We start from the raw sequence: 444,936 nt of genomic DNA on the forward strand, positions 1-444,936 counted from the left end.
TCATGGCCATCTTTGCGATGAGCCTGGACCTGCTGCAGGGCGTGACCGGGCTGGTGTCGCTCGGCCATGCGGCGTATTTCGGCGTGGCCGGGTATGCGCTGGCCTTCCTCACGCCCGCCGATGCCCCGGTGAGCCTGTGGTGGACCCTGCCGCTCGCCGTGGCGGGCGCAGGTCTTGTCGCGCTGATCATCGGCTTCTTCGTGGTTCGCACCCACGGCATCTACTTCATCATGGTCACCATGGCGTTCGCGCAGATGGTGTTCTACCTGTTCTTCGACAACAAGGTGCTCGGCGGCTCGGACGGGCTGTACATCAACTTCCGGCCCGACGCATCCATTTTCGGCTGGCTGCCGTTCGACCTGGAAGGCCGCAAGACCTTCTACTACTTCACGCTCGCGCTGGTGGTCATCGTCTACGTGCTGCTGCGCCGCCTGCTGTGGAGCCCGCTGGGCCGCGCGCTGGCGGGCGTGCGCATCAACGAGCACCGCATGCGCGCCATGGGCTTCGGCACGCGGGGCTACAAGCTCACCGCGTTCACCGTGGCTGGCGCGCTGGCCGGGCTGGCGGGCTACCTGTGGGGTGCCCAGACGGGCTATGTGAACCCCGAGCTCATGGGCTTTCACATGAGTGCGCACGCGATCATGATGGTCATCCTGGGCGGCATGGGCAACTTTGCCGGGGCCATCGTGGGCGCGTTTGCTTTCGAGATCCTGCTGCATGTGTTCAAGGACATCACCAAGCACTGGCAGTTGCTGATGGGCAGCTTCATCGTGCTGGTGGTGCTGGCCGCGCCGCGCGGGCTGCTGGGCATGCTGAATTGGCGCCGGGCTAAGGCACAAACCGATGCACCGGAGGGCACGCACCATGGCCGATGACGTGTTGCTGTCTGCCCGCAACCTGACCAAGCGCTTCGGTGGCCTGGCTGCCGTCCACGGCGTGTCGGTGGACCTGTGGCGGGGCCGCATCCACGCGGTCATCGGCCCCAACGGCGCGGGCAAGTCCACGCTAACCAACCTGCTCTCGGGCGACTTGCCGCCCACGTCGGGCCAGGTGCAGCTGGGCACCACCGACGTGACGGGCTGGGCGCCCGAGCGCATCTCGCGCCAGGGCCTGGGGCGCAGCTACCAGAAGACCAACATCTTCATGCCGCTGACGGTGCACGAGAACGTGCGCCTGGCCGCACAGTCGCGCGACCCGCAGCAGCCCTGGAACCCGCTGCGCTGGTGGCAGGACACGCGCCACGCCGCTATCAATAACAGAGCGCTTCACGCCCGCCTGGAAAGCGCTATGGAGCTGTCGGGCCTGAAAGACCGGCGCACGGCCATCGCAGGCACCATGAGCCACGGCGAGCAGCGCCAGCTGGAGATCGCGATGACCCTGGCCACCGAGCCCCAGGTGCTGCTGCTCGACGAACCGCTGGCCGGCATGGGCGTGGCCGAGGCCGAGCGCATGGTCGGCCTGCTGCAGCGCCTCAAACCCGCGCACGCCATCATGCTGGTGGAGCACGACATGGACGCCGTATTCGCGCTGGCCGACCGGCTTACCGTGATGGTCAACGGCGAAGTCATCGCCCACGGCACACCCGCCGAGGTGCGCGCCGACGCCGGCGTGCAAGCCGCCTACCTGGGCGAGGACCACTGATGTTGAAACAACACCCCCCTGAGTCGCTTCGCGCCCTCCCCCCGCTCTCGCATTGCTGCGCAATGCGGGCAGGGGGACGCAGCCAGCGCGGCGGGGCGGCCCTTGCGCGGCTGCCCGCGCATGGGCCGCGCCAGTTTGGCGGGCTGCGGGTAGTGCGCCGCGCAATGGGATCAATGAGATGAGCAACATCCCCTGGATCGATGCCCGCGGCATCCACACCTTCTACGGCCCCAGCCACATCCTGCACGGGGTGGACTTTTGTGTGGGCCGCAGCGAGACCATCGGCCTCATGGGCCGCAACGGCATGGGCAAGAGCACGCTGCTCAAGTCGCTGATGGGCCTGGTCCCGCCGCGCTCGGGCAGCGTCACCGTCGCCGGGCGCGACATGACCGGCCGGCCACCCTACGAAGTGGCGCGCCTGGGGATCGCCTACGTGCCCGAAGGCCGCGGCATCTTCGGCAACCTGAGCGTGGTGGAGAACCTTCAGATGGCCGCCCGCGCCGGCACGCGCGGCCAGCGCGACTGGACCTACGACCGCGTGCTGGAGACTTTTCCGCGCCTCAAGGAACGTCTAGGACACGGCGGCCAGCAGCTGAGTGGCGGCGAGCAGCAGATGCTCACCATTGGCCGCGCGCTCATGACCAACCCCGACGTGCTCATCCTCGACGAGGCCACCGAAGGCCTGGCCCCGCTCATCGCACGCGAGATCTGGCGCATCTGCAGCCTCATCAAGGACAGCGGTATCAGCAGCGTGATCGTGGACAAGAACTGGAAACACGTCACGCAGATCACCGACCGCAACGTCATCCTGGTCAAGGGCCAAGTGGTGTTCGAGGGCAGCTCCGACGCGCTGCAGGCGCAGCCTGCGCTGCTGGAGCAGTACCTGGGCGTGTAATCGTTGAGCGGAGTCCGGGCGTGTAGCATCCGGCGCTTCGGCCTGCGGCCCCACGCCAAAGGCGCACACACTCCATCGCCCAACCGTCTGCGCTGCCTGCGCTGCCTCATGAGCACCACCATCTTCTTTGCCATCGCTCTTGCCGCCCTGGTTCTGGTCAATGCCGCCGCCACGCGGCGCGTGCTGCGGTCCGACGAGTTTTCTCACAGCAAGGCGCTGCTCGTGATGGGCGTGTGGATCGTGCCGTTCATGGGCGCATTCCTGGCCTTTCACCACCTGCCCGCACCCGCGCAAGCTGCGGCGCGCCGGCAGGCGGCAGCAACGCCAACCACAGCGGCACACGCCACCGTGGCGCCCACCAGCATCGAGCTCGCGGGCAGCGCGCCGTTTGACGTGCTGGCCCACCTGCACACCGTGCCTGGCGGCTTCGTGCAACTGGACTGGCAGGCCGTGGACGAATGGGCCACCGGGCCGGGGGCCGCCGAGCCTGTGGTGACCGAGGCGATCAACCAGGTCCGCCGCGCATGGCTCCTGCACTTGCGCGACGCGCTGGGCGGCCGGGTGCAGCCCCATCCTCACCTGCACGAGAGCGAGGACGTCTACATCCTGTCCGCCCTGGAGCCTGCCGTGGCGCGCGCCACCGCGCAGTTCGTGAGCAAGACGCGCCAGCGCATCCTCAAGGTGCTCGACGGCGTGGCCCACTTTCATGAGGGCGAGAAAAGCGTCGTGCTGGTGCTGGACAGTGAAGACACCTACTACGAGTACGTGGCCCAGTTCTACCCCGATGCTGGTGAGTTCGCGTTCAGCGGCGGCATGTTCATCCACCACGGCTGCCCGCACTTCGTGGTGGTGCAGGCCGACCTGGCGGCCATCGAGCCCGTCATCGCCCATGAGCTCACCCACAGCGCCCTCTCGTATCTGCACCTGCCCACCTGGCTGGACGAAGGCCTGGCCGTGAACACCGAGCAACGCCTGGCCGGCGCCGCACGCGGGCAGCAAACGCCCCAGGCCATGCACCAGCGGCACCAGCGCTTCTGGACCGCCGAGCGCGTGCAGGAGTTCTGGACGGGCGACTCCTTTCACCGCACGGACGACGGCAACCAGCTCTCCTACGACCTGGCCCGCATCGCCGTGGCGCAGATGGCAGCCGGCGATTGGGCCGCGTTCACCCAGTTTGTGACGACCGCGAGCCGCAGCGATGCCGGGGCGGCAGCGGCGCGTGATGCGCTGGGCTTGGACCTGGGCGAGTACATCGGCACACTGGTACAGGCCGATGAACCCGCCCGCTGGGCGCCCCGCCCCGACGCCTGGCATGCCGCCCAACCCGCGACGGCAGTCGCATCCCTCTCCCACCAACCGGCCCCCGTAGAATGGCCCGCTCTCTCCCATCAAGGAAGTCCATCCCGTGTCTGACCGCCTCGCCGTTCTTCCGCAGTACCTCATCCCCAAGCAAGTATTGACGGCCCTGGCCGGCAAGTTTGCATCGGCGCAGCTCGGGGGCCTGACCACCTCGGTGATCCGCCGCTTCGTGGCGCGCTACAACGTGAACATGGCCGAGGCCGCGAACCCCGACATCACGAGCTATGCGTCGTTCAACGACTTCTTCACGCGGGCATTGAAAGACGGCGCGCGCCCGCTGGCCGATGCCGACCTGATCTGCCCAGTTGATGGCGCCATCAGCCAGTTCGGGCCCATCGCCAAGGACCAGATCTTTCAGGCCAAGGGGCACTCGTACTCCACCACCACGCTGGTGGGCGGCGACGCAGCCCTGGGTGCGCGCTTCGAGAACGGCCACTTCGCCACGCTGTACCTCAGCCCGCGCGACTACCACCGCATCCACATGCCCTGCGCGGGCATGCTCACGCGCATGATCCACGTGCCGGGCGATCTGTTCTCGGTCAACCCCACCACCGCGCGCGGCGTGCCGGGGCTGTTTGCGCGCAACGAGCGCGTGGTGTGCGTGTTCGAGTCGGACCGCGGCCCGTTCGTGCTGGTGCTGGTAGGCGCCACCATCGTCGGCAGCATGGCCACGGTGTGGCACGGCCAGGTGAACCCACCGCGGCCCGGGAAGCTGCGCCAGTGGGACTACGCGGCCGGCCAGGTACAGCTGAAAAAGGGTGAGGAGATGGGCCGCTTTTTGCTGGGCTCCACCGTGGTGATGCTGTTCCCGCAGGGGCCGCTGCAGTTCAACCCGCAGTGGGCACCTGTGCGGCCGATTCAGCTGGGCGAAGCAATGGCGCAGCGGGCCGCGGCCTGACCTGTAGTGCCGCCACCGTGTCCGCATGGACACGGTACGGCGCACCCATCAATCCGGAACGCGGTTCAACTGGAATGCGCTGGGCTCCAGGCTCAGGGTGTCCGGATGCACGGGGGATTCGTGCCCCACCAGGTGCACAAGCAGCCCGCCGCGGCGCACCACCACATGGCTCACCGTCTCGCGGGTGTGGCCCACGTGGACGATTGCGCCGGGTTTGAACAGGGGCATGTAGTAGTAAGCCGCAGTCTCCATCAGGATGCGGCTCCTTCCGCAATGGTGGCCAGGTGGCGCACCCGGCGGCTCGCAGAGAGCCGCTCAGCCCATACTAGCACCGATAACCGCTCAGAAGCACAGGCAGCCTGTAACACCGCCCTGCCGCAAGGTAAAGCTGGCCGCGACTGCAACCAGTGCTCAGCGCGGGGCTTGACGCAGCGCAAAGGCCAGAGCCGCCTGCAGCATGCGCTGCAGATGCGGCTGCACGCCGGCCGCCACGTCGGGCAGGTAGTCGAACGGCAGCGCTTCCTGCATGTAGCTGCACTGCGTCATCTCCAGTTGCACTGCGTGGATGTTGCGCTCGGGCTGGCCATAGTGCCGCGTGATGTGGCCGCCCTTGAAGCGGCCGTTGAGCACACCGGTGTAGCCCGTGGCGGCCTTGGCGATGTCCAGCAACTCGGCGGCCAGCGCCGGGTCACAGCTGGCGCCCTCGGCGGTGCCCAGGTTCAGGTCGGGCAGCTTGCCGTCGAAGAACCGCGGCAGCACCGAGCGGATGGAGTGGGCGTCCCACAGCACCGCCACGCCGTGTTGCGCGCGGATGCGGTCGAGCTCGGCGCGCAGCTGCGCGTGGTACGGCGCCCAGACCGCATCGCGGCGCGCTGCCACTTCGGCGTCATCGGGCACGTCGCCATGCGCGTAGATGGGCGTGTCGTCGAAAGTGTCCACCGGGCACAGGCCCGTGACGCTCTGGCCGGGGTACAGGCTCGCGCCGTCCGGCGGACGGTTCAGGTCCACCACGTAGCGCGAGTGCGTGGCCACCAGGATGGACGCGCCCATTTCTTTAGCGAAGGCGTACAGGCGCTCCATGTGCCAGTCGGTGTCGGGCACCTGGCGGGCTTCGTCGGTAAAACGCGCGGCCAGTTCCGGCGGGACGTAGGTGCCTGCGTGGGGCATGGAGACCAGCAAGGGCTGGGTGCCTTGGTGGAGCAGGAAGGGTGGCGGTGGTGTGGTGGTGGTCATGGTGTGGAGTGCGGTGGTTGCGGTGAGGTCGATAAGTGTTGTGGCAAGCACCCTGGCTTCGACAAGCTCAGCCCGAACGGTGGGGGAGAGATGCCGAACGTGACTACCCTGGCTTCGACAGGCTCAGCACGAACGGCCTGAAATCATCGACAGTGCATCCCATATCAGGCGTCCGTTGCAATGGTGGCGGACCGGGCCGCCACAAACGCGTGAGCCGCGGCTTCATGCAGCGCATGGCGGCCTTGCGCGACGCGCTGCACGCCCGCCACCCACAGGCTGTCGATGGCCGAGGTGCGATGGCTGCCGAACACATGTGCCGAGAGCATGCTGTGCGCGGGCAGGTCGCGCAGCGCCACGTGCTGCGCGTCCAGCACCACCAGATCGGCCTGCTGGCCCGCCGCCAGTCCTGCAACGGCGCGGCCCGCGGCCTGCGCACCGCCGGCCACGGCCTGCAGGGTCATGGCCGTGGCCACCTCGGCCTGGGTGCTGCTGGCCAGCACGTTGCGCTGGCGGCGCGACAGGCGCTGGCCGTACTCCAGCATCAGCAGCTCTTCGGCCGCGTTCACGCAGGCATGGCTGTCCGATCCGACGCCCCAGCGGCCGCCGTGTTTCAGCCACAGTGGCATGTCGAAGATTCCGTCGCCCAAGTTGGCTTCGGTGGTGGGGCAGATGCCCGCCACGGCGCCGGTGCGCGCGGCGGCGGCGTATTCGTCCGGCGTCATGTGGGTGGCGTGCACCAGGCACCAGCGTGCGTCCACCGTGGCGTGGTCGAGCAGCCACTGCACCGGGCGCTGGCCGCTCCAGGCGATGCAGTCGTCCACCTCCTGCGTCTGCTCGGCGATGTGGATGTGGATGGGCGCGTGCGGGTTCAGGGCGGTGAGGCCCTGCACGGCGGCGCGCAGGCTGTCGGGAGGCACGGCGCGCAGCGAGTGCGGCGCCAGGCCCAAAGCGGCCCCTTGCGCTTGCGCAGCGGGCGCCAGGCGCTCCAACAATGAGAGCATGCTGTCGGTACTGCGGATGAACCGGGCCTGGTCAGCCCGCGGCGGCTTGCCACCGAAGCCGCTGGTCTGGTACATCACCGGCAGCAGCGTGATGCCAATGCCCGCGTGGCGCGCGGCGCGCAGCAGGGCCAGCGACATTTCGGCATCGGTGGCGTACGGCGTGCCGTCCTGGTTGTGGTGCACGTAGTGAAACTCGCACACCGAGGTGTAGCCGGCCTCCAGCATCTCCACGTACAGCCAGGTGGCGATGGCCTCCAGCGACTCGGGCGTGATGCGTGCGGCAAAGCGGTACATCAGGTTGCGCCAGCTCCAGAAGCTGTCCTGGCTCTCGCCGCGGTACTCCGTCAGGCCGGCGAACGCGCGCTGGAACGCGTGCGAATGCAGGTTGGGCATGCCCGGTATCACCGGGCCCGCGGCCACCGGCGTGCCTGCGGGCGCCGCAGCATCGGCGGCGATGTGGGTGAAGCGCCCTGCCCCATCCCACTGCAACAGCACGTTGCGCGCCCAGCCGGTGGGCAGCAGCGCGTCGGCGGCGAAAAGGCTGCGCGGTGTATCAGGCGCCATGGGGTGCCTCCTGGTGCGTGTGGATGCCGAGCCCGTCGGCCGCCACGCGCCCCTGCCGCACGATGGTGCAGGCAGGCTTGTGGCCGTACCAGTAGGCCAGCTCGGCAGCGTCACCCAGCGGCCACAGCACGAAGTGGGCGGGCCGGCCGGCGGCGATAAGGCCGTGCGTGTCCTGCAGGCCCAGCGCGCGGGCGGCGTGCGTGGTGATGCCGGCCAAAGCCTCGGGCACCGTCAGGCGAAACAGCGTGCACGCCATGTTGGCCATGAGCAGCAGGCTGAGCGCGGGGGATGTGCCGGGGTTGTGGTCGGTGGACACGGCCATGGGCACACCGGCTTCGCGCAGCTGCGCGATGGGCGGCAGGTGCGTGTCGCGCAGCGTGTAGTAGGCGCCGGGCAGCAGCACGGCCACGGTGCCAGCGGCCTTCATGGCGGCGATGCCGCCTTGCGACAGGTGCTCGATGTGGTCGCACGACAGCGCACCGTAGCGCGCGGCCAGGGCCGCGCCACCCATGTCGGAGAGTTGCTCGGCATGCAGCTTGACAGGAATGCCGAGCTGTTGCGCAGCCTGAAACACCTGCTCCGTTTCGGCCAGCGTGAAGGCAATGCGTTCGCAGAACACGTCCACCGCATCGACCAGGCCTTCGGCCGCGAGCGCGGGCAGCATCTCGGTGCAGACCAGGTCGGTGTAGTCCTGGCTGCGGCCGGCGTATTCGGGCGGCAGCGCGTGCGCGCCGAGGAAGGTGGTGCGCACCGTGACGCCGAAGGCTGTGCCCAGGCGGCGGGCCACGCGCAGTTGCTTGCGCTCGTGCTCCAGCGCCAGGCCGTAGCCCGACTTGATCTCGATGGCGCAGACGCCTTCGTCGAGCAGGGCTTGCAGGCGGGGAGCTGCGAGGGCAAAGAGTTCGTCCTCGGACGCCTCGCGCGTGGCCTTGACGGACGACACGATGCCGCCGCCGGCCTGGGCCACTTCTTCGTACGTGGCGCCCGCCAGCCGCATGGCGAATTCGTTGGCCCGCTGGCCGCCATAGACGAGGTGGGTGTGGCAATCCACCAGGCCGGGCGTGGCCAGGGCGCCGCGGGCATCGTGGCGGGGGAGGTCTGCGTAGGTGGCGGGCAGCGCGGTAGCGGGGCCGACCCAGCGCACTGTGGCGTCTTGCACTACCACGCAGGCTGGCTCGCCCGCTGGCAGCGGTTCGTCGAACACGGTGAGTTCGGGCACGGGGCGCAAGTGGTGCCAGATGCCGTCGGCGCTGGGGGGTGGAAGCTGGGTCATGGTTACTATGTTTTTGATAGCTGGCAGCGCTTGACCATCAAGCGGTAGAGGCTCATTGGTCTCAATTTTTGACCGATGAAGAGCGTTCAGGCTGGCTTTGCGGATGCCTTGCCGTTTGCAGAGAGGGATCGCCCCTGCCACCGTGTTCGAGTGCTATCCAGGCCAGTACCGGCTCTGCACCCTCACCGTCACGCACAGGCTCGACGCACGCGCCCTGCCCGGCCGTCCACCAAAAGCCCTGCCCCGCCTGCAGCACGCGCGGACCTTGCCAGCGGCCCTGCAGCACCATGCACAACCCAGCCGTTGCAGGTGGTGGTGGCGCTTCACGCAGCACCCGCAAAGAGCCGCCCCACACGCCACGGCGCAGCATCAGGTTGAAGTCCTTGGACGTGCCCCCCAGCATGGTGCCGTCCACCGCGTCATCGCCAGAAAATGCGAACGGCTGCCAGCGCTGGTCCAGCGACTGCTCCCATCCGGGGCTGCGCAGGTGCAGCCCGTCCCCGCCCAGCAGCATGATCTGGCGGTCGATGCCCGGGAAGACCGAAAACGGCCCGGGCTTGTCGACCGTGGCCAGGCTCACGCGCCACTCGAAGCTGTTCATGTCCGCGCCGGGCGGCCAGCAGGCCAGCTCTTGCGTGCTGCCGCCGCCGTTCTTCCACGGGGTGCTGGGGGTCGTTGCGAGGTCAAAGAAGTTCATGTGCAGATTGTGTGGTGGTTGACGATGGGCCCTGGCTTCGACTGGCTCAGCCCGAACGGACGGGGGCCTGCACGGCCCCCGCACATTCCCTCACTTCACCATCGGCAGCTTCAGCCCCTGCTTCCTGGCCGTCTCCACCGCCAGTTCATACCCCGCATCGGCATGGCGCATCACGCCGCTGCCGCAGTCGTTGACCAGCACGCGCGCCAGGCGCTCGGCCGCGGCGTCCGTGCCGTCGGCCACGATGACCATGCCCGAGTGCTGCGAGTAGCCCATGCCCACGCCGCCGCCGTGGTGCAGGCTGACCCAGGTGGCGCCGCCCGAGGTGTTGAGCAGCGCGTTGAGCAGCGGCCAGTCGCTCACGGCATCGGTGCCGTCCTTCATGGCCTCGGTCTCGCGGTTGGGGCTGGCTACGCTGCCCGTGTCCAGATGATCGCGGCCGATGACGATGGGGGCCTTCAGCTCACCGCTCTTGACCATCTCGTTAAAGGCCAGGCCCGCGATGTGGCGCTCGCCCAGGCCCAGCCAGCAGATGCGCGCGGGCAGGCCCTGGAAGGCGATGCGCTCGCCCGCCATGTCGAGCCAGCGGTGCACGTGCTTGTTCTCGGGGAACAGCTCCTTGATCTTGGCGTCGGTCTTGCGGATGTCCTCGGGGTCGCCCGACAGCGCCACCCAGCGGAACGGGCCCTTGCCTTCGCAGAACAGGGGGCGGATGTAGGCAGGTACGAAGCCGGGGAAGTCGAACGCGTTGGCCACGCCTTCGTCGAAAGCCACCTGGCGGATGTTGTTGCCGTAGTCCACCGTGGGGATGCCCATGGATTGGAAGTCGAGCATGGCCTGCACGTGCACCGCGCACGAGCGGGCTGCGGCCTGCTTCAGGGCTTCGTGCTGGGTCACGTCCTGCTGCGCGGCGCGCCACTGCTCCACCGTCCAGCCCGCGGGCAGGTAGCCGTTGACGAGGTCGTGGGCCGAGGTCTGGTCGGTGACCAGGTCGGGCTTCAAGCCGCCGGCCTGGGCACGTTTGACCAGCTCGGGCAGCACGTCGGCCGCGTTGCCCAGCAGTGCGATGGAGATGGCCTCCTTGGCCGCCGTGTGCTGCTGGATGAGCTCGAGCGCATGGTCGATGTCGCGCGCCTGCTTGTCCACGTAGCGCGTGCGCAGGCGAAAGTCGATGCTGCTTTGCTGGCACTCGATGTTGAGCGACACCGCGCCTGCGAACGTGGCCGCCAGCGGCTGCGCGCCGCCCATGCCGCCCAGGCCCGCGGTCAAAATCCACTTGCCTTCGAGCGAGCCGCCGTAGTGCTTGCGGCCGGCCTCGGCAAAAGTCTCGTAGGTGCCCTGCACGATGCCTTGCGTGCCGATGTAGATCCAGCTGCCGGCCGTCATCTGGCCGTACATGAACAGGCCCTTCTGGTCCAGCTCGCTGAAGTGCTCCCAGTTGGCCCACTTGGGCACCAGGTTGGAGTTGGCCAACAGCACGCGGGGCGCGTTGGCGTGGGTCTTGAACACGCCCACAGGCTTGCCGGACTGGATGAGCAGGGTTTCGTCGTCGTTCAGGTCCTTGAGCGAGGCGAGGATCTGGTCATAGCACTCCCAGTTGCGTGCGGCGCGGCCGATGCCGCCGTACACCACCAGATCCTGCGGGCGCTCGGCCACTTCGGAGTCCAGGTTGTTCTGGATCATGCGGTAGGCCGCTTCGGTGAGCCAGCTCTTGCAGGTGAGCTGGTTGCCGCGCGGTGCGCGGATCACGCGGCTGGCGTCGTGACGGGGGTCGGTGCTGGAGGAAGCTGCGGCAGCAATGATGGCGTCGTTGGCGTTCATGGTGGGCTCCTGGGTGAATGGGGATGGCGGTGAACGGTGGATGGGGTTTGCAGGGGGTCGGGGAGGTGCTTGGCGCGTGTCACCCACCCCGTTCGCCCTGAGCTTGTCGAAGGGCTCGCACAGGCAGGGCCCTGGCTTCGACAGGCTCAGCCCGAACGGTTGGGAGAGTGGATACGCGCATGAGGCTCAAGCAAAGCTGGGCAGGCACTGCGTCAGCGCTGCGGGCCAAGCGGACTGCTGGGCCCAGTCGCGCATCGCCTCGATGTCCGTGGCGAGGTAGCGGTCCTGCTCCAGGTAGGCCACGCGCTGGCGGATGGCGGCGAACTGGTCTTCCACCAGAGGCGATGACTTCAAGGCACGGTCGAACTCCATGCCCTGGGCAGCGGCCATGGCCTCGATGCCCACCATCACCGCCGCATTGCGCACCATGTCGCCCAGGCGCCGCGCGCCGTAGGTGGCCATGGAGACATGGTCTTCCTGGTTGGCCGAGGTGGGCAGGCTGGTCACGCTGCTGGGGTTGGCCAGGCACTGGTTCTCGGCCGCCAGCGCGGCGGCGGTGACCTGCGCGATCATGAAGCCCGAGTTCACGCCGCTGTCCTGGATCAGGAAGGCCGGCAGGCCCGAGAGGCCTGGGTCGAGCAGCAGCGACAGGCGGCGCTCGGAGATGGCGCCGATCTCGGCCACGGCCAGCGCGATGATGTCCGCCACGAAGGCCACCGGCTCGGCGTGGAAGTTGCCGCCGGAGATCACGTCCCCATTGTCGAAGACGAGCGGGTTGTCGGATGCTGCATTTGCCTCGATGGTCAGCACGCGCGCGGCGTGGTGCAGGTTGTCCAGGCACGCGCCCATCACCTGGGGCACGCAACGGATGGAGTACGGGTCCTGCACGCGGCCGCAGTTCGGGTGCGAGGTGTCGATGGCGCTGCCGTCCAGCAAGGCGCGCACGGCGGCCGCCACGGCGATCTGCCCGGCCTGGCCGCGCGCTTCGTGGATGCGTGCGTCAAACGGCTTGACCGAGCCCTTGATGGCTTCGAGCGACAGGCAGCCCGCCACCAGCGCGGCCGCGAAGACGCTTTCTGCGCCGAACAGACCGGCCAACGCGAGCGAGGTGGACACCTGCGTGCCGTTGAGCAGCGCCAGCCCTTCCTTGGGGCCCAGCACGAACGGCGCCAGGCCGATGGAGCGCATGGCCTCGGCCCCGGACACCACCGCGCCGTTGACCTTGGCCTGGCCTTCGCCGATCAGCACGCAGGCCAGGTGCGCCAGTGGCGCCAGGTCGCCCGACGCACCCACCGAGCCCTTGGCCGGGATCACGGGCAGCACGTTGGCATTGGCCATGGCCAGCAGCGCATCCACGATCTCGGGCCGGATGCCGGAGTGCCCGCGCGCCAGGCTGATGGCCTTGGTCGCCAGGATGACGCGCACCACATCGTCTGCCAGCGCATCGCCCGTGCCCACGCTGTGCGACAGCACCAGGTTGCGCTGCAGTTCGGCCAGGCGCTCGTGGGCGATCTTGGTGCTGGCGAGCTTGCCGAAGCCGGTGTTGATGCCATAGACCACCTGGTCTTCGTCCACGATGCGCTGCACCGTGGCCAGCGATGCCTGCATGAGTGCGCGTGCGGACGGGTCGAGCGACAGCTGCACGGGCGCAGCGTAGATGCTGCGCAGCGCGGCCAGGGATACGTGGCCAGGGTGCAGGGTGATGGAGGCCGAAGCGGTTGTTTTTGTCATTGGGGTCATCCTGTATATACAAGTAGGTACAAGCGAAAAATCAGTCAGTCAGTCAACGCTGGTCGGTCACTCAGCCCGTTCGCCCTGAGCTTGTCGAAGGGTTGCGGTGTTCGCGCCCTGGCTTCGACAGGCTCAGCCCGAACGGGTTGGGGGTGAGTCGGCTGGGGAGGAACATCGGCATCTCGTTCACCCTGCGACAGGATTGCCGTCAGCCCGAAAGCGGCTGCCCAGGCGGTAGCGGGTGGCGGGGTGCAGGCAGCGCACCACGGTGATCGGCACACCACGCGACCAGGTGCGGCGGGTGAGCAGCAGGCAGGGCTCCTGCGGCGACATCTCGAGCAGCGTGGCCTGCTCGGCAGTGGGCATGACGGCGTCGACCACGTGCTCGATCTGGTCGAACGGCACGTTGCGCACCAGGTATTCGGAGGGCTGCAGCAGCGTGAAGTCCTGCGCGGCGAACTGGGGCACCTGGCGCGGGTTCACGTGGCGGTCTTCCAGTTGCACGGGCACGCCGTCTTCGCGGTGGATGCACAGCGAATGGAACACCGACTCGCCCGTGCGCAGGTCCAGCGCGGCGGCCACCTCCAGTGTGGCCGAGATGCGCTCCACCGCCAGCACGTCGCAGCGGTAGTCATGCCCGCGTTGGCGGATCTCGCCGGCCAGGTTGGCGATCTGCAGCAGCGTGGACTGGGGCTTGTCTTCGGCCACGAAGCTGCCCACACCGGCCACGCGCACGATGCGGCCCTGCTCCACCAGTTCGCGCAGCGCGCGGTTCACCGTCATGCGCGAGATGCCGAACTGGGTCACCAGCTCGTTCTCGGACGGCAGGCGGTCGCCCGCGCGCCAGATGCCTTCCTGGATCTTGCGCGAGATGTGGTCCTTGACCTGCTCGTACAGCGCCATGGCCTGCGCGGGTGCGCCCACGGCCACGACCGCCTTGGCTGAGGCGGCACGGGGCCCGCTTCGCGGAGCATCTGCGGGACGGCGGGAAGGACGGGCGCTCATAAAGCCTTAATGCAGGTCCGCCGCCATGGACTCGGCGCGGATCTCTTCCGTCAGGCGCGCCTTGAGGTCCATGAACTCGGGGCTGGTCTTGATCGTGTAGTGGCGCGGGTGCGGCAGGTCCACTGACAGCTCGGTCTTGATGCGGCCGGGCCGGGCGCTGAACACGGCCACGCGGTTGGCCATGAAGATGGCCTCGTCGATGTCGTGGGTGACGAACAGCACGGTCTTGCGCTCGGCCTCCCAGATGCCCAGCAGCAGCTCTTGCATGAGCACGCGGGTCTGGTTGTCGAGCGCGCCGAAGGGCTCGTCCATCAACAGGATTTTGGGGTCGTTGGCCAGCGCGCGCGCAATGGCGGTGCGCTGCTGCATGCCGCCCGACAGCTGCTTGGGAAAGTGCTGCTCGAAGCCGCGCAGCCCCACCTTGGCGATGAAGTACGCGGCGCGCTCTTTCTGCTGCGATTCGGGCATGCCGCGCTCGCGCAGGCCGAAGCGGATGTTCTGCTCGATGGTGAGCCAGGGGAACAGCGTGTAGCTCTGAAACACCATGCCGCGCTCGGGCCCGGGGCCTTCGACCGGTGCGCCATCGAGCAGCACGCGGCCGCTGGTGGCGTGGTCCAGCCCCGCCACGATGCGCAGCAGCGTGGACTTGCCGCAGCCCGACGGGCCGAGGATGGTGACGAAATCGTTGTCCTTGACCTCGAAGTCGACCGGCTGCAGCGCCTGTGTGCGCTGGCCCTTGGCGGTCTCGAAGACGCGCGAAACGGCTTGTATGGAAACGCGGCTCATCGCACAAAACTCCAGGCAAACAGACGGTGGTTGAGCGCCTTGAAGGCGAAGTCGGACACCAGCCCGATGAGGCCGATGATGATGATGCCGAAGATGATCTGGCCGGTGTTGAGCAGCGACTGGCTGTCGGTGATCATGTGGCCGATGCCGCTCGACGACCCGATCAGCTCGGCCACGATGACGTAGGTCCAGGCCCAGCCCAGCACCAGGCGCAGGGTCTCGGCGATCTCGGGCGCGGCGCCGGGGATGAGCACGCGGGTGACGATGCCCTTGTGGCCCGCACCCAGCGTGTACGCAGCCTCCACCAGGTCGCGCCGCGCGCCACCCACGGTGACGGCGACCATGAGCGTGATCTGAAAGACCGAGCCGATGAAGATGACGAGGATCTTCTGCGTCTCGCCAATGCCGGCCCACAGGATGAGCAGCGGAATGAAGGCCGACGCGGGCAGGTAGCGGCAGAACGAGACGAAGGGCTCGAAGAACGCCTCGATGCCCTTGTATGCGCCCATCGCGATACCCAGCGGCACGGCGATGACGGCGGCCAGGATGAAGCCGCCGAACACGCGCCACACCGTCATGCCGATGTCCTTGTGAAAGCCGTACTCGCTGAACAACAGCCAGCCTTCCTTGGCCATGGTGACAGGGCTGGCCAGGAAGGTGGGCGACACGAAGCCGCCCAGCGTGAAGAACGCCCACACCAGCACGAACAACACAAAAAAACCGAAGCCCAGCAGCCAGCGGGCGCGGGCACTCACAGGCTCCAGCGGAGCGAGCGAACGCCGGCGCACAGGGGCTTGGGGCTCGGTGGCGGACAGGGGTTGCACAGCAGACATGGCGCAGTTTTTCTAGGGTGTGGAGTGGCCAAGACAACTCAGCGAAGCGGCTCTGGCTAGGCGCAGCCTCGCAGGCAGTACGTTAGTACGACAAGAGGTTGCAACGACGCCAGAGGAGTTGTGTTGGCCGCGCCTGTTACTTGATGAAGCTCGCGTCGAACGTGACCGCCAGATCCTCATTCGCCTTGCGGATGATGCCGGCCTCCAGCAGGATGGCCGTGGCGTCCTTCATGAAAGTCTGCAGCTCGCCAGCAAAGAACTTCTGGTTGGCAGCCTTGTCCTGCCAGCGCAGGAAGGACGACGACTTGGCGAACTGCTCGCCCGTCTGCTTGACGGCCGCGCCCATGATCTCGTTGGACTTGGTGGGGTCGGCCTTGATCATGTCGAGCGCCTGGAAGTACGAATTGGCCAGGGCCTGCGCGGCCTTGCCGTTGGCCTTGAGCCAGGTGGGGTCGCAACCCACGGTGTCCATCACCATCGGGTAGTCGAGCGTGGTGGCCAAAATCTTGCCCGACGCAGGGTTGTCGCGCACGGTGGAGAGGTAAGGCTCGTACGTCATGGCAGCGTCGTTTTGCCCTGCCACGAAGGCCTGCGCAGCCGCCTGGGGCGACAGCGTGGTGGTCTTCACGTCCTTGAGGCTCATGCCGTTCTTGCTGAGCATCCAGGCCAGGCCAAAGTACGGGGCGGTGCCGGGCGCATCCACGCCGATGGTCTTGCCCTTCAGGTCTGCAAAGCCCTTGATGTCGCCGCGCACCGCGATGCCGTCGGCGCCGTAGGACTTGTCCATCTGGAAGATCTGCACGATGGGCACGCCGTTGGCGTTCCAGGCCACATGCGTCTCGACCGTGGTGGCAGCGCACTGGATGGACTTGGACGCCAGGGCCAGGTGGCGGTCCTTCTGCGGGATCATCTTGATCTCCACATCGAGGCCGTTCTTCTTGAAGATGCCCGCCTTGTCAGCCAGGGTGAGCGGCGCAAAGCCCGTCCAGCCGGACATGCCCAAAACAATCTTGGTCTCTTGCGCCTGGGCCGGTGCAGCCAGTGCCATTGCACAAGTCGCTGCCGCTGCCAGCGACGTCCATTTCACAACCGATCGAGTCATCATCTGCTCCTGTTTGAAGAAAGTACCTTTGCCCACTCCGGCCGGGTCGCACCCGCTTCCAGCCGCCATGATGACAGTCCGAGCATACCTGTATATACAGGGTAAACGCTAAAACTGCGCCTCAAAACAGCGGGGTGCTTTGTCTCAGCAAGAACGAGGCCAGGTGGTTAAGAAAGCATGCGCTGGTGCCAGGAATTCGCAATGCTATTTTATTGATAGCAATAAAACCTATGCCAGAGAGCGGTAGGAGGCATTTTGTTTGCATTCACGATTTGCGCATGGGCGGGCACTGGGTGCGCGGACCTCGCGCTGTGGCGCACCAACACCGCGCAAAGCCAGGCGTTTTGGCCAGAGGGAAGGCCAAGCCGCACAGGTGTTGTGCTCTGACGGGTATGCCTGTCTATGCGACGCCGCGCAGCGCGCCACGGCGCACCTGTCTTGCCTCGCCTTTCCTCGCATTGGTACAGCGCCGGGCCTCTTCGCTGACTAGGACCGCAAGGAGTTCGCAAGGCCGCTCTGCCCCGGTGCCTCACCCTTTGGCCCCGCCCCGCTCAGTCCACCACCGGCAGACGCACCGTGACCGACAGACCCGGTTCGGCATTGCGCATGTGCAGCGTGCCGCCGTGCGCCTGTGCGACCAGGCGGCACAGGTACAGGCCCAGCCCCACGCCGCCCGTGGTGCGCTGGCGGGCCGTGTCGGGCCGGTAGAAAGCCTGCGCCAGGTGGGGCAGGTGCTCAGGCGGAACGCCGGGGCCGTGGTCGCGCACTTCGATCTCGATGGTGTTGTCCACACGCCGCAGGTAAAGCTCTGGCGGCGGTGCCGCAGGGTCGCTGTGCCGCAGGCTGTTGTCCAGCAGGTTGCGCAGCAGCAGGCGCAGGCGGGATCGGTCGAGCGATAGCGCTTGCAGGGCCTCGTCCGGCCCCCCAGCATGCAGCACGATGGACGCCGCACTGGCATGGCGCCTGCCCAACTCGCCGATCACTTCGCGCGCCAGGGCGGGCAGGTCCGTGGGCTCGCGGTGCAGTGCGGCGTGGCGGCCGGCCAGGCGTTCGCTCTCCAGCAAGTCGGTGATCAGGCCGGCCATCTCGCCCAGGTCGCGCATCAGCGCCAGGCGCTGGGTCTGCACCTCGGGGCTTTCGGGCAGCAGTTCGGTGTTCAGGCGGGCTCGGGTGAGCGGGCTGCGCAACTCGTGGCTCATGGCCAGCAGCAAGGCACGCTTGGCCTCCAGCATCTGGTGGATGTCGTCGCCCATGGTGTTGATGGTGGCGGCCAGTTGCCCCAGTTCGTCGGGCCGGTGGGCGTGCCGCACGGGGATGGCCTGCGCGAAGTTGCCCTCGCCAAAACGCTGGGCGCCCATGCGGATGTCGTCCAGCGGCCGCAGCAGGTGGCGCACATATACATAGGCCAGCGCGGTGAGCAGCAGCAGCACGGTGAGCGTGCCCCATGCGATGCGCGGGCGCTTGTCCCAAGACAGCGCGTTGAGCCCGAATTCGATGCTGTGCCCGTCGGCCGTGATGCGCTGCAAGAGCCGCCGGCCCTGGTCATCGCTGCCGTGGCCGTTCCAGTGGTCTTCGCGCTGGAACTTGTCGCTCATCCAGTCCGGGCGCGGCTGGTCGGGGTGGGATTCCCAGTGGACCACGGGCCCGTCGATGCGCAGCGTGATGGGCAGGCGCTTGGCAATCGCCTGCGCGCGTTCGATGCTGGGGGGGTTGCCGATCTCGGCGGTCAGGCGGTCCACATAGTCCATCAGCAAGGGGCGCGCAGCCTCGCGCCAGCCGACCGACACGGCTTTTTGCACTCCGCCCATGAAGGCGATGGCCACCGTCACGGCCAGTGCCATGAACACCAGCACCAGCCGGATGCGCAGCGAATACCCCACCGCCCGGCTCGCGCGGCGGTGCCAGGGGCAGTCGTGCTCCACGCCGGGGATGTCTTCTGCCCTCAGCCGTCGCCGCCACCTCATGGCGCGGCTGCCCGCCGCAGGGCCAGGGAGTAGCCGGCGTTGCGCAGCGTCTTGATGCAGTCGAGCGGCTCGAGCTTCTTGCGCAGGCGGCTGACCACGATGTCGACCGCACGGGTGTACAGCTCGGCCTCGTGCCCGCGCAGCTGGTTCAGGATGTCGTCGCGGCTGAAGACCTTGCCGGCGTCGCGCGCCAAGAGGTGCAGCAAGTCGAACTCCGTTCCCGTCAGTTCGACGACGGTGCCCTGGCGCTGCACGCTGCGGCGAGCCGCGTCGATGACCAGGCCTTCGAACTCCAGCACAGCCGTTGCGCCCCCCTGCCCCGGTGCGCGGCGCCGCCGCAGCACGGTCTGCAGCCGGGCCACCAGTTCGCGCGGCTCGAAGGGTTTGGGCAGGTAGTCGTCCGCGCCCAGCTCCAGCCCGACCACGCGGTCCATCACCTCGCCGCGCGCGGTCAGCATCACCACCGGCAGGTCGCCCTGCTTGCGGATGGTGCGGCACAGCTCGAAGCCGTCCATCTCGGGCAGCATGACATCGAGAATGGCGGCATCAAAGCCGCCGGCTGCCAGGCGCGCAAGCCCGTCGCTGGGCCGCAGCGCGTGGATCAGTTCCAGCTCGAACCGCTGGAAGTACACCGTGAGCGGCGGCCCGAGCTGTTCGTCGTCGTCGATGAGGAGGATGCGGTGCATGCGCGATTCTTACATTGGCAGGGTGCGTGCAGCCAGAGGCTGGTGGCCGCTGGGCGCAATGCTCCAGGGTTGCGCAGCTTCCTCGGCCATGCCCCAGTCCTGGCGCTCGCTCCCGCGCACGGCGATGGCTGGCTGCGCCGGCGCTGAACCGTGGCCCTGCCAGGCGGTAGGTGCGTGGTCTGCAGATGCGTCCAAATCTGCATCGGCATCTGTATAGGCGTATTCGTCCGCAGTTGGCGGCACTGCACTCAATGCGCGGTGCCGGCGGATGAGGTCACGCAGCCGCCGCTGCACCGGAATGTGCAGCGCGTCGAAGGCGTCGGCCGCGGCCAGCAAGGCGGGCAGCGCACCGATGGCACTGCCGGGCTGGCGGGCCACCAGGCCCAGCGCGTGCTCGCGGTCGAAGCGCGGGCCCCACACCAGCGACATCAGCTCGTCGTGCGGCTCGGGCATGCCGCCCAGCAGTGCCGGGCCGTGCTGGCGCAGTTGTCCTGCAAGTTGGTGGATGGGTTGCAGCAATGGAGACATGTCGAAGCCCCTTGTCTCAGCCGCGGGCCATCCAGCCCTTGCGCCGCTGCATCAGATCGCGCACTTTCTGCTGCTGGTCGGCGTTCAGGCTGTCGTAGAAGTCTGCCAGCGCGGTGATCACCTCGGGGCTGTTGGCCTGCACAGCGCGGGTCTTTTCGTCCATCAGCGCCTGGGCACGGGTGCGGTCGAACTTGTCGCCCGCCATGATGGCCTGCACTTCGGCGCGGGGGTCCGACGTCTTGCCGACGAAGGCGGTACGCTGCGCCTCCAGCTTGTCGGCCAGCACGTTGAGCTTGAGCTTCTGTGCGTCGGTCAGATCGAGCTTGCTGCTCACACGCTCTACCACCTTGCCGCGCATCTCGGCCATCTTTTCGGGCGTCATGGCACCGTGGCGGTGAGGGTGACCACTGGAGCAAGCCGTGAGCCCACCCACCATGATCGACGCGCCGAACAATCCCACCAGGGTTTTCTTGATCCAGGGTTTCATGATGCAGTCCTTTCACGGACGGTGTTGAACATGACCCTGATGGTGCCGGGGCAGCCAGCGGAGGTGGTCTCGGCGCAGTTTCGGTTTATTTCGCTTTGTATCTGGGGCTATTTGAAAGCCCGGAGTCGGACTAACGGCAGAAAAGTCTGCGTAGCCGTCAGCCCATGAGGCTTGCACTTGCTTGCAACAACCGCGAACGGGTTGTCTATGTCTTGCAGTTGATATCGCCTATCGCATCACAGCAGTGAGCACGGCCAGCCTTTGGGCGATGCTGATGGCATCACTGCGCATCTGGGCCAGAGGCACCGCACCGACCGTGCAGCCTTCGAACCACACGTGAAAGCCTGTCACCCCAGACGGCTCCGTGCAGGCACCATATGCCTCTATGGCGTGCTCGACGCTGGGATGAAGGCTGGGCTCGCCCAACAGTTCTTTGCCTTTGAAGACCCGGGCCTGGTATTGCGCTGCACCGTGCGCCCGGATGTGGAGAGTGGGAACCAAGGAAGATGTTGCACTTCAGCCGTCAGGCGCTGGGTGAGTTACCCCATCGCCTGGGTCTGGCGGCAGCCCAGGTCAGAGAATTGAAGCTCGCGCTCCACGCCGTGGCTGTCACCGTAATACGACGGCAGATCGTCGGTCTGCTGGCGTTGTTGAATGACGTCGGAGGGCTGGCCCATCTGAAACGATGGCAACTCAGGCCAGGCTTCCAGATGGTGGGAGGAGGAGAAGGCAGAGAACGACATGGTGAAATCCTCGCAATGAATTCGTGCTGACTTCGCAATCAGATCGATTGCGTCGCGGTTCAACCATTGGCGCACCGGGCGTATTGCAAGGGTGTCAGAGCGGCATGCAGGAGTGCGTAGGAATTGACCTACCCAACCCTGCTGCAGTCGGACTGACCTTCACACTCGCCGCCCATGCACCAACCGCCTCTGACGCTATCAAGCCGCTTTCGCCAGCTCAGGCGCTTCAATGCCCAGCGCATCGCCCTCGCCCGCCAGCAAGCCAATGCAATCCAGCGCCGTTGGCGGATCGCAAGGTTCGGCATACACCCGCATGGCGATGTCTTGTGCTGCCGGAGAAAAGTAGAGCCAAAGGTTGTCGTTTTCCTTGTCGTAGCAGGAAAACAAGGCACGGCCCGAACCGGGTGGGCACATCAGAAATTTGGACATGAACATCTGCTGGATGCGCAAGGTGGGCTCGAAAGCCTGATCGTCGTTTCCGAGGGCCAGTTTGTGCCAAGTGCTGCTCATAAGGTGCCTTTCGCCTGGCCAAGCCAGTGTTACGGATGACCCATGGTAGAGACAGCACCCTCGACTACACCCTTCTTGTGCAGCGCATCAATTTGTAGGACGGATTCTCTGCTGAGCGGGCCCTGACCGAGCCCCCAGAGACGCATGCCCTATCAAGTCAATCGTAGGACGTTTCGAGGTCGCGGTAGGCCTCGCCGCGGTGAGGAATGCGCAGTCGGGCGCCATGCGCGCGCAGGGTGGCACAGCCCAGCCCGGTCACATAAAGGACCTGGGCCTTTTGACAAGGCGAGTCGACCGAGGGGAGTTGAACTTCCACCATTCCTGCAGCATGCAGGACGCGCAGTTTGTCGATGTTGACCGCATCCAACTCGACCAGGGGGAGCGCGTCGCGCTCCAGCTCTCTCAGATACTCCATTGGCATGGTGACCTCCGGCGTGAACGAGCGTTGATTTTGCGGCGGCCGTGGGCCAGCTTCAAGAATTGATACACGTGGCTACAACATGGTCAGAAATGGACAGTCCGCCCCCAATGACCAGCCCGCGCCGCTTGCCGCTACACGCCATCGAAAAAACCACACTCCTCACGCAGCTATGCTGGCTTTTGTGTAACCAAAAACCGCAGCCGTTAAATATCTTCAATGTAAGAATTCGCTGACATGGTCACAGGCATGGACCGTACTTTCAGGGGTAAATCCTGTGAATAGCATTTCGCTTTTCCAAGGGGAGGTGCAATGCCCATTCTGGTCATCTTTTTCGGCATACAGGTCGTCGCTGTAGCGGTGGCCGCAGCCATTGCCGGCCTGTAAAACGCGTGGGCTTGACCACAATCGGTTCGACTCGTCTTCGCGTCCAACTTGCCATGTACGCACCGTCGTAACGTAGCGCCGGCGCGCAGCCAGGGAGCAATGACAAAACTTTCTGGACTGCCCATCGTGCTGTGGGCAGTCTGGGAAAACTATGACACCCCCACTGCCCCAACAGGCGCATGCTCTGCAGGAGCCTGGTGCGCAGATGCTGTGCAGTTGGCCTCCTGATCTTTATGGGCATTACTGTCACCCTCGCCAGGAACATATCGGACAAGGACTTCCAGCAAGTGGAAGATTTGGTCCGGCATCTTCAAGGCACCGACTACAACTTCAGCGGCCGCGCGATCTGGGTTGAGCGTGGCGCGGTCACCGCTGTCCACGACCCCAAGGATGCATTGCGGGCCGCGTTGCTGCAGTTGATGGTCGACGGGATGTTGCGCGTGGGGTGACCGCGGCCGCTCCTGGTGTTGGTGCAGCCTTGTCAAACTGGCGTGCCAGAATGATCCGATACAAGGAGACATCCATGCACCAGGGATTCCAACCAGCGCGCCGCGCTGCACTTGTCACGCTCGCTGGCGTGTTGGCCGCGTGTGGCGGCGGAGGCTCGTCAGACTCTGACGCACCACCCGCTGAGCCGGTGGGCCAAGTCATCAATTCGTCCATCAAGTCTGCCTCCACGGGCAGCACCTATGCCATCCAGGTGTACCTTCCCCCGGGCTATGCAGGCGGCACAGCGCAGTTGCCCGTCATCTACGCCACCGAGGGCGACGCGCCCTACGGCGCGGCGACCCCTGGCACGGGCGGCTCCAGCCGGTCGCGCTTCGATACCTTCAAGGAGTCGATGCAGCGCCGGGGAACGGCAGCGATTCTGGTCGGCATCGGAGGTACCGCTTGGCGCAACACCGACTTTCTGCAGCCAGGCGCGTCCAAATACCTGGACTTCATCGTCAAAGAACTCGCGCCCGCCGTGGAAAGCCAGTACCGCGCCGACCCCAAGCGCCGTGCGCTGTCCGGCCTGTCGCACGGCGGCTACTTTGTGATCGCAGCCTTGGTGCTGGAGGCACAAGCGGGGCGGTCGCCGAGCTTTTCGCACTATCTGTCCACGGAGGTCAGCGTAGGCGAACACAGCGGTCCCGCGGGGCTGCTGGCGTTTGAAAAAACCATCGATGGCAAGCCCTTGCCAACCACCCTTTTCATCGCTGGCGCACAGAACGGAAACCATCCGTTGCTCGGAATCCCGCTGTACAACCAGATGGCCGCGCAAACCCTTCCCGGTCTGGTCCTCATCAAAGCTGAATACAGCACATCGCATGTGGGTGCCGACGTACCCGCATTTGAAGAGGCGCTGAGGCGGTTTTATTCTTGAAGGCTGAGGAGGGGTTGCCGGGCCTTTACGTCGTGAGCGAGATGGCAAAGCACGCAGCGATATGCGAGCCGCATCTCGAACGAAACCGTGTGCACACCCCTGAGTTGGGTGCGATCTACCCATCCACCACAACTGACGATGAGTCGTAACGCATGTCGTGGGCACCACGACCTTGGCCGACGCAGACAAAGCCTTTCAACACGTGCACCTTGAAGTGGAATCGCGTTCCTGAGCGGCCTAGTGAAGCCATAAGAGGCAGCCCGCACACACGGGTGCGGGCTGCCTCGGTTCGATATGAGCCACGCAGACACTTCGTTGAGTGTTTGCCACATCGGTAGAACTCCTACATACGCCCACCTGAATGTGGCGCATGCTCCAATTCGCTGGGTTTCTACAGTCCAGCGTCACACTGCGGACTGGCAGTGGCTACCAAGCTCCTTGTGTCCATCATCATCACCATCGCGCGTGCAGTTCAGGACGACCAGTTCGGCGAGGTTCAAGCCCTGACCCGGCAGTTGTACCTCCACGACGGAAATTTTCAAGGACGTGCCATGACCGTCGAACGCGGCGCAGCGACCGTAGTCACCGACTCCCAGGACATCCTGCGCGGGGCGCTTCTGCAACTCATGGTCGAAAGTGTGCTGGCGGCCGAATAGAACGTGGCCGGGGCGCTTTCGGCGGGCGCCGGAGGTTGGCGCAGAAACATCCTTGCCTTGCTTCCTTGGTTTCGTCGTAGAAATCTGCAAGACACACGTTTCAAGGCAAAGAAAAACCGCCACAGCCTGGGTTGACCAGAGTGTGGCGGTGTCTTGTATGGTGGAGCTGGCGGGAATTGAACCCGCGTCCGCAAGCCTTCATCGGGCAGATCTACATGTTTAGCGGTCTGATTTGAATCTCGCTACCGTTGTCGCGCAGTCGCACGCTACAACAGCCGCCAGTACCCTATTTTCTTGCTTCAACCCAAGGTACCCGGATCAAAGCCAGCCCATGTAATTATCCTTGCAGCCGGGAGGCGCTGATTGCTCAGAACCCCCTTGCCCAGCCCATCGGCCAACTGTTGCAAGGCTCACTGGCAATTAAGCAGCGAGTGCGAAACGTTCGTCGTTTGCAGTTAGTTTTTTAAATCGAGATTTACGAGCGTGACTCAAGCTCGACATGCACCACACCGATTCCGAACCCACGTCGAAACCAGGACAGCCCCAGAGCACCTATTTTAGGCGCCTTCGAGCAATTGCAAGAGCTCGGAGGGAGATTTAATTGCCGCATGGGCGCCCCATGCGAGGGGGTCGCTTTTGGCGCCCAGGTAGCCGTACATCGCTGCGACCGTTCCCATGCCTGCAGCCAGCCCTGCAGCGATGTCGCGCTCGTCGTCACCTACATAGATGCAATGCTCCGGCGCAATATTCAAGCGCGCGGCAGCTTCGAACAGGGGCGCTGGGTGGGGCTTGGCGTGGGGCGTAGTGTCACCGCTGACCACGGCGCCGGCAGTGGCGAACAACGGTATGGCACGGGTCAGGGGCTCGGTGAAGCGGGCGGCTTTGTTGGTGACGACTCCCCATGCAAGGTTGCGCTGAAGCAGCTGCGCAACCAGCTCTGGAACTCCATCGAAAATGCTGGTGAGCTCCGTCATGCGGGACTCGTAATTCACGAAAAACTCTTCACGCATGGTCAAAAAGTCCGGGTGGTCCGGCAACATGCCGAAGGCCTCCCCCAGCATTCCGCGGGCGCCCGCCCCAGCCATGGGTCGATACCGCTCCAAAGGCAGGGAAGGCAAACCCCGGTCCACGCGCATTTTGTCGGCCGCGGCACCCAGGTCGGGGGCGCTGTCGATCAGCGTGCCGTCCAGATCAAACAGAACAGCTTGAATGTTGTTGAACATGGATAAAAACGACTCAAGCGCCACGCCGGGTTGCGAAAAGATAGTTGACGCTGGTGTCGGCGCTCAGCCAATAGCGCTTGGTCAGCGGGTTGTACTCCAAGCCCCGCGTGGTTTGAATATCGAGCCCCGCGCCGCGGCAGCTGATTGCCAACTCGCTGGGTTTGATCATCTTGGCGTATTCATGCGTGCCCCGCGGCAGCATATTGAGCACATATTCAGCGCCCACAATGGCCAGCAGAAATGCTTTTGCATTCCGATTGATGGTCGAAAAAAATACCCAGCCTCCCGGTTTGACCAGTTGAGCACAGGCCTGTACCACAGACGCTGGATCTGGAACATGCTCCAGCATTTCCATGCAGGTGACCACATCGAAGCTTCCGGGCTGCTCTTTCGCCAAGCTTTCCACACTGATTTCGCGGTATTCGATATGGGTAGTCTCGGCTTCGAGCGCGTGCAACTGTGCCACACGCAATGCTTTGGTCGCCAAATCGATACCCAAAACCTGTGCGCCCTTGCGCGCCATGGAGTCTGCCAGGATGCCGCCGCCGCATCCTACGTCGAGCACACGCTGGCCTGAGAGCGCGCACAGGCCGTTGATCCACTCAAGGCGCAAAGGATTGATCTGGTGTAAAGGGCGGAATTCGCTTTCCGGGTCCCACCAGCGGTGGGCAAGCTCAGAGAATTTGGCCAGTTCGGCCGGATCTGCGTTGACTGTTTCACTCATGCCGTTGATTTTCCACGATGGAGAGAAAGAAGCGAAAACCCCAAACGCAAAAAAGCCCCGTTACCGGGGCTTTTTGTGCATCAGAGCAATCCGAAGATTACTGAGCGGCGCGCGTGCCAACCACTTCGATTTCCACGCGACGGTTCTTCGCACGGCCTTCGGCAGTCTTGTTGTCAGCCACAGGTTGCTTTTCGCCCTTGCCTTCGGTGTACACGCGGTTCTTTTCGATGCCCTTGGACACCAGATAAGCCTTCACGGCTTCGGAACGGCGGACCGACAGCTTCTGGTTGTAAGCATCGGAGCCCACGGAGTCAGTATGACCCACGGCGATGATCACTTCCAGGTTGATGCCCTTGACCTTGGAGACCAGGTCGTCCAGCTTGGCCTTGCCTTCTGCCTTCAGCACCGACTTGTCGAAGTCGAAGAACGCGTCAGCAGCGTAGGTCACCTTGGTGGCCACTGCTGGAGCGGGTGCTGGTGCTGGTGCGGGAGCAGCAGCAGGTGCAGGTGCAGCGCCAGGAGCTGGTGCAGCGGCGGCAGGAGCGGGAGCAACGATTGCGCCGTCGCAGCCAGGAGCTGCCGTAGCAGGCGTCCAATTAGCATTGCGCCAGCAATATTCATTGGTACCGTTCTTCCAGACCAGTTGGCCAGAAGCATCACGCCAGTTGTCAACGGTTTGTGCGCCAGCGGCGGTTGCGAGCGCTGCAGAGGCAAACAACATCGCCACTTTGTTCAGTTTCTTCATGGTTCTCCTCTTGGGGAAAAAGCCGCAGCCGCGCTGCGAATCAGGACGCTTGGGGTGACCACCACCCGAAGCGTTCAAACGATTGTGCCATACGTAACAGGGCAAAAGCGGTGGCACCCGTGTACGCTCCGTAGGACAAAACCGGAATTGCCACGATATGTTGCTGAGGCGCTACACGCTCTTACCTCTAAAATGATTCTCCTTTGCCGTCACCGCCGCCTCCAATGACCCAGTTTGCCAAAGAAACCCTGCCCATCAGCCTTGAAGAGGAGATGCGCCGCAGTTATCTCGATTACGCGATGAGCGTGATCGTGGGTCGGGCCCTGCCCGACGCTCGCGATGGCTTGAAGCCGGTGCACCGCCGTGTGCTGTTTGCGATGCATGAGCTCAATAACGACTGGAACCGCCCTTACAAGAAGTCGGCCCGTATCGTGGGGGACGTGATCGGTAAGTACCACCCGCATGGCGACTCGGCGGTGTACGACACGATCGTCCGGATGGCGCAGGATTTTTCGCTGCGCCACATGCTGGTGGACGGCCAGGGCAATTTCGGCTCGGTGGACGGCGATAACGCCGCTGCGATGCGGTATACAGAAATCCGCCTGGCAAAGATTGCCCACGAAATGCTGGGCGATATCGACAAGGAAACTGTCGATTTCGGCCCCAACTACGACGGCAGCGAAAAAGAACCGCTCGTATTGCCCAGCAAATTGCCCAATCTGCTGGTCAACGGATCGGCCGGTATTGCGGTCGGCATGGCGACCAATATTCCGCCACACAACCTCAACGAAGTGGTGGATGCCTGCCTGCACATGCTGCGCCACCCCGAGGCCACCATCGACGACCTGATGGAGATCATTCCGGCGCCCGACTTCCCCACCGCCGGCATCATCTACGGCATCAACGGCGTGAAGGACGGCTACCGCACGGGCCGCGGCCGCGTGATCATGCGCGCCAAGTGCCATTTCGAGGACATCGACCGCGGCCAGCGCCAGGCGATCATCGTGGACGAGCTGCCCTACCAGGTCAACAAGAAGACGCTGCAGGAGCGCATGGCCGAGCTGGTGCACGAGAAGAAGATCGACGGCATCAGCCACATCCAGGACGAGTCCGACAAGTCGGGCATGCGCCTGGTGATCGAGCTCAAGCGCGGCGAAGTGCCCGAGGTGGTGCTCAACAACCTGTACAAGCAGACGCAGTTGCAGGATACGTTCGGCATGAACATGGTGGCGCTGATCGACGGCCAGCCACGCCTGTGCAACCTGAAGGATTTGATCGTCGTCTTCCTGCAGCACCGCCGCGAAGTGGTGACGCGCCGCACGGTGTTCGAGCTGCGCAAGGCGCGCGACCGCGGCCATGTGCTGGAAGGCCTGGCCGTGGCCCTGGCCAACATCGACGATTTCATCGCCATCATCCGCAACGCGCCCACCCCGCCGGTCGCCAAGGCCGAACTGATGGCCCGCTCTTGGGACAGCAAGCTGGTGCGCGAGATGCTCACCCGCACCCGCGAAGACGGCGGCGTGATCAGTGCCGACGACTACCGCCCCGAAGACCTGGAAAAGGATTTCGGCATGGGCCAGGATGGCCTGTACCGCCTGTCGGAAACGCAGGCGCAGGAAATCCTGCAGATGCGCCTGCAGCGCCTGACGGGCCTTGAGCAAGACAAGATCGTTGCCGAGTACAAGGAAGTCATGGCGGTCATCGAAGACCTGCTGGACATCCTGGCCAAGCCCGAGCGCGTCTCCACCATCATTGGCGACGAGCTCACGTCCATCAAGACGGAGTTCGGCCAGCACAAGCTGGGCGCCCGCCGCAGCATCGTCGAATACAGCGCGCAGGACCTGTCCACCGAAGACTTGATCACGCCTACCGACATGGTGGTGACGCTGTCCCACACCGGCTACATCAAGAGCCAGCCCCTGTCCGAATACCGCGCCCAAAAGCGCGGCGGGCGCGGCAAGCAGGCGACGGCGACGAAGGAAGACGACTGGATCGACCAGCTCTTCATCGCCAACACGCACGACTACATCCTGTGCTTCTCCAACCGCGGCCGCCTGTACTGGCTCAAGGTGTGGGAAGTGCCCGCTGGCTCGCGCGGTTCGCGCGGCCGCCCCATCGTCAACATGTTCCCGCTGCAGGACGGCGAAAAGATCAACGTGGTGCTGCCGCTGACCGGCGACATGCGCACCTTCCCGGCCGACCGGTACGTGTTCATGGGCACGAGCATGGGTACCGTGAAGAAGACGGCGCTGGATGAATTCAGCAACCCGCGCAAGGGCGGCATCATCGCCGTGAACCTCGACGACGGCGACTACCTGATCGGCGCAGCGCTGACCGATGGCAAACACGACGTGATGCTGTTCAGCGACGGCGGCAAGGCGGTGCGCTTCGACGAGAACGACGTGCGCCCCCTGGGCCGCCAGGCCCGCGGCGTGCGCGGCATGATGCTGGAAGACGGCCAGAGCGTGATCGCCATGCTGGTGGCCGAAGACGAGACGCAAAGCGTGCTCACCGCTTCCGAAAACGGTTACGGCAAGCGCACCAGCATCGTCGAATACACGCGCCATGGTCGCGGCACCAAGGGCATGATCGCCATCCAGCAGACCGAGCGCAATGGCAAGATTGTCGCCGCCACACTGGTGCATGCCGACGACGAGATCATGCTGATCACCGACAAGGGCGTGCTGGTGCGCACCCGCGTGTCCGAGATCCGCGAACTGGGCCGTGCGACTCAGGGCGTGACCTTGATTGCGCTGGATGAAGGCTCCAAGCTCAGCGGCCTGCAGCGCATCGTGGAGAACGATGCCAACGTGGCCGACATCGATCCAGAGGCTGATGCCAATCCAGATGCAGGTACCGATGTCGACGGCAATTCGGATGGGAATGGCTCCACGGATTCCGACACACCGCCGGCGTCAGAAGGCTGAAGCCCGCCCCCCCAAGCCCCACCCCACCGGGGGGCCTGCCGAGCATGCAGAGCAGGCCACTCGATTGCTATTAAAAATGTAGCTGCCAGCGCTTATACAGCAAGCGGTGGCAGCAATTTTGACTTGACTGACTGCCAGACCATGACCCGCCCCTACAACTTCTCGGCCGGCCCGGCCGCCATCCCCGCCGAAGTGCTGGAGCAAGCCGCTGCTGAAATGCTGGACTGGCACGGCAGCGGCATGGGCGTGATGGAGATGAGCCACCGCGGCAAAGAGTTTTTGTCCATCTACGAAAAGGCAGAAGCCGACCTGCGCGAGCTGCTGGCCGTGCCAGCGAACTTCAAGATACTGTTCATGCAGGGCGGCGGCCTGGCTGAAAACGCCATCGTGCCGCTGAACCTCTCGCGCGCTGGCGTGGTCGACTTCGTGCTGACCGGCAGCTGGAGCCAGAAGTCGCAGAAAGAAGCCCGCAAGTACGCCGCTGAGGTGAACGTGGTCGGCTCGGCCGAGGACACGGGCTTTACCACCCTGCCCGACCCCGCCACCTGGACGTTGAGCCGCGGCGCCAGCTACCTGCACATCTGCAGCAACGAGACCATCAACGGCATCGAATTCCACCAGTTGCCCGACCTCAAGGCCCTGGGCAGCGACGCACCACTGGTCATCGACTTCTCGTCGCACGTGGCCTCGCGCAGCGTGGACTGGTCGCGTGTGGGCCTGGCTTTTGGCGGCGCTCAAAAGAACCTGGGCCCTGCCGGGCTCACGCTGGTTGTGGTGCGTGAAGACCTGCTGGGCCACGCTCTGCCCGCCTGCCCCAGCGCGTTCGATTACCGTGTCGTGGCCGACAACCAGTCGATGTACAACACGCCGCCCACCTGGGGCATCTACATTGCCGGGCTGACCTTTCAGTGGCTCCAGCGCCAGACCGAAGGCAGCCTGACCGGCGTGGCCGCCATGGAGCAGCGCAACATCGCCAAGGCCGACCTGCTCTACAACGCCATCGACAGCTCGCAGCTGTACGTGAACAAGGTGGCCGCCAACTGCCGCTCGCGCATGAACATCCCGTTCTTCCTGCGCGACGAAAGCCGCAACGATGCATTCCTGACCGGAGCCAAGGAACGCGGCCTGCTGCAGCTCAAGGGCCACAAGTCCGTGGGCGGCATGCGCGCCAGCGTCTACAACGCCATGCCGCTGGCCGGCGTGCAGGCATTGGTGGACTACATGCGAGAATTTGAACAAAAACACGCCTGAACGAACACTGGCCCACTCTGGTTCTCGCAACAGCGCACAGACATCTCCCCATCCATGAATACTCCGCAAGCCTCACCCGACCTCGCCAGCCTGCGCGTGCAGATCGACTCCATCGACCAGCAACTGCTCACGCTGCTCAACCAGCGGGCTCTGGTGGCCGAGCAGGTGGGTGAAGTCAAGAAGCGTGAAGGCACGCCGTTCTTTCGCCCCGACCGCGTGGCGCAGGTGATCGAGAAGATCCAGACGGCCAACCCCGGCCCGCTCAAGGGCCCCCATGTGGCGGCCATCTGGCGCGAGATCATGTCTGCGTGCCTGGCGCTCGAGTCGCCCCAGCGCGTGGCCGTGCTCGGCCCCGAAGGCACGTTCTGCGAGCAGGCGGCCATCGAATTCTTCGGCGGTGCAGCCGACCTGATGTACTGCGCCAACTTCGACGAGGTGTTCCACGCCACGGCCGCGGGCAGCGCACAGTACGGCGTGGTGGGCGTGGAGAACTCCACCGAAGGCGTGGTCACGCGGTCGCTCGACTTGTTCCTGCACACCCCCACGCACGTGGTGGGCGAAGTGAGCCTGCTGGTGCGCCACAACCTGCTGCGCACGAGCAACTCGCTCGACGGCATCGAGGTGGTGATGGCGCATCCGCAGGCACTGGCCCAGTGCCAGGCCTGGCTGTCCAAGCACCTGCCGCATGCAGAGCGCCGCCCGGTGTCGAGCAATGCCGAGGGCGCCCGCCTGGCCACCACCAACCCCGGCTGGGCAGCACTGTCCAGCGAACGCGCCGCCACGCAGTTCGGCCTGCACATCGTGGCACACGCTATTCAGGACGACGCCTACAACCGCACGCGCTTTGCCATCATCTGCCTGCCGCACACGCTGCAGACGCCGCCGCCGTCGGGCAAGGACTGCACCAGCCTCGTGGTGTCGGTGCCCAACCAGCCTGGCGCGGTGCACGACCTGCTGGTGCCGCTCAAAACGCACGGCGTGTCCATGACGCGCTTCGAATCACGCCCCGCACGCACAGGTCAGTGGGAGTACTACTTCTACATCGACCTCGACGGCCATCCCGCCCAGCCCCACGTGGCACGGGCCCTGGAAGAACTGCGCAGCCTGTGCGCGTTCTACAAGGTCCTGGGGACCTATCCCGTGTCGTCGTAAGGAGCCGCCATGTTTGAACAATTGGGACTGATCGGCTGCGGGCTCATGGGGGGCTCGTTCGCCCTGGCCATGAAAAAGGCGGGCCTCGTCAAGCGCGTGGTGGGCTACAGCAAGTCGCCCTCCACCACCGACCGCGCGCGCCAGATGGGCGTGATCGATGTAGAAGCTCCCTCGGCGCTGCTGGCCGTGGCAGGCGCCGATGTCGTGCTGCTGGCCGTGCCGGTGGCCGCCACCGAAGCCACGCTCAAAGCCATCAAGCACCTGGTCACCCCGCAGATGCTGATCATGGACGTGGGCTCCACCAAGGCCGACGTGGTGCAGGCAGCGCGCCGCGCACTGCGCGACCAGGTGGGCTCGTTCGTGCCCGCGCACCCGATCACGGGGCGCGAAGTGTCTGGCGTGGAGCATGCCGAGGCCGACTTGTACAGCGGCCGTCAGGTCATCCTGACGCCCACAGAACGCACGCTGACCGTGCAACTGCAAAAGGCGGGCGAGATCTGGACCGCGCTGGGTTGCCGCGTGAGCAGCATGTCGCCCGAGTCGCACGACGCCGCGTTTGCAGCCGTGAGCCACCTGCCCCACGTGCTGGCGTTTGCCATGATGAACAGCATCACCGGCCAGAACGAAGGCGACGAGTTTTTGTCGCTGGCAGGCCCGGGCTTTCGCGACTTCACCCGCATCGCGGCCAGCGACCCCAAGGTCTGGCGCGACATTTTGCTGTCCAACCGCGAAGAGCTGATCGCCCAGTCCAAGCTGTTCCGGCAGGCCCTGCACAACATCGAAGAGGCCATGGAAAAGAGCGACAGCCAGTCGCTGGAAGACATGCTGACGCTGGCGAGCGAGACGCGGGCACATTGGCGCATGGGCGCAAAACGCAAGTAACCCCCTGAGTCGCCTGCGGCGCCTTCCCCCAAGGGGGACGCACCCGGTGGCCTGGCGGAGCCAGCTCCACGGGTGCACTCGCATGGGGCGCGCCGGTTTCGAAGGGCGTGACGGGTGCGCAGGGTTTGGCGGATGACCGCCAGTGACTCGGCCTGCGGCCCTCGTGCTTTGGCTCAATTCACCGGGCTGGTTAATGCTCTTTTGAGCGATGGACGAATCACACTGATGTACAGCACTGCTTTCCTAGACCTGCCTCCCTTGCAAGCCGCTGCGGGCGAAGTCCATCTGCCGGGCTCCAAGAGCATTTCCAATCGGGTGCTGCTGCTGGCGGCGCTGAGCAATGGCACCACGGCTGTGCACGACCTGCTGGCGTCGGACGATACGCGTGTGATGCTGGATGCGCTGCGCCAGATCGGCTGCACCGTTGACGAAAACGGCAGCACCGTGCGCATCACCGGGCTGGGCGGCCGCGCGCCGCAGTCGCCTGCCAAGCTCTTCATGGGCAATGCGGGCACGGCCATGCGGCCACTGACGGCGGCGCTGGCGCTGCTGGGGGGCGAGTTCGAGCTGTCTGGCGTGCCGCGCATGCACGAGCGGCCGATTGGAGACCTGGTCGACGCACTGCGCCAGCTGGGCTGCCGCATCGACTACCTGGGCAACGACGGCTACCCACCACTTCGCATTGCGCATGCCGACGGGGTGCCTGCGCTGGCGCTGGCCGCGACCATCCGCGTGCGCGGGGATGTGTCGAGCCAGTTCCTCACTGCACTGCTCATGGCACTGCCCTTGGCAGCGGCCACGCAGCCCATCGTGATCGAGGTGGTGGGCGAGCTGATCTCCAAGCCCTACATCGCCATCACGCTGCAGCTGCTGGCGCGCTTTGGCATCGTGGTGGAGCACCAGAACTGGCAGCGGTTCACCATCCCGGCCGCCAGCCGGTACCAGTCGCCTGGCAGCATCCATGTCGAGGCCGACGCATCATCTGCTAGCTATTTCATAGCGCTTGGCGCCATCGCACCCAGCGGTAGCGGGCAAAAAGGCATCAAGATCCGGGGCGTGGGGCTGGACTCCATCCAGGGCGACATCCGTTTTGTCGAAGCGGCCCGTGCCATGGGTGCCGTGATCACCGGCGGCCCCAACTGGCTGCACATCGAGCGCGGCGCGCCCGGCCAAGGCTGGCCGCTGAAGGCCATCGAGCTGGACTGCAACCACATCCCCGACGCCGCCATGACGCTGGCCGTGATGGCGCTGTACGCCGAAGGCACCACCACGCTGACCAACATCGCCAGCTGGCGCGTGAAGGAAACCGACCGCATCGCCGCCATGGCCAACGAGCTGCGCAAGCTGGGCTCCACCGTGGAAGAAGGGGCGGATTTCATCCGCGTGACGCCACCGGCCAGCCTGCAGGACTGGCAGGCGGCCAGCGTCCACACTTACGACGACCACCGCGTGGCCATGTGCTTCTCGCTCGCGGCGTTCAACCCCGCCCAGGTGCCGGTGCGCATCGAAGACCCCAAGTGCGTCGCCAAGACCTTCCCTGACTATTTCGAGACGCTGTTCTCGGTGTCGCACGCGGCCACGGCCCACATCCCGGTGATCTGCATCGACGGCCCCACGGCCTCGGGCAAGGGCACCGTGGCTGCTGCCGTGGCGCAGCGGCTGGGCTACCGTTTTCTGGATTCGGGTGCGATGTACCGCATCACGGCGCTGGCCGCGCTGCGTGCCGGCCTGGCCATCGACACGGCCCATGAGAGCCGTATCGCGGCCATGGCCCAAACCCTGCCGGTGCGCTTTGAAGGCGGCAAAGTGTGGCTGGGGAGAGACGATGTGACTGCAGACATCCGCACCGAAGAGGCGGGCATGAACGCGTCCCGCGTGTCGGCCCTGCCCGCCGTGCGCGAGGCGTTGGTGGCCCTGCAGCACAGCTTCAGGCGCCTTCCGGGCCTGGTGGCGGACGGCCGCGACATGGGCACGGTGATCTTCCCGCAGGCCCCGCTCAAGGTGTATTTGACGGCCAGCGCAGCCTGCCGCGCGGAGCGCCGCCATAAACAGTTGATTTCAAAGGGTTTTTCAGCTAATATCGAAGACCTCCGTGCGGACCTGGAGGCGCGCGACCTGCGGGACAGCTCCCGCACCGTCGCACCGCTCAAGCCCGCGCAGGATGCTCTGGTCCTGGACAACTCCACCTTGACGATTGATGAAGCCGTCGATCAGGTGTTGGCCTGGTGGCAAGAGCGCCAGCCCTTCGCAGCTGCTGCGCAAGGCTGAAACGTGCAGGGTCTGGTGAAAGCCGGGCCCCGCAGGCAGTGCCGAAAGGCCTTGTCACAGGCCCACGCAACCCCTCTCGCGCGCCAGCGCACAGGTTGTGTGGATCGATAACCTAACCCGCGGTTTTACCGCAAAAAACCACCGCAAGCAGCTATAAAAACGGTAGCAATAGTGCTCCCGGAATCCTGTTTGTGGCAAGGAAACACATGTCCGAATCTTTTGCCGCCCTTTTTGAAGAATCTTTGACGCGCACGGAAATGCGCCCAGGTGAAGTGATCACCGCTGAAGTCGTGCGCGTCGAGCACAACTTCGTCGTGGTCAACGCCGGCCTCAAGTCCGAAGCCTACGTGCCGCTGGAAGAGTTCAAGAACGACAAGGGCGAAGTCGAAGTCCAAGTGGGTGACTTCGTGTCGGTGGCCATTGGCTCCATCGAAAACGGCTACGGCGACACCATTCTGTCGCGCGACACCGCCAAGCGTCTGGCTTCGTGGATGAGCCTGGAAAAGGCCCTGGAATCCGGCGAATTCGTCACCGGCACGACCAGCGGCAAGGTCAAGGGCGGCCTGACCGTTCTGGTCAACGGCATCCGCGCATTCCTGCCCGGTTCGCTGATCGATACGCGTCCGATCAAGGATCTGACGCCGTACGAAAACAAGACCATGGAATTCAAGGTCATCAAGCTGGACCGCAAGCGCAACAACGTGGTGCTGAGCCGCCGCGCTGTGGTGGAAGCCTCCATGGGCGAAGAGCGCGCCAAGCTGATGGAAACCCTGAAGGAAGGCTCCATCGTTCAAGGCGTGGTCAAGAACATCACCGAATACGGTGCGTTCGTGGACCTGGGCGGTATCGACGGCCTGCTGCACATCACCGACATGGCATGGCGCCGCGTGCGTCACCCTTCCGAAGTGGTGACGGCTGGCCAGGAAATCACGGCCAAGATCCTCAAGTTCGACACCGAGAAGAACCGTGTCTCGCTGGGTCTGAAGCAAATGGGCGACGACCCATGGATGGGCGTGAACCGCCGCTACCCACAATCGACCCGCCTGTTCGGCAAGATCACGAACATCGCCGACTACGGCGCATTCGTGGAACTCGAACCCGGCATCGAAGGCCTGGTGCACGTCTCCGAAATGGACTGGACCAACAAGAACATCGCTCCCGCCAAGCTGGTTTCGCTGGGCGACGAAGTCGAAGTCATGGTCCTCGAAATCGACGAAGACAAGCGCCGCATCAGCCTGGGCATGAAGCAGTGCAAGGCCAACCCATGGCAAGAATTCGCACAGGACACCAAGCGCGGCGACCGCGTCAAGGGTCCTATCAAGTCGATCACCGACTTCGGCGTGTTCGTGGGCCTGGCTGCCGGCATCGACGGCCTGGTGCACCTGTCCGACCTCTCGTGGAACGAACCCGGCGAAGCCGCTGTTCGCAACTACAAGAAGGGCCAGGAAGTGGAAGCCATCGTGCTGGCCGTGGACGTGGACCGCGAACGCATCTCGCTGGGCATCAAGCAGTTGGACGGCGACCCATTCACGACCTTCGTGACCGTGAACGACAAGGGCCAGACGGTGACCGGCAAGGTCAAGACCGTGGACGCCCGTGGCGCTGAAATCGACCTCGGCGAAGACATCGTGGGCTACCTGCGCGCTTCGGAAATCTCCCGCGACCGCGTGGAAGATGCCCGCAACGTGCTCAAGGAAGGCGACGAAGTCACTGCTGTGGTGGTCAACGTGGATCGCAAGACCCGCAACATCCAGCTGTCGATCAAGCAAAAGGACATGGCCGACGAACAAGGCGCCATGGCCAACCTGAGCCAGCAATCGAGCCGCGAAAGCGCCGGCACGACCAGCCTGGGCGCCCTGCTGCGCGCCAAGCTGGACAACTCGGAAAAGTAAGACACTGACCCGTCAACGAACTGCTGCGCGATGATTCATTCGTGCAGCGGTTTCGTTGAAAAACGGTCAGACAGCGGGCGCCTCGGCGCCCGCTCTTTTTTCAAGAAGCGATAGATACCACCTGCCCCTGGGCAGTCTGCCTATGTCCCAAGACTCCATGACCCGCTCAGACCTGGTTGAAGAACTGGCCGCACGATTCGGCCAGCTCACCCATCGCGATGCCGAATTCGCCGTCAAGACGATCCTGGACGCCGTGGGCGACGCGCTGGTGCGCGGACACCGGATCGAGATCCGGGGTTTTGGCAGCTTCTCGGTCAACCACCGCCCTCCCCGCATGGGCCGCAACCCCCGCAGCGGCGAAGCCGTGGCCATCCCGGAAAAACGCGTCCCGCACTTCAAGCCCGGCAAGGCCCTGCGCGAAGCCGTGGACAAGCGCACTGCAGAGATGGAAGTCAGCTCTGCGCCTGCCACCCATCAAATTTGATAGCAGCTTGCGCTGTACAGGCAAGCGGTAGCGGCTTTTTCAAGCATTGCCAGATAGCCCGTCCTGCTCGGCAGGCCATCGCATCTGCCCATTCACAATATCCAGCCGCCCCGCACCGCACTGGTCCTGGCAATAGCGGGCTGGCTCTTAGAATCGCCCCACCACTGGGGAGACCGATGAAATACCTCCTGTGGCTGCTCAAAGCAGCCATTTTTTTTACGCTTTTCGCCTTCGCGCTGAACAACCAGCAGGATGCGACCGTGCATTTCTTTTTTGGCACCCAATGGCGCGCTCCGCTCGTGCTGGTGGTGCTGACCGCTTTCTCCGCCGGGCTGGCAGTGGGCGTGCTGGGCATGGTGCCCCGCTGGTGGCGCCACCGTGCGGCGGCACGCCGTGCACAGGCCAGTGCCATCAGCGCCACGCCCGCGGCCACCGCCGCCACCCCTGCGGCCGGCAATGCGCCGCCTGCGCCCCCTCCACCGCCCGACCTGTCCTCCGTCCATGGAATTTGACCTGACCTGGATCCTGCTGGGCCTGCCCGTTGCGTTCGTGCTGGGCTGGCTGGCATCGCGATTCGACCTGCGCCAGCTGCGTGCCGAAAACCGCCGCGCGCCCAAGGCCTACTTCAAGGGACTGAACTTCCTGCTCAACGAGCAGCAGGACCAGGCCATCGATGCCTTCATCGAGGCCGTGCAGAACGACCCCGATACCTCGGAGCTGCACTTCGCACTGGGCAACCTGTTTCGCCGCCGCGGCGAGTACGACCGCGCGGTGCGCGTGCATGAGCACCTGCTGTCGCGCGGCGACCTCTCGCGCACCGACCGCGAGCGCGCCCAGCATGCCCTGGCGCTCGACTTCCTCAAGGCCGGCCTGCTGGACCGCGCCGAAGACGCCCTGCACCGGCTGGAAGGCACCCCCTTCGAGGCCCAGGCACGCCTGGCGCTGCTGGCCATCTACGAACGCTCGCGCGACTGGCCCCACGCCACCGCCATCGCGCGCAAGATGCACGATGCCGACCAGGGCGACTTCAGCACGCGGCAGGCCCACTACCTGTGCGAGCAGGCGCTGGCGCTCAGCGCCCAGGGCGACCTCTCGGGCGCACAGGCCCTGCTGGAACAGGCTGTCGCCGCCGCGCCCGAAGCCGCCCGCGGGCGCATCGAGCTGGCCCGGCTGCAGCGCCTGATGGGCCAGCCTGCAGAAGTGCTCAGCACGCTGCGCACCCTGGGCGAGCGCAACCCGGCCGCAGTGCCGCTGGCAGCCCCCATGTTGGTCGAAGCCGCCAACGCCACCCAGCGCGTGCCCGAGGTGCAGGCGCTGCTGCAGGCCCACTACGCGCAGGCGCCGTCGCTCGATGTGCTCGAAGCCATCGTCGCCATGGAAACCGCCGACGAAGCTACGCGCGACACCGCGCGGCAGCGCTACGTGCAGCACCTGGACAAGGAGCGCTCGCTGGTCGCTGCGGCCAAGTGGCTGGCGGGCGAAGAGCTGGAGCACGAAGAATTCCACCCCCAGGTGCAACGTGCGCTCGACCATGCCGTCAAGCCGCTGACCCGCTACCGATGCGCGGCCTGCGGCTTCGAGGCACGCCAGCACTTCTGGCAGTGCCCGGGTTGCCAGACCTGGGACAGCTATCCCGCCCGCCGCGTCGAAGAGCTCTGACCAACGCGTGCCCTGAACTGAAGCACCCGACACCCTCCCGCCCAGAAAACCGCAGGACCCCCACCATGCTGAAGAAACTGCTCGCCCTCATCGCCACCCTGTGCGCTGCCGCTGCATTCGCTGCGGTGGACGTGAACACCGCCACCGAAGCCGAGCTCGACGGCATCAAGGGCATCGGCCCCGGGCTGTCGGGCCGCATCCTGGACGAACGCCGCAGCGCGCCGTTCAAGGACTGGAGCGACTTTATCGGCCGCGTGGGCGGCGTGGGCAACAAGAGCGCGGTGAACTTCTCCAAGGAAGGCCTCACCGTCAACGGCAAGAAGTACAGCGCCGCAGCCGCCGCCAAGGCCGAGGCCAAAAGCAAGAGCAGCGCCCACCCGAAGAAGCACGATGGCGCTGCGGACGAGCGCAAGGCGAAGGCCCCCGCCACGCCCGCCGCAGCCACCGCTACCCCGGTGACTGCAGCCCCCGCCCCTGCTGCGGCCCCTGCGGCCAGCGCTAGCAAAAACTAAGCACACTCTCCAAGCTGCAAGCCCGCCTCCGCGGGCTGGTTTTTTTGGCGCTCTGCACAGCCCCACGGCAAGGCCTGGGCAGGGTCTTTGAGTCATGCCCCTAAAATCGTTGGGGCATGCCCCTGATCACCCTCATCCTCCTCCCCTTCATCGGCAGCCTGCTGGCGGCAGTGCTGCCTGCCAATGCCCGCAACACAGAGTCCACGCTGGCGGGCCTGATCGCCGTGTTCTGCACCGTGCAGGTGGCGCTGTGTTTTCCGCAGATCGCGGACGGCGGCGTGCTGCGGCAAGACATCGAATGGCTGCCCGCCCTGGGCCTGAACCTCGTCATCCGCATGGATGGCTTTGCCTGGATGTTCTGCATGCTCGTGCTGGGCGTGGGCAGCCTGGTGGTGCTGTATGCGCGCTACTACATGTCGGCCGCCGACCCGGTGCCGCGCTTCTTCTCGTTCTTTCTGGCGTTCATGGGCGCGATGGTCGGCGTGGTGCTGTCGGGCAACATCATCCAGATCGCGTTCTTCTGGGAGCTGACCAGCCTGTTCTCGTTCTTGCTGATCGGCTACTGGCACCACCGCAAAGATGCGCGGCGCGGTGCGCGCATGGCGCTGACCGTCACCGGCACCGGCGGCCTGGCCATGCTGGCCGGCATGCTGGTGCTGGGCCACATCGTGGGCAGCTATGACCTCGACCATGTGCTTGCGGCGGGCCAGCTCATCCAGAGCCACCCGCTGTACACCACCGCACTGGTGCTGATCCTGCTGGGCGCACTGACCAAGAGCGCGCAGTTCCCCTTCCACTTCTGGCTGCCCAACGCCATGGCCGCGCCCACGCCGGTGTCGGCGTACCTGCACTCGGCCACCATGGTCAAGGCGGGCGTGTTTCTGCTGGCGCGCCTGTGGCCGGCGCTGGCGGGCACGGAGCAATGGTTCTGGCTGGTGGGCGGCGCGGGCCTGTGCACGCTGCTGGTGGGCGGCTACGCGGCCATGTTCCAGAACGACCTCAAGGGGCTGCTGGCCTATTCGACCATTTCGCACCTGGGCCTCATCACACTGCTGCTGGGCCTGAACAGCCCGCTGGCCGCCGTGGCGGCCGTGTTCCACATCATGAACCACGCGACCTTCAAGGCATCGCTCTTCATGGCCGTGGGCATCGTGGACCATGAAAGCGGCACGCGCGACATCCGGCGGCTGTCGGGCCTCAGGCGGATGATGCCCATCACCTCCACGCTGGCCATGGTGGCCAGCGCCGCCATGGCAGGCGTTCCGCTGCTCAACGGTTTTTTGTCCAAGGAAATGTTCTTTGCCGAAACCGTGTACGTGAACACCACACCCCTGCTCGAATGGCTGCTGCCCGTGGCGGCCACCATCGCGGGCGTGTTCAGTGTGGCGTACTCGCTGCGCTTCACGGTGGATGTGTTCTGGGGCCCCGCAGCCACCGACCTGCCGCGCGAACCGCACGAACCCCCGCACTGGATGCGCGTGCCGGTGGAACTGCTGGTCCTGGCCTGCCTGGTGGTGGGCGTGCTGCCGTCGTGGTCGGTCGGCGCGTACCTGGCCGCCGCGGCGCGGCCGGTGGTGGGCGGTGAGCTGCCTGTGTACAGCCTGGCCGTCTGGCATGGCTTCAACACGCCCTTCGTGATGAGCCTGATCGCGCTGGGCGGTGGCATTGCCCTGTATGCGCTGCTGCGCCGCCAGCGCGAGAAGGGCACGGTCGACGCACCGCCGCTCATGTACCGCATCAGTGGCCAGCGTGTGTTCGAGCACACGCTGGCCACCATCAGCCAGGCGGGCCGCCACGGCCGCAGGCTGCTGGGCACCGGGCGCCTGCAGTGGATGATGCTGTGGCTCGTCGGTGCAGCGCTGCTGGCCTGCGTGCTGCCCCTGTGGTCGCGCGGCCTGCCGATCGGCGACCGCACGCAGCTGCCCCTGTCGCCCGCCTTCGCGCTGCTGTGGCTGCTGGGCGCGCTGTGCGCCATGGCGGCGGCCTGGCAGGCCAAGTACCACCGCCTGGCCGCCCTCACGCTGCTGGGTGGCGCGGGGTTGTGCGTGTGCCTGACCTTCCTGTGGTTCTCGGCGCCGGACCTGGCCCTCACGCAGATCGTGGTGGAGATCGTGACCACCATCCTCATCCTGCTGGGCCTGCGCTGGCTGCCCCGGCGCGACGAGACGCTGCGCAAGCCCACGCTGGCCGAAGAGCGCCGCACCCAACTGCGCCGTTACCGCGACATGGCCCTGGCGCTGACCGCCGGCGCGGGCATGGCCTTGCTGTCGTTTGCGATGATGAGCCGGCCCTTCCCCGACAGCACCTCGACCTTCTTCCTCGAAAACGCGCTCAGCCAGGGCGGTGGCACCAACGTGGTCAACGTCATGCTGGTGGACTTCCGCGGGTTTGACACCTTTGGCGAGATCGTGGTGCTGGGCATCGTGGCGCTCACGGTGTATGCGCTGCTGCGGCGCTTTCGCCCGGCGCGCGAGGTCATGGACCTGCCGCCGCAGCAGCGCGCGCTGCCCGCCGACGTGGACACCGACCTGTCCAACCCGCGCCAGACGGCCGACACCGCTGTGGGCTACCTCATGGTGCCTGCCGTGCTGGTGCGGTTGATGCTGCCGTTTGCCACCCTGGTGTCGATGTACCTCTTCATGCGCGGGCACAACGAGCCCGGTGGCGGCTTCGTGGCGGGGCTGGTGTTCTCGGTGGCGCTGCTGCTGCAGTACATCGTCTCGGGCACCTCGTGGGTCGAGGCGCACCTGCCCCTGTACCCGCGCCGCTGGATCGGCGTGGGCCTGCTGGCCGCGCTGGCCACGGGCCTGGGCGCCTGGGTGTGGGGCTACCCCTTCCTGACCAGCCACACGGCCCACCTGCACCTGCCCTTCGTGGGCGAAGTGCATGTGGCCAGCGCGCTGTTCTTCGACATCGGCGTGTTCACCCTGGTGGTGGGCTCGACCATGCTCATCCTCACCGGCATCGCCCACCAGTCGGTGCGCAGCCACCGCTACAACAACGCGCGCCCTGCCGAAGAGGCACAGGCCGCCGAACCATCCGACGTCGCAACGCAGGGAGAAGGCCCATGGAACTGATACTCGCCCTGGCCATCGGCGTGCTCACCGGATCGGGCGTGTGGCTGCTGCTGCGGCCCCGCACTTTTCAAATCATCATGGGGCTGTCGCTGCTGTCGTACGCGGTCAATTTGTTCATCTTCAGCATGGGCCGCCTGGGCTTGGCCATCGACAAGGAGCCCGTGCTGCAGCCCGGCCTGCCCAAGGACCTGGCCCACTACGCCGACCCCATGCCCCAGGCGCTCACGCTCACCGCCATCGTGATCGGCTTTGCCATGACCGCGCTGTTCCTGGTGGTGCTGCTGGCGTCGCGCGGCATGGCCGGTACCGACCATGTGGATGGCACCAGCTCAAAAGACTCCCAGGAAATGCCGTGATGAAGAACACCCCCCTGAGGCGCTCTCCCGCTCCGTGCAGTCGCCAGAGGCGACGGCCCTTCGAGGCCGTCCAAGCCTGCGCAGGCAGGCTTGGAGCCGCGGCTCTCAGCCCCCGCTCTCGCAGCGCGGCGCGCTGCGGGCAGGGGGACGCAGCCCTCGCTCCGGGGCTGCCCTTGATAGGCTGCTCTGGCTTGGAGCGTGCCAGTTTCCATGCGTTGCGCCTTGGACACCTGACATGACGTCTATGCAATTTCTGCTAGAGCGGCTGATGCCGCACCTGATCCTCGCGCCCATCGCGCTGCCCATGCTCACGGCCGGGCTGATGCTGCTGCTGCGCGAAGAGCGCCAGCGCACCAAGGTCACGCTCAATATCGTCTCGACCCTGATGGGCCTGGTGATCGCGGTGCTGCTGCTGATACAGGCCAAGGACCCCGGGCTTCACAACAGCCTGGGTGTGTACCTGCCGGGCAACTGGCCTGCGCCGTTCGGCATCGTGCTGGCGGTGGACCGGCTGTCGGCCATGATGCTGGTGCTGTGCAGCACCGTGGCGCTGGCCACCGTGCTGTTTTCGGCGGCGCGCTGGCACCGGGCGGGGGTGCACTTTCACCCGCTGTTCCAGTTCCAGCTCATGGGGCTGGCGGGTGCGTTTCTCACGGCCGACCTGTTCAACCTGTTCGTGTTCTTCGAGATCATGCTGGCGGCTTCCTACGGTCTGCTGCTGCACGGCTCGGGGCGCCCACGTGTGTCGGCGGGGCTGCACTACATCGCCATCAACCTCGCGGCGTCTTCGCTGTTCCTGATCGGCGTGTCCATGCTGTACGGCATCACCGGCACGCTGAACATGGCCGACCTGGCGCGCAGCATCGCCGGGGTGGCAGCCTCGGACCGCGGCCTGCTGCATGCAGCGGCAGCCATCCTGGCCGTGGCGTTTCTCATCAAGGCTGCCGTGTGGCCGCTCAACTTCTGGCTGGTGCCAGCGTACAGCGCGGCCACGGCTCCGGTGGGTGCGTTGTTCGCGCTCATGACCAAGGTGGGCGTGTACAGCGTGCTGCGCCTGTGGACGCTGCTGTTCGGCGCCGAGGCGGGCGACTCGGCCCAGTTCGGGAGCCAGTGGCTCATCGGCGGGGGCCTGCTGACCATGGCGTTCGGCGCCATCGGCATGCTCGGATCGCAGCGGCTGGGCCACCTGGCGGGCTTTGCGGCCATCCTGTCGTCGGGCACGCTGCTGGCGGCCGTGGGCTTCGGGCAGAACCTGCTCACCGCCGGGCTGCTGTACTACCTGCTCAGCTCCACGCTGGCCGTGAGCGCGCTGTTCTTGCTGACCGACCTGATCGACCGCTGGCGCAACGATGGCTCCAACCTGGCCGCGTACGAGCAGACGGACGACGCGCCTTTTCTGTCGGCCGACCTGGTGCCTACCGATGGCATCAACCTGGATGACCGCGAAGAAGAACTCATCGGCCAAGTGATCCCTGCGGCCGTGGCCTTTCTGGGCCTGGCCTTCATGGCCTGCACGCTCGTCATCGCGGGCCTGCCGCCGCTGCCGGGCTTTGTGGGCAAGTTCGCCATGATCCATGCGCTGCTCAACCCGCTGGGGCTGAGCGCATCGCAAGGCTTCCAGCTGGGCGCTGCGGGCTGGGCGCTGGTGGCGCTGCTCATCGGCTCGGGCCTGCTGGCGCTGCTGGCGCTGACCCGGGCGGGCATCCGCCATTTCTGGGCAGCGCATGACCGCACCGTGCCCAAGCTGCTGGTGCTGGAAGGCCTGCCCATTGCCCTGCTGCTCACGGCCTGCGGTGTGCTGGTGTGGCAGGCCGGCGCGGTGATGCGCTACACCCAGGCCACTGCCGACGCGCTGCACGCACCCGCGGGCTATGTGCGCGCCGTGATGACGGCCCAGCCGGTGCCCAACCCACCCCCACCTGCGGTCTTGCCAGGAGGTAGCGCACCATGAAGCCGTCGCGTACATCCCAACGCCCCTTCAAGCGGCTGGTGCCCGCGCCGCTGCTGTCGCTGGCGCTGCTGGGCCTGTGGCTGCTGCTCAACCGCAGCCTGAGCGCCGGCCACTTCGTTCTGGGCGGCGTACTCGCGCTGGCCATACCGCTGCTCACGGCCGGGCTGCGCCCGCTGCCAGTGCGCATTCGCAATCCTGGCGCGGTGCTGCGCCTGGCGTTCACGGTGGTGGCCGACACCACGCGCTCCAACCTGGCCGTGGCGCGCCTGCTGCTCGCACCGGGCCGCCGTCGGCATCCATCGGGCTTCGTGCACATCCCGCTCGACGTGCGGGACCCCAACGCACTGGCCGTGCTGGCCATGATCGTCTGCATCACGCCCGGCACCGCCTGGGGCGAGCTGTCGCTGGACCGCAGCGTGCTGCTGCTGCATGTGCTGGAGCTGGACGACCCCGCCCAGGTCATTGCCGATGTGAAGCAGCGCTACGAAGCCCCGTTGATGGAGATTTTCGAATGACCACCCCCGTCCTGAGTTGGGCCCTGCCCGTTGCGCTCTTCATGCTGGCGATGGCCATGGGCTGCGCGCTGATCCGTTTGCTGAAGGGCCCTTCGGCGCAGGACCGCGTGCTGGCGCTCGACTGCATGTACCTGAGCGGCATGCTGGTGATGCTGGTGCTGGGGCTGCTGTACGGCAGCAAGAACTACTTCGAGGCTGCGCTGCTGCTGGCGCTGTTCAGCTTCGTGGGCTCCATGGCCATGGCCAAATTTCTGCTGCGCGGCGAGGTGATCGAATGACGGACGCTGTCACCACCCTGCCCCTGTGGCTGGAGATCATCGTCGCCGTGCTGGTGCTGTCGGGCGCTGGCCTGGCATTGCTGGGCTCGTCGGGCCTGCTGCGCCTGCCCACGTTCTTCGAGCGGGTGCACGCGCCGTCCATCATCGCCACGCTGGGCTGCTGGCTGATCATGCACGGCACGGTGCTGTACTTCTCGGTGGCCGACCGCAGCCTGGCGCTGCATGCGCTGCTGATCGCCGTGTTCGTGGCGATCTCGGTGCCGATCATGTCGATCTTTCTGATGCGCGCGGCCCTGTTCCGGGCGCGCCAGATGGGGCATCCGCCGGTGCCACCCACGCTGAGCCAGCCCAAGCCCGAGGCCGAACCGGCATCGACAGCGCCCCAGGACGTGCGCGTCTGATGCTCCTGATTCGATAGCTGCTGGCGCTTGCAGGTCCAGCGGTAGGAGACTGTTAGGACCACAGTTCTCAAAACCTCCCCCACCCGTTCGGACCAGGGAATATGAAGCCCGAGGCCAGCCGCTCATCAGGTAGCTTGTCCCTTACTTCAAGCCGATGGCCCCGAACCCGCCGCCCCCTGGCGTGTGGATCTCGAACACATCGCCCGGCTGCATCTCGGCCTGGCCAATGTGGTCCAGCAGCTCGGTCTTGCCGTTGCTGCGCACTACCTTGTTGATGCCCACCGCGCCCGCGCCGCCACCGGCCATGCCGAATGCGCCGTGGTGGCGGCCGTTGGACAAGATGCTGGCCGTCATGGGCTCCAGGAAACGCACGCGGCGCACACCGCCGTCGCCGCCCTTCCACTGCCCGTTGCCGCCCGATCCCTTGCGGATCTCGTAGCCCTCCAGCCGCACCGGAAAGCGGAACTCCAGGATCTCCGGGTCCGTCAGGCGCGAGTTGGTCATGTGGCACTGCACCACGCTCGTGCCCGCAAAGCCGCCGGTGAGCTGGCCCGCCGCATCCCACACGCCACCCGCACCGCTGCCGCCCGAGATGGTCTCGTAGTACTGGTACTTGGCACTGCCGAAGGTGAAGTTGTTCATGGTGCACTGCCCCGCCGCCATCAGCCCCAGCGCGCCATACAGCGCGTTGGTGATGCAGGTGGAAGTCTCCACATTGCCCGCCACCACCGACGCCGGCGGGTTGGGGTTGAGCATGGAGCCCGGCGGGATGATGACCTTGAGCGGCTTGAGGCACCCCGCATTGAGCGGAATGTCGTCCTGCACCAGCGTGCGGAACACGTACAGCACCGCGGCCATGCACACCGCCGTGGGCGCGTTGAAGTTGTGCGTCTGCTGCGGGCTGGTGCCGGTGAAGTCGATCTCGGCGCTGCGGCTGGCCGCATCCACACGCACTGCCACGCTGATCTGCGCGCCGTTGTCCAGCGGCAGCGTGAACTGCCCGTCCTTCAAGCGTGTGATCACGCGGCGCACCGATTCCTCGGCGTTGTCCTGCACGTGGTTCATGTACGCGAGCACGACGGGCAGGCCGAACTCGCCCACCATGCGGCGCAGCTCCTGCTGGCCCTTTTCATTCGCGGCGATCTGCGCGCGCAGGTCGGCCATGTTCTGCTGCGGGTTGCGGCTGGGGTATTCGCCGCTTTCCAGCAGCGCGATCATCTCTGCCTCGCGCAGCACACCGCGCTCGACCAGCTTCACGTTGTTGATCTGCACGCCCTCTTCTTCGATGCGCGTCGAGAACGGCGGCATGGAGCCCGGCGTGATGCCACCCACATCCGCATGGTGGCCCCGGCTGCCGACGTAGAACGTGGGCTCGGCGTTGTCTTCCAGGTAGACCGGCGTGATGACCGTGATGTCGGGCAGGTGCGTGCCGCCGTGGTACGGGTCGTTCAGCACGAACACGTCGCCCGGCTGCATGCGGCCAGCGTTGTCACGGATGACGGTCTTGATGCTCTCGCCCATCGAGCCCAGGTGCACCGGCATGTGCGGCGCGTTGGCGATCAGGTTGCCTGCGGTGTCGAACAGCGCGCAGCTGAAGTCCAGGCGCTCCTTGATGTTCACCGAGTACGCCGTGTTCTGCAGCTGCAGCCCCATCTGCTCGGCGATGTTCATGAACAGGTTGTTGAAGACTTCGAGCAGCACCGGGTCCACCGTGGTGCCCACGGCGTGCTGCACGGCGCGCGCCACGGTGCGGTCCAGCAGCAGGTGGTCCAGGTCGGTCAGCTGCGCCTGCCAGCCGGGCTCGACGATGGTGGTGGCGTTCTTCTCGGCAATGATGGCCGGGCCGGGGACCACGTCGCCCGGGCGCAGGTCCTCGCGCACCACCAGCAGGGCGCTGTGCCACGCGGGCACGCCATCAATGCCGCCCGTGTACATGCGCACCATGCCGCGGTGCGGCGTCTCGCGCGCGGGCTGCAGCGTGTGGCGTGGCTCAACGGGTGCATCGCCGGGCACCACGGCCTCGACCGATACAGCCTCCACCACCATGCCCTTGCCCTGCATAAGGAAAGCAAAGCGTTGGCGGTAAGCGCTTTCAAACGCCGCGGTGATCTCGGCCTGCGTGCCGAAGGGGACGATGAGCGCCGAGTCGCTGCCTTCGTAGCGCACATGCACGCGCCGGTGCACCACGGCCGTGCTGCTGCCGGCCTGCTGGCGCTCCAGTTCGGTGCGCGCGGTGGCGGCCAGTGCGTCGAGCGTGGCTTCGATGCCGGGCAGTGCGTCCGGCGCCAGCTTGATTTCCACCGCCTGCTCGCGGATCACGTTCTGGTCGGCCAGTCCCATGCCGTAGGCGCTGAGCACGCCGGCGAGCGGGTGGACGAACACCCGCGTCATGCCCAGTGCATCGGCCACCAGGCAGGCGTGCTGGCCGCCCGCGCCGCCAAAGCACTGCAGCGTGTAGCGGGTGACGTCGTAGCCGCGCGCCACGCTGATCTTCTTGATGGCGTTGGCCATCTGCTGCACGGCGATCTGGATGAAGCCGTGGGCCACATCCTCTTGCGAGCGGCCGCTTTGCACCGCCAGCTGCGCGAACTTCTGCGCCACCACGTCGCCGTCGAGCGCCTCGTTGGCCGCATGGCCGAAGACGTGCGGGAAGTGTGCGGGCTGGATCTTGCCCACCATCACGTTCGCGTCCGTCACGGCCAGCGGGCCGCCGCGGCGGTAGCTGGCCGGGCCGGGGTTGGCGCCCGCGCTCTCGGGGCCCACGCGAAAGCGCGCACCGTCGAATCCCAATATGGAGCCGCCGCCGGCGGCCACGGTGTGGATGCTCATCATGGGCGCGCGCATGCGGACGCCCGCCACCTGGGTTTCGAACTCGCGCTCGAACGCGCCGGCGTAGTGGCTCACATCGGTGGACGTGCCGCCCATGTCGAAGCCGATGACCTTCGCGTGGCCCGCCAGCTCCGCCGTGCGCGCCATGCCCACGATGCCGCCGGCCGGGCCGGACAGGATGGCGTCCTTGCCCTGGAAGGTGCCCGCATCGGTAAGGCCACCGGACGACTGCATGAAGAACAGCTTGACGCCCGGCATCTCGCTGGCCACCTGGTCCACGTAGCGGCGCAGGATGGGCGAGAGGTACGCGTCCACCACCGTGGTGTCGCCGCGGCTCACGAACTTCATCATGGGGCTGGTCTCGTGCGAGCTGCTCACCTGCGTGAAGCCCACCTCGCGCGCCAGCCGCGCTGCGGCCTGTTCATGCGCCGTGTAGCGGTAGCCGTGCATGAACACGATGGCCACGCTGCGCAGGCCCGCGTCGTAGGCGGCCCACAGGCGCTCCTTGAGGTGGGACTCGTCCAGCGGCTCGATCACCTCGCCCTGCGCGCCCACGCGCTCCTGCGCCTCGATCACGCGGCTGTAGAGCAGCTCGGGCAGCACGATGTGGCGGTCGAACAGGCGCGGGCGGTTCTGGTAGGCAATGCGCAGCGCGTCCTTGAAGCCCCGCGTGGTGATGAGCAGCGTGGGCTCGCCCTTGCGCTCCAGCAGTGCATTGGTGGCCACGGTGGTGCCCATCTTCACGCACTCGACCTGTGCAGGCGTCACCGGCTCGCCGGGCTTCAAACCCAGCAGGTGGCGAATGCCGGCCACCGCGGCGTCCTTGTACTGCTCGGGGTTCTCGGACAGCAGCTTGTGGGTGACCAGCGTGAACGTGCCGTCCGATTCGGGCCGGCGGCCCACCACGTCGGTGAAGGTGCCTCCACGGTCGATCCAGAACTGCCAGCGGGACATGGGGGAAGGTTGATGGGACATTTGCTACTATTTTGATAGCTGCTGGCGCTTGTTCATCAAGCGGTAGGGCAGCTTTTTATTCAAACCACGGCGTGGCGGCAGTCACAGCGACGCCGCCGAGCGCGCCGCCTGGTCGTACATGCCCGACAGCACACGCAGCAACCGGGCCAGCTCGCCGATGTCGCGGTTCAGGGAGTCGTCGGCGTGCAACGCATCGATGAGGCAGCTCTCGCGGATTTCGCGGTAGCGCTGCACGTAGGCGCGGCCCACGTCAGTGGCGGCGTAGGTCACTTCCTTGCCGTTTTTCTGCGAAGCCACCACGCCCAGGTTCTGCAGCTTCTTGAGCGCGTAGTTCACCAGGTGCGTGTCCTCCACATTCATGATGAAGCAGATGTCGGCGAGGCGCTTGTCCCGTGCGCGGTGCGTCACGTGGTGCAGCACCAGCACATCCAGTGGCGTGAGGTCTTTCAGGCCCGCCGCCGACATGCAGTGCGCCACCCAACGGTGAAAGGCATTGCCCGCCACGATGAGCCCGAACTCGAACTCGCTCAGCTCCGCGCTCTGCGCGGACACCAGGTGCGCCGACGACACGATGGGGCCGGAATCGCCCTTGGCCTTGGAGCCGGATTTCATGATGGACAGCGAACCTTGTGGTGGACGGGAAAAACTGGCACGGGTTATGCAAGCCATTGTAGGCACCATGGCAATAATTTGTTGGCAATTTGTCAGCGTTTAGGCAAAACACCTATCTCGCCATGGGTTGGTTTCTATACAGTCGCCGACAGTCCTTTCACCCCACGTCCTTACTTGCGGAGCTCTCCATGAAGCGTCGAATCCTCCCCGCCACAGCGCTTGGCCTGGCCCTGGCCTTCGGTTTCACCGCGTCCTCCGTGATGGCGCAGACCAAGTGGGACCTGGCCGCCGCCTACCCCGTGAGCAACTTCCACACCGAGAACCTGATGCAGTTCGCCAAGGATGTGGATGCCGCATCGGCCGGCAAGCTCAAGATCACGGTGCACGCCAACGCCTCGCTGTTCAAGGCCAACGAAATCAAGCGCGCCGTGCAGGGCGGGCAGGCCCCGGCCGGTGAAGTGCTGCTGGGCAATTTCGAGAACGAGAACGCGCTGTACGGCGTGGACGGCATCCCCTTCCTGGCCACCTCGTATGCGGACTCCAGGCGCCTGTACGAAGCGCAAAAGCCCTACCTCGACAAGCTGCTGGGCACGCAGGGCATGAAGCTTTTGTACGCCGTGGCCTGGCCACCGCAGGGCATCTATTCGAAGAAGGAACTGGCCTCGGTGGCCGACCTGCGCGGCATCAAGTGGCGCGCCTACAGTCCCGCCACCGCCAAGATCGCAGAGCTCATCGGCGCGCAGCCGGTGACCATCCAGGCGGCCGAGCTGTCGCAGGCGCTGGCAACGGGCGTGGTCGAGGCCACCATGACGTCGGGCTCCACCGGCTACGACAGCAAGATCTACGAAAGCATCAAGCTCTTTCACGACACGCAGGCCTGGCTGCCCAAGAACGCGGTCATCGTGAACAAGAAGGCTTTCGATGCGCTGGACAAGCCCAGCCAGGACGCATTGCTCAAGGCCTCGGCCGAGGCCGAGTCGCGCGGCTGGAAGCTCAGCGAGGAAAAGACCGAGTGGTACAAGAAGGCACTGATCGAAAAGGGCATGAAGATCGTGACGCCCGCGCCCAAGCTCATGGCCGACATGCGCCAGGTCGGCGAGATCATGCTGGCCGACTGGCTCAAGAAGGCCGGCCCGGACGGTGAAGCCATCGTCGCGAGCTACCGCAAGAGCAGTCCGGTCCCTGGCGTGCAGGCCAAGAAGTAGGCCCGCATCCATATGCTGCGCCGCTGGCTCGACCGCCTCTACCTTGCCGCAGGCGCCCTGGGCGCTGCGTTCATCGCCCTCATCTGCATCCTCATGATCGCGCAGAGCACCATGCGCGAGGTGGGCCTGCGCACCGGCGCCATCAACGACATCGTGGCCTGGTTCTGCGCGGCCGCGGCTTTCTTTGCGATGGCCCATGCATTCAAGCACGGCGACTTCGTGCGCGTGACACTGCTGCTGGAAAAGCTGTCCCCGCGCCGCTGCCGCCAGCTGGAGGTCGTGTCGCTCGCCATCGCATCGGTGGCAGTGGGCTACCTGATGTGGGCGGCCTGCAGCTACACGTACGAGAGCTGGGAGTTCAACGACATCTCCCAGGGCCTGCTGCCCATGCCGCTGTGGATTCCGCAGCTGAGCTTTGCGATCGGCTCGGTGCTGCTGTGGGTGGCCGTGGTGGATGAATTCATCATCGTGCTGCGCGGTGGCGTGCCGACCTTTGTGCGGGCTGTGGAAGAACGCCATGCCAAGGGTGACTTTTCGTCTGATATCTAGGAAGCCCCCCTGAGGCGCTGCGCGCCTTTCCCCCTGAGGGGGGACGCCTCCGGTGGCCCGGCGGAGCCGGTTCCACGGTGGCACTCGCGTTTGCCGCGCCAGTTTTTGCGGTGGGTGGGACGCGCGGCGCGATGGCCGCGTGGTGTGAATACCGATAACAACAGGCTGCATCGCGCATGGCGCCCTGCAGTCCAGAAAGTTCGATATGGATATCTTGATGGTGGGTGGCGTGTTGCTGCTGCTCATGCTGGTGCTGCTGTCCGGTGGCGTGTGGATTGCGATGACGCTGGCGATCTGCGGGTGGGTGGGGCAGGCGTTCTTTACGTCCACGCAGCCGGCCAAGAATTTGTTCTCGGCGTTCTGGGAGAGCAATGCGAGCTGGGAGCTGGCCGCCCTGCCGCTGTTCATCTGGATGGGCGAAATCCTGTTTCGCACCAAGCTGTCCGAAGAGATGTTCGAAGGCCTGCGCCCCTGGCTCAACCGCGTTCCGGGGCGGCTGATGCACACTACCATCCTGGGCTGCGGCATCTTTGGGTCGGTGTCGGGCTCGTCGGCCGCAACCTGCGCAACCATCAGCAAGGTGGCCCTGCCAGAGCTGATGAAGCGTGGCTACGACGAGAAGCTGGCGCTGGGCTCGCTGGCCACGGCCGGCACGCTGGGCATTCTGATCCCGCCGTCGATCACCATGGTGGTGTATGCGGTGGCGGCCGATGCGTCCATCATCCGCATCTTCCTTGCGGGCTTTCTGCCGGGCATTTTGCTGATGCTGCTGTTCTCGGGCTACATCGGCTGGTGGAGCCTGCGCAACCCCGACAAGGTGCCTGCGGCCGACCCGCCCTCCACGCTGCGCGAGAAGATTCGCAAGTCCGGCAACCTGATCCCCGTGGGCGTGCTCATCGTCTTCATCGTGGCCGTGCTCATCACCGGCTACGCCACCGCCACCGAATGCGCGGCCTACGGCGTGGTGGGCTCGCTGGGGCTGGCGCTCTGGAGCCGCTCGCTCACCTGGCAGAACTTCAAGGACGGGCTGATGGGCACCACGCGCACCAGCTGCATGATCATGTTCATCCTGGCCGGCGCCGCGTTCCTCACCAAGACCATGGCCTTCACCGGCATCCCGCGCGAGCTGGCCGAGTGGGTCAATGCCATGCAGCTGTCGCCGTTTGCGCTCATCAGCGTGCTGGTGGTGGTGTACCTGGTGCTGGGCACAGCGCTCGACGGCATCAGCATGATCGTGCTGACCAGCGCGGTGGTGCTGCCGATGATCCAGCAGGCCGGGTTCGATTTGATCTGGTTCGGCATCTTCATCGTGCTGCTGGTCGAGATTGCCGAGGTCACGCCGCCGGTGGGTTTCAACCTGTTCGTGCTGCAGAACATGACGGGCAAGGACAGCAACACGATTGCACGCGCTGCAATTCCGTTCTTTCTGTGCCTGGTGGTGTGTATCGCGATCATCACGGTGTTCCCGCAGGTCGTGACCATCCTGCCGGACTTGGTGATGGGCAAAGAAAAGTAGCCCCCCTGAGTCGCTTTGCGCCTTCTCCCCCAATGGCGACGCTTCCAGTAGCCCGGCGAAGGTTCTATGGTTCGAGTCAAGCGCTTGGGGTGATGCGATGAGCATCAAACGGCTTGCCCGATCGCCACACAGCAAAGGCAATGCGCAGCAGCTTGCGCGCCAGCACGACCAGGGCCTCTGTGCTCTTGAGCCCCCTGGCGCGCAGCGCTTGGTAGGTCGCCGCAAACGTGACCGTGTGGCACGCCGACATCGCCGCCATGAACATCTGGTGGCGCAGCGCCGGATTCCCTCGCTTGGACAAGTGCCTGCGCCCCCTGCTACGCCCAGAGTCGTGGGCCCGGGGATCCAGCCCGCTGTAGGCCACCAGCGCATCACAGCTGCAAAACGCCACGCGATCGAGCACGGTGACCAGCAACGCGCTCGATTGGGGACCGATGCCCACGATGCTTTGCAGCAACGTGCGAGCGCGGTGCAACTGCTCTTGCTCTTTGATCAACTGCGTAATGCGCCCATCGATGGTGTGCAGCAAGGTGCCAAAGGCGTCCTCCAGCCCCGCGGCCGCCTGCGCGATGCTCGTGCTGCAGCCGCGCAGCGACTGACGCAGCGCGGTGCGCTTGGTCACCGCCGTCCAGCGCTGGCCCAGCAACTGCTCCAGTTCGGCCTGACAGGCGCTGGGGACACGGTGCGGGTGCAGCCGCTCGTGGTGCTCGGCCAGGTAGCGGGCAATGATCCGGGCATCCACCCGGTCGGTCTTGCCGCGCGCGCCCAGGCCCTTGGCGTAGAAGTACACATCGCGGGCGTTGAGCACGAACACCGTCAAACCCATGCCGGCGGCCAGGGTGGCCAGCAGCTGGTGAAAGCGGCCGGTGGACTCCATGGCCAAGAGCGCGCCAGGGGGCAGGGTGTGCAACCACTGCACGATGGCAGTGGACTCGTTAGAGACGGCAAGGCAAGCGTCCTGGCCGTGGGTGGCCACGACCAGCTCAGCCTTGGAGACGTCCACGCCGATGAAACAAAGGGGTACTTGCATGATGAGATTCCTCCAATGAACAATGACGATCGTTGGGGTGGAATCCCGCCACAGGCGTTAGCTTGCTTACAGATCGGCGCTGAGGTGCGGCTCAGTTCCTTATCGACGCTCAGGGGCGGGGTGGGGGCTATCTTCGCCAGTCGGTCAAAGCCGATAGCCGGTACTCAGGCCCTCCACCCCAACACCTCCACCATACAAGCCGGTTCCACGGTGGCGCTGGCCGGGTCGCGTCCCAGGCCAACGGTGGATGGCGGTTCGCGCAGCCGTGGCCACGGCGCAGACCAGCTGAACACGGCATCGCCGACAATACGGCCCTTCGTTTCTCCGGAGTCATCGCACCATGCTCGCAGTCGTGGCCATCTGTATCGGTGCCAGCGTGGGCGCGCTGGCGCGCTGGCGGCTCGGTATCTGGCTCAACACGGCGGGAGCCCTGCTGCCGTGGGGCACGCTGGCCGCCAACCTGATCGGGGGGTACCTGGTGGGGGTCTGCGTGGCGGTGTTCCAGGCGCTGCCGCAGCTCGACCCGGTGTGGCGGCTGGCGCTGGTGACCGGGTTTCTGGGCGGGCTCACCACGTTCTCCAGCTTCTCGGCCGAGGTGGTGGGCATGCTGCAGCAGCAGCGTTATCTGCTGGCACTGGGTACCACCGCGGTGCATTTGCTCGGCTCGCTCACACTCACTGTGCTGGGCATCCACAGCGCTACTCTTTTGATAGCTGCACGCGCTTGATCCTGCGTAATAATCAAGCGCAACGCTCATCACCATCCCACGTTCAACCCACTGCCGACCTGCGCTTTTGCGACGGCCTGCAGCGCTTTTTTTCTGATCTGCCATGGACGCCAATACCCAACTCAATGACCGCCGCCTGGCCGATGCCTGGGCGGAGCTGCAAAGCCACGCCGCCAACGGCAACCCGCTGCACGCCGATGCCTATCGCCTGGCGTTCGCCGACCCTGAATTCATGTTCCGCCGCGAGACCCGGGGCATCCGCTTTCAGCTGGAGATGCTCAAGCCCGACCTGGGCCAGATCGAGCAAGGCATCGAGAACACCATCGTGGTCTACGGCAGCGCCCGCTTCATCGCGCCCGACGAAGCCGATGCCCAGTTGCTCGAGGCCGAAGCCAGCGGCGACGAGGTGCGCCTGCAGCGCGCGCGCCTAGCCGTGCGCAACGCCAAGTACTACGACCTGGCCCGCCAGTTCGCCCGCGTGGTGGCCGAGCACAGTGAACGCCAGCAGCCCGCGGACCGCATCTACATCTGCACCGGCGGCGGCCCCGGCATCATGGAGGCCGCCAACCGCGGCGCGCACGATGTGGGCGCCCTCAACGTGGGCCTGAACATCGCCCTGCCCCACGAGCAAAGCGGCAACCGCTTCATCTCGCCCACGCTGAGCTTCAAGTTCCACTACTTCGCGCTGCGCAAGATGCATTTCATGATGCGCGCAAAGGCGCTGGTGGCCTTCCCTGGCGGCTTCGGCACGCTGGACGAGCTGTTCGAAGTGCTCACGCTGGTGCAGACGAAAAAGGCCAAACCCGTGCCCATCGTGCTGTTCGGCTCGGACTACTGGAAGCGGCTCGTCAACTTCGAGGTGCTGGTCGAAGAAGGCACCATCTCGGCCCAGGACCTGGGCCTGTTTCACTACACCGACGACCCGCAGGAAGCGTGGGAGCTGATCAAGTCGTTCTACCAGCTGTGAACGGCTGAGCCCCTGGGCCTGCGGGCCCCTGCCCTTGCCATGCGCCCCCGTCCGCACCACCCGCTGGTGCGTGCAGGGGCCGCCTCGTCAGCGGATCACCGGCGGCGGTGGCGGCACCGCGATCGGTGGCAGCACGATGATGGGCCGCACGATGGGCGGCAGCACGAAGATGGGGGGACGCGTGGCCGGCGGTGCGGGCGTGGTGGGCGTTGTCGTGGGCGGTGTGGTCGGTGGCGCGCCGGTCACCGGCGGCCGCGTCGTCGGTGGCTGCGTGGGGGTGCCCGTGGTCGGGGGCGGCGGCGCGGTAGGGATGGAAGGGTCTGGCGGCGGTACCGTCGTCGTGGGCGGCGGTGGTGGCAGCGGCACGCCGGGCGCGGGCGGAGTGGGTGTGGTGGTAACGGGCGGCGGCACGGGGGCGACCGGGGTGGGCGCCAAGCGACCGCTGCTGTTGAGCTCCTCGCCCACTGCAAACGGCACCGGTGGCGGCGGCAGCGGCAGCACGGCGCGTGTGTGGGTGTACAGCGGCAGTTGGCTGCTGGCCACCACACGCACCGATTCACCCGCTTTCACGCCCACGCAACCGGCTTCGGTGCACACCTCGATCTCGTCCTGCTCGCCCGACACCACCAGTTCGCCCTCGGCATTGAAGGCGATGAGGAAGGCGGAGCCCCGGATGCCCACCACCGCCGTGGGTGTGGTCACCCGGTAATTGCGCGGGTCGCGCTTGCCGATCAGGCCGGTGATGGCACGCATGCCGCCGCGCAGCAGGTCCACGGCGAAATGGTCTTCGGCCGCGTTGCCGGAATCTGCATAGCGCGTGACCGTGAATTGCGAGTCCGGGTACAGCGCCACCAGCCCGCCGTCCGAAAAGCGGATCTGCGCCCGGCCCGCGGCGCCCGTCACGACGACATCACCGCTCTCGACCTCGGCACCTTTGGCCACCGGTGCCTGGGCGGCGCCCCTGCGCAACTGCACATCGCCCGCCACAAACTGCACCAGGCCGGCAGCGGCCAAGCCCTGCAGGGGCCATGCAGCCGCCACGGCCAGCCACAGTGCCAGCCGGGAAGAAGGAAAATTGGACTGCATCAGGGACTCCCTCAGAACTCGCGGCGCACGGTGACCGAGAACACGCGGCGGTCGTAATCAGTGATGGGCAGCGTGGACGCATTGCGCGTGACGGCCCACTGCGGCGTGATGCGCCAGCCGGGCGCCGGCAGCCAGGACACGCCCAGCACCCCATAGGTCTGGCGGTCGCGGCGCGTCACGCCGAAGAACGGGTCGGCCGCGCCGTAGCGGCGGCGCTCATGGCTCAGGTGCACAAACGCCGCCCAGTCGGCACTGATCGCCCACTGCACGCCGGCCCGAAGGCCCGCCAAGTCGTGCCCCAGGTTGTCCACGTCGCTGGCCTGCGGGTTCTCCTGCCCCGCATACAGCCCGGCGTAGTACAGGCTGCCGTTGCGCAGGATGTGGACGTACGAGGTGCCACCCACAGTCCGGCGCGCGTTGCGCAGCGACTGCGTGGGATAGCGCAGGTCCTGCACCTGCAGGAAGGTGTCCCACTGCCGAAAGCCGTCGATCCGGTAGATCCACTCGCCCAGCACGCCGCCGATGTTGCGCAGCGTGTCGCCATCGAGCCGGTAGGTGCCGCCCTGCGCGCTCAGCATCCACTCGTGGCGCTCCACGCGGTACGCGACGCCGGCGCTGGCGTCGAGCTGCGCACTGTCGTACGGCTTGCCGGCGTCGGAATAGCCGCGCACTTCCCCTGTGGCAGCGCCGATCAGCGACCAGCGCGAGTCCAGCACATGCCGTCCGCGGATGTTGCCCAGCACGGCGGCGTACGACGCACGCTGCGCCTCGGCACCGGGAGCCAGAGACCAGGCGGGTGTGCCAGGGGGCGACAGCGCGGGCGCATTCAGGTCGGGGCCGGCATTGGCGTTCGAATCGCGGCCCACGGTCAGATCGACATGGCCCTTCCAGGTGGAGCGGCCTTGGTGGCCCAGGCGGTCGTAAGACACCAGAAACTGGTCGATGCTGAGCGCAGCGTCCACTGGGATACCGGAGGCACGCACGCGCTCGGAGACGGCGTTGGCGCCCTGCTTGTCGCCTACCGCATGCAGCGCGCGCCCCAGCTCCCACTGGGCTTCGGTGTTGCCGGGCTGCGCCGCCACCACCCGCTCCCACGCCAGCACGGCCCGGCTGTACTGGCCCGCCGCATGGGCGGCACGGCCCATGGCCGCATCGAATGCCGGGTCGCCCGCGCGCGCAGCCTCTTGCGCATCCAGCACCTCGAAGGCGCGCCGTGCGTCGCCCTGCTGCAGCAAGGTCTGCGACTGGCCCAGCACTTCGTCGGCATGCAGAAAAGACCCGGGGGCCGCCACCAGAAACGGCAGCACGGCCAGGCGGCGCACGTGCCGGGACCAGGTTGGAACGCTCATGTCAACCCCCTCTGTCGAATGGGGCGAATCTACTACTTTTCACGCCGCTTGCTCAGCCCCCTCAACCCCTGATTGCCACGCTGCGCCCATTACCTCACGCAAACCGGTTCTGGTATTCGTTCAAGCAGCCGTTCAGGTGCCGTCTCCAGAGTCCTTGGGCGCCTGCACGGGCTCGGACGGCGCCACTGTCAGCAGCCACGCCAAGCGCGTGCCCCCCGCCACGATGGCGCCCACACCCCAGAACAGCCCGCCCACGCCGATCAGCGCTCCGGCCGACCCGAAGATGAGCGGCATGAGCACGCTCGACGCGTTGATGGCCATCAGCCGCAGGCCCAGCGCCTCGCCGTGGCGGTGCGAGGGCGTGATCTGGTGCAGCAGGCTCATCACCATGGGCTGGGCCGAGCCCAGCGCAAAGCCCAGCAGCACCGAGCACAGGCCCATGCCCAGGGCACTGCCCAGCAGCGGGTAGATGCAGAACAGCACCGTGGTGGACACCATGGCGCCCGCCAGGACCACCCGCTCGCTCAGCTGCGCGGCCACCATGGGCATGAGCATGCGGATCACCGTGGCGGCGATGGCAAACGCGCCCAGGATGGTGCCGATGACCGAGGCCGACAAGCCGCGCTCGTGCCCCAGCAGCGGCACCACGAAGGCGTGCACATCCCAGCACGAGGACAGCAGCCAGTTGACGATGAGCAGGCGCCTGAAGGGCACGTCGCCCAGCAGGTCCCACGCGCGGCGCGGAACGCCGTCGTTGGCCGCGACCACGGGCGGAAACTCCACCGTGGTGCGCACGCAGACCCAGGACAGCAGCGGCAGCACGGCCAGCAGCGCGAACGCGCCCCGGTAGCCCTCGATGCTGCCGGGCACCCGGCCCACGTGGTCGATCATGAGCCCCGCGAGGAAGGGCCCGATGAAGTTGGACACCGCCGGCCCGATGGCCAGCCAGCTGAACACCTGCCGCAGCTGCGTGGTGTCGTGCACCGCGCGGCCCACATGGCGCTGCACCGCAATGGTGGCCGCACCGGCCGCGCCACCGGTCATCAACGCGGTGATGCACAGCACCGGAAACACCGGGAACAGCATGGCCAGCGCCGCGCCCGTGGCGGCCAGGGCCACGGAATAGCCCACCGGCCGCTTGAGCCCATGGCGGTCCGCATAGCGCCCGGCCGGCAGCGCCAGGAACACCTGCGTGAGCGCGAACAGCGCCACCAGCAGGCCCACCGCCGCGGCGCCGTAGCCTTCGCGCAGGGCCAGCAACGGGGCCGCCAAACGCATGCCCGCCATGCAGGCGTGCACGCAGACCTGACCGGCAATCAGGCGCGCCAGGTTACGGTTCATGGCAGGTCGTCCTCCAGGTCCAGGCCCGGCAGCGCGGCCGTGCCAGTGCCCGCTGCCGGCACGGCGGGTGCACCCAGACCGACGGGTGCGTTGGGTGCGGGCAGCTCCTGCACGTCGCGCAGCTTGCGCTGCAGGGCCCGGGTGCGCACGCCCACGTCGTCGAACTTCTTGGCCGCGGCGTCGATGGACTTGCGGGCCGACTCGACGATCTCGCCGAACTTGAAAAACTCGGTCTTCACCGAGCCGAGCACGCCCCACACTTCGGACGAGCGCTTCTCGATGGCCAGTGTCTTGAAGCCCATCTGCAGGCTGCTGAGCATGGCGGCCAGGTTGGCGGGGCCGGTGATCATCACGCGGCAGTCGTTCTGCACCGCTTCGACCAGGCCGGGACGGCGGATGACTTCGGCAAACAGGCCTTCGGTGGGCAGGTACAGCACCGCGAAGTCGGTGGTGTGCGGTGGCGACACGTACTTGCTGAAGATCTTTTTCGCTTCGAGCTTGATCGAAGTCTCGAACGCGTTGCCGGCCGATGCAATGGCGGGCTTGTCGGCCGCGTCCTGCGCGTCGAGCAGGCGCTGGTACTGCTCCACCGGGTACTTGGAGTCGATGGGCAGCCACACGGGCTGCTCGTCGCCGCGGCCCGGCAGGCGGATGGCGAATTCGACCAGGTCGTCGCTGCCGGGCACGGCCTTGACGTTGCGCGCGAACTGGTCGGGCGTGAGCACGTTCTCGATGATGGCCCCCAGCTGCATTTCGCCCCAGGTGCCGCGCGTCTTCACGTTGGTCATCACGCGCTTGAGGTCGCCCACACTGCCAGCCAAGGTCTGCATCTCGCCCAGGCCCTTGTGCACCTGCTCCAGACGGTCGCTGACCAGCTTGAAGGATTCGCCCAGGCGCTGCTCCAGCGTGGCGTGCAGCTTTTCGTCCACCGTGCGGCGCATCTCTTCGAGCTTGGCGGAGTTGTCGGTCTGGATGGCGGCCAACCGTTCGTTGAGTGCCGTGCGCAGCTGCTCGGCATTTTGCTGGCTGCCCTGCACCAGGCCCGCCAGTTGCTGCGACACCGCGTCCTGCAGCACGCCGAACTGGTGGCGGATCTGCTGGCCGTTGGCTTCGAGCTGGTCCTTGAGCGCGGTGGACACGGCGCCCAGCTGGGTGTGGATGTCGCTCTTGAGCGAGTCGAGCGTGCCGCGCGTGGCGACGGACAGGGCCTCGAAGCGCTCCTGGATGCGCTGCTCGAACAGCTGCGTGCTCTCGGCCAGCGCCTCGCGCGAGCGCTGGCTGTCGGACGCCAGGGACTGCGCGGTCTGCGTGAGCTCTGCCCGGAAGGCCGCCAGCGCGTCCGACAGCTCCTTGCGCGCCAGCGCGGCCTCGGCCTGGCCCTGGGCCAGGCGCTGCTCGAGCTTGGCCTCGAACGCGCCGAACGCAGCCAGCAGCTCAGCGCGGCCGGTGCGCGATTCGCCCACGGCCTGGCCCAGGCGTTCGTCGACGGCGCCGCGCAGCGCCTCCAGCTGGCGCTGCGTGGCCTGCGTGAAGCCGCCGAGTTGCTGGCCCAGCGACTCCATCGCGCCATCATTGCGCGCCACGGCCAGCCGGGTGGCCTGGGCCATGCTCTCCAGCGCCTGCAGCCGGGTGTTCCAGTCGGCAGGCCAATTCACGTTCGGGCGGCGCAGCAGGACGATGGCCAGCAGAACCACCACAACGGCCAGTGCGGCCAGCAAGACAAGGGTGTCGGTAGTCAAAATGCGGTTACTATACTTTTGATAGCTGCCAGCGCTTATCCATCCAGCGGTAGCAGGAAGTTTGATTGAAAATTTAGCCGCGATTCGAGGCGGCGGGCGTGTTCACCGGCGTGAGCGCACCGCGCCCGTCGAAGAAGGCGATCAGGTTGTCGGCCGCCAGGTTGGCCATGGCGCGGCGCGTGGGCACGGTGGCGCTGGCGATGTGGGGCGTGAGCACCACGTTGGGCACGGTGAGCAGATCCGGATGCACGCTGGGCTCGCCTTCGAACACATCCAGGCCCGCCGCCGCAATGCGCCCCTCGCGCAGCGCCACGGCCAGCGCCGCGTCGTCCACGATGCCGCCGCGCGCGATGTTGACCAGCGTGGCGGTGGGCTTCATCAGCGCCAGCTCGGCCGCGCCGATGGTGTGGTGCGATGCCGCGGTGTAGGGCACGACCAGCACCACATGGTCGGCGGTGGCGAGCAGCTCTTCCTTGCCGACGTACTTGGCCTTGCACTCGGCCTCGAGCTGCGCCGACAGGCGCGAGCGGTTGTGATAGACGACCTTCATGCCAAAGCCGTGCGCCCCGCGACGGGCAATGCCCTGCCCGATGCGCCCCATGCCGATGATGCCCAGCGTGCTGCCGTGGATGTCACTGCCGGAGAACATGTCGTAGCTCCATTTCGTCCACTTCCCGGCGCGCAGGTAGTGCTCGGACTCCGTCATGCGGCGCGCGGTGGCCATCAGCAGCGCAAAGCCGAAGTCGGCCGTGGTCTCGGTCAGCACGTCGGGCGTGTTGGTGCCCCACACGCCGGCGGCCGTCATCGCGTCCACGTCGAAGTTGTTGTAGCCCACCGCCATGTTGGACACGATCTTCAACCGTGGCGCGGCCGCCAGCAGCGCCGCGTCGATGCGCTGGCTGCCGGTGGTGAAGGCACCGTCCTTGTCGGCCAGGCGCTCGGCCAGCTCGGCCGGGGACCAGATGGTGTCATCGGGGTTGTCCAGCACGTCGAAATGCTGGCGCAGGCGGTCCACGATGTCCGGGAAGATCGCACGCGCGACCAGGATGCGGGGCTTGCTCATAGTCTCATCTCCAAGGTGTTCGCGAGGTCAGTCGCCCTATAAAACCGGCGCTGCCCAGGCCAGTGGCCGCCGGGCAAAGGCCGCCCTGCAGCGAGGGCGGCGTCCCCCTTCCCGCAACGCGCAGCGGTGCGAGAGAAGGGAGAAGCGGCGCAGCCGCTCAGGGGGATGTACATCATCTGAACCAGATGAATGTCATGACAAGAAACAGCGGCACCAGGATGCCGCCGGACCACAGCATGTAGCCGAAGAAGCTGGGCATCTTCACGCCCCGGTCTTCGGCGATGGCCTTGACCATCATGTTGGGCGCGTTGCCGATGTAGGTGTTGGCGCCCATGAACACGGCGCCGGCCGAGATGGCAGCGAGCGTGGGGGCCAGCGTGGTCATCAGCACGGCCGGGTCGCCCCCTGCCGTGTTGAAGAACACCAGGTAGGTCGGCGCGTTGTCGAGGAACGAGCTGAGCACGCCCGTGGCCCAGAAGTACATGGCCGGGTCGGCCGAGCCGTCGGGCCGGGTGACGGCCCGCACCACGGCGCCGAAAGGACCGTCCGTGCCGGCTTTGAGCATCGCGATGACCGGGATGATGGTGAGGAAGATGCCTGCGAAGAGCTTGGCCACCTCCTGCATCGGGGCCCAGCCGAACTGGTTGTCGTCGTGGACCTTGCGCGGCGTGAGCCACAGCGATGCCAGCGTGACGGCCACAAGGCCTGCGTCCCGCACGATGCCGGGCAGGCCCACCGGGGTGCCCATCACGTCGAACACGACGGGCGACTTCCAGAACCCGCTGAGCAGTACCAGCGCCACCACCACGCCCAAGAGGGCGAAGTTGAGCTTGCCGTCGAACCCGAAGGACCGCGCACCGCCGGTGTCGGGCGTGGGGTCGCGCGGCAGCACTTCGCCGCCGCGGCGATAGAACCAGGTGTCGAGCGCAAAGAACAGCGCCAGCAGGGTGCCGATGAGGAACAGGGTCTCCGGCAGGATGTGGCCCACGGTCCAGAAGAAGTCCACGCCCTTGAGGAAGCCCAGGAACAGCGGCGGGTCGCCCAGCGGCGTGAGGGAGCCGCCGGCGTTCGATACGATGAAGATGAAGAACACCACCACATGCACCACGTGCTTGCGGTTGTCGTTGGCGCGGATCAGCGGGCGGATCAGCAGCATGGACGCGCCGGTGGTGCCCATGACGCTGGCCAGTACCGCGCCCAGGGCCAGCAGCCCCGTGTTCAGGCCCGGGCTGCCGTGCAGGTTGCCGCGGATGTAGATGCCGCCCGCCACGGTGTACAGCGCGGTGAGCAGGATGACGAAGGGGATGTACTCGGCCAGCAGCGCATGCACCAGGTTCGCGCCCGCGACCGCCGGCCCGAAGGCGACGGCGAAGGGCAGCAGGAACGCCAGGCCCCAGGCGGCCGCCACCTTGCCGAAGTGGTGGTGCCAGAAGGTGGGTGCCAGCAGCGGCATGAGCGCGATGGACAGCAGGATGCCCGCAAACGGCACGCCCCACAGAAGCGACAGCGTGCCTCCATCCAGATCGGCGGCCATCGTCGCGCCGGGCCACGCCGCCAACAGAAGCGCCGCGGCCAACAGCCTGCGCGCCGCCTTCAAGATATTCGTTGTCTCCATCTCGCTCCAATAACTGTGGCGCCCCATCGCGGGTACCGGCGGGTGCCGATGAGTGCCGCCAATGCGACTGATTCCGTCTGATCGCGACTCAATGCGACCCGTACCACGGAATGCCGCCGTGCGCCTGCAGAGCATTGGCCCTGAAGACCGCTCCCCTGCTCCGCAGGATCAGGCAGGCTGGGGAATATCGAACACTTGGCGCAGGTAGGCCAAATACTTTTCATCGTCGCACATGCCCTTGCCGGGCGTGTCCGACAGCTTGGCCACCGGTTGGTCGTTGCAGCGGGTCATCTTGATGACGACCTGCAGCGGTTCGTGCGCGGGTGGGCTGCCCAGGTCGTTGGTCAGGTTGGTGCCTATGCCGAAGGCCAGCTGGCAGCGCCCGCGGAACTGCTGGTACAGCTCGATGGTGCGCGGCACGGTGAGCGCGTCGCTGAAGATCAGGGTCTTGGTCAGCGGGTCCACGCGGTTCTTGCGGTAGTGCTCCAGCAGGCGCTCGCCCCACGCGAACGGGTCGCCGCTATCGTGGCGTGCGCCGTCGAACAGCTTGCAGAAGTACAGGTCGAAGTCGCGCAGGAAGGCGCTCATGCCGTACACGTCCGACAGGGCGATGCCCAGGTCACCGCGGTATTCCTTGGCCCACATTTCAAACCCGAAGACCTGGCTATCGCGCAGGCGCGGGCCCAGCGCCTGGCAGGCCTGCAGGTATTCGTGCGCCATGGTGCCGAGCGGCGTCACGCCCAGCTTCATGGCGTACAGCACGTTGCTGGTGCCGGCGAACTGGCCGGGGCCTGCAGGTGCGCCGGGGCGGCGGTCGCCCGTGCCCAGGCGGGCCACCAGTACGCGCAGCACTTCTTCGTGCCAGGCGCGGCTGAAACGGCGGCGGGTGCCGTAGTCGGCGATCTTGAGGTCGGACAGGCCGTCGGCCTGCAGTTGCGCGATCTTGGTGTCCAGCCGCCTACGGCCTTCGGGGAAGTCCGGCACCTTCTGCGTGTTGCGGAAGTACACCTCGTTGATGATGGCCAGCACCGGAATCTCGAACAGGATGGTGTGCAGCCAGGGCCCACGGATGGATATCTCGATCTCGCCGTTGTGCACGGGTGTGACGGTGATGTACTTTTCGTTGAGCTGGAAGAGCCCGAGGAAGTCCACGAAGTCGCTCTTGATGAAGCGCATGGACCGCAGATAGGTTAGTTCCGCGTCCTGGAACTGCAGGCTGCACAGCGACCGGATCTCGTCCCGGATCTCGTTGGCGAACGGCGCCAGCTGCACGCCGGGGTTGCGGCACTTGAACTTGTATTCGACCTGCGCACCCGGAAACTGGTGCAGCACGACCTGCATCATGGTGAACTTGTACAGGTCGGTGTCGAGCAGGCTGGTGATGATCATGGACGGTGCGGGCGCAAAGAAGGCCGGGGACGCAGAAGGCCGTGCAGCAAAGCCGCAAAGTGTAGGCCATGCCGCCCTGCGGCGCTTTGAAGGCCGCCACCACCCTGCAGGCCCAAGCGTTTCAGGCCAAAAACGGCCCTACCGCTGGATGAGCAAGCGCCAGCAGCTATTAAATCAATAGCGCCAGCACTGCCGGCGCTCAGCCCGCGACCACCAGTGCCTGCAGCACCTGGCGCAGCGCGTCGGGCACAGGGACGGGGCGGCGGGTTTGGCGGTCCACATACACATGGATGAAATGCCCGGCAGCGGCGGTCAGCGGCTCGCCCTGCGCGAACAGGCCCACCTCGTAGCGCACGCTGGAGCTGCCCAGTTTCGCCACGCGAATGCCCGCCTCCACCGTCTGCGGGAAGGCCAGCGGCGCGAAGTAGTTGCACTGGGTCTCGATCACGAGGCCGATGGTGCCGCCCGCGTGGATGTCGAGCACGCCCTGCTCGATGAGGTGCGCGTTCACAGCGGTGTCGAACCAGCTGTAATAGACGACGTTGTTCACATGGCCGTAGACATCGTTGTCCGCCCAGCGCGTGGTGATGGGGCGAAACGCGCGGTAGGCGCTGCGCGGCTGCGGCGCAGGGCGTGCTGCCGTGAGTGCCGCCGAAGCCGTGGGGGCGGCTGCGGGCGCGGTGTCTGAACGGGTGGCGTTGGGGATGCTGGCGGCGGACGTCATGGCCGCACATTCTGCCAGCGCTGGTGGTACTCCCAGGCTACGCGCCAAGTGTTGAGTTGCGCGGTCAGGGTGTCTTCCATGTCGCGCCCGTAGCCGCCCGCCATCGCGAAGACCAGTGGCAGCCGCCGCTGCCAGGCCCAGTCGAAGACGTGCCGGTCGCGCGCTTCCAGGCCGTCGTGCGTGATGGCCAGCCGGCCCAGGCGGTCGCCCTCGTGCGGGTCGGCGCCGGCCAGGTAGAACACCATCTCTGGCGCAAAGCGGTGCTCCAGGGCGTCCAGCGCGTGCGACAGCGCTTCCAGATAGGCGTTGTCGGTGCAGCCGTCGGGCAGCTCCACATCCAGATCGCTCGCCTCCTTGCGAAACGGGAAGTTGCGCGCGCCGTGCAGCGACAGGGTGAACACGCTGTGGTCGTCCTGAAAGATGTGCGCCGTGCCGTTGCCCTGGTGCACGTCCAGGTCGATCACGGCGACCCTGAGCGGCTGGGTATGGCGGCCGCGCGCCCTCGCCCGCTCCACCTGCATCAGCCGCGCAGCCACCGCCACGTCGTTGAACACGCAAAAGCCGCTGCCCTTGTGGGCGTACGAATGGTGTGTGCCGCCAGCCAGATTGCCCGCCACCCCCTCCTGCAGCGCCACGCGGCTGGCGGCCACGGTGGCGCCCACCGAACGGCGGGCGCGCTCGGCCATGGCGGGGCTCCAGGGGAAGCCGATCTCGCGCTGGGCGGGCGCTGGCAGCGTACCGTCGGCGATGGCGTCGATGTAGCTGCTGTCGTGCACCAAGGCCAGTTCGCTGTCGGCCGCGGGCTGCGCCACCTGCAGCGAAACGCCGGGCAGGTGCCGGGCGATGCGGTCGCGCAGCAGGCGGTACTTGGCCATCGGAAAGCGGTGGCCTTCGGGCAGGGGCAGCACAAACTGGTCGGCGTAATAGGCGTGCATGACGCGATTGTGGCAAGGCGCGCATTCCTGAGGTGGCATCTCTAATTTGCTGCATGGCAACAAAAACCTCTTGCAAACCGGCACCAAGTCCCTAAAATTCGATCCATGCTGCACTGCAACATGACTTGTTCGAGTCAGGGCCAGCGCAGATGTCTTGTGAACCACCATGGCCCGCAGGGCCCCATTCTTAGGAGATATGACATGACGCTGACCGCAGAACAAATCCTCGCTTCCCACAAAGCCAACCTCGAAACCCTGTTCGGTCTGACGACCAAGGCCTTCGAAGGCGTGGAAAAGCTGGTCGAACTGAACGTGACCGCCTCGCGCGCTGCCCTGACCGAAGCCGCCAGCCACAGCCAGGCTGTGCTGGGTGTGAAGGACGCGCAAGAACTGCTGGCTCTGCAAGCCGGCCTGTTCCAGCCCCTGGCTGAAAAGACCGCCGCTTACAGCCGTCACCTGTATGACATCGCTTCCGGCACCGGCGCCGAGTTCGGCAAGGCTTTCGAAAGCCAGGCTTCCGACGCACAACGCGCATTCACCGGCCTGGTCGACAGCGCCGCCAAGAACGCACCTGCCGGTTCCGAAACCGCCGTGGCTGTGATGAAGAGCGCCGTCTCTGCCGCCAACAACGCTTTTGAATCGGTCCAGAAGGCTGTCAAGCAAGCGTCCGACGTGGCCGAAGCCAACTTCAACGCCGTGGCCAGCACCGCTGCCAACGCCGCCAAGACGGCCGCTCCCCGCAAGCGCTGAGCCCAGGGCACGCGGTCTGGAGAGCAACCTCTAGGCCGTTTTCAGGGCTTACCCTGATAATCCCATCACGCGCTACAGCCCCGGTTGCAGCGCACGAGTTGTCTCCTTGGATCCTCGCGAAACCCCCGTTTCCAGGATCCCTTCAAAGCCCGGTTCTGCCGGGCTTTTTTTTGCCTGCGCGCCGGATGGCCCGGGCCGCAGCGCAGGTGTGGCGCCTGGCACACCCGCTACCCATCTCCACGGTGACCCAGGTCAGCACTGAAGGGAGTTGAGATAACCACCACTCCACGCGGCGCGAAAACTGGGATTTTTTGGGCTATCCCGGGATGAATCGGAACGCGCCGTTGCAATGAAGTTGCAACCGATGGAACAGCGCCGGGCACTCCGAATGAGGCAATTTGGACCCCGAGGCTAGACTACAGCTTTGGGCCGAGGCTGTGTGAAAACCCAACCCTAAACCGCTGCTAAAAATTAAAATAACGGCACCCGATTCAAGCGAGGTGCCCCATGAAGCGATTCATCGAAGGCGAAGACCGACAACAGGTCACCCTACTGCCGGAGTGCCTGGATGATTACATCGCAGAGGACAACCCGGTGCGCGTTGTCGATGTCTTTGTCGAAGAGTTGGATCTTCGGGCCCTGGGCTTCGATGGGGTCAATCCTGCGGTCACTGGACGGCCTGCGTATCACCCGGCCGTACTGCTCAAGCTCTACATCTACGGGTACCTCAACCGCATCCAGTCGAGCCGCAGGCTGGAGCGCGAAGCCCAGCGCAATGTTGAGCTGATGTGGCTGACCGGGCGCCTTGCGCCGGACTTCAAGACCGTTGCGGATTTCCGCCGAAGCAACGGCACGGGCATCCGCAACGTCTGCAAGCGCTTCATCGCCATGTGCCGAAAGTTGAACCTTTTCTCACAGGCAATCGTGGCCATCGATGGCAGCAAATTCAAGGCCGTCAACAGCCGTGACCGCAACTTCACGCCCGGCAAGATCGAGGCCCGCCAGCAGCAGATCGAGCAGAGCATCCAGCGCTACCTGGACGCGCTGGAGACCGCTGACCGCACACAGCCCGCAGAGGTGGAAGCCAAGACGGAACGACTGCAGGAGAAACTAAAGAAGCTGCGCGATCAGATGCGGCGACTCTATGGTCTCAAGGAGCATCTAAAGAGCCTGCCCGATGGCCAGATCTCCCTCACTGATCCCGATGCGCGTTCGATGGCCACCCAGGCCAAGGGATCGGGCCTGGTGGGCTACAACGTGCAGACCGCCGTCGATGTCAAGCACCACTTGATCGTCGCGCACGAGGTGACGAACGTTGGCAATGACCGTGCACAACTGCACAACATGGCCTGTGCCGCAGACCAGGCTATGGGGAGCCAGGGCTTGCAAGCCTTCGCCGACAGAGGCTACTTCAGCGGCCCGCAGCTCAAGGCCTGCGAAGACGCTGGCATCACGACCTTCGTGCCCAAGCCGATGACATCGAACGCGAAGGCTGAGGGCCGCTTCGACAAAGGCGACTTCATCTACGTCGCCAAGGATGACGAGTACCAATGCCCCGCAGGCGAACGTGCGATCCACCGATTTGCAACGACGGAGAAGGGGCTACACCTGCACCTGTATTGGTCAAGCGCCTGCCCCAAGTGCCCGCTCAAAGCACAGTGCACGACCAGCAGCAATCGGCGCATTCGCCGCTGGGAGCACGAAGAGGTGCTGGAGCGCGTGCAGCAACGGCTGGACAGCAATCCCGAGGCGATGACATTGCGCAGATCAACGGTGGAGCATGTCTTCGGAACGCTCAAGCACTGGATGGGCTCGACGCACTTCCTGATGAAGACCCTCAAGCACGTGGGCACCGAGATGAGCCTGCACGTGCTGGCCTACAACCTCAAGCGGGTGATGAGCGTGATGGATATCGCGCAGACGATGCGGATGGTGAAGGCGTGAGGCCTTTGTTGGCTTTTACAGGCTGAAAAAGCCTTTAGGAAGGCGTCAAAAGGCTCCAGGTGCGCAAGAAACGGCCCTACAGCAGTGCTGCTGGAAAATGAGGCCCAGTGACGCGGTACGGGCTGGTTCACATGCTCATTGCGCGTTTCCACACAGCCTCGGCCAGAAGCAGCCGCTGGCTCGTAGTAAAAGCGGACGATCTACCCAAGAGCTCAGAAGCTGCCAAAGGCGGTCGCTTCAATGAAAAATCAGCCATTTGTGTCTGCTGCTCGCTTCTTGTATAGCTTTGCAGCAAGATCGAGCCTCGCAGCTTGTACCAGAGCCTCAGACGGTGCTGGATCAGCTAATGGCCTAAACATCTCCGTGATGTTGGCGAGTATTTGGGCTGGGGTCATGATGAACCCCCATGGAACGCCCCACCAACCGAACAGTGTGCAGAAAACTAGCGAGCCAAAGTTTGTTTTCCTCCCGCAAGAATGGCAGCAAATGTGCGTACGGTTAGTCCATTGTGTGAAGATGCCCGCGGACCACACACGGTAGTACCGCCGCACTTCAATCTTTGAGCCGGCTTGCTGACATTCAGGGCAAGTGCCGTTCTTGATGCGCAATGCATGGCTGAGGATTTCTCGCGCTGAGATGTCCTCAGATACCTCCAGTAGACGCGCATTACGCAGGCATGCTTTGCTGCAGAACCGCTGCCCCTCGTCCAAGACCGCTGAAAATCTAGCGGAGCTGCCGCAGAAATCGCATTCATTTGTACCCTTGGTCTGGCGATAGGCCGCCTTCCTCGCTTGCAGCACAAGAGGTTGCAACTTTGAATCTTCAATCCCGCGCGATTTGAGCAAAGAAAGAATTGCCTCTTTTGCTTCATCAGCGAGGTCTACAGTTGCGTAGCGCTGCAACAGATCTTCGGTTTCGTCATTCCGAAACCGCTCCAGAAAGTATTCCTTTGGGTACACGTGGCGATCTCTTGGTAAAAGTTCTGACGTAATGTATCCGGCAAAACCAAGGGGAAGCTAGGCCGCGTTGGATGTCACCCCAGGGGGCCTTGCAGCCTCTGCCCGAGGGCATCGATCCCGGCTTCGAGTACGCGCCAGGCAATGCACGGCTGCGCAGCGCCATCCCGCCCGAGCGCCCCGATCCCATCGGGGGCGGCCCGAGCAGTTCGGGCAGCGTGGGCCTGCCCAACCGCCGCCCATCCGACCCGCTGCCGCCGCCCCGGCCGCTGCCCGCTTCGGTGGTGCTGCCCGCTGGCATGGCGCCCCAGGACTACGTCGGCGCGTTCCTCGAGCGCTTCGGCGCCACGCTGGCCGAGCCCGCCATCGTGCGCGACGTGATCGGCGAGCGCCTGGTGGTAGGTGCCCAGTTGTTCCAGGACGCGCAGGGCGGGTGGAAGGTGCTCACCCTCGGCCGCAAAGCCACCTGGGCCGAGTTCGCCCAGGCCCACCCCGACAAGATCAAGCAGCAAGGCACCAGCGTGTTCGACCCGGTGCTGTGCGAGCTGGTCTACCGCTGGTTCTCAGCGCCCGGCCACCTGGTGCTAGATCCTTTCGCTGGCGGGTCGGTGCGCGGCATCGTCGCGGCGGCAACAGGCCGCGCCTATGCGGGCGTAGACCTCCGCGCCGAGCAGATCGAGGCCAATGACGCCCAATGGGCCCAGCTCGGCCAACCCGGCCTGCCTGCACCGCGCTGGGTGCAGGGCGATGCGCTGGCGGTGCGCCGGACTCTGCCTGATGTGCAAGCCGACCTCCTGTTTTCCTGCCCGCCCTATGGCAACCTGGAGCGATACAGCGACGACAAGGCAGACCTGTCCACAATGCGCTATCCACGCTTCCTGCGCACCTACCGCCAGATCATCAAGGAGGCCGTGGCCATGCTGCGCCAGGACCGTTTCGCCTGCTTTGTGGTCGGTGACATCCGGGACACCCAGGGCCTGTACCGTGGATTCGTGAGCGACACGATTGCCGCCTTCCGCGATGCAGGTGCGCGGCTCTACAACGAAGCCATTCTGGTCACCCAGGCGGGCTCGCTGCCGATCCGGGTGGGGAAAGGCTTCGAGATATCGCGCAAGCTGGGCAAGACGCACCAGCATGTCCTGGTTTTCGTGAAGGGCGACCCCCAGCGCGCGACGGCGGCCTGCGGAGCGGTGCGCTGATGCTCCCGGCGCCCGTGGTTGAGCAGCATGCGGGCGTCCTGGTGGTCCGAGACGACTTGCTGCCAGGCGGCACCAAGATGCGCGCCATCTTGCCGCTGATGCAGACACAGGCGGCGGCCGAGTTCGTGTATGCGAGCCCGGCCCAAGGCTACGCCCAGGTAGCCCTGGCGCACTGCGCACGCCTGCTCGGGCGCCGGGCCACCGTGTTCACGGCCGCCCGCAAGGTGCCACACCCGTTGACCGTGGCGGCGGCCGACGCTGGAGCGGCCGTGGTGCCGGTGCCCTGTGGCTATCTGTCGGTGGTTCAGGCCCGCGCTCGGACATACGCGGCCGAGCGCGGCGCCTACCTGGTCCCCTTTGGCGCGGAGGACGCTGCAAGCCTGCGCGCTATCGCCAAGGCTGCGGCGGCCACGGGCCTGCAGCCCGCCGAGGTATGGAGCGTGGCGGGCTCGGGAGTCCTCACACGGGCGCTGCAGCTCGCGTGGCCGACCGCCCGATTTGTGGCGGTGGTGGTGGGTAGGGAGGGGTGCGATACCGGCCGAGCGAGGCGGATATTGCATCCGCTGCCCTTTGGCCGAGCGGCACAGGTGCTGCCGCCTTTCCCAAGCGCGGCGGGCTACGACGCCAAGGCCTGGGAGTACATACGCGCCGAGGCGGGGCCTGGCGCGTTGTTTTGGAATGTGGGGGCGTGAGAGGGGCGATCAGGCAAAGCGCTCACGCAGGGCCGCATGACCGGCCTCTTTGGCCGCTTCGGGGTCCACGCCAAGCTGAGCCATCCACCGAGGGTTCGTGTAGGCCGTGCGGGCGTCCAGGATCGCATCGCGGTGCTTGTCCAGGCGGGGGAAAGATGCAGCCAAGCGGACGGCGTCAGCCCAGCGGCCAGCGGCCATGTGCTCGCGAACCAGAGAGGCTTTGGATTGGGGGGCGATGGTCATTGCGGGGGCTCCTAAAAGTCGGTCGGACTCTAGGGAAGACCTCCGCTAATTGCGAGTCAGGAGTTTTGCTGATGGCTGTTTAGATGTCTGTAAACAGAAGCGTGCCAATCAGACTTTTTTGACCTCCACCCCCTCCACACGAACGCGCCCCTCACGCGCATGCTATGCATACACCGCCCCCCCCAACCTGAAAGAGGGCAACTGATAGAGCTTCTGCGCCTTTTCTTCTGCGCCGAGCAGCGCTGCACGTAGATCGGGACGCAGCCTCATGAAGGGCCCCCAGTGGGCAAGTCTCCAATTTGACTGCTCTGAGAAAGGGTCACCGAGGATGAATATCGCAGCAAGTACTTCGGTCGCGCAATCGCGAGTGCGGTGATCTTCTCTCAGCAAGCCCCAGAACTTGAAACGCAGGGGACCAGAGGGCAGGACTATTGGCATAGAGCCTCCATGTTGAACTGGAGGCCCATGGTGCAGCCAAAGCCAGGGCCGAACAAGCGCGAACCTGAGAGGGCGAGGTGGGGTACACCGCGTCGTCAGTTAACTTGTTGCAATTTCATTTCAGTGGGTGTAACGCGAACCGCGAGGATTTATCGCACGCATGCGGTCCAAGTTTTCGCGGCGCGCTTCACAGCACTGCCCCCGCATACCCATAGAAACCCAGACGTTTATTAAGAATAATTCGCGTTTGGTTTTATCATCCGGGTGTTACAAACCCCGAAAGACGCATCCATGTCGAAGACCGTGAAAGCCCTGCTCTGCACCTGCGCACTGGCCGCCGCCGCTGGCGCCGTTTCTGCCCAGGAGCAGGTCGTGAACCTCTACTCGGCCCGCCACTACTCCACCGACGAAGCGCTGTACACCGGCTTCACCAAGGCTACCGGCATCAAGATCAACCGCGTGGATGCGGACGACGCAGGCATCCTGGCCCGCCTGAAGGCCGAAGGCGCGGCGTCCCCCGCCGACGTGATCCTGCTGGTCGATGCCGCCCGCCTGTACAAGGGCGAGGTGGACGGCCTGTTCCAGCCCGTCAAGTCCCAGGTGCTGAACGACGCCATCCCTGCCAACCTGCGCAGCACGCCCACCGCGGACGGCAGCATCGCCTGGTACGGCCTGTCCACCCGGGCCCGCGTCATCGTCTACAACAAGATCAAGGTCGAAAAGGCCGACGTCGACACCTACGAAGAGCTGGGCGACCCCAAGAACAAGGGCAAGCTGTGCATCCGCTCCGGCTCGCACCCGTACAACCTGAGCCTCTTCGGCGCCGTGACCGAGCACCTGGGCGAGCAAAAGGCCGAGGCCTGGCTCAAGGGCATGGTGGCCAACCTGGCCCGTCCTCCCAAGGGCGGCGACACCGACCAGATCAAGGCCGTGGCCTCGGGCGAATGCGATATCGCCGTCACCAACAGCTACTACCTGGCGCGCATGATGCGCTCCAACAAGCCCGAAGACGTGGCCGTGGTCAACAAGGTGGGCGTGGTGTTCCCCAACCAGGAGTCCTGGGGCACCCACCTGAACATCGCCGGCGGCGCCGTGGCCAAGCACTCCAAGAACCAGGCCAACGCCGTCAAGTTCCTGGAATACCTGGCCAGCCCCGAAGCGCAGAACTACTTTGCCAACGGCAACAACGAATGGCCCGCCGCCAAGGGCGTGGCGCTGGACAACCCCGCACTCAAGGCCATGACCAACAACAAGCCTTTCAAGAGCGAAACCATCCCGATCAGCGCCGTCGGCGCCAACGTGACCAAGGTGCAGCAGATGCTGGACCGCGTGGGCTTCCAGTAAGTCGAAACATAAGCAGCCCCTGCCCGCAGCCGCCCTGGCTGCGCGCGGCAGCCCCCAGCAGCCCGGTAACGCCGGGCTGCTTTTTTTGCGCCGGCAAAGCTGCAAGGCACAGCGGCACATCGGCCATAATTGACGTTTACGTTAACGTCACTTACAGGAGACACCTCATGGAGATCAAGGGCAAGGTATTCATCGTCACCGGCGGCGCATCGGGCCTGGGCGAAGGCACGGCGCGCATGCTGGCCGCGCAGGGCGGCACGGTGGTCATCGCCGACATGCAGGCCGACAAGGGCGAAGCCGTGGCCCGCGACATCGGTGGCGCCTTCGTGAAGTGCGACGTGAGCAACGAGGCCGACGGCCAGGCCGTGGTGGCCAAGGCCGTGTCCCTGGGCAAGCTGATGGGCCTGGTCAACTGCGCCGGCATCGCACCGGCCGAGAAGACCGTGGGCAAGAACGGCGCGCACGCGCTGGCCGTGTTCAGCAAGACCGTCACGGTCAACCTGATCGGCAGCTTCAACATGATCCGCCTGGCCGCCGAAGCCATGAGCAAGAACGAGCCCGAGGCCACCGGCGAGCGCGGCGCCCTGATCTCCACCGCCAGCGTGGCCGCCTACGACGGCCAGATCGGCCAGGCGGCGTATGCAGCCTCCAAGGGCGGCGTGGTGGGCATGACCCTGCCCATCGCCCGCGACCTGGCCCGCAACGGCATCCGCAACATGGCCATCGCCCCCGGCATCTTCGGCACGCCCATGCTGTTCGGCATGCCGCAAGAGGTGCAGGACGCACTGGCCGCTGGCGTGCCATTCCCCAGCCGACTGGGCACACCGCAGGACTACGCCAAGCTCGTGCAGCACATTTTTGAGAACGACATGCTCAACGGCGAGGTGATCCGCCTGGACGGCGCGATCCGCCTGGCGCCGAAGTAATTCACCCCTTGAGTCGCTTCGCGCCTCGGTGCCCCCGCCAGAAGCGCTGGCTCTTCGGGCACATCCAACGCCGCGCAGCAGGCTTGGAGCCGCGGCCCTCGGCCCCCTCTCGTCTCGCTGCGCGAGTGGAGAGGGGGCGCTCCCTGAGCACGTAAGCAAAGCGCCGCCTGCGCGGCTTGGCGGCCCTCGCGCGGGAGCACTGGCTTTGGTCGCGCCAGTGTCAAGAGTCGGCTACCGCGCTTCTTGCCCGAGCCCCCAAGCGCAGCAGCAGCGCCATCGATGCCGCACACACCAGTGCCGCCACCGCAACCGACATCCATAGCGCTGCCGCCGCACCATACCCATCCATGACCGCCGCATAGACCACCGGCGCACAGGCCGACAGCACAAAGCCGGGTGCGACCAGACGCCCGACGAACGCGCCGTAGGTGCGGTGGTCGAACAGCACCAGCGGCAGCGTGCCGCGCGCAATGGTGAGCAGGCCATTGCACGCACCGTACAGCAGCACGAACACCCAGGCCGCAGCCAACACCTGCCCCGAGGCTGCGCCTGCAAGGAAGGCCAGCGGCAGCAGCGCGCAGGCCAATGCCCCCAGTGCGAGCGGATGCAGCCTGGCGCCGAACAGCACCTCGGCCACCCGTGCCGCCGACTGGCCCACGCCGCGCAGCGATGCGACGCCCACCGCCAATGGCAGCGCCAGGCCCAGGCCTGCCAGCAGCCCCACCAGGTGCGCCGACATGCCTGCATTCAGAAAATTCACGAGCGTCGTCATCGCGGCAAAGAGCCCGGCCGCGAGCGCGCGCTCGGCCCCTTCTCGGGCCAAGGGTTCGGGGTGCGCGGGCAAGGCCGCTGCGGCAGCTGGGTCGCCGTCGCTGAATGCGGCCGCCGGGCCCGGCAGCGCCAGGTGCAGCGGCACCGTCAGCAGTGCCAGCCCTGCATACACCAGCAAGGCCACGCGCCAGCCGGCCCCGTCCGCCATGGCATGCCCCAGCGGCCAGAAAGCCGTCGCCGCCAGGCCGCCCAGCAGCGTGATCTGCGCCATGGGACGGCGCGCGTGCGGCCCCGCCCAATGGGCCAGCGCCGCAAAGGCTGCGTCGTACAGCGTCAGGCGCATCGCCAGTCCCATCACCGCCCACGCGGCGTAATACAGCACCACCCCATGGGCGGCGGCAAGGCCCAGGCAGCCAGCGGCCAGCCCCAGCGATCCCCACACCATCACCCGGCGCCCACCCCACCGGTCCACCCAGCGCCCGGCGGCGGCAGAGACGCACCCCATCACCAGCAATGCCACGGCGAAGCCGCCATGCACGGTGGTGCGCGCCCAGCCCAGGTCCTGCACCATGGCCTCGCCCAGTGCGCCGATCAGGTAGTACGAAATGCCCCAGCAGATGAACTGCGAAACTCCCAGGCACAAGACCACGCGACCGCTCAGGTGCGGAGCGCGCGCCGCGGTGGCCGCGCCGCCGGCAAGGCCTGGCACTACGCCACCCCGCGCGTTCCGGGTGCTGCACCACCCGGTGCGCGGGCCGGCAGCGCGCCATCGCCGACGCCCAGCGGGCGCTGCATCAGCACGGTGTCCAGCCACCGGCCTTTCTTGAAGCCCACCGAACGCAGTGCACCGATGCGTTCAAAACCCATGCGCGCATGCAGCGCCAGGGAGCCAGCGTTTTCGTCGCCCTGCCCGACCACGGCGAGCATCTGGCGCCACGGCCCGGCCTCGCACTGCCGGATGACCGCGCCCAGCAGCGCCGCGCCGAGGCCACGCCCCGCAAGGCCCGGCGCGACGTACACGGAATCTTCCACCGTGTGCCGGTACGCCGAACGGGCGCGGTACGGCGTGGCGTAGGCAAACCCGACCACCTGGCCCTCCAGCTCTGCCACGAGATAGGGGAGCCCTGCAGCCAGCACCACCGCGTGGCGCGCGCGCAGGTCGTCGACACCGGGGGGCACCTCTTCGAACGAGGCCAGCCCATGCAGCACATGGTGTGCGTACAGCGCCTGGATGGCCGGCAGGTCGCCGTCGTGTGCGGGGCGCACGGCGCATGCCTTGGAGGGCGCTCCGCCCGCAGCGCCGGGCGCCGAAAGCCCGGCCGGGGTGCCTGCGGAGAGAGAAGACAAGGAAGATGGGGTGGGCGTCAAGGTGTGCATGGCTGTCAGTGTGGCCAGATCCTTGCCATAAAAGAAGCTTTCTCAATTTATGCAAAGTATGAGAAATTCTTTGGCATGGAACGCATCAACCTCGACCAATTGCACGGCTTTGCCACCGCCATCGAACTGGGCAGCTTTTCTGCCGCGGCGCAGCGCCTGGACCTGACCCAGCCGGCCGTCAGCCTGCAGGTGCGCCAGTTGGAAAAGCGCCTGGGCACCGTGCTGATCGAACGGGTCGGCCGGGTACTGCGGCCCACGGCAGCGGGCGCCGAGTTGCTGACGCATGTGGGGCGCATCGATGCCGCCGTGAGCGAGGCGATCGACGCCGTGTCGCGCCATGCCGACGGCAGCACCGGCCGCGTGCGCCTGGGCACGGGCGCCACGGCCTGCATCTTTCTGCTGCCCCCGGTGCTGCGGTCACTGCGGAAGCGGTTTCCGGGCCTCGACATCACGGTGAGCACGGGCAACACCGCAGACATCGTGCAGGCGGTGGAGGGCAACCTGCTGGACCTGGGCCTGGTCACGCTGCCCGCCAGCGGGCGGATGCTGGAGGTGATACCCGTGCTCAAGGACCCCTTCGTCGCCATTGCGCCCCAGGGCACGGGGCTGCCCGCACGCGTCACCGCGAGGGAACTGGCGCGCCACCCGGTACTGCTCTATGAGCCCGGCGGCCAGACCCGGCGCCTCGCGGACGCCTGGTTTGCGCGGGCCGGCGTGGCGCTGCAGCCTGCCATGTCGCTGGGCAGCGTGGAGGCGATCAAGGAGCTGGTCGCTGCAGGGCTGGGCTGCGCCGTGCTGCCGGGCATGGCGGTGCAAGGCGCGCACCGTGGACATGGCGGACATGGCGGCACGCTGGAAGTGCGGCCCTTGTCGCCACCCCTGCGCCGCACGCTGGCCGTGGTGATGCGCCGGGACAAAAAGCTGCACTGGGGGTTGCGCGAGACGGTGGCAGCGCTGCGTGCGGTGGAATGAGGAGGTGATGGCAGGTGTGGGTCGCGTGCCATTGGCTTGGAGCGCATGCAGAAGCGCCACGGCAAGCACACCCCCCTGGACCCGCACCGGAAAACCCAAGGCCGAACGCGGCCACATCCAACAACGGGATTACCCAGCGGCAGAAAATCGCCACCGCCATGTTACGCGGTCCGCCTTTACGGTCTGCCATTTATCGGTGCCGAGGTTTTACCACTGCGCATACGGTAGAAAAACAGGCAGGCAAAGAAAAACGGACTGCAGTCATGAAAACTGCAGTCCGTTTATTTTTGATCACCCCACAACAAAATCTGCTGCGTGGCGAAAATCTGGCGGAGTGGACGGGACTCGAACCCGCGACCCCCGGCGTGACAGGCCGGTATTCTAACCAACTGAACTACCACTCCTGGCAGGCAGCTTTCGCTTGCATTCTTCAACACAAGCCAAGCGCTACAACTTGGCGACCCTACGGGGATTCGAACCCCGGTACTCACCGTGAAAGGGTGATGTCCTAGGCCTCTAGACGATAGGGTCAAAACCTTGGAACTAACCGAACTCAAATTGTGGTGGAGGTAAACGGGATCGAACCGATGACCTCTTGCATGCCATGCAAGCGCTCTCCCAGCTGAGCTATACCCCCACGGATCTCTGGACGAATCCAAAGAAAAACCCTTGCACATCAAAGACCTGCAAGGGCTTTTGACTGGCGGAGTGGACGGGACTCGAACCCGCGACCCCCGGCGTGACAGGCCGGTATTCTAACCAACTGAACTACCACTCCTGGCAGGCAGCTTTCGCTTGCAACGATGTCTTCACATCACACAAGCCAAGCGCTACAACTTGGCGACCCTACGGGGATTCGAACCCCGGTACTCACCGTGAAAGGGTGATGTCCTAGGCCTCTAGACGATAGGGTCAAAACCTTGGAACTAACCGAACTCAAATTTTGGTGGAGGTAAACGGGATCGAACCGATGACCTCTTGCATGCCATGCAAGCGCTCTCCCAGCTGAGCTATACCCCCACTGAATGACTCTCAACACACTGTGTTTGTTGTCATCATCTGAGCCTTGAATTATAGACAGATTTTTAGCGGTTTCGCAAACGCGCTACAACTTTTTCACGTCCGACCAATTCCAGCACTGCATCGACCGATGGCGTGTGGGCCGTGCCCACCGTCAGCACGCGCGCGGGCATGGCCAGTTGCGGCATCTTCAGGCCCTGGCTCGTCAGCACCTGCTTGAACGTTGCGCTGATGGATGCCTTGTCCCATTCGCAGGCCGACAGTGCGTCCGCCAGTGCGTCCAAGGCGGGTGCGATGGCTTCAGTCACATGCTGGGCCCGCTCGGCGTCCACCGGGGTCACATCGCCGTAAAACACCTGCGCCCAGTCAGTCAGAGCGACCGTGGTGTCGCAGCGGTCCTTGAACAGTGCGCAGATGCGCACCAGCCGGCCGTCGGCCAGTGCCTCGGCAGAAACGCCACGCTTTTGCAACTGCGGCGCCACCAGGGCGGCCAGCGCATCGTCGGCCAGGGCCTTGATGTGCTGCGCGTTCACCCAGCGCAGCTTGGCTTCATCAAACTGGGCAGCGCTGCGGCCCAGGTGGTCCAGGTTGAACCAGGCCAGAAACTGCTCGCGGCTGAAAATCTCGTCGTCACCATGGCTCCAGCCCAGGCGCGCCAAATAGTTGACCATGGCGTCGGGCAGGTAGCCTTCGTCACGGTACTGTGTGGCGGGCTTGGCGCCGTTGCGCTTGCTCATCTTCTCGCCCTGCTCGTTCAGCACGGTTGGCAGGTGGGCGTACACCGGTGGCTCTTTGCCGAGTGCGCGGAAGATGTTGATCTGGCGCGGCGTGTTGTTCACATGGTCGTCGCCGCGGATCACATGGGTGATGTCCATGTCGATGTCGTCCACCACCACGCAGAAGTTGTACGTCGGCGTGCCATCGGGGCGTGCGATCACCAGGTCGTCCAGTTCGTCGTTGCTGATCTCGATGCGGCCCTTGACCTTGTCGTCCCAGGCGACCACGCCGCCCTGCGGGTTCTTGAAGCGCAGCACGGGCTGCACGCCTTCGGGGATGACGGGAAGCGTCTTGCCGGGCTCGGGGCGCCAGGTGCCGTCGTAGCGGGGCTTTTCCTTGGCGGCCATCTGCTTCTCGCGCAGGGCATCAAGCTCGGCAATGCTCATGTAGCAGGGGTAGACCAGGCCCGTGGCCTTGAGGTCTTCGAGCACGGCGCGGTAGCGGTCCATGCGCTGCATTTGGTAGAACGGGCCCTCGTCGGGCTGCATGTTCAGCCACTCCATGCTCTCCAGGATCACGTCCACCGCCACCTGGCTCGAGCGCTCCACGTCGGTGTCTTCGATGCGCAGGATGAAGTCGCCGCCCATGGCACGCGCAAACGCCCAGGGGTACAGCGCCGAGCGGATGTTGCCCAGGTGGATGAAGCCGGTGGGCGACGGTGCGAACCGGGTGCGCACGCGGCCGGTCGTGGGGGTGGAGGTGTTGTTCTGGTCGGTCATAGTCTTGCTGGGTGGGCCGCCCTGCCCTGGCAAATGCCGTGGGTGCGCAGGCGGCGGTCAATGCCAAATGATAAATGCCGTGCCGCGGGTGGATTTCCGCAGGCCTGAAACGGCACGGGCGCCCCGACCGATCGGCGCGCCCATGGGCGGATGTTCAGTGAGCAAAGCGCGCGGTGCACAAAGCGCCGCACCAAAAACTATCCTGCGGATTTGGATTCAGCCGGATAACTAGGCGGGGAGCCGCAGACAGTGCTGTAGCACGGCAAGGCTCCGGAGCGACGTTAGCCGGTTGAAGGCAAATCCGCTTCACGCATCCTGGGCGTTGGGAAGCGCCAGGCGGGAGGTGTCTTCCTCGTTTTCTTCCACCCCTACGCGGCCTTCGTTCAGGCGTGCGATGTCTTCGGCGGTGATGTCGCCCGTGACGTAGGTGCCGTCAAAGCACGATGCGTCAAAGCCGACGATGGACTTGTTGAGCGAGCCTATGGCGCGCTTCATGCCGTCCACGTCCTGATAGATCAGGGCGTCGCAGCCGATGGCCTGGCGGATTTCTTCCACCGTGCGGCCATGGGCCACCAGCTCGCTGCTGGTGGGCATGTCGATGCCGTACACGTTGGGGTAGCGCACCGGTGGCGCGGCGCTGGCCAGGTAGACGTTGCGGGCACCGGCGTCGCGCGCCATCTGCACGATCTCGCGGCTGGTGGTGCCGCGCACAATGGAGTCGTCCACCAGCAGCACGTTGCGGCCCTTGAACTCGCTGGCGATCACGTTGAGCTTCTGGCGCACGGACTTCTTGCGCACGCCCTGTCCCGGCATGATGAAGGTGCGGCCCACGTAGCGGTTCTTCACGAAGCCCTCGCGGTACGGCACGCCCAGCAGGTGCGCCAGCTGCGTGGCGCTGGGGCGGCTCGACTCGGGGATGGGGATGATTACGTCGATCTCGCTGGGCGGCACGGTGGAGACCACGCGCTTGGCCAGCGCTTCGCCCAGGTTCAGGCGCGCCTGGTAGACCGAGATGCCGTCCAGCACCGAATCGGGACGTGCCAGGTAGACGAACTCGAAGATGCAGGGGTTGAGCTGCGGGTTCTCGGCACACTGGGCCGCGTGCACCGTGCCGTCGAGCGTGATGAACACGGCCTCGCCGGGTTCGACGTTGCGCTCGAACACGTGCGAGGTGCCTTCCAGGGCCACCGATTCGCTGCCCACCATGACGTTGCCGTCCGCGCTGCGGCCAATCGCCAGCGGGCGGATGCCGTGCGGGTCGCGGAAGGCCAACAGGCCATGGCCGGCGATCATCGCGATCACTGCGTACGAGCCCTTGATGCGCTTGTGCACGGCGCGCACGGCGTCGAACACGTTTTCGGGCCGCAGCGGTACGCCTGCAGTGGCGCGCTCCAGTTCGTGCGCGAACACGTTGAGCAGCACTTCCGAGTCGCTGTCGGTGTTGGTGTGGCGGTGGTCGGTCTGGAACAGTTCCGTGCGCAGCGTCTGGGCGTTGGTCAGGTTGCCGTTGTGCACCAGCACCAGGCCGAACGGCGCGTTCACGTAGAAGGGCTGGGCCTCTTCCTCGCTGTAGGCATTGCCGGCGGTGGGGTAGCGCACCTGGCCCAGGCCCACGCTGCCGGGCAGGGCCCGCATGTTGCGCGTGCGGAACACGTCGCGGACCATGCCCTTGGCCTTGTGCATGAAGAACTTGCGTCCCTGCTGGGTCACGATGCCTGCTGCGTCCTGGCCGCGGTGCTGCAGGAGCAGCAGCGCGTCATAGATCAGCTGGTTGACGGGCGTTGTGCTGACGACGCCGACGATTCCACACATAAGTTTTTTCCATCCGTTTGCGGGAACAGCCCCGCGGTAATGACACAACGGCAGCTTCTGGCCGCCGCCACGTCGATATCCACCTCAGGAAGGCAGATGCCTTCCAAATTCTTCCGGTAACGCAGGTTTCAACCCCTTGAGCAACTCGGCCAATACCGGCGCGCCCCAGGATTCCTGCCACCAGGGCGCCTCATGCATGGGCGTGAGGCCCGCCACCACGGCCACAGCCAACAGCAGCACCAAGCCCCTGAGCACCCCGAACACTGCGCCCAGCGTGCGGTCTGCCGGTCTGAGCCCGATGGCCTCGACCAGCTTCTTGGCCAGCCAGGTCAGAAAACCGCACACAAATACCGACCCGATGAAAACCACCGCGAATCCGGCGGCATACCGCAGCGACCCCGCCGACTCGCCCATGGGGAGCAACGCCGCCATATCGTCGGCAAACCACTGCGCCACAAAAAACGACACCACCCATCCGAGCAGCGACAGCACCTCGAACACCAGGCCCCGCCACGCGCCGATCAGCATCGACGCCAGCAGCACCGCCACAAAGATCCAGTCCAGGGCTGCCACGGACACGCTCAATCAATCAGTCAATGAATCAGTTAGCCGTCGGCCAGATCAACCTGAGCGCGACTCACAGCGCCAGCACCGACGCAGACAAGTCCAGCGCCTTGATGCGGGCCGCCGCCTTGTCGGCCTCGGCACGGTCCGAAAACGGTCCGACGCGAACCCGCGTGCGCTTGCCGTCCTTGGTGTCCACTACCTGGGTATAGGTTTTCATGCCAGATCGCTCGACCTTGGTGCGCGCCTCGCGGGCCTTTTCGGCGTCGGCAAAAGCACCCACCTGCACGATGAACCGGCTCTCGTCGGTCTTGACCGCTGCGGCCGCCGCAGCGGGCTCGGCCTGACGGCCTTCGAGCAGCGCACGGGCGCGGGCCGCGTCATCGGGCCTGGTGGCCGGCTTGTGCTCTGGCGCAGGTTTGGGTTCGGGCTTGGGTTCTGGCTTCGCTTCAGGCTTGGCGGGCGTGGCAGCGGCCACTGCAGGCTTGGAGGCCGCCGGGCGCGATGATCCTTGCACCAGTTCTTCGCCGTCCGTCAGTCCATTGCCGGGCGAGGCGCTGCGGGAGGGAGCGGATGCGGGTGTCGGGCGCTGGGCAGGCGCAGCAGTTTCCGCAGCCGACGGTGTCGCGGGCCTGGCTGCAGCAGGGGCCGCAGGCGCCTGTGCCACCGGGCCGGGCACCACCAGCGGTGCGACCTTGTTGCGGTCGGGAATTTCGATGGGAATGTCGACCGGAATCGGCCGCGGCTGCGTGTCGAACAGCATGGGAAAGCCGATGACGCCCACCAGCACCAGCACGGCCGCACCGATCAGGCGGTGGCGGGCACGCCGGCGCATCACTTCGATGCTGTCGGCCTGAGGGGCACGCGGACGCTTGGCGGGCTTTTCGGCCGGCGCCTGCTCACTCTGACCGGGCCAGCGAAACTTGAAAAATGCCATGGAGTAACGACTCGTTCGGACCTCGGATGCGCCCCTATTGGCCCAGATGTTTGGCGTGCAGGCGGGGTGTTCCGTTGATCAGCACACCGCCCACCGTGTAAAACGAGCCAAAGACCACGATTCTATCAGCGGGGTCTGCCGCCTCGACCGCCGCCTGCAGGGCTGCCACGGGGTCTGCGTGCAAGCTCGACTCCACAGCGCGGCGCCCGCCCGCCACCATGTGCACGGCGTTCCATTTCTGCTGCAGCACGGCCGCCGTCTCGGCCCGGGGCGTGGGCAGGTTGGTGAAGTACCAGCGGTCGATCAGCGGCCCCACCTTGGCCAGCATGGGCGCCAGATCCTTGTCGGCCATGGCTCCGAAGACGGCGTGGGTGGTGGGAAAGAACCCCATCGCATCCAGATTGGCCGTGAGCGCCGCCACCGAGTGCGGGTTGTGCGCCACGTCCAGCACCAGCGTGGGCTGGCCCGGCACGATCTGGAAGCGGCCGGGCAGCTCGACCATAGCCAAGCCGTTGCGCACCGCCTGGGCGGTGACGGGGATGCGCTCGCGCAGGGCCTCGAACGCCGCCAGCACGCCCGACGCGTTGATCAGCTGGTTGGCGCCGCGCAACGACGGGTAGGCCATGCCGGCGTAGCGGCGGCCCCGCCCGGCCCAGCTCCACTGCTGCTTGTCGCCCGAAAAGTTGAAGTCCTGGCCAAAGCGCCACAGGTCCGCGCCGATCTCCAGGGCATGGTCCACCACGCTCTGCGGAGCCATCGGGTCGCTGACCACCACGGGGCGGCCGGTGCGCATGATGCCGGCCTTTTCGCGGCCAATGCTCTCCCGGTCGGGGCCCAGAAACTCGGTGTGGTCGATGTCGATGCTGGTGATGATGGCGCAGTCGGCATCGATCACATTCGTGGCATCGAGCCGCCCGCCCAGGCCCACCTCCAGGATGGCCAGGTCCAGGCGCGACTGGCTCATCAGGCGCAGGATGGCCAGCGTGGTGAATTCAAAATACGTGAGCGAAATTTCATCGCCGTTTTGCACCCTGGCGCTTTCCACGGCAGCGAAGTGCGCTATCAAATCAGAAGCACCCACGATCTCGCCATGGATGCGGCAGCGTTCTTCAAAGTGCACGAGGTGGGGCGACGTGTACACCCCCGTGCGGTAACCGGACTGCAGCGCCACGGCCTCCAGCATGGCGCAGGTGGAGCCTTTGCCGTTGGTGCCCGCGACGGTGACTACGGGGCAGTCGAAACGCAGCGCCATGCGCTGGGCCACCTCGCGCACACGGTCGAGGCCCATGTCGATGTTGCGGGGGTGCAGCTGCTCGCAGTGGCGCAGCCAGTCTTCCAGAGTGTGATGGGTGGTGTGCATACAGGGCGGGATTGTCGCCCACCGCGCAATTGCCGGATGATGTGCGCCATGACAACCTCACACATCACTCTCTACGGCATTCCCAACTGCGACACGGTCAAGAAATCCCGCGCCTGGTTCACGGACCAGGGGCTGGAGCACGTGTTCCACGACTTCAAGAAACAGGGCGTGCCCGCCGACCGGTTGCCCGGCTGGATGAACGCCGTAGGCTGGGAAAAGCTGGTCAACCGCCAGGGAACCACCTGGCGCAAGCTCGACTCTGACACCCAGTCGGCCGTGAAGGACGAAAGCAGTGCCAGCACCCTCCTCCAGGCCCAGCCCAGTGTCGTCAAGCGCCCGGTGGTGGAGTGGCGCCAAGGGGGCAAGACCCATGTTTCAGTAGGTTTTGTGCCTGATCAGTGGCTGGCTTGGCGCGGCGAGAGCGAAAAAGCCTGAATCAATGCGTGAAGACCGGAGATATCGCACAAATCTTTACGCAGATTTACGGCTCCACGGCCCGGAATTGACCTCGCAGGCCTAAACTTTTCCACAGTCTGGTGCGTTATGTACCGACCAGAAAGGAGTTTCTCCATGAAAAAGATCGTCATTTTTTCCGCCATCGCAGCCATTGCCACGGTGGCCAGCGCCCAGGAACAGGGCCGCGTGCTGTCGGCCACGCCTGTCGTGCAGCAAATCGCCACGCCCCAGCAGGTCTGCGGCAATGAAACCGTCTACAACGGCAACCGCACCACCGGCGCTGGCGCCGTAGTGGGCGCGATTGCCGGTGGTGCAGCCGGCAATGCCATCGGCAAGGGCAGCGGCCGTGCGGCCGCCACAGCCATCGGCCTGATCGGTGGCGCCGTGATCGGCAACCAGATCGAAGGCGGCCAGCCGCAGTACCAGAACGTGCAGCGCTGCCAGACCGAGACGTACTACCAGAACCGCACCGTGGGCTACGACGTGGTCTATGAATATGCCGGCCGCCAGTACACCACCCGCACCCAGCATGACCCAGGCCGCTGGATTCCGGTGAGCGTGCAGCCCGGTCAGACCTATTCCACGCAGCCCGACCCGTATGCGCAGCAAGGCGTGTACAGCCAGCCTGGCGTGGTCACGTCGACCTACCCGGTGCAACCTGTTTACCAGCAGCCCACGTACGTGACGCCCCCCGTCACGGTGATCGAGTACGGGTACGACCGCCCCTACCACCACCGCAACCCTTACTGGCGCTAAGCCCCTCGCAGGGCCCGCTCGGTAGCCGAAGAGAGCCCTTTGAGGGCTCTTTTTTCATGGCCTTTGCAAACCCGCCGCGCCGCACGGCACAGACACCGCGAGCGCGCTGGCGGGCAGGCCACGCCCCCTACCCTAAAATCGCGGGTTTCCTCCAACCCAAACCAGCGCATCCATGACCACCGAAAAAATCGACGGCGTGTCCGTCACCACCCAGGCCAACGTGTACTTTGACGGCAAGTGCGTGAGCCACGGCATCACCTTCCCTGATGGCACGAAGAAGTCGGTGGGCGTGGTGCTGCCCGCAACGCTGACGTTCAACACCGGCGCGCCCGAAATCATGGAATGCGTGGCGGGCTCGTGCGAGTACAAGCTCGACGGCACCGACAGCTGGGTGAAGTCCGCGGCGGGCGAGAAGTTCAGCGTACCGGGCAACTCCAAGTTCGACATCCGCGTGGCCGAGGCTTATCACTACATCTGCCACTTCGGCTGATCCGCCCTTCACCCTCGACGACGACTACGGACACCGCAATGGCCACCATCCTCCAAAACCTGCCCACCGGCCAGAAGGTCGGCATCGCCTTCTCCGGCGGCCTCGACACCAGCGCAGCGCTGCACTGGATGAAGCTCAAGGGCGCCGTGCCCTACGCCTACACCGCCAACCTGGGCCAGCCTGACGAGCCCGACTACGACGCCATCCCCCGCAAGGCGATGGAGTACGGCGCCGAGAAGGCCCGCCTGATCGACTGCCGCGTGCAGCTGGCGCATGAAGGCATTGCCGCCCTGCAGGCCGGCGCCTTTCACATCAGCACCGGCGGCCTGACCTACTTCAACACCACGCCCCTGGGCCGTGCCGTGACCGGCACCATGCTGGTGGCGGCCATGAAGGAAGACGACGTCAACATCTGGGGCGACGGCTCGACCTTCAAGGGCAACGACATCGAGCGCTTCTACCGCTACGGCCTGCTGACCAACCCGTCGCTCAAGATCTACAAGCCCTGGCTGGACCAGCTGTTCATCGACGAGCTGGGTGGCCGGGCCGAGATGTCGGCGTTCATGACGCAAGCGGGCTTCGGCTACAAGATGAGCGCCGAGAAGGCCTACAGCACCGACAGCAACATGCTGGGCGCGACGCACGAAGCCAAGGACCTGGAGTTCCTGTCCAGCGGCATCCGCATCGTGAACCCCATCATGGGCGTCGCGTTCTGGAAGGACGATGTGGCGGTCAAGGCCGAAGAAGTCTCGGTGACCTTCCATGAAGGCCAGCCTGTCGCCCTGAACGGCAAGGAGTTCAACGACCCGGTCGAGCTGATCCTGGAAGCCAACCGCATCGGCGGACGCCACGGCCTGGGCATGAGCGACCAGATCGAGAACCGCATCATTGAAGCCAAGAGCCGCGGCATCTACGAGGCCCCGGGCCTGGCACTGCTGCACATCGCCTACGAGCGCCTGGTGACCGGCATCCACAACGAAGACACCATCGAGCAGTACCGCATGAACGGCCTGAAACTGGGCCGCCTGCTGTACCAGGGCCGCTGGTTCGACCCCCAGGCCATCATGCTGCGCGAAACCGCCCAGCGCTGGGTGGCGCGCGCCATCACCGGCACGGTGACGCTGGAACTGCGCCGCGGCAACGACTACTCCCTGCTGAACACCGAATCGCCCAACCTGACCTACGCGCCCGAGCGCCTGTCGATGGAAAAGGTCGAAGACGCGCCGTTCAGCCCGCTGGACCGCATCGGCCAGCTGACCATGCGCAACCTGGACATCTCGGACACGCGCAACAAGCTGGGCGTGTACGCCAAGTCCGGCCTGCTGTCGCTGGGCGGCAACGCGGCCCTGGCGCAGCTGGATAACGACCGCAAGTGAGGCCCAGGTGGGTGCGGCACCGGAGAGCAATCCCGGCCGCCCCACCCCACCCACCTGCCACGGTGCCACGGAGCACGGCTCCCCAGGCTGCACCAGTGTTCCCTAAGCACAAAAATAGCCCCTACCGCTTGATAGACAAGCGCTAGCAGCTATCAAATAAATAGCAAAGCCACCGATCAACAGATCCGGTGGCTTTTTTCATGGTGAGGGGCTCCGTGCACCCCTACCCGGCTGGGGCACCGCCAGGCCGAACGCGCTACACCACCACCGGCTCAGGCTCCAGCCGGATGCCGAAGCGCTCGTACACGCTGGTCTGGATCGCCTTGGCCAGGGTCATCACCTCGCCGCCGGTCACGCTGTCGGCGCCCCGCCCCCGATTCACCAGGACCAGCGCCTGCTTTTCGTACACGCCCGCCTTGCCGATGGACTTGCCTTTCCAGCCGCAGGCGTCGATGAGCCAGCCGGCGGCCAGCTTGATGCTGCCGTCCGGCATGGGGTAGTGCACGATGCGCGGCTCGCGGGCGATGATGTCGGCGCACTGGTCGGGCGAGACCGTGGGGTTCTTGAAGAAGCTGCCGGCGTTGCCCACCACCGCGGGGTCGGGCAGCTTGGCGCGGCGAATCTCGCAGATCCAGTCGAAGATCTGCTGGGCGGTGGGCTGCTGCACATTCTCGTCGGCCATGCGCCGCTCCAGGTCCACGTAGCCCAGCACCGGCTTCCAGGGCTTGGGCAAATGAAAGCGCACATGGGTGATGACGGCCCGCCCTTCCAGACCCATACCGCGCGGCAGGCCGTCCGCGCCCACGGCGTCCGAGGGTGCGCCGTGTTTGAACACCGAGTCCCGGTAGCCAAAGCCGCACTGCGCCGCATCGAGCGTGAAGGTGCGGCCTGTCGCCAGGTCGATGGCGTCCAGGGACTCGAACCGGTCCTGCAGCTCCACGCCGTAGGCGCCGATGTTCTGCACGGGCGATGCACCCACCGTGCCCGGGATGAGCGCCAGGTTTTCCAGCCCCGGAAAGCCGTTCGCCAGCGTCCAGGCCACGCAGTCGTGCCAGGCCTCGCCGGCGCCGGCCTCCACGATCCAGGCCTTGGGCGTTTCCTCGACCAGGCGCAGACCCTTGATCTCCATCTTGAGCACCACGGGCTTCACGTCGCCGGTCAGGATGATGTTGCTGCCGCCGCCCAGCACGAACTTGGGGGCGGGCGCCAGTTGCGGGTCGGCCAGCACGGCCAGTACATCCGACGACGCGTGGATGCGCACCAGGGTCTGGGCGCGCGCAGCGATGCCAAAGGTGTTGCAGGGCTGCAAAGGGGCGTTTTTCTCGACTACCATTGGCCCGATTGTCGCATCGGGCCTTGCGTGCCCCCTGCCCACACCCCCTGTTTCCCCGAGATTGATTGAGAGTAGTCACCATGCCATCTTTTGACACCGTCTGCGAAGCCAACTTGGTCGAAGTGAAGAACGCGGTCGAGAACACCGCCAAGGAAATCGCCACCCGTTTCGACTTCAAGGGCACATCGGCCAGCATCGAAATCAAGGACAAGGACATCACCCTGGTCGGCGATGCCGACTTCCAGCTCACCCAGATCGAAGACGTGCTGCGCAACAAGCTCACCAAGCGCAATGTGGATGTGCGCTTTCTGGACATGGGCGACGTGCAGAAGATCGGCGGCGACAAAGTCAAGCAGGTCATCAAGGTGAAGAACGGCATCGAGAGCGAGCTGGCCAAGAAGATCCAGAAGCTGCTCAAGGAGAGCAAGCTCAAGGTCCAGGGCGCCATCCAGGAAGACAAGGTGCGCGTGACCGGCGCCAAGCGCGACGACCTGCAGGCTGCCATGGCGCTGATCCGCAAGGATGTGACGGACGTGCCGCTGTCGTTCGACAACTTCAGGGACTAGGCCTGTGTGGCAACCCCCTGAGGCGCTGCGCGCCTTTCCCCTTCTCTCGCGCTTTGCGCGGGAAGGGGGACGACGCCAGCGCGGCGGGGCGGCCCTTGCGCGGCGTCTGCTGGCCTGGGCAGCGACAGTCTCGAAGCGCAGTCGCTGCACAACCCAGAGCGGTGAATCCATGAAAACCCGATCGTTTGTTTCTCTCGCCATCGCCGCCTTGTGCTTGGCACCTGCCTTGGCGCACGCCCAGTCGGTGGGCATTGCGGGCATGCTGGGCAGCAAGGCGCTGCTGGTGGTGGATGCGCATCCGCCGCGGGCATTGGGCGCAGGGGATGAGTTCCAGGGGGTCAAGGTCTTGTCCGTAGGCAAGGACGAGGCCACGGTCGAGGTCAAGGGTGCGCAGCGGGTGCTGCGCCTTGGCGAAGCGCCGGTGAGCGTAGGCAGAAAGGGCGGCAGCGGCAAGCGCGTGGTGCTGATGGCCGACAGCCGCGGGCATTTCTTGAACAGCGGCATGATCAACGGACGGGTGATGCAATACATGGTGGACACCGGCGCGTCGTCGGTGGCCATCGGACGTGCGGATGCCGACCGCATGGGCTTGAACTACCTGAACGGCCAGCCGGTGCGCATGAACACCGCCAACGGCGTCACGCAGGGCTGGCGCATCAAGCTCGATTCCGTGCGGCTGGGCGACGTGGAAGTGTTCGGTATCGAGGCGGTCATCACGCCCCAACCCATGCCCTATGTGCTGCTGGGCAACAGCCTGCTGAACGAGTTCCAGATGACCCGCATCAACAACGAGATGGTGCTGGAAAAGCGCAACTGACCGCGCAGCCAGCCCACAAGCACCCCAGCACGCCCCCCACACCCGGCCATGTCCGTCCAATACCCCAACGGAAACCACCACGCCGAAGGCGAATACGAGGACCTGCTGAGCCTGTGGTCGGACCTGGAGGCCGCCCTGTCGGTGCTGCTCTCGCGGCCGCTGCAGGTGCAGGACTTTCCGGCCAAGGTGCGCCAGTTCGACGGCTGGCTGCAGGACCTGGTTGCGCACGACATCGATGCGGCGCTGTATTTGATGTTCCAGCTGGCGTCCACGTCCACCGTGGGTTACAGCGCGTCGCACGCGCTGGTGTGCGGCACGCTGTGCCACATCATGGCGCAGGAGCTGCAGCTGCCCCAGCGTGAACGCGACAGCCTGGTGCGCGCAGCCCTGACGATGAACATCGGCATGACCGCCCTGCAGGACGAGCTGGCCGAGCAGCGCGAACGCCCCACCAGCGCGCAGCAAGAGGCGATCAAGGGCCACCCCGAAGAAAGCATGCTGGTGCTGGAGCGCCTGTTCATCAGCGACGCTCTGTGGCTGGATGTGGTGGGGCAGCACCATGCCAGCATTGCCGACCGGGTGCCGCTGGCGCAGCAAGACCCTGAAGACCGCCTCACCCGCATCCTGGGCACCATCGACCGCTACGCGGCCATGATCAGCCCGCGCAAGTCCCGCGCCGGCCGCAGCGCGACCGACTCAGTACGGGCCATCGTGGGGCAGGAGATCGACCAGCGCGACGAGGTGAGCTACACGCTGGTGCGCTCCATCGGCCTGTGCCCGCCGGGCACCTTTGTGAAGCTGGACAACGGTGAAACCGCCATCGTGCTGCGCCGCAGCGAAAAAGCCAACCACCCGCTGGTCGCGAGCCTGCTGGACCGCAGCGGCCAACACCATGCGCAGCCGAGCCTGTACCAGACCGCCAGCGGCAAGCCGCGCATCCAGTCGGCCCTGGCCCGGTCTGCCGTGAGCCTGGAGCTCAACCACCGCACGATGATGCGGCTGGGCCTGTATGCGGCACAGCACAGCGCCGGGCCGCGCAGCTTTCCGACGGGCCCGAGCACGCTCTAGCCCCAGGTCAGCTCAGGCCAACACGCCACGCCAGGCACCGTGGTTTGATGCGTCGGCCGGTACGGTGGGGCTGACACAGGGTAGGCAACGGCCCGCGCAAGCCGTACGACCTGCACACCCCGCCAAACCCCTAGAACCCACTACTTGGTGCTCTTGCCCGCAGCCTCTGCGCCCGGCTTGGCCTTCTTGCTGCCCAGGCGCGACTCCTTGCCCGCAATCAGCCGCTGGATGTTTTCCTTGTGGCGCCAAGCAAGCAGCAGCGCCATCACCACGATGGACGCCGCAATCGTGCCTTCGGCATACCAGACCACGCCATCCACCAGCAGGTAGTACACAGGCGCAAACGCCGCAGCCACCAGCGAGGCCAGCGACGAGTACCGAAAGAAGAACGCGATGATGACCCAGGTGAGCGCGGTGGCCAGGCCCAGCCACGGGCTGATGCCCATCAGCACGCCCAGTGCGGTGGCCACGCCCTTGCCGCCCTCGAAGCGGAAGAACAGGGGCCACAGATGCCCCAGGAACGCCGCCAGGCCCACCATGGCCACCGTGCCGTCTTCCAGGCCATAGGGGTGGCCGAACCACATCACCAGCGCCACGGGCAGCCAGCCCTTCAGGGCATCAAGCAGCAACGTGATGATGGCCGCGGCCTTGGAGCCCGAGCGCAGCACGTTCGTGGCGCCAGGGTTCTTGCTGCCGTAGGTGCGCGGGTCGCTCAGGCCCATGACGCGCGTCACGATGACGGCGAACGACAGCGAGCCCAGCAGGTAGGCGGCCACGGTGGCAAGCAGGGGGTAGACGGCAGTCAAAGCAATTCCTCGTTGGTCGGTGGATCAGCCTTCTGGCGGGCTGTGGTCAGGGCGGCCTATTCTGCCAGCGCGCAGTGCACGGGCTTGGCACCCAGCAACTGCACGCACACCTGCGGGTCCAGCTGCACCAGAAAGCCCCGCCGCCCGCCGTTGATGGCGATGCGGGGCAGTTCCAGAATGGTCTCTTCGATGTACACCGGCATGGTGCGCCGCGTGCCGAACGGCGAGGTGCCGCCCACCAAGTAGCCGCTGTGCCGGTTGGCCACCTCCGGCGCGCACGGCTCCACCGATTTGGCGCCGATCTGGCGCGCCAGATTCTTGGTGGAGACCTTGCGGTTGCCGTGCATCAGCACCAGGAGCGGCTTGGCGTCCTGGTCCTGCATCACCAGCGTCTTGACGACGGTGAAAGGATCGAGCCCCAGCACCTCGGCACTGTGCAGCGCGCCGCCGTGCTCCAGGTACTCGTACGGATGCTCGGTGAAGGCGACCTTGTTCGCCTTGAGCAACTGGGTGGCTTGGGTTTCGGAGACGTGTTCTTTCTTGGCCATGGTGCGGTCTGGGTAGGAAGCGAATGGTAGCCACTTGCCGAGCCGCCCGCCCGCCGTGCGACGGCTGCCGACGCCAGTGCCGCCCGCGCCGTCACGGCCACGCGGACTGCGCGGCGCCCCGTGCCTTGCGCCGCCCGACCTTGCGCTTGCCGTACTGCTCGATGGCGGCCACCAGCGCATCGGTGAACTGCTGCACCAGCGCCGACGGTACCCGCCCGTCCCCCGCCAGTACCTGCAGGCGCCGCTGCTGCAGCTGCGCCTCGTCGAAAGGCCGGGCCGCCAGCAGGCCCGCTTCCACCCAGCGCGCCGCGGTCAGGTAGCTGGCCAGCGCCACGTCCTGGCCGCTGAGCAGCGGCAGCAGCGCGGACGAGAAGTTGCTCTCCACCGCCGGCACATAGCGCAGCCCCTGCACCGCGCAGCTCAGGTCGAACAGCTGCCGTCCGGTGGTGCTGTTGGCGCCCATCAGCAGCGGGTAGCGCACCACATCGGCCACCGACACGCTGCGCTGGCGCGCCAGCGGGTGCTGCGCCGGCATGATCGCGTAGATGGGTGCGATGGCCGAGTGCAGCACCTGCAGCCCCTTCTCGGGCGCCACGCTGTATTTGAGCGCCAGGTCGACCTCCCCGCGCAGCACCAGGGCCGACACCTCCTGCGGCACGGCCACCTGCAATTGCAGCTGCACCTGCGGGTGGGCCTGCCGAAAGCTGGACATCACCAGCGGCATGAAGGTGGCGGCAAAACCCTCGGTACAGGCCACGCGCACGCGCACGGCGCCCTGGGCCGACAAGCCCTGCAGTTGATCCACGAGTTCGGTCGCTTGCGCGTCGTGCGCATTGGCGTGGGCCAAGAGGTGGGTGCCTGCCTCGGTCAGCGCCATGCCGCGTGCCTGGCGCTCGAACAGCACCACGCCCAGGCTGTCCTCCAGCTTGCCCAGCTGGCGGCTCACGGCCGAGGCCGCCACATGCAGGCGCTGCGCCGCCTGGTTGACGGAGCCCGTGCGCGCCACCTCCAGAAAGTAGCGCACGGGCAGGCTGAGCAGTGAAATCGGCATGGCGGCGTCCAGTCACAAAAAGGCAATGGTCAGTTGCCAAATCTCTATTCAAAGCAATGGTAAACCGGCTTCCATCTTGCATGGCTTAGGGCTCCAATTCACCCATGCCCGTGTGCACATGCCGCGCCGCCTTGTGGCAGCTGCAACCTGCGCCCAGGCCTCACCACCGGAGTCCGCATGAAAAAACGCCTCGTTCGCCCCTCGTTGTTGTCCGCCGTACTGGCCACCTTGGCAATCCTTGCCGGTGTCGGCACCCCCTCCTTCGCCCAGACGGCTGCGCAGCCGGATGCGTGGCCCCAGCGGTCCGTGCGCCTGGTGGTGCCGTTTCCGCCCGGCGGCGGCACCGACGCCGTGGCCCGCGCGCTGGGCCAGAAGCTGGCCACCCGCCTGGGCCAGCCGGTCGTCGTCGACAACAAGCCCGGCGCCTCCACCATCATCGGCACCGACAGCGTGGTCAAAGCCGAGCCCGATGGCTACACCCTGCTGGTGTCGGGCTCCACCAGCTACACCGTCAACGCCGCGCTGCGCCCCAAGCTGCCCTACGACCCGCTCAAGGACCTGGCCCCGGTGGCCATCATTGCGCGCGCACCGCTGGTGGTGGTGGTCAGTGCCACCTCGCCGTACAAGGACCTGGCGGGGCTGCTGGCAGCGGCCAAAGCCGCGCCCAAGACCATCAACTACGCCACCTTCGGCTCGGGCTCTGCACCGCACCTGGTGGGCGCGCTGATCGAGCAGGCGGCCGATGTGCGCCTGCAGGACGTGCCCTACCGCGGCAGCGCCCAGGCCATGATGGGCCTGATCGGCGGCGAGATCCAGATGGCCGTCGACACCGTGGCCAGCGCCGCGCCGCACGTGCGGTCCGGCAAGCTGCGCGCCCTGGCCATTGCGGGCAACGAGCGCGCCCGCGCCCTGCCCACGGTGCCCACCGTGCAGGAGCTCAAGCTGCCCGACGCGGCCTTCGACGGCTGGTACGCCGTGGCAGCGCCCGCGCGCACGCCGGCGCCCATCGTGGACAAGCTGCTCAAGGAAGTGGAAGCCGCCCTGCGCGACCCGCAGTTGCAGGAGCAAATCCGCGCCCAGGGCATGGAGCCGGTGTTCATCGGCCCCAAAGCCATGCACACCGCCATGGACAACGAGATCGGCCGCTACCGCGCACTGGCCCACCGCGCCAAGATCGTGGTGGACTGATGAATGCAGAGACGACAACCTCAGGAAGGACCCGCACGATGACCCGCGAACAACTGATAGACAGCGTCCAGCACTACTTCGACGACGGCCGCTTCGAGGGCGACCTGCGCCGCCGCGTGGCCTGGCGCACCGAGAGCGACACCGGCAAGGTGCCGCCCGAACTGCGCCTGTACCTTACCGATGAAATGGTGCCGTGGCTGGCGCCCCTGGGCTTCGACTGCCAGGTGCTGGACAACCCCTCGCCCCAGGGTGGGCCGTTCCTCGTCGCGCGGCGCGTGGAAGACCCGGCCCTGCCCACCGTGCTCACCTACGGCCACGGCGACGTGGTCAACGGGCAGGAGAGCAACTGGCGCGAGGGCCTCTCTCCCTGGGAGATGACCATCGAAGGCAACCGCTGGTACGGCCGCGGCACGGCGGACAACAAGGGCCAGCACACGGTGAGCCTGGCCGCCCTCGCCCACGCCATCGAAGCGCGCAGCGGCCGCCTGGGCTACAACGTGACCTTGATCATGGAGATGGGCGAGGAAGCGGGCTCGCCCGGCCTGGCGGCGTTCTGCGAGCAGCACAGCGATGAGCTGAAGGCCGACCTGTTCGTCGCCAGCGACGGCCCCCGCGTGAATGCGGGCCACCCCACCCTCTTTCTCGGGTCGCGCGGCGCGATCAACTTCTCGCTCACCGTGCGCAGCCGCGACAAGGCCTACCACTCGGGCAACTGGGGCGGCGTGCTGGCCAACCCGGCCACGGTGGTCACGCATGCGCTGGCAACGCTGGTGGATGCCCAGGGCCGCATCCTCGTCAAAGGCCTGCTGCCGCCCTCGGTGCCCGACAAGCTGCGCACCGCGCTGAAAGACGTGGTGATCGGCGCCGGTGCGGACGACCCCGCGCTCACGCCCGGCTGGGGCGAGCCGGGCCTTACGCCCGCCGAGCAGTTGGTGGGCTGGAATACGCTGGAGGTGCTGGCGCTGGGCTCCGGCAATGCGCAACGTCCGATCAATGCCATTCCGTCCAGCGCGGTGGCGCACTGCCAGCTGCGCTTCGTGGTGGGCACCGACTGGCGCAACGTGGAACGCACGCTGCGCGAGCACCTGGACGCCCATGGTTTCGCTGATGTGGAGATCACCATGGGCATGGTGTGCGGGGCCACGCGGCTGGACCTGCACAACCCCTGGGTGGACTGGACCCTGGCCTCGCTGCAGTCCAGCGCCGGCCAGGCCGCCACGCTGCTGCCCAACCTGGCGGGCTCGCTGCCCAACGACATCTTTGCCGACCAGTTGGGCCTGCCCACGCTGTGGGTGCCGCATTCGTACCCGGCCTGCGCGCAGCACGCACCCAACGAGCATCTGCTGGCGTCGGTGGCGCGCGAAGGGCTTGCGGTGATGGCCGGCTTGTTCTGGGATTTGGGCGAGGCCCACGGCGTGCCGTGGAAGGAAGGCGCGCTGACCACACAAGTAGCCCCGTCGACGGTGTGAGCTACTGGCCGCGACCCGTCGCGCGTGGCCTAAAAAACTGGTGCGGCCCCAGGCGAGAGACACCCAGCAAGGGCCGCCCCGCAGCGAGGGTGTCGTCCCCCTCAGGGGCTGAGGGCCGCGGCTCCGAGCCTGCCTGCGCAGGCTTGGACGTGCCCGAAGGGCTGCCACGTCCCGTGGCTGCACCGAGGCGCTGCAGGCGACTCAGGGGGGAGCGTCACAGTGCAGGGTCGCGTATTTCCCAGCGGATTGCGTCGATCGCCTGCAGCACCTCGGGCGACAGCTTGGTGTCCCAGGCGTTCAGGTCTTCGTCCAGTTGCGCCACCGACGTCACGCCGATGATGGTGCTGGCGACCTGCCACTTGGTGTAGCAGAACGCCAGGGCCAGTTGTGTGGGCGTGAGGCCGTTGTCGCGGGCCAGCTGGTTGTAGCGGCGCGATGCGGCCAGCGCCTCGGGTCGGCCCCAGCGCTGCTTGCGCACCGACTCGTAGGTGGCGATGCGCGCGCCCTGCGGAGCGCCCGGGCCGGTGAGGCCGCCGTCGTCGTACTTGCCGGTCAGCAAACCGAAGCCCAGCGGGGAGTACGCCAGCAGCGACACGTTCAGGCGGTGGCAGGTTTCGTCCAGGCCGTTTTCCCAGGTGCGGTTGATCAGGCAGTACGGGTTTTGCACCGTGGCCACGCGCGGCAGGCCGTGCTGCTCGGCCAGGCGCACGAATTCGTGCACGCCGTAAGGGCTCTCGTTGGACAGGCCGATGTGGCGCACCTTGCCGGCCTGGACCAGGCCGGCCAGGGCTTGCAGCTGTTCGTGGATGGGGGTCTGCGACGTTTCCTTGGCGGGGTCGTAGTACAGGTTGCCGAAGGCGGGCACGTGGCGCTCGGGCCAGTGGATCTGGTAGAGGTCGATCACATCGGTCTGCAGGCGGCGCAGGCTGGCGTCGCACGAGGCCACGATGTCGGCCGGCGTCATGCCCTTGCCTTCACGCACCCAGGGCATGCCGCGCGAGGGGCCTGCGACCTTGGTGGCCACCACCAGCTTCTGGCGCGCGCCGGGGTTCTTGGCGAACCAGTTGCCGATGATGGTCTCGGTGGCGCCAAAGGTCTCGGCCTTGGCCGGCACCGAGTACATCTCGGCCGTGTCGATGAAGTTCACACCCCGGTCGAGCGAGCGCGTGAGGATGGCGTGCGAATCGGCCTCTGCCACCTGCTCGCCAAAAGTCATGGTGCCCAGGCAGATGGGAGTGACCTGCAGATCGCTGGTGCCGAGTTGGATTTTTTGCATGGAAAGAAGGAGTACGGGCAAACGAAGGACTGCGCAGAATAATGGATTTCGCTGCGCTCTGCAGGCCGCCCCAGGGCGGCCCGAAGAGCCTGCCTCGCCCCTGCGCCACCCGCCGCCCCACCAGCCGCGCAGGCGACACCGATGGCGGCGGTGCAGCGGGCCGCCCCATTACCATCCAGGGACACCCGCAGGCCCTGCGCTTTGCGGGACCTTCCTGCTGCCCCACTTCGCGCCGCCGCCCATGTACACCCCGCTCAAGCCCTCCCGCAGCAGCACGCTGCCCCTGCGCCACCTGACCTACCACGTCCGCCACTGGGGCCCGGAACACAGCCCGCTGCCCACGCTGGTGCTGCTGCACGGCTGGATGGACGTGGGTGCGTCCTACCAGTTCACCGTGGACGCACTACAGCAGGAGCGCCGCATCATCGCGCCCGACTGGCGCGGCTTCGGCCTTACCTCCACCGCGCAGGCCGACCACTACTTCTTTGCCGACTACCTGGCCGACCTGGACATGCTGCTGGACCACTACGCCCCCGGCGAAGCCATCGACCTGGTGGGCCACAGCATGGGCGGCAACATCGCCATGATGTATGCGGGCGTGCGGCCCGAGCGCATCCGCCGCCTGGTCAACCTGGAGGGCTTCGGCATGCCCGCCTCCAAGCCCGAGCAGGCGCCCAAGCGCTATGCGCAGTGGATCGACGAGCTCAAGCAGCTGCGCAGCGGCGAGCTGGCCCTCAAGACCTACGACAGCCAGGACGGCGTGGCCCGCCGGCTGATGAAGACCAACCCGCGCCTGTCCGAGGACAAGGCCCGCTGGCTGGCCGGCCACTGGGCCCGGCCCAACGCCCAGGGCCAGTGGGAGATCCTGGGCGACCCGGCCCACAAGATCACCAGCGCGCAGCTCTACCGGCTGGACGAGGCGCTGGCGCTGTACGACCGCATCGCCGCCCCCGTGCTGGCGGTGGAAGCCAGCGACGACAGCCTGGGCCAGTGGTGGAAGGGCAGGTACAGCCTGGAGGAATACCACCAGCGCCTGACCCATGTGCGCGACGTGCGCACCGCCGTCGTGCAGGACGCCGGGCACATGCTGCACCACGACCAGCCCGGGCAGGTGGCGCAGCTGATCGAAACGTTCCTGGCCGCCGCCTGAAGCGCCTAGCACCATCAAAATGCTCGCTACCGCTCGACCAGCAAGCGCCAGCAGCTATCATTTTTGACATTTTCATTCACTGACAGCGGTGCCGCGGCCCCTCTGCGGCCCGGCGGGCAGCGCTCCTGAGGGCTTTGCCGGGGCAAGAGGCCGTCCCATGAGAAAATCGCGGGTTATTCCACAGAACACCCAAGGACAAGAATCATGGACGCAGAACGTATCAACCTCATCGGCACCTCCCTCAGCGACCTGACTCTGCGAACGCAAGAGTTACGGAGGTATCTTTGACTTCGATGCCAAATTCGAACGCCTGCGCACGGTAAACGCATCGCTGGAAGACCCTTCGGTCTGGAACGACCCGAAGAAGGCCCAGGAGCTGGGCAAGGAACAAAAGTCGCTCTCGGGCGTGGTCGTCACGCTCGACAAGCTCACGCGCGAGCTGGCCGACAACACCGAGCTCTATGACATGAGCAAGGAAGAAGGCGACGAGCCCGGCCTGCTCACCATCGAGGCCGAGACCGCCAAGCTGCGCCCGCTCATCGAAGAGCTGGAGTTCCGCCGCATGTTCCGCAACGAGGCCGACCCGCTCAACTGCTTCGTCGACATCCAGGCCGGCGCGGGCGGCACCGAGGCGTGCGACTGGGCCAGCATGCTGCTGCGCCAGTACCTGAAGTACGCCGAGCGCAAGGGCTTCAAGACCACGGTCGAAGAAGAAACCCCGGGCGACGTGGCCGGCATCAAGAGCGCCACGATCAAGGTCGAGGGCGAGTACGCCTACGGCCTGCTGCGCACCGAAACCGGCGTGCACCGCCTGGTGCGCAAGAGCCCGTTCGACAGCTCGGGCGGCCGCCACACCTCGTTCGCGTCGCTGTTCGTCTACCCGGAGATCGACGACTCCATCGAGATCAACATCAACCCGGCCGACGTGCGCACCGACACCTACCGCGCATCCGGCGCGGGCGGGCAGCACATCAACAAGACCGACTCGGCCGTGCGCCTGACCCACATCCCCACCGGCATCGTGGTGCAGTGCCAGGACGGCCGCAGCCAGCACGGCAACCGCGACATCGCGTGGCAGCGCCTGCGCTCCAAGCTGTACGACTTCGAGATGCGCAAGCGCCAGGAAGAAGCCCAGAAGCTGGAAGACACCAAGACCGACGTGGGCTGGGGCCACCAGATCCGCTCGTACGTGCTGGACAACAGCCGCATCAAGGACCTGCGCACCAACGTCGAAATCTCGGCCACGCAAAAGGTGCTGGACGGCGACCTGGACGCGTTCATCGAAGCCTCGCTCAAGCAGGGCGTGTAACCCATGTCCGCCACCCCATCGCTGCGCACTGCAGGTTCGCCCGCGCACACCGAAGCCATCATCTTCGACATGGACGGCACCATGATCCACTCCATGCCCTGGCACGCCCAGGCCTGGGTCGAGTTCACGCGCCGCCGCGGCATGCACATCGATGTGCCCGACCTCATGGCCCGCACCACGGGCCGCAACGGCACCGAGTGCATCGTGGAGCTGCTGGGCCGCGCGGTGTCGCAGGAAGAAGCCGACGCGCTCACGCACGAGAAGGAAACCATCTACCGCGAGCTGTTCGCGCCACGCTTTGCCGAAGTGGCCGGCTTTCGCGCGTTCGCGGCGCAGGTGCATGCGCGCGGCCTGAAGGTGGCGGTGGGCACGGCGGGGGACATCGGCAACGTGGAGTTCGCGCTGGGCCACCTCGCCCTGCAGCCCGCTCCGCTGGCCATCGTGCGCGGCGACGAGGGCCTGCCCGGCAAGCCGCAGCCGGCGATCTTTCTGGAGGCCGCGCGCCGCATCGGCGTGGCGCCTGAGCACTGCATCGTGTTTGAAGACGCGCCCTTCGGCATCGAGGCCGCGCGGCGCGCCGGCATGCGTGCCGTGGCCATTTGCAGCACCCACAGTGCAGACGAACTGGCGGGCCCCCACGTGGTGGCCGCCGTGCGCGACTACACCGAACTCATGAACACCGACTTTCTGGAGAGCATCCATGTTGCAACTGCATAAAGCAGACGGAAGCGGAGACGCAGTGGCCCACCCGGCCGCCATCCGCCGCGAGGACTACAACGCCCCCGCCTACTGGATCGACAGCGTCGAGCTGACCTTCGACCTGGACCCCGCCAAGACCCGCGTGCTCAACCGCATGCTGCTGCGCCGCAACCCCGACGTGGCCGCGCAGCCGCTCAAGCTCGACGGCGACGAGCTGAACCTGGCGCGCGTGCTGGTCAACGGCCAAGGCACCTCGTTCAAGATGGAAGGCTCCCGCCTGGTGCTGGAGAACCTGCCCACCATCGAAGACAACGGCAACGAGCCCTTCACGCTCGAGATCTTCACCACCTGCTGCCCCGCCAAGAACACCCAGCTCATGGGCCTGTACGTGAGCCAGGGCACATTCTTCACGCAGTGCGAGGCCGAGGGCTTTCGCCGCATCACCTACTTCCTGGACCGGCCCGACGTGATGGCCAGCTACACCGTCACGCTGCGCGCCGACAAGGCCCAATACCCGGTGCTGCTGAGCAACGGCAACCTGGTGGACAGCGGTCCGCTGGAAGACGGCCCGAACGGCGCCCGGCACTTCGCCAAGTGGGTCGACCCGCACAAGAAGCCCTGCTACCTGTTCGCCCTGGTGGCGGGCAAGCTGGTGGCGCGCGAGCAGCACATCAAGAGCCGCTCGGGCACCGACCACCTGCTGCAGGTGTACGTGCGCCCCGGCGACCTGGGCAAGACCGAACACGCCATGAACTCGCTGATGTACAGCGTGGCCTGGGACGAAGCCCGCTTCGGCCTGCCGCTGGACCTGGAGCGCTTCATGATCGTCGCCACCAGCGACTTCAACATGGGCGCCATGGAGAACAAGGGCCTGAACATCTTCAACACGAAGTACGTTCTGGCCAGCGAATCGACGGCCACCGATGTGGACTTCGCCAACATCGAGAGCGTGGTCGGCCACGAGTACTTCCACAACTGGACCGGCAACCGCGTGACCTGCCGCGACTGGTTCCAGCTGTCGCTGAAAGAAGGCCTCACCGTCTTTCGCGACCAGGAATTCAGCATGGACCTGGCCGGCAGCCCGTCGGCCCGCGCCGTCAAGCGCATCGAGGACGTGCGCGTGCTGCGCACCGCCCAGTTCCCCGAAGACGCGGGCCCCATGGCGCACCCGGTGCGGCCCGACAGCTACGTCGAGATCAACAACTTCTACACCGTCACCATCTACGAAAAGGGTGCAGAGGTGGTGCGCATGCAGCACAACCTGGTGGGCCGCGAAGGCTTTGCCAAAGGCATGAAGTTGTACTTCGAACGCCACGACGGCCACGCCGTGACCTGCGACGACTTCGTGCAGGCCATTGCCGACGCCAACCCGGGCAGCCCCCTGGCGCAGCACCTGCCCCAGTTCAAGCGCTGGTACAGCCAGGCCGGCACGCCCCGCGTGCGCGCCACAGGCCGCTACGACGCCGCCACGCGCTGCTATGCGCTCACCCTGGCGCAAAGCTGCGACCCCACGCCCGGCCAGAGCGAGAAGCTGCCCTTCGTGATACCGGTGGAGTTGGGCCTCATCGACGCCGCCACCGGCGCCGCCCTGCCTCTGCACCTGTCGGGTGAAGGCGCTGGCACCGACGCTGCTGACGCCGCGGTGCCCACGTCGCGCGTGGTTGTGCTCACCGAAGCCTCGCAGACGCTCACCTTCACCAACGTGGACGCCGAGCCCGTGCCATCCGTGCTGCGCGGTTTCAGCGCCCCGGTGGTGCTGGACATCGAGTACACCGACGCCCAGCTGCTGGCCCTGCTGGCCAACGACACCGACGCGTTCAACCGCTGGGAAGCTGGCCAGCGCCTGGCCCTGCGCTTTGCGTGCGCCGCTATCAATGTTGTAGCTGGTAGCGCACAACAGACAAGCGGTAGCGGCCCATCAGACTCTCAAATCCTGCCTGCAGAGTTTGTGGACGCCATGCGCGCCGTGCTGCGCAACCCGCTGCTGGACGCTGCGTTCAAGGAGCTGGTGCTCACGCTGCCGTCCGAGACCTACATCGCCGAACAGCTGGCCGTGGTCGACCCGCAGCGCATCCACGCGGTGCGCGAAGCCATGCGCGAGCAACTGGCCGTGTCGCTGCAAGCCGACTGGGAGACCGTGTGGGAACACAACCAGGACACCGGTGGCTACAGCCCCGACCCGGTTTCCTCCGGCCGCCGCGCACTGAGCGGCCTGGCGCTGCACATGCTGTGCATCGCCGCGCAAAAGACCGGCGACGCCGTCTGGCCCGGCAAGGCGCTGCAGCGCTTCAAGGTGGCGAGCAACATGACCGACCGCTTCAACGCCCTGACCGCCCTGGTGGCCAGCGGCAGTGAACTGGCGGCGCCAGCGCTGGCGCGCTTTCATGCGATGTTCAAGGACGAGCCGCTCGTCATCGACAAGTGGTTCGCGCTGCAGGCGGGCGCCCCCGACCGCGGCGGCAACGTGCTGCTCGCCGTGCGCCAGCTCATGCAGCACCCGGACTTCAGCCTGAAGAACCCCAACCGCGCGCGCAGCGTGATCTTCAGCTACTGCAGCGCCAACCCCGGCGCCTTCCACCGCGCGGATGCCGCGGGCTACGTGTTCTGGAGCGACCGGGTGATCGAGCTCGACGCCATCAACCCGCAGGTCGCCGCCCGCCTGGCGCGCGCGCTGGACCGCTGGAAGAAGCTGGCCGAGCCCTGGCGCACGGCCGCCCGCGAAGCCATCGCGCGCATCGCGTCCAAGCCCGACTTGTCCAACGATGTGCGCGAGGTGGTCACCCGCGCACTGGCAGACTGAGGGGACAGCGGCCCGATGTCGATGCCACCCTCTTCCTCTTCCTCTTCCTCTGCATCCATCCCCGCGCAGCAGTTCGCGCAGCGCTTCAACCCGCTGCGCGACACCGTGTACGACGAGGGCGCCATGTTCAGCGGCTCAGCCATGTCGGCCGACTTGGCGGCGCTGCGCCCGCTGGCCGAAGGCCTGGGCGCTGAATCGTCCGAGCTGGCGCAGTTGCTGTGGTTGCAGTTCGTCGTGTACTCCAAGCGGCAGATGGACGACGAGGGCCTGCCCCTGGGCCTGCGCGCGCTGGCCATCCGTGAGGCGCTGGGCGACCTCACACCCACCGACCGCTACCAGCAGCACTACGCCATTGGCGAATCGGCCTTGCAGTCCGAGGAGTACGACACCGCCATCGAGCACCTGCGCCAGTCGGCGCAGTGGGCCGACCATGCCGACGCGGTGCTGAGCATGGAGCAGAAGCTGGGCATCCGCGAAGAGATCGGCTACGCCCTGCACGAAGCCGGCCGCTTTGCGGAGGCCCTGGCGCACAACCAGCCCTTGCTGGTGGACGCGCAAAGCGCTTTTGGCTCCGCCCAGGACGCACGCCTGTCGGGCCTGATCAACAACCTGGCGCAAAACGCCTACGAGCTGGGCGACCACCCCAAGGCGCAGCAGTACCTGGCGCAGCGCCTGGCCCTGGGGCAAGCGCTGCACGACGACGACATCGTGCTGGACACGCTCTTCCAGCAAGGCGTGCTCGCCCACGAAGGCGGCGACTCTGCGCTGGCCCGCAGACTGTTCCAGCAACGCGTGGCCATCGCCCACGCCAGCGGCGACGACGACCTGCTGGCTGAAACCGAGGCGACCCTGGCAGAGCTGACCGAGCGCGAGCAGTCGCGCTGACCCCTTTCACATCACCACCCACAGCCTCAAGGACGATCCACCGATGAGCTCCCGCATCTCCCTCACCCGCTACCTGGTCGAGCAGCAACGCATCGACGGGCTCATCCCCTCGCAGCTGCGCCTGCTGCTCGAAGTGGTGGCCCGCTCGTGCAAGAGCATCAGCCAGGCCGTCAACAAAGGCGCGCTCGGCGGCGTGCTGGGCACGGCTTCCAGCGAGAACGTGCAGGGCGAGATCCAGAAGAAGCTGGACATCATTGCCAACGAAGTGCTGATCGAAGCCAACGAATGGGGCGGCCACCTGGCGGCCATGGCGTCCGAAGAAATGGACGGCATCTACTTGGTGCCCAACCGATACCCGCAGGGCGAATACCTGCTGCTGTTCGACCCCCTCGACGGCTCCAGCAACATCGACGTGAACGTCAGCATCGGCACCATCTTCAGCGTGCTCAAGAAGCCCGACGACGACCGCGGCGTGGAAGCCGGCGACTTCCTGCAGCCCGGCACCAGCCAGGTGGCCGCAGGCTACTGCATCTACGGCCCGCAGACCACCCTGGTGCTGACGGTGGGCGACGGCGTGGCCATGTTCACGCTGGACCGCGAGCAAGGCTCCTTCGTGCTGACCGAAGAGAACGTGCGCATTCCCGACGACACCAAGGAATTCGCGATCAACATGAGCAACATGCGCCACTGGGACGAGCCCGTGAAGCGCTACATCGACGAATGCCTGCAGGGCAAGGACGGCCCCCGCGGCAAGGACTTCAACATGCGCTGGATCGCCTCGATGGTGGCCGACGTGCACCGCATCCTGACCCGCGGCGGCATCTTCCTGTACCCCTGGGACAAGCGCGAACCGAACAAGCCCGGCAAGCTGCGCCTGATGTACGAGGCCAACCCCATGGGCTGGCTGGTCGAGCAGGCCGGCGGCGTCGCCACCAACGGCAAACAGCGCATCCTGGAAATCCAGCCCACCCAGCTGCACGAGCGCGTCAGCGTGATCCTGGGCTCCAAAAATGAGGTTGAGCGCGTGACAAGCTACCATTCCACGCTATAATTTGAGGCTTACGCCGGTGTAGCTCAGTCGGTAGAGCAGCTCATTCGTAATGAGAAGGTCGGGTGTTCGATTCATCTCTCCGGCACCAAATGAAAAGCCCTGATTCGCAAGAGTCAGGGCTTTTTCTTTTATCCTTACTCGTAGGCAATCTGTAGGCAACTGTTCCAACTCCGTCCCACCTGGGCGCGCATCTTTGGACACAATGTTCGGTCCGTCCTGGCGTTGGGCTTACGTGTGATTGAATCAATGAAAATCGGTCTCGCCCGTGTTGTCGCGGACGAACTGCCGGCCCCCTCAAGGAGCAAGGTACATGCGCCGATAAGTGGGCATAAGGGGGCAATCCAGCACGGACCACGGCAGGGCGACGAAGCCCTCGGAATCCCGTCCTGAATCGCCCTTGCCGCCCTTAGAGCGTCCGTGTGCCATGTCCGCCAACTCCACGGATGCGGCGCGCAATCCATTGGTAGATTTTTCGGCGGTCGGCTTTGGTCAGGTTGTAGACGCCAGGGCGGCACTCTTTGCCATCACAGTCAGTAAAGCTGATTCGTTCGCAGGGAATGTCCAGGCCTCGGCGACGCAGCTCTGCAACAAGCTCCGGTGAGTTGCTAGCTCCGGCAACGCGGTCCAGCGATTCCCGGGGCATAGGGCGGCGTAGCAGCGCATCAATTGCACGCAGATGACGCGGGTTGTCAGTGCCTGTAAATTTCGCGCTGTTCGTGGCGCTCGATTCTGCTTTTGTAGGGTCGGGCGTTTTCATTTATGTGCCCTCCATGCCCAGCACCGCGCAGATTCCTGCCACAGGCCAGCCCAAACGACCATTGATACGCACGGGACGCAAACCTTTGGGGAAGGTTTCTGCGCAGGCCCAGCTCCTCAAAGTCTGTGAACGGCGCAGCAGGTAGTGAGCGGCTTGTTCGGTCGGAACCGTGGGGCGGTTGACCTGTTCCAGCGGCGGGAATTTCTGGGGCCCCTGTATGAGGCGGCGGACGGCGCCTTTGTGAATATCTAGAGTTTGCATTGTTCGCTTTCCATTCCTGCTGCGCGGGCCTTGCGGTGCGCTTGGCATCCGGGCTAGGAATGGGCGAATTGAAAATTTCCGGGGTTTGAACGCGGTCACCCCGGAATTATAAAATCCTTACAGATCAAAGACTTACCACCTACCCGACACCAAAAATCGGAATTAACTCCCGGAAATTCATTGATGCTCATCTGCATCGTTAAACACGGCGTAGTGATCATCCCAATCGGTACGCCATGGTGCCAATACCGATTTATTCCTGAACTTTCTGTTCAGGGCTTCTAGCGTTTTCTGCTTATCCCCAGCTCTGGCTTTTCCGTGTATCAGCCTTGCTAAAGTTGCTGGACACCAAAGACTTGTTGCCCCACCTGCTGCGCCCAAGGAGACCCGCGCGGACTGCAGCCACTTGGTATCACTAAGTCGCTTTGTCCAGTTCTCGGCCGTGTAGGGCAACGCATCAAAAATGGCTGCCACCTGTGCTGTCGTTATCCCGTCCCTAGCGACGCTAGGCGTACCGTTGGGCGGCGTAGTAAATGCGCCCTGCATTTCGAAAGAAGCCGCCGTTTTGTCACATTCCCAATCGCCACTTTGGTTCACAGCTGATGCATACCGGTCAATCCAGCTGTGATACTTCAATCTCTCGGCTCTCGCATGTTTATGCCAGACGCTCAGGGTTCGGGGGCTTGGCTCTCTTTTCGCGACATCCGTGAAAGCGCGAAGCAGCTTGCGATAGTCGAGTGGGGTAGTTTCGGACGTGGTCGTCCTTTCTGGCGTCGGTTCCTCGTGGGGGTCTTGTTCACATAGAAGCATCGCCGCTTCAGCCGGCTGCAGGTCAGACAGCCCCCACCAATACGACGCACTCAACGTTGCGTCATACCAAGACGTAAATGCAATCAGGTCGCTTGCTAAAGGCGCTTCACGGATCGACTGTGACGCTGAGTGCTGAACGCTATCAAAGCCCTCCATGACCATCGCCAAGGCCTGAGCGTCCATGTATGGGCTCAGATTCAACTCACGCTCCCCGCCCCGCTCCTGGGTATAGGTGACGGCTTCAGGCGAGAAGTCGCGCTGATGGTCATTGTGGAAATCGTCAAGCCACACGAAAACCCCTGCTGGCAGGAGCGATGCCGACCTCTGACGCCAGTCAGCGTAACGCCGTGAGTCAGCGTCCTCCTCTCCTTGATACAGATTGCTTAGGGCAGCCTTCAGCGCGTCCAGTTGCACCACAAAGGCGTCCCACTCATTCGCCAGCATCTTGGTCGGCATATCACCGACTAGATGGAGTGCCGATGTGTTCTGCAGTCGTGCGTGTGCCCCCGTTTTGCGAGCTAGATTCCCAGCGACCTCATCGGGGGAGAGGTTCCAGCTTGTGACGTAAGGCAGGGCACGGACCGGTAGCGCCGAACGGCCCCCAATATTCAATATCACTGCGCCACTTAGGTAAGCGCTCGTCGCTTCGACTGTTCTCCACCTGTAGGGGGTACCTTGTTGTTCCAACCATTTGTTCACGTCGCCATGTGTCACCAACTCGTAGAACTGCCGTGCCACCAAGGGGAAAAAAGGCAGGCAAGTATGGGGGTCGCGGACAGTCAACTCCCGCGCATTTGCCGCGTCAACCATTGCGTCAAGCAATGTCCCGCAAGCACCGCTGTGCAGACTCTCTTGCTTTGCTATGTCCTGCGCCGCATTTTCTATGGTCCAGTAAATCGGGCCACTTCCGTGAGGCAGTAAAACTAAGCCAATACCCCGTTTTCCCAAGAATGCGCCTAACTCAGAAGGTAGCAACACGCCGCTCTTCAGCGCACTCGGCGCGACCCAAGTGATTGCGCCCATCCCTGCAGGATTACGCACCGTCAGCTCCTGCGTTTTGACGGCTTCAAGCAAATCATCGTCCAATGTCAATCGGGTGATGCCATAAGAACCAAGGTCCGCATCGCTGGGGTACATCGCCTTCGCGATGATGTGGGCTAGGTCGCAGAACTTCACTACCTTGCCTTCTTCAAGGTGGACAGTGAAAGGACGCTTCTCTAGGTTCTGCTCCCGCGGTGTGAGTGCCGCTTCCCTTGGCTTTTTTCTTTGATTCACGAGGTTGGCCGTTTCTTCAATTTCCTGCCTCTTGAATCGCAGTTCATGCAGTGGCAGCTTGAAGCCTGGCTCACTCTTGCAAAGCGTTCCATCCTCAGTACGAAACATGGTGACAAAAGGCTCATGACCGTCAAACTCCAATCGCTGAAGGTCTCCGCCAAAAACCATTTCCGCCATGACTCCTTCCAATCTGTTGTTGGATAGCCGCGGCAATTTTTCGTCGTGCTCTAGCCAGAAGTACGGGCGTAGTCGGTACTCCATCAGTCGCTGCAGCGTCCAGGCTTCGTTCGTTTCAACTGCGAGCCAAGAACACGCTTGTTCCACGCTGGCTAACCTTGGCAGATATGTCATCGCTTTCCCCAAGCGAACCCTGAACAGGAGCCCCAGCAGGCGGGCAGGGAAACCCGCTTTTCGGTTCGCGGGCCTAGCTGGGGCGAATCAAGTCTATTCGGCCCTTGCGCCTTGCGCTACAAACTGGATGGCGGTGCTGTCGCTCTTTTTTAGATTGCACGGCACACAAGCCGCAACTAGGTTCAGGACGCCTTCACCCCTCCCCCCAAGAGCGCGGGGCAGTTGGGTGTTCGATGTGCCACTTGCCGAGCAATTCAAGAGGTGTATGGCAGTAGTGACACATGCCGGATGACCGCTCAAAAATCTCGCGTCGTCGTCTGGGCACACAAGGCGCTGGTGTTGGGACAAGCGTATGTAAAGGCTCGTCCGGCCAGAGCTGCCCCTGCTCACACATTGGAGGCGCTGGCGCTAACCACACACCCATTCGTTGGAGAGTGGGGAAAATCGTCACGGCAACAACGAGTCGGGTCTGAGACGAAACGCAGTCTGACACCCCTGCTGATGCCATCACCACCCCAACGCGCGCGCCCCCAACAAAGCCACGACCGAGAGCCCGAGCACCCAGCTGATGGTCTGCCAGAACACCACGGGGTTGCGCTGCACGAGAGGCACCGACTGGCGTTGACGGAATGCGCGTCCTGGTGCGTGCAGATCAAACAGGAACTCCGACACCGCCTCCTGGCGCCGCGCCGGGTCAGGGTTCAAAGCCTTCTGGAGCACGCTGTCCAGCCACTGCGGCAGGTCGGGCCTGAAATGGCGTACCGGCACGTACCGCAACCCCTTGATGTCCGCCACTGACCGCACCCGCGCGGCGTGCAGGCCGTAGGGTAGTTGCGCGGTGAGCATCTGGTAGGCCAGCACGGCCAAGGAGAACAGGTCGGACTGCGCACTGCCCTCCTGCCCTACGAAGTACTCCGGCGCCGTGTACTGCAGCGTTCCGGCGATGGCGTCGGCGCGCGGGTCTTGGCTTCCCTCTTCGAGGCCGGCCACGCGGGTCGAGCCGAAGTCGATGATGCGGATGGTGCCCTGGCGGTCGATCATTACGTTGTCCGGGCGCAGGTCCTGGTGCAGCATCTCCTTGACATGGAACGCATGCAGCCCCTTGCCGACCTGGGCGATGAGGCCGCGCACGGTGTCGAGGTCGGGGCTGGGGTGGTCGATCATCCACTGCGCCAGGGTGTGCCCTTCCACGAACTCCATGGCGACGTACATGTGCGTCCTGGGGCGCTCGTGCACATGGGGCCGCAGCACGTGCGGGCTGTGGATGCGCCGGGCGACCCATTCCTCCAGCAAGAAGCGGTCTAGGTGTAGCGCGTCGCCGGCCATTTCTATGGAGGGCGTTTTGAGCACCATCTGCTGCGCCGTCGCGTCGTCCACCGCCAAATACACGTGGCTGCGGGCACTGGCGTGCAGTTCTCGGACGATGCGGTAGCCCTCGAACCGCGCGTTGGGCGCCAGCAGCGGTGCGATGGCCAAGTCGGCCCGCAGGGCCTGCAGGTCGCGCAGCGGCACCTCAGGCAGTGCATCGACCCGCAGCAGTTGCACCGTCATGTCGTCGTCGGCACCGCGTGCCTGTGCTGTGTCCACGAGCGCCTGGGCGGCGCGGTCCCAGTCGTCAGGATGCAGAGCCAGTGCCTGATGCACTGCCGCGGCATCGATGTGCAGGTACGCGCCGTCGGTGGCCAGCAGGTAGATGGCGCCCACGTCCGCCGGCAGGGTGGTGTAGTCGATCTCGACGTTGGGGCCCGTGCCCAGCGCGCGGCCCAGGAAGGACTCCACCGACGACAGATGCACGCGGTGGTCCTGCGTCAGCGGCTCCAGCGACTGCGCGTGCACCCGGTAGATGCGCGAGTCGCCGACGTGCAGCAGGTGGATGTCTCGGCCCTTGAGGATGAGCGCGCTGAAGGTGCAGACATAGCCCCGGTCCTTGTCGAACCGCGCGTGGCTGCGCATGGTTTGCGCGTGCAGCCACGCGTTGGTGGCGCCCAGCACGCGCTGCGCGGACCTGCGCACCGACCAGGCGTCGGAGGTGGCGTAGTAGTCGTCCAGAAAGCTGCGCACCGCAGCGGCACTGGCCTCCTGGCTGACGGCGCTGGAGCCGATGCCGTCGGCCAGTGCCACGGCAATGCCTTTGGTGCTGCGCAGCGGCTCGACCGGCAGCACGGCGCCGTGGAAGTCCTGGTTGACGCCCCCCTGTCCCGCCTGCGAATGCTGGCCCAGCGTGACGCGGAGGGTGTGGTTCTTTGCGCTCATGGCACAGGTGTCATCGCAGGCAAGGCCGAACCGCTCCGGCCCTGCGTTGCCTGCAGGGCCTGTCAGGCCACCTTGCGCTTGGGCGCGGTCTTGTAGTGGGTGGAATACAGCATGGCGCCCACGAAGGTCAGGCCGCCCACCAGGTTGCCGATGACGGTGGGGATTTCATTCCAGACCAGGTAGTCCATGACCGTGAAGTTGCCGCCCAGCAGCAGGCCCGAGGGGAACAGGAACATGTTGACGATGCTGTGCTCGAAGCCCATGTAGAAGAACAGGGCGATGGGAATCCACATGCCGATGGCCTTGCCCGACACCGAGGTGGACATCATCGCGGCCACCACACCGGTGGACACCATCCAGTTGCACATGACGCCGCGGATGAACAGGGTCAGCATGCCGGCGGCGCCGTGCGCGGAGTAGCCCACGGTGCGGCCCTCGCCGATGTGGCCGATCTTCACGCCGACGGCGTTGGGCGCCTCACTGAATCCGAAGGTGAAGATGATGGCCATGAACACGGCCACCATGAAGGCCCCCGCGAAGTTGCCGCAAAACACCAAGGTCCAGTTGCGGAACACGCCAGCCCAGGTGGCGCCGGGGCGCTTGTCGAGCACGGCCAACGGGGCCAGGGTGAACACCCCCGTCAGCAGGTCGTAGCCCAGCAGGTACAGCAGGATGAAGCAGCCCGGGAACAGCATGGCGCCCAGCAGCGCGTTGCCGGTATTGACCGTGACGGTGACGGCGAAGGCCGCGCCGAGGGCCAGCATGGCGCCGGCCATGAAGGAACGGATCAGCGTGTCGCGGGTGGACATGAGCAGCTTGGATTCTCCGGAATCGACCATCTTGGTCACAAATTCGGAAGGGGCGAGATAGGCCATGGAGTTTCCTTGGGGTGCGGTGGCTGACAGACCGACTAAGTGAGAGAGTGACTGCCCCATCAAGCCCTCGGCACGAGGGGGCGCAACAAAAGAAAACGGCGTCCAGCATGCAACCCGTCTGACCGGGTGACACACAGGGACGCCGTTATCCTTGGATGCGCGAATTCCGCGGCCCTGCTGCCGCGTTGTTGCGGCTGCAGGGTGGTGAATGCAGGCCCACATCAGCCCGGCACTCGGTACGGTATGAGCAAGTTTTGTACCGCGCTTGCAACGGCCCCTCGGGCCGTGCAACGCCCGTTCTCCAGGCCTCTTCAGCGCAAGAGGCGTGCGAGTGCATCGCGCTTGTGCAACGCGGCACCAAGTTGGATCACTCGGAGGGCGTCTTTGGGGCGCGCAGGCCCTGCTGCAGCGCCACCGCCAGATCGGGCAGGGACAGCGTAGCCTCGGCCACATCGAGCAGGCGGCGGTTCTGGTCCATCGACGTTTTCTGCAGCACGCGGAAGGCCACTTCTTCGTTCATGCCCAGCCGCGCCATCAACACGCCCTTGGCGCGCTCGATCACCTTGCGCTCGTTCAACGTGCGGCGGGCCGCGTCGAGCTCGGCCTCCATGGTGGACATGCGTGCGGACTGGGCCTGCAGCAGGTCCAGCAGCGAAGCGGCCTCGCCGGCATAGGCGCCGCCTGGCTGCGCGGCGACGGCTGTGGGCGCCAACGCCATGTCGAAAAATCGGTCCACCGCGTGGGTGCGCTGCGGTGGGTTGTCGCGCAGGCCGCGCAGCAGCCCTTTGGAGTCTTGCAGGTCTTGCTGCGCTTCTTCGATGCGCGCTGCGCAGTCGGCGCGCAGTTGTTTGACCAGATCGACCTGCAGGTGCCACAGCGCGTCAATGCGCTCGGAGCACACGTCGAACCAGACGTCGCTCAGGTCGCTGTCGAGCACCGCGCCCGGCCGGGCCACGCACAGCGTGCGGCGCAGACGCTCGAGCTGCGCCACGCTGGGCGCCAGTTGCTGCTGGTCCCACCGGGTGCGCAGCACGGGGTCGGCAAACTCGGCAAAGATGCGCAGGCTGCGCTCCTGCGCGTCGATGAGGTGCAGCACGCGCTGCTGGTGCGCCTCGCTGCCGGCGCCCGATGCGTACAGCAGCGCGCCCAGGGCCCGCTCCTGCCCCGCCTCTTCCTGTGCCTGCACCAGGTGCAGCAGGCCCACCAGCAGGCGCGACACGCTGGGCAGGCCCGCCGCGTCGGCCACGTGGAACACCAGCTCAATCAGACCCGCAATCAGATGGCTGTATGCGGCGATGGAGTCATGGGCCGACATCGCCTGCCGCTCGACCTGGCTGCGCAAGGCCGCCAGTGACTCTATGCCCAGCAAGGCCCAGGCCATCAGCGACAGCGCCTTGGCTGTGGCTCCCTGCGCAGGCTCGACGTGCTCCGCAAACACCTCGCGCAACCGCGTCTCCAGCAGCACGACCTCGTCCACCATCTTGCGGCGCACGTCGGCAAAGCGCTGGCCCTTGGAAGCCAAATACACACCGGACGCTCCGCGCTCGCGCTGCAGGCCCTGGATCAGCTGCCCCACCACGTCCACCAGCTCTGCACGGCTGGCCAGGTGCCGCACGGCGTCGATCTCCAGTTGCTTGGACCGCAGGACGAGGTTCGAAACGGACAAAGTCGCCACCGGGTCAAGCATGCAGGTTTCCTGGGTTCGTTGTTTCAGGGGCGACTGCGCGTTGCGGCGCGCCGTCGTCGGGTCATGGAGGGTCAGGCCACAGCCACGCTGACCCGGCCGCCATCCACCCGCACATTGTGAGCCCGTACAGACTGCTCCGGCGTCTCGATGCATTCACCGGTGAGCAGATCGAAATGGTTTTTGTACATCGGCGACGCCACCACGACGCGGTCGCCGATGTTACCGATCAGCCCGCGCGACAGCACGCTGGCGCCGGACTTGGGGTCCACATTGTCGATGGCGAAGAAGCGGTCGGCGCCCAGTCGGAACACCGCCACGTGGCGGTCGGCGACCAGTGCGCACACGCCGGTGCTGGGCAGGATGTCGTCGACCGCGCAGATATCGGTCCAGGCGAGGGTTTCTTCAGTGCTTTGGGGAAGTGCGCTCATGGCGTGATGCTTTCAAAAGTGGGTTGCGCATGCGGTGGGAGCGCAGCCGTCCATCAGGCCGGCTCCGCGCTCCGCGCTCAGGCTGCCTGGGCGATGGGGATGACCTTGGCTGCACCACGCACGCGTTCGTCGGCGGTGGCAGGCCGGATCTGACCGCGCTCTTCCACGAACAGCACGTTCTCGTCGCCCTTATCGCTGTTCACGAACGAGCGGAAGCGCTTGCGCGTTTCGGGGTCGGTCACAGCGGTCTTCCATTCGCACTGGTAGGTGTCCGCCACATGCTGCATCTGTGCTTCGAGCTCGGCGCACAGGCCCAGGCTGTCCTTGATCAGCACGTCCGTGAGGTAGCCCAGGCCGCCTTCGAGGTTCTCGCGCCAGGTGCTGGTGCGCTGCAGCCGGTCGGCGGTGCGCACGTAGAACATCAGCACCCGGTCGATCATGCGCACCAGGTCTTCCTTGTTCAGGTCGGACGCAAACAGCTCTGCGTGGCGCGGCTTCATGCCGCCGTTGCCGCAGATGTACAGGTTCCAGCCCTTTTCAGTGGCGATGATGCCGATGTCCTTGCCCTGCGCCTCGGCGCATTCACGCGTGCAGCCGGACACGCCGAACTTGATCTTGTGCGGCGAGCGCAGGCCCTTGTAGCGGTGCTCCAGCTCTACCGCAAGGCCCACGCTGTCGCCCACACCGTAGCGGCACCAAGTCGAGCCCACGCAGCTCTTGACCGTGCGCAGCGACTTGCCGTACGCATGGCCCGACTCGAAGCCGGCGGCAATCAGCTCTTCCCAGATGGTGGGCAGTTGCTCGACGCGTGCGCCGAACAGGTCCACCCGCTGGCCGCCCGTGACCTTGGTGTACAGGCCGTATTTCTTGGCCACCTGGCCCACGGCGATCAGGCCGTCGGGCGTGACCTCGCCGCCGGGCATGCGCGGCACCACCGAATACGTGCCGTCCTTCTGGATGTTGCCCAGGTAGTAGTCGTTGCTGTCCTGCAGGCCCGCCAGCTCCTTCTTGAGCACGAACTCGTTCCAGCACGACGCGAACACGCTGGCCGCCACAGGCTTGCAGATGTCGCAGCCCAGGCCTTTGCCGTGCTTGGCCAGCAGGTCGTCGAAGCTCTTGATCTCGCCCACGCGCACCAGGTGGTAGATCTCCTGACGCGAATATGCGAAGTGCTCGCAGATGTGGTTGTTCACAGCCATGCCGCGGCGCGACATTTCCATCTTCATGACCTGCGTGACCAGGGGCACGCAGCCGCCGCAGGTGGCACCCGCCTTGGTGCAAGCCTTCATCTCGGCGATGGTGCAGGCGCCCTCGCCCACCGCGGCGCAGATGGCGCCCTTGGTGACGTTGTTGCACGAGCAGATCTGCGCTGCATCGGGCAACGCTTCCACGCCCAGGCCGGGCTTGGCCTTGCCGTCGCTGGACGGGAAGATCAGGAATTCGGGGTCTTCAGGCAGCGCGATGCCGTTCAGTGCCATTTGCAGCAGAGTGCCGTATTCGGTGGCATCGCCGATCAGCACGGCGCCCAGCAGTTGCTTGCCGTCCTCGCTGATCACGATCTTCTTGTAGATCTGGCGGCGCTCGTCCACGTACTGGCACGTGCGGCTGTGGGGCGTGCGTCCGTGTGCGTCACCGATGCTGGCGACATCCACGCCCATCAGCTTGAGCTTGGTGCTCATGTCGGCGCCCACGAAAGCGGCGTCGGCGTCGCCCGCGATGTGGCGTGCTGCGACGCGGGCCATGTCGTAGCCCGGGGCCACCAGGCCGAAGGTCTGCTCGTTCCACGACGCGCATTCGCCGATGGCGTACACGTCGTGGTCGCTGGTGCGGCAGGCGCTGTCGATAGCCACTCCTCCGCGCGGGCCGACGGCCAGCAGGGATTGGCGGGCCAGCTCGTCGCGCGGGCGGATACCTGCAGAGAACACGATCATGTCGGTCTCGAGATAGGTGCCGTCGGCAAACACCATGCGGTGGCGCGCGCGGGCACCATCGGTGATCTCCTGCGTGTTGCGGCCGGTATGCACGGTGACACCCAGCTCTTCGATCTTGGCCTGCAGCACACGGCCGCCGCCCTCGTCCACCTGCACGGCCATCAGTCGCGGGGCGAATTCGACCACGTGGGTTTCCAGTCCCATGTCGCTCAGCGCCTTGGCGCATTCCAGGCCCAGCAGGCCCCCGCCCACGACCACACCGGTCTTGGACTTGGCGCCCGATGCCTGCATGGCTTCCAGGTCTTCGATGGTGCGGTAGACGAAGCAGTGCTCACGGTCGCGCCCGGCCACCTGCGGCACGAAGGGGTTGGAGCCGGTGGCCAGCACCAGCTTGTCGTAGGTCAGCACTTCGCCGTCGGCCGTGGTCACGGTGCGGGTGCGGCGGTCTACCGAGGCGGCCCGTGCGGCCAGGCGCAGCGTGAAGCCGGTACGCTCGAAGAATCCCGACTCAACCAGGGAGAGTTCATCGGCCGAGGTGCCGCTGAAGAAGGCGGAGAGGTGCACCCGGTCGTAGGCAGCGCGGGGCTCCTCGCACAGCACGGTGACTTCCACGCCGGTCATGCCGGTTTCCGCCAGGCTTTCGAGGAACTTGTGGCCCACCATTCCGTGGCCGATGAGAACAATTTTCATGATCGTGGTCCTGCAATGACCCGGCTGACCTGGAGAGCTCGGAGCAGGATGGGCATGCGTTACCGGACCGTGGGGTCGGCGCCGCACCCTCACCCTCCGCGGTAGCACGGGTGTGGTTTGGAACAACCAGGCGAAGAGGCATCGAAGCCAAGGCCACCTGGGTTCCGCCATCATTAGCGGAGGGTTGTTGTCGGTCCCACCGGCAGCTTTACCAACGGGGTTGCTCTCTCATCGCAATATCCATGCCGAGGTACCATTGCCCCGAAAGCCCGGCTCTGCGCGCCTTCCAGAGATGGCGCTGCAGGCGCGGGCCGCACAGAATCCGCGGTGTCGCATCAATGCGGTGCAGGGCATCCCCAACATAGGGCGATGCCAGAAGTCAGTCGGTGCATGGCGGTGGGTGGTCTACGGAGCTCTGGCGGGTGGGCAACCCGCAGAAGGTCGACGGGCGACGGCGCAGTTTCTGTGGCCCAGCAAACCAGCCAGCGTGGGCCCCGGCTGGCTGCAGCGCCTGTCTGCGGCCAATTTTTCGTTTTCAAATCCGTCACGCGGGCGCAAACTCCAGCCACCAGCGGTAGCCCAGGGACAAAAACTCCCCCTCCGAGAGACCACCACCATGACCGAACGCAGATCCACGTCAGACCGGCGCAGCGGCGCAGACCGCAGGCAAGAGGAACAAGGCCCTCCCAGCAACTACGAGCGGCGCCGCACGGTCGAGGCCCGGCAGCCCGAGTTGACCGAGCTGCACTTGAGCGACGAAGAGCTTCACGCGCTGGGGTTCACGCCAGACGCGCCGGCACCCAAGAAACCACAAGGATCGGCCTGATCCGATCCACGCAGCGGTAGCGGCCTGTGAAAGGCGCGCTCCGGGTCAGAGCTCTCAGTGGTCGGTATCGGCCACAGCGATCACCCGGTGCGCCACCATGTCCAGCGCGGGCCGGGTGTTGCCCTGCTTGTCCGTCCACACCTTGGGCACCAGGCTGCCTGCGACGGCCAGCGCATCGCCGTCACGCAGGTGGTGCAAGGATGCGCGCACATCGCTGTCAAACGCGATCACGTTCACAAACAAGGTTTCGCCGTCCGCCGTGGTGGCGCGCACCTTCGCCACGGTGAAGGGCTTGCCCGTCTTGTCGGTCCGCTGCTCGGCATCGCCGTACAGACGCCCTGACACCAATCCATCGATCATGTGAGTCCTTGACCCCGAGGACGCACGGCGCGCGCGCAGCAACGAGGACTGGTTGTTTGTGGGCGCCTGCTGAGGCGGGCCATGGAGGACACGGCTGCAGTACCCGGGGGATGAGGAGCGGCGATTCGACAGCGCCAGCAAAAAAGCCCAGAACCTTTCGGTTCTGGGCTTTTGCTATCAATGGTCGGCGTGGCGGGATTCGAAATACCGCGTGAAACCCGCTTCAAACCTAGCAAAAGTCCAAAAGGCGTTTAGGGTTGCCCCTAAAGTTGCCCCATGCACCAAATTGTTGCGATTGTCCCACAGCTGCGATTGCGTCAGTTCAACGGGCCGGACTGCCCTGGCTCGTCACCCTGCATGACGTTATTCACCGTGGCCTGGCGCACCATCAAAACGAACTCTTTTTCATAGTCTGAGCGCGCGGCGTGCGCTGGCCCGTGGTCTGCGATGTCGCAGAACGCCATGTACTCGTTCATGATTTCGATCTTGTTTTCGGACTGGCGCACGGCCGCCAGCAGCAGCGCGTTGACGGATTCCAGCAGCGCAATCGTCTGTGACGCCCTCTCCTGCTGAAACTCCATCTGCTCCTGCAGCAGGTTCACCTGTTCTTGCAACGTCAGTTCATCAGCCATGCGGGACTCCTTCATTCAACAAAAATTGGCAGCTCGATCTGCCGGGTGGGGTCCTGCGGGCCGTGCTTGAACAGCGCGACCGGCGGTAACTGGATCAGGGCCTCCGCCTGCTCAATCGTGCCGCGCAGCCAAGCATCCCAGTCACCCTTTTCTAACGGCACAACGGTGCGCTTGTCCTGCATGTGGGGCGGGCGCTTGGGGTCGGGCCGGTGCATCAGCCTCAGCAGCGGATGCACGTCGCAGTTCTGCGTGACCATGGTGAAGTTGGACAACACCTCGCCAGTGGCCGGGTCGGTCCACTCGTTCCACAGGCCGGCCAGGCCCCACGGCTCGCCATCGGCGCGGGAGAACTGCCACGCGGTGTGCACGCCGTCTTGCCAATACGGCTCGACGTAGCTCTGCGCGGGGATGATGCAGCGCTGACCACGGCGCCACGGGCCGCCGTAGGTCCACGATTTGGCCATCCCCTCGCGCCTTGCGTTGACGGTCGACAACCGCTTGCCGTCCTTGCCCTTGGGTATGCTGGTTTGAGAGTCCGGCGGGATCATGCCCCACTGGCCCACAACAAGCTCCGCAGCCTGCCCAGCGCCCCGCAAGAACGGCCCACGGTACAGCGGGCTCATCTTGTCGCGCCACTCTTCCTCAGGCAGATCACCGAAGTGCAGAACAAGCTGCTCACGGCCGGGGACTTCGTAGAAGGTGCACATGCAGCACATTCTGCCGCGCATGAGATACACTGTAAATATGTACAGTCTTTTGGATTCCCCACTGCCGGTGCCCTATGACGTGGCCGTGCAGTCGCTCGCTCTGCCGATCTGCGGCGTGAGCGTGCGCGCGGGTTTTCCGTCGCCAGCAGATGATTTTGTGGTGGAGCGGCTGGACATCATGCAGCTGCTGGTGGTGCACCCCCAAGCCACCTACTTCTGGCGTGTAAAAGGCGACTCCATGCGCGATGCTGGGATTGAAGACGGCAGCATCATTGCGGTGGACAAGGCAGTACGGCCGAAGCATGGGCTCATCGTCGTGGCAATCGTGGACGGCGAGTGCACGGTGAAGTACCTCTACCAACGCGCAGGCCGCATCAAGCTGCGTGCGGCCAATCCCACGTATCCGGACATCATCCCCCGCGACAGCCAGACGATTGACGTGTGGGGCGTGGTGCGTGGATGCGTGAAGATTTTCCCGACCTCCTGACTGGAACGCCTGCGCGTGAACCTGTATGTACGCCCTGGTCGATGGGAACAACTTCTATGTGAGCTGTGAGCGCGTGTTCCGGCCCAGCCTGCAGGGCCGGCCAGTGGTGGTGCTGAGCAACAACGATGGCTGCGCCATTGCGCGATCCAACGAGGCCAAAGCGCTGGGCATCAAGATGGGTGCGCCATGGTTTCAGATCCAGCACATGGAGGACACGCACGGCCTGGTGGCCCTGAGCGCGAATTTCACGTTGTACGGGGACATGAGCAACCGCATGATGAGCCTGGCCGCCGGCCTGGGGCCCACGCAAGAGATCTACTCGATTGACGAGAGCTTTGTCGGGCTGCATGGCATGCGCGGCGACCTCACGAAGCGCAGCCGGGCCATAAGGGAGCGCATCGACCGCTGGGTGGGCATTCCCTGCGGCGTAGGCATTGCGCCCACGATGACGCTGGCCAAGCTGGCGAACCACATCGCGAAGACGGCAGAGCGCAAGCCCGGCAGCTACCCCAGCGAACTGGCCCAAGTCTGCAACCTGACCGCCCTGCCCGCTCAGGATTTCGAGGACGTCCTGGCGGCGACGCTGGTGGAAGAAGTGTGGGGCGTAGGCCGCAAGATCGGCGCGCAGCTGCACGAGGGCGGCATTCACACAGTGCTGGACCTTGTGCGCATGGACCCGGCCACCGTGCGCCGGCGCTGGAGCGTCGTACTGGAGCGCACAGTGCGGGAGCTGCAAGGCATGCAGTGCATGCAGCTGGACGATGCGCCGGACCCCAAGAAAGAAATTGCATGCACTCGATCATTCGGCAGCACCGTGACGGATCTTCCCCCGCTGGTCGAGGCCGTGAGTGAGTTTGCAAGCCGGGCCGCGGAGAAGCTGCGCAAGCAGGACAGCCTGGCCAGCCAGTTGCTCGTTTTCTGCCACACATCGCCGTTTCGCGATGGGCCGCGGTTCAACAAGTCGGTTGTGGTGCCGCTGCGCAGGCCCACGGCAGACACGGGGAAACTTGTATGGGCTGCGGCCGCCGGGATGCGGCGCATGTACGAGCCAGGCTTTCGGATGGCAAAGGCTGGGGTGATGCTGCTGGACCTCGTCCCGAGCAGCCTTATGCAAGGCGAGTTGGACCTGGAAGATGAAGACCACCGCGACCGCAGCAAGCTCATGAAGGCTATCGACTCGCTGAACAACCGTTACGGTAAGGGGACAGTGCACTCAGCAGCGACGGGTGGAAGCGTCAACGCCACGAAGGACTGGGGGATGAGGCAGGAAAGGCGCACACCGCAATACACCACATGTTGGGAAGATGTGCCAATCGCGCGGGCTTAGCACTCAGCTGCAGGGGTCTCACTCGGCGATTTGGACCTGCCGAAGAGCCTCCTCTCCACAGGTAAAACAGGTCACTCGCATCAAACCGGTGACCGACTTGGGCATCCACAGGAAATGGTAGGGCGCACGCCCATCCGCGTAACCAAGCACGATCTCATTTGCCCCGCATTTGAGGCATTCCAAGAAGAGGTCCGGCCCGGTGGACGTGCCTGAGACATGTGCTGCCACAAGGGGGTTTGCATCCATGAATTCACTCTACAGAAAAGCGTTGCAACAAAAAATCCTGTTTAGAAAGGAAATGCAACATTAAAACTGTCTGACAAAGAGGCATTTATGCAGGTGTAACAGTATTGTTATGCAACACAACCTTCAACCCTTCGTCAACAGAGACCCTGTGTTCCAGCCGCTCGACTTGTCCGCGAAGTGGACTACTGGGGTCATTTCAAAAGTGCGCTCCGTCCGAGTGGCGGCGCTTTCCGGAACTCACGTGTATCAGGATGGTGACTACGTCCTGCCCCAAGCCATCGGCGTTTTGGAGTTGATGGGACATAGAGAAGGAGCAGTACGAACCGAACTGCTGATTGGCTTTTCGATCGCTGAGCATTTACCCCCACCTATGTTCTATCTGGACGACGCGCGGGCCCTCGGCACGATGTCATTGCCGGCTACATTCCTCGGTGCGTTTTTGCAGGTCGCTCAGCTCCCCAGCGCTCATTTCAGGATCAGCAGCAACGGTGAGTTGAACGCGCTGGCTTCCGATCCGGCGATGTTCCAACAGATCGGGGATCAATTTCGCTCGGTGTCGCAGGTACTGGAAGGATGACTCCGCCCGACGCTTGCGTGGCAGATGCTAAATTCTTTATCATTAAGGTGCCGCCCGCCCCGGGGGGCCCCCCTTCTTGCAATTGCCAGTTGAAGCCCGCCACAAGCGGGCTCTTTTTTGACTATCGAGCTAATCTGCAGCGCAAAGATGCCGCACCTAATCACCGTACTCGTCGCAGCAATTCATTCAGAGGCCACTGCTGGTCGTTCTTCGCCCAAGCGCATAGAACTGGGGCCGACCGAGTTCCAGGAATTTCAGGCCGCATACCGCATGGCGCTTGCTGCGGTACTGCACGACGTAGGAGACGTTCACCCTACATCGTTGCTTGAGGTGCCAATAGTGCAGATGTCAGAGCCAGGCGCTGCGCTAGTCCGCACGGACGGTCGGCGTGGTACGTTGGTACTCTAATTTGATTGCATTGGAGAACAGCTGTGCCACAAGACTTCCTAAAAGAACTCGTCAATCTGCCACTTCCGCAGACTTTCCACGATGAAGCGTCAATCGACAAAGTTCGGGTACTCGTTGCAGCTGAGCTAGTCGAGGCAAGTCTGCCGCCGCCAGGTGACTCGGGGTCAGCCACCGTCACCTACATCACACCAGTGGGCAGAGCAACCGCAGCAGGGCCTCGACGCCCCCAGCGGTGAAAGCGTAGTTCCCACCGCAATACGGTGAGCGTGCCCGCAGCCGGCCAACAAAGCGCATCGAAATCCCGTCAAATCCCGTCATGTCGGGCAACCTGCAAAACGGCCACGAGCCCGCACCAGGCCTTACGCTGGCTAGGGTCGGCAGGGTCAGCAAAAACGGCCTATCAAGAGGGTAGGCGCGGCGGGGTCTCGACTGCGCGCCAGCGGGCCTGACGGGGGTTCGGCGGTCAATCGGTCGTCTGTGGGGAGTGAGAGGTGCGAGCGGCCAGAGGGGTGGCTCCCTCAGAGCTAGGCTCGCTCTGAGCCAACGCGCAACAGTGTGCCGCCTCACGCTCGCGGAGCGTGGCCAAGCTGTAGGGAAAAGGAGAACCACCCGGGGCCCAGGCCTAGCTGGTCAAGGCAAAGCTTGAGTGTCGATGGCTAAGCGGGCTTGTACATCGTCTTCCACGTTTCTGGAAGCAATCGATACGTCCACTCGCTAGTGCCGTGAATGTGGGCGTCCGTGACAGTTGTATTCAGGCTGGACGCCAAGTGCCCGTCGATCGCAGCCTTGACGACGGTTTTGCCGATTTTGTTGAGTTCCGGCGATGACGCCAGCGCGGCGGCAACTCCAATTAGAACTGCGGTGAGTCCGTCGAGCTGACAGCCGCGTTTTTTGAAAGCTTCCTGCGTCTGCAAGAGGGCATCGGTCAAGGTTGCGAGCGATTCTTCCAGCTGCGCAACTCGCGCCTGTAGCTGTGCCATTTCTGAGATGTCGCCTGTGGCCATTTGTGCCCCTGCTGTGTTTATACAGGGCAAATCGTCTCAGATGTCCGGTGCTCGGCACGTAGGCGTTGCCCCCGTCATCGTGCAATTCAGCGAGAGGATCAAGCATCTGCCTTTGCGCCATCACGGGGGAGTATCTCCCCTGCGTTACCGCATGCTTCACATTGGCCCGATCTTGTCGGCAGGACCAACCGCAACGCATTGCGGGGTAAACGCAGGTAGCTATCTATTTGGTAGCATCACCCTCACCGTCTCCCACGGTGTAGGGCTCGAAACGCACGACTTCCTCACCCAGCCACGCATTCAGCTCACTGAAACGCGCCTGCAACGGCACGATCTCATTGCGGGCAAAGACTTCGGCGGCGGGTCGCACGGCACCGAAGCCGCCGGTATTGCTGGGCACCACGCCCATGAGTTGGGGCGGGATGCGGTGGGCCGCCAGCAGGTCATCGCGGCTCACGTTCTTGATGTTGAAAAACTCGTCCTTCGCGGCCACCTCGGACAGGGGGATCACCTGGATGCCGTCCTTCTTTCCGTTGGGCGCATGCATGAACAGATTTTTGAAGTTGCCCGGCCCCTTGCTCTTCTTGAGGGCATCGCGCAGCGCGTCGACGTCGCCCTGCTGCTGGGCTGCATCCGACAGGTACAGGATGAAGCCGGCGTGCGAGCCGTTGTTGTAATACTTGCGGCGGAACAGGGTGGCTGACTCGTTGAGCCAAGCCGACTGCAGCGCGGCCAGGTACTCGGGCAGGCCGTACACCTCCTGATTCACATCCGGCTCCATCAGGTGGAAGACCGCCCCGCGCTTGAATTCGTGTTCGGTCCTGTAGCCCTGCACGAAGAAATAGTTATCCAGCTCCGAGCCGCGCCGCATGTACTTGGCCAGGGAGTGGCGCAGGCTCAGCGAGCCGCCCAGCCGGTTGCGCGGGCGCTCAAGGTAGGCATTGCCGAAGGTGAGAAAGTCCAACGCAAATTTGCTAAAAGTCGCGCGGTCCAGCAGCTTGTGCGGCTTGAACGTGCTGGCCAGCACGTTGCGTTTCACATAGAGCGCGCTCGCATGGTGCGGGCTCGCGCGGAACGACTTGGCCAGGCCGTCCCAGCTCAATGGCGGCTCGTACCACTTCCCATTGATCCAGCTCTCCACGTAGTCCAGCATCTCCCCCTGCATGACGGGCGCGGGCTCGCCGAAGGTGAACGCCTCGATCTGCGAGCGCTCGCCCGTGGCTGGCGTGGTGGTGGCGGCCGTGTCGGCCTGGCTGGTGCCAGCTGTCATCAGAAAATCTCCATGAGTGATTGATTGGCGCTGGAACTGCCTTCCAGCGGCTCGTTGTCGAGTGCGTGCATACAGGCCCATGCCAGATCCGCGTGCCCGGTTTGTTCGGTGCGGCCGGCGGTGTAGGTAGCCTGGCTACCGCTGGCGGTCAAGGTGCGCTTGATCGACATGAAGGCCTGCGCCAGGTCGATGCCCACGGCGCCGTTGTCAAACTCCAGCCGGCCTTTGCTGATGATGCTTTTGGCCTTGAGCACCAGCATGGTTTTGACTTCCACCGAATAGTTGATGGCCTTGGCCGCCGGGTAGAACTTGCTGACCAGCTCGTACACGCCGCGGCCCATGCCGGTGGTGTCGATGCCTATGTGCGCGACGTTGTAGCGCTCCGTGATCTTCTTGATGGCATCGGCCTGTGCTTCGTAGTCCAGCCCGCGGAACTGCTGGGTTTCCAGCACCCGGAATTTGCCGCCAGGCGCTGCGGGCGGGGCCAGCACCACCAGCCCGGCCGAGTCGCCAGTGCGCGACGGGTCGTAGCCCACCCACACCGGCCGGTAGCCGAACGGCCGCAGCGTCAGCTGGTGCACGTCGGTCCACTCCACCCAGCTGTCGACCATGCAGGCCTGCAGCTCCGAGAGCGGGAAGATGCTGAACGTGTCGTCCATGAATCCGCACATCAGCAGGTTTGCGAATTCCTCGGGGCTGTACTCGTGGCGCAGTTCCTCGATATCGAACAGGTTGCACCCGCCGTGCATGGCGTCCAAGATCGTGACGATCTGGCGCCAAATCTTGTCCTCACCCGTGAAGCCGCCGGCCAGGTGCGTGTGCGAAAGATCGAGCTTGATGCGGTCGGACTTCGCGCGCTTCCTGTTGTAGCGGTCACCGCTCCACAGCGCGTAGGCCGGGTGCTGGATGCTGGATGGCGTGGAGAAGTAGGTTTTGCGCCAATGCTTGTGCATCGCCATGCCCGACGCCACCTTGTTCAGCTCGTCAAACTTGCGCGTCCAAAAGCACTCGTCAAAGTAGAAATTGCCGTGGTAGCCCTGTGCCGTCAGCGCATTGGTCCCCAAGAAATACAGCGTGGCGCCATTGCTCAATACGATCGGATCGCCCGACAGCTCCACCCCGCAGGCCTCTTTGGCAAAGGCAATGATGTACTGCTTGAAAATGTGCGCCTGGGCCTTGGATGCCGACAAGAAAATCTGATTGCGCCCAGTCTCCAGCGCATCAGCCAGCGCCTCCCGGGCGAAGTACCACGTCGCGCCGATCTGCCGTGACTTCAGGATGAAGCGCGTGCGCTGATCGTGCGCGGCGCGCCAGGTCTGCTGGTACCCGAACAGGGAGCCCGCGAAACAGTCCAGCAGCAGCTGGTGCTCGTTCTCATCGAAGTGGTTGCGCTCGGGCTGCTTCTTGGGCTTGTCGTTGCGCCGGTTGACGTTGGGATTGAGGTCCGCTTCCTTGCCGGTTTTCTCGTACTTGTGCACGCGGGCCAGGCGCTCAATCTGCCGGCCGAGCAGGTCGATTTCTTTGAAGTCGCCGCCGGTCTTGTTGTCCTTCATGACCAGCTGCGCCATGCGCGTTTCAATCACCGCTTCGACCCGCTCCACGGGTTGCGCCTTGTCCCACTGTTCGGCATCCTTCCACCCCTGCACGGTGGAGCGCGGCTCCTCGATATACGCCGCAATGGTCGTGATCGCCCACCCCTGCCAGAACAGGTGCCGCGCCGCGCGGCGCTTATCGGCCGCCAGGCCGGGACCGGGCAAGGTGGAAAAGGGCAAGGTTTTGGCGATGGCGTCTGCAGACATGGCGCCAAGTTTGGGCCGCCAACCTGTGAAAAAGCACACGCTCCCCTGCCCTACTGCATGTGCCTGAACGCTGCACATGCGGCATTGATTGATGGGTTCGCGCGACGGCGAGACGATGGCAACCACTGCAAACCATCGCACTCAACGCAACCGAGGAACCCACCACCATGGCATCCAAAACCACCGCGGCCAGCACTGACAAGCCGCTCAAATCGCGCTTCTTCCGCGTGGCCACCGAAGGCGCCACCACTGACGGCCGCGCCATCACCCGCGACCAGATCAACCAGATGGCAAAGAACTTCGACCCGGCGAAGTACGGCGCCCGGGTGTGGGTGGAGCACATGCGCGGCCTGTACGCCGACAGCCCATTCCGAGCGCACGGCGACGTGCTCGCAGTCGAGGCGCGCGACGTCGAAGACGGCAAGCGCGCGCTGTTCGCGCAAATCAAGCCGCTGCCCGAGTTGGTGGCCATGAACAAGGCCGGCCAGAAGATCTACACCAGCATCGAGGTGCACCCCAAGTTCGCCGACTCGGGCGAGGCATACCTCACGGGCCTGGGTGTGACCGACAGCCCGGCCAGCTTGGGCACCGAGGTGCTGACCTTCGCGGCGCAAAAGCCCGAAGCCAGCCCGTTCACCAAGCGCAAGAGCGAGGCCGGCGCGCTGTTCAGTGAAGCGGTGCACACCGAACTGGTTTTCGAGGAAGACGAGACGCCCGAGGCCGAGCCCAAGGCGTCGAAGTTCTCCACTGTGATGGATGGCTTGGTGAAGCGATTCACCGGTAAGGCGAAAGACGACGACGCCCGCTTTGCCGAAGTGCTCAAAGGCTTTGAAGCATTCGGCACCTACGCCGAAGAGCAAGAGAAGGCGCACGACGACTTGAAGGCAGACCACGCCGCCCTGGCCGAGAACTTCACCGAGCTGTCGGGCAAGCACGACGCCCTGGTGAAGCGCCTTGAAGAAACCCCCGAGTCGGGCTTTACCGCACGCCCACCTGCAAGCGGCGGCGACGGCGCACCGAAGACCGACTGCTGATCCCCAATCGCTCCCAAACCACCCCAATCAAACCCCAATCCCTCCCCCTGGAACACCGACATGCACGCCATCACCCGCCAGGCCGTTTCGGCCTATGCATCCCAACTCGCCACCCTGAACTCCGTGCCCAGCGCGGGCGAGAAATTCACCGTCGCACCCACCGTAGCGCAGACCCTGGAAACCAAGATTCAGGAGTCCGCGGACGTGCTCAAGCGCATCAATATCGTGCCCGTGCGCGAGCAACAGGGCGCAAAGCTGGGCCTGGGCATCGGCGGCCCCGCAGCCAGCCGCACGAACACGAAGCTCAAAGACCGTGCCACGCGCGATCTTTCCACGCTGGACGGCACCCAGTACCACTGCTTCCAGACCAACTTCGACACCCATCTGGACTACGCCAAGCTCGACATGTGGGCGAAGTTCAAAGACTTCCAAACCCGTGTGCGCGATGCCCTCATCATTCGCCAGGCCCTCGACCGCACCATGATCGGTTTTAACGGGGTGGCCGCAGCTGCTGAAACCGACATCGCGGCAAACCCCATGCTGCAGGACGTCAACAAAGGCTGGCTGCAGCAACTGCGCGAGACGGCGCCCGAGCGCGTGATGGACGAAGGTGCGGCAGGCGCTGGCGCCATCAAGGTGGGCGATGCTGCAGGCGCGCATTACAAGAACCTCGACGCGCTGGTGATGGACGCCCTCAACCTGCTGGACCCCTGGTTCCACAACGACACCAGCCTGGTTGCGATGGTCGGCCGCGACCTGCTGCACGACAAGTATTTCCCGCTCGTCAACGTCAAGCAGGCACCCACCGAGCAGCTGGCCGCGCAGGTCATCATGGGCCAAAAGGCCATCGGCAACGTTACGGCGGCGGCCGTGCCCTTCTTCCCGGGCGCGTCCATCCTCATCACCAGCTGGGACAACCTGTCCATCTACTGGCAGGAGGAAACCCGCCGCCGCATGTTCACCGACAACGCCAAGCGCGACCGGTACGAGAACTACGAAAGCGTGAACGAAGCCTACGTGGTGGAAAACCTGGGCAAAGCGGTGCTGTTGGAAAACATCGAGCTGGCCTGAGCGGGGCGCCATGACATCTCCCGCCCGAGCCCACAAAATGCGCGTGCTGGCCGAGCTGTCGGCCAGGGCCGCGCCCTACGGCCACGAGGTCCGGGGCACCGCCTACGAGCTGATGCTGCGCCAGCTCGCTGAACACAAACGGCTGCTCAAAAGCATCCAGTCCGTGGAACGCAAGATCGAGGCAAAGCGCGAGCTGCTGGCCGTGTACGACGAATACCTGGCCGGCGCGCTCGCGGGCGGCCAGGGCGCGCACGACATGGTGCTGGTCACGCTGATGGTGTGGCACATGGATGCCGGTTCCTGGGTTCGCGCCCTGGAGCTGGCCCGCTATGTGATCGCCCACGGCCTGGCGATGCCGTCCGAATACACGCGCACGCCGGCCGTGATCTTGATCGACATGGCCGCCACCGCGGCGCTGGATGGAAAGCTGTGTGGAGATGAGGCAGTGCGCGTCCTCGCAGATGTCGCGCAGCTGACCGAAGCCCACGACGCGCCCGACCAAGCCCGCGCCAAGCTGTTCAAGGCCATCGGCTATGCCGTGGTGGGCCGCACCCCGACGACAACGCCCGACTACACAACGGTGGACGAAACCAAGGCCCGCGCGGCCATGGCGCAGTTTGTCCGTGCAAACGAACTGTTCGCGCAGGTCGGCGTGAAAAAAGACATGGAGCGCTTGGAGCGACGTTTGAAGAACGCCGCGCCAGCCTCCTGACCGAGCGTACCCCGCACCCTGGCGGCTCCGGGTGCCGCGACCCAAGGGCGCAAGCCCAGCGGTCAACGCACCCGGACCACCGCCACCTTATTCCCCCCACCCCGAGGCCTACCCCGTGAGTTTCGTAGCCACAGCCAAACCCCCCGTTGTCGGTGCAGAGCTGCCCGTGCAAAACCACTCGTGGTTTCCTGCCATCTCGCCCGACCGCCTGCGCCTGGCTTGCCGCCTGGATGGCACCGTCACGCCAGACCGCTTGCGCCTGGCGCTGGTGGCGGCCCTGCGCAGCGTAAACGGCGAGCTGCGCGCCTGGCGCGATGCGCACCAAGCCATGGGCTATGCCTCGCTGTCGGCCGTGCCATGCGATGAAATGGACGGCGCCAGCGAGAACGAAGCGCGCTATCTCCTGGCCGTCTATTCCCATGTGCAGGCCGACCTGGCCGAGGCGTATCGCGACATCAACACCACGCCATCGAGCGACGGCAAAGGCGACCGCATCAAAGAAAAGATCGAGAGCCGCGCTGACGCACACCGCCAGGCCATGCGCTGGGCAATCTCCGACATCCTGGGCATCGGCCGCACGACCGTGGAACTGATCTGATGCCGCAAGCCATCGCCCGTGACTACGAAACGCTCGACCAACTCTGCCTGCGCACCCTCGGGACCACGCGCGGCACGGTCGAGGCCGCGCTGAACCTGAATCCCGGCCTGGCCGCCAAGGGCGTGCACCTGGCGGCCGGCGATGCCGTGCAGCTGCCCGACGCACCCGCCCCGACCACCCGACCAACCATCAACCTGTGGGATTGATCACCATGGACAGCACAAGCATTGCCAAAGCCGTAGGCGTGGAGGTTGCAAAGGCCTCCCCGCCCGTCACCGTCGCCGCCAACCAGCAGGGCGGCTTCTTCACCCTGAGCCCAATCACCACCCTGACGTGCCTATACCTGGCGCTGCAGATCGCCTACTTGGTGTGGAAATGGCAGAACGAACGCGAGGACCGCAACGCCAGGCGCGATGCGGTGCAGCCATGAGCGGCAGCACACGCCAGCGCATCGCCGTCGCGCTGCTGTCACTGTCGGCCGCTGGCTTCGCCACATGGAAGGCCAGCGAAGGCGACGGCCCCACCAGCGTGCGCGCCGATGGCGCGGTGGTGCACCACCCCTACGTGCCCACGGCCGGCGACGTGCCCACCATCGGCCACGGTTCCACGCGCTATGAGGACGGCACGCGCGTAAGTCTTTCCGACACGCCCATCACCCGCCAGCGGGCCGAGCAGCTGGCGCGCAACCTGCACAGCGCCGATGAACTGCGCTTCAAGGCCAGCCTGCCGGACGTGCTGTTGTATCCGGGAGAGTTCGACCTGTATCAAGACTGGGTCGGCCAGTTCGGCAGCGGCAACTGGCGCAAGCCGCAGTCGCCGCGCACTTGGCTGCTTCGGGGGGACTACGTGGGCGCCTGCCACGCGCTGCTGCAGTGGCGGTTTCAGGCCGGCCGAGACTGCCGCCTGCGCGAGAACTGGGGGCCGCAGGGCTGCAAGGGCGTGTGGACACGCCAACAAAAGAGGCATGCGGACTGCATGGCCATTCAATGAAAAAAGCCCTCAAAGCCCTGGCCATCACCGCGCTGGTGCTGGTGCTGCTCGCCGCGGCGGCCCTGGCCGCTGCCTACATCACGTTTTGCGGTGGCCATCCGCACGGGATCTGCTGACATGCTGATCACCATCAAAGCCTACGCCTGGCAGGCCGGCGCACTGGCGCTGGGCGCACTGTTGATCGCGCAAACCTTTCGCCTGCACTCCGAGCAACTGGCCCACCGCGATCTGATCGCCAGCACCGCCCGTGCATCCAAAGCGCGCACGGACGCTGTGCTCACCGATGAACGCGCCACCGCCGCCAATGAATCCACCCACGCAACCCACACCCTGGAGGCATCCGATGTTTTCACCCAAGGCCAGCCGGCGCGCGACGATGCTCTGCGCCTCGATCTGTCTCGCGCTGAGCGGCTGCGCGTCGATGCCGAGCGGCGAGCCGCCACCTATCGCGCGCAAGCCCAAGCCGACGACGCTGCCCGCCGCGGTCTTGCGGATCGACTTGAAACCCTCGACCGCCACATTGTCGAAGGCGTCCAAGTGGTCGGAGAACTCCGAGCGGTTGTTGACAAGCGAGACGCCGAAGTAGTTCTGCTGCGCTCCGTCATCGACGCTGACCGCCAGCTGTTGGAAGGCACGCCCGATGCTCAAGCCCAGTAGCCTGCGCGACCAGCTCACGGCCGCCGTGCCGTGGTTCGCGGCCAATCCCGAGAACCTGACGCTGTTCATCAACGCTGGCCGCATCATCACCACGGGTACCGGCACGCTGTCGTTTGAGTACGCCTACACCCTGCAGGTGGTGGCGCTGGGCTACGCCGGGCACGCCGATGCGCTGGTGGTGCCAATGCTGGAGTGGATATCCCGCAACCAGCCCGAGCTGCTGGACAACCCCGACAAGCGAGAAAAGGCCCTGCGGTTCAACGTCGAGTTTCTGACCGACATCACCACCGACATCGGCTTTGAAATCGACCTAACCGAACGCGTGCTGGTGCGCCCTCGCGCTGGCGCCCCGGCTGGCGCCGTCGAGCTGCACCACGTCGCCGAGCCGCCGCACCCGGTCCACATCGACAAGCCCGAGCACTGGTCCCTGTGGATGCACGGCGAGCTGCTGGCCGAGTGGGACCACGACCCCCGTTGATCCATGGACGATCTGCAGCGCCTGGAAGGGTGGCTTTCTCCACTGCTGGCCAAACTCACCGACGCCGAGCGCCGCGGCCTGGCGCGCGAGGTGGCGCGCGACCTGCGCGCGGGCAACGTGGCCAGCATGCGCGCGCAGCAGACGCCGGACGGTACGCAGTGGGAACCCCGCAAGCCCAATGCCCTGCGCGAGGCACGCGGCGCAGTGCGCCGCAATGCGAAGAAGTCTGCGCCCATGTTCCAGAAGCTGCGGGCCGCCAAGCACCTCAAGGCGCAGGGCCTGACCGATGAAGCAGTGCTGCAGTTCGTGGGCCGGGCTGACCGCATCGCCCGCGTGCACCACTTCGGGCTAGAAGACCGCGTGAAGCCTGGCGGGCCGACATACCGCTACCCAGCGCGGCCCCTGCTGGGCATCACCGAAGCCCAGATGGCGCGGATTCAAGAGCTGGTGCTGTCGCACCTTTCCCGGTAGCGCCACCCTGCGACACAGCCGCATGTGCACGGCGCGCACACAGGCGCAATCGGGTGCGTTTTCGCGCGCACGCGGGCACCATCGATTGCATGGAACGGCCCGTTGCTCAATCTGAATCCCCCCTCGAAATCGGCCGCCGCATAGAAAACATCTTGCGCGCGGGAACAGTGGCCGAAGTGCGCCACGGCAAGCCCGCGCGCTGCCGCGTGCGCAGCGGCGACTTGCTCACCGACTGGCTACCCTGGACCAGCGGCAGCGCGGGCGGTGCATCGCGCCGCCAGTGGTGGCCGCCCACGGTCGGAGAGCAGTGCATGGTGATGGCGCCCGGCGGCGACCTGCTCAACGCCGTAGTGCTGCCTGGTGTCTACAGCGACAGGGCGCCGCAGGGCAGCGAGAACCCCAACGCCTACCGCCTCGACTGGAGCGAAACCGAAGGCATGGAGCACGACGCGGGCGCCGGAATGCTCACCATCACCTGCGAACAAGGCATCACCCTGCGCGTGGGCCAGGCCTTCATAGAGCTGCGCCGGGATCGCATCGTCCTGTCTGCCGGTGGCGGATCTCTGGTGATCGACGCTGAGGGCGCCACCGGCTCGCCCGACGTGCTGGCCGGCGGCATCAGCCTGCGCAACCACGTGCACGGCGGCGTCAAGCAAGGCGACGACGACACCAAAGGCCCCAAATGAACCGCTACACCGGCCACTCCATCACTGGCCTGGAGCACTTGCGCCAGTCCGTGGGCGACATCCTCACCACGCCCATCGGTTCCCGCGTCATGCGCCGGGACTACGGTTCCCTGGTGCCCGAGCTGATCGACCATCCCGACACGCAGACCACGCAGATACGCCTGTTTTCTGCCATCGCAAGCGCCCTGATGCGCTGGGAGCCGCGCATGCGACTGTCGCGCATCCTCGTGGCGCGCGAGGCCGACAAACCGGGCCGCCTGCAGCTGACGCTGGAAGGCACCCACCTGAACGAATACCGCCGCCAGCAGCCGCTGTCCCTGCAGCTCACTGTGACCGGACGCCGTGGCGGTGCTGCATGACAATTCCCGACCTGAACAAGCTGCCGGCGCCCACCGTGGTGGAACCGCTGGACTTTGAAACCATCTACGAAGCCCACCGCGACGAACTGCTGGTGCGCTACCCGGCCGCGGCTGAAGTCATCGCGCTGGAGTCCGAGCCGCTCGCCAAGCTGCTGCAGGCCCATGCCTACCGCGAGCTGCTGTACCGCCAGCGCGTGAACGACGCGGCCCGCGCCTACCTGCTCGCCTTCGCCACGGGCGCCGACCTCGACCACAAGGGAGCCTTCTACGGTGTGCCCCGCCTGCCGGGCGAAACGGATGCACGCTACCGGGTGCGCATCCAGCTGCGCATTCGTGCACTCGCTGGCAACGGCACCCGGGAGCATTACGAACTCGCGGCCATGACTGCATCGCAGAACGTGCGCGATGCCATCGCTACGCAGCCCTGGCCAGGTTCCGTGCGCGTCCAACTGTGGCTGCACGACACCAGCACGGCCGATGCCACACGGGCCGCCGTGCTCGCCGCGCTGAACGCCGACGACGCCCGCCCGCTGGGTGTGCCCGTGTCCGTGTCGCTCGCCCGGCCTCGGGCTATCAACATCACCGCAGGCCTGGTGCGCGAGGCCGGCGCCCCCACGACACTGCTGGCGCAGCTGCAGGCCGCCCTGCCCGCCGCCCTGGCCAGCTACGCGCGCCTGGGCCGCGCCGTGTCGCGCAGCTGGGTGACCACGCGCCTGCACGTGGAAGGCGTCGTGGCCGTGCGCTACCCGGACCAGACCGCACCGGCCGATATCACCCCCATGGCGGACGATGAGTACCCCGTGCTGGGCGCCCTACTGCTGATGGATGAGGGCATGCAGTGACCACCACCGCCCCCCCGTCGCGCCGGCACCTGCTACCCCCGCAGGCCACGCCGCTGGAACGCGCCATTGACCAAAGCGCCCCCCAGTGGGACGCCCTGGCCGCCGCGATCGGGTTGCCCAGCACAGGCACACCCGATGTATTCATGCCCTGGCTCGCAGCCGAATACGGCCTCGCAGAGTTCGCACCTTACTTCGACACCGTGCCCGAGCTGCTGACCGAAGGCCTGCCTTGGCTGTTCGTGCGTGGGTCAGCGGCCAGCCTTCGGCGCGCATTGGGCTGGCTGGGTTACCACAGCGTGGTCATAGACGAACAGGGCGCCTGGTTACACCTCGACCTGGGCCGCCCGCTGCAAAACCACGAACTGGCGGCCATCGTGCACGTGGTGCGCGCGAGCCTCCCCGCTCACGTCAACTTTTACCGGGTGTTCCACGGCTACGACGCACGCCCCATCGTGCTGGACCGCGGCCCGGCCCTGGATGCCGGAATGCTCGACGGCTACAGCGGCGTGCTGGGCGACCATGGCGTGGTGGAGTCCTTCGGCATTCGCCGCGGCCGAACCCTGCCGCCTGCACCTGTAGGCCAGCCCCGCACCGCCACCACCCAGGTGCGTGTCTCCGTGTCGCGGTACGACGACATGCCCGTGCTGGACGCCTGGCGCCTCGACTCGCGCGTGCTGTCGGCTTTGTCCGGCGGCGCCATGGAGCTGACCCAGTACACCACCACCGCGCCCCCGCTGGGCGGTGGCGTGCGGGTGCGCTCGCAATCTAGCGCCAAGTCCACCGCATGGACGGCCCCGGCCCCTGTGGTGATGGTCACTGAGCACACCGCGCAAGCCACCCCGACACCCGTACACCCACCACGCCACTGGCGCGGCCCCTGGGGCGGCCCGTGGCGCGACCACTTCCAACTCATCTCCACCGAGGAAACATAAATGGCAGTCCTGCAAGAAAGCGGCCGCGAATTCCTGGCCCGTGCGCTCGCTGCGCAACCCCTGTACCTGGCCTGGGGCCGGGGCCTACCCGCCTGGGATGCGGAGATTCCGCCCGAGCCCACCACCGCCACCACCCTGGTGGACGAGATCGGCCGGAGCCTCATCACCGCCGTGCAGTACGTTGTGCCCCACGCCGATGGGGAGATCGAGCTGCCTGACGGCACGCGCTACACCGCCAGCGCCCAGCCATCCAAGTGGGTGCACGCCCGCTGGACCTTTGACTACGCCGACGCCGCGGGCGAGACCGTGCGCGAGCTGGGCGTGTTCATCGGCGGCACGGTGCAGGCAGGCCTGCCCGCGGGCCAGCGTTACTTCACCGCCGCCCAGGTGCTGACGCCCGGCGAGCTGTACACGCTGGAGCGCTTCGAGGCCTTCACGCGCAGCGCCAGCACCCGCCAGGTGCAGGAATTCGTTTTGCCCTTCTGATCGCGCCCCATGAACACGACCATTCACAAACGCTTCGACCCCGCCAAGAACTTCGACGCCATCGAGTACCGCCAGGACAAGGTGCTGCAGTCCGCCGAGCTGAACGACATGCAGGACATGGCCGCCCACCGCCTGCGCGGCGTTGCCGACGCGCTGTTTCGGGACGGCGACGTGGTGCGCGATGCCCGCATCATCGTGAACGCCGAGACAGGGGCCGTTCAGGCCGAGTCCGGCGCCATCTACCTGCAGGGCGCCGTGCGCGGCGTGCCCCCCGGCATCTTCACCGTGCCCGTGCTGGGCGTGGTCAATGCGGGCATCTACCTGCAGACCACCACCGTCACGGAGCTGGAAGACCCTTCCCTGTTGAACCCGGCAGGCGGCACGCCCGCCTACCAGCAGCCGGGCGCCGCACGCCGCAAGGTGCAGCCCGTCTGGGGTTTCGCGGGCGACGGCCAGGCGGGGGAGTTTTTCCCCGTCTGGGTGATCGAGGACGGCTACGCGCGCGCCAAGGAAGCGCCGCCCAATCTGGATGCGGTGACGCGTGCCATCGCCAAATACGACGAAGACAGCGCCGGTGGGGAATACATCGTGAGCGGCCTGCGCGTGGCGATGGCGTCCGACCTACCCAGCGGCGAGCAGGTCTACACCGTGGAGCAAGGCCGCGCCCGTGTTGGCGGCTTTCCTTTCCAGCTGATGACCGACAGGCGTATCGTGTCCGCCGCTGTCGCCGACCTGCTGCACATCGACAGCGAGCCGCACCTGTCAACCACCGCGGGCGCGCAGCGCATCGACCTGGGCCGGGCGCCCTGCCTGGGCGTGCCGCAGGTGCGCATCACGGCGCGCCGCACTGTGAACATCGTGCACGGCGGCTTTGCCGGTGCGGGCGACCCGCTGCCCGACCCCAGCGTGATCCTGATCGAGGAAGTCAAACAAGGCGGCACCCTGTACCACTCGCCCAACGACTTCCTGCTGACCGCGGGTCAGATGGACTGGAGCCCGGCGGGCAATGAGCCTGCGCCTGGCAGCAACTATTCGGTGACCTACCTCTATCTGGCGGTGGTGGCCCCCACCGCGCCCGATGCCCGCGGCTTCACCGTATCCGGCGCCATACCCGGGACCATGGTGCTGGTGACGTATGACCAGCAGCTGCCGCGCATTGACCGGCTGTGCCTGACGCGCGAAGGCACGTTCGCCTGGGTGCGGGGTGTCTCCAGCGCCTGGGCGCCCACCGCCCCGGTGGTGCCCGACGACATGCTGGGCTTGGCGAGCGTGTACCAAACCTGGGACAGCAACCGCCGGGTGATGGCGGACGGCGTGAAGATGGTCCCCATGCACCAGCTGGTGGGAGAACGCGCCCGGCTGGATGCCGTGGTGATGGACCTGGCCGAGCTGCGCCTGGCCACCAGCGCCCAGGGCATCGACTCCGGCATCAAGAAAGGCTTGTTCGCCGACCCGTTCCTGTCGGACAACCAGCGCGACGCGGGCCTGGCCCAGTCCGCCGCGGTGGTGCGCGGCGCGCTGCAGCTACCCCTGACGCCCACGGTGCACCAGCTGGGCGCCGCGGTGACCGGACGCATGGCCCCGGCCCACGGCTACCGCGTGGTGCTGTCGCAGCCGCTGCGCACCGGGTCCATGAAGGTGAACCCCTATCAGGCGTTCGACCCCCTGCCCGCGTCCGTCACGCTGGTGCCCAACGTGGACCGCTGGACGGTGGTGGAATCGGCGTGGGCTTCGCCCACCACCGAGCGGCTGAACATCGGCAGCGGTGTGGAAACGATCCTGGCCAACTGGACGAACTCCACGCGCGTGCTGTCCGAAGCCTCGACGCCCATCGAATTCCTGCGGCCGGTGGACGTGAACTTTGTCATTGGCGGCTGGGGGCCGAATGAGCCGCTGTCCGCCGTCACCTTCGACGGCATTCCCGTGGCGGCCTCGCCTGTGAACGGCGGCACCCTGGTGGCGACACCCGCGGGCGTGCTGTCGGGCAAGTTCACGATTCCCCCGGATGTGACCGCCGGCACCAAGGTGGTGACCTTCACCGGCACGCTGGGCTCCAAGGGCCAGCAGACGTTTGTTGGCCAGGGCACCACGGTGCTGCGCACGAACCAGAACGTGCGCACGGAAACCTGGGTGAGCGGCAACGGTTCGGGCTGGGGGTCGGGCGGCAGCTCTGGTGCCACCAGCGGCCCGATTTTTGGCCCGCCCGCCAACGGCCAGGCCGCCCAGAACCAAAGCCAGTGCGTGGCCGCGCTGTCGCTGATCGGCATGTACGACCCGCTGGCGCAGACCTTCATGCTGGACGAGGCCTGCATGTGCGCGGGCGTGGATCTGCGGTTTGAAGCCAAGGACACCCCGGTGTTCGTGCAGGTGCGCGAAGTCGCCAACGGCGTGCCCACGGCCGTGGTGGTGACCGACCAGCGCGTGGCGCCCGCAGATATCGTGATCGGTGGGCCCACCCGCGTGACCTGGGTGCCCGTGCAACTGCAGGCCCAGCGTGAATACGCGCTGGTGGTGGGCTGCGACGATGGGACCACAGCGGTAGCCATTGCCGAGCTGGGCAAGCAGGACGCCACGGCGGGCTACGTGACCAGCCAGCCCTATCAGGTCGGCGTGCTGCTTTCCAGCTCCAACGCATCGACGTGGACGCCCCACCAAGACCGCGACCTGACGTTCAGCCTGCTGGCGGCCCAGTTCACCGAGACAGAGCGAGTGATCGACCTGGGCACGGCGGACCTGGTGGACGCGACGGACCTGATGATTCTGGGCGCGGCCGAGCGCCCGAGCGCCGCGGCGAACCTGACGTTTGAGGTGGAGTTTCCGCCGTCGATGGACAGCGCAGTGGCGCGCCTGTCGGATGGGCAGATCGTCTGGCTGGCCGCGCCGTTCACCGGCCAGCTCAAGGTGCGCGCGCGCATCACCGGGGACGCTCACGCGGCGGCCATTCTGCAGCCTGGTGTGCAGCTGATCGCCGCGAAGATCGAGCCTACAGCCGACTACATCACCCGCACCGTGACCGCGTCCGGCAACTCGCGGGTGGTGGTGGTGTACGAGGGCGACATTCCCGGCGGCTCTGCAGTGCAGGTGCATGTGCAATCGACCGCAGCGGGCGCGCCCTGGGTATTGGTGCCCTACCTGTCCGCCAGCACAAACACCGCTGGCGTGCGTGAGATTACCCACCAGCTGGCGGACTTCGCGGCCGCCACGGGGTGCCGTGTTCGCCTCACGCTCACGGGCAGCACCACGGCCCGGCCGCGCGTGCACAACCTGCGCGTGGTCGTGCTGTAAGGGGACGCCATGCCGACCACCCAACAAGGCCAGCCCATCGACCAGCGCACCGACGCGCTGGGCCTGCCGCTGCCCCACATCGACAACTGGCACGAAGACGACGTGCCACGCCTGCGCGCCGCCTTCACCCTGATCGACACCGCCCTGCAGCTGATGGGCCTGGACATGGACAGCCGCGACGACGCCATGGCCGCGCGCCTGGCGCTGCTGGAGTGGGCGGACGCCCGCCCTTCCGCAGTCACCTACGGCTACGGCGTCGGTGGCCGCATCGAGAGCGCCACGCAGACCGTGGCGGGCGTCTCGCGCACCACCACCTACGGCTATGACGGCCAGGACCGGCTGGCGACTGCGGCCTACCCCGTGGCCGGTGGCGCCACGCGCACCGAGACGTACCACTACCACCACGACACCGGCGACCTGACCGGCATGACTGCAGAGGAAACCCCATGAACCTGGGCATCAACATTTACAACGAAGTGCGGCGCGTGGGCGCTGCGCTGCTGGCCGCCGTGGGCGCTGTCAGCGGCAAGGTGGACGGCGTGAGCGCCGGGGTGAACGCCGTGGCGCAGGACGTGGGCGGCGTTGGGGCCGCGGTGGGTGCCCTGGGCGCGCACATCGACACCATTCAAGGCCGCGTGGGCGTGCCCGTGCGCCAGCGGCTGATCTGGACCGGCGCCGACCGTGCGCTGCCGGGCCAGTTGGTGCGGCAGATGAACGCCTACCGGCCGCGGCCGCAGACCAGCCCGCTGGGGATCGCGCTGGAGTCTGTGACGCACAACGGGAGCGTTTACCTTGGGTTCGGCGGCGGCACGACGTGGTACACGTCGCCGGACCTGGTGACCTTCACGGCGCGGGTGTTTAGCAGCGGGGCGGTGAACATCCGTGGCCTGGCCGTGGGCGCCAACCTGTTCGGCGTCAGCTCTTTCAGCGGATCTCAAGCACTGAACCGAAGCACGGACAACGGCGCCAGTTGGGCGTCCGTGGGCGCAGTGAACATCACGCAGGCGGTTCTGTGCACGGCCGGGGGCGTGGGCTATCTGCTGACGCCTGGCAACTCCACGGCGTTCATTCACTTCACCGCCGCGGGGGTGATGACGAACAAGAATTTTCCGGCGGCGGCCACGTGGGGCGGCGTCGTGCACAACGGTGCGGCCTGGCTCGCTTTCAGCGCGGACGGCGTGGCGGCATACAGCAGCAACGGGGCGGACTTCACCATGAGCGCCAGCTATGCGGCCGAGCGGGTAAAGCTGCCCGCCAACCCGACCGCCATCTACGCGCTGGGCTCCCGCTTCATCGCCGTGGCCCTGTCCGGCACGACCTTCTCCACCATCTATTCCGACGACAACGGGGTGACCTGGCAGCAAGGCGCCGCTTACGGGCAGCTCTTCGAAGGCCGGTTCTTCGGCAGCGTGAACCCGGATGCGGTGGTCCTCGACGGCCACCTGTACATCAGCGCCAAGGCAGGCGGCGTGGGCTTCCTGATGAGCACGGCCAACGGGGTGACCTGGCGCACCCATGCCGACATCAACGTGGCGGACAGCGCGCCCGGGCTGTATCGGCGGGTGGGTGCCAACACGTTCTTTCTGAACACGGCCGTGAATACCGGGCCGCCGCTGGAAATCAACCTGTTGGCAAAGGAGCTGTTCTATGAACTATGAGTTCGACCTGTGGGGGTGGTACGTGGGCCAGGCGAGCGCTGCAGGCCCGCGCACCACTACCACGCCACCGGCCAGCATGTCGGTGGCAAACACTGCCGGTGCGCCCCGCGCGAACTGGACAGGTGTGGCGTGGGTGCTGCTCCCCTATGCGGAGCCACCGCAGGAGGGCACACCACCCAAGAGTTCCGCCCGCATGTCGGTGCTGGCGTTCCGCCGCCGGTTCACCCGCACCGAAAAGGCAGCCATCGAGTGGGCAGCGGTGGACCGCGCGGACCTGCCCGTGACGCTTCGCCAGCAGGCCGCCGCGCTGCGCGCCACGCTCGCGGACCAAGCCGCCGCGACCTTCATTGACCTGTCCGACCCGGACACGGTGGAAGGTGTGCAGCGACTGGCCGCCATGGCCATCATCACGCCCGCGCGCGCAGTCGAAATCATCACAGCGACCATTCAACCGGAAGAACTTCCATGAATGCAGTGCAATGAGGCAGCGCTCCCAGCAGACCCCTGGCGCAGCTCGCTCTATGATCCGCATCTTTCCATTCATCCAACAGAATCGAGGTTAGGTTATGTCTGTCGCTCAACGTTTTAACACTCAGTCTTTCAGATTCATTCAACGTATTGCCCGGCCCGCCAACTAGGCACCGCAGCTACCCCAGCGGATGGCCGGGCCAAGGACCATCCATGACGACAAACACAACCTACACACACGCATCCGCATTCACGTCAGACTACCTGTCCGTTTGCAAGAGTTCACGCGAACGGGAGCAGTCGGAATCGCTCGCTGCATCCAACAACTGGGCCCACGTAGACAAGGCGCAGGTGCATGCAGATTGGGACGTTCTCTACAAAGAGTTGATCCCACTGATTGCGTCAGGTGCACTGGCTGATTCCGCCGAAGTCCAAGCTTTGGTGGCCAGGCACCACGCCATCATTTCGCGGTTCTATGAACCGAGCCGCGAAGGCTATATCGGTCTGGGACTCTTCTACCAAGAAGACCCGTCAATGCGGGAGTTTCACGACAGCTACCACCCGCGGTTGGCCGAATATTTGAAGGATGCAATTTGCGTGTTCGCGTTGGCAAGGTTGTAACCCCAGCTGAAATGCCAGGGGGAACCACCCTGTAGGGCGCACCCCCTGGTGCGCCGTGTAAATGAAGCCCGCCCGGCATATGCCCGGCGGGCTTTTTCATGTGCACGCGGTGCACACATGCCGTTGTGGTGGCCTTGCGCGAGGGAAGGAAAGACGATCTGCACATCCCCTTTTTCCTTCCCCAACTGGAGAACCCATGGCCACCATCGCCAACTTTCACCACGGCGTGCGCGTCAAAGAAATCAATGACGGCGTGAACCCTATCCGCATCGTGTCCACGGCCGTGATTGGCCTGGTGGCCACCGCCTCGGACGCCGACCCGGCCACCTTCCCGCTCGATACCCCGGTGCTCGTTACCAAGATCGACAACATCATCGGCAAGGCCGGCACGCTGGGCACGCTGACGGCCTCGCTCAACGCCATCAAGGAACAGGCCCGCCCTGTGTTGGTCATCGTGCGCGTTGCGGACGGCGTGGGCGCGGATGCCGACGAGAAGGCCACAGACCAAGCAGCCAAGGTCATCGGCACCACCACAGCCGCCGGCAAAAAGACCGGCTTGCAGGCGCTGCTGTCGGCGCAGGCCGAGCTGGGCGTGAAGCCGCGCATCCTGGGCGCCCCGGGCCTGGACGGCCAGGCGGTTACCGATGGCCTGGTGGCTGTGGCGCAGAAGCTGCGCGCCATGGTGTACGCCGGCGCGCAGGGCGACACCCTGAGTGAAGCACTGGCCTACCGCGACCACTTCGGCGCCCGCGAGCTGATGCTGTTGTGGCCCAACTGGAAAGCCCTCAAGACCGGCGAAGGCGTGGTGGAAGTGCCCGCCGCTGCCTACGCGATGGGCCTGCGCGCCCGCATCGACACCGAGCAGGGTTGGCACAAGTCCCTGTCGAATGTGCCCGTGAATGGCGTGCTGGGCCTGTCGAAAGATGTGTTCTGGGATCTGCAAAGCGCTGACACCGACGCGGGCCTGCTCAACGATGGCGGCATCACCACGCTGATTCAGTCCACCGGGCACCGCTTCTGGGGCAATCGCACCACCGAGAAGAACGGTCTGTTCTTCTTCGAGACGGCCACGCGCACCGCGCAAATCCTGGCCGACACCATGGCAGAGGGCCACATGTGGGCGGTGGACAAACCGCTGCACCCCTCGCTGGTGAAAGACATCCTCGAAGGCATCAACGCCAAGTTCCGCGAGTTGAAGGCGCAGGGCTACATCCTCGACGGCAAGGCCTGGTACGACGAAGACATAAACGAAACCGCCACGCTCAAGACCGGGAAGCTGACCATCGACTACGACTTCACGCCCGTGCCACCGCTGGAAGACCTCTCTTTCCGCCAGCGCATCACCGATCGCTACTTCGCCGACTTCGCCCTGCGCGTTGGCACCGGCCAATAACCCGGCCCACCCCCACATCAACCGGAGAAACAAACATGGGCCTACCCAGCAAACTCAAGAATTTTGTGCTGTTCAACGATGGCACCTCGCACGCTGGCGAAGTGCCAGAGGTCAACCTGCCCAAGCTCACGCGCAAGATGGAGGATTACCGCAGCGGCGGCATGAACGCCCCGGTGAAGCTCGACTACGGCATGGAAGCCATGGAGATGGAATGGACCGCCGCCGGCTACATGAAAGAGCTGTTCACCCAGTGGGGCACGCTGCGCCATGACGGCGTGCTGCTGCGCTTTGCGGGCGCGCTGCAGGCCGACGACAGCGAAGGCGTGGACAGCCTGGAAGTAGTGGTGCGCGGCCGCCATTCCGAGATCGACCCCGGCGCAGCCAAGGCCGGCGAAGGCACGGCCATCAAGATCAAAAGCGCCATCAGCTACTACAAGCTGACCATGAACGGCGAAACCCTGATCGAGATTGACGCCGTGAACATGGTGGAGATGGTGGGCGGCGTGGACCGTCTGGCCGAAGTCCGCCAGGCGCTGGGCCTCTGACACACGGCCATTGACCACGCGGCCCCACGCGGGCCGCGTCTCCCCTCCCCTCCCCCGCCCCATTCCCGAGACCGAACCATGACGACACAAGCCCAACCTGCAGACGCCAACAACACCGCCACCGAAGTGGCCGACAAGGCCGACCCCAACACCGTGATGCTGGACACACCCGTGCGCCGCGGCGACCAGATCATCAACGCCGTAACGCTGCGCAAGCCCAAGGCCGGCGAGCTGCGCGGCATCGCCCTTACCGAGCTGCTGCAGCTCAAGGTAGAAGCCATTCAGGCCGTGGTGCCCCGCATCAGCTCGCCCATGCTGCACAAGCAGGACATGGCCAACATGGACCCGGCCGACTTGGTGACGCTGGGGGGCGTGGTGATCGGTTTTTTGCTCACGAAGGAACAGAAAACGGACTTCCTGACCGCGTAGAGAACGCCATGGCCGACCTGGCCATGGTCTTTCACTGGACGCCGGCCGACATGGCCGATTTCACCCTGCAAGAGCTGATGGAGTGGCGCGAGCGAGCCCGCGCCCGCCATGAGCCACAGGACTGACGCACACCCCCACCGCCGCGCAGCGGCCCTGCCATGAAACAACCCCAACACCACCGACAGCACCACCAAGGGGGCCACCATGGCTGACCAACTGCGCCTGCGCGTCGTGCTTGACCTGGCAGAGCGCGTGCTCACGCCCATGAAGCGCATCAGCGGCGCCAGCGGCGAAACCGCCCGCGCCCTCAAAGCCGCCCGCGACCGCCTCAAGGAACTGAACGACCAACAGGCCGCCTTGAGCAACGTACAAAAGCAGGCGGCCGAGCTGGCCCGGCTGAACAATGCGCTCAAGTTGAAACAGGCTCTGCTCGACGGCATGCGGGCCAGCGGCACGGCCACAGCCGCGCAGCTCAAGCGCGAGGAGAGCGGGGTGCGCAAGATCGCCGAAGCCCTGGAGCTGCAGAAGTCGGCCGCGGTGAAGGCCCGCGCGGCACTCAACGCCATGGGGGTGACAGGCAACCTCGCCGCCGCGCAGGCCAGGCTGAAAACCGATATCGACGGCACCACGGCCGCCATGTCCAAGCAGCGCGCCGAACTGGCGCGCCTGTCGGCACAGCAGCGCAAAATTCAGGAACTGCGAGACAAGCATGCAAAGGCTGTCCTGCACACCGGGATGGCTGCAGGTGCGAGCGCGGCGATGGTGGCCGGCGGCAACAAGATCGCGGCGCCCTTGCGCTCCGTGGTGGATGCTTTCATCCCTGCCGAGAACGCAGAAACCCAGCTCGGCGCGTCGATGATGACGAAAACGGGCGCGGTGGCGCCCGAGTTCAAACAGGTGCTCGACCTGGCCACGCGACTGGGCGACAAGCTGCCGGGCACCACCGCAGACTTTATCGAGATGATGACCATGCTGCGCCGACAGGGCATGACATCACAGGCCATCCTGGGCGGCCTGGGCGAGTCGGCTGCATACCTGGGCATCCAGCTGCGCATGCCAGTCACCAGTGCGGCCGAGTTCGCCGCCAAGATGCAGGACGCCACGCAGACGGCCGAAAAGGACATGATGGGTTTGATGGACGTGATCCAGCGGGCCTACTACCTGGGCGTGGACCCTACCAACATGCTCCAGGGCTTCACCAAAATCAGCGCGGTGATGCCCATCCTCGGGAAGAAGGGCCTTGAAGCGAGCAGCATGCTCGCGCCCCTGCTGGTGATGATGGATCAAACCGGCATGGCCGGCGAAGCTGCAGGCAACGCTATCCGCAAGGTGGTGCAGCTGTCCCTGGACCGCGAGAAAGTGGGCAAGGCAAACAAGTTGCTCGCCGGCCAGGGCGTCAAGCTGAATTTCTCCACCGCTGGCGGCAAGTTCGCTGGCATGGACAACCTGTTCGACCAGCTGCAAAAGCTCAAGGCCGTGGACAACGATGAGTTGCGAATCGCGGCCCTGAAAAAGCTGTTCGGCGACGACGCGGAAACCCATCAGGTGCTCAACACCTTGATGGAAAAAGGCATTGACGGCTACCGCGAGGTGGTTGACAAGATGCAGGCGCAGGCCGATCTGCGCATGCGGGTGGATGCGTCGCTGAAGACCGTAAGCGCCGCGGCCGAAGCCGCGCAGGGCAGCTTTACCAACATGCTCAAGGACATGGGCGCCACCATTGCCCCCGACCTTGTGAAGATCCTCAACGCCCTGGGCAACATGGCCAGCAGCATCGGTGCCTGGACGCGCGAAAACCAAGCCCTGGTGAAATGGACCCTTCGCGTCGTGGGCGGGCTCGCACTCGTCGTCACCGTCCTGGGTACGCTGGGCCTTGCGATAGCGTCCGTGCTGGGGCCGATGTTGATTGTTCGGCTTGTGATGTCGCGCATGGGCCTGGGCCTCGCAGGTCTGCGGCTGGGGTCTACCATCGCCAGCGCCGCCATGGGCGGGCTTTCACGCGTGGCCGCGCTCGCAGCCAGAGCGCTGACCCTGCTGCAGGCCGGCGCCGTGTGGCTGCTCGCAGGGCTGCGCGCGCTGGCGGTGTTCCTTGTAGCAAACCCTATCGTGGCCGCCCTCGCGCTGATGGCCACGGCCGCCTACATGGTGTGGCGCAACTGGGACGGCATCAAGGGCGGGCTCCTGGCCATCTGGCAGCAGCTGTCGGCCGCCGTGTCTGCCTGGTGGGCCAGCACCTCGGCCGGCGCCGCTGCACTGTGGCAAGACCTGGTAGCGCTGAAAGATCGGTTTTTCTCCGCAGGTGCTGACCTGATGTCCGGCCTTGTGAACGGCATCAGCAGCCGCCTGGCGGCCGTGCGCGAGGTGGTGGTGGGCGCAGCCGATGCCGTGGGCGCCTGGTTCCGTGAAAAGCTGGGCATTGCCTCACCGTCCAAGGTGTTCATGCAGTACGGCGGTTGGATCAGCGAGGGCGCCGCACTGGGCATTGCCGGCGGCCAGGGCGCGGTGCGCTCTGCAGCGTTAGCCATGGCCACAGCAGCAACCGCCACCATGCCGCTGGCGGCCGATGCTGCCGCGCTGCGCATCGACACCCGAGCACCGCTGTCTGCAGCTGGCCCCACGGCGCCCGCTGGCGGCGGTGGGGGCAACGTGTACACCATCACCATCAACCCGGGGCCAGGCGCAGACGTGCAAGCCATCGCGCGGGCTGTGGCGGCAGAGCTGGACCGCCGGGAGCGTGCGGGCCGCTCGCGCGTGCTGTCGTCCCTGCACGATATCGACGGATAGGAGCGACACCCCATGCACATGATGGCCCTCGGGCAATTCCTATTCAGCCTGCCTACGCTGTCGTTTGACGACTTCAAGCGGCAGACCAGCTGGCGCCACCCCACAAACTCGCGCGTGGGCGCGCGGCCTGCATCCCAGTCGCTGGGGCCGGGCGACGACACTATCAGCCTGTCGGGCCTGCTGGTGCCCGAGTTCTCCGGCAAGCGCATGTACCTCGACCAGCTGCGCGACATGGGCGACAGCGGCAATGCCTTTGCGCTGGTGTCCGGCGCGGGGGAGCCCTTCGGCGCCTACGTGATCGAGAACGTGAACGAAACCGGCACGCTCCACACCGGCCAGGGTGTGCCGCGCCGCGTGGAGTTTGACCTGCAGCTCAAGCGCGTTGACGACATCAAGGCCGAGCCCGGCGGCGGTGTGGACCCCGGCCCCATTGATGACTACTGGGAGTGGTGGCTGTGAACGAACACTTGCAGACCGCGCAGCTGTACGACGCGCCGGCCTACGCGCTCACCGTGGACGGCCGCGACATCACCGCCAACGTGCGGGCGCGCTTGATGTCGCTCACCCTCACCGAATCCCGCGGGGATGAGGCCGACCAGCTTGACATCGAGCTGGACGACACAGACGGTCAGATGAACCTGCCGCCCAAGGGTGCAGAGATTGCCTTGCAGCTGGGCTGGCGCGACTTCCGGCTGGTGGACAAAGGGCTGTTCGAGGTGGACGAAATCGAGCACTCGGGCGCGCCCGACCGCATCAGCATCCGCGCCAGGTCGGCCGAGATGCGCCGGCAGCTGCGCACCCGCAACGAACGCAGCTGGCACGACACCACGCTGGGCGCCATCGTGGGCGACATTGCGCGGCGCAACAACCTCGCACCCCGCGTAGACGCGGCGCTAGCCGATATCAAGGTGGCGCACATCGACCAGACGAACGAAAGCGACCTGCACTTTTTGACCCGCCTGGCCAAGAAGCACGACGCCGTGGCCACAGTCAAAAAAGGCCGCCTGGTGTTCCTGCCCATCAATGGCACCCGCAGCAGCTCGGGCGAAGAACTGGAAGCCATCACGCTGACCCGTGCGGCCGGCGACAACCACCGTTACCACACGGCCGACCGCCACAGCTACAGCGGCGTGCGCGCGTACTGGCACGACAAAGACCGCGCCGAAAAACGCTCCGTGCTGGTGGGCACCGAAGACAACGAAAAGCGCTTGAAGGACACCTACGGGAGCGAGGCCGACGCGATGGCCGCCGCCCGTGCCGAGCAAGGCCGCGTGGAGCGCGGCAAAGCCACGATGGAGCTAACCCTAGCCATGGGCCAGCCCGGCCTGATGCCGCAGACGCCCGTGACGCTGAGCGGGTTTAAACCCCAGATCGACGCCACACAATGGCTGGTAGTGAAACTCACACACACGCTGGGCGATGGCGGAATGACTACCCGGATAGAACTGGAAACACAGCGTTCCAGGTAACAGTCTTCTTAGAAATCAAACGCGCCCCCCGAACAGTGCGGGCAACCAGATCGCTATCAATAACAGAGCAACAATCGCAACGTACATAACTGTTGCAGTCTTAGTTGCAAAAGTGTTGTGAGCGGCGGGCTCACCTTTTTGCGCTTGGGAATGCGTATGTTCCATCGCCCGCTCCCATGTCAGTTCGAGGCAGGTGCTACAGGCGCCGGTACCGCTCCTGCCGGCGCGCCCATAGTTTCACGGCCGGGTGCGGTGGGCGTGTCTCCACGTTGTGGGGTTGCCTGCTGCGCAGGACTACCGCCCTGCGAAGTGCTACCAGGAGCCGGTGTGTTCGAACTTGCTCCGGGCGAATCTAACCGTCCCTTAGGCGCCATCATGTTGAAGCCAATCACCGCGATAAGAGCGATCACCGCTCCCGCAATCGCGATATAGAAAGCATTTCGGTTTTGAGCTGGGCTTGTGCTCTTGTTGACCTGGCGTGCAGGATCGTTTTGCTGGGGACGGTTTGATGTGACCATTTGAGACCTTCTTTGTAAGCCTCAAACCGTAAATATCATCTATCTCAAAATTTGTAAGACAGTACGCTTCTAGGAATAGAGACAAACACCGTCAGTATGAATTTTTTTACCCAATGCTTTTCAGAACATTGCAGCGTTAACCAAAAGTGACCGAGAACGGAGCGAGTCTGTTCATCAAGCCTTAGCCGCAAACCTGGCAGTGGACGGAGACGCGCTGGCCTTTTCCGCGCCCGCTGTCACAACCTTCCATGGTCGCGCGTCTTAGACATGCCGGCCAAGCCAAACGCCGGTCATCAAATCCTCTAGACACACGAAAGGAAATCCACATATGCAGCGCGCAAATTGGTTCGCAGTATCCCCCGATGGTGCAAAGGCAGTGAGCGGCCTTCACCACTTCGTCACTACAGACACGAGCCTGCCGAGCCTACTCATCCATCTCGTCTTCCTTCGAGTCTCGCAGCTCAACGGCTGCGCGCACTGTATCGACATCCATACGCGTGATCTCATCAAGGAAGGCATGTCGGTGGAAAAAATTGTGTTGGTGCCCGTTTGGCACGAAGCTGCCTACCTATTCAACGAGCAAGAGCGCGCTGCTCTGGCTTGGTCCGAGGAAGTGACCCGCGTCAGCGAGACGCACGCGTCGGACGAGGCCTATGCAGCCGCTGCGGCGGTATTCGGTGAAAAAGACCTAGTGGACTTGACGCTGACCATCGCCGCAATGAACGCCATCAACCGTATGGGGATCAGCTTCCGATTGAAGCCACGGGCCAAGGCCTAATCTATACATTCAACCACGGTAAGGTGTTCTTGCATCTCCCGGCGCGCTGCGCCGGCATCGTTCACCAGCTGCGTCAGTTGGCAGAATTCATTTATTCCGCCAACTGACACAAGGTCAATATGACTTCGCCGAACGCTTAGTTTGTTGTCACGAAAGTGGCAACCGTTTCGTGCGCACCCATTGCGGATTACCGTTGGTGAGAGTGCAAGTCATGTGGGTCTGATCGGCCATGTTGGCCACGGCGCCGGGCGAATAGGACTTGCCCTCGTAGTAGCAGGACGGCCGGCCTTGCATAGCGCCAACGATGCTGATAAGGCTTATCGAGCAGAAAAAAAAACCAAAAAATAGACGCTGTTTCGGGGTGCGTTGACGTACTTGTCTATGTTCACCACCGAATCGCCATGTATCACCGAGTCCCCGGCCACCACTTGGCCAGCGTCCCTGCGCACCCACACCTTGCCGCTCACATCCGGTCCCTTGCACTTGTTCTGCTTGTGGGCCGAATCTAACAGTTAGTTGCATTTGACCGATTGCGTGGGCGCATCGCGCCTACTTGCGCTTGCCGCCCATGGTGAATGTTACGGGGGCGGTGATGGTCTGATCGCCAACGATGTGCTGGCCGATATCACCCCCCACCAGTAGCGTGCTTCCCCCGGAAGTCACTGCTGGTCCTGCAACTTCCTGCAGGTAACCGCGCAGCGCAGGGCTCCCGCTACGCCACCGCGTCAGCAGTGCTGACTCTGCCTCTGACAACGTGCCTTCTGACGCTGTCCCGCGCTTCCCAATGATGACGTACAGGACGTCAAGGCCGGCAGCAGCTACAGCTTGCAGGTAGTCGGAGTCCGGCTTGCGCGTTCCACTTTCGTACAGCGACTGGGCGTTTTTCTGCACGCCACCTATCGCCGCGAGGTCGGTCTGCGTAAGGCCTACCCGCTTGCGTTCTTCTCTAAGGCGCTCGTGAAATTCACTCATAAAAATGAACTCGCTTGACAATTCCATCAAACGAGTGAAAAATGCGTTCTACGTTGTAACCAATCCAAATAGTACATGACCACCTCGCAGCAATTGCACTTCCAGGCCCGTGGCAGCGCTGTTTCCGAGCGCATCGTGCATGACAAACCCATCCCCCTGCGCCTCACGCAGAGCGAACGCGACGAGGCGTTCCAGTTGGCCGGCGAGGAGAGCCGCAGCGCCAGCAACCTTGCACTGCACATCTACCGCCTGGGCCTCGTGGAGCACAAGCGCCGCCGCGCTGTCATGACTGCCCACGCCTGAAAGCGCGCGCAGTGCCCCTCATTCAGATCATCCAGAAATCGCGCCGCATTGGCCTGTCGGCCATGCGCGCAGCCACCGCCCCAACGGCGGCAGCAAACCAGCGGCGTAGCGACGATGTCTTCAATGCCATTCTGCTGGCGTTCCTGCCTGCGGATGCGAAGCCCGGTGCCGCTTCTGAGAACTACTTCACACCCGCTGCAGAAATCGAGGGCGACACCCTATGAAGATGATGTGCCCGCACTGCAAACAGAGCGCATACACGCGCCACAGCGGCCAGCTGACCAACACCAGCCGCGAGACGATCTTCTATTGCCGCAACTACGAATGCGGCCACGTGTTCAGCGCCGTAACGGAAATCAACCGCACGATTTCCCCCAGCGCCACGCCCGACCCCACAGTCGTTTTGCCGCTGTCGTCGCACATCAAACGCGCGTTGCTGCAGCAGCAGCTGCAGGCCATGCCGGCCGTTGACTACAAGCCGCGCCACGCCGGTTTCATGACCGGCGATCTGTTCGAGGCGATGCCCGCCGCCGGGTAGCGCCCCCGCCCCCTTCCCCCTCCCTCCCGCCTGACGGTGCCCCTTTTGGGGCCTCGCGGGGATTCGTTCGCCTTGAGTTTTTGGAGTGCCCATGAAAACCACCAGAAAGACCGCAGCCAGTGCCCCGGTGCTGAGCCTGCACCAGCGCATACAGGTCTGCGAGCTTGAGCGCCACAAAGGCCGGCTGGCCGCCATCAAGCGGATAGAAGCACGCCTTGCCCTGCTGGATGCGTTCATGCCCGCCATCGAGGCGGCGAACATCTTCCTGGACCTGCCTTCGCTGACCGACTGGAGCGGCAGATCCCTGTGGCTCAGCACAGGGGTGCTCAACCATCCAGCGTCCGCGCAGCTGGTGAACGTGCTGGTGGCCGCAGGCATGGCCGTGGTCGAGCGAAAGGACCACCCCGGCGGCGATGCCACGGTTCACCTCAAGAAGGGGCGGCTTCTGCTCACTGTGTTGGTAGACCGCCGCGCGGTGAACCTGCTGGAGGTGTCCCCATGCGCTTGATCGCCTTTCGCATCACGCTGCTGGCCATCGCGCTGATGGCCCTGGCGGTAGCCCTCAGTTCCCCGCCCCTGGAATGGATCGCTGGCGCGTTGATGGTCATCAGCATTGCGGCCATCTTGGCAGCACTCACGGGGATGGAGCCATGAACGCTCCGGCCTATTACCGCGTGACGCACATCGACGCGCAGCGCTGCCGCCGCCGCATGCGCGTGCAGGCCGTCAACCGCGCTCGCGCCGTGGCCTGGGTGGTGCAGCTGTATGGCGATGGCTGGTATGTGGCCGCTGTGTGCGAGGGCAAGGGCCGCTGAGCATGTCGGACACATCGCAATTTCATCCACTGCCATCGGCCGAAGCGCTGAGCCACTACACACGTCTGTTCGGCGTGGGCAATGGCTCGCTGCGCGACGAGTTCGTGAAGGCGGCCAGCAAAAAACAGTGGTCGGATGCCGAGTCGCGAGAGTGGGCACGCCTGGCAGAAACGCACCGCATGGCGTTGATGCTGCTGGCCGGTGTGGACGGTGACCTGGGCGTGTTGGCGCAGCGCCATTGGCGCGAGCTGCCAGAGCCCGAGCGCGTGGCCCTGAAGGCTGAGGCACGTTTTGCGCGTCGCCAGTTCTCGCAGCTGCATGCACTGACGGGGCGTTGGTGATGGCCCAGCGCAAAGAGCATCAAAACTGGGGCACCGTAGAGCGTTGGCAAGCCAACACCCTAACCGCCCAGCTCACGGCCGCCCTGCCCGACCAGTGGGCCGAGGGCGTGGCTGAATTGAGGGCGCCCCAGCCTGATACCCCCGCCTGGCAGCGCAATAGTGCGTGGCTGGAGCGCCTGCAGGTTTTCAAGGCTGAGCACGGTAACGCACTGCACTGGAGCATGAGCGATTCGGACGTGTGCGAGCGCGCCACCGCTGTGGCCGCAGGCGTTACGCGGTTGATGGACCTGTGGCCCGAGCCGCTGACCGAGTCCGAGCAGCTGATCCTCGTGCGCACCTCCTGCAAGCTGCTGGACGTGGACCCGCCCGACGCCGACACCCCCAAGGGAGTGATTGGCAAGGGCCAAGACGCAGCGTTTTGGCGCAAGCGCCTGCGCCAGAAGGTGGCCCGGGTGCGCGAGCTGGGCGCCATCAAGCTGGGCGTGGTGAACCACCAGAATGGCGGCTACTGCAGCAATGCAGCGGTGGAGAACCGCCAGCAGCAGCTGGCCCGCGCTGCGGCCATGATGGACAACACGCTGGTACGCAATGAGGCCGGCCAGGTGTACCGGCTGGGCGAGCTGGCAAAGCTGGGTGTGTCCGACCGTGATGTACGCCGCGGCGAGCTGATGGTGCGCATTCGCGGATGCGAGGAATATGCCGATGCAGCGGGCCACGTGGGCCTGTTCTTCACGCAGACCCTGCCCAGCCGGTTTCACGCCATGCTGGCGCCGCCCAAGGGCTCGCGCCTGCCATCGCGCAAAAACCCGAAATATGACGGCTCCAGCCCACGCGAGGGGCAGGCCTGGTTGTGCAAGCGCTGGGCCGAGGCGCGCACGGCGCTGGACAAGGCCGGCATACGGTTCTACGGCTTCAGGGTGGCAGAGCCGCACCACGATGGGTGCCCACATTGGCATTCGCTGTTCTGGTTTCAGTCGAGGGAACAAGCGCGCCTGGCCTCCGTCATCATCCGCCAGCACTGGTTGAAGCCCGAGGCCGACGAGTTCCCCGGGGTGACGTGCAAGAAGACCCGCGCGCACCTGCAGACACGCCAGCCAGGCGCCCGTAAAAACCGGGTCAACGTGAAGTGGCTCGATGCCGGCGGCGCTGCCGCGTACATCGCCAAGTACGTGGCCAAGAACGTAGGCGGGTCGTACCAGATCAATCACCTTGACGGCCAGGGCGAGGGCCACGCGCAGGGCCAGCTTTTCGACGTGAACTCGGGCGACGTGCCGGGCTATGTGCGGGTCGACGCCTGGGCCGCGACCTGGGGCATTCGGCAGTTCCAGCCCATCGGGCAGCCCAGCGTGGTGGCCTGGCGCGAGATGCGCCGGGTTACGCACGATCAAGTCGAGCAAGCCCGCATCGAGGGCGACACCATCGCCTGGCGCATCTATGGCGCCGTGCACAAGGTGGGGTCCATCAAGGCCGACTGGCGCCGCTTCATGGAGTTGATGGGCGGCCCCTGCCGCAAGCGCGGCGAGTGGGCCATGTCGGTGGCGCACCGCGAAACCGAGACGAAGAACCGCTACGGCGAAACCGTCGACAAGAAGGTGGCCGTGGGCTTGCAGCTGCAGTCCGGCCGATGGTTGATTTCGCGCCGCCAGGCATGGAACAGGGTCGCCGTTGGCACCCCGGACCCGGCTGCTCGCGCCGCGCAGGCGGCGCCTTGGACTTGTTTCAATAACTGTAGAGCGCGCCTGACCGGCGAACTCCGCAGAGCGTTTTTAGGCCGGGGCCGTCACGAAATCGAGGACTGGACCCCGCAGCCCGAACCCCAGCAGCGCCAACCCAGCCCGCTGCTCCCCCTTCCCCCGAGTTTTTTCAACCCTGAACCACTGCAGGAGGTATGACCGTGCCCGCAAAACTGACCATGCCCACGCTGGGCGGCCTCACGAATCCCAAATTTCGCTACGTCGACAGGGATCACACCAACATCGCCGAGACGTTCAAGCGCGCCCGCCGTGCCCTGGCCAAGGCACAGCAAGAGGCGCAGTCCGCACAGCAGACGCTGGAGCTTGAGCCAGAGGGCGCCACCGTTGTGACGCTACCCCAGCGTGCCGGCCGCCGCAGTGCATGACGCCCGAGGAACAAGCGCTATGGACTCCCGCAATCTGCCTGCACTGCACCCACGGGCACCCACTCGCCCAACAGTTGCTGTGCCACTGCCCGGCGCTGGTGGCCGCGCACGGGGTGCAACCGGTGGGGGTGATGCGCTGCCGGGCCGACGCGTGCGCCCAAGCGCAGCACCGGTCCATACCGCTGCATTCGGTGCACTGACTGGCAACGGCGAGCCCGCAGGGATGAACCTGCAGACCCTGGCCCAGCTGGTGCCACCGCTGCGCGGCTGCGCGCTGTGCGCACACGGCCTGGACCGTGACGGCGTGCGCCATTGCTACGCGCCGGCCGTGCGCCAGGTCTTCGGCGTGCAGCCGGTGGCCATTGCCCGCAGCCGAGTAGAAGCGTGCGGCCCTGGCGCTGCGCACATGCATATGCCGGCCTGGGGCGCCACGGCATGACAGCGCCCACCGCCGACGCGATGCGCGCCGCTCTGCAGTCCATTTCACGCCTGCCGGCCTGCCGCGAATGGCCCGCCGACTACGACGCCGTCATGGCCGACCCGGTGCGCATGCGTCTGGTGCGGCTGCAGGCCACGTTCCTGACGCGCGTTGCTGCCGAGAAGGCGGCCGCCCGCTCGCCGCCGCAGGCCTCGCAGCTGAACAAGCGCCCTCCCTGTTTTGACCACAAGCGCGCCGCCGCTGGCGACCGCGACGACTGATTTACATACCCCAAGGAAACCTATGAAACAACCTCTGATTGTTGCCCTCACCGGCAAGCCAGCGAGCGGCAAAAAAACCATCGCATCAATGCTGGCCCCTGGCCAGGGCTTCGCGGCCGTGTCGTTCGCCGACGCCGTGCGCCGCGACGCTGCGCAGGCCTGGCGCCTGGACGTGCGCTTGCTCTCTGACCCTGGCTTGCAGCACGTCCCCTTGAATTCGCTGGCCGCCGGCATGTGCAGCGACCCCGCGTTCATGTTGTGGCTGACCGATGGCGGCGAGCAGCTGCCGCCGCCGCGCTCGCCCGCATGGGTCACCCAGCGCTGGTCCGAGTTCCGCTGCCGGTTCATCCCTGATTTCTACTGCCGCCAGATTGAACGCCAGATCGGGCGGCTGGTAGGTTGTGGGTGGTCCCGCATCGTCGTGCACGACCTGGCCACAACAATGCAGGAAACCATGCTGCGCCGCCTGGGCGCCAAGGTGGTGCGCGTGCACCGCATCGACATGGCCGCCGCGCCAGCGCAGCCCGCAGACGGCGCGCACGGACTCACGATCAAGTCGCACGCGGACATTGAGAACACTGGCTCGCTGGAAGGGCTGGCCACTGCAGTTATGGACTGCATCAACTTTCTTGAAGTGCTGGTGCTGGCTCCCTACCAGCGACTGGTGGCGGAGGCTGAGTGATGCAAGCCGTTCAAAAAGTCGTGCCACTGCTGCGGTTGCCAAGCGTGCTGCAGGCTACGGGTGTGGGCCGAACCACCCTCTACGAACGCATAAAAGATGGAACGTTCACGCCACCCATCAAGTTGGGTGCGCGCGCTTCAGCCTGGCCAGCTAACGAGGTACAGGCATGCAATGACGCCATTATTCGAGGTAGCGGCACAGACGAAATTAAGGTGCTTGTGGCACAGCTGGTTCAATCTCGAACTTTGAAATAAACAGTGCAGTTTTCCTTATGGCGAATCATCACGCCCCGCTATCATGGCCAGCAAAGCGCTCAGCATCTGATGACGTTTCCCGCCGAGATGCTGTTGGCGCGAGGGTGTACGTATCGGAGTACTGAAAATTCAAAAGCAACATTGAACGAGATCACCATGCCTCCACAAGACGAAGTCTTCATCAGCTACGCGCACGATACTCCCGAGAATGCAGAGAAGGTGTTGGAGCTTTCAAACCGGCTCAGAAGTGAGGGGGTTGACTGCGTTCTTGATCAATACGAAGAGGCCCCGACGGAAGGCTGGCCTCGCTGGATGGACAGAAAAATTCGGGATGCCAGGTATGTCTTGATGATTTGCACGGAGGTCTACTACAACCGCGTCATGGGTGACGAAAAACCGGGAGTAGGACTAGGCGTCAAATGGGAGGGCAACCTGGTCTACCAACATTTGTACAACGATGGAGCGTTGAACACGAGGTTTATTCCGGTGTTGCTCGACAACACGCATGCCAAGTTTATTCCTGCACCAATTGCCGGTGCAACGCGCTATAGCTTGGAAAATCCGGCAGGGTATGACGCTCTGTACAAGCGCTTGATTGGACAACCTCAGGCAGCGCCCAAACCGCCACTAGGCACAATCAAACCCTTGCCAGAAAAGCCAGTAAAGACTGACGTAAAACTCCTAATCACAAGCCCGATCAACATTGAACTGTGGGACCAGGCCAAATGGAGAGCGGTTTTTTTCATGTTTGCAGATGGAGCGCCTCCCACCATCGGATTTGGCTTCAAAAATGGTCAAGTGGGCCGGGAAATCTTTAAGGAATGGCGGGAGGGGTATGGCGAGAACGATGACCTTGAGCTAATTCGTCTTTCTATTGTCGAGGGGCCTATCCCAGGTCTTTTTGATGGCTACACGGTCAACATCGGACCGAACATTCCAGAGCAAGCAAAGCTTGCTAAGAAGTCAGGTACGTTCGGAGACGGGAACCTGTTCATGGCGATAAGTCGCCTACAGCGTATGCCAAAGGCACATCAATCAGGACATCTAGAAACGTTTAAGCAGCTATACAAGCAGCACAAGACTTATTGGCTGATGCCTGCAACTCTCTCGGAAGATGGATCTCAACTTGATCCACATCCCGAACTTGCGATACGTAAAGGGGAAATCTTCCTTCGCCACAGCGATGAGATTGGGCAGCATGATATTGATCGTGTTGTTTTCCCCAAGGATGCTGCTGACGAAGCACTGATGAAAAACCCCACTGGCCGAGAAACGTCCCATAAGTGGACATTTGGCAAAAGTTGATCGTCCTATCGGCTATGAGGTTCAAGCAAATCTTCTTCTATTCGATGCAGTTCAATGGGTAGAGTGATTACGCGCCCCCGCAAACCGTCGAGGTGATTCGCCCAAAGCTGCATCAGCGCAACTCGCTGAGAAAGATAGGTGGCGTGGTTGTAGGCTGCGCTCACCCGGTCCCTCTCTTGGTGCGCGAGTTGCAGCTCGATTACGGCATGATCCTGCCCAAGTTCATGCAGTAGCGTCGATGCAATCCCACGCCAACCGTGGCCCGTCATTTGACCTTTGTAGCCCATACGGTAGAGCGCAAACAAAATCGCGTTGTTGCTCATAGGCTTTTCGTGGTCATGCCCGCCCGGGAATAGCAGGTCATTGCCTGTCCCCACCCGCTTCAACGCTTGCAGCACTGACAACGCCTGGGCGGACAGGGGCACGATGTGTTCTGTTTTCATCTTCATGCGGCCGGCGGGTATGCGCCACAGAGACGCCGCCAGGTTGAATTCCGACCATTCCGCCTTTATCAGCTCGCTGGTGCGCACGAACGTCAGCGCCATGAGATGGATGGCCAGGCGCGTGCGCACGTGACCCCGGTAGTCGTCCACATCACGCAGTAGCTGCGGCAGTTTCGCAACGTCCACCCGCGCATAGTTCTGCTCCCGAACCGGGGCGAGCACGTCAGCCGGCTGAACATCGCCGCACGGGTTGTGCTCGGCCAGGCCGTGGCCGATGGCGTACCGGAATACCTGCCCCGAAATCTGGATGGCTCGCCGCGCCAGGTCATGCGCGCCCCGCAGCTCAACCTTTTTGGCCATGGCCACGATCTGCGGCGCGCGGATACTGGCGATTGGCAAAGCGCCGATCTGAGGGAAGGCGTCCAGCTCCATGCGGCGTAGCACCTGATCTGCGTGTTTCTTCGACCGCGTGCGCGCCCAGCTGGCGTGCCAGGCCCTGGCCACAGTTTCGAAAGAGTTATCGGCGGCCACGGCGCTGGCGCGCTTCTGTGCCTGGCGCTTTGCCGATGGGTCACCGCCATCGAGCACCTGGCGCCGGGCGTCGTCGCGGGCCTTGCGGGCCTGCAGCAGTGACACATCAGGATAGACGCCCAGGCTCAAGCGCTTTTCCTTTCCGTCCATGCGGTACTTGAACCGCCACCATTTGCCGCCCGAGGGAGCGACTTCGAGGTAAAGGCCATCAGCGTCGTACAGCTTGCGCGGCTTTTCAGCAGGTTTCGCCGCCTTGATGGCGGTGTCGGTGAGGGGCATGTGGGGCAACTCCGTGAAGTGGGGCAATTGCTGCCCCAAAAGTTGCCCCAAAGTATAGGCGGCTGCACCCGGACACTAGCGGACGCTGCAGGACACGGAAAGTCGCGCCACAAAAAGGAAATCCGCCAGGTCCGTATGTCTACGAACGCTGGCGGATGAATAAATGGTCGGCGTGGCGGGATTCGAACTCGCGACCCCTTGCACCCCATGCAAGTGCGCTACCAGGCTGCGCTACACGCCGACAAGACTTAGATTATATGCAGAAAAATGCTAGGTCAGAGAAAGTAACGCACGAATCTCAAATAATTCTTTGCGCACCGCATTCGAGTCCAGCGAATAGCCCACCGCATCGATGGACAAGCTCTGCGCGCTGTCGATCAGCATGCTGGGCAGCTCAGGGCCGCCGTCCGCGGCATCGCCTTCTGCACCGGCCTCATCGCGCGCGGGATGCGCCAGTTCCTGCAGGCGATTGCGGGCGCCACTGATGGTGAAACCCTGGTCGTACAGCAGGTCCCGGATGCGGCGGATCATGAGCACTTCGTGGTGCTGGTAGTAGCGGCGGTTGCCGCGCCGCTTCATGGGCCGCAGCTGTGTGAACTCCTGCTCCCAGTAACGCAGCACGTGGGGTTTTACGCCGCACAGCTCCGCCACCTCACCGATGGTGAAGTAGCGTTTGGCGGGTATGGAAGGAAGAGGTGTGCCCATCGAGAAAGCGTTTCAGACCAGGGAGCCGCGTAGCGTACTGCACTGACGCAAACACCGCCAGTGAACAGAAACATTCCGGTCACAAAACGGTACAAATTCACTCAGTGCGCCACAACCGCCGTCTGAATTTGCTCCTTGAGCTTGCTGCTGGCGTGAAACGTCACCACACGACGCGCTTTGATGGGGATGGCCTCCCCGGTGCGCGGGTTGCGGCCGGGGCGCGGTGCCTTGGTGCGGATCTGAAAGTTGCCAAAGCCCGAGAGCTTGACGTCCTTGCCCTCGACCAGGCTTTGCGCGATCAGATCGAAGAACGCGTCGATCATGTCCTTGGACTCGCGCTTGTTCAGGCCGATCTGATCGAACAGCAGATCGGCCAGCTGTGCCTTGGTCAGTGCCGGTGTCTCCAGGCTTTCGACGGCGAATTCGATCATGGCATCACTCCCCTCTTGGGCAACATCGTTGTCATCAAACACGCAGGCGCGCGCCGGTGCGCTGCACCAGACTGTCAGCGACGGCTTGAACCGCAGCCTCGATCTCCGCCTCAGTCAGTGTGGCTTCGTCACGAGCCAACGTCAGGCGCACGGTAACGCTCTTCTCGCCCTGAGCAAGGCCACCAGCGGGTGATTCCTCGCCTTCGCGCAGCGGCTTGGGACGGTACACGTCATACAGCACCGCCGAGCGCAACATGCCACCTGGCAGAGCCTGCTGAACCGCCGAAATGATTTCGTCGTGCGTCACCCGTTCGGCGACCACCACGGCCTTGTCACGCTCGACCGCCTGGTGCTTGGCCACGGCCTTGAACTGGGGCACCACGCGCTGCATCACGGCGTCGAGCTCGAGCTCGAACATCACCGGGGCCAGCGGCAGGTCCCAGGACTGGCGCCACTGCGGGTGCAACTCGCCCACAAAGCCGATGGCATGGCCGTCCACCAGCACGCGCGCGCAGCGGCCGGGGTGCATGGCCGGGTGCGTGGCGGGCTCGAAGCTGGCCTGCAGCGGGGCCAGCAAGGCCTCCACGTCGCCCTTCACATCGAAGAAGTCGATGGCCTGCTCCTTGCGGCCCCACTGCAGCGCGTCGTTCGGGCCGTAGGCCAGGCCGGACACGCGCATGGGCTGGTTGAAGCCTTCGACGGTGGTGTCGGTGTTGCGCACCGTGGCGTCGCGCAGGAACACGCGGCCCAGCTCGAACACGCGCACGCGCTGGGCCTTGCGGTCCAGGTTGAACTTCAGCACTTGCAGCAGCGAACCCAGCAGCGTCGAACGCATCACGCTCATCTGGCTGGCGATGGGGTTGAGCAGCTTGATGGGCTGGGCGTTAGCGGCCAGCTCATTCTCCCAACGCTCTTCCACAAAGCTGAAGTTGATCGTCTCCTGGTAACCCAGACCGGCCAGCGAGCGGCGCACGGCAAACGGGCTGCGCGTGGCCTCGGCCGGCAGCTTGGGAGTGATGGGCGCCAGGGGCGGCGTGGTGGGCAGGTTGTTGTAGCCCACCATGCGCGCCACTTCTTCGATCAGGTCTTCTTCGATGGTGATGTCGAAGCGGTACGCGGGTGGCGTGACGGTGAGCGTGCCTTCGCCCTGCACCACCGGCAGGCCCAGGCGGGCCAGCACGTCGGCGCACTGCGCCTGGGTCAGGGGCATGCCGATAACCTTGGAAGCACGCGCCACGCGCAGCGTGACGGGCTGGGGCACGGGCAGGTTTACGGACTGGTCGTCCATGGGGCCGCAGGCGGTGTCCGGCGTGCCGCAGATATCGATGACCAGCTGGGTGATGCGCTCGATGTGCTCGACCGTGAGGCTCGGGTCCACACCGCGCTCGAAGCGGTGGCCGGCATCGGTGGAGAAGTTGAAGCGGCGCGAGCGCCCGGCCACGGCCTTGGGCCACCAGAAGGCGGCTTCGATGTAGATGTGCTTCGTGTCGTCGGACACGGCGGTGGCGTCGCCGCCCATGATGCCGGCGAGCGACTCGACCTGCTGCTCGTCAGCGATCACGCCGACCTTGTCGTCCACGGTGATGGTGTTGCCGTTGAGCAGCTTGAGCTGCTCGCCCGGCTTGCCCCAGCGCACGTCCAGGTCGCCGTGAATCTTGTCCAGATCAAAAATGTGCGACGGCCGGCCCAGTTCGAACATCACGTAGTTGGAGATGTCGACCAGCGGCGACACGCCGCGCTGGCCGCAGCGCGCCAGGCGGTCCAGCATCCACTGGGGCGTGGCGGCGCGCGTGTTCACGTTGCGCACGATGCGGCCGGAGAAGCGGCCGCACAGGTCGGGCGCGCTCACCTTGACGGCGAGCTTGTCGGACAGTGTTGCCGCCACCGCGGGGAACGACGGCTGCTGCAGCGGCACGCCGGTGAGGGCCGACACTTCGCGCGCAATGCCGTACACACTGAGGCAGTGCGCCAGGTTGGGCGTGAGCTTGAGCGTGAACAGCGTGTCGTCCAGGTTCAGGTGGGTGCGGATGTCCTGGCCCACGGGTGCAGAGGCGTCGAGCTCGAGCAGACCGCCATGGTCCTCGGACAGCTTGAGTTCGCGGGCCGAGCACAGCATGCCCTGGCTCTCCACGCCGCGCAGCTTGCCGACCTTGATGAGGAACGGCTTGCCGTCGTCGCCGGGCGGCAGCTCTGCGCCCACCATGGCACACGGCACCTTGATGCCCACGCGGGCGTTGGGCGCGCCGCACACGATGTTGAGCAAGGCGCCCTGCCCCACATCCACCTGGCACACGCGCAGGCGGTCGGCATCAGGGTGTTGCACGGCTTCTTTGATTTCGCCCACCACAATCTTGGTGAAGGGCGGCGCCACGGGGCGCAGCTCTTCCACCTCGAGGCCGGCCATGGTCAGCGTCTCGGCCAGCTCGGCCGTCGAAAGGGGTGGGTTGCAGAACTCGCGCAACCAGGATTCAGGAAATTGCATAGTCGGACTCTTGTTCTAAAGGATCGGCGCGCTGCCGCCAGGCGTGCGCGCGTGCGTCGCTCAATCGACAGGCTTTACTGGAACTGCGACAGGAAGCGGATGTCGCCGTCAAAGAACAAGCGCAGGTCGTTCACGCCGTAGCGCAGCATGGTCAGGCGGTCGGGGCCCATGCCGAAGGCAAAGCCGATGTATTTTTCTGGGTCCAGGCCCATGTTGCGCACCACGTTCGGGTGCACCTGGCCGGAGCCGGCCACTTCCAGCCAGCGGCCGGCCAGCGGGCCGGTCTGGAACTGGATGTCGATCTCGGCGCTGGGCTCGGTGAAGGGGAAGAAGCTCGGGCGAAAGCGCAAGACCAGGTCGTCGCTTTCGAAGAACGTGCGGCAGAACGCCGTGAAGATGACCTTCAAATCCTTGAAGCTCACGTTTTCGCCGATCCACAGGCCTTCGCACTGGTGGAACATGGGCGAGTGCGTGGCGTCGCTGTCCACCCGGTAGGTGCGGCCCGGCGCGATGACGCGGATCTCTGGCATGGGCTGGCCAGCGTCCAGCAGCGCACGGTGCTTCTTCACATGCTGCACCGCGTGGCGGATCTGCATCGGGCTGGTGTGGGTGCGCAGCAGGTTGGGGGCGGTGTCAGTGCCGCCCTCCACGTAGAAAGTGTCGTGCATCGAACGCGCAGGATGGTCTTCCGGCGTGTTCAGTGCGGTGAAGTTGAACCAGTCGGTCTCGATCTCGGGGCCCTGGGCCACGTCGAATCCCATGGAGCCGAAGATGCCCTCGATGCGCTCGAGCGTGAGCGACACGGGGTGCAGGCCGCCCTGCCCGCGCTGGCGGCCCGGCAGGCTCACGTCCAGCGCCTCGGCCTTGAGCTGCACCTGCAGCTCGGCATCGGCCAGCGCCTGGCGCCGCGCCGTGAGAGCGGCTTCGATGGCCTGCTTGGCAACGTTGATGGCGGCGCCGCGGGATTTCTTTTCCTCGACGGACAGCTGCGCCATGCCCTTCATGAGCTCGGTCACGCGGCCCGACTTGCCCAGAAACTGCGCCTTGGCGTTTTCCAGATCAGCAGGGGTGGCGCTTTGGGCAAACAGTTGCGTCGCGCTTTCGACCAGGGAATCCAACTCGTTCATATCGACTCTTGAAAATGAACAAGGGCTAGCGCTCTTTCAAGCCCTAGCCCTTGCTGTTATTGCGCAGGCAGCTATCAAAAAGATAGCCGCCCATCGTGAACTCAAGCAGCCAGTTTGGCCTTGACTTGGCTTACGATGCTGCCAAAGGCAGCCTTGTCGTGCACTGCGAGGTCGGCCAGCATCTTGCGGTCGATCTCGATGGATGCCTTCTTCAGGCCGTTGGTGAACTGGCTGTAGGTCAGGCCCAGTTCGCGCGAAGCGGCGTTGATACGGGCGATCCACAGTTGGCGGAACACGCGCTTCTTGTTGCGGCGGTCACGGTAGGCATATTGCCCAGCCTTCATTACCGCCTGTTTGGCGATACGGTAGACATTACCGCGGCGACCACGGAAACCCTTGGCAAGGGCGAGAACTTTCTTGTGACGGGCACGGGCCGTTACACCACGTTTGACGCGAGGCATGTATGTACTCCTTGTTCGTCGTTAATTAAACGCCCATGCCGGGCAGCATTTGCGCGATGTGACCCATATTGGTCTCATGCACAGCAACTGAACCACGCAATTGGCGCTTGTTCTTGGTGGTCTTCTTGGTCAAGATGTGACGCTTGAAGGCTTGACCGCGCTTGACGGTGCCACCGGGACGAACGCGGAAACGTTTTTTCGCGCTGCTCTTAGTCTTCATTTTGGGCATGTGAATGCTCCTTTTTCGTTGTGCTCGTGAGGCGTTTGCAAACCGATCTGCAAACTTGTTGGCCCCGAGCCACTTTTTCAGCCGGCTTGCACCGGCTGTGCGGCAGCGCGTGAACACTGCCTATCGCCAAGCCTGCCCCTTGCGGAGTGGACCCGGCAAATTCTGTCTCTATCTCTATGTCTCTCTGTGCGGCAGTGCCGCCCGCCTCAGGCAGCGCTGCCCGAAGGCGCGCTTTCAGTGGCAGCTGGCTTGGCGGCAGCGATCTTCTTCTTGCCCGGCGCAATCATCATGATCATCTGGCGGCCTTCCAGCTTGGGAAACTGCTCGATGATGATGGAGTCGGCCAGCTCATCGCGAATGCGGTTGAGCAGTGCCAAACCCAGCTCCTGGTGCGTGATTTCGCGGCCGCGAAAACGCAGCGTGATCTTGCACTTGTCACCCTCCGCCAGAAAGCGGCGGATGTTGCGCATCTTGATGTTGTAGTCGCCATCGTCCGTACCCGGACGGAATTTGACTTCCTTGATCTCGATGACCGTCTGCTTAGCCTTGGCTTCAGCAGCGCGCTTTTGTTCCTGGTACTTGAACTTGCCGTAGTCCATCAGGCGGCACACCGGCGGATTTGCTGTGGCAGCGATTTCCACCAGATCCACATCCAGCTCGCCCGCCATACGCAGGGCTTCCATGAGGCTGACCACGCCCAAAGGCTCATTCTCTGGCCCGGACAGACGGACTTCCGGGGCCATGATTTCACGGTTCAGGCGGTGCTTGCGCTCTTCACGGTGGCGACGATCACGAAATTCAGTAGCGATGGCTATCTTCCTTCAATCAAAATACTACAAAAAATGTAGCTACAACCGCACAGCTGGCGCGCGACAAAGCACGATTTGAATCAAACTCAGGCTTTGGTGGCGATGTCCTGGGCGATCAACTCAGCGAACGCTTCAATGGACATCACGCCGAGGTCACGATTACCCCGGGCGCGCACTGCGACGGCTCCTGCAGCCTTTTCCTTGTCGCCCGCGACGAGGATGTACGGCAGCTTTTGCAACGAATGCTCCCGTATTTTATACGTAATCTTCTCGTTGCGCAGGTCCACCGCCACCCTAAGGTCTTGATTCGGCAGTGCTTTTTCAAGCTTTGCGGCAATTTCGCGACAGTAATCGGCTTGCGCGTCGGTAATATTGAGCACCGCCACCTGCACCGGAGCCAGCCACAGGGGGAAGGCGCCAGCGTAGTGCTCGATCAGCATGCCGATGAAACGCTCCATGCTGCCCACCGTGGCGCGGTGCAGCATGAGCGGGCGCTTGCGGGTGCCGTCTTCGGCCACGTATTCAGCGTCCAGGCGCTCGGGCAGGTTGGGGTCGATCTGCATCGTGCCGCATTGCCACTGGCGGCCCAGCGCGTCTTTCAGCGTGTACTCGATCTTGGGGCCGTAGAAGGCGCCCTCGCCTTCGGCGATCTCGAACTCGCAGCCCGAATGGCGCAGGCCGTCCATCAGCGCCTTCTCGGCGCGGTCCCACGATTCGTCGGTGCCGATGCGTGCGGCCGGCCGCGTGGCCACCTTGTAGATGATGTTGGTGAAGCCGAAGTCCTTGTAGACCTTCTGCACCAGCGCCGTGTAGTTGGCGCACTCTTCCAGCACCTGCTCTTCGGTGCAGAAGATGTGGCCGTCGTCCTGCGTGAAGCCGCGCACGCGCATGATGCCGTGCAGGCCGCCGGTGGGCTCGTTGCGGTGGCAGGCACCGAATTCGCCGTACCGCAGCGGCAGGTCGCGGTAGCTCTTGATGCCCTGCTTGTAGATCAGGATGTGGCCGGGGCAGTTCATCGGCTTGAGCGCGTACTCGCGCTTTTCCGACTCGGTCGTGAACATGTTCTCGTGGTACTTGTCCCAGTGGCCGGTCTTCTCCCACAACTGCTTGTCCAGAATCTGCGGGCCCTTGACCTCCTGGTAGCCGTTATTGCGGTACACGCGGCGCATGTACTGCTCCACCTCCTGCCACAGGGCCCAGCCCTTGGGGTGCCAGAACACGGTGCCGGGCGAGTGCTCGTCCATGTGGAACAGGTCGAGCTCGCGGCCCAGCTTGCGGTGGTCGCGCTTTTCGGCCTCTTCCAGCATGGTGAGGTACTGCTGCAACTCGTCCTTCGTCGCCCAGGCCGTGCCGTAGATGCGCTGCAGCATCTCGTTGCGGTGGTCGCCGCGCCAGTAGGCACCGGCCACCTTCATCAGCTTGAAGAATTTGAGCTTGCCGGTGCTGGGCACGTGCGGGCCGCGGCACAGGTCTTCGAACGCACCTTCGCGGTACAGGCTCACATCCTCGTTGCTGGGGATGCTGGCGATGATCTCGGCCTTGTAGTTCTCGCCCAGGCCCTTGAAGTACGCCACCGCCTCGTCGCGCGGCAGCACGCGGCGCGACACGGGCTCGTCCTTGGCCGCCAGCTCGGTCATGCGCTTTTCGATGGCGACCAGGTCTTCGGGCGTGAAGGGGCGCTTGTACGCAAAGTCGTAGAAGAAGCCGTTCTCGATCACCGGGCCGATGGTGACCTGGGCTTCAGGAAACAGGTCCTTGACGGCGTAGGCCAGCAAGTGGGCGGTGGAGTGGCGGATTACGTCCAGGCCATCGGCATCCTTGGCCGTCACGATGGACAGCGGGCTGTCGGCCGTGATCTGGTAGCTGGTGTCCACAACCTTGAAGCCTTCACCACCTTCGGCGGGGATCTTGCCGGCCAGGGCAGCCTTGGCCAGGCCGGTGCCGATCGAGGCGGCCACTTCAGCGACCGTGACCGGGCCGGGAAACTCGCGCTGCGAACCATCGGGAAGGGTGATGTGAATCATGGGACGACTGCTCTTTCTTTGGAATCAGTACGAAAAGGTATGAGGGTGGGTGCGGGCACGCGCCAGGCCCAAAAACAAAAAAGCGCGGAACAGGTCCGCGCTTTTGGAGGGGTGTGCAATCTCGTGCAGGCGCGAACAGCCAGCCTTAACGGCCGGTCAACATCTCCGATGTAGTTCGCGGTGTCATAACCAGATTGCCTTTCTCGCTCTTGTGCAGTGAATTTGCCCACATTTTAACCCCGACCCAAGCAAAAAAGCCCGAAGCGGGTGCTTCGGGCTTTACAGACTGTCGGGTTTTGATGGGTTTTGCGCCACACCGCGGCGGCGCAAAAACTCCATCGCCCAAGCAGATCAGTGGAACTGCTCTTCTTCGGTCGAACCCGTCAGGGCCTTCACGCTGGACGAGCCGCCCTGGATCACCGTGGTCACGTCGTCGAAGTAGCCTGCGCCCACTTCCTGCTGGTGCGACACAAAGGTGTAGCCCTTGTCGCGTGCGGCAAATTCTGGCTCTTGCACCATGTTCACGTAGTGCTTCATGCCTTCGCCGTTGGCGTAAGCGTGGGCGAACTGGAAGGTGTTGAACCAGTTGATGTGGATGCCGGCCAGCGTGATGAACTGGTACTTGTAGCCCAGTGCCGACAGGTCTTCCTGGAACGACGCGATCTGGCTGTCGTTGAGGTTCTTCTTCCAGTTGAACGATGGCGAGCAGTTGTACGACAGCAGCTTACCGGGGCAGGCGGCGTGCACGGCCTGGGCAAATTCACGGGCGAAGCCGATGTCTGGCACGCCGGTTTCGCACCACACCAAGTCGGCGTAGGGGGCGTAGGCCACGCCGCGGCTGATGGCTTGCTCCAGGCCGTTCTTCACGCGGTAGAAGCCTTCTTGCGTGCGCTCGCCGGTCAGGAAGGGCTTGTCGTTGGCGTCGTGGTCGGACGTGATCAGGTTGGCGGCTTCTGCGTCGGTGCGGGCCAGCACGATGGTGGACACGCCCATCACGTCAGCGGCAAAGCGGGCGGAGATCAGCTTCTCGCAGGCTTCCTGCGTGGGCACCAGCACCTTGCCACCCATGTGGCCGCACTTCTTGACGGCGGCCAGCTGGTCTTCGAAGTGAACGCCTGCAGCGCCCGACTGGATCATGTTCTTCATGAGTTCGAAGGCGTTCAGCACGCCGCCGAAACCGGCTTCCGCGTCGGCCACGATGGGCAGGAAGTAGTCGATGAATTCCTTGTCGCCGGGGTTGATGCCGCGGCCCCACTGGATTTCGTCGGCGCGCTTGAAGGTGTTGTTGATGCGGCGAACCATCGTGGGCACCGAGTCGTAGGCGTACAGCGACTGGTCGGGGTACATGGTCTCGGAGGTGTTGCCGTCAGCGGCCACTTGCCAGCCCGACAGGTACACGGCTTCCAGGCCTGCCTTGGCCTGCTGCATGGCCTGGCCGGCGGAGATGGCGCCGAACGCGTTCACGTAGCCCTTCTTGGCGCCGCCGTTGATCTTGTCCCACAGCTTTTCAGCGCCGCGCTTGGCCAGCGTGTGCTCGATGGGCAGCGAGCCGCGCAGGCGCACCACGTCGGCAGCGGAGTAGCCGCGCTTCACGCCCTTCCAGCGGGGGTTCTGGGCCCAGTCTTTTTCCAGGGCGGCAATTTGCTGTTCGCGGCTCAGTTGTTCGTTGAGGGATTGGGGCATGGGGATCACTCCGAAGGTTGGTTGAAAACGCCGGGCTGCTGGTGCCGCCCTTGGAGACAACTTTAAGTCTTCTATAAGACTTGAGCAAGCTCTTATGTCTTATACAAGAGATAAATTTTTTCCTTGCAAAACAACAGCTTAAACACGCAATTTCTCAATACAGAAATTGATTTCTCATATCGAGAAAAATTGCGGCAATGCAACATCTATCGCGTTTTGCCATGTGGAATCAAAATTCCGTATCGCAAAATTGGATTGCCTCGGTTGACTGATCGTAGGGATGCTGTGTGTCAACCGTTGCATCACCTGGGCTCACCCTACCCCTCCGTGCCCCTCCTCCTCCCCTTGCGCCCACCTGCCTGTCACAAGAACTTCACCCAATCCCCTTCCGGAACGCGCGCGGCCGACAGCACGTAGCGGGGGTTGATCTCATACACCAGGCAGGGCAACGGCTCACCATTCACTTCGACGTCGATCTCGCGCTTGATGTATTCGTCGGTGGGGTTCTCACCCAGCGACTCGATCTCGTCCAGCACGTCTTCGAGCGCGGGCTCGATGGCGTAGACCTCGCCGTGCACCCATTCCGCCCCGCCGAGCGTGACGCCCGGGTAGGCACCCAGGTGGTACAGGATGCCGGCGATGCGCCCCCGCCCCACGAACAGGGGCGGCGGCTCCAGGCGCGTGATGTCGTTGCTGCAGCCCTGGCGCAGGGTGCCGTACACAAAAACCCAGCGGGACGGCGGAAGGGAGCTGGTTTCGTCGGGCATGATGCGTACTCATTTTTGTTGAACAGCCCGCAGTTTAGTGACCACTCCCAGCCGCCCCTTCGCCTACCTGTGCCTGGCCCTGAGCATGGCGTTGGTGGGCAGCTATGTGGCGCTGTCCAAACCGCTGGCTGCGGTTCTGCCGGTGTTTCTGCTGGCCTGGATGCGGTTCGGCATCGGCGGCATTGCCATGCTGCACTGGCTGCGCAAGCCGGCCAACGAGCCCCCGCTCACCCCACAAACCAAGCGCCTGTTGTTCCTGGAATCCTTTCTGGGCAACTTCATGTTCACCATCTGCATGCTGTACGGGGTGACGCTGACCGATGCGATCTCTGCCGGAGTGACGCTGGCGGCCATTCCTGCCGCGGTGGCCGTGATGGGCTGGGCGTTTCTGAAAGAGCGCGTGGCGCCCCGCACCTGGGCGGCGGTGGTGTGTGCGGTGTTTGGCATTGCGCTGTTCGCGCTATCAAAACCAGAGCTGGCAGCGCATGCTGGGCAAGCGGTAGACGGCAAAAACAGCCACAACCTGGTGTGGCTGGGCCAGTTGCTGCTCGTGGGCGCGGTGCTGTGCGAGGCGGCATACACCGTCATCGGCAAGAAACTCACGGGCAGCCTGGGGCCCAAGCGCATCACCTCGCTCATCAACCTGTGGGGCTTTGTGCTGACCACGCCGGCGGGTTTGTATATGGCGCTGCGCTTCGACTTTGCCGCCGTCGGCTGGGGCACCTGGGTGCTGTTGCTGTTTTATGCCCTGGCTGCCTGCATGTGGACGGTGTGGCTGTGGATGACCGGGCTCAAGGCGGTCCCCGCAGCGCAAGGCGGCGTGTTCTCGGTGCTGCTGCCGGTGAGTGCCGCCCTGGTGGGCGTGCTGGCGCTGGGCGAATCGCTCACGGGTCTGCAGCTCTTCGCGTTCGTGATTGCACTGGCCAGCGTGCTGCTGGCCACCCTGCCCTCGCGGGCGGCCTTGCGAATGGGCCGCCGCGGCTGACGCGGTCAGGAGGTCGGAGGGGCAGTCGGCCAGCCGGTCAGGCGTGCAGGGCCGTGGCGCTGACGACGATGCCGTCGTCATCGGTATAGAGCCAGTCGCCCGGGCGCACCCACACGCCCTGCACCTGCACCGGCACGTCGCGTTGGCCTTCCCCACGCCGCTCCGTGGGCAGCGGGATGAGCGCCAGCGCGCGGATGCCCACGGCCGCCGCGTTCAGTTCGGCCACGTCGCGCACGCAGCCGTCCACCACCAGCCCGGCCCAGCCGTTGCGCGCCGCAGCCGCAGCCAGGTTGCCGCCCACCAGCGCACGGCGCAGGGAGCCACCGCCATCGACCACCAGCACACGCCCTTCGCCCGGCGATTCGACAGCGGCCTTCACCTGGGTATTGTCTTCATGGCATTTGACGGTGCTTACCGGCCCGCTGAAGTGGGCCACGCCACCGAACGCGCGGAACGCGGGAGGCAGCACGCGAAACGCTCCGCTGGTGTCCCCTTTGTGGACATCGCAAAAATCGCAAGTGCTGAAGGCGGCGGCGGAAGCTGCAGTCATCGAGGAAACCTTTCTTGAGACCTGTAGAGGAAACCGGCAATGCCGGGCATGAGCAGCACGGCCTCCCTCGTACCGCTGGCAACGGTCAGCAAGGGTGGGCGGTGGGCCGAATGGGACTGGGCATTGTTGCGCAGCAGCGCGGCGCCGGGGAGCGGAAATTGCTCAGGGCATAGGGCCCCCACCCCGGCAACCCCTCCAATCGCGCTTGTCTGCCCCAGTTTTGTCAAGGAAGGCAGGGCAAGGCGACAACTTCCAGGCCCTCCGGAGGCCATCACGGGCCACCACAGGGCGCCACAGCTACAAATCGAGGCAAAAAAAGCGGTTTCTCCCTTGGAAACCCGTTTTTTTCCCAGTAGCATCGGCCTGCCAGTGGGACGCCCTCGTTTTCGCTGGTAAAAATTGACGTCCAACTAGGAAAACCCAACATGGCAACTGCAAAAAAAGCTCCGGCAAAAACAGCCCCTGCGGCCAAGAAGGCTCCCGCCACCAAGACGGCTGCCGCCCCCGCAAAGAAGCGTACCCCCAACGCCGCCTTCATGAAGGCGCTCACGCCCAGCCCCGCGCTGGCTGCCGTGGTGGGCTCGGCACCGCTGCCACGCACGGAGATCATCAGCAAGCTGTGGGTCTACATCAAGGCCAACAACCTGCAGGACGCCACCAACAAGCGCAACATCAACGCTGACGCCAAGCTCAAGGAGCTGTTCGGCAAGCCCCAGGTGTCGATGTTCGAACTGGCTGGCCTGATCGGCAAGCACGTCAAGTAAGCGCTTCGCGTCCCCAAAAAAGCCGGCTCTGCCGGCTTTTTTTCGTTGGGACCCGGCCAAAGTGTGGCGTGCAGACGTCAATGCAAATGAGAATGACCCTCATTCGATGTAACATAAAGATGCACGACGAAGCATGACTTTGTGAAGTTTTTCTCACAAGCGTCATTGCCTCCGGCTCGTTTGCGGCGCACATCGGGCGCCGACCTGCACATCCCCCATCGACGGAGTCCATCTTGGCTAAATCACGCGCTCAGCGCCGCAGCACCGCGCTGCGTCAAACCGCATCCCCTGTTTCCGCCACCACCGGCGTCTCTTCCGATTTGGCGCTGCTGCCCCTGGGCGCCCTGATGCTGGCTGCCTCCATGGGCGCCATGGCCCAGTCCGCCACACCGGAAGCCACCATGTCCACCGTGACGGTGCAGGAAGCGGCCGAAGTGCAAGGCAAGGACACCCTGCTGCTCAAGAAGACCACGGTCGGCAAGGGCAACCAGGACATCAAGGACATTCCCCAGTCCGTGACGGTGTTCACCGAAAAGCTGATGAACGACCGCAACCAGGACGACTTCCGCGAGGTGCTGCGCACCACGGCGGGCGTGACCTTCCAGTCGGGCGAAACGGGCGAAGAAGACGTGCGCATGCGCGGCTTCTCGCTGGGCCTGGCCGGTGACATCTATGTGGACGGCATGAAGGACGCTCCGCTGATCGAGCGCGACACGTTCAACAACGACCGCATCGAAGTGCTCAAGGGCTCGGCCTCCATGCTGTTCGGCAAGGGCTCCACCGGCGGTATCGTCAACCAGGTCAACAAGTACCCGCTGCTGATCGACCAGCACGAAGCCAGCTACACCTTCGGCACCGGCCAGTTCCACCGCGCCACAGGCGACTTCAACTTCAAGACCGGCGAGAACGCGGCCTTCCGCCTGAACGCCATGGTGCAGGAGTACGACAACTACGGCGCCAAGCAGGACAAGCGCGGCATTGCGCCCACCTTCGCCTGGGGCATCGGCACGCGCGACGAGTTCTCGATCGGGCTGTACTACCTCGAATCCAAAGGCCGTCCGCTGTACAACCACCCCTGGCGCGTGGTCGACGGCAAGATCAACACGCCGCTGGATGCCCGCAACTACTACGGTCTGGCCAGCGACCACAACGACACCTCGTCGCAGTACGTCACCCTGGGTCATATCCACCGCTTCAACGACAACGGCGAGCTGACCACCCGCCTGCGCTACGGCAAGTACGAGCGCGACCTGCTGGCCAGCACCATCGGCTTTCAAAACGGCAACATCACCCTGGGCCAGATCAACGGCAACACCGTGCTGACCCGTGGCTCCAAGGGCCGCCTGGGCGAGAGCGATGTCCTGCAAGTGCAAAGCGACTACAACAACACCTTCAACTGGGGCGGCCGCAAGCACACGGTGCTGGCCGGCGTCGACTACTACGACGACGACGCCAAGCGCAACCAGAACTACGCCAACACCACGCCGCGCCCCAACACCACCGTGGGCACGCCCAATGACGGCGCCTGGGTGGCCGACGGCCGCGCCCCGGTGCAGTGGAACACCTTCACGTCGCGCAACCTGGGCCTGTACTTCCAGGACACCGTCGCGATCAACGACACCCTGAAGCTGGTGGGCGGCCTGCGCTACGACAACTTCAAGGCTTCGTACAAGAACGCCACCGGCGCGCTGAGCAACTCCCGCTCCGACAGCCTGGTCAGCCCCCGTGTGGGCCTGCTGTTCCAGCCTACCGAGCTGACCTCGTACTACGTGTCGTACGGCACTTCGTACAACACCTCGGGCGACACCTACCAGTTCGGCAACCCCGGCACGACCACGGCGCGCACGGCCAACACCGACCCCGAAAAGAGCCGCAACTTCGAGATCGGCAGCAAGTTCGAGCTGTTCGAGCGCCGTGCCCTGCTGGGTGTGGCCGCCTTCTACAGCCAGAAGTACAACGAGCGCAACACTGACCCCGACACCGCAGCCCAGCAAGAGCTGCTGTCCGGCAAGCGCCACGCCACCGGCATGGAATTCAACCTGGCCGGCCGCCTGACGCCCCAGTGGGAACTGTTCGCCAACCACACCTGGATCCCATCGGCCAAGATCGACCACAGCAATGTGGTGGTACCCGCCAACGGCGGTGGCGCCCAGGCGCAGGGCGACCGCCCCGGCCTCACGCCCAAGCACAGCGGCAGCGTGTGGACGACCTACGCCGTCACTTCCAAGATCCGCGTGGGCGCGGGCGTGACCTACCGCGGCAAGCAAAACCCCGAAGGCTCGCGTGCCGTGTACGCCAGCGGCTTCGCGGTGATGGACGCCATGGTCGAGTACGCGTTCGACGACAAGACCACGCTCAAGCTCAACGTCAACAACCTGTTCGACCGCACCTATGCGGACGGCCTGTACCGCGGCTTCTACACGCCGGGCACGGCACGTTCCGTGCAGGTGTCGCTGAAGACGCGCTTCTGACCTTCGATGCGCTGATGCATCGACATGTCGACGTTGATGCGTTGATGCGTTGATGCGTTGATGTTCTGACGAAACGACTCCGCCCCTTCATTGGGGCGGAGTCACAATCGGACCCCATGTTCCTGCACATCAAAGACGTACTGGCGGCCGACGAGGTGGCCCTGTTCCGGCAAAAGCTCTGGGCGGCCGACACCCCCTGGGTGGACGGCGCCCGCAGCGCAGGCAGCCAGGCCGTGCACCAGAAGAACAACCAGCAGCTCGCCCAGGGCAGCGAGCTGTCGGCCCAGCTGCAGGGCATCGTCAAGGCCGCGCTGGCCCGCAATGCGCTTTTCTTCTCGGCCGCCCTGCCCCGGCGCATCTACAACCCGCTGTTCAACCGCTACGGCGACGGCGCCAACTTCTATGGCCGCCACGTGGACAGCGCCGTCATGCACTCCAAGGCAGACAACGCCTGGGTGCGCAGCGACCTGTCGTGCACGCTGTTCCTCACGCCGCCGGACGAATACGACGGCGGCGAACTGGTCGCCACCGAAGCCTGGGGCGACAAGCGCATCAAGCTGCCGGCCGGCGACATGATCCTGTACCCCAGCAGCACCGTGCACCAGGTGTCGCCGGTCACCCGCGGCCACCGCATCAGCAGCTTCTTCTGGGTCGAGAGCATGGTGCGCGGGCTGGAGCAGCGCCAGCTCTTGTTCGATATGGACATGGCCCTGCTGCGCCTGCGCCAGAGCGTGGGCGAGACCGACCCGTCGGTCATCGCCCTGTCGGGCACGTACCACAACCTGCTGCGCATGTGGGCCGACGTGTGACAGGCGCCTGGCAGACCCGCTACAGCCGCAGGCCTGGCCCCAGGTCTGGCTCCAGGTCTTGCCCCACATCCAGCCCCCGGCGGCCATGCCAACCAATTTGCTCATTTATTGATAGCACCTCGCGCTTGCTGAATGCGCGGCAGGTGCTTTTTTCATTGCCATGACCCACGTCCCAGCACGCCAACAGCTCCCTCCCGGCCTCGCCAGCCTGGCCGACCATGAGCAGCAGGCCCGGCAACAACTGGACGACAACGCCTGGGCCTACTTCAGCGGCGGCGCGGCCGACGAGATCAGCCTGCGCAGCAACCGCAGCGCGTGGGACGCACTGCCCCTGTGGCCGCGCGTGCTGCGTCCGCTGGCTGGCGGGCACACCCGCGTTGAGCTGCTGGGCCGCACGCTGGCGCACCCCATCCTGCTGGCACCCGTGGCCTTTCAGCGCCTGGCCCACGCCGACGGCGAAGTGGCGATGGCCTATGCGGCCGCGGCACTGGGCGCCGGCGTGGTGCTGAGCACCCAGGCCAGCATGCCGCTGGAGGCCATCGCCCAGGCGGTGCTGCCCGACCCCGGCCGCGGCCCGCTGTGGTTTCAGCTGTACCTGCAGCCGGACCGCGGCTTCACCCGCGCCCTGGTCCAGCGCGCCGAGGCCGCGGGGTACGAAGCCCTGGTGCTCACGGTGGACGCGCCCACGAGCGGCGCCCGCGACCGGGAGCGCCGGGCGGGCTTTCGCCTGCCGCCGGGCATCGCGCCCGTCAACCTGGCGGGCATGCAGGCGCCGCCCGCCCCCGCCCTCGGTGCCGACCAGAGCGCGCTGTTCGACGGACTGCTGCACCACGCCCCCACCTGGGACGACGTGGCGTGGCTGCAGTCCATCACCCGCCTGCCCGTGCTGCTCAAAGGCGTGCTGCACCCTGCCGATGCGCGCCAGGCCGTGGCGGCCGGCGTTGCGGGCGTCATCGTGTCCAACCACGGCGGCCGCACACTGGACACCGCCCCGGCCACGGCCACCGCCCTGCCGCGCGTGGTGCAGGCCGTGGGCGGCGCCGTGCCGGTGCTGGTCGATGGCGGGATCCGGCGCGGCACCGACGTGCTCAAGGCGATGGCGCTGGGGGCGTCCGCCGTGCTGGTGGGGCGCCCGGCCGTCTGGGGGCTGGCCAACGCAGGGGCCACCGGCGTCGCCCACGTGCTTCGGCTGCTGCGCGACGAGCTGGAGATCGCCATGGCCCTGACCGGTTGCGCCACGCTGGCGGACGCCACGCCAGCCTTGCTGACGGCAGACAGCCCCGATTGACGCGCCTTTGCGCCGGTTTCTCCCTCTTGGCAGAAATGGTTTATTGCAAATGCGATAGATTCTTATTTATAATAGCGACACCTTCAACAGCCAGCCACACTGCCTGCCGCCATGATCGTCTGTGTTTGCCGCCGGATATCGGACCGTGAGATCGCCCGCCACGCACGTGCCGGAATGAGCTTTGACGAGATCCAGTTCGAGCTGGGCGTCGCCACCCAATGCGGGTGCTGCGAAAGCTGCGCCCGCGACGTGGTCGCGCAGTGCAGTGCATCGAACCCGGTGGCCGCACTGCACAACGATGCAGCGCCGCAAACGATCCAGCTTGCCAGCTCCATTTTGGAAAGCAAGTCATGGAACTCCTCTCAACGCTCGCTGGCAGCCTGATCCTCGTCGCAGGCTCGGCCTGGTGGATCTTTCGCAAATAACTAAGGTGTTTTAGGGCTCTAGCGCTTGGTACACAAGCGCTAGCAGCTATCATTTTTATGTCTCACCCTGATCGTTTTGCTCCTCCCGGGGGTGTCAGCCGCAACACCGTGATCGTGGGCTCCGTCATTGCCCTGCACATTGCAGGCATCTGGGCCCTGCAATCGGGCCTGCTGCGCCGCGCGGCCGAAGTCATCGTGCCGGCAGAACTGCTGAGCGAATTCATCGCGCCGCCCGCCCCGCCCAAGGTCACGCCACCGCCGCCACCTGCCCCGCCACCACCGCCACGCCCGGCCCCCAAGGTCGCACCGCGCCCGGCGCCCATGCCCGTGGCCATCCCGGACCCCACTCCGGCGCCCAACGCGCCTGTCGGCATCACCACGCCACAGCCACCCGCCCCGCCCATCGAGGCCCCAGTAGCACCCCCGGCGCCGCCCGCCCCACCAGCGCCACCGGCCCCGCCCAAGATCGAGCTGCCGTCGAGCGACGCGGCCTACCTGAACAACCCCAAGCCCAGCTACCCCGCCATCAGCAAGCGCATGGGCGAGCAGGGCAAGGTCGTGCTGCGCGTGCTCATCGGCACGGACGGGCTGCCGCAGAAGGTCGAAGTCAACAAGTCCAGCGGATTCGAACGCCTGGACAAGCAGGCGCAGGAAGCCGTCATGCGCTGGCGCTTCGTGCCCGGCAAGCGCAACGGTGTGGTCGAGACCATGTGGAACCTGGTCCCTGTCAACTTCGTCCTCGAATAAATCAGTCAATCATTCAGTCAATCAACGCTTTAGATCAGCTTCAGGGAGTTTTTTCATGGAATCGCAATTCGGCATCGCCAACGTATGGATCCAGGGTGACTTCGTCACCCGCGCGGTCGCCATCATCCTGCTGGCCATGTCGCTGGCCTCGTGGATCGTCATCTTCATCAAGGCCCTGGACATCATCAAGTTCAAGAAGCACACCCGCGCCGCGCAGGACTTCTGGCACAGCGAAGACTTCGCCGCCGGCCTGACCAAGCTGGGCAGCGACAACACCAACCCCTTCCGCCATCTGGCCCTGGAAGGCCGCGAAGCCACCGCCCACCACCGCAACACCAAGGCCCACCTGCACGACAGCCTGGACGTGAGCGACTGGGTCACGCGTTGCCTGCGCAACTGTATCGACGAGTTCACCGCACGCCTGCAGTCGGGCCTGGCCATCCTGGCGTCGGTCGGCTCCACCGCCCCGTTCATCGGCCTGTTCGGCACCGTCTGGGGCATCTACCACGCACTGGTGGCCATCGGCACGTCGGGCCAGTCCACCATCGACAAGGTGGCCGGCCCCATCGGCGAAGCACTGATCATGACGGCCCTGGGCCTGGCCGTGGCCATCCCCGCCGTGCTGGGCTACAACGCCCTGGTGCGCGGCAACAAGTCCATCCTGGGCGGCCTCAACAGCTTTGCCCACGACCTGCACGCCTACTTCGTGACCGGTGCCCGCGTGAACGCCGGCGGCGAACAGGCCAAGGTCCTGCCCCTCAAGAAAGGCGCGTAAGCCATGGCCTTCGGAACCCAAGACGATGCCGATGACGTGATGAACGAGATCAACATGACGCCCCTGGTGGACGTCATGCTGGTGCTGCTCATCATCTTCATCATCACCGTGCCGGTGATGAAGCACTCGGTCAACGTGGACCTGCCCCGCGCCACCAACCAGCCCGAGGACGTCAAGCCCGAAACCGTGCGCCTGTCGGTGTCGGCCGACGGCAAGTACTTCTGGAACGAAACGCAGGTCACGGAAGAAGAACTCTTCCCCCGCCTGCAGGCCGAAGCCGCCAAGCAGCCCCAGCCCGACCTGCACATCCGCGGCGACAAGGAAGTGCGCTACGAACGCGTGGCCCAGGCCATGGCGGCGGCACAGCGGGCGGGCGTGCGCAAGATCGGGTTTGTGACGGACCCTGCGCCTTGATGCGGAGGCTGCGAGTCAGCCTCTCTTACCCTCCCCTGCCACCCGGCCCGCCAGCTGCACGCTTTGCTTGCAGAGGGCGCGCCGGGTGTGTTTTTGGGGCTTCGCTTTTGCTTTTGGCTTTCTTCGATGGGGGCTCATCCGCTACAGACTCCAAGCATCCATTGCTCAGCCACGCAGAAAAACCAAACAGATGACCCTATTCAGCATTGCTTTGGAGGAGCTTTCCGGGATGCCGTCGTCTCTTTTGCTGGATTCGGCTATTGATACGATGACGGCCCCCGGCAAGAAGCAGGCATAGCGAATGGAGGTCGATAAAAATGGTGACCCAGGATTTACCGTCTTCGTGGGCAATCACTTCCGGCCATCTGATTGCAAGCAAAAACTACCTTCCGTCTCCACTCCCCAGCGGAGCAGTGGAAATTCTTCGTCAGATGGATGAGTTCCTAAGTCACAACGAACTCGGCTTGGCGCTTCATGAAGCAGAGTCCCTTGGCGAACTCTGTCATTCGCCTCCGGTTTTTTGGGCGGAACTGCGGCTAGCGGCGGAAAACATGGGGTTGAGCTAGGAATCGTCGCGGTTTGCTGCTCGCCTGTAGTCAGGCCTACACCACCCAGCCAGGGAACATGCGCTCCGGGCCCGGAACGACCCCTCGAAGTCCGCGATCGCTCGCAGTTACGGCTGCTCCTCAAACGACGCCGTGCCTTCCGGCAACCCCAACCAGTCATGTCGCCTACATGTCCAGATCTGCCGCTGCGGCGAGCCGAGCTCGTGCCGTTGTTCGATCGTGCCGATCCGCAGTGAATAAGTGGCGGGATCGCTCACAGCGCAAGCATAGAGCGAGCTGCCGCACACCTCGCAGAACGCCAGAGCGCGCTGGTTGCCGCTGGCGGCAGTCTTGATGTAGGTGCGGGGCGTGCCCCGGGTCAGCCGAAAGCTGGACGCAGGAGCCGCGATGTTGGCCCGGAAGGCAGAGCCTGAGTGGCCCTGGCAATCATCGCAGTGGCAGACCGTTATGGTGCCCGGCTGCACCTCGGCCTCGTAGGCGATCGCACCGCAGTAGCACGCACCGTCAATCTTCATCATGTTCGGATCCTTGATCTGAATGACCGCTGTGGTCAGATTTTGCCCGGCGAGCAAAAGAACAAAAAGAAACACTCCAGTCGCTTGACTTGTAATTGCGAATCGTTATCATTAGCAAAAACGCAATCAAACGCACCAGGAAAAACCCATGCAAGCCACTTTGACCGCCGCTTCGATCCTGCGCCCCGCTTCTGCCAGCAAGGGAGTCTCGCACGCCGACGGGCAAGCAAGCCAACGCACCGAACTGACCGCAGCTGCGGTCGACAGCAGCTCCCTGCTGCAGGGCCAGAAGGCCGTCGCCATCAGCCACAACGGGTCCGTGTACCGCCTGCAGGCCACCAAGCTCGGCAAGCTGATCCTGACCAAATAAGGCGGCAGTTACAGCCATCACCAACACCCGCCGCAGCCCGCGCCTGACCGGTCTTTGCACCTATAGCGCCGCCAGCGGTACCCAGTTTCATCGTGGGGCGACTCCCGGGCTTTCAACAAGCTCGCAAGGGTCGTTTTTGCCAGCCAACGGGTTCACCCCCGCGTAGCCAGGCTTTTTTTGTACCCCAGGGTTCTTCGCTCGCAACAAAAAAACCGGCCTTGAGCCGGTTTTTTTGTGGGCGACGACAGCGTCACCCGGTAGATTCAAATAAATTTGCCCTCCAGCGCTTAATAGGCAAGCGCCAGAAGCTATCTATTTGATAGCAATCTCAAAGACCTAGTGCAGCGATGCCGGCACGCGCGACCTGCGCGTCCTCGGTGGACTTCACGCCGCTCACGCCTACCGCGCCCAAGCACTGGCCGTCCTTGAGGATCGGCACGCCACCTTCGAGCAGGCCGTCGATGCCGGGCGCGCTCAGGAAAGCGGTGCGGCCGCCGTTGACGATGTCCTCGTACACCTTGCTCTCGCGGCGGCCCATAGCGGCCGTGCGGGCCTTGGAGGGGGCGATGTGCGAGGACACGGCCGCGGCACCGTCCAGACGCTGCAGCCACAGCAGGTGGCCGCCATCATCCACGATGGCGATGGTCACGGCCCACTTGTTCTTCAGGGCTTCGGCTTCGGCAGCGGCGGCAATGGCCTTGACGTCGGCGAGTTCGAGTTCGTGCTTGGTCTTCATGGATGTGTCCGGATGGAGGAAAAGAAAGAGTCGAAGAAAGGTCGCCCGGACGAACCGCAGGGGCCCGCCGAAGCAGAGAACCATCAAGCATAGCGGCATCGCCAGGGCCGCTCACCCCTATGCAGGGTGAAAGTACCCTTACCAAAAGTAGGTAAGCGGGTGCGGTCATTGCAAGGCCAAAAACCGTCTCCACCTAGAATTTGCAATGTCTGCGCTGTGCAGGCCAACAAGGAGAGACACAAGATGAATGACCATGTCACCACCCTGGGCCACTCTGCGGGCTATGGCATCTCGCAGGAAGACCGCCACCGGGTTCTTCGCAATACCTACTGGTTGCTCGCGCTGAGCATGATCCCCACAGTGCTGGGCGCCTGGGTCGGCGTGGCCACCGGCATCACCCAGTCGCTGCGCGGCGGCGTGGGCCTGATCGTGTTCCTGGGCGGCGCGTTCGCCTTCATGTTCGCGATCGAAAAGACCAAGCGCTCTGCAGCCGGCGTGCCCGTGCTGCTGGCCTTCACGTTCTTCATGGGTCTGATGCTGTCGCGCCTGATCGGCATGGTGCTGGGCTTCAAGAACGGTACCGACCTCATCATGACCGCCTTTGCGGGCACCGCCGGCGTGTTCTTCGTGATGGCCAGCCTGGCCAGCGTGATCAAGCGCGACCTGTCGGGCATGGGCAAGTGGCTGTTCGTGGGCGCCATGGTGCTCATGGTGGGCGGCATCATCAACGTGTTCGTCGGCTCCAGCGTGGGCATGATGGCGATCTCGATGGCGGCCATCGGCATCTTCAGCGCCTACATGCTGTACGACATCAAGCAGATCCTGGACGGCGGCGAGACCAACTACATCAGCGCCACCCTGGCCCTGTACCTGGACGTGTTCAACGTGTTCCAGAGTTTGCTGGCCCTACTGGGCATCATGGGCGGAGAAAAGGAATAAGCCCCCCTGAGCGGATGCGCCGCTTCCCCCAAGGGGGACGCACCCGGTGGCCCGGCGAAGCCGGTTCCACGGGTGCTCTGGCCTGGTGCCGCGCCAGTTTCTACGGCCGCTTCACAGCGTGCGCCACAAGGCTCCTTCAGGGGCCTTTTTGTTTTTGTTGAGCCCGGACCAAGGTCAAGCCTCAATAGCGGCGCAGTCCTGCCGATAATGCAAGTACATGTATCGCAATCTGCCCTCCACCCCGCTGCGGCTGCTGGCCGTCGCCGCCCTTGCGCTGCTGCTGACTGGCTGCGACAAGATCCCTGGCCTGGGCCCTGATCCGCGCGTGGCGCAGCGCGATGCCGAGGCCAAGGCCATCGGCGGCGCCTGCCGCCATGCCCTGCGCGGCCTGGAGGATTGCTACACGCTCAACCCCAAGGCCGCCAAGGCATCCGTCTTTGCCGGCTGGAAGGACATGGACGCCTACATGCGCGAGAACAAGATCGAAGGCGCGCCGTCGGTGCTGGGCGAGGTGAAGAAGCCCGAGCGCAAGGGCAGTGCCGACATCGAGACCGAGACGCGGGACCCCGCAGCCAGCCGAAGCCGCAGCTGAGCCGCTCGCAGATGAAGGCTCCTTTCAGGAGCCATTTCATAACAAGACTTGAAGACGCCATGGCGGCAACGCCACTAGGGCGTCCATCGGGGCTCCAATCGCGGGCGATCAAGCCCGCTCGAACACCGCCATGCTCTCGACGTGCGCCGTGTGCGGGAACATGTTGACCATGCCCGCGGCCGTGCACTTGTAACCGGCCCTGTGCACCAGCAGGCCCGCATCCCGTGCCAGCGTGGCGGGGTTGCAGCTGACATACACAATGCGCTGCGGCGGGGTCCAGTTCTCGGCCCCGGGCGGCAGCGGGCCTGCGCCCTCGGCACCGATGCGGGACTGCTCCAGGTCCGCCAGCGCGGTGGCCAGCGCAAAGGCACCCTCGCGCGGTGGGTCCACCAACCACTTCTCGGCCGAGCCGTCGGCCACCAGCATTGCGGGCGTCATCTCGAACAGATTGCGCGCTACAAAATCAGTAGCTGCCAGCGCTTTACTGCCGCGCGGCAGAGCCTGATTCAATGCATAGTTTTCGCGCGAACGGGCGACCAGCGCCTCGCTGCCCTCGATGCCCAGCACTTCACGCGCCTGCGTGGCCAGAGGCAGCGTGAAGTTGCCCAGGCCGCAGAACCAGTCGATGACGCGCTCGTGCGGCTGCACGTCGAGCAGGCGCAGGGCCCGGCTGACCAGCACCCGGTTGATGTGCGGGTTGACCTGCGTGAAGTCGGTGGGCTTGAAAGGCATCGTGATGCCGAAATCCGGCAGCGCGTACGACAGCTGCTCGCCGCCCTCGTCCAGCAGTTTCACGGTGTCCGGGCCCTTGGGCTGCAGCCACCATTGCACGCCGTGCTCGGCCGTGAAGGCACGCAGGCGGGCGATGTCGTCAGCACTCAGGGGCTCCAGGTGCCGCAGCACCAGGGCGGTGACGGTGTCGCCGCAGGCCAGCTCGATCTGCGGCAAGGTGTCGCGCGCGTCCATGCCGGCGATCAGCGCACGCAACGGCATCAGCATCGCATCCACATGGGGCGGCAGGATCTTGCAGGTCTGCATGTCTGCCACGTAACGGCTCTTGCGTTCATGAAAGCCCACCAACACGGTGCCCTTCTTGATCACATGGCGCACCGACAGGCGGGCGCGGTAGCGGTAGCCCCAGGCGGGCCCCTCGATGGGCCGCATCACGGTTTCTGGCTTGACCTTGCCCAGGTGCCAGAGGTTGTCTTCCAGCACCCGCTGCTTGACGGCCACCTGCGCCCCCACGTGCAGGTGCTGCATCTTGCAGCCGCCGCACGCACCGGCGTGCAGGCCAAAATGCGGGCAGCCAGGGCGCACACGCTGCGACGATTCACGGTGGATCGCCGTCAGGCTGGCCTGTTCCCAGTTGTTCTTTTTGCGGTGGGTGTTGGCGGTGACCAGCTCGAATGGCAGGGCACCGTCGATGAAGATGACCTTGCCGTCGGGCTTGCGGGCCACGCCCTGGGCATCCAGGTCCATGGACCGCACCTCCAGCCAACCTTCGGGCAGGTCGGAGGCTTCTTGCGCGCAGGGTTCAAACGAGGGGGATAGTTCTTTCGGTTCGCTCATCCCCCGATTGTCTCAGGCCCGGGACTGCGCCTGTCCGGGCCTGGACGGGAAAAGTTCAGCTGCGGTCGGCGCGCGCTGCGCGCATGCCAGGGCCCGAGGCGCCGCGCATCGACGCAGAGGCCAGCGGCAGCTTGTTGACGGTGAGATCGCAGTTGTGATTGTCCGGTGTGAACACCAGTGTCGAGTTGGGTGCCACCGCCGGCAAGGTCTCGTGGATCTGGCGGGACAAATCGATCGGCGGCTCTGGCGCGCGGTACACGATGTCCTTGTCGGGGCCGTACACCACATAGCACGACGCCATGGCCGACTGGCTGAAGAATGCAGCCACCAGGGCTGCTGCAGCGTATGGAACGACCTTCATGTTTCTTCTCCTGAGTCAGACGTAGTTACAAGAGATTATGCGGGCTTTGCCCCGCCCAGCCAACGCCGCTGTCGCGTGAAAGCCGCTGCGGGCCAACGGCGCGGCTGTGGTGACGCGGCGCTTCACGACAGATGGAGAAAGAGGTGGTTGGTGTGCTTGACCTCTTCCATCACGGCGTAGGTGCGCGTCTCGCGCACGCCGGGCAATTGCCACAGTACGGCGCCGGCAAACACCCGATAGGCATTCATGTCGGCCGACCGGGTCTTGAGCAGGTAGTCAAAGCCCCCTGCCACCATGTGGCACTCCATGATCTCGGGGTGCACCTGCACCGCCGCCTTGAACTGATCAAACACGTTGGGCGTGGTGCGGTCGAGCAGCACCTCCACAAACACCAGCATGCCGGCACCCAGCCTGAGCGGGTTCAGCCGCGCCTCATAACCCAGGATGAATCCGTCGCGCGTGAGCCGCTGCACGCGCGCCAGGACCGCGGTGGGCGACAAGGCCACGGCCTCCGCCAGCTTGAGGTTGGCAATGCGCCCATCTTCCTGCAGGATTGACAAAATTCTGCGGTCGATACGGTCCAGATCGGTGTCGTTGGTCATTGGCTCTAGTGATTCATTCGCTCGATGGACCAATTTTCGACCATTTATTCATCGCGACTCCAGAGATGATCCGTTTCAGGGGGTCTGACAGCCGTCGGGCCCGAACATTTCTCTTCGAGAACCCGCCATGACAACGACCGCCGCCGCCTTTGCAGACTTCGCCCCGCGCACCCCGCTGGCCAACCCGCTGCGCGCCGCCATCACCGCCGCCTGCCGCCGGCCCGAGCCCGAGGCCCTGGCACCGCTGCTGGCACAGGCCCGCGTGCCGCAGGACTTGGCCGCGGCATCGCAACAACTGGCGCTGCGCATTGCCGGCGCCCTGCGCCAGCGCAAGGCCGCCAGCGGCCGCGCGGGCATCGTGCAGGGGCTGCTGCAGGAGTTCTCGCTCTCGTCCCAGGAGGGCGTGGCCCTGATGTGCCTGGCCGAGGCGCTGCTGCGCATCCCGGATGCGGCCACGCGCGACGCGCTCATCCGCGACAAGATCAGCAATGGCCAGTGGGAGCCCCACCTGGGCAAGAGCCCCTCGCTCTTCGTCAACGCCGCCACCTGGGGCCTGCTCATCACCGGCAAACTGGTGGCCACGCACAGCGAAGGCAGCCTGGGCGCATCGCTGGGCCGGCTCATCGGCCGGGGCGGCGAGCCCCTGATCCGCAAGGGCGTGGACATGGCCATGCGCATGATGGGCGAGCAGTTCGTCACCGGAGAGACCATTGCCGAGGCCCTTTCCAACGCGCGCCGCATGGAGGCCGAAGGCTTCCGCTACTCCTACGACATGCTGGGCGAGGCGGCCCTGACCACGGCCGACGCCGAGCGCTACTACGCCTCGTACGAGCAGGCCATCCACGCCATCGGCAAGGCATCGGCCGGGCGGGGCATTTATGAGGGCCCGGGCATCTCGATCAAGCTGTCGGCCCTGCACCCGCGCTACAGCCGCGCGCAGTTCGCCCGCGTGATGGACGAACTCTACCCGCTGGTGCTGCGCCTGACGGAGCTAGCCAAGCGCTACGACATCGGCATCAACATCGACGCCGAAGAGGCCGACCGGCTGGAAATCTCGCTCGACCTGCTGGAGCGCCTGTGCCACGAGCCCAGCCTGGCGGGCTGGAACGGCATCGGCTTCGTGATCCAGGCCTACCAGAAGCGCTGCCCGTATGTGATCGATTTCGTCATCGACCTGGCGCGCCGCTCCCGCCGCCGCCTCATGGTGCGCCTGGTCAAGGGCGCCTATTGGGACAGCGAGATCAAGCGCGCCCAGATCGACGGCCTGGCCGACTACCCGGTCTACACCCGCAAGGTGCACACCGACATCTCCTACGTGGCCTGTGCACGCAAGCTGCTGGCCGCGCCCGAGGCCGTGTACCCGCAGTTCGCCACGCACAACGCCGAGACCCTGGCCACCATCTACCACCTGGCGGGCAGCAACTACTACGCAGGGCAGTACGAGTTTCAGTGCCTGCACGGCATGGGCGAGCCGCTGTACGAGCAGGTGGTGGGCGGCGTCAGCGCGGGCAAGCTCGGCCGAGAAACAGGAAAGGCCGGCCTGGGCCGGCCGTGCCGCATCTACGCCCCCGTCGGCACGCACGAGACGCTGCTGGCCTACCTGGTGCGCCGCTTGCTCGAGAACGGTGCCAATACCTCCTTCGTGAATCGCATCGCCGACGAGACCATCGCCCTGGCCGAACTGGTGCGCAGCCCCGTGCAGGTGGTGGACGAAGCCGCCGCTCGTGAGGGCACGGCCGCCCTGCCCCACCCGCGCATTCCGCTACCAGCGGCGCTGTACGGCAACGGCCGCACCAACTCGCAAGGGCTCGACATCGCCAGCGACGCCACGCTGGCGCAGCTCGCCGCCACGCTGCAGGCCAGCGCGCAGCACGATTGGAAGGCCGGCCCGCTGCTCGCTACCGATGCGCCCACCGGCCCGACCATCCCCGTGCGCAACCCCGCCGACCTGCGCGACCTGGTCGGCCAGGTGCAGGAGGCCACGGCCGACGACGTAGACCAGGCCCTGAAGAACGCGCAGCACGCGGCATCCGCCTGGGCCGCCACCGCCCCTGCCGAACGCGCCGCCACCCTGCAGCGCGCCGCCGACCTGCTCGAAGCGCGCCTGCAGCCGCTGATGGGCCTGCTGATGCGCGAGGCCGGCAAGAGCGCCAGCAACGCCATCGCCGAGGTGCGCGAGGCCGTGGACTTTCTCCGCTACTACGCGGCCCAGGTCGACAGCACCTTCGACAACACCACGCACATACCCCTGGGCCCGGTGGCCTGCATCAGCCCCTGGAACTTTCCGCTGGCCATCTTCATGGGCCAGGTGGCCGCGGCGCTGGCCGCGGGCAACCCGGTGCTGGCCAAGCCGGCCGAGCAGACGCCGCTGATCGCGGTCGAGGCCGTGCGCTTGCTGTGGCAGGCCGGCGTGCCGCGCGGCGCGGTGCAGCTGCTGCCCGGCCAGGGCGAGACCGTGGGCGCGGGCTTGATCGGCGACGACCGTGTCATGGGCGTGATGTTCACCGGCTCCACCGAAGTCGCACGCATCCTGCAACGCACCATCGCCGGCAGACTCGATGCCGCCGGCCGCCCCATCCCGCTGATCGCCGAGACGGGTGGTCAGAACGCGATGATCGTGGACTCCTCTGCCCTGGTGGAACAGGTGGTGGCCGACGCTGTGTCTTCGGCCTTTGACAGCGCCGGCCAGCGCTGCTCCGCCCTGCGCGTGCTGTGCGTGCAAGATGACGCCGCCGACCGCGTGGTCGAGATGCTCAAGGGCGCTATGGGCGAGCTGCGCCTGGGCAATCCCGCAGCGCTGGCGGTAGACGTCGGTCCGGTGATCGACGCCGAGGCCCAGGCGGGCATCCACAAGCACATCGATGCCCTGAAGGCCAAGGGCCTCTCCGTGTACCAGCACTGCCGCAGCGATGAAGCCGAGGCCGCGCAGGGCACCTTTGTGCCGCCCACGCTCATCGAGCTGAACAGCATCAGCGAGCTGAAGCGCGAAGTCTTCGGCCCCGTGCTGCACCTGGTGCGCTATGCGCGCCAGGACCTGGACCAGCTGCTCGACCAGATCAACGCCACCGGCTACGGCCTGACCCAGGGCGTTCACACCCGCATCGACGAGACCATCGCCCGCGTGGTGGACCGCGCGCACGCCGGCAACGTGTACGTCAACCGCAACATGGTGGGTGCCGTGGTGGGCGTGCAGCCCTTCGGCGGCGAAGGCCTGTCGGGCACAGGCCCCAAGGCTGGCGGCCCGCTGTACCTGCTGCGCCTGCTGGCCGAGCGCCCGGCCAACGCACTGGCGCAGACCTTCGCCGCCGCCGACCGCACCACCCCGCCCGACACCACCAGCCGGGACAAGTTGCTCACCCCACTGCATGCGCTGGAGCGCTGGGCCCAAACGCAGGGCCACAGCGCGCTCGCCGCCACCTGCCGCCGCTTTGCCGCCGAGACCCAGAGCGGCACGGCGCGCACGCTGCCCGGGCCCACTGGCGAACGCAACGTCTACAGCCTGCTGCCACGTGCCACCGTGCTGTGCATCGCCACCACGCAGGATGAACTGCTGACCCAGCTGGCCGCCGTGCTGGCCAGCGGCGGCGAGGCCGTGTGGAGCGATGCCCACACCGCCCTTCGCACTACACTGCCCGCCGAGGTGCAGGCGCGCATCACCACCGCCGGCAACGCCCTGGCTGACGGCAGCATCGACCTGGCCGCCGTGTTGCACCATGGCAGCCCCGAATCACTGCGCAGCCTCTGTGAGCAAATCGCACGCCGCCCCGGCCCCATCGTTGCCGTCACGGCCCTGCAACCCGGCAGCACCGAGGTGCCGCTGGAACGCCTGGTGATCGAGCGCGCGCTGAGCGTGAACACGGCAGCGGCAGGCGGCAATGCCAGCCTGATGACCATCGGCTGACGGCTGCGGACCTACCTGGCCTTGCCTGCCGGCTTGGCGGCGCCGAAGCCCAGCTTTTCCATGGCCTCGTGCGTCTCCAGCAGCATGGCCGACACCTCGGCCACCGTCACGCGCAGGCCGGTGGCACGCTCGCGCATGTGCTCGTAGGCCTGGGCTTCGGTCATGCGCTGGTAATCGACCAGCACGCGGATGGCCTTCTCGATCTGACGGCGCGACTTGATGGTGGATTCGAGCTTCTCGATCTTGCCCTGCTGGCGCTGCTGGAAGCCCTGCGAGGCCCGCGCCAGCACCAGGGTACTGAGGATGCCCGAGGAGCGAAACGGCTTGGTGATGACACCATGCGCCTTGGTGTCGAGCAGCAGCTTGAGCGTGGTCGGGCTTTCATAGTCCGACAGGGCGACGAAGGCGGAGTCCACGGCGCTGGCGTTCCAGGCGCTGCTGCCCTCCAGGTCCTGCGAGACCTGGAAAAAAATCACGTCCACGCCCGTGGGCGGCTCAGGCGGGAACGGCCAGACCACCTTCAGGCGGCAGCCGATGCGCTGCAGTTGCTGCACCACCACGTCGCGGTCTTCCCCCGGCGGGTAGACCACGGTGACGCTGATGCTGCGCAGGTCTTCATAGAGACGGCGTAGGCTGGAGCTCATCGACTTACCTCAGCCAGAATTCAGAGAAACCAAAAGTAGACAGGTACGGGTCGGGCCGTACTGGCTCCGACGCCTCCCAGGCGATGTCGAACTGACCATCCGCGCGGCAGATGCCGATGCGCGGTGTGAGCGCGCAGTGGTTGTTCTCGGCATCCACCGTCACGCGCCCTTCGGGCGAGTCGAAGGACACGGCGCGCGCCGCCTCCACCAGCTTGCGCCGGTCCATGCTGCCTGCGCGCTGCAGGGCCCGCGCGAACAGGTGCACCTGGGTATAGGCCATCTCGGACCAGGTACTGGTGGGCCGGTCGCCGAAGCGCTTGCGCCACAGCGCCACGAAGCGCTGGTTGCTCTCGTTCTGCACCGAGCCGAAGTACGTGGCCGAGGTGATGTGCCCCTCGCACAGCGCCGGGCCGATGAGGCGGATCTCCTCCTCGGCCATGGACAGGCTGGCGATCGGCATGGTCTTGGGATCCAGACCGAAGTCGCGGTACAGCTGGTAGAACAGCCGCGCCGACTGGCCCACCAGCGTGGAGAACACCACGTCGGGCTGCTGGGCCTTGATGTCCGCGAGCACTTCCTTGAGTTCGGACGGGCCGGCCTCGATGGGCAGGTAGACCTCTTCGAGAATCTCGCCGCCATGCTGCTCGACCATGTCGCGCATGATGCGGTTCGATTCGCGCGGGTAGATGTAATCCGCGCCGACGAGGAAGAAGCGCGTGCCCCGGTTCTGCATCAGGTAGGCGGCCAGCTGCACGCTGTTCTGGTTGGGCACGGCACCGGTGTAGATCACGTTGGGCGAGTACTCGAAGCCTTCGTAGAACGAGCAGTACCACAGCAGAGCGTTGTTGCGCTCGATCACCGGCAGCACCGCCTTGCGGCTCGACGAACGCGAGCAGCCGAAGACCACATTGACCTCATCCTCCAGCAGCAGCCGCGTGGCGAGCTTGCGGTACTCGGCAATGTCGCCATTGGGGTCGTAGACCACAGGGATCAGCGGCCGATCGAGCACGCCGCCGAGCTGGTTGATCTCCTCGATGGCCAGGGCCGTACCGAAGAAGTGCTCCGACTCGGTGACGCCCGTGGGCCCCGAGCGGGAAAACAGCACGCCAACGCGCCAGCCGTCATCGGGCTGCTGCATGGAGGGATCATCGGACATGGCATTCCTTCATTGGTCGAACATGCTTTGCAACTGGTGCGGCGTCCTCGCGCCCTGCAGCAACAGCATCAGCAAGATGCGCGCCTTGTGCGGGCTCAGATTGTCGGCGAACACGGCGCCCGCCGCCTGCAGCGTGCGCCCACCGCCGTCGAATCCGTAGGCCGGCTGTACGCGCCCGTTGGGCACGCGGGTGGAGATGACCACGGCCACACCACGCGCGATAGCTTCTTCAATGGCTGCGAACATGTCCACGTTCACATTGCCGAAGCCCAGCGCCTGCACCACGATGCCCCGCGCACCCAGCGCCACTGCGGCGTGCACCAGGTCGCCGCTGGCGCCTGCGAACATGGGCACGATCTCCACCCGCGGCAGATCCCCCGCGCGCAGCGGCACATGCTGGCGGCGCGTGGGCTGGCGCGAGAAGACCACCCGATCCTCGTCGACCACGCCCAGCAGGCCGAAGTCGCCGGACTTGAAGGCCTCCACGTCGGCGGTGTGGGTCTTGGTGGCCTCGCGGGCGGCGTTGATCTGGTTGTTCATCGCCACCAGCACGCCCCGGCGGCGCGCCTGGCTGGCCACGCAGATGCGCGCCGCGTTGAGCAGGTTGCGCGGACCGTCGAAATCGGGCACCGAGGCATTGCGCTGCGCGCCCACCAGCACCACGGGCTTGTCGCTGGCCAGGGTCAGGTCCAGGAACCAGGCCGTCTCCTCCAGCGTGTCGGTCCCGTGGGAGATGATGACGCCGGTGATCTCCGGCCGTGACAGCGCCTCGTGCACCGCATGCCACAGCTGCACCCAGCGCCCCGGGTCCATGTGGTCGGAGGGGATGTTGAACAACTCGCGCACCTCCAGCCGCGCCACGCGCGACATGGAGGGCACGGCCGCCAGCAAGTCCTCGCCCGACAGCGCAGGCACGGCCCCGCCCCGCTCGGGGTCGAGCTTCATGGCGATGGTGCCGCCGGTGGCGATTAGCTGGCACAGCGGCAGGGGTAACGGCACCGGTGGCGGCGCCGACAGCGAATGGTCCATGGTGCGCATCTCAGACCCTCAGGTGGCTGAAAACCGCCTCGACAGCTCCATCGGCCTTGGCCAGGCCCTCGTCGACTAGCTCGCCCTGCTTCAGGACCACGTAGCGATCAGCCACCTTGAGCGCGAAGGGCACGTTCTGCTCCACGATCAGCAGCGTTGTGCCGTGCTGCTCGCGCTCCTGCAGCAGCGCATTGGCCAGCCGGTCGATCACCGAGGGCTGCAGGCCTTCGGTGATTTCGTCGAGCAGGATGACCGAGGGCCGCACCATCAGCGCCCGCGCCAGCAGCAGCATCTTCTGCTCGCCGCCCGAGAGCGTGCCGGCGTACTGCGCCAGGCGGCTGCCGAACACCGGAAAAAGCGGCTCCACCGCCGCAAAGCGCTCGTCGAACAGCGACTCCCGCGCCAGGCCCAGGCGCAGGTTGTCGCGGATGCTCAGGTCGGCAAACAGCGGCTGCTCCTGCGAGGCATAGGCAACCCCCTGGCGCGCGATGCGGTGCGGCGGCAGGCGGGTGATGTTCTCGCCATGCAGGTGGATGGCGCCGGCCTTCTTGGCCAGGTAGCCCATTACCGTCTTGAGCAGGGTGCTCTTGCCCATGCCGTTCTTGCCGAGCAGGGCCACGGCTTCGCCCCTGCGGATGTCCAGGCTCAGGCCGCGCAGCACTACGGACGCGCGGTAGCCGCTGGTGATGCCGTCGAGCACCAGAGCCGAGGGAGATGCGATGGCGTTCATGCGGCCTCCTTCATGGCATGCGTGCTACCCGAGTAGATGGTCTTGACCAGGGGCGAGTTGACCACCTCCTGGAAGCTGCCCTGCATGGCGATGGCGCCCTGGTGCAGCACCACGATGCGCGTGGAGACGATTTCCACGAAATCGAGGTCATGCTCCACCAGCAGGCAGCACAGCCCATAGCGGTGCGCCAGCGACGACAGCACCTCGCCGATCTGCGTGCGCTCCGTCTTGGTCAGCCCGGCCGTGGGCTCGTCGAGCAGCACCACGCGCGGCTCCAGCGCCAGCACCATGGCCAGCTCCAGCGCCTGCTGCTCGCCGTGCGAAAGGTCGCGCGCCACGCTGGCCAGCTTGCCCTCCAGCGCCGTGGCCCGCACCACATGCAGCGCATAGGGCGGCAGGCGCAGCACCGTGTCCTGGTGCAGCAGCGAGGGGCGCTCCAGCCGCGTGCCGGCGATGCGCAGGCATTCGGCCACGGTCAGCGACTCGAAGATGTTGGCGTTCTGGAACTTGCGGCCCAGGCCCAGGCGCACGCAGGCCTCAGGCGGTAGCTGGCGAATGTCGCTGCCGCACAGCGCCACGGTGCCGCCGCTGCGCTCGGCGCCGTCGCTCATGCAGCGCATCAGCGTGGTCTTGCCGGCGCCGTTGGGCCCGATCAGCCCCACCAGCTCGCCTGGGCGGGCCTCGAAATCGATGCCCTGCAGCACGTTGAGGGAGCCAAAATGCTTGGTCACGCCCTGCAGGCGGATGGCCACCGCATCGGTCGCTTGGCCGTCGGTGCTGCCGCGCCGCTCCTGCAGCTGCGGCATTCGCCTGGCACCCTGCAACACGCCGAAGGGCTTGAGCAGCAGCGGAATCAGCCCCTGCGGAAACAGCACGATGACCACCACGAACGCCCCGCCCAGAATCAGTTGCCAGGCAAAGGGCATGCTGCTGCTCAGGTAGGCCGTGGCCACGTTGATCAGCACGCCACCGGCCAGCGGCCCCCACAGCGTGCCGCGCCCGCCCAGGGCCACCCAGATGATGAGCTCGGTGCCCAGCGCAAAGCCCGTGAGCTCTGGCGCCACCACGCCGCTGAACGCGCCGTAGCCAAAGCCTGCTATACCGGCCATCACACCCATGGCCGTAAGCAGCGCGATCTTCACCCGAGAGGTGTCGATGCCCAGGTAGGTGCAGCGCACCTCGTTGTCGCGGATGGCCGCGAGCACGCGGCCCGCATCGCTGCGCACCAGCACCCAGCCGATGGCGCCGGCCACGGCCAGCATGGCGCCGGCCACCCAGTACCAGGCCTCGAGCGACCAGTCGAAACTCGGATAGCCCGTGAGCCCCGAACTCGACCCCGTGAAGCTGCCGCCCGACAGCAGCAACTGCGTGAGCACGATGGGCAGCACCAGCGAGATCACCGTCGCAAAGAACGGCGAAGCCCCGCGGTAGAACGAGAGCCAGCCCACCAGGCCGGCCACCGCCGCGCTGGCCAGCACCGTGGCACCGACGGCCAGCAGCACGGTGAAGGTGCTGAACCCGACGTGGGTGAACACCAGCCCGGCGGCATAGGCGCCGATGCCGAAGAAGGCCGACTGGCCGAAGGTGAGGTAGCCGGTGTAGCCCCAGAGGATGTCCACCGTGATCGCCGCGATGGCGAAGAAGAAGGCCTTGATCAGGATGTTCAGCAGGTAAGTGTCGAACACCCAGGGCCCGGCCACGAGCAGCGCCACACCGATGGAACCGAGCACCAGAAGGCTGTTGAAGGGACGCGCCCGTACCACCGGGTCAGCGGGTTCGGCGGGCATGACGGGCGGCAATGCCGCATTGGAATGGGTGGTGGTATCAGCCACGGGCAAACCCCTTGGGACGGATGCGCAGCGTGACTGCGGCGAGGACGGCGATGGTCAGCCCGCCGAGGACGGGGCTGGCGTAGGTGCTGACCAGCACCTGGGCCGCGCCGAACACGACGCAGGTCACCAGCAGGCTGGCCATGGAGTGGCCCGAGACCATGACCAGCATGAAGGCGCTGACCAGCCAGGGCAGGCCCATGTTGGGGTCGACGCTGGACAGCGGCGTGATCATGGCGCCGGCCAGCGTGCCCAGGCCCGCGCCCAGGCTGAAGGTGATGAAACGCACGCGACCCGAATGGATGCCCAGGCTGCTGGCAAGGTCCTCGTTCATGATCACGGCGCGGGTGCGCACGCCAAAGCGCGTGCCGTTGAGCAGCCCCGTGAGCGCCAGGCACAGCACGATGGCCACCGGCACCAGCACCAGGCGGTAGGCCGAATAGTCGATCCCCGCGACCTGCCAGGTACCCGACAGCGGCGCACCGACGAACTGCACCTCGCGCCCGAATCCCATCACGATGAGCTGGCCGATGACGATACCGAGCCCCCAGGTGGCCAGGATGGCGTCGAGAGGCCGCTTATACAGCGGGCGCACGATGAGCCCTTCCACCAGCATTCCCACGGCAATGCCGACCACGATAGCCAGCGGCCAGGCCAGCCACGGGTCCATCTGCAGCCGGGTGACCACGTAGCTCGCATAGCCGCCCAGCGTGAGCAGGGCACCATGCGCAAAATTGACGATCTTCATCACCCCGAAAACCATCATCAGCCCCGCCGTGACGACGAACAGCATCGCCGCCGTGGTGAGCAGATCCAGCAAGAGAACCATGGTGTGCTCCTAGGAATGGGAGGGAATCGGGCCGCGCAGGGACAACGCGGTGGTGGCGGCGGTAGGGGTCATGGGCTGTCTCCGGGGTCTCGTGGGTCTTGTGCATATCGCAAGCAGTGCCTGCACAGGCAATGCACAGGCCGTGCCTGCCAGGCGGGCCTGGCGCACGGAATCGGTCAGTGAAAGGAACAGCGGGAGGGGTCCCACAGAAAACATTTTTCAAGCTCCAGAAAGCAAAAAGCCCCTGACCGCGCGGTGTGCGCTTTCAGGGGCTTTCATAGCCGGTATGTGGTCAGCAATGCTGCTGAGGGACCGCAGTGGCTTGGCCAACGCGGTCATTTCAATTATGACAGCCGGTCACACCAGCGTCAATCAACTGCGAAGCTGCTTTATTCGCGATTTGTCCTCCCTGCAGGCGCCCTCAGGCGGGTCATTCAAGCGGCCGAGCTCACTCCATCTGCGGGCATTGCGCGCCCGGGTCCACGCTCGCGTAGGTCTCCAGGATGCGGATGCTGCCGTCGGAGCGCACCTGCCCCAGGCGCATGGCCAGCGGCGTGTGCCGGCCCTTGCCCATGCGCAGCGTGCCGCGCGGGCCGGTTACCGTGACCTCACCCAGCGCCTTGATGACCTTGGCGGCATCGGTGCTGCCTGCTGCCTCCACCGCCGCCTTGTACTGGAAGAAAGCCTCGTACTGCGGCACCGAGAGTTCGTTGGGCGCCTTGAGGTCCGCGCCGAAGCGCACCAGCATGCGCATGCGGAACGAGCGGTTGTGCGCCGTGTCGATGGACGGGAAATAAGACGCCGCCATGAGCATGCCCGTGGCCGCGCTGCCCATCTCCCGCGCAGTGCTTTCGTCGATGGACAGGTTTCCCAGCGGTATGCGCACGTCGGCGGCCTTGAGCTGCCGGGCCAGCGACACGTTGGGTGCGCCGCCCGCGGTGGCACTGATGATCGCGTCGGGCCTGGCCGTGCGGATCTTGGCGATCACCGCCGCCCAGTCGCTGCCGTCCACGGGCAGGTACTCCTCGCCCACCACCTGCCCACCGCCCTTTCTGAGGGTCTGGCGCGCAAACTCGAGCATGCCGCGGCCAAAGGCGTAGTCGCTGCCCACGAGGAAGAAGCTGCGCGCATTCCGGTTGTGCGCCAGGTATTCGACCACGGGCGCCACCTGCTGCTCGGGCACCCAGGCGTTGACGTACATCCAGGGGCTGCACGACCGGCCTTCGTAGAACGAGGTGTAGATGTAGGGCAGTTGGCCGCGCGCGACGATGGGCAGCGCCGCATTGCGCGCCGCGCTGGTCTGCATGGCAATGAGGGTGTGCACCTTCTTGCCGAACACCAGTGCTTCCACAGCCTTCTGCGCGCCCTCGGCGCCAGAGGCATCGTCCATTATTTCAAGCTGCACTGGCCGCCCCAGGATGCCACCGTTGGCATTGATCTCCTCGACCGCCAGTTGCGAGGACTGGACTACGGCAGGTGCCACTACGCTGTTGGCACCTGACAGGCCCACGGCCACGCCGATGCGGATGGGCTCAGCGGCATGCGGCTGCGCCGAGACGGTGGTGGCCACGGCCAGCAGCACCGCCGTGGCGAACAGGGCCAGCGCGGCCATCTGCAGGGTGTTCAGAAGCTTCTTCATCGCAGCATCTCCCGCCGTGGTCAACGCGCAGCGGCAAGGGGCAGCCACTGCGGCGCGCCCTCGCGCAAGGCCGCTGCAGGCACGGCTCTGGCGGTGCCTGCCAGCGGCGCGCTGTCGACGGGCTCGGCTCCCAGGTGAAAGGTGGACACCAGCGCGAGCAGACGGCGGGACTGATCCTGCAGGCTGGCGGCCGCAGCGGCGCCCTCTTCCACCAGCGCTGCGTTCTGCTGTGTGGCGTGGTCCAGCTCGGCGATGGCGTGGTTGATGTCGAGGATGCGCCCACTCTGAGCGGTGGATGCTCCGGCTACCTCGCCAATAATGCCCGACACCTGCCCCACGCTGCTCACGATGTCAGCCATGGTGGTGCCGGCGCCCTGCACCAGGCGCGCGCCCGCAGAAACGTGGGAGAGGCTGTCGTCGATGAGGCCCTTGATCTCCCTGGCTGCCGACGCACTGCGCTGCGCAAGCGCACGCACCTCTCCCGCCACTACAGCAAATCCACGCCCGGCGTTGCCCGCGCGTGCCGCCTCTACCGCCGCATTGAGCGCCAGGATGTTGGTCTGGAAGGCGATGCCGTCGATGACACCGATGATGTCGGCGATGTGCCGGGATGACTGGGTGATCTGGCCCATGGTGGTCACCACCTGGCCCACGGCTGCGCCGCCGCGCTGGGCCACAGCCGCCGCATTGCCGGCCAGGCCGTTGGCCTCGCCTGCCGCCTCGGCGCTGTGGCGCAGGTTGCCGGCAAGCTGGTCCAGCGAATGGGCCGTCTCCTGCAGGCGCGTGGCGGCCTGCTCGGTGCGCTGGCTCAGGTCCAGGTTGCCGGCCGCCACCTCGGAGCTGGCGGTATCGATGCTCACGGCCGCGTCGCGGATGTCGGCCACCAGGCCGCGCAGGCGCCGCTGCATGGTGGCAATGGCGTCTAGCAGGCGTCCTACCTCGCCCTGCCCCGCGCCTTCGATGGCATTGTCCAGCGCGCCCTCGGCAATGCGCTCGGCGATGCGCACCGCGCGCTCCACCGGTCGCTGGATGCCACGCGCGATGCGCCAGGCCACCAGCACACCGAGGGCCACCGCAGCCAGCGCCAGCAGTGCGCCGATGGCCGTGGAACGCTGGATCTGCGCGCCCACGGCCGTGGCCAGCACGGCATTGCGCTGGGTCTGCAGGGCAATCAGTTCATTGACCCTGGCGCGCCACTGCGCCTCCACCGGCCGCAACTCCTGCGTGAGCGTGGTGGTGGCATCGATGTTGGCGCCGGCCAGGCCGTGCTTGGCGGCCTGCTGCACCAGCGCCATGCCGCGCGCGCCCAGCGTGGCAATGTCTGCTGCCAGCTGGCGCTCGTCGGCCTGGGCATCGACCATGGCTGCGGCCAGCGCCTTTTCGGCGCGCACGTACTCGCCGCGCGCTGTCTCCAGGGTGGCGCCTTCGGCCTTGAGCTCGGCCATGTCGGTGAGCAGCACGATGGAGCGCACCTGCACGGCCATCAGGTTGATGTTGTCCAGCAGCTCGCGGGCGAAGGCGGCGCGCTGGTTGTTGACCTCCACGATCTGGCGCACCTGGCTGCCCACCTGGTGCGAGGACCAGGCATTCATGCCGGCTACGCTCACGATCAACGCCAGCAGGCAGCCAAAGCCGAGCGCCAGGCGGCTGGCGATGGAGTGGGTGAATCGGTGCAAGGTCATGGAAAACTCCTCGAATCGGGCATGGCTGCGCCCAAGGTGGCGCGGGTGGCGCCACCCCTTGTGCAGCGGGTCGTGGTGGTGTTGGAGGAAAATCCGGCCGTTGCGGCCAGGTGGAGCGAGCGGCCGGCACCGCAGTGGGATACCGGCCGCCTGTGCTTGCAGGCTTACTTCAGGTCAGGGCACTGCGCGCCGGGGTCCACGCCCTTGAAGGTCTGCAAGATCTTGATGGCGCCGCCGGCCTGGATCTGGCCCAGGCGCATTGCCAGTGGCGCATGGCGGCTCTTGTTCATGCTCACCTCGCCGCGCGGGCCGGTATAGGACACCTCGCCCAGCGCCTTGATGATCTTGTCCTTGTCCACCGCGCCCACCTTCTCGACGGCGGCCTTGTACAGGTAGAAGGCCTCGTACTGGGGTTCGGACAGCTCATTGGGCGTCTTCAGGTCGGCGCCGAACTTCTTCGTCATCGCAGCGATGAACTTCTGGTTCTCGGGCGTTTCGATGGTGGTCAGGTACGAGGCGGACATGTACATGCCCGTCGCCACGTCGCCCATGTTCTTCGCGGTGGCTTCATCAATGGCCAGGTTGCCGTAGGGCAGGTTCAGGCCCGAGCCCTGCAGCTGCTTGGCCAGCGAGACGTTGGGCGCGCCGCCTGCGGTGGCGCTGATCAGCGCATCGGCCTTGGCCGCGCGGATCTTGCTGAGCACCGGGGTCCAGTCCGAGCCGTCGATGGGCAGGTACTCCTCGCCCACCACCTTGCCGCCATTCTTCTCGATGTACTTCTTGGTGAAATCCAGCATGCCGCGGCCGAAGGCGTAGTCATTGCCCACCAGGAAGAAGTTGCGCGCCTTCAGGTTGGACCAGAAGTAGTTGACGATGGGCGCCACCTGCTGCTCGGGCACCCAGGCGTTGACGTACATCCAGGGGTTGCACGAACGGCCTTCGTAGAACGAGGTGTAGATGTAGGGCACCTTGCCGCGCGAGATGATGGGCAGGGCCGCATTGCGCGCAGCGCTGGTCTCCATGGCGATGACGGCGTCGACCTTCTTCTGGAACACCAGGGTGTCGAAGGCCTTCTGCGCGCCCACGGCGCCCGAGGCATCGTCGACGATCTCGAGCTCGACCTTGCGACCGAGGATGCCGCCGGCGGCATTGATCTCTTCGACCGCCAGTTGCGAGGACTGCACCACGGCCGGTGCCACCACGCTGTTGGCGCCCGACAGGCCCACGGCCACACCGATGCGGATGGGGTCGGCGGCCTGGGCCTGCAGGGCCAGCGCGGCCGCCAGGGCGATTGCGCCATAGCGCAGGAGGGAAGCAAAGGGGGACATCATCAGAAGGCTCCTTGGGTTGGGGGTGAACGAAAAAGAGAACACGGGGCGGGAAAAAACGGAGGCAGGCATCAGTGCCGCGGCAGCGGCCAGCCGGTGCCCAGCATGGGGTCGTAGACGTCATCGCGGCGGTCGCGCAGCACGTGGTTGAAGGCGTTGAGCTGGCGCGCCTGGCGTGTGGCCCGAAGGTCCAGTTGCGCCGTGAGCACCAGGTCTTCGCCGCCCTCGGCGGCGGGTCCTGCGACAGGCCAGCCCTGGGCATCGACGATCAGGCTCTGGCCGATAAAGGGCTGGCCACGCTCGGTGCCGGTGCGGTTGGCGCAGACGATGTTCAGCGCGTTGCTGTGGGCGCTGGCCATGGCCAGCGTGTTGGCCATGGCCGGGCTGCCTGCGGGCTGGCCGGCCATGGGCACCCAGTTGGTGGGCATGGCCACCACGTCGGCGCCCTGCATGGCCAGCAGGCGGTAGACCTCAGGGAACCAGCCGTCGTAGCAGATCACCACGCCCAGCCGCCCCCACGGGGTGTGGAACAGCGGCAGGCCCTTGTCGCCGGCTTCGAAGAACAGGTGCTCGTCACCCCACAGGTGCAGCTTGCGATAGGTGCCCAGCCAGCCCGTGGGGCCGACGACCACGGCCGCGTTGTACAGGCGCTCGCCATCGCGCTCGGCAATGCCGGCCACGATGAGCGTGTTGCAGCGGCGGGCCACCTCGATCCAGGCCTGTGTGCTGGGGCCATTGGGCACAGGCTCGGCCAGTGCGAAGGCCTCGGCGCGGCTCTCGAACACGTAGCCGGTGTTGGCCAGTTCGGGCAGCACCACCAGGGCAGCGCCGCCTGCGGCCGCACGCTCGACCAGGGCCACCGAGCGCGCCAGGTTCTCGTCCTTGCGGCCGATGCGCGGCTCCATCTGGATGCTCGCCACGGTGACGAGGTGCCCCGCAGTGCTTGGCGCGGGGAGTTTTCCCGAATCGGACGACAACGACATTCAAACTCCAAAAAGCAAAAAGCCCCTGACCGCGCTGTACGCGCATGTCAGGGGCTTTCATAGCCGGTATGTGATCAGCAATGTTGCTGAGGGGCTGGTGCAGTGAAAACCGGACCAGTGCTGCGAATTATGGACGTGGAAAAATTCGGAGTCAATCGGAGTCAATATTTCGTCAGAGTGTTGTTGCAGGGCCTGGGTCCATCGCCCGCGCAGGCAACAGGCCACACGTGCTGTCCCCATGCATCAGTGAAAACGATGGTGCTCCAGCCGCCAGCGCCCCAGCATCCGGTAGGGCAGGCCGAGACAAGGCTGTGTAGAGCAGTTGAACTCGCGCACCGTCCAGCACAGTTGGCTCCACAAGTTGCTCTGCCACTTCTCAGGGCTGTACATGTGGCGGATGATTGCTGGCCTGGCACGCACGCTGCGTGTCAGGCCAGGACGTCCTCAGCGCCTCGTGCAATGTCGTTAACACCAATTTCGGAGTCGCGAAGGCCCTTAGCGGCGTGCCGATCGAGGCCAGTGACACCGCGTGTGCTCTTGCACGCACAAGGAGCGCAACAACGAGTGGCGCGTCGGCAAAGATCTCCCCTTAGGATTGCCCAAAATGAGTGCTAACCGCCCCTGGTCGCCGCTCTAGCGCTGGCGGGCGCGCTGGGCCAGTGCGGTGCAGAGACAGATGCAACCAGGCCACGGTCGATCAGTCCATTCCTGCCTTTCCAGGCGCCCAGTACGCCTTGGACAAAATGCGCGAAGCTGGCACACCACGCCCTTTGAGCGCGTGGCGCGCCTGCTGGATCGACTGCGCGCGCCCCGTGAGCACAAACAGCGTGCCATCGCCGCTGCCCCGCGACCACAGGTCACTGGCGGCTTGCATGCGGCATGCCTCGTCGCTGCGCTCTACCAGCATGGCGGCCTCTACGCCCAAGGCCTGCAAAGCCGATGTGGCTTCGGCAACGGACTCCACCTCGAACACGCAACGCAGCACGGCCCTGCCGGCCATGGCCGCCCCAACGGCAGCCGCCAAGCCGAACGACGTCTCGTCCCCATACAACACCACCGGCCCGGCCAGATCGCCCAGCGCCAGTGAGCGGTGCGGCCCGAAGACCTGGCAGGCATCCCCCACCTGCACGCGCCGCAGCCAGTCGCTGCCAGGCCCCGCTCCATGCGCATAGCCGAGCAGGCGCACATGCCCGCGCACCGCATCGAACACGATGGGGGTGAACGTGCGCGCGGTGAACGGACCAGCCACCTTGACCTGCAGCTTGTTCCCAGGCGCCCAGGCCGCGCCCTGCAGGGCATCGCCCTCCAGGTCGATGAGACGAAAGCGATCCGACACCCGTTGCACCGCAGCCACCCGTGTGTTGCGCAGCAGCAGCCGGTCGAAGGCACGTTCCAGCAGGCCCTGCACGCGGTCTTCAGTAAAGCGCATGCCGCACCTCGTGGTCGTAGTGCGCGTTGATCTGCCCCACCTGCTCGTCGCCGATCGGTGCGGTGGCACCCCCCAGCCGCGTCAGCTCTGACAGCATCTGCCCCACCGTGGGCAGCGCAGTGCGGTCCACCTGCGACGCCGGGGCCCACAGCCTGGCGCGGTTCACCGCCTTGCCGCAGTGCATGAGCACTTCGGTGATGGCCACCACCGTCGCGGCCTTGGGCGTGCGCCCTTGTTCCGCCAGCTCGGCCAGCAGTTCCGGCGCGGTGGACACCCTGCCGCGGCCGTTGATGCGCAGGAACACCTCCAGCCCCGGAAAGATGAAGAGCATGCCCACGCGGTCGTCGCGCTCCAGGTTGCGCAGCGACTCGATGCGGTTGTTGCCCGGCCAGTCGGCAAAGGCCACGGTGTGCGCGTCGAGCACGTGCACAAAGCCCGGCGGGCCGCCGCGCGGAGAGGCATCGAGCCCCTGGCCGCTGCCCGTGGCCAGGCAGAAAAACGTCGCGGCCTTCAGATAGCTTTCATGAAAGCCGATGAGGCGGTCGAGCACGGCTTTCTGGATCATCTCGGACGGCGGCGCGTACAGCGCATTGAGGTCGGGCGCATCGGTTCTGCCCGGCCCAGGGGCTGGGGCTGAGGGGGCTGGGGCCGGCAGCGCCACCAGGGCACGCAACTGCGGGTCCCGCACCTCGAGCACATCGAACAGCCCCAGAGCACGCAGTGCTGGCGCCAAGGCTTCGATGTGGCCCACTGCGGCAGTACGGGCCTCAGTAGACGCAGTGAGGTCTTGCAACACCCGCGCATTGGCAAGGAAGGCCCCCACCGACCCCTTGCGGACGGTGATACCGCCCACCTCGACTTCATTGACATCGTCCGGAAGAACATCTTGTGCACGCATGGCTTGGCTCCTTGTTGATGCGATGAAAACAAGAATAAGATGCATTTACATGGCGGCTGTAGAATTAACAAGCCATCTGATTGCTCGGATCCGCCATTTTCCAGATGCTCCCGCTCACCATGTCCGACCTGAAGCTCGACCTTGCCACCATCGATGCGCCTGACGGCCCGCTGGTCATCGCGCTCGCCGGCACGCAGGACGGCGAGCGCATGTCCGAGCCGCACCAGCACGCGCGTGGCCAGCTTTTCGGCTCGCTGCGCGGGCTCATCTCGGTGCGGGTGGTGGATGCCTTGTGGGTGGTGCCCGCGATCCACGCCGTCTGGCTGCCACCGCACCACCTGCATGCGGCGCAGTCGCATGGCCCATTCCATGGCTGGAGCGTTTACGTCGAACCTGCCGCTTGCCAGGGCCTGCCCGCCAAGCCCTGCACGCTGCGCACCTCCAGCCTGCTGCGCGAGGCTGTGCTGCGCGCAGCCGAATGGCCCCAGGGCCCACTGGATGCGAGCCAGTCGCGCGTGGCCGGCGTGATCCTCGACGAAATCCGCAGCCTGCCCGTCGAGCCCCTCGGGCTGCCCCTGCCCCAAGACGCACGCCTGCAGCGCGTGGCCCGCGCCCTGATCGCGGACCCGGCGGACGGGCGCGACCTGGAGGCGTGGGCCCGCTGGGCGGCCCTGAGCTCGCGCACGCTGAGCCGGCGATTCGTGGAGGAGACGGGTTTCAACTTCACGGCCTGGCGCCAGCGCGCCCGGCTCATGCGGTCGCTGGAAATGCTGGCCGCCAACCTGCCCATCAACACCATCGCGCTGGACCTGGGCTATGCCACGGCCAGCGCGTTCATCACCCTGTTCAAGCGCCACTTCGGGGAGACGCCGGCGGCGTACCGGCAGCGGCTATGAACTGCGGACTCGCCGGGCTGAGATGCACCTCGGGCGCGTGGGTGCAAGCAAAGCAGAGTGTTGGCGGCGTCGGCGTCGGCTTTGCCGTACCACCCACCCCCCTCACAGAATGACGTTGTTGCGCGGGCGCAGCAGTGGCGGCAAATCCGTGTCGCCCAGCAGCTCGCGCAGCTCCACCTCGATCATGCGGTTGATCTGCGCAATCGGCACATCGTTCGCTCCACCCTCGAACGGGTTCTCGGTGCTGGCGCCCACCTGCTCCAGCGTGGTGTACATCCACGAGATCATCACGCTAAAGGGCACCACCAGCCACACCATGTGGCCCTGCATCCATCCGCTGGCCACGGCGTTGAGCGCATCGAACTCCTTGAGCAGCCCGAAGGGCAGCAGCACGCAAAAGAAGCGGATGAAGAACGTGTTGATGATGGCGTACTGGCGCGGGTACGGGAAATTCTTGATGCGCTCGCTGCGCCCCTGGTGGTCCAGCAGTTCCTTGATGGATTTCTGCATCTCGATGAAGAAGTTGATGGGCACGTCGCCGGCCTGGAACAACGCCAGGATGGTGCTGCTCTGCCGAGCCAGCAAGGCCGTGGCCTTGTTGCGCGATGCGAGCACTTCGCGCAGCTCGTCCGCATTCAGAAACCGCGCCAGTTCCACCTCCAGCGCCGTCTCTTGCTCGGGCACGCAGTAGTGGCGCTGGTAGTCGGCATTGGTGCGCCGGTTCGTGCTCTCCCAGGCGCGGCGGCGGCGCATCTGATAGCGCAGCGCCGTTACCCAGGCCAGGTGGCGGTGGACCAGCTGGCGGGTGGCTGCCTCGCTTTTCAGGTAGTCGCGGCTGACCAGGCCCCAGGCGCGGCTGGCGTTCAGGATGCCCGTCCACACCTGCTGCGCCTCCACCGTGCGGCCATAGGTCTGCGTGTTCTTGAAGCTGACGATGAACGCCGTGGCCGTGCCGATCAGCGCCACCACGGTCCACGGCACGCCGAGCCAGCGCCAGTTAGCCAGTTGGTACAGACACACCGGCACCAGCCCCAGCGCGACCAGGACATAGATCTCCCGCCGCGTCCACACCAAGAACTCGGAAAGGCGGTACCCCTTGCCAACGTTCATTGCTTTGCCAGCCAGGCATCGAACGTGATGGCGCCCAGGCGCGGCGCGTCGCCCGGCGTGAGCGAGCGGTCGTCGAGCTGCACGCCGAAGTACGGTGCTGCAGCATCGGCCACCACCGTGCGCGCGTCGCCCATGGCCGCGAGGTATCGCTGCACCAGCGCAGCCAGCCCGACCCGCTCAGGCCCGGCAATCTCGATGGTGCCGTTGACGGGCGTGCCCAAGGCCGCATCGGCCATCGCTGCGGCCACGTCGTCGGAAGCGATGGGTTGCACCAGCGCTGGCGACAGGCGCACCGTCTGCCCCTCGGTGCCCGCCTGCGCAATGCCAGCGAGGAACTCCATGAACTGCGTGGCATGCACGATGGTGTAGGGGATGGCGGCGGCCTTGATCAACTTCTCTTGCGCCAGCTTGGCGCGGAAGTACCCGCTGCCCTGCAGCCGCTCGGTGCCCACCACCGACAGCGCCACGTGGTGCTGCACGCCCGCAGCCGCCTCGGCCGCCAGCAGGTTGCGGCCAGAGGTCTCGAAGAAGTCGAGCACCGCCTTGTCCTCGAACGAAGGCGAGTTGGCCACGTCCACCACCACCTGCGCGCCTTGCAGTGCTGCGGCCAGGCCCTCGCCCGTGAGCGTGTTGACGCCGGTGTTGGGCGATGCGGCCACGGCCTCGTGCCCGCGCGCGCTGAGTTGCTGGACGAGCTTGCGGCCGATGAGGCCGGTGCCTCCGATGACGACGATCTTCATGGTGCTTCCTGGGTCGGTGAATGGTGCGCGGACGCGTGGCGCTGCGCTGGAATGCCTCGATGGTAGGATCGAACCCATCCGTCTCCAATGACCAATACCCCTGAAATCCTGCCACAACGCGCGCGCGCCCGGCGCGTGCTGTTTGTCGCCTTTCCCGACGTGGGTCTGCTAGACCTGACAGGCGCGCAGACCGTGTTCTGGGCCGCGACCAAGGCCATGGAAGCGCGTGGCCTCAAGGGCTATGAACGCATCACCGCCAGCCCGGCGGGCGGCCTGGTGCGCAGCGCCGAGGGGCTGGAGCTGCAGACCGTGGCGCTGCGCCAATGCCGCGCCGCTACGGTGGACACGCTCATCGTGCCCGGCTCGCCGCACATGGATGTGGTGCTCGACCAGTCCGCCCCGCTGGTGCAGTGGCTGCGGCGCGCATCGGCCAAGACGCGGCGCACCGCATCGGTGTGCAGTGGCGCGTTTCTGCTGGCTGCAGCGGGCCTGCTGGACCACAAGCGCGCCACCACGCACTGGCTCATGTTCGACCGCATGAACGAGCGCTTTCCCACGGTGGAGATCGACCGCGACGCGATCTTCGTGCAGCAGGGCTCCGTGTGGACCTCAGCCGGCGTCACCGCGGGCATCGACCTGGCCATGGCGCTGGTGGAGGCCGATTGCGGCCACGAGGTGGCCATGGAGGTCGCACGCGAACTGGTGGTGTACCTCAAGCGGCCCGGCGGGCAGTCCCAGTTCAGCGCCCTGCTGCGGTCGCAGGCCGACACATCGCCGGCATTCGAAGAGCTCAATTTGTGGATCAGCGCCCACCTGCAGCGCCAGGACCTGACGGTGGAGTTTCTCGCCGATCGCGCCCGCATGAGCCCGCGCAACTTTGCGCGCCAGTACAAGGACCAGACCGGGCGCACGCCAGCCAAGGCGGTGGAGGTGTTTCGGCTGGAAGCCGCCAAGCGCCTGCTGGAGGAATCCACCCACAACGTGGACCAGATCGCCACGCAGTGCGGCTTTGGCGATGAAGAGCGCATGCGGGTGACCTTTCAGCGCCACCTGGGCGTTGCGCCCCGGGACTACCGGAGGCGCTTTGCCCGCAGCAGCCTGGGTTTGCAGGAACAGGCACCTGTCCGCAAACGCAATGGAGCCACCAGCCACTGACGCCACTGACGAGCGAGTCGACGCGCGCAAAGATCTCATCGCGTAGGAGGTGGGCCCGACATGAGGCTCAATGCGTGCAATCAGCGGGGCCACCACCCACAATCGCTGATGCACGCACTTCTTGTCTTCTCCCACCTCCGCTGGAACTTCGTTTATCAGCGTCCCCAACATCTGCTGACTCGCCTCGCCGAGCAGTGGCCGGTGGTCTACGTGGAAGAGCCTGTACCTGGTGCAGCGTCTGACCATCTGGAAGTCATCGACGTCGCAGACGGCGTGCAGGTGTGGCGGCCCCACCTTCGCTCAACACAGCACGGTATGCACGGTGCGAACGAGGCCGCGATGCAGCGCCTGGTGTTGGCGGCCATGCATTCGCGACGCATCAGCTCGTATATCGCGTGGTTCTACACACCCATGGCGATGTTCATGGCCGACGTCCTGGAGCCCGAATGCATCGTGTACGACTGCATGGACGAGCTGTCGATGTTCAAGGGTGCGCCTGCTGAACTGATGGCGCAGGAAAAGGCCTTGTTCAACCAGGCAGACATCGTCTTCACCGGTGGCCGCAGCCTGTACCAAGCCAAGCGCACGCTGCATGACAGCGTGCATTGCTTTCCAAGCAGTGTCGATGCCCGGCACTTCAGCACACCCACGGCCGACCACCCTTTGCAGGCAGCGATTCCGCGGCCGCGGCTGGGCTACTGCGGCGTGATCGACGAGCGGGTCGACATCGACCTCGTCGCGGGCATCGCATCGCTGCGGCCCGACTGGCAGATCGTCATGGTGGGCCCCACGGCCAAGATCGACCCGGCAGGTCTGCCCAAGCTGCCAAACATCCACTGGATGGGCCAGCAGGACTACCAGGTGCTGCCTGCGTTCATCCAGGGCTGGGACGTGTGCCTGCTGCCCTTTGCACTCAACGATTCCACCCGCTTCATCAGCCCGACCAAGACACTGGAATACATGGCGGGCGGACGCCCCTGCGTGAGTACCGCGATTCGTGATGTGGTGGAAAGCTATGGCGACCTGGTGAAGATACGGGCTGACGCTGCCGGCTTTGTGGAAGCATCAGAGGCGCTGATGCAGCGCGATGCTGCGCAGCGGCTGACGGATGAGCGGGCCGTGCAGTCCATCCTGGCCGGGACGTCATGGGACGCGACCGCCGCGGCCATGGGCGATCTCATCGCACAGGTGCTCGACACCCGCGTGCGGCCCGTGGGGCGCGCGACCACCGCCCCCGGCGCGCGCGTAGCAGCCACCGACCTGACAACGTCCTGATCGGTACCACCATGAATGCAACAACTTCGCTGAGCAGTGACGCCATCACCGCGGCTGCACCGGCAGGATTCGACTATCTGATCGTGGGCGCGGGCTTTGCGGGCAGCGTGCTGGCAGAGCGCCTTGCCAACGCCGGGCACCGCATCCTCGTCGTCGAGAAGCGCTCGCACATTGCGGGCAATGCGTACGACCACTACGACGACGCTGGCGTGCTGGTGCACCCGTACGGTCCGCATATCTTTCACACCAACTCCGAAGACATCTTTGACTATCTGTCGCGCTTTACAGCGTGGCGCCCGTATGAACACCGCGTGCTGGCCAGCGTGGACGGCCAGCAGTTGCCCATCCCCATCAATCTGGACACCATCAACCAGCTGTACGGGCTGAGCCTCACCGCGTTTGAAGTGGAAAACTTCTTTCAGACGGTCGCTGAAACGGTGGACCCCGTCAAGACGTCCGAAGACGTGGTGGTCAACCGCATCGGCCGCGAGCTGTACAACAAGTTCTTTCGGGGCTATACCCGCAAACAGTGGGGCCTGGACCCAAGCGAGCTGGACGCGAGCGTGACCGCGCGCGTGCCGACGCGTACCAACCGCGACGACCGCTACTTCTCCGACAAATTCCAGGCGATGCCGCTGCACGGCTACACGCGCATGTTCGCGCGCATGCTGGACCACCCCAACATCAAACTGATGCTGAACACCGACTACCGCGAGGTGCAGGATCTCTTCCCCTGGAAGCACATGATCTACACCGGCCCGGTGGACGCGTTCTTTGACCACCGGCACGGCAAGCTGCCGTACCGCAGCATCCGGTTCGAGCACACGACGGTGCAGCAGGCGCAGTACCAGGACGTGGGCACGGTGAACTACCCCAACGACCACGCCTACACACGCACCACCGAGTTCAAGCACATCACAGGGCAGGTGCACCCTGCTACGTCCATCGTGCGCGAATACCCGTGCGCCGACGGCGACCCGTACTACCCCATCCCGCGACCCGCCAACGCTGCGCTGTACAAGCTGTATGAGGCCGATGCCGAGGCGATGGACAACGTGACTTTTGTGGGGCGGCTGGCCACGTACCGCTACTACAACATGGACCAGGTCGTAGGCCAGTCGTTGGCCACTTTCAAGCGGCTGCAAGAGGCGCATGCAGCGTCACCGCCCAAAGGCGAAGAACGGGTGATGGCGCCGGCCCACTCGCCCCCTTCCGTCGCCACTGCAGTTTGATATGGCCATTGAACTGTGGGCCGGACCGGAATGCACGGTCAACCGCGTTGGAGACCGTTTTCACGATCAGTTTTCGGCCACCAGTTTCGCAAACCGACTGGACAACCTGGATGACCTCGCCTCGCTGGGCATCCGCAAAATGCGCTTTCCACTCATCTGGGAACGCACTGAAAAATCCCCCGGCCAACACGACTGGCAATGGAGTGACAAGGCGCTGGCCCGGCTTGCCGACCTGAAGGTAGAGCCCATCGTCGGCCTGCTGCACCATGGCAGCGGCCCCGCCTGGACGAACCTGCTGGACCCGGCGTTCCCCAGCTTGCTGGCGGCGTATGCGGATGCTGTCGCTGCCCGTTATCCGCACGTACGTGCCTGGACGCCCGTCAACGAGCCCCTCACCACCGCGCGCTTCAGCGCGCTCTACGGCATGTGGTACCCCCATCGCGCGGACGACGCCAGCTTTGTGCGGGCGTTGTTGAACCAGATACACGCCACGGTGCTGGCGATGCGCGCCATACGCCGACACCAGCCTGATGCCCAGCTCATCCAGACCGAGGACCTGGGCTTTGTGACGAGCTCGCCGAAGCTCCAGTACCAGGCCGATTTTGAAAACCTGCGGCGTTGGCTAACCTTCGATCTGCTGAGCGGACGCGTCGGGCGCGAGCACCCCATGTGGCAGTACCTGCGCACGGCAGGCGCCAGCGAGGAAGAGCTCGACGCACTCCACGCCGACCCCTGCGCCCCCGACATTCTGGGCATCAACTGCTACCTGACCAGCGAACGGCATCTGGATGAGCGGCTGTGGCTGTACCCCTCCACATGCGTGGGTGGCAACGCACTGCACCGCTATGCGGACGTCGAGGCCATACGCGTGAACGGTGCGTTGGCGGGCGGGTTCGCGGACCGCCTGAGAGAAACGTCCCAGCGCTATGGCGGCGCCGTCGCGCTGTCTGAAGTTCACCTGGGCTGCTCGCGCGAGGACCAGCTGCGCTGGCTGCAGCAGGCCTTCAGCGCCGCCTGCACCGTGCAGGACGAAGGCCATGACGTGCGGGCAGTGACCTGCTGGGCAAGCCACGGCACCTTCGACTGGAACAGCCTGGTCACCAGGTGGGACGGCCACTACGAACCCGGCCTGTGGGACGTGAGGTCCGAGCCACCACGCATCACAGCTTTGGGACGCCTTGCCCGGCAGCTCTCGTCGGGCGCCGGCGCCAAGCATCCGGTGATCCCCAGTGCGGGGTGGTGGCAGCGTGAAGAGCGCCTGACCTATGGCCCTGTCGGCACACTGCAAGCAGTAGCCGTGTCGGGCCGGCCTGTGCTGATCACAGGCGCCACAGGAACACTCGGCCAGGCGTTTGCCAGGATATGCACGCGCCGCGGCATACCGCACCACCTGCTCACCCGGGCCGAGATGGACATTGCGGATGAAGCCTCGGTGGCCAATGCCTTGGCCCGCTGGCAACCCTGGGCCGTCGTCAACGCGGCCGGTTTTGTGCGGGTAGACGCTGCCGAAGTGCAGACCCGCGAGCAGTGGCGCGACAACGTCCTCGGACCCCAGACCCTGGCACGCCTGTGTGCAAAGCACGGCGTGCAGCTTGCGGGCTTTTCAAGCGACCTGGTGTTCGATGGCGCACAGCAGGCACCGTACGCAGAGTCGGCCGCTGCACGCCCCTTGAATGCCTATGGCCGCGCAAAGCATGAAAGCGAGCACCGCATGCTGCAGGCTCTGCCAGGCGCACTGGTCATCCGGACTGCAGCGTTTTTTGGGCCGTGGGATGCGCACAACTTCATCACCGGCGGGCTGAACGCCCTGCGCCGCGACGAGCCCTGGGTGGCTGCGCGGGACCAGGTGGTCTCCCCCACGTATGTGCCGGACCTGGTCCACGCTGCGCTGGATCTGCTCATCGATGCGGAAAGCGGCGTGTGGCACCTGGCCAACGCAGGCGCCGTCAGCTGGGCCGGTCTTGCCAGCATGGCGGCCAATGCAGCAGGCCTCGATCAAGGGCTGGTCCGCGCGGTGCACGACGACGCGCTGCACCAACAAGCCCCACGCCCGCGGTTCTCGGCCCTCACCAGCGAGCGCGGCAGCATCATGCCCACGCTGGAAGACGCCCTCCAGAGGTACCTGCAAGATGTCGAGGACGCTGCCGAGCCTGCACGCACCACGCCCGCCACCGAAGGGCTGTCATGAGAGCGCCTGCCGTCATCGTGTGCGGAGGCGCAGGCTACATCGGCTCCCACATGGTGGCCATGCTGCGGGATCGGGGGTACTTCCCGGTGGTGGTCGACAACCTCTCCACTGGCCATTCCAACGCGCTTGCCGCCGGCGTGGCGCTGCGTGTGGGCGATATCGGCGATAAGGTGTTCATGACCAACGTGCTGCGCGAGTTTTCGCCGCAATGCGTCATGCACTTCGCTGCGGCGAGCCTGGTGGGCGAGTCGAGCACGCGTGCAGCGTTCTACTGGCACAACAACCTGGTCCAGACCCTGTCGCTGCTCGATGCCATGATCGGCTGCGAAGTGGGGCAGCTGATCTTTTCCTCCACCGCAGCGGTCTATGGCAACCCCATCGACGTGCCCATTCTGGAAGGGCACCCCACCGTGCCGATCAACGCGTACGGCAACACCAAGCTCGCGGTCGAGAACGCGCTGCACGACTACGGCGTGGCCCACGGTTTGCGGTCTGTGGTCTTCAGGTACTTCAATGCGGCGGGCGCACATCCAGACGGATCGCTCGGCGAGCGGCACGAGCCCGAGACCCACCTGATCCCGCTGGTGTTGCAGGTCGCTGCCGGGCAGCGCCGCATCATCGCCCGCTTTGGCACTGACTTTGAAACCCCCGACGGGTCAGCGGTGCGTGACTACGTGCACGTGCAGGATCTGTGCGCCGCCCACCTGCTGGCACTGCAAGCGCTCAACGCCGGGGCTGCCAGCTCCACCTACAACCTGGGCAACGGCGGCGGCCACTCCGTCACGCAAGTGATCGAAGCTGCGCGCCGTGTCACAGGCCGCCTGATCGAAGTCCGAGACGACCCCCGCCGCACGGGCGACCCGTCCGTGCTGGTCGCCAATGCGGCACTCGTGCGCCACGAACTGGGCTGGGTGCCAGAGTTCGCAGACATCGACGTCATCTTGCAGCACGCCTGGAACTGGCACCGCGGCGAGGTGCACTGATGAAGGCAGGTCCCGGCTCGGACCGCGGCTTCTTCGCCGCGAGTCCATCGCGTTACCAATCGCCCAATACCTGCTGGCGCGACACCAGCGGCCACCGCGCCACCACATCGTGCTGGCCCTTGCCGTAAAGGCTGTCCACCAGCGCGAACTGGGTGACACGCCAAGCGACAGGCGCTATGGCGCTGCGGATGGTGCGGTCATAGCCGTAGTTGAGTGTGATGTGCGGGTTGAAGCTGCGGCGAATCTGGCTGTCGGCGCAACCCATGCGGCGCATCGTGGCAGCGAGGCAATGCTCAAAATTGCGAACGCCCTGCAACCCCGCCGCAGACCCAGCCAATTGCGCCATGCCCTTGCCGCCGCCGCGGTGGAATGCCTGGAGCAGGTTGAATGAAATATCGAACGGCTCGGCGGCCAGTGCGTTACCCACGGCGACCAAGCGATCCAGCTCATCACCCGGGACACCCCCGTCGAACTGTGCCAACTTCTGCACAGTGATGTGCAACCTCTCCTCGGCCATGGGCTTGCCGTAGTCAGCCCACGGCAGAAGACCCATTCGGTGCATCAACTGGGCGAGCATCGCCGCCAGATGGGCGGGCGGATAGAGCAAAAAGTAGAGATCGTGGCGCTGCAGCATGGCAATCCCAAAATTCAGTCAGAGCTGAATTTTGCGCCCATACTGTATAAATAAACAGTGATCTTGAGTGAGTTCGAAGGTCGATGGCTTGACCCTGCGTGACGGGCTGCGTCACGACCTTCGAAAGCGTCTCAACTTATTCCCACTCGATCATCAACAGGTCACGCAGACCCGCATGGTTAAAGGGCTTAGCATTGACTGAGAAGGGCCTTTACCGTCACTTTTACCGTCAAAACCGAACATCTTTAGCTGGCGCGGGAGATGGAGCGATTCGCCGGGAGACGACTCTGGCGACACGATCATCAATCGGCCTCAATCATAAGTGACGCCATGGGCTCATCATGCTCAAGGCCGACAGGCTGATCGAGAGCGCCTTGAGCCGGTTCGTCAGGATGTCGCCCCTGTTGGCGCAGCGAGCAGATGGGGTGGCGCCGGCGCGCAAGGGCGAATTGCACCGCCCCGCTTCGCCGACGCACACGCCCTTGCTACCAGGCCATCTCTCTCTTGGCCACCTTGGCGCCGATGTCCAGCGCGATCGGCAGGCCCACGTCCGGGTATAGCTTTTTCAGTGCCGCCGACAATGCCTGCGAATCCTTGGCCTCAGGGATGGCCGCGATGAAGTCCTTGAGGTAGCGGCGCGTGAAGTCGATGGAGCGCCCGTCCAGCGCGTCGCCCGCCTTCATGTGGCCCGGCACCACCAGTGCGGGCTTGAGCGACTGCATTTCGTCCAGCTGGGCCAGCCAGGCCATACGCTGGGCCGGTGTCTGCGTGTTGGCAGTCCACACATGCAGGTTCGACCACAGCGCTACATTGCCGGTGATGGCCCTGGCCGAAGGAATCCAGACATAGGGGCGGTTGGCAAGCTCGCCCGCGGTGCCCCGTATTTCCACGCTGTGCCCGTCCACGCTCATTGTCGTGGTGGGCAGCACCTGCGGCACCACTGGCCGCTTGGGTGCGTTGGCGCCCAGGCGTGGGCCCCAGACTTTCATCTTTTCCTGCAGGTGCTCGCTGATTTCCTGGGCCACGGCCGGGGTGGCCACCACCTGCGCATCGGGGAAAAGTGCCTGCAGTGCTTCTGCCCCAAAGTAATAGTCGGGGTCGGCGTCGCTGATGAGGATGGTCTTGAGCGCTTTGCCGCTGTCGAGCACTGCGGCGGCAATGCGCAGGGCATCGGCCCGCGTGAAGCCCGAGCCGATCACCATGGCCTCCGTGTCGCCGGTGACCAGCGTGGCGTTGACCCCGAAGCTGGTTTCCGGCGCGGTGAGCACGCTGATTTTGAGCGGCTGTGCCGCCTGTGCGAAAAAGGTGATGCTGGCCAGGGCGATGGCGCTGATGGCAGGGAGGTATTTCATGCAAAGTTCTCGCTGGAGGGATGGGTTGGTGGACAACCGGGGATTGGTACTGCGGCAGGAAGGTTGCTGCACCGATTCAGACAGCGACCACGATGGGGAACCGCGCCAGCAGCCCATCGGCGCCCGGCGCAAACGGCACGGTGACGGCGCCGCGCTCGGCCTCTGACAGACCGCGCCACACCGGGTCGCGCGCGTTGCCGGCATCGCCGGCCACATACAGCTGCGTGGTCAGCAGCTCGCGCTGGCCCAGCCGCACCTTGAAGTGCACGTGCGAGGTGCGCCCCGCATAGGGCACGGGGCGGATGGTGCGAAAGCGGTATCTGCCGTCCTGCGCCACGGCCACGCGGCCAAAGCCCTGGAAGGCGGCGTCCGCCCTGCCCCAGTCGCCCGGGTGGTGGTAGTGGCCATCGGCGTCGCTCTGCCAGATCTCGACCTGCGCGCCGCGCACCGGCCTGCCCGCCATGTCGGTCACCGTGCCGTCCAGCCAGGCCGGCTGGCCGCCGCCGTAGCTCAGCCGGCCGTTGCGCAGCAGGTCATGGTCGGCATCGGCGGGCAGGCGCACAGGGTAGAAGGGCCCTTCGGTCTGCGACGGCGTGGCGATGCGCGCGGCAGCGGGCTGCGCGCGGGCGCCCAGCCAGAGCGCGGGGGCGGCCACCAGGGCGGCTGCAAAGGCGCGCCGATGGAGTGCGCCTGCGTTCACGCGCCCGGCCATCACGCCCACCCCTGCAGCACCACCTTGCCGCGCGCCGTGCCCGATTCGATCAGCGCATGCGCCTTCTTCAGGTTCTCGGCGTTGATGCTGCCAAAGCGCTCGGCCAGCGTGGTGCGCACCAGGCCGGCGTCGACCAGCGCGGCCACCTCGTTGAGCAGGTGGTGCTGGTGGACCATGTCGGCCGTCTGGAACATCGAACGCGTGGCCATCATCTCCCAATGGATGGAGACCGACTTGCGCTTGAAGGGCATCACGTCGAGTGCCTTGGGGTCGTCGATCAGGCCGAATTGGCCTTGCGGTGCGATGGCTTCGATGATCTGCGCCAGGTGGGTTTCGGTCTGCGTCAGGCTGACGATGCAGTCCACCGTGGGGAAGCCGATGGCCTTGAGCTCCTCGGCCAGCGGCTTGCTGTGATCGATGACGTGGTGGGCGCCCAGCTCCTTCACCCAGGCCCGGGTCTCGGGGCGCGATGCGGTGCCGATCACCGTCAAGCTGGTCAGCCGCACGGCCAGCTGCGTCATGATGGAGCCGACCCCGCCCGATGCGCCGATGATCAAGAGCGTCTTGCCCTCGGGCTTCTTGCCGGGGGCTATGCCCAGCCGGTCGAACAGCATCTCCCACGCGGTGATGGCCGTCAGGGGCAACGCAGCGGCCTGCGCAAAGTCCAGCGTTGCCGGAGCATGGCCCGCGATGCGTTCGTCCACCAGGTGCAGCTCGGCGTTGGTGCCGTGCCGGGCGAAAGAGCCGGCGTACCACACGCGGTCGCCGACCTTGAACAGCGTGACCTCGGGGCCCACGGCCTTGACGATGCCGCTGGCGTCCCAGCCCAGCACCTTCCAGGCCTGGCCTTCGGTGGGGGCCGTGCTCTTGCGGACCTTGGTGTCCACGGGGTTCACGGAGATGGCCTGCACCTCCACCAGCAGGTCGCGGCCGGTGGCCACGGGGTCGGGCAAGGTGATGTCGACCAGCGCATCGGCATGGGTGATGGGCTGGGGTGTCTGGTATCCAACGGCTTTCATGGGGAAGGCTCTTTCAACGAGGGTGATTGGTGGCGAACAAGAGTGAAGAGTGGCGGTGTCTCTGGGCCCGCTCTTACTTGCGGCAAAGCCGTTCGTAGTACGACTGGACTTCCATCGCAATCCAGTCCTTCAGATCCCAGTCGGGGTGCTGCGCTTCCAGGATGGGCGTGAGCTCCTTCTGGATGGTGGCCAGGTCATTGCCTGCGGCGCAGCGGCGCGCCACCTCCTCGCGGGCCACGTCCATGTGGCGCGCCGATGCATCGAGGTCGGCGGCCGTGCCGATGCGGCCGTGCCCGGGGATCACGATCTTGGGGTTGGTGGCGGCCACCTTGCGAAAGATCTCGCGCCAGTTGAGCGGATCGACGTCGGTGTCCGCAAGGTCCGGGAACCACGGCATGATGGGGAACGACTTCGTCTCCAGCAGGTCGCCCAGAATCACCACGCCCTGCTCGGGCACTGAGATCACCTGGTCGCCCAGCGTGTGCGCCGGCTGGTAGTAGTTGAGCTTGACTACGCGCCCGCCCAGGTCGATCTCGGCCTCGGTGTCGTACACCACATCGGGCATCACGAAGCGCACGTCCTTCATGGCCTGCGCCACATCCAGCTTGTCCGAGAAGAGTTCGCGGAACGCGGGCCCCTTCTTGAGCAGCTCGTCGCGCTGCGCGCGGTTGTAGATGATGGTGGCCTGGCCCTTGAAGGCCTGCGCGCCAAAGCCATGCTCCGGGTGGAAGTGCGTCATGGTGAGGTACAGCTTCCTGTTGCCCGCCAGCTTTCTGGCGGTCTGCAGCACCAGTTGCGCGCTTCGGGTGCCCAGGCCCGTGTCCACCACCAGTGCCGCGTCGCGGCCGACGATGATGGTCACGTTGGGCACCAGAAAGACCTGCTGGCGGTCTTCGATCACGTGCACGCCGGGGCTCACCTCGGTGATGTTGGCCAGGTTCACCACCTTCTGCGCCGACACATCCTTGCCAGCGGCGAATGCGGGCATGCTGCCCAGCGCACAGGCCATCACGGCGGCGGCGCACAGCGCGGCGGACTGGCGCAGCACGGCCTTGCGGGCGAACGGTGCGGGCCTTGGTGCAGGGGCCGCAAAGGCGGCGTGCGGCTGGCGGGGCTGGGGGATTCGCAGGGCATTCATGGTGGTCTTCGGTTCAGGGGGTGAAGGGGGTTTTGAGAAGCGGTAGGTGAATTCTCAAGACCCGGTCACAATCTGTCCAACAGATAACCGATATAAATGATTATTTGATTTATGGATTTTCATGGCATCGACCTGAACCTGCTGGCCGCTTTCGACGCGCTGGTGAGCGAGCGCAACGTGACCCGCGCCGCCGTGCGCGTGGGCGTCAGCCAGCCCGCGATGAGCGCCGCGTTGTCGCGTTTGCGCACGCTGTTCAACGACCCCCTGTTCCTGCGCAGCGCGCAGGGCTTGGTGCCCACGCCCAAGGCACGCGAACTGGCCGGGCCGGTATCGCAGGCGCTGCAGCAGATCAAGGCCGCACTGTTGCCCAAAGAGCAGTTCGAGCCCGCCACCAGCGCCATGACCTTCACGCTGGGCCTGTCGGAATACCCGGCCTTCGTGCTGCTGCCATTGCTCACCCGGGCGCTCGAGAAACTGGGCCCCGGGCTGTCGCTGTCGGTGCACGCCATCGGCAGCCGCGACAGCGCGGTGGACCTGCTCGATGCCGGCACCATCGACGCGGCCATCGGCGTGCCGCCCACCCAGGCAGAAAACCGCATCCTCACGCGCTCCGTCATGCGCGACGAGTTCATCACCATCGTGCGCCGCGGCCACCCGGCGGTGAAGGATGGGATGAGCATGCAGGTCTTCCTGGCACTGCGCCATGTGCTGGTCTCGCCCGAGGGCGACCGCCACGGCCTGGTCGACCAGGCACTGGCCTACCTGGGCCAGCGCCGCACGCTGGGCCTGGCGCTGCCGCAGATGTTCGCCGCCCCCAGCATGGTGGCGCAGACCGACATGGTGGCCACGGTGATGGGCCGCGTGGCGGGCCACTCGCCGCACTGGCGCGAGCTGGCATCGTTCACGCCGCCCGTCACGCTGCCGGTGATTGGCTACGACCTCATGTGGCACCGGCGCAATGACGCGCACCCGGCGCAGCAGTGGCTCAGGGACCAGGTGGCGGCGCTGGCAGCGGCGCTGTAGCATGCGCCCCTGCCCACCGCAGCCTTCGCCCGCTGCGCCACGATCTGCGTGACCCGGTTGAGGGTCGCGTGGGACATGCTCCGGTCGGAGTCGTAGCGCGACGGCAGCACGAACTTCGATCCGGCCGCACAGGTGTGCAGCGCCACCAGAATGTCCAGCGCCTGGCGCGACAGGTAGACCACATGCGGGTTGCGCCCCTTCATCCGCTGCTTCGGAATGGTCCAGGTCGCGTTCTCGAAATCGACCTCGTCCCAGGTAGCCTCGATCAGTTCGCTCTTGCGCACCAGCGTCAACAGGATCATGCGCAACGCCAGCCGGATAGTGGGATAAGTAGCCACCGACTCCATCTGCCGCGACATCAGACGGATCTCCAAGGGCGACAAGGCACGGTCCTTGGGCACGAAGGTCGCAATAGAAGCCGCGCCCACGTCGGCCGCCGGGTTGTCCACTTTCTCACCATGCAGGATGGCGAAGGCATAGACCTGCTTCACGATGTCGCGGACATGCACCGCAGTGGCTGGTGCCCCGCGCCCCTTCACCTTGCCGCACAAGGCGCGCAGGTCATCGGCGGTGATTTCGTTGAGCAAGCGGTTCTTGAAGGCCGGCAGGATGTCCCGATCGACGATGCTCTTGCGCATCGCTCGCGTGCTGTCGGCCATCCGGGCGCCAGCCAGCCATTGAGCGGTCATGTCGCCAAAGTTCTTGGCGGCGGTCAGGCGGCGCTTCTCGCGCTGCTTCTAATGCGCCGGGGACTTGCCCTGGGCGACGGCCTTCTTGGCATCCAGCAGCTTTTCGCGGGCCATCGCCAGCGAAATACCGGACAGCCCATACCGGCCAATGGTGAGCGTCTCCCGCCGGCCGTTGAGACGGTAATCGAAGCGGAAGGTGACGGTGCCGGTGGGCGATACCGTCACGTACATGCCATCACGGTCGGAAGCCTTGTAAGTCTTGGGCTTGGGCTTGAAATTACGCAGTGCGGTGTCGGTAAGCATCGAGGTTTTTCCTCCTGTTCATGACGGCTTTTACCGTCAGGGGTCAGGAGACCTGCTGATGCCCGGAAGGCCGCATGAAGCAAGCTTTCCAGAGGAGTGATTTACCGTCAAAGACCGATTTGGTCTCGATAGTAAACAAGAAGGTCTTAATCCGGCCTCCGGTTCTTACCGTCACCTCTACCGTCAATCCGTTGCGCTGCCCGGCGATAGTCACCGATAGCTTCCGTGACGTATTTCCTTTGAAATCAACACGTTACGGCGGATTTTCGATAGGTAGCGATAACTCCCGAAGGACCTGATTTCACTCCCACTCAATCGTCGCTGGCGGCTTGCTGCTCACGTCGTATGTCACGCGGTTGATGCCCCGCACCTCGTTGATGATGCGCCCCGACACCTTCTTTAGCAGCGCATACGGCAGCTCGGCCCAGTCGGCGGTCATGAAGTCGCTGGTCTGCACGGCGCGCAGGGCGACGACGTAGTCATAAGTGCGGCCATCGCCCATCACGCCCACGCTCTTGACCGGCAGGAAGACGGTGAAGGCCTGGCTGGTGAGGTCGTACCAGGTCTTGCCGGTGGCTTCGTCCACATGGTTGCGCAGCTCTTCGATGAAGATCGCGTCAGCGCGGCGCAGCAGGTCGGCGTACTCTTTCTTCACCTCGCCCAGAATGCGCACACCCAGGCCGGGGCCGGGGAAGGGGTGGCGGTAGACCATTTCGGGCGGCAGGCCAAGGGCCACGCCGAGTTCGCGCACTTCGTCCTTGAACAAATCGCGCAGAGGCTCCAACAGCTTCAAACCCAGTTGCTCCGGCAGTCCGCCCACGTTGTGGTGGCTCTTGATGGTGACGGCCTTCTTGCTCTTGGCGCCGCCGGATTCGATGACGTCGGGGTAGATGGTGCCCTGGGCCAGGAAGGTGGCGCCCTTGTGGCCGCCGTCGCCGGCCTTGAGCTTGGCAGCCTCGGCCTTGAACACGTCGACGAACAGGCCGCCGATGATCTTGCGCTTGGCTTCGGGCTCGCTCACGCCGGCCAGCTTGCCCAGGAACAGGTCGCTCGCGTCCACGCGGATGACCTTGGCGTGCAGTTTGCCGACGAACATGTCCATGACCATGTCGCCTTCGTTCAGGCGCAGCAGGCCATGGTCGACGAACACGCAGGTGAGCTGGTCGCCGATGGCGCGGTGGATCAGCGCTGCGGCCACGGAGGAATCGACGCCGCCCGACAGGCCGAGGATGACTTCCTCATCACCCACCTGCTGACGGATCTGCTCCACAGCTTCGGCGATGTGGTCGCGCATGACCCAATCGGGGCGGGTGCCGCAGATGCCGAGCACGAAGCGGTCGAGCAGCGCCCTGCCCTGCACGGTGTGCGTGACTTCGGGGTGGAACTGCAGGGCGTAGAAGCGGCGCTCTTCGTCGGCCATGCCGGCGATGGGGCAGCTGTCGGTGCTGGCCATGAGCTTGAAGCCCGGGGGCAGCTCGGTGACCTTGTCGCCGTGGCTCATCCAGACGTTGAGCATGCCGTGGCCTTCAGGCGTGGTGAAGTCGGCGATGTCCTTGAGCAGCGCGGTGTGGCCGCGGGCGCGCACGGCGGCAAAGCCGAACTCGCGCTTATGGCCGCCTTCGACCTTGCCGCCCAGCTGGTGCGCCATGGTCTGCATGCCGTAGCAGATGCCGAGTACGGGCAGGCCGAGCTGGAACACGGCTTCGGGCGCCTTGTCGGTCGTGTCTTCGTACACGCTGGCGTGGCTGCCGGACAGGATGATGCCCTTGAGCGAGCCGTCCTTGGCGTAGTCACGCACCCACTCGTCCGTCACGTCACAAGGGTGCACTTCGCAGTACACGTTGGCTTCGCGCACGCGGCGGGCGATGAGCTGGGTGACTTGCGAGCCGAAATCGAGGATGAGGATTTTCTGGTGTTGCATGGCGGTGGTGGCGTCGAGGGGATAAAAAAGAAAAATGCGGAGGATGCGGCGGTGCGGGCCAACTCAGAGGGTGGACAGGTCCAGCAGTTGGACGCCGCTGCGCTGGGCTGCAGCGGCCTGCTCGGGGTCGAACGTGGCCAGGGGCAGGCGCAGCGAGCGGGCCAGCCATAGGTAGGCCGCGTCGAAGGTGGGCAGGCCGGTGTCGAGCGCCACGTCCATCACGGCCTTGTGCTGGGCGGGGGCCAGCTCGTGCAGCTCCACGCGGTGGCGTATGGCTTCGAGCACGCCCCACAGGCCTTCGACCGAGGCGGGCGGGATGCGGCCGCTGTGCACACCGCTGCTGATGAGGTTGCTGCACTCCCACTGCCAGAGGTTGGGGGCCTGGGGCTCGACCTCGTCGCGGCGGATCAGGGTGTACAGGCGGCGGGTGTGCTCGCTGGCGGCATCGGGCAGCAGCCAGGCGGCGGTGACGGAGGCGTCGAGGACGAAGGCGGTCATGCTGCTGCGGCCCTGCCCTTGCGGCGCAATGTGTCGGGGGCGGCAGCAACCTCGGCCGCGGGGCGGATGCTGGCGTGCAGCGCATCCATCTGGCCCAGTTCGCGGGCGATCTGCTCGTCGGTGATGACCGGACGGCGACGCACGGGCAGCAGGCGCACCACTTCTTTGCCGTGGCGGGTGATGCGCACTTCTTCGCCCTGCTCGACCAGCTCGATCAGGGCGGAGAACCTGCTCTTGGCTTCGTAGATACCGACGGACTGCATGGATGCGCGTGCCCCAAAAAGAAAAGTCTGGCCTGAATGATGAATTCAGACCAGACTATATCATTCTGACCTGATATTTTCAATCAGGCCAGATTGGATCGGCAGTGCTCAGTCAGCCCTGTAGTTCGGGGCTTCCTTGGTGATCTGCACATCGTGCACGTGGCTTTCGCGGATACCGGCAGTGGTGATCTCGACGAACTCGGCCTTGTTGTTCATGTCGTCGATGGTGGCGCAACCGCAGTAGCCCATGGCGGCGCGCACGCCACCAGCCATCTGGAAGACGATGGAGACCATGGAGCCCTTGTAGGGCACGCGGCCTTCGATGCCTTCGGGCACAAGCTTGTCGGCGTTGGGGTTGCCGGTGGTCGACTCCTGGAAGTAGCGGTCGGCGCTGCCCTGCTGCATGGCGCCGATGCTGCCCATGCCGCGGTAGCTCTTGTAGCTGCGGCCCTGGAACAGGATGACTTCGCCAGGCGCTTCTTCGGTGCCTGCGAACATGCCGCCCATCATGATGGTGCTGGCGCCCGCGGCCAACGCCTTGGCGATGTCGCCGCTGTAGCGCACGCCGCCATCCGCGATCAGCGGCACGCCGGTGCCCTTGAGGGCGGTGGCCACGCTGTCGATGGCCATGATCTGGGGCACGCCCACACCGGCCACGATGCGGGTGGTGCAGATGGAGCCTGGGCCGATACCGACCTTGACCGCATCGACACCCGCCTCGACGAGTGCCAGCGCAGCCGCACCGGTGGCGATGTTGCCGCCGATCACGTCGATCTGTGGGTAGTTTTGCTTGACCCAGCGCACGCGCTCGATCACGCCGCGGCTGTGGCCGTGGGCGGTGTCGACCACAATGGCGTCCACACCGGCCTTGACCAGGGCTTCGACACGCTCTTCGGTGCCCTCGCCCACGCCGACAGCGGCGCCCACGCGCAGGCGGCCCGAGGGGTCGCGGGCGGCGTTGGGGAAGCTGGTTTGCTTGGTGATGTCCTTGACGGTGATCAGGCCCTTGAGCTCGAACGCGTCGTTCACGACCAGGATGCGCTCGAGCTTGTGCTTGTTGAGCAGCGCCTTGGCTTCGGCAGGCGAGGTGCCTTCCTTTTCGTTGACGGTGATCAGCTTTTCGCGGGGCGTCATGATCTGGTGGACCTTGACGTCGTAGCGCGTTTCAAAGCGCAGATCACGGCCGGTAACGATGCCCACCACCTTGCCGCCGTCGCACACCGGGAAGCCCGAGATGCCCAGTTGCTCGGACAGCTGCAGCACCTGCAGCACGGTGTGCTCGGGGGTGATGACCACGGGGTCCCGCAGCACACCGGACTCGTAGCGCTTGACCTTGGCCACCTGGGCGGCCTGCTCCTGCGCCGTGAGGTTCTTGTGCACGATGCCGATGCCACCCTCCTGGGCAATGGCAATGGCCAGGCGCGCCTCGGTCACGGTGTCCATGGCGGCGGACACGAGAGGCAGGTTCAGCTGGATGTTACGGGAGAGTTTCGTCGCGAGGGACGTGTCCTTGGGCAGGACCTGGGAGTACGCTGGCACCAGCAACACATCGTCGAAGGTGAGCGCTTTTCCAAGAAGGCGCATGAGAAGGCTCCAAAAGACGGATTGTACCCGCGCCCTGTGCGGCTTGCAGGCTGAGGGAGCAGGCAAAACGCGGTGTGGCGCCTATGCCGGCAGCCTTCAGAGGCAAAAATGCCACCCGGTCCGTGCAATGTGTCGCGCCAAAAGCACCGCCTATCCGATGGCACTGGCAGTGCCACAGGCTGGCGGCTAAACTTGTTTGCATGAAAACGCACAAGCTTCTCCTGCTGGCCATTGCCTGCACCTGGGCCATGGGCGCAGCAGCGCAATGGCAGTGGATCGACAAAGACGGCCGCAAGGTCTTCAGTGACCGGCCCCCGCCACAGGAAATCCCCGACAAGAGCATTCTGAAACAGCCCAGCGGTGGCCGGCCGACCATAGCCGCTCCCGCAGCGGTCCCGGCGGACGGCACCCCCGCCGCTGCAGCGGCCGACGCTGCATCTACAGCACCCCGTGCTGCCGCCAGCGCCGCGGGCAGCGGCAAGGACAAGGCTCTGGAAGAGAAGAAAGCCCAGGCCGAAGCCGCCGAGGCCGCCAAGAAGAAGGCCGAAGAAGACAAGGTGGCCAAAGCCAAAGCCGACAACTGCAACCGTGCTCGGCAAGCCAAGGCGGCATTCGACTCCGGCAGGCCCATCACCCAGTCGAATGCGCAGGGCGAGCGCATCTTCCTTGATGAAGCAGGCCGCGCAGCGGAAACCAAGCGGCTGGACGGCATCATCGCCGCCGACTGCAAGCGTTAATGGCCAGCGCTGGCGCTGGTCGCCAGCACCAATGGGCTAGCCCGCAACGTCAGTAGCCTGACTTGCCGCCCGGGCGCTGCTTGGCAAACAGCCCGGTCGTGCGCGCACCCTGCCGCGCAAAGCGCTCGCGGCGCGCGACCTTGGGGTCTACCGTCAAGGCCCTGTAGACCTCGACCCGATCCTGGCCCTTGAGCACGGCATCCAGCGCTGCAGGCCGCCCCCAGATGCCCACGGCGGCGACACCGGAAGCCGCCTTCTGCAGGCCCTGAACGTCCACGTCACAGGCCTGCAGCGCGTCTTGCACCGTGGCACCAGCAGGCAGTTCCAGAGTCCATTCGCGCACCTCCCGCGGCGCCAGGCAGACGGCCACAGTCACCGGGACGAGCGCCGGTGCGGCTGCCGACGCGGCCCCGGGCGCCTCAGCCATACACTTGCTCGGCGCGCTTGACGAAGGCATCCACCATGCTGCCCGCAATGCGATCGAACACCGGCCCTACCAGCGCAGCGAGGGCCGTGCTGTCAAAGCCGTAGTGCAGCAGCAACTCCACCTTGCAGGCGCGCTGGCTGCCGTCGCCCACCGTGTGAAAGTGCCAGTCGCCCTCCAGTTGGGAAAAGGGCCCTTTGACGAGGTGCATCTGCACGCGCTTGCCGGCCTCGTGCGTATTGCGGGTCACGAAGGTCTGGCGGATTCCGCTGAAGGAGATGCCCACCTCCGCGGTCATGCCCTCGCTGGTGTGCTCCAGCACGGCGGCGTGGTCGCACCAGGGCAGGAACTGGGGATAGTGCTCCACCCCGGTGACCAGGGCAAACATTTCTTCTGGGCTGTACCAGATGAGGACGGACTTGTGGACGGTTTTCATGCAGACGGAGCTTGAGCGAAAGCGCGCAAGCCGGAGAAATTAGAATCGCTGTTGCGACGACAACATTGTAGGGAGGCCTTTTATCTCCCGGTTTGTGCCGCATCTAAACCCAATGGCCAAGAAACCCGATCCCACTGCCCGCATTGCCGACAACAAAAAGGCGGCCTACAACTATTTCTTCGAAGAACGCCACGAGGCAGGCGTCGTCCTGTACGGCTGGGAAGTGAAGGCCCTTCGCGAAGGCAAGGTGCAGCTGACCGATGGCTACGTGCTGATCCGCGAGGGCGAAATGTTCCTGATGGGCTGCCAGATCAACCCGCTCAAGACCGCGTCGACCCACGTCAACCCCGACGCCATCCGCACCAAGAAACTGCTGCTCAAGAAGGACGACATCAAGCACCTGATCGTCAAGGTCGAGCAAAAGGGCTACACACTGGTGCCACTGAACCTGCACTGGAAGAACGGCTACGTGAAGTGCGATATCGCCCTGGCCAAAGGCAAGGCCGAGCACGACAAGCGCGACACCATCAAGGACCGCGAAGGCAAGCGCGAGGTGGAACGCGCGATGAAAAGCAGAAGTCGATAGCCCCCTGAGGCGCTGCGCGCCTTGCCCCCGAGGGGGACGCCCCGGTGTCCACAATCGGAGCGCCGCTTCGCAGCTTGGCGGCCCTTGCACGGGGGCGCTGGCTTGGATCGCGCCAGTTTTGCCGCCTGTGCGCGTTGGATGTATTTAGTTTTTTCATGCGCAGTGGAATAAACCGCTGCGCCGCGGTGTTCATGGAGTTGCAAGGCGGCATGCGCCGTTGTCTGCAAACCCTCTTCTTCCACCTGGAGACACCATGAAAAAGACCTTCTTGTCCCTCGCCGCTTTAATTGCCATTGCCGGCTGCTCCACCATGGCGGCCGATGGCCCTGTGAAGACCATGGACGGCGTGCTGGTGGGCGCTGGCGGCATGACGCTGTACACCTTTGACCGCGACGCCACCGGCAGCGGCAAGTCGGTCTGCAACGGCCCCTGTGCCACCAACTGGCCACCGCTGATGGCCGCCAAGGCGCCCGGCGGCGACTACAGCGTGATCACGCGCGACGACGGCAAGACCCAGCTGGCCTACAAGGGCAAGCCGCTGTACTACTGGGTCAAGGACACCAAGCCCGGCGACAAGACAGGCGACGGCGTGAACCAGGCCTGGCGCACCGCCAAGCCCTGATGGACCCGGCCGCCTCGAAGCGCACCAAACGGTCTGCATGAACCGCACCCAGGTCGTCGAGCAGTTGCCCGCCCTGCGCAGGTATGCGCGGGTGCTGACGGGCGATGCCTGGGCAGCGGACGACCTGGTGCAGGACACGCTGGAGCGCGCCTGCAGCAAGTGGCTGCTGTGGCGCACCGGCAGCGACCTGCGGGCGTGGCTCTTCACGCTGATGCACAACCTGTACCTGAACCAGGTGCGCACCCAACCGCCCTGGCCCCATGCGGGCATCGACGACCTGCACGATACCCTGCAAGGCAGCAGCGCCGGCATGGGGGACGACGCGCTGGACCTGGAGCGCTGCCTGCAGCGCCTGCCACCCGACCAGCGCGCCGTGTTGCTGCTGGTGACGCTGGAGGACATGGACTATGCCGATACCGCGCGGGTGCTGGGCATCCCCGTGGGCACGGTGATGTCGCGCCTGTCCCGGGCCCGCAGCCGCCTGCGCCTGTTGATGGAGCGGCCACCGGCACCAGCGCCGGGCGCGGTGACAACCACCGCGCAGCAACCTGCGCCCCAGCCTCTTCCCCATCCCACCGGCCAGCCACCCACATTGCGCCGCCTCAAATAACCCATGTTTGATGCACGCCAGCCCGCCATGGACCACAAGCACCACCCCCCTCCTCCACCCGCCGACGGCGATGAAGCCGCCGCGTGGCATGCGCTGGTGGACGGTCGCCTCCCGCCGACGCAGGCGGCGGCACTGCGCGACAAGCTAGAACGCCAGGCGGGCGCCGAAGAGACCGTGACCCACTGGCAGCACCAACGCCAGCAACTGCGCGGCCTGCACCACGGCCTGCTCACCGAGCCCGTGCCCGAAGCCCTGCTGGCCGCGGCACAGCGCGCGTCGGTGCGCCAGCAGCGGCAGACCCAGTGGTGGCGCTGGGGCGGCATGGCGGCGTCGGTACTGATGGCTTTTGCCCTGGGCTGGACCGGACGCAGCCTGTGGCCCGGCACGGGCCGCCCCGACGCGCCGACGCTCGTGTTGGCCAGCACCGGCCAACGCTTTGCCCAGCAGGCTGCGGTCGCGCACGCGGTGTACCAGCCCGAGGTGCGGCACGCCGTGGAGGTGCCCGCAGCCCAACAGGAACACCTGGTGCAGTGGCTGTCCAAACGACTGAGCCGCCCGCTCAAGCTGCCCGTGCTGGCCGACGAAGGTTACGAGCTGGTGGGTGGCCGCCTGCTGCCCGGCGCGCCCGGAGATGCGGGTGCGCGCGCGCAGTTCATGTACCAGAACGCCCAAGGTGCGCGGATCACCCTGTACCTGGGCGCCGTCGCCGTAGGCCAGCCCGGCGCGGCAACGGCTGCACCGAAGAAGCCCGATGCCGAAGAAACCGCCTTCCAGTTCACCAGCGACGGACCGGTCCCTGGCTTTTACTGGGTGGACCAGGGCTTTGGCTATGCGCTCAGCGGCCGCCTATCACGCCAGCAACTGCTGGTGCTGGCGTCGGCGGTGTACAGACAGCTCTAGGGAGCCTCTGCACGAATCACCGCGCCGTGGGCATCTGCGGTCTCGGGAAGTTTGCGGCGTTGCAAATACTCGCAATAGCTGAAGCACGACAAGGCGAACCCACGGCGTGAGACAGTGGAAGGCGACGCCGTATCAGGCCAGCGCGACCAGCGGATGCGCGTGCGCAGGCCAGGGGCTCGCAAAGAACGGCGCCACCATGTCGGGCGTCACGTCTTCGATGCGCGCGGGGTTCCACCTTGGCGCGTGGTCCTTGTCCACGGCCAGCGCGCGGATGCCTTCCACCGTCTCGCTCTGGCCGGGGCGCAGGTAAAAGCAGTGGCGCACCATGTCGCGCTCCATGCGCAGGTCGTCGGCCAGGCCCATGTCGCGGGCGCGGCGGACCTGCTCCAGCACCACGTGCAGCATCAGCGGCGAGCGCTTGCGCAGCGTGGCCGCCGTGGTACGCGCCCAATCGCTGTCGGCAGACTCCAGTGCCCGCACGATGTCGCCCACGCTGGGCAGCGCAAAATACTGGTCAATATCGGCCCTACCGCTGGATGGATGGGCGCTAGCAGCTACAAATTTTGTAGCAACATAGTTTTTGACTGCTGCCCCGTCCGCAAACGTCTGCGTGGCCAGGGCCTCCCACACTGCAGGCAACTGGTCCGAAGGCACGCGCCCATCGGCCAGGTGGCTGGCGATGGCTTCGTCGGCACCGATGGTGTCGCCCGTCAGGGCCAGCCACTCGCCCACGCGGCCGGGGCAGCGGCTCAGGAAGTACCCGCCACCCACGTCCGGGAACAGGCCGATGGCGGTCTCCGGCATGGCCATCTTCGTGCGCTCGGTCACCACGCGCAGCGCGGCACCCTGGCTGATGCCCATGCCGCCGCCCATCACGATGCCGTCCATGAAGGCGATGTAGGGCTTGCCGTAGGTGTGGATGAGGTGGTTGAGCGCGTATTCCTCGGTGAAGAAGTCTTCGAGCTGGGGGTTGCCCTGGCTGCCGGCCTGGTGCAAAAAGCGGATGTCCCCGCCCGCGCAGAAGGCGCCAAAAGACCCTTCCTTGTTGCTGCCGCGAATGGCCACGGCCAGCACCCGCGCATCGTTTTGCCACGCCAGCAGCACGCCCATGAGATCGCGCACCATGCCCAGCGACAACGCATTGAGCGCGCGCGGGCGGTTCAAGGTGATCAGGCCCACCTGGCCCCGCACTTCGCTCAGAACTTCTTTGTCCACCACTGCCACTGTCTCCGTCATTTTTTATTCCTTAAAAAGGTAGGTTTCACACACACTGAAATGCGCACCCACTGCGGCATGCGCTGCATTCCCGGCCGCGCTGCGCCTTGCTCACTGCGAGGCGCGCCGCGCCCCCATGACCTCATTGAACACCAGCGCGCCGATCACCAGCGCACCGCCGCCCAGCACCGCGGCGCCGGGCTCTTCGCCCGCACCCAGCCAGGCGAGCAAGATACCGAAGATCACCTCCAGCAAACTGAGCAGCGCGATCTCCGGCGCTTTCAGCACCTGCCCGCAGCGCACGGCCAGCACACACGGTATGGCCAGTTGCACCACGCCCAGCAGCGCAAGCAGCCACAGGTCGTGTGCCGACGCCTGAAATGGCAGCGCGAGCGGCAGCGTCGCCACCACCGACAGCACCGCGCCCACCAGCACCGCAGGCACAAGGTCCACCGCGTGGCCGTGGCGCTGCGAGTGCTGCACCACCGTCCAGTTCACGGCACCGGCCACCGGCACGCACAAAGCCACCAGCGTGCCCATGATCGGCAGGCCCGCCATCTGCGAGCCATATATCCACCCGATGCCCAGCGCCGCCACGCCGATGGCCACCCAGGTGCGGGGCGCGATGTGGTGGCCGATGAAGACACGCGCAAACAGCGCCGTGAGCAGCGGGGCCGCCGCCATCGTCACCAGCACGTTGGCCACGGGCATGAGCAGGATGGCCACCATGAAGGCGGTGAACATCACGCTCCAGCACAGGCCCGATATCCACAGCGCCCGGCCGCTGTGGCGCAAGGACGCGAACACCGCCCGCCCCTGCAGCAGCGGCAATATCACCAGCAGCGCCAGCACCGTGAACAGGCTGCGCCAGAAGGTGACCTCGAAGCTGCGCGCGGCCTCCAGGTGGCGCGTGACCACGCCCGCGATGGACCACATCAACGTGACCGCCACCATCAGGACCACGGCGCGGGAGTGCGTGAGCTTGGGCAAGAACATGGGGCGTATGCAGTGGATTGCGGTGGGGCGTCAGAAATGAAAAAAGGGCCACAGCATGGCAGTGGCCCTTTGTGCGACAAACAGGAAACCTCGGTACAAACCTCAGCCCCTGCGTGCGCTCACTCTACAGAATGCAGCGTCTTCACGCCGGCAACTCAGGAGCGGCCTGCGCGCTTGCGCTCGTTTTCGGTCAAGAAGCGCTTGCGGATGCGGATCGACTTGGGCGTGATCTCGACCAGCTCGTCGTCCTCGATGAATTCCACAGCGTATTCCAGCGTGGCGTCGATGGGCGGCGTGATCTTGATCGCGTCTTCCTTGCCGGACACGCGGAAGTTGGTCAGCTGCTTGGTGCGCGTGGCGTTCACGATCAGGTCGTTGTCGCGGCTGTGGATGCCGACAATCATGCCTTCGTACACGGGGTCGTTCGCCTTCACGAACATGCGGCCGCGGTCGTCCAGCTTGCCCAGGGCGTAGGTGAAGATTTCACCGTCGTCCATGGAGATCAGCACGCCGTTCTTGCGACCGCCGATATCGCCCTTGTGCGGCTCGTAGCTGTCGAAGATGTTGCTGATCAGGCCCGAGCCACGCGTCAGGTTCAGGAATTCGTTGGTGAAGCCGATCAGGCCCCGCGCAGGAATGCGGTACTCCAGGCGCACGCGGCCACGGCCGTCCGGCTCCATGTTCACCAGCTCGCCCTTGCGCTCGCCCAGGGCTTGCATCACGCCGCCTTGGTGGCCTTCTTCGATGTCGGCCGTCACCAGCTCGATAGGCTCGTGCTTTTCGCCGTTCACGTCCTTGAACACCACGCGGGGCTTGGACACAGCCAGCTCGTAGCCTTCGCGGCGCATGTTTTCCAAGAGGATGGTCAGGTGCAGTTCACCGCGGCCCATCACTTCGAAGATACCTTCTTCGTCGGTTTCCTTCACACGCAGCGCCACGTTGTGCTGGAGTTCCTTTTGCAGGCGGTCCCAGATCTGGCGGCTGGTCACGAACTTGCCTTCGCGGCCTGCCAGTGGCGAGGTGTTCACGCAGAAGTTCATGGTCAGCGTGGGCTCGTCCACCTTCAGCATGGGCAGCGGCGAGGGGTTGGCCGGGTCGGTCACGGTCACGCCGATACCGATGTCTTCGATGCCGTTGATCAGCACGATGTCGCCAGGGCCGGCCAGCGGCGTCTGCATGCGATCCAGGCCCTGGAACGTCAGCACCTGATTGACGCGGCCCTTGACGGCCTTGCCATCGGGGCCTTCCATGACGACCACGTCCATCATGGGCTTGATGGTGCCCTGGCTGATGCGGCCCACGCCGATGCGGCCCACGAACGTGGAGAAGTCCAGCGCCGAGATCTGCAGCTGCAGGGGGGCATTGGCATCACCCGAGTTCGGGGGAACGTGCTTGAGGATGGTGTTGAACAGGGCCGACATGTCGGGGCCCCACTGCTCGCCAGGAGCGCCTTCTTCGAGCGACGACCAGCCGTTGATGCCCGAGGCATACACCACGGGGAAGTCCAGTTGCTCGTCGGTGGCACCCAGCTTGTCGAACAGGTCGAACGCTGCGTTCACGACCTTGTCGGGGTTGGCACCGGGCTTGTCCACCTTGTTGACCACCAGGATGGGGCGCAGGCCCAGGGCCAGGGCCTTCTTGGTCACGAAACGCGTCTGGGGCATGGGGCCCTCTTGCGCATCGATCAGCAGCACCACGCTGTCCACCATGGACAGGGCACGTTCCACTTCGCCGCCGAAGTCCGCGTGACCAGGGGTGTCCACGATGTTGATGTGGGTGCCTTCCCAGCTCACGGCGCAGTTCTTGGCCAGGATGGTGATGCCACGCTCTTTTTCAATCGCGTTGTTGTCCATCACGGTGTCGACCACTTTTTCGTGGTCGGCGAACGTGCCGGACTGGCGCAGCAGTTGGTCGACCATGGTGGTTTTGCCATGGTCAACGTGGGCGATGATGGCGATGTTGCGGATCTGTTTCGTCATAGTTTTTCCAATGTGCCTTGCCGTGCCCTGTCCCTCAAGCGGGATGTGGCGCGGGATGCGGCGTGCCTTCCAAAATTTGTTGAATTTCCAGCGGACTCAGGAGCCTGTCGGGCACCAGCTCCCCGCCAACGATGTGGCCCACCCCCAGCAGCGCTGGGGGCGCGTCGCCAAACACCGCCACGGCACCGGCGTCTGGCCAGGTACCACGGCGGCGTACGCCCGATAGGAAGCGAGCGGCATTCTCGCTGTCCAGCGTGACACGCACATGTTGTGCCAAAAGTGATTCCGGCGGCTCGAGCTGCGCAAGCCGCGCGCCCTCCTCCATGGCTTCGAGTTCTGCCAGCGTGACGCAGCGCTCCACACCGATACCACCGGTATCGATGCGCCGAAGAAAGGTCAGGTGGGCCCCCACGCCCAGCGCGGCGCCCACGTCTTCGCCCAGCGTGCGGATGTACGTGCCCTTGCTGCAGCGCACCACCATCCGGACAGCGATGGCGTCCGGGTTGTCCGCCAGCAGCGCGAGGGACAGCGCGTGGATCACCACGTCGCGTGCGGGCCGCTCCACTTCGATGCCTGCGCGGGCGTACTCGTACAACGCCTTGCCGTCCTTCTTCAGGGCGCTGTGCATGGGCGGTACTTGTTTGATGGGGCCGGTGAACTGCTGCTGCACGGCGGCCAGGCGCTCGGGCGTGAGGTCTGCCAGCACCACGGCGCGGCGCTCCACCACATCGCCCTCGGCATCGCCGGTGGTGGTGGTGGTGCCCAGCAGCGCTACGGCTTCGTAGGTCTTGGGGGCGTCGAGCTGCAGCTGGCTGAACTTGGTGGCAGCGCCGAAGCACAGCGGCAACACGCCGGTGGCCAGCGGGTCGAGCGTGCCGGTGTGGCCCGCTTTTTCGGCGCGCAGCAGCCACTTCGCCTTTTGCAAAGCGTCGTTGCTCGACAGGCCGAGCGGTTTATCCAGCAGCAACACCCCGTGCACAGGGCGCCGCTGCACCCTGGTGCGAGGCGCGTGCATGACTATTCCTCTTTAGCGCGCGAAGACACAGCCTTGGCGATCAAGGCGTTCATGTCGGCCGCACGCTCGGAGGTGCGGTCGAACACGAAGTGCAGCGTAGGCACGGTGTGGATGTGCAGGCGCTTGAACAATCCGTTGCGCAGGAAGCCCGCAGCCTGGTTGAGCGCAGCCTGCGTTTCCACAGGGTCGCCCGTCAGCAGGCTGAAGAACACCTTGGCGTGCGCATAGTCGGGAGTGACCTCCACGCCTTGCAGCGTCACCATGCCCACACGCGGGTCCTTCAACTCGCGCGCGATCAGCTCCGTCAGATCGCGCTGGATCTGATCGGCGACCTTGAAGGCGCGGTTGGGGGTGGCAGATTTCTTCTTGGCAGCCATAGTGTCAATACCTCCCCTGTGTCGCGTCGCGCCCTCCCCCTTCCGGGGGGCGACGCCCATGGCCTGGCGAAGCCAGTTCCATGGCGCCTGCCAGCACGGTGTGCTCCGCAGCCTGTTGAAGGCCTGCGTGCATCACCGCGCCTGCAGGGCGCTGGCAGTGGTTGGTAGTGCAAGCGTGCATCACAGAGTCCGGGCGATTTCCTTGATGTCGAAGAATTCGAGGTGATCGCCTTCCTTGATGTCGTTGTAGTTCTTGAGCTTGATACCGCACTCAAAGCCTTCCTTGACATCCTTGACATCGTCCTTGAGGCGCTTGATCGAATCGACTTCGCCGGTGTAGACCACCACGTTGTCGCGCAGCAGGCGGAAGCGTGCGTTGCGATGGACCATGCCCGAGGTGATGTACGAACCGGCAATCGTGCCGATCTTGGTCGCCACGAACACCGTGCGGATCTCGGCCGTACCGATGATTTCCTCGCGCTGCTCTGGAGCCAGCATGCCGGACATGGCCACGCGCAGCTCGTCCACAGCGTCGTAAATGATGCTGTAGTAGTGCAGATCGACGCCATTGCCTTCGGCCAGCTTGCGTGCACCGGCATCTGCCCGTACGTTGAAGCCGATCACGATGGCCTTGGAGGCGATCGCCAGGTTGATGTCCGACTCGCTGATGGCGCCCACTGCGGCGTACACCAGTTGCACCTTGACTTCGTCGGTCGACAGCTTGAGCAGCGACTGCGCCAGCGCTTCCTGCGAACCCTGCACGTCGGCCTTGACGATGATAGGCAGCATCTTCACTTCGCCTGCCGTCATGTCGGCGAACATGTTCTCGAGCTTCGCGGCCTGCTGCTTGGCCAGCTTGGTGTTGCGGAACTTGCCGGCACGGTAGGTCGCGATTTCGCGGGCACGGCGTTCGTCCGTGAGCACCATGAATTCGTCGCCGGCCTGAGGCACTTCGGTCAGACCCTGGATTTCCACCGGGATCGACGGGCCTGCTATCTTGGCCACCTTGCCGTTTTCGTCCAGCATGGCGCGCACGCGGCCATAGGTCTGGCCTGCCAGCACGATGTCGCCGACCTTGAGGGTACCGGACTGCACCAGCACGGTCGCCACAGGGCCGCGGCCCTTGTCGAGCTGCGCTTCGATCACGAGGCCCTTGGCCAGCGAGTCGACCGGTGCCTTGAGTTCCAGCACTTCAGCCTGCAGCAGCACTTGTTCGAGCAGCGTGTCGATGCCCATGCCGGTCTTGGAAGACACAGGCACGAATGGCGAATCGCCACCGTATTCTTCAGGCACCACTTCTTCGACCACCAGTTCCTGCTTGACGCGGTCTGGGTTGGCATCGGGCTTGTCGGCCTTGGTGATGGCCACCACGATAGGAACACCAGCCGCCTTGGCGTGCTTGATGGCTTCCTTGGTCTGGGGCATGACGCCGTCGTCCGCTGCCACCACCAGAATCACGATGTCGGTCGCCTGGGCACCGCGGGCACGCATGGCCGTGAAGGCCTCGTGACCGGGGGTGTCGAGGAACGACACCATGCCGCGTGGCGTTTCCACGTGGTAGGCACCGATGTGCTGCGTGATGCCGCCGGCTTCGCCCGCGGCCACCTTGGCACGGCGGATGTAGTCGAGCAGCGAGGTCTTGCCATGGTCCACGTGGCCCATGACGGTAACCACAGGGGCGCGGGGCAACAGCTCGACGTCCTTCTGGCTCGTATCGTCGTCGGTGAAGGCTTCCGGGTCGTCCAGCGCAGCCACCACCGCCTTGTGGCCCATTTCTTCCACCATGATCATGGCGGTGTCCTGGTCCAGCGGCTGGTTGATGGTGACCATCTGGCCCATCTTCATCAGGGCCTTGATGACTTCGTTGGCCTTGATCGACATCTTGTGTGCCAGCTCCGCCACCGTGATGGTTTCGGGAACGTGCACTTCGATGATGCGCGCCTCCACCGGGGCTGCCTGCTGGTGGTCGTCACGGTGGTCGCGGTTGTCGCCGCGACGGCCGCGCGGGCCACCGCGCCAGTTGTTGCGGCCGACACCGCCGCTGCTGTCGCCGCGGGTCTTGATTTCTTTCTTCTTGGCAGCGTCGCCAGCCCAGCTGGAGGACAGCTTGGCGGACTTGACTTCCTTGCCTGCACCGGGTGCACCGGCACCTGCTGCGGCAGGGGCGCCCGCACGGGCAACGCCTGTGCCAACGGCCGGCTTGTGCAGCGTGCCCTTCTTCGCGTCGCCCACGGCAGCGGGCTTGGCCACTGGCTTGGGTTCTTCGGGCTTCTTGGCGACCATGACCGCCTTCTTGGGCGTGGCCATCATGGAGCGGATGGCGGCAGCTTCGGCCTCGGCCTTGCGGCGGCGGGCGTCCAGGTCGGCAGCGCGTGCGGTTTCTTCGTCGGCACGGGCCTTGGATTCAGCAGCGGCCTTTTCGCGGGCTTCGGTCTGGGCGGCATTGCGCGCAGCGGCCTCGGCAGCTTGTTCGCGGGTGGCTTCCTGCTTGACGGCAGAGGCCTGGGCCTTCTTCTCTGCTTCCTGGGCTGCGTAGGCGGCGGCACGCTCTTCGGCTTCGCGGTCGCGCTTTTCGCGGGCTTCGCGCTCGGCACGCTTTTCGGCCAGCTCGGTTTCCTGGCGGCGGATCAGCTCGGCCTGGCCGCGGGCTTCTTCCTCGCGGCGGGCCAGTTCGATGTCCTCGCTGGAGACAGCGACTTCTTCGACGGCTTGCGCGGCAGATTCGGCCGTGGTCGCGACATCTTCATCGCGCTGGATGAAGGTGCGCTTCTTGCGCACTTCCACCTGGATGGTGCGCGCCTTGCCGGTGGCATCGGCCTGCTTGATCTCGCTGGTGGATTTCTTCACCAGCGTGATCTTCTTGCGGTCGGCCGAAGCCGTGCCATGGCTGGCCTGCAGGTAGGCGAGCAGCTTTTGCTTGTCCGACTCGGTCAGTGCATCCGACGGGGCGGCCTTGCCCACGCCAGCAGCCTTGAGCTGGTCGAGCAGGGTTTCAGGCGATTTCTTGAGTTCGTTAGCGAACTCGGCGACAGTATTACTGGACATATATGGTTCGTGCCTCCCTGACCTTTACTCTTGCTGCCCCGCGAACCAATGTTCGCGCGCCTTCAGGATCAAGGCTTTGGCATCTTCTTCAGACTGTCCGGTCAGGTCGGTCAGTTCATCTAGGCCCAAATCGGCCAGGTCGTCACGTGTATGCACACCGCCGTCGGCCAGCTTGCCGATCAATTCGGGGGTGAGGCCTTCAAGGTCGCGCAGGTCTTGGGAGACCTCATCCACGCTTTCCTCGCGGGCGATTTCCATCGTGAGCAGCGCATCCTTGGCACGGGCGCGCAGCTCGTTGACGGTGTCTTCGTCGAAGCTTTCGATCTCCAGCATTTCCTGCAGGGGCACATAGGCCACTTCTTCGAGGCTGTTGAAGCCTTCGGAGATCAGGATGTCGGCGATTTCCTCGTCCACATCCAGCTTTTCCATGAACAGCTTGCGGGCCGTGTCGGTCTCGGTGGCCTGCTTTTGCGCGCTTTCGGCGGCGTCCATGATGTTGATCTTCCAGCCGGTCAGATCGGACGCGAGGCGCACGTTCTGGCCGCCGCGGCCGATGGCGATGGCGAGGTTTTCCTCGTCCACCACCACGTCCATGGCGTGCTTTTCTTCATCGACCACGATGGAGGACACGTTGGCCGGGGCCAGCGCGCCGATGACGAACTGGGCGGGGTCTTCGGACCACAGCACGATGTCCACGCGCTCGCCGGCGAGCTCGTTGGTCACGGCGTTCACCCGGGTGCCGCGCACTCCGACGCAGGTGCCGATGGGGTCCACGCGCTTGTCGTGCGACAGCACGGCGATCTTGGCGCGGGAGCCGGAGTCACGGGCGCAGGATTTGATCTCGAGCAGGCCTTGCTCGATCTCGGGCACTTCCTGGCGGAAGAGCTCGATCATGAACTCGGGCGCAGAGCGCGACAGGATGATGGGCGCGCCACGCAGCGTCAGGTCCACTTCCATGATCATGGCCCGCACGCGGTCGCCGCTGCGCAGGTTTTCCTTGGGGATCATTTCGCTGCGGCGCAGGCGGCCTTCCACCCGGCCGGACTCGACGATGATGTCGCCCTTGTCCATGCGCTTGACGGTGCCGGTGAAGATGCGTTCGCCGCGCGACATGAAGTCGTTGAGCAGCATTTCGCGCTCTGCGTCGCGGATCTTCTGCAGGATGACCTGCTTGGCCGCCATGGCGCCGATGCGGCCGATGGGCACGGAATCGACACCTTCTTCGATGTACTCGCCGACTTCGATGTCCGGGATGCGATCCTTCGCGTCCATCAGCAGCTCTTCGGCTTCAGGATTCTGCAGGCCGGCATCATCGGGCACCACCAGCCAGCGGCGGAAAGTCTCGTAGTTGCCGCTGTCGCGATCAACGGACACGCGAATGTCCACCTCGCCCTGGTACAGCTTCTTGGTAGCCTGGGCCAGGGCAGACTCCACGGCGCCCAGGACCACGTCCAGCTCCACGTTCTTCTCGCGTGAAATGGCCTCAACCAACATCAACAATTCGCGATTCATGCGACGACTCTCCTATTTCAATCACCTGAGGGCAGTGGCAGCGCGCTGCAGCCCCACCTCGTTTGTTCGATCGTTCGGCGGCTCAGGCGGGCGCTGCTGGCCCAGCCTTGCCTGCACGCCCCTTGAAGTCCACGATGGGCGCCAGACGGGCATCCCTGATTTCATCCAGGGAAAAGCCCAGAGCCTGCAGCGGCGCGGGCACGCGCTTCTTGCTGACCTTGGCTCCCGGCTTCACGGCGGGCTCTTCGCTCCACACGATCTGCCAGCCCCCTGCCTCGGCCCGCTCCAGCGTGCCGCGAAATTTCTTGCGGGTGGCGTTGACCTGCCCGCTCGCTGCGGCGCCGATGGGCGCCTTCAAAGTGATGTCGATGACCGAGCCTGCAAAACGCACGAAGTCCTGTTCGTGGCGCAGGGGGCGGTCGATGCCGGGTGAGGACACCTCAAGGCGCTTGTACTCGACGCCATCGACCTCCAGCGCAAACTGCAGCTGGCGGGTGACCTTCTCGCAATCCTCGACCGTGACGAACTGATCGAGCAGGGGCGCGGGCGCATCGGCGGCCGGCTGCACCCAGGACAAGTCGATGGTGATGCGCAGCAGACCACCGGCGGAGCGTTCGATCTCCACCAGGTCATACCCCAGGCCCGTCACTATTTGTTCAACGACTTGCTGCAATGCCACGTGTTCAGTTCAATCCCGGATAAACCACAAGATCTGGCGCAAACCGGGATCAGGCACCTGGCCCACCCATGGTGCACACGGCGTGTGCACCCATTTTTTTGCGTCAGTCCAAAACAAAAAACCCGATAACCCCCGGAGACTCTTCTCCGACAGCTTCGAGCTCCAAAAGCGTTCGACCAAAAAAAACGGGCGGTTGGTACCCGCCCGTTTGGTCGTGAGACTCGTATTGTAGCGTGCAAAGTGTTGATTTGCAAAGGCGCGCACCCGCAAAACTGTTGTGAAGGCACCCCGAATCCGGCAAAAACCAGCATTCATGCGGCTGTCAGCGCGGTGCACGCCATGGACGGCAAATAGCCACAGCCAAAACAGCACGTGGCGCGCGCCCCACACGCGCCAGCCGCTATCACTGCGATAGCGGCGCCAGCAGCTCGGCCAGGTCGGCTTCGGTGAACAGCGGCTCCTTGCGCGCCGCGGCGCCGCCGTACAGGCTGCCGGCCAGCTGCGCCTTCTTATCCTGAAGCGCCAGGATGCGCTCTTCGATGGTGCCCTGCGCCACGAGCTTGATGACCCACACGCTTTGCGTCTGGCCGATGCGGTGGGCGCGGTCGGTGGCCTGGGCTTCGGCTGCGGGGTTCCACCAGGGGTCGAAGTGGATCACGGTGTCGGCCTGCGGCAGATTCAGCCCCACCCCGCCCGCTTTCAGGCTGATGAGAAACAGCGGCACCTGCCCGCTGGTGAACTGGTCGATGACCGCGTCGCGCTTTTGGCTTTGCCCGGTGAGCTTGACCCAGGGCAGGCCGCGCTTTTTCAGCTCGGCCTCGATCAGCGTGAGCATGCTGGTGAACTGCGAGAACAGCAGCACGCGCCGCCCCTCGGCCAGCATCTCGGGCAGCATCACCATCAGCTGCTCCAGCTTGGCCGATGCGCTCACGCCCCGGGCGGCATCGAGTGGCAGCAGCTGCGGGTGGCAGCACACCTGGCGCAGCTTGAGCAATGCATCCAGCACGGTGATCTGCGATTTGGCCAGCCCCTTGGTGTGCAGCGCCTCGCGCACGGTTTTCTCCATGCCCAGGCGGATGGTCTCGTACAGGTCGGCCTGCGCACCGGCCAGCTCCACCGGCATCACAGTCTCGACCTTGGGCGGCAGCTCGCCGGCCACCAGCGCCTTGGTCCGCCGCAGCATGAACGGCGTGATGCGCGCGCGCAACTGCGCCATGCGCGCGCCGTCGCCCTGCTTTTCGATCGGCGTGCGAAACACCTGCTTGAAGCGCTGCTGACTGCCCAGAAACCCCGGCATCAAAAAGTGGAACAGGCTCCAGATCTCACCCAGGTGGTTTTCCATGGGCGTGCCCGACAGGCACAGGCGGTGGCGCGCGTTGAGCGCGCCCACCACCTGCGCCGCCTGGGTGCTGGCGTTCTTGATGTTCTGCGCCTCGTCCAGCACCACCAGGTGCCACGGCTGGGCCAGCCACCGGTCGCGGTCGCGCTGCAGCAGCGAATACGGGGCGATCACGAGGTCGTGCTCGGCCACCGCGTCGGCCACCGCATGGCGGCCCGCGCCATGCAGCACCAGGCAGCGCAGGCCGGGGCAAAAGCGCGCCGCCTCGCGCTGCCAGTTGCCCATCAGGCTCACGGGTGCAATGACGAGCGCGGGGTCGGTCAGGCGCCCGGCGTCTTTTTCGACCTGGATGTGGGCCAGGGTCTGCAGCGTCTTGCCCAGGCCCATGTCGTCGGCCAGCACCCCGGCCAGGCCGTGGGCGCGCATGAACTGCAGCCAGTTCAGGCCCTGCTGCTGGTACGGCCGCAGGGTGGCGCGCACGCCGGCGGGCAGCGGCACCTGGGGCAAGGCGGTGGCGCCCTGCAGCTGGTCCACCACGGCGCGCAGCGCGTGGGCGCCCTGCCACGGCACACCCTGGCCCAGCGCGGCGCTAGTGCGCAGGGCGTCCAGGCGCGACAGCTTCAGGCTGTCGGCGGTGAAGTCGTGCGCCCGGTCGCCCACCAGGTCCAACAGCGCAGCCATCCAGGGGCGCAGGGTGTCGGTCGGCAAACGCACGAAGCCCGGGCCCTGCAGCGATGGCAGGTAGACATAGGGCGGCAGTTGGGGCAGGCCGGTGGCGGCATCCAGCGGCTGGTCGGCCGCGGCGGCGATCAGGTCGGGCAGCCAGGGCAGGATGTTGTGGCGCACGCCGTTCACCTCCATGCCCAGCGACAGCGCAAACCAGGGGGAGGTGGCCTCGTCGGCCTCGTCACCCTCCCCGCCTTCGCCACCGCCCGCACCGTCTGGCTGCAGCGCCACGGCCAGCGTATCGGCATGGGTGATCCAGCCGTCCAGCGCCGCATCCACCGTCACGACAAAGCCCGCATCGCGCAGCACTGCGAAGCCGTTGTCGGCCCAGTGCATCCAAGCGGTTTGCGGCTGCTCGCCGGGAATGCCGAACAGGCCATCGTCGGTGCCCAGCAGGCCCAGGTGGAGCAGGCGCTCGATGGCCGAGAGCTCAGCCTCTGCATCGCGCTGCAGCAGCACCTGGACGCCGTCTGGCCCCGGCACCATCACGGCCAGGTCCTGCCCCGCCCACCAGCCCACGTGGCCCTGGTAGTCGAACTGCAATTGCGCGGTGATGAGGCCCATGTCGGGCATATCTGCAGGCGGCGTGGGCCCCAAATGCAGCCGCGCCAACGGCTTCACGCCCTGCACTCGGGCCAGGGGCGCTCCCACCGGCGGCAGCGGCAGTACGCCGCCCAGGCGGGTGGCCAAGTCGGCCTGGTGTTTTTGCAGCGCCGCGGTGCTCAGCGCCGGCGCCTTGAGCAGCATGGCCAGTTGCGCCGCGCTCAGGCCCTGCATGTCGACCGTGCCGCACAGGCCGCTGGCAGCGTCCAGGTACAGGGGCGGGGTGTTGCTGCACAGCGTGGCCGATGTGCCGGGCAGGCCGGGGCGCAGCGCCCAGGTGGTGTCGCCACCGGCCGCTGCCGAGGCAGGAGCTTCGTGCCAGGCCCAGGTCAGCGGCAGCGGCGGCCCCCAGGCCAGGGGTGCGCCCACCATGGAGCCACCCGCATCCGCGAACAGGCGGCCGGTGCTGGCCGCCTGCTGCAGCGCCAGCACGCCCACCGAGCCTTCCAGCACCGCCACCGGCCCGGCGCTGTAGGCCGAGTAGTAGCCCAGCCCGCGCGGCATGGCGCGCAGCAGCTGCAGCACCTGGCGGTCGGCGTCGCTCGCGCGCTCGTACACCGCCTGCCCTGGCGCGGGCTGCGTGCGCACCGGCTTGGGCTTGGCCCAGCCGCCGGTCAGCTTGGGGTAGGAGACCACGGCTTCGAGCTGCATTTGCTGCAGCGTGGCGCGGGGCAGCCCCACGGTGGAGACCAGATACAGGTACTGCTCGGGCCGGTCCACCTGCGGATCAGCGGGTGCGGTGGCCGACGCACCCGCCGCGCGGTCCCATTCGCGCAGCCAGTGCATCAGCCGCGCCTCGGCCTCGGTGCGGGCCAGCGCTTCCTTGCGTTCTTGCAGGGCCTTCAGCGCGTCCGCAGCCTGGGTGGCCTGCGTGGCCGTGGCCGGCGGCTCGCCCCCCAGGTGCACAGATTTGAGCGCCAGCGCCACCGCGTGCTTGCAGTCGGCGCCCACCGGGCAGCTGCACTCGCCCCACCACGACTGGACCACGCCGGCGTCGGACAGGGTGAGCTGGACGCGCACGGCATACGGCACCGGCTGGCTGCCCAGCACCTCGCCGTCCAGCGCCCACCCGGCCATGCCGTCCGGCTTGACGGCGATGCGCAGCACGGCCCCCTGGCGGTGCAGCGCTGCCCCGCGCGACCAGGTGCCTTTGTCGCACTGGGCCTGCAATGAGCCGATCTGGAACCAGGGGGGACGGGGTGTAGGCACAAAATCCAAGCAAAAACGGCTCTACCGCTTGTTCATCAAGCGCTAGCAGCTATAAAAACAGGAGCATTCCGTAAAATCAGAAGAGAAGGCCGCCGCAGCGCCTACCGGCTGCGCGCTGCGCGCACGCGCTCGAAGACTTCTTGCGCCTCACCCCCCGTACCGCCTGTACTGCCCGCACCGCCCGCCTGGGGCGACGACGCCTGCAGGCTGGCCAGCAGCCGCCCCAGCACCGGCGCCTGCGGCAACAGCGGCCCGAGGAACAGCGCCCGTTCGCCATCGGCGATCAGCAGCGTGGGGAAGGTTTCCACATCCAGGTCCCCGGCGATCTCCGCGTCGTCCTCGATGTCCACCCATTCGAAGCGCACGTCCGGGTGCGCGCGGGCCAGTTCGTCGAACAGGGGGCGGTACACGCCGCAGGTGCCGCACCAGGCAGCGCACAGGCACACGGCCCACCAGCCGCCCGGGGTGGCGGCGGCCGGGCTCTGCGGCGTGGGGTCTGGCAACGAGGCCGGGCTTTGCATCGACGGGGGCTCCTGTAGAGGGTGGGGCGGCGCGGCGGGCGCTGCCGGCAGACCCTGCCACCGCACCACCGCACCACCGCGCCTTTACATGCCGCGCCGTTCGCGGGCGCGGTAAACCTCGATGGTACCCACACCGGGCGCCCGGTTGCCCCAGCTGTTGCGCACAAAGGTGGTCACCGCCGCCACGTCCTCGTCGCCCAGCGTTTGCTGAAACGGCGGCATGCCGTGCGGGCGCGGGTTGCCGGCCGTGGCGGGCAGGTAGCCGCCCTGCAGCACCACGCGCACCGTGTTGGTCGGGTCGGCCAGCAGCACGGCGCGGTTGCCCGCCAGCGCCGGGAAGGCGCCCGCCTGGCCCTGCCCGGCATCGCCATGGCATTGGGCGCACTGCTGCTCGTACACCTTGCCGCCCCGCGCCATGGCGGCGGCGGGTGGCGCGGTGTAGGGTGCCGGGGTGGCGCGGGCGGCCTGCTGCGGCAGCGCCTGCAGGTACACGGCCATGGCACGGGCGTCAGCATCGGTCAGGTACTGCGTGCTGCGAAACACCACCTCGGCCATGGGGCCCAGCACCGACCCGTGCGGGGCCACGCCGGTTTTCAGCAAGGCCACCACGTCGTCGGTGGCCCAGTCCTTCACGCCCGCCTCGGCCGCCGCGTTGAGCGCGGGGGCATACCAGTTCTGCACCGGGATCAGCCCGCCGTTGAAGGCCTTGGCGTCGGCCGTGGCGCCCAGCGCGTTGCGCGGCGTGTGGCAGGCCGTGCAGTGGCCCAGGCCGTTGACCAGGTAGGCGCCGCGGTCGTATTCCGCCGTCTTCGTGGGCGCGGCGTCGCCAGCGGTGCTGGCAGCGCCCGGGGCAAAGAACAGCGCACGCCACACCCCCAGTGCCGCCTGCGTGCTGTACGGAAAGCGCAGCGCGTGCGCGCGGTTCGGCTCGCTGGCGGGGGGCACGCTGCGCAGGTACGCAAAGATGGCGTCCGAATCCGCGCGCGTCACCTGGGTGTAGTTGGGGTACGGAAAGGCGGGGTAGAGCAGGCGCCCGTCCTTGCTGCGGCCATGGTGCATGGCGCGCCAGAACTCGGCGGACGTCCAGCTGCCGATGCCCTGCGCCGGGTCGGGCGTGAGGTTGGAGGTGTGCACCACGCCGAACGGCGTCTCGATGCCGCGCCCGCCCGCAAACGGCGCGCCGCCCTGCGTGGTGTGGCAGGCCATGCAGTTGCCGACGCGCGCCAGGTACTCGCCGCGCGCCACCAGCGCGGGCGTGCTCTGCAGCGTCTCGGCTGCGGGCAGCGGCTCTTCGCCGCGCAGGTTCAGGGTGACCAGCGCAGCGGCCGCGATGCCCACGGCTGCCAGCACGGAAGAAAGGGTCCAGAGGATGCGTTTCATGGGGGCATCCTTCTCAACGTGCTGAAACTGCAGCAGCCACCGGCACCTCGGCCACGCCGCCGCAGCGGGCGGGCATGGCGGCCGGCAGGGTGCGCGCGGGCTTGCCGCCCCCGGCCACGGGCTGGGCCGCCAGCCAGGCCGACACGGCGCTCACATCGTCGGGCGTCAACTGCCGGGCGATGTCGGCCATGCAGTCGGGTGCATGGGCGCGGCGCTGGCCGGTCTTCCAGGCGCCCAGCTGGCTGTTGAGGTAGTCGCGCGGCAGGCCCAGCAGGCCCGGGATGGACGGCGCCACGCCCGTCATGGCGCTGCCGTGGCACGACACGCAGGCGGGGATGCGGCGCGCGGCGTCGCCCTGCTGCACCAGCACGCGCCCCTGCTCCAGCGCGGCGGCTGGCGCCTGGGGTGCGGGCGGCGGCGGGTACGGCACGTCTTGCGCCGCAAAGTGATCGGCCATTTCACGCAGGTAGTCGTCCGTCAGGTGCTCGATGAGGTAGGTCATCTGCGGGTAGCTGCGCCGCCCGTCGCGAAAGTTGAGCAACTGGTTGGCCAGGTAGCCCGCCGGCTTGCCGGCGATGCGCGGGAAGTAGCCCTCCTGCGTGGCCCGCCCTTCCTTGCCGTGGCAGGCGGTGCAAGCCAGCACGCGCGAGGCCATGGCGGCGGCAGGCACCGTGGGCGCTGCTGCAGGCGTGGCAGATGCGGGCATCGTGGCCGACGCCGCGGTCGGCGGGGCGGGAGCAGCAGGCGCGGCCAGCGCGCTGGCGCTGAAAGCCGCCGCTACCGAGGCAGCCGCCACCGCAGCAGCAGGCCAGCCAGAAACAGGGCGCAGCAGGCTGCGCAGGCAATCAATCATGGGTTTTATTCGGGTGGGGATCGACAGGGTCGCCAACTGGGCCGGGCGTTCATCACCGCCCGCACCAGCGCACCACGGCACTCTACGCCCAACCCCCAAAACAGTACAGATTCAGTTTCCAGTTAAAAATACAGATCAGTTTGCGCTGCATCCGCTCCCAGGCCCCCATGGCCCAAGGGCCCACCCCGTCAGCCCGCCCCCCATGAAACGCTACGAACGCCACGCCGACGCCATCGCCCAGCTCATCCACAGCGGCGCCCTGCGCCCGGGCGACCGCGTGCCGTCCGTGCGCGAGTCCAGCCGCACGCGCGGCATCAGCCCGTCCACCGTGTTCGAGGCGTACTACCTGCTGGAGGCCCAGGGCCTCATCCACGCCCGGCCGCGTTCGGGCTACTACGTCAGCGCGCGGCTGCCCGCCACCGGGTCCCGCCACGCAGAGCCCCTGCCCTCGCAGCCCGCGCGCACCTCCACCGGCGTGGCCATCAGCGACCTGGTGTTCGAAGTGCTGGGCCTGGCGCGCGACCGCGACCTGGTGCCGCTGGGCTCGGCCTTCCCGGGGCTGGAGCTGTTTCCGCTGGACCGGCTGGCGCGCTGCCTGGCCAGCGGCATGCGCAAGCTCGACCCCTGGAACATCGTGCAAAGCCTGCCGCCCGGCGACGAACGCCTGCGCCAGCAGATCGCCCTGCGCTACGGCCTGCACGGCAGCGCGGTGGATGTGGAAGAGATCATCATCACCAACGGCGCGATGGAGGCCCTGAACCTGTGCCTGGAGGCCGTCACCCAGCCGGGCGACATCGTGGTGGTCGAATCGCCCACCTTCTACGCCGCGCTGCAGGCGCTGGAGCGGCTGAACCTGCAGGCGCTGGAGATTGCCACCCACCCGCGCGACGGCATCGACCTGGCCGCACTGGCCGAGGCGCTGGAGCGCCAGCCCGCCCACCAGCGGGTCAAGGCCTGCTGGCTCATGCCCAGCTTTCAAAACCCCCTGGGCAGCCTGATGCCCGAGGCCAAAAAGCGCGAGCTGGTCGCCCTGCTGGCCCGCCACCAGGTGCCCTTGATCGAAGACGACGTGTACGGCGAGCTGCACTTCGCCCCGCACCGCCCGCCCCCGGCCAAGGCGTTCGATACCCACGGCCTGGTGATGCACTGCAGCTCGTTCAGCAAGAGCCTGGCGCCCGGCTACCGCGTGGGCTGGGTGGCGGCGGGCCGCTTTGCCACGGCGGTGCAGCGCTTGAAGCTCATGACCACGCTCTCGGCCGCCACGCCGTCGCAGCAGGCGCTGTCCGAATACCTGGCCCAGGGCGGCTACGACCGGCACCTGCGCCAGCTGCGCCGCAGCCTGGCGCAGCAGCAGGCCATCGCGCTGGGCGCGGTGGCCCGGCACTTCCCGCCGGGCACGCGGGTGTCGCAGCCCGAGGGCGGGTACTTTGTGTGGGTGGAGCTGCCGCCGCAGGTCGACGCCCTGCAACTGCACCGCCAGGCACTGCAGCAGGGCATCAGCCTGGCGCCGGGGCAGATCTTCTCGGCCGACCGGCGCTTTGCCCACTGCGTGCGCATCAACTACGGGCACCCGGCGCAAAGCCGCCTGGAAGCCGCGCTGCAGACGGTGGGCGAGCTGGCGACGGCCCTGGCCCAAAGTAGCCCAGGGCCGGGCGAGCACGGCGATTCAACCGCTGATTGAACCGATGAATCAACCAATAGTTGAACCGCGGCAGGCTGTGCGGACCTGCCCGCACCACGCCACCGCAGCACGTTTTGGCTTGCAGCCACCTGACGAAACCCCGCGGCGTTGGAAAGGCCCAACCTCGGGTTCTCCCGACCTCGGCACGGCTTTTGCAACGGCATACTGACCGCCGCCCGCAACCCGGGCAGCGCTACCAGTCTGGCAACCCGCCAGCATCCACCACCCACCCAACGCCCCACCATGGCAGCACCCCAGCATGTCCCGTTTCTGACCGTGGAAGACGAAGACGACTGGGTCGTCTCGTTCGCCCTGGGCCCGCTCGGTGCCAGCCGCCTCACGCTCACGCGCACGCCGCATCTCGAATTCATGCTGCGGCCCGAGCAGCGCGGCGTCTCCGTGGGCGGCGTGGAGGCCGGCCAGCGCCCCACCCTGCTCGTGGCCGTGCAATGGGGCCACAAATGCGTGGACGTGGTGTCCACCGCCAAGCGCTACAGCCTGGACATCAGCAAGGTGGACAGCGCCACGCGTGCGGCGGCGCTGCGGGTGCTGGGGAAGATGAATTTCGATCAGCGGTTTCAGCTGGCGAATGCGTGAGTTCGCGTCGGTGAGCCAGGGCAGCATCAGAAGCGCGCCCTTACCCACTCCCCATAACCGTTCGGGCTGAGCTTGTCGAAGCCAGGGCTCACACGCCCTGAATGAGCAGCCCTTCGACGTGGCTCAGGGCGAACGAAGCCAGGGCACACGCGCCCTGTGGTGGCAGCCCTTCGACAGGCTCAGGGCGAACGGAATTGAGGCTCAGGGTGAACGGAATTAAGGCTCAGGGCGAACTAGCTATGGTTCAAGGTGAACGGCGTTGGAGCCAGATCAGCCTCGACCCCACCAGACTCACACCACCAGCGGATCCAACGGCTTCACCACCCGGCACGGATTCCCCGCCGCAAACACCCGCGCCGGCACATCGCGCGTGACCACGCTGCCTGCACCAATCACCGCACCATCGCCAATCGTCACGCCCGGGCAGACGATGGCGCCGCCGCCGATCCACACGTCCGCGCCGATGGTGATCGGCACGCCCAGCTCCAGCCCGCCCGCACGCTCCTCGGGCGACATGGGGTGCGATGCGGTGAAGATCTGCACGCCCGGCCCCATCATCGTGCGCGCGCCGATGTGCACCGGTGCCACGTCCAGCACCACGCAGTTCACGTTGAAGTACACGCCCTCGCCCAGCGTGATGTTGTAGCCGTAGTCGCACTGAAAAGGCGGCGTGATCGCCACGCTGGCCGGCACGCCCGGCACCAGTTGCGCGACCAGCGCCTTCACCGTGCCCGCCGTGTCGGGCCGGGTGGTGTTGATGTCGTGGCACAGCTGGCGCGCGCGCAGGCGGTCGGCGGCCAGCTCGGGGTCGGCGGCGTTGTAGAGCTCGCCGGCGATCATCTTGGATTTTTCAGAGGTCATGGGCCATTGTCCCAGCCCTGCCACGCCAGTCCGGACGGGTCAGCCCAAGGGCGTCCACTTGCGCTCGCTCGCGGCGGACTCCACCACTTTCTCGATGAAGCGCACGCCCTCGGCCCCGTCCTCCACGCGCGGATAGTCGGCCTCCAGCGCGGTCGCGGTGCGCCCTGCGGCCCGCGCCCGGATGTCCGCCGCCACGCCCAGGTAGACGTTGGCAAACGCTTCGATGAAAGCCTCCGGGTGCCCCGCCGGAATGCGCCCTGCGCGCAGCGCCGATTCGCTCAGCCACGGCGAGCCACGGGTGAGGATGCGGCGCGGCCCGTCCACCGGCGAATGCACCAGGTGGTTGGGGTCCTCCTGCCGCCATACCAGCGTGCCCAGCGTGCCGGACACCTGCAAGCGCACATCGTTCTCCAGCCCCGCGGCCACCTGCGACGCGACGATCACGCCGCGTGCGCCGCCCGCATAGCGCAGCAGCAGTTGCGCATCGTCGTCCAGCCGGCGGCCGGGGCCGAAGGTGGTGAGGTCGGCGCACAGCGCCTCGGGCCGCAGGCCGGTGACGGTGGCGGCCAGGTTCTCGGCGTGCGACCCGATGTCGCCCATGGTGCCGACTGCGCCGCTGCGGGCCGGGTCCAGCCGCCAGTCGGCCTGCTTGTTGCCGCCGCCCTGCTCCACCGCCGTGGCCAGCCAGCCCTGGTTGTATTCCACGGTGACCTTGCGCAGCGTGCCCAGGGCGCCGCTGTGCACCAGGTGGCGGGCCTCGCGCACCATCGGGTAGCCGGTGTAGTTGTAGGTCACGCCGAACACGGTGCCGGCCTGCTTCACCGCCGCCACCAGCTCTTCGGCCTGCGCGCTGGTGTGCACCAGCGGCTTGTCGCACACCACATGAAAGCCCGCCTGCACGAAGGCCAGGGCCACCGGGTGGTGCACGTGGTTGGGGGTGACGATGCTCACCAGGTCGATGCGCTCATCGGGGCTGCGGCGCAGCTCGTCGGCCAGCAGGTCCTGCCAGCTGCCGTGGTTGCGGTCGTCCGCCAGGCCCAGCCCGGCGCCGGATGCGCGGGCCCGCTCGGGCGATGACGAGAGCGCACCGGCCACCAGCGCGAACTGGCCGTCGAGCGCCATGGCCTTGCGGTGCACCGCACCGATGAAGGCGCCGTGGCCGCCGCCGACCATGGCGTAGCGGAGCTTTCTGACTTCACTGGACATACGGAAGGCCTTTGTTTGTTGTTCTTGGTTCGCTGTTGCCGACACCACCCGGCCGTTCGCCCTGAGCTTGTCGAAGGGATGTCGAGCACCCTGCCCCGGCTTCGACAGGCTCAGCCCGAACGGTGAGGGAGTGGTGGATGGCGGTGGAATGGTGGCGGTGGCTGGAGAGCATTCACAGGTTCTGCTGGTCGCGCGCAAACACCGCGTCGAACGCGCCCGCCGCGGGCTTGAAGTCGAGCCGCTTGCAGAACGCCGCGCTCTCGGTGGCGCCGTGCACGCGGTCCATGCGGCTGTCCTCCCACTCCACCGAGAGCGGGCCCTGGTAGCCGATGTCGTTGAGCGCGACGATGATGGATTCGAAATCGATCATCCCGCGCCCCACGCTGCGAAAGTCCCAGGTGCGCCGCGCATCGCCAAAGCTGGTGTGCCCGCCGAACGTGCCCACCGTGCCGTCGCCCTTGCCCCACCACACGTCCTTCATGTGGGCGTTGTAGATGCGGTCGGCAAACCGGCGGATGAACTTGACGTAGTCCACGCCCTGGTAGGCCAGGTGGCTCGGGTCGTAGTTGAAGCCGAAGCGCCGGTGCTGGTTGACCGCTGCAATCGCACGCTCGGCCGAGGCGATGTCGAACGCGATCTCGGTGGGGTGCACCTCCAGCGCGAAGTTGATGTCGTGCTCCTCGAACACATCGAGGATGGGGCCGAAGCGGTCCGCAAAGTCCACGAACCCCTTGTCCCAATACGCCTGCGTGGTGGGCGGAAACGCGTAGATCGAATGCCACACCGACGATCCCGTAAAGCCGGTGATCGTCTTCACGCCGAACTGCGCAGCCGCGCGCGCCGTGTCGGCCAGTTCTTCAGCAGCGCGCTGGCGCACGCCCTCGGGCTCGCCGTTGCCCCACACGTGGGGCGGCAAGATGGCATGGTGGCGCTCGTCGATCAGGTCGCACACGGCCTGGCCCACCAGGTGGTTGCCGATGGCAAAACACGAGAGACCGTGCTGGGCCAGCAGCGCGTGCTTGTCCTTCACGTACTGGGGCGACGACAGCGCCTCCTGCACGTTGAAATGGTCGCCCCAGCAGGCCAGCTCCAGGCCGTCATAGCCCATGCTCTTGGCCAGGGGCGCGAGTTCTGCCAACGGCATGTCGGCCCACTGGCCGGTGAAAAGGGTGACGGGTCTGGGCATGGTGCGTGCGTCCTGGTTATTCGGTCCACCCACCGTTCAGCCTGAGCTTGTCGAAGGCCGGGCACGCAGGGTGCGGCTTCGACAGGCTCAGCCCGAACGGGCGGGGGTGGTGTTGAGCCATTCGGGTCGTGGTGACTGCCATGGCTTTTGTCTGGCAATCGTTGAATCCCAACCTCCGAACCTCCCAACCTCCCAACCTCCCAAATCTGTTCAGCCTGAGCTTGTCGAAGGCCGGGCACGGCTGGGTGCGGCTTCGACAAGCTCAGCCCGAACGGGCGGGGGTGGGTTCGGGTTCGGGTTCGGGTTCGGGTTCGGGTTCGGGTTCGGGTTCGGGTTGGATGGGTTGAGAGCCATGGCCTCCACTTGCCCAGCAAGCAGTCACTGCTATATTTTTAGTAGCTGCTTGCGCTTACCAGACAAGCGGTAGAGGCCTTTTTTATCTCAAAACCACCATCAGAACGGCGAGTCGGGGAAGTAGAAGTTCTTCGCGTTCTCTTTGGTGATCAGCACCGACGGGATGATCGTCGTCGCAGGCAGCTTCTCGCCCTTGATGCGCGCCTCGGCCGTGAGCTTGATCGAGTCGTAAATGAACTTGGGGCTGTACGACACATTGGCCTGGATCAGCGGGTTGCTGCCATCGGCCAGCGTCTTGATCATGCCCTTGGCACCCGCGCCGCCGAACACCAGCTTGATGTCCTTGCGCTTGGCCTGCTCGATGGCCTTGAGCACGCCCACGGCCATGTCGTCATCGGCCGCCCACACCGCGTCGATCTGCGGAAAGCGCGTCAGGTAGTCCTGCATCACCTTGAAGGCATCGTCGCGGTTCCAGTTGGCGTACTTGGCGTCCAGCAGCTTGATGTCGGGGTGGTTCTTGAGCACCGCGTTGAACGCGTCCATGCGCTCGTTGTCCAGCGTGGTCGCAATGCCGCGCATGGCCACCACGTTGCCCTTGCCGTTCAGCGCCTTGGCGATGTACTCGGCCGGAATCTTGCCAAACGCGGTGTTGTCACCGGCCACATACGCGTCCTGCGCGCTGGTGTCCGTCAGTCCGCGGTCCACCACCGTCACGTACACACCCTTGGCCTTGACCTGGGCCACGGGCTTGGTCAGCGCGGCCGATTCGAACGGGAAGATGACCAGTGCGTTGATCTTGTTCACCGTGACCAGGTCCTGCAGCTGGTTGGCCTGCTCGGGCGCGCCGCCTGCGGTCTTGACGATGACCTGCAGGCCGGGGTGGGCCTTCTCCAGGTCCTTCTTGGCCTGGTTGGCCCAGTACACGATGCCGCCGGTGAAGCCGTGCGTGGCCGACGGAATGGCCACGCCCACCACCGTCTTGTTGGCCTGCGCCACCGCCGGGCCGGCCAGCGCCAGCGCGGCTGCGGCCCCCACGGCCGAGAGGGCCAGGCGGCGGGTGAAGGACGAAGTTGATGTCTTGCTGTTCATGATGCGTTGTCTCCTGTTGCTGTTGCTTTGCTGAAAATGGCCATGAAAGCCTGGCCGACTGGGGAACACTGACGAAATCAAAAACCGGTGGAGGCGCTTCGGAACGGGTGCAAGCACCTGGGGCCTGCGCCACTACCCCGTTCGCCCTGAGCCTGTCGAAGGGCTGTCACGATGGGGCGCAAGTGCCCAGGCTTCGACGGGCTCAGCCCGAACGGTTGGGGGATTGCCGGAATCCAGCGCAGTGCGCTCGCCCTGCCCCGTTCGCCCTGAGCCTGTCGAAGGGCTGCCACCATGGGGCGCGAGTGCCCAGGCTTCGACAGGCCTGTCCTGAGCCACGTCGAAGGGCTCAGCCCGAACGGTTCGGGGGTCGGGGCGGCCTCGCGGGGCGAATGAAAGGAATGAAGTGGCGGCACGGCCATCACCTCTTTCCACGCTGCATGAAAGCCACGGCAATGATCACGAACCCCTGCACCGCCGCATTCAAATACACGCTGATGATGCTGGTCAGGTTCAAGATATTGCTGATCACCGACAGCAGGATCGCCCCCACCACCGTGCCGGTGATGCTGCCCGCCCCGCCCTTGAGCACCGTGCCGCCCACGATCACCGCAGCGATCGCCTCCAGCTCCCACAGCAGCCCCGTGGTGGGCGATGCGGACCCCAGGCGGGGCACGTACAGCAGCGTGGCAATGCCCACGCACACCCCGAGCAGCATGTACGTCAGGATCTTGATCTTGTGCACATCCACCGCCGCGTACTGCGCCACCTGCTCGTTGGAGCCGATGGCCTGCACATAGCGGCCGTACGCCGTGCGATTCAGAATCACGCCGCCGATGACAGCCACCAGCAAAAAGACCCAGACCGGAATCGGCACCCCCAGCAGGTTGGCGTAATACACGGGGCTGTAGATGTCCGACAGATCGTTCTCCAGCGTGATGGCCCCGCCGTTCGAAAAATACGTGAGGTACGCGCGGAAGATGCCCAGCGTGCCCAGCGTCACGATGAAGGGCTCGATGCGCCCCTTGGTGATGAGCAAACCATGCACCAGCCCGAACACCGCGCCCAGCACCACGGCCAGCAGCATGCCCACCACCACGGCCGCCATGGGCGAGCCCAGCACGGGCGCCATCGCGTTCATGAACAGGATGACCGAGCCTGCGATCAGCGCCGCCATCGACCCCACCGACAAATCGATGCCGCCCGAGATGATCACAAAGCACATGCCCACCGCGATGATGCCGATGAAGGCCGTGCGCGTGAGCACGTTCATCACGTTGTCGTAGGTGGCGAAGTTGCTGTTGAGCAGCGTGCCGGCAATGCACAGCAGCACCAGCCCGATGACCGGGCCCAGCCCGTGCAGCTTGCCCCACCAGGCCGTGGCGCCGCCGTGGCGGCCCGCTGCGGTGGTGGCGTTTTCAGCGGGTACCTGTGGCATGTGCGATCAACTCCTCTTCGGTCAAATGTGGTTCTTGCAGCGTGGTCTGCAGCCGCCCGGCGCGCATCACCGCCACGCGGTGGCACAGGCCGATCAGCTCCATCAGTTCGGAAGAAATCACCACCACCGCCAGCCCCTGCTCTGCCAGGCGCTGCACCAGGTGATAAATCTCGCGCTTGGCGCCCACGTCCACGCCGCGCGTGGGCTCGTCCAGCACCACCACGCTGGGGCCGGGGTGCAGCACCTTGGCCAGCGCCAGCTTTTGCTGGTTGCCGCCCGACAGCGAGGACGCGCGCACCTCCAGCGACCCGGTGCGGATGCCGAACTCCTGCACCGCATCGCGCAGCGCAGCCTGCTCGGCCGCCGGGTCGAGCCAGGGCTTGGCGTAGCGCTCCAGCGCCATCAGCGTCAGGTTGGGCCGCAGGCTGAAGTGCACGTGCAGGCCCTTGCCCTTGCGGTCTTCGCTCAGGTACGTGAGGCCATGGCGCGCCGCATCGCGCGGGCTTTTCAAATTCACCGGCTTGCCCGCCAGCTCCACCGTGCCGGCCGAGCGCGGGCGCAGGCCCAGCAGGCCCTCGAACAGCTCCGTGCGCCCCGCGCCCACCAGCCCGGCAAAGCCCAGAATCTCGCCGCGCCGCACGTCAAAGCTCACGTCCTCGGCCCAGCCGGGCACCGTGAGGCCGCGCACCTGAATGGCGGGCTCTCCACCCGCAGGCGCAGGCAGCTTGGGCGGAAACAAATCCGCCAGCTCGCGGCCCACCATCAGGTTGGCCATCTGCCGCCGCGTCACGCTGGCCGTGGCCTCGCGCGCCACCAGCAGGCCGTCGCGCATCACCACCACCTCGTCGGTGGTGCGCTCCACTTCGTCGAGCTTGTGCGATATGTAGATGATGGTCACGCCCGCGGCCTTGAGCCCGGCCATCAGCGCAAACAGGCGCTCCGTCTCGCCCGGGGTGAGCGTGGCGGTGGGCTCGTCCATGATGAGCAGGCGCGCATTGCGGGCCAGCGCGCGGGCAATCTCCACCAGCTGCTTTTCGGCCACGATGAGCTTGCGCACTCGCGTGTCCGGGTCCAGTGGCAAACCCACCTGTGCAAGGGCAGCGCGCGTTTTCTCGCGCATCGCCTTGTCATCCAGGAAGGGACCACGCTTGATCTCATGGCCCAGAAAGATGTTCTGCGCAATCGTCAGGTCGTCCGCTAGGTTGAACTCCTGGTGAATGAGCACAATGCCCTGTGCCTCGGCCGCGCGCGATCCACCGCCCGGGGCGCGCACCGCGCCGTCCACCACCACCTCGCCGGTGGTGGGGCTCTCGTACCCCGCCAGAATCTTCATCAGCGTGGACTTGCCCGCGCCGTTCTCGCCCAGCAGGCCGTACACCCGGCCCGGCTGCAGCGCAAAGCCCACGCCGTGCAGCACGCGCACCGGGCCGAACTCCTTGGTCACATTGCGAAACTCGACAGCGACGCTCATCGTGCGGCCCCCACGGCATTGGCTTTGGTCGCAGAAGAAGAGGCACGCGGCGACAGCGCCAAGCTCTGCTGCATGGCCAGCACACCCGCGCCCACCACGCCCGCATCGTCGGCCAGCGGCGCGTATTGAATCTCCAGGTGCCGCGTGGACAGCGCCAGCGACCGGTGGTACACGCTCTGCCGCACCGACGCCAGGAACAGCGGCCCCATGTCCGTCACCCGCCCTGCAATGAACACATGCGACGGGTTGAAGAAGTTCACGATGGACGCCAGCATCTGCCCCACCAGGCTGCCCGCGCGCTGGATGATCGCGTTGGCCGCCACATCGCCCGCACGGCTGGCCTGGGCCACGTCCTCGGTGGTCAGCGTGCCGGTGGCCTGCAGGCGCTCGGCCAGCATCGCGCTCTCGCCCCGGTCCACGGCCTCCATCGCCATGCGCGCCATGGCGGGTGCTGCCGCCATCGCCTCCACACAGCCCTGGTTGCCACAGTGGCAGCGCGGCCCGCTCTGGTCCACGCAGATGTGGCCCACGTCACCGGCCGAGCCGTTGGCGCCCCGGTACACCTGCCCGTGGCACACAATGCCGCAGCCAATGCCCGTGCCCACCTTGATGACGAGGAAGTTGGGCAGATTGCGCTGCAGCCGCCACAGCTCGCCCAGCGCCATCAGGTTTACGTCGTTGTCCACAAACACCGGCGCGGCAAATGCCTCGCGCAGGTAGTCGCGGATCGAAAAGCCGTCCCAGTCGGGCATCAACGGCGGGTTGACGAGCTGCCCGCTTTCAAAATCCACCGGCCCCGGCAAGCCCATGCCGATGGCAATGACCTGCGACGCCGCCAGCCCGCAACGCGCCATCAGCTCGCGCATCAGCCCGCGCAGCCGCGCCAGGATCACGCCCGGCCCCTGGCGCACATCGATGGGCTCGCGGTGCCGCGCCAGCACCGTCATGTCGGGCCGCATGATCGCTACCTGCATGCTCGTTGCGCCCAGGTCGGCGCCAATGACCACGCCCAGGGTTTCGCTCAATCGCAGGGTTTCGGCCCGCCGGCCGCCAGAAGACTCCTGCAGGCCCACCTCGTCGAGCAGGCCTTCATCGAGCAGCGCCGCGACCATGGCGTTGGCCTTGCTCTTGGAGTAGGCCAGGCGTTGCGCGAGCGCATTGCGCGACGCGCCTGCGGACCAAAAGATGGTCTGCAAGACGCCCAAGTCTTCGGCGCCGCAGTGACTCCAGCGGGTGGATGGCAAGGCTTGTCTCCTGTCATTGTTGTGTAGCACCTCATGGGGGTGGGTGCTTGACAGGGATGCTATGCGGTCTACTTTGGCCGGGCAAGACTTAACTTTGACCTAATTTAGGTTAAACACCATTGAATCTAAAGTGCAAATTGTTAGGATAAATGTGCGACCGGCATCTCTACACGCCCGATGTGAATGCCCGACCATTGTTGAAATCTTTCGATTGCAAATCTCCCAGATTTCATTCATCCTCGCCGTCATACTCGTAATGTGGAGTAGATTTCAGGCCGTAGTTACAGAACATGCGGATTCTTATTGCACATCTTAGAGAAATTTTTAATTTACTGCTATGAATTATTGGAATCGAACTCGTAGTGTAGTCAAAAGTGCGAAAGCTGCCATTGCTTCCGAACCTAAGCATCTAGCTTCAATCGCACCTCTAGTGGAGGATGCACTTTCATTGCTCTTAAGCAACCCGTCTGAAGAATCAGTATCGGAAGTCAGCTATTTACTCACTAAAGCCCAGGAATTCGTAGCGCGATGGCGACCATCTCCTCGACCGTCTCCTGGCGTTATTTACATTCAGCCAATATGGGCACGAAGCACCGACGAACAAATCAGCGAAGCGCTATCACTCTTAAAACATGTTGATCTTTCAATCCCAAAAAAAATCGAAAATCCTACAACAATGAAAATATTTATTAGCCACAGCAGTGTAGATAAAAAAATTGCAGAGTCTTTAATTGATTTAATTCGACTGGCTTTAAACATACGCTCCAGCGACATTCGATGCACAAGCGTCGATGGCTATAAATTATCTGCCGGAGCGGAATCAAATAATCAGCTCAAGGCGGAAGTTTTCGAAAGTGAAATATTTATCGCAATACTTAGTCCAGCAAGCATGGCATCGATTTACGTCATGTTTGAACTAGGTGCACGATGGGGAGCCAACAAATACTTAGCACCAATCATGACAAATGGAACAAAGGCACATGACTTAAAAGCCCCACTCTCCGAGATACATGCAATCAACGGATCTTCCGAACCAGACATGCTCCAATTAATAGAAGATCTATCTCAACGTCTAAAGATAAGCACAGAGAAACCGGCCGTATACAACAAAGCTCTTCGAGTTTTTACGGAATGCGCCTCAACAGCATAGCAAGCATGTATTTTTATATTCAAGGTGATCATAAAGAAGCCAGCTCCTGGCGCCTCCCCTACTGGCAGCAACCAGCAATCAGATAAAAATTCTATGATTAAGCTTTTTATCAGTCATAGCAGCGAAGACGCTGAACTCGCTGCAATATTTGTTCAATTGATTGTTACTGCTTTGATGGTCAAAGCACAGGACATTCGATGCACAAGCGTAGATGGCTATCGTCTGCCAGGGGGCTCAGACACTGATGAACAATTGCGCGAAGAAGCGCTAGGCGCAGAGTGCTTTATCGGAGTAATTTCCTCGCAAAGCCTCGCATCAGCATATGTACTATTTGAACTAGGAGCACGCTGGGGGGCTAGACGTCACCTAATACCTCTACTGGCGCCCGGATTACGCCCTCAAGCGCTAAAAGGTCCTCTTCGTGGCCTAAATGCGCTAAGCTGTGACAGCATGGCAGACATTCACCAATTGATTGCTGAATTAGCCTCAAGAATGCATATTCAAAGCGAGTCACCCGCCGTTTACCAACGCCAACTTGAAGCGCTTGTTTACTATGCGACAACACTTGAAATACCAGTTGACTCAACCCCAACAAAAGAGCACATAGTAGATAAACACCTAATTGGAGTAACTGCTACTCAAATACCATCTCAAGACGACGACTATGCGGCCTCTGGGGAGATCATCGCGCAGCACTGCGAGCGGGAGTGGCCGGAGGATTTTTCGATGCGCGCTTATTGCATAAATCAGCAACAAGAAGCCGTTGAAAAACTCCGCCAAGGACGACCTTCAGACATCCCAGAAGAAGTTTTTTATCAGATTAGACGTAAATGTGCGCGTGAATGGCCAGATGATTTTTCAATGAGACAATATTCGAAAGAACAACAGACTGCTGCATACCGCAGCCTGCAGTCACGTCGCCAACAACCAATTTATTGAATAAAATTTATATAATGATCGAAATTTTTAAAAAAGTCCCAAAACGAATTATTCATTATTTTGCTTAACGGTCTTCCTAGCCTCACGCTCGTCCCCTCCAATCCAATCCATTTCTAAGCGCTCGCCACCCAGCCCCTGAACGCCAACCCCATGTAGAACATGCGCACATCGCCGAACCCGGCCTCGCGCAGCATCGCCTCGTCCTCCTCCGGCATCAGCGCAACCAGTTCTGAGGCAACCTTGGTCCATCCGCCGTCCGCCAGCTCCGGCGCCATGCCAGACGCTACCTGCAATGCCAAATAGCGCGACAACCAAAAGCCGCTCTCCACGGCCCTACGTTCACCAACAGCACGCGGCCAAGGGCGGAAAAAAATTGCTATTTATTCAATAGCTACGAGCGCTCTACCAATAAGCGCTGGAGCTCTTTTTAACTCATATTTCTACGGGACACGTACTAGCCTGCGCTGCATAGCGTGCCACGCCCGGCAGGGCCCCTAGCAAAGATCTCGCGCCGACACTCCCACCGCCTCGCACCACCGGCGGTAATCCGCCCGCCGATCAGCCATAGTGATCCGCTGCAGCACTGCATGGTGCGGCCCCAAATATTCCACGCTGCCCTTGACCACCACATACACCAGCAGTTCTTCGGTGCCCGTCGCCTCCCACCAGTCCACATTGCCCGCGGGCTCATGGATGTAGTCGCCCGGCCGCACCACGCGGCCATCGTTCAGGCGGCGCTCGCCCGCCAGCGTCAGGGCGTGCACTTCGCCCGTGTGCCGGTGCAGGCCCAGCCGCGTGCCTGGCGACAGGCGCATCAGCTCCACCCAGCCCGCATCGTCGGGCAGGAACTGGATGGGCAGGGACCACTTGCCTTCGCCTTCGGGGATCCAGCCCGCCAGGCCCGCACGCTCCAGCGTCTGGGCCACGATCACGTCGGCAAGAAGGTGGTCGTTCGTTGTCGTCATCGTCATGTCGGTGCTCCTGGGTAGTTGTTGGTGGATGGATTGCTTGATTGCTGGGTTGCTTGTTTATTGCTCGGGGTGCTGGTGGCGGTATTCCTGTGTGCGGCCGCCAAAGCCGTAGGCGGCGGCCCGCACGTCCTGCACGTAGACGTAGCTTTCGGGGTGCAGCGTGCCCAGCAGGCCCTCGAAGGCTTCAAACGCCTCGGCGATGTAGCGCGCCTTTTCGGCCTTGGTGTTGGTTTCGTCCACCACCTTGACGTCGAAGTAGAAGCTTGACTGCTTCAGGTCGGCCAGCGACCGGCCGGCGATGTACCAGTCGGCGGGGTCCACAAAGGTGAGGACCACGGCGGTGAGGTCGCGCCGCTTGCCGAGCACGCGGGTGGTCAGGTCCAGCAGGGTTTCTGCAATGCGGGCAGACAGCTCGGGCGTGCGTTGGGCAGACACTTTGACGTTGAGGATGGGCATGGAGGACTCCTGTTGAATGCATCGGGTTGAACGAGCCTTCACTGTAGAAATTGCGCCCCGCCACGGAAACCGCCCGTGGCGATAATGGCTTTTGCTCCGCACGCAAAGGCGCGCTCGATGAAACAAGAACCTCGCTCCTTCCTCCCCGATCCGGCCGACCTGCGGTGGCTGGTGCGGTCGCTCGACCTGCGCTCGTTTTCTGCAGCGGCGCGCGAGATGGATGTGGCGGTGTCGGTGGTCGCGCGTGGTGTGGACCGGCTGGAGGCCGGCTACGGCGTGCGCTTGCTGCGCCGGTCCACGCACGGCCTGTCGGCCACGCCCGAGGGCGCAGAGCTGGCGCAGGAAGCGCGTGCCTTGCTGGCGCAGCTGGAGGACATCGGTGCATCGCTGTCGGACCAGCGCAGCCGCGTGGCGGGCACCTTGCGCCTGGCCTCCAGCCAGGAGATTTGCGAGGCGCTGGTGCTGCCCCACCTGGCGGACCTGCAGGCGCGCTACCCCGCGCTGCGGGTGGAGCTGCTGGCCGATGACCGCGTGGCCGACCTGGTGACGGAGGGCATCGACGTGGCGCTGCGCACCACCGTGGGCCACAGCGACCTGGTGGTGGCGCGCGCGCTGGGCCGGTTCGAGCGGCGCCTGTACGCGGCTCCGGAGTATTTGCGCCTGCACGGCACGCCCGCCGACCCCAGCGATCTGCAGCAGCACCACACCGTCACGCACACCGCGCAGGGGCCGGCGGTGACCTGGACATTTCTCAATCCACGCGGCAGCGCACAGGGCAAGCCACTGGAGGTGACCGTGCGCTCCCGCCTGGCCGCCAGCAGTTCGGCCCTGGTGCACCACGCGCTGGTGGGCGGCGCGGGCATTGGCATGCTGTCCTGCCCGCTCGCGGCGGCCGATGTGGCGCAAGGCCGGTTGGTGGAGGTGCTGGCGCCTTTTGCGTCCCGCACGGTGCACACGCTGTACGCGGTGTCGTCACCGGGCCGGCGCAATGCGGCCAGGGTGAAGGCGGTGATTGATTTTCTGGTGAAGGCGGCCAAGGACCGGTGGGCGCTGGCGCCTGTGCGTTGAGGGTTTTCTTGCACCAACGGCTGGCTGGTCGGGGGGTTCCCTGAAGTTGAGCAACCGTCGGGCTGAGCCTGTCGAAGCCTTGCGCGGCGGCGCTTCGACAAGCCTGTCCCGAGCCTGTCCTGAGCCTGTGGAAGGGCTCAGTCAACGTGAACGGTTTCAGGGCGAGTGGGCGCCGCGTTCACTGGAGGCCGTTGCCACCCAGCCCCTGAACGCAAACCCCATATAAAACATCCGCACATCGCCGAACCCGGCCTCGCGCAGGATCGCCTCGTCCTCCTGCGGCGTCAGCACCGCCAGCTCGGCCGCCACCTTGGCCCGCCCGCGGTCGGCCATCTCGGGCGCCATGCCGGACGCCACCTGAAACGCCGCATAGCGCGACAGCCACAGGTCGCGCTCCCCTGCCCCGTCATCGCCGTCACCAACAGCATCACCATCGGCCACGCTCAGGTGCACCGCGACGAACGGCGCCCCGGGCTTCAGCCGCCGCCGGATCTCGGCCACCATGGCCGCACGCTCCTCGCGCGGCACAAAGTGAAAAGTCAGCAAACACGTCGCGCCATCGAACGGCCCGGCCGGTGCGCTCTGCACATAGCCGTGGTGCAGCGCCACGCGGTCGCCCGACACGCCCGCGCTTTGCAGCCGCTGCGCGGCCAGGTCCAGCATGGGCTGGCTCGGGTCCACGCCGTCGAAGCGCCAGCCGGGGTGCGCGCGCGCCATGTCCTCCAGCTCCAGCCCGCCGCCCGCACCCACCACCAGCACCCGGCCGTCGGCGGGCACGCGCTCGGCCAGCAGGATGCGCACCATGGGCAGCAGGCTGTCGTAGCCAGGCACGTTGCGGCGCGGGCCTTCGGCGTAGCGGGCGACGGCGGCGGGGTCGGTGAAGGGGGATGTGGTGGTGGGATGGGGCATGGTGTGGTGTGCGGTGGATGCGGTGGGTATGGCGTTTTGCGGTGGGGTTGAGCCAAGGGCTTGCTGGGCTGCGCAGTGTTTCGACAGGCTCAACCCGAACGGGTGGGGGTGTGCGGCTAGGGCAAAAAATCAAGCCAAATCGGCACCTTTCGCTTGGCTATCAAGCGCTAGCAGCTATCACTTCAGTAGCAAACCGTGAGTCCGCCAGCGCTCCTTCTGGGCCCATGCTAACATCACGCAACTTTGAATGTTGCATGAAACGAGATAGCCGCCTTTCCAACGTCCTCCACGCGCTGCTGCACATGGCAGAGATGGATGGCCCCGCCACGTCCGAGTCGCTGGCGCAGGCCATGCAGACCAACCCGGTCGTTGTCCGCCGCCTGATGGCGGGGCTGCGGTATGCGGGTTTTGTCTCGTCGGCCAAGGGGCATGGCGGGGGGTGGGTGCTGTCGTGCCCGCTGTCCGAAGTGACCCTGCGCGACATCCACGAAGCGCTGGGCGCGCCCACGCTGCTGGCGGTGGGCAACAGGGTGGAGAGCCCGGGCTGCATCGTCGAGCAGGCCGTCAACCGCGCGCTGACGGACGCGTACCAGGCCGCCGAAGAGGTGCTACTGGCCCGCCTGGGCGAGGTGACGCTGGCGCAGCTGTCGGCCGAGTTTCATCAACGCATGGTGGCAGGGTGCCACGGTCACAAGGAGATTTCTCATGGCGGCAGCAGCAATGACAACCACCCAGGCGTATGAGGTGATCGTGATAGGCGGCAGCTTTGCCGGCCTGTCGGCCGCGATGCAGCTGGCGCGTGCCCGGCGGCGCGTGTGCGTGGTGGATGCGGGCCAGCCGCGCAACCGGTTTGCCGCCGCGTCGCACGGCTTCTTCGGGCAGGACGGCGAGCCGCCGCTGGCGATGATCGAGCAGGCGCGCCGCAAGCTGCTGGCCTACCCCACGGTGGCGCTGCGCCAGGGCACGGCCGTGTCCGCCACGGCGCAGCAAATCGCGGGGTCGCCGGAGAGCGGCTTTGCCGTGGTGCTGGACGATGGCACGCACCTGGAGGCTCACAAGCTGGTACTGGCCTTTGGCGTGCAGGACGGCCTGCCCGACATCGCTGGCCTGCGTGATCGCTGGGGCACCAGCGTGCTGCACTGCCCCTATTGCCACGGCTACGAGTTTGCGGGCCAGCGGCTGGGCGTGCTGTACCACTCGCCGCAGTCCGGCATGCACGCGCAGCTGATTGCCGACTGGGGCCCCACCACCCTCTTCCTGAACGGCGACACCACGCTGGAGCCCGCCGAGCGCGAGCGGCTGCTGGCACTGGGCATTGCGGTGGAGCCTGCGCGCATTGCCGCCCTGGAGGGGCCCGGACAGGCGCTGCACGGCGTGCGCCTGCAGGCCCACGGCGACAGCGGCGCGCGCCTGCTGCCGCTGGACGCCCTGTACGTAGCAGCCACTACCCGCCCCGCCAGCCCGCTGGCCGAACAACTGGGCTGCGCCATGGACGACGGCCCCATGGGCCCGTGCATCCGCACCGATGCGAACAAGATGACCACGGTGCCCGGCGTGTACGCCGCGGGCGACGCCACGCTGATGCGGCACAACGCCACGCTGGCGTCGGCCGAAGGCGTGCTGGCGGGCGTGGGGGCGCACCAGGCGATGGTGTTCGGGCCATAACGAGGCGGCATGGGTGGGCGCCGACGGCAACAGACCTTGACTGAGGTTTTGGCTGCCGTTCTTTGAGCTCCCCCAACCGTTCGGGCTGAGCCTGTCGAAGCCCTGCGCCGCACGTCGGCAGCCCCGCCATCACCAGCCACAGGGCTCTGCGTCACCGGTTCACAGGGTTGACTGCCGAGCGGACCACCGGTGCAGCCATGCTGCAAGACCGCAAGATCGGCCCAGTCCCGGCGCGCAGGCTGCGGCACACTGTGTGGCGCAACGCCGCGCACGCCGACCTGCGCACCGGCCTGCCAGTTCCCACCCGCCCCAGCCATCCATCACCATGACCTCCACTGGATTCATCTCCCGCCTCCATGCCCGCCCTGGCTTTGGCAGTGCCTTTCGCTGGCTGTCTACCGCGGCGCTCTGCTGCGCCGCCACCCTGGCCCACGCCGCAGGCTTTGCCTTCATCGAGGTGCCCGCCGACCAGGTCGGGCCCGCGCTGCGCGGCGCCGTGTGGTCGCCGTGCAGCACCCCGCCGGGCCGCATCGACCTGGCGCCGCTGGTGCTGCAAGGCACGCGGGACTGCCCTGTCACAGGCTCAGGTCTGCCGCTGGTCGTGGTGTCGCACGGCGCGGGCGGATCGGCCCTGGGGCACCACGACACGGCGGCAGCGCTGGCCGATGCGGGCTATGTGGTCGCGGCCATCCACCACCCGGGCGACAATTTTCAGGACATGAGCCGCCAGGGCCACCTGTCGGCGTTTGCCACGCGGCCGGTGGACATAAAGCGGCTGACGGACTACATGCTGGGCGCGTGGCCCCAGCGCGCGCAGTTGGACGCGGGCAAGGTCGGCTTCTTCGGCTTTTCACGCGGCGGCTACACGGGGCTGGTGGCCACTGGCGCGGTGCCGGACTGGATGCTGCGGCCAGACCTGTGCCCACCGCTGTCCACCCGGCCGCTGTGCGGCGAGATCCGCCGCAACGAGATACCGGCCACACCCGCGCCGGATGCGCGCATCAAGGCGGCGGTCATCGTCGACCCCTTGAGCGTGTTCGATGCCAAGGGCCTTCGGCAGGTCGGCGTGCCGGTGCAGTTGTGGGCCTCGGCGCTGGGTGGTGACGGCGTCACTTTGAACAGCGTGGAAACCGTGCGCCAGGGCCTGCCCCGCGCGCCCGACTGGCATCTGGCCACCAACGCGGGTCACTATGCCTTTCTGGCGCCCTGCTCGCCCGCGTTGGCCGAGGTGGCGCCGGACATTTGCCGCGATGCGCCGGGGTTCGACCGGGTGGCTTTTCACCAGGTGTTCAATGCGCACGTGGTGCAGTTCTTTCAGCGGCACATTCCGGCGTCTGCAGCGGCGGGCAAGGCGCCTTAAGTGCGCAGGCCCTGCGCCGGCATCAGGCCCGGGCCACCGCCCGGCTGGGCCGCCGGATCGTCCACAACGCACCCGCCATCAACCCCACCCCAGCCAACTGCACAGGGCTCAGCGTGCGCCCATACACGGCCCAGTCCACCAGCACTGCGGTGAGCGAGTACACAAACTGCAGCACGGCGATGCGCCCCAGCGCCAAGCGGGCCATGCCCGCGAACAGCACCACATACGCCAGCCCCGTGTGCACCACGCCCAGGCCCAGCAGCCAGGCCCATGCAGCACCCTGCTGCGGCCAGCCCAGCACGAAGGGGGCCCACACCAGCGCCACGGCGCCCACCAGGCACTGCCACAGCGCCATCGCAAAGGGGCTGATGGCCTTTTGCGTGTTGGCCAGCAGCGTGACGCCCGCGTAGCACAGCGAGCCGCCCAGGCACATCAGCACACCCGCCATGTAGCCGCCGCCACCACCACTGCTGCTGGCGGCCGCAGCCGCTGCGGTGCCGTCCAGCAGGCCGGTGGTCAGCACCAGGCCGCCCAATGCGGCCAGGGTCGCCAGCCACTGCGTGGGCGAGACGGCCTCGCGCAGGAACAGGGCCCCGAACACGATGACCCAGATGGGCTGGATGTGAAAGATCACCGTCGCCACGGCGATGGACGTGCGCGGGATGGCCGCGAAGAACAGCGCCCAGTTGAACACCATGAGCACGCCGGTGGCACACGCCACCCAGCGGGCGCGGCCGCTGAGCAGCAGCTCGCGCCCCCGGCCCGTGGCCAGGCACCAGGCCAGCAGCGCCAGCGCGCCGAATGCGCAACGGAACCACACCGTCACCAGCGGGTGCTGGCCCGCCTCTTCCACAAACACGCCGATGGTGCCCAGCAGCACGCCCCCGGCGATGAGCAGCCACTGGCCGTCGCGCTCGCGCTGGACAGGTGGTTGCGATGGCTCTGCGGGGGATAGGGACGCTGCGATGCCGGCTTTGAGATTCATGGGGCTGATGCTCGGGGTTTAGCGTTGTGGTGTAAAACGGATAATTCGAACGGATATCATTCGATAAACGAATGCCTTTAAAAATGGCGTTTGACAGTGCACGACACCCTGCGTCTCCACCCGCGGCCATACGCATCCACACACCCACACCCGCACTCACGTTCACACCGACCGTTCAGGCTGAGCCTGTCGAAGCCCGCCCCAATCCCTGTGCGACGGACCAGAGAATCTGCGCAGGCGCCAGCCACACGGCAAGACGCCAGATCACACCACTGCACACACCCACCGAGGCACTGTCACCACAATGAACCACCCAGACTTTCAGATCGACTGGCTGCGTGCCTTTGTGGCCGTGGTGGACGCAGGCTCGCTCTCGGGCGCCGCGCCCCTCGTGCACCGCTCGCAATCCGCAGTCAGCATGCAGATCAAGAAGCTGGAGGCTGCGCTGGGCCGCCCGGTGCTGCTGCGCGGGCCGCGCCACCTGGAGGTGACGCCGGCCGGGGCCGAGCTGCTGTCGTACGCGCGCCGCGTGCTCGACCTGCAGGCCGAGGCACACACGGCGCTGTTCGGCCCGCAGCTGGCCGGGCGCGTGCGGCTGGGTGTGCCGGACGACTATGCCAGCGCCTACCTCACGCCGGTGCTGCGCAGCTTTGCGCACCGCTACCACGGGGTGGAGATCGAGCTGACGTGCGAGCAGTCCACGTCGCTGATCCCGCGCCTGGGGCGGGGCGAACTGGACCTGGCGCTGGTCTCGCGCGACAAGCCGCAGCGCGGGCACTTTTTGTTTGATGAGCCGTTGGTGTGGGTGGGCTCGCCGCAGCACGAGGTGTGGCGGCGCGACCCGCTGCCGATTGCGGTGTACGAGTCGGCCAGCCTGGCCCGGATCGCCACGATGAAGGCGCTGGCGGCGCGGCGGCGTGCGCACCGCATCGTGTACCACAGCTCCAGCCTGGCGGGGCAGTTGGCCGCCGTGGAGAGCGGCCTGGCCGTGGCGGTGCTCACGCGGTGCAGCGTGCCCGCCCATCTGCAGATACTGCAGGACCTGCCGGCAGAGTTTGACCTGCCGCTGCTCGATTCGATGGAGGTGGCGGTGCTGCGCAGCAAGGTGTCGCTGCGCTCGCCAGCGGTGGATGCGATGTACGAGCAGATGCTGCGCACGCTGGGGAGTTGATGGTGCGTGGCGACACGGCCTGCGTGCCGGCCGGCACTGCGGACCACGACAGCAACCCTGCCGCCGCAAGGCACTTGCGCGACCGTGGCTGCGGCGCAATCCAGTTCTAATGTTTGGCACCGGGACGCGCAATTGAACCAACGGCGCGCTCTTCTTCCTACCGAAAGCCAAGCATGACCACCACCACCGACATTCCCACCACAGCACTGCAACTGCGCTCGCTCGTCCAGCCCGACGGCACCTTGCAGATCAGCCTGGAGCCCACGCCCGTGCCCACGCCGGGGCCCGACGAGGTGCTGATCCAGGTGCAGGCCACGCCCATCAACCCGTCGGACATCGGCCTGCTCCTGGGCCCGGCCGATTTGTCCACGGTGCAGGTCACCGGCACGGCCGACCGGCCGGTGGCCACGGCCCGCATCCCCGAGCGCGCCATGCCCGGCATGGCCGCGCGCCTGGGCCAGAGCATGCCCGTGGGCAACGAGGGCGCGGGCCTGGTGGTGGCTGCGGGCGCGTCACCCGCCGCGCAGGCGCTGCTGGGCCGCACGGTGGCGGTGATCGGCGGCGCCATGTACGCGCAGTACCGCGCCATGCCGGCGGCGCAGTGCCTGCCGCTGCCCGCAGGCACCACGGCGGCCGAGGGCGCATCGTGCTTCGTCAACCCGCTGACCGCGCTGAGCATGGTGGAGGCCATGAAGCGCGAAGGCCACACCGCGCTGGTGCACACCGCCGCGGCCAGCAACCTGGGCCAGATGCTGAACAAGATCTGCCAGAAGGACGGCATCGGCCTGGTCAACATTGTGCGCAAGCCCGAGCAGGCAGCGCTGCTGCGCGGCATCGGCGCGCAGTATGTGTGCGACACCAGCGCGCCCACTTTCGTGGCCGACCTGACCGAGGCGCTGGTGGCCACGGGCGCGACCATCGCGTTCGACGCCACCGGCGGCGGCACGCTGGCCGGGCAGATCCTGCAGTGCATGGAAGCGGCCATCAACCGCAAGGCGCAGGAGTACAGCCGGTATGGATCGGCGGTGCACAAGCAGGTGTACTTGTACGGCCACCTGGACACGCGGCCGACCGAGATCCACCGCACGTTCGGCATGGCCTGGGGCATTGGCGGGTGGCTGCTGTTTCCGTTCCTGGCCAAGATCGGTGATGCCGCAGCACAGGCGCTGCGCGCGCGCGTGGCGGCGGAGTTGAAGACCACGTTTGCCAGCCACTACGCGCGCACGGTGTCGCTGGCCGGGGCTGTGAGCGCCGATGCAATCGCGTTTTATGGTGCGCGGAATACGGGTGCGAAGGTGTTGATCGATCCGTCGATGGAGTGAGCGGGGGTCGGTGCAGGTCACAGTCTGTCGGAGCGTTGTGCGGCGCTTCGACGAGCCTGTCCTGAGTCTGTCGAAGGGCTCAGCGTGAACGGATATTGGGGATTCCATTTCACTCACCCCCACACCGTTCGGGCTGAGCTCTCAAACACCGTTCGGGCTGAGCCTGTCGAAGCCTTGGGCGGCGCTTCGACAAGCCTGTCCTGAGCCTGCCGAAGGGCTCAGCGTGAACGGGTAGTTGTGGCTGCATCTTCACTCGCCCCACACCGTTCGGGCTGAGCCCCTCAAAAACCGTTCGGGCTGAGCCTGTCGAAGCCTTTCACCGCGCTTCGGCGAGCTGCGCGTGAACGGTGATTGTTTTTTCGTTGACTGCGAGTGGCTGTCCGTCAGGCCCCTGCCCGCACCAACGCCACCAACTGCTCGCGCGGCCCCAGCAGCGCATCGCCCCCCAACAGCCGCAGCGCGCCGCCCTGCCCTGTCACCACCAGTTGCGGCACACCCCGTGCACCCACGGCGCGCATCGTGGACTGGGCGTAGGCCACACGTTCAGCCAGCAGCGTGCGCAGGGCTGCATCGGGCGCCAGCGTGAGCGCTGCGGCGTCGGCCAAGCCCAGGGCATTGAGCACATCGGCCAGCACGGCAGGCTCTGCAGTGTCGCGCCCGTCCACATAGCGGGCATGCTGCAGCGCATGCAGGGCCTCCAACTCGCGCTCGGGCGCGGTGTGGGCCACGGCGGTCAGCGCCAGCGTGGCAGGGCCTGAGTCGAAGCGGCCAGACGGCGCACCCAGGATATGGTCGCGGTAGGCCTGCGTGAAGGGCTGGCCCGTGAGCTGCTGGATGCGCTGGTCGTTACTCCACGCATAGGCGGCAAATTCCGCATCCATGGGCCGCGCGCCTGCGCCTGCGAACAGGCCGGTGGGCGCGAGCGAGACATGGATGCCATCCACGCCCTGCAGGTGCTTCAGCGCGGGCGCGGCGGCGTAGCACCAGCCGCACAGGGGGTCGAACAGATAGGTGACGGAGATGGAGGACATGGTGGGTCAGGGGCTTTCAGGATCAGGGGATGCTGTGGGCGATGCGGTGAGGGGTGCTGAAGCAGCGAGCGCGGCTTCGAACCTTTCGATCTCTTGCGCGAGCGTGCCCCGGCTGCGGAAGTGGCGGCCGGCGCGGTCGTACCAGTTTTCGGCGTCCTCGAGGTCGCCTTCCTGCACATGCAGGATGCCGTGCAGCCAGGCCGCGAGCATCGAGCCGTCGTGCTGCACCAGGTCGTGCGCCGCGTTCCAGCGTCCGGCGTGCAGGTGCTGCAGGACTTGCGGGAGTGAATGCGTGGACACGGTGGGCTCCTTGTGAAAAACGGATGGCGGGCGTTGGCGCTGCAGAACGACGTCTTTTAGCTATCTATGGGACTAACTATCTATCTGCGTTCGATCATCTTCCACCCGTTCACGCTGAGCCCTTCGACAGGCTCAGGACAGGCTTGTCGAAGCGCTGCGCGGGGCTTCGACAAGCTCAGCCCGAACGGGTGTGGGAGGCTAAACGGTTGTGAGAGCCCGAGCGGTTGTGGGAGCCTGAACGGCGGCACCAGCCCGAACGGCAGCGATGGATGGAACGCAGGTTCGTCGCCGGCCTTTGCCCTTTCCGTTACTCAGCGATTTACCACTTCATCTCGCCCTTGTTGACCTTGGCGCCGATGTCCAGCGACAGGCCCATGGGCGCTGCGGGGTAGGCCTTCTTCATCGCGTCGATGAGTTCGGCGCTGGTCTTGGTGGCGGCGGCATTCTTCTCGAACGCTTGCAGGTAGCCCTTGCTGTAGGTGATGTTGGCAGCATCCAGCGTGCCGCCGGCAGGCATGTGGCCGGGCACGACCACCGTGGGCTGCAGTGCGGCCATCTCGTCGAGCTGGGCCACCCAGGCGCTGCGCTCGGCCACGGTTTGCGTATCGGCCGTCCACACGTGGGTGTTGGTGCCCGACACCGCGATGTTGCCGACGATGGCCTTGATGGACGGGATCCACGCATACGGGCGGTGCGCCAGCACGCCGGTGGTGCCGCGGATCTCGACCACCTGGCCGTCCACGCTCAGCGTGTTGCCGCTGATGGCTTTGGGCAGCACGGGCGTGCGCGGTGCGTTGGCGCCCATCTTGGGGCCCCAGAACGAGAGCTTGGTCGCCAGCTTGGCGTTGATCTTCTCCAGCACGGCGGGGGTGGTCACCACGTCGGCCTTGGGGAAGATTTCCTTGAGCGTTTCCACGCCGAAGTAGTAGTCGGGGTCGGCCTGGCTCACGTAGATGGTTTTGAGTTCCTTGCCGGTGTCGAGCACGTTGGCGGCAATGCGCAGTGCGTCGGCACGGGTGAAGCCGGCGTCGATGACCATCGCTTCCTTGTCGCCGTAGACCACGGTGGAGTTGACGTTGAAGCTGTTGCCGTCGGCGTTGTAGACCTTGACTTGCAGGGGCTGGGCAGCCTGGGCGCCAGTGAAGGCGACGGCGAGGGTGGCGGCGATGAGGGTGGTGCGGAACATGGTGGTTTTTCCCGAAAGTTGAAGGGTTGTCAGGGCTTGGCGTTGATGTCGAAGCGAAGTTTATTTGCGCCAATCGATCCAATAAACCCCATAAAATGCGCATATTTGTTGCACCAATAGAGCAAATATGGACCGCCTGACCGCCATGCGGGTGTTTGTGGAAGTGGCCACCAGCGGCAGCTTCAGCGCCACGGCCGAGCGGCTGGAGATGTCGCGCGCCATGGTCACGCGCTATGTGGGCGAGATGGAGCAGTGGCTGCAGGCGCGGCTGTTGCAGCGCACCACCCGCAGCGTGACGCTAACCGACGCCGGCGAGCACTGCCTGCGCCGCTGCCAGCAGATGCTGGCGCTGTCGCAAGACCTGGAGGAAGAAACCGCCAGCACCACCGAGGGCGAGCTGCGCGGCCAGTTGCGGCTGACCTGCAGCGTGTCGTTCGCGTTCGCGCAGATGGGCGCGGCGATTGCGGACTTTCTGGCGCAACACCCGCAGCTCAAGATCGACCTGGACGCGAGCGAGGGGTCGCTCAACCTGGTGGAGCGCCGCATCGACCTGGCCATCCGCATCAGCGCCGAGCCCGACCCGCTGCTCATCGGCCGGCCGCTGGCGCGGTGTGACTCGGTGCTGGTGGCATCACCCGCCTACCTGGCCACGCACGGCACGCCCCAGGTGCCGGCCGATCTGGCGCAGCACCGCTGCCTGAGCTATGCCAACTTTGGCAAGAGCGTGTGGACGCTGACCCGGGACGCAGAGACCGAGCGCATGGGCGTGTCGGGCCACTTCAGCGCCAACGAGGCCACCACGCTGATGCGCGGGGCGCTGGCGGGGGGCGGGATTGCGATGCAGCCGACATACCTGGCGAACCCGTTGCTGCGCAGCGGGGAACTGCAGGCCGTGCTGCCTGCGTGGAGCCTGCCTGCGATGACGATCCACGCGCTGTACACGTCACGCAGGCATTTGTCGCCGGCGGTGCGGGCGCTGCTGGATTTTTTAGTGCAGCGGTTTGCTGGCGTGCCTTGGTAGGGGTGCACCGGCTGGCGCGGCGGCGAGGTCGAACGCTATATTTTTAATAGCTGGGAGCGCTTGCTGGTCAAGCGGTAGGGGCTTTTTTTGCTTGAATTTTGGAGGGGTGATCGAACGCTCGGCGGTGTTCTGCCCCCTCGCCCCTTGCGGGAGAGGGGTTGGGGAGAGAGGGCGGTCGCCACAAAGCATGGCGCCACCAGAAACAAAGTCTCTGTCCCATCGCCTCTCCCCGTCACCTCACCTCACGGCAGCACCGCCGCCGCCTTGGCCCGCGCAATCTGCAGGTCCGCATCGCGCTGCAGCAGCAGGCGCTGCGCCACCAGTGCGTTGGCAGCCTCGGTCACGGCCGCCACGTAGCCGTCTTGCGTGCCGTACAGCTCTTCCAGCGACGGCCGCGCATCGCCCGCCGCCAGCCGTGCGGCGCGCGTCTTGTGGAAGGGGATGAAGCTGCCGGTGAGGTTGGCCAGGTCGGTGATGCCGGGCGTGGCGACGTAGTTGAACTCGATGCTGGTGCCCAGAGGCGCGCGCGCTTCCACGCTGCGGATGCCGGCGCGGGTAAGGCCGGTGGACGCATCGACCTGCGGCACCATGATCGCGTAGTCGCGGCCCAGGTTGCGCGGGGGCAGGATGGTGGCGATGCCCGATTCGTCCTGCGGGATGTACTGCGGGCCAAAGTCGAACAGCGGGAAGTTGTTGTACAGGCCCCGGTAGCTGAACTCAGGGATGGCCGTCTGCACGCCGCCCACCGCCCAGGTCAGTCCCTTCATGACCGGAAAGGCCAGCGCCTCGGGCCGCACCAGCGTGCCGTTGTCGATGCGTGGCACCTGGCTGGCGGGCGGCAGCGTGCCGCGCACCACCCAGTCTTCCAGGTTCAGGAACAGCGCGCGGAAGGTGTCGTTGAAGTGCACCACCGTGCCCGTGGGGTAGGTAGCGCGCGTGGGCGCATACGCGATGCTGGCCGTGCCCCCTGCCCCGCCGTGCTGGGTGCTGGCGTAGTAATAAATGCGCGCGTTGTCGGGCTGGGCCAGGTCCTTGGTGCCGCGGGCATCGGTCAGCACGGGCGAGCCCTGCAGTTGCCAGAACTCGGTGCCCGACAGGCCCAGAAAGAACTTGGGGCAGGTGCTGGTGGCGGCGCAGCGTTTCATCACGCCGCCCTGGCGGCCGCTGATGTCGTCGTTGTAGTCCTTGTCCAGCCCGCGCGGCGCCGTCTGGCCGAAGGCCGTGTGGTCGGTGCGCAGGCCCCCGCCGCCGCCGGGCACGGCAAAGCGGGTGTTGATGTGGGTCTGGCGCGCGGCCACGTGGGCGAACATGCCGTCGAACACCTTGCCGCCGTCGAGCGCCTGGTTGAAGCCCAGGTGCAAGAACGTCTTCATCGCGTTGCCCGACTGCGAGGTGCCCTGCCCCAGCGTGTACTGGATGCGGCCCGCCAGCGGGTTGGGCGTGCCCGACGAGTCGGCCGCCTTGCTGCGAAAGAAGCTCACCGTTTCGCGCAGCGCGGCCAGGCCCACGCCCATGACCTTGGGGTCCTTGGCGACGTAGACCAGCTCGTACAGGTAGGCCGGGTCGAACCCGCCTTTGAGGCACACGCTGGTGGGGCTGGCGGTGCCGGGGAAGGCATTGGTGCCCGCATCGCAGGTGGCGAACTTCCAGTCGGCTGCGGGCACCGGCACGCGTGCATCCGTTTCGTTGGCGCGGCGGGTGAGCGAGTAGCCGGGCTGGGTGTTGTCCAGGCTGGCGGGCTCGTACGGGATCATGGTGCCGTTGAAGACGCCGCCGGGCAGCGTCATTGATGCGCTGGCCACGGTGGGCACCAGCTCGGCACGGTAAGGGCCGGTGATGCTGCTGCCGTCCTTGTTCTTCGCCACGGGCACGGTCACCGTGAGGCGCGCCGGGGTGGTCTTGGGCACGTCGCCTTGCCAGGCGGAGTACAGCATCACGTAGCCACGCTCCAGGTACACCGCGTCGCTGGGCGTGGCCGTGGGGTTGAGCATCGTGAGGATGTTGCCGCGGTTGGGTGCGTCGTACCGCAGCACGCCGCTGGCCTTGGCCATGTTCTTGGGCTTGAGCATGACGAAGTCGGCCTGGTACTCGACCATGCCGTTGGCGTTGGTGGGCGCAAGCGCCAGGTCCTGGATGGTGGCGTTCTTGGGGTCCTTGGGGTCGACCTCGCCGCTGATGGTGCCTGTGAGGCGCTCGTACTCGCCCACGTCGCCATAGCTGCCGGGGAAGGCCTCGGTGGCAGTGATCTGGAGCTTGAGGGCCGGGCCTTTGGGGGCGTCGTCCCCATTGCTGCTGCCGCTGCCGCCACAAGCGGCCAGGGATGCCGCGGCGGCGGCCGTGAGGGCGAGTTTTCCGAATGCACGAAGGGGTTGCATGGTGTCTCCTGGGATGGATGGTGGGTGGTGGCCGCTCTAGCGGCTCTGAGGGCAAAACGGCAGTGTCTGGTGCGCTGCGCGCGGCAAGGCTCCGCCCGCGCCTGCCGGGGAAGGCAGGCGGACTGGCAGAACGGAAAACAGGGTTGGAAAAAGCCGCGGCCCGGCGCGGGGGCTGCGGCTTGTGGGCTGGCTTGGGTGGCCTGCTGGCTTACTCGGCCTCGATCCCGGCGGCCTTGATCACCTTGCCCCACTTCTGGGTTTCAGCGGCCTGGAACTTGGCCAGTTCATCGGGCGTGGTCGTCCATGCCTCGGAGCCCGCGTTGTCGTAGAAGCTCTTGGCCGCAGCGCTCTTGGTGGCAGCCGTGAGCAGCTCGTTCAGGCGCGCCACCACCGGTGCGGGGGTCCCGGCCGGCACGTAGGCCGCAAACCAGTAGCCCATGTCGTAGCCCTTCACGCCGGCTTCGTCCAGCGTGGGCACGTCGGGCAGCTGGGCGCTGCGCTTTTGGGTGGAATAGCCCAGCGCACGCAGCTTGCCCGCCTTGACCTGGGGCACGCCCGTGGAGGTGTCGGTGATCATCAGATCGATCTGCCCGCCCAGCAGGTCGGTGATGGCCAGCGGGTTGCTCTTGTAGGGCACGTGCAGGATGTCCACGCTGGCCAGTTGCTTGAGCATCTCGCCGGCCATGCGGCTCGACGAGCTGCCGCTGCCAAAACTGAGCTTGCCGGGGTTCTTCTTGGCAAAGGCCAGCAGCTCGCCCACGTTTTTGTACGGCGCGGTGGCGTTGACTACCAGCACCTGCCCGCCCTTGCCCAGGCCGGTCACCGGCACAAAGTCCTTCACCGGGTCGTACGAGAGCTTCTTGTACAGATGCTCGTTGGCCGCATGCGTGGTGTTGGTGGTGATGAGCACGCTGTAGCCGTCGGCTGCGGACTTGGCCACGGCCGACGCCGCGATCATGCCGCTGGCACCGGCCTTGTTGTCGATGACCACCGCCTGCTTGGTGTCGGTGGTGATGGACTGCCCCAGCGCGCGCGCCAGCTGGTCGGTGGCGCTGCCGGCCGCGAACGGCACGACGAAGGTGATGGGCTTGGCGGGGTAGGCCTGCGCATGGGCAGCCCCGCCCTGCAGCGCGCCCAGCGCCAGCACGGCGACGGCCATCGCGTGGCGTCGGCCCAGGTTCAACAGCGAAGTGGATCGGTTCATGGTTGTCTCCTTGTGTATAGGTATGGAAAAGCGGGAAGGGAATCGGGAACCCGTCAAACAAGCGACGGCTACGGCGGCGGCCCGCCCAGGTGCGGTGCCAGCGCGGCGGGCACGGTGACGGGCATGTCCAGCATCAGGTAGCTCAGCGCCTTGCCGTGGCTGTCGAGGTTGAGCGAATCGTTCACGCCGCCGTCCAGCACATCGTCCAGCACGATGTTCATGGCCTGCAGCTGGGGCAGCAGGTAGCGCGTGACCTGGCGTGGCTGGCGCAGCGCGAACTGGCGGGACACGGCGGCTTCGGTGACCTGCTCGACCAGCACATCCCACAGCGCGGGGTGCCAGGCGATGACGCTGATGTTGGAGCGGTTGCCCTTGTCGCCGGTGCGGCTGTGGGCCAGGCGATAAAGCGGAACAGTGATGGTTGCCGTGGTGGCGGGCTGGGTTGCGGCCGGGGTTGCAGAAGTCATGGTGTGTGGTCCCTCAATCAACCATCTCGAAGCGCACGGCCACCGCATCGCGCGGCACCAGGCACGACACCGTGCCCAGGCGTGGGCGCATGGCGGTGCGCACCCCGCCGCCGCCCGCAGGCCCGCAGGTGTAGAGCGCGGTCACCTCGCGCACCAGGCGCTGGGCGCTGGCGTGGTCGCGGTGCTGCAGGGCCACGCGCAGGCGCACATCACGCACGTCGTCCCGGCCGTCGCCGCTGTTGCTGTTGCTATCGCTGGCGGGCGCATCGAGCCACCGGCTGGTGTCGTCGCCGAAGATGCTGGTCACGCCGATCAGGTCGATGCGCAGCGGGCCCAGGCCGGCCAGCCGCTCGCGCAGCACCTCGCCCGCCAGGCGCGCGCGGGCTTGGGCGCGCGGGCCGGCGTAGGAGATTTCGCCCTCGGCGAACCAGCCGGATTCAAAGCACACGTTGACCTTGAGCGTGGGGGGCTGCGCGTGGCCCTGCACGCCGGTGAGGCGCACGGCGTCGGTGCCCACGGCCTGCACGCGGGCCCGGGTGATGTCGGCCACCACGTCGGGCGTGAGGTAGGCCGCCGGGTCGTGCAGCTCGTACAGCAGCTGCTCCTTGACGGTGCGCTCGTCGATGCGCCCGCCGGTACCGGGCGGCTTGGTGATGGTGCAGTGGCCGTCGGCGTCGATTTCGGCGATGGGGTAGCCCAGTTGGGCCAGGCCCGGCACGTCCTTGTAGCCGGGGTCGGCAAAGTAGCCGCCCGTGACCTGCGCGCCGCATTCGAGCAGGTGCCCGGCCATGGTGGCGCGGGCCAGGCGGTCCCAGTCGTCCAGCGCCCAGCCGTAGTGCGCGAGCGCCGGGCCCAACACCAGGGATGGGTCGGCCACGCGGCCGCAGACCACGATGTCGGCCCCGGCGCGCAGCGCATCGGCGATGGCCTGTGCGCCGATGTAGGCGTTGGCGCTCACGATGGGCTCGGTGGGCATGGCGCTGCCCAGGGCGTCCTGCAGCAGCGCGCGGTGGGCCGGGCCGCTCAGGTCGTCGCCCTGCAGCACGGCGATGCGCGGGCGGGCCAGGCCCAGCTCGGCCGCCAGCGCTTGGATGCGGCGTGCGGCGCCGTGCGGGTTGGCCGCGCCGAAGTTGCTGACGATGCGCACGCCGTGCGCCAGGCACAGCCCGAGCACGGGGCGCAGCAGGTCGGCCAGCAGCGGCTCGTAGCCCGAATCGGGGTCGGTGCGGCGGGCCAGTTGCGCCAGGGCCAGCGTGCGCTCGGCCAGGGTCTCGAAGATGAGCACCGACGGCTGGCCACTGGCGATGAGCGCCTGCACCACGGGCAAGGCCGCGTCCGTGCGGTCGCCCGAAAAGCCGGCGGCGCAGCCGACCCGCAGATGGGTGTTGTTCGCCATGAATGTGTGTCTCCTGGGCACCACTGTAGAAACACTGCGGTATTCTGTGAAATCGATATTTATGATGAATCCATTTGCATTGCAGATAAATAGCCCTTGCGGGCTTTTCTGCCCTCGCCTTCACCCATGAGCACCGCCCACCTCTCCAGCCGCCAGATCGACGCCTTCATCGCGCTGGCCGAGCAGCGCAGCTTCACCCGCGCGGCAGCCCTGTGCCACCTGTCGCAGCCTGCGTTCAGCGCGCTGATCCGCGCGCTGGAGGACGACCTGGGCCTGCGGCTGTTCGACCGCAGCACGCGGCATGTGGACTTGACGCCCGAGGGGGACAACTTTCTGGAGTCGGCCCGCCGCATCCGCGCAGAGATCACCAACGCGCTGTCGGCCGTGCGCGATGCCGCCACGCTGCAGCGCGGGCGGGTGGCCGTGGCGCTGCTGCCGTCGCTGGCCGCGGGCTGGCTGCCCGCCGTGCTGGCGCAGTACCGCGCGGCGCACCCCGGCATCGAGATCGACATTGCCGACGTGCTGTCCGAGCCCTGTATCGAGCGCGTGGCCAGCGGCCATGCCGACTTTGCGCTGGCCGCCATCCGCGCCGACACCCCTGCCCTGCAGGCCGAGCCTTTTTGCAGCGACGGCTTTTACCTGGTGTGCCCCGCAGACCACCCGCTGGCGCGCCGGCGCAAGGCCATCACCGCGCAGGATCTGGCGGCCTGGCCCTTCATCCACCTGGCGCGCACCAGCAGCGTGCGCCAGTACCTGGAGGCCGCCCTGCACCCGCAGGCCATGCACACGCTGATGGAGGTGGAGCAACTGGCCACCGTGATGGGCATGGTGCGCGCAGGCCTGGGCATCAGCGTGGTGCCGGCGCTGACGCTGTTCCACTTCGAGCAGCCGGGGCTCGTCACACGCCCCCTGGCGCTGGCAGGCCTCACGCGGCAGATCTACCTGGTGCGGCGGCGCGACGAGAGCCTGTCGGTGGCGGCGCAGGCGCTGTACGCCCTGGTGATGGCGCATGCGCCCGTACCGGCGCAGCAGGCGCACCAACAGCAGCAACAGCACCGATAGCACCGATAGCGCAGGTGTATCCAGAAGTTGCTGTCTCCGATGGGGCTATAGGCAACTGGCCTACAAACCGGGGAGCCGGTGTCTTTATCATTGCGCGGAATCAACGGTGCCAGACCACCGCCCAGCGCACAAACCCATCACAGGAACTGGCACGCATGGCCAACGGCACATCCCACGTCAAGAATTTCATTTTGTCAGCCGGCGGCGAGATGGCCGGGCTCATTGCCGACTTTGACTGGAGCACCACCGACCTGGGCCCCATAGAGCAGTGGCCGCCCTACCTGACCGGCGCGCTGGTCAACATGCTGCGCTGCCCCATGCCCATTGCCACGCTGTGGGGCGAGCCGGGCGTGCTGATCTACAACGACCCGTACGCCGGCTTTGCGGGCGGGCGCCACCCCGGCCTGCTGGGCATGAACATCCGCGAGGCCTGGCCCGAGGCCGCCGACCTGAACGACCGCGTGCTCAAGGTCTGCCTGGCCGGCGGCACGCTGCATTACGACGACCAGGAACTGAGCCTGAACCGCGACGGCGTGTACCGCCCGCTGTGGGTGGACCTGAACTACTCCCCCCTGGTGGACGACCAGGGCACGCCGGTGGGCGCCCAGGCGCTGGTGGTGGAGACCACCGACAAGGTGCTGGCCGACCGGCGCCTGCTGATGGAGCGCGAGCGCTTTGCCACGCTGTTCGAGCAGTCGCCCAGCTTCATGGTGCTGCTGCAGGGCCCCACCCACCGCATCGAGCTGGCCAACCCCAAGTACCTGGAGATGGTGGGCGACCGCAGCCTGCTGGGCCGCACGGTGGCCGACGCACTGCCCGAAGCGGCCGAACAGGGCTATGTGGCCATGCTCGACGGCGTGTACTCCAGCGGCAAGGCGGCCACGGCCTACGGCGCCCGCTTCGACATCCGGCAGCATGCGGGCGAAGCGGTGAGCGAGCGGTACATGGACTTCGTGTACCAGCCGATCCGCGACACCTCGGGCACCGTGACCGGCATCTTCGTGGAAGGCCTGGACGTGACCGAGCGCGTGGCGGCCGAGGCCAAGCGCGACGCGCTGATCGAGTTCACCAGCCAGTTGCGCGGCTTGGACGACGTGGACGACATCAGCCTGGCCGCCGCCCGCATCCTGGGCCACACGCTCAAGGTCAGCCGCGCGGGCTACGGCCGCGTGGACCACGAGTCAGACACCCTGCATGTGCAGTGCGACTGGACGGCCCCCGGGGTGCAGACGCTGCAGGGCAGCCTCTGCCTGCGGGACTTCGGCACCTTTGTCGACGAGCTCAAGCGGGACGAGTTCGTGCGCGTGACCGATGCGCGGCTGGACACCCGCACCGCCATGGCCGCCGACGCCCTGGATGCGCTCAGCGGCCGCGCCTTCATGAACATTCCGGTGGTGGAGCACGGGCGCCTGGTGGCGGTGCTCTTCGTCAACCAGGACGACGTGCGCCAGTGGACCCATGAGGAGTGCGAGTTCATGCGCGAGATCGCGGCCCGCACCCGCACCGCCGCCGAGCGCGCGCGCTCCGAGGCCGAGCTGCGCACCAACGAAGCCCAGCTGCGCGAGATGAACGAGTCGCTGGAGCGCAAGGTGACCGAGCGCACGAACGAGCTGATGGAGGTCGAAGCCAAGTTCCGCCAGTCGCAGAAGATGGAGGCCATCGGCCAGCTCACCGGCGGCATCGCGCACGACTTCAACAACCTGCTGGCGGGCATGAGCGCCAGCCTGCAGGTGCTGGAAAAGCGCCTGAACGCCCGGAACTTCGACAACACCGAGCGCTACATCGGCATGGCGCAGGGCGCGGTGCGCCGCGCGGCGGCGCTCACCCAGCGGCTGCTGGCGTTTTCACGCCGCCAGACGCTGGACCCGCGCCCCACCGACGTGAACCGCCTGGTGGGCGGCATCGAAGAAATGGTGCGCCGCACGGTGGGCCCGTCGGTCGAGGTGGAGGTGGTGGGCGCGGGCGGCCTGTGGCTCACGCAGGTGGACCCGTCGCAGCTGGAGAACGCGGTGCTCAACCTGTGCATCAACGCGCGCGACGCCATGGCCCCCAACGGCGGCCGCCTGACCATCGAGACGGCCAACAAATGGCTGGACGACCGCGCCGCGGCCGAGCGCGAGCTGCCGCCCGGCCAGTACATATCGCTGTGCGTGACCGACACCGGCGTGGGCATGACGCCCGAGGTGATCGCCCGCGCGTTCGACCCGTTCTTCACCACCAAGCCCATGGGCCAGGGCACGGGGCTGGGCTTGTCGATGGTGTACGGCTTCGTGCGGCAGTCGGGCGGGCAGGTGCGCATCTATTCGGTGCCCGGCGAAGGCACCACCATGTGCCTGTACCTGCCGCGCTACATGGGCGAGGCCGACCAGGAGAACCCGCACGTGCAGCCCACCTTCGACCACCGCGCCGATGGCGAGGTGGTGCTGGTGATCGAGGACGAGGCCACCATCCGCGGCCTGATCGCCGAAGAGCTGGAAGACCTGGGCTACAACGTGATCTCGGTCGGCGACGGCCCCGCAGGCCTGCACGTGCTGCAGTCCGAACGCCGCATCGACCTGCTGCTGACCGACGTGGGCCTGCCCGGTGGCCTCAACGGCCGCCAGGTGGCCGACGCCGGGCGCGTGACGCGCCCGGACCTGAAGGTGCTGTTCATCACCGGCTACGCCGAGAACGCGGCGGTGGGCAACGGGCTGCTGGCTTTCGGCATGGAGGTGATCACCAAGCCGTTCGACGTGGCGGCGCTGGCGGCCAAGGTGCAGGAGATGATCGAGCGGTAGCGGTATCGGTGGTGGCGGCGCGCAGGGTGCGAGCGCGCTGCCGCGCCATCGAACGCACCTGTGCGGGGCCGTCATCAGCGACGGGGCGTCTTGAATGATGACTGGAACAATTCAAAAGATTCGGCGCTTCTTTGCACGGAAAGAGGGCGAATTCCAGATGGGATTCGTCGGCGCCTTGCCCTTGTGCAAGGTCCGGCTGCTGCAGCCCGAAGACATTGCGCAGTGCGAGCAGATCTACCAGCTCAACGAACCGCTGCACTTCCCGGCCGGGTTCTATCCGATGTTTGCGCAATGGCTGCGTGATGGAAAAGTGCTGATCGTGGTGATCGAGCAGGACAACGCGGTGGTGGCCGTGGGTGGCATGACGGCCGACCCCGTTGAAGGCCAGCAGTTTGTCACCCTCTCGTTCGGCATGGTGCACCCCGCGCACCAGCAAAAAGGGTTGGGCACCTTGCTGCTGCTATCGCGCATGGCCCTGCTGCGGCAGAACGCCACGCCGGCGCAGGTGCACATCACGACCGTGGGGGGCTCGGAAACCTTCTATGGCCGGTTCGGGTTCGCGTACCAGCACTCCCAGCAAGCCACGCCCGACTACCTGCAAAAGAGCTATGCCGTGAAGCTATCGACGGCGGACATCGACAAATGCGCGTTCGTCCTGGGGCACTACACCTGGATCCACCCCGACTTCTACACCACCAGGCTGCCGGGGTACCACGGCACCGGGTATTCATCGGCCTGATCTCCATCTGCCTTCAATCAGGCAGGTCGGCCGTGGAGCCTTGCGCCGGGTGCAGCGCTACCGGCGCGCGTAGCTCACGGTCAGCATCTCCCACTGGTGGCCGTCCGGCTCGTTCCAGTACACGATGCGCCCGCCATGGGCGGTGTCCACCTGCATGTCCACCGGCCCGTGCACTGCGCTGCGGTACGCAATGCCCGCTGCCTCGATGCGCGCCAGGATGGCGCTGAACTCGGCCTCGCTCACGCGAAAGCAGTAGTGGATGCGCGGGATGGGCGCCGGCCACTCGTCAAAGTCGAGGGTGAGGCCGTCGTTCACGAACACCGGCGCAAAGGGCCCCACGCCGGTGTCTGACCACGGCACGCCCAGCAGCCCCGCCAGCACCCGCGCGGCGGCGACCTTGTCCCGCGCGGGGACCAGAAGGTGATCGAGCTCGATGGGCATGGGAGACCTCCGCAGGGGTGCGCAGCACACAGGCTGCTGTGGGCCGCATTGTCTGCCCGGTGAGCGGCGGTCGCCACCTGCGGCGCATCAGCTCTTCTTCTTTTGCAGCTTTTTGAGGGTGGCCTCGAAGGCCTCCGCCACATCAGGCCGGGTTTCAGCGGACACGTCAAAGCGGCTGGCCAGCACGGCCGCATCGGCCTTGGTGCCCAACTGGCCAATGGCCTTGAAGACTTTTTTCATGAAAGCCGCGTCACCACCCAGGATGTGCTTTTCAAACCGCAGCAGGTCGATGATGGGGTCCACCAATTGCGGTGAATTCACCTTGCCCACCACGTCGAGCAAGCGCTTGTAGTGGTGCAGGTGGGCCTCGGAGAAGTCCCCGCGCTGGTTGAAGAACGCCAGGAACAGGTCGGCAAACACTGGCAGGGGTGCCTCTACCAGGATGCGTGCGATGGTGGCATGCTCGTGCTTCAATTTGCCCGCGTAGAACGGTTCGTACTCCGGGTAAAACGCCAGTTCGGCGTGAAAGCTCTGGGTCAGCGGGGTCACCAGGCGCTCGCCAAAGCTGCTCAGTACGGTCACCAACAGTTGGGACTCGTCCCAATAGTGCGGACGCAGGCCGTGGGTCACCATCGCATCGAACGCGCCAGGGGCCGGGTGTGCCAGCGCGCCGCGCACCATGTCCTCGTCGAAGTGCCCGTGCACGAGATTGGAGAATGCGTCACCCAACAAGGCCACATCGGTGACGGCGTAGAGCCGCGGCCAGTCCTCGGCCTCCATCAGCTGCGCGATGCGCGAGGCTTCGATGCTTGCCGCGTCGCGCACATACGGCTCCTCCGGCAACTCCAGCCCAAGGGCCGTTCGCTCGGCGCTCAGCTCATTGCTGACATGCATGCGCTGGTAGCGCCGGCCTGCCAGCGGCGCCAGCGTGGCCAGCGGGTTGTCATCGATCCACAGGGACTCCAAGGCCGTGCAACTTGCCAAGGGTGACAAATCAGTGATCCGGTTGCCGTCTGCATGCAGGCACCTGAGGGCGGGATAGCTGGCGACGAAGGACAGGTCGGTGATGCGGTTGCTCGACAGGTACAGGTTCTCCAGCCTGGGCAGGTCGAGCCCTGCCGGGAAGCGGGCGAGCTTGTTGTTCCACAAGAACAGCGTCTCAACGTTCAGGCCATTGAGCGCGTCGAAGTCGTTGAAGTCGCAATGCGCAATGGTCAGCGAGTTGAGATGAGGCAGCGACTTGAGTGCCTGCAGATTGGTGAACTGCATGCGCTCCAGGCTCAACCGCCGAAGTCCCTGGATGTGCGCCAGGCGCGACAAATCCACCGGCTGCGCGGTGCGGTTGCTGCGCAGGTCCATGTCCAGGACGTCATCGCAGCCCGCGATCTGGTCCAGATCGGCGTCGCTGAATTTCTCGAGATGAAGTTTGTCGGCATGGTTCAGCACGCGGACAGGGCTGTAGAGACGGTCGGTCCATTTGGGCTTGGTGGTCATGGGGTCGGGTGGTGACGGTGGGAAGGTGCCGGAAGGCGAACGGGCGCTTGTGCTCAAGCCGAGGTGTTGAGGTAGCGGGCGCACAGCTGCCCGATGGCGTCGCACAGCACGTCGGTGGCGGGCGGCGCGCCGGGCGCCATGGGCAGATCGATGGCTTCGCGGAGCACCCAGTCGTCGCCCTCCACCTGCGAGAAGCGCACGCGCATGATCGACCAATCGAACACGTGGACGCCCATTTCCACCGCGCCGCTGCGGCTGAGGTACGACTTGGTGCGAGACAGCCGCAGGCTGCGAGAGTAGTCGTCGTACTCCAGGTACAACGTGCCTGGCGGCACGCGCGGGTCCGCGCCCGATCCCAGCCGTGCGATCACGTCCTTGAGACAGGTGCGCAGCCACTCGGGGTACTGGCTGGGCTGCCAGTCGGTGGGTCCGTCGATGAGTGCAGGGGCACGGTCCCAGGTGGCGCGCTGGGCGACACCATCGGGCGCGGCCTTGGGCTTGGCGGGCTTTCTGGCTGGCGCCGAGGTGGTCAACGCTGCAACGCGGGGCTCGTGGTCGGTGCCCCTGAACAAGCGCACATCGGCCGCCAAGAGCTTGCCCTGGCCTGCGAGCGCCTCGGCCAGCACGGCGGCCACATCGAGGTTGCCGGCGCTGACGGCCAGGCGCAGCGGCGTGCGGCCGCGCGCGTTGGCGGCGGCCGGGTCCAGGCCCCAATCGAGCAGTTGGCGCGTGCTGGCGACAGGGTCGCCCATCCGATGCCAGGTGGTCGAGAACCCCGCGCGGCTGCGGGCCAGGCCGTCCACGTCGCCTGCGGCGTACATCAGCGCATTGGACCCATCGGGGTTGGTGGCCTGCACATCGGCGCCCCGGTCCTTCAACCACCGCAGCAGCGGCACGCTGCCGATGTACGCCGCCATCAGGAACGGCCGGTACATCGCGCGGTGCTCCAGCGCCTCCATGTCGGCGCCTGCCTGCAGCAGCATGTCGACGGCTTGGAAAACCGCATCGGCATGGCCTGGGCTCGCATCCTCGCGGAACGCCATGTCGAAAACCTCACCCCGCATCTCGCGCAGGCCCAAGGCAATACACAGCGCGGGGTCCTTGGTCTGGCGCGGGTCGCCGCCTGCGGCCAACACGAGGCCCAGTCTCTCCAGGGCACGCTCCTGGAAATAGGTGGCGAACTGCCGGCAGCAAACAGCCAGCGGCGTGGAATTGCGGTTCTTGCGCTTGTTGGGATCCGCCCCACGCTCCAGCATCAAGCGCAGCAGGGCGAGCTGGGCGTCCACGCGCCGGGCGGCACAGGCGGCGTCCGGGCCATCGGAGTACACCCAGTGGGCCTCGCAGACCCATTGCACGGCGGCATAGTGGGACACGCTGATGCGGTCCGGGTGCACGCCCGCACGGACCAGGCGATCGAGTTCGGCAACGATGGCATCGAAGCCGATGTCATAGTCCAGGGTGACAGAGGAGGAGGAAGTGGCCATGGAGGGCTATGAAGGGCTATGAATAGGTCAGGGTGAAAGATGCGGGCGGCCTCAGGCCTTGGACATCACCGCCAGCTCCTGGTGCAGCAGCAACTCCAGCTCGGCTGATTCGAACTGGTCTTGCAGCAGCGGGATGGCGAAGCGGTACTCGGCGTCGTGCTTGCGCAGCACATAGGCCAGCTGCAGGCGGGCCAGCGACTGGCGCAGGGCCTGGGCGTCGGCCAGGACGCCGTGGCCTTGCAGCAGCTGGGCCAGGGTGACCAGGCTGCTGTGCCCGGCCTGGGCGGTGTGGTAGACCACCACGCGGTCCAGGCGGCAGGCGGCCTCGTCGTGGCTCAGGCGCCCCCAGCCGGCCAGGGCGTCCTGCACCGGCTGCGAGGCCAGGGCCTGCGCGAGGTGGTGCGCCTCGATGGCGCGCTCGCTGGGTTGCAGCGCCTCCAGGCATTCCTGGCACAGGATGGCGACCAGGTTGGCACGCTGGCCGCTGGCGTCCACCAGCTTTTCCACCAGCGTGTCGCTCGCAAAACCCAGGCGCAGGCGGCGCAGCGGCTCGGTGGCCAGGTCGCGGCATGCGGCGCGCTCCAGACCGCCGATGGCCAGCACCTCGCCAAAGTTGCGCAGGGGGCTTTGGTAGTCGAGCACAGCGGTGGCGTACAGGTCCCAAAAGCCCGCGAGCATGAACCAGCAGCGCCCTTCTTCGCTCAGCGCCCGCAGGGTGGACAGCTGCGGGTAGCCGTTGTGCGACTCGTCGCGAAAGAACAGGTCGGCCTCGTCGATCAGCAGGTACAGGCGCTTGCCCTGGTACTGCGCCTGCAGGTGGTCCACGATGGCCTCGAGCGGGGTGTCGGCCGGCAGGCCGAACTGCAGCGCCATGCGCGGCGCCAGGCGGTGGTCGCGCAGCGACACGTAGTGGCACACGGTGTGCGGGTGGCCCTGCAGGCGGCGCTGCACGGCCTTGAGCAGGCTGCTCTTGCCCAGCTGGCGGCCGCCCACCACCAGGTAGTTGGCGGGCTCGCGGTTGATCACCCGGGCCAGCAGCTGGGCCCGGCCGAAGAACGAGCCTTCGCGCGTGATGCCGCCCCGCGTCTGGTATGGCGAGATGCGCGTGATGCGCAGCTGGGCCGCCAGCAGGCGCAGCAGCACCTGCAGGGCCTCGCCGCCCACCAGCCATTCGGTCTGGCTGGCGCTGTCCACCATCACATGCAGGTTGGCGTGGTCGGCCGCGTGCGCCTGCAGCAGGGGCATGGGGGAGTCAGCGCTGTGCGCGCTGAGCACCAGCAGCACGTCGCTGCCCGTCTGCGCGGCGCGCAACTGGCGCAGCACGGTGGCCTCGTCCACGCCGGGCGTGGGCACGAACACCAGACAGCGGTCCAGCGACACCGGCAGGTCCGGCGGAAACTGCCACTCGAACACCGGCCCCGGCAGCGCCCAGTCGCTGCTGGGCTGGCTGCGGGCGGACACGCGCTCGGCCAGCGCACGGACCAGGCCCTCCGCGCGTGCGTTCGCCGCGTCGGGCGGGCCCGGCTGCGCGCACTGCACCGCACGGCGCCAGTCCACCATGCGGATGTCGGCCGCGAGCAGCGTGGACTCGCGCCGGCCCGTCCAGCCCAGCAGGCGGTCGAGCCGGGGAAGGCGCGCCAGCGGCGTGCGGCGCAATCGCGCGGGCTGCAGCTGCGCGGGCCCGAGCAGCGGGTGCCGCGCCACCCAGACCACGGCGCCGGCCAGGAAGATGCCAGCACACCAGTAGATGAGCTGGCGCAGCGCCGCGAACGGGTCGCGCTCGGATGCCGGCACGGGCGTGAAGTCGTCCCCCTGCCCTTCCAGGCAGTTGATGGGCAGGTAGCCGCTCGGGATGGGCGGGCGCCCGGGGCGGCAGCTCCAGGTGGTGGTGCCGGGCTTGAGTTGCACGACCACCTGGGTGCCCGCGAGCTTGCCCAGCTCGGGGTTGGCCGCGATGTCGGCCTGCAGCACGTAGGGCTGGGGCGAGGTAACGCGCAGCTGCGGGTTGCCGATGGGGGGCGCGTATTTCTGGATGTCCTGCGGCCACGCATCCAGCTCGTTGTGGGCCTGCACCATGGCCACGCGCCACTGCACCAGTTCGCCCCAGACGATGCCTGCGTTCTCGGCGCCCAGCACCGAGCCGCGCGTGACCGGGTTGAGCTTGGGCGTGAGCAGCGCGCTGCCCACGAACAGGGTGATGGCCGCGATCAGGACCGCGCGCACCAGGGTCTTCGACGGCAGCGTGATCATGCGGCGGACGTGGAGGACTCCAGCACCATCAGCCCCGCTTCGCGGATGGTGGCGCTGCGCCAATACAGCCGCGCAGCATCGCCCGTGCCACGCACTTGCAGCAGGTTGCCCCAGAACAGGCGGCGCAGTTCATCGTCCTGCAGGTACGGGCGCGCGCGGCCCAGCTCGTCGGCCTGCAGCAGTTGCGCCAGGCGCTGGCGCGTGGCGGGGGCCTGGGCCAGCGGCAGCAAGGTTTGCCACAGGCGCGAGCTGCTGGCCAGGTGGCTGCGCAATGCGGCGGAGCGGGCCTGCACCTCATCCACGCCATGGTCCACCAGCCACTGCAGGCCCTCTTCGAACAGCGCGGGGTGGCCGCCGCTGATGTCCTGCAAGGCCGCCAGCACGGGCTGCGGCCAGGCTTGATCGGGCCAGCGGTGGCGGGCCAGGTGCGTGAGGTCTTCGAGCGACGGGTCGGGCCAGTGGTTGACCTGCGCGATGTTGAGCAGCGACAGGTCGCCGCTGCGGTACTTCAGGTCGGCCAGTGCCTCGCCGCCGCACAGCAGCAGGTGCAGGCGGCCGCTGTGCATCTCGCTCAGGCTGCGCAGGATGCCTGCCAGTGTCTCGCGCAGTGCGGGGGTGCCCTGCTCGAACCGGCTGACCAGGCAGAACAGGCGCTCGCCCGCCAGCAGGCGGCGCTCCAGCGCCGATTCGAATTCGTAGTCGGACGCCACATCGCCCAGCCCACACTGGCGGCCGATGGCGGCGAAGTATTCGGCCGGCACGGTGCTGACGCTGTAGGGCGGCTGGATGTGCAGCACCGCGCCATCGCCGTACTGCGCCTTGGCGCGCTGCAGCAGCTCTTGCCGAAAGGGCGGCTGGCCCCAGTGCGCGGGCGACAGCAGCAGCGAGATGGCATACGGCACGGCCTGCGCCAGCTGCGCGAACAACCGGTCCTGAAAGGCCGCGAACGGCTGCGCGGCGCCGGCCGACTCCGCCTGCAGCGGAAACTCGGGCTCGAAGCCTGCCGCGCTGAGCAGGCGGTTGGCCTCGGTCTCGGTCAGGCGCAGGTAGCGGGTGCAGGCCACCACTTTGTCGCGCGAGCGCGGGTTGGGTGCCGACAGGCCGTTGCGCCAGTTGTTGACGGCCTCGCGGCTCAGGCCGATTTCGGTGGCGACGCCGGAGGCGCTGGCACGGATGCGCCGCATGTAGACCGATAAAAGCTCAGCAAAAGAATCTTGGGCCATGGGCGAAAGGGGGTGGCGCACACACGCGCCGCGCAAGTTGAAACAAAGAAAAAAGGGCCGGCCGGCCACTGCCGATTGTGATGGGCGCCGCAGCCGCCCGGCCCCGAAGGCCACCCCAAGTTGACCCCGGGGCGGCGTGCATCACAGCAGCCGCTGCACGATGGGCCAGGCCTTGTGGCAGCCCAGGCCACAGGCCACCAGCACCGGGCTGTACAGCGCCAGCGCGCCCACCACCGTCATCAGCCAGCCTGGCTCGTCGTCTTCGTCGTCTTCGCCAGCGGCGTCGGCGGGCTGCGGCTTCTTGCCTTTCTCTTTCTCTTTTTCTTTGGCTTCCTCTCCCTCCCCCTTCGCCTTGTCGGCTTTCCTCTGCGCCTCCTCGGGGCCGTCTCCGGTGATTTCCTGCACCAGCATCACCATCACCACGACCAGCGATGCGGCCAGAACGCCCAGGTAGCCGTACTGCCACTCGGTGCGCGGCAGCGGGTAGAAGTACCCGGCCAGCACCACGGCGGGCAGCAAGAAGAACGCGTGCATCAGCCCGCGGTACCAGTGGATGCCCTCTTCCTTCTTGTCCAGCGCGCCCATGACCAGCCGGTAGGTGATGGCACCCAGCACGAAGATCAGCCCGCCCCACCATTCGATGTTTGTCAGCATGTCGAAATCGCTCCCTCGTCGTCAGTCGTTGTGTTCACTTCGCGGCCTGGGGGGCCTTTGGGGTGTTGGCGGCATCGTCGCCAGCGAGCGGCTCGGCCTGCGGTGCCTCGCCATCCCCATCACCACCCTCGGCATCGCTGTCATCGTCATCCCCGTGGATGTCCTTGTATTCGCTCAGCATGTAGTACAGCGGCAGCACGATGGCCAGCACCAGCCCCAAGCCCAGCCACAGCCACAAGCCCTTGAACAGCAGCACGGTGACTACCGTGAAGGCGATGGCCTGCAGCAGGCCTTTGAACCCGGCGCGCAGCAACAGCACGGCGATGAATCCCTGCACGGGCGACTTGCCGCTCTTGCCCATGGCGCGGGCCATGTCGATGAAGGCCTGCGCGGCCTCTTGCGCTTCTTGCTTGCGCTCGGCCTCTTGCTGACGCAGTTTGCTGACGCTGACGGGTTTGGCCGGGTCCTTGGAGTGGCAGTATTCGTCTTCGCTGCTGTCTTCAGCGTCGCCATCCCTCGCATCCTCGCGTTCAACCACCGGCTCCACCACAGCGCGCCATGGTGGGTGGGCATCGAAGAAGGCTTTGCGCGACACCCACTGGCCGTGGTCGAAGTGCATGCGCTCGGTCTCGCCCACCTGGTCGTAGAACACTTCCAGCACTGCCGCTTGCAGACCATGGGCGAACAAAGTTTCCAGGGCGCGCAGGGGCAGGTCATCGTGGGTGCCGGTGTCAAAGCGCAGCAGCAGGTGGGTGCGCTCGGCCGACACCTGCTGGTTGAACCATTGCGCATCCCACAGCGCGCCCAGGTCCACGCCGCCCAGCTTGTCGGCCCAGCGCTCGGCCTGCTCGGTGTTGTCGGCCACCAGGTACTGGTAGACCAGCTGAAAGGTCTTGAGCTTGATCGGGTCTTCGAAGAACAGGTGCAGGGTATGGGCGTTTTGCGACATGGCTCGGCGGTAGAGGCGGTAGAAAAAGGGGCTCGCGTTGGAATGCACGAATTGTTACCAACTGCGCGATGTGGCGCCACCTCCACCTTGTCCATGGCGCTTGCAAACCACTTGACGCAGTGTCAACCGCTGCGATTTCGCCTATGACAATGCAAACTCTGGGAGTCCCGTCTGTTACCCCGCTGGACGCATTCGGCCTTTGTAAGCGAAAGCTTCATGCATACTCGCTAGCTGCCTGTAGCTGCTGCCAGCCCCCGTTCGACATCACCTTGCGGGCCAATTCAGACCACGCCTGCGCGAGCCAAGCGTAAGGCCGGCACCACCACAAGACACTGAGGGAGATTCACCATGCGTTCCCACGCCCGCTCCGGCGCATTTTTGCTCTGCACCACGCTCACGCTCGGCCCGGTGGCCACGCAGGCCCAGACCGACGCTGCCACCACGCCCCAGGCCCGCGCAGCTGCTGCCCGCGCCGCCGCAGCCCCGGCCCCCGCTTTCAGCGGCCCGCGCGAAAAGCTGGTGGTGGCCATGCCCAAGACGTATGCCAAGAGCGAGACGATGCTGCTGTGGGGCGACTACTTCAACCACCTGGCGCGGTGCGGCAACATCGACCTGCAGAACCTGCAGGGCGAGTCGCTGGAGCGCAGCACCAACATCGACGTGCTGCCCGAGAAGGACCTCATCGACAACCTGATCGCGGGCAAGGCCCAGCTGGCCCAGGTCAACCCCGGCCTGGTGCCGCAGCTCATCGCAGCCGGCCAACCCGCGCCGTTCGGCGTGCCGGGCAACAAGGCCAGCGGGCAGCGCAATTCGTACAAGCTGATCCTGATCGCGCGGGTGGACAGCCCGTTCACCAAGCCGCAGGACCTGGTGGGCAAGAAGATCGCGCACACCACGCCCACGTCCAACTCGGGCAATCTGGCGCCGCGCGCGCTGTTCCCGGCCATTGGCTTGGTGCCGGACCAGAACTACGAGGTGGTGTTCTCCAACGGCCACGAGCGCTCGGTGACGGGGGTGATGCACGGCTTCTACCCCGCCGCTGCGGTGGCCAGCGACCTGTACCAGCGCATGGTGGTCAAGGGCGATGTGAAGGGGTCGAGCATTCGCACGCTGTGGGAGAGCCCGCCCTTCATGACCGAGACCTGGACCCTGGGCAAGGACGTGTCGCCCGATCTGCAGGCGCGGGTCAAGAAGTGCTCGTACGGCTACAGCTTCTCGCCCAAGCTGCGCCAACTGCTGCCGGGCAACGATACCTTTTTGCCCATCCACTTCGAGCGCGACTTCGCGACCGTGATGGAGGTCTACAACAAGACCGCGAAGGCGGCGCAGGCCGGCAAGCCCGCCGCAGCGCCGGCACCCAAGCCCTGAGTCAGCCAGCCCGGTGCGCCGCGCAGCGCAAACGGTGCAACCGGCGCTTTACGGCGCCTGCAGTGGCACGCGCTGCTCGATGAGCGCGCGGGCCTCAGGCGTGAGGATGGACTTGGGGACCATGAGGCACACGGCGTTGTCCACGAACAGAAACACCAAGGTCTCGCTCTCCTGCCGGTGCTTGAAACCGGCCCATTGCCACAGGGTATGGGCCGCGTGGGACTGCTGCTCGATGCAGTCCTCCCGCACATCCAGCGTCTGGGGCGCGAGGCAGTAACCATCGTCTTCGAACATGGCCTGCTGCAGGGAGCCGCTGCCGCTGCGGACCAGCGCCCAGAATGCCAACGCGCCGACCACGATGCCCACGGCCCCCATGGCCAGATGGGTGCCCATGTCCGGCAAGGACTCCAGCCAGCGGAACAGGAACACCAGCGGCACCACGGAGACGCCCCACAGCACCAGCGGCAGCCACCACCGTCCGGGATCGTCGTTGGATGGACCCCTTTTGCCGCCAGCGCGAGCGCCATCACCGCGCCGCAGTTGGGCTTTGGCCTGGGCGACGATGCGTTTTTGCAGATCGGCGTAGTCGCCACGGGTAAGGGAAAAAGATGGCATGGGTGGGGATGAAGGCGTGAGGAGCCGCCACTATAGGGGGCGCCCACGGCGCACCGGTGCAGGCGGCCGCCATCGGCACACAACCTGGCACCACATCACGCCATCTTGCAGCGCCCCACACCCCGCGCGTACCGGCGTCTACCGGCGTGCACCCGCGCGTACCGGTACCAAGTCACAGCGGCGGGCAGCGCTTTCGCTGGCGGTCATGCCCTCAGGCGGTCCCGCGTCAACCGCGCCACATCACGCACCCAGGGCTGCGCGGCCCAGTGCTGCGCGGCAAACGCCTCGATCTGGTCCCGGTAGGTGAGCGACGCGCCGATCACATCCAGCCCGTCGAGGAACATGCGCCGGTGCCGCTCGGAGATGGTGAACGGCGCACTGTGGCCCGCCGTGCGCACCTGGCGCTGCGCCACGTCGATCTCGATAGCCAGCGGCCCTGCCGCGGCGCGTGCTTCGTGCATGAAAGCCTGGGCGTCGGCCTCGGTCACCATGGCCAGCAGCAGGCGGTTGTTCATGGCGTTGGAGTAGAAGATCTCACCAAAGCTCGACGCGACCACGGCCTGGAAACCGTATTGCTGCATGCCCCACACGGCGTGCTCGCGGCTGGAGCCGCAGCCGTAATTGCTGCCGGCCAGCAGCACGTCGGTGCCGGCAAACGCTGGCTGGTTGAGCACGAAGTCTGCACGCGGCTGCCCGGCGCCGTCAAAGCGCAGGTCATACAGCAGGCCCGGCGCCAGGCCCGCCTTGTCGATGCCGCGCAGGAACTGCTTGGGCATGATCTGGTCGGTGTCGAGGTTGGCGATGTCGAGCACGGCGGCGTGGCCGCGCACGGTGGTGTGGTTGTGGTCGGCGCTCATGCGGTGAACTCCAGGGTTCTGACGTCGGTGATGCAGCCGGTGACGGCAGCGGCGGCGGCCATGGCCGGGCTCATCAGGTGGGTGATGGCGCCACGGCCCTGGCGGCCCTCGAAGTTGCGGTTGGTGGTGGAGGCGCAGCGCTGGCCGGGGGCCAGCACGTCGTCGTTCATCGCCAGGCACATGGAGCAGCCGGGCTGGCGCCATTCGAAGCCCGCGGCCACCAGGCGCGCGGCGATGCCCTCGGCCTCGGCCTGGGCCTTCACCGCCCCCGAGCCGGGCACGACCATGGCGCGCACGCCGTGGGCCACATGGCGGTGGCCAACGATGCGGTCCACCTCGCGCAAATCCTCGATGCGGGCGTTGGTGCACGAGCCGATGAACACATGCTGTACCGGCACGCCCGCCAGCGGCTGGCCAGCGGACAGCGCCGTGTAGCGCAGGGCCTGCTCGGCACTGCTGCGCTGCACGGCATCGGCGATGTCTTCGGGCCGTGGCACGGTGGCGTGGATGGCCATGGCCTGGTCGGGGCTGGTGCCCCAGGTGACGAACGGGGCCACCTCGGCCGCGTCGAACACATGCTCCATGTCGAACGCGGCGCCCGCGTCGCTGCGCAGCGTGGCCCAGTGGGCCAGGGCCTGCGTGCGCACGTCGCCGGTGATGTCGGGGGCCTTGGCCAGCACGTAGTCGATGGCGGTGGCATCGGGTGCGATCAGCGCGCCGCGCGCACCCGCCTCCACCGCCATGTTGCACAGCGTGAAGCGCGCCTCCACCGACAGCGCGGTGATGGCGCTGCCGCAGAACTCCACCACGTAGCCGCGTGCGCCCTGCGCGCCGATGCGGCTGATGACCATGAGGATCAGGTCCTTGGCCGTGGTGCCCATGGGCAGCACGCCGTCCACGCGAATGCGCATGTCCTTGGCGAGGCGGTAGACCAGGGTCTGCGTGGCCAGCACGTGCTCGACCTCGGACGTGCCGATGCCGAAACCCAAGGCGCCCAGGGCGCCGTACGTGGTGGTGTGGCTGTCGCCGCAGATGATGACCATGCCCGGGCGCACCATGCCGTGCTCGGGCGCGATCACGTGCTCGATGCCCTGCAGCGGGTCGTTGGTGTCGAACAGCGGGATGCCGTGGCGGTCGCAGTTGGCCTTGAGGTTGCTGGCCTGAAGAGCCGAGGGCGGGTCCTGGATGGTGCGCCAGCGCACCGGGTGCGTGGGGATGATGTGGCTCACCACCGCCACGTTCTGCCCCGGCACGGGCACGCCGCGCCCGGCCTCGTGCAGGCCGGCGAAGGCCTGGGGGCTGGTGTATTCGTTCATCAGGTGCAGGTCGCAAAAGAGCAGCACGTTCTGTTCATCGAGAACGGCCACGGTGTGCGATGCGACCAGCTTCTGGTAGAGCGTGGTGGGGGTGGTCATGGTCATCGTGGTGGGTGTGGGTGTGGGTGTGCAGATGCGCGTGCGGGCTATCGGCCGGCCAGCAGGAAAGGCAGCGCCGCGTCGAGCAGCGCTTCGGGGGCCTCTTCGGCGATGTAGTGGCCGCAGGGCAGCGCATGGCCGCGCACGTCGGCCGACACGCGCTGCCACTCCTTGAGCGGCTCGAAGCACTGGTGCACCACGCCCTGCTCGCCCCACAGGGCCAGCAGCGGCACGGCCAGCTGGCGGCCTGCATCGCGGTCGGCGCGGTCGTGCACCAGGTCGATGCCGGCGGCGGCGCGGTAGTCCTCGCACACGCCGTGGGCCGCGCCGGGCAGGCCCAGGCAGCGCACGTATTCGGCCAGGGCCCGGGGGTCGAACGGTGCCAGGCCCGCGCTGCGCCGGCCCATCACGTCGCGCACGTAGGCGGCGGGGTCGGCTTCGATCAGCCGCTCGGGCAGTGGTGCGGGCTGGATCAGGAAGAACCAGTGCCAGTAGGCGCGGGCGAAGGCGTTACTGGTCTGCTCGTACATCGCGAGCGTGGGCGCGATGTCCAGCAGCACCAAACGCTGCACGGCCGCCGGGTGGTCTACCGCCAGGCGGTGCGCCACGCGCGCGCCCCGGTCGTGGGCCAGCACGGTGAAGCGCGGGTGGCCCAGATGCTGCATCACGGCCAGCATGTCGGCGGCCATGGTGCGCTTGCTGTAGAGCGCATGCTCCGCATCGCCGGCGGGCTTGGCCGAATCGCCATAGCCCCGCAGGTCCGCCAGCACCAGCGTGAAGTGCCGGGCCAGCACGGGCGCCACCTTGTGCCAGATGGCCGAGGTCTGCGGGTGCCCGTGCAGCAGCAGCAGGGCCGGGCCCGTGCCGCCGACCAGCGCGTGGATGTGCTGGCCGTCGGGCGTGGGCACGCGGTGGGCGTTGAAGCCAGGGAAAAGCGGGGTCGTCGTGGTCATGGTGTCATTGGAATGGCGGCGGGGCCTATTCGGCAGTGATGCCCCGCTCTTTGATCAACTTGGCCCACTGCGGCATCTCCTTCTCGAGTCGCGCACGGGCCTGCTCGGGGGTCGATGGAATGGGGTCGAACCCGTCCTTGGCCATGCGCTCCTTGAGTGCAGGCGTGCTCAATGCCTGGTTCAGCGTGGCGTTGAGCTTGTCGATGATGGGCCGGGGCGTGCCGGCCGGTGCGAACACGATGAACCAGGTTTCAAAAGCGTAGCCCGGCAGGCCGGCCTCGGCAATGGTGGGCACGTCGGGCATGAGAGAGGAGCGTTGGGTACCGGTAACGCCCAGCGCCCGCAGCTTGCCCGCCTGCACATGCGGCTGCGCGGCCGACAGCACGGGGAAGCTCATCGCCACCTGGCCCGACATGGTGTCGATCATGGCCGGGCCGCCGCCGCGGTACGGGATGTGCACGATGGGCGTGCCTGCCACCGCCTTGAACAGCTCGGCCGACATGTGGAAGGTGCTGCCCGCACCCGCGGAGCCGTAGGAGTACCTGCCCGGCTGCGCCTTGAGCAGCGCCACCAGTTCTTTGACAGTCTTGGCCGGCAAGGCGTTGTTGACCACCAGCACGTGCTGCGAGCTGGCCACCATGCCGATGGGCGCCAGGTCCTTCAGGGTGTCGTATGGCATCTTGGCCGTCAGGCTGGGGTTGATGGCCAGGGACACGGTCTGCAGGCCAATGGTGTAGCCATCCGCTGCGGCTTTGGCGACCATGTCCACGCCGATGTTGCCGCCTGCGCCGCCCTTGTTCTCGATGAACAGCGAGCCGCCCAGCGCCTTGCCCCATTCGTCCGTCACCAGGCGCGCCGCGATGTCGGCACTGCCGCCCGGCGCGTAGGGCACCACGAGCTTGATCGCCTTGTTGGGATAGCCGGCCGGTTGGGCCGAAGTAGCTGCGGGTGCAAGCAGGGCCAGTGCCGTGGCGGCGGCGGCGAGCCGGCGGAATACAACTGGGGTAGGGGAAGGGTTCATGGGTTTGTCTCCTGCAGATATTTGTTGTGGATCGAATCTTAGGAGTGGTGCGCAAAGCAATAAATACCGTCAAAATTACTTCATTCATCAGTTCAAAGCACGAATCAACACCATGGATGGCTTTTCCGACCTGCGCTTTTTTGCACTGCTCATGAAGGAAGGCAGCCTGGCGGCGGCCGCACAGCAGATGGGCATCACCCCGCCCGCAGTCAGCCGGCGCCTGGCGCAGCTGGAGCACCGCCTGGGCGTGCGCCTGCTGCACCGCACGACCCGGCGCATCAACCTCACCCCGGAAGGCGAGACCTACCTGCTGGACGGCGTTCGCATCCTGGCCGACCTGGAAGCGCTGGAGCGCACGGTGGCCGGCGCGCGCAGCCTGCCCCGTGGGTTGATCAAACTGGCCGCCACGCTGGGCTTTGGCCGCACGCACATTGCGCCCGCCCTGTCGGCTTTTGCGCGGGCCTATCCGGAGGTCGAGGTGCAACTGCACCTGACCGACCGCCCCGTGAACCTGGTGGAGCAAGGCTTCGATGCCGCCGTGCGCTTTGGCGACCTGCCGGACTCGCGCCTCACCGCCCGCCGGCTGCTGGCCAACCAGCGCGTGCTGTGCGCATCACCGGCCTACCTGGCCCAGGCGGGCGAGCCAGCGCAGCCCGCCGACCTGCTGGCCCACCAGTGCATCGTGATCCGCGAGAGCGACGAGACCTACGGCACCTGGCACCTGCACCAGGGCGCGCGGCAAGAGACGGTGAAGGTGCGCGGCATGCTCAGCACCAACGACGGCGCCGCCGCCACCACCTGGGCGCTGGAAGGCCACGGGGTGCTGATGCGGTCTGAATGGGACGTGGCGGCCCACCTGGCAGTTGGCCGGCTGGTGCGCGTGCTGCCTGCGTGGCTGCTGCCTGCCGCCGATGTGACGCTGGTGTACCCCACGCGCAGCGACCTGTCGGCCAAGACGCGCGCCCTGGCGGACTTCTTGCGGGACTGGTTTGCCGCGCCGCTGCGCAGTTGACGCCACCCATCCATCCGCGAATGCATAACCAGCCCTTGAGATTGCCGCGCAAATGCCGATAACACGGCATGCAGATCTCCAGTGCCACCTCTTCTTCGGGCGCAGCATCCAGCGCCAATGCCGCCAGCAACATCAACAAGCTGCAAAAGCAGCTGCGCGAGCTGACCAATGAACTGCGCGGCGTGGCGGGCCAGAACATGGAAGCGAAGGCCAAGGCAGAGAAGATCAAGCTGCTGCAGGCGCAGATCCAGATGGTGCAGCAGCAGATCGCCGCCATCCAGCGCCAGAGCCAGCAGGAGCAGATGGACCGGGTGCAGGCGCAGCAGCAGGCCAAGGCAGACAAGGACAAGCCCGCTGCAGCGTCTGCAATCAAAGGTGCGGCGAGTCGCACGCCGGGGCTGGGGGAGTCGGTCGATACCTATGCCTGATGGCTCGAGTGGCTTGGCAGCGTTCACACCCAAGCCAAGGCAACCAGCGCCGTGATTCTTGCTCCTGCCGATACGGCGCAGCTGCGGTCAGGCTTTGCGCCATTGCTATCAATAAAGTAGCTACTCACGCTTGACCATCAAGCGCTGGCAGCCCTTTTCAACTCCAAACACTGTCTACGAGACGATCTCACCCACCAACGTGACCGCCGTCAACGGCATGTGGTGCATCAGCTCCCGCAGCACCAACAGCCGCGCGGCAAAGGACGCGCTGTCAGGCAGTCCTTCGTGTGCGGCGGGGCGGCCTTCGGACACGGAGGCCAGGCGGTTGAACAGGCGCTCCATCGCATCGAGCGACAGCACGCGCACGGGGCCCGGTGGAATGCCTGCCAGCGTTGCCAACTCGTGCAGCCCCGGGTCGGAAGACCAAGGCGGCGACGCCCCGGCCGCCAGGGCCTGGGCATACAGAGCGCCGTGACCCGGGTCGCTGCGCTGCAGTCGGTGCGCTGCGTGAATTTCATCTTCCACCGCGGCAATGGCGGTCTCCAGCTCCAGCGGCGTGGGCACAGCACCCCGAAAGAAATCGTACGCTGTCTGGTGGTAGCCCAGCGCCAGAGTGACCACCAACGCCGGCTCCAGCGGGTTGGCTCCGCTGGCCACGATGGTGTGGTCAGCGCCCAGATGAAGGACCGTGGCGACTTGTCCGGCAGCGGCAACAGCAGGCTCGCGGGCATGGACATGGCGGTACAGCGCCAGCAACTGGGCAGGGAGAGAACGGGTGGAATGGGGCACGGTGTGGGCGTTGGTGAAAGCCGTGGTGAGGTGATCCACAAGCAGCAAGCAGGGGCGGTGCAGCCATTGTGTCGCCCCGGGCCCGCTGGCCACAAGTGCGCGCCCGCCACGACCAGACGAATGTGCCGTACCGCATCGCATCGCGCAGTACACCCACACCGCCCACCCACACCGCCCACCCACACCGCCCACCCACTCCGGCTGCCTGCACCTGCGTACCAGTTGCCGACACACCGTGCCAGCGCCCACCTACAAAGGCAGCCCTTGGGCAAATCTACATTCGTGGGCAGTCAGACAGCAGGACCGGCGCGCAACCAGCGGCGCTCCCACCCACAACACCTTGCAGGAGAACACCATGCGCATCCACACACTTCCCAGCCGCCGCTCGCCATGGCCCCTTGTGGTGGGCGCGGCAGCGCTGTTGGCCGTGCTGGTGCTCTCGGCGTGCTCCACGCCCCGCAGCCCGGAGGGCATTCAGCCCGTCAGCGGGTTTGATGTGAACCGCTACACCGGGCACTGGCACGAAGTGGCGCGCATCGACCATTCGTTCGAACGCGGGCTGACACAGACCAGCGCAACCTACACACGCAACGACGACGGCACGGTGAAGGTGGTCAACCGAGGCTACGACGCTGCGCGCAAAGAGTGGAAGGAGGCCGAGGGTACCGCCAGCTTTGTGGGCGACCCTGCGCAGGCAGCGCTGAAGGTGTCGTTCTTCGGCCCGTTCTACGGCGGCTACAACGTGGTGGCGCTGGACGAGAACTACCAGTGGGCCATGGTGGTGGGCTCCAGCAAGGACTACCTGTGGATCTTGTCGCGCACCCCCACCCTGCCCGGGCATGTGCGTGAACATCTGCTGGAGCGCGCCCAGACCATGGGCATCGATGTGCGCAAAATCCTGTGGGCGCCAGCCGCTGGCGAGCAGCACGCCAAGCGCGCCGTGAGGACTTGATGGTTTTCAAGCGATGACTGAGGGGCGAGCGTGCGTTGTGACCCAGAGATAGCAATATCCAGCTTCAGGCGGCATTGGGCAGCCTGAGGAATCTGGGTGATGCAGCCTCTTCGAGACAAGCGCTTGAACGAAGCTTTTCCACGAAGCATTTCGCAGCTCTGCCATACCACCCCATACCTTCCGACCCTGACGCTATCCATTCAATAGCGCATACCGCTTGATTGACAAGCGGCAGCGAGCACGGAGCTTCGTTAACGCAGAGTTCTACGCCACGTCCGGCACCGTGGCAGCCGCCACCAGCCGCTGGGTGTACGGGTGCTGCGGCGCGTCGAGCACCTGGTCCACCACGCCGTGCTCCAGCACCGCGCCGTCTTTCATCACCAGCACGTTGTGCGCCATGGCGCGAATGACTTCAACGTCGTGCGTGATGAGCAGGTAGCTCAATCCCTTTTCCTTCTGCAGCCGTTGCAGCAAGCCCAGCACCTGCTGCTGGATGGTGACGTCCAGCGCGCTGGTGGGCTCGTCGAGCACCAGCACCTGCGGCTGCACGATCAGCGCGCGGGCAATGGCCAGGCGCTGGCGCTGGCCGCCCGAGAATTCGTGCGGGTAGCGCTCCAGCAGGCGCGGGTACTGCGCTTCGGTCAGCCCCACTTCCGACAGCACGGCCTCCACACGGGTGCGCCGCTCGGCGGTGTTCAGGGCAGGCTCGTGCACCTTGAGGCCCTCGCCCACGATCTCTTCGACGGTGAGGCGCGGCGACAGCGACGAGAACGGGTCCTGGAACACCACCTGCACGCGGCGGCGCAGTTGCTGGTTGGCCGGCGTGTTGCGCATGGCGGGCAACTGCCATGCCTGCCCGCCCACCTGCAGCTGCCCCGTGCGCGGCAGCAGGCCCAGAATGGCCTGCGCCAGTGTGGACTTGCCCGAACCGGACTCGCCCACCACGCCCAGCGTTTCACCGGGCAGCAGCGACAGCGTGGCGCCCTGCACGGCAACGAACTCGCCTTTTTTGAACCAGCCGCGGATGCCCGGCAACGGCGTGGGGTAGACGACGCGCAGATCCTGCGTGTGGATCACCGGCGGTGTACCCGGGGGCGAATCGGCAGGTGCCACATCACGGCGCGGCTGGCTGGCGATCAGGCGGCGGGTGTAGGCATGCTGCGGCGCGTTGAACACGTCGGCCACGGACCCCTGCTCCACCAGCACGCCCTGCTCCATCACGGCCACGCGGTCGGCAAAACGGCGCACCAGGTTCAGGTCGTGCGTGATGAGCAGCACGGCCATGCCGTTGGCGCGCTGCAGATCGGACAGCAGGTCCAGGATCTGGCCGCGCAGGGTCACGTCCAGCGCGGTGGTCGGCTCGTCGGCCAGCAGCAGTTGCGGCTCGCTGGCCAGCGCCATCGCGATCATGGCGCGCTGGCGCTGCCCGCCCGAGAGCTGGTGCGGAAAGCTGTTGGCGCGCCGCGCAGGCTCGGGGATGCCGGTCTTGGCCAGCAGCTCGATGGCGGCCTGGGCGCACTGCGCTCCGGTGAGGCCCTTCTTGAGCTGCAGGATCTCGGCGATCTGCACGCCGATGGTCATCAGCGGGTTGAGCGCGGTCATGGGCTCTTGGAACACCATGGCGATCTCTCCGCCGCGCACGCCGCGCATCTCTCGTTCGGTCAGCGCCAGCAGGTCGCGCTGCCCGCGCAGATGGGCCTGGCCCGTGATGGCCGCATTGCCCGCCAGCCGCAGCAGGCTGAGCGCGGTGATGGTCTTGCCAGAACCGGATTCGCCGACCAGCGCGAGCTTCTCGCCAGGGGCGATGGTGAAGCTGACGCCGCGCACGACTTCCTTGGCGCCGAAGCGCACGTGCAGGTCGCGCACGTCGAGCAGGGGGGCTGCAGCAGCGTTGCCGCGCGATGACGGTGATGAGCCACCAGTGCCGGGCGTGGAGGCGTTCATTGGTCGGCCTTTCGGGGGTCGAGAGCATCCCGCAACGCGTCACCCATGAAGGTGAGCAGCAGCAAAGTGGTCACCAGCACGGCGAAGGTGGACAGCGAGATCCACCACGCATCGATGCTGTTCTTGCCCTGGCTCAGCAACTCGCCCAGCGACGGTGTGCCGGGCGGCACGCCCAGGCCCAGGAAGTCGAGCGAGGTCAGCGCCAGGATCGCCGCACTCATGCGAAACGGCAGGAAGGTCACCACAGGCGTCATGCTGTTGGGCAGGATGTGGCGCCAGATGATCTGGCCGTTGCCCACGCCCAAGGCGCGTGCGGCCTTCACGTAGTCGAGCTGGCGGTTGCGCAGGAACTCGGCGCGCACGTAGTCCGACAGGCCCATCCAGCCGAACAGCGACAGCAGGATGAGCAGCAGCGACACGCTGGGCGCGAACACGGCGCTGAAGATGATGAGCAGGTACAGCTCGGGCATGGAGCCCCAGATCTCGATGAAGCGCTGGAACGCCAGGTCCACCTTGCCGCCGAAGAAGCCCTGGATCGCGCCGGTGAGCACCCCCAGCAGCACCCCCGTGACGGTGAGCGCCAGGCCGAACAGCACGCTCACCCGAAAGCCGTACAGCAACTGCGCCAGCAGGTCGCGGCCCCGGTCGTCGGTGCCCAGCCAGTTGTCGGTGGTGGGCGCCGACGGGTTGGGGGACTTGGCGAAGTAGTTGAGGGTGTTGGGGCCGTAGGTGTTGAGGGTGTACACCGCCCAGTTGCTGCCTTGCTTCAGGCGATCTTTGATGAAGGGGTCCAGATAGTCGGTGGGCGTCTCGAAATCTCCGCCGAAGGTGGTCTCGGGGTAGTTCTTGAGCATGGGGAAGTACGTCTGCCCCTCGTAGCGCACGATGATGGGCTTGTCGTTGCTGATCAGCTCGGCACCCAGGCTGATGAGCACCAGCACGCTGAAGATCAACAGGCTCCAGTACCCCAGCCGGTTGCGCTTGAAGCGCAGCCAGGCCCGGCGGGACGGGGACAGCGAAAGCGATGGCGAAGAAGAAGCGATGCTCATGCCGGGGCGGGGGTCAATCAAACTTCACGCGCGGGTCGACCCACACGTAGCACAGGTCGCTGACGAGCTTGGTCACCAGGCCGATCAGGGTGAAGAGATACAGCGTGCCCAGCACGACGGGATAGTCGCGCCGGATGACGCTGTCGTAGCTGAGCAGGCCCAGGCCATCGAGCGAGAACAGCGTCTCGATGAGCAGCGAGCCCGTGAAGAACGCCCCGATGAACGCCGCCGGAAAACCGGTGACGATGGGGATGAGCGCATTGCGGAACACGTGCTTCCACAGCACTTGGCGCTCCGACAGCCCCTTGGCACGGGCCGTGAGCACGTACTGCTTGCGGATCTCTTCCAGGAACGCGTTCTTGGTCAGCATAGCGGTCACCGCAAAGCTGCCCAGCACCATGGCCGTAACGGGTAGCGTGATGTGCCACAGGTAGTCGACGATGCGAGCGCCCCAGGACAGTTCTTCCCAGTTGGACGACGTCAGCCCGCGCAGCGGGAACCACTGCAGCTGCCCGCCGAAGATCACGAGCAGCGCCACGCCCAGCACAAAGCCCGGTATCGCGTAGCCCACCAGCACGAGCAGCGTGGTGATCAGATCGAACCGCGAACCCGCCCGCACGGCCTTGGCCACGCCCAGCGGCACGGCCACCAGGTAGCTGATGAAAAACGTCCACAGGCCCAGGCTGATGGACACCGGCAGCTTTTCTTTCACCAGGCTCCACACGTCCTTGTTCTGGAAAAAGCTCTTGCCCAGGTCGAACCGTGCGAACTGGCCCAGCATCTGAAAGAACCGCTCATGCGCGGGTTTGTCGAATCCGTACAGCGCCTTGATCTGCTCCAGCCGCTTGGGGTCCACGCCCTGGTCGCCACGGTAGGCCATGCCACCGGTTTCGACACCGCCCTTGGCGCCCGCCGCACGGGACTCGGCCAGGTACTGTTCCACCGGCCCGCCGGGCACGAACTGGATCACCGCAAAGGTCAACAGCAGCACCCCCAGCAGGGTGGGCAGCATGAGCAGCAGGCGTTTGGCGATGTAGGCGAGCATGTTCAGTGATGGGTGAAAAGACGCGTGCTGTGGCGCTGTGGCGGCATCACAGCCGACGGGGGCATCGCGCAGCGCGGCAGGGTGTGTGTCACGGCTTTTGGCTCCACCACGAGAACATCAGCCATTCCTCGGCCTTGGCATACGGCGGCATGGGCTCTTTATAGGCCAGGCGCTGCTGGTTGTAGACCACGCGGTGCGAGGCCAGCGTCCATTGCGGAATGAGGTAGTGGCTGTGCATGATCACACGGTCCAGCGCGCGGCAGGCGGGCAGCATCTCGGCCTGGCTGGTGGCGCGGGTGAGCTTGGTGACCAGGGCATCCACGGCCGGGCTGTTGACGCCGGCATGGTTGCTGGAGCCCTCCACCTTGACGCCCTGGCTGCCAAACAGCTCCTTCATCGCCTGACCGGGGTTGTAGGTGCCCGGGTAGGCCAGGCTGATCATGTCGAAGTCGAATTTGTCTAGGCGCTGCAGGTACAGCGCAAAATCCGCCGACGCGAAGCGCAGGGTGATGCCCAGCTTTTCGAGGTTGCGGATCCACGGCGTGACAGTGCGGGCACCGCCTTCCTTGCTGTCCAGGAACTCGATCTCCATCGCCTTGCCGTCGGCATTGCGCAGGGCGCCATCGCGGTAGGTCCAGCCCGCCTCGGCCAGCAACTGCCGCGCGCGGCGCAGGTTGTCGCGCAGCGAATGGCCTTCGCCCTCGGTGCTGGGCGGCGTGTACATGGGGCCGAACACGGTGTCGGGCACCTTGCCGCGCCAGGGCTCGAGCAGAGCCATTTCTTCAGGCCCCGGGGTGCCAGTGGCCTCGCAGCTGGTGTTGCCGAACAGGTCCTTCACGCGCGGGTAGCCGCCATAGAACATCTGGCGGTTCATCCACTCGTAGTCGATGGCCAGGCCCAGCGCCTCGCGCACGCGCACGTCTTGCAGCAGGGGGCGGCGGGTGTTGAGCACATAGCTCTGAAAGCCTGCGGGCAGGCGGTGCTTCATGTCCTTCTTGACCAGTACGCCCTGTTTGAAGAGCTTGCCGTCGATGCGCCGGGCCCAGTCGCCGGCCGAGTAGATCGTCATGAAGTCGAACTCGCCCGCCTTCATGGCTTCGAGGCGGGCGGTGTTGTCCTTGTAGATCTTGACGGTGATGCGGTCGAAGTTGAAGGCGCCCTTGACCACATTGAGATTGCGGCCCCAGTACTGCGGGTCGCGCTGGTAGGTGATGTCGCGGCCGAACTTCACGTCGCCGATGCGGTAGGGGCCGCTGCCGATGGGGGTGTCGGTCACGATCTGGTCGAACGGCTTGGCCTTGCCGTCCGGGCCGCGCCCCCAGGCCCGGCTGAAGACCGGCAGGCTGCCCACGGTGAGCGGCAGCTCGCGGTTGGGCTGCTTGAAGCGAAAGCGCACGGTGCGCTTGTCCAGCACGTCGATGCCGGCCACTTCCTGCAGCATCGTGGCGTAGCTGGGGGATGCCTGCGAGCTGATCAGCATCTCGTAGGTGTGCTTCACGTCGGCGGCTTCAACCGCGTCGCCGTTGTGAAAACGTGCCTCGGCCCGCAGCCGGAAGGTGGCGCTGAGCCGGTCGTCGGCCACCTGCACGTCTTCGGCCAGCAGGCCGTAGGCGGAGGCGGTCTCGTCCATGGAGCCGGTCAGCAGGGTTTCGAAGATGAGGTCGCTCAGGTACGCGGGTACCGAACCCTTCATGGTGAACGGGTTGTACTTGTCGAAGGTGGAGTAGCGCAGGTTGCTCACCATGCGCAGCTCGCCGCCCTTGGGGGCGTCCGGGTTCACGTAGTCGAAATGTGAGAAGCCTTCGGGGTACTTGAGGTCCCCCCACAGCGCATAGCCGTGGGCGGCCCAGGCCGGAGCCGCGCATACCGACAGCAAGAAAGTGAGCCAAAACCGCATGCGACAATTCTGCACTACGTCGGCGCGGCCGCCGCACAGGCTGGGGGGATTCCCCCCTGACCCGCTGGGCGACACCAAAGCGCCCTCTTTTTTCACGCATTCCACAGGAGAACAACAATGGGTTTTCTGACCGGCAAGAAGCTGCTCATCACGGGCGTGCTGTCCAACCGCTCCATCGCCTACGGCATCGCCAAGGCCTGCCACGCACAAGGCGCCGAACTGGCTTTCAGCTATGTGGGCGAGCGCTTCAAGGACCGCATCACCGACTTTGCCGCCGAGTTCGACTCCAAGTTGATCTTTGACTGCGACGTGGCCAGCGACGAGCAGATCGAGCGCATGTTCTCCGACCTGGCGCAGACCTGGCCCAAGTTCGACGGCTTCGTGCACAGCATCGGCTTTGCACCGCGCGAGGCGATTGCCGGCAACTTCCTCGAAGGCCTCTCGCGCGAAGGTTTTCGCATTGCGCACGACATCAGCGCGTACAGCTTTCCGGCCATGGCCAAGGCCGCCCTGCCCTACCTGAACGACAAGTCGTCGCTGCTCACGCTGTCGTACCTGGGCGCGCTGCGCTCCATCCCCAACTACAACACCATGGGCCTGGCCAAGGCCAGCCTGGAAGCCAGCGTGCGCTACTTGGCAGAAGCCGTGGGCCGCACCGAAGATGGCCGCGCCATCCGCGCCAACGGCATCAGCGCCGGCCCCATCAAGACGCTGGCGGCCAGCGGCATCAAGGACTTCGGCAAGCTGCTGTCCCGCGTGGCCGATGCCTCGCCACTGCGCCGCAACGTGACGATCGAGGACGTGGGCAACGTGGCCGCTTTCATGCTGTCCGACCTGGCCTCGGGCCTGACCGCCGAGATCACCTACGTGGACGGCGGCTTCAGCCAGACCGCGGGCCTGAGCGCCGACCAGGTCTGATCGGGTCCGACCCCACCTGACCACAGGCCTACAAGCCAAAACAGGCACTACCGCTGGATAGACAAGCGGTAGCAGCTATCAATTCAATAGCAAATGCTTCGCAGACGTTGGCTGGCCTGGCTGGCCTTGTCGGGGACAGCCACAGCCACCGGTGCGCCCGCCCGCGCAGGCGACGCACCGGCGCTGCTGCTGGCCAACGTGTACCGCCCGGGTATGCCCCTGGCGGACTACTGGGTCAGCGAAAAGTACGACGGCGTGCGCGGCTACTGGGATGGCCGCACGCTGCGCACCCGCGGTGGAGAGACAGTAACTGCGCCGGCGTGGTTCACCGCAGGCTGGCCTGACACGCCGATGGATGGCGAGCTGTGGGCGGGGCGCGGGCGCTTTGCCCATGCGCAGTCCACCACCCGGCAGCAGCATGCCGACGATGCCGCGTGGCGGCAGATACGGTTCATGGTGTTCGACCTGCCGCAAAGCCCCCGCACCTTCGACGACCGCATCCCCGCGCTGAATGCCGTGGTCGCCACCATCGGCCAGCCCTGGGTGCAGGCCGTGCAGCAGCACCGCGTGGCGACGGACGCCGCACTGCAGGCGCTGCTGCAGCGCACGGTGCGTGCGGGCGGCGAAGGCCTGATGCTGCACCGGGGCGCGTCGCTGTACCAGGGCGGGCGCAGCGATGACCTCATCAAGGTCAAGACCCACGAAGACACCGAAGCCCGTGTGGTGGCCCATGTGCCCGGCAAGGGCCGTCTGGAAGGCCGCCTGGGGGCGCTGCTGGTCGAGATGCCATCAGGGCAGCGATTCAAACTGGGCGCCGGTTTCAGCGACGCGCAGCGGGCCGATCCGCCGTCCATCGGCAGCTGGGTCACCTACCGGTTTCGCGGTACGCACGACGGTGGGCTGCCGCGCTTTGCCAGCTTTGTGCGCGTGCGCGAAGACCTGCCGCCGAGCCGCTGAGCCGCTGAGGCCACTGTCGCCGCTGAAAGCACAACGCCACGCCGCACATCACTGCACGGCGTGGCGCCTGGGTGTCATTCGTGTCCTCAGGGGCTCACGAACGAATCAGCGATCAGTTGGGCAGCAGAACCTTGTCCACCACGTGGATCACGCCGTTGGACTGGTACACGTCGGCAATGGTCACACTGGCCGTGCCGCCCTTTTCGTCGGTCAGCATGATGGCCTTGCCGCTGGCCTTGGCGGTGAGCGTGCCGCCCGCCACGGTCTTGATGCTGGCCATGCCCTTGCCGTCGGCAATCATCTTGGACAGCGCTGCAGCGTCCCACTTGCCGGCCACCACGTGGTAGGTCAGCACCTTGGTCAGCGTGGGCTTGTTCTCAGGCTTGAGCAGGGTGTCCACCGTGCCGGTGGGCAGCGCTGCAAAAGCGGCGTTGGTGGGTGCGAACACGGTGAAGGGACCTGGGCCCTTGAGCGTCTCCACCAGCCCGGCAGCCTTCACTGCGGCGACCAGCGTGGTGTGGTCCTTGGAGTTCACGGCGTTGTCGATGATGTCCTTGCTGGCCAGCATCGAGGCACCGCCCACCATGACGTCGGCAGCGAAGGCAGGCACTGCACCGGCAGACAAGGCAACGAACAAACCGGCAGCGATACGGGCATTGAAAGAAGTGCGCATGGAAATCTCCTGAAAGTATGAAAGGGATGTCTCACACCGCATGAAATGCACGCGGCTACCAGTCAATACGCCCGGCTTCGCCTGCCGGATTCAAAAAGATTTGCAACAGCGCGGATACAAAAAAATCGCCCCGCGGCTTGCACCGAGGAGCGATGGTGGTGAACGGGCTGTGTGCACCGGGGCGTGCACAGCAAGGTGCGCAGCCGGTCAACCTGCCCGGCAGAAGGCGCGCAGGATCAGATCGTGCGGCCGTAGGGGCCGTCGCCGCCTACCTGCACCAGATTCTTCGCTGTCGCCAATGGCTTGGGGTTCTTGCCCTTCTTCTCGTCGGCCACGCAGTCGGCGTAGTAGCGCACCTGGCCGTTCTCGTCCTCGACCTCGACCAGGCCGTGGATGTCGGTCTCGAAGCCGGGGCACAGCTTGGCGAATTCGCGCGCGAACTTGAGGTAGTCCACGATCTTCTTGTTGAAGACTTCGCCCGGAATCAACAGCGGAATGCCCGGTGGGTACGGCGTGACCAGGCCCACGGTGATGCGGCCTTCAAGCTCGTCGATCTCCACGCGGTCGGTCTTGCGGTGCGCGATGTGCGCGTACGCATCCGACGGCTTCATGGCGGGCGTGAGGTCCGACAGGTACATCTCAGTGGTCAGGCGCGCGATGTCGTACTTGGCGTACATCTCGTGCACATGCTGGCACAGGTCCTGCAGGCCCATGCGCTCATAGCGCTTGTGCTGCTGGCAGAACTCCGGAAGGATGCGCCACATGGGCTGGTTCTTCTCGTAGTCGTCCTTGAACTGCTGCAGCGCGGTGAGCAGCGTGTTCCAGCGGCCCTTGGTGATGCCGATGGTGAACATCACGAAGAAGCTGTACAGGCCGGTCTTTTCCACCACCACGCCGTGCTCGGCCAGGTATTTGGTGACGATGGACGCGGGGATGCCGGTCTTGTCGAACTTGCCGTCCAGGTTCAGGCCCGGCGTGACGATGGTCGACTTGATCGGGTCCAGCATGTTGAAGCCATCGGCCAGCTGGCCAAAGCCGTGCCACTTGGCGCCGGCCTTCTTGCTCTTGCTGTCGCTGCGGATGATCCAGTCTTCCGCACGGCCCATACCCTCTTCCACGAGCTTGTCGGGTCCCCAGACCTTGAACCACCAGTCCTTCTTGCCGAAGTCGTTCTCGATCTGGCGCATGGCACGGCGGAAGTCCAGCGCCTCCAGGATGCTCTCTTCCACCAGCGCGGTGCCGCCGGGCGGCTCCATCATGGCAGCGGCCACATCGCAGCTGGCGATGATGCTGTACTGCGGGCTGGTGCTGGTGTGCATCAGGTAGGCCTCGTTGAAGAGGTGGCGGTCCAGCTTGGTGGTCTGCGAGTCCTGCACCAGCACGTGGCTGGCCTGGCTGATGCCGGCCAGCAGCTTGTGGATGGACTGCGTGGCATACGTCACCGAATGCTTGGGGCGCGTGCGCTTCTTGCCCATGGCGTGGTACGTGCCATAGAACGGGTGGAACGCGGCGTGGGGCAACCAGGCCTCGTCGAAGTGCAGGTTCTCCACGTAGCCGTCGAGCATGCCCTTGATGGTCTCGGTGTTGTAGAGCACGCCGTCGTACGTGGACTGCGTGAGGGTCAGCACGCGCGGCTTCACATTCTTGGCGTCCACGCCCTTGAGCAGCGGGTTGGCCTTGATCTTGGCCTGGATGGCCGCGGGCTCGAACTCGCTTTGCGGAATGGGGCCGATGATGCCGAAGTGGTTGCGCGTGGGCTTCATGAACACAGGGATGGCCCCGGTCATGATGATGCTGTGCAGGATGGACTTGTGGCAGTTGCGGTCCACCACGACAACGTCGCCGGGGGCCACGGTGTGGTGCCACACCATCTTGTTGGAAGTGGACGTGCCGTTGGTCACGAAGAAGCAGTGGTCGGCATTGAAGATGCGCGCGGCGTTGCGCTCGCTCTCGCCGATGGCACCGTTGTGGTCCAGCAGCTGGCCCAGTTCTTCCACCGCGTTGCACACGTCGGCGCGCAGCATGTTTTCGCCGTAGAACTGGTGGTACATCTGGCCCACGGGGCTCTTCAAAAAGGCCACGCCGCCCGAATGCCCGGGGCAGTGCCAGCTGTACGAGCCGTCTTCGGCGTAGTCCAGCAGCGCCTTGAAAAACGGCGGCTGCACGCTCTCCAGGTAGCTCTTGGCCTCGCGGATGATGTGGCGCGCCACGAATTCGGGGGTGTCCTCGAACATGTGGATGAAGCCATGCAGCTCGCGCAGGATGTCGTTGGGCAGGTGGCGGCTGGTCTTGGTCTCGCCGTGCACGTAGATCGGCACTTCGGTGTTCTTGCGGCGCACCTCGCCGATGAAGTTGCGCAGGCTCAGCACGATGGGGTCGAGCCCCTCGCCCACCGTGAATTCCTCGTCGTCGATGGACAGGATGAACGCACTGGCGCGGCTTTGCTGCTGCGCGAACTGCGACAGATCACCGTAGCTGGTGACCCCCACCACCTCGAAACCCTCGGCCTCGATGGCCTGCGCCAGCGCGCGAATGCCCAGACCCGAGGTGTTCTCGGAACGATAGTCCTCATCGATGATGATGATGGGAAAACGAAACTTCATGCGCAGCCTCCGTGAAACCGTGCCCTGCCGGCCAAAAAACGAAATAGGCGCGAAGTGTAAGGAATAACGTTGACGCACCTTTGAACTGCCATGCTTTTGACCCAGAATGTGGTGCAACAAACACAACCACAACGAGGAGGTTCGCTATGGAGGAATCCACCATCTGGTGGCTGGCAGCAGGGGCACTGGTCGTGGCAGAACTGCTCACCGGCACTTTCTATCTGCTCATGGTGGCCGTCGGCCTGGCTGCAGCGGCCCTGGGCGCCCACCTGGGACTGTCGTTCGCATTGCAGATCGTGGCGGCTGCGGTCGTGGGCGGCGGCGCTGTCGTGGCGTCCTACCAGCTCAAGAAGCGGCGCCCCGGAGACCCGTCTGCACGCGCGGACCGCAGCGTCAACATGGACGTGGGCGAGACTGTGCTCATCGACAGCTGGAACATCGACGGCACCACCACCGTCAAGTACCGCGGCGCGCAGTGGACGGCCATCCACCGCCCCGGCATCACCCCATCGACCGGCATGCACCGCGTCGCAGAACTGGTAGGCAACCGCCTGCTGGTGGACCCGGTGTAACGGGCCTCCCGCACTCATCCTGGCTGCCCATTTCCCTATTCAATTTCCCCTATTCACTCACCATTCAGAAAGGCTGTCCCATGGAACTTGCCGTTGCCGTCGTCATACTCATCATCGCCGTGATCTTCATCGCGCGCTCCGTCAAGGTCGTGCCCCAGCAAAACGCCTGGGTCAAGGAGCGCCTGGGCAAATACGCCGGCACGCTGGCGCCCGGCCTGAACCTGCTGGTGCCCTTCATCGACAAGGTCGCGTACAAGCACAGCCTGAAGGAAATTCCCCTCGACGTGCCCAGCCAGATCTGCATCACGCGCGACAACACACAGCTGCAGGTGGACGGCATCCTGTACTTCCAGGTCACCGACCCCATGCGCGCCAGCTACGGATCGAGCAACTACATCATGGCCGTCACCCAGCTGGCCCAGACGTCGCTGCGCTCGGTCATCGGCAAGCTCGAGCTGGACAAGACGTTCGAAGAACGCGACATCATCAACGCGCAAATCGTCCAGGCCATCGACGAAGCCGCGCTGAACTGGGGTGTGAAGGTGCTGCGCTACGAGATCAAGGACCTGACTCCCCCTAAGGAAATCCTGCACGCCATGCAGGCCCAGATCACCGCTGAGCGCGAAAAGCGCGCGCTGATCGCAGCATCCGAAGGCCGCCGCCAGGAGCAGATCAACATCGCCACGGGTGAACGTGAGGCCTTCATCGCCCGCTCCGAAGGTGAAAAACAGGCCGTCATCAACAAGGCGCAGGGCGAGGCCGAATCCATCAAGGCCGTGGCCGAAGCCAATGCACAGGCCATCGAACGCGTCGCGTCCGCCATCCGCCAGCCGGGCGGCGAGCAGGCCGTCCAACTGAAGGTCGCAGAAAAGGCCGTGGAGGCGTACAGCCAGGTCGCGTCGGATGCGACCACCACCCTCATCGTGCCCAGCAACATGACCGAAGTCTCGGCGCTGATCGCATCGGCAATGAAGATGGTGCAGACCACCAGCACACCACGCATCTGATGTCATGCGGCACGGGGGCTGCCACCGGCCCGCGATACCGTTGAACTATTGAACCGGTCACCGGCACGCTGCAAGGCAATGCCTTCAGCGTCCGGCACCGGTTTTTTGATGTCAGGCGCAGTAATCCTGCCAATGCAACAGGCGGTTGGTTTGTTTTTTTGGTACGCAACATCACCCTTGCCAAAGGGGTGACGCAGTACAGCCTCGGCTAGGATGGCGGACATTTTCCTCACCAGCCATTCACACACCTCTCCCCGTACAAGAACCCATGGGCGCCACCCTCATCGTCGGCATGCTGTGCGTGCACCTGCTGTGCTTTGGCGCCATGTTCCTGCTGATCAGCGCACGCCTGCGTGACAAGAAGATGGGCATGGAAGTGTTCGCCGTCGGCAACCTGCTGTTGGGCTCGGCCTACGTGCTGCAACTGCTCGGCGGCCCCCCGGGGTGGAATGCGATGAGCGTGTTCAACCACACGCTGACCTTGTGTGCACCCGCCGTGTACTGGGTGGGCGCCATGCGGTTTTTCGGCCGCCCTACGCGGCTGTGGCGCCCGCTGGTCAGCATGGCGCTGGCCTATACCGCTGCGCAAATGCTGGTGCAATGGACACTGGGGTCCACGGCCCGGTACGCCATGCTGGCTGGCGCCTCCGCCCTGCTCTTTCTGGCCATGACGGTCACCGTGGTCTACGGCACCCGCACCTTTGCCAAGGACCTGCGGGGGGAAATGGCGCTGTTCGCCATCCTGATCGGCGGCATCCTGGCATTGAACGCCATGAAGTTTGTGATCATTGTCCGGGACGGGCTGCCGGCACTGGACATGGACAGCCGGTTCCAGACGGTGTTTTATCTCTACATGTCCTTCCTGGCGACCGTGCTGGCGCCCTCCCTCATCTGGCTGGTCTTGCGCCGCCTGACGGACGAACTACGCGCCATGGCGGCCCACGACCCGCTGACGCGGCTGCTGAACCGGCGCGGCCTGGTCGACGGGCTGCAGGCACATTTCCGATCACGGACCGCAGGCCCCGCGCACCTGCTGATCGTGGACATCGACCACTTCAAACACATCAACGACACCCACGGCCACAAGGTCGGCGACACCGTGCTGGTGCATGTGGCCGACGTGCTGCGGAACACCGCCCGCCAGGCGGACCTGGCCAGCCGCGTGGGCGGAGAAGAATTCGTGATCGTCTGCCTGGACACGGATGCAGCCGGCGCCCTGCGCCTGGCCAACCGGATGCGCACGGCGATCGAGCACAGCCAGGTGGCGATGCCCGCTGACCCGAGCAGCCCCATCCTCTGCACCGTAACCATCGGGATCTCCGAGGGTTTTGCCACCGCACAGGACCTGGACCGCGCCACGCAAGAGGCCGATGCAGCCCTGTACCGCGGCAAGCACGCAGGGCGCAACCGCGTCGTGAGAGTCGGCGACGCTGCGCCGGCCAGCCCCGAGATCGAATCCGCGCCGCTCCAAGCCTGGCCTGCCAACTAAATTCCGCAGGACTTCCGCGAACCAAAAAATGACCTGAAAGCACTGCTACAATAGCAGGCTTCGGAGAGGTGGATGAGCGGTTTAAGTCGCACGCCTGGAAAGCGTGTGTGGGCTAATCCCCACCGCGGGTTCGAATCCCGCCCTCTCCGCCAAAATCAGTGCAGCACAAGCTGAACGCAAAAAGCCACCTTCCGGTGGCTTTTTGCGTTGGACGTGCCGATGCCAACAATCCTCCGCTATGGTCAACCTCGGCAGCCTATCGCCTTGAAGTACCTGACGTAAGCAACGCTCGGGGTAACGCCTAGCAATCCCTCCTGCTGACATAAAACACTCCGTCAATATCTTCGTCCACCTCCAGTTCAATGCAACTGAGCCCGGTGGCACCAGAGAGCGACCATGCCGTATCGGCAATGGCGCTGTGGTTGGCGACCACCAAGCCCAAGAGCTTGGCGACGTCGCTTGAAGGGTGGTGCGGCCACGTCACCCCCACATCGATGTTCTTGCCGTCGTCGCTGCAACTCAGGTGGATTCTTGCATCGACTTCGGGTGTGCTGGTCCTGCCTTTGCTGCCGGCGCCAGCTTCGTCTCTGGCGCTTTTGCGCAGCATCGAAGCCACGACGTCCAGAGCCGCACCGGGGTCTTCTTCGCCGACCATGGATTCGCGCAAATGTACGGGATTGATGGAATGGGATTGCATGATTAACCTCCTGTTCGAACCACTGCAGAGACGCTGTTTGCGATTCACACAAATGCTGGCACCATCAAATTCGATAGCACTACAGCCTTGCAAATCAAGCGATAACGGCCTCCGGTTCTGATTCATTAGGGATTTGATAACCACAGGCATCTGTCAGAAATAGGCGCACACCCCGGTAAGACAGACAAAAATCCGCGTGTGCAGCGTGGGTTGCAAGTTGAACCCGTAATCGTCGCCCGTCGCCGCAACTTGAAGTAGCTATGACTAAAGGAGCATTCCAAATGCCCATGGAGTTGCTGTTTGCTCTTGCACAAAGCCAGCTGCCCACGACTGTGGACAGCCCGGCGGACATTGATCGCCTTCGCGTGTTGGCCGCCGCGGACTTGGTCAAGGCATCGCTGCCCGATGTGGACAGCTCCATTCAGCGGGCGGAAGTGACGGCAATCTCGTTTCAGGGACAGGCCGCCTTGGCCAAGGCGTATCCAGGGCATACCTTTACGTTCCGGACCCACGTGTTGCCAGGGCCGGTTCTTCCGGAATGGCTTGCACCGCTGGACGCGTCACGCGTCGATCGCAAATCCACGAAGACGACGTTGGACTCCTGAGCGCCAGAAGGCCTTTGAAGATATAGCCACTGAGGCAGCGGTCTCGCGCCATAGCCGCTGCCCTCCGTTTGATGCCGCGGTCTTGCGCAGACCGCGCCACAACTTCGAGCACCTTCTTCACTGCAGCAGCACGCCTGCGGGTCCGCAAATGCTAGATCTTCGATGTGGGATGCCCACAGCAGTCCTCCCGCAACTGGCTGACGCTCTGAATTGCTCGATCCGGGCGGCGAGAAACCGGAGGTACGGGCCCATGACACCACGTGCGACTGGCGGCTACCAATTGCAACCAAAGGCAACAAAAGGAGCGTTGTTTCGGGTATCGCTGTTGTCTGACAGACGGTCATTGCGTGGTTTGCTGAAATCAACCCGTCGACCATTGAGGCAACGACCAAGGTCATTGAGATCTACCCCATTTTTCCAAAGGACATCGCCATGAAACGCCACCCACAACAGCCCGGAATGCGTGCTCTTGCTGCGTTTGTAGGTACCGTTGTACTCGCAGTGCTTGCCGCTGTCTCCGCCATAACGCCGGACGTTGTTGTCCAGTCTGCGGATTCGACAGCCATGCTGCCAAGCGGGCTCGAAGAGATTCTTCCGGCCAACCTGTTCGAGTGATCTCGCGCTGACAGGGCAGTAGGCCGAAGTGCCAGCGTCGGACCCGTAGCCTGCCAATTGGGTGCCGCTGCAACAATAACTAGAAAAAACGATAGCATCGGCGTACCATTTGGCGCTGCACACCGCCGTTTCAGGGGGTGGTCCAGAAATGGAGGACGATCATGAACTCCCGTTTTCGAATGCCTGCAGGTTCGCCGATCCAAGCTGTTCGCAACCTGTGGCCCGTTGCAGCCATAGCAGTGGCGGCGGTAGTGCTGGGTTGCACCAGCCCGCGCGATGGAGCGCTGGATGAGTTTTCACGCTGGCACGATGGCGCACGTGCCCAAGCCCAGGCAGGCACGCTGACCTGGAGTGAGTTTTACCGCCAAAGCTTTGACCGGCTGACTGCAATGCCGCCATCGCTCCAGCAGGACACCCGGCTTGAAAATACCGTGCTGCTGCTCTCCACAGCCCGCAAGTACGAATCCCAGGAAATCAGCGCACAGCAATTTGCGTCTGAGCGTGATCACATCGAGAACCAGCTGCAGGCCCGTCTGCGATAAAAAGCCGACTTTGCTCGGGGACCGATCAACTAGGTCACCCAGACTCCAGGCTCCACCCGCCATCGACCGTCAGCGCAGTGGAGCGCCCTGCTCCACGATGGCAATGCGGCGCCGCAACGCTGCGGCAGCCTCTGCGTCCCCTGCTGACTCTGCGCGCTGCTGTTGAAGCACCAGCCAGGCCATGAGCGGTCTGCGCCACCCCTGAGCAGACGCGGTGTCCGTCGCTGCCGCCATCACTGCCGGGTTGGCGCGGCCGGTTTGAAACAGCACACCGGCGGCCACCAGCCGTGACAAGGGGTCTTGCACCGCAGCCAAGGCGGCTGCATCGCCCGTTACCGCCACTTTGCGCTGCGGCTCCGGCAGCAATGGCACTCGGGAAGGCTCCAGACGCCCGGCGAGGTAGTCTGCGTAAGCTATTTCTGCCTCCGCCGCGTCGGCGCGCAGAGCCTCGAAGCGGTCGCAGGGGCCGGGCACCAAGCTCGCCACCAGAGCGGCACAACGCATCAGCTCCAGGCGTGCGAGCAGGTCCGGACGGCCTGTGCGAGCCACTTCGGCGCGGGCCCGGTCCCATTCAAGCCGTTCAACACGGGTGTTGCCCCCAAGGTACGCATCGACCGCCTTTTGGGCCGACGCGTGGGCATTCATCGGCCAGTCCGGCACAGGGGGTTTGCTGGAACAGGCCGTCAACAGCACCACCGCCACCATCGCCGCGCCGAGCGCTGCACTACTCCGACGGGCTTTGCGGATTGGGGAATACCGGCCTGCCTGTCCCATCAGCAGTCTGAAAGCAGCATTGTTCATGGCAGCTTGAGCTCCGTGTCCCGCGCAAAAGGCCACTTGCGATTGATCTCGTTGACCAAGCTTTCGACCTTGCGCAAATTGCTCTCCACCTCGGCCCGCAGGGCGCCCAGGTCGGTCGTGGCCTCGCGGGCGTTGGCACCGATGGCCTGCGCCTCGACCAGCACGGCGTCCACCTTCTGCAAGCTTGTGCGGGTGTCGGCCAGCAGGGCGTTGAGTTGGCCCACGGCGGCGCGCACTTCGGGCACCAGCGCGTCCTTGTTGCCGTCGCTGCCGAAGACCTGGCGGTCGGCGCGGGCGGCCATGCCGTCGAGCCGTGCCAGCAAAGCATTGGTGCGCTCCAGAGTGGACACGATCTTCTTGGCATCGGCCTCGTTGCCCATCAACACGCCCAGGACGCCGCCCGGGCCGTTGAGCCGCTCGGTGAGCGTGCGCACCTGGGCCAGGCTGCCGCCCAGGGCAGCATCCTGCGCAGTCAGTGCGTTGAGGTTGGTGAGCAGCTCGCGCGCTGATGCCATGAGCTGCGGGATCTCGGCCGTGGCGTCGCCGCGCAGCACTGGGCGCACGGCCCCGTCGAGCAGGGGCTCATCGCCGAGCATGCCGGTGTAGGCACGGATGTTGGTGCCACCGACGATGCCACGCACCAGCGTGAACACGCTGGATTGGCGCAGCCAGTGCGCGTCCTTGCGCGGCACGTCGACGATGATGCGGGCGTTGCCCTCGTTCGCCAGTTCGATGCGGCGCACGCGGCCGATGGGAAAGCCCGAGAAGGTCATGTCCATGCCCACGACCACGCCTTCGGAATCGTCGGCCGTCAGCACCAGGGTCTGCGTGGGCTCGAAGGCGCCGCGCGCATACAGCAGGTACAGCCCCGAGCCCACGATGAGCGCCAGCGTGAAGATCAGCAACGCCGCCGCCTTGATCTCCAGATGCGCCACGGGCCGCAGGGTCTCCACGGAAGGCTCGTTCAGCGCATCGGCCGGCGCGGGCGGCGGGCCGGGGGGATGGGTTCGGTGGGATGAGTCGTTCATGGACCAGATAAGGGGTGCAGGGATTTTGCAGGCTGTGGCACAAGGGTGGCGTTAGCGGTCGGTAACGGTCGGTAGCGCGTGGCGGTTATTCGGACGGGCAGAAACGGTCAGTAGTAGTTGCCCATCAGGGAGGCCACTTCGATCAGCAGCAGCACCGCGAACATGCGTGCCAGACCGCCCAGTTCGGAATCAGGCTGCGTGCGATCGCCCGAGTCGTACAGGCCCGCGGCCATCGGTATCAGCGCCACGGCCAGCGCAAAAAACACCGTTTTCATCGCAAACACCATGGTCACGCTGGGGCTGAACACCTGCCCGAACATGCGCGTGTAGCTCTGCAGCCCTGCGAGGTTGAAACCATACACCCCCAGATACGCCAGCACCAGTGACACCACGCAGCTGAGCGCAGCGAGCGTGATGCAGGCGAACACGCCGGCAATCACACGGGGCAGCAACTCGATGCGCACGGGGTCCGAGCCCTGTGAGCGCAGCGCGTCGAAGCGTCCGTTCTGCTGCAGGCGGGTGATCTGCGTGCCGTTGGGAATGGTGCAGCGCATCGCCACGAACAGTGCGGCGGTCAGCGGGATCAGCTCCAGCACCAGCACACGGATCACCATCTCGAGCGCATAGCGCGACAGCCCGTAGCTCAGGGCCGTGACCACCACGATGCGGGTGAGCACCAGACTGATCAGCGCGGCCAGCACCGTGAAGCCCAGCAGCACCGGCGCGGTGTCGAGGTACAGGTGGCGGGCCAGTGCGCGGCGGGTGCCCCGGCCGTAGCTGGACGGCGACAGCACCAGCACCAGCATCACGGCGCCCAGGTAGAGGATGCGCCACCACGCCACCGCCCAGCGCCGCGCAGTGCTCCACACACGTTCGGGTAGGGACAGGCCGGGCAAGCGCGCAATCATGGGGGGATCATAGCGGGCGAGCCGTGGCCGCCATTGCAGGGATGCCTGCTGGTTCTCATGAATTTTTTGGGCCCTACCGCTTGATGGACAAGCGGTACCAGCTATCAATTAAATAGCAAAAGCCTGGAAGTGAAGCACATGCCCACGGACTGGCCTAACCAGCGCCCTGCAGGCCGTATCTGCGCAGCCGTGCCGAGATAGCCGCCGCGCTACACGTGCCGCTTGCCCACACCCGTGCCATTCGCGGCCGCGGGCTGGGCGTCTGCGCGCTCGTGCAGGGCTTCGATGATGTGGCAGTGGGCGTCCGACCCGTCGCAGCGGCCGCGCAGCGCCAGCAAGTCCGCTTCCAGCGCCTGCAGCTCTGCCAGCCGGCTGCGCACGTGCTGCAGATGCTGATCCAGCGTGTCGCGGGCAGCCTCGCAGTCGGCTTTGCGGTTCCAGTCCAGCGCCAGCAGCGTGCGCACCTCGTCCAGCGACATGTCCATGGCACGGCACAGGCGAATGAAGCGCAGGCGGTGAACATCGTCGGCGCTGTAAAGGCGGTAGCTGTTGTCCTCGCGCGCTCCGGGGGCCAGCAGGCCTTCCTTCTCGTAGTAGCGGATGTTGGCGGCCGACACGCCCGACTGGCGGGCCACTTCGCCAATGCGGTACTGGGGGAGTGGGGCAACAGTCTGCGTCATGGCTTGACCTTCAAGTGACTTCAAGGTTTCCAATCATGCCATCGCTTTGCAAAACCATGATCCCTGCAAGGATCACCACCCAGAAAGTCGCCATGTCCGCCAACTGCCAGCACCCACACAACCACCACAAAGATGGCCACGGGCACAGCCACGACCACGGTCCCGCCAGTGCCGACCCGCGCTACCGCCGCATCTTGTGGGTCGCCCTGGTGGTCAATGCCGCCATGTTCGCGCTGGAGATCGGCGCCGGGCTGCAGTCCGGCTCGGCGTCCCTGCTGGCCGACGCCATCGACTTTCTGGGCGACGCTGCCAACTACGCGCTGTCGCTGTGGGTGCTGTCCATGGCCCTGGCGTGGCGTGCCAGGGCGGCGCTTGTCAAAGGCGTGAGCATGCTGGCCTTCGGCATGGCCGTGGTGGGGCGGGTGGCGTGGGGCATCTGGCAAGGCGTTCCGCCCGAACCCCTGACGATGGGGGGCGTCGGCCTGCTGGCACTCGCCGCCAACCTGGGCGTGGCGGTGCTGCTGTACGCCTACCGCGATGGCGACGCCAACATGCGCAGCGTGTGGCTATGCACCCGCAACGACGTGCTGGGCAACCTGGCGGTGATGGTGGCGGCACTGGGCGTGTTTGGCACGGGCACCGCCTGGCCGGACCTGGCAGTGGCAGCGGTCATGGCATGGCTGGCCATCAGCGGCGGCTGGAGCGTGATTCGCCAGGCGCGCCAGGAGCTGGCCACTGGTGCCAACGCCAGCAGCGGCGCGCACTGACATGCGGGTGCATCTGGCCACGCGCCTGGACGCCCCGCCCGACTGGGTGGCCCGGCAATTGCACACCACGGCGGCCTTTCGGCATGTGACGGCGCCGCTGATGCGGTTCCAGCCGGCCAATGGCGAGCCCTGGCCCACCCATTGGACGGCGGGCACGCTGGAGCTTCACATGTGGCTGCTGGGTGTGGTGCCGATGGGATCGCAGACTGTGTGCATTTCCATCGAGCCCGCACAGCAAGCTGGGCAGTGGCCCACCCTGCGGGACAGCGGCCACGGACAACTCCTGCGCCGCTGGGACCATCGCATCACGCTGGAGGCCCTGCCAGACGGGGCCACGCTGTACACCGACGACGTCGATGTCGTGGCACGCCATGTGCCCTGGCTGATGACACCGCTCAGCACTGCGCTGGCCCGCCTGTTCTTTCTGCACCGGCAACGACGCTGGCGCGCCCTGGCCGCGGCGTTCCGCACGCGGGAGCGTACCGCCGACGCGGCGCCTGCGTCGCCAGCCCATCGGCGGCGCGCTGTGGATGATCTGCTGAACACCTTCGACACGATCACAGACGCAGCACCGGCCAGTCGATGGCGGTGGCTGGAGGCTGCGCACGTGCTGGGTCAATCCTCTCTGGGACTGCATTGGCGAACGCACTGCGCGATGCTGCGCTACGCATTGTTGTTGGGGGACCGTCGAGAGGCCATGGGCCAGTTGCTGCGCTTGGCGCTCGTGCCGATCGGCCATCTGTTCGCACGCCTGCCCGCAGGGAACATCGGACGCACGCACGTGAGCGCATTGAAACCCATGGCGCCACCGGCGGAAGTGGAAGGCCTGATCAAGCAGGCTCTCGGCAACTCGGTGCGTTCAACCGACGCCTCGGGTTGTGAAGGTGCGCGGGGCGGAACTGTGCGATCAGCCAAGCCCAGGGCGTGAAATCTATCGGCGCACTGAAGCTCGCGTCCCCATACCCTGCCCCCGGCCGCTGGTGTGCGGAAGCTCACTGCAGCGGTCGAAAAACGCTTCGAGTTCCGTCGACTTGTCAAAAACACCGTCGGCACCCAGCGCCTCGCACTGGCGGCGAATGTCCGCCGTAGCGTAGTTGGACAGCACGTACACCTGCTGTGGCTGCGTGCCCTGGCGGGTGGTGTTGTGCTGCTTGGCCCAAAGCCCTTTTCGGTGCTTGAGTGCCTCCAGCACGTCCAACCCGGAGCCCTCTTCCAGGAAAAGATCCACCACCGCCAGCTGCCAGTCTTCGCTCCATTGCGACAGCGCCTCGATGGCGTCGCTGGCGGTCGCAGCCACGGCGACCACCTGGGCGTCGGCCAATTCTTCCAAGGCAGGTATGAGGGTTTCCTGAATGGTCTTGTTGTCTTCAACGAGGATGGTGCTGAGGGGCATCTGACACCTTGGTCTCTGTTTTATTGGGTGAAGCCTACAATCTCGCTTGATCCGACATCCCGGCGTGTAGGCGATAGCGCCGCGTCCCCGATGGGAGAAGCGAAATCTTCGTACTCAGCGAGACCTTACAAATGCCCGCCGCCCAGCCAACGCCGCCCTCCGACATTGCGCAGATCCTCCAAGACAACCTGGAGGCCGCCGATCAGATCAAGGCTACGGCGAACGAGCTCGATGTGGTGCATGCCGTGCTGGCCACCCAGATACCCCCGGATGCACTCCAGGGCGATCTGGAAGCCGCCGTCAAACGCACGGACCAGCTCGAACAGCAGCTCAGCGAGACAGCCGAAGCACTCGACCAATCCAACGAGCTGCTTCAACGCCACATTGAGAGCGGGTCAAAGGGCTAGGGTCCCTCAACCTGCGCAGGCGTACCTGTCACCTGTCACCTGTCACCTGTCAGAGCCTGTCACTGCGGACGTCCAGCGCACACATGGTGGGCTGACCCACACAGCGTGACCACGCTCCCTCCCCCACAAACCTGAACGCGTCCAGCGGCTACGCCCTGGGGCGCCCCCGCGCAGGGCGGTTGGCCGGGCTGGCGCTTCTCGGCCGTGGGCTGTTGGCGTGCTCCAGCCACAGCAGCGAGTCCATCTGCGACAAAAAACGGCGCAGGTAGTCGGGCGAGAGGTCCTGCATCAGGCTGAGCGAGCGCAGCATCAGCTTGTGCGGATTCAGCGGCCCGGCATTCTCGGGCCCGCGGTCGATGGCCTGTGCGACCTGCTGCTCGGCCGAGATGCGCGACCACACCTCGCTGAACTGGCGCACGCTTTTCATGTCCGACGCACTGGCACCACCTGCGATGCGCACCTGGTCCGCATCCGCCTGGGCCCGCGCGTCCAGCTCGCGGTTGAGCTGCGCAAGTGGCGACTCCACCGGTGATGGCAACGGGGGTACCTTGTCGCACGTTGCCGTCTGGGCTGCTGCGGCGGCCCCCTGCGCGTACGCTGCCAACGCCCGCTGCAGACTCAGCGCCAGCACCTGTTGCACCGCTGCAGGCTGCTGCTGCAAGCGATCTGCCAGGACCTCCAGGTAGCGATAGCGCACCGGGTCGTGGCGGTCGGCCCCCTGGGCGCGCAGTGATTCCAACGTGGGTTCTTCACTCATTGCGCGGGCTTGGCGCTGGAGGTCTTCGGGACAGGGGCCATCTCCACGCGGCGGTTCTGCGCGCGGCCCTTCTCGTCCCCATTGGAGGCCACGGGCTGCTCCGCGCCGAAGGCGGCAGCGAATACCTGCGAAGAGGGCATGCCCTCGTCGATCAACGCCCGCGCCACCGTCAGCGCGCGTTGTGCCGACAGCTCCAGGTTGTCGGCAAAGCGCTGCTGGCTGCCGCGCAGCAGCGTGGTGTTGTCGGTAAAACCGCTGACCATCAGCATCTCGTCGCGCTCGCGCAGGTAGACCTGCAGCGGTTGCACCAGGCTTTTGAGCAACTGGCGCCCCTCGGGCCGCAGCTCGTCGGAGCCCGCCGCGAACAGCACGCTGCCGCTGATGCCGATGCGCCCGTCATTCACCGTGACGCGGCCACTGGCCAGCGGGCCGGCCAGGGCCTTTTCCAGGGCCATGCGCCGCTGCTCCTCGTGTTGGCGCTTTTCCACCTCGTGCTTGAGGCTGGCCACCAGGTCGATCTGCACCACCAGCACGCCCACCAGAATGAGCACAAAAGCGCCCAGCAGGCCCGCCATCAGGTCGCCGAACACCGCCCAGACCGGGGCGGTCTGCTCTGAGCCGTCGTCCATGGTGTCGATGGTGTCGCCCAGCCCCATCATCCGGCCACCTCCGGCTCGGCGGCGGCCACCGCCCTGCCCTTGAGCCGGCGCAGGTCTTCCACAATGCCTTGCTGCGACGCAATGCTCAGGTCGATCACTTCACGCGCCTGCGCCACGTAGTAGGCCAGTTGCTCGTCGCTGCGCGACAAAGACTGTCCGATGGCGCCTTCGATGCGCTGCAGGCTGTCCATGAGCTTGTCGTTGCTGGCGGTGAACAGCCCCACGCCATGGCCGAACGCCTCGCCCAGGCTCGACAGCTCCACCGCGCTGGCGGCCACATGGGTCGCTGCTTCGTCCGCCTTGCCGACCTGGCTGTCCAGCGCCTGTGCGAACTGCGACGCGGCCTGCTCCAGCACCGACGCCGCCGTGCCCACCAGGGACTCGATGGCGCCGCGCTGCTGGGCTGCGGCTTCGTTGACGGACTGCAGCAGCGTGCCCAGTTGCTCCATCATGGCCGTGCGCTCGGCCAGCGCCATGTTGTCGCGCTCGCTCAGCTGCGTCATCTCGTGGCGCAGTTGGGCGATGACCTCGGCCGCGGCCTGCGGCACGTCCGACGCCGTCTGCAGCAGGCGCGTGAGCGGTGCTTCCAGCGCCGACCCGAGCGTGGCCAGGTGCTGGGCCACAGCCTCCTGCAGGGTCTCCAGCCGGTCGACCGCCGCACGCCCGCGTTCGGCCTCGGCATCGCGCAGCGCTGCCAGCTCGGTGCGCCACACGCCTGCCAGCGCATCCATGCGGTCGCCCTGCGCCTGCAGCCACTGGGCCTCCGCGTGGGTGCGGGTGCGCAGCAAGGCTTCGGACTGGTCCATCAGGCGCGCGGTGCCGTCCAGCGTCTTGGCCACCTGCTCGCCCATGCGGCCGGTGAGCCCGGTCACCGCGGTCTCGAGGGCGTCGCACACGGCCTGCTGGCGCTCCAGCGTCTGCGTGCTCACGCGCTGCCATTCGGCCGTCAGCGACTGCCCAATACCTTCCATGGAAGCGTTCCAGCCGGCCAAGCGCGCCTGATCGGCCGATATCTGGGCGGTGTGGGAATGCGCCACCGTGTCCTGCAACGACGACAGCAGCGCGCCGGAGCGTTCGTCGAACGACTGCGTAGCTGCCTGCAGCGACTCGCCCAGTTGCTTCGCGGCGCCTTCGAGCGCCTGCGCCACGCCTTGCTGCTGCGCTGCGGCCTGCTCGCCCGCGCGCTCCCATTGGGCTACCAGTGAGCGGGCCGTGTCTTCCATTGATGCGCGCCAGCCGACAATGCGCTGCGCGTCGGCCGCTGCCTGAGCCGCGTGGGTGTGCGCCACCGTGTCCTGCAGCGATGCGACCAAGGCCGTGGAGCGCTGCTCGAAGGCCTGGGTGGCCGCCAGCAGGGACTGGTCCAGGCGCGCTGTGGCGCCCTCCAGCGCGTCGCGCATGCCCTGCTGCTGTTCCACGGCGCGTGTGCCCGCCCGCTCCCACTGCGCCGCGAGTGTCTCGCCCATGCCCTCCATCGACCGGGTCCACCCGGCCAGGCGCTGTTCGTCGGCCGCCTTCTGGGCGGCGTGCGACTGTGCCGCGGTGTCCTGCAGGGCCGCGTGCAGCGCTGCGGAGCGTTGCTCGAACGACTGGGTCACCGACTGCAGTGCGCCATCGAACCCGCCCATCAGGCGGTCTTGCACCTGCGTGTGCTTGTCCAGCGCCGATGTCCAGGTGTCCGAGACCTGGCGTGCCGTACCCTCCCACTGGGCCGACAGCGCGTGCATCTGGGCTGCGGTGGCATCGGCCAGCCGCTGGTGCGCGCGTTGCGATTCCTGCGCCAGCTCGGCCATGGCCTGCTCGACCACGGGCCGCAGCGTTTCGCCGGCCACGCGGGCGCTGGCGCCCAGGCTGTCGTGCAGCGATGCACCCACGGCGCCCGCCAGTTGGGTGTACGCCGACGACGCCTCGGTGTGAAACTCCTTTTGCTGCGCCAGCAATTGATCGGCCAACTGGTCGTGCCGCCGGTCCAGCCCGTCCACCAGGGCCTGCAGCCGTTCGGCGATCAGCGGCATCGCTTGCGCCTGTTGCTGCAGGGCCTGGAAGGTCTCTTCGCGGCGATGGCTGGCCGAGAACGCGCGGAACACGGTGGGAATGCGTGCGTCGAGCTGGCGCACGGCCGCCAGGCGCTCGCGGCGCGCCATGGCAGACAGCAGGCCCAGCATGGCCGAGGCGGCCACGCCCGCCACCGAAGTACCGAACGACAGGCCCAGGCCCTTGATGGGCTCGGCCAGCGCGGCACGGATGCCCTCCAGACTGCCCGAGGTCTCCAGCGCAAACACCGCGCCCTTGAAGGTGACCACCATCCCGAGGAAGGTGCCCAGCATGCCCAGCATGACCAGCAACCCCACCAGATACGGCGTGAGGGCCGGCCCCGGGAGCACGGCGCGCTCCCCTTCGATGCGCTGGCGCACCGGGTGGCGCAGTGCGGCGGGCAGGCGGTCGAGCCAGGGGCCCAGGTCCACCAGAGGCTGCTGCGACCCCTCCGCCAGCGCGGCGGTCAATGCGGTGGTGCCATGGCGAAACTGCATCAGCTCGAACGCGCCCAGCACATAGACCGCGCCGATCGTCACCGTCATCGCCAGCGCCAGCGGGCTCGACCCCACGAATCCCCACCCTACCCAACCCACTGCCGCCAGGCCCAGGGCAAATACGGCAGCCATCACACTCTTGTTCATTCGTGTCGTTCCATGTTCTCGTTGCGGGCTGCTTCCAGCAGGCCCAGGATCGGTTGCAGCCGCACATGCATCTCGGCCAGAAGCAGCGCCTGCATGTCGCGCTCGAACGCGTGCAGCCACCCGCCGGGCTGCCGCCAGCGCTGTGGTTCATCCGGCAGGCCCTGGGCTGAAAGCCGCTCCTGGTGGGCGCGGCGCAATTGCACCAGGCGCCGGTCCAGGTGGGCGGACAGCGATGCCCACAGGCGCTGCTCGCGCACAAAGCTCAGTTGTTCCATCACGGTATCGAGGGCCGCCAGTTGCCGCAGGCGCCGGGAGCCCTGCGACACCCCGTGGCGCACCTGCGCGCGCAAACCCAGCAGCTTCGCATCCATCTGCTTTTGCAGGCCCAGGTAGCGCGGCGCATGAAAGCCGTACTCGGCCTCGGCCTGCGGGTCGGGCGCCTGGGCACGCGTGTTGTCGGCCCGCTCGCGGGCCGGCTTGGGGGGCACGGGTTTGGACGACGCCAGCGCCGTCAGCTCCGCCTGGGTGCCTTCGAAGGCAGCCTCCAGCGCAACCATGTCCACGCCGGCCGCGTCAGGCGCCAACGCTTGCGGAAACGAGTCGATGGCATGCAGCGACCGACTGAGCGTGACCGCATCCACCGTGCTCAGCCACTGGCCCAGCTCTTGCGCCACATCGGCACGCGCAGCCGCGCCCGCATCGGCCTGCATCCATTGCTGGAGCAGGACCACGAGTCCGGAGCTGCTGAGTGTGTGTTGCGGATACATCCCTGAGAAACCATTCACTGCGACGGCCATCCCCCAAGGGGAGTAAGCACCAGGGAACCGGTCCCCCGCGGGCAAAACCGCCTATTTTCGCAGGAACCGGCCGACCGCCCGCCGCGCGCCCCCCGGGGTTGCAGGTGTTACATCTGCGGCACACCGGCAACCCAAGGGCAACCCATGGGCATTCCGCCCCACCCGCCCTTGATGAGCGACAAGTCCGGCACGCGTATTGCATGGTCCAATCCACGTCCGCACCCCCACGGCCCTGCACTGCCCCATCCATGCCGAGTTCTCCCGCCAGCTCCGTCCCGTCCTCCACCCCACTGCCTGTGGCCGCACCGCCCGCCGCCGTGCCGCACACGCTCACCGAGGACGCGGTGGCCATCTTCACCGGCGTACTGCTCATCTCTCTGGGCGTCGCGTTTTTCACCACTGCGGGCCTGCTCACCGGCGGCACCGCAGGCCTGGCTTTCCTGCTGCACTACGCCACCGGCATCGGTTTCGGCAAGATCTTCTTCGTGCTCAACCTGCCGTTCTACTGGCTGGCATTGCGCAAGCTGGGGCGTGCTTTCACGGTCAAGACCTTCATCGCGGTGCTGCTGCTGTCGCTGCTGACGGAAATGCAGTCGCAATGGCTGCAGTTCGCGCAGCTGCAGCCGCTGTACGCCGCCATCGCCGGTGGTTTGGTCACCGGCACCGGCTTTCTGGTGCTGTTTCGCCACCGCTGCAGCCTGGGCGGCGTGGGCATTGCCGCGCTGTACCTGCAAGACCGCTACGGCTGGCGCGCCGGCAAGGTGCAGATGGCGGTGGATTGCTGCATCGTGCTGCTGGCCCTGTGGACGGTGGAGCCCGTGCGCGTGGCCTGGTCCATGGCGGGCGCCGTGGCGCTGAACCTGGTGCTGGCCATGAACCACCGGCCAGGGCGCTACATGGCGGTCTGAGGCGGACCTTCGTCGCTGCCCGGCGTGTTGCCCTGCGCGGCCGCTGCTCCACCGGTTGCAGGCGCCATGAGCCGCTGCTCGATCTCTTCCATGGGCACGGGCCGGCCCAGCAGGTAGCCCTGCCACAGGTTGCAGCCGTGGCGCTCCAGAAAGGCGCGCTGCTCTTCGGTCTCGACGCCTTCGGCGATCACGTCGATGTCCAGGCTGTGCGCCATGCCGATGATGGTCTGCACGATGAGCGCATCGGCCTGCTGGATGCCGATGTTGCGCACGAAGCTCTGGTCGATCTTGAGCTGGTCCAGCGGCAGCCGCGTGAGGTACGCCAGCGACGACTGCCCGGTACCGAAGTCGTCCATCGAAAACCGCAGCCCCAGGGCACGCAGGGCGTGCATCTTGTCGATGGTGTCTTCCACATTCTCGAGCGCCAGGCTCTCCGTCAGCTCCAGCTTGAGCTGCTCGGGCCTTGCCCCCGTCTCGCGCAGCACCGCCACCACCCGCTCCACGAAGTGGGCGTGGCGGAACTGCCGCGCGCTCACGTTCACGGCCACCTGCAGTGACGACGTTGCGGGATGGCCCTGCCAGCGCCGCAGCTGCAGGCAGGCGGTGCGCAGCACCCATTCGCCGATGGGCACGATCAAACCCGTCTCTTCCGCCAGCGTGATGAACTCCAGCGGAGCCACCATGCCCCGCACCGGGTGGTTCCAGCGGATCAGCGCCTCGGCCCCCACCATGCGCAGGCCGATGCCCATCTGCGGCTGGTAGTGCAGCACGAACTGGCCCTGCTCCAGCGCCACGCGCAAATCGCCTTCCAACGCGGCGCGGGCGGTGACCGCCGCCTGCATCATCGGGTCGAAGAAGCGGATGCTGTCGCGCCCCGCTGTCTTGGCGGCGTACATCGCCAGGTCGGCATGCTTGACCAGGTCTTCCACCGTCTGGCCCTGCGCGTCGAACAGCACGGCGCCCACGCTCGTGGTGCTGTGCACGTGGTGGGATGCCAGCTGGTAGGACTGGTTGAGCGCCAGCAGGATCTTCTCGCCCACGGCCTGGGCCTGCTCGGCCGCCTCGGTGGCCTGCCCGCCCAGGTCTTCCAGCAGCACCAGGAATTCATCGCCCCCGAGCCGCGCCACCGTGTCGCCCTCGCGCACGCAGGCGGACAGGCGCTGCGCGACTTGCTGCAGCAGCACATCGCCCATGTCGTGGCCCAGCGTGTCGTTCAGGGTTTTGAAGTGGTCCAGGTCCAGGCACAGCAGTGCGCCCAGCATGCCGGTGCGGGCACTGGTGGCAAACGCCTGCTGCAGCCGGTCCATCATCAGGCGGCGGTTGGGCAGGTGCGTGAGGGCGTCGTAGAAAGCCAGCGTCTCGATCTCTCGGGCAGCCTGGGTCCGCTGGGTCAGATCGCTGAGCATGCCGACGTAGTGCGTCAGCACGCCGCGCCCGTCGCGCACCGCCGTGATGCCCATGGAGTTCAGGCGCACCTCGCCACTCTTGCAGCGGTTCCAGATCTCGCCGCGCCATTCGCCGGTGGTGTTCAGGCTGGCCCACATGGCATCGAAGAACGATTTGTCGTGGTGGCCGGACGCCAGCAGGCTCGCCGGGCGGCCCACGGCCTCTTCCGCGTCGTAGCCCGTGAGCCGCGTGAAGGCGCGGTTGGTGCGCAGGATGATGGTGTCCGGGCCGGTCACCATCATGCCCTCCTGCGAGTCGAATGCAATGGCTGCGATGCGCAGCTCGCGCTCGTCGCGCCGGCGCGCGGTGATGTCCTTGCCCACGCCCCGGTAGCCGGCGAAACGGCCCTCGTCGTCGAACACCGGCGTGCCGCTGACGGACACCCAGTATTCCTCGCCTGACGGGGCGACGCGTTGGAATTCGAAGTCGCGGAATTCCTCTTGCCGGGCCAGTTGCGCGCGATGCTCCGCCCACTGCGCATCGCTCACGCCTGGGGAGTTCACCTCCCAGCGGGTCTTGCCGATGAGCTTGGCAGCCTCCTGCACGGGCGGGCTTTCGGAGCTGCCCTCCAGCCGCGTGAGGCGCAGCTGCGCATCCTGCTCCCAGTACCAGTCTGACGACAGCGCAGCCAGCGTGCGAAAGCGTGCGGCATTGGCCTGCAGCTGCTCGCGCGCCTGGTAGGCGTCGGTCACGTCGCTGAACACCAGCACCACCCCCACGATCTGGCCCTGCGCGTTGCGGATGGGGGCTGCGCTGTCTGCGATCTGGTACTCGGCGCCGCTGTGCGAGATGAGCGTGGTGTGGTTGCTCAGCTCCACCACTTCGCCGCCCTCCATTACCAACTGCACGGGGTCGAGCTGCGCCTGCCGGGTGCTGGCATTGACCACACGGAACACATCCCGCAGCGGCCGGCCGATGGCCTCGGCCAGTGGCCAGCCCGTCAGGCGCTCGGCCACGGGGTTCATGCGCGTGATGTTGCCTGCTGCATCGGTGGCCATCACCGCGTCGCCAATGGAATGCAGGGTGATGGCAAGGTTCTCTTCGCTCTGGCGCAGCTGGATCTCGGCGGCCTGCCGAGTGCGGGCCATGCGGTCAAAGCGCCGGCCCAGCTCGGACAGCTCGGCCAGGCCCAGCGTGCGCTCGAGCGGCACATGGCGGCCCTGCGCCAGCTCGTCGGTGGCCGCAATCAGCTGCTGCAGGGGCTGGCTGACCGCGCGCCGCACACCCACCCGCGCCAGCAGGAAGGACAGCGCCACACCCATCAGCAGAAAGGCCATGTCGATCCACATGTGCTTGTTGGCCTCGGCGTACAGCGCCCCCAGCGGCACCGTCAGGCTCATGGTGGCCACGGCCTTGCCGCGCGATTCGATCAGCGGCTGGAACACCACCAGGTGCGGCACCTTGGCCGTGGTGCGCTGCAGCACGCCCTGCCCGGACTGCAGCAGTGCGGCGCTGAACTCGGCGTCATCGTCCAGCACCGATCCCAGCTCGGCGGGGTCGGGCGGAAAGCGGGCCAGCACCTTGCCGTCGGGGTCGGTCACGCGGGCCACGGCGCCTTCGGGCAGGCCCAGGTCGGACAGGCGCCGGCTCCACCACTCCAAGCCGACCACCGCCACGGCCGCGCCCACCGGCTGCGTACTGCCCGGTGGAATGACGGGAACCGCAAAGTTCACGCTCGCCACCTGCGCCGCCCGGTCGATCTGGAAGGCCCCGACCGAAAATTCGCGTTCTGTCAGGGCCCGCTGAAAGTACGGCCGGTTGGCGACGTTCACCGGCGCCTTGAGCGGGCGGGCATTGCACAGCAGTTCCCCGTCGGCCCGGGGCACACCGATGTTCACATACAGGGGCTGCAAGGCCAGCACCTCGGCCAAAAAGACGCCGCATGCGGGTTGCGACGGATCGTGCACCTGCGGCAGCGTGGCCAGCTTGCCCAAGAAGTCCTGGGTGTACTGTATGAGCCGCTCCTGGCCCGCCACCACCGCGCGCAGGGTGAGCTGGGCCCGCTCCTGGGCGGCCGACACGCCTGCCAGCCGGTGCTCGCTGGCCTGGTGCACCACCAGTGCCGCGGCGGGGAGCGATGCCACCAGTATCAGCCAACGGATTCTGGCGGAGAGGGTGCTCCAGAGTGCGGCGATCCGAGGCGGCCACGAAGGCATCAGCGACCTTTCAGGGGGACGGGCTTTTTTGCGGGAGGACGTTGGTGGCCAGCGACAGCACCGGCGCCAGTGGCCGGACAGCGCTTGTCCATCCTAAACAAGTCCGCGCGAAATATGTACTCATATTTGCGCATGGCCGCGGCAGACCGGTGTGTAGGAAGACACCCTCACGGCTGGCCGGGTGGCATGAGCGCGGCATCGGAGCCCCGCGGACGGCTCCTTTATCATCACGGGATGCGTCGCGGCTTTCACTTCGTGCTGATGGTGGTACTGGTCCTCAGGGGCTTGATGGGCACTGCCATGGCCGCGGGCATGCTGCCGTCGGTACCGGCCAGCCCGGCACCTTCCCCAGTACACGGCGCCACAGGGGCCCACCATGCTCCCGCATCCTCTGCACAGGCCGCACCCGCGGGGGCGCCGCACGGCTTCAGCCCGGCCATTGTGGGCGTACCGGATGCCGGCCACGACCAGGGACATGAGCATGGCCATGACCACGATCATGATCACGACCACGGTCACAACAACAACGGCCAGGCACCCGCAGAGGCCTTGCCGACTGTCGCCTGCCACGGTGCAACCGACGCCACAGGCGCCTGCAGCGCGCACAGCCACCACACCAGCACCTGTTCGGCCTGCGACATCTGCCACTCGGCCATGCTCGAAGCCCCGGCAGCGCTGAGCCCCGCGCCCACGCCGCAGCGCTCGGCCTTGCCCCGCGCGTTCGCGCAGTTCGCCAGCGCCCCCGCGGCGCGCGCCATCAAGCCCCCCATCGCCTGATCTCCAACGCCCGAAGTGCGTCTGCACTCGGGGCCTGTGGCGCCTGCGTGGCGTGACTGCGCAGTTGGAGCGGCGACTTTCCCCCCTGCTGACCGAGGCACCAGCCTGCACACCGCAGCGCTGCAGCCCACGGAACGTGCGGGGCGAAAAGCGCCGAACACCGCGTGCGATCACACCACCAGACGCCCCCAGACCCCGACACCCCGGCTGCGTGCCCGCACCAGCCTGCAGCGCTCCCACGATTTCGTTGTCTGGAGATCTCCATGCGCTTTTCTGCACACCCATTTTTTCTGCGGACCTCGCGGCACACCGCGCACCTTGCGCTGATGGCGCCCTTGCTCGCGCCGCTGGCCCTGGCAAGCCCCGCACTCGTCCACGCAGCGGGCGCTGGCACCGAGCCCGCCGTCCGTCACGGGGCCGCCGACCCTGATGCGCCCACCGCCCCGCCCACCCACCAAAGCCTGGGGCCTCAGCCCCCTCTGGCCGACGCCGCAGCGCAGCCCGTGCCCTGGCCACAGGCCAACGAGGCAGTGGCCGCATTTCCCCGCGGCCATGCGGACATCCTGGCGTGGGAGGCCCGCGAGCGAGCGGCGCGCCGACCTGCAGCGCCCGCCGCGCCAAGTGCCGGACCTCACCACCACCCCGCAGCACCGGGAGGCCGGCCATGAGCCGCAGCACCCTCCCCGCCGCAACCGCGGCGCGCGCTGGCCGCCGCGCCCCCTGCCGCTGGAGCCTGCTGGCCGCGGCAGCCCTGCTCGCCGGCTGCGCCAGCGTGTCACCCGACGGCCTGCGGGGCGACGTGGCCGCGCTCACCGCCCACCGCACCGGCAGCACATCCCAGGCGGCGTTGCCTCCCGCCGGCGCTGCTGCCAATGCGCAGGCACAGCAGGCAATGCAAGCGCTGCTGGCAACGCCGCTCACGCAGGATGCTGCCGTGCGCATCGCACTCCTGAACAACCCCGGGCTGCACGCCCGGCTTGCCGCGCTGGGTGTGGCCGATGCCGAGCGCGTGCAGGCCATCACGCTGCCCAACCCGCATGTCTCGCTCGCGCGGCTTCAAAACGCCCACGAGCGCGAGATAGAACGCAGCCTGGCCTTCAACCTGCTCGACCTCGTGACGCTGCCCTGGCGCACCGAGCGGCAGGCCGAGCGCCTGCAGATCGCCACGCTGCACACGGCGCAGCAGGTGGTGGTGCTCGCGGCCGACACGCGGCGCGCCTGGCTGCGCGCGGTGGCGGCGCAGGAGGTGGCCGGCGCGCACGACCGCATGGCAGCGGCGGCCCAAACGGGCACCGAGCTGGCCCGCCGCATGGTGCGCGCAGGCAACTGGAGCCGCCTGCAGCTGGCCCGCGAGCAGGCCGTGCTGCACGAGGTGAATGCCCAGCGCGCCCGTGCCCGGCTGGCAGCCGCCACCGAGCGCGAGCAGCTGAGCCGCCTGATGGGCCTGTGGGGCCTGGCGGCGCAGCAGTACACGCTGGCCGACCGTTTGCCCGCGCTGCCTGCCGACCCGCTGCCTGCGGAGGGCCTGGAGGCCACCGCGCTGCGCGAGCGGCTGGACGTGCAGGCCGCGCGCCGACGGCTGGACACCGACGCCCGCCAGCAGGGCTGGCGCCGCGCGGGCGCCGTGTTCGGCGACATCGGCCTGGCCTATCAGCGCAACACCACGGCAGAGCGCGACACCGGCCACCGCGAGATCACCCGCGGGTGGGAGCTGGACCTGCCCCTGCCCTTGTTCGACTGGGGTGGTGCTGCCCGCACCCGTGCCCAGGCGCAGACGGAGCTCAGTGCAGCGCAGTTGCAGGACACCGCCGTGCGCGCCCGCGCCGAGGTGCGTGCCGCGTGGCTGACCTACCGCACAGCGCTCGACCTGGCGCACCAGCAGCAGGGCGAGGTCGTGCCGCTGCGCCAGTTCATCACCGACGAGACCACCCTGCGCTACAACGGCATGCTCGCCAGCGTGTGGGAGCTGCTGGCCCAGGCGCGCAGCAGCACCCAGGCCGTGGCCGATGCGATCAACGCACAGCGCGACTTCTGGCTGGCCGAGACCGACCTGCAACTGGCCCTCACCGGTACGTCGCCCGGTACGTCGCCCGGGGCCCTGCAGGGCCTGGCTTCGGGCGCCGCAGCCCCCTCCACATCACAAGGCCATTGATCATGAACCGCCGCCATTTCTTCTCCGGCGCGGCCACAGCCGTGGCCGCCGCATCCGTCAACAGCGTGGCCCTGGCCGCACTGCCCGAACCCGCCGTGCAGGCGAGTGCCGACACCGCGCCCCCGCTGCACCCGCCCACCGGCAGGCCCTACCACCCCGTGGTCACGCTCAACGGCTGGACGACCCCGTGGCGCATGAACGCAGGCGTCAAGGAGTTCCACCTGGTGGCCGAGCCCGTGGTGCGCGAAGTCGCCCCGGGCTTTGTCGTCAACATGTGGGGCTACAACGGCCAAAGCCCCGGTCCCACCATCGAGGTGGTCGAAGGCGACCGCGTGCGCATCTTCGTGACCAACCGGCTGCCCGAGCACACCACCATCCACTGGCACGGCCAGCGCCTGCCCAACGGCATGGACGGCGTGGGCGGGCTCAACCAGCCGGCCATCCAGCCGGGCAAGACCTTCGTCTACGAGTTCGTGGCGCGCCGCCCCGGCACCTTCATGTACCACCCGCATGCCGACGAAATGGTGCAGATGGCCATGGGCATGATGGGCCTGTGGATCACGCACCCCAAGGCTGCGCATCCGCTCATTGCGCCGGTGCAGCGCGACTACGCGTTCCTGCTCAACGCCTTCGACGTGGAGCCCGGCGCGCGCACCCCCAAGGTCAACACCATGCTGGACCACAACATCTGGTGCTGGAACAGCCGCGTCTTTCCGGCCATCAGCCCGCTGGTGGCGCGCCAGGGCGAGCGCGTGCGCATCCGCGTGGGCAACCTCACCATGACCAACCACCCCATCCACATCCACGGCCACGAGTTCGAAGTCACCGGCACCGACGGCGGCCCCGTGCCGCGCAGTGCACGCTGGCCCGAAGTGACGACCGACGTGGCCGTGGGCCAGATGCGGCAGATCGAGTTCATTGCGGACGAGCCCGGCGACTGGGCCTTTCACTGCCACAAGAGCCACCACACCATGGGCGCCATGGGGCACGACGTACCCACCATGATCGGCGTTCAGCATGAAGGCCTGGTCGGCCAGATCCAGAAGATCGTGCCCGACTACATGGTGATGGGCGAGCGCGGCATGGCCGACATGGGCGCGATGGAGATGCCCCTGCCGGAGAACACCTTCCCCATGATGACCGGCACCGGCCCCTACGGCCCGCTGGAGATGGGCGGCATGTTCACCACCTTCAAGGTGCGCGCGGACCAGGCGGCGGGCGACTACCGCGACCCCGGCGACTACCCGCAGCCGCCCGGCACCCAGGCCTATGAATGGCAGGGCACGCCCGCCAGCACACCCCCTGCCCCACGCACCAGCAACCCGGGCACCGCCCCGGGGGCGCCCAACGCCCGCAAGCCCGCGCCCGGCGGCCACGCGCACTGACCACGGAGATCCATATTCATGAATGCTATTCAATTGATAGCTGCTTGCGCTCTACTGGCAAGCGGTAGCGCCTCTTTTTCTCATGAAAACACACCGCACCACACCCGCAGCGCGCCCGCAGCCAAGGAGCAAAAGGCCTGGGGCATCGCAGGCGACGCCCGGGCGGTGGCCCGCACCATCACCATCCGCATGACCGACGACATGCGCTTCACGCCCAGCCGCATCGTGGTGCGTGAAGGCGAGACCGTGCGCCTGCGCGCCGAGAACAAGGGCCGGGTGCTGCACGAGATCGTGATCGGCACCCGGGCCGACCTGGATGCGCATGCCGAGCTGATGGCCAAACACCCCGGCATGGAGCACGACGAGCCCCACATGGCCCATGTGGGCGCGGGCCAAAAGGGCAACATCGTGTGGCAGTTCAACCGCCCCGGCGAGTTCGACTTTGCCTGCCTCATCCCCGGCCACTACCAGGCGGGCATGACCGGGACTATCACGGTGAGCCCCCCCTGAGGCGCTGCGCGCCTTCCCCCAGAGGGGGACGCCACCGGTGGCCCGGCGAAGCCGGTTCCACGGTGGCACTGGCGTTGTGCTGTGCCGGTTTCGACCGGCGGTAGCGGATTGAGGTCCCACGGACACGGAACATTCACGAACGAAGAGAGAAAGAAGGCACCCCATGCAACACCCGACAACCGGCAACCGCCGCACTTGGCTGGCCCGCAGCGCGGGCCTGCTCGTCGCAGGCGCCCTGCCCCTGGCCACACCTGCAGCGGCCCCCACCCCCCTGGAAGTCTGGAAAGACCCGAACTGCGGCTGCTGCCAGGACTGGCTGGACCACATGCAGGCCCATGGCTTTGCCGTGAAGGTCCATGACACGGGCAACAACGCCGTGCGCGCCCGCCTGGGCCTGCCGCCCCAGCTGGGCTCGTGCCACACCGCGCTGGTGGGCGGCTATGTGGTCGAAGGCCATGTGCCCGCCAGCGACGTGCGCGCCCTGCTGCAGCAAAAGCCCAAGGCGCTGGGCCTGGCGGTGCCCGGCATGCCCGTGGGCTCGCCCGGCATGGACGGCGCCGCCTACGGCAACCGCCGCGACCCGTACGACGTGCTGCTGGTGCTGCGGGACGGCAGCACCCGCGTGTTCAACAACTACCACCGCAAGGCATCCACATGACGAACATCGCCATCACCCTGACCGCCAGCCTGCTGATCCTGGCGTCGGCGCCTGCCCTTGCGCAGACCCCGGCACAGGCCTCTGCAGCCACGGCGAGCGACAGCCACAGCGCCCACGGCATCCACAGCACCGACGGCGCGCGGCAGCCTGCATCGGCGGCACCTCAGGCACCGCTGAGCGAGGGCGAGATCACACGCTGGGACCCGCGCACCCTGCGCGTCACGCTGCGCCACGGCGAGATCCAGAACCTGCAGATGCCGCCCATGACCATGGTGTTCCGCGTGCAGGACGCTGGCGTGGTGGGCAGCCTGCAGGCGGGCGACAAGGTGCGGTTTCGGGCCGAGCAGGTGGGCGGTGCCTACCAGGTGGTGCATATCGAAAAGGCGCCGTGACCTGGCCTGCCGGCCGCTGACGCCACGCCAGCGCGGCGCGGCACCAGGGCTCCATAATCGGCAGCCATGAGTTCCCACGCACTGGCCGGCGACGCCGGCAGCATCACCCGCGTGGCCGGCATCGAAGTCGGCCACTTCACCGAAACCCGCCGCCCCACCGGCTGCACCGTGATCATCACGCGCGACGGCGCCGTGGGCGGCGTGGACGTGCGCGGCGCAGCGCCCGGCACGCGCGAGACCGACCTGCTCGACCCCTCCAACCTGGTGGACAAGGTGCACGCCGTCATGCTGGCCGGTGGCAGCGCCTGGGGGCTCGATGCCGCCAGTGGCGCGGTGCGCTGGCTGGAAGAGCGCGGCATCGGCTTCGACGTGGCCGTGGGCCGCCTGCCCATCGTGCCGGGGGCCGTGCTGTTCGACCTGCTGGTCGGCGACATGCGCATCCGCCCCGATGCAGCGGCTGGTTACGCCGCGTGCGACGCCGCCTCCACGGCCGACCCGGCGGAAGGCAACGTGGGCGCGGGCACGGGCGCGGCGCTGGGCAAGATCTTCGGTATACAGCGCGCGATGAAAGGCGGCATCGGCACTGCGTCCGTCACGGTGGATGGCATCACGGTGGGCGCGCTCATTGCCTGCAACGCGCTGGGCGACGTGGTGGACCCCGACACCGCCCAGGTGATTGCCGGCGCCCGCACCGACGACGGCCTGCGCCTGCGCGACACGCGCCGCGCCCTGCTGCGCGGCGACCCGCCCCAGCCCTTGCTGGCGGGCACCAACACCACCATCGGCGTGGTCGCCACCGATGCCGTCATCACCAAGGTGCAGGCCCACCGCCTGGCCGTGGCCGCGCACGATGGCCTGGCGCGCAGCATCAACCCCGTGCACACCATGTCCGACGGCGACACGCTCTTCAGCCTGGGCACCGGCCGCGCCGGCAAGAGCCTGGGCATGATGGTGCTGGCCACCATGGCGGCAGAAGCCACCGCCATCGCCACCGCGCGCGCAGCGCGTGCCGCGCGGTCGATCACGACGGCCGAAGGGCTCTACCTGCCTTGCGCGGGCGACCTGGGTCGATGAAGGGCGGGGCTCCGCCACCCTGCCCCCACCCCTACACCGCCGCGTCGAGCGCCTGCATGCCGGCGTGCCCGAGCCGGTAGCTCAGCCGGTCGGCCACCGGGGGGGCGAAGCATTCATAGAACCCAATGTCACGGTGGTTGGAAGTGTTCACATGCGTCCCGTGCGGCCAGCGCGCCGCGCGCTACGCCGGGCCAGCCACAGCACCACGCCTGTCACGCACAGCACCGCCACCGCCACGCCCAGCACAGTGACCAGGATGCGCCCCGGCAGCCCCGCGATGCGCCCGGAATGCAGCGGAAACTGCAGGCGCATGAACAAGTCTCCGGCGCTGCCCTCGCCCGGCACGCGCTGCCCGGCCAGCGCGCCGGTATCGCCGTCGAAGTACAGGCGCGGCGGGCCCAGGCCCGCGCGGCTGATGCCGGGCACGTAGAAATCGACGCCGTACAGGCCGAACGCGGGCCGGTAGGTCAAAAAGCCTGGCGGGTCGGGCCAGCCCCGGCGCAGGCCTTCGGCGCGCGCACGCTCCACGATCGCGGCCCTGTCGACGGCCGGTGGTACGGCGCGCTGCGCGGGGCCACGCGGTACCCGGTCATCGAACGGGCTCGGGCTGGTGCGCGAGACCAGATTGACCAGCGGCTCCATCACCTCGTCGTGCAGGTTCATCGCCACCGACGTCACGGCCAGCACCAGCATGAGCGCCCAGGTCCACACGCCGCCCGAGCGGTGCAGGTCGAAGTTGATCGCCTGCCCGCCCCGCGCCCACCGGAATCGCAGCGACTTGCGCCAGGCCGACAGGCGCGGGAACGACAGCCACAGCGCGATGAAGCAGTCCACCGTCCACAGCATCGCCACCGCGCCCAGAAACCACACCGCCCAGTCCACACCCCAGGCGCGCGGGAGGAACAGGGTGTGGTGCAGCTTGTACAGAAAGGGCACGATGTTCTCGCGCGCCAGCGATGCCTCGCCCCAGGTGCGCCGGCCCTGCACCTGCGCGGTGGCAGGGTGCACGGCGATCTGGTCGAACCCCAGCGTGTACGGCTTGCCGGTGGCGGGGTCGGTGCGGGGCTCCACCATCATCACCAGTGTCTGCCCCGGCGGCGCGGCCAGGGGCAGAAAGCTCACCTGCCATTGCGGGTGCGCGGCCTCCACGCGGCGCGCGACTTCGGTGGCGGTCAGCCGCGGCGCGTCCGAGGGGACCGCACGGTGAAAGCCGGGGTTGAGCCAGCGGTCGAGTTCATGCTCCCACGCGATGACGGAGCCCGTGAGCCCGGCCACCGCCAGGAACACGGCCATGAACAGGCCCGCCCAGCGGTGCAGCAGTACCAGCAGCTTGCGCATCAAGTGGTCAGATAAAGGTCGCACTCGCCTGAGGCCTGCGCGCTGCGCGAGGCGCACGCCAGCGACCGCCGCGCAAGGGCCGCCTCAGCTGCACAGCAGCATTTCACGTGCGTGCGCTGGCGGTGTCCCCTTTCCCGAATGGCGCAGCCATTCGAGAGAAGGGGGAAGGCGCGAAGCGACTCAGGGGGATGCTTTAGAACCGGTACGCGGCAGTCACCCGCACTTCACGCCCGAAGCCCAGCGCGCAGAACTGCGCACCGCCCCGGAAGGTGTTGCACTGGGTCTTGTAGCGCTTGTCGGCCAGGTTGGTCACGTTGACCGACAGGCGCCAGGCGCCGACGTCGTAGGCGGCCATGGCATCGAACAAGGTGTAGCTGTCATTCATGGGCAGCGGGCCGGTGGCCACGCGCAACTCGCCGGGCGCGGCGCTGATGTGGCGCGCGCCCAGGGCCAGCTCCAGCGGGCCGCGCTGGTACTTGCCCCACAGCGACGCCACGTGCTCGGGCGTGGCGCCGGGGCGCTCGCCCACCTCCAGCGCGTTGTTGCTGCGGGTGACCTTGGCGTTCAGGTACGTGTACGCGCCGATCACCGAGAAGCCGCCGCCCACGTCGCCCGAGCCCTGCAGCTCCAGCCCGCGGCTGCGCACTTCGCCAGTCTGCACATCAAAGCGCGGGTTGATGGTGGACGGCGTGCGCACGTTGCGCTTGCGCAGGTCGAACGCCGCGGCGCTGAGCGTGTAGCCCGCGTTGGCCGGCGCATAGCGCACACCCACCTCGGCCTGTTTTGCCGTCTCGGGCTCGTACGGCGCGCCGTTGGCGTCCACTGCCGTCACCGTGGTCAGCGGCGGCTGGAAGGCCGTGTTGAAGCTCACGTACGGCGCCAGGCCGTTGGGCGCCAGGTAGATGGCGCCCGCGCGGCCCGTGAAGGCGCTGTCGCGCCGGTCCACGTGCGTGGTGGCGAAGGGCGCGGTGCCGGTCAGCCGCGCGTCGTACTGCGTGTCGATGTGCGCCGTGTCGTAGCGGCCGCCCAGGCTGAGCACCCAGCGCTCGGAGAGCTTGATCTGGTCCTGCAGGTACAGGCCCACCTGGGTGTTGCGCGCCAGGGCCCTGTCGCTCAGGAAGTTGTCGGCCCAGTCAGGTTGCACGTAGACGGGGTTCACCAGGTCGATGGGCGCCACCGCGCCGTTGAGCGACTGGATGCGCCAGTCGAGCTTGGAGTGGTAGTAGTCCAGGCCCGCCAGCAGCTGGTGCGAGACGTCACCGCTCTTCAAGCGCGCCTCGACGTGGGTGTCGACCACCAGGGTCTTTTCGGCATCGGGCCGCACCATGGCCAGGCGCGCCATGCTGCGCTGGTCGGCCAGCAGGCCGCGGTTGCGCATCTCCAGGCGGTGGTTGCTGCCGTCGAGGTAGCGCAGGTTGTGGCGCACCGTCAGCGCGTCGTTGAAGGAATGCTCGAGCAGGTAGCCCAGCGAGTACGCACGCTTGTGGTGGCCGGAGCCGGGGCCGTTGACGTTGATGCGCTCGTTGGCCGCGCCGAACGGCGTGTTGCGGTAGTAGGGAATGATGTAGCCGGTGTCGTCGTCCTGGTAGTGCGCCAGCAGCGTGAGCGTGGTGCGGTCGCCCTGCAGGGTGAGCGCGGGGGCCACGTAGGTGCGGTCGGCGCGCAGGCCGTCCCATTGCGTGCCGGCCTCACGCCGCAGCACCGTGAGGCGGCCCAGCACGGTGCCTTCAGCGTTGAAGGCGCCGCCGATGTCGGCAGTGACCTGGCGCCGGTCATGGCTGCCCAGCTCCAGCCCCACCTCGCGCTGCATGCCGGCACGCGGGCGCTTGGTCACCGCGTTGATCAGGCCGCCCGGGGCCGACTGGCCGTACAGCACCGAGGCCGGGCCATGCACCACTTCGAGCCGCTCCAGTCCATAGGGCTCGAGGTTGGTCATGAAGCCGTTGTGGATGAGGCGCATGCCGTCGCGGTACAGGCCGGTGCCGGTGAGGTAGAAGCCGCGCACGGACACATCGTCGTCGGTGATGCCGTAGTCCGCCGGGCGCACGCCCGCGCTGTACCGCACGGCCTCGGCCACGCTGGAAATGGCCTGGTCGCGGATCTGCGTGGCACCGACGGTGGAGACCTGCTGCGGGGTCTCCAGCACGGGCACGTCCATCTTGGTGGCGCCCGCGCCGCGCGTGGCACGGTAGCCCTCCACCGGGCCCCAGGCGGATTCGCGCTCGGCCGTCACGCGCACGGCGGGCAGCTGGGTGTCGGTGGCGGATGGAGATGACGCTGCGGCCGGACTGGCGGCTGCGCGGCGCAGCGTGTAGCCGCCACCCGAGCGCGCCACCGCCTCCAGGCCCGTGCCTGTCAGCAACCGAACAAAGCCTTGTTCCACCGCCACACTGCCCTGCAGCCCGCCGCTGCGCAGGCCTTCGGTCAGCGCAGGCTCGAACGACAGCGTGACGCCTGCAGCCCCCGCAAAGCGCGATAGCGCCGGGCCCAGGGGGCCTGCGGGAATGTCGTAGGCACGCGGTGCCGGGGCGGCCACGGTGCCTGCAGCGCCAGCGCCAGATGACTGGGCACCTTGGGCCATGGCGTGAAATGGCAGTGAGGAGGCCGTCAGCGCCAGGCCGAGACACAGTGCCTGCGCGGCGCGTGCGGGCGCTGTGGCCACAGCAGGGCGTGGATGGTGGTGGGCCAGCGGCGGCTGGCCGCGCAAAGCGTGCGGCAGGTGCGATGCGTGTGATGGGTGCGCCATGCGCGTTCTCCTCGGAGTTGGTATCGGTCAGAAAGCGGTGTTCCGATACCTGCCGTGTGAACGCGAAAAAAGTGACACGGTTTGAATGATATTTTTCAAAGGCCGTTCATGGCGATGGATCCCAAATGCCCTGAACACCCCTCCCCTCGCCGTACGCTGCGACCGCTCGCAGGGCCGGGCCCCGTCAGGCCGGCACCAGCGTGACCCAATAACGCGTGCGCATGACCACCTGCACGGGCAGGGTCTCGCGCAGCATGGCCAGGATGTATTCGGTGTCCTGCAGCTGGAACGCGCCGGAGATGCGCAGACCCGCGACCTGCGGGTCGCAGCGCACCACGCCCGGACGGTAGCGCGAGAGCTCGCTCGCAAAGTCGCTCAGCCGCATGCTGTCCGCATACAGCACGCCCTGCGTCCATGCCAGCGCTTGTTCGCTCAGCGCCGCCACAGCCTGCACGCCATCCTGAGTGAAGCTGCACTGCTCTCCAGCGCGCAGCACCCGGCCCGTGCCCTGGTGCGGCGTGATCTCCACCGCACCCTCGGCCACCCCCACGCGCGCCTCGCCGGCATCGCCCAGCCGCACCGCAAACCGCGTTCCCAGCGCACGCAGCCAACCCTGGGGTGTCTCCACGCGAAAGCTGCGGTGGCCGCCCGCATCGGCCCCGGTGGTAATGAGCACCTCGCCCGCCCGCAGGCGCACCAGGCGCTCCTGCGGGCTGAAGGCGGCGTCCAGTGCGGTGGCGGTATTGAGCATGACGCGCGAGCCGTCGGCCAGGACCACGCTGCGCTGCTCGCCGACCGCTGTGCGGTGGGCCGCCGTCCATTCCTGCCAGGGCAGGTGGCGCCAACCCAGGAAGGCGGCGGTGGGGGCCGTGCCCACCCATGCCAGCACGCGCAGTGCGGCGCGCCGGTTGGTCCCGCGCCGCGCGGTGGCCAGCACGGGCATCCCCAGAGGAGCGGGCACTGCGCCAAAAGTGCGGGACATCCGCTCTGCCCGCTGCCAGGCCATTTCGTGGGCAGCGTCCTGGGCGCGCCAGTGTGCAAGCGCCTGCCAATCGGCCGGCTGGGCCTGGCCCGAATGAAGGCGCACCAGCCATTGCGCGGCCTCTCGCAGCACGGCGCGGCCAGGCGCGCTGGGGTCGTTGTCTAGCGGGCGGGCATGGGATGCGCCCGGCCCTCGCCCTGCTCCTTGCGGGTCTGCGTGTGGCGGCCCGCCGGCGCGGCCGTTCATGCCATCGCGAGCAGGCAGCATTCAAACCCCTGCGCCATGTAGCGCTTGACGGTGCGCTCGCTCACCTGCAGCTCCTGCGCGATCTCGGCATAGCCCAGGCCTTCGAGTTGCGACAGCAGGAACGCATGCCGCGCCTTGGGTGCCAGGCTCTCCAGCATGGCGTCGATGGCATGGAGTGCCTCCAGAATGAGCGCGCGCTCTTCGGGAGATGGCGCCATCGGTTCGGGCATGAGCGCCAGCGCATCCGCGTAGGCCAGCTCCAGCGCCTGGCGGCGCCAATGGTCGGACACCAGGCCCTTGGCGATGGTGGTGAGGTAGGCCCGCGGCTCCCGCACGCCCTGCAGCACCTGCGGGCGCAGCAGCACCCGCACAAACGTGTCCTGCACCAGGTCGGCCGCCTCGTCCCTGCAGCCGAGCCGCCGGTACAGCCAGGCACGCAGCCAGCCGCTGTGGTCGCTGTACAGGGTGTGCGGGGAGTGAACCTGGCTGGCGTCGGCGGCGGTCATGCAGATCCAAGTGCAGGGGTGGTGATGACGCCATTATATTGAGAATAATTCTCAATACCAAATGGTATCAAACTCCTACTTCACCCTCTGCATGTAAACGCACGGAATATTCGAGCAAACAAATGTAAAAAACAATACAAACAACTGATTATTCGCCGCAACTATCAATTAAAAACTGGACGTACGCACCGTTGCAGTGCACCCTGAGGCTGGACAGGTTCACCACGCAGGGCGCGCATCACGTGTGTCTTGGCGTTTCTTCTTCAATTTTCCTTGAGGAGAAGGCAATGCAAGCATCACGACGAGCGCAACCACCGGTTGGTTCATCAACGACAAGCGCTAGCGCGCACGGTCTGCACACAGTGCAGAAGCTGCGGGGGGCCGGCATCATCCTGGCCTGCTGCGCATGGGCTTGCACCGCTGGCGCGGACACGCTCACCGGCAATCTGCAATCCCAGATCCAGCTCACGGCCGGCTGCATGATTGCCGGTAGCTCCGGGGCGGCATCGGGGGTCAACTTCGGTACGCTGGACTTCGGCACACGGCCCAGCACGTTTACCGGCACGGTGCAGGCCACCGCATCCGGCGGCGAAAGCGTGTCGGGCCCCACGCAGCTGGTGTGCTCGCCGGATGTGCTGGGCATCAGCATCCAGGTCGGCCCTGGCAACTACGCGGGCCTGGGCGGTGCCATCGGTGCCGGCACCCGGGCCATGCGCAACGGCAACACCGCCGCGTACATCCCCTACGACGTGTACCGCGACGCCGGCCACACGCAGGTCTACCCGCTGGCCGCAGCCATCGCCGGGATCGCGGTGCCTGCCAATGGCGCGGCGTTTCCGCTTCCGATCTACGGTCAGATCAACAAGACCGACCCCACGGCACTCCCAGCAGGCATGTACATGGATACGCTGCAGGTCACTGTGACCTACTGATTCTTTCGCGCCTCTTCCACCGCAGGGCACGGGCGGGACCGCCCACCACCCAGCCCGCGGCAACACCACGGCTGCGCACAACAGCCACAGGGAGATCCCGATGAAGAAAATCATGCAAGCCATTGCAGGGGTGAGGCTGCGCGCGAAGCGCCTCACCACTGCGCAAACACCGCTCAAGCTGGTGCGGGCATCCCGCCTGGCGCTGCTGCTGCTTCCAGCGGCTGCCCTGGCGGCCACCATCCCTACCAGCCCTACGTTCACGGTGTCGGCGTCCGTGGTGCGTGGCTGTGTGGTCTCCGGTAGCACCAGCCAGGTCAGCGGTATTGCGTTTGGCAGCATCAACTTCGGCAGCCACCCCGCGCTGCAGACGGGCAGCATGCAAACCATGGCCGGCAGCAGCATGGGGGGCCAGGCCAAGCTGGTGTGTACCCCGGGGACGGCCGTGCAGATCAGCATCGATGGCGGGCAGCACGGACAGGGTGTGCAGCGGCGCATGTCCAACGGCGCAGGCAAGTACGTGCCCTACCAACTCGATCTCGTGCAGGGCGTCACCGCTCCGCTGGTGCCCAATGTGCCGGTGGGCCTGGTGATCGACGCCACGCCGCTGGCCCTGCCCGTGCGCGGCACCGCCACGCTGCCGGGCTCTACGGCCGCAGCGGGCATCTATGCGGACACCGTGCAGGTGACGCTGTCATGGTGAGCGCAAGCACCACCAATAGCCGCTTGCGCCCGTGGCACGCCGCGGCGCCGTGGCTCTGCGCACTGTGGCTGGCCCTGGCCTCTGCGGCGCCCGTGAATGCCGCCACGCCGCTGATGATCTGGCCGGTGGACCCGATGATCACCGAGGAGCAGCAGGCGGTGGCCGTCTGGGTGGAGAACCGGGGCGTGGCTGCGGTGTCGCTGCAGGTGCGTGTCATGGACTGGAGCCAGACCGAAGGCGAGGAGTTTCTCTCGTCCCAGAAAGAGGTCGTGGCAAGCCCCCCGATCAGCGTGATCCCGCCGGGCAAGCGGCAGATGGTCCGCCTGATCGCGTCGCAGCCGGTGCCACCGGAACTGGAAGTGGCCTACCGCGTGCTCATCGACGAGCTGCCCGCGCCCGATGACCAGGCTGCATCGGATGCGCAGAGTGACGCGGGCATGGGCATACGGCTCAAGGTGCGCTACGCCATCCCGCTGTTCGTATACGGCCGCGGCGCGCAGCCATTCAGGGCCACGCATTCGCAGGCACAACGCGGCAGCAAGGGCAAGCCGCTGCCACCGGACCTGACCTGGAACACGGTCAAGGACGGCAAGGCGCACCGCCTGGTGGTGCGCAACAAGGGCAAGGGGCACGCGCGCATCACGGCCGTGCGCTGGGGCACCCGCGCACCGCGGCCCGATGTGACCGTCAATGAAGGGCTGATGGGCTATGTGCTGCCCAACAGCCTGATGCGCTGGGAACTGGAGGCGCCACCGCCCGGCGACCCGGTGCTCAAGGCCAACATCAACGGGCATGAGACCCTTGTGCCCCGTGGCGAGTAGTGAGCGCGCCTCCCTGTAAATCCGCGCCGGGCGTGCCCTGGTGGCCAGCAGTCTCGTGCCGGCGCAGATATCGGCCGGCACCGTGACGGCACCGGCCCCGCCCGCGGGCCACCCTGCTGCGGCACCGGTGCAGCATGCGCTGGCGGTGCCGCCCGCCATGCCGTCCGCTGCATCGCCCCAGTCGCCGTGGGATGCACCTGCGACCGCGTGGCCGCCGCCTCCGGGCGCTTCGCTGCTGTACCTGGATGTGCAGATCAACGGGCAGCCCCAGGGGCAGCTGGTGGAGGTGGTGCAGAACGGGGACGACTTCGAGATCGAGGCCAAGACGCTGCGGCGCATGCACATCCACAACGCGCAGCCCCGCAACACGCGCCTGGCCGTGAATCGGCTGCCCGGTGTGTCGGTGGAATACGAGCCGCTCACCCAGCAGCTGTCGCTGACGGTGCCGCCGCAATGGCTGCCCATGCAGCGGCTGGCCGACGAAACGCCGCAGGAGTCGCCCGACAGCACGACCGGCAGCGGCTGGCTGTTGAACTACGACATCTACAGCACGCATTCGCGCAGGCACTCCCTCACATCGCTGTGGTCGGAGCAGCGGTACTTCAGCCCCGACGGGGTGGTCTCCAACACTGGGCTGGTGCGCCTGCAGGTGCGCGACGCCACCCGAGGGTATGTGCGCTACGACACGCGCTGGACGCGCACCGACACAGGCACCGCCACCGAGGCAATCTACGGCGACATCGTCAGCGGCTCCCTGCCCTGGAGCACGTCGGTGCGCCTGGGCGGGGTGCAGTGGTCGCGCAACTTCGGGGTGCGGCCCGACCTGGTGACCTACCCCCTGCCCCAGTTCGCCGGGCAGGCCGCAGTGCCGTCGGCGGTGGACCTGTTTCTCAATGGATTCAAGGCCTTCAGCAACCGGGTGGCACCGGGCCCTTTCACGCTCAGCGAGATGCCGCTGGTCAGCGGCGCGGGCACTGCGTCGGTGGTCACCACCGACGCGCTGGGCCGACAGGTGTACACCACCATCCCGTTCTATGTCCACCGCGAACTGCTGCGGCCCGGGTGGACGGACTATTCGCTGTCGCTGGGCGCGCTGCGCCGCGACTACGGCGTGCGCAGCTTCTCGTATGGTCGGCCCGTTGCCACGGGCGTGTACCGCCAGGGGCTGTCGGATGTACTCACGCTGGAGGCCCAGGCCCAGGTGGGCAAGGGCCTGGGCGTGGCCGGTGTGGGGGGGCTGGCGGGGCTGGGCATGATGGGCATCGCCAACGCGTCGATCACCCGCGGCTACACATCGCGCTCAGGCAGCGGCTGGCAGTACAGCACCGGCTGGCAGTACAACACGCAGCGCGCGGGCATTTCGCTGCAGCAAAGCGGGCGCACGGCGCGCTTCGGCGATGCCAGCACCTATGCGGACGACGGCTATCAACTGCCCCGGCGCACCCGCCAGTTGAACCTGAGCTGGACGCTGGGCAACGGGGCCATTTCCGCAGGCTGGATCGACACGCGCAGCGCCCGCAGCGAGCGCAGCCGCATCGCGTTTGCGAGCTACAGCGCACCGGTGCGCAACAACACCTACCTCACCGTGACGGCGGGGCGTACGCTGGAAACCGGCGAGAACCAGTTGCGGCTTCAGCTGACCTACTTTCTCGGCAACAAAGCCACCGTGCAGGTGGCGTCCGGCAGGACACGCGGGTCGACGCAGACCTATGCCAGCTACCAACGCTCCCTGCCCACGGAAGGCGGGTGGGGCTGGAACGCGGCGCACACGCTGTCGGGCGGGCCCGAGCGCTACGGCCAGGCCGCGGTGCAGTACCGCAACGGCACCCTTGCGGTGGAAGGCGGCGTGAGCACCAGCGCGGGCCAGACCACGCAGTGGGGAGGACTGGCCGGATCGCTGGGCGTCATCGACGGGCATCTGTTTGCGGCCAACCGGGTGCACGACGGTTTCGCGCTGGTGTCCACCCAGGGTATGCCCGACGTGCCGATCATGTATGAGAACCAGTTGGCGGGTTACACCAACGCACAGGGCTACCTGCTGGTGCCGAGCGTGCCCGCCTACTACCCAGGCCGTTACGCCGTAGACCCACTGACGCTGCCGCCCGACGTGGACATCCCGGCGCTGGAGCGGCGCATGGCGGTGTCGCGCAATGCGGGCATGCTGGTTCAGTTGCCGGTGCTCAAGATGCGCACCGCCACCATCACCCTGGTAGACCAGGACGGCAAGCCTGTGCCCGCTGGAAGCGCAGTGCACCATGCGCCCGGGGGCACGCACACCGTGGTGGGCTGGGACGGCGTGGTGTACCTGACCGTGCTGCACCCTCGCAACCAGCTGGTGGTGCGCACGCCCGAAGGCGCCGAGTGCCGGGCCGAATTCAGCGAGGCCGACTACGCCGCGGCCCGCGACCTCGTCGTGCCATGCGCAAAGCCCACGGGCGCTGCGCAGAAAGGAGCCACCCGTTGACCCGACCTGCCGCCCCGCTTGCCCCGCCCGCCCGGCCCATCACCACAGCCGCTGCGCACGCGCCGCATGGCAGCCCCGCACGTCCGCCGGCCGTGAGGGGATGGCTAGCCGTGTGGGTGGGCCATGTCTTGCGCAAGGCCTGTTCAGCGCACTGGTGGCGCCTCGGGCTTGCCGCGGCCCTGGCGATGTGCTCGCTGCAGGCCGCCGCCGTGTGCACGCCGGTGGAAAGCAGCGGCGTGCTGGGTTCACACCCTTCGCAGCGCGTGCGCACGGGCTCGCCCATCACGTCCACGGCGGAGTTCCGGTTTGGTTGCGGCGCAGTGGTGCTGGCGCTGCTGTCGACACCGACCCTGAAGGCCAAGATCACCACACCCGTGACCGGACTGACCCTGAAGAACACCACGAACAGCGCCATCACCGTGCCCTATGAAATATCTCCTTTGGGCGGTGGCACGTTCACATCAGGGCTGCTGATCCTGGACCTCAACAACATCAACGTGGTGTCCTTGCTGAGCAACAACCAGGCGATCATCGGCATCAAGATCAGCACGCTCCCGGGCGCCAACGTGCCCGCCGGTACGTACACCGACAACATCACCGTGAACTGGACGTACGCCAACATCTGCGAGGGCATTGCGGTGGGCAACGCCTGCGTGGGCAACCTGCGCACGGGCAGCACGGACCGCACCATCACGGTCACGCTGGTGGTGACGAACGACTGCACCATCACGGCGCCCAACGTGCAGTTCGGCTCGGCACCGCTGCCCAGCGCCTTTGGCACCGTCTCGCAGAGCATCACGCTGCTGTGCACCAAGGGCATCACCTACACGGTCGGGCTGGACATGGGCTCCTACGCCAGCGGCGCGCGGCGCCAGATGGCCAGCGGGGTCAACCGGCTGCAGTACAACATCTTCAGGCAGGACCAGTCGGTCTGGGGGCCACTGGCCGGCGCACGCGTGCCCAGCGTGGGCGTGGCTGACGGGCTCACGCCCCAGGTGATCCCGTACACCGCCACCATCTACGCCGACCAGCCCGCCGTGCCGCAAGGCAGCTACAGCGACAGCGTGAAGGTGGACGTGCAGTTCTGAGCGCCGCGCGGTACAGAACTTTCAACAAGGCCCGCGAACCGCAGCACAATAGCCAGACCAAACCTCGGCCCGATGCACCAGCACACAGGCCCTGCGCAACGCATCGTGATGGCCGCCCCCCACAGACTGCAAAGAAGGAGAACTCCATGAAATACCCCGCTCTTCGGAAACACGCCTGGCTGCTGTGCCTGCCCTTGCTGGTGAATCCTCTGGGCGCTCAGGCCCAGGACCAGCTGGTGGATCTGCGCTCCAACGGCAGCTACACCTCCTACCGCCTTGCAGACGACACCACCCAGGTGGACCTGGTGGAGCAGACGCAGGGAGCGTGCCGCTTCAACCGCACCTGGGGCTACGACCTCACCAACCGCGAGCTGTGGACCAACGGCGGCTGCGGCGGGCGGTTCAAGGTCTCGCGCAGCTATGCGTCCGGCAACAGCAACGGCAGCGGCTCCAACGCCGGTGCCGCGGTTGCCGCGGTGGCTGCGATTGCGGGCATCGCCCTGTTGGCCAACCACAACCGGCACGACGACGACCGGCGCCCCGAGTACCCGGACCCTGGCTACGGCGGCCGCGGTGGCGAAATCCGCGTCGACGGGCGCCTGTGCCTGGACGTGCGGGGCGGCAAGTTCCAGCCCGGCACCTCGCTTCAGGTGTATGAATGCAACGGCACCGCGTCGCAGCGGTTTGCCGTGGGTCGCGGGGGTGAGATCCGCGTGCGCGATTTGTGCGTGGACGTGGACCGTGGCGACCCGCGCGATGGCGCACGGGTGGTGCTGTGGTCTTGCTCGGGCTCGCGCAGCCAGAGCTGGACATCGCGCGGCGGCCAGATCGTGAGCAACCTCAACGGCAAGTGCCTGGACGTCGAAGACGGCCGCGTGCGCCAGGAAGCCGCTGCCATGGTGTGGTCCTGCAACCGCAGCCCCAGCCAGCGCTGGTGGTGGTGAGCGAGGAGACGAACACCATGAAAAGCACCCAGACCATGACTTACTCTTCCCTCCTCGCGGCCCGCTCGACCCCCACCGCCAGCGCAGCCAGCGCAACCAGTACCGCCCGCGCGGGCCGCGCAGGTCACGCCAGTCGCGCAATGGCGCTGGGCGTAGGCGCTCTGGCAGTGGCCGCAGCGTGGCTCGCCCTGTCCGGTACAGCACGTGCTGCGGACGCCCCGGTGTCGTCCCCTGCAGTGCCACAACGCCCCGCAGCGGCAGCCGCAGGCCACGGGCATGCGCATGGGCATGGCCACAAGGCGCCCGCCAAGCCGCGCGGGCAGCGGCTGCAGGCCATCTGCTCTGCAGCGGACCTGAACCACGACGGCAGCGTGTCGCTCGACGAGTTCCACCAAGACATCGTCCAGAGCTGGCACAGCCTGTCGCCCGACGCCACAGGCTATGTGCAGCTTGCAGACCTGGCCCAGGTGCCGGGCATGGGCAAGGGCCGTGTGAAGCGGCTGGCCGCCAGCGACAAGGACGGCGACGGCAAGCTGTCGTTCAAGGAAGTGGTCGAAACCCGCATGGCTTACTTCGAAGCGGCGGATACGAACCAGAACGACGAGTTGTCGATTGACGAGTGCGTGGCCTACGAGCGCCAGCGGCGCGGCAGCAAGCAGTAGGCGAACTCTGGGGCGGCGCCGCCCCCCTCCTCCGCCCCTATCGCCTCTCGGGACTTGCGCGCAGCTCACGCCGAACTGGAGTGGCCCCATGCTCTTCAAGGCACGGATAATCCCAGCAACCCGCCACACCTCGCGGCTCCGTAGCCCTGCCTGCGCCGCATGAGCCACCCGCAGCCAGGCTGGCAGCGAAACCGCCGCTCAGAGATCGCGCTCCATTCCCCATCCGACACCCATGCCCCAGGCTTTTCGAAATACCTTTCTGACCTTGCGCGATCTCATTGCTTCGGCAGGCCCGCTGGCCTTTCTGGCGATCGGGCTGCTGATACTGGCGTACTGGTGGCTCAATCCCAACCCCCCCAAGAAGGTCACGCTGGCCACCGGCCCCGCGCAGAGCGCGTATGAAGAGTTCGGCAAGCGCTACCAGAAAGCCCTGGCGGTCGATGGCATCGAGGTCGTGCTGCTGCCCAGCGACGGCTCGTCGCACAACCTGCAGCTGCTGCGTGACGGCCAGGCGGACGTGGCCTTTGTGCAAGGCGGCACTGCTCAGTTGCTGCCCGACGATGCGGATCAGCTCGTGTCCCTGGGCAGTTTGTTCGTGGAGCCGGTCTGGCTGTTCTACCGCACCGATGCCGCTGAGCGCGCCTACAACACGCCCCGGCTCGACAGCCTGCGCCAGCTGCGCGGTTGGCGGGTGAATGTGGGCTCTGACGGGAGTGGCGTGCCCAAGCTGATAGAGACACTGCTGGAGGCCAACAAGGTGGAGCCCGGCACCGTGAAGATGAGCCGGCTGGAGCAGACGCCGGCTACCGTGGATTTTCTGGCTGGCAAGCTGGATGCGTTGGTGTTCGCCTCCGCCCCTGAATCGCTAATGGTGCAGATGTTGCTGCAGACGCCTGGCGTGCAGTTGCTCGATTTTGCGCAGCACGAGGCCTATGCCCGGCGCTTTCCGTTTCTGACACCCGTGACGCTGCCGCGCGGCGTGGTCGACCTGGCCTCCAACGTGCCCACGCGGGACGTGCGGCTGGTGGCGTCCACCACGTCTTTGCTGGCGCGGGATGGCACGCACCCGGCGCTGCTCACGCTCTTTGCGCAAAACGCGCAAAAGCTGCACGGCGGCTCGGGCTGGTTCAACCGCGCGCGGGAGTTTCCCAACTCTCGCGCGAGCGAGCTGCCCATCGCCAAGGAAGGCGACCGCGCAATGAACGAGCCGGTCCCGATGCTGCAGCGCTACCTGCCGTTCTGGATTGCCAACCTGATCGATCGCATGTGGCTGGTGATGGGGATCTTGCTGGCCGTGATGCTGCCACTGTCGCGTGTGGTTCCGCCGCTGTACCAGTTCCGGGTCCGCTCGCGGGTGTTCCGCTGGTACGGACGGCTGCGTGAGATTGAAAACGACATGGAAACCGGACGGACGGACCCTGCGGACCTGCTCACGGCCCTGGATGCGCTGGAGACACAGGCGGAGAAGGTGAGCGTGCCTCTGTCCTATGCCGACGAGCTGTATGCGCTGCGCAGCAACATCCACCTCATCCGCAAGAAATTGCTGCGTCTGCAGGCCGGTGGCAGTGCGGCCCAGGCGCCGACGCCTGACGCGACCCCAGGGGCTGCGAATGCAGCGTTGGCGGCGGGGACAGCCGCGGCGTCATCACCCACACAATCCCGCTGAAGAAGCAGCGCCAGCGCTGCATGCAAGCCCGGCAGGGGCTGGACCGCTCTGCCGGAACGGCAGCCTCAGCGCCCTTTGCTGGCCGACTTGCCGCCGCTCGACAGGGGCGCGGCCTTGGACAGGGGCGCTGACTTGGACAGCGGGGCCAATTTGGAACTGGAGGGTGAGCGGCTGGACGACGAACGCCGTGAATCGCCCCCCAGATCCGCCAAGCCGGTGTCGACGCTGCGATTGCCGGCGGGCCTGGCTGCCGGGGCCGGTATCACCCGCAGCGCGCCTTCGGACGCCAGCTTGTCCCGCATGCGCCGCGTCATCGACTGTGTACTGGCGTCTGGCGCTGTGAACAAAAACAACGTGCCGTGCGGGCTGGACCAGGTGAGCTGGGTACGCACCAAGCGGCCGTTGGTCACCAGCTCGACCCAGGCACCGATCACGAAATCAGCGTATGGGTCGGGCAGTGCTTCTGCGGGCGCCTGGGCGCTGTCCTGCGGCTCCTCGGCCACTTCAGGTGCAGGGGCTGGCTCCTGCTGCAAAGCATCCTGCACGGCAGGCTCGGCCACAGGCTCTGGTTCAGGCTTGGCAACGGCCGCCGGGGGGGGCTTTTCGAAAGCCTCCTGGTGCAGCCCGACCAGCCGCTGCAGCAAAGCACTGGTCTGCACCGCGGGGTAGCCGATGGTTTTCAGGCCCTTGCGCAGCTTGGCCAGCAGACCGGGAATGGAATCGTTGAGGCGGTCGGGGTCCTGGCGGGTGAGGTCCGGTTGCGAGCTCCACAGCAACACAGGCACCAGGGCAAGATAGCCGCCCGGGTCGTCGTCTGGCGAATCGGCGGGCTTGAGCACCTGGGCCAGGGCCACCACATCGGCCCACGGCCCGGCAGCAAAATCGACGATGTCAGCGGGAACGGAGGCCACATCGGCCAGCTTGCGGATGTCGGCAGCGATCTTTTCGGCCAGCATCTCGCGTTGCTCCGCATGCAACAGCGCCTTTTGCTGCGCCTCCTGATGGGCTTTGAGTTTCTTTTCCTGGGTGTCCCAGGCCGACTGCAGGGCCTTGAGCACGGTATCGAATGGCCCCGCGTCCTTGATTTCTGAACTGGACAGATGATCGACCGCGCCTTTGACCAGCCGCATGAAGCTGCTGAAGCCGGGCGCCGTTTCGCCGGTGAATGCCAGACTGCGCTGGGTCAGCTCGTCGAGCAGACGGCGCGCCGGGTGGTTGCTTTCCGTGAAGAAACGGGCATCGTGCTGCACCAGTTGCTTGAGCGCGGGCTCCAGCGTCTGCACGGCCTTTTGCACCGGCGGGAGCAGCCGCGCATCCTGCGCGATGTTGAACATCATGCGCCCCACCACCTCGGTCGCAACGGCGGTGGACTGCGCGACCCCATCCATGGGCATGGTGGCGTACACCACCGGCGCCACGCCGGGCGGCAACCGCCAGCCGGACAGCGGCACCGACAACGAACCCGGCTGGCTCATGCTGCCGCTGCCGGAGGCACCGCCTGCCAGACGGCCGACCAGCCGCTCCAGCTGGGCCATGTCTTCCATCGCCTCTGCTGCCGCGCCGGCAGGGTAGTACGCCCCGCCTGCACCCGCTGCACCCACAGCGCCAACAGGACCGGCAGGAACGCCAGCGCCAGGGTACGAGCCGTTGACAGGCACAGCCGCAGCTTGCACTGGCACGCCCCCTGCAGGCATGGCGCCATAGGACCGCGGATCGAAGGGGTCACCGCCCGCCAGCATCTGCCGCAGGATGCCCACCGTCAGCAAGGCTTCTTCGGCAGAAGGCATCATGCCGCCCTGCTGCGAATCGCCGCTCCATCCGGTATTCGGCCCCATGCCGCTGCGCCCGTAGCCACCATTGGCCGGATCACCCATGGGGCCGTTCATCGAAGGGCCGTAACCCGAGTAGCCGCTGCCATACCCAGTGCCTGGGCCGCCATAGCCGGTCCCTGCACCGGAGCCCATGCCGTTGCCGTAACCCGTACCGGCGTACCCCGACCCGCCACCGCCTACAGGTCCGCCCCGTCCACTGCTTCCAGGGGTGCCGAGCACGGCATATCCGACGGGCTGCACGCCATGCTCACGCAGGCTGGCTGCGGTGCGGCGGTATTCTTCGACCAGAAGTTTGCCCAGCAGGTCGCGCATGTGCTGCATCCACAGCTGGCGCACCTCCGGCGACACGGTGGTATCACCCACCACCTGCTGCAGGGCGCGAATGTAGCTTTCGGGCCGCAACGGGTTGCGCTCCGGCTGAACGCTGCGCAGGCCCTGCGCAGAGCTCACCAGGGTATTGAGTTCGGCCAGCACGGCATCTGTGGCGTGCAGGGCCGATTGCTGTGCTTTGGACAGCTCGACCTGCGCCTGCATCTCGTTCTCGTCCATGAGCGAGAGCTCGCCGAAGTCCATGCCGGTGTCTTCGGCCGTGCTGCGGCCCTTGGCGATGGACGGGCCTTCGGCAAAAGTCTCCAGCAGCGCCATGGGATACCCCTTGACCATGGCGGCTTCGTGCTGGTTCAGCAAGCGCAGGCTGTCACTGACGAGGTTGCGCTGCTGAATGTTGCGGACGCTCGATTCTTCCTCGGTCAAGGCGCTTTGCGTCACCTTCACCAACTGCTGCATCAACGCTTCGCCCCCGCGCACGGCGTTGACGACGCAGGCACGGAAGACGGTTCTCGACTGAGAAGCAGGCTGGGACATGGTGGGGAAGAATCGGGCGAGAGGTTTCCAGATGCAATCCTACTTGACCTGAAAGCTTATTTCAGGTCTTCGAACCAGCTCCTGACGGCTTATTTCAGGGCTTTGTAGCGCATGCGCTTGGGTTTGGCGCCTTCTTCGCCCAGTCGCTTCTTCTTGTCGGCCTCGTACTCCTGGTAATTGCCGTCAAAGAACGTCCACTGGCTGTCACCTTCGGCCGCGAGGATGTGGGTGGCGATCCGGTCGAGGAACCAGCGATCGTGGCTGATAACCAACATGGTGCCCGCAAATTCCAGCAGCGCATCTTCCAGCGCCCGCAGGGTTTCCACGTCCAAGTCGTTCGACGGCTCATCGAGCATGAGCACGTTGCCGCCAGCGATCAGGGTCTTGGCCAGGTGCAGACGGCCGCGTTCACCGCCGGACAGCATGCCCACCTTCTTTTGCTGGTCGCTGCCGTTGAAGTTGAAGCGGCCGCAATAGGCGCGGCTGGCCATCTGGAACTTGCCCACGTTGAGGATGTCCAGGCCGCCCGAGACGTCTTCCCAGACCGTCTTGTCGTTGGCCAGGTCGTCACGGTGTTGGTCCACGAAGGCCATCTTGACGGTGGAGCCGATGACGACTTCGCCCGAATCGGGCTTTTCCTTGCCGGCGATCAGCTTGAACAGCGTGGACTTGCCGGCGCCGTTGGGGCCGATGATGCCGACGATGGCGCCCGCAGGGATGTTGAAGCTCAGGTTGTCGATCAGCACCCGGTCGCCGAAGGACTTGGTGACGTTCTTGAACTCGATCACCTGGCTGCCGAGGCGGTCGGCCACGGGGATGAAGATTTCGTTGGTTTCGTTGCGCTTTTGGTATTCGAAGTCGCTCAGTTCTTCAAAACGGGCCAGACGGGCCTTGCTCTTGGCCTGGCGGGCCTTGGGGTTCTGGCGCGACCATTCCAATTCCTTCTTCAGGGCCTTGGCGCGGGCTTCTTCACCCTTTTGCTCGGCCTCCAGGCGGGCGCCCTTCTGGGTCAGCCAGTCGGAGTAGTTGCCCTTGTACGGAATGCCGGAGCCACGGTCCAGTTCCAGAATCCATTCGGCGGCGTTGTCCAGGAAGTAGCGATCGTGGGTGATGGCCACCACGGTGCCGGAATAGCGCTGCAGGAATTGCTCGAGCCAGTCGACCGATTCGGCGTCCAAGTGGTTGGTAGGCTCGTCGAGCAGCAGCATGTCGGGCTTGGACAGCAGCAGGCGGCACAGCGCCACACGGCGCTTTTCACCACCGGACAGCACGCCGATGTTGGCGTCCCACGGGGGCAGGCGCAGCGCGTCGGCTGCAATCTCCAGCTGGTGCTCGGAGTCGGTACCGGCCGTGGCGATGATGGCTTCGAGCTCGGCCTGCTCGGCCGCCAGCGCGTCAAAGTCAGCGTCTTCTTCGCCATAGGCGGTGTAGACCTCTTCCAGGCGCGCCTTGGCGGAGTACACCTTGCCCATGGCGGCTTCCACGCTTTCGCGCACCGTCTGGGTCGGGTCGAGTTGGGGCTCCTGGGGCAGGTAGCCGATGTTCAGGCCCGCCATGGGAATGGCTTCGCCTTCGATTTCCTTGTCCAGCCCCGCCATGATCTTGAGCAGCGTGGACTTGCCGGAGCCGTTGGTCCCGAGCACGCCGATCTTGGCGCCCGGGAAGAAGCTCAGGGAGATGTCTTTCAGGATTTGCCGCTTGGGCGGCACGATCTTGCCGACGCGGTTCATGGAGAAAACATACTGCGCCATTACATGATCCTCCGCGAGCAAACCGAGTGGGCGCCGCCGAAGGCGGGCAGTTGTGTCGACAAAACGTATTGGGCCATTGAGTGTCTAACCTGCAAAAGTGAGCAGAAATTCTGCGTGCAAACCGAGATTATCAGGCCATGCGACAATACGCCTCGTGACGGGCTCCAGTTGCCCGACGCATCAGCACGCTGCTGGGGACGAAGGAAGCACCCAAACTTCCGGGCTCCCACTCATGAACCTCATCGGCTTGAGACTGGCTCGGCAACCTCCGGTTGCACGACAGGCCGATACCAGCGCCCCGGATGGGCGCATTCAACGACATGACATTTGACGAATTGAACCTGGCTCCTGCCATCCTGAAGGCCGTGCACGAAACGGGCTACGAGACCCCCACGCCCATTCAGGCCCAGGCCATCCCCGCCGTGCTCGCAGGCCACGACCTGCTGGCCGGCGCGCAGACAGGCACCGGCAAGACCGCCGCGTTCACCCTGCCGCTGCTGCACCGCCTCTCGCAAGGCGCTGCCCCCAAGAACAAGTTCGGCGGCAAGGGCATCCGCGCCCTGGTGCTGACGCCCACCCGCGAGCTCGCCGCCCAGGTGGAAGAGTCCGTGCGCGAATACGGCAAGTACCTCGACATCAACTCCACCGTGGTCTTCGGCGGCGTGGGCATGAACCCGCAGATCGACCGCATCAAGCGCGGCGTGGACATCCTGGTGGCCACCCCCGGCCGCCTGCTGGACCTGCAGCAGCAGGGCTTCCTGGACCTGTCGACCGTGCAGGTGCTGGTGCTCGACGAAGCCGACCGCATGCTGGACATGGGCTTCATCCACGACGTGAAGAAAGTGCTGGCCCTGGTGCCCCGCGAAAAGCAGAGCCTGCTGTTCTCGGCCACCTTCAGCGACGAAATCCGCGACTTGGCCAACACACTGCTCAAGAACCCCCAGAGCATTCAGGTCACGCCCAGCAACACCACGGTGCAGCGCATCACCCAGGTGATCCACCCCGTGGGCCGCGGCAAGAAGAAGCAAGTGCTGCTGCACATCATCCAGCAGCACAACTGGAGCCAGGTGCTGGTGTTCACCCGCACCAAGTTCGGCGCCAACAACGTGGCCGAGTTCCTGACCAAGAACGGCGTGAACGCCATGGCGCTGCACGGCAACAAGAGCCAGAGCGCCCGTACGCAAGCCCTGGCCGGCTTCAAGAGCGGTGACATCCGCGCCCTGGTGGCCACAGACATCGCTGCCCGCGGCATCGACATCGACGAGCTGCCGCACGTCGTGAACTACGAAATCCCGAACGTCTCGGAAGACTACGTCCACCGCATCGGCCGTACGGGCCGCGCCGGCAACAGCGGCGAAGCCGTCAGCCTGGTCTGCATGGACGAAGAAGGCTTCATGATGGACATCGAGCGCTTTACCAAGCAGCAGATTCCCGTGCAGGTCATCGAAGGCTTCGGCCCCGACGCTGGCGAAAAAGCCGAGCCCATCGCCATGGGCCGCCAGACCATCTGGGGCGGCGCAGGCAAGCCCCCGAGCCGTGACGTGATGCAGGCTGCCGCCAAGGCCGCCCGCAGCGAAATGATGGAACGCATCCGCACCAACAAGGCCGGCCAGGGTGCCGGCGGTGGCGGTGGTGGTGGCGGCGGCGAGCGTGGCCCCCGCCCTGCGGGTGGCGGCAACGGTGGCGGCCGTGGTGGCCGCGCTGGCGGCGGTGCCAGTGCTGGCGCTGGTGGCGGCGGCGGTGGCAACGGCCCGCGTGGCGGCCGTGCCGGTGGCGGTGGCGGCGGAGCACGCGCCGGCGGCCAGGCACCTGCACGCGGTCGCTCCGGCGGCGGCGGTGGTGGCGGCTATGGTGGTGGTGGCGCCCCCCGCTACGACGACTCGCAGCCCCCGCGTCCAGACGCACACCTCGGTACGCATTCGGGCCACAGCAATCCGGGCAACCGCGCGTCCGGCCATGGCGCTGGCGCCGGCGGCCAGCCCGACCCGATGCGCACCAGCGTAGACAGCATGGGCGGCCGCCGCGGCGGTGGTTATCGTGGTGGTAATGGCGGAGGAGGCGGCTATGGCGGAGGCGCGGGTGGCGGTGGTGGCCGGGGCAACGGGCCTCGTGGGCCAGGCGGTCCTCGCGGCTCTTTTAACCGCTGATACATCCCCTTCAGGAAACGCGGCAGCACCCGGTGCGGTGCATGTGCTGCACGCCCAAGGCCGGCGCGCTCCCGCGCTGAGCCATCCACGGCTGCACCTGCACGCCGTGGACTTTGCGGCACTGCCCGCGCTGCCGCCGGTGGATGATGTCTACATCACCCTGGGCACCACCATGGCTGTGGCGGGCAGCCAAAGTGCTTTTCGGGCGGTCGACTACGACGCCGTGCTGGCCACAGCACGTGCAGCGCGCGCAGCTGGCGCCACACGCTGTGGCGTGGTCACGGCCATGGGCGCCGATCCTCACTCTCGCATCTTCTACAACCGCGTCAAAGGCGAGGTCGAACGCGACCTGCAACGGTTGGGTTTCGAGACCCTGGTGATTGCACGCCCTTCGCTGCTCATCGGTGAGCGCCATGCGCTGCAGCAGGCGCCACGCCGTGCAGAGTCGCTGTCCCTGACGCTATTTCGCTGGCTCGACCCCATCGTGCCTACCAACTACCGCGCCCGCCCGGGTGCGGATGTAGCCCGCGCACTCGTGCATGCCGTACAGTCACTCCCTGCCGGGTTGCATGTGCTGTCTGGTCGCGCGTTGCAACCCATGGGCTGAGCGGCTTCGGACGGCCAGGGGTGCAAGCGGCATTCGCTTCACCACCCCGCCATTCCATGCGCCCCACCGACACTCCCGTACCCCTGGCCACCCTGATGGTGGCCACCTGCAACACGCTGAACCTGGCCAACCCCGGGCGTGTGTTCTATGACAACCAGGACCCCTACACCCAGGCCGAATTCGACCGCAAGCTCACCTGGCTGGGCGATCGTTTTCGCACGCTCAATGCCGATGTGCTGGCGGTGCAGGAGGTGTGGGACGACGCGGCATTGAAGGGGGCCCTGGCCCGCAGTGGGCTGCGCTATGACTTTGTGGCCGTACCCGGCGCCGAGAACCAGGGGGCACAAGGCGGTGCACACGGAACACCCCGCGTGGGCATTGCCACGCGGCTGAAGGTGGACGCCTTGCAGTCGTTCGCAGAGTTCCCACCAGGCTTCGAGGTCGAGGTGCCGGGCCTGGGCCGGCATTCGCGCTTCGAGCGCCCTCCCCTGGTCGTGACCTTGCACATGAAGCACGGGCAGACACTCAACGTGCTGACCGCCCACCTCAAGTCGAAGCGGCCCAAGTTCCTGCAGGATGGGCAAGGCCATGCGCTGGAAGACCGCAGCGACCCCAAGGTGATGGCACTGGCGTCGCTGCGCTCGCTCATGATGCGGGGCGCCGAAGCCATGGCGCTGCGCTGCCTGGTGATCGACCTGCTGCACCGCACCAGCGTGCCACTGGTGGTGATGGGCGACTTCAACGACACGCCCGACAGCGTGACCACCCAGCTGATCTGCGCCACCAACGAAATCGCCTATGACCGCGGAGCGCGGGACGTGGCACTGTTCAACGCGTACGAACTGCAGGGAGACGCCGCGCTCAAGAAAGACGTGGCGTACTCTCACATTCACCAGGGATCGCCCAGCGTGCTGGACCAAATCCTGGTGAGCGAAGAGTTTTTGCACAATGGCCGCAACAGCATCGGCGACGTGCGCAGAGTGGACTATTTCAATGACCACCTGCACGAGGGGCGTGACCGCTCACGGTCCGACCATGGCTTTGTGCGCGCGCTGCTGCGGCTGAGGATGCAGGCAGACACCCGGCAGGAACCGGCAGCTGCTGCAGCGCAGGCGCCCGTGCCGCCGTATTCGGCTGGACTCCAGACACCGGGTGCGACAGCCGCCTCGGGGATGCCCGGGCATATCGCTCCTCAACCCCACCCGCACGCAGTGACAAAACCGTAGCGTCCAGCCCGGCCCGACGTGTCAACGACAGGTTTGCAACGGGATGTACGCTGACACCGGCTCCCGCAGGCGCGCAGGTAACATCGCCGTAACAAAGCCGCCCTGCGGCCCCTCACTGGCAGAAAACACCATGACCATGCATACCTTCTTCCGGCGCACGTCGCGCGGCTCGGAGCCCCAGCCTTTCTCCGCGCTATTGCCGCAGACTCCCTGGAAGGTCTCTGCCGCGCTGGCAGCCGTGCTGCTGAGCGCCTGCTCCAGCACGCCGCTCCCGCCATGGCCGTCGTCCGGCCCCACAGCGCGCACCACGGCACCCGCACCACTGCCCACCCGCGCCCAGAAGGGCACGGTGGTACCTGCTCCTCTGGGCCAGCCACCTGCGCGCTTGCCAGCACCGGCCCCGCGCGAAGGCGCTGTCGCCAGCCCGCTGCCCCCATCCGCCCCGCTGGTGGTGCAGAACGAAGGGCCGATGGCGCCGCCCTATTCCGCGGCCGTGGCTGCACGGTTCCCGGACCCCGCCGTGGCGTATGCCACCCCGGGGCTTGGTGCGGACCGACGGTCTTTCACCACGAACGCTGAACTGGGCCAGTGGCTCCAGTCGCTGGACGATCCGGCCCAGCGCGGCGCCACCCGCACCCGGCTGCTCAATCTGGGCATGTCCCAGCGCGGCGAGCCCATCCTTGGCCTGCTGGCCACCCGCGCAGCCGGCACCGACCCCATGCAGCTGGACAACAGCGGTCGCCCCACGGTCGTTCTGATCGGCCAGCAGCACGGCGACGAACCGGCAGGGACCGAAGCGTTGCTCGTCATCAGCCGTGAACTGACCCAGGGGCTGCTCGAGCCCCTGCTCGACCGCATCAACGTGGTGATCATCCCCCGCGCCAACCCCGACGGAGCCGCGGCTGGCACGCGCGTCACCGCCAATGGCGTCGACATGAACCGCGACCACCTGCTGCTGAACACCCCCGAGGCACGCGCCCTGGCGCGGGTGGTGAATGAGTACCGCCCCATCCTGGTGGTGGACGCGCACGAATACACCGTGGCAGGCCGTTACCTGCAGAAGTTCAACGCCATCCAGCGCTACGACGCGCTGCTGCAGTACACCACCACGGCCAACTATCCAGAGTTTTTGACCAAAGCCTCGCAGGAGTGGTACCACCAGCCCATGGTCGCGGCCCTGAAGGCCCAGGGATTGGCGAGCGACTGGTACTACACCACCTCCAACAACCCCGACGACAAGAGCATCTCGATGGGCGGCACGCAGCCTGACACGGGCCGCAATGTGAATGGCCTGAAGAACACGGTGAGCCTTCTGATCGAAACGCGCGGCGTGGGCATCGGCCGCATGCACATCCAGCGCAGGGTTCATTCGCAAGTCACCGCCATCACGAGCGCGCTGCGCAGCACGGCCGAGCGCGCCAACAACTTGGAGCAGGTGCGCTCTTTCGTGGCGCGCGACATCAGCGCGCAGGCCTGCCGCGACCAGGTCGTGGTGGAGGCTGCCGCCACACCTACCCAGCGCGAACTGGAGTTCCTCGACCCCGAAACCGGCGCCACGCGGCCGATTCGTGTCGAGTGGAACTCGTCCCTCACGCTGCGCCCTACCAAGACCCGCGCCCGGCCGTGCGGCTACTGGCTGTCGGCCAGCTCCACAGCTGCCGTCGAACGCCTGAAGCTGCTGGGCCTGCAGGTCATGCGCGTGGCCGAGCCCGGCTCCGCACTGGCTGATACTTACCGCGAAACCTCGCGGGAGTCTGGCGACCGTCAGGACGTGATCGGCACCATCGCCGGAGGCACCGGCATCGTCCGTGTGCAGGTAGCCCCCATGCGCAGCGCCATCGACGTGCCTGCCGGCAGCTACTACATTCCTCTGAACCAGCCGCGCGCCAATCTGGCAGTGGCAGCGCTGGAGCCCGACACGCAAAACAGCTATTTTGCGAATCGCCTGATCGACGAGTTGGGACAGACGGCGCGCATCATGAGCAATCCGTCGCTGGTGTTTGAAGAGACGGACTGAGGAGCGGACCGCGCTGCAGATGCGCGCTGTGAATTCAGCAGGCTTGGCGCAAGATTGCTATGCCGAAGCATCTGCCGATCTGTGCGGCAGTCCGCCAGCGAGCTTTGCGCGCTGCCTGCACCGCTTCACATGACACCCTGCTGGAGCGCCCTTCCAGCGCCTCAGCCTGCCCTGGGCAAGTGCTTCAGGTCCATGATGGACAGGCAGCACAAGCTGTTGTGGGTTCAGACGGGAAACAGTGTGCGCGCCAGTGCTCAGCAGGCCCGCTGAGGAAGCGCAAACCGAATTACTATTAATTCAATAGCAACGAAATACCGCCCATCCAGCGGTAGCACGGTATTTCGGCAATTTCAATCAAATGCGACTGTGCAGCGCGGCAGGCGCTGTCGCTCGGGCACGGCGCGTCTCGGTGCGCTCCACAACGTAGCGCGACATGGCCTGGGCCAGCGCCTCGTCCGCCAGAAACACCGCGCTGTCGCACTCCTGCGTGAGCCTGCGTGCCTCGTCGCTGCTGTGGCTGCGCACGACGGTTTCGATGTGCGGGTTCAGCATGCGTGCGGTGCCGATGATCTGCCTCACGTTCAAGGTGTCGGGTGTAGCAATCACCAGCATTGCCGCGCGGGCGATGTGCGCCTGGATCAGCACAGCCGGGTCCACCGCATCGCCAAACACAGCCGCCACGCCGGACTCGCGGAGCGACTCCACCAGTTCGCGGTTCTGCTCGGCCACCACGAACGGAATGTCGTTGGCCGCCAGGGCGGCGGCCACGCGGCGCCCTACCCGGCCGTAGCCGACCAACACGACCTGCCGCGCGAGGTAGCGCGAATCGGTGGTCATGGGCAACTCGGCCAGCGGGTCGTCCCGCTGCTCCAGCCGCCGCGCCAGCGCGGAGCGGGCACGCAACCAGTCCTGCAGCGGGGCAATGGCGCGAAAGAGCATCGGGTTCAGGGCCATCGATATCAACGCACCGGCCAGCACCAGGCTGGCACCCTCCACCGGCAAGAGCCCCAGCGACGAACCCAGCGCCACCAGGATGAAAGAGAACTCGCCGATCTGCGCCAGGCTGGCAGACACCGTCAGCGCAGTATTGAGCGGGTAGCGGAACGCCAGCACCAGGGCCGCGGCCGCCAGCGTCTTGCCCAGCATGATGATGGCCACCACGGCAAGCACCTGCACGGGCCTGTCCCACAGGACAGATGGGTTGAACAGCATACCCACGGAGACGAAGAACAGCACGGCGAAAGCGTCGCGCAGCGGCAATGACTCCTCCGCGGCGCGGTGGCTGAACTCCGACTCGCGCATCACCATGCCCGCAAAGAAAGCACCCAGCGCAAACGAGACGCCGAACAGCGCAGCAGACCCGAACGCAATGCTGACCGCAGCCGCCACCACGCACAGCGTGAACAGCTCGCGCGACCCTGTGCGCGCCACCTGCCACAACACCCACGGGAACAGCCGCCGCCCCACCAGCAGCATCAGCGCCACAAAGCCGCCAACCTGCAGCAAGGTCCATCCCAGCGTCTTCCACAGCGCTGCGCCGTCCACAGCCTGGCCCTGGGCACCGTGGCCCCCCAAAGAGCCAGCCAACGGCGGCAGGAGCACCAGCACCAACACCATGGCCAGGTCTTCGACCACCAGCCAGCCCACCGCGATGCGCCCGGTATGGCTGTCGAGAATTCCCAGCGTCTCCAGCGCGCGCAGCAGCACCACCGTGCTGGCCACCGACAGCGCCAGGCCAAACACCAGCGCACCGCCCCAGCTCCAGCCCCACCACACGGCCAGCGCCATGCCGAGCGCGGTGGCCACCATCATCTGCACCACCGCCCCGGGCACCGCGATACGGCGCACCGCCAGCAGGTCGCCGAAAGAGAAATGCAGGCCCACGCCGAACATCAGCAGCATCACGCCGATTTCGGCCAACTGGCTGGCCATGGCCATGTCGGCCACAAAACCGGGTGTATACGGGCCGATCACCACCCCAGCCAGCAAGTAACCCACCAGCGCAGGCAGCTTGAGCCGCGCCGCCACGAATCCCAACGCCAGCGCCAGTCCAAGCGCAGCGGCAATGGTGCTGATGAGATTGACGCTGTGTGGCATGGGCTGAGTTGAAGTGGGAAGCAAACAGAGACAACAGGCGCACGGTGCGAGCGCCACTCCGTTATACCCGCATCCGCCATCCCCTTGCCATGACAACCCCGCAAATGCCGCCCGATGACGACAACAAGCCCAGCCGCCGCAGGTATGATCCAGGGTTCGCGCAGCGGCGTGCGGCAATGACGGTTTCAATTCATTGCCCGTACCGTGCCCAGCGCTTCGGCCCCCGCGGCCGACATCCATCCATCTGCCCGTAGCTCAACCGGATAGAGCAATTGCCTTCTAAGCAATAGGTCGGGGGTTCGAGTCCCTCCGGGCAGGCCAATCATTGGCCCCTCATCCCTTCTTCGTCGCCTCGCCAATGGGCGTGATTGCGGCTTGCCGCCGCAAGCAGCGCTCAAGTGCGGCGCTGTACAGGTCTGTGTGGCTGCTGAAGTTTTTCGACTCGAAGCCCAGGGGCATTGGCACTCGCGCTGTGGCTAGGACGTGGGTGTTTGCAAAACACGCCATCCTTGACTGGATTTGCTGACGCCTGCGCGGGCCGAAACGATCAGCGCGAACTTCGTGAAAAGATCAAGGCCATATTCCCACGGTGGGAATAAAAGACAAAAGCCGCTGCAACCTTGAAAGTTGCAGCGGCTTTGCTGATTTGGGGTGGCTGATGGGGCTCGAACCCACGACAACAGGAATCACAATCCTGGACTCTACCAACTGAGCTACAGCCACCGAAGCTTCGTATTATAGCCCGAGATTTTCACGTCTCGGGCCCAACTATTCAATTTTCTGCAGTTGCCTGCGCCGTGGTTTCCGGACGCGGTGCCTTGATCTGGACCTTGAAGCGCTGCTTGAGCAGTTCGTAGTACGCAAGGCCTTCGGCCGTGGTCCACCACTGCACATACTGCTGGCGCTCTTGCTGGGCGCGCTGCGCGTCCGGTGCCTGGCGTGGCACCACACGGTTCACCTTGACCACCACATAGCCTTCGGTGCCCAAGTCGACACCGGCCCAGCCTGGCAGGCTGTCCGACGGCGCGCGCAGGGCGGCGTCGATCACCTGGCGCGACTGACCCTGGGGCTGCTCGCGCGAGATCTCCACGGCCGCAGGCAGGCCGGTGGCAGCTGCGGGGTTGGCCTTCCAGGCGGCCAGCTTGGCCTCGCCTTCCTTGCGGGCTTGCTCGGCAGCGCGCTGCGCGATGAACAGCGACTTCACGCGTGCGCGCACTTCGTCGAGCGGCAAGGTGCGGGCAGGGGTGTAATTGGTGATGCGGCCTGCGGCCATCTGGCTCGTGCCGACTTCGACCGCCTCAGTGTTGCGCTTGTTCTGCACCGAGTCGTTGGAGAACAGGGCTTCCAGGAACTTGCTGTTGGCCAGCGGGCCCTTGGCGCCAGGCGTGGGCGTGCGTGTCACGCCGGTGGCGGTCTGCACCTTGAGCTTGAGCTTGTCGGCCACGGGCTGCAGGCTGTCGGCCTGTTCATACACACCGTTGGCAAACGACTCCGCGACTTCCGCGAACTTGGCTTGCGCCTGCTGCTGCTTGAGCTCGGCCTCCATCGAAGGACGCAGTTCTTCGAAGGTGGGCTGGCGAGGCGTTTTGATGTCGGTCAGCTGGATGATGTGGTAGCCGAAGTCCGACTCGACCACATCGCTGATCTCGCCCTTCTTGAGCGCAAACGCTGCGTCTTCGAACGGCTTGACCATCGCATTGCGGCCGAAGAAGTTCAGATCGCCGCCAGCGACGGCAGAACCCTTGTCGTCGGACGATTTCTTGGCCACTTCGGCAAAGCTCGACGGCGTCTTGCGCACCTGGGCCAGCAGTTCTTCTGCGCGGGCCTTGGCTTTTTCGCGGTCGGCTGCCGGGGCATCCTTGGATGCGTTGATGAGGATGTGGCTGGCGCGGCGCTCTTCCTTGCCCGACAGGCGCGTGAGATTTTCCTTGTAGTACGTGCGCAGGTCGTCTTCGCTCAGCGAGATGCCGGCACGCACGCTGTCCAGGTCGAGCACCACATATTCGACAGCGGCCTGCTCGGTTTGCTGGAACTGCGCGGTGTGGGCCTTGTAGTAGGCCTCCAGGTCCGCGTCTGCAGGCTCTGCCTTGGATGCGAGGTCCGTAGCCTTGAAGCGCAGGATCTGCACTTCGCGCCGCTCGTACAACGGGTCCAGCGCCAGCTTGATCTGAGCATCGGTACCAAAGGCCGAACCCATCACGCCGCCCATGACCTGGTTGACCGACAGGTCGCGGCGCACGTTGGCTTCGAAACCTTCGGGCGTGAGGCCCTGGCTTCCGACCAGCGCGCGGTAGGCCTCGGCGTCGAGCGTGCCGTCAGCGCGCTTGAGGCCGGCGATGGCAGGGATCTCCTGCAGGCTGCGGGCCAGACGTGCATCGCTGGTCACAAGGTGCATGTCTTTGGCTGCTGCAGCCAGCACGCGGTCGCGCACCAGGCGCTCCAGCGTGGAATAGCGGGACTGCGGCGAGTCCAGCAGCTTGGGATCGACCGTGGGAGACTGAGCGCGGATGCGGTCGGTTTCCATGCGATGAGCATTGTCCCAATCGGTTTGGTTGATCTTGTGGCCATCGACGCGGGCAACCACCGGGCTCTTTTCAGAGAAGTAGTTGCTGTCGATACCTACCAGCACAAACGATGGAATGATCAGCAAGAACAATAAGATCATGACGATCTTGGAGTGCTTGCGGATGGATTCAAACATGGTCGATCTTTCAGAAGACAAAAAACAAAAGGCGAACTTGCGTTCGCCTTTGTTCGGTGGGTGGTGGGTCCTGACGGTCTCGAACCGCCGACCTACTCCGTGTAAAGGAGCCGCTCTACCAACTGAGCTAAGGACCCCGCCTAAACTGATCCTCAGTTCAAGGCATCTTTCAATGCCTTGCCAGGACGGAACTTTGGAACTTTAGCAGCTTTGATTTTAATCGTATCGCCCGTACGGGGATTGCGACCGGTACGAGCGGCCCGCTTGCCAACTGCGAAAGTGCCGAAACCGACGAGCGAAACAGTGCCGCCCTTCTTCAGGGTCTTCTTGACGGCCTCGATCGTGGATTCCAGGGCACGCGCGGCAGCGGCCTTGGAGATGTCGGCGTTGGTAGCGATGTGCTCAATCAGTTCGGTTTTGTTCACAAGAAGCCTCTCGGGAAAGAGTTGATGGAATGTCTCGCGGATATCTGGTCTTCACACGTCCCAAAGCGCAGCCTGAAGGAGACTGGTTGAAAGCAGACGGGGGAATGACTGGCATACACAGCAGTGGCTGCTGCATCAGATTAAAGCCATCGAGTTTCCGGGTGTCAATACAACACGCTGTTTTGCGGCAGCGTAGCGATGAATTCTAGTCGTATTTCGTGCTGCGACTGGGCGTGCGGACCGTTTTGTCTCATACATGCCGTATGGGCAGCATTCCGTATTGACACCCCTCTTGCGGCAAGGCACGCGGGCGCAAAAGGGCTTGAAATCCAGCGTAGAAAGGCGTTTGTGGTGCACGTGGAGCGCGTATCGGGCGCCGCAGCACCATCCAGGGCAGACGTTCGCACCACGGCAGTGCGCAGCAGACCATGCCGCCGCATCGATCACCGGCACCATCCGCCAACATGCCTTTTCGAACAGCATGGCAGCAGCCCCAAAAACCGCTGCATGACTGAACTCAAAACAGCAGCACCCGGCCCAGCAGGCACAGGCAGGCCCGACAGAGCTACTTCACGCGGGCCCGGATCTCGGGCAGTGCCTTTTGCAGGTAATACACCATCGACCACACCGTGAGCACGGCAGAGGCCCAGATCAGCCAGGTGCCCCACACCCCGGTGTCGATCACGCCGAACAGCCGGGCGTCGTACAGCAGGAAGGGGATGGCCACCATCTGCACGGTGGTCTTGACCTTGCCGATCATGTGCACCGCCACGCTCTTGCTCGCGCCGATCTGCGCCATCCACTCGCGCAGGGCCGAGATGGCGATCTCGCGGCCGATGATGATCAAGGCCACGAACACATCGGCGCGCTGCAGGTGCACCAGCACCAGCAGCGATGCGCACACCAGGAACTTGTCGGCCACCGGGTCCAGGAAGGCGCCGAAGGACGAGGTCTGGTTGAGCTTGCGTGCCAGGTAGCCGTCGAGCCAGTCGGTGGCCGCGAACACCACGAACATCACCGTGGCGATGAGGTTGCGGGTGGCAGGATCCAGCGGCGCATAGAACACCCCCACGATCAAAGGTATCGCGACAATGCGCGTCCAGGTCATCAGCGTGGGGATCGTCCAGAACATGGCGGCGATTGTGTCACGGCCCGGGGTGGCCCCACGCGCCGCATTGCATGCACGCACCGCCTTTGCGGCGAATGTGATCGTGCAGCAACGCTCCGGCTCAGCGCAGCGCCCGGTAGATCTCTTCCGCGAGCTCGCGCGAAATGCCGTCCACCGTGACCAGGTCTTCGACGCTGGCCGAGGCCACGCCGCGCACACCGCCAAAGCGCTGCAGCAGCCGTGCACGCTTCTTGGGGCCCACGCCGGCAATCTCCTCCAGCTGCCCGCCGCCCACCCGCACCTTGGCGCGCGCGGCGCGCATGCCGGTGATGGCAAACCGGTGGGCCTCATCGCGAATCTGCGCCACCAGCATGAGGGCCGCTGAGTCCTTGCCCAGGTAGACCTTCTCGCGGCCGTCGGCAAACACCAGTTCTTCCAGGCCGACCTTGCGGCCCTCGCCTTTCTCGACGCCGACGATGCGCGCGAGGTCGAGCCCCAGGGCCGTGAAGACCTCCCGCGCCACGCCCACCTGGCCCTTGCCGCCGTCGATCAGCACCAGGTCGGGCAGGCGCGCCACGCCCTTGGGCTTGACGGCACCTTCGGCGGACTCAGTGTCGGGCGGCGGGGCGGCCGCAAAGTCGATGCCCCCGGCTTCGCGTGCGGCCTCCACCACCTTGCTGTAGCGGCGCGTGAGCACCTGGCGCATGGCGGCGTAGTCGTCGCCGCCGGTGATGCCTTCGATCTTGTAGCGGCGGTACTCGCTGCTTTGCATCTTGTGGTGGTGGAACACCACGCACGATGCCTGCGTAGATTCGCCCGCCGTGTGCGAGATGTCGAAGCATTCGATGGTGAGCTGGTCCAGGTCCTCGGGCGGCAGGTCCAGCGCCTCGACCAGCGCGCGGGTGCGGGCCTGCTGCGAGCCCTCTTCGGCCAGAAGGCGGGCCAGCTGCAGGCTGGCGTTCTTTTGCGCCATGTCCAGCCAGGCCCGGCGCTGCTCGCGCGGCTGGTGCACCGCCGTCACGCGCAGGCCCGACTGCACGGTGAGCGCTTCCATCAACGCCTTGTCCACGGGCTCGCTCGTCACCAGCAGCGGCGGCACCGGCACACCGATGTAGTGCTGGGCGATGAAGGCTTCCAGCACCTGCACCTCCACAGGCCGCGCGGGGGCTGCCACGGCGTGGTCAGGGTTGTCGTCGTCCGCCTCCTCCGCAAAGATGGCCGCCGCGTCTTCCACATGCACCGGAAAGTACGGCCGGTCGCCCAGGTGGCGCCCGCCGCGCACCATGGCCAGGTTGACGCAGGCGCGGCCGCCTTGCACCCGCACCGCCAGGATGTCCACGTCCTTGTCGTCCGCGATCTCGATGGACTGCTGGTGCAGCACGCGCGACAGGGCCTGGATCTGGTTGCGCACCTCGGCGGCCTGCTCGAACTCGAGCTTGCCGGAGTGCGCCATCATGCGAGTCTCCATGGCCTGCAGCACCTCCTGCGTCTCGCCGCGCAGCAGTGCCTCGGCATGCTGCACATCGGCGGCATAGGCCTCGGGCGAGATCAGGTCTACGCAGGGGCCCGTGCAGCGCTTGATCTGGTACAGCAGGCAGGGCCGCGTGCGGTTGGCAAACACCGTGTCCTCGCAGGTGCGCAGCCTGAAGACTTTCTGCAGCAGCTGGATGGTTTCCTTCACCGCCCAGGCGCTGGGGTATGGCCCGAAGTAGCGGTGCTTCTTGTCGACCGAGCCGCGGTAGTACGCCATGCGTGGAAACACCTGCCCCGGCGCCTCGCCGCGCGCAGCACCGCCGGCCACGCCGGTGATCTTGAGATACGGATAGCTCTTGTCGTCCCTGAACAGGATGTTGAACTTGGGGTTCAACGTCTTGATGAGGTTGTTTTCGAGCAGCAGCGCCTCGGCCTCGGAGCGCACCACCGTGGTCTCCATGCGCGTGATCTTGCTGACCATGTGGCCGATGCGCGTGCCGCCATGGTTCTTGGTGAAGTAGCTCGACACGCGGCGCTTGAGGTGCCGCGCCTTGCCCACATACAGCAGCGCGCCCTGGGCGTCGAAATAGCGGTAGACACCGGGCAGCGCGGGCAGCGCAGCCACCTGCGCCAACAGTTCTTCGGAATGCACATCAGACATGGGCCGTATTGTGGCGGCTCTGCGGCGGCCCTTGCACTACCCCGGTCCACCCGCTCCCGACTTGATCCGGTCGATGCATGCCCGTGCAATGGGCGCAGCATATGAGGCCAGGGCATGCCGATATGCGGTAAGCGCGCAAACGAACGCAGTCACGCTGGCTACAGTGGGCCAGGGCCGTACCTCCCCCGTACGACCACCCGCCCCACCCCACATCCGAAAACGCCCATGTCCCTTGCCGCCCCACTCCTGCAGGCCCGCTACGGCGCCCACGCCAACGCCCTAAACGTGCCCGACAGCCCCGTGCTGGAGCACCTGCTGTCGCACCGGTCGGTGCGCCACTTCCTGCCCGACGCGTTGCCCGAACACACCATCACCACGCTGGTGGCCGCAGCGCAGTCGGCCGCCAGTTCATCCAACCTGCAGACCTGGAGCGTGGTGGCGGTGCAATCCCAAGCCAGCCGCGACAGGCTGGCCGACCTCGCAGGCCACCAGGCGCACATCCGCACGGCGCCGCTGCTATTGGTGTGGCTGGCCGACCTGTCGCGCATTGCCCGCATCGCGCAGTACAAGGGCGCCCAGGCCGACGGCCTGCCGTACCTGGACACCTACCTCATGGCCGTGATCGACGCCGCCCTGGCTGCGCAGAACGCCGTGGTGGCCGCCGAAGCGCTGGGCCTGGGCACCGTGTACATCGGCGCGCTGCGCAACCAGCCCGAGGCAGTGGCCGAGGTGGTGGGCACGCCCGAAGGCGTGTTCCCGGTGTTCGGCCTGATGGTGGGCCACCCGGACCCTGCCCGGCCCGCCGCGATCAAGCCCCGCCTGCCGCAGGCCGCCGTGCTGCACCGCGAGCGCTACACCGCACCCGGCAATCTGATTGAAGAGATCGGCGACTACGACGCGCAACTGCGCAGCTTCCAAACCCGCGAAGGCCTGCCGCCGGCGGACTGGAGCGATGTGGTGCTGGAGCGCCTGCGCGATGCCCATGCGCTCAAGGGCCGCCACCGACTGGTCGAGGCGCTGCACGGGGCGGGGTTTCCGCTGCGCTAGCGATGCCTGCGTACGTCGCTCCGCATGCTATTAAAAATATAGCTATCAGCGCTTACCAGAAAAGCGGTAGCGGCAGTTTTACGCCACATCCGCGCTCACTCGGCCTCGATCTTCGACGTCTTGACCACGCTGGCCCAGCCCGTCAGGTCGGCCTTGACCTTCTCGCCCAGCTGCTGCGGGCTCTGGTAGTCCGCCGTGGCGCCCTGCTCCTGCGCCTTTTGCTTGAACGCGGCGCTCTGCACCACGGTGCGGATGTCGGCGGTGAGCTTGTCGACCACGGGCTTGGGCACGGCAGCAGGCACGAACACCGCAAACCACGAAGTCGCGTCCACCTTGGGGTAGCCGGCCTCGGCGGTGGTGGGCACATCGGGCAGGCTGGGCAGGCGTTCCTTGCCGGTGACGGCCAGCACGCGCAGCTTGCCGCTGGCGATGTGGGGCATGAAGGGCGGCGCGGTGCCAAAGGTCAGGTCCACCTGACCGCCCAGCAGGTCCTGCAGCGCAGGGCCGGTGCCCTTGTAGGGCACATGGACCATCTTGATGCCGCCCTGCTGCTCCAGCATGGCGCCGGTCACGTGCTGCAGCGAGCCATTGCCCGACGACGCGTAGTTGAGCTTGCCGGGGTTGGCCTTGGCGTAGGCGATCAGTTCGGCCAGCGTCTTCACCGGCAGGTCGTTGCGCACCACGATGATCTGCGGGGCCGAGATCACATTGGCCACCGGCTGAAAGTCACCCTGCTCCCACTGCTTTTGTTTCGTCAGGTGGGGCGAGATCACGTGGTAGCCCGAGTACTGCATCAGCAGCGTGTAGCCATCGGCCTCGGCGCGCTTGACGGCGGCAGCCGCAATGCTGCCGTTGCCGCCGCCCTTGTTGTCCACCACCACGGACTGCCCCAGCACGGGCGTGAGCGCCTGGGCCAGCATGCGGGCCGACAGGTCGGTGGTGCCACCGGCTGCGGTGGGCACCACCATGGTCACAGGCTTGCTGGGGTAGGCACCCTGGGCCCAGGCAGAAGAAGATGTACCGAGCGCCAAGATGGCCAGGGTGGTAGCGCCCAGAGCGGCCAATGCCGTGAAAGGCCTGCGAGAGAAGGTGGTCATAAAGGTTTTGTCTCCGTTGTTGTGACTGTCAAAAAATGGTGTCGCTGAAGAAGGGCCCACTATTAAATTAAGTCGGCGCCCATCCACTGGAACCGTTCACGCCGAGCTTGTCGAAGCGCCGCGCAGGGCTTCGACAAGCTCAACCCGAACGGTGGGTTCGAGTTCAAAGATGCCGACGCAACAGGCGCGCGTGCTGGCCGGCCTGCGGGGCTTCAATCCACCGTGGCGCCGGTTTCCTTCACCACGCGTTGCCAGCGGACCAGGTCGTCGCGCACCAGCGCGCCCAGTTGGGCTGGCGTGCCCTTGAAGGGCTCGCAGCCCACCGCAGCCAACTTGTCGACCACGTCCTTGTGGTCCAGCGCCTTGGCCACTTCGGCCTGCAGCTGCGCCACCACCGGCGCAGGCGTGCCAGCGGGGGCGAACATCGCGTACCACGGTGCCTGGCCGAAGCCCTTCAGGGTCTCGCCAATGGTGGGCGAGTCGGGCAAGGCCGCCACGCGCTTTTCATTGACCACGCCCAGCACCTTGAGCTTGCCGGCCTTGATGAACGCAATGGCTGAGGGCAGGCTTTGCACCGACAGCGGCACCTGCCCGCCCACCACATCGGTCGCTGCCGCGGCCGAGCCCTTGTAGGGAATGTGCTGCAGCTGGATGCCCGCGGCCTTTTGCAGCATTTCGCCGATCAGGTGGTTCAGCGTGCCGTTGCCCGCCGACGCGATCGAATACTTGCCGGGGCTGGCCTTGGCCAGCGTGATCAGCTCGGCCACGTTCTTGGCCGGGAAGGATGGGTGTGCCACCAGCACGTAGCCGGCGGTGGCGATGGGCGCCACGGGCTCGAAGTCCTTGACCGCATCGAAGCCCGCGTTCTTGTACAGCGCCGGGCCGATGACGTGGGCGCTGTCGGCCGTCACCAGCAGGGTGTAGCCGTCGTGCTTGGCACGCGCCAGGCCCGCGGTGGCCAGCGTGCCGCCCGCGCCGGGGCGGTTGTCCACCACCACGCTCTGGCCCATCTGCTCGGACAGGCGCTGGGCCAGCACGCGGGCGATGGCGTCGTTGGCACCGCCCGCGGCCTGGGGCACGACCAGCGTGATGGGTTTGGATGGGAACTTGTCTTGTGCGTGCGCGCCGAGCGGCGCGCCGCACGCCATGGCGCCCACGAGCGCGCCCAGCAGCAGGGCGGCGTGTCGGCGGTGGAAGGTGTTGGTTTGGGGCATGGTTGTCTCCTGTCGTTGTGTTGTGGTTTTTGCCGCGGTCAGATCAAATCAGGTCACGCTCCGCCACGCTCGCGCTGCAGCGCCCGGTCGCGGATGGCATCGAAATCTGCAGGCACGGGGTGCAGGTGCAGCCGGGGGCCGGCCTTCACGATCTGGCTCGGGATGTCGTGCCCGATCAACTCTGGCAGGCGTTCCGCCGCCGCCACCAGCGCGGCCAGGTCCACGCCGGTGTCGTAGCCCATGAGGCCGAGCGCATGCACGATCTCTTCGCTGCACACATTGCCGCTGGCGCCCGGCGCATAGGGGCAGCCGCCCAGCCCGCCCAGCGATGCGTCGAAGCGGTCCGCCCCCGCATCGATGGCGGCCAGCACATTGGCCAGCCCCATGCCGCGCGTGTTGTGAAAGTGCAGCGTGAAGTCCACGCCCGGCCAGCGCGCACGCGCCGCCGCCGTGACCTGCGCCACCTGGGTGGGAAAGGCCATGCCCGTGGTGTCGCACAGCGTGATGCCGCCCACACCCAGGTCCACGAACCGCTGCACCCAGCCGAGCACAGCGGCCTCGGGCACGTCGCCCTCCATGGGGCAGCCGAACACGCAGGACAGCGACACGTTGACCGCCACGCCCGCGGCCTGGGCCACGGCCACCACCTGGGCCAACGCGGCGAACGACTGCTCCTGCGTCATGCGCAGGTTGGCGATGTTGTGCGTGGCGCTCACGGACATCACCAGGTTCAGCTCGTCCGTGCGGGCCTCGATGGCGCGCTCGGCACCGCGCAGGTTGGGCACTAACGCGGTGTAGACCACGCCCGGGCGCCGCTCGATCTCGCGCATCACGATTTCGGCATCGCGCAGCGCGGGGATGGCGGTGGGCGACGTGAACGAGGTGACCTCAATCTTGGCCAAGCCCGTGGCCGACAGCGCGTTGACGAGCGCGATCTTGTCGTCGGTGGGCACGAAGGCCTGCTCCATCTGCAGGCCGTCGCGCGTGCCGACCTCCTGCATGTGGATGCGTCGGCCATGGCCTTGCCAGACGGGGCGTTGGAGTGATTCGGGACCGGCGCTCATACCACCACCGTTCGGGCTGAGCCTATTGAAGCCCCCGCCAGTGATTGAAAAAGCCCTTCGGCACGCTCAAGGCGAACGGGGTTGGGGAAATCGCCTCGTGAAAAAGCGGCGTGTGCGGTCAGATTCATTGGATCACCCCTTTGCTGCGCAGCAGCGCAATCTGCTCTGCCGTCAAACCTGCCTCGGCCAGCACCGCATCGGTGTCGTCGCCCAGGTGCGGCGCGCTGCTGCGGATGCTGCCCGGCGTGCCCGACAGCTTGGGCACGATGCCCGGCACCTGCACGCTGTAGCCGTCGCGCGTGGGCTGCTGCAACAGCATGTCGCGGGCGCGGTAGTGCGGGTCTTCGGCAATGTCCTTGGCGGTGTAGACCTTGCCAGCCGGCACGCGGGCGGCGCCCAGCGTCTCCATCACCTGCTGCACCGAGTGCGCGGCGGTCCACGCACCGATGGCGGCATCGATCTCCGCCACGCGGGCCACGCGGCCGGCGTTGCTGCCCAGGTCGGGCGCGTCAGCCAGGTCCTGCCGGCCGATGGCGGTCATCAGCCGCTTGAAGATGCTGTCGCCATTGCCGGCCACCAGCACCCAGCCGTCGGTGCAGGGGTAGGCGTTGCTGGGCGCGATGCCGGGCAGTGCGCTGCCCGCGGCCTCACGCACTGCGCCGAACGCGCTGTACTCGGGAATCAGGCTTTCCATCACGTTGAAGACGGCCTCGTGCAGCGCCACGTCGATCACCTGCCCCTGGCCGCCGTTGACCTTGCGGTGGTACAGCGCCGTGAGCACGCCGATGGCGCCGTGCAGCGCGGCCAGCGTGTCGCCGATGGACACGCCCACGCGCACCGGCACGCGGCCCGGTTCGGCCGTCAGGTGGCGCAGGCCGCCCATGGCCTCGCCAATCACGCCAAAACCTGGCAGGTCGCGATAAGGCCCAGTCTGGCCGTAGCCCGAGATGCGCAGGATCACGAGGCCCGGGTTGAGCGCGTGCAGTTCATCCGGTGACATGCCCCAGCCCTCCAGCGTGCCGGGGCGAAAGTTCTCGATCAGCACGTCGGCCTCGGCGATCAGGCGGCGGGCGATATCCTGACCCTCGACCTGGCGCAGGTCCAGCGCCACCGAGCGCTTGTTGCGCGACTGCACCTGCCACCACACCGATGTGCCCTCCTTGATGAGGCGCCAGTTGCGCAGCGGGTCGCCGCCGGGCACGTCGGGCCGGTCGGGATCGGCGGGGGCTTCGATCTTGATGATCTCGGCACCGAACTCGCCCAGCGTCTTGCCGCAGAACGGGCCGGCGATGAGCTGACCCATCTCGATCACGCGCACGCCGTGCAGGGCGGACGAAGAAAGGGGTGAATCCATGGAAATAGGTGTCTCCTCAAGGGTGAATGCACGACTCGCCACGCGCCCCAAAACCCCCAAACCGTTCACGCTGAGCCTGTCGAAGCGCGGCGCTGAGCACGGCTTCGCCAAGCTCAGTCCGAACGGCGGGTGTATGGGCCAGCGCCGGGCGTGGCTCTCTGTACGTTGGCGCGAATGATGCGCACAGCCCGCCCGTCTGCAAAACGCTGATGCACGAAGCTGCCATCGCAAACCGGCATGGTGGCACGGTACCATCGGCCACTCCGCTGCCAGCCACCCTGGTCTGCGTTCGCAGCCCCCACCCGCCCCCCCATGAAGCTCGACCCCGTCTCCCTGCGCCTCTTCGTTGCCGTGATGGAAGAAAGCACCATCGCAGCCGCCGCCGCGCGCGAGCACCTGGCCGCCTCGGCCGTGAGCCGGCGCCTGGCGGACCTGGAGGGCATGCTGGGCGTGGAGCTGTTCACCCGTAGCAACAAGGGCACCGAGCCCAGCGCCGCTGCCTACGCGCTGCTGAACCTGGCGCGCGGCGTGCTGAACGACCTGGACGGCATCGCCAGCCAGATGCGCGAGTACGGCGCCGGTGTGCGCGGCCATGTGCGCGTGGTGGCCAACATCTCGGCCATCACGCAGTTCTTGCCCGCACAGCTGCAGAGCTTCATGGCCCTGCACCCGCAGGTGGATGTGCGGCTGCAGGAGCAGATCAGCACGTCAATAGCCCAGTCGGTGGCCGAGAACGCGGCCGACGTGGGCATCCTCAACCAGGGCCAGTACGGCGACCGGGTGGTGCAACTGCCCTACCGCACCGACGAGCTGGTGCTGCTGGTGCCCACGGGCCATGCGCTGGCACGCCGCAAATCCGCCCGCCTGGCCGATGCCCTGCCCTACGACTTTGTCGGCGCCCACCCCGGCAGCGCCATCAACAACCAGTTGACCCGGGCCGCGTCCGCAGCCGGCCTGCCGCTGCGGCTGCGCATGCAGGTCACCAGCTACGACGCCCTGTGCCTCATGGTGGCCGCCGGCCTGGGCGTGGGGGTGATGCCGCGCGGCAGCGCAGCCCTGTACAAGGGCACGCAGCCGATCCGCGTCGTGACGCTGGACGAGCCCTGGGCACAGCGCCAGCTGGTGCTGTGCGTGCGGTCGGAAGAATCACTCTCCAGCGTGGCACGGCTGCTGGTGGACCACCTGCGCTCGGGATGACATCACACCGATGACCTCATCGCACCCTTCCACTTTGCCCTCCCTGCCTACCGATCCCGCCCTGCCCGCCCTGCAGTGGGACGTGTTTTGCCGCGTCATCGACAACTTCGGCGACATCGGCGTGTGCTGGCGGCTGGCCTCGCAGCTGGCGGCGCGCGGCCAGCAGGTCCGCCTGTGGGTGGACGATGCGTCGGCCTTGGCATGGATGGCGCCCGGCGGCTGCCCCGGCGTGGAGGTGCGCGACTGGAATGCCCCGGCGCCCGCAGCCACCGATCGTGCGCCAGATGTGATGGTGGAGGCCTTCGGATGCGAAATTGCTCCTGAATTCATAGCTTATAGCGCCCACTCAGCAAGCGGCAGCGGCCAAAAACCCGTGTGGATCAACCTCGAATACCTGTCGGCGGAAGGCTATGTGGAGCGCAACCACCGCCTGCCGTCGTTGATCATGTCGGGCCCGGCGGCAGGGTGGACCCGCTGGTTCTTCTACCCCGGCTTCACCCCCGCCACGGGCGGACTGCTGCGCGAAGACGACCTGATGGCCCGGCGCGATGCGTTTGACCGCACGGCCTGGCGCGCGGCGCACGCGGCCGCCCCAGGGCGTGCCTCTGCAGACGGGGTGGACGCCGCCAGCTGGATCTTGCTGTTCTGTTACGAGCCCCCGGCCCTTCCCGAAATGCTGCGGCAGCTGCTGCGGCAAAGCCAGACCCATCCCGTGCAGTTGCTGGTAGCCCCGGGCCGCCCTGCGGCAGCCGTGCAGGCAGCCCTGGCAGATATTGAGGATCAAAATGCCCCCCAGCGCTTGTCTAACAAGCGCGAGCAGCTATCAATTTCATACCTCCCCGCCCGCCCACAAACCGCCTTCGACGACATGCTCTGGGCCTGCGACCTGAACCTGGTGCGCGGCGAGGATTCGCTGGTGCGCGCCCTGTGGGCCGGGCAGGCGCTGGTCTGGCACATCTACCCCCAGGACGACAACGCCCACCACGACAAGCTGCAGGCGTTTCTCGACTGGCTGCAGGCACCCGCTTCGCTGCGGGCCTTCCACGCGGCGTGGAACGCCATCGACGACACGCCCTTGGCCATGCCCGACACCGCAACGCTCGCCGAATGGACTGCCTGCATACAGGCCGCCCGCGCCCGTCTGTTGATGCAGGACCACCTCGTCACGCAACTTTTGGGCTTTGTCGCCGAAAAACGGTAAAATCCAAGGCTTTGCGCAAAAGAGGTGCGGCACATTGGTGCACAGCACTTGCGCATTCCCGCCGCGGAACATGCATTGGCACGGCGCGCCTTCTGCCTTTCAGAGAGAAAGCAGAAAGCCACCGGCCCGCGCGTTGAGCGGCCCCAACCCAAGCAACTCGCTATGAAAATCGCTCAAGAAATCCGCGCCGGCAACGTGATCATGCACGGCAAGGACCCCATGGTTGTCCTGAAGACCGAATACGCCCGTGGCGGCCGCGGTGCAGCCACCGTGCGCATGAAGCTCAAAAGCCTGATCGGCAATTTCGGCACGGAAAACGTGTTCAAGGCCGACGACAAGATCGACAACGTGATCCTGGACAAGAAGGATTGCACGTACTCGTACTTTGCAGACCCCATGTACATCTGCATGGACACCGAATACAACCAGTACGAAGTCGAAGCCGAAAACATGGGCGACGCACTGAACTACCTGGAAGACGGCATGGCCCTCGAAGTGGTGTTCTACGACGGCAAGGCCATCTCGGTCGAACTGCCCACCAGCGTCGAGCGCGAAATCACCTGGACGGAACCTGCCGTCAAGGGCGACACGTCCGGCAAGGTGCTCAAGCCCGCCAAGATCGCCACCGGCTTTGAAGTGCCTGTGCCCCTGTTCGTGAGCCAGGGCGACAAGATCGAAATCGACACCCGCACCGGCGAATACCGCAAGCGCGTGTAAGGCGAAGAAAGGAGCTGGCCGGTGTGCCAGCTTCTGTCTCCGGCCCGGCCGATGTGCCGGCAAAACAAAAGGCTTCCCTCGGGAAGCCTTTTGTTTTTGGGTCTTTTGGGCCGCTACCGATTGTCTGACAAGCGCGAGCAGCTATCGTAATAATAGCAAATGAAATGGGCAATACGGACGGCGCCGCCATTACCACCAGTACCTCCAGCACGACCAGATGACGGGCCCGCCAGTCCCATCAGCCTGGCCGCCAGCCGCAAGTCCTCAGATCGGCACGGCCACCAGGTCATGCCCCTGCGTGCCCACGATGCGCGCGCGGGTGAACTCGCCCACCTTCAGCTGCTTGCTGATCTTCTCCGGCGGCAACAGGTGCACCACGCCGTCGATCTCGGGCGCATCGGCATAGCTGCGGCCACGGCCGCCCTTCTTGCCCAGCGCAGGGGCATGGTCCACCAGCACCTGCATGGTGGCACCCACGCGGCGCTGCAGCTTGGCGATGGAGACTTCTTCGGCCACCGCCATGAAGCGGGCGCGGCGCTCTTCGCGCACTTCCATGGGCAGCATGCCGGGCAGCTCGTTGGCGGCAGCACCGTTCACGTCGCTGTAGGCAAAGCAGCCTGCGCGGTCGATCTGCGCTTCGCGCACGAAGTCGAGCAGGTGCTGGAACTCTTCTTCGGTCTCGCCCGGAAAGCCCGCAATGAACGTGCTGCGGATCACGAGCTCGGGGCACACCTCGCGCCAGCGCTGGATGCGCTCCAGGTTGCGCTCGCCGCTGGCCGGGCGCTTCATGCGCTTCAGGACATCGGGATGGCTGTGCTGCAGGGGTACGTCCAGGTACGGCAGCACCTTGCCGGTGGCCATGAGCGGCAGCACCTCGTCCACGCTCGGGTAGGGGTACACATAGTGCAGCCGCACCCAGGCGCCGTAGGGCTCGGCGATCCCGCCCAGCGTCTGCACCAGCTCCAGCATGCGGGTCTTGACGGGCTTGCCATCCCAGAAGCCGGTGCGGTACTTCACATCCACACCATAGGCGGAGGTGTCCTGGCTGATCACCAGAAGCTCCTTCACGCCGCCCGCAAACAGGGCCTTGGCCTCGCTCAGCACATCGCCTATGGGCCGCGAGACCAGGTCGCCGCGCATCGACGGGATGATGCAGAACGTGCAACGGTGGTTGCAGCCCTCGCTGATCTTCAGGTACGCGTAGTGCTTGGGCGTGAGCTTGATGCCCGCAATGCCGAAGCCGCCCGGCACCAGGTCGATGAAAGGGTCGTGCGGCTTGGGCAGGTTCAGGTGCACCGCATCCATGACCTCCTGCGTGGCATGCGGGCCAGTCACGGCCAGCACGCTGGGGTGCATTTCGCGCACCAGGTTGCCGCCGCCCTCGGACGCGCGTGCGCCCAGGCAGCCGGTGACGATCACCTTGCCGTTTTCAGCCAGGGCCTCACCGATGGTGTCCAGGCTCTCCTTGACGGCATCGTCGATGAAGCCGCAGGTGTTGACGATGACCAGATCGGCGCCGTGGAAGGTTTTGGAGGTCTCGTAACCCTCAGCGCTCAGTTGCGTGAGGATAAGTTCGGAGTCGGTCAAAGCCTTCGGGCATCCGAGGGATACAAAGCCGACTTTGGGTGTTTTCGTGGGGGAGAGTACTTCGCTCATCCCCGTATTGTCCCAGTTCCGGCGTTGCACCGGTGGAGGAACCGCTCCACAGGTGTATTTACGATGCCCCCGACTTCAAAAAACTGGCGCTCCGCAAACCAGTGCCACCGTGGATCCGCCTCTGCCGGTCCACCGGAGGCGTCCCCTTGGAGGAAGCCGCGCAGCGGCTCAGGGGGTCTTCTCTCTATTTATCGTTTTATTCCAAACGCCCCCAGCATCTGCTCCGTCTGCTTTTGCATCTGCTCCTGCATCTGCGTGAGCATGGACTGCGACTGCTCGACATAGCTGCCCATCATGCCCTTCATCATGGGCGACTGCAGGCTCATGAACTGGGCCCACATCTCGGGCGTCACGCTTTGCGACTGCTCGGCCAGCTTGGCTTGGATATCGGTGAAGGCCTGCACGTTCTTTTCAAGGTAAGCACCCATGAAGCCCTGCATCGCGTGGCCGTAGAACCGGATGATGTTGGCCAGCACGGTCTCGGTGAACATCGGCGCACCGCCGGCTTCCTCCTCCAGAATGATCTGCAGCAGGATGCTGCGAGTCAGGTCATCACCGGTCTTGGCGTCGCGCACCACCACGAGCTCGCGGTCCATGACCAGCTGGCGCACTTCGGCCAGGGTAATGTAGGTGGACGTTGTGGTGTCGTACAGGCGGCGGTTGGGGTACTTCTTGATCACGCGCTGGGTGGTCTTTGCGGCAGCGGCGCTTTGCGAATCGGGCACGACGGACTCCTCGGGGTTGCACCCCTTGTATTGCAGTGCAGCAGATTCTAGAAGTCGAAGCCCTGCAGACGGCGCAGGATAACCCTAATGGGGCCAGCAGGCGGCCTCTCAGCCGACGGTGGTGCAGGGAAGGCCTGACCGCCATGCGCCCGAGCAATATCGGCCTTGGCTGACATCGCCGTGCAGTGAGCCTGCCGACAATGTCAACAGGTCCACATCACGCGAGAGAGCACCACCATGGCTGACAGCAACACGTCCAAAGTCGACAAGGCCGAGAAGGAAATCGGCAACGTCCTCGCGGATCTGGAAAACGATACCGATTCGGAAGTCCAGAAAATTGCCCTGGAAGACATGGTGGAGGTCGACCCCGCAACTGGCAAGCCTGCGGTACACAAAGGCGTGGATGTCACCGTCACACCGCGCCCCAAGCGACAGTGGATTCGCTAGGCATGCAGTCCAGTCATTTCCACTTGACGCCATACCGGTCCCACTTTTCCCTCCACTCCAGCGGACCCAACGACAGGCCCGCCGACCTTGCTCGGCGGGTGTGTGATGGTTGAGTTTCCGTCGCTCACTCCCTGGTCATCGACGGCGCTGATCGCTCTGGCGGCTGCACTCGTCGCCGCCATCGTCCACCGCATCACGGCCGTCGTGCTGCGCCGTGTGACCGCCCCACTCCCCCTGGTGCACACCGTGGTCGTGGCATGCATTCCGGTCATGCGTGTGCTGCTGCCGCTGGTTGCACTGCAGGCCGTCTGGCAAGGGGCCAGTGACGACATCAGGCACATTGCGGGTGTCCGGCACCTGAACGGGTTGGCACTGATTGCAGGTACCTGCTGGCTCGCCATCAATGCCATACAGGCGCTGGCCAACGGCATCGTGGCGCGCCACCCTGCCGATGTGGAAGACAACCTCACTGCCCGCCGCATTGCCACCCAGGCCCGCGTGCTGGCACGCACGGCGATGACCGGCGTGGTGATGGCGGGCGTGGCGCTCATGCTCATGACCTTTCCGGGCGCCCGGCAGGTCGGCGCCAGCCTGCTTGCATCGGCGGGGGTGGTGGGCATCGTGGCGGGCATCGCAGCCCGGCCTGTTTTCAGCAACATGATTGCCGGGCTGCAGATTGCGCTGGCACAGCCCATCCGCATCGATGACGTGCTCATCATCGAAGGCGAATGGGGGCGTGTGGAGGAGATCACGTCCACCTACGTGGTGCTGCGCATCTGGGATGAGCGGCGGCTGATCATTCCTCTGCAGTGGTTCATCGAGCACCCTTTTCAGAACTGGACGCGCACAAGCTCTGAAATTCTGGGCACGGTGTTTTTGTATGCAGACTACCGGTTGCCGCTGGAGCCACTGCGGGCGGAGCTTCAACGCGTGCTGGACGCCGCGCCGGAATGGGACAAACGGGTGAGCGTTCTGCAACTGACCGACGTCACCGAGCGGACCATCCAGATCCGCGTACTGGTGTCGGCACGATCGTCGGGGCTGGCGTTCGATTTGCGTTGCCGGGTGCGTGAGGCGCTCGTCACTTTTATCCAGAGGGAATATCCGGACTGTTTGCCGCAGGTGCGCATGCCTGTTGATGCTCGCTCACCCATTGCAGGCACGTCAAACCTGGGTGAGGGCTTGTGACGGTGGTCTACAAGCTTCGCACATTGGGTGTCATCCTGCCACTGCGGGTTGATCGGGGTGTTCTCTGGCACCAAGCCGCCGCCGTCATCCGTAAGGTTGGCTTATTGAAAGCAGTTCTTCATCCCCTCAACACCACAAGGACCCCAGCCATGGAAACTCCAGCTCCTTCCCCTGTTCCACCGTTTCCGCCCGTGGACAACCCCGTTCCCTGGACGCCTGACTCGCCACAAGGCGACCCTCCAGCCCAGCCCGGAACTCCGCCGGTGCAGGACCCACCGCCGCATTTCAACTGAGATTGATGTGTCGTAGTTCCATGCCAGCTCTTACGCTGGCATTCACCCGGCTTGACGCTGCTATAGATACCTGCGAGCCAACTGCTGACTTGGGGACGCAGGTGTTGAGTTGACCTTGGGATGAACCTAAGCGCCGTCTCACTTTGAAGACGATGCGCCTGCCAAGGCGGCATGGTTGATGGCAATCACCTGCGCGATGCCCAGAATATCTGCGCGAGAAATAGCCGCCGTCGGGAACAACTCAGTGGCCAAGCTTTGGGCTTCCTGAATCTGGGCGGCCGCCAGTACGCACGATTGATGCAGTGTGCGCGCCAGCGCGATGTTCGGGTCCTGGGCCATGTGCGTTCTTCCTTGAAATGATCAGCGAGTATGAGGGCTGAGCACCTGACCGATCAACAGGCAATGGACCGAAGGACCCTGTTTTTACGATCAGAACTGATAGCCCATCTTGAAATAGGCCACCATCAGCACTGCCAGCACCGACGCAAAGGCAGCAAACCAGAACACCCGAATGTCATACATGCCCATTTCAGGGTCAGTGTCCACGACACGTTGGCCTGCGGCTTGCGGATTGGACGAGATATTCATGATGTAACCCTTCTCTGTAGAGCATTGAAGGTACCGTGGCACCCCTGCCAGACGTGTCAGACAAAAGCCAATCGTGAGGAAGAGTTACTGCTGATGGAAGAGGTACACGCGAGCCTTCAGCACAAAGGACGAACCTGGCAAAGGCCGTCACTGAATCTGGCGAGGGAAACAAAAAAGCCGCTCTGTGAGAGCGGCTTGTGTTGCCAAGTTTTCAGCGGCTTCGAAGCCTGGTCTGCTTCGATTGAAAACTTGGTAGGCGCGATTGGACTCGAACCAACGACCCCCACCATGTCAAGGTGGTGCTCTAACCAGCTGAGCTACGCGCCTGTCGTTGTACAGCTTTCGATTATAGCCATAAAAATCGGCTCTACCGGAACTTGGAGCGAAATCGGTGCAAGTCAGTGGTGGAGTCGTTCACCCACATCGCGCCCAGCCCCCTATCAACGCCGGCGCGCTGAACGCACCCCCGGCACGGCGGCGACTATACCCAGCACCTTGTTCAACCGCCCCGAGTCGGCGACCTCGACCGTGAATGTCATCCAAGCCGTGCCTTTGACCGACTGTGTCTGCACGCCGATCACGTTGGTTTTCTCGCGGGCAAAGACTTCCGAGATGTCACGCAGCAGCCCTTGGCGGTCTGCGGCTTCCACGGCCACATCGACGGGATAGACGGCAGTCTGGGCAGCAGTTTTGGGCACGCCCCACTCCACCTCGATCACCCGCTCCACACTGCGTGCCGCCATCTCGCGAAAGTTGCTGCAGTCCGCGCGGTGCACGCTCACGCCTTTTCCGCGGGTGACGAAGCCGCGGATGTCATCCGGCGGCGCGGGCTTGCAGCACTTGGCCAGCTGCGTCATCAACGAATCGATGCCTACCACCAGCACACCGCCTTTGGGGGCCGACTCGTTGGTACGGGTTTTCTTGAGCAGCAGATAGTCATCGGGCTGCCGCACCGGCTCGGGCGGGCGCAGCACGGTCTCTATGTTGCGCAGCGAAAACTCATCCTTGCCCACCACTTCGAACAATGCGTCGGCAGACTTGAACCCGAGCTGCGCCGCCAGGTCGTCCAGCCTGATCGCGGTCTTGCCTTCGCGCTGCAGCAGTTTTTCGACCGACTCGCGGCCGCGGCCGATGGTTTCGTGCGTGGCCTGGGCGTTGAACCAGGCGCGCACCTTGGCCTTGGCGCGGTGGCTCGTCAGGTAGCCCAGGTCCGCGTTGAGCCAGTCGCGCGACGGACGGCCCTCCTTGACGGTGGAGATTTCCACCGTCTGCCCGTTCTGCAGCGGGGTGTTGAGCGGCACCATCGCGCCATCCACACGCGCACCGCGGCAGCGGTGCCCCACGCTGGTGTGCACCGCATAGGCAAAGTCCACCGGGGTTGCGCCCTGCTGCAGCTCGACCACGGCGGCGTCGGGGGTCAGCACATAGATGCGGTCTTCAAAAAGGCCGCTGTTGGACTCATTGCCCGACAGGTCGCGCTCCCAGGCCAGCAACTGGCGCAGCACGGCGATCTTGGCATCGTACTCGCCGGTGGCCGACACGCCAGCGTATCCTTTGCTGCCAGCCTCCTTGTAGGCCCAGTGGGCTGCCACGCCGTGTTCGGCATGGTCGTGCATGGCCTGCGTGCGGATCTGGATTTCGATGGGCTTGCCGTTGTCGTCGCGCACGATGGTGTGCAGAGACTGATAGCCGTTGGGCTTGGGCTTGGCGATGTAGTCGTCGAACTCCTCGACCATGGGCTTGAACTGCTGGTGCACCCAGCTCAGGGCCGCGTAGCAGTCCTTGACGGTGGGCACGACCACACGCAGCGCGCGGATGTCCAGCACCTGGTCGAAGTTGAGCGACTTGCCGCGCATCTTCTTGACGATGCTGTAGATGTGCTTGGGGCGGCCCTGCACGCTGGCACTGATGCTGTGGGCGCGCAGGTCAGCCTCGACGCGCGAGCGCAGCTGCACCATGTAGACCTCGCGCTCGCCGCGTTTCTCGTCGAGCAGGCGGGCCACTTCCTTGTAGGTGTCGGGCTCCAGAAACCGGAACGACAGGTCCTCCAGCTCCCACTTGATTTGCCAGATGCCCAGGCGGTTGGCCAGGGGGGCAAACACTTGCAGCGATTCACGCGCCAAGCTGGGCGGCACGGGCCGTTTGCTGGCCGCATGAAAGCGCAGCGTCTGCAGGCGCGAGGCCAGTCGCAGCATGACCACCCGCAGGTCGCGCGAGAAGGCCAGCAGCATCTTGCGCACGTTCTCGGTCTGCAGTGCCTGGCCATCCACCCGGTCTCCGGCGCGTGCCTGCTGCTGCACACGCATGAGCTTGGTGGTTTCAACCGCCAGCGCCGCAAAGTTCTCGCCAAACGCTTTGGAGATCACCTCCTGTGGCTTGGTCAGGTGAATGCAGGCATGCACCAGATAGCTGGCCGCCTGCATGGCCTCGGAGCCACCAATGCCTTTGAGGATGACCGCCACGGCGTCTGCGTGGGCCAGCGTGTTCTCACCCGAATCGAGTGTTTCGCCGGCCATCAGCGGCTCGGCGAAGGCGCGCGCGCGGACCAGAGCATTCACCTGCTCCGGCAGCGTGTGCGCGGTGGCAGCAATCAGCTGCGGAACGGCGTCTGGCTGGGGGGAAGCGATAGCAGAAGCGGAGAGATTGGTTTTCATCCAGCCGCTGCACCTTCTGCTGCCAGCAAGAAGCCTGTGACGGCTGCGACCTGGTCTGCCGCCACCAGCGTGGGCGCATGGCCCACGCCTTCGAACTCGACCACACGCGCCCGGGGACCGCGCTGCGTCATGGCTTGCGCTGTGTCGCGGGACAATAGATCCGACTGGGCACCGCGCAGCAGCAGCGTGTGTGCGGTGATGTGGTCATACAGCTGCCACAGCGCGGCCTCGCCCGCAGCCGCCATGTCTTGCGTCAACGCCTTGAAAGGCACCGCGATCTGGGGGTCGTAGTGCAGCGTCACGCCGCCGTCTGGCAACGGCCGGACCATGGCTCGAGACAGTTCGAGCCACTGTGCCTGTGTGTGCGGCCCAAAGCTGGTGGAAACGGCCCACATCGCCTGGGCCGCCTGCTCCACCGATTCAAAACGGGCCATCTGTCCCAGGTACTGCCCGATGCGCTGCAGCGCCTGCCACTCGATGACAGGCCCGACATCGTTGAGCACCAGGCGCCGCACGGGTACCGGCAGCGGCAGGCCCGGCTGGCCCGCAACGCCCATGCCGATAAGGCCCCCCATGCTCGTGCCCACCCAGTCCAGCGTGGCGATGGGTGCCTGCTGGTGCAGTTGCGCCACCAGCGACAACATGTCGGCTGCGTACTGAGGGATCTGGTAAGACATGGGATCTGCCAGCCAGTCGCTGCGGCCCCGGCCCACCACGTCAGGGCACACCACACGCGCATGCCGGGAGAGCGCTGCGGCCAGCGTGTCGAAATCGCGGCCCTGGCGCGACAGGCCGTGCACGCAGACCACCACATGCGGATGTGACGGATCACCCGTCGCGTTCCATTCCCAGTACGCCATGCGATGCTGCTGTGCAGGGGCAGGCGCTGTGCCTGCTGCCACCGGTGCCGCTGCGGGACCAGGGCACAGTACGTAGTTCAGCGTAGGTTCAATCATGGGGTGCGGAATCCGGGAGCAGCGCTTGATAATCAGCTGCGTTGCATCGTAATTCATTCGGGAGAGACTCTCATGCTGAAAGGCAAAACCGCCCTCGTCACCGGCTCCACCAGCGGCATTGGTCTTGGCATCGCCAAGGCCCTGGCCCGCCAGGGCGCCAACATCGTGCTCAATGGTTTTGGTGATGTGGAAGGCCCGCGCGCTGAAGTACTGGCCGCCGGCGAATCGGCAGGCATCCAGGTGGCCTACCACGGGGCCGACATGAGCCGTGCGGCGGATATCGAGGACATGATGAAGTACAGCGCCTCGCAGTTCGGACGCGTGGACATCCTGGTCAACAACGCGGGCATTCAGCACGTGGCCAACGTGGAAGACTTCCCGGTCGAGCGCTGGGATTCGGTCATTGCCATCAACCTCTCCAGCGCGTTTCACACGTCCCGCCTGGCGCTGCCGGCCATGAAGATCGCGAACTGGGGCCGCATCATCAATGTGGCCTCGGTGCATGGCCTGGTGGGCTCGGCGCAGAAGTCGGCCTACGTGGCGGCCAAGCACGGCATCGTCGGCCTGACCAAGGTGACCGCGCTCGAGAACGCCACGACGGGCGTCACCTGCAACGCCATCTGCCCCGGCTGGGTGCTCACACCGCTGGTGCAAAAGCAGGTGGATGCCAAGGCACAGGAGCATGGCCTGTCGAACGAAGACGCCAAGAAGCTGCTGCTGGGCGAAAAAGAGCCGTCGATGCAGTTCACCACGCCCGAAGAACTGGGCGAGCTGGCGGTGTTCTTCTGCTCCCCTGCCGCCAACAACGTGCGCGGTGTGGCGTGGAACATGGACGGCGGCTGGGCTGCGCAATAAGCACTGCGGGCCTGATGCTCCCGCGCCGTGGAGCCTTCCTAGAAAAAAAGCGCCTGCCACAACGGCCGGCGCTTTTCCATTGGTGCCCACCCTCCACACGCCTTCGACGCGTGGCGGCGGGTGGTTCCGTCAACGCATCTGCACGGAGCCCGACACGTTCACAATGACCTGGGCCTTGCCTGCTTCTACCGGCACCGCGGAGTCCGAGAACGAACCCATCTTGGCCTCGGCAGCCATCATGCGGGGGCGCGGACCGGGCATCGACTCGTTGCTGTTCACCGCCACTTCGCGCAGGCTGTAGCCGCTGAAGCCGAAGCCCTTGGCCAGATCCGCCGCGCGTGCCTTGAACTGCTCGATGGCCTGGGTCTGGGCCTCGCCCTCCACCTTGGCGCGTGCTTCGCGCGACAGGCCGAACGCCACCTGGCTGATGGCCATGGTCTGGATCTTGCCGGCGGTGGTGGTGATGCGCGAGAAGTCACGCCCTTCCAGCACCAGCTCCGCCCTGCCCTGCCAGCCATTGATCTTGCCGTCCTTGCCATACCGTGGGTACAGGCCGAACGGGCCGGTTCGCACGTCCAGTTGCCCTGGCTGCGCGTTGCGCTTGGCTTCGGTCAAGGCGGTGTCAAGCGCCTGCTTGAGCTGGGTCTGCACGGTGGCTGCATCTGCCGCCTCCTTGCTCGTGGCCAGGTTGAGCACCAGCAGGTCCTGCTGCACTTCGACCGTGCCCGTGGCCGATAACTGCACTACGTTGCGGGGCTCGGTGGCCTGTGCAGCGGTTTGCGCAAAGGCGGCTCCAGCGCAAGCCAGCAGGGCGCTGGCAGCTATCATTTTGGTAGTTTTTTTCATGGTCAGAAGGTCCTTAATGGCTGTACACAGCCTCCGTGTGGGCGTGTGCGGCCACCACCATAACCGCACGGCGTGGCGCACCGTTTGAAGCGCGCCGCACCAGCGTGCGAAGCTGGGCAAAACTTGTAACAGTTGGTCAAACCACACCCCAAAACCCGAACTTCGGCGTTCCAAGTGGTCAGAATCGGCTCTGTTACAAATTGGACTTGAGATCTACATGGCCACAACAACCAATCGCACCGACAAAGTTCTCGTGGTGGACGACGACGCCCGAATCCGTGATTTGCTGCGCCGCTATCTGACCCAGGAAGGCTTCGAGGTCATGGTCGCGGAAGACGGCAAGGCGCTCAACCGCCTGCTCCTGCGCGAGACCGTGGACATCATCGTGCTGGACCTGATGATGCCGGGCGAAGATGGTTTGTCGATTTGCCGCCGCCTGCGCGCCGCCAATGACCGCACCCCCATCATCATGCTCACCGCCAAGGGCGAGGACGTGGACCGCATCGTGGGCCTGGAAGTGGGCGCCGACGACTATCTGGGCAAGCCTTTCAACCCCCGCGAACTGCTGGCCCGCATTCACGCCGTGCTGCGCCGCCGCCCCGCGCAAGAGGCTCCCGGCGCTCCGTCGGGCGACAACGAGGTCGTCACCTTCGGCCCGTTCACCTTTGACCTGGGCACGCGTGCCTTGCAGCGCAATGGTGAAGAACTGCCACTGACCACCGGTGAATTCGCGATGCTCAAGGCGCTGGTGCGCCACCCGCGCCAACCGCTGTCGCGCGAGAAGCTGGCCCTGCTGGCACGCGGCCGTGAGTTCGAGCCCTTCGACCGCAGCCTGGACGTCCAGGTCTCGCGCCTGCGCAAGCTGGTCGAGGTCGATGCGGCCGCACCGCGCTACATCCAGACGGTGTGGGGCGTCGGCTACGTGTTCGTGCCGGACGGAACCAGCTGAGCCCCTGTTCATGCGAAAGAATGACGGCAAGCCGAGACCACCATTCCGGCAGTCCGTGACTGCCCCGGCAGACGCCACCAGCCCCGCGCCGCTCGAAGCCCTGCGCCTTGCGCGGGAGCAGCGCGCACGCGTGGGGCTCAACCTTTTCTGGCGCACTTTCTTCCTGCTGGCCTTGCTGCTGGTGGGCAGTATCCTGGCCTGGCTGCAGACGCTGCGGGCGCTGGAGTTCGAGCCGCGCACCCTGCACACCGCCCAGCAGATCGCATCGCTGGTCAACCTGAGCCGTGCGGCATTGGTGCATTCGGACGCGATTGCACGCGTCTCGCTCATCAAGACCATGGCCGACCAGGAGGGTGTGCGAATCCTGCCGCGCGAGCCCAAGGACAAATTCGAGTTGCTCGAAGGCACGGCCCTGGGCAACCGCCTCACTGACGAGCTCACGCAGCGCCTGGGGCCCGACACCATCGTGGCACAGAACGTGAACGGCGAGACCGGCCTGTGGGTGGGCTTCAACATCAACGGCGACCCCAATTGGCTGCTGATGGACCGCTCGCGGTTCAGCCCGGCAGGTGGCCGCACCTGGCTCATTTGGCTCATCACCGCAGGCGCTTTGTCGCTGGCCGGTGCTGCAGCGATTGCGCGGCTGATCAATCGTCCGCTCAAGCAGCTGTCGTACGCTGCCAACCGCGTGAAGGATGGTGATTTTGCGGCCAGCCATCTGGATGAAGAGGTGGTGACCAGTGAGATCCGGGAGGTCAACATCGGCTTCAACCGCATGGCGCAAAAGCTGGCCAAGCTGGAGCAGGACCGCGCGGTGATGCTGGCCGGCATCTCGCACGACCTGCGCACGCCCTTGGCGCGCCTGCGGCTCGAAACCGAGATGAGCGTGAACGACGAAGTGGCACGCGAGCACATGGTGGCCGACATCGTGCAGCTTGACGCCACCATCGACAAGTTCCTGGACTACGCGCGGCCTGATCACGTCACGCTCACGCCGGTGAACCTGCATGCCGTGGTGTCGTCGTGCGTCTACGCGGTGCAGGACCACCGCGAGTTGCAGATCACGATGTCAGTACCCGAAGACCTGAACGTGCTGGCCGACGAGGTGGAGCTGGCGCGCGTGATCTCCAACCTGCTCGAAAACGCCCGGCGCTACGGCAAGGCCGAGGACACCGGCATCACCAACGTGGACATCGTCGCCAAGGGCCGTGAAAACTGGGTACTCGTCAAGCTGCGCGACCACGGCCCCGGCGTGCCGCCCGAGCAGTTGTCCAACCTGACCAAGCCCTTCTTCCGTGGCGACTCCGCGCGCACCGCCGCTGCGGGCGCGGGCCTGGGCCTGTCCATCGTGGACAAGACCGTGCAGCGCATGGGTGGCATCTTTGCGCTGGCCAACTCCAGCACGGGTGGCCTGGTGGCGCATTTGCAGCTGCAGCGCGCCACAGGGCTGCCGGATGGCGCCGACCCCAAGCAGCGGTTGCAGCGTCCGTCCGTCAAGCGCCAGCTGCCCCGGCGCCGGGCTGAAGACCGGACGGCCTGAGCGGCCCTACTCCCCGCCCAACGCAAAAAGCCCCGAACTTCGGGGCTTTTTGCTGGGTGTCGTCTTCGCGCTGAACTGGCTCGTCACGCGTTATTTAGCACCCTGGCTGTGCCTTGGCGATATGGCACAGCCTCTTCGTTCAACGCACCATGCACGGCGACTTGTTGTTGAACTTCCAGCCCGGAATCAGGTACTGCATGGCGATCGCATCGTCGCGTGCGCCCAGGCCGTGCTCCAGATACAGGCGGTGGGCACGCTCTACTTCATCCATGTCCAGCTCCACGCCCAGGCCGGGCTTCTTGGGGAGCTGGATGAAGCCGTGCTTGATCTGGAAAGGCTCCTTCGTCAGGCGCTCACCGTCCTGCCAGATCCAGTGCGTGTCGATGGCCGTGACCCGGCCGGGGGCGGCGGCGCCGACGTGGGTGAACATGGCGAGCGAGACGTCGAAGTGGTTGTTCGAATGCGAGCCCCAGGTCAGGCCGAAAGCCTGGCACATCTGCGCCACGCGCACCGATCCGGCCATGGTCCAGAAGTGCGGGTCGGCCAGCGGGATGTCCACCGACTGCAAGGCCAAGCTGTGGGCCATCTCGCGCCAGTCGGTGGCCACCATGTTGGTAGCGGTGGGCAGGCCGGTGGCGCGGCGAAACTCGGCCATCACCTCGCGGCCCGAGAACACGCCTTCGGCGCCGCAGGGGTCTTCTGCATAGGCCATGACGCCATGCAGGTCGCGGGTGATGCGGATGGCGTCTTTCAACAGCCAGCCGCCGTTGGGGTCCAGCGTCACCCGCGCTTCCGGAAAGCGCTCGTGCAGCGCGCGGATGGCCTCGACCTCTTCCTCGCCGCGCAGCACGCCACCCTTGAGCTTGAAGTCGGCAAAGCCGTAGCGCTCGTACGCGGCCTCGGCCAGGCGCACGATGCCGTCGGCCGTCATGGCCTTCTCGTTGCGCAGGCGGAACCAATCGTTGTCAGCACCAGGCTCGGTGCGGTAGGCCAGGTCGGTCTTTGCGCGATCGCCCACGTAGAACAGATACCCCAGCATCTGCACCGCCTCGCGCTGCACGCCGTCGCCCAGCAGCGCGGCCACAGGCACGTTCAGGTGCTGGCCCAGCAGGTCAAGGAATGCCGACTCCACCGCCGTCACGGCGTGGATGGTGATGCGCAGGTCGAACGTCTGCAGTCCACGCCCGCCCGCATCGCGGTCGGCAAACTGGGCGCGCATGGCGTTGAGCACGGCGTTGTGGTGGCCGATGGGCCGGCCCACGATCAGCGGCCGTGCATCCTCGATGGTCTGGCGGATCTTCTCGCCACCGGGTACCTCGCCCACCCCGGTGTTGCCAGCGCTGTCGCGCAGGATGATCAGGTTGCGCGTGAAGAACGGGCCGTGCGCGCCGCTCAGGTTCATGAGCATGCTGTCGTGGCCCGCCACGGGCACCACGCGCAGCTCGGTGACGACGGGGGTGCTGGCGGCAGAAGGGTTGGAAGAGGTGGTCATGGTGTTCTGGAATATGGGGGGAGCGCCCCCCGGGTCTTTCGTGTCAAAGCGGCTCACAAACCTCGGCGAAGCGGTTCTGGCCAGGCGCTACGTCGCAGGCAGTGCGGGTAAGTGCGGGTAGCACGACAAGACGGAGCAACAACGCCAGAAGAGCTTTTTGAGTCGCTCTCAATCGGCAGTGATCTTGCGGGTCTCGATGACTGTCTTCCATCGCGCAAATTCGCGAGCCTGGTAGGCGGTGAAGGCTTCGGGCGTGCTGGCCACGATCTCCAGGCCCTGGTCGAGCATCCGCTTCTTCACGGCAGGGTCGTTCATGGCGGCGATGGCAGCGTCCGAGAGTTTCTTTTTGACGGCAGGGGGCAGACCCTTGGGCGCGGCCATGCCTTGCCACGAGTACACCTCGGCACCGGCCACGCCAGCTTCTGCCAGGGTGGGCACGTCGGGCAGCACCGGGCTGCGCTTGTCGCCTGTCACAGCGATTGCATGCAGCTTGCCCGCACGAATGTGCTGCAGCACGGCGTTCACGTTCTGGAACGAAAACTCCACCTGCCCGCCCAGCAGATCGTTGATGGCCGGTGCGCCGCCCTTGTAGGGAATGTGCAAGCCCTCGGTACCGCTCTGCTGCCAGAAGACCTCGGCAGACAGGTGGTCTGACGAACCGTTGCCCGAGCTGGCGAAGCTCACCTTGCCAGGGTTGGCCTTGAGCTGCGCGATCACCTCCTTCACGGTGCGTGCCTTTTGCGCCGGCGAGGCCACCAGCACATTGGGCGCCTGCACAGGCACGGTGATGTAGTCGAAGTCCTTGAGCGCGTCGTACGGCACGCTCTTGAGCAGGTGTGGCGCGACGACGAAGGCGCCCAGGGACGACACCAGCAGCGTGTAGCCATCGGGTGCGGCGCGTTTGACGGCTCCCGCGCCCAGCGTGCCCGTGGCACCGGGGCGGTTGTCCACCACGAAGTTCTGGCCCAGCTTGTCGCCCATGTGCTGCGCCATGGCGCGGGCCACCATGTCGGTGGAACCGCCGGCCGGGAACGGCACGACGATGGTCACCGGCTTTTCAGGCCAGGCGGCGGGTGCGGTTTGGGCGGACACGCCCAGGGCCAGGGTGCAGGCGCTGGCGATGAGCAGCAGTGTCTTCGTCTTGATGAACATGGTGATGTCTCCAAAGGTGGATGGTGTCGACAGCCCTCTGCGGGGCCTGGGGTGGGCTCTTGCCTGGGTAGGAGGGATCGCGCGGCGGGTTTACTGCGGCCCGAGCTTCTGGATCAGCGCCTTGAGCTCTTCCACCTCGGCGGGCTTCAGGTCCGTCAGCGGTGCGCGCACCGGGCCGCCGTCGTGGCCCACGATCTTGGCGCCCGCTTTGATGATGGAGACACCGTAGCCTTCCACCCGGTTGCGGATGGCCAGGTAGGGCATGAAGAACTCCTTGAGCAGATTGTGCTGCGTGGCGATGTCGTCTGCCGCCACGGCCTTGTAGAACTCCATCGCCGTCTTGGGGATGAAGTTGAACACCGCCGACGAATACACCGGCGTGCCCAGCGCCTTGTAGGCAGCCGCATACACCTCGGCCGTGGGCAGCCCGCCCAGGTAGGAGAAGCGGTCGCCCATCTTCATGAAGATCGAAGACATGGTCTCGATGTTGCCCACGCCGTCCTTGAAGCCGATCAGGTTGGGGCAGCGGTCGGCCAGGATGGCCAAAGAGTTGGCCGTGAGCTTGGTGCGGTCGCGGTTGTAGACGATGACGCCGAACTTCACGCTGGCGCACACCTGGGCCACATGCTCGATCAGGCCTTCCTGGCCGGCTTCGGTCAGGTAATGCGGCAGCAGCAGGATGCCGTGGGCGCCCAGGCGCTCGGCTTCTTGTGCATGGGCGATGGCGGTGCGGGTGGGGCCACCGGCACCGGCAATGATCGGCACCTTGCCGCGGCAGGTGTCCACCGCGGTCTTCACCACCTGGCCGTACTCGGGGCCCGACAGCGAGAAGTACTCACCCGTGCCGCCCGCGGCGAACAAAGCGCTGGCGCCGTAGGGGGCGAGCCACTCCAGGCGCTCGATGTAGGTCTTGGGGCGGAATTCACCCTGCTCGTCGAAGTCGGTGATGGGGAACGACAGCAGGCCGGAGCCCATGATGGATTTGAGTTCTTGCGGGTTCATGGTCATCCAGTCAGATCGGTGGGTGGGAGATTGCACAAAACAGGCACCAGCGCAGCGTCGTCGGCTACTGAAGAAGTCATACAACTCCTTTGAGGTGTCAGAGCGCTCCTGTGAGATGCACTGAATTTGCATTTTTCAAGCGAAATGTTAACGTTAACAAAATCACTCGACATTAAGGTTAACCCTTAGTCGTAGGATATCTATGGCTATGCTCCGAAAACCTCCTCAAAGATGTATTGCTATACCTTTAATAGCTTCCAGCGCTTTACTATCAAGCGGTAGCAGCCATTTTTATTCAAATCCGCAGGCAGTCAGGCCGTGGCAATAACGTCGAGGGATGCTTTTTGGACACTGAAACGTCATGGCTGGCAGCTACGCCGGCCACTGCGACACTGAGCCGCACCAGACTCACCGCCGACCCAGTCCACGAGGCAAGTCCACACTGCTTGTCGATAGACTCCGACCATGCAAGCCCCCTCCAGTCCCGCCACAGCAGCCCCCGCACCGCGCGACCGCCCTGCGGTCACGCTGCGGGAGGTGGCCGAGCGCGCAGGGGTGTCGATGATCACCGTCTCGCGCGCCATCAACACGCCGCACCAGGTATCGGAGCGCACGCGTTTGCGCGTGCAGGAGGCCGTCTCCAACATGGGCTACGTGCCCAACCTCGTCGCGGGCGGCTTACGCTCGGCGCGCAGCCACGTGGTCACCGCGCTGGTGCCCACCCTCACCGGGCCCCTGTTCGGCGAGATGGTGCAGGCGCTCACCGATGCGCTGGAAGTGCGCGGCTTTCAGGTGATGGTGGGCCAGGTCGGCTATGCGCACTCGCGCGAGGACGAACTGCTGCGCGCCATCGTCGGCCGGCGCCCCGACGGCATCGTGATCACAGGGGTCATGCATTCGCCCGAAGGGCGGCGCATGCTCATGGCATCGGGCATCCCCATCGTGGAGACCTGGGACTTCACCGACACCCCCATCGACATGCTGGTGGGCCTGCGCCACGAAGAACTGGGCGCGGCCGTGTGCGAGCACCTGTTTGCCAAGGGCCGGCGCCACCTGGCGCTGCTCAGCGGTGGTGACGAACGCGCCGCCCGCCGCGCCCGCGGCTTCCAGGCCGCGGCCCTGCGCCTGGGCCTGCGCGAGCCGGCGGTGCGGCTGGGCAAATCCCCCACCACGCACGCCGACGGCCGCGACGGGCTGGCCGCGCTGCTGGCCGACGCGCCGGACATCGACGCGGTGTTTTGCAGCTCCGACATGCTGGCGCTGGGTGTGCTGACCGAGGCGCGCGTGCGCGGCATCACCGTGCCGGGCCGGTTGGCCGTAGTGGGCTTTGGCGATATCGACTTTGCGCAGACGGTGAGCCCCAGCCTCACCACCGTGCGCATCGACGGCACGCGCATGGGGCAGATGGCGGCTCAGTGGATCGCCGACCGTGCCGACGGCAAGTCCGTGGCGGAGCCGGTGGTGGACATCGGCTTTTCTATCGTGGAGCGGGAAAGCGCATAGCCGCATCCGCCCAGGCGGCACATGCAATTTGTGGTGTATTGTATTGACATCATGCGCAGCACCGCCAGCTCTCCGCCGGACCTCGACCAGTTCCTCGACCACTTGGCCCACAAGGCCCAACCCGGTGAGCGACTGCCCACCATCCGCGAGCTGATGAAGCGCTTTGGCGCATCACAGATGCTGGTGCAGCGCGCTTTCCAGGGACTCAAGGACCGGGGCCTGATCGACTCGCAGGTGGGGCGTGGCACCTACTTCCGCGGCACCGGCGCACACCCTGCCGCAGCAGCGCCGTCCGACGGCGAGCGGCCCCGGGCGCCTGTGGCCGGCACCGCCCCCCCCGCGGTGAAATCGGTGCTGCTGCTGCGCCGCTCCATCAGCATTGCGCGCGGCCGGGTACTGGTGGAAGGGCTGCAGCGCCGCCTGGCGGCCGAAGGACACCGGGTGCTGGAGCTGTCGTACAACGACCCGGACCATGCACTCACCGTGCTCAAGGGCCTGCCGCGCTTCGATGCCTGCGTGGTGCAGTCCACCTTCAAGGCCATTCCCATTGCCCTGCTGGCCGCGCTGCGCGACAAGTGCGAAGTGCTGGCCGTCGACGGCGCAGCCCTGGTGGGTGCCGACGTCGAGGCCGTCGGCACTGAATGGGGCGAACCGCTGGCCGCCGCCATCGAACAGCTGGTGCAGCAAGGGCACCGGCGCATCGCCTATGCCACGACGGCCCACCCCTATCTGGCCACGCAACTCGGGCGGCGCCGCTTTGCGAGCCTGCAGCACTCCCTGCCCGGCGTGGAGTTGATCGAGATCACCCAGGACCAGCTCCCACACGAGGACTACGCCACACGGCTGGTGCAGCAGCTGCAGGCCAGCGCCGATGCCGCTGGCGCCCTGCCCTTCACCGCGCTGGTGGCCTGGGGCATCGAGGACGGCGCCCTGTTTCAGCGCCTGCTGGCCCATGCCGGCATCGCCGTGCCCGCGCAGCTGAGCGTGGTGCTGCTGGGGCGCACCGACCTGGCCAACGAGCATGCCGATTTCTTCGACGTGGTGGGCTGCAGCGTGGCCGATCAGGTGGAGGCCCTGCACGGCGCCATTACCGCGCGCTGGGCGGATGCCGGCAGGCCCTACGGCATCCACCTCACGCCCGTGGTGCGGCGCGCGGGCGCATCGGTGGCCGCGCTAGCCTGAGCAGCCGGGCGCCACACGCGCCACGGTCTGCACCGTGAGCGCAGCCGACTCGCCCACATAGGTCTTCGCATCCAGCGCCCGCAGCAGGTCGGCCGGCAGCGCACCGCCGTCAAACGGTGGCAGCGCACGGATCGCCTCCACAAAGGGCACGCCGTCGGACTGCGCGCGCTGCGCTGCCGCGTACAGCAGGCGGTGTGCCTCGTGCCGGCCCATGCGCTGGGTCAGTCGCATCATCACGGCCTCCGACGCGATCAGGCCCTGCGTCAGCCCCAGGTTGCGCGCCATCGCCTCTTCGTCCACGACCAGGCCGCGGGCCAGGCGTGCCAGCGTTTCCGTGACCGAGGCGGCGATGATGGCGATCTCGGGCAGCAGGGCGTCGGCCACGTTGGTAGCGGATGAATCGCCCTCGTCCATGCGCACCATCGTGTCCTGCGCGGCCTGCACGCGGGTGCGCAGCATGCGTGCCAGGCTCACCAGCAGCAGCGCGGTGGAGGGGTTGCGCTTTTGCGCCATGGTCGAGCTGCCCACCTTGCCCAGGTGGAAGGCCTCGGCCACCTCGCCGATCTCGGTGCGCTGCAAAAAGACGACGTCCTGCGCAATCTTCTGCGCCGTGCCGGCGAGCAAGCCCAGTGCAGCCAGGTAATCACCCGCCCGGTCGAAGGACGACCGCAGCGGCAGCGGCGCTGCCAGCAACCCCAGTTGCGCGGCCAGCCGTGCCTGGACCGCCGGCCCCAGCGGCCCGGTGGCGGCAAAGGTGCCGATGGCGCCGCCCATGCTGGCCGGGAAGGACGTGGCCAGCCGCTCAGCCAGGCGCTGGCGGCTGCGGTCGAGCTCGTCCACCCAGCCCGCGAGCTTGAAGCCCAGCGTCATGGGCAGCGCATGCTGACCATGTGTGCGCCCTGCCATGGGCGTGGCCTGGTGCGTCAGGGCCAGCGTGGCCAGCGCATCGATGGCGCCATCCAGGTGCCCCGCCAGCAGCGCGTGCGTGCGCTGCATCTGCAACGCGCTGGCGGTGTCGAAGATGTTCTGCGTGGTCGCACCCCAGTGGATGTAGCCGGCCGCCGGCTCGCCGCACAACTGCTCGAAGCGGTGCAGCACCGGGACCAGCGGGTGCTGGGCAAAAGCGATGGCCTGGGCCAGCTGCGGCAGGTCGAACATCTCGGCACGCGCGTTCGCGGCAATCACGGGCGCCGCCTCGGGCGGGATCACGCCCAGCTCGGCCTGCGCGCGGGCCAGCGCGGCCTCCACGTCCAGCCAGGCTTGCAGGGTGGCGCCATCGCTCCAAAAGGCCTTGGCCTCGGCACTGAACCAGTGGCCCGTGATGAAGGATTCGAACATTCCGACCGCCATGTGTGCTCCGTTCATACAACCTAGGGTATGTCCCTGTATTGCACTTGTATTGTATTGATTTGATTAGAAAAATCTGAATAAATTCAGCATCGAATGGCACCAGGTACGTCTTCGATTGAGCTGCATTGTATTGCATTGCAAAAAATCAATACATACAATTTGCCTGTCAGCTACAAACCCCATCCCATCGGAGACAAGTCCATGACAAGGTATTCCCCGGCAGGTGCTCCCGCCTGCTCCACCCCTCTCGCGCTGTTGCTGGCCTGCGCCGGCCTTGGTGCCTGCGGTGCAGCGCAGGCACAGTCTTCGCTCACCATCTACGGCATCGTCGACCAGGGTCTGGCCCGCGCCAACGGCGGCACCACGCCGGGCGCGCTGCTGCCCGGCCGCGGCGTGACGCCCCTGGTTTGGACGCTCAAGGCCGGCAACACCTCGCGCCTGGGCTTTGCGGCGCGCGAGGACCTGGGTGGCGGCCTGTACTCACGCTTTCAGCTGGAGCACCGCTTTGCCGCCGACACCGGCGCGCCCAGCAACCCCAATGTGTTCTGGCTGGGCCGCTCGGTGGTGGCCGTGGGCAGCAAGGATTGGGGCGAGGTGTATGCGGGCCGCGAATACTCGGCCGCTTACACCGTGGCGCTGAACGCCGACCCCACCTACTGGAGCTACGTAAGCCAGCTCGGCTCGGCCTACACCTATGCCAACTACACGCCGGTGGCCGCCACGGTGGAGGCCTCCAACATCCGCTGGGCCAACACGGTCGGCTACAAGTCGCCCACCATTGCGGGCGTCAGCGCAGAGGTTGCCGCAGCCCTGGGAGAGGGCACGCGCAGCAATGCCACCTCGGGCAACCTGCAGTACAAGAACGGCCCGGTGTGGCTGGGCGCCGCATTTGACCGGCTCGATGCCAGCACCCACTTGGCACTGGTGGCGGGCGGATACGATTTCGGCGTGGTGCAGGCCAAGGCCAGCGTCAGCCGCGCCAAGGGCGGTCTCAACGGCGATGCCACTGCCTACAGCGTCTCGGCCCTGGTGCCACTGAGCTTTGGCCGCACCTACGTGATGTACGGAAAGCTCAACCCAGCGACGAACCTCGATTCGCAGATGATCGGCGTGGGCCTGCAGTACGACCTGAGCAAGCGCACTTTGCTCTACACCAACCTGGGTACCGCCAAGCGCGACGGGCTCACACGCACCACGGCGATCGATTTCGGCGTGAAGCACACATTCTGAACAGGAGGCATGCCATGCAACGCAGAGAACTCCTGAATCAAGCTGCCGCCATCGCAGCAGGCGCACTGGCACCCAGCCTAGCGGCCCACGCCCAGAGCGACAGCAAACCCATCTCGCTCATCGTGGGTTACTCGGCCGGCGGCAGCGCCGACCTGGTGGCGCGCGTCGTGGGCACAGAGCTGGGCAAGCGCCTCTCACGCACCGTCATCGTCGAGAACGTGGCCGGCGCCAGCGGCATGCTGGCCGCTCAACGCGTGCTCAACGGGCCCACCGACGGCAGTCTGCTTTACATGGGCGGCACCGACACGGTCGTGGTGCCCATGGTCAACGCCAAGGTTAAGCTCGACTGGGAGAACGACCTGGTGCCCGTGGGCCGCATGAGCACGGTGCCCATGATCTTCGCGGTGCCCAAGGCGGCCCCCTACGCCAGCCTGGCCGACCTGGTGGCGGCACTGCGCAAGGGTGGCAAGGACAGCATCAACTTTGCCACGCCGGGCATCGGCACCATGCAGCACCTGTACGGCGCGCTCATCAACAAACAGGCCAAGGTCGCCATGCTGCACGTGCCCTACCGCGGCGGCACGCACATCACCAACGACCTGGTGGGCGGCCAGGTAGACAGCGCCATGCTGGTGCTCTCCACCGCGATGCCATTCCTCAAGGACGGCAAGATCAAGGCCCTGTCGGTCTCCGACACCGTGCGCGTACCCCAGCTTCCCGACGTCAAGCGCATCGGTGAGGAAGACGGCTTCGCCGGTATGGCTTTGCCGCTGTGGCAGGGCCTGTTCCTCAAGGCTGGCACACCCGCCACCACCGTGGCCGCGTACGACAAGGCCCTGAAGGAGACGCTGGCCCAGCCCGAGCTGCGCCAAAAACTGCTGGACGCAGGCATCACAGTGGCACCCATGGGCGGGCCCGAGTTCAAGGCCTTCATCAAGCCCCAGGCTGCGCTGTACCGCGACATCGTGACCAACTCCAAAATCACGATGGAGTGACGGCAGACAGCAAGGCCGCCGACTGTTTGCGCAAGGCACCGCACCCTCCTGGTGGCGCTGGCGGTGCCTCCTTCGCCATGGCGGGTGGGACGACGGGGCGGACTCAGTTGCGCACCGCGCCCGCCAGTTTTTTCACCACCGGCGCCATAGGCTCTTGTATATCGGTCACTGCGCTTGGCGCAGCCGAATGCGGTGACAAGGCCTGGTGCGTGCCGTCGAAGCGGCACGCTGATGCTAAAGGCACAACGCCCGGTCACATTACCCGTCCAACACCGAGCGGCCGTGGTTTTGGCGCGCAGCGCCTCAGGCTTTGTAGATCAGCGCTGCGGCCCGCGCCTCCATCGCCAGCCCCTGCCCCACGGGCCCCAGGCGTTCGGCGGTCTTGGCCTTCACATTCACCTGGCCCGGTTCGATGGCCAGCGCCTTGGCAATGCATTCGCGCATGCCGGGAATGTGCGCAGCCAGGCGCGGGGCCTGGGCCACCACGGTGCTGTCCACATTGCCGATGCTGTAGCCCGCGGCGCGCACGCGGCGCGCGGCTTCCGCCAGCAGCACGGCAGAGTCTGCCCCGCGAAACTGCGCGTCCGTGTCCGGGAAATGGGTGCCGATGTCGCCCAGGCCCGCCGCGCCCAGAATGGCGTCGGTAATCGCATGCAGCAACACGTCGGCATCCGAATGGCCCAGCAGACCCATGGTGTGCGGAATGGTCACCCCGCCGATCACCAGCGCGCGGCCTGGCACCAGCGCATGCACGTCCCAACCTTCTCCAATCCTGAAATTCATGTGTGCCTTTTGTTAGCGGCTTACCCAGCTCTTACGGCGTCGTTGCCCCGCCGTGCCGTACGTGCGTACTGCCTGCGGCCAAGCGCGTCGCAAGAACCGAAGGGCTGAGCTGGTGAGCCGCTCCTGTTCCGCTGCGTTGATAAATCCGTGTCTCGCACCAACGAATTCGCGGGCGATGTGCTTCAAAAAATAGTCTTGCGCCCCGTCTCGGTGGCGCCCTGCCCGCGCTCGCCGCCAAAGCGTGCCAGCGTGGTGCCGTGGCCGCGCTGGGCCAGCACGGCCTCTGCCAGTGCAAAGTCGTCAGGGTAGGTCACCTTGAAGTTCTGCGCGCCGCCGGGCACCAGGCGCGGGTGCAGGCCCATGGCCTCCATGGCGCTGGCTTCATCCGTCACGTTGGTGCCCACCTTGGCCAGGGCATCCTGCAGCGGGCCGATGCGAAACATCTGCGGCGTCTGCGCCAGCCACTTGTTGCTGCGGTCCACCGTGGAGGACACGCGCACGCCGCCCGGGCCGTCGGTCGATGTCTTGAGCGTGTCGGCCAATTGGTGCGCCAGCAGGCCGCCCACGCTGTCTTGCGCGCAGACGTCGATGAGCCGGTCGATCTGCTCGGCCGTGACCAGGCAGCGCGCTGCATCGTGCACCAGCACCCAGTCGTCGGGCTGGGCGCCCCGTGCCTGCAGCGCTGTCAGCCCGCCCTGCACCGTGGCGGCGCGCGTGGGGCCGCCACAGTCGACCACAAAGAACGATGGATGCCCATGGGCCTCCAGAAAATGATCCCCAGGCGCCACGGCCACCAAGGTGCCGGCCAACCGGCCCACACCCGCAAATGCCGCCAGTGTGTGCATCACCATGGGGTAGCCCGCCACCAAGTGGTATTGCTTGGGCAGGGGTGGTGGCGCTGCGGCATCGCCCGCCGCCGCAGCCAGCGCGCCGAAGGCCGACACGGTGGAGCCAGCCGGTGCGGCAGGCGGAGCCGCCACCGCGCGTGACCCGGTCCCCGCGCAAGGCACCAGCGCCCAGAAGCGCCCTGGCGCCACCTGAGGGGCGTGGGACGTGGCGAGCGAGGATTGCAGCAGCGGGTCGATGGTCATGAGGGGGCCATTTTAGGAGGGGCGGGATGGTGCCCCGTCCACTGCGCCCTCAGCGTTGTCGCGGGCGGCGGCAGGCGAGGGCGTGCGCGGGCCCGGCAGAGTTCATGCGCAGGTTCTAGAATGCTCCGTTGCCCCCGAAACAGCCCGTGCGCTTTCTGCGCCCAACGGGTGCGGCGGGCCCACCGACGACACGTACCGTCCGCATGGAACTGCCCAAACTCTCCCCCGGAAAACGCTTCACCCTGCCCCGCCCCGTGGGCAGCGCCGATTCGCTGCTGCTGGCCCGCCTGGCCGAACGTGACAAGGCCGCAGGGCGCACCACCGCCATCGTCACGGCCGACGCCACCGATGCGCAGCGCCTCATCGAGGAAATGGCCTTCTTCGCGCCCGGGCTGCGCTGCGCGCTGTTCCCGGACTGGGAGACGCTGCCGTACGACACGTTCTCGCCCCACCAGGATCTGATCAGCGAGCGGCTGGCCACGCTGTGGCGCATCAGCCAAAAAGACAAGGACACCGGTGCCGACGTGGTGCTGGTGCCGGCCACCACGGCGCTGTACCGGCTGGCGCCGCCGTCTTTCCTGGCGGGGTACACCTTCCACTTCAAGGTCAAGCAAAAGCTCGACGAGGCCAAGTTCAAGGCCCAGCTCACGCTGGCGGGCTATAGCCATGTGTCGCAGGTGGTCAGCCCTGGCGAATACGCGGTGCGCGGCGGGCTGATCGACCTGTTCCCCATGGGCTCGCTGGTACCGTACCGGGTGGACCTGTTCGACGACGAGATCGACAGCATCCGCACCTTCGACCCCGACAGCCAGCGCAGCCTGTACCCCGTGCCCGAGGTGCGCCTGCTGCCCGGCCGCGAGTTCCCCATGGACGACGACGCGCGCGCCAAGTTCCGAAGCCGCTGGCGCGAGATGCTGGAGGGCGACCCGACCAAGAGCCGCATCTACAAGGACATGGGCGCGGGCGTGGCCACAGCTGGCATCGAGTACTACCTGCCGCTGTTCTTCGATGACACAGCCACGGTGTTCGACTACCTCGGTTCAGAAGCCACCGTGGTGCTGCACGGCGACCTGGAGCCGGCCTTCCAGCGCTTTTGGCAGGACACGAAAGACCGCTTCCGCCTGGTACAGGGCGACCCCGAGCGCCCGGTGCTGCCGCCCGAGGAGCTGTTCCTCTCGGCCGACCAGTTCTACACGCGCGCCAAGGAGCATGCACAGCTGTCCATCCGCCCCGGCGTGGAGGACATTGCCGAGAACCCGCACTTTCAGAAGCTGGGCGACCTGTCGGTATTGCGTGGTGCCGAAGACCCGCTGGCCCGCCTGCACGCCCACATCCGCAACACCCAGCACCGCGTGCTGCTGCTGGCCGAAAGCGCGGGCCGGCGCGAGAGCCTGCTCGACTTTCTGCGCGCGAGCGGGGTGAACCCGCCGGCCTTCGACTCGCTGGCCGAGTTCCAGGGCACGGCCGACGAAAAGGTGGGCATCGCCACCGCCGGCCTCACGGTGGGCTTCAGTTGGATCGAGGACGGCATCGACTTCGTCACCGAGACCGAGCTCTTCGCCGCCGGCCCCACCACGCGCCGGCGCAAGAAGCAGGAGCAGGTGAGCGACGTCGAGGCCTTGATCAAGGACCTGGCCGAGCTGAACGTCGGCGACCCCGTGGTGCACAGCGCGCACGGCATCGGCCGCTACCGCGGCCTCGTCAACATGGACGTGGGCAACAAGAACCCCGACGGCACGCCCGCCATGCAGGAGTTCCTGCACCTCGAATACGCCGACAAGGCCGTGCTCTACGTGCCCGTGAGCCAGCTGCAGCTGATCAGCCGCTACACCGGCGTGAGTGCCGACGAAGCGCCGCTGCACAAGCTCGGTAGCGGCCAGTGGGAAAAGGCCAAGCGCAAGGCCGCCGAGCAGGTGCGCGACAGCGCGGCCGAGCTGCTCAACATCTATGCCCGCCGCGCGGCGCGCGAAGGCCACGCCTTCCGCTACAGCCCGCAGGACTACGAGACTTTTGCCAACGACTTCGGCTTCGAAGAAACCGCCGACCAGAACGCCGCCATCCACGCGGTGATCCAGGACATGATCAGCCCCCGCCCCATGGACCGCCTGGTCTGCGGCGACGTGGGCTTCGGCAAGACCGAGGTGGCCCTGCGCGCGGCCTTTGTGGCCGTCACCGGCGGCAAGCAGGTGGCCTTTCTGGCGCCCACCACGCTGCTGGCCGAGCAGCACTACCAGACGCTGGTGGACCGCTTCAGCAAGTGGCCGGTGAAGGTGGCCGAGGTGTCGCGCTTTCGTTCGGGCAAGGAGATCACCGCCGCCATCAAGGGCATCGGCGACGGCACGGTGGACATCGTGGTCGGCACGCACAAGCTGCTGTCTGAGTCCACTAAGTTCCACAACCTGGGCCTCTTGATCATCGACGAGGAGCACCGCTTCGGCGTGCGCCACAAGGAGCAGATGAAGGCCCTGCGCGCCGAGGTGGATGTGCTGACGCTGACGGCCACGCCCATCCCGCGCACGCTGGGCATGGCGCTCGAAGGCCTGCGCGACCTGTCGGTCATCGCCACCGCGCCGCAGCGGCGCCTGGCGATCAAGACCTTCGTGCGCAACGAGGGCACGGGTGTGATCCGCGAGGCGGTGCTGCGCGAATTGAAGCGGGGCGGGCAGGTGTACTTCCTGCACAACGAGGTGGAGACCATCGAGAACCGCCGCCAGAAGCTCGAAGAGATACTGCCCGAGGCCCGTATCGCCGTGGCCCATGGCCAGATGCCCGAGCGCGAACTGGAGCGCGTGATGCGCGACTTCGTGGCCCAGCGCTACAACATCCTGCTGTGCTCGACCATCATCGAGACCGGCATCGACGTGCCCACGGCCAACACCATCATCATGAGCCGCGCCGACAAGTTCGGCCTGGCGCAGCTGCACCAGCTGCGGGGCCGCGTGGGCCGCAGCCACCACCAAGCGTACGCCTACCTCATGGTGCCCGACACCGAGGGCCTGACCAAGCACGCCGCGCAGCGCCTGGACGCCATCCAGCAGATGGAGGAGCTGGGCAGCGGCTTCTACCTGGCCATGCACGACCTGGAGATCCGCGGCGCCGGCGAGGTGCTGGGCGAGAACCAGAGCGGCAACATGCTGGAAGTAGGCTTCCAGCTGTACAACGAGATGCTCACCGAAGCCGTCAAGGCGCTCAAGGCCGGCAAGGAGCCGGACCTGCTCTCGCCCCTGTCGGTCACCACCGACATCAACCTGCACGCCCCCGCCCTGCTGCCCGACGACTACTGCGGCGACGTGCACCTGCGCCTGTCGTTCTACAAGAAGCTGGCCACCGCCAAGACGCCCGACCAGATCGACAGCCTGCTCGAAGAGATCGTGGACCGCTTCGGCAAACTGCCGCCGCAGGCCCAGACCCTCATCGACGTGCACCGCCTGCGCGTGCTGAGCCAGCCCTACGGCGTGGTGAAGGTCGATGCCGCCCCGGGCGTGATCAACATCACCTTCAAACCCCAGCCGCCCATCGACCCGATGCGCATCATCGAGCTGATCCAGAAGAACAAGCACATCAAGCTGGCGGGCAACGAGAAGCTGCGCATCGAGCGTGAGTTGAAGGACCCGAAGGACCGCGCGCAGATGGTGCGGGATATCTTGCGCTCGCTGGGGCAGCCGGTGGCGGCACCGGTTTGACGGGTTGCAGGCTCCCAAAGCTCAGCGGGCAGTGGTGAATCCATGTTGACCGACACCCCGCGCAGGGCGTGGTCCGCCGCGTGGGCGCTGCTGCTCGCGCTGTGGGTGATCGCAGCCTGGAGTGCGCAGAGCGGGTTCTCGTCCAGCGGCCCGATGAACATGCATTGGTCGCCCAGGTTTTTGGTGGTCATCAGCATCCCGGTCAGCGTGCTGGCCCCCTGGGCTGCCTTCAAGCTCGGAGCCCGCTTGCATCGGGCGGCCGCATCGATGGTGGTGGTGATCACCGGCTGGTGGCAGTTCTGGCTGCCCGCCACGATGAGGGACGTCGGCTATTCACTCCGCTATGAGATCCCCGACCCTTACATCTGGCCAGGCCAGCCAGGCTCTGCCGCGCTGGCTTTGAGCGTGGCGCTGTGGCTTTTTGCTCCACTGGCGCAGTGGACCGGGCGGCGGTCTTTGGTGAGCGGCGCGGTGGGTGCGGCGTGCACCGCCGCGGCAGTGCTGGCACTGGACGGGTCGGATTGGAGTTACGTGCCATGGCCGGCAGCTCTGGGCGGCTTCGTGGGCATCATCGTGGTGGTTGCGGCACGGCATCGCGTATTACCTGCACACCCGATGCTCCGGTGGCTGAGCCTGTGGTGTACCGGAATGCTGGGGCTGATCGTATTCTGGTTTGTCACCGAGGCTGCGGCGGGGTGGGTCCCGCATTCAGTGAATGGGTGGTTTACAAGATGGCTGTACTCCTGAGACGAGGCCCGGTCTCTGCAGCAGTGCTCCGGTCAACCACGCCCTGTGGGTGCCCTTGGGCAGATATCGACCCAAAAAGGCCGCCACCGCTGATCCCACATCATATTATTGCTACCAATAACATAGCAACACACCGTCAACAGGCGGGGCTGCCCCGTGGGCCCTTGCCGGACCATCGGCGTGTGGTGCAGGAATTGCTAACCCCCAGGAACGCGCGGCGCGGCCGCATTGCAGCAGCGCCACCGCCGGTGGCCGCTGGCTTGTTCCACCCCTTGGGAGTTGTTCCATGAATTCTTGGCGTCTGGTTTCTACCCTCACCTCCACAGTACTGGCGCTGTGCAGCGCAACCGCCGCATTCGCACAGGCGCCCTACCCCGACCGCCCCGTCAAAGTCATCGTGGCCCTGCCCGCGGGCGGCAGCGCCGACATGATCGCGCGCGTGGTCACGCAGAAGATGGCGGCCGAGCTGGGCCAGCCATTCGTGGTGGACAACAAGGCCGGGGCATCCGGCCAGATCGGCACGCCGCTGGTCTCGCGCGCCGCGCCCGACGGCTACACGCTGATGGTCTCGCCCGCGTCCTTCCTCACCACCAACAAAAGCATCTTCAAGACCCTGCCCTACGACCCTGAGGCGGACTTCGTGCCCATCACCAAGTTCGTCAACCAGCCCATGGTGCTGGTGGTCAAGGACAAGCAGAAATTCCCCACCGTGGCCGCGGTGATCGCAGCCGCCAAAGCGGCGCCCGGCAAGCTCACCTACGCCTCGTCCGGCGACGGCAGCCCGCAGCACCTGGCAGGGCTGATGTTCACCACCCGCACCGGCACCGACCTGCTGCACGTGCCCTACAAGGGCGGCGCCCCGGCCATCAACGACGCCCTGGCGGGCACGGTGGACATGCTGTTTGCGGTGCTGCCCGAAGCGCTGCCGCACATCCAGTCCGGCAAGCTGCATGCCCTGGGCCTGATGGCCGCGCAGCGCACCGGCACGCTGCCGCAGACCCCGACCATGGCCGAGGCAGGCGCGCCCGAGATGAACCTGTCGGCCTGGGTCGGCCTGCTGGCCCCGGCCAAAACGCCCCAGGCCGTCATTGACCGGCTGCAGCGCGCCGCGCATGCGGCCCTGGCCGACCCCGACACCCGCGCCAAGCTGGCCTCCAGCGGCATGGAGGTGGCGCCGGGCAGCAGCCAGCAGCTCAAGGACTCGATCTCGCAAGAGATCAAGGTCCATGCAGAGCTGGTGAAGGCGGCAGGGCTGGTGCCGCAGTGAGCAATCTCGGTGGCTGTGCAATTCGCCACATGACCGAACGCACCGCTGCACGCCACGCACCCATAGACTGCCCCGTTCAGTGCAAGCGTACCGGCCTCTGACGCGGACCACTCAGCAGCCTTCAGCCCACCATTTCAACTGCCACCGAAGGCCTCCGACAAAAACTCTGCAGTCGCCCGCACCCGGGCCGTGCGTTGCAGGTCGGGGTGCATGACCTGCCAGACCTCGTGGTCGCTGGCGCGGCGGCGCTGCGGCCACACTCGCACCAGGCCTTCACGTTCGCCCAGGTGCACCGGCATCTCGCCCAGGCCGATGCCCGCTGCCACCGCCTTGCGCAGCAGCAGGCTGGAGTTGACGGCCATGGCGATCCGGGCCTGGCGGGCCGGCACCTCGACCACTGTGGGAAACGGGCTGTGGTCCAGGTACGGGCGGTAGGCCACCAGCTGGTGGCCGCGCAGTTCGTCATCGGGCACCGGCTCGCCGAATCGCGTCAGATAGGTGGCGCTGGCAAACAGGCCCACCGGCCAGGCGGCCACGCGGCACACTACCAAGTCCGGTGACTCGGGACGGACGTTGCGAAACGCGATGTCGGCCTGCCGCCGCGTCAGGCTGAGCACCTGGGTCGAAATCTCCAGGTCCACGCGGATGGTGGGCCAGCGCTGCTGCAGCCGCTCCACCGCCGGCAGCAGGAATTCGATGGCGATTGAATCGGAGCTGGTGACCCGCACCAGCCCGCCGGGGTTGTCGTCCTGGCCTTCGATCTTGGCGCGCAGGTCCAGCGCCGCGCTTTCCATGCGCCGCGCTGCAGCCAAAGCGGTCTCGCCCGCGGCCGTCAGCAGGTAGCCGTCTTTGGCACGCAAGAACAGCTTGGCGCCCAGCTCGGCCTCCAGCGCGTTCAGTCGCCGCCCCACAGTGGCCTGGTCGATGCCCAGGCTGCGGGCCGCGGCGCGCAACGAGGGCGTGCGGGTCAGCGCCAGAAAGATGCGGGTGTCGTCCCAGTTCATGGTGGTGTTGGTGATGCAAATTTGCATCACTGTAGAGCGAAATTGCTGCATTTCAAAGGCACCGTGGCGGCTTAACCTTGGGGCATTGACATCGATTCAACCCAAGGAACCCTGCCCATGTCCGCCCTCATCCAGCATTCGCCTGCAAGCCAGCCCACCATGCAGGCCATCGTGTTCGACGACTTCGGCGGGCCCGAAGTGCTGGTGGCCCGCCAGATCACAGCCCCCGAGGTGCGCCCCCACGACCTGCTGGTGCGCAACGCCGCCATCGGCGTCAACCGCGCCGACCTGTCGCACCGCAAGGGCGCCTATGGCCGCGCCTACTTCGGCGATGCGGACACCATGGGCCTGGAGGTCGCCGGCACGGTGGTCGAGGTCGGGCCGCAAGTGCGCGGCTTCAGCGTGGGCGACCGGGTGATGGGCATCGTGGGCGGCGGCGCCTACGCCGAGCTCTCGCGCATCGACCACCGCATGGCGATGCACGTGCCCGCGGGCCTAGATCTGATCGCTGCGGGCGCGGTGGCCGAGGTCTTTGTGACCGCGCACGAAGCACTGTTCCACCTGGCCCGCCTGCAGCCCGGCGAGTCGGTGCTGATCCACGCCGCTGGCGGTGGGGTGGGGTCGGCCGCGGTGCAACTGGCCCATGCAGCGGGTGCACAGGTGTTCGCGACGGCGGGCGGCGACAAGCACGACGCGGTGCGGGGCTTCGGGGCCGATGTGGTCGTCGACCACCGCAGCGAGGACTTCGCGGCCGTGGTTGCCGAGAAAACGGGCGGCCAAGGTGTCGATGTGGTGATCGACTTCATCGGCGCGCCCTACCTGGAACGCAACGTGCGCTCTCTGGCGGTGGGAGGGCGCATGGTGGCCGTGGGCCTGCTGGGCGGTGCACAGGGCGCCACGCTGCCGATGGACGCGGTGCTGTACCGCCACCTGCAGATCTTTGGCACCGTGATGAAGTCGCGCCCGCCCGAGGTCAAGCAGGCCATGGTGCAGCGCTTTGCCCAGCGGTGGCTGCCCGCTCTGGCGGACGGCACGATCCGGCCCGTGATCGACAGGACCTACCCGCTGGCCGAGGCTGCGAAGGCACACCAGCGCATGGAATCCGGGGCCAGCATTGGCAAGATCTTGCTGCTGCCCGGCCAAGCCGACCGCTGAGGTGGCGCGCCGCGCCCTGCACGCCCTGCGCTTGCAGTGATGCAGCGGACGCTGTGGATGCGGTGGATGCAATGAATGCAGTGCAGACGGTTCAGGCTGCAAAAAGGGAGTCGCATTTTTGCCCGATCTTTTCGCTTGACTTAGAGTGCGCTCTAACTTTCAGAATCGTTCCCATGGCATCCCTCCTCACCATTGCCGACGTCGCACAGCGCACGGGCCTGACCGCGCACACGCTGCGCTACTACGAGCGCGCCGGTCTGATCGCGCCCGTGGCGCGTGCACCCGGCGGCCAGCGCCGCTATGCGGCGTCGGACATGGAATGGATCGGATTCCTGCTGCGCCTGCGCGAGACCCAGATGCCCATCGGGCAGATGCAGGCCTTCGCGCGGCTGCGCAGCGAAGGGAACGCCACCGCCCCCGAGCGGCGCGAGTTGCTGCAGCAGCACCTGGCCCAGGTGCTCGCCACGATCAACGCCATGCAGCAGGCCGCGCAGGCACTGCAGGCCAAGATCGCGCACTACGAGGATCTGGAGGCTTCCCTTTGCCCTACGCCATCACCACCCACCCGCAAACCCCGCAAAGGAAGCACCCCATGACCTCAGAAACCAACGCCCGCTATCTGCAGGGCCTCGCCAAGCTGCGCGAGATCGACGGCCAGGCCGGTGAGCACGTCGTGGCCAGCCTGGCCGACATCGCACCCGACTTTGCCCGCTACCTGATCGAGTTTCCGTTCGGCGACATCTATTCGCGCCCGGGTCTCGACCTGCGCAGCCGCGAGATCGCGGTAGTGGCCGCGCTCACGGCGCTGGGCAACGCGGCGCCGCAGCTCAAGGTGCACCTGCAGGCCGCGCTGAACGTCGGCGTGACGCGCGAAGAGGTCGTGGAAGTCATCATGCAGATGGCCGTCTACGCGGGCTTTCCGGCTGCGCTCAATGGCCTGGCGGCTGCGCGTGAAGTGTTTGCAGCAACGAGTGATGCCGAACCGGCGCCGGCCTGAAGCGCCGGCCCCAGGCCTGGGCCCGCGCGCCCTCGCAAGAGCCGCCTAGCCCAGGGCCAGGCTGTCCGCATCGAAAGACGGGGGCCGCAACAGGTCCTCGTCGATCCCCATCACCTTGCTGGCGCGTTCCAGCGCCTGCCACAGGGGCGCGGGCATCTGCAGGATTTCTTCGGGAGAGGCAGAGCGCGCAATCCACGCGCTGATTTCTACGTGCTGCTCGGGGGTGAGCAGGTCCAGGTTCAGCATTTCGTCAATGGTCTTCATCTTGGGTCGATCGTGGATCGCCTGCGGGCGAAAGTCTGGCTGGCGCGTGTGGGCGGGTACCCAAGGCTACATGACAAACACGCACATGCTGCCGAAGCCGCGAATATCAACCGGGACCGCCGCGCCCGCCGCGGCATTCACCCCCGTTTCCACGCCGCATGAAAGCCGAACGGCACCACCTGCGGCAAATGCAGCGTGGCCAGGCACTGCATGCTGGCAGGGTCGACCACACCGATCACCGTGCCCTCGTCGCCCTCAGCGAGCGTCGGCACCAGCAGCACGCCATCGTCTTCGGCCGTGGAGCCCGGGCGGTCCACGAACAGGGGCTCCAGATGCACAGCCGCCTCTCGCTGCCAGGCGCCGGCAATGCGGCCGGCGTCCAGGTCCAGCTTGAGCGTTCGGTCGAACAGGGGCGCCTTGCCGTCCGGGTCGAACCCGGCGAACCAGGCATGGCGGGACCGCTGGCGGCCCCAATAGGCGCCATGCACCGAAGGCAGCTCGACACTCGCACCCCCTACCAGCAGCTGGGGCTGCGCGTCGCTACGGCCAGGCTCCAGCCGGTAGCGCTGCACTCGGTGCTGCACGCCCACCGGCTCGCCCGCACGCAGGCGCGCCAGGCGGAACGCGCTGAAGATTTCGGGCCCGTCGGTGGTGCACAGGTCCAGCACCAGCGTGGCGGGTGATCGGCCGTCCGCACTGGGCTCATCCCAGGCCTGCACCGCATGAAAGCTGGCCATTGCTGGCACCGCCCAGCTGCGCACGCCGCCGTCGGCGAGCGAGATCGCGTCGATGGACGAGCCCGCAGCGCTCTTCCACGCAAAGTTGTCGATGAAGCCCTGGCCCGACAGCGCCAGCTTGATGGCGTTGACCCGCATGGCCGGCTGCCACACCAGCACATGCGTGGGCGTCATGGCAAAGGCATGCAGGTAGCCCGCCTGGCGCACGGCCCAGCGCGCAATCACCTCGCGGGTGCGGCTGCCTGCCACGATCTTGAACAGCTTGTAGGTGCACTTGGGGCCCATCTCGACGCCCACGTTCCAGTAGGTGCCCTGAGCGTCCGTGATGCCGTGGGCCGACATGACGTGGATGACCTCGGCATCGTCATACACGATGCGGCCCGTGGTCTGCAGCGTATCGGGGTCGAAGCTGGTCAACAGCGGAGTTTCGGTCTGCGCCACCCACTGCGAGCCGATGCGCGCCATCACCACCGCCCCGTTGTCGGTGACCACCGGGTTGCGCAGATGGCGCAGGCGGTGAAACCACCCGGCCGGGCTGGGGCTGCCAAAGCCGCCGCGGGCCGGCTTGCGCGCCGCCAGGCTCTCGCGCAGGTCATCGGTCTGCAAGTAGCGGCTGCGGTAGCTTGCGCTGGCGCCCCCGGCGTTGCCCGGTGCAAACCGTATGCGGTGCAGCATGGCCAGGCCATCGAACCAGTGCGCATAACTGCCGTGCGGCAGGTCCCACAGCGCCGGGCCGTTGAGCAGCAAGCTGCCGCCCAGCATCCAGGGCGGCACATGCCCACGGATGTCCACGGCCGTGTCGTCGAGCTCACGGGCGTCGGACTGAAGGCCGCGCAAACGATTGGACATGTCTGCCGGTGCGGCACGCGAGGCGGTGGAAGCAAGGGTCATGGGGCATCTCATTCAACAAGGGCGAGCCCCCTCATCATGGCCCAAGCCATGCAGTTGCGGCAGCGCTGTTGGCCATGCGGCAGGCGCTGCTGGTCCTCATCTGTTGGAAGCGGGACAAGAACCACTGACCGTCTGGCCGCAGACAAAGCATTGAACCCTCGACCGGCAAATGCATTAATTATCGATTCCAATCATTGCACACGGTATTTACACCTGCGATTATTGAAAGAATTCTGAAAGGCATTTGAAAGATATTCGAAAGCAGCTTGAAAGCCAAGTCAAGAACTGCTCGAAATATATACAACCTCCTAGGGTTCTTCCGGGTTTGCGCATCCCACGCCACAGCACCTATATTCCATTGCAAGCGATCGGCCGGCATTTTCGAATCGAATACCGCTACCCACAAACCATCGCTTCATAATCAATTCCGATTCACGAGGCGATTTTCAGGAGATATGGCATGGTGAATGTTGATGCGCCGCACAGCCGGCGGCAATGGCTGCTGGCCAGTGGCCTGCTACTGGCACACACCTGCAGCCGCGCAGCGCCGCCCCCGGCGCAGGGCGATGTGCGCAAATCACCGCTGGTGTTCGCAGTCATCACCCCACGCGGAACCGATGCTGCGCTGGCAGCGTGGACTTCTTTCGTCCAACGCGTGGCGCAGGAGCTGGGCCAGCCCATCACCCTCAAGCCATGGGTCTCGCCCGACCCATCAGCCCTGGCCGGCGCATTTGCCAGCGGCGAGATCGACCTGGCCTGGGCGGGCAACTCAGCCGCACTGGCCGTGGTGGAGCGCGGCGTGGGCGAGGTTTTTGCCCAGATGGTGACGGACACCGGCAGCACCGGCTACCACTCCATCATCGTCACGCACAAGGACAGCGGTCTCAAAACCCTGGATGCCGCCCAGCAGCCCGGCAAGGGCCTGGTCTTTGCCGACGGCGAAACCAAGAGCTTTTCGGGCCACCTGGTGCCGCTGTACTACGCCTTCGTCAAACGCGGCATCAACGACCCGGCCGGCGTGTTCACGGAGGTGCGCCGCGGCAGCCATATTGAAAATCTCACTTTGGCGGCGCAACGCAAGGTGGATATTGCCACCGCCAATGACGAAGAACTCAAGATGTTCAAGGTCAAAAACCCGGAGCTGGCCAGCCAGCTCAATATCCTGTGGACATCGCCGGTGATTCCGCAATCTCCGCTGATATGGTCCACCGCCCTCCCCCTGGATACCCGCCGCAGGCTCCAGCAGATCATTACCGCGTTCGGCAAGAACAACGCGCTGGACGAAGAAGTGCTCAAGCAGGTCAACAACCTCTCGGCCTTCAGAAAATCACGAAACTCGCAGCTCATCACGGCGGCAGACATCGACATGTTCGTGGCCTGGCAGCAGGTCAATCGCAACAAAGAGCTGTCTGAAGCTGCCAAAGCCCAGCGCATCCAGGCCATCAGCGAGCGCGCGTCGCGCCTGGAGCTGCGGCTGAAGCTCCCGCCCAGCGTGGCGTAGGCACGGCTGGCACGGCGCGCATCAAGCCGGCCTGCCTGCCTGCCTGCCTGCCTGCCTGCCTGCCTGCCTGCCTGCCTGCCTGCCTGCCTGCCGGGCGTGGACGATACCATTGCGGGTTTGCGGCCACGCCCAGCACCTATTCTTTTCCAGCCATGACCCACGCCACCGAATTCGCTCCCGGCCTAGTTGTCCAGGGCATTGAGCCCCCGCTGTCCCTGTCTGCCTACAAGCTCATCGCTTTTGACATGGACTCCACCCTCATCAACATCGAATGCGTGGACGAGATCGCCGACGCCGCAGGCCGCAAGGCCGAGGTGGCGGCCATCACCGAGGCTGCGATGCAGGGCGTGATCACCGACTACAAGGAGAGCCTGCGCCAGCGCGTGGCCCTGCTCCAGGGCGTGACGGTGCAACACATGGAGCAGGTGTTCACCGAGCGCCTGCGCTTCAACCCCGGCGCCAAAGAGCTCATCACCGCAGCCAAGGCCGCCGGCCTGACCACGCTGCTGGTCTCGGGCGGCTTCACCTTTTTTGCCGACCGCGTGAAGGCGGGCCTCGGCATCGACTTCGCCCGGTCGAACATGCTGGAAGTGGAAGGCGGCCTGCTCACCGGCCGCATGGTGAACCAGCCCTGGGGCGACATCTGCGACGGTGCCGAAAAGCGCCGCACCCTGCTGGAAGTGGCGTCGCTCATGGGCATTGCCCCATCGCAGGCCATCGCAGTGGGTGATGGCGCCAACGACCTGCCCATGATGGGCGTGGCCGGCCTGTCGGTGGCCTACCACGCCAAGCCCGCCGTGCGCGCGCAGGCCAACGTGGCCATTAACGAGGGCGGGCTGGACCGGCTGCTGGAAGTGCTGCGCTGAGCAACGCCTGCTGAAGGCCCTGCGTACCGGGCGCCCCGCCGCCAGGCGAGCGTCACTCCAGATACAAGGGCAGCGGCAGCCCTGCCACCGGCACCGAGGCATGCCGGGCCGACCCATTGCGCGGCGCGGCCACGGCGGCGACCACCCCCGTGGCCGGTGCCGTGGGCACCATCAAGTCCGCCAGCGTGACCCCATCCAGCACGTCCAGGTAAGCCTGCATCGCGCGCCCCAGCACGCCCTTCAAGCGGCAGTGGCTGCTCAGGCGGCAGCGGTTGGTCTCGGGGTCGAAGCACTCCACCAGATGGAAGTCGGTCTCGGTGGCGCGAACCACCGCTCCCACATTGATCTCTGACGCCGGGCGCATCAGCCGCATGCCACCGCCCCGCCCGCGCGTGGTCTCCAGCAGGCCCTGGGCGCCCAGCTGCTGCACGATCTTCATCAGGTGGCTGCGCGAAATGCCGTACCCCTCGGCCACCTCGACGATGGTCACCGGCTGCTCGCGGCCTTCGGTGGCGGCGCAGTACATCAGCACGCGCAGCGTGTAGTCGGTCCATTGGGTCAGGCGCATGGACTTTGCCCCAGGTCAATCAAAAGATTCATAGCGGCTGAATTTTATCGAATAAAATATTCACATCACATGAATCTTTAAAAGGACCGCCATGAACGCCCGCGCAGACCATCTCCACACCGCTTCGTCCGCCACGGATTTCGATCTGAATGCCCAGCAGCAGATCGGCCAGATCGCCGTGCACCTGCCGGGCGCCACTGCGGTGTTCCGCCGCCTCAAGCTGGACTTCTGCTGCGGCGGCCAGGTCGCGCTGGCACAGGCCACTGCCGACAAGGGGCTTGATGTGAATGCGGTGCTGGCCGAGCTGGCGGCCCTGCAGCACCACGAGGCTGCGCCCGAGGCGGCTTCCCCCAGTGTGCTGATCGACCACATCCTGGTGCGCTACCACGAGGTGCACCGCGCCCAGCTGCCCGAGCTGATCCGCATGGCCCGCCGCGTGGAGGCCGTGCACCGCGACAACCCGCAGGTGCCGGCGGGGCTGGCCGACCTGCTGGAAGCCATGCACGAAGAACTGCTCTCGCACATGCGCAAGGAAGAGCAGATCCTGTTCCCCATGATGAAGGCCGGCGGTAGCCCCTTCGTAGGGCAGCCCATCAGCATGATGCGCGCGGAACATGTGGACCATGGCGCCGCGCTCGACCAGCTCAACGCGCTCACCCACGATGCCACACCGCCGCTGGGCGCCTGCAACACCTGGCGCGCGCTTTACGCCGGCATCGCTCAGTTGAACGACGATTTGATCAGCCACATCCACCTGGAGAACAACGTGTTGTTCCCGGCGTTTGAGGCAGACGCCGCTCCATCCGCAACCTCGTCACCTGCGCAGGGCTGCGGGTCGTCGGGCTGCGCCTGCGGATGATGAAGATGATGCAGGCGACGAACGGCAGGTCTACCGCCACCCTTGACACAACGAGCAGCGCGGTCCCCACGGGCGTGCCCAACCCGGACAGCATCGCGCAGTTGGTGCATGGCTTCTATGCGGACGTGCGCGCGGACCCATTGCTCGGGCCGGTGTTCGAAAAGGCCCTGCACGGGCAGTGGGATGTGCACCTGCAGCGGCTGGTGGACTTTTGGAGCACGGTGGCGCTGGGCACGCGCAGCTTCAGGGGCGACGTGTTCGGCAAGCACATGGCGCTGGACGGCGTGACGCCCGCGCATTTTGCGGCCTGGGTACGGCTGTGGCAGCTGCACACCACCCGGCTCTTTGCGCCCGAGGCCGCCCAGCAGTTGCAGCTGGCGGCCCATGGCATTGCGCGCAATCTTTTCAGGGGTTACTTCGGCGAGGCGCCGTCGTTTTCCACCGACGTGGCGCCGGACACGCGAGCGCCCTGAGTCGGTTCGCAAGGCCCCGTCGGCCTGCGCTCATCCTTCCAATGGTAGCTAGGTAGCGAGGGCGGGCCTTGTGCGCCAAGGCCCTCCCCACCCCAGAGCCCTACTTGTCCTTTTTGGTGCCGGGCGTGAAGAACAGCGCCACACCCACCGCAATCAGCGCCACCGGCCACCACACCCGCAGCAACTCGCGCAGGCTGATGCTGATGAGCCCCAGGTTGGTCAGCAGAAAAAACACGCCCAGCACGACCAGAACGATCGCAGCGATATTGCCCTTCATGTGCATTCCCTCGGAGTTGTTGGTGTGGTCTGAGCGCGATTATGGCGGGACTGGAACGCGCCGCGCCTACGGTGCGGGCCGACCTGCGGCGCCGGCGCGCAGCGGCGTGAGCAGGTCGGACAGACCGTTGTGGTCGATCTCGCGCATCAGCGCCAGCAACTGCCCGAGCTCACCTTTGGGAAAGCCTTCGCGCGCAAACCAGTGCAGGTAGTTGCCCGGCAGGTCGGCCAGCAGCGTGCCTTTGTACTTGCCGTAGGGCATCTGCACGGTGACCAGGCGGTGCAGCTTGTCGGGGTCAATGGCCTGCATCGCTCACCTCGTGGGGTTGTTGTGCACGTGTTGCTGCAATCGGCCTCGCGCATTCTGCGCGCCGTGTCAGGAGATATGGGTAGCTTGCCATGAGGGAAGTGAGGCGTTGGTCAGCCTTCAAGATTAACGCCCGCAGGCGAGGAATCTCGCACTTTTGTGGAGAGGTCACTAGCAATGAAAGCCGACCAGGATGGCTCGCCCGTCGCGCTTTGGCCAGGGCGCCCCGCTCCACGCGCATGGCAAGGCGGCGCGCGCAAAGCGCTGGCCGCAGCGCGCGTGATCAAATAGGCATGGGCTGGAAAATCTACAAGAAATTCCCCGCCGGTCTATTGCAGCCGACCCTCCGCGTTCTCAGATCTCGCCATGAATACTCCTTCGGACCTCACGCTCTGTGACCAAGAGCCCATTCGCATCCCCGGCGCCATCCAGCCGCATGGCCGTATGCTGGTTCTTGACGGTGAAACGCTGGCCCTGCAAGCCTGGAGCGCCAACTGGTTCGATGCAGCTGCCGATGCCCTGGCTGCAATGGACCATCAGGCCCTGCATGCCACACCACCCGGTGGCGTGTCCATGCAGGTGGGTGTACTCCACATCGATGCCCAGATGCACTCCTGCTGGGCGCATCGCAACGCCACACAGCTGATTCTGGAGTGTGAGCCCACCCCTCCCCAACAGCGGCCGGAGGAGCCCATCTATGGCGTGGCTCGCGATTTCCTGCCCCGTCTTCAAGAGGCCGATACGGTCCAGGCACTGGCCCAGCTGGCCGCGGAAGAATTGCAGCGCCTGACGGGATTCGGTCGCACCCTCGTCTACCGGTTCGACGCAGACGGCCATGGCGAGGTGCTGGGTGAGGCCGTAGCGCCGGGGTACGAAAGCTATCTGGGGCTGCACTTCCCCGCGACGGACATTCCGCAGCAGGCCCGAGCGCTCTATCTGTCCAACCGGTTCCGGCTGATTCCGGACGCCAACTACCAAGCGGTCCCCCTGCTGGCAGTGCCCGGTGGGCCGACGGCACACGACATCGATCTGTCCCAAGCGTTCCTTCGCAGCGTGTCGCCCGTGCACCTGGAGTACATGCGCAACATGGGCACCCTGGCGTCGATGTCGGTATCCATCGTGGTGGACGGCAAGTTGTGGGGACTGGCCTCGTGCCACGACCACGCGCCCCGGTATCTGGACTCCGGCATGCGCGCGGCCTGCTCGCTGCTCGGCCAATTCCTCTCCATGCAGATCGATGCCAAACAGGCCACCGCAGAAGTGGCGGCGCGGCTGGAGCTGCGCAAGCTGACCCTGCAGTTGGTTGCGCACCTGTCGGACAGCGACGCCAGCCTGCGCCGCATCGTGGACGAGCCGTCGCTCCTGCTGCGCCTGGCCCGTGCCACGGGTGCGGCCGTGGTGCTGGACGACCAGGCATGGACTGCGGGCGAGACGCCGCCCCCCGATGCGCTGCTGGAGCTGGCGAACTGGGTCGCGGGCATGGGCCATGAGGTCTATGAAAGTTCGCAGCTCACCGCCCACTACCCGCAGGCAGCCGAATGGCAGACCACCGCTTCAGGCGTCTTGGCCATTTCCATTTCGCAGGTGCATCGCCACGTCATCTTGTGGTTCAGGCCCGAGCTGGTTCAGACGGTGACGTGGGCGGGCGATCCGCGCAAAAGTCGCCAGCCCGATGCGACAGGGAGGATCCACCCCCGCCACAGCTTTGCAAGCTGGGTGGAGCAAATCGGCGGCCATTGCCTCCCCTGGTCCGCGGCAGAGATCGGCACGGCCGGTGAACTGCGCCAGGCGCTGATCGGGGTCGTGCTGCGCCGCGCAGAGGAGTTGGCCGCCATCGCCAGCGAACTGGGCCGCGTGAACAAGGAGCTGGAGGCTTTTTCGTACACCGTATCGCACGACCTGCGGGCGCCCATGCGCCATATCGCTGGCTATGTGGACCTGGTGATGGAAACCGAAGGCACGGCGCTCACCGCCCGTGCGCACCGCTACATGGGCCATGTCAAGGATGCGGCGGCATTCGCCGGCCAGTTGGTGGATGCCTTGCTGGATTTTTCCCGCATGGGCCGCACGGCGCTCAAAATCAAGCGGGTGGACTGCAACAGCCTGGTGGAAGGGTTGGTGCGCGAAATCTCCCGGCACGAACGCGATCGGACCATCGAATGGCGTGTGGACCCGCACCTTCCCGTGCTGATGGCCGACCCGCTGCTGCTGCAAGTGGCGGTGCGCAACATCATGGGCAACGCCGTCAAATACAGCCGCGACAGCAAGCCCTGCGTGGTCACGGTGCGGGCCGTTCGCAACGCCGAAGGACAGGGCCTGGAGGTGCAGGACAACGGCGTCGGCTTTCAGATGCAATATGCAGCCAAACTGTTCCAGGTATTCCAGCGCCTGCACCAGGCCGAAGAGTTCGAGGGCACGGGCATCGGGCTGGCCAACGTGAAACGCATTGTGGAGCGGCACGGAGGCCGCGTGTGGGCCCACAGCGACGTAGGACATGGCGCCACTTTTGGGTTCGAGATCCCAGAGCCCGGGCACAATGCTGCCAATTTTCAATCTGTCGGGAACGAGTCCGATCATGCTTAAGCCGATTCTTCTGGTCGAGGACGACCTGCGCGACCAGGAACTGACGCTCCTGGCCCTGGAGCGAAGCCAGCTGGCCAACGACGTCGTGGTGCTGCGCGATGGCGCCGCAGCGCTCGACTACCTGCGCCGCGAAGGCGAATATGCCGACCGCGCCGAAGGCAACCCGGCGGTGATCCTGCTCGATCTGAAGCTGCCCAAGGTCAACGGACTGGAGGTGCTTGAAGCGGTCCGCCAGAGTCCGGCACTGCGCAGTGTTCCGGTGGTGATGTTGACCTCTTCGCAGGAAGAAAGCGACCTGTTGCGCAGCTACGAACTGGGTGTCAACGCGTATGTAGTCAAGCCCGTCGAATTCAAGCAATTCGTGTCTGCCATCGCCGATCTGGGCGTGTTTTGGGCAGTGCTCAATGAGCCGCCCCCAGGGTCCCTGCGCACCAACCGCAGGTACGAGTAGATCTTGGGCACCATGGTCCGATCGGAGCACCCGCTGAGGGTCGTGTTGCTGGAGGATTCCGCGTTCGACGCTGAACTGCTCCAGGAATTCTTGCTGGGTATCTACCCCCGCGCCCACATCGAATGGGTTCGCAATGCCCAGGGCTTTGCGGGCGCGCTGGAGCGCGGCGGTTTCGACGTCATCCTGTCCGACCACGAACTGGGCGGCTTTACCGGCACCGAGGCGCTCGACCTGGCCCGCGAGCGGATGCCGCTGGTTCCCTTCATTTTTGTATCCGGGGTGATCGGCGAGGACAACGCGGTAGAACTGCTCAAGCGCGGCGCGACCGACTATGTGAGCAAGTCGAGGTTGCCACGGCTCGCGTCCGTGCTGGACCGCGCGCTGCGCGAGGTGGCAGAGCGGTCAGCCCGCATCGCGGCAGTGGCCGAGATGCAGACCGCCAAGGAAGAAGCCGAACGGTTGACGGTGGAGCTGGCCCAGCGCGTGCGCGAAGTGGAAACAGGGCAGGCGCGGCTGCGGGCCGCCACCGATGCTGGCGAGCTGGGCGTATGGCAACTGGACCTGGCGCGGCAAGAGCTCATGGCCTCAGGCCACTGCAAGGCCAACTTCGGCCGCGACGAATCCCTGCCGTTTACCTACGCCGAACTGCTGGGCGCCGTGCATCCCGATGACCTGGCGCGCATGCAAGCCTCGGTCGCCCACACGATCGCGACCGGCGAGGACTACCGCATCGAGTACCGGATCGTGCGGCCGGATGGCCAGCTGGCGTGGGTGCGGATCATGGGCCGCCTGGAGCGTGACGCGGAGGGCCAACCCGCCTACATGGCCGGCATCTCGCAGGAGATCACCGACATCGTGCTGGCCGGCCGGCGTGCGCAGCTGATGGAGCTTCTGGAACGCGATGTCTATGGCGTCCCGCACGAGCCGCATGAAATCGCCTACCGCGCCGCCGAGGCCCTGGGCCGGGTGCTGGACGTGAGCCGTGCTGGCTACGGCTTGATCGACCGCGAGGCAGAGACGATCACCATCGACCGCGACTGGAACGCGCCGGGCATTGCGACCTTGGCAGGCACGCTTCATTTTCGGGACTTCGGCAGCTACATCGAAGACCTCAAGCGGGGGGAGACGGTGGTATTTGCCGATGCCCGCACCGACCCGCGCACGCGCGATACGGCCGATGCGCTGATCGCCATCAGTGCGCAGTCGGTCATCAACATGCCGGTGAATGAGGAAGGCGGCTTGGTGGCATTGCTGTACCTGAACCATGCCACCTTGCGGCATTGGACGGCGGACGAAATGAGCCTCATCCGCGAGGTGGCGCACAGAACCCGTCACGCGGTGGAGCGCCGGCGCGCCGAACAAAACCTGCATGCGCTGGCGAACTCGCTCGAACGCAAGGTCAAGGAGCGCACCGCTGAACTCATGCGGACCGAAGCCGCACTGCGGCAGTCCCAGAAGATGGAAGCCGTGGGCCAGCTGACCGGCGGCCTGGCGCATGATTTCAACAACTTGCTCGGTGCGATCTCGGGCAGCCTGGAGCTGCTCAAACGCCAGGCCGGCAAGGAATCTCCGTCCTTGCGCTACATCGAGATGGGCCAGACCGCGACCAAACGGGCAGCCGCGCTCACGCACCGTCTGTTGGCCTTCTCCCGCCAGCAGACGCTCGAGCCCAAGGTCGTGCAGGTCAATCAATTGATCGGCGGGTTCGAGGACCTGATTCGCCGCTCCATAGGACCGCAGGTTGCGCTGGAAGTGCTTGCCGGGACCGGCGTGTGGCCGGTGCTCGCCGACCCCGGACAGCTCGAAAATGCGCTGCTGAACCTGTGCATCAATGCCCGCGATGCCATGCCCGACGGCGGCCGCCTGGTGGTGGAGACCACCAACCGGTCCATCGATGAACGCACCGCCAGCGACGAAGGCATGCGGCCGGGCCAGTACGTGTCGATTGCCGTGACCGACGACGGTACCGGTATGCCTGCCGAAGTGATCGCCCGCGCGTTCGACCCCTTTTTCACGACGAAACCCCTTGGAATGGGGACCGGCCTGGGTCTTTCCATGGTCTACGGCTTCGCGCGCCAGTCAGGGGGGCAGGCCAGGATCCACTCGGAAGTGGGCGCAGGCACCACCGTGTGCATCTTCTTGCCGCGGCACCTGGGTGAAGACACTGTCCGCAATGAGCACACCGCGCAGGCGCCACCGCTCGGCAACACCGGGCTGGGCGAGACCATACTGGTCGTCGATGATGAAGCCTCGGTCCGCGCGTTGATGGCGGAGGTCCTGCGTGAGATGGGCTACCGCGTGCTGGAGGCAGAGGACGGGCTTGGCGCGGTCGAGCTGCTGCAGCACGACCCCTCCGTGACGCTGCTCGTCACCGACGTGGGCTTGCCCGGCGGAATGAATGGCCGCCAGGTGGCCGATGCGGCCCGCACGACGCATCCGGCGCTCAAGGTGCTGTTCGTGACGGGTTATGCCGAAAATGCCGTGCTCAGCCACGGACACCTGCCCACCGGCATGCAGGTGCTGACCAAGCCTTTCGAGTTGCATGTGTTCGGCCAGAAGGTGCAGACGCTGGTCAAGGCTGCGTTCTAGTCGCCGCGCTCCGCCGCCCCCGCCGATCCGGTGGTCGGCTACGCCGGCCTTAACCGCCCGCGCGCTTGACCTTGTGGCCCAGCTTCTGCAGCGCGGCCATCACGCGGTCCACATGGTCGCCCTGCACTTCGATCACGCCGTCCTTCACCGTGCCGCCGCTGCCGCAGGCGGCCTTGAGCTGCTTGCCCAGCTGCTCCAGCGCGGCGGCGTCGACCAGCACGCCCTTGACCAATGTCACGGCCTTGCCGCCGCGGCCCTTGGTCTCGCGCGACACGCGCACGATGCCGTCGCCCGTGGGCAGCGGCTTGTTCTGGTGGCAGACGCACTGCGCCACAGGCTGGCGGCAGCCTGGGCACATGCGCCCCGCGTCGGTGGAGTACACCAGCCCGCCCAGGTCCGCGAACGACTTCATCGCTTGTGCTCCACTTCGTTCTGCAGCATGTGAAAGTCCAGCAGGCGCGTGGCAAGCAGCGTTTCGGTCAGAAAGCACACGAGCGCGAGCAGGAATGAGGCCACCCCTGCCAGGAAGCCCGCCACCGCCAGCCGGTTGGACTGGAAGTTCGTCGTCTCGCCCAGGAACAGCAGGATGATGGTGATGCCGATCAGGAAAGCGCAGAACGTGAGCAGCCCGATGCAGCCATTGGCCAGCCGCCCGCGCAGCCGCAGGTCGGCCAGTTCCTTGTAGGCACGGGCCAGGAATTCGGGCTCGGTGTTGGCGCGTGCGCGGTCTTCCACCACACGCGCCCGGTCGATGATGCGGGCCAGGCGGCCGGCCACGGCGCCGATCATCCCGGAGACGGCGGTGAGCAGGAACACCGGCGCCACCGCGAGCTGGATGCCATGGGTGATGTTGGACGGATCGAGGGTCAGGGCCATGGTTGCGAAGAAGAAGTGACGAAAAAGCAGGCGGCCTGATTATCGGTGCCACCGCCCGCAGCCGGGCAGCCCCTGTGCCGCCGCTGCAACTGCGGCGACAATGGCGGCTTCCCTTCCTCCACGCGCAGCGCCCTGCGGCCCCATCCTGGCTAGCCGTCCGTGCGCCTGCCCTGCCCCCTGCCCATGCCCTTTGCTTCCCTCGGCCTGTCCCCGGCCCTCGTCCATGCCGCCACCCAGCTGGGGTTCACTGCGCCCACGCCCATCCAGGCCGAGGCCATACCGGCCATTTTGCAAGGCTCGGACGTGCTGGGCGCCGCGCAGACCGGCTCGGGCAAGACCGCCGCCTTTGCCCTGCCTCTGCTGCAGCTGCTGCCCCTGAGCGCCACCTCCGGGCCGCGCCGCGTGCGCGCCCTGGTGCTGGTGCCCACGCGCGAGCTGGCCGCGCAGGTGGGCGAGGTGCTGCGCAGCCTGGCCCAGCACCTGCAGCAGCCGCTGAAGGTGGCCATCGTGTTCGGAGGCGTGTCGATCAACCCCCAGATGCTGGGCCTGCGCGGCGGCGCCGACATCGTGGTGGCCACGCCCGGGCGCCTGCTGGACCTGGTGGAGCACAACGCGCTGCGCCTGTCTGCCGTGGCGCACCTGGTGCTGGACGAAGCCGACCGCCTGCTGGACCTGGGCTTCGCCGAAGAACTGCAGCGCGTGCTGGCGCTGCTGCCCACGCAGCGGCAGAACCTGTTTTTCTCGGCCACCTTCCCGGCCGCGGTGCAGGCGCTGGCCGATGCACTGCTCAAGAGCCCCGTGCGGGTCGAAGTACCCCACACGCCGGGCAACGAGCCTTCCATCGAGCAGCGCGCCATTGCGGTGGATGCTGCCCGCCGCACCCAGCTGCTGCGCCACCTGGTCAAGGAGCACGGCTGGTCGCGCGTGCTGGTGTTCGTGGCCACGCAGTACGCGGCCGAGCATGTGGCTGAAAAGCTCTACAAGGCCGGCATCTTCGCCTCGCCCTTCCACGGCGGGCTGAGCCAGGGCGCCCGCAAACAGGTGCTGCAGGAGTTCAAGGACGAACGCTGGCAGGTGGTGGTGACCACCGACCTGGCCGCACGCGGCATCGACATTGCGCAGTTGCCCGCCGTGGTCAACTACGACCTGCCGCGCTCTGCGGTGGACTACGTGCACCGCATCGGCCGCACAGGCCGCGCAGGCGAGAGCGGCGTGGCCGTGAGCTTTGTGACGGCCGACGCCGAAGCGCATTTCCGGCTGATCGAAAAGCGCCAGCACCTGGCACTGCCACTGGAGCAGATTGCGGGCTTCGAGCGGACCGCAACGGCCCCTGCCGCTGCGCCCGATGCGCAGTCACCCGCCGGCACCGGCGGCATCAAGGGCAAGCGCCCGAACAAGAAGGACAAGTTGCGGGCCGCTGCTGCCGCGGCGGCAGCAGCCGGCGACGCCGAGCACGGGCCCGGCAAGGCATAAGCGCCTGCACAAAAAAAAGCGCTGGGGCATGCCTCCAGCGCTTCGTGATACGACCCTGTCACCCAATTTGAGCGGTGACCCGGTGACCGGGCCACCAGCGGTCAGGGGTTCATTGGGGCCAGTCGGTCAGGCCTCTTCGTCGTCCATCCCCTCATCGCCCTCGCCTTCAGGCTCTGCGCCGGGAGGCCGCGCCTTGCGCTGGCCGGGCTTGGCGAAGATCTCGACGTAGAACTGCGGGCCACCCTCGGCGGCCACCGCGTTGATGCGCTCGGTCAGCGCAGACAGGTGCACCACCTCGGCGGCGTCCTGGGTACGGCCGAAGCGGCAGTCGAAGTCCCAGTAGTCGGCGCCTTCAGGCAGATCGCGGCGGCGTTCGCGCTTGATGTACTTGCGGATTTCGTGCTTGACGGCATCCAGGATGCGGTCCGGATTCTTGCCTTCGGCGTGGAGTTGAAAAGTTTTTCTCATGGCTGATGGTAGCGCCCCCGGCACAAACCCATTCCCAGTTGAAAACCCAGATGCCACAATGGCGCACAACATCTGGTGACAAACCACACCCATGCACCCCTCCATCGATCTGCTGCAAGCGCTGCCGGCGGCGGTATTGGTCACGCAGAACGGGGCCATCCGTTTTGCCAATGCGGCGGGTGCGCAGTTGCTGGGGTTTGACAGCCCAGAAGGCCTGATCGGTCAGGTGCTCGCCGAGTTCGTGCACCCCCTGGATCAGCGCCGCTCCAACCGGCGCGTACAGCAGGTGGCGGGGGCCGATCAGGCCCGGCGGCCCAACAAATCCTCCGAATTCCGGGTGCGCACGCAGCAGGGCCAGCTGCGCATGGTGCTGGTGAGCAGCGTCGCCATCGACTGGGAAGGCGCGCCCGCCGTGCTGATGACCGGTATGGACATGACTCACCAGAGCGAGATCGAGGCCGAGCTGCGCGAGAGCGAGCAGAGCTTTCGCCGCCTGTTCGAGAACATGCAGGACGTGTACTACCGCACCAATGCGCAGGGCGTGGTGCAGCACGTGGGCCCGGCCGTGCGGCGCGTGCTGGGCTACGAGCCGCACGAGATCGAGGGCCGCACCGCCGAGTCGTACTACCCGCAAAGCTCCGACCGCGATGCGTTCAAGGCGGCCATCCTCGCGCAGGGCGAGGTCTCGGACTTCCCCGGCCAGATGGTGCGCCGCGACGGCCAGGTGATCGACATCTCCATCAGCAGCCACGCGCTGTACGACCACGCCGGCAATTTTGCGGGTGTGGAGGGCATCTACCGCGACGTGACGCAGCGCAAGAACCTGGAGCGCGAGCTGCAGCGCTTGGCCACCACCGACATGCTGACCGGCATGGCCAACCGGCGCGCCTTCCTGGAATGCGCCGAGTCGGTGTACGCGCATTCGCTGCGCAATGGCGAGCCCATCACCCTGCTGATGCTGGACCTGGACCACTTCAAGTCCATCAACGACCGCTTCGGCCACCTGGAGGGCGACCGCGCCCTGGCGGCGTTTGCCCAGGCCGTCAAAAGCCAGCTGCGCGCGAGCGACGTCGTGGGCCGCCTGGGCGGCGAGGAATTCGGCGTGCTGCTGCCGCTCACCGCCATCGACGAGGGGCTGGAGGTGGCCACGCGCATCCTCGCCAGCATCCGGGCGCTGCAACTGAGCGACGATGCAGGCCAGCCCTACGGCATCACCGCCAGCATGGGCCTGGGCGCCTTTCGGCAGACCGACCGCAGCCTGCGCGATGCGCTCGACCGTGCGGACCAGGCGCTGTACCTGGCCAAGCACCGGGGGCGCAACCAGATCGCATCGCTGGAGCCCACCGGTCCGCAGCCAGAAACGCCGGGCCACTGACCGCCTCCTCTGCCCGCGCGGCCATCGCCGCCGGGCCACGGCGGGCCCCGGTCAGATCCGCATCCGCTCCTGCTGCAGGTTCCACAGGCAGGCCGCGATGCGCAGCAGCATCTCCATCACGTGCTCGGCGCCGCCGTGCGACAGCTCCAGGTCGTCGATGATCATGGCCAGTTGCGCGATGGCGTCTTCGGGCGTGGCCGCGCCGCCCGTGTGGGCGATCTCTGCAATGGCGATGAGTACGTCCGTCCGGTTCATGGGAATGGGCGCAGGGTGGTCGGCGCGGGTGTTCACCGGGGCGCCATGGACAGCCGGGGCTGTACTGCGGTGTCCGCGCCGGCCAGGCGCAGCGGCTCGTCGCCGGCTGCGCCAGCCTGCGGGCCCAGCTGAAACTGGCGGATCACATCCAGCAGGCGCCGGGCCTGGTTCTTCATGCCGGTGGAGGCCGACGAGCTGTCGTCCACCAGCGCCGCATTCTGCTGCGTGGCCACATCGAGCTGGCGCACGGCCTCGCCGATCTGCGCGATGCCGCGCGCCTGCTCCTGGCCCGCGCCCTGGATCTCGCTGATCAGCTCCACCACCTGGTCCACATGGCGCACGGTGTTGGCCACGCGCTCGCCCGCCTGGCCGACCAGGGTGGAGCCGCGCTCCACACCCCGCACGCTGGCGGTGATGAGGCCGCGGATTTCACGCGCCGCAGTGCTGCTGCGCTGCGACAGCCCCCGCACCTCGCCCGCCACCACCGCAAAGCCGCGCCCCTGCTCGCCCGCGCGGGCCGCCTCCACCGCGGCATTCAGCGCCAGCAGGTTGGTCTGGAAAGCGATGTCGTCGATGACCTTGATGATGTCGTTGATCTTGCGCGACTGGGCGTTGATCTCCTGCATGGTGGCGATGACGTCCTGCATCACGCTGCCGCCTTCGTTGGCGACCTTGCTGGCCTCCTGGGCCAGGCGCGTGGCGCGGCCTGCGTTGTCGGTGTTGTGCTGCACGGTGGCGGTCAGCTGTTCCATCGATGCGGCCGTCTCCTGCAGGCTCGATGCCTGCACCTCGGTGCGGCGGGCCAGGTCTTCAGCACCGCCCGCGATCTGCACCGCATCGCGCGCCACGGTCTCGGTGCTGTCGCGCACCTCGGTGATCACGCGCACCAATTGGCCGTTCATCTCGCGCAGGGCGCCCAGCAGCTCGGCGGTCTCGTCGGTGCCGCGCACCTCGATGCGCGCGCTCAGGTCGCCCCCGGCCACCGTGCGCGCCACGGCCACGGCCTGCTGCAGCGGCCGCGAGATGGACCGGGTGATGACCACCGCCATCGCCGCACCTGCCAGCAGCGCCAGCGCCGTGGCGGCCAGCATCCACACATGGATGGTCTCGCTCATGGCGCGTGCGGCGCCGAATTCATCGGCCGCCACGCGCACCTGCAGTTCCACCAGCCGCTGCACGGCGTCCTGCACCTTGGCGGCGTGGGGCCGGATCTGGTTGATGTACAGCTCGGAGCCGTCGTCGTACTTGCCGCCCACCAGCGCGGCGGCGGCGGGGATCAGCCCCTGGTCGAGGTAGGTGGCATTGGCCTGTGCGAACGCGCGGGCCAGTGCGTCTTCTTCGGCGCCGAGCGGCTGGGCGGTGTAGGTCTTCCACAGCGTGCGGATGCGCTCCACGTTCGCTGTGAGCGTCGCGTGGGTGGCCTGGTTGGCAGTGCCCGGGTCCATGAGCATGTCCATCACCAGCACGCGGTTGCGCTGCGTGAGGTGGCTGATCTCCGCCAGCACGCCCAGCGGCACCGTGCGGTCGCCATACAGCGCCGCGCTGCGCTCGGTCAGGCGCTTGGCGCCGCTGATGCCGCCTGCGGCCAGTGCCGATAGCAAGAGCAAAAGCACCGCGAACGCCAAGGCCAGGCGGGTGCCGATTTTCATGGTCTGGAGCATGTGAACTTTCTGGTCGACCCGGCGGACTGGCAGCCTTGGGAAGCGGCTACCTGTGCGACATATCCGCCGGTGTTCAGATACTATTTATTTCAAGTGACAAAATCATGACTTGGTATTCATTCGTTCCTTGATAATCCATTCACGATAATTTCATTATCTTGAAATTGATTATCTGCAACAAAGCAATGCACCGTACCTGGCATCTACGTCCAAATCGCATGACTGCACAGGCAGCGGTTCCATCGCCAACGCCCGGCCAGCACCGCACTCCACGATAATTCGCACTCACTGAAAATACCCGGGCACCATGGAAATCGAATTCAAGTTCTGCATTCCCCCTGCGCAATTGGCCGCCGTCACCGCCGCCGTTCGCCGCGGCCGGCACACGCCCATTCGCATGGAGGCGCGCTATTTCGACACGCCCGATGCCGCCCTGTCGTCCCGCGGCATCGCGCTGCGCCTGCGGCGGGAAGGCGACCGCTGGGTGCAGACCGTGAAGGCCCTGGGCGAGGGCCCGCTGGACCGCCACGAGCACAACGTGGAGCGCGGCGCGGCCAGCCCGGCTGGCGCACCCGCGCTGCAGCCCGACCTGCATGCGGGATCGCCGGCCGGAGACATCATGATGCGCGCGCTGCAGGGCGCGGCCGGCCCCCTGGCAGAGACCTACGGCACCGAGATGGACCGCATCACCCGCGACATCCGCTTTGCCGGGGGCATGGCCGAGCTGGCGCTCGACACCGGCCGCGTGGTGGCCCGCCGCGGCACCCCGCAGCAGCAGGAGGCCCGCATCTGCGAGCTGGAGCTCGAACTCAAAAGCGGCCCCGTGGCCGGCCTGGCCCGGCTGGCCGACACCTGGGCACGCCAGCACGGCCTGGTGCTGAGCACCATTTCCAAGGCTGAACGCGGGGAGCGGCTGCTGGCCCCGCAGTGGGTGCGCCCGGCGGTGTCGGCCCGCCCGCTGCGCGCGGGCAGCACCGCGCCGTTGTTTCTGGATGCGGCCCACCTGCAGCGCACCGTGCTCTCCCACTGCCTGGTGCAGATCCTGGCCAATGCCAGCGAAATCGTCGAAACCACGCTGCCCACCACCGACCTGGCCGAGCATGTCCACCAGCTGCGCATCGGCATCCGCCGCCTGCGCACCGCGCTGCGCGAGCTGGACGCCCTGGCACCCGGGCGCTTCGCCCCGCACTGGGAGCCCGCACTGCGGGACGTGTTCCAACGCCTGGGCAGCCTGCGCGACCGCGAGCAGATCCTGCGCGGCTTCAACGCCGAACTGCGCGATGCGGGCGCACCGGCCTCGCTGCTGATGCCGCTGGGCGACGCCCCAGGCCATGCCGCGGCGGACATCGTGCGCACGCCGGCCTTCCAGTCCGCGCTGGTCGAGCTCATGGGCTTCACCGCCGACAAGGCGGAGCCCACCGACGGCGCACAGGCCCTGCCCCCGAAGGACGTGCGCCGCACACTCCAGAAGAAGCTCCAATCGCTGCGCACCCAGGTGCTCGCCGACGGGCGCCGCATCGACACGCTGGCCGCGCCCGCGCAGCACCGCCTGCGCAAACGCTTGAAGCGCCTGCGCTACCTGGCGGAGTTTCTGGTGCCCGCCTTCGATGGCGACGAGGGCGATGCCTTTCTGCAGAGCCTGCGCCCCGCCCTGGCCGCGCTGGGCCGGCTGCACGATGAACGCGTGGCCAGCGACCTGTACACCGAGATCGCCACCCGGGACGCCCGCGCCTGGTTCGGCGTGGGCTGGCTGGCCGCCCGCCTCCCGCGCACCACCACGGCCAGCCGCAAGGCGCTGGCGCGCATTGGCGAGGTGCCGCGCCTGCACAAGCCCAAGGCCCCGAAGGTCCCGAAGGCAGCAAAGGCAGCAAAGGCGCGCAGGCCCTGACCCCGCCGCCGGGCACCGGGCACAATCCCCAGCATGACGGCCCCCACCCCACCCCGGCGCGCACTCGCGCACGGGCAGACCCAGACCCCTTCCCCCACCACCGCCGACACCGCCGACACCGCCCCCCACGGCCGCGCGCACCCATCGCACCACCAGGCCATCCCCGGCAAGGAGCAGATCGCCCTGCTCGACGCCTTCGAGCGGCTGGGCATGGACAGCATCACGCTGGTGCGCACGCCGGAGCAGGCCGACCGCGCGCGCGACGCGCTGTGCAAAGCCACGGCCTGGGGGTTCGACACCGAATCCAAACCCACCTTCGTGCAGGGGGAGGCGTCGGACGGCCCGCACATCGTGCAGCTGGCCACGCTGGACCACGCCTGGGTCTTTCAGTTGCAGGATGCCGGTTGCCGCGCGCGCGTGGCCGAACTGCTGGCCCTGCGCGGCGTGACCAAGGCAGGCTTCGGCCTGGGGGACGACACCAAGCGCATCAAGGCCAAGCTGGGCGTGGAGCCCGCCGATGTGCTGGAGCTCAACACCGTGTTCCGCCAACGCGGCTACCGCAAGGACATGGGCGTGAAGGCCGCCGTGGCCGTGCTGTTCAACCGGCGCTTTCTCAAATCCAAGAAGGCCGCGACGTCCAACTGGGCCAACGACCGGCTGACCGAAGCGCAGGTGCTCTACGCCGCCAACGATGCCTGGGCAGCGCTGCGGGTGTTCCATGCGCTGCAGGTGCCTGCCGCACCCGCTGCGTAAGGCGCGGTCGATTCAATTGCTATAAAAACAATAGCTGCTAGCGCTTGACTATCAAGCGGTAGGGCCTTTTTTATATCAAATCCGCTGCCTGAATCGCTCGCGGCGTCACCTACTGGTGCAGCGTGGTGTGGTGTGTGCTGCGCCCATCACAACCGCGCAGCCAGCCGCGCCGCCTGGTCGATGGCGCGCTTGGCATCCAGCTCCCCCGCCTCCAGCGCGCCGCCGATCAGGTGCGGCTTGCGGCCCTGGGCCTCCAGCGCCTGCGCGAGGCTGGCCAGCGGCACCTGGCCCGCGCACAGGACCACGGTGTCGCAGGCGATCCAGGTGGGGTCCTCGCGCTTCTCGCCGTACGACACCAGCAGGCCTTCGTCGGCAATGCGCTCGTAGTTCACGCCACCCACCATCTGCACGTCCTTCATCTTGAGCACCGTGCGGTGGATCCAGCCCGTGGTCTTGCCCAGGCCGCCACCGAGCTTGCCCTTCTTGCGCTGCAGCAGCGTCACCTGGCGCGCCGGCGGCGTGGCGTGCGGCCCGGCGGGTGCCAGGCCACCGCGCGCCTGGGCGGGGTCGGTGATGCCCCATTCGGCCTGCCACGCGCTCACGTCGAGCGTGGTGGATGGGTGCTCGCCGTGGGTCAGAAACTCGGCCACGTCAAAGCCGATGCCGCCCGCGCCGATGATGGCCACGCGCTCGCCCACCGGCTTGCGGTGCCGCAGCACGTCGATGTAGCTCAGCACCTTGGGATGGTCCTGCCCGGGGATCTGCGGGTCGCGCGGCAGCACGCCCGTGGCCACCACCACCTCGTCGAAGCCCGCCAGGTCCGCCGCCTCCACCACGCGGTTCAGGTGCAACTGCACGCCGGTGTCCTCCACCCGCGTGGTCAGGTAGCGCAGCATTTCGTGGAACTCCTCCTTGCCCGGGATCACCTTGGCCATGTTGAGCTGGCCGCCGATGGCGGGCGCCGCGTCGAACAGGTGCACCTCGTGCCCCCGCTCGGCCGCCACCGTGGCCGCCGTCAGGCCCGCAGGCCCGGCGCCCACCACGGCGATGCGCTTGCGGGCCGACGGTGTGGCGATGGGGCGGTAGACCAGTTCGGTCTCGTGGCAGGCGCGCGGGTTGACCAGGCAGCTGCTGGTCTTGTTCTGGAACACATGGTCCAGGCAGGCCTGGTTGCAGGCGATGCAGGTGTTGATGCGGTCGGCCCGGCCCTGGGCGGCCTTCTTCACAAAGGCGGCGTCGGCCAGCAGCGGGCGGGCCATCGACACCATGTCGGCGCAGCCGTCGGCCAGCACGGCTTCAGCCACCTCGGGCGTGTTGATGCGGTTGGAGGTGACCAGCGGCGTGACAATGCCTGCCGCCACGAACTCGGCCTTCATCTTCTGCGTGACCCAGGCAAACGCCGCGCGCGGCACGCTGGTGGCAATGGTGGGCACCCGCGCCTCGTGCCAGCCGATGCCGGTGTTGACGATGTTCGCCCCGCACGTGGCCACGGCCTTGCCCAGGGTGACGATCTCGTCCCAGCTGCTGCCGCCCGGGACCAGGTCGATCATCGACAGGCGGTAGATGATGATGAAGTCCGGCCCCACGGCCTCGCGCATGCGGGCCAAAATTTCTACCGGCAGGCGCATGCGGTGGCTGTAGTCGCCGCCCCAGGCGTCCTGGCGCAGGTTGGTGGTCTGCGACAGGAACTGGTTGATGAAGTAGCCCTCCGAGCCCATCACCTCCACGCCGTCGTAGCCCGCCTCGCGCGCCTTCACAGCGCAGTTGACGAACGCGCGGATCTGGCGCTCCACCCCGCGGGCCGACAGTGCGAACGGCGTGAACGGCGAAATGGGCGACTGCAGGCGCGAGGGCGCCACCGCCAACGGGTGGTAGGCGTAGCGGCCCGTGTGCAGGATCTGCAGCGCGATCTTGCCGCCCGCCTCGTGCACGGCCCGCGTGACCACCTGGTGGCGCCGCGCCGCGCCCGACGTGGACAACGTGCCCGCAAAAGGCTTGGCCCAGCCCGCGATGTTGGGCGCAAAACCGCCGGTCACGATCAGGCCCACATCGCCCTCGGCCCGCTCGCGAAAATAAGCCGCCATACGCGACAGGTCGCGCCCGTCCTCCAGCCCCGTGTGCATGGAGCCCATGAGCACACGGTTCTTGAGCGTGGTGAAGCCCAGGTCGAGGGGCGCGAGCAGGTGCGGGTACAAGGCTGCGCCGGGCGTGGCGGCGGCGGCTGCAGGGAAGGCTGTGGGAGCGGTGGAAGAAGACTGCATGGGCACCATCGTGGACTAGAAATATTTTCTAGAACTTTATTCTATAATCACATGCCATGGCAAGCCGCACTTCCCCCAACCCGCCCGCCCCTCCGACCGAAGCCACCGCAGACCGCCGCCAGGACATCCTGAACGCCGCCCTCGCCTGCGCGGCCGAAGGCGGCGTGGACGCGGTCACCATCGACGGCGTGCGGGCCCGCTGCGGGGCCAGCGTGGGCAGCATTTATCACCACTTCGGCAACCGCGACGGCATCGTGGCGGCGCTGTTCTTCGACATCTTTCACGACCAGTCGCGCAGCGTGCAGGCGCAGCTCGATGCCTCGCGCGGCGTGGAAGCCGGCGTGCGCGCCCTGGTCACGGGGTATCTGGACTGGGTGGTGGCGCAGCCCGGGCGGGCGCGCTTCTTGTTCCAGGCCCGGGGCGCCGTGGCGGCGGGCCCGCGCTCGCCCGACCTGGCCGAGGCGGCCGGCCGCCGCAACCAGGCGCTGGTGGCCTGGTTCGAGCCGCAGCGCCGTGCCGGTGCGGTGCTGGACCTTCCGTGCGAGCTGATGCCCTCGCTGGTGATGGGGCCGGTGCAGAGCTATTGCCGGGCCTGGCTGTCGGACCGCGCCGGGCCGGGCACGCTGCCGTCGCCCGAAACCTACCGCAGCGAGCTGGCCGCGGCGGCGTGGCGCTCGGTCAAGGCGTGACAGCGCGGCCCTGGCGGCTGTTGCGACTGCCGGTCAGCCCGCTGCGCCCGCCTTGCGGCGCCAGGCCCAATGCACAGCCCCGGCCAGCAATGCTCCCGCCGGGCCGATGGTGACAAGGTTCCACAGCGGCATGAACAGCAGGCCGAGCGCTGCGGTGGAGCCCGCCGGGGCCACGAAGACGCTGTAGTGCATGTACAGGTCTGCCACCAGACACGCGGCAGCCGCCCCCAGGCCCCACGCCGCCCAGCGCCCCCGTGCCAGCCAGGCAGAGATGGCATACGGCGCGCACGAGAAGACCCACAGGCCGATGAGGAATGCGCTGGCACCCGCGCCCTCCTCGCCGCCCGCTGCCTTGAACACCACCGTGTAGAGGTGCAGCGCCGCGCCTGCGCCGCACAGGGCCAGGGCCGATGGGGTGAGCATGGCGGAAGGCATGGGCGACCTTTCTGCGTGGAAGCGCGGTGTGCGGCGGGGTGTGCCTTTGGTCGTCAATAGTGCGGCGGCAGCTCGTCGCGCGGGTTGCGCGGCGCCGCGGCGCCACCGCCCTCCGGCGCTTGCTGGCGCAGCTGGATCACCTCGCGCGCCAGCCGGTCGATCAGCTCCTGCTGGCGGTAGATGGTCATGTTGAGCTGGTCCAGCAGGTCTTCGGTGAAGCTGGCCTTGATCTCCAGGGCTTCTAGTCGTTGTTCGATGTCGTAAGTATGTTGCATGGCGTATTGGACAACAGTCGCGAGCCGCTGACCGCGGCGGTAACCGCCGCAAGCTCTTGCGTGCGCAAAGAGCAAACACGAAAAAATTTCCCAGATTGGGAAAGTCATGTACACTGAATTCCCATGAAGGTAATTGGCCGTCAACTTATTGCTCAAGCACCGCTTTCGCTTACGGCAAAGCGCCGTTTGTCGTTGTGGATCAGTCAACTCAAAGAGCTTCGTCCAGCCAGCTCAGCTGAGTTGTCTGCAACGTTTCCCGAGTCAGAGCTTGGAGAGGGTGACGAAATAGTGTTCAGGTTCCCCCAATCAGGAGTACGTGTTGAGACGTTGACGTCAGTCAGCCTTGGAATTGTTTGCATTGAGCATATTTATCCAGAAGAAGTTATATTGCGATGACTGACCTAACAACAAATTTTGGGTCTTCTACCCCCCTACAAGTCATCAAGGATGACAGTCAATACGCTCGGTATCTTGGTGAGATTCGAGAATTGATGAGGAACTCTCCTCACATCAACGCGCTAGCTCCTCAAAGGATTGAGCTACTTGCAGTTTTACTAGAGAAATACGAAGAGGAAAGATTTTTGCTTTCCTCTGTTGATCCTGTTGATGCAATTACCATGCGCATGGTGGAACTTGGCTTCGAGCAAAAAGATCTTGCAAGAATACTAGGCAGTGCCTCCAGAGCTTCAGAGGTTTTAAACCGCAGACGACAGTTGAGCTTGGAGCAAATGCGGCTTCTGCACAGCGAGTTAAATATTCCCGCCGAAGTTTTGCTTGGTCGTCCCGCATCTGCCGGTATAGAACTGGACGGAGAAATTATCAATCAACTTCCTTTGACTGAGATGGCAAGGCGTGGCTGGCTTGGTCGACAAGTACAAGGGGACGGGCAACTTATTGAGCGGTTTCGTGAATTTCTGGCAAAGGTCTCCCTAGGCGCCACCCCCGTATTTATGCGCAGATCGATATTTGGGGGAGTTGCAGAAAAATCCAAGGTGCTTACATATGCTTGGTTAGCCAGAGTCATAATGAGAGCGCGCGAAAACAGAAAAATAAATATTAGATTTAACGCATCCACTTTCAATGTCGATTTTCTGTTGCAGGTTGCAAAGCTTAGTGCTGCAGACAATGGCCCTAAATTAGCACAAGAATTTCTTGCAATGAAAGGGATCATTCTGATCGCTGAACCTCAGTTATCAGGAATGGAAGTAGACGGTGCTGTTTTGAGAGATGATGACGGCACGCCCATTATTGGACTAACTCTGCGATTCGATAGACTAGACAACTTCTGGTTCACACTGCTACATGAGCTGGCGCACCTATTAAGACATTTTTCAAACCAATCTGTCGCATTTATTGACGACTTAGCCAATCTCGACGATTCAGATCCTAGAGAAAGTGAAGCCGATGCAATAGCAGGCGAATGCTTGATACCTAGGTCATCGTGGAATCGATCACTAGCATCGAGAACGCGAAAGAAAGAAGACATTGACGCACTAGCCAGCAGTCTATGCATTCATCCAGCAATTATTGCAGGCCGCATTCGCAAAGAAACAAATAATTGGCGACTGCTATCCAAGATGGTAGGACAAGATCAAGCCCGCAAACATTTTCCAGACGCTACGTGGGAATAGGAGTTCACTATGAGTACGATTTTTTCCGGAATGAAGCTCAAAGACGGCGAATTGTTGGCGCTTGAGCAAATTGAACGAAAAACCAGCAATGG

414 protein-coding genes, 13 tRNA genes, 1 other RNA gene and 1 pseudogene (2 of these 429 only partly in view) are annotated in these 444,936 nt (G+C 66.0%); 210 read left to right on the plus strand and 219 right to left on the minus strand.

What is annotated here, in order from left to right; genetic code table 11:
- The 5 genes from ACSQ3N_RS15375 to asd form a co-directional block, all read left to right on the plus strand.
- Window positions 1-875: the 3' portion of a branched-chain amino acid ABC transporter permease gene (locus ACSQ3N_RS15375; protein WP_056165382.1), read on the plus strand. It extends 136 nt beyond the left edge of the window; only the last 875 of its 1,011 coding nucleotides appear in the window; the start codon falls outside the window, past its left edge; its stop codon occupies window positions 873-875.
- Window positions 865-1,641, plus strand: a complete 777-nt coding sequence (locus ACSQ3N_RS15380; RefSeq protein ID WP_056165380.1) for an ABC transporter ATP-binding protein — start codon at window positions 865-867, stop codon at window positions 1,639-1,641. Before ACSQ3N_RS15375 ends, ACSQ3N_RS15380 begins: the two co-directional genes overlap by 11 nt.
- Before the next feature lie 178 nt (window positions 1,642-1,819).
- Window positions 1,820-2,536, plus strand: coding sequence for an ABC transporter ATP-binding protein (locus ACSQ3N_RS15385; protein ID WP_056165379.1), 717 nt, complete (start codon window positions 1,820-1,822; stop codon window positions 2,534-2,536).
- Between the two features lie 108 nt (window positions 2,537-2,644).
- Window positions 2,645-3,949, plus strand: a complete 1,305-nt coding sequence (locus ACSQ3N_RS15390) for a hypothetical protein (protein WP_436146715.1) — start codon at window positions 2,645-2,647, stop codon at window positions 3,947-3,949.
- Window positions 3,942-4,793 (plus strand): archaetidylserine decarboxylase, encoded by an 852-nt coding sequence (asd, locus tag ACSQ3N_RS15395; RefSeq protein ID WP_436146716.1) that lies wholly within the window; start codon window positions 3,942-3,944, stop codon window positions 4,791-4,793. Before ACSQ3N_RS15390 ends, asd begins: the two co-directional genes overlap by 8 nt.
- Window positions 4,794-4,841: 48 nt before the next feature.
- Here asd and ACSQ3N_RS15400 read toward each other — a convergent pair whose 3' ends face one another.
- The 18 genes from ACSQ3N_RS15400 to ACSQ3N_RS15485 all read right to left on the minus strand — a co-directional run bounded on the left by ACSQ3N_RS15400 (window position 4,842) and on the right by ACSQ3N_RS15485 (window position 22,178).
- Window positions 4,842-5,045, minus strand: coding sequence for a hypothetical protein (locus tag ACSQ3N_RS15400; protein WP_436146717.1), 204 nt, complete (start codon window positions 5,043-5,045; stop codon window positions 4,842-4,844).
- A gap of 159 nt (window positions 5,046-5,204) precedes the next feature.
- Window positions 5,205-6,026, minus strand: a complete 822-nt coding sequence (gene hutG / locus ACSQ3N_RS15405; RefSeq protein WP_436146718.1) for an N-formylglutamate deformylase — start codon at window positions 6,024-6,026, stop codon at window positions 5,205-5,207.
- Between the two features lie 164 nt (window positions 6,027-6,190).
- Window positions 6,191-7,591 (minus strand): formimidoylglutamate deiminase, encoded by a 1,401-nt coding sequence (locus ACSQ3N_RS15410; protein ID WP_436146719.1) that lies wholly within the window; start codon window positions 7,589-7,591, stop codon window positions 6,191-6,193.
- Complete coding sequence (gene hutI, locus ACSQ3N_RS15415; protein WP_436146720.1) at window positions 7,581-8,864, minus strand: imidazolonepropionase; 1,284 nt, start codon at window positions 8,862-8,864, stop codon at window positions 7,581-7,583. The genes ACSQ3N_RS15410 and hutI overlap by 11 nt, the downstream gene beginning before the upstream one ends.
- Window positions 8,865-8,925: 61 nt before the next feature.
- Window positions 8,926-9,561 carry a HutD/Ves family protein gene (locus ACSQ3N_RS15420; RefSeq protein ID WP_436146721.1) on the minus strand — a complete coding sequence of 212 codons (636 nt, stop codon included), beginning with the start codon at window positions 9,559-9,561 and terminating at the stop codon, window positions 8,926-8,928.
- A gap of 90 nt (window positions 9,562-9,651) precedes the next feature.
- Window positions 9,652-11,382 (minus strand): urocanate hydratase, encoded by a 1,731-nt coding sequence (hutU, locus tag ACSQ3N_RS15425; RefSeq protein WP_436146722.1) that lies wholly within the window; start codon window positions 11,380-11,382, stop codon window positions 9,652-9,654.
- 186 nt (window positions 11,383-11,568) lie between these two features.
- The gene (gene hutH, locus ACSQ3N_RS15430; protein WP_436146723.1) at window positions 11,569-13,113 is read right to left on the minus strand and encodes a histidine ammonia-lyase; all 1,545 of its coding nucleotides are present in this window, start codon (window positions 13,111-13,113) and stop codon (window positions 11,569-11,571) included.
- Window positions 13,114-13,299: 186 nt separating this feature from the next.
- Window positions 13,300-14,118 carry a histidine utilization repressor gene (gene hutC, locus ACSQ3N_RS15435; protein WP_056165362.1) on the minus strand — a complete coding sequence of 273 codons (819 nt, stop codon included), beginning with the start codon at window positions 14,116-14,118 and terminating at the stop codon, window positions 13,300-13,302.
- A gap of 6 nt (window positions 14,119-14,124) precedes the next feature.
- A complete protein-coding gene (locus tag ACSQ3N_RS15440) occupies window positions 14,125-14,904 on the minus strand; it encodes an ABC transporter ATP-binding protein (protein ID WP_056165360.1) in 780 nt (259 codons plus the stop codon).
- Window positions 14,901-15,737 carry an ABC transporter permease gene (locus ACSQ3N_RS15445; protein WP_056165358.1) on the minus strand — a complete coding sequence of 279 codons (837 nt, stop codon included), beginning with the start codon at window positions 15,735-15,737 and terminating at the stop codon, window positions 14,901-14,903. The genes ACSQ3N_RS15440 and ACSQ3N_RS15445 overlap by 4 nt, the downstream gene beginning before the upstream one ends.
- A gap of 136 nt (window positions 15,738-15,873) precedes the next feature.
- Entirely contained in the window at window positions 15,874-16,839 is a 966-nt protein-coding gene (locus ACSQ3N_RS15450) for an ABC transporter substrate-binding protein (protein ID WP_056166418.1), read from the minus strand.
- A 551-nt stretch (window positions 16,840-17,390) separates the two neighbouring features.
- Complete coding sequence (locus ACSQ3N_RS15455) at window positions 17,391-18,803, minus strand: sensor histidine kinase (protein WP_056165355.1); 1,413 nt, start codon at window positions 18,801-18,803, stop codon at window positions 17,391-17,393.
- A complete protein-coding gene (locus tag ACSQ3N_RS15460; RefSeq protein WP_056165353.1) occupies window positions 18,800-19,489 on the minus strand; it encodes a response regulator transcription factor in 690 nt (229 codons plus the stop codon). The genes ACSQ3N_RS15455 and ACSQ3N_RS15460 overlap by 4 nt, the downstream gene beginning before the upstream one ends.
- 9 nt (window positions 19,490-19,498) lie before the next feature.
- Window positions 19,499-20,017 (minus strand): hypothetical protein, encoded by a 519-nt coding sequence (locus ACSQ3N_RS15465; RefSeq protein WP_235507306.1) that lies wholly within the window; start codon window positions 20,015-20,017, stop codon window positions 19,499-19,501.
- A gap of 16 nt (window positions 20,018-20,033) precedes the next feature.
- The gene (locus ACSQ3N_RS15470) at window positions 20,034-20,504 is read right to left on the minus strand and encodes a Spy/CpxP family protein refolding chaperone (protein ID WP_056165351.1); all 471 of its coding nucleotides are present in this window, start codon (window positions 20,502-20,504) and stop codon (window positions 20,034-20,036) included.
- A gap of 539 nt (window positions 20,505-21,043) precedes the next feature.
- Window positions 21,044-21,247, minus strand: coding sequence for a hypothetical protein (locus ACSQ3N_RS15475; protein ID WP_056165348.1), 204 nt, complete (start codon window positions 21,245-21,247; stop codon window positions 21,044-21,046).
- A 198-nt stretch (window positions 21,248-21,445) separates the two neighbouring features.
- Window positions 21,446-21,757, minus strand: coding sequence for a hypothetical protein (locus tag ACSQ3N_RS15480; protein WP_436146724.1), 312 nt, complete (start codon window positions 21,755-21,757; stop codon window positions 21,446-21,448).
- Between the two features lie 157 nt (window positions 21,758-21,914).
- On the minus strand, window positions 21,915-22,178 hold the full coding sequence (locus ACSQ3N_RS15485) for a hypothetical protein (RefSeq protein WP_056165344.1): 264 nt from the start codon (window positions 22,176-22,178) through the stop codon (window positions 21,915-21,917).
- 617 nt (window positions 22,179-22,795) lie between these two features.
- On the opposite strand from ACSQ3N_RS15485, the gene ACSQ3N_RS15490 reads away from it, so the two are divergent.
- The 3 genes from ACSQ3N_RS15490 to ACSQ3N_RS15500 all read left to right on the plus strand — a co-directional run bounded on the left by ACSQ3N_RS15490 (window position 22,796) and on the right by ACSQ3N_RS15500 (window position 24,584).
- Complete coding sequence (locus ACSQ3N_RS15490) at window positions 22,796-23,011, plus strand: hypothetical protein (protein ID WP_436146725.1); 216 nt, start codon at window positions 22,796-22,798, stop codon at window positions 23,009-23,011.
- Window positions 23,012-23,085: 74 nt separating this feature from the next.
- Window positions 23,086-23,928 (plus strand): alpha/beta hydrolase, encoded by an 843-nt coding sequence (locus ACSQ3N_RS15495; protein ID WP_436146726.1) that lies wholly within the window; start codon window positions 23,086-23,088, stop codon window positions 23,926-23,928.
- Window positions 23,929-24,368: 440 nt separating this feature from the next.
- Complete coding sequence (locus ACSQ3N_RS15500) at window positions 24,369-24,584, plus strand: hypothetical protein (RefSeq protein ID WP_156372002.1); 216 nt, start codon at window positions 24,369-24,371, stop codon at window positions 24,582-24,584.
- A gap of 158 nt (window positions 24,585-24,742) precedes the next feature.
- On the opposite strand, the gene ssrA is transcribed toward ACSQ3N_RS15500, so the two are convergent.
- The 4 genes from ssrA to ompA form a co-directional block, all read right to left on the minus strand.
- Window positions 24,743-25,129, minus strand: a transfer-messenger RNA (tmRNA) gene (gene ssrA, locus ACSQ3N_RS15505).
- 12 nt (window positions 25,130-25,141) lie between these two features.
- The gene (locus tag ACSQ3N_RS15510) at window positions 25,142-25,807 is read right to left on the minus strand and encodes an HAD family hydrolase (RefSeq protein WP_436146727.1); all 666 of its coding nucleotides are present in this window, start codon (window positions 25,805-25,807) and stop codon (window positions 25,142-25,144) included.
- Window positions 25,808-25,820: 13 nt separating this feature from the next.
- Complete coding sequence (gene ubiG, locus ACSQ3N_RS15515) at window positions 25,821-26,531, minus strand: bifunctional 2-polyprenyl-6-hydroxyphenol methylase/3-demethylubiquinol 3-O-methyltransferase UbiG (protein ID WP_056165338.1); 711 nt, start codon at window positions 26,529-26,531, stop codon at window positions 25,821-25,823.
- A 97-nt stretch (window positions 26,532-26,628) separates the two neighbouring features.
- Window positions 26,629-27,276, minus strand: coding sequence for an outer membrane protein OmpA (gene ompA, locus ACSQ3N_RS15520; RefSeq protein ID WP_056165336.1), 648 nt, complete (start codon window positions 27,274-27,276; stop codon window positions 26,629-26,631).
- 224 nt (window positions 27,277-27,500) lie between these two features.
- Between ompA and gyrA the strand changes: the two genes are divergently transcribed.
- The 16 genes from gyrA (at window position 27,501) to ACSQ3N_RS15600 (ending at window position 46,881) form a co-directional block, all read left to right on the plus strand.
- A complete protein-coding gene (gene gyrA, locus ACSQ3N_RS15525) occupies window positions 27,501-30,203 on the plus strand; it encodes a DNA gyrase subunit A (protein ID WP_436146728.1) in 2,703 nt (900 codons plus the stop codon).
- A gap of 141 nt (window positions 30,204-30,344) precedes the next feature.
- Window positions 30,345-31,454: a 3-phosphoserine/phosphohydroxythreonine transaminase gene (gene serC / locus ACSQ3N_RS15530; RefSeq protein ID WP_436146729.1), complete on the plus strand. Its 1,110-nt coding sequence runs from the start codon at window positions 30,345-30,347 to the stop codon at window positions 31,452-31,454.
- A 54-nt stretch (window positions 31,455-31,508) separates the two neighbouring features.
- Complete coding sequence (gene pheA / locus ACSQ3N_RS15535; protein ID WP_056165330.1) at window positions 31,509-32,606, plus strand: prephenate dehydratase; 1,098 nt, start codon at window positions 31,509-31,511, stop codon at window positions 32,604-32,606.
- Window positions 32,607-32,615: 9 nt separating this feature from the next.
- Window positions 32,616-33,488, plus strand: a complete 873-nt coding sequence (locus ACSQ3N_RS15540) for a prephenate dehydrogenase (RefSeq protein WP_056165328.1) — start codon at window positions 32,616-32,618, stop codon at window positions 33,486-33,488.
- Window positions 33,489-33,713: 225 nt separating this feature from the next.
- On the plus strand, window positions 33,714-35,756 hold the full coding sequence (locus ACSQ3N_RS15545; protein ID WP_436146730.1) for a bifunctional 3-phosphoshikimate 1-carboxyvinyltransferase/cytidylate kinase: 2,043 nt from the start codon (window positions 33,714-33,716) through the stop codon (window positions 35,754-35,756).
- Window positions 35,757-35,962: 206 nt separating this feature from the next.
- Window positions 35,963-37,648, plus strand: a complete 1,686-nt coding sequence (rpsA, locus tag ACSQ3N_RS15550; RefSeq protein ID WP_056165325.1) for a 30S ribosomal protein S1 — start codon at window positions 35,963-35,965, stop codon at window positions 37,646-37,648.
- A 157-nt stretch (window positions 37,649-37,805) separates the two neighbouring features.
- Window positions 37,806-38,132, plus strand: a complete 327-nt coding sequence (locus ACSQ3N_RS15555) for an integration host factor subunit beta (RefSeq protein WP_056165323.1) — start codon at window positions 37,806-37,808, stop codon at window positions 38,130-38,132.
- A 176-nt stretch (window positions 38,133-38,308) separates the two neighbouring features.
- Window positions 38,309-38,644, plus strand: a complete 336-nt coding sequence (locus ACSQ3N_RS15560) for a LapA family protein (RefSeq protein WP_436146731.1) — start codon at window positions 38,309-38,311, stop codon at window positions 38,642-38,644.
- Complete coding sequence (gene lapB, locus ACSQ3N_RS15565; RefSeq protein ID WP_436146732.1) at window positions 38,634-39,791, plus strand: lipopolysaccharide assembly protein LapB; 1,158 nt, start codon at window positions 38,634-38,636, stop codon at window positions 39,789-39,791. The genes ACSQ3N_RS15560 and lapB overlap by 11 nt, the downstream gene beginning before the upstream one ends.
- 65 nt (window positions 39,792-39,856) lie before the next feature.
- Window positions 39,857-40,303, plus strand: a complete 447-nt coding sequence (locus ACSQ3N_RS15570) for a ComEA family DNA-binding protein (RefSeq protein WP_436146733.1) — start codon at window positions 39,857-39,859, stop codon at window positions 40,301-40,303.
- A 116-nt stretch (window positions 40,304-40,419) separates the two neighbouring features.
- The gene (locus tag ACSQ3N_RS15575) at window positions 40,420-43,380 is read left to right on the plus strand and encodes a monovalent cation/H+ antiporter subunit A (RefSeq protein WP_436146734.1); all 2,961 of its coding nucleotides are present in this window, start codon (window positions 40,420-40,422) and stop codon (window positions 43,378-43,380) included.
- Window positions 43,371-43,736 (plus strand): Na+/H+ antiporter subunit C, encoded by a 366-nt coding sequence (locus ACSQ3N_RS15580; protein ID WP_056165314.1) that lies wholly within the window; start codon window positions 43,371-43,373, stop codon window positions 43,734-43,736. The genes ACSQ3N_RS15575 and ACSQ3N_RS15580 overlap by 10 nt, the downstream gene beginning before the upstream one ends.
- 235 nt (window positions 43,737-43,971) lie before the next feature.
- On the plus strand, window positions 43,972-45,687 hold the full coding sequence (locus ACSQ3N_RS15585) for a monovalent cation/H+ antiporter subunit D (RefSeq protein WP_436146735.1): 1,716 nt from the start codon (window positions 43,972-43,974) through the stop codon (window positions 45,685-45,687).
- Window positions 45,684-46,202 carry a Na+/H+ antiporter subunit E gene (locus tag ACSQ3N_RS15590; protein ID WP_056165309.1) on the plus strand — a complete coding sequence of 173 codons (519 nt, stop codon included), beginning with the start codon at window positions 45,684-45,686 and terminating at the stop codon, window positions 46,200-46,202. Before ACSQ3N_RS15585 ends, ACSQ3N_RS15590 begins: the two co-directional genes overlap by 4 nt.
- Window positions 46,199-46,480: a K+/H+ antiporter subunit F gene (locus tag ACSQ3N_RS15595; RefSeq protein WP_056165308.1), complete on the plus strand. Its 282-nt coding sequence runs from the start codon at window positions 46,199-46,201 to the stop codon at window positions 46,478-46,480. The genes ACSQ3N_RS15590 and ACSQ3N_RS15595 overlap by 4 nt, the downstream gene beginning before the upstream one ends.
- A complete protein-coding gene (locus tag ACSQ3N_RS15600; protein WP_436146736.1) occupies window positions 46,477-46,881 on the plus strand; it encodes a monovalent cation/H(+) antiporter subunit G in 405 nt (134 codons plus the stop codon). Before ACSQ3N_RS15595 ends, ACSQ3N_RS15600 begins: the two co-directional genes overlap by 4 nt.
- Before the next feature lie 141 nt (window positions 46,882-47,022).
- Here the strand turns inward: ACSQ3N_RS15600 and ACSQ3N_RS15605 are convergent, their stop codons facing one another.
- Both ACSQ3N_RS15605 and ACSQ3N_RS15610 read right to left on the minus strand, forming a co-directional pair.
- Window positions 47,023-50,685, minus strand: a complete 3,663-nt coding sequence (locus ACSQ3N_RS15605; RefSeq protein ID WP_436146737.1) for a hydantoinase B/oxoprolinase family protein — start codon at window positions 50,683-50,685, stop codon at window positions 47,023-47,025.
- A gap of 81 nt (window positions 50,686-50,766) precedes the next feature.
- Window positions 50,767-51,297: a winged helix DNA-binding protein gene (locus tag ACSQ3N_RS15610; protein WP_056165302.1), complete on the minus strand. Its 531-nt coding sequence runs from the start codon at window positions 51,295-51,297 to the stop codon at window positions 50,767-50,769.
- A 188-nt stretch (window positions 51,298-51,485) separates the two neighbouring features.
- Between ACSQ3N_RS15610 and ACSQ3N_RS15615 the strand changes: the two genes are divergently transcribed.
- From ACSQ3N_RS15615 to ACSQ3N_RS15625, 3 genes are all read left to right on the plus strand, one after another.
- On the plus strand, window positions 51,486-52,502 hold the full coding sequence (locus ACSQ3N_RS15615; protein ID WP_056165300.1) for a TRAP transporter substrate-binding protein: 1,017 nt from the start codon (window positions 51,486-51,488) through the stop codon (window positions 52,500-52,502).
- Between the two features lie 12 nt (window positions 52,503-52,514).
- Window positions 52,515-53,051: a TRAP transporter small permease gene (locus tag ACSQ3N_RS15620; RefSeq protein ID WP_436146738.1), complete on the plus strand. Its 537-nt coding sequence runs from the start codon at window positions 52,515-52,517 to the stop codon at window positions 53,049-53,051.
- A 205-nt stretch (window positions 53,052-53,256) separates the two neighbouring features.
- Window positions 53,257-54,567, plus strand: coding sequence for a TRAP transporter large permease (locus tag ACSQ3N_RS15625; protein WP_436146739.1), 1,311 nt, complete (start codon window positions 53,257-53,259; stop codon window positions 54,565-54,567).
- Between the two features lie 76 nt (window positions 54,568-54,643).
- Here the strand turns inward: ACSQ3N_RS15625 and ACSQ3N_RS15630 are convergent, their stop codons facing one another.
- Window positions 54,644-55,597, minus strand: a complete 954-nt coding sequence (locus ACSQ3N_RS15630) for an IS110 family transposase (protein WP_436146346.1) — start codon at window positions 55,595-55,597, stop codon at window positions 54,644-54,646.
- 340 nt (window positions 55,598-55,937) lie between these two features.
- Here ACSQ3N_RS15630 and crcB point away from each other — a divergent pair, with 340 nt between their 5' ends.
- Together crcB and ACSQ3N_RS15640 are read left to right on the plus strand one after the other, a co-directional pair.
- The gene (crcB, locus tag ACSQ3N_RS15635; protein ID WP_056167003.1) at window positions 55,938-56,324 is read left to right on the plus strand and encodes a fluoride efflux transporter CrcB; all 387 of its coding nucleotides are present in this window, start codon (window positions 55,938-55,940) and stop codon (window positions 56,322-56,324) included.
- A 103-nt stretch (window positions 56,325-56,427) separates the two neighbouring features.
- On the plus strand, window positions 56,428-57,291 hold the full coding sequence (locus ACSQ3N_RS15640; protein WP_056167007.1) for a TIGR00730 family Rossman fold protein: 864 nt from the start codon (window positions 56,428-56,430) through the stop codon (window positions 57,289-57,291).
- Between the two features lie 87 nt (window positions 57,292-57,378).
- Here the strand turns inward: ACSQ3N_RS15640 and ACSQ3N_RS15645 are convergent, their stop codons facing one another.
- From ACSQ3N_RS15645 to ACSQ3N_RS15685, 9 genes are all read right to left on the minus strand, one after another.
- Window positions 57,379-58,377: a FecR family protein gene (locus tag ACSQ3N_RS15645; RefSeq protein ID WP_436146740.1), complete on the minus strand. Its 999-nt coding sequence runs from the start codon at window positions 58,375-58,377 to the stop codon at window positions 57,379-57,381.
- Window positions 58,378-58,388: 11 nt separating this feature from the next.
- Window positions 58,389-59,726 carry a surface lipoprotein assembly modifier gene (locus tag ACSQ3N_RS15650; protein ID WP_436146741.1) on the minus strand — a complete coding sequence of 446 codons (1,338 nt, stop codon included), beginning with the start codon at window positions 59,724-59,726 and terminating at the stop codon, window positions 58,389-58,391.
- A 132-nt stretch (window positions 59,727-59,858) separates the two neighbouring features.
- Window positions 59,859-61,067 (minus strand): MFS transporter, encoded by a 1,209-nt coding sequence (locus ACSQ3N_RS15655; protein ID WP_436146742.1) that lies wholly within the window; start codon window positions 61,065-61,067, stop codon window positions 59,859-59,861.
- Window positions 61,064-62,806, minus strand: a complete 1,743-nt coding sequence (gene rmuC / locus ACSQ3N_RS15660) for a DNA recombination protein RmuC (protein WP_436146743.1) — start codon at window positions 62,804-62,806, stop codon at window positions 61,064-61,066. Before rmuC ends, ACSQ3N_RS15655 begins: the two co-directional genes overlap by 4 nt.
- Before the next feature lie 73 nt (window positions 62,807-62,879).
- Window positions 62,880-63,869 carry a 2-hydroxyacid dehydrogenase gene (locus tag ACSQ3N_RS15665; RefSeq protein WP_436146744.1) on the minus strand — a complete coding sequence of 330 codons (990 nt, stop codon included), beginning with the start codon at window positions 63,867-63,869 and terminating at the stop codon, window positions 62,880-62,882.
- Between the two features lie 172 nt (window positions 63,870-64,041).
- Complete coding sequence (locus ACSQ3N_RS15670) at window positions 64,042-65,511, minus strand: sodium:proton antiporter (protein ID WP_436146745.1); 1,470 nt, start codon at window positions 65,509-65,511, stop codon at window positions 64,042-64,044.
- A 141-nt stretch (window positions 65,512-65,652) separates the two neighbouring features.
- The gene (gene pncB / locus ACSQ3N_RS15675; protein ID WP_436146746.1) at window positions 65,653-66,873 is read right to left on the minus strand and encodes a nicotinate phosphoribosyltransferase; all 1,221 of its coding nucleotides are present in this window, start codon (window positions 66,871-66,873) and stop codon (window positions 65,653-65,655) included.
- Between the two features lie 199 nt (window positions 66,874-67,072).
- Window positions 67,073-67,597, minus strand: a complete 525-nt coding sequence (locus ACSQ3N_RS15680) for an acyl-CoA thioesterase (RefSeq protein WP_436146747.1) — start codon at window positions 67,595-67,597, stop codon at window positions 67,073-67,075.
- Window positions 67,594-68,532, minus strand: coding sequence for a histone deacetylase family protein (locus tag ACSQ3N_RS15685; protein WP_436146748.1), 939 nt, complete (start codon window positions 68,530-68,532; stop codon window positions 67,594-67,596). Before ACSQ3N_RS15685 ends, ACSQ3N_RS15680 begins: the two co-directional genes overlap by 4 nt.
- A 201-nt stretch (window positions 68,533-68,733) precedes the next feature.
- Here ACSQ3N_RS15685 and ACSQ3N_RS15690 point away from each other — a divergent pair, with 201 nt between their 5' ends.
- Window positions 68,734-69,282 carry a phasin family protein gene (locus ACSQ3N_RS15690; RefSeq protein WP_436146749.1) on the plus strand — a complete coding sequence of 183 codons (549 nt, stop codon included), beginning with the start codon at window positions 68,734-68,736 and terminating at the stop codon, window positions 69,280-69,282.
- A 507-nt stretch (window positions 69,283-69,789) separates the two neighbouring features.
- Window positions 69,790-71,226, plus strand: a complete 1,437-nt coding sequence (locus tag ACSQ3N_RS15695; RefSeq protein ID WP_056171779.1) for an IS1182 family transposase — start codon at window positions 69,790-69,792, stop codon at window positions 71,224-71,226.
- A gap of 248 nt (window positions 71,227-71,474) precedes the next feature.
- Here ACSQ3N_RS15695 and ACSQ3N_RS15700 read toward each other — a convergent pair whose 3' ends face one another.
- The gene (locus tag ACSQ3N_RS15700) at window positions 71,475-72,185 is read right to left on the minus strand and encodes a hypothetical protein (RefSeq protein ID WP_156372164.1); all 711 of its coding nucleotides are present in this window, start codon (window positions 72,183-72,185) and stop codon (window positions 71,475-71,477) included.
- Between the two features lie 89 nt (window positions 72,186-72,274).
- Between ACSQ3N_RS15700 and ACSQ3N_RS15705 the strand changes: the two genes are divergently transcribed.
- Together ACSQ3N_RS15705 and ACSQ3N_RS15710 are read left to right on the plus strand one after the other, a co-directional pair.
- Window positions 72,275-73,381 (plus strand): hypothetical protein, encoded by a 1,107-nt coding sequence (locus ACSQ3N_RS15705; protein ID WP_056171781.1) that lies wholly within the window; start codon window positions 72,275-72,277, stop codon window positions 73,379-73,381.
- Entirely contained in the window at window positions 73,381-74,073 is a 693-nt protein-coding gene (locus ACSQ3N_RS15710) for a hypothetical protein (RefSeq protein ID WP_056171783.1), read from the plus strand. The genes ACSQ3N_RS15705 and ACSQ3N_RS15710 overlap by 1 nt, the downstream gene beginning before the upstream one ends.
- A 9-nt stretch (window positions 74,074-74,082) precedes the next feature.
- On the opposite strand, the gene ACSQ3N_RS15715 is transcribed toward ACSQ3N_RS15710, so the two are convergent.
- Entirely contained in the window at window positions 74,083-74,316 is a 234-nt protein-coding gene (locus tag ACSQ3N_RS15715; RefSeq protein ID WP_056171785.1) for a hypothetical protein, read from the minus strand.
- A gap of 729 nt (window positions 74,317-75,045) precedes the next feature.
- On the opposite strand from ACSQ3N_RS15715, the gene ACSQ3N_RS15720 reads away from it, so the two are divergent.
- Window positions 75,046-76,098, plus strand: a complete 1,053-nt coding sequence (locus ACSQ3N_RS15720; RefSeq protein WP_056419255.1) for an extracellular solute-binding protein — start codon at window positions 75,046-75,048, stop codon at window positions 76,096-76,098.
- Between the two features lie 167 nt (window positions 76,099-76,265).
- Window positions 76,266-77,024 carry a 3-hydroxyacyl-CoA dehydrogenase gene (locus ACSQ3N_RS15725; RefSeq protein ID WP_436146750.1) on the plus strand — a complete coding sequence of 253 codons (759 nt, stop codon included), beginning with the start codon at window positions 76,266-76,268 and terminating at the stop codon, window positions 77,022-77,024.
- Window positions 77,025-77,244: 220 nt separating this feature from the next.
- On the opposite strand, the gene ACSQ3N_RS15730 is transcribed toward ACSQ3N_RS15725, so the two are convergent.
- Entirely contained in the window at window positions 77,245-78,504 is a 1,260-nt protein-coding gene (locus ACSQ3N_RS15730) for an MFS transporter (RefSeq protein WP_436146751.1), read from the minus strand.
- Entirely contained in the window at window positions 78,504-79,142 is a 639-nt protein-coding gene (locus ACSQ3N_RS15735) for an N-acetyltransferase family protein (RefSeq protein ID WP_436146752.1), read from the minus strand. Before ACSQ3N_RS15735 ends, ACSQ3N_RS15730 begins: the two co-directional genes overlap by 1 nt.
- A gap of 105 nt (window positions 79,143-79,247) precedes the next feature.
- Between ACSQ3N_RS15735 and ACSQ3N_RS15740 the strand changes: the two genes are divergently transcribed.
- Window positions 79,248-80,144: a LysR family transcriptional regulator gene (locus ACSQ3N_RS15740; protein WP_436127852.1), complete on the plus strand. Its 897-nt coding sequence runs from the start codon at window positions 79,248-79,250 to the stop codon at window positions 80,142-80,144.
- Between the two features lie 327 nt (window positions 80,145-80,471).
- Here the strand turns inward: ACSQ3N_RS15740 and ACSQ3N_RS15745 are convergent.
- The 11 genes from ACSQ3N_RS15745 to folC all read right to left on the minus strand — a co-directional run bounded on the left by ACSQ3N_RS15745 (window position 80,472) and on the right by folC (window position 87,333).
- Window positions 80,472-80,548, minus strand: a tRNA-Asp gene (locus ACSQ3N_RS15745).
- Window positions 80,549-80,599: 51 nt separating this feature from the next.
- Window positions 80,600-80,675 (minus strand) — tRNA-Glu (locus tag ACSQ3N_RS15750).
- 30 nt (window positions 80,676-80,705) lie between these two features.
- A tRNA-Ala gene (locus ACSQ3N_RS15755) sits at window positions 80,706-80,781 on the minus strand.
- Between the two features lie 64 nt (window positions 80,782-80,845).
- A tRNA-Asp gene (locus ACSQ3N_RS15760) sits at window positions 80,846-80,922 on the minus strand.
- Window positions 80,923-80,982: 60 nt separating this feature from the next.
- Window positions 80,983-81,058, minus strand: a tRNA-Glu gene (locus tag ACSQ3N_RS15765).
- A gap of 30 nt (window positions 81,059-81,088) precedes the next feature.
- Window positions 81,089-81,164, minus strand: a tRNA-Ala gene (locus ACSQ3N_RS15770).
- A gap of 65 nt (window positions 81,165-81,229) precedes the next feature.
- Complete coding sequence (gene gltX, locus ACSQ3N_RS15775; protein WP_436146753.1) at window positions 81,230-82,660, minus strand: glutamate--tRNA ligase; 1,431 nt, start codon at window positions 82,658-82,660, stop codon at window positions 81,230-81,232.
- Between the two features lie 306 nt (window positions 82,661-82,966).
- Window positions 82,967-84,472, minus strand: a complete 1,506-nt coding sequence (gene purF, locus ACSQ3N_RS15780) for an amidophosphoribosyltransferase (RefSeq protein ID WP_436146754.1) — start codon at window positions 84,470-84,472, stop codon at window positions 82,967-82,969.
- A gap of 84 nt (window positions 84,473-84,556) precedes the next feature.
- On the minus strand, window positions 84,557-85,045 hold the full coding sequence (locus ACSQ3N_RS15785; RefSeq protein WP_056172235.1) for a CvpA family protein: 489 nt from the start codon (window positions 85,043-85,045) through the stop codon (window positions 84,557-84,559).
- 64 nt (window positions 85,046-85,109) lie between these two features.
- Window positions 85,110-85,973 (minus strand): SPOR domain-containing protein, encoded by an 864-nt coding sequence (locus ACSQ3N_RS15790; RefSeq protein ID WP_436146755.1) that lies wholly within the window; start codon window positions 85,971-85,973, stop codon window positions 85,110-85,112.
- A 34-nt stretch (window positions 85,974-86,007) separates the two neighbouring features.
- The gene (folC, locus tag ACSQ3N_RS15795; protein WP_436146756.1) at window positions 86,008-87,333 is read right to left on the minus strand and encodes a bifunctional tetrahydrofolate synthase/dihydrofolate synthase; all 1,326 of its coding nucleotides are present in this window, start codon (window positions 87,331-87,333) and stop codon (window positions 86,008-86,010) included.
- Between the two features lie 48 nt (window positions 87,334-87,381).
- Here folC and ACSQ3N_RS15800 point away from each other — a divergent pair, with 48 nt between their 5' ends.
- The 4 genes from ACSQ3N_RS15800 (at window position 87,382) to argG (ending at window position 90,411) form a co-directional block, all read left to right on the plus strand.
- Window positions 87,382-87,768 (plus strand): arsenate reductase, encoded by a 387-nt coding sequence (locus ACSQ3N_RS15800; RefSeq protein WP_436146757.1) that lies wholly within the window; start codon window positions 87,382-87,384, stop codon window positions 87,766-87,768.
- 135 nt (window positions 87,769-87,903) lie between these two features.
- Window positions 87,904-88,545, plus strand: coding sequence for a glycine zipper 2TM domain-containing protein (locus ACSQ3N_RS15805; protein WP_436146758.1), 642 nt, complete (start codon window positions 87,904-87,906; stop codon window positions 88,543-88,545).
- A gap of 172 nt (window positions 88,546-88,717) precedes the next feature.
- Window positions 88,718-89,035, plus strand: a complete 318-nt coding sequence (locus ACSQ3N_RS15810) for a pyrimidine/purine nucleoside phosphorylase (protein ID WP_436146759.1) — start codon at window positions 88,718-88,720, stop codon at window positions 89,033-89,035.
- 38 nt (window positions 89,036-89,073) lie between these two features.
- Window positions 89,074-90,411 (plus strand): argininosuccinate synthase, encoded by a 1,338-nt coding sequence (gene argG / locus ACSQ3N_RS15815; RefSeq protein ID WP_396504554.1) that lies wholly within the window; start codon window positions 89,074-89,076, stop codon window positions 90,409-90,411.
- A 256-nt stretch (window positions 90,412-90,667) separates the two neighbouring features.
- Here argG and murB read toward each other — a convergent pair whose 3' ends face one another.
- Entirely contained in the window at window positions 90,668-91,744 is a 1,077-nt protein-coding gene (murB, locus tag ACSQ3N_RS15820; RefSeq protein ID WP_436146760.1) for a UDP-N-acetylmuramate dehydrogenase, read from the minus strand.
- A gap of 80 nt (window positions 91,745-91,824) precedes the next feature.
- On the opposite strand from murB, the gene ACSQ3N_RS15825 reads away from it, so the two are divergent.
- From ACSQ3N_RS15825 to ACSQ3N_RS15835, 3 genes are all read left to right on the plus strand, one after another.
- On the plus strand, window positions 91,825-92,310 hold the full coding sequence (locus ACSQ3N_RS15825) for a YajQ family cyclic di-GMP-binding protein (protein ID WP_056171806.1): 486 nt from the start codon (window positions 91,825-91,827) through the stop codon (window positions 92,308-92,310).
- Between the two features lie 169 nt (window positions 92,311-92,479).
- Window positions 92,480-93,127, plus strand: a complete 648-nt coding sequence (locus ACSQ3N_RS15830; RefSeq protein WP_436146761.1) for a retropepsin-like aspartic protease family protein — start codon at window positions 92,480-92,482, stop codon at window positions 93,125-93,127.
- Window positions 93,128-93,175: 48 nt separating this feature from the next.
- The gene (locus tag ACSQ3N_RS15835; RefSeq protein WP_056171810.1) at window positions 93,176-94,195 is read left to right on the plus strand and encodes an HD-GYP domain-containing protein; all 1,020 of its coding nucleotides are present in this window, start codon (window positions 93,176-93,178) and stop codon (window positions 94,193-94,195) included.
- Between the two features lie 140 nt (window positions 94,196-94,335).
- On the opposite strand, the gene plsY is transcribed toward ACSQ3N_RS15835, so the two are convergent.
- The 3 genes from plsY to ACSQ3N_RS15850 form a co-directional block, all read right to left on the minus strand.
- On the minus strand, window positions 94,336-95,001 hold the full coding sequence (gene plsY, locus ACSQ3N_RS15840; RefSeq protein WP_056171812.1) for a glycerol-3-phosphate 1-O-acyltransferase PlsY: 666 nt from the start codon (window positions 94,999-95,001) through the stop codon (window positions 94,336-94,338).
- A gap of 56 nt (window positions 95,002-95,057) precedes the next feature.
- Entirely contained in the window at window positions 95,058-95,549 is a 492-nt protein-coding gene (locus ACSQ3N_RS15845) for an aminoacyl-tRNA deacylase (protein WP_056171815.1), read from the minus strand.
- Window positions 95,550-95,640: 91 nt separating this feature from the next.
- Window positions 95,641-96,600, minus strand: coding sequence for a LysR family transcriptional regulator (locus tag ACSQ3N_RS15850; RefSeq protein ID WP_056171817.1), 960 nt, complete (start codon window positions 96,598-96,600; stop codon window positions 95,641-95,643).
- Window positions 96,601-96,777: 177 nt separating this feature from the next.
- On the opposite strand from ACSQ3N_RS15850, the gene ACSQ3N_RS15855 reads away from it, so the two are divergent.
- Both ACSQ3N_RS15855 and ACSQ3N_RS15860 read left to right on the plus strand, forming a co-directional pair.
- Window positions 96,778-97,788, plus strand: coding sequence for a Bug family tripartite tricarboxylate transporter substrate binding protein (locus ACSQ3N_RS15855; RefSeq protein ID WP_056171819.1), 1,011 nt, complete (start codon window positions 96,778-96,780; stop codon window positions 97,786-97,788).
- 38 nt (window positions 97,789-97,826) lie between these two features.
- On the plus strand, window positions 97,827-99,257 hold the full coding sequence (locus tag ACSQ3N_RS15860) for a M20 family metallopeptidase (protein WP_056171821.1): 1,431 nt from the start codon (window positions 97,827-97,829) through the stop codon (window positions 99,255-99,257).
- 214 nt (window positions 99,258-99,471) lie between these two features.
- On the opposite strand, the gene ACSQ3N_RS15865 is transcribed toward ACSQ3N_RS15860, so the two are convergent.
- Window positions 99,472-100,533 (minus strand): aldo/keto reductase, encoded by a 1,062-nt coding sequence (locus ACSQ3N_RS15865; protein WP_436146762.1) that lies wholly within the window; start codon window positions 100,531-100,533, stop codon window positions 99,472-99,474.
- A gap of 241 nt (window positions 100,534-100,774) precedes the next feature.
- Between ACSQ3N_RS15865 and ACSQ3N_RS15870 the strand changes: the two genes are divergently transcribed.
- From ACSQ3N_RS15870 to ACSQ3N_RS15900, 7 genes are all read left to right on the plus strand, one after another.
- Complete coding sequence (locus ACSQ3N_RS15870; protein ID WP_056171824.1) at window positions 100,775-101,683, plus strand: alpha/beta fold hydrolase; 909 nt, start codon at window positions 100,775-100,777, stop codon at window positions 101,681-101,683.
- Window positions 101,684-101,887: 204 nt separating this feature from the next.
- Window positions 101,888-102,992 (plus strand): peptide chain release factor 2 gene (prfB, locus tag ACSQ3N_RS15875; protein ID WP_156372165.1). Its coding sequence is split into 2 segments (ribosomal slippage): window positions 101,888-101,968 and window positions 101,970-102,992, totalling 1,104 coding nucleotides; the frame shifts between segments, so codons are not numbered across the junction.
- A gap of 3 nt (window positions 102,993-102,995) precedes the next feature.
- Window positions 102,996-103,709, plus strand: coding sequence for an HAD family hydrolase (locus ACSQ3N_RS15880; protein WP_056171828.1), 714 nt, complete (start codon window positions 102,996-102,998; stop codon window positions 103,707-103,709).
- Window positions 103,693-106,491 carry an aminopeptidase N gene (gene pepN, locus ACSQ3N_RS15885; RefSeq protein ID WP_056171830.1) on the plus strand — a complete coding sequence of 933 codons (2,799 nt, stop codon included), beginning with the start codon at window positions 103,693-103,695 and terminating at the stop codon, window positions 106,489-106,491. Before ACSQ3N_RS15880 ends, pepN begins: the two co-directional genes overlap by 17 nt.
- 15 nt (window positions 106,492-106,506) lie before the next feature.
- Window positions 106,507-107,376, plus strand: a complete 870-nt coding sequence (locus ACSQ3N_RS15890; protein WP_235507466.1) for a tetratricopeptide repeat protein — start codon at window positions 106,507-106,509, stop codon at window positions 107,374-107,376.
- A 43-nt stretch (window positions 107,377-107,419) separates the two neighbouring features.
- Complete coding sequence (locus tag ACSQ3N_RS15895; protein WP_056171835.1) at window positions 107,420-108,427, plus strand: class 1 fructose-bisphosphatase; 1,008 nt, start codon at window positions 107,420-107,422, stop codon at window positions 108,425-108,427.
- Between the two features lie 12 nt (window positions 108,428-108,439).
- A tRNA-Thr gene (locus ACSQ3N_RS15900) sits at window positions 108,440-108,515 on the plus strand.
- 318 nt (window positions 108,516-108,833) lie between these two features.
- On the opposite strand, the gene ACSQ3N_RS15905 is transcribed toward ACSQ3N_RS15900, so the two are convergent.
- The 8 genes from ACSQ3N_RS15905 to nirB form a co-directional block, all read right to left on the minus strand.
- Window positions 108,834-109,184, minus strand: a complete 351-nt coding sequence (locus ACSQ3N_RS15905; RefSeq protein WP_082517079.1) for a hypothetical protein — start codon at window positions 109,182-109,184, stop codon at window positions 108,834-108,836.
- Window positions 109,185-109,445, minus strand: coding sequence for a hypothetical protein (locus ACSQ3N_RS15910; RefSeq protein ID WP_082517080.1), 261 nt, complete (start codon window positions 109,443-109,445; stop codon window positions 109,185-109,187).
- A 177-nt stretch (window positions 109,446-109,622) separates the two neighbouring features.
- Complete coding sequence (locus ACSQ3N_RS15915; RefSeq protein WP_436146763.1) at window positions 109,623-111,881, minus strand: hypothetical protein; 2,259 nt, start codon at window positions 111,879-111,881, stop codon at window positions 109,623-109,625.
- 507 nt (window positions 111,882-112,388) lie between these two features.
- Complete coding sequence (locus ACSQ3N_RS15920; RefSeq protein ID WP_436146764.1) at window positions 112,389-114,134, minus strand: protein kinase domain-containing protein; 1,746 nt, start codon at window positions 114,132-114,134, stop codon at window positions 112,389-112,391.
- A gap of 62 nt (window positions 114,135-114,196) precedes the next feature.
- Window positions 114,197-115,009 carry a formate/nitrite transporter family protein gene (locus ACSQ3N_RS15925; RefSeq protein ID WP_056171841.1) on the minus strand — a complete coding sequence of 271 codons (813 nt, stop codon included), beginning with the start codon at window positions 115,007-115,009 and terminating at the stop codon, window positions 114,197-114,199.
- A 367-nt stretch (window positions 115,010-115,376) separates the two neighbouring features.
- Window positions 115,377-116,696, minus strand: a complete 1,320-nt coding sequence (locus tag ACSQ3N_RS15930) for a nitrate- and nitrite sensing domain-containing protein (RefSeq protein WP_436146765.1) — start codon at window positions 116,694-116,696, stop codon at window positions 115,377-115,379.
- A 71-nt stretch (window positions 116,697-116,767) separates the two neighbouring features.
- Window positions 116,768-117,124: a nitrite reductase small subunit NirD gene (nirD, locus tag ACSQ3N_RS15935; protein WP_436146766.1), complete on the minus strand. Its 357-nt coding sequence runs from the start codon at window positions 117,122-117,124 to the stop codon at window positions 116,768-116,770.
- 77 nt (window positions 117,125-117,201) lie between these two features.
- Entirely contained in the window at window positions 117,202-119,745 is a 2,544-nt protein-coding gene (gene nirB, locus ACSQ3N_RS15940) for a nitrite reductase large subunit NirB (RefSeq protein ID WP_436146767.1), read from the minus strand.
- A 616-nt stretch (window positions 119,746-120,361) separates the two neighbouring features.
- Between nirB and ACSQ3N_RS15945 the strand changes: the two genes are divergently transcribed.
- On the plus strand, window positions 120,362-120,571 hold the full coding sequence (locus ACSQ3N_RS15945; RefSeq protein ID WP_082517081.1) for a hypothetical protein: 210 nt from the start codon (window positions 120,362-120,364) through the stop codon (window positions 120,569-120,571).
- Window positions 120,572-120,625: 54 nt separating this feature from the next.
- Here ACSQ3N_RS15945 and ACSQ3N_RS15950 read toward each other — a convergent pair whose 3' ends face one another.
- The 3 genes from ACSQ3N_RS15950 to ACSQ3N_RS15960 form a co-directional block, all read right to left on the minus strand.
- Window positions 120,626-120,931 carry a single-stranded DNA-binding protein gene (locus ACSQ3N_RS15950; protein WP_436146768.1) on the minus strand — a complete coding sequence of 102 codons (306 nt, stop codon included), beginning with the start codon at window positions 120,929-120,931 and terminating at the stop codon, window positions 120,626-120,628.
- 317 nt (window positions 120,932-121,248) lie between these two features.
- Window positions 121,249-121,563 carry a hypothetical protein gene (locus tag ACSQ3N_RS15955; RefSeq protein ID WP_436146769.1) on the minus strand — a complete coding sequence of 105 codons (315 nt, stop codon included), beginning with the start codon at window positions 121,561-121,563 and terminating at the stop codon, window positions 121,249-121,251.
- An 11-nt stretch (window positions 121,564-121,574) separates the two neighbouring features.
- Window positions 121,575-122,270, minus strand: coding sequence for an SOS response-associated peptidase (locus ACSQ3N_RS15960; RefSeq protein ID WP_436146770.1), 696 nt, complete (start codon window positions 122,268-122,270; stop codon window positions 121,575-121,577).
- Between the two features lie 37 nt (window positions 122,271-122,307).
- Between ACSQ3N_RS15960 and ACSQ3N_RS15965 the strand changes: the two genes are divergently transcribed.
- From ACSQ3N_RS15965 to ACSQ3N_RS15975, 3 genes are all read left to right on the plus strand, one after another.
- Window positions 122,308-122,757 (plus strand): LexA family protein, encoded by a 450-nt coding sequence (locus tag ACSQ3N_RS15965; RefSeq protein WP_436147962.1) that lies wholly within the window; start codon window positions 122,308-122,310, stop codon window positions 122,755-122,757.
- A 25-nt stretch (window positions 122,758-122,782) separates the two neighbouring features.
- Window positions 122,783-124,084, plus strand: coding sequence for a Y-family DNA polymerase (locus tag ACSQ3N_RS15970; RefSeq protein WP_436146771.1), 1,302 nt, complete (start codon window positions 122,783-122,785; stop codon window positions 124,082-124,084).
- A gap of 355 nt (window positions 124,085-124,439) precedes the next feature.
- Entirely contained in the window at window positions 124,440-124,907 is a 468-nt protein-coding gene (locus ACSQ3N_RS15975) for a hypothetical protein (protein WP_056171855.1), read from the plus strand.
- Window positions 124,908-125,971: 1,064 nt separating this feature from the next.
- Here the strand turns inward: ACSQ3N_RS15975 and ACSQ3N_RS15980 are convergent.
- The 3 genes from ACSQ3N_RS15980 to ACSQ3N_RS15990 form a co-directional block, all read right to left on the minus strand.
- A complete protein-coding gene (locus ACSQ3N_RS15980) occupies window positions 125,972-126,319 on the minus strand; it encodes a hypothetical protein (RefSeq protein ID WP_436146772.1) in 348 nt (115 codons plus the stop codon).
- A 223-nt stretch (window positions 126,320-126,542) separates the two neighbouring features.
- On the minus strand, window positions 126,543-127,589 hold the full coding sequence (locus ACSQ3N_RS15985) for a phage portal protein (RefSeq protein ID WP_436146773.1): 1,047 nt from the start codon (window positions 127,587-127,589) through the stop codon (window positions 126,543-126,545).
- A complete protein-coding gene (locus ACSQ3N_RS15990) occupies window positions 127,589-129,388 on the minus strand; it encodes a terminase large subunit domain-containing protein (protein WP_436146774.1) in 1,800 nt (599 codons plus the stop codon). Before ACSQ3N_RS15990 ends, ACSQ3N_RS15985 begins: the two co-directional genes overlap by 1 nt.
- 167 nt (window positions 129,389-129,555) lie before the next feature.
- Here ACSQ3N_RS15990 and ACSQ3N_RS15995 point away from each other — a divergent pair, with 167 nt between their 5' ends.
- From ACSQ3N_RS15995 to ACSQ3N_RS16130, 28 genes are all read left to right on the plus strand, one after another.
- On the plus strand, window positions 129,556-130,422 hold the full coding sequence (locus ACSQ3N_RS15995) for a GPO family capsid scaffolding protein (protein WP_436146775.1): 867 nt from the start codon (window positions 129,556-129,558) through the stop codon (window positions 130,420-130,422).
- Window positions 130,423-130,482: 60 nt separating this feature from the next.
- Complete coding sequence (locus ACSQ3N_RS16000; protein ID WP_436146776.1) at window positions 130,483-131,493, plus strand: phage major capsid protein, P2 family; 1,011 nt, start codon at window positions 130,483-130,485, stop codon at window positions 131,491-131,493.
- Window positions 131,494-131,503: 10 nt separating this feature from the next.
- Window positions 131,504-132,205, plus strand: coding sequence for a phage terminase small subunit (gene gpM / locus ACSQ3N_RS16005; RefSeq protein ID WP_436146777.1), 702 nt, complete (start codon window positions 131,504-131,506; stop codon window positions 132,203-132,205).
- Between the two features lie 115 nt (window positions 132,206-132,320).
- The gene (locus tag ACSQ3N_RS16010) at window positions 132,321-132,803 is read left to right on the plus strand and encodes a head completion/stabilization protein (protein ID WP_436146778.1); all 483 of its coding nucleotides are present in this window, start codon (window positions 132,321-132,323) and stop codon (window positions 132,801-132,803) included.
- Window positions 132,803-133,009, plus strand: a complete 207-nt coding sequence (locus tag ACSQ3N_RS16015) for a tail protein X (RefSeq protein WP_436146779.1) — start codon at window positions 132,803-132,805, stop codon at window positions 133,007-133,009. Before ACSQ3N_RS16010 ends, ACSQ3N_RS16015 begins: the two co-directional genes overlap by 1 nt.
- A gap of 5 nt (window positions 133,010-133,014) precedes the next feature.
- Window positions 133,015-133,233: a hypothetical protein gene (locus ACSQ3N_RS16020; protein WP_436146780.1), complete on the plus strand. Its 219-nt coding sequence runs from the start codon at window positions 133,015-133,017 to the stop codon at window positions 133,231-133,233.
- Window positions 133,230-133,793: a glycoside hydrolase family protein gene (locus ACSQ3N_RS16025; protein WP_436146781.1), complete on the plus strand. Its 564-nt coding sequence runs from the start codon at window positions 133,230-133,232 to the stop codon at window positions 133,791-133,793. The genes ACSQ3N_RS16020 and ACSQ3N_RS16025 overlap by 4 nt, the downstream gene beginning before the upstream one ends.
- Window positions 133,794-133,910: 117 nt before the next feature.
- Window positions 133,911-134,450, plus strand: a complete 540-nt coding sequence (locus ACSQ3N_RS16030; RefSeq protein ID WP_436146782.1) for a hypothetical protein — start codon at window positions 133,911-133,913, stop codon at window positions 134,448-134,450.
- Window positions 134,434-134,928, plus strand: coding sequence for a phage tail protein (locus ACSQ3N_RS16035; RefSeq protein WP_436146783.1), 495 nt, complete (start codon window positions 134,434-134,436; stop codon window positions 134,926-134,928). Before ACSQ3N_RS16030 ends, ACSQ3N_RS16035 begins: the two co-directional genes overlap by 17 nt.
- A gap of 3 nt (window positions 134,929-134,931) precedes the next feature.
- Window positions 134,932-135,399 carry a phage virion morphogenesis protein gene (locus tag ACSQ3N_RS16040; RefSeq protein ID WP_436146784.1) on the plus strand — a complete coding sequence of 156 codons (468 nt, stop codon included), beginning with the start codon at window positions 134,932-134,934 and terminating at the stop codon, window positions 135,397-135,399.
- Window positions 135,400-135,488: 89 nt separating this feature from the next.
- Window positions 135,489-136,085 (plus strand): phage baseplate assembly protein V, encoded by a 597-nt coding sequence (locus ACSQ3N_RS16045; RefSeq protein ID WP_436146785.1) that lies wholly within the window; start codon window positions 135,489-135,491, stop codon window positions 136,083-136,085.
- Window positions 136,082-136,444 carry a GPW/gp25 family protein gene (locus ACSQ3N_RS16050; protein WP_056171880.1) on the plus strand — a complete coding sequence of 121 codons (363 nt, stop codon included), beginning with the start codon at window positions 136,082-136,084 and terminating at the stop codon, window positions 136,442-136,444. The genes ACSQ3N_RS16045 and ACSQ3N_RS16050 overlap by 4 nt, the downstream gene beginning before the upstream one ends.
- Window positions 136,441-137,286, plus strand: a complete 846-nt coding sequence (locus ACSQ3N_RS16055; protein WP_436146786.1) for a baseplate assembly protein — start codon at window positions 136,441-136,443, stop codon at window positions 137,284-137,286. The genes ACSQ3N_RS16050 and ACSQ3N_RS16055 overlap by 4 nt, the downstream gene beginning before the upstream one ends.
- A complete protein-coding gene (locus ACSQ3N_RS16060; RefSeq protein WP_436146787.1) occupies window positions 137,283-138,218 on the plus strand; it encodes a phage tail protein in 936 nt (311 codons plus the stop codon). The genes ACSQ3N_RS16055 and ACSQ3N_RS16060 overlap by 4 nt, the downstream gene beginning before the upstream one ends.
- Window positions 138,219-138,704: a hypothetical protein gene (locus ACSQ3N_RS16065; RefSeq protein ID WP_436146788.1), complete on the plus strand. Its 486-nt coding sequence runs from the start codon at window positions 138,219-138,221 to the stop codon at window positions 138,702-138,704.
- A gap of 9 nt (window positions 138,705-138,713) precedes the next feature.
- Window positions 138,714-141,989: a DUF4815 domain-containing protein gene (locus tag ACSQ3N_RS16070; RefSeq protein WP_436146789.1), complete on the plus strand. Its 3,276-nt coding sequence runs from the start codon at window positions 138,714-138,716 to the stop codon at window positions 141,987-141,989.
- 9 nt (window positions 141,990-141,998) lie between these two features.
- Window positions 141,999-142,439, plus strand: a complete 441-nt coding sequence (locus ACSQ3N_RS16075; protein ID WP_436146790.1) for a hypothetical protein — start codon at window positions 141,999-142,001, stop codon at window positions 142,437-142,439.
- Window positions 142,436-143,647 carry a sialidase family protein gene (locus tag ACSQ3N_RS16080; protein WP_436146791.1) on the plus strand — a complete coding sequence of 404 codons (1,212 nt, stop codon included), beginning with the start codon at window positions 142,436-142,438 and terminating at the stop codon, window positions 143,645-143,647. Before ACSQ3N_RS16075 ends, ACSQ3N_RS16080 begins: the two co-directional genes overlap by 4 nt.
- Window positions 143,637-144,116: a hypothetical protein gene (locus ACSQ3N_RS16085; RefSeq protein WP_436146792.1), complete on the plus strand. Its 480-nt coding sequence runs from the start codon at window positions 143,637-143,639 to the stop codon at window positions 144,114-144,116. The genes ACSQ3N_RS16080 and ACSQ3N_RS16085 overlap by 11 nt, the downstream gene beginning before the upstream one ends.
- A 212-nt stretch (window positions 144,117-144,328) precedes the next feature.
- Window positions 144,329-144,736: a TipAS antibiotic-recognition domain-containing protein gene (locus ACSQ3N_RS16090; protein ID WP_436146793.1), complete on the plus strand. Its 408-nt coding sequence runs from the start codon at window positions 144,329-144,331 to the stop codon at window positions 144,734-144,736.
- A gap of 196 nt (window positions 144,737-144,932) precedes the next feature.
- Complete coding sequence (locus ACSQ3N_RS16095; protein WP_436146794.1) at window positions 144,933-146,129, plus strand: phage tail sheath protein; 1,197 nt, start codon at window positions 144,933-144,935, stop codon at window positions 146,127-146,129.
- 35 nt (window positions 146,130-146,164) lie between these two features.
- Window positions 146,165-146,674 (plus strand): phage major tail tube protein, encoded by a 510-nt coding sequence (locus tag ACSQ3N_RS16100; protein WP_056413673.1) that lies wholly within the window; start codon window positions 146,165-146,167, stop codon window positions 146,672-146,674.
- 78 nt (window positions 146,675-146,752) lie between these two features.
- Window positions 146,753-147,103: a phage tail assembly protein gene (locus tag ACSQ3N_RS16105; protein ID WP_436146795.1), complete on the plus strand. Its 351-nt coding sequence runs from the start codon at window positions 146,753-146,755 to the stop codon at window positions 147,101-147,103.
- Window positions 147,104-147,111: 8 nt separating this feature from the next.
- Complete coding sequence (locus ACSQ3N_RS16110; protein WP_082493144.1) at window positions 147,112-147,228, plus strand: GpE family phage tail protein; 117 nt, start codon at window positions 147,112-147,114, stop codon at window positions 147,226-147,228.
- 79 nt (window positions 147,229-147,307) lie between these two features.
- Complete coding sequence (locus ACSQ3N_RS16115) at window positions 147,308-149,887, plus strand: phage tail tape measure protein (protein WP_436146796.1); 2,580 nt, start codon at window positions 147,308-147,310, stop codon at window positions 149,885-149,887.
- Between the two features lie 12 nt (window positions 149,888-149,899).
- Window positions 149,900-150,346, plus strand: coding sequence for a phage tail protein (locus ACSQ3N_RS16120; RefSeq protein WP_436146797.1), 447 nt, complete (start codon window positions 149,900-149,902; stop codon window positions 150,344-150,346).
- Complete coding sequence (locus tag ACSQ3N_RS16125) at window positions 150,343-151,356, plus strand: phage late control D family protein (protein WP_436146798.1); 1,014 nt, start codon at window positions 150,343-150,345, stop codon at window positions 151,354-151,356. Before ACSQ3N_RS16120 ends, ACSQ3N_RS16125 begins: the two co-directional genes overlap by 4 nt.
- An 846-nt stretch (window positions 151,357-152,202) precedes the next feature.
- Entirely contained in the window at window positions 152,203-152,652 is a 450-nt protein-coding gene (locus ACSQ3N_RS16130) for a carboxymuconolactone decarboxylase family protein (protein WP_436146799.1), read from the plus strand.
- Between the two features lie 549 nt (window positions 152,653-153,201).
- Here ACSQ3N_RS16130 and ACSQ3N_RS16135 read toward each other — a convergent pair.
- Complete coding sequence (locus tag ACSQ3N_RS16135; protein WP_436146800.1) at window positions 153,202-153,624, minus strand: helix-turn-helix domain-containing protein; 423 nt, start codon at window positions 153,622-153,624, stop codon at window positions 153,202-153,204.
- A gap of 75 nt (window positions 153,625-153,699) precedes the next feature.
- On the opposite strand from ACSQ3N_RS16135, the gene ACSQ3N_RS16140 reads away from it, so the two are divergent.
- From ACSQ3N_RS16140 to ACSQ3N_RS16205, 14 genes are all read left to right on the plus strand, one after another.
- Window positions 153,700-153,927, plus strand: a complete 228-nt coding sequence (locus tag ACSQ3N_RS16140; RefSeq protein ID WP_436146801.1) for a hypothetical protein — start codon at window positions 153,700-153,702, stop codon at window positions 153,925-153,927.
- Window positions 153,928-153,938: 11 nt separating this feature from the next.
- Complete coding sequence (locus ACSQ3N_RS16145; protein ID WP_436146802.1) at window positions 153,939-154,151, plus strand: hypothetical protein; 213 nt, start codon at window positions 153,939-153,941, stop codon at window positions 154,149-154,151.
- On the plus strand, window positions 154,148-154,465 hold the full coding sequence (locus tag ACSQ3N_RS16150; RefSeq protein WP_436146803.1) for an ogr/Delta-like zinc finger family protein: 318 nt from the start codon (window positions 154,148-154,150) through the stop codon (window positions 154,463-154,465). The genes ACSQ3N_RS16145 and ACSQ3N_RS16150 overlap by 4 nt, the downstream gene beginning before the upstream one ends.
- Window positions 154,466-154,556: 91 nt before the next feature.
- Complete coding sequence (locus tag ACSQ3N_RS16155) at window positions 154,557-154,973, plus strand: hypothetical protein (RefSeq protein ID WP_436146804.1); 417 nt, start codon at window positions 154,557-154,559, stop codon at window positions 154,971-154,973.
- The gene (locus ACSQ3N_RS16160) at window positions 154,964-155,119 is read left to right on the plus strand and encodes a hypothetical protein (protein ID WP_436146805.1); all 156 of its coding nucleotides are present in this window, start codon (window positions 154,964-154,966) and stop codon (window positions 155,117-155,119) included. Before ACSQ3N_RS16155 ends, ACSQ3N_RS16160 begins: the two co-directional genes overlap by 10 nt.
- The gene (locus ACSQ3N_RS16165) at window positions 155,116-155,280 is read left to right on the plus strand and encodes a hypothetical protein (protein ID WP_436146806.1); all 165 of its coding nucleotides are present in this window, start codon (window positions 155,116-155,118) and stop codon (window positions 155,278-155,280) included. Before ACSQ3N_RS16160 ends, ACSQ3N_RS16165 begins: the two co-directional genes overlap by 4 nt.
- Before the next feature lie 2 nt (window positions 155,281-155,282).
- Entirely contained in the window at window positions 155,283-155,621 is a 339-nt protein-coding gene (locus tag ACSQ3N_RS16170; protein WP_436146807.1) for a hypothetical protein, read from the plus strand.
- Window positions 155,621-157,513 (plus strand): replication endonuclease, encoded by a 1,893-nt coding sequence (locus ACSQ3N_RS16175; RefSeq protein WP_436146808.1) that lies wholly within the window; start codon window positions 155,621-155,623, stop codon window positions 157,511-157,513. The genes ACSQ3N_RS16170 and ACSQ3N_RS16175 overlap by 1 nt, the downstream gene beginning before the upstream one ends.
- Window positions 157,514-157,515: 2 nt before the next feature.
- A complete protein-coding gene (locus ACSQ3N_RS16180; RefSeq protein WP_436146809.1) occupies window positions 157,516-157,740 on the plus strand; it encodes a hypothetical protein in 225 nt (74 codons plus the stop codon).
- A 223-nt stretch (window positions 157,741-157,963) separates the two neighbouring features.
- Window positions 157,964-158,179, plus strand: a complete 216-nt coding sequence (locus ACSQ3N_RS16185; protein ID WP_436146810.1) for a hypothetical protein — start codon at window positions 157,964-157,966, stop codon at window positions 158,177-158,179.
- On the plus strand, window positions 158,176-158,439 hold the full coding sequence (locus tag ACSQ3N_RS16190) for a hypothetical protein (protein WP_436146811.1): 264 nt from the start codon (window positions 158,176-158,178) through the stop codon (window positions 158,437-158,439). The genes ACSQ3N_RS16185 and ACSQ3N_RS16190 overlap by 4 nt, the downstream gene beginning before the upstream one ends.
- A 22-nt stretch (window positions 158,440-158,461) precedes the next feature.
- Window positions 158,462-159,121, plus strand: coding sequence for a hypothetical protein (locus ACSQ3N_RS16195; protein ID WP_436146812.1), 660 nt, complete (start codon window positions 158,462-158,464; stop codon window positions 159,119-159,121).
- The gene (locus ACSQ3N_RS16200; RefSeq protein ID WP_436146813.1) at window positions 159,121-159,375 is read left to right on the plus strand and encodes a helix-turn-helix transcriptional regulator; all 255 of its coding nucleotides are present in this window, start codon (window positions 159,121-159,123) and stop codon (window positions 159,373-159,375) included. The genes ACSQ3N_RS16195 and ACSQ3N_RS16200 overlap by 1 nt, the downstream gene beginning before the upstream one ends.
- Window positions 159,376-159,531: 156 nt before the next feature.
- On the plus strand, window positions 159,532-160,680 hold the full coding sequence (locus ACSQ3N_RS16205) for a toll/interleukin-1 receptor domain-containing protein (protein ID WP_436146814.1): 1,149 nt from the start codon (window positions 159,532-159,534) through the stop codon (window positions 160,678-160,680).
- Window positions 160,681-160,685: 5 nt separating this feature from the next.
- Here the strand turns inward: ACSQ3N_RS16205 and ACSQ3N_RS16210 are convergent, their stop codons facing one another.
- The 12 genes from ACSQ3N_RS16210 to ACSQ3N_RS16265 form a co-directional block, all read right to left on the minus strand.
- On the minus strand, window positions 160,686-161,933 hold the full coding sequence (locus ACSQ3N_RS16210) for a tyrosine-type recombinase/integrase (protein ID WP_436146815.1): 1,248 nt from the start codon (window positions 161,931-161,933) through the stop codon (window positions 160,686-160,688).
- 164 nt (window positions 161,934-162,097) lie between these two features.
- Window positions 162,098-162,174 (minus strand) — tRNA-Pro (locus ACSQ3N_RS16215).
- Between the two features lie 29 nt (window positions 162,175-162,203).
- Entirely contained in the window at window positions 162,204-162,638 is a 435-nt protein-coding gene (locus ACSQ3N_RS16220) for a MerR family transcriptional regulator (protein ID WP_436146816.1), read from the minus strand.
- Between the two features lie 101 nt (window positions 162,639-162,739).
- Window positions 162,740-163,069 (minus strand): integration host factor subunit alpha, encoded by a 330-nt coding sequence (locus ACSQ3N_RS16225; RefSeq protein ID WP_436146817.1) that lies wholly within the window; start codon window positions 163,067-163,069, stop codon window positions 162,740-162,742.
- A gap of 34 nt (window positions 163,070-163,103) precedes the next feature.
- Complete coding sequence (pheT, locus tag ACSQ3N_RS16230; protein WP_436146818.1) at window positions 163,104-165,551, minus strand: phenylalanine--tRNA ligase subunit beta; 2,448 nt, start codon at window positions 165,549-165,551, stop codon at window positions 163,104-163,106.
- A 74-nt stretch (window positions 165,552-165,625) separates the two neighbouring features.
- Window positions 165,626-166,678 carry a phenylalanine--tRNA ligase subunit alpha gene (gene pheS / locus ACSQ3N_RS16235; protein ID WP_436146819.1) on the minus strand — a complete coding sequence of 351 codons (1,053 nt, stop codon included), beginning with the start codon at window positions 166,676-166,678 and terminating at the stop codon, window positions 165,626-165,628.
- 101 nt (window positions 166,679-166,779) lie between these two features.
- Window positions 166,780-167,139 (minus strand): 50S ribosomal protein L20, encoded by a 360-nt coding sequence (rplT, locus tag ACSQ3N_RS16240; RefSeq protein ID WP_056171937.1) that lies wholly within the window; start codon window positions 167,137-167,139, stop codon window positions 166,780-166,782.
- Window positions 167,140-167,164: 25 nt separating this feature from the next.
- Window positions 167,165-167,368, minus strand: coding sequence for a 50S ribosomal protein L35 (gene rpmI, locus ACSQ3N_RS16245; protein ID WP_056171939.1), 204 nt, complete (start codon window positions 167,366-167,368; stop codon window positions 167,165-167,167).
- Window positions 167,369-167,574: 206 nt separating this feature from the next.
- Window positions 167,575-168,183 (minus strand): translation initiation factor IF-3, encoded by a 609-nt coding sequence (gene infC, locus ACSQ3N_RS16250; RefSeq protein ID WP_082517082.1) that lies wholly within the window; start codon window positions 168,181-168,183, stop codon window positions 167,575-167,577.
- Between the two features lie 80 nt (window positions 168,184-168,263).
- Window positions 168,264-170,201 (minus strand): threonine--tRNA ligase, encoded by a 1,938-nt coding sequence (gene thrS, locus ACSQ3N_RS16255; RefSeq protein WP_436127822.1) that lies wholly within the window; start codon window positions 170,199-170,201, stop codon window positions 168,264-168,266.
- 351 nt (window positions 170,202-170,552) lie between these two features.
- Window positions 170,553-171,884, minus strand: a complete 1,332-nt coding sequence (gene aceA, locus ACSQ3N_RS16260) for an isocitrate lyase (RefSeq protein ID WP_056171944.1) — start codon at window positions 171,882-171,884, stop codon at window positions 170,553-170,555.
- A gap of 362 nt (window positions 171,885-172,246) precedes the next feature.
- Window positions 172,247-172,651: a gamma-glutamylcyclotransferase family protein gene (locus tag ACSQ3N_RS16265; RefSeq protein ID WP_436146820.1), complete on the minus strand. Its 405-nt coding sequence runs from the start codon at window positions 172,649-172,651 to the stop codon at window positions 172,247-172,249.
- A 37-nt stretch (window positions 172,652-172,688) separates the two neighbouring features.
- Here ACSQ3N_RS16265 and ACSQ3N_RS16270 point away from each other — a divergent pair, with 37 nt between their 5' ends.
- Complete coding sequence (locus ACSQ3N_RS16270) at window positions 172,689-173,636, plus strand: DMT family transporter (RefSeq protein ID WP_436146821.1); 948 nt, start codon at window positions 172,689-172,691, stop codon at window positions 173,634-173,636.
- Between the two features lie 37 nt (window positions 173,637-173,673).
- Here ACSQ3N_RS16270 and rraA read toward each other — a convergent pair whose 3' ends face one another.
- Complete coding sequence (gene rraA, locus ACSQ3N_RS16275; RefSeq protein WP_436146822.1) at window positions 173,674-174,186, minus strand: ribonuclease E activity regulator RraA; 513 nt, start codon at window positions 174,184-174,186, stop codon at window positions 173,674-173,676.
- A 425-nt stretch (window positions 174,187-174,611) separates the two neighbouring features.
- On the opposite strand from rraA, the gene ACSQ3N_RS16280 reads away from it, so the two are divergent.
- The 8 genes from ACSQ3N_RS16280 (at window position 174,612) to ACSQ3N_RS16315 (ending at window position 181,879) form a co-directional block, all read left to right on the plus strand.
- A complete protein-coding gene (locus ACSQ3N_RS16280; RefSeq protein WP_436146823.1) occupies window positions 174,612-174,950 on the plus strand; it encodes an SWIB/MDM2 domain-containing protein in 339 nt (112 codons plus the stop codon).
- 233 nt (window positions 174,951-175,183) lie between these two features.
- Window positions 175,184-177,421 carry a TonB-dependent receptor gene (locus ACSQ3N_RS16285; protein WP_436146824.1) on the plus strand — a complete coding sequence of 746 codons (2,238 nt, stop codon included), beginning with the start codon at window positions 175,184-175,186 and terminating at the stop codon, window positions 177,419-177,421.
- A 116-nt stretch (window positions 177,422-177,537) separates the two neighbouring features.
- On the plus strand, window positions 177,538-178,230 hold the full coding sequence (locus ACSQ3N_RS16290; protein ID WP_436146825.1) for a Fe2+-dependent dioxygenase: 693 nt from the start codon (window positions 177,538-177,540) through the stop codon (window positions 178,228-178,230).
- A gap of 160 nt (window positions 178,231-178,390) precedes the next feature.
- The gene (locus tag ACSQ3N_RS16295) at window positions 178,391-179,518 is read left to right on the plus strand and encodes an alpha-hydroxy acid oxidase (protein ID WP_436146826.1); all 1,128 of its coding nucleotides are present in this window, start codon (window positions 178,391-178,393) and stop codon (window positions 179,516-179,518) included.
- A 111-nt stretch (window positions 179,519-179,629) separates the two neighbouring features.
- A complete protein-coding gene (locus ACSQ3N_RS16300) occupies window positions 179,630-179,902 on the plus strand; it encodes a (2Fe-2S)-binding protein (protein ID WP_436146827.1) in 273 nt (90 codons plus the stop codon).
- 98 nt (window positions 179,903-180,000) lie between these two features.
- Window positions 180,001-180,690, plus strand: a complete 690-nt coding sequence (locus ACSQ3N_RS16305) for an energy transducer TonB (protein WP_436146828.1) — start codon at window positions 180,001-180,003, stop codon at window positions 180,688-180,690.
- A gap of 55 nt (window positions 180,691-180,745) precedes the next feature.
- Window positions 180,746-181,465 (plus strand): MotA/TolQ/ExbB proton channel family protein, encoded by a 720-nt coding sequence (locus ACSQ3N_RS16310; protein ID WP_056171955.1) that lies wholly within the window; start codon window positions 180,746-180,748, stop codon window positions 181,463-181,465.
- 3 nt (window positions 181,466-181,468) lie between these two features.
- A complete protein-coding gene (locus ACSQ3N_RS16315) occupies window positions 181,469-181,879 on the plus strand; it encodes an ExbD/TolR family protein (protein ID WP_056171957.1) in 411 nt (136 codons plus the stop codon).
- A gap of 673 nt (window positions 181,880-182,552) precedes the next feature.
- Here the strand turns inward: ACSQ3N_RS16315 and ACSQ3N_RS16320 are convergent.
- On the minus strand, window positions 182,553-183,035 hold the full coding sequence (locus ACSQ3N_RS16320; protein ID WP_436146829.1) for a GFA family protein: 483 nt from the start codon (window positions 183,033-183,035) through the stop codon (window positions 182,553-182,555).
- Between the two features lie 73 nt (window positions 183,036-183,108).
- On the opposite strand from ACSQ3N_RS16320, the gene hemP reads away from it, so the two are divergent.
- A complete protein-coding gene (gene hemP, locus ACSQ3N_RS16325; protein ID WP_056171959.1) occupies window positions 183,109-183,330 on the plus strand; it encodes a hemin uptake protein HemP in 222 nt (73 codons plus the stop codon).
- 328 nt (window positions 183,331-183,658) lie between these two features.
- Here hemP and ACSQ3N_RS16330 read toward each other — a convergent pair whose 3' ends face one another.
- On the minus strand, window positions 183,659-184,066 hold the full coding sequence (locus ACSQ3N_RS16330) for a GlcG/HbpS family heme-binding protein (RefSeq protein ID WP_436146830.1): 408 nt from the start codon (window positions 184,064-184,066) through the stop codon (window positions 183,659-183,661).
- Window positions 184,067-184,309: 243 nt separating this feature from the next.
- Here ACSQ3N_RS16330 and ACSQ3N_RS16335 point away from each other — a divergent pair, with 243 nt between their 5' ends.
- The gene (locus ACSQ3N_RS16335) at window positions 184,310-185,005 is read left to right on the plus strand and encodes a Bax inhibitor-1/YccA family protein (RefSeq protein WP_056172257.1); all 696 of its coding nucleotides are present in this window, start codon (window positions 184,310-184,312) and stop codon (window positions 185,003-185,005) included.
- 217 nt (window positions 185,006-185,222) lie between these two features.
- Entirely contained in the window at window positions 185,223-185,597 is a 375-nt protein-coding gene (locus tag ACSQ3N_RS16340; RefSeq protein ID WP_056171962.1) for a hypothetical protein, read from the plus strand.
- 108 nt (window positions 185,598-185,705) lie between these two features.
- Here ACSQ3N_RS16340 and rlmD read toward each other — a convergent pair whose 3' ends face one another.
- From rlmD to ACSQ3N_RS16355, 3 genes are all read right to left on the minus strand, one after another.
- Window positions 185,706-187,166, minus strand: a complete 1,461-nt coding sequence (gene rlmD, locus ACSQ3N_RS16345) for a 23S rRNA (uracil(1939)-C(5))-methyltransferase RlmD (RefSeq protein ID WP_436146831.1) — start codon at window positions 187,164-187,166, stop codon at window positions 185,706-185,708.
- 55 nt (window positions 187,167-187,221) lie between these two features.
- Window positions 187,222-187,527, minus strand: coding sequence for a hypothetical protein (locus ACSQ3N_RS16350; RefSeq protein WP_436146832.1), 306 nt, complete (start codon window positions 187,525-187,527; stop codon window positions 187,222-187,224).
- Window positions 187,528-187,649: 122 nt separating this feature from the next.
- Window positions 187,650-188,129 carry an Lrp/AsnC ligand binding domain-containing protein gene (locus tag ACSQ3N_RS16355; RefSeq protein WP_056171968.1) on the minus strand — a complete coding sequence of 160 codons (480 nt, stop codon included), beginning with the start codon at window positions 188,127-188,129 and terminating at the stop codon, window positions 187,650-187,652.
- Window positions 188,130-188,256: 127 nt separating this feature from the next.
- On the opposite strand from ACSQ3N_RS16355, the gene putA reads away from it, so the two are divergent.
- Entirely contained in the window at window positions 188,257-192,030 is a 3,774-nt protein-coding gene (gene putA / locus ACSQ3N_RS16360) for a trifunctional transcriptional regulator/proline dehydrogenase/L-glutamate gamma-semialdehyde dehydrogenase (RefSeq protein ID WP_436146833.1), read from the plus strand.
- Window positions 192,031-192,041: 11 nt separating this feature from the next.
- On the opposite strand, the gene ACSQ3N_RS16365 is transcribed toward putA, so the two are convergent.
- From ACSQ3N_RS16365 to ACSQ3N_RS16420, 12 genes are all read right to left on the minus strand, one after another.
- Window positions 192,042-192,674 (minus strand): ANTAR domain-containing response regulator, encoded by a 633-nt coding sequence (locus tag ACSQ3N_RS16365; RefSeq protein ID WP_200926952.1) that lies wholly within the window; start codon window positions 192,672-192,674, stop codon window positions 192,042-192,044.
- Window positions 192,675-192,678: 4 nt separating this feature from the next.
- Window positions 192,679-193,830, minus strand: a complete 1,152-nt coding sequence (locus tag ACSQ3N_RS16370) for a transporter substrate-binding domain-containing protein (RefSeq protein ID WP_056171972.1) — start codon at window positions 193,828-193,830, stop codon at window positions 192,679-192,681.
- 9 nt (window positions 193,831-193,839) lie between these two features.
- The gene (locus ACSQ3N_RS16375) at window positions 193,840-194,868 is read right to left on the minus strand and encodes an asparaginase (protein WP_156372177.1); all 1,029 of its coding nucleotides are present in this window, start codon (window positions 194,866-194,868) and stop codon (window positions 193,840-193,842) included.
- A gap of 1 nt (window position 194,869) precedes the next feature.
- On the minus strand, window positions 194,870-195,589 hold the full coding sequence (locus ACSQ3N_RS16380) for a branched-chain amino acid ABC transporter ATP-binding protein (protein ID WP_056171974.1): 720 nt from the start codon (window positions 195,587-195,589) through the stop codon (window positions 194,870-194,872).
- Window positions 195,586-197,376 carry an ABC transporter permease subunit gene (locus ACSQ3N_RS16385; RefSeq protein ID WP_436147963.1) on the minus strand — a complete coding sequence of 597 codons (1,791 nt, stop codon included), beginning with the start codon at window positions 197,374-197,376 and terminating at the stop codon, window positions 195,586-195,588. Before ACSQ3N_RS16385 ends, ACSQ3N_RS16380 begins: the two co-directional genes overlap by 4 nt.
- Window positions 197,377-197,413: 37 nt before the next feature.
- Window positions 197,414-198,247, minus strand: a complete 834-nt coding sequence (locus tag ACSQ3N_RS16390) for a branched-chain amino acid ABC transporter permease (protein ID WP_056171978.1) — start codon at window positions 198,245-198,247, stop codon at window positions 197,414-197,416.
- 448 nt (window positions 198,248-198,695) lie between these two features.
- Window positions 198,696-199,886, minus strand: coding sequence for a substrate-binding protein (locus ACSQ3N_RS16395; protein ID WP_436146834.1), 1,191 nt, complete (start codon window positions 199,884-199,886; stop codon window positions 198,696-198,698).
- Between the two features lie 20 nt (window positions 199,887-199,906).
- Window positions 199,907-201,568 carry a methyl-accepting chemotaxis protein gene (locus tag ACSQ3N_RS16400; protein WP_056171981.1) on the minus strand — a complete coding sequence of 554 codons (1,662 nt, stop codon included), beginning with the start codon at window positions 201,566-201,568 and terminating at the stop codon, window positions 199,907-199,909.
- Between the two features lie 164 nt (window positions 201,569-201,732).
- Complete coding sequence (locus ACSQ3N_RS16405) at window positions 201,733-202,896, minus strand: substrate-binding protein (RefSeq protein WP_056172262.1); 1,164 nt, start codon at window positions 202,894-202,896, stop codon at window positions 201,733-201,735.
- 71 nt (window positions 202,897-202,967) lie between these two features.
- The gene (locus tag ACSQ3N_RS16410) at window positions 202,968-203,801 is read right to left on the minus strand and encodes a nitrilase family protein (protein WP_436147964.1); all 834 of its coding nucleotides are present in this window, start codon (window positions 203,799-203,801) and stop codon (window positions 202,968-202,970) included.
- A gap of 775 nt (window positions 203,802-204,576) precedes the next feature.
- Window positions 204,577-205,308 carry a siderophore-interacting protein gene (locus ACSQ3N_RS16415; protein WP_436146835.1) on the minus strand — a complete coding sequence of 244 codons (732 nt, stop codon included), beginning with the start codon at window positions 205,306-205,308 and terminating at the stop codon, window positions 204,577-204,579.
- On the minus strand, window positions 205,295-205,963 hold the full coding sequence (locus ACSQ3N_RS16420; RefSeq protein WP_436147965.1) for an MSMEG_1061 family FMN-dependent PPOX-type flavoprotein: 669 nt from the start codon (window positions 205,961-205,963) through the stop codon (window positions 205,295-205,297). The genes ACSQ3N_RS16415 and ACSQ3N_RS16420 overlap by 14 nt, the downstream gene beginning before the upstream one ends.
- Window positions 205,964-206,325: 362 nt before the next feature.
- Between ACSQ3N_RS16420 and ACSQ3N_RS16425 the strand changes: the two genes are divergently transcribed.
- Window positions 206,326-207,102 carry an AraC family transcriptional regulator gene (locus ACSQ3N_RS16425; RefSeq protein ID WP_056172266.1) on the plus strand — a complete coding sequence of 259 codons (777 nt, stop codon included), beginning with the start codon at window positions 206,326-206,328 and terminating at the stop codon, window positions 207,100-207,102.
- 102 nt (window positions 207,103-207,204) lie between these two features.
- Here the strand turns inward: ACSQ3N_RS16425 and ACSQ3N_RS16430 are convergent, their stop codons facing one another.
- The gene (locus ACSQ3N_RS16430) at window positions 207,205-208,212 is read right to left on the minus strand and encodes a bestrophin family protein (protein ID WP_056171986.1); all 1,008 of its coding nucleotides are present in this window, start codon (window positions 208,210-208,212) and stop codon (window positions 207,205-207,207) included.
- A complete protein-coding gene (locus ACSQ3N_RS16435) occupies window positions 208,209-208,952 on the minus strand; it encodes an SDR family oxidoreductase (RefSeq protein ID WP_056171988.1) in 744 nt (247 codons plus the stop codon). The genes ACSQ3N_RS16430 and ACSQ3N_RS16435 overlap by 4 nt, the downstream gene beginning before the upstream one ends.
- 87 nt (window positions 208,953-209,039) lie before the next feature.
- Here ACSQ3N_RS16435 and ACSQ3N_RS16440 point away from each other — a divergent pair, with 87 nt between their 5' ends.
- The 5 genes from ACSQ3N_RS16440 to galE all read left to right on the plus strand — a co-directional run bounded on the left by ACSQ3N_RS16440 (window position 209,040) and on the right by galE (window position 215,785).
- Window positions 209,040-210,107, plus strand: a complete 1,068-nt coding sequence (locus tag ACSQ3N_RS16440; protein WP_056171990.1) for a GlxA family transcriptional regulator — start codon at window positions 209,040-209,042, stop codon at window positions 210,105-210,107.
- 108 nt (window positions 210,108-210,215) lie between these two features.
- The gene (locus tag ACSQ3N_RS16445; RefSeq protein WP_056171992.1) at window positions 210,216-211,382 is read left to right on the plus strand and encodes a glycosyltransferase; all 1,167 of its coding nucleotides are present in this window, start codon (window positions 210,216-210,218) and stop codon (window positions 211,380-211,382) included.
- An 11-nt stretch (window positions 211,383-211,393) separates the two neighbouring features.
- A complete protein-coding gene (gene glf / locus ACSQ3N_RS16450) occupies window positions 211,394-212,614 on the plus strand; it encodes a UDP-galactopyranose mutase (protein ID WP_056171994.1) in 1,221 nt (406 codons plus the stop codon).
- Window position 212,615: 1 nt separating this feature from the next.
- Window positions 212,616-214,802 carry an SDR family oxidoreductase gene (locus tag ACSQ3N_RS16455; RefSeq protein WP_056171996.1) on the plus strand — a complete coding sequence of 729 codons (2,187 nt, stop codon included), beginning with the start codon at window positions 212,616-212,618 and terminating at the stop codon, window positions 214,800-214,802.
- Window positions 214,799-215,785 (plus strand): UDP-glucose 4-epimerase GalE, encoded by a 987-nt coding sequence (galE, locus tag ACSQ3N_RS16460; RefSeq protein WP_056171998.1) that lies wholly within the window; start codon window positions 214,799-214,801, stop codon window positions 215,783-215,785. Before ACSQ3N_RS16455 ends, galE begins: the two co-directional genes overlap by 4 nt.
- A 52-nt stretch (window positions 215,786-215,837) precedes the next feature.
- Here galE and ACSQ3N_RS16465 read toward each other — a convergent pair whose 3' ends face one another.
- The 5 genes from ACSQ3N_RS16465 to ACSQ3N_RS16485 form a co-directional block, all read right to left on the minus strand.
- Window positions 215,838-216,419, minus strand: a complete 582-nt coding sequence (locus tag ACSQ3N_RS16465) for a 2'-5' RNA ligase family protein (protein ID WP_436146836.1) — start codon at window positions 216,417-216,419, stop codon at window positions 215,838-215,840.
- A gap of 485 nt (window positions 216,420-216,904) precedes the next feature.
- Window positions 216,905-217,771 carry an MBL fold metallo-hydrolase gene (locus ACSQ3N_RS16470; RefSeq protein WP_436146837.1) on the minus strand — a complete coding sequence of 289 codons (867 nt, stop codon included), beginning with the start codon at window positions 217,769-217,771 and terminating at the stop codon, window positions 216,905-216,907.
- A 76-nt stretch (window positions 217,772-217,847) separates the two neighbouring features.
- The gene (locus ACSQ3N_RS16475) at window positions 217,848-218,483 is read right to left on the minus strand and encodes a protocatechuate 3,4-dioxygenase (RefSeq protein WP_200926953.1); all 636 of its coding nucleotides are present in this window, start codon (window positions 218,481-218,483) and stop codon (window positions 217,848-217,850) included.
- Entirely contained in the window at window positions 218,483-219,502 is a 1,020-nt protein-coding gene (locus ACSQ3N_RS16480; protein WP_056172004.1) for a zinc-binding alcohol dehydrogenase family protein, read from the minus strand. Before ACSQ3N_RS16480 ends, ACSQ3N_RS16475 begins: the two co-directional genes overlap by 1 nt.
- Before the next feature lie 73 nt (window positions 219,503-219,575).
- Window positions 219,576-220,640: an MBL fold metallo-hydrolase gene (locus tag ACSQ3N_RS16485; protein ID WP_056172006.1), complete on the minus strand. Its 1,065-nt coding sequence runs from the start codon at window positions 220,638-220,640 to the stop codon at window positions 219,576-219,578.
- A 111-nt stretch (window positions 220,641-220,751) separates the two neighbouring features.
- On the opposite strand from ACSQ3N_RS16485, the gene ACSQ3N_RS16490 reads away from it, so the two are divergent.
- Window positions 220,752-221,663, plus strand: coding sequence for a LysR family transcriptional regulator (locus tag ACSQ3N_RS16490; protein WP_056172008.1), 912 nt, complete (start codon window positions 220,752-220,754; stop codon window positions 221,661-221,663).
- A gap of 17 nt (window positions 221,664-221,680) precedes the next feature.
- Here the strand turns inward: ACSQ3N_RS16490 and ACSQ3N_RS16495 are convergent.
- From ACSQ3N_RS16495 to guaB, 5 genes and pseudogenes are all read right to left on the minus strand, one after another.
- Window positions 221,681-222,655 (minus strand): annotated as a pseudogene (locus tag ACSQ3N_RS16495) (tyrosine-type recombinase/integrase); the annotation flags it as partial.
- 301 nt (window positions 222,656-222,956) lie between these two features.
- A complete protein-coding gene (gene guaA / locus ACSQ3N_RS16500) occupies window positions 222,957-224,576 on the minus strand; it encodes a glutamine-hydrolyzing GMP synthase (RefSeq protein ID WP_056172010.1) in 1,620 nt (539 codons plus the stop codon).
- 63 nt (window positions 224,577-224,639) lie between these two features.
- Window positions 224,640-225,074, minus strand: coding sequence for a type II toxin-antitoxin system VapC family toxin (locus tag ACSQ3N_RS16505; RefSeq protein ID WP_056172011.1), 435 nt, complete (start codon window positions 225,072-225,074; stop codon window positions 224,640-224,642).
- The gene (locus ACSQ3N_RS16510) at window positions 225,071-225,337 is read right to left on the minus strand and encodes a type II toxin-antitoxin system Phd/YefM family antitoxin (protein WP_056172013.1); all 267 of its coding nucleotides are present in this window, start codon (window positions 225,335-225,337) and stop codon (window positions 225,071-225,073) included. The genes ACSQ3N_RS16505 and ACSQ3N_RS16510 overlap by 4 nt, the downstream gene beginning before the upstream one ends.
- A gap of 108 nt (window positions 225,338-225,445) precedes the next feature.
- Window positions 225,446-226,921: an IMP dehydrogenase gene (gene guaB / locus ACSQ3N_RS16515; protein WP_056172015.1), complete on the minus strand. Its 1,476-nt coding sequence runs from the start codon at window positions 226,919-226,921 to the stop codon at window positions 225,446-225,448.
- Window positions 226,922-227,121: 200 nt separating this feature from the next.
- On the opposite strand from guaB, the gene ACSQ3N_RS16520 reads away from it, so the two are divergent.
- Window positions 227,122-227,658, plus strand: a complete 537-nt coding sequence (locus ACSQ3N_RS16520; protein WP_056172017.1) for a DUF4124 domain-containing protein — start codon at window positions 227,122-227,124, stop codon at window positions 227,656-227,658.
- A gap of 49 nt (window positions 227,659-227,707) precedes the next feature.
- Here the strand turns inward: ACSQ3N_RS16520 and ACSQ3N_RS16525 are convergent, their stop codons facing one another.
- Together ACSQ3N_RS16525 and ACSQ3N_RS16530 are read right to left on the minus strand one after the other, a co-directional pair.
- Window positions 227,708-228,085, minus strand: coding sequence for an RnfH family protein (locus tag ACSQ3N_RS16525; RefSeq protein WP_056172020.1), 378 nt, complete (start codon window positions 228,083-228,085; stop codon window positions 227,708-227,710).
- The gene (locus ACSQ3N_RS16530; RefSeq protein ID WP_056172021.1) at window positions 228,078-228,518 is read right to left on the minus strand and encodes a type II toxin-antitoxin system RatA family toxin; all 441 of its coding nucleotides are present in this window, start codon (window positions 228,516-228,518) and stop codon (window positions 228,078-228,080) included. Before ACSQ3N_RS16530 ends, ACSQ3N_RS16525 begins: the two co-directional genes overlap by 8 nt.
- Before the next feature lie 112 nt (window positions 228,519-228,630).
- Here ACSQ3N_RS16530 and smpB point away from each other — a divergent pair, with 112 nt between their 5' ends.
- The 4 genes from smpB (at window position 228,631) to ACSQ3N_RS16550 (ending at window position 231,236) form a co-directional block, all read left to right on the plus strand.
- A complete protein-coding gene (smpB, locus tag ACSQ3N_RS16535) occupies window positions 228,631-229,104 on the plus strand; it encodes an SsrA-binding protein SmpB (protein ID WP_056172023.1) in 474 nt (157 codons plus the stop codon).
- A 253-nt stretch (window positions 229,105-229,357) separates the two neighbouring features.
- On the plus strand, window positions 229,358-229,726 hold the full coding sequence (locus ACSQ3N_RS16540; RefSeq protein WP_056172026.1) for a COG4315 family predicted lipoprotein: 369 nt from the start codon (window positions 229,358-229,360) through the stop codon (window positions 229,724-229,726).
- Window positions 229,727-229,763: 37 nt separating this feature from the next.
- Window positions 229,764-230,336: an RNA polymerase sigma factor gene (locus tag ACSQ3N_RS16545; protein WP_056172028.1), complete on the plus strand. Its 573-nt coding sequence runs from the start codon at window positions 229,764-229,766 to the stop codon at window positions 230,334-230,336.
- Window positions 230,337-230,339: 3 nt separating this feature from the next.
- Entirely contained in the window at window positions 230,340-231,236 is an 897-nt protein-coding gene (locus ACSQ3N_RS16550) for an anti-sigma factor family protein (RefSeq protein ID WP_082517084.1), read from the plus strand.
- A 132-nt stretch (window positions 231,237-231,368) separates the two neighbouring features.
- Here the strand turns inward: ACSQ3N_RS16550 and ACSQ3N_RS16555 are convergent, their stop codons facing one another.
- The 12 genes from ACSQ3N_RS16555 to ACSQ3N_RS16610 form a co-directional block, all read right to left on the minus strand.
- Window positions 231,369-232,472 (minus strand): enoyl-CoA hydratase/isomerase family protein, encoded by a 1,104-nt coding sequence (locus tag ACSQ3N_RS16555; protein WP_056172031.1) that lies wholly within the window; start codon window positions 232,470-232,472, stop codon window positions 231,369-231,371.
- A gap of 90 nt (window positions 232,473-232,562) precedes the next feature.
- A complete protein-coding gene (locus ACSQ3N_RS16560; protein ID WP_200926954.1) occupies window positions 232,563-233,447 on the minus strand; it encodes a DMT family transporter in 885 nt (294 codons plus the stop codon).
- Window positions 233,448-233,602: 155 nt separating this feature from the next.
- Window positions 233,603-235,426, minus strand: a complete 1,824-nt coding sequence (typA, locus tag ACSQ3N_RS16565; RefSeq protein ID WP_056172033.1) for a translational GTPase TypA — start codon at window positions 235,424-235,426, stop codon at window positions 233,603-233,605.
- 34 nt (window positions 235,427-235,460) lie between these two features.
- Window positions 235,461-236,441 (minus strand): tRNA pseudouridine(55) synthase TruB, encoded by a 981-nt coding sequence (truB, locus tag ACSQ3N_RS16570; protein ID WP_056172035.1) that lies wholly within the window; start codon window positions 236,439-236,441, stop codon window positions 235,461-235,463.
- A 2-nt stretch (window positions 236,442-236,443) separates the two neighbouring features.
- Window positions 236,444-236,818 (minus strand): 30S ribosome-binding factor RbfA, encoded by a 375-nt coding sequence (gene rbfA / locus ACSQ3N_RS16575; RefSeq protein WP_056172037.1) that lies wholly within the window; start codon window positions 236,816-236,818, stop codon window positions 236,444-236,446.
- 180 nt (window positions 236,819-236,998) lie between these two features.
- On the minus strand, window positions 236,999-239,863 hold the full coding sequence (gene infB / locus ACSQ3N_RS16580; protein ID WP_436146838.1) for a translation initiation factor IF-2: 2,865 nt from the start codon (window positions 239,861-239,863) through the stop codon (window positions 236,999-237,001).
- 24 nt (window positions 239,864-239,887) lie between these two features.
- Window positions 239,888-241,375, minus strand: a complete 1,488-nt coding sequence (gene nusA, locus ACSQ3N_RS16585; protein ID WP_056172042.1) for a transcription termination factor NusA — start codon at window positions 241,373-241,375, stop codon at window positions 239,888-239,890.
- Between the two features lie 82 nt (window positions 241,376-241,457).
- Window positions 241,458-242,054, minus strand: coding sequence for a ribosome maturation factor RimP (gene rimP / locus ACSQ3N_RS16590; RefSeq protein WP_436146839.1), 597 nt, complete (start codon window positions 242,052-242,054; stop codon window positions 241,458-241,460).
- Window positions 242,055-242,457: 403 nt separating this feature from the next.
- Window positions 242,458-245,799 (minus strand): SNF2-related protein, encoded by a 3,342-nt coding sequence (locus tag ACSQ3N_RS16595; RefSeq protein WP_436147966.1) that lies wholly within the window; start codon window positions 245,797-245,799, stop codon window positions 242,458-242,460.
- A gap of 233 nt (window positions 245,800-246,032) precedes the next feature.
- On the minus strand, window positions 246,033-246,452 hold the full coding sequence (locus ACSQ3N_RS16600) for a thioredoxin family protein (protein WP_436128827.1): 420 nt from the start codon (window positions 246,450-246,452) through the stop codon (window positions 246,033-246,035).
- 84 nt (window positions 246,453-246,536) lie between these two features.
- A complete protein-coding gene (locus ACSQ3N_RS16605; RefSeq protein ID WP_436146840.1) occupies window positions 246,537-247,832 on the minus strand; it encodes a c-type cytochrome in 1,296 nt (431 codons plus the stop codon).
- Window positions 247,833-247,845: 13 nt separating this feature from the next.
- Window positions 247,846-248,685, minus strand: coding sequence for a c-type cytochrome (locus ACSQ3N_RS16610; protein WP_436146841.1), 840 nt, complete (start codon window positions 248,683-248,685; stop codon window positions 247,846-247,848).
- Window positions 248,686-248,887: 202 nt separating this feature from the next.
- Here ACSQ3N_RS16610 and ACSQ3N_RS16615 point away from each other — a divergent pair, with 202 nt between their 5' ends.
- Both ACSQ3N_RS16615 and ACSQ3N_RS16620 read left to right on the plus strand, forming a co-directional pair.
- Window positions 248,888-250,366, plus strand: coding sequence for a PLP-dependent aminotransferase family protein (locus ACSQ3N_RS16615; protein ID WP_436146842.1), 1,479 nt, complete (start codon window positions 248,888-248,890; stop codon window positions 250,364-250,366).
- Between the two features lie 243 nt (window positions 250,367-250,609).
- On the plus strand, window positions 250,610-250,963 hold the full coding sequence (locus ACSQ3N_RS16620) for a hypothetical protein (protein ID WP_056172054.1): 354 nt from the start codon (window positions 250,610-250,612) through the stop codon (window positions 250,961-250,963).
- A 291-nt stretch (window positions 250,964-251,254) separates the two neighbouring features.
- Here ACSQ3N_RS16620 and ACSQ3N_RS16625 read toward each other — a convergent pair whose 3' ends face one another.
- The 7 genes from ACSQ3N_RS16625 to ACSQ3N_RS16655 all read right to left on the minus strand — a co-directional run bounded on the left by ACSQ3N_RS16625 (window position 251,255) and on the right by ACSQ3N_RS16655 (window position 259,809).
- Complete coding sequence (locus tag ACSQ3N_RS16625; protein ID WP_436146843.1) at window positions 251,255-251,824, minus strand: sugar O-acetyltransferase; 570 nt, start codon at window positions 251,822-251,824, stop codon at window positions 251,255-251,257.
- 39 nt (window positions 251,825-251,863) lie between these two features.
- Window positions 251,864-253,030, minus strand: coding sequence for a Gfo/Idh/MocA family protein (locus tag ACSQ3N_RS16630; RefSeq protein ID WP_436146844.1), 1,167 nt, complete (start codon window positions 253,028-253,030; stop codon window positions 251,864-251,866).
- A 172-nt stretch (window positions 253,031-253,202) separates the two neighbouring features.
- Entirely contained in the window at window positions 253,203-254,216 is a 1,014-nt protein-coding gene (locus ACSQ3N_RS16635; RefSeq protein ID WP_436146845.1) for a sugar phosphate isomerase/epimerase family protein, read from the minus strand.
- 453 nt (window positions 254,217-254,669) lie between these two features.
- Window positions 254,670-255,659, minus strand: coding sequence for a substrate-binding domain-containing protein (locus ACSQ3N_RS16640; RefSeq protein ID WP_396506557.1), 990 nt, complete (start codon window positions 255,657-255,659; stop codon window positions 254,670-254,672).
- 418 nt (window positions 255,660-256,077) lie between these two features.
- Window positions 256,078-257,094, minus strand: coding sequence for an ABC transporter permease (locus ACSQ3N_RS16645; protein WP_436146846.1), 1,017 nt, complete (start codon window positions 257,092-257,094; stop codon window positions 256,078-256,080).
- The gene (locus ACSQ3N_RS16650; RefSeq protein ID WP_436146847.1) at window positions 257,075-258,565 is read right to left on the minus strand and encodes a sugar ABC transporter ATP-binding protein; all 1,491 of its coding nucleotides are present in this window, start codon (window positions 258,563-258,565) and stop codon (window positions 257,075-257,077) included. Before ACSQ3N_RS16650 ends, ACSQ3N_RS16645 begins: the two co-directional genes overlap by 20 nt.
- Window positions 258,562-259,809, minus strand: a complete 1,248-nt coding sequence (locus ACSQ3N_RS16655; RefSeq protein WP_436146848.1) for an ROK family transcriptional regulator — start codon at window positions 259,807-259,809, stop codon at window positions 258,562-258,564. Before ACSQ3N_RS16655 ends, ACSQ3N_RS16650 begins: the two co-directional genes overlap by 4 nt.
- 337 nt (window positions 259,810-260,146) lie before the next feature.
- Here ACSQ3N_RS16655 and ACSQ3N_RS16660 point away from each other — a divergent pair, with 337 nt between their 5' ends.
- Window positions 260,147-260,959: a toll/interleukin-1 receptor domain-containing protein gene (locus ACSQ3N_RS16660; RefSeq protein WP_082517085.1), complete on the plus strand. Its 813-nt coding sequence runs from the start codon at window positions 260,147-260,149 to the stop codon at window positions 260,957-260,959.
- A 93-nt stretch (window positions 260,960-261,052) separates the two neighbouring features.
- Entirely contained in the window at window positions 261,053-261,898 is an 846-nt protein-coding gene (locus ACSQ3N_RS16665) for a toll/interleukin-1 receptor domain-containing protein (RefSeq protein ID WP_436146849.1), read from the plus strand.
- A 113-nt stretch (window positions 261,899-262,011) separates the two neighbouring features.
- Here the strand turns inward: ACSQ3N_RS16665 and ACSQ3N_RS16670 are convergent, their stop codons facing one another.
- The 3 genes from ACSQ3N_RS16670 to ACSQ3N_RS16680 form a co-directional block, all read right to left on the minus strand.
- On the minus strand, window positions 262,012-262,173 hold the full coding sequence (locus tag ACSQ3N_RS16670; protein ID WP_156372180.1) for a hypothetical protein: 162 nt from the start codon (window positions 262,171-262,173) through the stop codon (window positions 262,012-262,014).
- Between the two features lie 219 nt (window positions 262,174-262,392).
- Window positions 262,393-262,869, minus strand: coding sequence for a cupin domain-containing protein (locus tag ACSQ3N_RS16675; RefSeq protein WP_156372181.1), 477 nt, complete (start codon window positions 262,867-262,869; stop codon window positions 262,393-262,395).
- A gap of 57 nt (window positions 262,870-262,926) precedes the next feature.
- The gene (locus tag ACSQ3N_RS16680; protein WP_056172070.1) at window positions 262,927-263,325 is read right to left on the minus strand and encodes a tautomerase family protein; all 399 of its coding nucleotides are present in this window, start codon (window positions 263,323-263,325) and stop codon (window positions 262,927-262,929) included.
- A gap of 117 nt (window positions 263,326-263,442) precedes the next feature.
- Here ACSQ3N_RS16680 and ACSQ3N_RS16685 point away from each other — a divergent pair, with 117 nt between their 5' ends.
- Entirely contained in the window at window positions 263,443-264,393 is a 951-nt protein-coding gene (locus ACSQ3N_RS16685; protein ID WP_056172071.1) for a LysR family transcriptional regulator, read from the plus strand.
- Window positions 264,394-264,549: 156 nt separating this feature from the next.
- On the opposite strand, the gene ACSQ3N_RS16690 is transcribed toward ACSQ3N_RS16685, so the two are convergent.
- The gene (locus ACSQ3N_RS16690) at window positions 264,550-265,302 is read right to left on the minus strand and encodes a class I SAM-dependent methyltransferase (protein WP_436146850.1); all 753 of its coding nucleotides are present in this window, start codon (window positions 265,300-265,302) and stop codon (window positions 264,550-264,552) included.
- A 254-nt stretch (window positions 265,303-265,556) separates the two neighbouring features.
- Here ACSQ3N_RS16690 and ACSQ3N_RS16695 point away from each other — a divergent pair, with 254 nt between their 5' ends.
- The 3 genes from ACSQ3N_RS16695 (at window position 265,557) to ACSQ3N_RS16705 (ending at window position 268,327) form a co-directional block, all read left to right on the plus strand.
- Window positions 265,557-266,045 carry an Rrf2 family transcriptional regulator gene (locus ACSQ3N_RS16695; protein ID WP_218338841.1) on the plus strand — a complete coding sequence of 163 codons (489 nt, stop codon included), beginning with the start codon at window positions 265,557-265,559 and terminating at the stop codon, window positions 266,043-266,045.
- Window positions 266,008-266,967 (plus strand): NAD(P)/FAD-dependent oxidoreductase, encoded by a 960-nt coding sequence (locus ACSQ3N_RS16700; protein WP_436146851.1) that lies wholly within the window; start codon window positions 266,008-266,010, stop codon window positions 266,965-266,967. The genes ACSQ3N_RS16695 and ACSQ3N_RS16700 overlap by 38 nt, the downstream gene beginning before the upstream one ends.
- A gap of 325 nt (window positions 266,968-267,292) precedes the next feature.
- Window positions 267,293-268,327, plus strand: a complete 1,035-nt coding sequence (locus ACSQ3N_RS16705) for an alpha/beta hydrolase family protein (protein ID WP_436146852.1) — start codon at window positions 267,293-267,295, stop codon at window positions 268,325-268,327.
- 22 nt (window positions 268,328-268,349) lie between these two features.
- Here the strand turns inward: ACSQ3N_RS16705 and ACSQ3N_RS16710 are convergent, their stop codons facing one another.
- On the minus strand, window positions 268,350-269,312 hold the full coding sequence (locus ACSQ3N_RS16710; protein ID WP_436146853.1) for a DMT family transporter: 963 nt from the start codon (window positions 269,310-269,312) through the stop codon (window positions 268,350-268,352).
- A gap of 304 nt (window positions 269,313-269,616) precedes the next feature.
- On the opposite strand from ACSQ3N_RS16710, the gene ACSQ3N_RS16715 reads away from it, so the two are divergent.
- On the plus strand, window positions 269,617-270,483 hold the full coding sequence (locus ACSQ3N_RS16715) for a LysR family transcriptional regulator (RefSeq protein ID WP_056172084.1): 867 nt from the start codon (window positions 269,617-269,619) through the stop codon (window positions 270,481-270,483).
- A gap of 173 nt (window positions 270,484-270,656) precedes the next feature.
- Window positions 270,657-271,805 carry a zinc-binding dehydrogenase gene (locus ACSQ3N_RS16720; protein ID WP_436146854.1) on the plus strand — a complete coding sequence of 383 codons (1,149 nt, stop codon included), beginning with the start codon at window positions 270,657-270,659 and terminating at the stop codon, window positions 271,803-271,805.
- Window positions 271,806-272,188: 383 nt separating this feature from the next.
- Here ACSQ3N_RS16720 and ACSQ3N_RS16725 read toward each other — a convergent pair whose 3' ends face one another.
- The 3 genes from ACSQ3N_RS16725 to ACSQ3N_RS16735 all read right to left on the minus strand — a co-directional run bounded on the left by ACSQ3N_RS16725 (window position 272,189) and on the right by ACSQ3N_RS16735 (window position 274,322).
- A complete protein-coding gene (locus ACSQ3N_RS16725) occupies window positions 272,189-272,836 on the minus strand; it encodes a DsbA family protein (protein WP_436146855.1) in 648 nt (215 codons plus the stop codon).
- A 6-nt stretch (window positions 272,837-272,842) separates the two neighbouring features.
- Entirely contained in the window at window positions 272,843-273,136 is a 294-nt protein-coding gene (locus ACSQ3N_RS16730; RefSeq protein WP_436146856.1) for a hypothetical protein, read from the minus strand.
- A 319-nt stretch (window positions 273,137-273,455) separates the two neighbouring features.
- Window positions 273,456-274,322: an MBL fold metallo-hydrolase gene (locus ACSQ3N_RS16735; RefSeq protein WP_436146857.1), complete on the minus strand. Its 867-nt coding sequence runs from the start codon at window positions 274,320-274,322 to the stop codon at window positions 273,456-273,458.
- A 127-nt stretch (window positions 274,323-274,449) separates the two neighbouring features.
- Between ACSQ3N_RS16735 and ACSQ3N_RS16740 the strand changes: the two genes are divergently transcribed.
- Window positions 274,450-275,343 (plus strand): LysR family transcriptional regulator, encoded by an 894-nt coding sequence (locus ACSQ3N_RS16740; RefSeq protein WP_436146858.1) that lies wholly within the window; start codon window positions 274,450-274,452, stop codon window positions 275,341-275,343.
- A 242-nt stretch (window positions 275,344-275,585) separates the two neighbouring features.
- Here the strand turns inward: ACSQ3N_RS16740 and ACSQ3N_RS16745 are convergent, their stop codons facing one another.
- The 4 genes from ACSQ3N_RS16745 to ACSQ3N_RS16760 form a co-directional block, all read right to left on the minus strand.
- Window positions 275,586-277,718: an alpha/beta hydrolase domain-containing protein gene (locus tag ACSQ3N_RS16745; protein WP_436146859.1), complete on the minus strand. Its 2,133-nt coding sequence runs from the start codon at window positions 277,716-277,718 to the stop codon at window positions 275,586-275,588.
- A gap of 208 nt (window positions 277,719-277,926) precedes the next feature.
- Entirely contained in the window at window positions 277,927-278,922 is a 996-nt protein-coding gene (locus ACSQ3N_RS16750; RefSeq protein ID WP_436146860.1) for a Bug family tripartite tricarboxylate transporter substrate binding protein, read from the minus strand.
- 68 nt (window positions 278,923-278,990) lie between these two features.
- Complete coding sequence (locus tag ACSQ3N_RS16755; protein ID WP_436146861.1) at window positions 278,991-279,389, minus strand: AtuA-related protein; 399 nt, start codon at window positions 279,387-279,389, stop codon at window positions 278,991-278,993.
- A gap of 13 nt (window positions 279,390-279,402) precedes the next feature.
- Window positions 279,403-280,785, minus strand: coding sequence for an acyclic terpene utilization AtuA family protein (locus ACSQ3N_RS16760; protein ID WP_436146862.1), 1,383 nt, complete (start codon window positions 280,783-280,785; stop codon window positions 279,403-279,405).
- A gap of 126 nt (window positions 280,786-280,911) precedes the next feature.
- Here ACSQ3N_RS16760 and ACSQ3N_RS16765 point away from each other — a divergent pair, with 126 nt between their 5' ends.
- The 3 genes from ACSQ3N_RS16765 (at window position 280,912) to ACSQ3N_RS16775 (ending at window position 285,363) form a co-directional block, all read left to right on the plus strand.
- Window positions 280,912-281,847 (plus strand): LysR family transcriptional regulator, encoded by a 936-nt coding sequence (locus tag ACSQ3N_RS16765; protein ID WP_436146863.1) that lies wholly within the window; start codon window positions 280,912-280,914, stop codon window positions 281,845-281,847.
- A gap of 155 nt (window positions 281,848-282,002) precedes the next feature.
- A complete protein-coding gene (locus tag ACSQ3N_RS16770; RefSeq protein WP_056172103.1) occupies window positions 282,003-284,624 on the plus strand; it encodes an ATP-binding protein in 2,622 nt (873 codons plus the stop codon).
- Between the two features lie 94 nt (window positions 284,625-284,718).
- Window positions 284,719-285,363: a GNAT family N-acetyltransferase gene (locus ACSQ3N_RS16775; protein ID WP_436146864.1), complete on the plus strand. Its 645-nt coding sequence runs from the start codon at window positions 284,719-284,721 to the stop codon at window positions 285,361-285,363.
- A 57-nt stretch (window positions 285,364-285,420) separates the two neighbouring features.
- Here the strand turns inward: ACSQ3N_RS16775 and ACSQ3N_RS16780 are convergent, their stop codons facing one another.
- The 7 genes from ACSQ3N_RS16780 to ACSQ3N_RS16810 all read right to left on the minus strand — a co-directional run bounded on the left by ACSQ3N_RS16780 (window position 285,421) and on the right by ACSQ3N_RS16810 (window position 293,858).
- The gene (locus tag ACSQ3N_RS16780; RefSeq protein ID WP_056172107.1) at window positions 285,421-285,804 is read right to left on the minus strand and encodes a VOC family protein; all 384 of its coding nucleotides are present in this window, start codon (window positions 285,802-285,804) and stop codon (window positions 285,421-285,423) included.
- A gap of 87 nt (window positions 285,805-285,891) precedes the next feature.
- Complete coding sequence (locus tag ACSQ3N_RS16785; protein ID WP_436146865.1) at window positions 285,892-287,298, minus strand: leucine-rich repeat domain-containing protein; 1,407 nt, start codon at window positions 287,296-287,298, stop codon at window positions 285,892-285,894.
- A gap of 53 nt (window positions 287,299-287,351) precedes the next feature.
- A complete protein-coding gene (locus ACSQ3N_RS16790; protein ID WP_436146866.1) occupies window positions 287,352-288,782 on the minus strand; it encodes a hypothetical protein in 1,431 nt (476 codons plus the stop codon).
- 51 nt (window positions 288,783-288,833) lie between these two features.
- On the minus strand, window positions 288,834-291,032 hold the full coding sequence (locus ACSQ3N_RS16795; protein WP_436146867.1) for an ATP-binding protein: 2,199 nt from the start codon (window positions 291,030-291,032) through the stop codon (window positions 288,834-288,836).
- Window positions 291,029-292,255, minus strand: a complete 1,227-nt coding sequence (locus ACSQ3N_RS16800) for a hypothetical protein (protein ID WP_436146868.1) — start codon at window positions 292,253-292,255, stop codon at window positions 291,029-291,031. The genes ACSQ3N_RS16795 and ACSQ3N_RS16800 overlap by 4 nt, the downstream gene beginning before the upstream one ends.
- A 141-nt stretch (window positions 292,256-292,396) precedes the next feature.
- A complete protein-coding gene (locus tag ACSQ3N_RS16805; RefSeq protein WP_436146869.1) occupies window positions 292,397-292,909 on the minus strand; it encodes a hypothetical protein in 513 nt (170 codons plus the stop codon).
- A 34-nt stretch (window positions 292,910-292,943) separates the two neighbouring features.
- Complete coding sequence (locus ACSQ3N_RS16810) at window positions 292,944-293,858, minus strand: hypothetical protein (RefSeq protein WP_436146870.1); 915 nt, start codon at window positions 293,856-293,858, stop codon at window positions 292,944-292,946.
- 348 nt (window positions 293,859-294,206) lie between these two features.
- On the opposite strand from ACSQ3N_RS16810, the gene ACSQ3N_RS16815 reads away from it, so the two are divergent.
- Window positions 294,207-295,226, plus strand: a complete 1,020-nt coding sequence (locus ACSQ3N_RS16815) for a PhnD/SsuA/transferrin family substrate-binding protein (RefSeq protein ID WP_436146871.1) — start codon at window positions 294,207-294,209, stop codon at window positions 295,224-295,226.
- Window positions 295,227-295,274: 48 nt separating this feature from the next.
- On the opposite strand, the gene ACSQ3N_RS16820 is transcribed toward ACSQ3N_RS16815, so the two are convergent.
- The 5 genes from ACSQ3N_RS16820 to ACSQ3N_RS16840 all read right to left on the minus strand — a co-directional run bounded on the left by ACSQ3N_RS16820 (window position 295,275) and on the right by ACSQ3N_RS16840 (window position 300,087).
- Window positions 295,275-295,841: a YcxB family protein gene (locus ACSQ3N_RS16820; RefSeq protein WP_436146872.1), complete on the minus strand. Its 567-nt coding sequence runs from the start codon at window positions 295,839-295,841 to the stop codon at window positions 295,275-295,277.
- A gap of 203 nt (window positions 295,842-296,044) precedes the next feature.
- On the minus strand, window positions 296,045-296,698 hold the full coding sequence (gene leuD, locus ACSQ3N_RS16825; RefSeq protein WP_436146873.1) for a 3-isopropylmalate dehydratase small subunit: 654 nt from the start codon (window positions 296,696-296,698) through the stop codon (window positions 296,045-296,047).
- On the minus strand, window positions 296,695-298,113 hold the full coding sequence (gene leuC, locus ACSQ3N_RS16830; protein ID WP_436147967.1) for a 3-isopropylmalate dehydratase large subunit: 1,419 nt from the start codon (window positions 298,111-298,113) through the stop codon (window positions 296,695-296,697). Before leuC ends, leuD begins: the two co-directional genes overlap by 4 nt.
- Window positions 298,114-298,160: 47 nt before the next feature.
- Window positions 298,161-299,066: an alpha/beta fold hydrolase gene (locus ACSQ3N_RS16835; RefSeq protein ID WP_436146874.1), complete on the minus strand. Its 906-nt coding sequence runs from the start codon at window positions 299,064-299,066 to the stop codon at window positions 298,161-298,163.
- 25 nt (window positions 299,067-299,091) lie between these two features.
- Complete coding sequence (locus ACSQ3N_RS16840) at window positions 299,092-300,087, minus strand: tripartite tricarboxylate transporter substrate binding protein (RefSeq protein ID WP_436146875.1); 996 nt, start codon at window positions 300,085-300,087, stop codon at window positions 299,092-299,094.
- Between the two features lie 112 nt (window positions 300,088-300,199).
- On the opposite strand from ACSQ3N_RS16840, the gene ACSQ3N_RS16845 reads away from it, so the two are divergent.
- Entirely contained in the window at window positions 300,200-301,099 is a 900-nt protein-coding gene (locus ACSQ3N_RS16845; RefSeq protein WP_436146876.1) for a LysR family transcriptional regulator, read from the plus strand.
- Between the two features lie 68 nt (window positions 301,100-301,167).
- Window positions 301,168-301,527: a FlxA-like family protein gene (locus ACSQ3N_RS16850; RefSeq protein WP_436146877.1), complete on the plus strand. Its 360-nt coding sequence runs from the start codon at window positions 301,168-301,170 to the stop codon at window positions 301,525-301,527.
- A 174-nt stretch (window positions 301,528-301,701) separates the two neighbouring features.
- Here the strand turns inward: ACSQ3N_RS16850 and ACSQ3N_RS16855 are convergent, their stop codons facing one another.
- Window positions 301,702-302,316, minus strand: a complete 615-nt coding sequence (locus ACSQ3N_RS16855) for a hypothetical protein (protein WP_436146878.1) — start codon at window positions 302,314-302,316, stop codon at window positions 301,702-301,704.
- 355 nt (window positions 302,317-302,671) lie between these two features.
- Between ACSQ3N_RS16855 and ACSQ3N_RS16860 the strand changes: the two genes are divergently transcribed.
- Window positions 302,672-303,268, plus strand: a complete 597-nt coding sequence (locus ACSQ3N_RS16860) for a lipocalin family protein (RefSeq protein ID WP_436146879.1) — start codon at window positions 302,672-302,674, stop codon at window positions 303,266-303,268.
- A 264-nt stretch (window positions 303,269-303,532) separates the two neighbouring features.
- Here ACSQ3N_RS16860 and ACSQ3N_RS16865 read toward each other — a convergent pair whose 3' ends face one another.
- The 4 genes from ACSQ3N_RS16865 to ACSQ3N_RS16880 all read right to left on the minus strand — a co-directional run bounded on the left by ACSQ3N_RS16865 (window position 303,533) and on the right by ACSQ3N_RS16880 (window position 309,203).
- On the minus strand, window positions 303,533-305,212 hold the full coding sequence (locus ACSQ3N_RS16865; RefSeq protein ID WP_436146880.1) for an ABC transporter ATP-binding protein: 1,680 nt from the start codon (window positions 305,210-305,212) through the stop codon (window positions 303,533-303,535).
- The gene (locus tag ACSQ3N_RS16870; protein WP_056172136.1) at window positions 305,209-306,261 is read right to left on the minus strand and encodes an ABC transporter permease; all 1,053 of its coding nucleotides are present in this window, start codon (window positions 306,259-306,261) and stop codon (window positions 305,209-305,211) included. The genes ACSQ3N_RS16865 and ACSQ3N_RS16870 overlap by 4 nt, the downstream gene beginning before the upstream one ends.
- 13 nt (window positions 306,262-306,274) lie before the next feature.
- Entirely contained in the window at window positions 306,275-307,306 is a 1,032-nt protein-coding gene (locus ACSQ3N_RS16875; RefSeq protein ID WP_436146881.1) for a microcin C ABC transporter permease YejB, read from the minus strand.
- 88 nt (window positions 307,307-307,394) lie between these two features.
- The gene (locus ACSQ3N_RS16880) at window positions 307,395-309,203 is read right to left on the minus strand and encodes an extracellular solute-binding protein (protein WP_436146882.1); all 1,809 of its coding nucleotides are present in this window, start codon (window positions 309,201-309,203) and stop codon (window positions 307,395-307,397) included.
- Window positions 309,204-309,320: 117 nt separating this feature from the next.
- On the opposite strand from ACSQ3N_RS16880, the gene fabI reads away from it, so the two are divergent.
- On the plus strand, window positions 309,321-310,121 hold the full coding sequence (fabI, locus tag ACSQ3N_RS16885; protein ID WP_436146883.1) for an enoyl-ACP reductase FabI: 801 nt from the start codon (window positions 309,321-309,323) through the stop codon (window positions 310,119-310,121).
- Between the two features lie 93 nt (window positions 310,122-310,214).
- Entirely contained in the window at window positions 310,215-311,078 is an 864-nt protein-coding gene (locus ACSQ3N_RS16890; protein WP_436146884.1) for a DNA ligase, read from the plus strand.
- Window positions 311,079-311,190: 112 nt separating this feature from the next.
- On the opposite strand, the gene ACSQ3N_RS16895 is transcribed toward ACSQ3N_RS16890, so the two are convergent.
- A complete protein-coding gene (locus ACSQ3N_RS16895; protein ID WP_436146885.1) occupies window positions 311,191-311,751 on the minus strand; it encodes a fasciclin domain-containing protein in 561 nt (186 codons plus the stop codon).
- Between the two features lie 236 nt (window positions 311,752-311,987).
- Complete coding sequence (locus ACSQ3N_RS16900) at window positions 311,988-314,354, minus strand: arginine/lysine/ornithine decarboxylase (protein ID WP_056172149.1); 2,367 nt, start codon at window positions 314,352-314,354, stop codon at window positions 311,988-311,990.
- Window positions 314,355-314,500: 146 nt separating this feature from the next.
- Between ACSQ3N_RS16900 and ACSQ3N_RS16905 the strand changes: the two genes are divergently transcribed.
- From ACSQ3N_RS16905 to ACSQ3N_RS16920, 4 genes are all read left to right on the plus strand, one after another.
- The gene (locus ACSQ3N_RS16905; RefSeq protein ID WP_056172151.1) at window positions 314,501-314,926 is read left to right on the plus strand and encodes an NfeD family protein; all 426 of its coding nucleotides are present in this window, start codon (window positions 314,501-314,503) and stop codon (window positions 314,924-314,926) included.
- Window positions 314,927-315,006: 80 nt separating this feature from the next.
- Window positions 315,007-315,933, plus strand: coding sequence for an SPFH domain-containing protein (locus ACSQ3N_RS16910; protein WP_056172153.1), 927 nt, complete (start codon window positions 315,007-315,009; stop codon window positions 315,931-315,933).
- A gap of 268 nt (window positions 315,934-316,201) precedes the next feature.
- Entirely contained in the window at window positions 316,202-317,422 is a 1,221-nt protein-coding gene (locus tag ACSQ3N_RS16915) for a GGDEF domain-containing protein (protein WP_056172155.1), read from the plus strand.
- A 62-nt stretch (window positions 317,423-317,484) separates the two neighbouring features.
- A tRNA-Ser gene (locus tag ACSQ3N_RS16920) sits at window positions 317,485-317,574 on the plus strand.
- A gap of 149 nt (window positions 317,575-317,723) precedes the next feature.
- On the opposite strand, the gene ACSQ3N_RS16925 is transcribed toward ACSQ3N_RS16920, so the two are convergent.
- Entirely contained in the window at window positions 317,724-318,119 is a 396-nt protein-coding gene (locus ACSQ3N_RS16925) for a hypothetical protein (protein WP_436146886.1), read from the minus strand.
- Window positions 318,120-318,400: 281 nt separating this feature from the next.
- On the opposite strand from ACSQ3N_RS16925, the gene ACSQ3N_RS16930 reads away from it, so the two are divergent.
- From ACSQ3N_RS16930 to ACSQ3N_RS16940, 3 genes are all read left to right on the plus strand, one after another.
- Window positions 318,401-318,724: a hypothetical protein gene (locus tag ACSQ3N_RS16930; RefSeq protein ID WP_436146887.1), complete on the plus strand. Its 324-nt coding sequence runs from the start codon at window positions 318,401-318,403 to the stop codon at window positions 318,722-318,724.
- A 432-nt stretch (window positions 318,725-319,156) separates the two neighbouring features.
- Entirely contained in the window at window positions 319,157-319,339 is a 183-nt protein-coding gene (locus ACSQ3N_RS16935) for a hypothetical protein (protein WP_082517093.1), read from the plus strand.
- 161 nt (window positions 319,340-319,500) lie between these two features.
- The gene (locus tag ACSQ3N_RS16940; protein WP_056172291.1) at window positions 319,501-319,881 is read left to right on the plus strand and encodes a hypothetical protein; all 381 of its coding nucleotides are present in this window, start codon (window positions 319,501-319,503) and stop codon (window positions 319,879-319,881) included.
- Between the two features lie 69 nt (window positions 319,882-319,950).
- Here ACSQ3N_RS16940 and ACSQ3N_RS16945 read toward each other — a convergent pair whose 3' ends face one another.
- From ACSQ3N_RS16945 to ACSQ3N_RS16960, 4 genes are all read right to left on the minus strand, one after another.
- Entirely contained in the window at window positions 319,951-320,526 is a 576-nt protein-coding gene (locus tag ACSQ3N_RS16945; protein WP_436146888.1) for a hypothetical protein, read from the minus strand.
- 152 nt (window positions 320,527-320,678) lie between these two features.
- The gene (locus tag ACSQ3N_RS16950) at window positions 320,679-321,710 is read right to left on the minus strand and encodes an MlaD family protein (protein ID WP_436146889.1); all 1,032 of its coding nucleotides are present in this window, start codon (window positions 321,708-321,710) and stop codon (window positions 320,679-320,681) included.
- Between the two features lie 107 nt (window positions 321,711-321,817).
- On the minus strand, window positions 321,818-322,618 hold the full coding sequence (locus tag ACSQ3N_RS16955) for an MlaE family ABC transporter permease (RefSeq protein ID WP_436146890.1): 801 nt from the start codon (window positions 322,616-322,618) through the stop codon (window positions 321,818-321,820).
- 209 nt (window positions 322,619-322,827) lie between these two features.
- Entirely contained in the window at window positions 322,828-323,298 is a 471-nt protein-coding gene (locus ACSQ3N_RS16960; RefSeq protein ID WP_436146891.1) for a Cd(II)/Pb(II)-responsive transcriptional regulator, read from the minus strand.
- Window positions 323,299-323,390: 92 nt separating this feature from the next.
- Between ACSQ3N_RS16960 and ACSQ3N_RS16965 the strand changes: the two genes are divergently transcribed.
- Both ACSQ3N_RS16965 and ACSQ3N_RS16970 read left to right on the plus strand, forming a co-directional pair.
- On the plus strand, window positions 323,391-324,065 hold the full coding sequence (locus ACSQ3N_RS16965; protein ID WP_436146892.1) for a cation transporter: 675 nt from the start codon (window positions 323,391-323,393) through the stop codon (window positions 324,063-324,065).
- A gap of 1 nt (window position 324,066) precedes the next feature.
- Window positions 324,067-324,993, plus strand: a complete 927-nt coding sequence (locus tag ACSQ3N_RS16970; protein ID WP_436146893.1) for a DUF3703 domain-containing protein — start codon at window positions 324,067-324,069, stop codon at window positions 324,991-324,993.
- A gap of 3 nt (window positions 324,994-324,996) precedes the next feature.
- On the opposite strand, the gene ACSQ3N_RS16975 is transcribed toward ACSQ3N_RS16970, so the two are convergent.
- Window positions 324,997-325,458 (minus strand): response regulator, encoded by a 462-nt coding sequence (locus ACSQ3N_RS16975; protein ID WP_436146894.1) that lies wholly within the window; start codon window positions 325,456-325,458, stop codon window positions 324,997-324,999.
- 131 nt (window positions 325,459-325,589) lie between these two features.
- Here ACSQ3N_RS16975 and ACSQ3N_RS16980 point away from each other — a divergent pair, with 131 nt between their 5' ends.
- Entirely contained in the window at window positions 325,590-325,865 is a 276-nt protein-coding gene (locus ACSQ3N_RS16980) for a hypothetical protein (RefSeq protein ID WP_436146895.1), read from the plus strand.
- A gap of 148 nt (window positions 325,866-326,013) precedes the next feature.
- Here the strand turns inward: ACSQ3N_RS16980 and ACSQ3N_RS16985 are convergent, their stop codons facing one another.
- From ACSQ3N_RS16985 to ACSQ3N_RS17000, 4 genes are read right to left on the minus strand one after another with little or no spacing between them, the layout of a single operon-like run.
- Window positions 326,014-326,622 (minus strand): DUF2894 domain-containing protein, encoded by a 609-nt coding sequence (locus tag ACSQ3N_RS16985; RefSeq protein ID WP_436146896.1) that lies wholly within the window; start codon window positions 326,620-326,622, stop codon window positions 326,014-326,016.
- A complete protein-coding gene (locus ACSQ3N_RS16990; protein WP_436146897.1) occupies window positions 326,619-327,281 on the minus strand; it encodes an OmpA family protein in 663 nt (220 codons plus the stop codon). Before ACSQ3N_RS16990 ends, ACSQ3N_RS16985 begins: the two co-directional genes overlap by 4 nt.
- Window positions 327,278-329,959 carry a DUF802 domain-containing protein gene (locus tag ACSQ3N_RS16995; protein WP_436146898.1) on the minus strand — a complete coding sequence of 894 codons (2,682 nt, stop codon included), beginning with the start codon at window positions 329,957-329,959 and terminating at the stop codon, window positions 327,278-327,280. The genes ACSQ3N_RS16990 and ACSQ3N_RS16995 overlap by 4 nt, the downstream gene beginning before the upstream one ends.
- Entirely contained in the window at window positions 329,956-330,756 is an 801-nt protein-coding gene (locus tag ACSQ3N_RS17000) for a DUF3348 family protein (protein WP_436146899.1), read from the minus strand. Before ACSQ3N_RS17000 ends, ACSQ3N_RS16995 begins: the two co-directional genes overlap by 4 nt.
- A 248-nt stretch (window positions 330,757-331,004) precedes the next feature.
- On the opposite strand from ACSQ3N_RS17000, the gene ACSQ3N_RS17005 reads away from it, so the two are divergent.
- Window positions 331,005-331,664 (plus strand): YitT family protein, encoded by a 660-nt coding sequence (locus ACSQ3N_RS17005; RefSeq protein WP_436146900.1) that lies wholly within the window; start codon window positions 331,005-331,007, stop codon window positions 331,662-331,664.
- Here ACSQ3N_RS17005 and ACSQ3N_RS17010 read toward each other — a convergent pair.
- Window positions 331,649-335,194 (minus strand): EAL domain-containing protein, encoded by a 3,546-nt coding sequence (locus ACSQ3N_RS17010; protein WP_436146901.1) that lies wholly within the window; start codon window positions 335,192-335,194, stop codon window positions 331,649-331,651. The two genes, ACSQ3N_RS17005 and ACSQ3N_RS17010, sit on opposite strands and share 16 nt — an antisense overlap.
- A 306-nt stretch (window positions 335,195-335,500) precedes the next feature.
- On the opposite strand from ACSQ3N_RS17010, the gene ACSQ3N_RS17015 reads away from it, so the two are divergent.
- The 8 genes from ACSQ3N_RS17015 to ACSQ3N_RS17050 all read left to right on the plus strand — a co-directional run bounded on the left by ACSQ3N_RS17015 (window position 335,501) and on the right by ACSQ3N_RS17050 (window position 342,214).
- Complete coding sequence (locus ACSQ3N_RS17015; RefSeq protein ID WP_436146902.1) at window positions 335,501-336,043, plus strand: hypothetical protein; 543 nt, start codon at window positions 335,501-335,503, stop codon at window positions 336,041-336,043.
- Between the two features lie 326 nt (window positions 336,044-336,369).
- Window positions 336,370-336,711, plus strand: a complete 342-nt coding sequence (locus tag ACSQ3N_RS17020) for a hypothetical protein (protein WP_436146903.1) — start codon at window positions 336,370-336,372, stop codon at window positions 336,709-336,711.
- A complete protein-coding gene (locus ACSQ3N_RS17025; RefSeq protein ID WP_436146904.1) occupies window positions 336,708-338,195 on the plus strand; it encodes a TolC family protein in 1,488 nt (495 codons plus the stop codon). Before ACSQ3N_RS17020 ends, ACSQ3N_RS17025 begins: the two co-directional genes overlap by 4 nt.
- A gap of 2 nt (window positions 338,196-338,197) precedes the next feature.
- Window positions 338,198-339,580, plus strand: coding sequence for a multicopper oxidase family protein (locus ACSQ3N_RS17030; RefSeq protein WP_436146905.1), 1,383 nt, complete (start codon window positions 338,198-338,200; stop codon window positions 339,578-339,580).
- A gap of 18 nt (window positions 339,581-339,598) precedes the next feature.
- A complete protein-coding gene (locus tag ACSQ3N_RS17035; protein WP_436146906.1) occupies window positions 339,599-340,090 on the plus strand; it encodes a cupredoxin domain-containing protein in 492 nt (163 codons plus the stop codon).
- A 163-nt stretch (window positions 340,091-340,253) separates the two neighbouring features.
- Entirely contained in the window at window positions 340,254-340,748 is a 495-nt protein-coding gene (locus ACSQ3N_RS17040) for a DUF411 domain-containing protein (RefSeq protein WP_436146907.1), read from the plus strand.
- Window positions 340,745-341,140, plus strand: coding sequence for a copper-binding protein (locus ACSQ3N_RS17045; RefSeq protein ID WP_436146908.1), 396 nt, complete (start codon window positions 340,745-340,747; stop codon window positions 341,138-341,140). The genes ACSQ3N_RS17040 and ACSQ3N_RS17045 overlap by 4 nt, the downstream gene beginning before the upstream one ends.
- A 66-nt stretch (window positions 341,141-341,206) precedes the next feature.
- Window positions 341,207-342,214, plus strand: coding sequence for a P1 family peptidase (locus ACSQ3N_RS17050; protein ID WP_436146909.1), 1,008 nt, complete (start codon window positions 341,207-341,209; stop codon window positions 342,212-342,214).
- A 147-nt stretch (window positions 342,215-342,361) separates the two neighbouring features.
- Here the strand turns inward: ACSQ3N_RS17050 and ACSQ3N_RS17055 are convergent, their stop codons facing one another.
- The 4 genes from ACSQ3N_RS17055 to ACSQ3N_RS17070 form a co-directional block, all read right to left on the minus strand.
- Window positions 342,362-343,552: a PepSY-associated TM helix domain-containing protein gene (locus tag ACSQ3N_RS17055; RefSeq protein ID WP_436146910.1), complete on the minus strand. Its 1,191-nt coding sequence runs from the start codon at window positions 343,550-343,552 to the stop codon at window positions 342,362-342,364.
- 193 nt (window positions 343,553-343,745) lie between these two features.
- A complete protein-coding gene (locus ACSQ3N_RS17060; RefSeq protein WP_436146911.1) occupies window positions 343,746-346,298 on the minus strand; it encodes a TonB-dependent siderophore receptor in 2,553 nt (850 codons plus the stop codon).
- A 184-nt stretch (window positions 346,299-346,482) separates the two neighbouring features.
- Window positions 346,483-347,547: a FecR domain-containing protein gene (locus tag ACSQ3N_RS17065; protein ID WP_436146912.1), complete on the minus strand. Its 1,065-nt coding sequence runs from the start codon at window positions 347,545-347,547 to the stop codon at window positions 346,483-346,485.
- Window positions 347,523-348,032: a sigma-70 family RNA polymerase sigma factor gene (locus ACSQ3N_RS17070; RefSeq protein WP_056164978.1), complete on the minus strand. Its 510-nt coding sequence runs from the start codon at window positions 348,030-348,032 to the stop codon at window positions 347,523-347,525. Before ACSQ3N_RS17070 ends, ACSQ3N_RS17065 begins: the two co-directional genes overlap by 25 nt.
- A 362-nt stretch (window positions 348,033-348,394) precedes the next feature.
- Here ACSQ3N_RS17070 and ACSQ3N_RS17075 point away from each other — a divergent pair, with 362 nt between their 5' ends.
- The 8 genes from ACSQ3N_RS17075 (at window position 348,395) to ACSQ3N_RS17110 (ending at window position 357,309) form a co-directional block, all read left to right on the plus strand.
- A complete protein-coding gene (locus ACSQ3N_RS17075; protein WP_436146913.1) occupies window positions 348,395-348,964 on the plus strand; it encodes a Csu type fimbrial protein in 570 nt (189 codons plus the stop codon).
- A gap of 100 nt (window positions 348,965-349,064) precedes the next feature.
- A complete protein-coding gene (locus ACSQ3N_RS17080) occupies window positions 349,065-349,664 on the plus strand; it encodes a Csu type fimbrial protein (protein WP_056164976.1) in 600 nt (199 codons plus the stop codon).
- A gap of 23 nt (window positions 349,665-349,687) precedes the next feature.
- On the plus strand, window positions 349,688-350,485 hold the full coding sequence (locus ACSQ3N_RS17085; RefSeq protein ID WP_056164997.1) for a fimbrial biogenesis chaperone: 798 nt from the start codon (window positions 349,688-349,690) through the stop codon (window positions 350,483-350,485).
- A gap of 40 nt (window positions 350,486-350,525) precedes the next feature.
- Window positions 350,526-352,949, plus strand: coding sequence for a fimbria/pilus outer membrane usher protein (locus ACSQ3N_RS17090; RefSeq protein WP_436146914.1), 2,424 nt, complete (start codon window positions 350,526-350,528; stop codon window positions 352,947-352,949).
- The gene (locus ACSQ3N_RS17095; RefSeq protein ID WP_436146915.1) at window positions 352,946-354,037 is read left to right on the plus strand and encodes a Csu type fimbrial protein; all 1,092 of its coding nucleotides are present in this window, start codon (window positions 352,946-352,948) and stop codon (window positions 354,035-354,037) included. The genes ACSQ3N_RS17090 and ACSQ3N_RS17095 overlap by 4 nt, the downstream gene beginning before the upstream one ends.
- Window positions 354,038-354,183: 146 nt before the next feature.
- On the plus strand, window positions 354,184-354,981 hold the full coding sequence (locus ACSQ3N_RS17100) for a lectin (protein WP_436146916.1): 798 nt from the start codon (window positions 354,184-354,186) through the stop codon (window positions 354,979-354,981).
- A 17-nt stretch (window positions 354,982-354,998) separates the two neighbouring features.
- Window positions 354,999-355,643, plus strand: a complete 645-nt coding sequence (locus ACSQ3N_RS17105; RefSeq protein ID WP_436146917.1) for an EF-hand domain-containing protein — start codon at window positions 354,999-355,001, stop codon at window positions 355,641-355,643.
- 232 nt (window positions 355,644-355,875) lie between these two features.
- A complete protein-coding gene (locus ACSQ3N_RS17110; RefSeq protein ID WP_436146918.1) occupies window positions 355,876-357,309 on the plus strand; it encodes a TAXI family TRAP transporter solute-binding subunit in 1,434 nt (477 codons plus the stop codon).
- Between the two features lie 65 nt (window positions 357,310-357,374).
- Here ACSQ3N_RS17110 and ACSQ3N_RS17115 read toward each other — a convergent pair whose 3' ends face one another.
- Both ACSQ3N_RS17115 and ettA read right to left on the minus strand, forming a co-directional pair.
- The gene (locus tag ACSQ3N_RS17115; RefSeq protein ID WP_436146919.1) at window positions 357,375-360,005 is read right to left on the minus strand and encodes a DUF1631 family protein; all 2,631 of its coding nucleotides are present in this window, start codon (window positions 360,003-360,005) and stop codon (window positions 357,375-357,377) included.
- A gap of 89 nt (window positions 360,006-360,094) precedes the next feature.
- Entirely contained in the window at window positions 360,095-361,756 is a 1,662-nt protein-coding gene (gene ettA, locus ACSQ3N_RS17120) for an energy-dependent translational throttle protein EttA (protein WP_056164963.1), read from the minus strand.
- Between the two features lie 320 nt (window positions 361,757-362,076).
- On the opposite strand from ettA, the gene ACSQ3N_RS17125 reads away from it, so the two are divergent.
- From ACSQ3N_RS17125 to ACSQ3N_RS17140, 4 genes are all read left to right on the plus strand, one after another.
- The gene (locus ACSQ3N_RS17125; RefSeq protein ID WP_056164993.1) at window positions 362,077-363,903 is read left to right on the plus strand and encodes a DEAD/DEAH box helicase; all 1,827 of its coding nucleotides are present in this window, start codon (window positions 362,077-362,079) and stop codon (window positions 363,901-363,903) included.
- A 43-nt stretch (window positions 363,904-363,946) separates the two neighbouring features.
- The gene (locus ACSQ3N_RS17130) at window positions 363,947-364,510 is read left to right on the plus strand and encodes a nucleoside-diphosphate sugar epimerase (RefSeq protein WP_369817122.1); all 564 of its coding nucleotides are present in this window, start codon (window positions 363,947-363,949) and stop codon (window positions 364,508-364,510) included.
- Between the two features lie 56 nt (window positions 364,511-364,566).
- On the plus strand, window positions 364,567-365,736 hold the full coding sequence (locus ACSQ3N_RS17135) for an endonuclease/exonuclease/phosphatase family protein (RefSeq protein WP_082516795.1): 1,170 nt from the start codon (window positions 364,567-364,569) through the stop codon (window positions 365,734-365,736).
- A gap of 130 nt (window positions 365,737-365,866) precedes the next feature.
- Entirely contained in the window at window positions 365,867-367,753 is a 1,887-nt protein-coding gene (locus ACSQ3N_RS17140) for a M14 family metallopeptidase (protein WP_056164960.1), read from the plus strand.
- A 354-nt stretch (window positions 367,754-368,107) separates the two neighbouring features.
- On the opposite strand, the gene ybaL is transcribed toward ACSQ3N_RS17140, so the two are convergent.
- Window positions 368,108-369,850: a YbaL family putative K(+) efflux transporter gene (gene ybaL / locus ACSQ3N_RS17145; protein ID WP_056164957.1), complete on the minus strand. Its 1,743-nt coding sequence runs from the start codon at window positions 369,848-369,850 to the stop codon at window positions 368,108-368,110.
- A 244-nt stretch (window positions 369,851-370,094) separates the two neighbouring features.
- On the opposite strand from ybaL, the gene ACSQ3N_RS17150 reads away from it, so the two are divergent.
- Window positions 370,095-370,171: transfer RNA gene (locus tag ACSQ3N_RS17150), tRNA-Arg, on the plus strand.
- Window positions 370,172-370,497: 326 nt separating this feature from the next.
- On the opposite strand, the gene ACSQ3N_RS17155 is transcribed toward ACSQ3N_RS17150, so the two are convergent.
- From ACSQ3N_RS17155 to uvrC, 6 genes are all read right to left on the minus strand, one after another.
- Window positions 370,498-370,573 (minus strand) — tRNA-His (locus ACSQ3N_RS17155).
- Between the two features lie 49 nt (window positions 370,574-370,622).
- On the minus strand, window positions 370,623-372,551 hold the full coding sequence (locus ACSQ3N_RS17160; protein WP_436146920.1) for a SurA N-terminal domain-containing protein: 1,929 nt from the start codon (window positions 372,549-372,551) through the stop codon (window positions 370,623-370,625).
- 61 nt (window positions 372,552-372,612) lie between these two features.
- Window positions 372,613-372,688, minus strand: a tRNA-Val gene (locus ACSQ3N_RS17165).
- 15 nt (window positions 372,689-372,703) lie between these two features.
- The gene (locus ACSQ3N_RS17170) at window positions 372,704-372,976 is read right to left on the minus strand and encodes an HU family DNA-binding protein (protein WP_056164954.1); all 273 of its coding nucleotides are present in this window, start codon (window positions 372,974-372,976) and stop codon (window positions 372,704-372,706) included.
- 565 nt (window positions 372,977-373,541) lie between these two features.
- Window positions 373,542-374,108 (minus strand): CDP-diacylglycerol--glycerol-3-phosphate 3-phosphatidyltransferase, encoded by a 567-nt coding sequence (gene pgsA / locus ACSQ3N_RS17175; protein WP_010460895.1) that lies wholly within the window; start codon window positions 374,106-374,108, stop codon window positions 373,542-373,544.
- 97 nt (window positions 374,109-374,205) lie between these two features.
- On the minus strand, window positions 374,206-376,218 hold the full coding sequence (gene uvrC, locus ACSQ3N_RS17180; protein ID WP_056164952.1) for an excinuclease ABC subunit UvrC: 2,013 nt from the start codon (window positions 376,216-376,218) through the stop codon (window positions 374,206-374,208).
- A gap of 225 nt (window positions 376,219-376,443) precedes the next feature.
- Between uvrC and ACSQ3N_RS17185 the strand changes: the two genes are divergently transcribed.
- Window positions 376,444-377,265 carry an NADPH-dependent oxidoreductase gene (locus ACSQ3N_RS17185; protein ID WP_436146921.1) on the plus strand — a complete coding sequence of 274 codons (822 nt, stop codon included), beginning with the start codon at window positions 376,444-376,446 and terminating at the stop codon, window positions 377,263-377,265.
- A gap of 95 nt (window positions 377,266-377,360) precedes the next feature.
- On the opposite strand, the gene ACSQ3N_RS17190 is transcribed toward ACSQ3N_RS17185, so the two are convergent.
- The 4 genes from ACSQ3N_RS17190 to ACSQ3N_RS17205 all read right to left on the minus strand — a co-directional run bounded on the left by ACSQ3N_RS17190 (window position 377,361) and on the right by ACSQ3N_RS17205 (window position 381,994).
- Window positions 377,361-378,362, minus strand: coding sequence for a Bug family tripartite tricarboxylate transporter substrate binding protein (locus ACSQ3N_RS17190; RefSeq protein ID WP_436146922.1), 1,002 nt, complete (start codon window positions 378,360-378,362; stop codon window positions 377,361-377,363).
- A 212-nt stretch (window positions 378,363-378,574) separates the two neighbouring features.
- Window positions 378,575-379,576 carry a Bug family tripartite tricarboxylate transporter substrate binding protein gene (locus ACSQ3N_RS17195; RefSeq protein WP_436146923.1) on the minus strand — a complete coding sequence of 334 codons (1,002 nt, stop codon included), beginning with the start codon at window positions 379,574-379,576 and terminating at the stop codon, window positions 378,575-378,577.
- 53 nt (window positions 379,577-379,629) lie between these two features.
- Window positions 379,630-380,640, minus strand: coding sequence for a hydroxymethylglutaryl-CoA lyase (locus tag ACSQ3N_RS17200; protein WP_436146924.1), 1,011 nt, complete (start codon window positions 380,638-380,640; stop codon window positions 379,630-379,632).
- Window positions 380,641-380,764: 124 nt separating this feature from the next.
- On the minus strand, window positions 380,765-381,994 hold the full coding sequence (locus tag ACSQ3N_RS17205; protein ID WP_436146925.1) for a CaiB/BaiF CoA transferase family protein: 1,230 nt from the start codon (window positions 381,992-381,994) through the stop codon (window positions 380,765-380,767).
- A 312-nt stretch (window positions 381,995-382,306) separates the two neighbouring features.
- On the opposite strand from ACSQ3N_RS17205, the gene ACSQ3N_RS17210 reads away from it, so the two are divergent.
- From ACSQ3N_RS17210 to efp, 3 genes are all read left to right on the plus strand, one after another.
- Window positions 382,307-383,191, plus strand: coding sequence for a LysR family transcriptional regulator (locus ACSQ3N_RS17210; RefSeq protein ID WP_436146926.1), 885 nt, complete (start codon window positions 382,307-382,309; stop codon window positions 383,189-383,191).
- A 10-nt stretch (window positions 383,192-383,201) separates the two neighbouring features.
- Window positions 383,202-384,392 (plus strand): elongation factor P maturation arginine rhamnosyltransferase EarP, encoded by a 1,191-nt coding sequence (gene earP, locus ACSQ3N_RS17215; RefSeq protein WP_436146927.1) that lies wholly within the window; start codon window positions 383,202-383,204, stop codon window positions 384,390-384,392.
- Between the two features lie 162 nt (window positions 384,393-384,554).
- Window positions 384,555-385,109 (plus strand): elongation factor P, encoded by a 555-nt coding sequence (gene efp / locus ACSQ3N_RS17220; protein WP_056164937.1) that lies wholly within the window; start codon window positions 384,555-384,557, stop codon window positions 385,107-385,109.
- Window positions 385,110-385,373: 264 nt separating this feature from the next.
- Here efp and rimO read toward each other — a convergent pair whose 3' ends face one another.
- Both rimO and phaR read right to left on the minus strand, forming a co-directional pair.
- Entirely contained in the window at window positions 385,374-386,765 is a 1,392-nt protein-coding gene (gene rimO / locus ACSQ3N_RS17225) for a 30S ribosomal protein S12 methylthiotransferase RimO (RefSeq protein WP_056164935.1), read from the minus strand.
- Window positions 386,766-386,953: 188 nt separating this feature from the next.
- A complete protein-coding gene (phaR, locus tag ACSQ3N_RS17230) occupies window positions 386,954-387,490 on the minus strand; it encodes a polyhydroxyalkanoate synthesis repressor PhaR (protein ID WP_056164933.1) in 537 nt (178 codons plus the stop codon).
- Between the two features lie 237 nt (window positions 387,491-387,727).
- Here phaR and ACSQ3N_RS17235 point away from each other — a divergent pair, with 237 nt between their 5' ends.
- The 3 genes from ACSQ3N_RS17235 (at window position 387,728) to ACSQ3N_RS17245 (ending at window position 389,418) form a co-directional block, all read left to right on the plus strand.
- Window positions 387,728-387,937, plus strand: a complete 210-nt coding sequence (locus tag ACSQ3N_RS17235) for a hypothetical protein (protein WP_056164932.1) — start codon at window positions 387,728-387,730, stop codon at window positions 387,935-387,937.
- A gap of 105 nt (window positions 387,938-388,042) precedes the next feature.
- Window positions 388,043-389,125 (plus strand): mechanosensitive ion channel family protein, encoded by a 1,083-nt coding sequence (locus ACSQ3N_RS17240; protein ID WP_056164930.1) that lies wholly within the window; start codon window positions 388,043-388,045, stop codon window positions 389,123-389,125.
- Between the two features lie 149 nt (window positions 389,126-389,274).
- Window positions 389,275-389,418: a hypothetical protein gene (locus ACSQ3N_RS17245; RefSeq protein ID WP_156371981.1), complete on the plus strand. Its 144-nt coding sequence runs from the start codon at window positions 389,275-389,277 to the stop codon at window positions 389,416-389,418.
- 138 nt (window positions 389,419-389,556) lie between these two features.
- On the opposite strand, the gene ACSQ3N_RS17250 is transcribed toward ACSQ3N_RS17245, so the two are convergent.
- From ACSQ3N_RS17250 to ACSQ3N_RS17270, 5 genes are all read right to left on the minus strand, one after another.
- Complete coding sequence (locus tag ACSQ3N_RS17250) at window positions 389,557-389,757, minus strand: hypothetical protein (RefSeq protein ID WP_056164927.1); 201 nt, start codon at window positions 389,755-389,757, stop codon at window positions 389,557-389,559.
- A 90-nt stretch (window positions 389,758-389,847) separates the two neighbouring features.
- Entirely contained in the window at window positions 389,848-390,006 is a 159-nt protein-coding gene (locus tag ACSQ3N_RS17255) for a hypothetical protein (protein WP_156371980.1), read from the minus strand.
- Between the two features lie 250 nt (window positions 390,007-390,256).
- A tRNA-Val gene (locus tag ACSQ3N_RS17260) sits at window positions 390,257-390,333 on the minus strand.
- Window positions 390,334-390,446: 113 nt separating this feature from the next.
- Entirely contained in the window at window positions 390,447-392,660 is a 2,214-nt protein-coding gene (locus tag ACSQ3N_RS17265) for a RelA/SpoT family protein (protein WP_436146928.1), read from the minus strand.
- Entirely contained in the window at window positions 392,657-393,616 is a 960-nt protein-coding gene (locus ACSQ3N_RS17270; protein WP_436146929.1) for an alpha/beta fold hydrolase, read from the minus strand. Before ACSQ3N_RS17270 ends, ACSQ3N_RS17265 begins: the two co-directional genes overlap by 4 nt.
- Window positions 393,617-393,688: 72 nt before the next feature.
- On the opposite strand from ACSQ3N_RS17270, the gene ACSQ3N_RS17275 reads away from it, so the two are divergent.
- On the plus strand, window positions 393,689-394,471 hold the full coding sequence (locus ACSQ3N_RS17275) for a 3-hydroxybutyrate dehydrogenase (RefSeq protein WP_436146930.1): 783 nt from the start codon (window positions 393,689-393,691) through the stop codon (window positions 394,469-394,471).
- A gap of 129 nt (window positions 394,472-394,600) precedes the next feature.
- On the opposite strand, the gene ACSQ3N_RS17280 is transcribed toward ACSQ3N_RS17275, so the two are convergent.
- Window positions 394,601-395,317 carry an SIMPL domain-containing protein gene (locus ACSQ3N_RS17280; RefSeq protein ID WP_436146931.1) on the minus strand — a complete coding sequence of 239 codons (717 nt, stop codon included), beginning with the start codon at window positions 395,315-395,317 and terminating at the stop codon, window positions 394,601-394,603.
- A gap of 217 nt (window positions 395,318-395,534) precedes the next feature.
- On the opposite strand from ACSQ3N_RS17280, the gene ompR reads away from it, so the two are divergent.
- Both ompR and ACSQ3N_RS17290 read left to right on the plus strand, forming a co-directional pair.
- Window positions 395,535-396,266 (plus strand): osmolarity response regulator transcription factor OmpR, encoded by a 732-nt coding sequence (ompR, locus tag ACSQ3N_RS17285; RefSeq protein WP_010460834.1) that lies wholly within the window; start codon window positions 395,535-395,537, stop codon window positions 396,264-396,266.
- 10 nt (window positions 396,267-396,276) lie between these two features.
- Complete coding sequence (locus ACSQ3N_RS17290) at window positions 396,277-397,806, plus strand: ATP-binding protein (RefSeq protein WP_056164921.1); 1,530 nt, start codon at window positions 396,277-396,279, stop codon at window positions 397,804-397,806.
- A gap of 139 nt (window positions 397,807-397,945) precedes the next feature.
- Here the strand turns inward: ACSQ3N_RS17290 and gudD are convergent, their stop codons facing one another.
- From gudD to kdgD, 3 genes are all read right to left on the minus strand, one after another.
- Window positions 397,946-399,298 (minus strand): glucarate dehydratase, encoded by a 1,353-nt coding sequence (gene gudD / locus ACSQ3N_RS17295; protein WP_436146932.1) that lies wholly within the window; start codon window positions 399,296-399,298, stop codon window positions 397,946-397,948.
- A gap of 168 nt (window positions 399,299-399,466) precedes the next feature.
- Window positions 399,467-400,450 (minus strand): Bug family tripartite tricarboxylate transporter substrate binding protein, encoded by a 984-nt coding sequence (locus ACSQ3N_RS17300; protein WP_056164917.1) that lies wholly within the window; start codon window positions 400,448-400,450, stop codon window positions 399,467-399,469.
- A gap of 90 nt (window positions 400,451-400,540) precedes the next feature.
- Entirely contained in the window at window positions 400,541-401,452 is a 912-nt protein-coding gene (gene kdgD, locus ACSQ3N_RS17305) for a 5-dehydro-4-deoxyglucarate dehydratase (protein WP_436146933.1), read from the minus strand.
- Window positions 401,453-401,917: 465 nt separating this feature from the next.
- Between kdgD and ACSQ3N_RS17310 the strand changes: the two genes are divergently transcribed.
- Both ACSQ3N_RS17310 and ACSQ3N_RS17315 read left to right on the plus strand, forming a co-directional pair.
- Complete coding sequence (locus ACSQ3N_RS17310) at window positions 401,918-402,955, plus strand: LacI family DNA-binding transcriptional regulator (RefSeq protein ID WP_436146934.1); 1,038 nt, start codon at window positions 401,918-401,920, stop codon at window positions 402,953-402,955.
- 51 nt (window positions 402,956-403,006) lie between these two features.
- On the plus strand, window positions 403,007-404,137 hold the full coding sequence (locus ACSQ3N_RS17315; protein WP_436146935.1) for a GntR family transcriptional regulator: 1,131 nt from the start codon (window positions 403,007-403,009) through the stop codon (window positions 404,135-404,137).
- Here ACSQ3N_RS17315 and ACSQ3N_RS17320 read toward each other — a convergent pair.
- A complete protein-coding gene (locus ACSQ3N_RS17320; RefSeq protein WP_056169407.1) occupies window positions 404,129-405,487 on the minus strand; it encodes a class-II fumarase/aspartase family protein in 1,359 nt (452 codons plus the stop codon). The genes ACSQ3N_RS17315 and ACSQ3N_RS17320 overlap by 9 nt on opposite strands.
- Window positions 405,488-405,688: 201 nt before the next feature.
- Between ACSQ3N_RS17320 and ACSQ3N_RS17325 the strand changes: the two genes are divergently transcribed.
- Together ACSQ3N_RS17325 and ACSQ3N_RS17330 are read left to right on the plus strand one after the other, a co-directional pair.
- Window positions 405,689-406,717, plus strand: coding sequence for a porin (locus tag ACSQ3N_RS17325; protein ID WP_056169409.1), 1,029 nt, complete (start codon window positions 405,689-405,691; stop codon window positions 406,715-406,717).
- Between the two features lie 14 nt (window positions 406,718-406,731).
- Window positions 406,732-407,712, plus strand: a complete 981-nt coding sequence (locus ACSQ3N_RS17330; RefSeq protein WP_056169413.1) for a Bug family tripartite tricarboxylate transporter substrate binding protein — start codon at window positions 406,732-406,734, stop codon at window positions 407,710-407,712.
- A gap of 303 nt (window positions 407,713-408,015) precedes the next feature.
- On the opposite strand, the gene ispF is transcribed toward ACSQ3N_RS17330, so the two are convergent.
- Window positions 408,016-408,495: a 2-C-methyl-D-erythritol 2,4-cyclodiphosphate synthase gene (gene ispF / locus ACSQ3N_RS17335; protein ID WP_056169416.1), complete on the minus strand. Its 480-nt coding sequence runs from the start codon at window positions 408,493-408,495 to the stop codon at window positions 408,016-408,018.
- 182 nt (window positions 408,496-408,677) lie between these two features.
- Window positions 408,678-409,586, minus strand: coding sequence for an IspD/TarI family cytidylyltransferase (locus ACSQ3N_RS17340; protein ID WP_056169420.1), 909 nt, complete (start codon window positions 409,584-409,586; stop codon window positions 408,678-408,680).
- A gap of 203 nt (window positions 409,587-409,789) precedes the next feature.
- On the opposite strand from ACSQ3N_RS17340, the gene mfd reads away from it, so the two are divergent.
- From mfd to ACSQ3N_RS17355, 3 genes are all read left to right on the plus strand, one after another.
- The gene (gene mfd, locus ACSQ3N_RS17345) at window positions 409,790-413,269 is read left to right on the plus strand and encodes a transcription-repair coupling factor (protein WP_436146936.1); all 3,480 of its coding nucleotides are present in this window, start codon (window positions 409,790-409,792) and stop codon (window positions 413,267-413,269) included.
- Between the two features lie 42 nt (window positions 413,270-413,311).
- Window positions 413,312-414,016 (plus strand): hypothetical protein, encoded by a 705-nt coding sequence (locus ACSQ3N_RS17350; protein ID WP_436146937.1) that lies wholly within the window; start codon window positions 413,312-413,314, stop codon window positions 414,014-414,016.
- Between the two features lie 286 nt (window positions 414,017-414,302).
- Complete coding sequence (locus ACSQ3N_RS17355; RefSeq protein WP_082516988.1) at window positions 414,303-415,283, plus strand: Bug family tripartite tricarboxylate transporter substrate binding protein; 981 nt, start codon at window positions 414,303-414,305, stop codon at window positions 415,281-415,283.
- A gap of 134 nt (window positions 415,284-415,417) precedes the next feature.
- Here ACSQ3N_RS17355 and ACSQ3N_RS17360 read toward each other — a convergent pair whose 3' ends face one another.
- Entirely contained in the window at window positions 415,418-416,287 is an 870-nt protein-coding gene (locus ACSQ3N_RS17360) for a LysR family transcriptional regulator (protein WP_436147968.1), read from the minus strand.
- A 159-nt stretch (window positions 416,288-416,446) separates the two neighbouring features.
- On the opposite strand from ACSQ3N_RS17360, the gene ACSQ3N_RS17365 reads away from it, so the two are divergent.
- The 3 genes from ACSQ3N_RS17365 (at window position 416,447) to ACSQ3N_RS17375 (ending at window position 418,439) form a co-directional block, all read left to right on the plus strand.
- Entirely contained in the window at window positions 416,447-417,442 is a 996-nt protein-coding gene (locus tag ACSQ3N_RS17365) for an NAD(P)H-quinone oxidoreductase (protein ID WP_056170596.1), read from the plus strand.
- Window positions 417,443-417,615: 173 nt separating this feature from the next.
- Entirely contained in the window at window positions 417,616-418,038 is a 423-nt protein-coding gene (locus ACSQ3N_RS17370) for a MerR family transcriptional regulator (protein ID WP_056169427.1), read from the plus strand.
- The gene (locus ACSQ3N_RS17375) at window positions 418,035-418,439 is read left to right on the plus strand and encodes a carboxymuconolactone decarboxylase family protein (RefSeq protein WP_056169430.1); all 405 of its coding nucleotides are present in this window, start codon (window positions 418,035-418,037) and stop codon (window positions 418,437-418,439) included. The genes ACSQ3N_RS17370 and ACSQ3N_RS17375 overlap by 4 nt, the downstream gene beginning before the upstream one ends.
- A gap of 45 nt (window positions 418,440-418,484) precedes the next feature.
- Here the strand turns inward: ACSQ3N_RS17375 and ACSQ3N_RS17380 are convergent, their stop codons facing one another.
- Entirely contained in the window at window positions 418,485-418,703 is a 219-nt protein-coding gene (locus tag ACSQ3N_RS17380; protein WP_056169433.1) for a hypothetical protein, read from the minus strand.
- Between the two features lie 137 nt (window positions 418,704-418,840).
- The gene (locus tag ACSQ3N_RS17385) at window positions 418,841-420,331 is read right to left on the minus strand and encodes a carotenoid oxygenase family protein (protein WP_056169436.1); all 1,491 of its coding nucleotides are present in this window, start codon (window positions 420,329-420,331) and stop codon (window positions 418,841-418,843) included.
- 460 nt (window positions 420,332-420,791) lie between these two features.
- On the opposite strand from ACSQ3N_RS17385, the gene phnD reads away from it, so the two are divergent.
- Together phnD and serB are read left to right on the plus strand one after the other, a co-directional pair.
- Window positions 420,792-421,832, plus strand: coding sequence for a phosphate/phosphite/phosphonate ABC transporter substrate-binding protein (gene phnD, locus ACSQ3N_RS17390; protein WP_056169439.1), 1,041 nt, complete (start codon window positions 420,792-420,794; stop codon window positions 421,830-421,832).
- A 152-nt stretch (window positions 421,833-421,984) separates the two neighbouring features.
- Window positions 421,985-422,698, plus strand: coding sequence for a phosphoserine phosphatase SerB (gene serB / locus ACSQ3N_RS17395; RefSeq protein ID WP_056169441.1), 714 nt, complete (start codon window positions 421,985-421,987; stop codon window positions 422,696-422,698).
- Window positions 422,699-422,750: 52 nt separating this feature from the next.
- On the opposite strand, the gene ACSQ3N_RS17400 is transcribed toward serB, so the two are convergent.
- Entirely contained in the window at window positions 422,751-423,266 is a 516-nt protein-coding gene (locus tag ACSQ3N_RS17400) for an RrF2 family transcriptional regulator (protein WP_056169444.1), read from the minus strand.
- A 91-nt stretch (window positions 423,267-423,357) separates the two neighbouring features.
- Between ACSQ3N_RS17400 and ytfE the strand changes: the two genes are divergently transcribed.
- On the plus strand, window positions 423,358-424,125 hold the full coding sequence (gene ytfE, locus ACSQ3N_RS17405) for an iron-sulfur cluster repair protein YtfE (RefSeq protein WP_056169447.1): 768 nt from the start codon (window positions 423,358-423,360) through the stop codon (window positions 424,123-424,125).
- Between the two features lie 8 nt (window positions 424,126-424,133).
- Entirely contained in the window at window positions 424,134-424,598 is a 465-nt protein-coding gene (locus ACSQ3N_RS17410) for a group III truncated hemoglobin (protein WP_056170600.1), read from the plus strand.
- A gap of 100 nt (window positions 424,599-424,698) precedes the next feature.
- On the opposite strand, the gene ACSQ3N_RS17415 is transcribed toward ACSQ3N_RS17410, so the two are convergent.
- The gene (locus ACSQ3N_RS17415; protein ID WP_200912439.1) at window positions 424,699-424,875 is read right to left on the minus strand and encodes a LiaI-LiaF-like domain-containing protein; all 177 of its coding nucleotides are present in this window, start codon (window positions 424,873-424,875) and stop codon (window positions 424,699-424,701) included.
- A 66-nt stretch (window positions 424,876-424,941) separates the two neighbouring features.
- Window positions 424,942-425,175, minus strand: coding sequence for a DUF3820 family protein (locus ACSQ3N_RS17420; protein WP_056170603.1), 234 nt, complete (start codon window positions 425,173-425,175; stop codon window positions 424,942-424,944).
- A 372-nt stretch (window positions 425,176-425,547) separates the two neighbouring features.
- Here ACSQ3N_RS17420 and ACSQ3N_RS17425 point away from each other — a divergent pair, with 372 nt between their 5' ends.
- From ACSQ3N_RS17425 to ACSQ3N_RS17435, 3 genes are read left to right on the plus strand one after another with little or no spacing between them, the layout of a single operon-like run.
- Entirely contained in the window at window positions 425,548-427,764 is a 2,217-nt protein-coding gene (locus tag ACSQ3N_RS17425) for an ATP-binding protein (protein ID WP_436146938.1), read from the plus strand.
- A complete protein-coding gene (locus ACSQ3N_RS17430; RefSeq protein WP_056169456.1) occupies window positions 427,757-428,215 on the plus strand; it encodes a response regulator in 459 nt (152 codons plus the stop codon). The genes ACSQ3N_RS17425 and ACSQ3N_RS17430 overlap by 8 nt, the downstream gene beginning before the upstream one ends.
- 12 nt (window positions 428,216-428,227) lie before the next feature.
- On the plus strand, window positions 428,228-430,804 hold the full coding sequence (locus ACSQ3N_RS17435; RefSeq protein WP_156372110.1) for a response regulator: 2,577 nt from the start codon (window positions 428,228-428,230) through the stop codon (window positions 430,802-430,804).
- A 49-nt stretch (window positions 430,805-430,853) separates the two neighbouring features.
- Here the strand turns inward: ACSQ3N_RS17435 and ACSQ3N_RS17440 are convergent, their stop codons facing one another.
- Window positions 430,854-431,216: a translation initiation factor Sui1 gene (locus ACSQ3N_RS17440; protein WP_056169459.1), complete on the minus strand. Its 363-nt coding sequence runs from the start codon at window positions 431,214-431,216 to the stop codon at window positions 430,854-430,856.
- On the minus strand, window positions 431,213-431,680 hold the full coding sequence (locus ACSQ3N_RS17445; protein WP_056169461.1) for a DUF2721 domain-containing protein: 468 nt from the start codon (window positions 431,678-431,680) through the stop codon (window positions 431,213-431,215). The genes ACSQ3N_RS17440 and ACSQ3N_RS17445 overlap by 4 nt, the downstream gene beginning before the upstream one ends.
- Before the next feature lie 183 nt (window positions 431,681-431,863).
- On the opposite strand from ACSQ3N_RS17445, the gene ACSQ3N_RS17450 reads away from it, so the two are divergent.
- Entirely contained in the window at window positions 431,864-433,153 is a 1,290-nt protein-coding gene (locus ACSQ3N_RS17450; protein ID WP_056170608.1) for a DEAD/DEAH box helicase, read from the plus strand.
- A gap of 126 nt (window positions 433,154-433,279) precedes the next feature.
- Here the strand turns inward: ACSQ3N_RS17450 and ACSQ3N_RS17455 are convergent, their stop codons facing one another.
- Entirely contained in the window at window positions 433,280-433,621 is a 342-nt protein-coding gene (locus tag ACSQ3N_RS17455) for a DUF6172 family protein (RefSeq protein ID WP_056169464.1), read from the minus strand.
- A 91-nt stretch (window positions 433,622-433,712) separates the two neighbouring features.
- Between ACSQ3N_RS17455 and ACSQ3N_RS17460 the strand changes: the two genes are divergently transcribed.
- The gene (locus ACSQ3N_RS17460; RefSeq protein ID WP_056169467.1) at window positions 433,713-434,996 is read left to right on the plus strand and encodes a sensor domain-containing diguanylate cyclase; all 1,284 of its coding nucleotides are present in this window, start codon (window positions 433,713-433,715) and stop codon (window positions 434,994-434,996) included.
- A gap of 51 nt (window positions 434,997-435,047) precedes the next feature.
- Here ACSQ3N_RS17460 and ACSQ3N_RS17465 read toward each other — a convergent pair whose 3' ends face one another.
- Together ACSQ3N_RS17465 and ACSQ3N_RS17470 are read right to left on the minus strand one after the other, a co-directional pair.
- The gene (locus tag ACSQ3N_RS17465; protein WP_056170610.1) at window positions 435,048-435,251 is read right to left on the minus strand and encodes a hypothetical protein; all 204 of its coding nucleotides are present in this window, start codon (window positions 435,249-435,251) and stop codon (window positions 435,048-435,050) included.
- Window positions 435,252-435,283: 32 nt separating this feature from the next.
- A complete protein-coding gene (locus ACSQ3N_RS17470; RefSeq protein WP_235507405.1) occupies window positions 435,284-436,900 on the minus strand; it encodes a methyl-accepting chemotaxis protein in 1,617 nt (538 codons plus the stop codon).
- A 319-nt stretch (window positions 436,901-437,219) separates the two neighbouring features.
- On the opposite strand from ACSQ3N_RS17470, the gene ACSQ3N_RS17475 reads away from it, so the two are divergent.
- Window positions 437,220-438,800: a CYTH and CHAD domain-containing protein gene (locus ACSQ3N_RS17475; RefSeq protein ID WP_436146939.1), complete on the plus strand. Its 1,581-nt coding sequence runs from the start codon at window positions 437,220-437,222 to the stop codon at window positions 438,798-438,800.
- A gap of 24 nt (window positions 438,801-438,824) precedes the next feature.
- Window positions 438,825-439,553: a 3'-5' exonuclease gene (locus tag ACSQ3N_RS17480; RefSeq protein WP_436147969.1), complete on the plus strand. Its 729-nt coding sequence runs from the start codon at window positions 438,825-438,827 to the stop codon at window positions 439,551-439,553.
- 146 nt (window positions 439,554-439,699) lie between these two features.
- On the opposite strand, the gene ACSQ3N_RS17485 is transcribed toward ACSQ3N_RS17480, so the two are convergent.
- On the minus strand, window positions 439,700-441,814 hold the full coding sequence (locus tag ACSQ3N_RS17485) for an FAD-dependent oxidoreductase (protein WP_436146940.1): 2,115 nt from the start codon (window positions 441,812-441,814) through the stop codon (window positions 439,700-439,702).
- Between the two features lie 56 nt (window positions 441,815-441,870).
- Here ACSQ3N_RS17485 and ACSQ3N_RS17490 point away from each other — a divergent pair, with 56 nt between their 5' ends.
- Complete coding sequence (locus ACSQ3N_RS17490; RefSeq protein ID WP_436146941.1) at window positions 441,871-442,503, plus strand: TetR/AcrR family transcriptional regulator; 633 nt, start codon at window positions 441,871-441,873, stop codon at window positions 442,501-442,503.
- A gap of 33 nt (window positions 442,504-442,536) precedes the next feature.
- Here ACSQ3N_RS17490 and ACSQ3N_RS17495 read toward each other — a convergent pair whose 3' ends face one another.
- Both ACSQ3N_RS17495 and ACSQ3N_RS17500 read right to left on the minus strand, forming a co-directional pair.
- A complete protein-coding gene (locus tag ACSQ3N_RS17495) occupies window positions 442,537-442,938 on the minus strand; it encodes a hypothetical protein (protein WP_436146942.1) in 402 nt (133 codons plus the stop codon).
- Window positions 442,939-442,991: 53 nt separating this feature from the next.
- The gene (locus ACSQ3N_RS17500; RefSeq protein WP_436146943.1) at window positions 442,992-443,213 is read right to left on the minus strand and encodes a SlyX family protein; all 222 of its coding nucleotides are present in this window, start codon (window positions 443,211-443,213) and stop codon (window positions 442,992-442,994) included.
- A 123-nt stretch (window positions 443,214-443,336) separates the two neighbouring features.
- Between ACSQ3N_RS17500 and ACSQ3N_RS17505 the strand changes: the two genes are divergently transcribed.
- The 3 genes in view from ACSQ3N_RS17505 to ACSQ3N_RS17515 are tightly spaced (at most 9 nt apart) and all read left to right on the plus strand, a layout consistent with a single transcriptional unit that may run on beyond the window.
- Entirely contained in the window at window positions 443,337-443,609 is a 273-nt protein-coding gene (locus ACSQ3N_RS17505) for a hypothetical protein (RefSeq protein ID WP_436146944.1), read from the plus strand.
- Window positions 443,606-444,844, plus strand: coding sequence for an ImmA/IrrE family metallo-endopeptidase (locus ACSQ3N_RS17510; protein ID WP_436146945.1), 1,239 nt, complete (start codon window positions 443,606-443,608; stop codon window positions 444,842-444,844). The genes ACSQ3N_RS17505 and ACSQ3N_RS17510 overlap by 4 nt, the downstream gene beginning before the upstream one ends.
- Before the next feature lie 9 nt (window positions 444,845-444,853).
- A protein-coding gene (locus ACSQ3N_RS17515; protein ID WP_436146946.1) for a beta family protein crosses the window boundary here: on the plus strand, window positions 444,854-444,936 show its 5' end (the start). 1,039 nt of this gene lie beyond the right edge of the window; only the first 83 of its 1,122 coding nucleotides appear in the window; it begins with the start codon at window positions 444,854-444,856; the stop codon falls past the right edge of the window.

Source organism: Acidovorax sp. LjRoot194 (assembly GCF_964253015.1).
Taxonomy (GTDB): Bacteria; Pseudomonadota; Gammaproteobacteria; order Burkholderiales; family Burkholderiaceae_C; genus Acidovorax.

What these genes read in the sequence shown, in the direction of transcription:
- ACSQ3N_RS16695 (WP_218338841.1), top strand. Translation starts at nt 265,557, where the DNA reads ATGAAACGAGATAGCCGCCTTTCCAACGTCCTCCACGCGCTGCTGCAC.
- ACSQ3N_RS16990 (WP_436146897.1), bottom strand. Translation starts at nt 327,281, where the DNA reads ATGATGGGGCTGGGCGACACCATCGACACCATGGACGACGGCTCAGAG.
- pepN (WP_056171830.1), top strand. Translation starts at nt 103,693, where the DNA reads ATGTTGCAACTGCATAAAGCAGACGGAAGCGGAGACGCAGTGGCCCAC.
- ACSQ3N_RS16895 (WP_436146885.1), bottom strand. Translation starts at nt 311,751, where the DNA reads ATGCGCACTTCTTTCAATGCCCGTATCGCTGCCGGTTTGTTCGTTGCC.
- ACSQ3N_RS15495 (WP_436146726.1), top strand. Translation starts at nt 23,086, where the DNA reads ATGCACCAGGGATTCCAACCAGCGCGCCGCGCTGCACTTGTCACGCTC.
- ACSQ3N_RS17290 (WP_056164921.1), top strand. Translation starts at nt 396,277, where the DNA reads ATGCGAAAGAATGACGGCAAGCCGAGACCACCATTCCGGCAGTCCGTG.
- ACSQ3N_RS15380 (WP_056165380.1), top strand. Translation starts at nt 865, where the DNA reads ATGGCCGATGACGTGTTGCTGTCTGCCCGCAACCTGACCAAGCGCTTC.
- ACSQ3N_RS16970 (WP_436146893.1), top strand. Translation starts at nt 324,067, where the DNA reads ATGCGGGTGCATCTGGCCACGCGCCTGGACGCCCCGCCCGACTGGGTG.
- glf (WP_056171994.1), top strand. Translation starts at nt 211,394, where the DNA reads ATGAATGCAACAACTTCGCTGAGCAGTGACGCCATCACCGCGGCTGCA.
- ACSQ3N_RS15890 (WP_235507466.1), top strand. Translation starts at nt 106,507, where the DNA reads ATGTCGATGCCACCCTCTTCCTCTTCCTCTTCCTCTGCATCCATCCCC.
- ACSQ3N_RS16265 (WP_436146820.1), bottom strand. Translation starts at nt 172,651, where the DNA reads ATGCCCGACGAAACCAGCTCCCTTCCGCCGTCCCGCTGGGTTTTTGTG.
- ACSQ3N_RS16335 (WP_056172257.1), top strand. Translation starts at nt 184,310, where the DNA reads ATGAATGACCATGTCACCACCCTGGGCCACTCTGCGGGCTATGGCATC.
- aceA (WP_056171944.1), bottom strand. Translation starts at nt 171,884, where the DNA reads ATGCCCCAATCCCTCAACGAACAACTGAGCCGCGAACAGCAAATTGCC.
- ACSQ3N_RS16620 (WP_056172054.1), top strand. Translation starts at nt 250,610, where the DNA reads ATGGCAGCACCCCAGCATGTCCCGTTTCTGACCGTGGAAGACGAAGAC.
- ACSQ3N_RS16955 (WP_436146890.1), bottom strand. Translation starts at nt 322,618, where the DNA reads ATGATTGCGCGCTTGCCCGGCCTGTCCCTACCCGAACGTGTGTGGAGC.
- ACSQ3N_RS15865 (WP_436146762.1), bottom strand. Translation starts at nt 100,533, where the DNA reads ATGCAAAAAATCCAACTCGGCACCAGCGATCTGCAGGTCACTCCCATC.
- ACSQ3N_RS16425 (WP_056172266.1), top strand. Translation starts at nt 206,326, where the DNA reads ATGTCCGACCTGAAGCTCGACCTTGCCACCATCGATGCGCCTGACGGC.
- ACSQ3N_RS15455 (WP_056165355.1), bottom strand. Translation starts at nt 18,803, where the DNA reads ATGAGGTGGCGGCGACGGCTGAGGGCAGAAGACATCCCCGGCGTGGAG.
- ytfE (WP_056169447.1), top strand. Translation starts at nt 423,358, where the DNA reads ATGAACGCCCGCGCAGACCATCTCCACACCGCTTCGTCCGCCACGGAT.
- ACSQ3N_RS16310 (WP_056171955.1), top strand. Translation starts at nt 180,746, where the DNA reads ATGGAATCGCAATTCGGCATCGCCAACGTATGGATCCAGGGTGACTTC.
- rplT (WP_056171937.1), bottom strand. Translation starts at nt 167,139, where the DNA reads ATGCCTCGCGTCAAACGTGGTGTAACGGCCCGTGCCCGTCACAAGAAA.
- ACSQ3N_RS15480 (WP_436146724.1), bottom strand. Translation starts at nt 21,757, where the DNA reads ATGAGCAGCACTTGGCACAAACTGGCCCTCGGAAACGACGATCAGGCT.
- ACSQ3N_RS15655 (WP_436146742.1), bottom strand. Translation starts at nt 61,067, where the DNA reads ATGAACCGTAACCTGGCGCGCCTGATTGCCGGTCAGGTCTGCGTGCAC.
- rlmD (WP_436146831.1), bottom strand. Translation starts at nt 187,166, where the DNA reads ATGAGCGAACCGAAAGAACTATCCCCCTCGTTTGAACCCTGCGCGCAA.
- ACSQ3N_RS16755 (WP_436146861.1), bottom strand. Translation starts at nt 279,389, where the DNA reads ATGACTTCTGCAACCCCGGCCGCAACCCAGCCCGCCACCACGGCAACC.
- nirD (WP_436146766.1), bottom strand. Translation starts at nt 117,124, where the DNA reads ATGAGCGCACTTCCCCAAAGCACTGAAGAAACCCTCGCCTGGACCGAT.
- ACSQ3N_RS15555 (WP_056165323.1), top strand. Translation starts at nt 37,806, where the DNA reads ATGACCCGCTCAGACCTGGTTGAAGAACTGGCCGCACGATTCGGCCAG.
- ACSQ3N_RS16710 (WP_436146853.1), bottom strand. Translation starts at nt 269,312, where the DNA reads ATGAATCTCAAAGCCGGCATCGCAGCGTCCCTATCCCCCGCAGAGCCA.
- ACSQ3N_RS16670 (WP_156372180.1), bottom strand. Translation starts at nt 262,173, where the DNA reads ATGGCGCCGGAGCTGGCGGACGGCGGATGGACCAAGGTTGCCTCAGAA.
- smpB (WP_056172023.1), top strand. Translation starts at nt 228,631, where the DNA reads ATGGCCAAGAAACCCGATCCCACTGCCCGCATTGCCGACAACAAAAAG.
- ACSQ3N_RS16965 (WP_436146892.1), top strand. Translation starts at nt 323,391, where the DNA reads ATGTCCGCCAACTGCCAGCACCCACACAACCACCACAAAGATGGCCAC.
- pheS (WP_436146819.1), bottom strand. Translation starts at nt 166,678, where the DNA reads ATGAACGAGTTGGATTCCCTGGTCGAAAGCGCGACGCAACTGTTTGCC.
- ACSQ3N_RS16650 (WP_436146847.1), bottom strand. Translation starts at nt 258,565, where the DNA reads ATGAGCGTCGCTGTCGAGTTTCGCAATGTGACCAAGGAGTTCGGCCCG.
- ACSQ3N_RS17110 (WP_436146918.1), top strand. Translation starts at nt 355,876, where the DNA reads ATGCCCCAGGCTTTTCGAAATACCTTTCTGACCTTGCGCGATCTCATT.
- rimO (WP_056164935.1), bottom strand. Translation starts at nt 386,765, where the DNA reads ATGAGCGAAGTACTCTCCCCCACGAAAACACCCAAAGTCGGCTTTGTA.
- ACSQ3N_RS16960 (WP_436146891.1), bottom strand. Translation starts at nt 323,298, where the DNA reads ATGACGCAGACTGTTGCCCCACTCCCCCAGTACCGCATTGGCGAAGTG.
- hemP (WP_056171959.1), top strand. Translation starts at nt 183,109, where the DNA reads ATGCAAGCCACTTTGACCGCCGCTTCGATCCTGCGCCCCGCTTCTGCC.
- ACSQ3N_RS16075 (WP_436146790.1), top strand. Translation starts at nt 141,999, where the DNA reads ATGCCGACCACCCAACAAGGCCAGCCCATCGACCAGCGCACCGACGCG.
- ACSQ3N_RS16070 (WP_436146789.1), top strand. Translation starts at nt 138,714, where the DNA reads ATGAACACGACCATTCACAAACGCTTCGACCCCGCCAAGAACTTCGAC.
- ACSQ3N_RS17205 (WP_436146925.1), bottom strand. Translation starts at nt 381,994, where the DNA reads ATGGATTCACCCCTTTCTTCGTCCGCCCTGCACGGCGTGCGCGTGATC.
- gudD (WP_436146932.1), bottom strand. Translation starts at nt 399,298, where the DNA reads ATGACCACCTCTTCCAACCCTTCTGCCGCCAGCACCCCCGTCGTCACC.
- ACSQ3N_RS16980 (WP_436146895.1), top strand. Translation starts at nt 325,590, where the DNA reads ATGCCCGCCGCCCAGCCAACGCCGCCCTCCGACATTGCGCAGATCCTC.
- ACSQ3N_RS16540 (WP_056172026.1), top strand. Translation starts at nt 229,358, where the DNA reads ATGAAAAAGACCTTCTTGTCCCTCGCCGCTTTAATTGCCATTGCCGGC.
- ACSQ3N_RS15450 (WP_056166418.1), bottom strand. Translation starts at nt 16,839, where the DNA reads ATGACTCGATCGGTTGTGAAATGGACGTCGCTGGCAGCGGCAGCGACT.
- serB (WP_056169441.1), top strand. Translation starts at nt 421,985, where the DNA reads ATGACCCACGCCACCGAATTCGCTCCCGGCCTAGTTGTCCAGGGCATT.
- guaA (WP_056172010.1), bottom strand. Translation starts at nt 224,576, where the DNA reads ATGCAACACCAGAAAATCCTCATCCTCGATTTCGGCTCGCAAGTCACC.
- ACSQ3N_RS16985 (WP_436146896.1), bottom strand. Translation starts at nt 326,622, where the DNA reads ATGAGTGAAGAACCCACGTTGGAATCACTGCGCGCCCAGGGGGCCGAC.
- ACSQ3N_RS17240 (WP_056164930.1), top strand. Translation starts at nt 388,043, where the DNA reads ATGGTTGAGTTTCCGTCGCTCACTCCCTGGTCATCGACGGCGCTGATC.
- ACSQ3N_RS17080 (WP_056164976.1), top strand. Translation starts at nt 349,065, where the DNA reads ATGAAGAAAATCATGCAAGCCATTGCAGGGGTGAGGCTGCGCGCGAAG.
- ACSQ3N_RS15990 (WP_436146774.1), bottom strand. Translation starts at nt 129,388, where the DNA reads ATGTCTGCAGACGCCATCGCCAAAACCTTGCCCTTTTCCACCTTGCCC.
- ACSQ3N_RS16140 (WP_436146801.1), top strand. Translation starts at nt 153,700, where the DNA reads ATGACCACCTCGCAGCAATTGCACTTCCAGGCCCGTGGCAGCGCTGTT.
- ACSQ3N_RS17475 (WP_436146939.1), top strand. Translation starts at nt 437,220, where the DNA reads ATGGAAATCGAATTCAAGTTCTGCATTCCCCCTGCGCAATTGGCCGCC.
- ACSQ3N_RS16205 (WP_436146814.1), top strand. Translation starts at nt 159,532, where the DNA reads ATGCCTCCACAAGACGAAGTCTTCATCAGCTACGCGCACGATACTCCC.
- lapB (WP_436146732.1), top strand. Translation starts at nt 38,634, where the DNA reads ATGGAATTTGACCTGACCTGGATCCTGCTGGGCCTGCCCGTTGCGTTC.
- ACSQ3N_RS16370 (WP_056171972.1), bottom strand. Translation starts at nt 193,830, where the DNA reads ATGTCCGATGATCCCTCCATGCAGCAGCCCGATGACGGCTGGCGCGTT.
- ACSQ3N_RS15870 (WP_056171824.1), top strand. Translation starts at nt 100,775, where the DNA reads ATGTACACCCCGCTCAAGCCCTCCCGCAGCAGCACGCTGCCCCTGCGC.
- ACSQ3N_RS16880 (WP_436146882.1), bottom strand. Translation starts at nt 309,203, where the DNA reads ATGCGGTTTTGGCTCACTTTCTTGCTGTCGGTATGCGCGGCTCCGGCC.
- ACSQ3N_RS17275 (WP_436146930.1), top strand. Translation starts at nt 393,689, where the DNA reads ATGCTGAAAGGCAAAACCGCCCTCGTCACCGGCTCCACCAGCGGCATT.
- gpM (WP_436146777.1), top strand. Translation starts at nt 131,504, where the DNA reads ATGACATCTCCCGCCCGAGCCCACAAAATGCGCGTGCTGGCCGAGCTG.
- infB (WP_436146838.1), bottom strand. Translation starts at nt 239,863, where the DNA reads ATGTCCAGTAATACTGTCGCCGAGTTCGCTAACGAACTCAAGAAATCG.
- ACSQ3N_RS17365 (WP_056170596.1), top strand. Translation starts at nt 416,447, where the DNA reads ATGCAGGCCATCGTGTTCGACGACTTCGGCGGGCCCGAAGTGCTGGTG.
- ACSQ3N_RS16725 (WP_436146855.1), bottom strand. Translation starts at nt 272,836, where the DNA reads ATGTCCTCCATCTCCGTCACCTATCTGTTCGACCCCCTGTGCGGCTGG.
- ACSQ3N_RS15810 (WP_436146759.1), top strand. Translation starts at nt 88,718, where the DNA reads ATGACCACCGAAAAAATCGACGGCGTGTCCGTCACCACCCAGGCCAAC.
- ACSQ3N_RS17060 (WP_436146911.1), bottom strand. Translation starts at nt 346,298, where the DNA reads ATGGCGCACCCATCACACGCATCGCACCTGCCGCACGCTTTGCGCGGC.
- ACSQ3N_RS16210 (WP_436146815.1), bottom strand. Translation starts at nt 161,933, where the DNA reads ATGCCCCTCACCGACACCGCCATCAAGGCGGCGAAACCTGCTGAAAAG.
- ACSQ3N_RS15965 (WP_436147962.1), top strand. Translation starts at nt 122,308, where the DNA reads ATGTACAGTCTTTTGGATTCCCCACTGCCGGTGCCCTATGACGTGGCC.
- ACSQ3N_RS16835 (WP_436146874.1), bottom strand. Translation starts at nt 299,066, where the DNA reads ATGACCACGACGACCCCGCTTTTCCCTGGCTTCAACGCCCACCGCGTG.
- ACSQ3N_RS17015 (WP_436146902.1), top strand. Translation starts at nt 335,501, where the DNA reads ATGCGTCGCGGCTTTCACTTCGTGCTGATGGTGGTACTGGTCCTCAGG.
- ACSQ3N_RS16330 (WP_436146830.1), bottom strand. Translation starts at nt 184,066, where the DNA reads ATGAAGACCAAGCACGAACTCGAACTCGCCGACGTCAAGGCCATTGCC.
- ACSQ3N_RS16355 (WP_056171968.1), bottom strand. Translation starts at nt 188,129, where the DNA reads ATGACCAACGACACCGATCTGGACCGTATCGACCGCAGAATTTTGTCA.
- thrS (WP_436127822.1), bottom strand. Translation starts at nt 170,201, where the DNA reads ATGATTCACATCACCCTTCCCGATGGTTCGCAGCGCGAGTTTCCCGGC.
- ACSQ3N_RS17065 (WP_436146912.1), bottom strand. Translation starts at nt 347,547, where the DNA reads ATGCTGCCTGCTCGCGATGGCATGAACGGCCGCGCCGGCGGGCCGCCA.
- ACSQ3N_RS16785 (WP_436146865.1), bottom strand. Translation starts at nt 287,298, where the DNA reads ATGACCACCAAGCCCAAATGGACCGACCGTCTCTACAGCCCTGTCCGC.
- ACSQ3N_RS17280 (WP_436146931.1), bottom strand. Translation starts at nt 395,317, where the DNA reads ATGAAAAAAACTACCAAAATGATAGCTGCCAGCGCCCTGCTGGCTTGC.
- ACSQ3N_RS16100 (WP_056413673.1), top strand. Translation starts at nt 146,165, where the DNA reads ATGGGCCTACCCAGCAAACTCAAGAATTTTGTGCTGTTCAACGATGGC.
- ACSQ3N_RS17140 (WP_056164960.1), top strand. Translation starts at nt 365,867, where the DNA reads ATGACCATGCATACCTTCTTCCGGCGCACGTCGCGCGGCTCGGAGCCC.
- ACSQ3N_RS17050 (WP_436146909.1), top strand. Translation starts at nt 341,207, where the DNA reads ATGAGTTCCCACGCACTGGCCGGCGACGCCGGCAGCATCACCCGCGTG.
- ACSQ3N_RS15725 (WP_436146750.1), top strand. Translation starts at nt 76,266, where the DNA reads ATGGAGATCAAGGGCAAGGTATTCATCGTCACCGGCGGCGCATCGGGC.
- efp (WP_056164937.1), top strand. Translation starts at nt 384,555, where the DNA reads ATGAAAATCGCTCAAGAAATCCGCGCCGGCAACGTGATCATGCACGGC.
- ACSQ3N_RS17445 (WP_056169461.1), bottom strand. Translation starts at nt 431,680, where the DNA reads ATGGCCCTGACCCTCGATCCGTCCAACATCACCCATGGCATCCAGCTC.
- pheA (WP_056165330.1), top strand. Translation starts at nt 31,509, where the DNA reads ATGAATACTCCGCAAGCCTCACCCGACCTCGCCAGCCTGCGCGTGCAG.
- ACSQ3N_RS16700 (WP_436146851.1), top strand. Translation starts at nt 266,008, where the DNA reads ATGGCGGCAGCAGCAATGACAACCACCCAGGCGTATGAGGTGATCGTG.
- ACSQ3N_RS16745 (WP_436146859.1), bottom strand. Translation starts at nt 277,718, where the DNA reads ATGCAACCCCTTCGTGCATTCGGAAAACTCGCCCTCACGGCCGCCGCC.
- ACSQ3N_RS16740 (WP_436146858.1), top strand. Translation starts at nt 274,450, where the DNA reads ATGGACCGCCTGACCGCCATGCGGGTGTTTGTGGAAGTGGCCACCAGC.
- ACSQ3N_RS16155 (WP_436146804.1), top strand. Translation starts at nt 154,557, where the DNA reads ATGAAAACCACCAGAAAGACCGCAGCCAGTGCCCCGGTGCTGAGCCTG.
- ACSQ3N_RS15670 (WP_436146745.1), bottom strand. Translation starts at nt 65,511, where the DNA reads ATGGGGCGCCACAGTTATTGGAGCGAGATGGAGACAACGAATATCTTG.
- ACSQ3N_RS16440 (WP_056171990.1), top strand. Translation starts at nt 209,040, where the DNA reads ATGACCAATACCCCTGAAATCCTGCCACAACGCGCGCGCGCCCGGCGC.
- ACSQ3N_RS17250 (WP_056164927.1), bottom strand. Translation starts at nt 389,757, where the DNA reads ATGGCCCAGGACCCGAACATCGCGCTGGCGCGCACACTGCATCAATCG.
- murB (WP_436146760.1), bottom strand. Translation starts at nt 91,744, where the DNA reads ATGGTAGTCGAGAAAAACGCCCCTTTGCAGCCCTGCAACACCTTTGGC.
- mfd (WP_436146936.1), top strand. Translation starts at nt 409,790, where the DNA reads ATGGAACTGCCCAAACTCTCCCCCGGAAAACGCTTCACCCTGCCCCGC.
- ACSQ3N_RS16200 (WP_436146813.1), top strand. Translation starts at nt 159,121, where the DNA reads ATGCAAGCCGTTCAAAAAGTCGTGCCACTGCTGCGGTTGCCAAGCGTG.
- pncB (WP_436146746.1), bottom strand. Translation starts at nt 66,873, where the DNA reads ATGATCATCACCAGCCTGCTCGACACCGACCTGTACAAGTTCACCATG.
- ACSQ3N_RS16390 (WP_056171978.1), bottom strand. Translation starts at nt 198,247, where the DNA reads ATGGTTCTCTTGCTGGATCTGCTCACCACGGCGGCGATGCTGTTCGTC.
- ACSQ3N_RS15995 (WP_436146775.1), top strand. Translation starts at nt 129,556, where the DNA reads ATGGCATCCAAAACCACCGCGGCCAGCACTGACAAGCCGCTCAAATCG.
- ACSQ3N_RS16945 (WP_436146888.1), bottom strand. Translation starts at nt 320,526, where the DNA reads ATGAATGCCCACGCGTCGGCCCAAAAGGCGGTCGATGCGTACCTTGGG.
- ACSQ3N_RS15880 (WP_056171828.1), top strand. Translation starts at nt 102,996, where the DNA reads ATGTCCGCCACCCCATCGCTGCGCACTGCAGGTTCGCCCGCGCACACC.
- ACSQ3N_RS17210 (WP_436146926.1), top strand. Translation starts at nt 382,307, where the DNA reads ATGAAGCTCGACCCCGTCTCCCTGCGCCTCTTCGTTGCCGTGATGGAA.
- hutI (WP_436146720.1), bottom strand. Translation starts at nt 8,864, where the DNA reads ATGACCCAGCTTCCACCCCCCAGCGCCGACGGCATCTGGCACCACTTG.
- ACSQ3N_RS16050 (WP_056171880.1), top strand. Translation starts at nt 136,082, where the DNA reads ATGAACCGCTACACCGGCCACTCCATCACTGGCCTGGAGCACTTGCGC.
- ACSQ3N_RS16975 (WP_436146894.1), bottom strand. Translation starts at nt 325,458, where the DNA reads ATGCCCCTCAGCACCATCCTCGTTGAAGACAACAAGACCATTCAGGAA.
- ACSQ3N_RS16105 (WP_436146795.1), top strand. Translation starts at nt 146,753, where the DNA reads ATGACGACACAAGCCCAACCTGCAGACGCCAACAACACCGCCACCGAA.
- ACSQ3N_RS17125 (WP_056164993.1), top strand. Translation starts at nt 362,077, where the DNA reads ATGACATTTGACGAATTGAACCTGGCTCCTGCCATCCTGAAGGCCGTG.
- ACSQ3N_RS16550 (WP_082517084.1), top strand. Translation starts at nt 230,340, where the DNA reads ATGTTTGATGCACGCCAGCCCGCCATGGACCACAAGCACCACCCCCCT.
- ACSQ3N_RS17385 (WP_056169436.1), bottom strand. Translation starts at nt 420,331, where the DNA reads ATGACCCTTGCTTCCACCGCCTCGCGTGCCGCACCGGCAGACATGTCC.
- ACSQ3N_RS17200 (WP_436146924.1), bottom strand. Translation starts at nt 380,640, where the DNA reads ATGAGCGCCGGTCCCGAATCACTCCAACGCCCCGTCTGGCAAGGCCAT.
- ACSQ3N_RS16870 (WP_056172136.1), bottom strand. Translation starts at nt 306,261, where the DNA reads ATGAGCATCGCTTCTTCTTCGCCATCGCTTTCGCTGTCCCCGTCCCGC.
- rraA (WP_436146822.1), bottom strand. Translation starts at nt 174,186, where the DNA reads ATGACTGCAGCTTCCGCCGCCGCCTTCAGCACTTGCGATTTTTGCGAT.
- ACSQ3N_RS15645 (WP_436146740.1), bottom strand. Translation starts at nt 58,377, where the DNA reads ATGCAGTCCAATTTTCCTTCTTCCCGGCTGGCACTGTGGCTGGCCGTG.
- kdgD (WP_436146933.1), bottom strand. Translation starts at nt 401,452, where the DNA reads ATGAACCCGCAAGAACTCAAATCCATCATGGGCTCCGGCCTGCTGTCG.
- ACSQ3N_RS15420 (WP_436146721.1), bottom strand. Translation starts at nt 9,561, where the DNA reads ATGAACTTCTTTGACCTCGCAACGACCCCCAGCACCCCGTGGAAGAAC.
- ACSQ3N_RS16615 (WP_436146842.1), top strand. Translation starts at nt 248,888, where the DNA reads ATGAAACGCTACGAACGCCACGCCGACGCCATCGCCCAGCTCATCCAC.
- ACSQ3N_RS15390 (WP_436146715.1), top strand. Translation starts at nt 2,645, where the DNA reads ATGAGCACCACCATCTTCTTTGCCATCGCTCTTGCCGCCCTGGTTCTG.
- ACSQ3N_RS16150 (WP_436146803.1), top strand. Translation starts at nt 154,148, where the DNA reads ATGAAGATGATGTGCCCGCACTGCAAACAGAGCGCATACACGCGCCAC.
- ACSQ3N_RS17270 (WP_436146929.1), bottom strand. Translation starts at nt 393,616, where the DNA reads ATGATTGAACCTACGCTGAACTACGTACTGTGCCCTGGTCCCGCAGCG.
- ACSQ3N_RS17100 (WP_436146916.1), top strand. Translation starts at nt 354,184, where the DNA reads ATGAAATACCCCGCTCTTCGGAAACACGCCTGGCTGCTGTGCCTGCCC.
- ACSQ3N_RS15470 (WP_056165351.1), bottom strand. Translation starts at nt 20,504, where the DNA reads ATGAAACCCTGGATCAAGAAAACCCTGGTGGGATTGTTCGGCGCGTCG.
- ACSQ3N_RS16865 (WP_436146880.1), bottom strand. Translation starts at nt 305,212, where the DNA reads ATGAACGCCTCCACGCCCGGCACTGGTGGCTCATCACCGTCATCGCGC.
- ACSQ3N_RS16470 (WP_436146837.1), bottom strand. Translation starts at nt 217,771, where the DNA reads ATGAAATACCTCCCTGCCATCAGCGCCATCGCCCTGGCCAGCATCACC.
- ACSQ3N_RS17245 (WP_156371981.1), top strand. Translation starts at nt 389,275, where the DNA reads ATGGAAACTCCAGCTCCTTCCCCTGTTCCACCGTTTCCGCCCGTGGAC.
- ACSQ3N_RS16840 (WP_436146875.1), bottom strand. Translation starts at nt 300,087, where the DNA reads ATGAACCCTTCCCCTACCCCAGTTGTATTCCGCCGGCTCGCCGCCGCC.
- ACSQ3N_RS16445 (WP_056171992.1), top strand. Translation starts at nt 210,216, where the DNA reads ATGCACGCACTTCTTGTCTTCTCCCACCTCCGCTGGAACTTCGTTTAT.
- ACSQ3N_RS16675 (WP_156372181.1), bottom strand. Translation starts at nt 262,869, where the DNA reads ATGACGATGACGACAACGAACGACCACCTTCTTGCCGACGTGATCGTG.
- ACSQ3N_RS15385 (WP_056165379.1), top strand. Translation starts at nt 1,820, where the DNA reads ATGAGCAACATCCCCTGGATCGATGCCCGCGGCATCCACACCTTCTAC.
- ACSQ3N_RS15485 (WP_056165344.1), bottom strand. Translation starts at nt 22,178, where the DNA reads ATGCCAATGGAGTATCTGAGAGAGCTGGAGCGCGACGCGCTCCCCCTG.
- ACSQ3N_RS16015 (WP_436146779.1), top strand. Translation starts at nt 132,803, where the DNA reads ATGCCGCAAGCCATCGCCCGTGACTACGAAACGCTCGACCAACTCTGC.
- ACSQ3N_RS15410 (WP_436146719.1), bottom strand. Translation starts at nt 7,591, where the DNA reads ATGGCGCCTGATACACCGCGCAGCCTTTTCGCCGCCGACGCGCTGCTG.
- ACSQ3N_RS16395 (WP_436146834.1), bottom strand. Translation starts at nt 199,886, where the DNA reads ATGAAGAAGCTTCTGAACACCCTGCAGATGGCCGCGCTGGCCCTGTTC.
- ACSQ3N_RS16480 (WP_056172004.1), bottom strand. Translation starts at nt 219,502, where the DNA reads ATGAAAGCCGTTGGATACCAGACACCCCAGCCCATCACCCATGCCGAT.
- ACSQ3N_RS16795 (WP_436146867.1), bottom strand. Translation starts at nt 291,032, where the DNA reads ATGATCACGCTGCCGTCGAAGACCCTGGTGCGCGCGGTCCTGATCGCG.
- ACSQ3N_RS15610 (WP_056165302.1), bottom strand. Translation starts at nt 51,297, where the DNA reads ATGAAATCCGGCTCCAAGGCCAAGGGCGATTCCGGCCCCATCGTGTCG.
- ACSQ3N_RS16630 (WP_436146844.1), bottom strand. Translation starts at nt 253,030, where the DNA reads ATGTCCAGTGAAGTCAGAAAGCTCCGCTACGCCATGGTCGGCGGCGGC.
- ACSQ3N_RS17340 (WP_056169420.1), bottom strand. Translation starts at nt 409,586, where the DNA reads ATGACCATCGACCCGCTGCTGCAATCCTCGCTCGCCACGTCCCACGCC.
- leuD (WP_436146873.1), bottom strand. Translation starts at nt 296,698, where the DNA reads ATGAGCGCCGACCACAACCACACCACCGTGCGCGGCCACGCCGCCGTG.
- ACSQ3N_RS16380 (WP_056171974.1), bottom strand. Translation starts at nt 195,589, where the DNA reads ATGAACGCCATCGCATCTCCCTCGGCTCTGGTGCTCGACGGCATCACC.
- ACSQ3N_RS15825 (WP_056171806.1), top strand. Translation starts at nt 91,825, where the DNA reads ATGCCATCTTTTGACACCGTCTGCGAAGCCAACTTGGTCGAAGTGAAG.
- ACSQ3N_RS15685 (WP_436146748.1), bottom strand. Translation starts at nt 68,532, where the DNA reads ATGCACGCCTATTACGCCGACCAGTTTGTGCTGCCCCTGCCCGAAGGC.
- ACSQ3N_RS16385 (WP_436147963.1), bottom strand. Translation starts at nt 197,376, where the DNA reads ATGCCCGCCGAACCCGCTGACCCGGTGGTACGGGCGCGTCCCTTCAAC.
- ACSQ3N_RS16365 (WP_200926952.1), bottom strand. Translation starts at nt 192,674, where the DNA reads ATGAGCTCCAGCCTACGCCGTCTCTATGAAGACCTGCGCAGCATCAGC.
- ACSQ3N_RS15790 (WP_436146755.1), bottom strand. Translation starts at nt 85,973, where the DNA reads ATGGCATTTTTCAAGTTTCGCTGGCCCGGTCAGAGTGAGCAGGCGCCG.
- ACSQ3N_RS16820 (WP_436146872.1), bottom strand. Translation starts at nt 295,841, where the DNA reads ATGCCATCTTTTTCCCTTACCCGTGGCGACTACGCCGATCTGCAAAAA.
- ACSQ3N_RS16435 (WP_056171988.1), bottom strand. Translation starts at nt 208,952, where the DNA reads ATGAAGATCGTCGTCATCGGAGGCACCGGCCTCATCGGCCGCAAGCTC.
- ACSQ3N_RS16680 (WP_056172070.1), bottom strand. Translation starts at nt 263,325, where the DNA reads ATGCCCATCCTCAACGTCAAAGTGTCTGCCCAACGCACGCCCGAGCTG.
- ACSQ3N_RS15595 (WP_056165308.1), top strand. Translation starts at nt 46,199, where the DNA reads ATGACCACCCCCGTCCTGAGTTGGGCCCTGCCCGTTGCGCTCTTCATG.
- ACSQ3N_RS16750 (WP_436146860.1), bottom strand. Translation starts at nt 278,922, where the DNA reads ATGAACCGATCCACTTCGCTGTTGAACCTGGGCCGACGCCACGCGATG.
- ACSQ3N_RS15800 (WP_436146757.1), top strand. Translation starts at nt 87,382, where the DNA reads ATGACAACCTCACACATCACTCTCTACGGCATTCCCAACTGCGACACG.
- ACSQ3N_RS15575 (WP_436146734.1), top strand. Translation starts at nt 40,420, where the DNA reads ATGCCCCTGATCACCCTCATCCTCCTCCCCTTCATCGGCAGCCTGCTG.
- ACSQ3N_RS16410 (WP_436147964.1), bottom strand. Translation starts at nt 203,801, where the DNA reads ATGGAGCCGCGCATCGGCCGCAAGGACGAGAACCTGGCGCGCTCGGTG.
- ACSQ3N_RS15845 (WP_056171815.1), bottom strand. Translation starts at nt 95,549, where the DNA reads ATGGCCAAGAAAGAACACGTCTCCGAAACCCAAGCCACCCAGTTGCTC.
- ACSQ3N_RS17415 (WP_200912439.1), bottom strand. Translation starts at nt 424,875, where the DNA reads ATGAAGGGCAATATCGCTGCGATCGTTCTGGTCGTGCTGGGCGTGTTT.
- ACSQ3N_RS16735 (WP_436146857.1), bottom strand. Translation starts at nt 274,322, where the DNA reads ATGTTCCGCACCACCCTCATCGCCGCCACCCTCGCCGTCGCCTTCACT.
- rbfA (WP_056172037.1), bottom strand. Translation starts at nt 236,818, where the DNA reads ATGGCTGCCAAGAAGAAATCTGCCACCCCCAACCGCGCCTTCAAGGTC.
- ACSQ3N_RS16765 (WP_436146863.1), top strand. Translation starts at nt 280,912, where the DNA reads ATGAGCACCGCCCACCTCTCCAGCCGCCAGATCGACGCCTTCATCGCG.
- ispF (WP_056169416.1), bottom strand. Translation starts at nt 408,495, where the DNA reads ATGAATTTCAGGATTGGAGAAGGTTGGGACGTGCATGCGCTGGTGCCA.
- ACSQ3N_RS15600 (WP_436146736.1), top strand. Translation starts at nt 46,477, where the DNA reads ATGACGGACGCTGTCACCACCCTGCCCCTGTGGCTGGAGATCATCGTC.
- ACSQ3N_RS15970 (WP_436146771.1), top strand. Translation starts at nt 122,783, where the DNA reads ATGTACGCCCTGGTCGATGGGAACAACTTCTATGTGAGCTGTGAGCGC.
- ACSQ3N_RS15585 (WP_436146735.1), top strand. Translation starts at nt 43,972, where the DNA reads ATGACGTCTATGCAATTTCTGCTAGAGCGGCTGATGCCGCACCTGATC.
- ACSQ3N_RS15945 (WP_082517081.1), top strand. Translation starts at nt 120,362, where the DNA reads ATGACCGAACGCAGATCCACGTCAGACCGGCGCAGCGGCGCAGACCGC.
- ACSQ3N_RS15465 (WP_235507306.1), bottom strand. Translation starts at nt 20,017, where the DNA reads ATGTCTCCATTGCTGCAACCCATCCACCAACTTGCAGGACAACTGCGC.
- ACSQ3N_RS15630 (WP_436146346.1), bottom strand. Translation starts at nt 55,597, where the DNA reads ATGCAAGTACCCCTTTGTTTCATCGGCGTGGACGTCTCCAAGGCTGAG.
- ACSQ3N_RS16520 (WP_056172017.1), top strand. Translation starts at nt 227,122, where the DNA reads ATGAAAACGCACAAGCTTCTCCTGCTGGCCATTGCCTGCACCTGGGCC.
- ACSQ3N_RS16090 (WP_436146793.1), top strand. Translation starts at nt 144,329, where the DNA reads ATGACGACAAACACAACCTACACACACGCATCCGCATTCACGTCAGAC.
- ACSQ3N_RS16925 (WP_436146886.1), bottom strand. Translation starts at nt 318,119, where the DNA reads ATGCAATCCCATTCCATCAATCCCGTACATTTGCGCGAATCCATGGTC.
- ACSQ3N_RS16595 (WP_436147966.1), bottom strand. Translation starts at nt 245,799, where the DNA reads ATGGCCGGGTGGGCGCTGGACGGCGAGGTGCTGGGCAGCCAGCCGGTG.
- ACSQ3N_RS16605 (WP_436146840.1), bottom strand. Translation starts at nt 247,832, where the DNA reads ATGAAACGCATCCTCTGGACCCTTTCTTCCGTGCTGGCAGCCGTGGGC.
- ACSQ3N_RS17190 (WP_436146922.1), bottom strand. Translation starts at nt 378,362, where the DNA reads ATGACCACCTTCTCTCGCAGGCCTTTCACGGCATTGGCCGCTCTGGGC.
- ACSQ3N_RS16225 (WP_436146817.1), bottom strand. Translation starts at nt 163,069, where the DNA reads ATGATCGAATTCGCCGTCGAAAGCCTGGAGACACCGGCACTGACCAAG.
- ACSQ3N_RS16290 (WP_436146825.1), top strand. Translation starts at nt 177,538, where the DNA reads ATGTTCCTGCACATCAAAGACGTACTGGCGGCCGACGAGGTGGCCCTG.
- ACSQ3N_RS17440 (WP_056169459.1), bottom strand. Translation starts at nt 431,216, where the DNA reads ATGAAGTCGTTCGCGGACCTGGGCGGGCTGGTGTACTCCACCGACGCG.
- ACSQ3N_RS15490 (WP_436146725.1), top strand. Translation starts at nt 22,796, where the DNA reads ATGGGCATTACTGTCACCCTCGCCAGGAACATATCGGACAAGGACTTC.
- ACSQ3N_RS16930 (WP_436146887.1), top strand. Translation starts at nt 318,401, where the DNA reads ATGCCCATGGAGTTGCTGTTTGCTCTTGCACAAAGCCAGCTGCCCACG.
- ettA (WP_056164963.1), bottom strand. Translation starts at nt 361,756, where the DNA reads ATGGCGCAGTATGTTTTCTCCATGAACCGCGTCGGCAAGATCGTGCCG.
- ACSQ3N_RS17485 (WP_436146940.1), bottom strand. Translation starts at nt 441,814, where the DNA reads ATGCAGTCTTCTTCCACCGCTCCCACAGCCTTCCCTGCAGCCGCCGCC.
- ACSQ3N_RS17350 (WP_436146937.1), top strand. Translation starts at nt 413,312, where the DNA reads ATGTTGACCGACACCCCGCGCAGGGCGTGGTCCGCCGCGTGGGCGCTG.
- ACSQ3N_RS16295 (WP_436146826.1), top strand. Translation starts at nt 178,391, where the DNA reads ATGACCCACGTCCCAGCACGCCAACAGCTCCCTCCCGGCCTCGCCAGC.
- ACSQ3N_RS15625 (WP_436146739.1), top strand. Translation starts at nt 53,257, where the DNA reads ATGGATATCTTGATGGTGGGTGGCGTGTTGCTGCTGCTCATGCTGGTG.
- ACSQ3N_RS16995 (WP_436146898.1), bottom strand. Translation starts at nt 329,959, where the DNA reads ATGAACAAGAGTGTGATGGCTGCCGTATTTGCCCTGGGCCTGGCGGCA.
- ACSQ3N_RS16305 (WP_436146828.1), top strand. Translation starts at nt 180,001, where the DNA reads ATGTCTCACCCTGATCGTTTTGCTCCTCCCGGGGGTGTCAGCCGCAAC.
- ACSQ3N_RS16085 (WP_436146792.1), top strand. Translation starts at nt 143,637, where the DNA reads ATGAACTATGAGTTCGACCTGTGGGGGTGGTACGTGGGCCAGGCGAGC.
- ACSQ3N_RS17435 (WP_156372110.1), top strand. Translation starts at nt 428,228, where the DNA reads ATGGTCCGATCGGAGCACCCGCTGAGGGTCGTGTTGCTGGAGGATTCC.
- ACSQ3N_RS17380 (WP_056169433.1), bottom strand. Translation starts at nt 418,703, where the DNA reads ATGAAGACCATTGACGAAATGCTGAACCTGGACCTGCTCACCCCCGAG.
- guaB (WP_056172015.1), bottom strand. Translation starts at nt 226,921, where the DNA reads ATGCGCCTTCTTGGAAAAGCGCTCACCTTCGACGATGTGTTGCTGGTG.
- gltX (WP_436146753.1), bottom strand. Translation starts at nt 82,660, where the DNA reads ATGACCGACCAGAACAACACCTCCACCCCCACGACCGGCCGCGTGCGC.
- ACSQ3N_RS17510 (WP_436146945.1), top strand. Translation starts at nt 443,606, where the DNA reads ATGACTGACCTAACAACAAATTTTGGGTCTTCTACCCCCCTACAAGTC.
- ACSQ3N_RS16665 (WP_436146849.1), top strand. Translation starts at nt 261,053, where the DNA reads ATGATTAAGCTTTTTATCAGTCATAGCAGCGAAGACGCTGAACTCGCT.
- galE (WP_056171998.1), top strand. Translation starts at nt 214,799, where the DNA reads ATGAGAGCGCCTGCCGTCATCGTGTGCGGAGGCGCAGGCTACATCGGC.
- fabI (WP_436146883.1), top strand. Translation starts at nt 309,321, where the DNA reads ATGGGTTTTCTGACCGGCAAGAAGCTGCTCATCACGGGCGTGCTGTCC.
- phnD (WP_056169439.1), top strand. Translation starts at nt 420,792, where the DNA reads ATGGTGAATGTTGATGCGCCGCACAGCCGGCGGCAATGGCTGCTGGCC.
- ACSQ3N_RS17455 (WP_056169464.1), bottom strand. Translation starts at nt 433,621, where the DNA reads ATGAGAAAAACTTTTCAACTCCACGCCGAAGGCAAGAATCCGGACCGC.
- ACSQ3N_RS16505 (WP_056172011.1), bottom strand. Translation starts at nt 225,074, where the DNA reads ATGACCGCCTTCGTCCTCGACGCCTCCGTCACCGCCGCCTGGCTGCTG.
- ACSQ3N_RS15545 (WP_436146730.1), top strand. Translation starts at nt 33,714, where the DNA reads ATGTACAGCACTGCTTTCCTAGACCTGCCTCCCTTGCAAGCCGCTGCG.
- ACSQ3N_RS16120 (WP_436146797.1), top strand. Translation starts at nt 149,900, where the DNA reads ATGCACATGATGGCCCTCGGGCAATTCCTATTCAGCCTGCCTACGCTG.
- ACSQ3N_RS16560 (WP_200926954.1), bottom strand. Translation starts at nt 233,447, where the DNA reads ATGTTCTTGCCCAAGCTCACGCACTCCCGCGCCGTGGTCCTGATGGTG.
- ACSQ3N_RS16055 (WP_436146786.1), top strand. Translation starts at nt 136,441, where the DNA reads ATGACAATTCCCGACCTGAACAAGCTGCCGGCGCCCACCGTGGTGGAA.
- ACSQ3N_RS17315 (WP_436146935.1), top strand. Translation starts at nt 403,007, where the DNA reads ATGCGCAGCACCGCCAGCTCTCCGCCGGACCTCGACCAGTTCCTCGAC.
- ACSQ3N_RS16025 (WP_436146781.1), top strand. Translation starts at nt 133,230, where the DNA reads ATGAGCGGCAGCACACGCCAGCGCATCGCCGTCGCGCTGCTGTCACTG.
- ACSQ3N_RS16160 (WP_436146805.1), top strand. Translation starts at nt 154,964, where the DNA reads ATGCGCTTGATCGCCTTTCGCATCACGCTGCTGGCCATCGCGCTGATG.
- ACSQ3N_RS17495 (WP_436146942.1), bottom strand. Translation starts at nt 442,938, where the DNA reads ATGCCTTCCGCCATGCTCACCCCATCGGCCCTGGCCCTGTGCGGCGCA.
- ACSQ3N_RS16490 (WP_056172008.1), top strand. Translation starts at nt 220,752, where the DNA reads ATGGATTTTCATGGCATCGACCTGAACCTGCTGGCCGCTTTCGACGCG.
- ACSQ3N_RS15720 (WP_056419255.1), top strand. Translation starts at nt 75,046, where the DNA reads ATGTCGAAGACCGTGAAAGCCCTGCTCTGCACCTGCGCACTGGCCGCC.
- ACSQ3N_RS15580 (WP_056165314.1), top strand. Translation starts at nt 43,371, where the DNA reads ATGGAACTGATACTCGCCCTGGCCATCGGCGTGCTCACCGGATCGGGC.
- ubiG (WP_056165338.1), bottom strand. Translation starts at nt 26,531, where the DNA reads ATGAGTGAAACAGTCAACGCAGATCCGGCCGAACTGGCCAAATTCTCT.
- ACSQ3N_RS15805 (WP_436146758.1), top strand. Translation starts at nt 87,904, where the DNA reads ATGAAAAAGATCGTCATTTTTTCCGCCATCGCAGCCATTGCCACGGTG.
- ACSQ3N_RS16860 (WP_436146879.1), top strand. Translation starts at nt 302,672, where the DNA reads ATGCGCATCCACACACTTCCCAGCCGCCGCTCGCCATGGCCCCTTGTG.
- ACSQ3N_RS16065 (WP_436146788.1), top strand. Translation starts at nt 138,219, where the DNA reads ATGGCAGTCCTGCAAGAAAGCGGCCGCGAATTCCTGGCCCGTGCGCTC.
- ACSQ3N_RS15590 (WP_056165309.1), top strand. Translation starts at nt 45,684, where the DNA reads ATGAAGCCGTCGCGTACATCCCAACGCCCCTTCAAGCGGCTGGTGCCC.
- ACSQ3N_RS17490 (WP_436146941.1), top strand. Translation starts at nt 441,871, where the DNA reads ATGGCAAGCCGCACTTCCCCCAACCCGCCCGCCCCTCCGACCGAAGCC.
- typA (WP_056172033.1), bottom strand. Translation starts at nt 235,426, where the DNA reads ATGACGAAACAGATCCGCAACATCGCCATCATCGCCCACGTTGACCAT.
- ACSQ3N_RS16660 (WP_082517085.1), top strand. Translation starts at nt 260,147, where the DNA reads ATGAATTATTGGAATCGAACTCGTAGTGTAGTCAAAAGTGCGAAAGCT.
- ACSQ3N_RS16645 (WP_436146846.1), bottom strand. Translation starts at nt 257,094, where the DNA reads ATGCCACAGGTACCCGCTGAAAACGCCACCACCGCAGCGGGCCGCCAC.
- ACSQ3N_RS15510 (WP_436146727.1), bottom strand. Translation starts at nt 25,807, where the DNA reads ATGTTCAACAACATTCAAGCTGTTCTGTTTGATCTGGACGGCACGCTG.
- ACSQ3N_RS17400 (WP_056169444.1), bottom strand. Translation starts at nt 423,266, where the DNA reads ATGCGCCTGACCCAATGGACCGACTACACGCTGCGCGTGCTGATGTAC.
- ACSQ3N_RS17025 (WP_436146904.1), top strand. Translation starts at nt 336,708, where the DNA reads ATGAGCCGCAGCACCCTCCCCGCCGCAACCGCGGCGCGCGCTGGCCGC.
- ACSQ3N_RS17355 (WP_082516988.1), top strand. Translation starts at nt 414,303, where the DNA reads ATGAATTCTTGGCGTCTGGTTTCTACCCTCACCTCCACAGTACTGGCG.
- ACSQ3N_RS17035 (WP_436146906.1), top strand. Translation starts at nt 339,599, where the DNA reads ATGAATGCTATTCAATTGATAGCTGCTTGCGCTCTACTGGCAAGCGGT.
- ACSQ3N_RS16545 (WP_056172028.1), top strand. Translation starts at nt 229,764, where the DNA reads ATGAACCGCACCCAGGTCGTCGAGCAGTTGCCCGCCCTGCGCAGGTAT.
- ACSQ3N_RS16600 (WP_436128827.1), bottom strand. Translation starts at nt 246,452, where the DNA reads ATGCAAAGCCCGGCCTCGTTGCCAGACCCCACGCCGCAGAGCCCGGCC.
- ACSQ3N_RS16685 (WP_056172071.1), top strand. Translation starts at nt 263,443, where the DNA reads ATGAAACAAGAACCTCGCTCCTTCCTCCCCGATCCGGCCGACCTGCGG.
- ACSQ3N_RS15475 (WP_056165348.1), bottom strand. Translation starts at nt 21,247, where the DNA reads ATGTCGTTCTCTGCCTTCTCCTCCTCCCACCATCTGGAAGCCTGGCCT.
- ACSQ3N_RS15950 (WP_436146768.1), bottom strand. Translation starts at nt 120,931, where the DNA reads ATGATCGATGGATTGGTGTCAGGGCGTCTGTACGGCGATGCCGAGCAG.
- crcB (WP_056167003.1), top strand. Translation starts at nt 55,938, where the DNA reads ATGCTCGCAGTCGTGGCCATCTGTATCGGTGCCAGCGTGGGCGCGCTG.
- ACSQ3N_RS16510 (WP_056172013.1), bottom strand. Translation starts at nt 225,337, where the DNA reads ATGCAGTCCGTCGGTATCTACGAAGCCAAGAGCAGGTTCTCCGCCCTG.
- ACSQ3N_RS16770 (WP_056172103.1), top strand. Translation starts at nt 282,003, where the DNA reads ATGGCCAACGGCACATCCCACGTCAAGAATTTCATTTTGTCAGCCGGC.
- ybaL (WP_056164957.1), bottom strand. Translation starts at nt 369,850, where the DNA reads ATGCCACACAGCGTCAATCTCATCAGCACCATTGCCGCTGCGCTTGGA.
- ACSQ3N_RS16315 (WP_056171957.1), top strand. Translation starts at nt 181,469, where the DNA reads ATGGCCTTCGGAACCCAAGACGATGCCGATGACGTGATGAACGAGATC.
- ACSQ3N_RS15640 (WP_056167007.1), top strand. Translation starts at nt 56,428, where the DNA reads ATGGACGCCAATACCCAACTCAATGACCGCCGCCTGGCCGATGCCTGG.
- ACSQ3N_RS17500 (WP_436146943.1), bottom strand. Translation starts at nt 443,213, where the DNA reads ATGCAACATACTTACGACATCGAACAACGACTAGAAGCCCTGGAGATC.
- ACSQ3N_RS15570 (WP_436146733.1), top strand. Translation starts at nt 39,857, where the DNA reads ATGCTGAAGAAACTGCTCGCCCTCATCGCCACCCTGTGCGCTGCCGCT.
- leuC (WP_436147967.1), bottom strand. Translation starts at nt 298,113, where the DNA reads ATGACCACCCCCACCACGCTCTACCAGAAGCTGGTCGCATCGCACACC.
- hutG (WP_436146718.1), bottom strand. Translation starts at nt 6,026, where the DNA reads ATGACCACCACCACACCACCGCCACCCTTCCTGCTCCACCAAGGCACC.
- ACSQ3N_RS16185 (WP_436146810.1), top strand. Translation starts at nt 157,964, where the DNA reads ATGAACCTGCAGACCCTGGCCCAGCTGGTGCCACCGCTGCGCGGCTGC.
- ACSQ3N_RS15615 (WP_056165300.1), top strand. Translation starts at nt 51,486, where the DNA reads ATGAAGCGTCGAATCCTCCCCGCCACAGCGCTTGGCCTGGCCCTGGCC.
- ACSQ3N_RS17000 (WP_436146899.1), bottom strand. Translation starts at nt 330,756, where the DNA reads ATGGCCGTCGCAGTGAATGGTTTCTCAGGGATGTATCCGCAACACACA.
- ACSQ3N_RS16900 (WP_056172149.1), bottom strand. Translation starts at nt 314,354, where the DNA reads ATGAAGTTTCGTTTTCCCATCATCATCATCGATGAGGACTATCGTTCC.
- nirB (WP_436146767.1), bottom strand. Translation starts at nt 119,745, where the DNA reads ATGAAAATTGTTCTCATCGGCCACGGAATGGTGGGCCACAAGTTCCTC.
- earP (WP_436146927.1), top strand. Translation starts at nt 383,202, where the DNA reads ATGACCTCATCGCACCCTTCCACTTTGCCCTCCCTGCCTACCGATCCC.
- ACSQ3N_RS15710 (WP_056171783.1), top strand. Translation starts at nt 73,381, where the DNA reads ATGCTCCCGGCGCCCGTGGTTGAGCAGCATGCGGGCGTCCTGGTGGTC.
- ACSQ3N_RS17235 (WP_056164932.1), top strand. Translation starts at nt 387,728, where the DNA reads ATGGCTGACAGCAACACGTCCAAAGTCGACAAGGCCGAGAAGGAAATC.
- ACSQ3N_RS15910 (WP_082517080.1), bottom strand. Translation starts at nt 109,445, where the DNA reads ATGCAAACTCTAGATATTCACAAAGGCGCCGTCCGCCGCCTCATACAG.
- hutU (WP_436146722.1), bottom strand. Translation starts at nt 11,382, where the DNA reads ATGAACGCCAACGACGCCATCATTGCTGCCGCAGCTTCCTCCAGCACC.
- ACSQ3N_RS17040 (WP_436146907.1), top strand. Translation starts at nt 340,254, where the DNA reads ATGCAACACCCGACAACCGGCAACCGCCGCACTTGGCTGGCCCGCAGC.
- truB (WP_056172035.1), bottom strand. Translation starts at nt 236,441, where the DNA reads ATGCACGCGCCTCGCACCAGGGTGCAGCGGCGCCCTGTGCACGGGGTG.
- ACSQ3N_RS16095 (WP_436146794.1), top strand. Translation starts at nt 144,933, where the DNA reads ATGGCCACCATCGCCAACTTTCACCACGGCGTGCGCGTCAAAGAAATC.
- ACSQ3N_RS17370 (WP_056169427.1), top strand. Translation starts at nt 417,616, where the DNA reads ATGGCATCCCTCCTCACCATTGCCGACGTCGCACAGCGCACGGGCCTG.
- ACSQ3N_RS16110 (WP_082493144.1), top strand. Translation starts at nt 147,112, where the DNA reads ATGGCCGACCTGGCCATGGTCTTTCACTGGACGCCGGCCGACATGGCC.
- ACSQ3N_RS16080 (WP_436146791.1), top strand. Translation starts at nt 142,436, where the DNA reads ATGAACCTGGGCATCAACATTTACAACGAAGTGCGGCGCGTGGGCGCT.
- ACSQ3N_RS16045 (WP_436146785.1), top strand. Translation starts at nt 135,489, where the DNA reads ATGGAACGGCCCGTTGCTCAATCTGAATCCCCCCTCGAAATCGGCCGC.
- ACSQ3N_RS17160 (WP_436146920.1), bottom strand. Translation starts at nt 372,551, where the DNA reads ATGTTTGAATCCATCCGCAAGCACTCCAAGATCGTCATGATCTTATTG.
- ACSQ3N_RS17045 (WP_436146908.1), top strand. Translation starts at nt 340,745, where the DNA reads ATGACGAACATCGCCATCACCCTGACCGCCAGCCTGCTGATCCTGGCG.
- ACSQ3N_RS17505 (WP_436146944.1), top strand. Translation starts at nt 443,337, where the DNA reads ATGAAGGTAATTGGCCGTCAACTTATTGCTCAAGCACCGCTTTCGCTT.
- ACSQ3N_RS17410 (WP_056170600.1), top strand. Translation starts at nt 424,134, where the DNA reads ATGCAGGCGACGAACGGCAGGTCTACCGCCACCCTTGACACAACGAGC.
- ACSQ3N_RS17115 (WP_436146919.1), bottom strand. Translation starts at nt 360,005, where the DNA reads ATGTCCCAGCCTGCTTCTCAGTCGAGAACCGTCTTCCGTGCCTGCGTC.
- nusA (WP_056172042.1), bottom strand. Translation starts at nt 241,375, where the DNA reads ATGAATCGCGAATTGTTGATGTTGGTTGAGGCCATTTCACGCGAGAAG.
- ACSQ3N_RS16220 (WP_436146816.1), bottom strand. Translation starts at nt 162,638, where the DNA reads ATGGGCACACCTCTTCCTTCCATACCCGCCAAACGCTACTTCACCATC.
- ACSQ3N_RS15920 (WP_436146764.1), bottom strand. Translation starts at nt 114,134, where the DNA reads ATGAGCGCAAAGAACCACACCCTCCGCGTCACGCTGGGCCAGCATTCG.
- rpmI (WP_056171939.1), bottom strand. Translation starts at nt 167,368, where the DNA reads ATGCCCAAAATGAAGACTAAGAGCAGCGCGAAAAAACGTTTCCGCGTT.
- ACSQ3N_RS15830 (WP_436146761.1), top strand. Translation starts at nt 92,480, where the DNA reads ATGAAAACCCGATCGTTTGTTTCTCTCGCCATCGCCGCCTTGTGCTTG.
- ACSQ3N_RS16715 (WP_056172084.1), top strand. Translation starts at nt 269,617, where the DNA reads ATGAACCACCCAGACTTTCAGATCGACTGGCTGCGTGCCTTTGTGGCC.
- ACSQ3N_RS16845 (WP_436146876.1), top strand. Translation starts at nt 300,200, where the DNA reads ATGGATGGCTTTTCCGACCTGCGCTTTTTTGCACTGCTCATGAAGGAA.
- ACSQ3N_RS16815 (WP_436146871.1), top strand. Translation starts at nt 294,207, where the DNA reads ATGCGTTCCCACGCCCGCTCCGGCGCATTTTTGCTCTGCACCACGCTC.
- ACSQ3N_RS15440 (WP_056165360.1), bottom strand. Translation starts at nt 14,904, where the DNA reads ATGAGCCGCGTTTCCATACAAGCCGTTTCGCGCGTCTTCGAGACCGCC.
- ACSQ3N_RS15400 (WP_436146717.1), bottom strand. Translation starts at nt 5,045, where the DNA reads ATGGAGACTGCGGCTTACTACTACATGCCCCTGTTCAAACCCGGCGCA.
- ACSQ3N_RS17105 (WP_436146917.1), top strand. Translation starts at nt 354,999, where the DNA reads ATGAAAAGCACCCAGACCATGACTTACTCTTCCCTCCTCGCGGCCCGC.
- ACSQ3N_RS16170 (WP_436146807.1), top strand. Translation starts at nt 155,283, where the DNA reads ATGTCGGACACATCGCAATTTCATCCACTGCCATCGGCCGAAGCGCTG.
- pheT (WP_436146818.1), bottom strand. Translation starts at nt 165,551, where the DNA reads ATGCAATTTCCTGAATCCTGGTTGCGCGAGTTCTGCAACCCACCCCTT.
- ACSQ3N_RS16400 (WP_056171981.1), bottom strand. Translation starts at nt 201,568, where the DNA reads ATGACCTTGCACCGATTCACCCACTCCATCGCCAGCCGCCTGGCGCTC.
- ACSQ3N_RS17070 (WP_056164978.1), bottom strand. Translation starts at nt 348,032, where the DNA reads ATGACCGCCGCCGACGCCAGCCAGGTTCACTCCCCGCACACCCTGTAC.
- ACSQ3N_RS16705 (WP_436146852.1), top strand. Translation starts at nt 267,293, where the DNA reads ATGACCTCCACTGGATTCATCTCCCGCCTCCATGCCCGCCCTGGCTTT.
- ACSQ3N_RS17450 (WP_056170608.1), top strand. Translation starts at nt 431,864, where the DNA reads ATGCCCTTTGCTTCCCTCGGCCTGTCCCCGGCCCTCGTCCATGCCGCC.
- ACSQ3N_RS16190 (WP_436146811.1), top strand. Translation starts at nt 158,176, where the DNA reads ATGACAGCGCCCACCGCCGACGCGATGCGCGCCGCTCTGCAGTCCATT.
- ACSQ3N_RS17255 (WP_156371980.1), bottom strand. Translation starts at nt 390,006, where the DNA reads ATGAATATCTCGTCCAATCCGCAAGCCGCAGGCCAACGTGTCGTGGAC.
- ACSQ3N_RS16035 (WP_436146783.1), top strand. Translation starts at nt 134,434, where the DNA reads ATGCTCAAGCCCAGTAGCCTGCGCGACCAGCTCACGGCCGCCGTGCCG.
- ACSQ3N_RS15620 (WP_436146738.1), top strand. Translation starts at nt 52,515, where the DNA reads ATGCTGCGCCGCTGGCTCGACCGCCTCTACCTTGCCGCAGGCGCCCTG.
- ACSQ3N_RS15905 (WP_082517079.1), bottom strand. Translation starts at nt 109,184, where the DNA reads ATGAAAACGCCCGACCCTACAAAAGCAGAATCGAGCGCCACGAACAGC.
- ACSQ3N_RS15960 (WP_436146770.1), bottom strand. Translation starts at nt 122,270, where the DNA reads ATGTGCACCTTCTACGAAGTCCCCGGCCGTGAGCAGCTTGTTCTGCAC.
- ACSQ3N_RS17430 (WP_056169456.1), top strand. Translation starts at nt 427,757, where the DNA reads ATGCTTAAGCCGATTCTTCTGGTCGAGGACGACCTGCGCGACCAGGAA.
- ACSQ3N_RS16020 (WP_436146780.1), top strand. Translation starts at nt 133,015, where the DNA reads ATGGACAGCACAAGCATTGCCAAAGCCGTAGGCGTGGAGGTTGCAAAG.
- ACSQ3N_RS16115 (WP_436146796.1), top strand. Translation starts at nt 147,308, where the DNA reads ATGGCTGACCAACTGCGCCTGCGCGTCGTGCTTGACCTGGCAGAGCGC.
- ACSQ3N_RS17330 (WP_056169413.1), top strand. Translation starts at nt 406,732, where the DNA reads ATGCAACGCAGAGAACTCCTGAATCAAGCTGCCGCCATCGCAGCAGGC.
- ACSQ3N_RS15605 (WP_436146737.1), bottom strand. Translation starts at nt 50,685, where the DNA reads ATGTCCCATCAACCTTCCCCCATGTCCCGCTGGCAGTTCTGGATCGAC.
- ACSQ3N_RS16760 (WP_436146862.1), bottom strand. Translation starts at nt 280,785, where the DNA reads ATGGCGAACAACACCCATCTGCGGGTCGGCTGCGCCGCCGGCTTTTCG.
- ACSQ3N_RS15955 (WP_436146769.1), bottom strand. Translation starts at nt 121,563, where the DNA reads ATGGCTGATGAACTGACGTTGCAAGAACAGGTGAACCTGCTGCAGGAG.
- ACSQ3N_RS16805 (WP_436146869.1), bottom strand. Translation starts at nt 292,909, where the DNA reads ATGCTGACAAACATCGAATGGTGGGGCGGGCTGATCTTCGTGCTGGGT.
- ACSQ3N_RS16455 (WP_056171996.1), top strand. Translation starts at nt 212,616, where the DNA reads ATGGCCATTGAACTGTGGGCCGGACCGGAATGCACGGTCAACCGCGTT.
- ACSQ3N_RS16850 (WP_436146877.1), top strand. Translation starts at nt 301,168, where the DNA reads ATGCAGATCTCCAGTGCCACCTCTTCTTCGGGCGCAGCATCCAGCGCC.
- ACSQ3N_RS16940 (WP_056172291.1), top strand. Translation starts at nt 319,501, where the DNA reads ATGAACTCCCGTTTTCGAATGCCTGCAGGTTCGCCGATCCAAGCTGTT.
- ACSQ3N_RS17360 (WP_436147968.1), bottom strand. Translation starts at nt 416,287, where the DNA reads ATGAACTGGGACGACACCCGCATCTTTCTGGCGCTGACCCGCACGCCC.
- ACSQ3N_RS16165 (WP_436146806.1), top strand. Translation starts at nt 155,116, where the DNA reads ATGAACGCTCCGGCCTATTACCGCGTGACGCACATCGACGCGCAGCGC.
- ACSQ3N_RS15690 (WP_436146749.1), top strand. Translation starts at nt 68,734, where the DNA reads ATGACGCTGACCGCAGAACAAATCCTCGCTTCCCACAAAGCCAACCTC.
- ACSQ3N_RS16910 (WP_056172153.1), top strand. Translation starts at nt 315,007, where the DNA reads ATGGAACTTGCCGTTGCCGTCGTCATACTCATCATCGCCGTGATCTTC.
- ACSQ3N_RS15835 (WP_056171810.1), top strand. Translation starts at nt 93,176, where the DNA reads ATGTCCGTCCAATACCCCAACGGAAACCACCACGCCGAAGGCGAATAC.
- ACSQ3N_RS16775 (WP_436146864.1), top strand. Translation starts at nt 284,719, where the DNA reads ATGATGACTGGAACAATTCAAAAGATTCGGCGCTTCTTTGCACGGAAA.
- ACSQ3N_RS15560 (WP_436146731.1), top strand. Translation starts at nt 38,309, where the DNA reads ATGAAATACCTCCTGTGGCTGCTCAAAGCAGCCATTTTTTTTACGCTT.
- ACSQ3N_RS16135 (WP_436146800.1), bottom strand. Translation starts at nt 153,624, where the DNA reads ATGAGTGAATTTCACGAGCGCCTTAGAGAAGAACGCAAGCGGGTAGGC.
- ACSQ3N_RS16935 (WP_082517093.1), top strand. Translation starts at nt 319,157, where the DNA reads ATGAAACGCCACCCACAACAGCCCGGAATGCGTGCTCTTGCTGCGTTT.
- ACSQ3N_RS16040 (WP_436146784.1), top strand. Translation starts at nt 134,932, where the DNA reads ATGGACGATCTGCAGCGCCTGGAAGGGTGGCTTTCTCCACTGCTGGCC.
- rpsA (WP_056165325.1), top strand. Translation starts at nt 35,963, where the DNA reads ATGTCCGAATCTTTTGCCGCCCTTTTTGAAGAATCTTTGACGCGCACG.
- ACSQ3N_RS16690 (WP_436146850.1), bottom strand. Translation starts at nt 265,302, where the DNA reads ATGCCCCATCCCACCACCACATCCCCCTTCACCGACCCCGCCGCCGTC.
- ACSQ3N_RS17425 (WP_436146938.1), top strand. Translation starts at nt 425,548, where the DNA reads ATGAATACTCCTTCGGACCTCACGCTCTGTGACCAAGAGCCCATTCGC.
- ompA (WP_056165336.1), bottom strand. Translation starts at nt 27,276, where the DNA reads ATGAAGAAACTGAACAAAGTGGCGATGTTGTTTGCCTCTGCAGCGCTC.
- ACSQ3N_RS16195 (WP_436146812.1), top strand. Translation starts at nt 158,462, where the DNA reads ATGAAACAACCTCTGATTGTTGCCCTCACCGGCAAGCCAGCGAGCGGC.
- ACSQ3N_RS16430 (WP_056171986.1), bottom strand. Translation starts at nt 208,212, where the DNA reads ATGAACGTTGGCAAGGGGTACCGCCTTTCCGAGTTCTTGGTGTGGACG.
- ACSQ3N_RS16635 (WP_436146845.1), bottom strand. Translation starts at nt 254,216, where the DNA reads ATGCCCAGACCCGTCACCCTTTTCACCGGCCAGTGGGCCGACATGCCG.
- ACSQ3N_RS17195 (WP_436146923.1), bottom strand. Translation starts at nt 379,576, where the DNA reads ATGCCCCAAACCAACACCTTCCACCGCCGACACGCCGCCCTGCTGCTG.
- ACSQ3N_RS16800 (WP_436146868.1), bottom strand. Translation starts at nt 292,255, where the DNA reads ATGGCCCAAGATTCTTTTGCTGAGCTTTTATCGGTCTACATGCGGCGC.
- ACSQ3N_RS16530 (WP_056172021.1), bottom strand. Translation starts at nt 228,518, where the DNA reads ATGAAAACCGTCCACAAGTCCGTCCTCATCTGGTACAGCCCAGAAGAA.
- putA (WP_436146833.1), top strand. Translation starts at nt 188,257, where the DNA reads ATGACAACGACCGCCGCCGCCTTTGCAGACTTCGCCCCGCGCACCCCG.
- ACSQ3N_RS15985 (WP_436146773.1), bottom strand. Translation starts at nt 127,589, where the DNA reads ATGACAGCTGGCACCAGCCAGGCCGACACGGCCGCCACCACCACGCCA.
- ACSQ3N_RS16810 (WP_436146870.1), bottom strand. Translation starts at nt 293,858, where the DNA reads ATGTCGCAAAACGCCCATACCCTGCACCTGTTCTTCGAAGACCCGATC.
- purF (WP_436146754.1), bottom strand. Translation starts at nt 84,472, where the DNA reads ATGTGTGGAATCGTCGGCGTCGTCAGCACAACGCCCGTCAACCAGCTG.
- hutC (WP_056165362.1), bottom strand. Translation starts at nt 14,118, where the DNA reads ATGAGCGCCCGTCCTTCCCGCCGTCCCGCAGATGCTCCGCGAAGCGGG.
- ACSQ3N_RS17185 (WP_436146921.1), top strand. Translation starts at nt 376,444, where the DNA reads ATGTCCCTTGCCGCCCCACTCCTGCAGGCCCGCTACGGCGCCCACGCC.
- ACSQ3N_RS17325 (WP_056169409.1), top strand. Translation starts at nt 405,689, where the DNA reads ATGACAAGGTATTCCCCGGCAGGTGCTCCCGCCTGCTCCACCCCTCTC.
- ACSQ3N_RS16720 (WP_436146854.1), top strand. Translation starts at nt 270,657, where the DNA reads ATGACCACCACCACCGACATTCCCACCACAGCACTGCAACTGCGCTCG.
- ompR (WP_010460834.1), top strand. Translation starts at nt 395,535, where the DNA reads ATGGCCACAACAACCAATCGCACCGACAAAGTTCTCGTGGTGGACGAC.
- ACSQ3N_RS17005 (WP_436146900.1), top strand. Translation starts at nt 331,005, where the DNA reads ATGCCGAGTTCTCCCGCCAGCTCCGTCCCGTCCTCCACCCCACTGCCT.
- ACSQ3N_RS16280 (WP_436146823.1), top strand. Translation starts at nt 174,612, where the DNA reads ATGGCAACTGCAAAAAAAGCTCCGGCAAAAACAGCCCCTGCGGCCAAG.
- uvrC (WP_056164952.1), bottom strand. Translation starts at nt 376,218, where the DNA reads ATGTCTGATGTGCATTCCGAAGAACTGTTGGCGCAGGTGGCTGCGCTG.
- ACSQ3N_RS17310 (WP_436146934.1), top strand. Translation starts at nt 401,918, where the DNA reads ATGCAAGCCCCCTCCAGTCCCGCCACAGCAGCCCCCGCACCGCGCGAC.
- hutH (WP_436146723.1), bottom strand. Translation starts at nt 13,113, where the DNA reads ATGACAAAAACAACCGCTTCGGCCTCCATCACCCTGCACCCTGGCCAC.
- ACSQ3N_RS16890 (WP_436146884.1), top strand. Translation starts at nt 310,215, where the DNA reads ATGCTTCGCAGACGTTGGCTGGCCTGGCTGGCCTTGTCGGGGACAGCC.
- ACSQ3N_RS16300 (WP_436146827.1), top strand. Translation starts at nt 179,630, where the DNA reads ATGATCGTCTGTGTTTGCCGCCGGATATCGGACCGTGAGATCGCCCGC.
- ACSQ3N_RS17460 (WP_056169467.1), top strand. Translation starts at nt 433,713, where the DNA reads ATGCACCCCTCCATCGATCTGCTGCAAGCGCTGCCGGCGGCGGTATTG.
- ACSQ3N_RS16915 (WP_056172155.1), top strand. Translation starts at nt 316,202, where the DNA reads ATGGGCGCCACCCTCATCGTCGGCATGCTGTGCGTGCACCTGCTGTGC.
- ACSQ3N_RS15850 (WP_056171817.1), bottom strand. Translation starts at nt 96,600, where the DNA reads ATGCCGATTTCACTGCTCAGCCTGCCCGTGCGCTACTTTCTGGAGGTG.
- argG (WP_396504554.1), top strand. Translation starts at nt 89,074, where the DNA reads ATGGCCACCATCCTCCAAAACCTGCCCACCGGCCAGAAGGTCGGCATC.
- serC (WP_436146729.1), top strand. Translation starts at nt 30,345, where the DNA reads ATGACCCGCCCCTACAACTTCTCGGCCGGCCCGGCCGCCATCCCCGCC.
- ACSQ3N_RS17320 (WP_056169407.1), bottom strand. Translation starts at nt 405,487, where the DNA reads ATGGCGGTCGGAATGTTCGAATCCTTCATCACGGGCCACTGGTTCAGT.
- ACSQ3N_RS17470 (WP_235507405.1), bottom strand. Translation starts at nt 436,900, where the DNA reads ATGAAAATCGGCACCCGCCTGGCCTTGGCGTTCGCGGTGCTTTTGCTC.
- ACSQ3N_RS15665 (WP_436146744.1), bottom strand. Translation starts at nt 63,869, where the DNA reads ATGAGCAAGCCCCGCATCCTGGTCGCGCGTGCGATCTTCCCGGACATC.
- ACSQ3N_RS16475 (WP_200926953.1), bottom strand. Translation starts at nt 218,483, where the DNA reads ATGGCCGGGCGCGTGAACGCAGGCGCACTCCATCGGCGCGCCTTTGCA.
- ACSQ3N_RS15460 (WP_056165353.1), bottom strand. Translation starts at nt 19,489, where the DNA reads ATGCACCGCATCCTCCTCATCGACGACGACGAACAGCTCGGGCCGCCG.
- ACSQ3N_RS15715 (WP_056171785.1), bottom strand. Translation starts at nt 74,316, where the DNA reads ATGACCATCGCCCCCCAATCCAAAGCCTCTCTGGTTCGCGAGCACATG.
- ACSQ3N_RS16875 (WP_436146881.1), bottom strand. Translation starts at nt 307,306, where the DNA reads ATGCTCGCCTACATCGCCAAACGCCTGCTGCTCATGCTGCCCACCCTG.
- ACSQ3N_RS16415 (WP_436146835.1), bottom strand. Translation starts at nt 205,308, where the DNA reads ATGCGCTTTACTGAAGACCGCGTGCAGGGCCTGCTGGAACGTGCCTTC.
- folC (WP_436146756.1), bottom strand. Translation starts at nt 87,333, where the DNA reads ATGCACACCACCCATCACACTCTGGAAGACTGGCTGCGCCACTGCGAG.
- ACSQ3N_RS17300 (WP_056164917.1), bottom strand. Translation starts at nt 400,450, where the DNA reads ATGTTCATCAAGACGAAGACACTGCTGCTCATCGCCAGCGCCTGCACC.
- ACSQ3N_RS16555 (WP_056172031.1), bottom strand. Translation starts at nt 232,472, where the DNA reads ATGACGGAGACAGTGGCAGTGGTGGACAAAGAAGTTCTGAGCGAAGTG.
- ACSQ3N_RS16030 (WP_436146782.1), top strand. Translation starts at nt 133,911, where the DNA reads ATGCTGATCACCATCAAAGCCTACGCCTGGCAGGCCGGCGCACTGGCG.
- ACSQ3N_RS16375 (WP_156372177.1), bottom strand. Translation starts at nt 194,868, where the DNA reads ATGCGCACCATGGACCATTCGCTGTCGGCGCCGCCACCGGTGCCGTTA.
- ACSQ3N_RS15680 (WP_436146747.1), bottom strand. Translation starts at nt 67,597, where the DNA reads ATGACGTCCGCCGCCAGCATCCCCAACGCCACCCGTTCAGACACCGCG.
- ACSQ3N_RS16780 (WP_056172107.1), bottom strand. Translation starts at nt 285,804, where the DNA reads ATGCCCATCGAGCTCGATCACCTTCTGGTCCCCGCGCGGGACAAGGTC.
- ACSQ3N_RS15925 (WP_056171841.1), bottom strand. Translation starts at nt 115,009, where the DNA reads ATGGCCTATCTCGCCCCTTCCGAATTTGTGACCAAGATGGTCGATTCC.
- ACSQ3N_RS15740 (WP_436127852.1), top strand. Translation starts at nt 79,248, where the DNA reads ATGGAACGCATCAACCTCGACCAATTGCACGGCTTTGCCACCGCCATC.
- ACSQ3N_RS16130 (WP_436146799.1), top strand. Translation starts at nt 152,203, where the DNA reads ATGCAGCGCGCAAATTGGTTCGCAGTATCCCCCGATGGTGCAAAGGCA.
- ACSQ3N_RS16350 (WP_436146832.1), bottom strand. Translation starts at nt 187,527, where the DNA reads ATGAAGGTCGTTCCATACGCTGCAGCAGCCCTGGTGGCTGCATTCTTC.
- ACSQ3N_RS16485 (WP_056172006.1), bottom strand. Translation starts at nt 220,640, where the DNA reads ATGAATGCCCTGCGAATCCCCCAGCCCCGCCAGCCGCACGCCGCCTTT.
- ACSQ3N_RS17020 (WP_436146903.1), top strand. Translation starts at nt 336,370, where the DNA reads ATGGCGCCCTTGCTCGCGCCGCTGGCCCTGGCAAGCCCCGCACTCGTC.
- ACSQ3N_RS15650 (WP_436146741.1), bottom strand. Translation starts at nt 59,726, where the DNA reads ATGAGCGTTCCAACCTGGTCCCGGCACGTGCGCCGCCTGGCCGTGCTG.
- ACSQ3N_RS15915 (WP_436146763.1), bottom strand. Translation starts at nt 111,881, where the DNA reads ATGACATATCTGCCAAGGTTAGCCAGCGTGGAACAAGCGTGTTCTTGG.
- ACSQ3N_RS16625 (WP_436146843.1), bottom strand. Translation starts at nt 251,824, where the DNA reads ATGACCTCTGAAAAATCCAAGATGATCGCCGGCGAGCTCTACAACGCC.
- ACSQ3N_RS15540 (WP_056165328.1), top strand. Translation starts at nt 32,616, where the DNA reads ATGTTTGAACAATTGGGACTGATCGGCTGCGGGCTCATGGGGGGCTCG.
- ACSQ3N_RS16340 (WP_056171962.1), top strand. Translation starts at nt 185,223, where the DNA reads ATGTATCGCAATCTGCCCTCCACCCCGCTGCGGCTGCTGGCCGTCGCC.
- ACSQ3N_RS16640 (WP_396506557.1), bottom strand. Translation starts at nt 255,659, where the DNA reads ATGAACAGCAAGACATCAACTTCGTCCTTCACCCGCCGCCTGGCCCTC.
- ACSQ3N_RS17055 (WP_436146910.1), bottom strand. Translation starts at nt 343,552, where the DNA reads ATGCGCAAGCTGCTGGTACTGCTGCACCGCTGGGCGGGCCTGTTCATG.
- ACSQ3N_RS15445 (WP_056165358.1), bottom strand. Translation starts at nt 15,737, where the DNA reads ATGTCTGCTGTGCAACCCCTGTCCGCCACCGAGCCCCAAGCCCCTGTG.
- ACSQ3N_RS17030 (WP_436146905.1), top strand. Translation starts at nt 338,198, where the DNA reads ATGAACCGCCGCCATTTCTTCTCCGGCGCGGCCACAGCCGTGGCCGCC.
- ACSQ3N_RS15695 (WP_056171779.1), top strand. Translation starts at nt 69,790, where the DNA reads ATGAAGCGATTCATCGAAGGCGAAGACCGACAACAGGTCACCCTACTG.
- ACSQ3N_RS15975 (WP_056171855.1), top strand. Translation starts at nt 124,440, where the DNA reads ATGCAACACAACCTTCAACCCTTCGTCAACAGAGACCCTGTGTTCCAG.
- ACSQ3N_RS17465 (WP_056170610.1), bottom strand. Translation starts at nt 435,251, where the DNA reads ATGAACCGGACGGACGTACTCATCGCCATTGCAGAGATCGCCCACACG.
- ACSQ3N_RS16905 (WP_056172151.1), top strand. Translation starts at nt 314,501, where the DNA reads ATGGAGGAATCCACCATCTGGTGGCTGGCAGCAGGGGCACTGGTCGTG.
- ACSQ3N_RS16950 (WP_436146889.1), bottom strand. Translation starts at nt 321,710, where the DNA reads ATGAACGACTCATCCCACCGAACCCATCCCCCCGGCCCGCCGCCCGCG.
- ACSQ3N_RS16465 (WP_436146836.1), bottom strand. Translation starts at nt 216,419, where the DNA reads ATGCTGCAGCGCCACGATCTCTACTTTTTGCTCTATCCGCCCGCCCAT.
- ACSQ3N_RS15980 (WP_436146772.1), bottom strand. Translation starts at nt 126,319, where the DNA reads ATGGCCACAGGCGACATCTCAGAAATGGCACAGCTACAGGCGCGAGTT.
- ACSQ3N_RS15930 (WP_436146765.1), bottom strand. Translation starts at nt 116,696, where the DNA reads ATGCTTGACCCGGTGGCGACTTTGTCCGTTTCGAACCTCGTCCTGCGG.
- ACSQ3N_RS16525 (WP_056172020.1), bottom strand. Translation starts at nt 228,085, where the DNA reads ATGGCTGAGGCGCCCGGGGCCGCGTCGGCAGCCGCACCGGCGCTCGTC.
- ACSQ3N_RS17375 (WP_056169430.1), top strand. Translation starts at nt 418,035, where the DNA reads ATGACCTCAGAAACCAACGCCCGCTATCTGCAGGGCCTCGCCAAGCTG.
- ACSQ3N_RS16610 (WP_436146841.1), bottom strand. Translation starts at nt 248,685, where the DNA reads ATGATTGATTGCCTGCGCAGCCTGCTGCGCCCTGTTTCTGGCTGGCCT.
- ACSQ3N_RS17135 (WP_082516795.1), top strand. Translation starts at nt 364,567, where the DNA reads ATGCGCCCCACCGACACTCCCGTACCCCTGGCCACCCTGATGGTGGCC.
- gyrA (WP_436146728.1), top strand. Translation starts at nt 27,501, where the DNA reads ATGACCCAGTTTGCCAAAGAAACCCTGCCCATCAGCCTTGAAGAGGAG.
- ACSQ3N_RS15855 (WP_056171819.1), top strand. Translation starts at nt 96,778, where the DNA reads ATGAAAAAACGCCTCGTTCGCCCCTCGTTGTTGTCCGCCGTACTGGCC.
- ACSQ3N_RS16000 (WP_436146776.1), top strand. Translation starts at nt 130,483, where the DNA reads ATGCACGCCATCACCCGCCAGGCCGTTTCGGCCTATGCATCCCAACTC.
- ACSQ3N_RS17265 (WP_436146928.1), bottom strand. Translation starts at nt 392,660, where the DNA reads ATGAAAACCAATCTCTCCGCTTCTGCTATCGCTTCCCCCCAGCCAGAC.
- ACSQ3N_RS16790 (WP_436146866.1), bottom strand. Translation starts at nt 288,782, where the DNA reads ATGGCCACTTCCTCCTCCTCTGTCACCCTGGACTATGACATCGGCTTC.
- ACSQ3N_RS15895 (WP_056171835.1), top strand. Translation starts at nt 107,420, where the DNA reads ATGAGCTCCCGCATCTCCCTCACCCGCTACCTGGTCGAGCAGCAACGC.
- ACSQ3N_RS16405 (WP_056172262.1), bottom strand. Translation starts at nt 202,896, where the DNA reads ATGTCCCCCTTTGCTTCCCTCCTGCGCTATGGCGCAATCGCCCTGGCG.
- ACSQ3N_RS16175 (WP_436146808.1), top strand. Translation starts at nt 155,621, where the DNA reads ATGGCCCAGCGCAAAGAGCATCAAAACTGGGGCACCGTAGAGCGTTGG.
- ACSQ3N_RS15860 (WP_056171821.1), top strand. Translation starts at nt 97,827, where the DNA reads ATGACCCGCGAACAACTGATAGACAGCGTCCAGCACTACTTCGACGAC.
- pgsA (WP_010460895.1), bottom strand. Translation starts at nt 374,108, where the DNA reads ATGTTCTGGACGATCCCCACGCTGATGACCTGGACGCGCATTGTCGCG.